Genomic DNA, 384,666 nt, shown 5'->3' on the forward strand with positions numbered 1-384,666 from the left:
AAGTAATTTTTTCATTTTCATATAGTGTTCTCGTAAAAGAGTCCTGACCCAAGTGGCAGGGCTCTTTTCAATTTTAGGCCATCCTGAATAATCCAAGACGCATCTCGATTTCGCTCGATGTGACAACTACAGTTGTTCATTTCTTGTCATTTCGAGCACAGTCGAGAAATATAGATGCCTCAACCATTTCACTCCCACAGAAAATGACAATGGGTAATTGTAAATTGTTTGTTGGCAGCTGTAAATTGACTTACGGAATCCATTTATCCTTGCCAAAATCGGGCTTGCGCTTTTCCAAAAAGGCATTCCGGCCCTCTTTGGCCTCGTCGGTCATATACGCCAGTCGCGTGGCTTCTCCCGCGAACACTTGTTGGCCCACCATACCATCATCGGTAAGGTTCATGGCAAATTTGAGCATTTTAATGGATGTTGGGGACTTGGCCAAAATCTCTTGGGCCCATTGGTAGGCGGTCTCCTCCAATTCATCGTGCGGGATAACGGCATTCACCATTCCCATTTCATACGCTTCTTGTGCCGAGTAGTTCCTTCCCAAAAAGAAAATCTCCCGGGCTTTTTTCTGTCCCACCATTTTGGCCAGATAGGCAGAACCATATCCTCCATCAAAACTGGTCACATCGGCATCAGTCTGTTTAAAAATGGCGTGTTCTTTGCTCGCGAGGGTCATATCACAGACCACATGAAGGCTATGCCCTCCCCCAACGGCCCAACCAGGCACCACGGCAATGACCACCTTGGGCATAAAACGAATCAATCGCTGGACTTCTAAAATATTCAACCTGTGGTAGCCATCCTCGCCAACATATCCTTTATGGCCCCTAGCTTTTTGGTCGCCACCACTGCAAAAGGCCCATTTACCATCCTTGGACGATGGCCCTTCCCCAGAAAGGAGCACAACCCCAATGGAAGTATCTTCCTGGGCATCATAAAAGGCTTTGTAAAGTTCACTGGTCGTTTTGGGGCGGAATGCATTGCGTACATCGGGGCGGTTAAAAGCAATCCGGGCTACGCCATTACATTTTTTATAGGTGATATCCTCAAATTCCATGGCTGTCTGCCATTTGGGTGATTCCATAAATATCTGTTTTGTTTATCACAAAATAACGGAAATTCTACGTTATGACCGATTCTGTTTTGGATAATCAAACCTCCACTGTTTAAGATGTACAAAAAAGCTTGGATTTGGATGAATTTTGGCCAAATCGCTTCATTCGTCAGATCAAACAGGGCATCCGTCAATTGGCAGCATTGTGTTTTAGGATTTCCATATACATTTACCACATGATGCGATTTAAAACTTTGGGAATACTCTTAGCTGTATTATTCGGTTTGGTAGTTCTGGGATATTTGGTGCTCAAACGGCATATCAATCCAGACCGTTACTTTGTAAAACGGACTCCTTCATTATCTTTTGACCATATTGAAGTACAGGATTTTATAGGGGGCATTAGCTTAAGACCTATTTTGGAAGAGACGGCCTTTAATGTAGGGACTACTTATGATTTGGATGACCAATCATTTGGTTTTGAGGTGGATTCCAATGGTCATTTTATTTTGACCGAAATCCCTACAGGTGCCACTTTTGTCTTGGGTAAGGTGGAAAACAGCATATTTGACGATAACATCAATGCGGAACGCTACACGATTGCGATACCTCGAAGCTACATTACAAAACATGAAGGTTTGCGTGGCCGAATCCCATATTATGAATCTTCTCAATTTACCATGATGAGCAGCGGCGGATCAAAATACAGTTGGGCATATAAAACCACCATACAAAACCCTAAAGGCGAATCACTTCTGCTATATGCTGCCTCCAAATACATGCACGATGGCACCACCACAGCGATTGTGAGTATGGAGTAATTGATTTTTACCGGTTAAAGGAATTGCGTTAATTTTAGGTCAAAATCAACTTAAAGCATGCAACACGACTGGCTTGAAATGTGGAATACCCGATTTGGGCAGGAAGAATACGTTTATGGAACCGCTCCCAATGCCTATTTGAAGGAAAAGCTGAAAAATTTACAGCCTGGTTCCATATTATTTCCTGCCGAGGGTGAAGGTAGAAATGCGGTTTATGCCGCACAATTGGGCTGGAAGGTATCTGCTTTTGATATAAGCGAGGCAGGACAACGAAAAGCACTCCAGTTGGCCAAAAAGAAAGGTGTTGAATTGGATTATGTGATCGGTGAACTTCCGAAGCTTCACTATCAACCCGAACAATTTGATGCCATCGCTTTGATCTATGCCCATTTTCCGCCCCACATCCGCTCTAAGTATCATAAGTTGCTGAACAATTATTTGAAAAAAGGCGGCACCCTCATTTTTGAAGGCTTCAGCAAAGACCATCTAGCGTTTAAAAAGAAAAATCCGAAAGTAGGTGGTCCCAATAATGTGGATTATCTGTTTTCGTTGGAAGAATTGGAAACCGATTTCGCCAATTTTGAATTTTTGGAACTTAAAAAAACAACCATAACGTTGAACGAAGGAGATGGTCACGTGGGCAAAGGTTCAGTAATTCGTTTTTTAGGTCAAAAAAAGTAAGGGACGCCACGTTTTGGTAAAACGGACATCCCTCATCTAAACACACTATCCATGAATCAAGCGGTTCCACGATGTAAATGAGAACCACTTAAACTTATAATTCAATTTTTGTTGCCTTTTTGATGTCACGCGAAGAAGCGGCTGCCTTTATGGTATAGCTTCCCGGTTCCAGCGACCATTGCGATTGATTCTCGTTCCAATACCTCAGATAGTTCACGGGAATGTTCACGCGAAGCGTATCTGTTGCTCCTGCACCGAGTAATTTTGTTTTGGCAAAGGCCTTAAGTTCTTGCTCGGGTCTATCGATTTGAGTGGAATCCTTGGAAACGTAGAATTGAACAATCTCTTTCCCTGATGATTCCCCCGTATTGGTTACGGGAACAGATACTTTAATGGTATCATTTTCTTGCGACATTTCCATATCGCCGTATTCAAAACTGGTATAGGAAAGCCCATAACCAAAGGGGTAGGACACCTCCACACCTGCTTTGTCAAAATGACGGTAGCCCACATAAATTCCTTCTTCATAATTGGTGTAATCGACATTCTTTACCATTTCATCTTCCGGAACTTCATCCTTACCAAACAACATATCCGTTATTTGCATGGGCAAACCGTTTTGCGGGAAATTTGCATTGCTGGCATGATCTGCCACATCAACAGGGAAGGTCATGGTCAATTTTCCACTGGGGTTAACGTCTCCGCTCAAAATATCCGCTACGGCGTTACCACCTTCTTGCCCGCCTTGCCATGCGAGTACAATGGCATCCGGTTGGTTTTTCCATGAAGCCGTTTCGATAACACCACCAATGTTCAACACCACAATAACCTTTTTTCCTGCTTTTTGAAAGGCCTCACAAGTCGTGCTCAGCATCTCCTTTTCCTTGTCGGACAACAGAAAATCGTTCGCAACGACCCTGTCACCGCCCTCACCGCTGTTTCGACCAATGGTGATGATGGCCAAATCACTTTCTGAAGCGATGGTTTTCATTAAATCCTTATCGTAGCTGATCTCGGGAGGAAGATATGGATTGAACATGGCCGACATGCCTTCGGGTTTTTCAAAGGCCTCTTCATTGGCTGCCCTGTGTTTTTGATAGGCCTGCTTTGCAGTGGGGCTCACACGGAATCCGGCATTGATGAGTCCCTCTTCCAAAGAAATCGTATAGGCTTCGTTTACATCGCCAGAACCTGTTCCTCCAGCAATAAAATCATACGAATACACCCCGAGCAATGCTACGTTCTGTCCTTTTTCCAAGGGAAGTGCATCATCATTTTTCAACAATACCATTCCTTCCGATGCTGATTTTCGCGTAATGGCCGCATGGGCTTCCAAATCGGGATTTTCACCAAAGGTAAAATCGGTCATTTTTTTACTCTTGAAAATCAACGTCAAAATACGTTTTACCGAAGTATCTACGGCATCCATGTCCAAAGAACCGTCCTCGTACCCTGCTGTTAGGGCTTTCCATTGTTTTTTGGTGCCAGGCTCCAATAGGTCGTTCCCGGCATTGACCATAGCCACGGCATCGTTCCCTCCAAACCAATCGGACATCACTAATCCTTCAAATCCCCAATCGTTTCGTAATACATCGGTCAATAAATGCTTGCTCTCCGAGGTATAGGTGCCATTTACCTTGTTGTAAGATGACATAATGGTCCACGGTTGTGCATCTTCCACAATGATTTCAAATCCTTTCAGATAGATTTCACGCATGGCCCGGTCGGAAACCCTGGTGTCATTATAGTTTCTATTGGTTTCTTGGTTGTTGGCCACAAAATGCTTCACGGAAGTTCCAACGCCGTTGGATTCTATGCCATTGACCATGGCAGCCCCAATTTTCCCAGTCAACAGGGGGTCTTCGGAATAGTATTCAAAGTTCCGTCCACAAAACGGGTGTCGGTGAATGTTTGCTCCCGGGCCCAATATGACATCGATGCCATACTCGAGTGCTTCATTGCCCATGGCAATGCCCACATTTTCCACCAATTCGGTGTTCCATGTTGATGCCAACAGCGTAGCTATCGGGAATGCGGTGCAGTAAAATGTTCGATCTATACCATCACGTTTAGGTTCTATTCTGAGCCCCGCCGGCCCATCGGAGAGATTAATACTCGGAATGCCGAGCCGTGGTGTGGCCACAATGGTTCCCACCACTCCGGGAATGCCTTCTTCAGGTTCCACCATTCCCATGCCGGAAGCCATTCCAGAACCCTTCAATAAGTGGATTTTCTCCTCCACAGTCATTTGGGAAAGTACATTCGCTACCCTAGCCTCAATAGGTTGCCGGCTGTCTTCGTATACATCCAACTGGCCATTGCCATTTCGGTCCAGAAACGTGTAACCATCAATAGTGACCGACGGTATTTCTGCCTTTTCTGTGTAGTCATCCTCAAAATCCAGAAATTGTGAGCGTAAATACCACCATCCTAATAGTCCTCCTACTAAAACTAATAACAGAAGAACACCGATGGTTTTCAACGAAATGCGGAGTGCTTTTTTCATAATATATAGTTTGTGTCAACTTGACACAAATATAAAAAAGATTTAATTGTGGCAAAATGACACAAATCATTATTTTTGCTGTATGGACATCAGAACTTTTATCGAAAACGGTCAACAAGATTATTTGCCCAATCTTTCGGTGGACATGGTCATCATCGGATTTCATGAAGACCAACTCAAATGTTTGTTGCTTCAGATTGGTGATAAGTGGCTATTGCCCGGTGGGTATATCCTACGTTCGGAATCTGTGGAAGCGGCCACGGTGCGTATCCTAAGGGAACGAACTGGGTTGGAAGACCCCCACTTTAAGTTTTTGTCCGTTTTTGGCGGTGAAGACCGTAAGTTTACAGAGGAATGGCAGCAATTTTTTAAGGAATTGGACTTTCCTTTTAAAGAAAATTCTTGGTTGAACGACCGTTTTGTGACCCTCGCGCACTATTCCTTGGTCAATTTTGAAGAGACCCGACCGGTAATCGGTAATTTGGACTCGGCTTTTGGTTGGTTCAACATGAATGACCTCCCTCCTATGTGGATGGACCATCGGGATATTGTACTAGAGGCCAAGGAGCGGCTCAAGGAAGATGTACAACAAGAACCATTGACCTACAATTTATTGCCTACGGAATTTACGATGCCACAATTGCATCAATTGCACCAAACCATTTTGGAGGAAACCCTGGACCGTAGCCGTTTTCAAAAGAAAATGATAGGTTCCGGTTTTTTTGAGCGTTTGCCGAAGCTCCAAACAGATGCACCTGGCCGGAAACCTTACCAATATCGGGTGAAAAAGGTATAGTGCAGGCAGGTTCTTTTTGGTTTGACATGGAAATGCTCTAATTTGGAGGCAACACTAAACCTCCATGTCATGAAAAGCCCTCTTTCTTTATTTTGCAAACAACAGTTCAAAACGCATTGGACTGTGACCGTTCTTTTGCTTTTTACCGCTTCGTTATGGTCCCAAGAGTTTGATACCGTAAAATTGGACCAATATTTTGATCTCCTGGAAGAGAACAATAAGTTCATGGGCAGTGTTGCCGTCTCCCAAGCCGGTGAGTTGATCTACACACGTTCGGTGGGGTATTGTGACGTCACTTCCGAATCCAAAGCAACAGTGGCTTCCAGATATCGCATTGGTTCCATTACCAAAACATTTACAGCAGTATTGGTTTTTAAGGCCATATCGGCAGGAAAACTGTCTTTAGACCAGACCTTGGACCAGTTTTTTCCAGAGGTTCCAAAATCGGAAAATATTACCATCAAACAACTGTTGGGCAACCGAAGCGGTATCCACAATTTTACGGATGACCCTGCGTATGCCACCTACATGACCCAGCCAAAATCTGCATCAGAAATGGTGGAAATCATTGTAAAGGCGGGAAGTGATTTTGAGCCCGACAGCAAATTCCAATACAGTAATTCCAATTTTGTGTTGGTGACCTACATTCTGGAAAAGAGCATGGGAAAACCCTATCCCGAACTGCTTGAAGAATTTATTACAAAGCCCTTAGGGCTTGCCAATACCTATGTTGGCGAAAAAATTGGCACAAAGGCCAACGAATGTAAATCGTACATGTACCTGGATAAATGGCAAGAACATCCAGAAACCGATATGTCCATCCCTGTTGGTGCAGGCGCCATAGTTTCCAATCCAACAGATATTGTCAAATTTAGTGATGCCCTTTTTGGAGGCAAATTGCTTGATTTGGAGTATGTAGAAGCCATGAAAAAGATTACGGACGGCTATGGATTGGGATTGTTCAGCTTTCCTTTTCATGAGCGAACCAGTTATGGTCACACGGGAGGGATAGATGGATTCTCTTCTTTATTCGGTCATTTTGATGACGGCAATGTATCCTTTGCCCTTACCTCAAATGGCAACAATATGAATACCAATGACATTGCCATTGCCGTTTTGAGCACGGTCTGCAATGAGCCTTTTGAATTGCCAAAATTCAATACTCATGAAGTATCACCCGAACAATTGGAGGGTTATGTGGGCAACTATACCGCCCCGGATTTTCCTTTGGACATAAGTATTTTCATTGAGGATGGGGTGCTCAAGGGCAGAGCTACGGGTCAGCCAGCATTTACTTTGGACGCTGTGGACGAGCATCAATTTGAATTTGTCTCCGCAGGTATCGAAATGACCTTTGATCCCGAAAAGAACACTCTACTTTTTAAACAACGTGGGGTAAGAGTGAATTTTAAAAAGAAGTAACATCAACTTAACGTGAGAGGGGAGAATAAATCTATCTTTAGGACAAAAAAGCCATGAAAAAAGTATTTCTATTGATGCTCTTCCCATTTTTGATGTCATTTCAATGTGAGGACGATTTCGAAAACGCTGGATTTGAAACATCATACAAAATTCAAAACAACTCCAATGTGGATCTGTTCTACATTGATGAGTCCAACCAAATTTCGCAAATAGCCAAACAGTCATCCAGTATCATTGGCTCTACCCTGAACAATGAGACGATAGCGGTCATGCCAACAGCGTCTTTACGCTTTGAAGCCATTAAACTGTATTCTTTGGTAAACGAGGATTATGTATTGCGGTATCAGCAAACTCCTGTTGATGACGAATTGTGGGTGTTATCGGAACCTTTGGAAAATGTTTTTGAATACACTTTGATCATTACGGACCAATTACTGGATTGATGTACTTTGGGCAGCATTAAAGGGTTCAACCTTTATGCTTCTCCTCAATCCATTTGGCCATATATTTGGTGCTACTCATGGTTTGATGCTGTAACAGTTTTCCAATGAAATTTTGTGAGCGATGGGCTTCCAAATCCATCATCAGGTGTTCCAATCGTTCTTCCAAACTACTTTGTAAGCTTTGCCTATCATACAACTGTTGGAGCAATGCATTACCGTTGTATTGGGCACTTTCCCAACTTTTTTGGTCTCGATGCAATTTCACGGCAGCTTGGACAAATGCTTCCCAATCATCGGCAATAAATCCGTTCCATGCCAAGTCAGCATGCATGCCCTCGCCACCTATGGTGGTGGTTACGCTTGGGGTTCCGGTTTGCATGGCATCCAACAACTTTCCTTTGATTCCTGCTCCAAATCGAAGTGGAGCCAACATCACCCTGGCACTTTGGATCACCCTGAACGCATCTTCCGCCCATCCCTTAACGTAAAAACCGGTTATGGGGTCGTGTATTTCGTTGACCTGTTGCGGTAGATATGCGCCATAAATTTGGATTTCAGCATTGGGCAGTTGATGGCGAATTCGGGGCCAAATTTCATTTTTCAAGACCTTTAGTGCATCCACATTGGGTGCGTGTTTGCCATTTCCGATACTTATGAAACCATTTCTGGCATCGAATGGAGGGTTTTTTGCAGCAGGTATACTCCCAACATCTACCATAAACGGAATACAAAGCAGCAAATCCGAAGGGACCTTCAACTTATGCTGTAAAATTTCCATTTCGTAGCTGGAAATCATCAACGTAAGATCGCAGCGATAGATGCTAGCAATTTCCCGTAACGTTGTTGGATGGTTTTTCCAATCTTCAATCTCAAAGATTTGGTTCTTTTTAAGTGCCTCTTCCCTACTCTTGCGCAGCGCATGTAAATCTTCGGTATTGAGTATACGCAAGGCACTTGGTGCGTGTTCCGCCACGCGCCACCCAAATTGTTCCTCTACCATAAAACGGTCGAACATCACCACATTGGGCTTCAATTGCTGTATAAAATCATCAAAACTCGAATGGTTGAGTTGGATGTGGACCGTTGCAATGTCCATGGTTTCCAAATCCAAACTGAACTCGGTTTTACTTGCCGTGCTGGCAAATGTGATCTGATAACCAAACGCCAAAAACGCCTCCAACAATTGTTGCATACGACTTCCGGCCGCAGTTGTTGTGGGTTCGGGCCATACATAACCAATTACAAGTAGTTTTTTGGACATGGAGGTAAAAATACAAAGATGGCCGTATACTATTGGGGATTAAAATTTAAACTCAACTATCAAGTTCAAGCTCAAATTTCAAATGCAATGGTAAGTGTAAGTTCAAGCTCAAATCCAAAAAACGGAGCTGCCGACATTCCTGACAACTTGATCTACATCTTGGCCGCAAACATTTTGGAGATACTGGAACGGAGCTTTCGTTCATAATCTTCCTCCAGCCATTCCTTATAGTTCTTGGTATTGTTCATGATGCAATAGGAATATTGCTTTACACGATACGAAATCTCATCCTTGAGCTCCTTGGCCAAGATTCGGGCATCAAAAACATCTTCGCTATTTTCCACACAGATTTTCGCGTGCTGTTCAATACTCTTCTCCAGTACAATTTTTGATTTTTTGCCCTGGGCAAATATCTTTTTGTACTCTTCCTTCACATCAAAGGTGATGTTCTCCGACTTGCTGAATTTGGCGCGAAGTTCTTCGGGCATCTCATAGACAAAATCCCGCTCAATTTCCTCATCATTTTTGATGTTTTCCAGATAAAAATCAGGAAAATGAAAGATTTCTTGCCAGTCCACAGGTGCATCCCAAGGTCCGAAACGGGCAATATTATTTCCCATGTCGATTACATTGAACTCATCTTTGTCAGGAAGCACCCTGGATCCCCTTCCAATCATTTGGAAATATAGGGTGAGTGATCGTGTAGCCCTGTTCAAAATAATGGTTTCCACCGTGGGTTCGTCAAACCCGGTGGTCAATATACTCACCGAGGTAAGGATGGCGTCGGGCGTTTTGGCAAACCAATCCAGAATATCCTTGCGTTCGGAGGCCGTGTTCTTGTTGTCGAGGTGGCGAACATTATACCCAGCCTTTTTAAAGGTCTCGTACACATAAAGGGATGTATTGATTCCGTTGTTGAAGATCAGCGTTTTGGTCCCCTTGGCAATTTCCTCGTAGGCAGAGAGCAATTTCCCGAGCATGCTGTGTGCACTGTAAAACTCGTCCGAGGATTTTACGGTATAGTCACCATTAATGCCCAATTTAAGGGTGCGTAGGCTAACATCATAATTATACAGGTTGGCCCTGGCCAAAAAGTTCTTTTCAATTAATGATTTTATCGACTCCCCAATGATCAGGTGCTTGTAATTGTCCTTCATGGGCAGTTTGATGTTGGAGCTCAACGGAGTGGCCGTTACACCTAAAATCGTAGACTTCTCGAAATATTTGAACAGCTTTCGGAACGAGTTGTAGTGGGCCTCATCAATGATTACAAGGCCTACATTGTTGATTTTTACTTTTTCTTCCTGAAGGCGGTTGTTCAAGGTTTCCACCATAGCCACAAAGCACATATAATCATCCTGGTCGTAGAGTTCCTTCACTTCACTGTTGATGACTTTGTTGGCCACGCCAAACCCTTTGAGCATTTTGGAGGTTTGCTTGCTCAGCTCGATACGGTGGGTAAGTACCATCACCTTTTTTCCGGTCTGTTGGATAAACCTTCGTGTAATCTCCGAAAACACTACGGTTTTTCCTCCTCCCGTGGGCAATTGGTACAAGATATTACTGCCCGCAGGAAGCTTGTCCAGTTGCTCGAAGATTTTGTTCAGGTCTTCCTCCTGATAGCCGTAAAGCGTTTTCTTTTTGATTGAGTTGTTTACTTCCAAAGGGAAAATGGCATTTTGGATTCTTAAATAAAAAACCCTACAAAATTAGGGGTTTTTTGTACTTGTGACCAATCCCAGAGGTTAATTCTATCAAAATAGTATCAACAATTCCCATTTGGCCCCCAATTCAACTTTTTCGATGATTTACTCATAACATTTTGATAACAATAACAATTTCGACTTGGAAAAATGGAGATTATAATGTATAATGATAGCTTGTAACACTAGTAAACCAGATATAAGAATGAGGCAGCTTAAAATTATCAAACAGGTCACGAACCGCGAATCCAAATCTCTCGACAAATACTTGCAGGACATCAGCAAAATCGATTTGATCACCGCACAGGAAGAAGTTGAGCTAGCACAGAAGATCAGGGCCGGAGACCAAGCTGCTTTGGAAAAGTTGACCAATGCCAACCTCAGGTTTGTGGTCTCCGTGGCAAAACAATACCAAAATCAGGGCCTTAAACTCCCAGATTTGATCAATGAAGGAAACGTGGGTCTGGTAAAGGCCGCCAAACGCTTTGATGAAACCCGAGGGTTTAAGTTTATCTCCTACGCGGTTTGGTGGATCAGACAATCCATTCTGCAGGCCTTGGCAGAACAGTCACGTGTGGTACGATTGCCATTGAACAAAATTGGTTCCATCAACAAGATAAAAAAGACCTTTTCCTATTTGGAACAGGCACATGAGCGCCCACCATCGCCAGAAGAAATTGCCAAGGAGCTGGACATGACCGTTTCCGAAGTGAAGCAATCCCTCAAGAACACAGGGCGGCACGTATCTATGGATGCACCTTTAAAAGAAGGGGAAACCTCCAATTTATATGATGTATTGAACGCCGGGGATTCGCCCAAACCGGATAAGGGCCTTATGCACCAATCCCTGAACACGGAAATCAACCGAGCCTTGGATACGCTCTCCCCACGGGAAGCGGACGTGGTTCGTCTGTATTACGGCATTGGGGACCAACCCTCCATGACTTTGGAAGAAATAGGCAGTACGTTTGATTTGACCCGCGAACGCGTAAGACAAATACGGGAAAAGGCCATTAGAAAATTGCGACATACCTCCAAAAGCAAGATCTTAAAATCTTATTTGGGATAGGTTGCCTTAAAATATGTAATAGAAAAGGGGATGCTGATTTTATCAACATCCCCTTTTCCATGATAATCACTTAAATAATTAGGATCTGCTCAACAGACTGATATCAAAGTCCGTAAGCAAGTCTTTCAAATCTTGAATAAAATTCAAGTAGGCGGTGTTTTCTTTGTTCTGGTTGTTCATGGTAACAAATTTTGGGTTTGTTTGTTAACTATAGGTAATCAAGTTCAGCAAGTTGGTTTACTGTTAAAATTTCGTTGAGTTCTTGCAAAAAAGCCAAGTATTCCTCACCGTAGGTGTCGTACAACATCGTAATCTCAATTTAAGTTTGGGTCTTTGTATAACGTGATTTCATTTCAAAGATTATGTGCTTTCCTCAAATTGTGGTGAAACACCTGCTTCGGGTGGTGAAATCCTTTTTTATTTCATGTTCAAAATGTCCAATGCTATCTCAAAATCCAACTCCTTGTCCACTTTGCTGGGACGAATGTTGAACTCGTCATAAATAAAGCAAAGGTTCATGGGCAATCTTCTTCGTTCGGTTTCTGTCATCAATCCCAATTTTTCCTGCAGTTCATTCTTAATTTGAAAGGCCTTGCTGCTAATTTTGGGATTGTCATGCGACTCCAGTTCCTTCAAAAAGGGTATTTCCTTATGGTCCCCTACTTCCAACATTTCATTCAACAGCAACAATTGGCACTCAAGGTCTGTAGTATGCTGAAACAAAGGGTAAAAAACACTTTGCAAGTATTTGGGAAGCTCATGGGTCGCCATCTTCACTTTTTCACAAGGTTCTGAATATCTCCATTTCAAAATCTATCTGCTCTTGAATCTTGGGATATTCCTGCAGAAATTGGTCGTATAAAAAATTCAAATGTCTTTCATCCCTATCCGTTTTGCATAATCTTGAAATCTGCTGAGCAACTTCCAGCAGCCCAAAAGTTTTCATCATGCGCAGGGATGGTATTATTTTTTGACAGGAAAGCTCCAGTTCCACAAAGTTTTTGTTGATTAGATTGACCTTGGCACTTCCGATAAACTCAAAAACATGCTGTTGGAACATGCGAACCAATTCTTCCAAAAGCTCCATTTGGCCCATGCAGTCTTCCAAAACAGGCTGAAGGTCAATTTTTTGGGAAGAGAAACCAGCTTGCAAGCTCTTTTCTATAAATTCAAAATCGGTGGACATACCGTCTACATTTTTATGTTGATTTTGTGTGCTTTTCTTCGGATGTTGGGCCAGTTTTTTAAGTTCATCCACAAGTTCCTGTTGCTCTGGGGACAATGTTGTAGCTTCAAGTGCGCTAACAAGGGAAATCAATTTGTCCGGATTCACCTCGTTAAACTCCCTTTTGTCCAAGCTTTGGATACCTACTTTTTCGTAGATGTTTTCGAGCTGTTTCATTTCCGAGGCCCCAAAAACTTTGTTTTCCAGCCCCATTTTAAATACCTCAAAGGACTTTTTAAGCTTTCCGGCCTCTACCACGCCCAACTCTTCGTAGGAGAATGAGCTCAATCCGATTTCCAACTTTTCCAGATACGTTAATAGTTCTCGTGTTCCCAATGTCTTGTGCTAATGGTTATTATTACACTTAAAAGTGTTGATTATAGCCAGGTATTACAATTTATTGTTCCGTAGCATTCGGATTTTGTTGTCAAATTGCGTTATTTGTATGTGTAAAAAAACCAACCATGAAATATTTAAGTTTACTATTGACCCTTGCCTTACTTGTCTCCTGTGCGGAGAAAAAACCTGAAAAAACAGAAAGCTTGGAAGAAAAAGCACAACGGATTCATGATTCCGTGATCACTATCGATACGCACGACGATATCAACGTGCAAAACTTTACGGATAGCATTAACTACACCCAACGACTGGAAACCCAAGTCAACCTTCCCAAAATGAAAGAAGGTGGATTGGATGCAGTCTTTTTGATCGTGTATACAGGTCAGGATACGTTGACCACCGAAGGATATGCCAAGGCATCCGAAAATGCCATGGCCAAGTTCGATGCCATTCACCGACTCTGTGAAGAGATAGCACCGGACCAGATAGAATTGGCTTTAACTTCGGACGACGTAAGACGTATTGCCGCATCTGGCAAAAAAGTGGCCATGATCGGAGTTGAAAATGCTTATCCCATCGGTGAAGATCTATCCAAAATAGAGGAATACCAAAAAAGAGGAGCGCTTTACATGTCGCTTTCCCATAACGGTCACAGCCAATTCAGTGATTCGAACACAGGGGAAAGAGATAGCGTTTGGTTGCACAACGGCCTAAGCGAATTGGGCAAGAAAGCGGTAGCAGAAATGAACCGTGTAGGAATCATGATCGATGTGTCCCATCCCTCCAAAGAAGCGATGAAACAAATGATAGCGCTGTCCAAGGCTCCCATTATTGCCTCGCATTCTTCTGCTAGGGCACTTTGCGACCACAGCCGAAACTTGGACGACGAACAGCTGATGTTGATGAAAGAAAATGGCGGTGTGGTGCAAACGGTGGCCTTTAGCTCCTATTTGAACACTGAAAAGCACGAAGCCCGATCTGCCTACATGACCGAAGTGTATAAAAAAGTAGCGGATTCCTTAGGGGTTGCGTGGTACGAGCGCTCACAATTTGCTACACTGACCGATGCGCAACGGGAGGAGTTTTTCGCAAACTACCGAAAAGTGATGAACATTGGTGAGGAATGGGCCGAAACAGATGCTTCTGCCCCACCAGCTGTCAATGTTGCCGACTTTGTGGACCACATTGACTATATGGTAAAGTTGATCGGTATTGACCACGTAGGTATCAGTTCCGATTTTGATGGAGGTGGCGGTATCGAAGGCTGGTCCGATGCCTCGGAAACCTTCAATGTTACCTTGGAACTGGTCAAAAGAGGGTATACCGAGGAAGAAATCGCTAAATTATGGGGCGGTAACCTTTTACGCGTCTTGGATGAAGTTCAGGCCGTGGCCCAAACCATGGATTAGGAAGCGGCTTTATCCTCTTCTTTTTCTTTTTTCGCCAATCGGTCCTTTACGTATTCGATCTTGGTTTTTCCGTGGGCCTTCGGATTCCCGTTTTCGTCCAGGTTGACCATGATAATATTGTCTACGGTAACAATACTTTCGTGGGTCATCTTGTTTCGTACTTCACAGTTGAGTGAAATTGAGGTGACCCCGAACTTTATGACTTCTATCCCGATTTCAATGATATCTCCCTCATGAGCAGTACTCATAAAATTGATTTCGGACATATATTTGGTTACGATTTTCTTGTTTTCCAACTGAATGATGCTGTACAATACCGCTTCTTCGTCTATCCAGGCCAGTACCTTGCCCCCGAAAAGCGTTCCATTGGCATTCAAATCTTCTGGTTTAACCCATTTTCTTGTATGAAATCGCATAGTTGAAATATTTTGAATTCCATTGCAAAGTTAGTCCAATACCTATAAGAATATGCTGGCCAACCCTTTAAATTCATGTGAATTGTGAATTTGAAACTTTTGGGTGGGAACAACTGTTGAGTGTGTAATTTTTGCCGTTTGGGATTTTTAACTTGATGAATTCGGCGATTTTTAATCGAACAGCCCTTTCTGCGGCGGCAGTGTCGTTTTGGGAATATGGAGGTCAAACCCCAATTTGGAGTTTAGTTGTTTTATAAAATAAGCCGATAAGAGGGGTGATTCTACCTCCATGTTTTGATGCACAAAAAAGTGAATGTGTTCGAGCCCCATGGTTATCCACGAAGACAATCGGTCGACCCAATCATCCAAACGGGGATAATCCGAAGGATGGTTGGCCCCGACATAACGAATAAAGGCCTCGTTAGTGGTCAATCGCATATGCATAAGGTCTCGTCTGCCTGCGGTATCCACCAAAACATTGGTGATGTTGTTTTCTTCCAATAAATGGAAAAGTTCCTGTGCCACTTTTTCATCATTGAACCAATCGGTGTGTCGAAATTCCATGGCCAGCGGAAATTCCTTGGGCCAATATTCCACAAACCGCACTACCCTATCCCAGTTTTTGGGGCCAAAGTTATTGTGCATTTGTAAAAAGATGGTGCCGAGTTTGTCCCCAAGCAAAGGGGTTACGGCCAAATACCGGTCCACCGCCTCGAGCGCCTTATCGTTCATACGGCGCAAATGGCTGACCTCATTGGTCATTTTTGGGAAGAATTTGAAGTCCTCCGGGGTTTTGTCGCGCCATTTTTCATAAGTATCCGCAGGAAAGATGCGGTAAAAGGTCGCATTCAGTTCAATACTGTTGAATTGGGTCGAGTAGTATTCCAGTTCATCCTTTGTGCCCCTTGGGTAAAAATTCTTCAAATCTTGCCTGTTCCACTTGGCACAGCCCACATATACCTTGGTTTTAGTGCCAGTCTTGGTTTTGGACAAAACAACTTGGGTGTCAGGATGGTCAGGAGGAATGGTAAAATCGACGTTTTCAGGATGGTCTACTTTTCCGAATTTCATGCTTGTAACTTTTACTCGCCCTAAAATAATCATTTAAAAGGGTGTTCATAACATCGTTGACAACTATTGCCCTATTTAAAAGTGTGCGGTGGTTGATTCTGTAATTTTATTAAAAATCACAGCAATGGATTCAACATCCGACCGCCGATTGGACATTCGTCCCACAATTTCATCTGCACATTTTAACAGCCAAATGGGTTTTGACGAGCATTTTCAGAACAAGACCCTTCGCCCAGTGCTCAAACTCCAAAATTATTTGTTGGTAGAGGCCTTCAAAAATTATGCGAACAAGCATAAAGGTGTTTTCTACGAACTTTCTTTGGAGAAGAAGTTCCAGTATATTGAGCGGGCCATCCAAAAGGACATCAAGTTCCGAAATTCCCTAAAGGGAATGGTTATTGGCCAGTTTACGGTGGAAGAATATCGCGACTACATCACCAATTCCTCCGCTCTTAACAAACGGATGATGAACATGGTGGTGGAACGTCTCAAGGACCAAATACAGCTTTTAGAGGAAGAAACGTTATTTCAGAATTGACTCGCCGTTTAAATTAGTGGTGAGAATTTCGCTCATTAGATCAAAATAAGGGCGAATGGCCTTGTAGGACCTGTCCACTTCATCCAAAAAAGTGGGCGACAACACTTCCGAGTCCTTGAAATTCCGCATAAAAACGAATTGCTTTTTTCGGATAAGGTCAATATCGGGGTGTTCTTTGTCAAATCCCTTGGGAGCCGTTTTCACTTCGTCGCCCTGTAGCTCGCCCCAAATCGATTTTAATTCGGGCTGGTTGATAACCTTGCGAAATTCATCCGCGTCCATCTCCAATTCTTTGCGTATACGAAAAAGGTCTTCCTTCTCCGGAGCCCAAAACCCAACACCCAAAAAGGATTGACCGGGCTTTAGATGAATGTAGTATCCTCCTCGTAAATGTGCGCCCAATCGGGAAAAGAAGCCAGCAAAATGGGCTTTATACGGACTTTTATCCTTGGAAAAACGTACATCCCTATAAATCCGGAACAACTTCATTTTTTCAATCTCATCATGATGGCTCAAATTAAGTTTGGCCGCTTCCAGAAAATTTTTGACCTCCGATTGCCGTTTTTTGAAGGTTTTCTTGTTTGCTTCAAACCAATCCCGGTCATTATTTTTTTCCAATTCGGTCAAAAAATCAAAAACTTCCTTTGAGATGGTTACATTGGATGCCATATATCGGTAATATGTTATTTTTACTCTAAAGTTAGCCTTTTATACCGTTGTTTGGTAAGGTTTTGTCTAATTTTAGACTATAAACCGCAGTATGGACAAGGAGAGAATTATAGCCGAACTCATTAGGCACAAAAAGCTGCCTTACTTGGATTTTCGTTTAAAGCAGGAGACCGAGGATTTCACGGATACGCTTTTTCACACCTTATTTGACGCCAATACCCCGGTAGCGGTCAATCTGGAATTATTGGAAAAAAAGTTCAATCGGCTGATGGACATGGCCTGTTGGGACTTGGAAAAGCCCAGTGAGGAACTCTGGAACGAATACGTGGAACATTTACCACAGATTCTGGAAAACCTGATTTTGGATGCCGAGGCCATCTTAAATTGTGACCCGGCTTCCCTTTCCATCCAAGAAATCTACATGGCCTACCCTGGTTTTTATGCCATTGCCATCTATCGCTTGGCGCACGAGCTTTATGCTGAGGGTGTTCCTTTGATTCCACGAATGATGACGGAATATGCGCATAGACAAACCGGGGTCGACATCAATCCTGGAGCTACCATTGGTAAATCCTTTTTTATCGATCATGCCACAGGTGTTGTCATAGGCGAAACCGCCGTAATCCACGACAACGTTAAAATTTACCAAGGGGTGACCTTAGGTGCCTTGTATGTGGCGAAGAATTTGGAAAAAACAAAACGGCACCCGACCATTGAAAACAATGTGACCATATATGCCAACGCTACCATTTTAGGCGGTGAAACCGTAGTGGGGGCGAATTCCGTCATTGGTGGTAATGCATGGATTACTTCCTCCGTGCCGCCCAACTCAACTGTTTATCACAAACCAGAAATCAAAATAAAGACAACCCCAAATGTCTAACAGCATACTAGACCTTATCGGAAACACCCCCATGGTGGAATCCAAGGTATTGAATACCAATCCTAACGTAAGACTTTTTTTTAAACTTGAGGGAAACAATCCCGGTGGAAGCGTTAAAGACCGTCCCGCCTACAACATGATCAAAAGTGGTCTGGAGCGCGGTGATTTTACCAAGAACACCAAACTGATTGAGGCCACTAGCGGAAACACTGGTATTGCATTGGCCATGATAGCTAGCCTTTTTGGCCTTGACATTGAATTGGTGATGCCCGAAAACTCTACAAAAGAACGGGTTCAGACCATGCGTGCCTATGGCGCAAAGGTGACCTTGACTTCTGCTGATGTGGGTATCGAAGGTGCCCGCGATTATGCCGAAACCAAGGTAAAGGAAGAAGGCTTTAAGATGCTCAATCAATTCTCGAACAACGATAATTGGAAAGCGCACTACAAAACAACGGGACCTGAAATTTGGAAGGGTACCGATGGTCAAGTCACCCATTTTGTTTCCAGTATGGGAACTACAGGTACCATTATGGGCACTTCTACTTTTTTGAAGGAACAGAATCCGGACATACAAATTGTGGGCGTACAACCCACGGATGATGCAAAAATTCCAGGCATACGAAAATGGCCCGAAGCATACCTGCCAAAAATCTTTAATCCTGAAAAAGTGGATACTGTAATGGAAGTCAGTGAGCAGGAAGCGATTGAAATGGCCAAGCGTTTGGCGCGAGAGGAAGGCATATTTTCCGGAATGAGCAGCGGAGGTGCCGCTACTGTCGCTTTGCGATTGGCAAACGCTTTGGAAAGTGGCACCATCGTTTCCATTGTTTGTGACCGCGGGGACCGGTATCTGTCATCAGACTTGTTTGACTGATTTCTTCAGGATGTTTTTATATCCATTTTTGTGCGTTTCATGACGGATTTTTCGCATTATCCAACATTGTTTGCGGGTCATCGATTTCTTTGAAATAGTACTCCAAAAACCCCGTTCTTTAACTTATTAATAGTCCCAAATCGAAGTTAAAGATGCATACAATATCAAAAATCATCACTTGGAAAAGGAATATCTTGGCCAGTGTAGCGGTTTTGGTTAGCTTGATAGTGTTGAGCTTTTATGGAGTGTACACCAATCAATTTTATTTTTTAAAGCCGGACAATTACATATTTCCATTATTGGCATCCGTTCACTTTCTATACCTCTACGTGGTCTGGTTTAAAATTACCGAAGATGAACTTCCCGATCCAAAGATGCGCAATATTGAATATGTGCTCTATGCCATAATGATTGTATACCTTTTTAAAATATATGATAGCGTAGCTGTTTTAAATTCCATAGAACTCTACGGACAACACGTAATCCCAACTACCTTTAAGCCCATCGCGACACTCTCCGTGGTACTCTACAGTATTTTACCGATTCTGACGCTTTACACCTTTTGGTTAAGGAAACGATTTGTGGGTGTCTATAATTTTGAGAACTACAACGACAACCTAAACATTTGGCAATAGCTTACAGGCCTCGGATATAGCTTCCATAAAGGTCCTTAAACTGATAGCCTTGCCGAAAGCGGTGTTTGCTCAATTTTTTATAGGCCACCAAGCCCCAAAGCAGTAACTCTTTCAAGAAATATATGTCTTCTCTTGAGGCATCGGGCTGGTACTCCTTTATCAGTTGGTTTAATGGGCCGATGGAATCCAATTTTGATTTGTAATCGTTATCTTTTTCATCATCCAATAAATCGAAACCTTCGCCATCAAAGAACCAGCTCACCAATTCATCATATTCATTTTCTTCTTCCTTGCGCTGAAGCTTGTCGATTTTCGGGAAGTAATTAGGGAACAAGGATTTTATCGCATCTTCAATCAGGTTTTCGGCCACTGAACCTGCTCCCTCCTGCTCTCCTTCGTATACCAATTCTATTTTTCCAGTAATTGAGGGCACCACACCCATAAAATCGCTCAAACGCAGTGTGGTCTTTTGATCTCCAGCCATAATGGCCCTGCGTTCGGCAGTACTCAATAAATTTTCAAAAGCGGTGATGCTCATACGTGCACTTACGCCACTTTTGGCATCTACGTACTCACTTTTTCTAGCTTCAAAACTGATTTGTTCCAGCAAATCCATGGCGATTTCGGGAATATAGACATAATCAGACTGACGCTTGTCCAATTGTGCCTCCTGCTTGGTTATTTTTTTCGCCACCTCAATATTTTCAGGATAATGCGTCAATATTTGGGAGCCAATCCTATCTTTCAATGGGGTGACAATACTGCCCCTGTTGGTGTAATCTTCGGGGTTGGCCGTAAACACAAATTGAATATCCAAATGTAACCTAAGCTTGAAGCCTCTGATTTGTATGTCACCTTCTTGCAGGATATTGAACAACGCTACTTGAATCCTTGCTTGAAGGTCAGGAAGTTCGTTGATGACAAAAATACAACGGTTGGCCCTTGGTATCATCCCAAAGTGAATCACCCTGTCATCCGCGTAAGATAATTTTAGATTGGCCGCTTTAATGGGGTCCACATCACCAATCAAATCCGCTACGGTTACATCAGGTGTAGCCAATTTTTCATAGAAGCGCTCACTGCGGTGCACCCAACTGATTGGCGTTTCATCCCCTTTTTCATTTATCAATTCGGTTGCAAATCGGGATATGGGCGCCAAGGGGTCGTCATGGATTTCGGAACCCTTCACAATGGGCACCCATTCATCCAAAAGTTGCACCATCAAGCGGGCCAAGCGTGTTTTGGCCTGCCCTCGAAGTCCCAATAAGTTGATATTGTGACGGGATAAAATCGCTCTTTCCAATTCTGGGATTACGGAATTCTCATATCCCCAAACCCCTTCGAAGACTTGCTCCTTTTTGGCTATCTTTTCCAAAAGGTTCTCCCGAAGTTCATCCTTAATACTTTTGCTGGTATAACCCGCCGCCTTTAGTTCGCCAAGCGTATTGATTTTGGTATGGTCCAAGTTCATATATTGTTTTATCCTTTTATTCTTCTTTTTCTATTCTGTTCGTAATCTTCAAAAATCATTTCGCCCAAACCTTTAAGGCCCGTGTAAAAGGCCTTTCCCTTGTTGGCCTTGGTAAATTCCCGTACAAACTGCATCAAATAAGGGTCTTCTGCGATCATAAAGGTGGTTATGGGAATATGGAGTTTTCTGGCCTGTTGTGCCATGGCATAGCATTTTTCAACAATATATTCGTCCAATCCAACGCTATTTTTATAGTAGTCTCCATTGGGAAGCCGCAAGCATGAAGGCTTTCCATCCGTAATCATAAATATTTGTTTGTTGGTGTTCCGTTTTCTGCGAAGCATATCCATAGCTAGCTGCAATCCGGCAACCGTATTGGTATGGTAAGGTCCCACCCTCAAATACGGCAAATCCTTGATAGGGATTGGCCATGCATCATTTCCGAACACCAAAATATCTAAGGTATCCTTTGGATAACGGGTTGTAATCAGCTCTGCCAGAGCCATCGCCACCTTTTTGGCGGGGGTAATGCGGTCCTCGCCGTACAGAATCATACTATGGCTGATATCAATCATCAACACCGTGCTCATCTGGGCCTTGTGCTGTGTGTCTTCTACTACCAAATCCTCCTCGCTCAAGGAAAAATTATCCAATCCGTGATTGACCTGGGCGTTTTTAAGGCTTTCCGTCATGCTGATGTGTTCCAACGAATCCCCAAAACGGTACTCCCGGAACTCACCTGTATGCTCATCTCCCTTGCCTGATTTTCCGGTTTTGTGGTTGCCAGAACCACTTCGTTTGATTTTTCCGAAGATTTGGTCCAAGGCCCGTTGACGCAGCATTCGTTCCAGTTTGGCGGTAATGGAAAGATTACCACCTCGACCACCGTTTTCCTCACCTTCTTCACCTTCGCCGCCTTGGGGATTATCCATATCGAATTCTTCACGGATATACCCTTTGGACTTCAAATCTTCTATAAAATCGTCGATGGTATAATCGTCGTCGGTAAGCTCGTATTCCTTGTCGAGTTCGCGCAGCCAGTCCAAAGCCTCCTCCACATCGCCCGAAGTATGGGTGACGAGTTCTTGGAAAATCTCAAATAGTTTTTCGAACGGAGTTTGGTCCGGAGCCTCGTATTTGGTAAAACGGAACCCTTTTCTTGTGTTCATAGCCATCACATAAATTTACGGTATTTCGCTGTAAAGGCTAAACGTTTAGAAAAAACTTAACGGATTTGTTTAATGCCGTTTTTCGAGGACTTGGGCGATATCGTTGAGCGAATAGCCCTTCGCCTGCAAAAGAATGAGGTAGTGAAACAACAAATCGGCACTCTCATTTAAGAATAGCTCCTCGTTGTCGTCTTTGGCCTCTATCACGGTTTCCACAGCTTCCTCCCCCACTTTTTGGGCAATTTTATTGATGCCTTTTCGGAACAAGGATGCTACATAGCTATCCGGATTCTCTTGGTCATTTTTCCTTGATTCGATCACAGCTTCCAAGGTTGATAAAAAACCATAGCCTTGAACATTTTCCTCGGCCCAACAGGTATCAGTTCCTTTATGGCAGGTAGGACCAACTGGATTTACCTTGATCAAAAGCGTATCGTTGTCGCAATCCACTTGCATATCCACTAGGTTCAAAAAGTTCCCGCTTTCCTCGCCTTTGGTCCATAATCGCTGTTTGGAACGACTAAAAAATGTGACTTTCTGGGTTTCTTGGGTTTTTTCAAACGCTTCTTGGTTAATGTAGCCGAGCATCAAAACATTTTTTGTTGTTGCATCTTGAACAATGGCCGGCACAAGTCCGTCTGAATTTTTATTGAAATCTATTTGCATTTTGTATGTATTGTACGTGTCATATCGAGATGTCATCCTGAGCTGTCACCCTGAGCGCAGTCGAAGGGGCGGTCGAAGGAGCAGTCGGGATATGACAAACCTAATTTATATCCTTACCGGAATTCCTTCCTCCTTTAATTCTTGTTTGAGCGTATTGATTTCGATTTCCTTAAAATGAAAAACACTGGCAGCCAAGGCAGCATCGGCTTTTCCATCTTTGAAAGTGTCCGTAAAGTGTGAAATGGTCCCTGCCCCACCTGAAGCGATTACCGGAATATTAACCAATTCGGACAATTTGGCCAATGCTTGATTGGCGAAGCCATTTTTGGTACCGTCGTGGTCCATGGAAGTGAACAAAATTTCACCTGCACCACGCTTTTCTACTTCCTTTGCCCATTCAAAAAGGTCCAATTCCGTGGGAACCTTCCCCCCTACCAAATGTACTTTCCATTGTCCGTTTATTTGTTTGGCATCAATGGCAACAACGATACATTGAGAACCGAATTTGGCGACCAATTCATTGATCAATTCGGGCCGTTTTACCGCTGATGAGTTGATGGAAACCTTATCGGCTCCATTTTTCAGCAGAATATCCACATCCTCTATGGACGAAATTCCACCACCCACGGTAAAAGGGATATTGATGGTCTCTGCTACATGGTAGACCAGTTCGGCAAGGGTCTTTCTTTTCTCTTCGGTGGCCGAAATATCCAAAAAAACCAACTCATCGGCACCTTCTTGGGCATAAATGGACGCCAGTTCCACAGGATCGCCCGCATCGCGTAGGTCCACAAAGTTGATTCCTTTTACGGTTCGTCCGTTTTTAATATCCAGACAGGGTATAATTCTTTTGGTGAGCATTTAGAGAATACTATTATTCATTCTTGGCATTTAGGTTGACACCTCCATAAAATGCCAAATCCTTATTCTTTAAAATCTTTGTCCAAAGCGCTATTTGCCCAGTGTGATAGGATAAATGTTCCGTGACGTGGATGATGTTTCCCACACCGGAAAAGTTAAAGCCCTGAACATTGCGCTTGCGCAATAATTCATTGATGGGAGCATCATAAAACGCCCTTTTGGCATCGGACAACGTATCTTCCAATTTTTTCAACAATTCCGCCTTTGTGTAGCCCGATTCCGTTGAAAATTCCTCATCCCGCTTGCGCTCATCTTCCAAATTTTGAATGGACGCTATCCCATATTGGGTAATGTTTCCACACAAATGAAGGATAAGATTGGCAATACTGTTGCTCGATTCGTTCGGTTTTTCCCAAACCTGCTCTTCCGACAGTTGTTCCAAACAAATTTTGATCATGCGAAGGCTCTCGTTCATTCGATACCCTGCATTCCAAACCAATTCTTCCTGGAGTTCTTTTTCCTTATCCATTTTCAAGAATATAATGTTCCAATTGCTTTAAACTGATCTTGCCTTCATAAATGGCTTTGCCAATGATTGTGCCTTCACAACCAAGATCGGCAAGTTTGGGGAGTTCGTCAAAGGTGGAGATACCACCACTGGCAATTAAATTTAATCCTTTTTTGGTTTCGGACAGCATTTTTTGATACAAGTCAAAAGAAGGACCCTGCAACATGCCATCTTTGCTGATATCGGTACAGATCACATATTCAATTCCTTTGGATTGGTACTCTTGTACAAAAGGAATCAGCTCCAGGTCCGATTCTTCCTGCCAGCCGGATACGGCAACTTTTCCATGGTTCGCATCGGCTCCCAATATAATTTTTCTGGCTCCGTAGGTTGACAACCAGCTCAAAAAGGTATCCCTATCCTTTACCGCAATGCTTCCACCTGTGATTTGATGTGCCCCGCTTTCAAAAGCGACGTGTAAATCATCTCCAGATTTTAGACCACCCCCAAAATCAATTTGTAAATTGGTTTTTAAGGCAATGGTTTCCAGTACTTTGTAGTTGACAATATGTTGGGACTTAGCGCCATCCAAATCCACCAAATGTAAATGTTTTATACCATGGGCCTCAAATTCCTTGGCCACTTCCAACGGATTTTCATTGTAGATTTTTTTGGTGCTGTAATCACCTTTGGAAAGACGGACGCACTTCCCGTCAATAATATCTATGGCTGGAATAATTCTCATACTTATATTTTTAGAAAATTTTGGAGAATCCCACTCCCCACCTCACTGCTCTTTTCTGGGTGGAACTGAACCCCATAAAAATTATCCTTCTGCAGCGCTGCACTGTATTCTACATCATATTCTGAGGTGGCAATGGTTTCCTCCCCAATCGGAGCATAAAAACTATGCACCAAATAGATATAGGATTTCTCGGGAACATTGGTGAACAATTTGCTTTTTAGATTTGAAATCTGGTTCCAACCAATTTGTGGCACTTTTACCTTTTTGGAAAATTTCACCACATCCAAATCAAAAATGCCCAAACCTTCGGTTTTCCCCTCTTCGGAGGAGTGGCACATCAACTGCATCCCCAAGCAGATACCCAAAACGGGCTGTTTCAGCGTTGGGATTACCTTGTCCAATCCAGTTGCCCTTAACTTTTCCATGGCTGAACTGGCCTCCCCGACTCCAGGAAAAATAACCTTGTCCGCATTGCGTATCTCTTCAGCATCATGGCTTAAAACCGCTTCAAAACCCAAGCGTTTTATGGCAAACATGATACTTTGGATGTTTCCTGCTCCGTAATCGATTATTACAATCTTCATTTATTCTTTAATCTTTTGTCATTTCGAGCATAACGAGAAATCTGGATTTCTCAGTCGTAAGCTCCTTCGACATGACAGTTTTTATAGCATCCCTTTGGTGGAGGGCAGCACCATTTTTTCCGCATCTCGCTTCACCGCCATTTTTATGGACTTGGCAAAAGCTTTAAAAATAGCCTCGATTTTATGATGCTCATTGGTGCCTTCTGCCTTGATGTTCAAATTGGCCTTTGCACCGTCCGTAAACGATTTAAAAAAGTGCATGAACATCTCAGTTGGCATATCGCCCACCTTTTCACGTTTAAACTCCGTATCCCAGACCAACCAGTTGCGTCCACCAAAGTCTATGGCCACTTGTGCTAGGCAGTCGTCCATGGGCAAAGCAAATCCGTAGCGCTCAATACCCAGTTTGTTGCCCAATGCTTTGGAAAACAACTCGCCCAAGGCTATGGCCGTGTCCTCGATGGTGTGGTGTTCGTCCACCTCCAAATCGCCGTCCACTTTGATTTCCAAATCCATTTGTCCGTGTCGGGCCAATTGGTCCAACATATGGTCAAAAAAGGCTAAACCTGTATTGATGTCACTTTTTCCGGTTCCATCGAGGTTGATTTTGATTTGGATGTCCGTTTCATTGGTTTTTCGGGATATTTCTGCTACCCGGTTTTCCAGTTTCAAAAATTCATAGATTTTTTCCCAATCGTTGCTTTCCAAAGCAATGAAGTCGTCCAATTCCCCGCGTTTTACAGTGATTTCATCGGTTCCTAAATGGGTTTCATCATTGATAAAAATTCCTTTGGCACCCAAATTTTTGGCCAATTCCACATCGGTCAATCGGTCTCCGATGACGAAAGAATTTTTCAAATCGTATTCCTCTGAAAAATAGGCAGTCAATAGTCCAGTACCCGGTTTACGGGTGTCCGCATTATCTTTCGGAAATGTCCTGTCGATAAAAACACTATCAAACACAACACCTTCATTTTCAAAAGCTTTGATGATAAAGTTGTGAACGGGCCAAAAGGTATCTTCCGGAAAGCTATCGGTTCCCAACCCATCTTGGTTAGTGATCATGACCAGTTCATAATCCAATTCCTTGGCGATTTTCCCCAAATACGTGAATACCTTGGGATAAAAAACCATTTTATCAAAGGCGTCTATTTGCTCATCAACAGTTTCCTTGATGATGGTTCCGTCACGATCAATGAATAGTACTTTTTTGCCCATCAATTTAATTCTTTTAAAATAGCAATCAATTTTTTGTTCTCTTCTGGCGTTCCTACCGTAAATCGAAGGGTATTTTCGCAGAGCGGTTGGGTACTTCGGTTTCGGACCACCACTTGTTTCTCCAATAGTTGTTGGTAGCGTTTGTTGGCATCATCCACTTTGGCCAGTACAAAATTGGCATCGGTGGGATACAATGCTGTCACAAATTCCAAATCTTTCAAGGCTTTGATCAATTCTTCCCTTTCGTCAAGGATTTGCTTCACCTCTTGTTTCACTAAATCCTGATGCAAAACGCGCTGTAAGGCTCGTTGCTGGGTCAATTGGTTGACGTTGTAAGGTGGTTTGATTTTGTTCAGTATTCCGATGATTTCTTCGGATGCATAACATATCCCCAATCGGATGCCTGCCAGTCCGTATGCCTTGGACAAGGTCTGGGTCACGATTAAGTTGGGATACTGCTTGAGTTCGGATACCCAACTTTCATCGTTCGAGAAATCAATGTAAGCCTCATCAACCACCACCAAGCCATTGAACGATTCCAATAGTTCCTTGATTCCTTTTTTCTGAAAGGCATTTCCCGTAGGATTATTAGGCGAACAGATAAAAAGTAACTTGGAATTGGAATCTGCCACCTTCAAAATTTCAGTCACGTTGGGTTCGAAATCCTTTGTCAACAACACTTCTCTGTTCTCCACCGCGTTTATACCTGCCAGCACCTTGTACATTCCATACGTTGGTGGCAAAGTGATAATATTGTCCTGATTCGGTTCGCAGAACGCCCTATAAATCAAATCCAATACTTCGTCACTGCCATTTCCCAATAAAATTTGCTGCTCCGTTAATCCTTTTTGTTCTGATAACACGGATTTCAGGCTCCGCTGATACGGGTCGGGATAACGGTTGACGCCATTATCGAAAGGATTTTCATTGGCATCCAAAAAAATCATCTCCGAGCCATCGGAAACGTATTCATCACGGGCCGAAGAGTACGGCTGTAGCTTACGAACCGATTCCCTCACCAATCTGTTTACATCGAAGCCTTCCATTATTTCAAACTTTTTAGTCTAAGGGTCACGGCATTTTTATGTGCCTGCAATCCCTCTGCTTCCGCCATCAATTCAATGGCACTTCCAATACCTTGGATGCCTTTTTCGGATATTCTTTGAAAAGTCATGCTCTTCATAAAACTGTCCAGATTCACGCCGCTATATTGTTTGGCGTAGCCATTGGTAGGCAGGGTATGGTTGGTACCCGACGCATAATCGCCTGCGCTTTCCGGCGTAAAGTTTCCGATAAAAACTGAACCGGCATTTATGGTGTTTTCCAAATAGTACTCCTCATTTTCCACACAAACGATGTAATGTTCTGGACCATAAGCATTGATGAGTTCCAAAGCTTCTTGGTCATTTTGGACCAAAATCAATCTGCTATTGCCTATGGATTTTCGTGCAATTTCTGCTCTTGGCAATTGTTCGATTTGGCTTTCAATCTCCTTTTCTACGGCATCAATCAACTTTTCCGATGTGGAGACCAAAATAACCTGACTGTCAACGCCGTGCTCTGCCTGACTCAACAAGTCCGAAGCCACAAAGGATGCATTGGCAGAATCATCTGCCACGACCAACAGTTCACTGGGGCCGGCGGGCATATCGATTGCTACTCCGTATTTGGTGGCCAGTTGCTTTGCAACGGTTACATATTGGTTACCGGGGCCAAATATTTTGTACACCTTAGGAATGCTTTCCGTACCAAATGTCATGCCTGCAATTGCCTGAATGCCTCCCACTTTAATGATTTGCGTTACGCCACACAATTGGGCGGTATATAAAATCGCTGGATTGATTTCCCCATTTTTATCCGGGGGACTACAGAGCACTATTTCTTGGCAACCAGCCAATTTTGCCGGAATGGCCAACATCAAAATAGTTGAAAACAAAGGCGCCGTTCCTCCCGGAATGTACAATCCTACTTTTTGAATGGGACGCTTTTCCTGCCAACATGCTACGCCGGGCATGGTCTCAATTTCCAATTTGGGCGTTTTTTGTGCTGCGTGGAACTTCTCAATATTGGATTTGGCCAAATTGATAGCCTGTTTCAGTGCATCGGAGACCGCAAGGCTCGCTTTTTCCACTTCATCATCAGTTACCAACAGGGATTCCAATGTGACCTTGTCAAATTGGGCCGTATATTTTTTGATGACCGCATCCCCATCTACCTGAACCTCTTTAAAAATACTATTTACGATTTCCTCGATGTCGGTAACTGTCTGGGTGGGGCGCTTTAAAACTTCATCCCATTCTGTGGGTTGTGGATAGTTGATACGTTGCATTACAATACCATTTTTTCAATAGGACAAACCAATATTCCTTCGGCACCCGCTGCTTTCAGCTCGTCGATGACCTCCCAAAATGTTTCCCGATTGATTACGGTGTGCACCGAACTCCAACCTTCCTCGGCCAAAGGCAATACCGTGGGGCTTCGCATTCCCGGAAGTATGGAAATGATTTGGTCGAGTTTGTCATTTGGGGCATTCATCAATACATATTTGTTCTGACGTGCCTGTAGCACCGATTTAATCCTGAATTGGATTTTTTTCAACAACTCTTTGCGCTCTTCCGAGATTGTGGGCGATACGGCCAAAACGGCTTCGCTTGTCAGCATCACTTCGACCTCTTTCAGATTATTTTTGAATAGGGTGCTTCCACTGGAAACGATATCGCAGATTCCGTATGCCAAACCTATGTTCGGGGCAATTTCCACAGAACCGTTGATGATGTGCAAATCTGCCGTAACCCCTTTTGATGCCAAATACTCTTTCACTGTATTCGGGTATGAGGTCGCAATCTTTTTACCTTCAAAATCCTTGATGGAATTGTAGGTTACACCCTTTGGGACGGCAAGGGACACACGACATTTTGAAAAGTTCAAACGTTCTGCGATGGAAATATCCTTTCCTTTTTCAATCAAAACGTTTTCTCCAATAATGGCGATGTCCACTACCCCATCCCTCAAGTATTGGGGTATGTCGCCATTACGAAGGTAAAATACTTCCAAGGGAAAATTACGCGAGGTAGCTTTCAATTGGTCCTTCCCATTGTCGATGGAAATACCGCAATCTTTTAAAATGGCCAGGGAATCTTCATTTAAACGGCCACTTTTTTGAACTGCAATTCTAATTTTTGTCATTTTTCAATCGTTTTGTCCGAAAAACCAAAGGGGTGCAAAAAATAAACCCGTTTGATTTCTCAAACGGGTTAGAATATATTTTAAAAACAACAATACATTTCTACCTCGCTTGAGAGCAAGTATAAAAATGATGATGTGTGTTTTTGTTTCTCATTGCATTTCAAAAGTAGGACATATTTTTATATCAAAAAAGCGAAAATTAGTTATTTCCCAAAATTAACGGAAGGCCATCATCACCAGAACCTACCACTACCACCTTGGCATTGGGAGATTGCGATAATTTTAAGGTGGCTTCTATACCTTTGTCCTGCAATATCTTGTCCGTAAGCGATGCGCTCAAAATTCGGTTCGCATCCGCCTTACCTTGAGCCTCAATACGCTGCCGTTCCGCTTCTTTTTGTGCACGTTCCAATCTAAACTCATACTCCAATGATGCTTGCTCCTCTTTCAATTTACGCTCAATGGCTTCTTTGATAGTTGGTGGCAAGGTAACATCGCGGACCAGAATATCATCCAACTCAATATACTGCTCGCTCACAATTTTCTTGGTTTCTTCGAAAATCTCGTTCTGGATGGCATCCCTTTTGCTGGAATAGAGCTGCTCTGGGGTATATCGACCCACTACACTACGCGCAGCAGACCGAATAGTTGGAAGAATAATACGATTGAGGTAGTCTTCCCCGATTTCTTGGTGCAGTTTCCCTAGCTCGTTGTACTTAGGCTTGTACCAAGCCGATGCATCCAATTGAATGTCCAGACCATTGGATGACAATACTTTCATTTTTTCAAATACTTCTTGTCTCCTCACTTCGTAGATATAGACCCTGTTCCAAGGTGCCACCAAATGGAAACCTTCGCTCAATGGAGGCTCCTCGGTAACCACACCGCCACCAAAGGTCTTGTAAAGCACTCCAGCTTCCCCGGAGCCAATGGTTATGGCCGATTTGGAAATGATGATAATCAAGAAAATAATCGCCGCCAAAGCCGGCAGCGCAATCTTTGGTAATTTATCCATGTTTAATCACTATTTATATTAATCCATTATATTTTCTGACAAACCACTCCGTAGCTAAGGAAAGTACCATTACTCCCAACAGAATACGGAAGTCTATCAAAGATACAACATTATCCCTGCTCTTTTGAACAGGGAGAAATTCTTGTGATGAAATCAAATTGGCTTCTAGTTCGTCCAACTGATTTAAAAAGTACAATCGCCCCTTATTGTTGTTGGCCAATCGTTCCATTTTCTTATAATCTGCGGAAATGAGTTGCTTTTCTGGGTTGAAATCCAGGATTCGGAAAGAACCGGAACGACTCAAATTCTCGCCCTTTACGGTCACGGTGAAATTATACCCGCCAGCCTCCAAGTCGCTCAAATCCACTTCGTAAAAAGCTCCTTTCAACAACATAGGAGCTTCTCTCGAAAAATCATTGTCTTTTCCCTTGATGGAAATGGACAGACTGGCATTGCCATCAAATTGGTAGGCTTCATCAAAGTAGGAAGCCCTGATTTTGGCCATGCTGGCGTTGTCGAACACCAGCTCATAGTCCAACTCCAATCGATTTCGCTGTTTGTTCGAGCCTAAATAGACCATCAAACTACCTATGAAATCATCAAACCTTTGAAAATTTTGGTCGTTACGATATACTTGTGCCCTCCATCGCCAGATATCTTCCCCAAAAAGTACGGCTTCCTTGGTGTTGGACACAGTCAAAATTGCAAATAATGGCTTGTCTAGTTGGACGCCCTGCAATTGTTGGAACATCAAAACTTCACTCTCTTTATTCAGTTCAATGTCGCCCAGTGTACCTTTTAGTGGCGGAAACCCATCTACGGAAAAATCGCTTAGTCCAAAAAGCCCAAAGGCATTGTTCAAAACAGGGAGAATATCTTCGGGTTGTCTGCTTCCCGTCACCGAAAAGCTCTCTTGAACACCATTTAAAAAGTTCCAATCCGTTTTACTTCCTGTAATGGTAACATAATTGGCTCCTGAATTTTCCAAAAATGTGTACACATTTCTGAAATTACGGTTAGGCTGATACAAAATAATCACTCCCATTTCTTCCAGTTGGGATTGGTCTGCGGTGGGTTTTAATAGTGTAACGGATCGTTGTTCGTTGGATTCAATGGATTTTTTTAACGCTCCAATATCCGGATGAAGCATATCGGAAACGATACCCACATTGGTTTTTTCGTCTATCACCTCAATAGCGGTTTCTTTGATATTATTGGAGGTATTTCGCTCATTGTCCAAGGCCTCCACTTGAATGGTAATCGTTTTGATCCCCACACTTTGCGCTTCGACCAAGGTATTCAAGGTTTGACTGTTCTTGGTTGCGTTGAGATTCACACGTTCTTGGTGCACCCTACTCCCGTTGATGGAAATGGTCACCGTGCTCGAAATCGGCCGGGTACCTTGATACCGAATGGAAGTTTCTATCGGAAAACTATTTCGTAGAAAGGCGTATTTATTCACGTTGATGAGTCCAACCGCAATATCCTCGTATTGGGTGGTATCCCCCACAACAACTGGATGCACGCTCGTATTCTCGTTTAGTTTGACATATCCATAATCCTTGCCCAAAGTTTGGTTCCCATCGGAAAATAGGACGATGGCATTGTTGCCATTTACAAAAACTTCGTTCAACGTGGAAAGTGCGTTGGAAACATCGGTATTTCCTTGGTTAAACCGTATGGAATCAGTTGCCGAGACGGTATTCCCAAATCCATATTGATGAATCTTGAACCTTTCGTTCAATGCATCATTCGCTTTCAGTTGTGTTATGGCCTGGGATATTTCGGATTCGGAAGTGGCATCCTCCATAGAGCTGGAATTGTCCACCAAAAAAATCAAGTTTGCTTTTTCCACAAAATAATCCTTGCTCACAAACTTAGGATTGATCAAAAGCAAAAGGCCGCAGAACAAGGTAACAAACCTCAATGCGGCCAATATTATATGCAGTGAACCCTTTCTAGGATTTTTATAAAAATATTGAAAATGGACAAGCGCAAGCGCGGCAGCTACTGCTATAACAATAAGAAATACCGTGCTCAACTCCATTCATTTAGGTTAACATTCCACCGTCAACATTCAATACCTGCCCTGTTACGTAGTCGGAAAGGTCCGATGCCAAGAATACGCAAGCATTGGCCACATCCTCGGGGCTTCCACCACGTTTTAATGGAATGCCTTCCCTCCAACCTTGAACCGTTTTTTCGTCCAATTTCTCGGTCATCTCTGTTTCAATGAAACCCGGGGCAATGGCGTTGCAGCGAATGTTTCTGGATCCCAGCTCCAAGGCTACGGATTTGGTAAACCCGATCATTCCTGCTTTGGAAGCGGCGTAGTTGGTCTGCCCTGCATTTCCTTTCACCCCTACCACGCTGCTCATATTGATAATGGAGCCCTTGCGTTGTTTCAACATGGTGCGTTGTACCGCTTTGGTCATGTTAAACACAGACTTTAAGTTGATTTCGATAACTTGGTCAAAATCAGCTTCTCCCATACGCATCAACAAATTGTCTTTGGTGATTCCAGCGTTGTTGATCAATACATCTATTCTACCATCAAAATCCTCCAGAACCTGGGCCACAAGGGCTTCAGAGTCTTCAAAACTGGCGGCATTACTTTTATAGGCTTTGGCTTTAACGCCCATTTCGGTCAATTCCTTTTCCAATTCCAAGGCAGGACCTTCGCTGGAACTGTAGGTAAATGCCACATTGGCACCATGTTTTGCAAATACTTCGGCAATTCCTTTACCGATTCCCCTACTGGCTCCTGTTATGATTACGTTTTTCCCTTCCAAAAGTTTCATACGATGCTTGTGTTTGAATGGTTATTAACCAAATATAGTTGTTGTTTTATGTTTAGACGAAAAAAAATCCCGCATAAAACGGGATTTAGTATGGTTTTAACGGTTGGTTACCCAACCACTTCTTTCACTTTTACGCCGATTTCAGCGGGAGAGTCCACCACGTGGATACCGCAATCGCGCATGATTTTTTTCTTGGCTTGGGCCGTATCATCGCTACCGCCCACAATGGCTCCAGCGTGACCCATGGTACGTCCTGCAGGTGCAGTTTCGCCAGCAATAAAGCCTACAACGGGCTTTTTGCTACCACTTTCCTTATACCATCTGGCTGCCTCAGCCTCCAATTGACCTCCAATTTCCCCGATCATCACCACACATTCGGTTTCCGGGTCGTTTATCAATAGTTCAACCGCTTTTTTGGTAGTAGTACCAATAATGGGGTCTCCACCAATTCCAATGGCCGTGGTAATTCCCAAACCTTGACGAACCACTTGGTCCGCAGCCTCATACGTCAGTGTTCCAGATTTTGAAACGATCCCCACTTTTCCCTTTTTGAAAACAAAGCCGGGCATGATGCCTACCTTTGCTTCTCCAGGAGTAATTACACCGGGACAGTTTGGACCGATCAATGTGCAATCCATATCCTTGATGTAATCGTTGGCTTTTACCATATCGGCAACAGGAATACCTTCAGTAATGGTAATGATTACTTTGATTCCTGCATCGGCAGCTTCCATAATGGCATCCGCAGCAAAAGCGGGCGGAACAAAAATAATCGTGGTGTCGGCACCCACTTCTTTTACAGCTTCTTCCACTGTGTTGAAAACTGGTTTCCCCAAATGTTCTTGACCTCCTTTTCCAGGGGTAACGCCACCAACCACGTTGGTTCCGTATTCAATCATTTGTTCGGCGTGGAATGTTCCTTCACTACCGGTAAATCCTTGTACAATTATCTTTGAATCCTTGTTTACTAAGACGCTCATATATTTAACTTAATGTAGAAATACAAAAATATGGTTTACTAAAGTTTTTATCTATTGATTTTTTAAATCTTTTTGAGTTTTTGCAAGATTTCCGGTATCCTTTTGATGGATGCAATCTGTTTCAACTTTTCACGTGCTTCCTCGGCCGGGTAACCGAAGTACGTTTTACCTCCTTCGAGTGATTTTGAAATACCGGATTGGGCCAAAATCACCGCCTTTTTGCCAATAGTCGCTCCGCTGGTGATACCTACTTGCCCCCAAAGAGTTACTTCGTCCTCGATAATGCAACATCCTGCAATACCTACGTGAGAAGCAATCAAACATTTTTTGCCTATTACTGTGTCGTGCCCCACTTGGATTTGGTTATCTAATTTGGAACCTCTACCAATGGTGGTTGACCCTGTAACTCCTCGGTCTATGGTGCATCCCGCGCCGATATCCACATAATCCTCGATAACCACGTTCCCTCCAGAAAGCAATTTATCAAAACCTTCGGGGCGGTTTTTGTAATAGAATGCATCAGCACCGAGCACGGTTCCTGCATGGATGGTGACATGGTCACCAAGTACACATCCATCATAAATGGTCACATTGGGGTGAATGACGCAATTCTTGCCAATTTTTACGTGATTACCAATGAAAACATTCGGTTGAATCACAGTTCCCTCTCCTATTTCGGCTGTTTCAGCGATGGATGAAGCTGCACTTTTAAAGGGTTTAAAATGGCTGGTCAGTTTGTTAAAATCCCGAAAAGGGTCATCAGATACCAATAAAGCTTTGCCCTCTGGGCATTCCACTTCTTTGTTGATGAGCACCACTGTGGCCTTCGATTGAAGCGCTTTATCATAATATTTGGGATGGTCCACAAATACGATATCGCCCTTCTCGACCACATGGATTTCGTTCATGCCCAGAACGGGGAAGTCATCAGGCCCTACAAAATCGGCTTTAATGATTTCCGAAATTTCCTTTAAAGTATGCGTTTTAGGGAATTTCATTCCATCTATTCTTTGGCACGTTCCAAATAGGCCGCTTTCTCCGTATCGATTTTTATCTTGTCACCCTCATTAATAAATAGGGGTACATTGATCGTTGCTCCTGTCTCCACAGTAGCAGGTTTGGTCGCGTTGGTGGCCGTATTTCCTTTCACTCCGGGCTCGGTGTGCGTTACTTCCAAAACCACACTTGCGGGCATTTCCACCGAAAGGGGCATATTGTCCTCCGCATTGAAAATAATGGTCACCACTTCGCTTTCCTTCAAAAGGTCAGATGCATCAAGTGCATCTTTTTGCAAAGCAATTTGGGTGTAGTCGTCCGTATTCATAAAATGATAGGTGTCTCCTTCATTGTAGAGATACTGGTACGAACGAGTTTCTACGCGGACATCTTCGATTTTATGTCCTGCAGAAAACGTATTGTCGACCACTTTTCCAGTGGTCACACTTTTCAGTTTGGTACGGACAAAAGCAGGTCCCTTACCTGGTTTTACATGAAGAAACTCTATAATTTTATAGATGTCGTTGTTGTACCGGATGCACAACCCTTTTCTTATATCAGAAGTACTTGCCATAAATTTAATTTGAACTAAAATAACCTTTCATAATTCCTCGCTGCGAATCCCTTATAAATTGAAGGATTTCATCCCTTTCTGGAGTTGCCTCCATCTCCGCTTCAATGATGGATGCCGCCTGGGAATTGTTGTAGTTTTGTTGATACAGTATTCTATAAATGTTCTGGATTTCGCGAATCTTGTCCGATTCAAAACCTCTTCTTCGCAATCCGATGGAATTGATACCCACATAGGATAGCGGCTCCCGTGCTGCCTTTACATAGGGAGGTACATCTTTACGCACCAAGGAACCTCCTGTTACAAAAGCATGGTTACCTATGGATACAAATTGATGTACGGCCACCATTCCTGCCAAAACCACATTTTGGCCAATAGTGACGTGACCTGCCAACGTGGAGTTGTTGCTGAAGATACAGCCATCCCCTACCAAACAATCGTGTGCTACGTGGCAATAGGCCATAATCAAGCAATTGTTTCCGATCACTGTTTTCATACGGTCAGAAGTACCTTTATTGATGGTGGCACATTCCCGAATGGTGGTGTTATCCCCAATCACAACAGTGGTATCCTCTCCTTGATATTTTAAGTCTTGGGGCATGGCCGAAATAACAGCTCCTGGGAAGATGCTGCAGTTTTTTCCGATACGCGCTCCTTCCATAATGGTGACATTGGAACCAATCCAAGTGCCTTCCCCTATGGTTACATTATTATGTATGGTTGTAAAGGGCTCAATAACCACGTTTTTCGCGATTTTGGCCCCTGGGTGTACATATGCTAATGGTTGGTTCATCTACGAATCTGTATTTTTTGTTTTTACGATTTGTGCCATCAACTCAGCTTCAGATACCAATTTTCCATTGGCATATGCATACGCCTGCATGTGGCAAATACCTCGCCTGATGGGAGAGATCAAATCGCACTTAAATATTAAGGTATCCCCCGGCACTACTTGCTGTTTAAATTTCACCTTGTCAATCTTCATGAAGAAGGTCAGGTAGTTTTCAGGGTCAGGAACCGTACTCAGCACCAAGATTCCGCCTGTTTGGGCCATCGCCTCAACCTGCAGCACTCCTGGCATTACCGGTGCTCCAGGGAAGTGCCCTACGAAAAACGGCTCGTTCATGGTCACGTTTTTCACGCCCACTACGTGGGTGTCCGACAGTTCCAGAATCTTGTCCACCAATAAAAAGGGTGGACGGTGTGGTAATCTGGCCATGATTTCGTTCACATCCATCAAGGGTTCTTGATTCAAATCATAGCTGGGAACCTTGTTCCTTTTTTCTATTTTGATGATTTTGGATAGCTTTTTCGCAAACTGCGTGTTCACAAAGTGTCCGGGCTTATTGGCGATTACCTTACCTCGGATACGTGTTCCGGCCAAGGCTAAATCCCCAATGACATCCAAAAGTTTATGCCTTGCAGCTTCATTCGGGTGGTGCAAGGTCAAATTATCCAAAATACCATTGGGCTTTACCGACAACTTTTCCTTTCCAAAGGCCTTCTCCAATTTTTTCATGGTGGATTCAGAAATCTCTTTATCCACATAAACGATGGCGTTATTCAAATCACCACCTTTTATAAGTCCATTTTCCAACAACATTTCCAGTTCGTGCAAAAAACTGAAGGTGCGGGAATCGGCAATCTCGGTTTTAAAATCGGACATGGTTTCCAAAGTGGCATTTTGTGTGCCCAACACCTTGGTGCCAAAATCGACCATAGTGGTCACTTGGTACTCATCTGCGGGGATGATGGTGATTTCGCTCCCAGTAGTCTCATCCTTATAGGAAATAACGTCCTTCACCACATATTCCTCGCGTTCCTGTTCTTGCTCAACGATACCAGCCTCTTCCAAGGCTTCCACAAAAAATTTGGAAGAACCATCCATAATGGGCGGTTCAGGCGCGTCCAATTCAATGAGCACATTATCTATGTCCAGCCCTACAAGTGCTGCCAACACATGCTCTGATGTATGGATTTTTACACCGTTTTTTTCCAGATTGGTCCCTCTTTGGGTATTCACCACATAATTGGCATCTGCCTCGATAATGGGTTCCCCTTCCAGGTCAATTCGTTTAAAGGCAAAACCATGGTTTTCCTCAGCGGGAAGGAAGCTCATGGTCACATTTTCGCCTGTATGCAGTCCTACACCTTGTAGCGTTACTTTTTTGGCTATGGTGCGTTGTTTATTGCTTGGTTTGCTCACCTTTTACTCTTTTTTCGATGTTAGAGATTTGATTTGCCAGCTTGGGCAAATTCTTAAAGTGTACATATGATTTGTTGAAGTCGCCATAATTCAAGGCTGGAGAACCCTGCAGCACTTCATCATCTTTTACATTTCTTCCGATACCCGATTGGGCTTGGATACGGACCCTGTCCCCTATGGTGATGTGTCCTACGATACCGACTTGGCCTCCGATCAAACAATTTTTGCCGATTTTGGTTGAACCAGCAACCCCAGTCTGTGCAGCGATGGCAGTGTTTTCTCCAATCTCTACATTGTGTGCAATCTGGATTTGGTTGTCCAATTTGACGCCTTTCCTTAGAATAGTGGAGCCCAAAGTTGCCCTATCGATAGTCGTGCCCGCACCAACATCTACATTATCTTCAATGATTACATTTCCTGTTTGTGGTACCTTGCTGTATTCACCGTTCGCATTCGGTGTAAATCCAAAACCATCGGCTCCGATAATGGCTCCGCCATGTATCACGCAATTGTTGCCGATAATGGTCTCGGAATATATCTTGGCTCCAGCAAAAACGACAACATTATCGCCAATACTTACATTGTCGCCAATATATGCGTTGGGATAGACTTTTACATTATCACCGATTTTTACATTGTCGCCCAAATAAGCAAAAGCACCTAAGTAAAATTCATTACCGTAAGTGGCGGTCTCGGAAATGTAGCAGGGGTTTTCAATCCCAACTTTGTTATTCTTTACTTGATTGTAATATTCCAGAAGCTTGGAAAAGGATTTGTAGGCGTCATCTACCTTAATCAAGGTGGTAGAAATGGATTGCTCCGGCACAAAATCCTTGTTCACAATGGTAATGGAGGCTTTGGTGGAATAAATGTAAGAGGTGTATTTTGGATTGGCCAAAAAGGTCAAAGAGCCCTTTTCGCCTTCTTCAATCTTGGACAGTTTATGGACAGCGATTTGAGGATTTCCCTCAACTTCCCCTTCTAAGATTCCGGCAATTTGGGTAGCTGTAAATTTCATTGGTGCAAAAGTAACAAAATTTGTTAAACGGCTTTCTTCGGATAGCAGCTGTAATATTTGGTAACCGTTTTTGCCAAAGCTTTTAAGCTAAGTTGGTCCGACTCCTTAAGTACATCCGAAATTTTTCCGTTCTTTTTCAAAATCTGAATTGCCTCATCCCTACTGTAGGCCTTATTGGAAATCTCGCCCTCAAACACAAAATTGGAAGCTTCTTCAACGGAAAGATCATGCTTTTTGATGATCCAATCCAATTTTTCATTCAATTTTTCTTGCGCCATGGGCCGCTTTTTCACTTTTACGTGCAAAAGTCTTCGTTCCAGTAGCATTCCACACAATTTGGAAAGCACAAAATCTTCGTTGGACTGCCAGCTCTTTAATGCGCCAAGGATATCAATGTCATCCAACTTCGCAAATGTTTCCAGCACTTCCTTATCGAAGTTTAAGGTACCATTGTTCTTTAAAAAAAACAATAGCGGGCCACTACCTGCCAGACTCTCCCCTTGGCTCAATAACCATCTGGCCCGTTGCATGATGCGCACCAGCAATTGTTCGGCCACCAATCCGGTTTTGTGGAGATATACCTGCCAATACATGAACCTTCGGGCCATCAAAAACTTTTCTACGGCATAGATCGCTTTTTCTTCCAAAACCAAATTGCCATCCACCACATTGAGCATGGAAATCAAACGCTCCGAATTGATATTTCCTTCGGTAACCCCAGAATAAAAGCTATCCCGTTTAAGGTAATCCAAACGGTCCATGTCCAGTTGACTTGAGACCAATTGGTTCAAAAACGGTTTTGGATAATCCCCTTTAAAGATGGATATAGCGATATCCAACTGACCGTTGAACTCGCTGTTAAGCTCCATCATAAAGCGCAGGGAAATCTGCTCATGACTTATTTCTTTTGCCACAAAGCCTTCCAAAGCGTGGGAAAACGGGCCGTGGCCGATATCGTGAAGCAAGATGGCGCACAACAATCCTTTTTCTTCAGCCTCCGTGATTTCTACATTTTTTACCTTTAACACCTGAATGGCCTTCGTCATTAAATGCATGCTTCCCAAGGCATGGTGAAACCGGGTGTGGTGGGCTCCGGGGTAGACCAAATAAGAAAGCCCCATTTGGGATATGCGCCTCAACCGTTGGAAGTAAGGATGCGAGATGAGACTAAAAATTAGTTCGTTGGGAGTTCCAATAAAACCGTAAATTGGATCGTTGAAAACATGAAGCTTATTGGTTTTTACCAAAGTTTTTCGTTTTAATTCCCACAAAGATAATCACTATATGAACAAGATTACAATTCTTTGGGTCGATGATGAGATAGACCTTTTAAAACCCCACATCCTATTTTTGGAGAGCAAAGGGTACAAGGTGGTCACCAGCCAAAGTGGCCAAGATGCGCTTGAGGAAATTCGGGAAGACTTTTTTGATATTGTTTTTTTGGATGAAAATATGCCAGGGCTTTCTGGCCTGGAAACCTTGACCGAAATCAAAAAATACGATGGTTCCATTCCCGTGGTGATGATCACCAAAAGCGAAGAGGAATATATTATGGACGAGGCCATCGGGTCTAAAATTGCCGATTACCTCATTAAGCCAGTTAACCCCAACCAAATTCTACTTGCCTTAAAAAAGAGTTTGGACAATTCCCGCCTCGTCTCAGAAAAAACCACTGCGAACTATCAGCAGGAATTTCGGAAAATCGCCATGGACCTTTCCATGATTAATTCCCAAGAAGAATGGGTAGAGCTATATAAGAAATTGATCTATTGGGAGCTCGAACTGGAACAAATCGAGGATTCGGGGATGTTCGAAATATTGGAATCGCAAAAAGTGGAGGCCAATTCGCAGTTCGGGAAGTTTGTGGACAAGAATTATAAAAGTTGGTTCAAGGAAGGTGATGCCCCGGTGATGTCCCATACGCTTTTCAGAAGCAAAATCCAGCCCGAACTGGAAGGCCACAAAACACTTTTGGTGGTCATTGATAATTTGCGGTACGACCAGTGGCTGGCGTTCGAGAAAACCCTATCGGTACACTATAAAAAGAAACAAGAGTGTGCCTATTTCAGTATTTTGCCCACCGCTACACAATATGCCCGTAACGCCCTCTTCTCTGGCCTGATGCCGGCCGACATGGAAAAACAATATCCTGATTGGTGGAAAAACGATACCGACGAAGGTGGCAAAAATCTTCGCGAATCCGAATTTCTGGGAGAGCAGCTCAAACGCTTGGGGCTCGACCTTAAATGGGAATACCACAAAATCAACAACCTGAAGCAAGGGAAACAATTGGCCCAAAACTTTAGGGCACAAAAAGACAACGATTTGACCGTAGTGGTCTATAATTTCGTAGACATGCTATCCCACTCCAAAACCGAAATGGAAGTGGTAAAGGAACTGGCTTCCAACGACAAGGCCTATCGCTCCTTGACCTTGAGCTGGTTCAAAAACTCACCTTTGTTGGAAATCATTCAACAAGCGCAGGATTTGGGCATGAAGTTGATTTTGACCACAGACCACGGCACCATCAATGTGAAGCAGCCGTCCAAGGTGATCGGTGATCGCGAAACCAGTCTTAACCTAAGGTATAAGACCGGGAAAAGTCTTACCTATCAAGAAAAGGATGTGCTATCGACCAAAAATCCGCAGGAAATACATCTGCCCAACATCAATTTGAGCAGCAGCTATATTTTTGCCAAGAACGATCTATTTTTTGCCTACCCGAACAATTACAACCACTATGTGAGTTATTACAGGAACACCTATCAGCATGGTGGAGTCTCCTTGGAGGAAATGATTGTTCCCTTTGTAGTATTGGACCCCAAATAAACAAAGCGTGAAGAGACAATTTCAGTTGGATGATATCCACCAGATAGCCAAAGAGGTCCTTCAAAACGCACCCAACAAAGTGTTGTGCCTGTATGGCGATATGGGTGTGGGCAAAACGACTTTGGTAAAAGCAATGGTAAAGGAGCTCGGCGCCGTAGACATTGCCAACAGCCCTACGTTCGGACTTGTAAATGAATATTGCGATGCAAATGAGGTGCCCCTAGCCTATCATTTTGATTTTTATCGCCTTGAGGATGAAATGGAAGCCTTGGACATGGGCTTCGAGGATTATTTGAATTCCAATGCCTGGCTATTTATAGAATGGCCCCATAAGGTCGCCTCCCTTTTGCCCGAAGATGCTGTGGGGATATTCTTGCACTTTATCGAAGAAAGCACGCGTTCAATCGAGTTAAATGTTTCTTAAAACACAATCGGTCTATCTTCAAAGAAATTATTGCACAGAGCAAGCCGATTTCGATGAAATGACATTTTTTTACGTTAAAAAACCAATTTTATCGATAAAAGGTATGGTTAGTTGAAATATTTTCCTACATTTGCTTTGTGAATGAATTCATTTATTAACCAAAAACTCTTTTACGATGAACACTAAAAAAGTTTTTTTTGGATTGCTAGCTGTTGCATTTTTGGCAATGACCGCTGTTTCAACAAGCGTTGTTAAAGCTGACAGTGACCAAACTACTAGCATTAAAAAAAGTCAGCTTAAGAAATTATAGTCGACTTTATCCTAATTGAAGCAATAATCCCTTTTTTCGAGAAGGGATTATTTTTTTTACAATAATCCGTCCTTTTTTTAGTTATCTACAACAATGAAGGACAAGGCCAGAATCAGAAAGAAGTTTGTTATTGAGGGTGTGGTAGCGTTATTTATCGCCATATCCCCTCTTTTATTTTATGGATACAAGTATTTACCCGTTGGTGCCGAAACATGGACATTCCTTGGTATAGACTTCGGTCACAATGGTTTCGATGATGTTAGTTTGGCATTTTATTACTATTTGAACAAAGTAGTGCCCTTACTCTTATTGGTCATTTGGTTCGTTACCTCCAAAAACTGGTGGTACCATGCCATTTTGATTCCAATAGCTATGTACAGCTTCCAGTTATTCACTGTACTGAATTATTCTAATAGTGAACGGATCGATGAAAACGAAATTCTGTACGTCATTGCAGTGACCATGGTGGTCATACCCATTGTATATTTTATTAGGGTAAAATTGGTGGACAAACACGTGCACGGCATTGATTTGGATGCCATGGATACCGAGCTTCAAATTCTTAAGGAAAAAGAGGAATTGCGCAAAGAGCGCGAGAAATTGGAACAGCGCAGAAAGACTGCTTCAAAAAAAATGTAAATTTGCTCGAATACCTTTAGGTATCTTGAATAGATTTACTGTATATGAGCCAAGCTTCCTCTCCTTTTAGCAAACAACAACTGCTTCCCCAAGAAGAAACCCTGGAGGTCATCAAACAAAAGGGCGAGTTATTCATTGGAATTCCCAAGGAAAACCAATACCAGGAAAAGCGGGTTTGCCTTACCCCAGATGCCGTAAACGCCATTACCGCCAACGGTCACCGTGTATTGTTGGAATCCGGAGCCGGCGAAGGGGCTAATTTTTCCGATATCGATTACACCAATGCAGGAGCAGAAATCACAAGGGACACCAAAAAAGTGTTTTCCTGCCCGTTGATTTTAAAGGTGGAACCCCCTACTCTTTCCGAAATAGATATGCTGAACCCGCAGACCATTGTAATTTCTGCGCTTCAAATAAAGACCCAGAACAAGGAGTATTTTGAAGTCATGGCCAAACGAAGGCTCACGGCCATTGCCTTTGAATACATCCGCGACGATGATGGCAATTATCCTGCGGTGCGCTCCTTAAGCGAGATTGCGGGCATCTCCTCTATTCTCATTGCTTCCGAACTGATGTCGAACCCATCAACAGGGAATGGATTAATGTTCGGTAACATTAGTGGTGTTCCGCCGGTGGAAGTCGTCATTATAGGAGCTGGAACCGTGGGCGAATATGCAGCACGGTCGGCCCTGGGATTGGGTGCCAATGTAAAGGTGTTCGACAATTCCATCAGCAAACTCAGAAAACTACAGACGAATCTGAACCGGACCTTGTACACCTCTACCGTGCAACCCAAGAACCTATTAAAATCACTGAAACGCTGCGATGTGGCCATTGGTGCGACCCGTGGAAAGGATCGCTCCCCTATTGTGGTATCCAAATCCATGGTGGAGAACATGAAAAAAGGTTCCGTGATCATCGATGTAAGTATCGATATGGGTGGTTGCTTTGAAACCTCGGAGATCACTACGCACAGAAAACCCACTTTTGAAAAGTACGGTGTGGTCCATTACGGCGTGCCGAATATCCCATCGCGCTATCCGCGAACATCCTCTATTTCCATCAGTAACATCTTTACGCCCTATTTATTGAAAATCGGCGAGGAAGGAGGCCTTGAACATTCGCTCAGGTTTGACAAAGGATTGCGCAATGGACTTTATATGTACCACGGTATTTTGACCAACAAATCGGTAGGCGATTGGTTTGGGCTGAACTACAACGACATTAATTTTCTTATTTTTTAATTGAAATGGCATTTTTGAAACGATTGGGATGGTACTTGGTTGGCCTATCCATTGGATTGATTTTTTTGGTTTTTATACTGAAGAAAAAAACAGGGGAAGGTGGCTTGGATTTTTGCTATTTGCCCAATTGCAGGGTACTCAAGGATATGCGCTCCAAACCCATCGTCTTCTCTGAGACCTTGCCCGAAGCCTATCGCGATACGCTCCTTATACAATTTTTTTTGAAAGATGGAGATGTGGATTTTGGAAAGAGCGACACCAAATCAGAACCGTGTAAAACATATTACATTTCTCATGAATACAAGGGACAAGAATGGGAACTTACCGCCAAAAATTGTGAGGAGGAAGTATTGGTGGAACAATTAAATGCCTTGGACTAATCCTCCAACTTCCTACGTTTCCGTTCCTTTTCGATCAGGGCCAGTTCCCTGGAGGTTTGTCCGGCAACAGAGGTATTTTCTTCCGCCCTGCGGATCAAATAGGGCATTACATCCCTCACGGGTCCGTAAGGCACATACTTAACGGCATTGTACCCCTGCGCAGCCAAATTGTAGGTGATATGGTCGCTCATCCCAAACAACTGTCCGAACCAAATTCGTCCATCGTTGGATTCGATGCCCCGTTCTTCCATTAAATCCACCAGTTTCAAGGTACTTTTCTCGTTATGCGTGCCAGAAAAGATGGAAAAATCTTTCAAATGCTCCATCATATAATCAATGGCAGCATCAAAATTTTCATCAGTCAGGCGTTTGTTTTTACAGATGGGGCTTTCATATCCTTTTTCCTCTGCCCTATCGTTTTCTTTCTCCATGTAAGCACCGCGCACTACCTTGGCGCCAATCTTAAATCCTTCTTCCTTGGCCATTTCGTGCAACTTCACAATATAGCCCATACGGTCCCAGCGGTACATTTGAAAGGTATTGTAAACAATCGCTTTTTCCTTGTTGTATTTGCGCATCATGTCTAGGACCAAATTGTCCGCGGCATCCTGCATCCAGCTTTCCTCGGCATCAATCAGCAAGGCCACATCCAGTTGGTGTGCCTTTTGGCAGACTCTGTCAAAACGGTTCACCAAACGGCCCCACTCTGCTTGTTCGTCTTCCGATAGCTCACTTCCTCGGGATACTTTTTCAAATAACTTAAAACGACCAAAACCGGTGGGTTTGAACACCGCAAAGGGCATGGCATCCTTTTCCTTTACAAAATCGAGAATCTCCAAAGTCTTCTCCATGGCAAAGTCAAACTGATTGTCCACCGACTTGCCTTCCGCGGAATAATCCAAAATGGAGTACACCCCGTTACCATACATATTGTCAATAATGGGCAAACAGTCCTTTTCGTTGACCCCTCCGCAGAAATGGTCAAAAACGGTGGCCCTGATCAATCCCTCTACGGGCAAATGGGCCTTTATGGCAAAATTGGTCACCGCAGTACCGATACGCACCAGGGGTTCCTTGGAAATCAATTTGAATAAGAAATAGGCTCGCTCCAACTGGGAGTCCGACTTTAGCTCAAAGGCTATTGCAGTATTCTCAAAATTTGGTCGCATTAATTATCATCCATTAAAGATTCAAAGATAAGTACGCAAACTAGAACCGTATATATAAAAATAGTCTTTATTTAGTGGTGTAATTAAAATTATGGAGTCGGTTAAATCACAGTCCTACGAGGTACACATCAACGAATTGGCCAAAGCTGCTCTGAACCAGCATGTTGGTCAAAAAAAGTATTCCAAAATCTTTCTTTTGGTGGATGAGAACACCAAACTGCATTGCAAGCCTTTGTTTTTGGATATGTTCGAGCATGAGATCGATTCCATTTTAGAGATTCCTTCGGGGGAAGAACACAAGCACATCCACACGTGTTTGAAGCTCTGGGAAGAACTTTCCCATTTGGATGGTGACCGGAAAAGCTTGCTGATCAACCTAGGTGGCGGTGTGCTTACGGATATGGGCGGTTTTGTAGCATCTACCTTTAAGCGAGGCATCGATTTCGTAAATATCCCCACTACCCTGCTCTCTATGGTCGATGCTTCCATTGGAGGAAAAACGGGCGTGGATCTAGGGTCATTAAAAAACCAGATAGGGGTCATTAACCAGCCACAAATGGTCCTTATCTTTCCGGAGTTTCTGCAAACCCTTGACGAACGACAGACCAAAAGCGGTTTTGCAGAAATGCTGAAGCATGGTCTCATTCAGGATAAAGAATACTGGAACGACCTGACGAACAATGGCAACTTTACCGACCCTGCCCGTATCCAAAAATCCATTGCCATTAAAAATGAAGTGGTGCTGCAGGACCCTACAGAACAAGGTCTGCGCAAAATCCTGAATTTTGGCCATACCCTTGGGCACGCCATCGAATCCTACTGTTTGGACAATCCGAACAAACGTACTTTGCTGCACGGTGAGGCCATTGCTGCCGGGATGATTTTGGAAGGCTACCTGTCCCACGAGCTCCGAGGGCTCTCCCGATTGGACGTGGACGATATCAAAAATGGTTTTTTGGCCCATTTTGACCGTGTGGAATTCACCTCGGAGGATATTGATGCCATTCTTCATTTGTTGAAGTATGACAAGAAAAATTCCCATGGCAATGTGAATTTCGTGTTGTTGCAAGCGATTGGAGACGCCGTTACCGACATTAAGGTTCCGGAGGAATTGTTCCCAAAAGCTTTTGCTTACTACAGGGAATAGCCCTTTTATATACTCTTTTTTTGCGTTCGCAACTCTTTGGTCAAATCAAATTCGAAAATTCCTAGTTTAGGATTAATGTAATAACTGACCATTATGAAACGAATTTTGATTGACTACAAAAAACTGGATCACGCCGTAGCCGCCAGATTAATCGATGCCTATCCCTATGGTTATGGCGATGACGACATCATCACCATTAAAAAACCGAATGGCGAAGTGCTGGAAGTAGTGGAAGTACGTACTGAGGATACCATCTATCTGGTAAAAATCAGCAAGAGTCTTTCCAACTTTATCGCCAATTTTGAAGAAACTATTGAAAAAGAGTTGGATAAGGAATTGGTGGCTTCGGAATTTGAGGAGGATTCTTTCGAGGCTTACGAACCTACTTCCGATGAGTTGGAAAGTGAGGACACTTATTAGGCTATAAATATCTTTCCCTCAAAATGCGAACATGGTGCGCTTGGTGACCACTGGTGATAAAACCCAGTGCGCGAACACTCATTTTTGAGCCGCTGGCCACACCCACCCTTTTGAGCGCTTCCTCGTCCAAAGAAGCAAAAAGCGTGATGGAGGAATCCCGTACGGCCACATATTCATCGATCAAATCCTTTTTACTGCGATTATTGGCGTTCGAAACAGGAACATAGGCATCCTGGTCAAAGCCGGGGAATTCACTTTTATCGTTTCTGGCAATACAGAGCGCCCTATATTGAAAAATCCGTTCCGTATCCAACATATGTACCAATGCCTCCGCCAAGGTCCATTTGCCCTCGGCATAGGCATAGGTTAGTTTTTCTTCGGGGATTTCTTCCAATAAGGATAGCAGAACCTGCTTTCCATTCCGTAATTCATCCAACAAATCAATGTCCCCCAATGCCATCACGTAGGTATGGTAAAAGGGATTGTATTCCGAAGTGGGAAGTTCCGAAAGTAACATAGGTGTAAAAAAGGATTACAGCTCGTTGAAGATGGTATGCATCAACCGTCGCTTGTCGTTGATACTCTCCTCCAAGGATATCATGGTCTCGGTTCTACTGATACCGTCGATATCATCAATCTTGAAGATGATGTTTTTCGCATGCGTGGTATCCCTAGCCCGGATCTTGCAGAAGATATTGAACTTGCCCGTGGTGATATGGGCCACGGTAACGTAGGGTATTTGGCTCAATCGCTCCAAAACGAACTTGGTCTGGTGCGTTTTCTCCAAAAATATCCCGACATAAGCTATAAAGGAATAGCCCAATTTAACATAATCAAGTGTTAGGGAAGAACCTTTGATGATTCCTGACTCTTCCATTTTTTTGACGCGGACATGAACCGTACCTGCGGAAATCAGCAACTTTTTTGCGATGTCCGTAAAAGGGGTACGGGTGTTATCGATCAGCATGTCCAAAATTTGGTGATCTATTTCGTCGAGTTTAACTTTGTTCATTACATTAAATTTTGCAGCAAAATTAGTTAAAAAAGGAAATTTACGTAATAAAATTGGTTATTTTTTAAATAAAACGCAAGAACCTCACCCAAACTACTTTAGATTCTTGAATTCTCGAAGCAAATCCAGTATTTCGTGCTGTTCCGGCGAAAAGCCAAAATCCTTGGAATCAATACATTCTATGGTCTGGTGCCCATAAAAGCCATTCAAATCGCCTATTTCCGCTATCTCGGGGCGGAAAATAATCTTTTTGTCTTGCAGCACTTCTTTAAACCGAATCCCAACGGACTGTCCGGTTTCAAATGCACCATTCACCAGCTCTGGATGTTTCACCAACACATCAAAAAACAATTTGTGGTTATTGGGAATGGAAAAATAGTCTCCCGTATTAAACGCTTCGATGGTATCGTTCGCTATAGTATGCAAAGCTTCAACCAAGGCCACAAAAATCAGTTCACGTGTTTTCTCCCTTTCATAGTCATTGGGATAATGGCCAGATTCGAACAATACGGTGGGAATGCCGAGCATTTGGAACGTATCCCCTACGCAGTTATCGTTAAAGCCATCATCATACCTGCCAATCTGCCCGGGAATCAATGTTTGTAAACGATGGTTCATGGCGGCAATCAATTTCATGGCCACTTCCCTATTGGGAGTAATTTCCCGCTCAGGACTGCTCGCTGGGGATAAAAAGGAAACCGTAGCTGGTTTATTTTTCTCACCTGCGCTAAATAAGGTACGTTGGTCATGAAGATTAAAACAATAATCGGGCTGAAACCGTTCGAACAAATCCCGCAGGGCAATGCTTTCTGGTTGGGATAGATTTTTAGCATCCCTGTTCAGGTCGATTTTGTTGCTGTTTTCACGGGTATAATCGTTAGCTCCATCCGGATTAAGCATTGGAACCACCATAAGGGTGCATTCCTTTAAAATGTGCTTTGCATCTTCCAAATCGGACTGTAGGTAATTCACCATATCCCAGACAGCTTTGGTAGTGGTGGATTCATTCCCGTGCATTTGGGACCACATGAGGATTTTTTTACCGCCATCCCCCATGGTAAAGGCATGTATGGGAATCCCCTTGACCGAATCGCCTATATGGGTTAATGGAGAGGGTACTTTTTCAAAACAGCCTCGAATGGAGTCCTTATTGATATACCGACCTTTTATGGACTGTTCTTTAAACCGTGAATAATCTAGCATGGATTGATGGAATTAAAGTTTACAAAAGTAACCATACACATTTTTACAAATGTAAACAGTTGAAAGAATCTGATGGATACATTTGTATCGTCCAGAATAGCTCATTTTAAGGTAAGTCTATACATTTGTAAACCCTACTTTAGTTAAATAATCTATATACTTGAATATCAATACTATAAATATCATGACCTGTAGTCTTACTTTATATATTTAAACCCTCTTTAACGATTTTAATAATGAATTTCGCATGAATAGATTATCTTTGGAATATAGTAATTTACATTTGTGAATAAAGATATTGTCAAACGTATAGAGCTGGTTATTGAGTATTTGGAATTGTCCGTTTCGGCCTTTGCGGATGAGATTGGTGTACAGCGTTCCAGTATCTCTCATCTACTCAATGGAAGAAATAAACCTAGCTTGGATTTTATTATGAAGTTGGTGAACACCTACCCCGAAGTGGATCTTTATTGGCTCTTGAAGGGACAAGGAAGTTTTCCTAAAGATGAGTCTCTACCTGAGAAATCTAAAATTGAAACTCAGAAGGATATTTTTCCGGAAGAATTGATTCCTGATAACCCCCAGCTTGAATTTCCTAGCCCTTCCCAAAAAAACACTCCAACTGGGCAACCTAACAAAATTGTGTTTTTCTACCCCGACGGAACTTTTAAAACGTATCACACAAAAAAGGATTGATGCTTTCACGTTCTTTCCGTTACTTTGTATTTATGATAAAACGTTTATTTCCTACCCTGTCGATTTTTTTGATGTTTGCCTGTGGTCAACCTCCTGAGCGTAATTGTGAAGATTTTAAAACGGGTTCTTTCTCTTTTAAGGCAACTATTAATGGTGAAGAAAAGGAGACCGTCTTCCACAGAACCTTGGAAATGGAAATTGACGAGTTTGAAGGCAAAGTGGATTCTTCTTCTGTTCGTTGGATCAACGATTGTGAGTACATCCTAAAAAACCTAAACCCTAAGAATAAGGCGGAGGAAAGACCTATCCACATTAAAATACTCACCACTTCGGAATCATCCTATACGTTTGAGTACAACATTGTGGGTGAGAATAAAAAATTTAAAGGTACCGCGGAAAAAATCGAAGATTAGAACGCTGCTTTTCCCTACGATTGCTCTTAGCGCTTGCTAATTGGGCCGTTGGTAAGCCAACTCGGGACTGGATTCCTTGTGCTTTTCAAATAATCGTTGCTGCTGCTTCACGGTAAGCGTGCTGCCGTCGTGGCTCCATCCGGGAGGTCCAAAGATATACATCAGTTTATGCGAGAGCTTTTTGGATTTTTTGACATCATTCCAAATATCCTTGAACTCGTGGGTCAATATTACCACGGGATTGTATGAATTCGGCGCATGAATCACTCCGTATTTTACATCGATATCATCATCGAGTTCTTTCCAAGTACCGAACATCTTGTCAAAAATATTCAGGAATCCTCCGTGGTTTTTATCCAAATACTCTACATTCTGGGCATGGTGTACTTGGTGCATGGTGTGGGTGTTGAATATTTTTTCCAAAAACCCAAGCTTTGGAACGTAAACCGTATGCAATTGAAACTGCCAAAGCGCTTCGATACCCAAACATACCAAAACCATTTCCGGAGGAAAACCGATAGCGGGCATCCATATATAGAAAAAGGGTTTATACAAAATCGTAAACCAACCGTTGCGGATGGCCGTACCCAAATTGAAATTATCTGAGGAGTGGTGCACAATATGCGCAGCCCATAAAATACGGACTTCGTGGTTGGCCCGATGGAACCAGTAATACGTAAAATCGTCTGCCAGTTGGCACAGAATCCAAACGTACCAAGCATAACCAAATGAGGCATAGCCCATAATATTGGTCCTTACCCCGTCAACTACTGGATTAAAGAGTTCGTAGGTTCCTTCAAACAACAGTATGGCAAAAGCAACTTTGAACAACGGCCCCAAAATAGCGGAACCTATTCCCATAAAACCACTGGCGGCCAAATCTTTCCAATTGTAAAGCTCGTCGTGATCGTGGGTTTTGCTGTATGTTAATTCAAGTAAGATAAAGGCAATGAATACTGGCACGCCATAGACCAGGGGGTTTGTAAAGTCCATAAAGAAATTTTAAGCAGTGTGTGCTTTTGACATGTGTTATTCTAAACGAGCAAATTAACTATAAAAAGGGTTAAAACAAAGTAGTTTGGTCGGAACCATCATTCTTTGTTTCAATATCAGTATCATCGTTGTCTATTTGTTCTTCGTCCACTACTTCGATATCCTCGGTCCTAGTTTCCTCCGGCTCTTCGTAAGGCAGTGGGCTTAAAACATTAATACTTTTTACTTTTTCCGGAGTCAGTTGGTTTCCAATGGCCTTTATACCCTTAACTGCAATAAATTCCTCAACATTCACCTCCAAATTTGGTTTGGGGTCTTTGCCTCGCGGTTTTATGAACTCTACTTCCAACATGGGTCTCCAATCTGTGGATACCAGTTCCAAGTAGGATTTCGGGTCTTCGTCAATGACAACTTCCTCTTTGTTGGGGTTTTCGATCAAGAATCGTTTCAGGTAAAAACGTTCTTTGTCCCCAACATAATGCACCACAGAAATAGGTTTGTCCGGATTCCATTTCTCCAGTACGATCATATCATCGCTAAATCGGGTGAGCAAATCAGGCGGAATGGTTTTAACAATCCCTTTTTGGTCGACCACCAAAAGCAGGTCATCCCCTTTAAATTCTCCCAGAAGCTCACCTCTTCCATCTACATTCAGGCGGTTGACCACATCATCGAACCAAATTTTCCTAGGTTTAAGGGTGGATACGCCCTTTTCTTTGAGTTCGATGCGCTTTACGGCGTATTTGGTGACCAAATTTCCTTTGGAGCTTCGGCCTTTGATCAATACATCAGAAAAGTCCAGGTCCCATTTTAATTTTTTGATGCTACCGGACTGACGGAGCATTATGGTAACCACTTCTGCCTCACCATTGGGATTGGCCGAAAAGTACAAGACTTCCGAAGTAGGTTTGTCACCGGCAAGCTCGTATATCTTGTCCCTCGTCATGCTGGTAACGTTGAATCGCTTCACATAACTGGGCCCACCTTTCATGCTTTTGTAAATCATGTTGTAGGTGGTGCGCTTGTCCTTCTTTTTGAATACGGCCACGTGGATGATGTTTTTCCCAACAAACACCTTGGAGTCCACTTTGGTGACCATCATCTCCCCTTTTTGGGTGAAGACAATAATATCATCGATATCGCTGCAGTCGGTTACGTATTCGTCCCTTTTCAAGGAGGTTCCAATGAAACCCTCCTCCCTGTTGACGTATAACTTGGTATTTCTGATTACCACTTTAGTGGCCTCGATATCATCAAATATTTTGATTTCGGATTTGCGTTCCCGGCCTTCGCCATATTTCTTTTTGAGTTCTTTGAAATAAGCAATCGCATACCCCACCAAATGCTCCAAGTGATGCTTTGTCTCGGCAATCCTTCCCTCCAAACTATCAATAAGTTGTTGGGCCTTTTCCAAATCAAATTTTGAAATCCGTTTGATGCGGATTTCGGTCAGCCGAACGATATCATCCTTGGTGACTTCCCTTTTTAAATGGGAAATATGGGGCTTCAATCCTTTATCGATGGCAGCGATAACACCTTCCCAGGTCTCTTCTTCCTCAATATCCCGATAGATCCTGTTTTCAATAAAAATACGCTCCAACGAAGCAAAGTGCCACTGCTCTTCGAGTTCGCCCAACTGTATTTCAAGTTCTGCTTTAAGTAGTTCAACCGTATTGTCCGTTGAACGCTCCAACATTTCCTTTACCCCTATAAATAAAGGCTTGTTATCCTCTATGATACAGCCCAGTGGCGATATGGAACTTTCGCAGGCCGTAAATGCATAAAGTGCGTCAATGGTTTTATCCGGAGAGATGCCATTGGGCAAATGCACCAAAATCTCCACTTCTGCCGCAGTATTGTCCTCTATCCGCTTAATTTTGATTTTCCCCTTGTCATTAGCCTTTAAGATGGAATCAATTAAAGAGGATGTGTTGGTGCCATACGGGATTTCGTTGATGACCAAGGTGTTCTTGTCCAAGGTCGATATTTTTGCACGAACCCTAATTTTTCCCCCTCGCATGCCATCGTTATAATTGGTCACATCAATAATCCCGGCGGTGGGAAAATCGGGAACCAAGGTAAATCGCTTGCCTTTCAGGTGCTTGATGGATGCATCAATCAATTCATTAAAGTTGTGGGGCAATATTTTGGTGGACAGACCAACGGCAATCCCTTCTGCTCCTTGTGCGAGCAAGAGCGGAAATTTCACAGGGAGATGGACAGGTTCCTTTTTCCGGCCGTCATACGAAAGTTGCCACTCCGTAATCTTTGGGCTGTACACCACCTCAAGGGCAAATTTTGACAATCTGGCCTCGATGTATCGAGAGGCTGCGGCGCCATCGCCAGTTAAAATGTTCCCCCAGTTTCCTTGGGTGTCAATCAGCAGGTCCTTCTGCCCTAGCTGCACCATGGCATCAGCGATACTGGCATCACCGTGCGGGTGGTACTGCATAGTATGTCCCACTACGTTGGCCACTTTGTTGTAACGTCCATCGTCCAGCTCCTTGAGCGCATGCATGATCCGGCGTTGTACGGGCTTAAATCCATCTTCGATGGCAGGCACGGCGCGCTCCAAAATTACATAGGAAGCATAATCCAAAAACCAATCTTTGTACATCCCGGTGACCTTCACCAGGCTATCTTGGGACTCGTCTTGGTTTTCTAAACTTTCATCGTTCAGTTCTTCGTTCTCTTCCATTTAGAAAGGCAGCATTTATTTGGGTTGTAGTTGGTTTTCTTCAACAAGATCAAGCTCCACTTTAAGGTTGTTGATGATAAAATCCTGTCTGTCCGGCGTATTCTTACCCATGTAAAACTTCAACAGGGCATCAATGCTCATGGCCTTGTCGAGCATTACAGGTTCCAACCGGATATCGTCACCAATAAAATTTTTGAACTCGTCCGGGGAAATCTCGCCCAATCCCTTAAATCGGGTGATTTCAGGTTTTCCGGAGAGTTTCTCTATGGCTTGTCTTCTTTCCTCCTCACTGTAACAGTAAATGGTCTCTTTTTTGTTGCGCACCCGAAAAAGTGGGGTTTGGAGGATGTATAAGTGGTTTTCCTTGATCAATTCGGGAAAAAATTGCAAAAAGAAGGTAATCAACAGCAAACGGATGTGCATTCCGTCCACATCGGCATCCGTGGCGATTACGATATTGTTGTATCGAAGATCTTCCATGGAATCCTCGATGTTCAACGCCGCTTGCAATAGGTTGAATTCTTCGTTCTCGTACACGATTTTTTTGGACATTCCATAGGAATTCAAAGGCTTTCCGCGGAGACTGAACACCGCCTGGGTATTCACATCACGTGATTTGGTGATGGAACCGGATGCAGAATCACCCTCGGTAATGAAAAGGGTGGTTTCCAATCGCCTGTCCTTTTTCATGTCCTGCAAATGAATACGGCAGTCGCGTAATTTTTTATTGTGGAGACTGGCTTTTTTGGCACGTTCCCTGGCCAGCTTCCTTATGCCCGAAAGTTCCTTGCGTTCCTTTTCGGCCTGTACTATTTTTTTCTGTAGCGCTTCCGCCGTCTGTGGATTCTTATGCAGATAATTGTCCAGTTGTGTTCCGACAAAATCGTTGATAAAGGTCCTGACCGTCGGTAAATCCCCACCCATATCGGTAGAACCCAATTTGGTTTTGGTCTGACTTTCAAAGACGGGCTCCATTACTTTGATGGAAACCGCAGAGATGATGGATTTCCTGACATCCGAAGCATCGTAATTTTTTCCATAAAAATCACGGATGGTCTTAACCACAGCTTCCCTAAATGCAGATTGATGCGTCCCCCCTTGGGTGGTATGCTGACCGTTTACAAAGGAATGGTACTCCTCACTGTACTGGGTCTTGCTGTGGGTCATGGCCACTTCAATGTCATCCCCCTTCAAATGGATGATGGGATACAGGAAGTCGTCCTCATTATTGTTGTCCTCCAATAAATCCTTAAGGCCATTTTCCGAGTAGAACTTTTCACCATTGAAAACGATGGTGAGACCTGGATTAAGGTAGACGTAGTTTCTGAGCATGCGTTCCACATACTCGTTTCGGTATTTGTATTTTTTGAAGATGGTTTCGTCGGGTGTGAAACTCACCTTGGTTCCCTTTCGGCGTGAAGATTCTTCCAACAGCTCTTCATTGATCAGATTTCCGGTTTCAAATTCGGCCGACTTGGATTTTCCGTCCCGGTTGGACTCCACGCGAAAATAGGTAGAAAGCGCATTCACGGCTTTGGTTCCCACTCCATTCAATCCGACGGATTTTTTAAACGCACGGGTATCGTACTTACCACCAGTATTCATTTTGGAGACCACATCCACCACTTTGCCCAAAGGTATGCCCCGACCATAATCCCGAACATGGACGGTATTGTCCTTGATATTGATCTCGATGGTCTTTCCAGCTCCCATCACAAATTCATCGATACAGTTATCGATTACCTCTTTGAGTAGGATGTAAATACCGTCGTCCGCAGAAGAACCATCGCCCAATTTTCCAATGTACATCCCCGGGCGCATGCGAATATGCTCCTTCCAATCCAGCGAACGGATATTATCCTCAGTATATTGGGTATCTGCCATTAGTAAAGGGTTAATCCTTGCAATATAAAATTTCGGAGCAAAAATAAAAGGGTGCGGATAAGAAAGTAATCAACAATAAAAAAACTGTATTGTTGATAGCTATTGGAAACAATCGCCCTCAGCAATCTCTTGTTTTGTTGGGTTATAGGCGTTGTTTTCTATAGATGGCTCCAAGTCAATATCGTTCACAAAAAGAGCTTGCAATCCACAAAAATCAGTTAATACAGGGTTGGAGGCGATTTGGATGGAAGTACATTTTTGTAAAGAGGTCAGTCCATCAATCTTAGTTAATTTTACATTTACATCAATCTTTAACAGTCCAACCTCCTCAAGATTATTAAAACCATTTAATTGGCTCATATTTTCATTGTTATGAATAGTAAGTGAGTTCACTTTGTGTAAATTTTCAAAACCACCAAGATTATAGGTCCCAAAGTTTGTTGAAAAATCTATTTCATCAGCTATTTCTAGACTATCGAAAGCATTCAAAGAATTTATACCATTTACAAACATTAAAAGCCATGTTAACTCTTTAATGACGTGGAAGCCTGAGATGGAAGTCAGATTTCTATTCTCCACAAATTGAATTGCCTCGGGTGAAGTCACTAATTTTTCAAAGCCTTTAAAGCTGGTCATTTCCCTATTGCGATTTACAAAAAGATATCCCTGCATTTCTTCAACCTCATGGAAAGAGTCAACTAAAAAAGAGCCACTATTAGATTTAATGGTTAAATATTCCAACTTTTTTAGCTTGGAAAATCCACCTATATAATCAACCCCTTCGTTCTGTTGAAATAAGAATCCTCTCGTTTCACTTACCTCATTAAATGTATCAACAATTTTTAAGGTTTCATTATCAAATACTTGTATATCCCCTACTGTTTTCAAGGCATCAAATCGATTTATTGAGGTAAGTTTATTATTTCGATAGATGCTTAATAATCCACCTATGTTAACCACGTTTCTTAAACCACTTAAATCATTTAAAGCAAGATTGTTTTTAATATAAAGCACTCCATTGATATCGGTTAAGTTTTCCAGTCCATTTAAATTTTCCAAGTCATCCATGTAATTTATCCAAAGTGAACCAACTTCCTTAATAGACGAAAGTGCCTGTAGACTCGTTATTTTTGAAGACGTAATTTGATTACCTCCGCAAAATAACCTTCCCGTGATTTTTGTGTAACCGATTGCTCCAAAATCTTCAACCTCTTGTTGAGTACCCAGCACTACATCACCTTCGAATACAATTTCTTGCGGTTCGGAATTGAGTGTTGTAGCATTCAATTGTTGACCATAAGATGTACCCTTGCTATTTGTAGCATAAGACCTAAAGTAATAGGTCGTATTGGGTTCTAAATTGGTTATTTGCGCAACAAAGTTTCCTGTACCAGAACCAGAAGATTTTTTGTTAGAGCTTAAGTCAGGATTCGAATTTAATCCCCAAACAATGCCCTTGTCGGCTATGTTAGCTCCACCATCATAGGATGCCGATCCACTGACGGTGACCGAAGTTTGGCCGATAGTCGTAACTTCCACTGTGGAAATAGTTGGAAGGCTAATTGGGTTTTCTGTTTCAATTTCACCCGAATCATTGGAAGAACATGAAGCCAATAGTAAAAAAAGTAAAACAAAGGGGGTAAATAAAATTTTCATCCAAAACATATTTGAGAGCAAGAAACAAATTAATATGTTACTCTGGTAAGTTTTTTCGACGAAATTTGAAATAAAAAGACTCAACTAACGGTTCAACTATTCTTTGTAGATTTTTTACTTTGAACGGAGAGGTAGGTCACCCCAAAAATCACAATGGACATTCCGGCCAATTGCCAATAGGTCAGTTTTTCGTCCAAAAACACATAGGCCAACAAAATAGTGGAGACCGGCCCCAAACTTCCTAAAATCGAAAAATTGGAAGCACCAAGCCGCTCAATGGCAGCGGATACCAAAAAAGAAGGAATCAACGTGGCAAAAATGGCCATGGCAACCCCGTAGGCATAGGCTTGCCAAGGATATTCCATAAAACCCCATTCACCCGCAAACAGATAGTGCACCACAATGCAGAGGGTAGAGACAATCATGGCGTAGCACGTAAACCGAAGCACGCCAAACTTGGGAATCAACCAACCACTGCCCACCAAATAGGATGCGTAAGTGATGGCGCTCAGCAACACCAGAAAACCGCCCACCAAAACCTCATTTCCGCCCAGGTCGAGTTCGTCCCAAAAGGTAATGAGAACACCCAAATACGTGATCAAAATGGCAATGGTCTGGACTTTGGTTATCCTTTGCTTGAAGGCTAGCCAACTCAAAAACACGACAATGGTGGGGTACACGAACAAGATGATGCGCTCCAATCCCGCCTTGATGTAATTCAATCCCAAAAAATCAAAATAACTGGCCAGATAGTAGCCAACGAAGCCAAACACAAAGAGCCATGCATAATCTTTGGTTTTGATTGTTGTGTTGGTAGTCTTTCTTCGGATCAAAAAGAGAATAAAAATGTAAAACGGTAGGGAAAAAAGCATGCGAAACAGGAGCAAATCCAAGGTGTCCACTTGGTAGCCATAGGCCAACTTTACCATCACGGCCTTGGAAGAGAAGAGTACCACTCCCAAAACCCCGTACAAAACGCCTAAACCTTTACTGGACATAGCACAAAACTAGATTTTGTCCAAAAGGTAGAAAAACAAAATAATGGATGGATTACAACGCCCAAGGGCTACACATTAAACCTGAAGTGCATCACATCACCGTCTTTAACGATGTATTCCTTACCCTCTACCCTCATTCGGCCGGCTTCTTTTACTTTGGCCTCGCTACCGTATTTCACATAATCATCATAAGAAATGACCTCGGCACGGATAAAGCCTTTTTCAAAATCGGTGTGAATGACCCCAGCGGCTTGCGGAGCGGTCGCCCCAACAGGTATGGTCCAAGCGCGAACTTCTTTAACCCCTGCAGTAAAATAGGTTTCCAAGTCGAGTAGTTTGTAGGCGCCTCGGATCAATTTGGCGGAACCCGGCTCCGAAAGTCCCAAATCCTCCAAGAACATTTGGCGCTCTTCGTACGTTTCCAATTCGGTGATATCGGCTTCCGTACCCACGGCAAGGAAGATAACTTCTGCATTTTCATCAGCTACCGCTGCCTTCACTTTCTCCACGTAGGCGTTGCCATTTGTTGCGGATTCTTCATCCACATTACAGACGTACATCACAGGTTTGTCGGTAATCAACTGCATCGGCCTCACATATTCTTCTCGGTCATCCTCGCTTAAAGTAATGGCACGAACGGACTTTCCGGCCTCCAAACCTTCCTTAAGGGCAGTCAAGACAGCTTCCTCCTTTTGTGCTTCCTTGTTTCCTGTTTTGGCTGCACGCTTTACCTTGTCCAATTTTTTCTCCACACTCTCCAAATCCTTCAATTGGAGTTCCATGTCGATGGTTTCCTTATCTCGAATAGGGTCTACGGACCCATCCACGTGCACCACATTATCATTGTCAAAGCACCGAAGCACGTGCAGAATCGCATCGGTTTCGCGAATATTTCCCAAAAACTGGTTGCCCAATCCTTCTCCTTTGCTCGCTCCTTTTACCAAACCGGCAATGTCCACAATCTCCACGGTGGCAGGCACCACGCGTTCAGGATTAACCAATTCTTCCAATTTCTCCAATCGCTGGTCGGGAACGTTTACCACGCCAATATTGGGTTCTATGGTACAAAAAGGGAAGTTGGCACTCTGCGCCTTTGCGTTGGACAAACAGTTAAAAAGAGTCGATTTTCCTACGTTGGGCAATCCTACGATACCTGCTTTCATCTAATTACATTGTATTTTGAGGGTGCAAATATAGGGTGAAGTTTTGTGACTGCCCATCAATAATTTTGTAGGAAGAGGTAGAAAATGACAATGAACACAGCCATCATGCCCAATATGGCAATCAATGACAGTGCACAGCCCAAGTGTCTCCAAATACCGTTATATTCTTTTTCGTTTTCTTGCATAAAAAACCCCGAACTAAGGTTCGGGGCTAAATTAGATCATTTTTATTTTTTATCCATCGGGATGCATAAACTTTTGCTTGCCCAACAGTTCTTCCTCGGTTTCCACATGGTCTTCATCCGGAACGCAACAATCCACCGGACAAACGGCCGCACATTGCGGTTCTTCGTGAAAACCTTGACATTCCGTACATTTATCGGGAACTATATAGTAGATTTCATCGCTTACAGGCTCTTGGACTTCGTCGGCATTTACTTCTTTCCCGTTCGGAAGCACCACATCGCCCTTCAATGAAGTTCCTTCACTATATCTCCATTCATCTGCACCTTCGTAAATAGCGGTATTTGGGCATTCTGGCTCACAAGCACCGCAATTGATGCACTCATCTGTTATAATAATTGCCATAATTTTCTTTTCCTTTTGGGCTGAATTTTATCAGCATGCTTACTTTTGACAAAAATAAACCCTACTAAATTAGTGTACAAATTTAATGGCACCGGATACAAATACCATAAAAGCTTTTGTTAAACTTGGAGAATTCCTAACGGATTTTTGTGATACTTATTACGATAACCATCGGAATATCAATGGGGAATTGAAAGAGGTCGTTGTGGCGTCAGGTCATCAAAATGGCTGGTTTACCGAAGATAATGTGCTGTTCGCCCTGCAGCAATGGGGTAAACTGCTGACCGAGAAAAACATTATGGATTGGATGTCGCACTACAAGTTCAATAGCGATACTCAGCCCAAAAGCATTGGTATCGTGATGGCTGGAAATATACCTTTGGTCGGTTTTCATGACTTTTTGTGCGTCCTGCTTTCGGGCCACAACGTTTTGGCTAAACAATCTTCCAATGATAAGCTCCTCCTACCCTATCTCGTTCGTTTTTTGATAGCACAAGAGCCATCTCTTTCCACTAAAATCAACTTCGTAGACGATAAGCTCAAGGATTTTGATGCAGTGATTGCCACAGGAAGCAATAACACCAGTCGTTATTTTGAATACTATTTTGGAAAAAAACCGAACATCATTCGAAAAAACAGAAATTCGGTGGCTATTTTAACTGGAAATGAGACCCCTGAGGAATTGAATGCCTTAGGAGAGGATATTTTTCGGTATTATGGTCTGGGTTGCCGCAATGTATCCAAAATTTTTGTGCCCAAAGACTACAATTTTGATGTGCTGTTCCAAGCACTGTACTCGTACAAGGACATCATCAACCAGCATAAATACGCCAACAATTACGATTACAACAAGGCTGTATATCTCATGAGCGAATTCAATATTTTGGACAACGGCTTTTTAATTCTGAAAGAGGATGAGGCCTTGGCATCCCCTATTTCGGCGTTGTTTTACTCTTATTTTGAGGAAGAATCCGAATTGTTGGCACAATTGAAAGAAATGGATGAACACATCCAATGTGTGGTTTCCAAAGGTATTCAAGGACACCATATCGGTTTTGGCGAGACCCAAAAGCCCAGTTTAAAGGACTATGCGGACGGAATCGACACCATGGAGTTCCTACTTCAACTTTAATGAAATCCTAAGCTTGGAAATCGTTCCTATATCCAACAATTTTTAAGACCTTTACCCCTTAAACCAAGGAAATGAAAAAGCATAATTTTAGCGCAGGTCCCTGCATTCTGCCCGCAGAGGTCATGCAAAAGGCATCTGAAGCCGTTTTGGAACTCGACGGTATCGGACTTTCACTCATAGAAATCTCACACCGCAGCAAAGAATTTGTCGCCATCATGGAAAATGCCCGTTCGTTGGCTTTGGAACTACTCGGCCTTGAAGGGAAAGGATATCAAGCCCTGTTTCTGCAAGGTGGGGCAAGCATGCAGTTTTTAATGGCCGCCTATAATCTTTTGGATACTAAAGCGGGTTATGTGAATACTGGAACTTGGAGCCAAAAAGCAATCAAGGAAGCTCGTCTGTTCGGCGAAGTTATAGAGGTGGCCTCTTCACAGGAAGATAATTTTAAGTATATCCCAAAGGGATATGATATTCCCACCGATCTTGATTATTTGCATTTGACCTCCAACAACACCATTTATGGAACACAGATCAAGGACTTCCCTAAAACCAATGTGCCTTTAGTGTGCGATATGAGCTCCGACATCTTTTCCAGACAATTGGATTTCTCCCAGTTTGATTTGATCTATGCTGGCGCACAAAAAAACATGGGGCCCGCCGGAACCACACTAGTTGTGGTGAAAGAAGATATTTTGGGCAAAGTGTCCCGTAAAATCCCATCCATGATGGATTATTCCGTGCATGTGTCCAAAGAAAGCATGTTCAATACGCCACCTGTTTTTGCGGTGTATGTTTCCATGCTCACCATGCAATGGTTAAAGGATTTGGGCGGTATTGCCGCTATTGAAGAAATCAACGAACGTAAGGCCAATCTTATCTATTCCGAAATTGAACTCAATCCCGTATTCTATGGAATTGCTGCCAAGGAAGACCGTTCCATTATGAACGCCACCTTTAATATTACTGATGATGAACTCAAGGATGTATTCGATGATATGTGCAGGGAAGCCGGAATAAGCGGAATCAATGGACACCGCTCCGTTGGAGGTTACAGAGCCTCCATGTACAATGCCTTACCCATGGAAAGTGTTGGTGTTTTGGTAGACATTATGAGTGAATTGGAAAAGAAAGGATAATCTCGATGGTGGCAATTTTAGCAAACGACGGAATGGCCCAAAAGGGAATCGACCTTTTGGAAAAAGAAGGGTTTGAAGTAAAAACAACGCATGTGGCCCATGAACAGCTGGCCAATTATATCAACAAAAATAAAATTACCGGTCTTTTGGTGCGCAGTGCCACCAAGGTCGATAAAAAAATTATCGATGAGTGCCCAGACCTAAAGCTAATTGGACGTGGTGGTGTTGGTATGGACAATATTGATGTGGCCCATGCCGAATCCAAAGGAATCATCGTTTTCAACACGCCAGAAGCTTCCTCCGAATCGGTTGCAGAACTTGTATTCGCTCATTTGCTCAACGGAGTCCGCTTTTTGCACGATGCCAACAGACATATGCCCCTGGAAGGCGATAGTCAGTTTAAACAACTGAAAAAAAGCTATGCGGCAGGTGTTGAGCTAAGGGGAAAAACCTTAGGGGTTATTGGTTTTGGCAGAATTGGTCAGGCCACGGCACGCATGGCCTTGGCCCTTGGCATGGAAGTACTTTTTACGGACCATACCACCAAGAAAGCTACCGTATCCATTCCTTTTTTTGATGGAAGGTCCATTGATTTCGAATTGCAAAGCAAAGATGTAAAAGAAGTGCTTACCCAATCCGACTTTGTGAGTCTGCACGTGCCTTCGCAAGAAAACTACGTGATCGGAAAAAAGGAGTTGGGATTAATGAAACCGGGTTCCGGAATCATCAATACCTCACGTGGCGGGGTATTGGACGAAGTAGCACTGGTAGAAGCACTGGATAACGGCCATTTGGCCTTTGCTGGATTGGATGTTTTTGAATCCGAGCCCAAACCCGAGATTAAGATTTTGATGAATCCGAAAATATCTCTGAGCCCTCATATTGGTGGCTCCACCATAGAGGCCCAACAACGCATTGGTTTGGAATTGGCACAAAAGGTCATCAATTCATTAAAATAAAAGGTTTGTGCGTAGAAATATCCGACCAAACCCCACTTTTTTGTACATTGCTCCCCTAACCTTAACACTAACACAATGTCAGGATTATTGGAATTGATCAACAGCCCTGTGGGCAAACAATTGGTCAGTGGTGTTGCCGGACAAACAGGGCAACCCGAAAATAAAACAGCCGAAGTATTGAGCATGGCAATGCCGCTTTTAATGGGAGCCATGAAAAAGAATGCAGCTACACCGGGCGGTGCGCAAGGACTTATGGATGCACTTTCTTCCAAACACGACGGTGGAATTTTGGATGATCTGGGAGGCCTCTTTGGAGGCGGTGTCGACCAACACGTGATGGATGATGGTGCTGGAATTTTGGGCCATGTGCTCGGTTCCAAACAACCACAGGTGGAAAATGCACTGAGCAGTAAATCAGGGCTTGACGCTGGAGCCATTTCACAGATTTTAAAAATTGCTGCCCCTATTCTATTGGGTTATTTGGGAAAACAGACCCGTCAGCAAAACGTCAGCAGCCCCGAAGGCTTAAATGGATTGCTTGGTGGATTGATGGGAGGCAACAAAGCGGCCGCCAAACAACAATCGCTTATTGAAACCTTTTTGGACAGTGATGGCGATGGTAGCGTTATCGATGACCTTGCCGGAATGGTATTGAACGGTGGAAACCAGAAAAAAAGCGGACTCGGTGGCGTATTAGGCGGACTTTTTGGAAAGTAAGCCCTAAGCTTAACGATATTTAACAAGGCCATTTGAAAGTTCAAGTGGCTTTTTTTGTATTTTAAGGGGTATGAAAAAGAATGCTCCCATTGCACTATTTGGCATTTTAATGCTCTGTATCAGCTTTGTATCCTGTGGTTCTCAGAAAATGGCATTAGACGTTTCGGAAGAAGAAAAGGCCATGTTCAACTCCGCGGATGAAGAACCTGTAGAAATTTCTGATGATAAGACGGAATACGAGATTATCATTATAGAACCCGGTTTTTATACTTGGTTGAATTCCATAGCCAGACCAGAAGGTTACTATTCACAAACCTTCTTGGAAACTCGAAATGCTGTTATGGTGATGAACTGGAACAATAGGGTTGTACAGCCCCAATTATGGAATCCCAATCTGTATGAGTTGCCCATCGATTATGACCCTAGCATCGACTATGGTTACGAGGTGAATTATAAGCTTTATAACTATTTCATCTACTTTCAACGGAAATACAACCAACGATTGGGGCCCTTTATCCCAAGAATATAAATCCGTACTTTTGTGCTCAATTTATTGAGATGATGCAAAAACTAAAGCAGCGTTGGGAAATCCAAAGAGCCTGGCAAGCGCTATTTCCCGTTTTGGGCGCCCTTTTAGTCTTACTTACCGCTTACCTGATTGCCCGAAGCCTCTTGCACGCATTTGGGCTAAACAACACCGTATATGAATGGTTCTTTACCATCGGGATTACACTGATAGGGTATTTTACGGCCGTAAAGTTTTTCTTATGGTGCTTTAAAAAATTGGAAAACAAGTGGAAGGTGACCTATAAATGGGAAATGATCGCCATCTTTATCGTTTTTGCAATCACAGGGAGTATTTCCGGCAAACTGGCAGGCCCCTTGGTCCATTGGCTCGGTTTGGATGGTGAAAACGTACATTCGGCGATTTATTGGACCTTTCGAATACTATTGATTTTTCCTATCTATCAGATTTTGTTGGTTTGTATAGGCTGGTTGTTTGGACAGTATCAATTTTTTTGGAATTTTGAAAAAAAGATGTTGAAACGCATGGGATTGGGCTTTATCCTCCCATAGTTTATAGTTTTTTTAACATATAAAGAGGATTCACCTTGTTTACTTTTGTGCTGTATGGTTATGAAACCTCATAAACACATTTTTATCATTGGTTCCCTTTTGATGGCATTGGCTGTTCTGGCCCCTTCGCTCATCAAACTAGGACATAGCTTATATGAGCACCATAACGAAAAGAAATGTGTGGAATATGGCAGCAATCATATCCATGATGGGCATTTGGATTGTGATTTTCATGACTTTACACTTGCCAACAAAGTCCTGTTCACTTCCACATTCGACTATACACCCGTAGCTACGCCAAATATAACGTATGTAACGGCTTACTACGCGTATATGTTCAAGCCTATTAAAGCATCATTTCAAAGCTTAAGGGCGCCACCGGTGGTAGCTTAGACCACCGTCGTTGTTCAATTCTCACAGGAGAAAATTCAATCTTACTTAATTACATTCCATTGGTATTTAGCTGCAAAGCAATGGCTATCATTGCGTTTATTTCGTTTTTCCCGGTTTTTGGTGTTTCCCAACAGTGTGATGATACACTGTCTGGACAGGTCATGGATTATCATCAAAAAACACCCTTGGAGGGTGCATCACTTTTAATCCTTGAAACCAAGACAGAGGTGACAACGGCTGCCAATGGTGCGTTTACATTTTCCAATCTCTGTTCGGGTACCTACACGCTAGAGGTATCACATCCTGAATGTTCGACCATTTTGATGAACGTTAGGGTCGAGGGGGACACGAAAATTGAAGTGAAATTGGAGCATCACTTGGAAGAATTGGACGAAGTCAAAGTGGTGGGAAACATTATTCGCGACAAGACCAATTCCGCCCAGGAGGAAACACTTAACCTAGATATGTTGGAAAACTATAGTGCCGGCAATTTGGGGGATGCCTTAAAGGAATTGGGCGGGGTTTCGTCCTTGAACACAGGCGCCAATATTGTAAAACCGGCCATCCATGGGTTAAATGGCAGTCGTGTTTTGGTGTTGAACGATGGTGTTCGGATGCAGGATATGGAATGGGGAGCAGAACACGCTCCTACCCTTGACATCAATTCGGCTGGCTCGGTTTCCGTCATCAAAGGTGCCTCAGCCCTTCAGTATGGTGGTGATGCCATAGGCGGTGTCATTGTAGCGGAGCAAGCCCGAATTCCCCTGCGCGACAGTATTTATGGAAAAACCATACTCAGCGGTGTGTCCAACGGAAGGGGCGGAAATATCGTGTCCGAGCTGACAAAGTCCTACGCGAACGGATGGTTCATCAAAGGGCAGGGTTCCTATAAACGTTTGGGAGACCACGAAGCGCCCAATTATGTGCTGTCCAATACGGGTGTCCAAGAAATTGCAGCTTCCCTCCAATTGGGGAAACATCTGTTTTCTTGGGGATGGGATGCCCGGTATTCCTATTTCAATACGGAAATTGCCATTTTAAGGGCCTCGCATATTGGAAACGTGGACGATTTGATACGTAGTATCAATAGTGGGGAACCTACCATCATAAGGCCTTTTACCTATGACCTTCAAAACCCTCGACAAAAAGTGACCCATCATTTGGGAAAGCTTAAGTTTTACAAACGCTTTGAGGGTCTTGGAAAGTTGAACGTACAGTACGATTTTCAAAGTAACCGAAGGTTTGAGTATGACATCCGCAGAGGTGAAAGGGACAATATTCCATCCATCGATTTGGAACTGACCACTCACACCCTTTCCACTGATTTTAAGTGGGATACCAAGGACGATATCAACATTCTTGTAGGTCTTATGGGTAGGTATCAAGATAATTTTGCGAATCCAGATACCGGAGTGCGCCGATTGATTCCCGATTATGAAAAAGTTGACTTTGGCAGCTTTTTGATAGGTGAATATCGCGTTACCAATCAATTATTGTTGGATGCCGGAATCCGTTACGATTACAACAGGATTGATGCCCAAAAGTTCTATCGTACCTCCCGTTGGGAAGAACGTGGATACGATGAGGAATTTCAAGACTTGGTCGTTGAGGATTTAGGCACTCAGTTATTGGTGAATCCAGTTTTGGATTACCATAATTTTTCAACGACGGTTGGCGGAAAATACCTGACCACAAATGGCCTGCAGTTAAAATTGAACTATGCCTTGGCACAGCGAGCACCCAATCCATCCGAACTTTTTAGTGATGGGTTGCACCACTCCGCTGCCAGGATAGAGCTCGGGGATTTGCGTATCGAAAACGAAACGTCGCACAAGATTACCACTACTTTGGAAAAGGATTTTTCAACTTGGGGAATTCTTTTGGAGCCTTATGCCAACTGGGTTCAAAACTTTATTGTTTTAGAACCGACAGGGGTTGAATTTACGGTTCGTGGCTCATTTCCAGTTTGGGAATACCGCCAAACCAGTGCTCGACTTTTGGGTGTTGACTTTTCGGCGTATTCCAATTGGACCGACCATTGGATCACGGAACATAAGTTCTCCTTGGTGAAGGGACAGGATACAGATACCAAAACCGCTTTGATCAATATTCCTGCAGCCAATTGGAGGAACTCGGTGACGTTTTCCAAACCGGAATGGAATGGTTTCGAAGCCTCGTTGGAGAGTGAGTATGTATTTCGTCAAAATGAGACACCGGATAACATCATGGTGTTTTCTCCGCAACAACAAGCAGATGTGGTGTTGGAAATCAATACGGCTCCGGAGGCTTATCACCTATTGGGGTTCCGATCCAAAATGGAATTTCCGTTTTCCAATAAAACCAAGTTGACCACCACTTTGGCCATAAGCAATCTTTTAAACACAAATTATAGGGACTACCTAAACCGACAGCGATTCTTCGCCGACGATTTGGGTCGAAACTTTACATTACAACTAAAGCTCAATTATTAATTTAATTAAACTAAAAATGAAAACAATCAAATCACTTTTATTATTCGCTTTTATCGGACTTACTTTTGTTGCCTGTTCTGATGACGATGATGCTCCAGAACAAATCAACGAAGAAGAGACCATAACTACCATGACGGTTTCTTTGGTTGCTCCGGGTGGTGGAACTACAATCACCCTTCAATCTCAAGATTTGGACGGTGACGGACCCAATGCCCCTGTGGTCACTGTTTCAGGAAACTTGGCTGCCAACACCTCTTACAGTGGGTCAGTAGTATTTTTGGACGAGACCGATTCTCCGGCCGAAGACATTACGGAAGAAGTAGAGGAAGAGGATGATGAACACCAAATATTTTATATCACTTCTGGCAGTATTACCAGTGTAACCTATGATGACCAAGATGGTAATGGAAATCCTTTGGGATTGGCGTTTACTTTGGAAACCGGCGATGCTGGAAATGCAACCTTGGCCGTAACCTTAGTGCATGAGCCCAAAAAACCCAACGATGGAACATTGGCCGATGCTGGAGGCGAAACAGATTTTACTGAAACGTTCCAAATTACAATCGAGTAATAACGGAAAAATAATTGGTTTAAAAATGGAGTGCCAAATTACGTTTTGGCACTCTTTTTTTTGCTCAAAAGATAGGTGTATATCCAAGTCAGTGTAAAAGTGGGAATCACATCCATTCCCGGAACCAACTCTTCGGCGAAGGTGATCAAACCAGCGGCCTGCCCTACCCGGCCCTTGTACAATCGGGTCATGAGCCATCCTGCAACGGGGGCCCAGATGACATCGGAAAACTCACCAATCCCCGGGATTACAAAGGATAGCATACCAATGGCATCAAACAGCAACCCTAAAAACAAGTTGCGATACTTGTGGTTTTTTTCTTCTGACATACGGGAAAAATAGCAATTCCCTCTTAATTGGGAAAGTAGTTTAGGACAAATCGGAGCTCACAAGCTTCAAAAATTCGTTACGGGTCTCAATTTTTTCAAATTGGCCACGGAATCCAGATGTCGTGGTAACCGAATTTTGTTTTTGTACACCGCGCATCATCATGCACATGTGCGAAGCCTCAATAACCACAGCAACACCCTTGGGCTGCAGCGTACTATTGATGCACTCCAAAATATCATGCGTCAAACGTTCCTGTACCTGTAACCTTCTGGCAAAAACGTCCACAATTCGGGGAATTTTGCTCAAGCCTACAATATGCCCATTGGGAATATAGGCAACATGCGCCTTTCCGAAAAAGGGAAGCATATGGTGCTCACAGAGGGAATACAATTCAATATCCTTAATAATCACCATGTCGTCATAATCCTCTGCAAACATGGCGCCTTTGAGAATTTCTTGTGGGTCTTGTTTGTAACCTTGGGTCAAAAAAAGCATCGCTTTTGCGGCACGCTCAGGGGTTTTTAGCAGTCCTTCCCGGGTGACATCCTCCCCAATGTCTTCCACAATTTTGGTAAAATGTTCCTTCACCTCGTTGGTGATTTCAATATTGTATTCCTCGAGGTTCCTATACGGTGCCATGCTTTAGCTTTTTTGAAAAATGGTTGTTCAGTTTTTTGATCTTTGGATCAATTATAAATTGGCAATAAGGTTGTTGCCGATTGTCGTTGTAATAATTATGATGCTCTTCCTCGGCCAAATAAAAAGGTTTTGCTTCGGATATGGCCGTCACAATGGGTGAAGAAAATATATTTTCCTTTTCCAATAATTGGATAAAATCTTCTGCCAATTGTTTTTGTTCCGGGGATGTGTAAAAAATTTCGCTTCGGTATTGCGTACCCACATCATTGCCCTGTCTGTTCAACGTAGTTGGGTCGTGCGTAGCAAAAAAGACCTCCAAAAGTTCAGGATAAGATATTCTTTCTGGGTTGAAGGTAATTTTTACCCCTTCGGCATGACCAGTCCGTCCAGTACAGATTTCCCTGTAGGCCGGGTTCTTGATAGTCCCTCCAGTGTAGCCTGAAACTACTTCCTCGACTCCATTCAATCGTTGAAAAACAGCTTCTGTGCACCAAAAACATCCACCTGCAAAAATTGCGGTCTCCAATTCGTTATTATTTTGTTTATTCATTTTGATTCAAAGTTAAACAATATTTGTCGTGGAAAACACATTCTAACAAATATTTATGGAATGATTGGTCGAAATAATATCTAAAGCCTTTACTTAAAACGGTTTATAAGTAATATCACCATTTTATAAAAGGTCGCTTTGGGAACTATTTCTTCAGAAATCCTATTGCTCCATTCAAAAAACCTTCCAAGTGATACATACATATGCTGAAAATAGCTCCTTTGTGATACGACAGTAATCCTTATCTTCGACCATCCAAGATGTACATATGATAAAGGCCACAAATATTCAAAAAAGTTACGGAGATCTCAAGGTATTGCAAGGGGTAAATCTGGACATACAAAAAGGAGAGGTCGTTTCGATAGTCGGAGCCTCCGGGGCAGGGAAAACCACGTTGTTGCAAATTTTGGGCACCTTGGACACACCGACGAATAAGGGAGAAAGTACCTTATTAATCAACGATACCGACGTGAACCAGCTCAATGATAAGGCTTTGGCGCAATTTCGGAATGAGCACATTGGTTTTATCTTTCAATTTCACCAGTTATTGCCCGAATTTACTGCACTAGAAAATGTCTGCATTCCAGCCTTTATCAAAAAAACGCCAAAAGCAGAAGCGGAACAGCGCGCGAAGGAATTACTGGATTTTTTAGGGTTGAAAGATCGTTATCACCATAAGCCCAATGCCCTATCGGGTGGCGAGCAGCAGCGCGTGGCCGTAGCCCGTTCCTTGATGAACAATCCTTCCGTGGTCCTGGCCGATGAGCCTAGCGGAAACCTGGATTCGGAAAGTGCGGATAATCTGCACCAGCTATTCTTTAAACTGCGTGATGAGTTTGGGCAAACCTTTGTATTGGTCACGCATAATATGGAATTGGCCGATATGGCCGACCGAAAGCTCACCATGGTGGATGGTTTGATTGTTTCCAAGGATTGATATGACCAAAGCGGAGCTCAAGGAATTTTTGGATGCCAAAGTGGAGGAATATAACCATCCTCGATTTTTGGAGGATGATCCTTTGCAGGTTCCCCACAGGTTTACCCAAAAAAAAGATATAGAGATCAGTGCTTTTTTAACGGCGACGATTGCTTGGGGCAACCGCAAAAGCATCATCAATAATGCTACAAGATTGATGGAATTGATGGGCCAAACGCCCCACGATTTTATCATGAACCATTCCGAAAAGGATTTGGAGCACCTCTCCCTTTTTGTCCATCGTACGTTCAATAGCGTTGACCTTGGTTATTTTGTAACCAGTTTGCGCAATATCTATTCAAACCATGGTGGATTGGAAACCGTTTTTACCCGTCACCAGACCAAAAATTCCATGCAACCGGCCATTTCTAGGTTCAAGGAGGTGTTTTTTGAACTACCCCACGAACAACGAACCCAAAAACATGTCTCCGACCCAAATAAAGGCTCTGCCGCCAAACGTATCAATATGTTTTTGCGCTGGATGGTGCGGGACAACAGCACTGGTGTAGATTTTGGGTTATGGAAAGATATTGAACCGGCCAAACTCTCCTGTCCTTTGGATGTGCATTCGGGCAATGTAGCACGCAAACTGAAACTACTCAAACGCAAACAGAACGATGCCAAAGCCTTGTTGGAACTGGACAAAAACCTCAGAAAGCTCGATGCCAATGACCCTGTAAAGTATGATTTTGCGTTATTCGGGTTGGGGGTTTTTGAGAAATTCTAATCCTTAGCATCAAGATACTTAAGGGCTGATGCCTTAAAACTAAAAAAGCCCGCTGAACTCACCAGCAGGCTTCTATATCTCATGTATTATTTGGTGAAAGGATATGTGGTGCCCAAAATCGTAATGGTGGAGTTCGTGTAGTTCAGTTCGATATCTTTGATATCGCCCAGTTCAACGCTCAAAATCCCAGATTTTACGCCACGTGGCACTAGAACAAAGTGCAAGGGTTCAATAGTGCTCAACGAATAATCCAACCCGGACGAGCTGATTCCCGTTTGCAGTCCATTCAGCAAATATTCATCATCCCAAATGTTCAAGGGCGTTTCACTGCCCGAAATCCAGGTTCGCTTCGAATCTTCTTCATATTGAATGACATCCCCTGTTTTAGTGGTGATCTTTCCATCGGCAATTTCCACACTGTATTCCAAGTATCCATCGGCATTTGCGCCCAAATTTTCAACCACATGGGTACCTTCAACCTTGTAATCGTTATGGTAATAGGAATCAAAAGTAGCTGTGTGTTTACTTCCTGGCGCTCCATACCAATTTGTGGAAACGATGGTCACCACTCCTTTACGAAGAACACCGTCTTGGCCTAAGGTGCCATCCTTGAAATCGACGGTAATTGTTTTGGGAAAATTAACAAAATCAGCAGGGGAAACGGTTATCTCCACTTGTGATGTCGTATTTGGCGTTGTTTTCGCTGCTGAACTTCCAGCACTGTTCTCGGCATCCAAAATGGCATCTCCATTACTATTGCCCACATCCTGGAATATCTTGTTGACCAAGACATACTCCGTAAGGGCGTTAACAGCTGCGTCCGGAGTAGTGTCCGGTGTGGTATCTTCTTTGTCACATCCCATGACAAGAAGAACCAACGTAGGTATGATAAGTTTTTTCATAATGTGTAAGATTTGTGATTACAAAAAAACAAAATTCAACCAATTACTATGTTAAAATTCCTTTCTTTTTTTTCGCTAAACACTGATATTTAGTTTCTTACCATCATATTTCTCCCATATAAAATGAAAGAATCCCAACTGAAAGTGACGATATGCCCAGAATCAAGAACCAATTGGGTGGTTGAATAAAAATTGTAATTGATACGTTTTTGGTGTATTTTTACATCACATCAAATAATCGAATCATGGCACGTCAAAGTATTTCTTTTACCAAACCCAACGACGAATGGCTTAAATCGCAAGTAGATAGCGAAGAATATTCCAGTAAAAGTGAGCTTGTCAATGATTTGATACGCCAAGCCAGAAGGCAACAAGCCCAAATCGATTGGATAAAGGCTAAATTGGAGAAAGCCGAAAAAAGTGGATTCACTATGGATAATAAGGAAGCTATTTTAGCCGAATCCAAGTCAAAACTGAATGGCAAAGTATAGGTTAAGTAATACCGCAAAAGAGGATTTAATCAGAATCCATCAGTTTGGTGTTCAAAAGTTCGGTCTTGCCCAAGCTGACTTCTATTTTGAGACTTTCTTTCAATATTTTGATATTATTGCACAAAACCCCTATTCTTTCGAATCGGTCGACCACATCAAAAAAGGTTATAAACGCTGTGTTTGTGGTTCAGATAGCATTTATTATAGAATCAATGCGGATATGGTAGAAATAATGGCCATCATTGGACGACAAGATGTAAATGATGTTTTATAAACCCGCAATCATCTTCAGCCCCCAAAACCAAAACCAGGCTCAAAATCCAAGGCAATTGTTGCTCCGTCATCGGCAATGGACCGGTAAATGGCCTCCACGATCATCATATCGCGTTTTCCCATTTCGCCAGGGGCTTTGTTGGGCTCACCAAACAACACATGGCGTGCAAAATCGTCCATTTGCAATTTTTGTTGACTCTCATGCGGAAATTTAATGACATCTCCCCTCGAAGTTTCACCACTCAGTGGACCGTAGTTATTGGCCGGCTGTAGTCGAAACCATCCTGAAGAACCCGAAACATACATGGCGTTTGCATTAAAATTATGGGATGTGGAAATATTCCCCACAGCTCCGCTCGGGAACTTGAACTGTGCCGTTATGGTTTCGTCGGTATCCTTAAAATAATCGGGACAGGTACTAAATTCCTGTGCCGCTACCGATATGGGATTCTCTCCCGTACCATAAATAGTACTCTGAATGGCATAAACGCCCATATTCACCAACGCACCCCCACCGGAAAGTGAACGGTCCAAGCGCCACTGATCTGGATTGCCCGTGGAGCGATAGGCAGCATCGGCCGACACAAACAACACATCACCAAAGGTCTTTTCACGAACAAACTCCTTAACCTGTTGGGTATACGGTTCGGAATGCAGGCGATAGCCCATACCTAGTTTTACGCCCGCGTCCTTGCAGGCATCAATGATTGCATCACATTCGGCAACACTGATTCCCATAGGCTTTTCGCAAATCACATGCTTGCCGGCCTGGGCCGCCCGAATACTGAATTCAGCATGCATACTATTGGGGAGCACCACGTAAACTACATCAATATCCTCGTTGTTGGCGATATCATCAAAATTCTGATAATTGTAGATATTCCTTTTCGGGATTCCATACTTTTCGGCCCAGATTTGTTCTTTGGCCGGAGTTCCCGTTACAATCCCTGCCAAATAGCAATGTTGTGTATCTTGTAAGGCAGGTGCCAGTTGATAGGTGCTATAACTTCCCAATCCAACCAGCGCAATGCCCAATTTCTCCTTTTTCTGATTGACGCCCATGGCGCAGGCAAATGGAGCGGATGATAGCAAAGCGGCTCCGCCGATTCCTTTTGCGGTGAGGCTGTTAAAGTTTCTTCGTGTTATGTTTTTCATGTTCAATCGATTTAAGAAGGTTCTTAAATGTACACATTGAAAAGCACTTTGCATCCAGAATTAGGCCTTGTGTTGGGCAAATCACAAATTTGAAGTACAATTCGACTATTTTTCGTTAAGAAACCGTGCATCTGTTAGAGACTGCATAAATGCTACCAATGCCTTTTGTTCCTTGTCGGTCAAGTGCAACGAATCTGGTGGCAATGTTTGATAAGGTACCTCCAGTCCCATTCCCTGACCTCCGCCAACATTATAAAATTGGACTACTTCTTCCAAGCTCTCGTATACGCCATTGTGCATGTAGGGACCTGTCAATGCCACGTTTCTCACCGTCGAAGTTTTAAAGAAGTTCCTTTTTTCCTCTACCTCATAAGGATGGAATTGTCCCGGGTCGTCATCCAAAATAGGGTGGTCAAAATCAGCATTTTTTGGTACGCCCAAATTCTCGAATTCGGTTTCCATATATTTTGGGGGCACCGTACCATTGAAGGCTGGAGGAAAATGACAAGTGGCACAGGCTGCTTTTCCCATAAAGAGATTGAATCCCAATTTCTCTTCGGAAGTGAGGGTATTTTCCGATCCTTGCATGTTCTTGTCAAATCTGGAATCGAAAGGGGCCAAACTTCGGATGTAGGTGGCGATGGCGTGCCTCACATTTTGGTTGGTCACTTCACCATCGTACAACTCGTCAAAAGATGAAGCGTACACATCGTCCTCCTTGATTCTTTGCTCCACTGTGTTCAAATCTAAATGGAATTCATTTTCATTGTTGACCACGTTCACGATCTGGTCTTCCAATCCATCTGCCCTTCCATCATAAAAAAGGCTGCGCTGATACACCGCGTAGGTAAGCGTGGGCGTATTGCGCTGGAGTTCGATGCCGTCTATCCCCAAGCCCTTTTTATTTCCATCTGTAAATGCTTTGCTTTCCAAATGACAGGTAGCGCAGCTCATGGTTCCCGTGCTGGAAAGGGAGGGGTCGTTAAAGAGTTTTTTTCCAAGGGCAATTCGCTCATCGGTAATGGCCGGGGAACCTTGGATGGTAAATTGGTCCATATTAAAAAAGTCCTTGCTGAAAAGGTTGTTTGCCGTGGGGTTTAGCGAACGGGAAGTATTTAACGCTATTCCCCAATCGGTTGCGGTTTGGTTGACAAGTTCCAATTGTTTGTTGGTATGATTTTTAATGAAGCCATACCTGTCAAAATCATCAAAAGTGCTCGCTTTTAAGCTATTGATAGCTGCTTCAATTTCCATGTTCCATTGATGGTACAAATCTGGACTCTTAAATGCTTCCTGATAAATGGAAATCACCTTTGCAATGGTTTCGTAGTTATAGATGGCTTCGTTCAAGGAGTTCGACAGCATGGGAGAATCAAATCCCGTAATGCCTTTGGTTGCAACGTTGACAATGGCATCCCGTATCATTTTTAGGTGATGTCTGTCTCGTTGGGTATAAATGATGTGGTTTCTGCGGATGTAGGGAATACGCACCTGAAGATAATCGAGCACCAATTGTAGCTCTTGCATGGGCACCTCCTCTTCGGCAAACAACAATTCTTCCAATACCTGAAAACTCCTTGGGCTCAATTTTTTTATGTCCGTATAATCATCTATCTCAATTTTGAGGAGGTTTGGGGCGTTCATGGAGAGGTAGTTCTGATAATCATAGGCAATCATCATAGGCTCCGCCCTTTTGTACCATTCCCTGCTCTTTAAAAAACATGCCCTATTGTGCGCCAAGGAAGCTGAAGTATCCAATTTTTGGATGTAATATACGGCACTGTCCAAGGTTACAAAATAGTGGTTCCTGATTTCTTCGTTGAACATGGATTCAGCATTGGCACTGGTCTGTTTTTTGGGCGGGTTTTGCTGTTTGCAAGAGACGAAACTCAAAAAAAGAAAACATATACCCGTGAAAAAATAGGTGGGGAATCTCATTATCCAATAGTTTTAAAAATGAAGAAAAAGGCTCCCTTTTGACAGGGAACCCTTTAAAAATTTCTATTACGGTCGTCTTACCTAGGCAATCCAGTAATCTTGAACAAGAAGGAACCTTCCAAAGATGCTGCTCCTTCATCAATGGCCGTCGGATCCACGAACTTGGCACCATCGGCGCGGAAAGTGGCTGGATTGCTGCTGTCGTATGACCATCCGTGTACCTGCGCACCACAAATAAAGGTGGGTTCGGCAGCCCCAATAATATCGGTAACATCGATCATACCGGTAATTTCCCAGTAGTCATCTATGTTACCAATGCCCAATTGGGCAGCGGCAGCTTGGTTACACTCCATCACTTCTGTGAAATTTCCGCTCATGATATCATATTGCCATAGTTTGGCATACCCTTGAATATCGGAGTTCAAAGAAGCATAGCCATTAGGGTCTTCTTGCACGTAAACGTAATTTTCGGTAACTACAATGTTGTCGGGAGAGTGCATCCCATCTCCTTTTCCACCCTCCAAGTCACCATCTATCACTACGGTAAGTTTGGCATCTCCAGTTGGGTTGTCGGGATTGAGTTCCAATTTGTACACCCTTCCAAATGATGTTCCTCTGCTGGCCAAATCTGGGTTGTTGGAACGGATTCGCCCTGTTGCGTTAAAGAAAACCGTTCTGTTATTTTCTGCTGAGCCTCTTCTCCAATCGATATCCTCTATACGCTGAAATCCGATGGCAACGGAATCAATTGCTTCTTGGTTCAGTTCTTCCAAGGTTCTTTCGGTCATTTCTACCCATTCCACATCATACTCGATGTCTTGGGCCATACCCATTTCAAATTTTTGTCCGCCTTCACCTATGCCGGTCTCTGCAGTGTTCTTTCCTCTAAGCACATACAGCTTTCCGCTGTTAAGGTCGCCCAAACCACCAACATACATTCCGAAATGTGCGGATGGGTATTCGTTTTGGCTATCATCATCGCCCATAAAAACAACAGTTTGACCGGGGTAAGCGTTTTTACCAATGGCCACGGCGTTTTCGGTTGACCATTCTCCAAGGGCGGGCAAACGCTCAGCTTCTACCCTATCATCGGGAGAACGGAACGGGTTGATTTTGTATACGCCTTTGGCATTTCCGCCCCATTCACCCCCAGAAAGATACAGCGGTCCAAATCCATGCTCTTCCATCGTAATCGAAGAACCGGAACATTGAGCGGTAAATGCAGTAGCTGTGGCATTCACGATGTAATCTCCTTCCATTGGGCGTAGGTCGGAATTGACGCTAATCCTAGCAATGGAATAATCGGCCTCCAAATTATTGACCAAGGCGAAGGTACCATCTTCATAAGGATAAAGGGCGGCACCATCGGTATAGGCTCCAAAAACAAATGTGGAATCAGATGGCAGAATATCGGCCGAAGTCATGATCATCTCCAACTGGGCGGTACCTGCAAAAGCACCTTTAAATTCAAATACGTTATTGGGAACCACGGAGCTGGTCAAAGGTGTAAGGTCTTCAAGGGTCAAATCCTCTCCGTCCTCTCCATCTTCTCCATCCACCCCATCTTGGCCGTTAATGCCATCGGTGCCATCAATACCGTCTCTTCCATCCTCACCTTCACAACTGGTGAGTCCAAAAGAAACCAAGGACATAATAACTAGTCCTAAAAATAATCTGTTCATTTTCATAAGTGTTCAGTTTTAATGTTATTAATGTTGTTGGGGTAAAACTAAACACCCTTGTTTAGGATAGGATTATCTGAAAATATGCATTGTTTTAAGTTACTTTTAACATAAGGTTACTATGTAAACTTAAGTGGAATTCAATGTTTCAGCTTGATGAATTTAACGTTAACCGTTTTTTTGGTTTTACAAGGATGGTCTTATAACCCAAATTCCCTATTTTTATAAACAAGACTAATTCAACCAATTCATATGAAAAAATGCTTACTATTAGGCCTTGTGCTTTGCACATCGATGGCCTTTGCGCAAGAACGAAAAATTCCTGTCGACACTACGATTACCACACAGCATTCCGTAACCATTAATGGTGCGCGAATCGATTACACAGCTACCACGGGTACCCAACCTGTCTGGGACGAAATGGGAAAACCCATCGCTGCATTGCATTACACGTATTATACGAAAAACGATGTCCGGGATAGGGCGTCACGTCCTTTGTTGATTTCCTTTAATGGTGGTCCCGGTTCCGGCTCAGTTTGGATGCACTTGGCCTACACCGGTCCACGTATCCTTAAAATTGATGATGAAGGTTATCCCGTGCAGCCCTATGGAGTTAAGGAGAACCCTTATTCCGTATTGGATGTTACCGATATTGTTTACGTAAATCCGGCAAATACCGGATATTCACGAACCATTCCCGAAACAGGGAAAGAGGTGGACCGCGAAAAATTCTTCGGAATCAATGCGGACACCAAATACTTGGCCGAATGGCTTAATACCTTCGTAACCCGAAATAACAGATGGCGTTCCCCTAAATATATCGTGGGCGAAAGCTATGGAGGTACACGTGTCATGGGACTTTCATTGGCACTACAGAACCAACAGTGGATGTACCTGAACGGTGTGATTATGGTGTCTCCTGCCGATTACAAAGTGTTCCGTGACAACGACCCCGTTTCCAGTGCCTTGAACCTACCTTATTTTGCAGCCGCAGCATGGCATCACAAGGCACTGCCATCCGATTTGCAAAGCAAGGACCTACTTGAAGTACTGCCAGAGGTAGAAGAATTTACCATCAACGAATTGTTGCCTGCCATCGCCAAAGGTGGCTTTATTCCAGATTCCGAACGTAAGGCCATCGCCGATAAAATGGCCAGATATTCTGGATTAAGTTCAAAAGATATCATTGATCATAACTTGGATGTTCCTACACAATTTTTCTGGAAGGCTTTGATGCGGGATAAAGGTGGTTACACCGTGGGACGTCTGGATAGCCGCTATTTGGGCATCGACAAAACCTTAGCAGGCACAAGTCCGGATTACTCGCCAGAGTTGACGTCTTGGTTGCATAGCTTCACTCCTGCCATCAACTATTATTTGCAAGAAGAATTAGGGTTTAAAACAGACATCAAATACAATATGTTCGGTCCTGTTCGGCCTTGGGATGATAGCAATGACAATGTTCGGGACAATCTTCGCCAAGCCATGGCGCAGAACCCTTATTTGAACGTTTTGGTGCAGTCTGGGTATTATGATGGTGCCTGTACCTACTTTGCCGCCAAATACACCATGTCCCAGGTAGACCCAAGCGGTAGAATGAAAGACCGTTTCGAATTTAAAGGCTATCGCTCCGGACATATGATGTATTTGAGAAAAGAGGATTTGAAAACGGCCAATGAAGATATCAGGGCGTTTATTTTGCGTACCCAAGCCAACGGGAAGAGCGCGAAATACTAGAATTAATTTTAGAAGTTTAAGGGCGGGTTTTAACCTGCCCTTTTTAATTTATAGTATCAAACAGTTAATTTTTTTCTATATCTAAAGATGGGGTTTGGTTTTCACGCTAATATAGCAGACAAATTTAACAGAGGGCTTTTAAAAAAGAGAGAGCCCAGGTCTAAAGATGATGTTTATGGTGAAAAAAGCGTTACAAAATTATATTTCAAAAAATCTACTCCAAAGAATATAACTCGCATTCGAAAGATGATGTCTATTCAAAAACAGAAAGAAAAGCGACAGATGTTTTATGTTATTACAGGAATCTTATTGTTCTTTATCGTGCTGTATCTGCTATTTTTAAAATAATAATTCTCTATTTTTAACAAAACCCAACACCTGTGAAAAAACACACACTATTCTGTATCATGTTATCATTCTTAGGACTGTCGAGCGCTTCAAAAATCAATGCCCAAGATTGGCCCAATTTGGAAAAGTATCAAACCGCAAATGCCGAACTTGCCGCTCCTACGGATGGGGAAAACCGTGTGGTTTTTATGGGCAATTCCATTACCGAAATGTGGAAGGATGCCAACCCCGATTTTTTTAAGGAGAATCCGTATGTAAATCGAGGGATTGGTGGCCAAACTACACCGCAAATGCTGCTGCGTTTCCGTCAGGATGTTATTGATCTACACCCGAAAACAGTAGTAATTCTGGCAGGCACCAACGATATTGCGGGCAATACCGGGCCGATGACCTTGGAGCAAATCCACGACAATATCCTATCCATGGTAGAATTGGCAAAAGCCAACGGTATCAAGCCCATTGTTTGTTCCGTACTTCCTGCTTTTGACTATCCATGGAGGCCGGGTTTACAGCCCAACATCAAAATACCCAAGCTCAACAGCATGCTCAAAGCCATGGCAGGATCTCAAGGAGTCATGTATTTGGATTATTTTTCGGAAATGGCGGACGACAGAAACGGACTGCCTTCAGCATTGACTACGGATGAAGTCCATGTGACCAAGGAAGGTTACTCGGTTATGGAGCGTATGGTGAAAAATGCCATTGAACAAACCCTAGGTCAACCTTAATAGACTTTATTTTCTGGCACTACGAAATGGAATTTAGTTAGCTTTGAAGATGCAAAATGGCAAAGTCAGCATCATAATTCCATTTAAAAACACGGAAAATTTTCTTCCTGAATGTTTGGATTCCATCCGTGACCAAACTTATAGGGATTGGGAAGTGCTGGCTGTCAACGACCATTCCACTGATGAAAGTTTTGACATCCTTAGCTCCTATGCACGACAGGATGAGCGAATCAAACTGTATCAAAACAAGGGAAACGGAATCATTCCCGCGCTACAAACAGGCTATGCCCAGTGCCAAGGTGATTTTATAACCCGTATGGATTCTGATGACATCATGAAACCCCATCGTTTGGAAGTAATGGTAAATTCATTGCAAAAACACGGAGCTGGGCATGTTGCTGTGGGCCAAGTCACCTATTTTTCGGATAGGGGCATCAGCAACGGATACGAACGTTATGAAACATGGCTGAACACGTTGACCGCTACGGGGACCAATTTCAATGAAATCTACAAGGAATGCGTGATTCCCTCCCCTTGTTGGATGACATATCGGGAGGACTTTGAGCAATGTCAGGGTTTTGAGCCCAACCGCTACCCCGAAGATTACGACCTTACGTTCCGTTTTTATGAACAAGGATTCGCCATCATTCCCTGCGAACAAGTACTCCATCTATGGCGCGATTACGACACGCGCACCTCGCGTACCCATGAACACTACGCCCAGAATTATTTTTTGGACATCAAACTGCACTACTTTTTAAAGCTCAATTATGACACAAAACGACCTTTAGTGGTCTGGGGAGCGGGATTCAAAGGGAAAAAGATTGCCAAAAGCCTTAAAAAAAGAAATCTGGAATTTGTTTGGTTATGCGATAACCCCAAGAAAATCGGCAAGAAAATCTATGGTAAGCGCTTGGTCCATTTTGAGGCCTTGCAGGGACTCAACAACCCGCAGAGCATCATCACCGTGGCAAACGAACAGGCCCAAAAAGAGATTCGAAGCTATTTTTCTGACTTGAATCAATCCCCGATGCTGGATTATTTCTTTTTTTGTTGATTTACCCCTTCTTCAAAATAGATTTCTCGACTGCCTGCCGGCTAGGGGCGGACGCTCGAAATGACAATCATTAATATTCGTGAAATTCGTGTCAGAAAGAGAATCTTTGCTGCGCTCAAAATGACCGTTAATTTTTAATTGTTAATCGGTCATTGATCAGGGAAGTTTGAATTTGGAATGTTTTAATGCCTATCTTTGACCAAGCAATGATGGGAATGCAGTTTAAACATCCAGAAATTCTTTGGGCACTTTTTCTTCTAATCATACCCATTTTAATCCATTTATTCCAATTACGCCGCTTTACCAAAACCCCGTTTACCAATGTAGCCATGCTACAAAAGGTGGTTTCGGAATCAAGAAAGAGCAATACCCTTAAAAAATGGTTGCTACTGTTCACCCGTTTATTGTTGTTGGCGGCTATCATTTTGGCGTTTGCACAACCCTTCTCTTCTTCGAATACCGCGCTTCAGGAAAAGGAAACCGTGGTGTACTTGGATGATTCCTTTAGTATGCAGGCCAAGAACAACGGTATTTCCCTTTTGGAAAAAGCGGTTCAGGATGTTGTAAAAAATATTGACCAGGAGCGTACGTTCAGCCTTTTCACCAACGAAAGAACTTTTGCCAATGTGAAACTGTCGGATGTGCAAAATTCCTTGCTGTCCCTTCCCTACTCCTACAATCAACTGAACCTGGACGAGATTGGCCTAAAGGCCAACAGTCTTTTTTCATCAAATAACGGGACCATTAAAAACCTGATTGTACTGTCCGATTTTCAGGAAAGAATTTCCGAAGGGAACATCCAATTGGATACGACCATCAGGACCCACTTTGTACCGATGGAGCCCGAGGAGATGGGGAATATTTCCATTGATTCCGTTTTTGTGCAGGAGGGACTGAACGACCAAAAGACGTTAAAGGTTTTCTTGAGCGGGGGTACAACGGATAATCCCTTGCCCATTTCACTTTTTAATGACAATGAATTGATTGCCAAAACTGCGGCAAAATTCAATTCGGATGGCTCTGCCGAAGTGGAATTCACTATTCCTGCCAACCAAAGGCTGAACGGACGGCTGAGCATTATGGACAATGCCTTGGGGTATGACAATCGTTTTTATTTCAACATCAACGATAAGAAAAAGGTAAAGGTTTTGGCCATTAGTGAATCGGATAGCGACTATTTGGACCGTTTGTTCCGTGATGAGGAGTTCGAGTTTCAAAAATATGGATTGGCCCAATTGGATTACAGTGTACTGGATGAACAAAATGTAGTAGTGCTGGATAACTTGACTTCCATTCCCAATAGTCTTCAAAATGTTTTGCGCACCTTTAAAAATGAAGGTGGTTCGTTGATCATTGTGCCGGCAAGCACTGCCGATGTCGCATCCTATAATTCGCTTCTGTCCGCTTGGTCAGGTACACAATTGACCCAGAAAGTGGTTTCGGAAACACGATTGACGCAGATTACCTTTGACCATCCGCTGTATCGCAATGTTTTTGAACAACGGGTCACCAATTTCCAATATCCATTCGTTAAGGCCTATTATAATGTACAGACCAGTCTACCTATAGCCTTGGCTATGGACGGAGGAAATCCATTTTTGCTCGGTGACGATGGTTTTTATGTCTTTACTGTTCCATTGGAATTGGAGAACTCCAACTTCATCAATTCACCGCTGATTGTGCCAACCTTTTACAACATGGCCCAATCGAGTTTACAGCAATCCAGACCTTATCAAACCATTGGGGAGACTTCGGTAGTTGATGTCCCAGCAGAGATGGGCAACGACGAAATCTTGAAGGTTTCCAAGGAGGGGTATGAGTTTATTCCATTGCAGCAGAGCTTTCCAAACCGGGTGCGATTAACATTTGACCAAAATCCGACCGAAGATGGGATTTATGGAATCGAACAAAATCAACAACTACTACAAAATATAAGTTTCAACTATCCACGAACGGAGAGTCAACTCAAATACTTGGACCTAGGCTCATTGGAAAATGTGAACACCATGGACTCCATCCCCGAGCTGTTCGAATACCTAAAAGCGGAAAATGACATTGCTGCTTATTGGAAATGGTTTGTTATTTTAGCGTTGCTTCTGGCGCTCATCGAGGTACTCATTCAAAAATTTGTTACATGAACATTCTGCTGAAGTCTGCGAAAATTGTATGCCCAGAGAATAGGGAACTTCACTTAAAAAAACGTGATATCCTTATCAAAAAAGGGATTATCGAAAAAATTGGCGCCTCAGTGGAAGCCCCTGCGAATGTAAAAACAGTGGAGAAAGCCAATCTTCATGTTTCCTTGGGATGGTTCGATAGCAGCGTCTGCTTCGGTGAGCCGGGCTACGAGGAGCGGGAGACCATTGCAAACGGACTTTTAACGGCCAGCAAAAGCGGTTTTACCGATGTGGTGCTCAATCCCAATACCTATCCTGTGCCGGATACCAGTTCCGATGTGGTGTTCCTAAAGGAACGTAGCCTTGGAAAAGCCACTAAACTACATCCCATGGGCACTCTTACCAAGAATGCGGACGGTATCGATTTGGCAGAGTTATACGATATGAAAAATGCGGGAGCCGTGGCCTTTTATGACTTCAAAAGGCAGATTTCCAATCCCAATTTGCTCAAGATTGCCTTGTTGTACGCCCAAAACTTCGATGGTTTGGTCTATTCCTTTCCACAAGATGGGGATATCAAGGGAAAAGGAGTGGCCCACGAAGGAGAAGTTTCCACAAAACTCGGACTAAAAGGTATTCCTGCTTTGGCCGAAGAGTTACAGATTGCACGGGATTTGTTTATCCTGGAGTATGCTGGGGGAAAACTTCATATTCCCACCATATCCACAGCGGGTTCGGTAAAGCTTATCGCAGAAGCCAAGAAAAAAGGATTGGACGTGAGCTGCAGTGTGGCCATCCATAACCTGTTCTATTCCGATGAGACCTTGGTCGGATTCGATACCAATTTTAAAGTTTCACCGCCTTTACGAACAAAATCGGATAGCAAGGCATTGATCAAAGGTTTAAAAAATGGCACCATTGATTTTGTGACCTCCGATCATGTCCCCATGGATGTAGAACACAAGCGCGTGGAGTTTGACAATGCCAAAAATGGAAGTTTGGGGCTGGAATCGGCCTTCGGTGCCCTAAATACACTATTTGATTTGGATGAAACCGTAAAGTTGCTCACTAACGGCCGCTCCCGATATCAGATAGAAAGCCCAAAATTGGAAGAAGGTGCCAAAGCATGCCTTACCCTGTTCAATCCAGAAGGCGAATATGTGTTCGAGGCAAAAGATATCCTCTCTACCTCCAAAAACAGTATGTTTGTGGGCGCTTCCTTAAAGGGAAAAGTATACGGAATCATCCATAACGATTTAACTACTTTGTAATGAGCGATTCAACTCCTGGAAAAACCACTGCAATTGTGGCCTATATCACCATTATTGGCTGTTTGATTGCCATTACCATGAACATTGAACCAAAAAATAGCTTCGCGCGTTTTCATATTCGGCAAGCCTTTGGGATTCATATCCTGTTTCACGCCTTGGCCATTCTACTCACGTACTCGGGCATCGTTTATTTATCCTTTTTTGTCTATGCCTTTTATCTTTTGATTTGGATTTTTGGATTCTTACAGGTATTGAATGAAAAGACAAAACCGTTGCCATTTATCGGCCCATTCTTTCAAAAATGGTTTACCTTCATATCCTAAATCAATAGCATGTCCCCAAAATCACTATCGCTTACGCATTTGGTGCGTCCATCATCCAAGGTTTCCGGTAACATACCTGCCATTTTTATGTTTCATGGTTACGGCAGCAACGAAGAAGATCTATTTTCGTTTGCATCCGAGTTACCGGGTGAGTTAATGGTGATTTCCGTAAAGGCGCCATACGACCTGGAACCTTTTGGACATGCGTGGTATGCCATTAATTTTGATGCGGAACAAGGAAAATGGAGCGATGATGATCAAGCCAAGGAATCGAGGGAAAAAATCGTTGCTTTTATTGATGAGGCCATCAAAGCGTATGACCTTGATGCGGAAAACATTACCCTTTTAGGCTTTAGTCAGGGAACCATTTTGAGCTATGCGGTGGCCTTATCCTACCCTGAAAAAGTGAAAAATGTTGTGGCCCTCAGCGGCTACATCAATGAGCGGATTCTAGTGGATGATTATACCCAGAAGGACCATAGCAAGCTCCAATGTTATGTTTCCCATGGACAAGTGGACCAAGTTATTCCTTTGGAATGGGCGGAAAAAGCCCCAGAATTCCTAAAAAAGCTAAACATCGACACCACCTACCATGAATTCCCGGTAGGACATGGCGTTTCACAACAAAACTTTTTTTCCTTTAAAAAGTGGTTGGAGGAACGCATTTAATGCCTTTCTCAGCTAAGTGTATAAAGTAATCTTGACCCAATCTCGCAATTAATACTCCTGCGGGGCGTAAAGTAAATGCTGGGCCAAGGTGAAGTCCACACTTAGGTCGTCCTTCAACTCATATTTTATGATAAGGTCGCCCCAGTACTTACCATCGGAGAAGTCGGCCAAAATCCACTTGTGATTCAGTACTTTGATTTTGTTGATTTTAAAGTCACTTTCCATCCCTTCGTAGGGGATTAGGGGGTTGTCTCCTTTTTGTTCGTTGGTTTCCAGTAACTTATCCCGAATGTACAGCGATGGATTTTCCAAATTCAGATGGTCGTAGTACGCCAAGGCGTCATCATTGTTTTCCAAGGTAAAGTATTGCATGTCCAGCACTTTGAGGTGCATGGTCTGAAGGGAATCTTCCAATATTGTCACTTCATTTTTGAGCTGCTCAACATCGGAACTTAGGGCTTTTTGCATATTATTTCCTGTGACGTATTGAAAAAGGGCCAACAGGGCAGCAAAAACAAATAGGTATAGAAAAATTCTACTCTTCATGTATTTAAATCTTAATTTGTAGGTTATCGTAGGCCAAATGTATGTTTTCGGGCAGACTTTTTTCTACCTCGTCATGAAATCCCAACAAATGGCTAATATGCGTAAAATAGGTTTTGTCGGCGCCAACTTCCTTTGCAAAAGCAATGGCCTCATCCAGACTAAAATGGGAATGGTGCGGGTCTACACGAAGTGCGTTTACCACCAGCACCTTGGCACCTTTCATTTTCTTGATTTCCTCTTCCTCTACCCTTTTCACATCGGTCATGTATACGAACTCACCAAAACGGAAACCAAACACTTTCAAACGGTTATGGTACGCTTCAATGGGAACCACATTTAGTCCACCCAAAGGGATGTTTTTATCCTTTTCAATCGGATAGACCTGCACTGCGGGTGCCCCAGGGTATCTATCCTCATCGGCAAAAATATAATCAAACCGGCGTTTTAGGGAATCGATTACCCGTTGATGGGCATAAATGGGAATATCGCCCTGTCTAAAGAAAAAGGGGCGAATATCATCGATACCGGCAGTATGGTCTGCATGTTCGTGGGTAAACAGGATGCCGTCCAACTTATCGATGGGATTGGTGAGCATCTGCTGCCTAAAATCAGGTCCGCAATCGACCACAAAATTGTAATTCTTCCACGAAACGAGCACGGAAACGCGCAAACGTTTGTCTTTTGGATTTGTGCTTAGGCATACGGGATGTTTGCTTCCGATGATGGGAATTCCCTGTGAAGTTCCTGTACCCAAAAAAGTAACGGTCATCTTATCGTCCATTAAAACCAAAATTATAACTTATTTATTTAATAGATTGCACGAAGAGTGTAACTTTGCTGTACACATAAAATACAGGATATGCCTAGCGTACCAAGCAACGAAAATGCTTTTGAAAATATACCGTCCATAAAGGCAAAAACCCTACGCATCAACTTGAACAGGGACATTTATGGAACTTTTGCCGAGATTGGTGCGGGACAGGAAACGGCCAGGCACTTTTTTAGGGCCGGTGGAGCTTCGGGAACCATTGCAAAGGCGATGAGCGCCTATGATAAATCGTTCAGTGATGCCATTTATGGTGTGGAAGAAGATGGACGATATGTGACCCAATCGCGGTTAAAAAAAATGTTGGAATATGAGATGCAGTTGATCGAGGAACGCATCAGCCGTGAAAACAACCCCAACTATTTGTTCTTTAGTTACGCCAACACGGTGGCCACCATCGATTTTTCCAAACGTTACAAAGGTCATGGATGGGTTGGTCTGAGGTTTCAGCTGGACCCCGACCAAAAGGAATATGACGAAATCATACTGCACATCCGATTTAAACAGAACGAAGCTAGGTTACAGCAAGAAACACTAGGTATTCTTGGGGTAAACTTGATTTATGGGGCCTTTTTTAAATTTCATAAGCCCAAAAAGCTTTTGAAGTATCTCTACGATCATATTGACCATGATACTTTAGAGATTGATATGATCAACTTTACAGGTCCCAACTTTGCTGATGTCGATAACCGTTTGATGAGCCTACAGCTTATCAAGAACGATATGACGGATGCCGTAATGTTCGGTCCTGATGGGAACAACCTGTTGCCTGCGGCAGTACTGTACAAGAAAAATATCTTGGCCCTTCGTGGTAGTTTCAGGCCAGTGACCAAGGTGAATATGGACATGTTCCAGAAATCCTACGATATTTTTGTTCGGGAACAGACGGTGGAAATGGAAAACGCCATCGTGGTCTTTGAGATTACCCTGTCCAACCTAAAAGCCTCTGGTGAAATTGACGAGCAGGACTTTATGGACCGTGCGGAGCTGCTCTGCTCCCTTGGTCATACGGTTTTGATATCCAAGTTCCAGGAGTACTATAAATTGGTGGAATACTTTAATAATTACACCAAGGCCAAGATTGGTTTGACGATGGGCGTGAACAACTTGGTGGATGTTTTTGACGAAAAATATTACCGACACTTGAGCGGTGGTATCTTGGAAGCCTTTGGTAAATTGTTCTTCAAGGATTTGAAGGTATACTTGTACCCTATGAAGGATCCCGAAACAGGTCAAATTCTTACCAGCAACAACGTTAAGGTCCATCCCCGAATGAAGGAGTTGTACAAATTCTTCAAGTACAATGGTAAAGTAATGGATATTATCGATTACGACCCAGAGGTCCTTCATATTTTTTCGAGGGACGTCCTCAAAAAAATCATCAACAAGGATGAAGGTTGGGAAAAAGAACTTCCTGAAGGGATTGCCGAAATCATTAAGGAAAAGGACCTGTTCACCCGGAAGGTCCTGGAAGAGAAGGAATAAAATAAAAGAGGCGCTGATAGTAGCGCCTTTTTTATTTTAAATTGTCAGGTCGAACGTAGTCAAAACCCCTTAATTATCAATGTGTCTTAAGTTCTCGATTGCGCTCGAACTGACAGATAAACAGCTTTTTTAATTTGATACATTTTTAAAGCCTATGCCAAAATCTGTGCAGCGTGGTCTTTGGTCTTTACTTTCTCGATCACGTTTTCCACAACGCCATTACCATCCACAATAAAAGTGGTTCGGTGGATACCATCGTATTCCTTTCCCATAAACTTTTTTGGTCCCCAAACCCCAAAGGCATTGATCACCGTATGATCTTCATCCGCCAATAAAGGAAAGGGGAAATCGTACTTCTCTTTAAAGTTGGATTGTTTTTTCTCCGAATCGGCACTCACGCCCAGTAATTCGTAACCCTGTGCTTGCAGTTCCTTGTAATTGTCGCGTAGATTACAGGCTTCTGCGGTACAGCCAGGAGTATTTGCCTTGGGATAGAAAAATACGACCAGCTTTTTTCCTTTGTAATCGCTTAGATTAATTGTGTTACCGTCTTGGTCTTTTGCGGAAAAATCAGGTACTTTATCTCCTACTTTTAACATATTCATTTGCGTTGCTATTAAGTTTATTGTTTAATACTTTCGCTATCAAAGTTAAACAAATATGACCAAACAAGAAAAGGTTGATTTTGCCATCAAAACCTTGGACGAACTCTACCCCACCATACCTATTCCATTGGACCATAAAGACCCCTATACCTTGTTGATTGCCGTTTTATTGTCCGCCCAAAGTACAGATGTAAGGGTAAACCAGATTACTCCATTATTATTTGAAAAAGCGGACAACCCATTTGATATGATAAAACTCTCGGAGGAGGAAATTCGTGAGATCATCAAACCTGTAGGCCTATCCCCTATGAAATCGAAAGGGATTTATGGTCTTTCCAAAATATTGATCGAAAAATACAATGGTGAGGTCCCTCGTGATATTGCTTTATTGGAGGAACTGCCTGCGGTGGGACATAAAACAGCTAGTGTAGTGGTATCGCAAGCTTTTGGCATTCCAGCATTTCCAGTTGACACCCATATTCACCGACTCATGTACCGATGGGGCTTTAGTAATGGCAAAAATGTGGTACAGACCGAACGCGATGCCAAACGACTTTTCCCGGAAGAAATCTGGAATCGTTTGCACCTACAAATCATTTGGTATGGAAGGGAGTATTCGCCAGCTAGGGGCTGGGACTTGGAGAAGGACATTATTACCAAGACCATTGGCCGGAAATCGGTAATCAACGAATATCATAAAAACAAAAAGAGCCGCTAATTTCGGCTCTTTTCGTCAGTTTGATCCTTAAATTAATTCAATGTTACTTCAAACTGGTGCGTTTTGTAGTCAACTACATGAATCGATTTTGAAAAGCTAAGTAAGAAATCAACAGTTTTCTGACTCGCTTTTACCGTTTTTACGGATTTTTGTTCTTCAGAGTAAATGTTTTCCATATTCTAGCGTAAGTAATTGTTTCCATTATATAACGACGCTAGAATTGAATTATTGCAGGCTTCGACGTATTGCTCGATTAATTCGTTAAAACGATATTCTTTCTTTCTACGATTTTTCTCAAATTGATGAGCGCGTAACGCATTCTACCCAAGGCTGTATTGATGCTAACGTTGGTATTTTCGGATATCTCCTTAAAGCTCATATCCTTGTAAATACGCATGATGAGCACTTCCCGTTGATCGTCCGGAAGTTCATCGATTAACAAGGTCAGGTCGCTTTCGATTTGATCTTTGATGATTTGCTTCTCGGCATTCAACTTTTCATCGTGGATTACGGAAAAGATGTTGAAGTCATCGCTGCCCTCGAATTTGGGCATTCTCTTGTTCTTGCGGAAGTGGTCGATGACCAAGTTGTGCGCAATACGCATCACCCAGGGCAAAAATTTGCCTTCTTCGCTATATCGTCCTTTTTTCAAGGTTTTGATGACCTTGATAAAAGTGTCTTGGAAGATGTCCTCTGCAACATCCCTATCCAAAACTTTGCTGTAAATAAAGCTGGTGATTCGTTGGTTGTGCCTGTTAATCAGTATTTCAAGAGCCTTCTCGTCTCCGTCAATATAATTCTTTACTAAAATCGAGTCTTTAATCTGTAGCTGTTCCATACAAATTACTTTTTTTGGGTTAAAATCACAGCCCTTCCTTTACCAAGAAAGACTTTAGTTATTCAGTTTTTAATCTTTAAAAAAGTAATTATTCTGTATAGGCCTATCAGGATTTTAATTACACTTCAAATATAGATCAATAGATAGGCGATCTAAAAATCTATGTTGTGAGTTGACGATTTTTATATGTTAACTGGTGCAATATACGTATTAAGTGCAGTGTATCGTATCTTTGAAACCCTAATTTTAACAAATGGCAGTCAATATAAACGTCGATCCCAAACAAAATATTATCATAAAAGGTGCCAAACTGCACAACCTTAAAGATATTGATGTTGTTATTCCTCGTAATAAATTGGTGGTAATCACTGGTTTATCCGGTTCGGGCAAATCCAGCCTTGCTTTTGATACGCTCTATGCCGAAGGACAGCGCAGGTACGTGGAAAGCCTATCCTCCTACGCACGCCAATTTTTAGGGAAGTTGGACAAACCCAAGGTTGACTATATTAAAGGTATAGCCCCTGCCATTGCCATAGAACAAAAAGTAAATTCAACCAACCCAAGATCTACGGTTGGTACCACAACAGAGATTTATGATTATCTAAAACTATTGTATGCCCGTATCGGGAAGACCATCTCCCCCATTTCTGGCAAAGAGGTGAAAAAGCATACGGTCACCGATGTCATCAATCACATTAAAGGATTGAACGAAAGGGAGAAATTGCTGTTATTGGCTCCCATAACCATTTCAGAAGATAGGGAAACCCTCAAATCCTTGGAACTTTTCTCCAAACAAGGCTACGCACGTATAAAATATAATGGAGAAGTCATTCGAATAGATGAGGCGCCAAAGGACATTGGCAAAACTTTTCATTTGGTGGTGGACCGTATTATTGTAAAAGATGATGAGGATTTCTACAATCGATTGGCCAATGCGGTGGACAATGCCTTTTTTGAAGGTAAGGGCGAATGTGCCATCGAGAACCTTCAAACAGGAGAAATCAAAACCTTCAGTAATCAGTTTGAGTTGGATGGGATGAAGTTTTTGGAGCCCAATGTCCACTTGTTCAGTTTTAACAATCCCTACGGGGCCTGCCCCAAATGTGAGGGCTATGGTGATGTAATTGGTATTGATGAAGATTTGGTGATTCCCAACACCGCCTTATCTGTTTACGAGAATGCGGTTTTCCCGTGGCGTGGCGATAGTATGGGCTGGTACCGCGACCAATTGGTGAACGCAGCCTATAAATTTGATTTTCCTATCCACAAGCCCTGGTTTCAGCTAACGGAGGAACAAAAACAATTGGTTTGGGACGGGAACGACCATTTTACAGGAATCCATAAGTTTTTTGAGCAACTGGAGGAAAAGAGCTATAAAATCCAGAACCGGGTGATGCTATCGCGCTACCGTGGAAAAACCAGATGTTCTGTCTGTAAAGGAAAACGGCTCCGAAAAGAAGCCGACTACGTGAAAGTGGGCGGAAAATCCATTTCGGAACTTATCGAACTGCCCATCAAAGAATTGATGCCGTTTTTTCAAGAAATACAACTAAGCGAACACGATACAGCCATAGCGAGCAGATTGCTCAAGGAAATTACCACCCGTTTGGATTTCTTGGACAAGGTAGGACTGAGCTATCTGACCCTCAACCGAAAATCCAATACGCTATCCGGTGGAGAAAGTCAACGTATCAATTTGGCCACGTCGTTGGGAAGTAGTTTGGTCGGTTCCATGTATATTTTGGACGAACCCAGTATCGGCCTCCATCCCAAGGATACCGAAAATTTGATAGGTGTGCTAAAATCACTGCGAGATTTGGGGAATACCGTAATTGTGGTGGAGCACGATGAGGACATTATGCAAGCCGCCGATGAAATCATCGATATTGGTCCAGAAGCAGGTACATTGGGCGGAAAAGTGGTCGCTACGGGCAATTGGGAAAGCATCCTTACTTCAGATTCTTTAACGGCGCAATATTTGAACGGAAAGATGGAGATTCCTGTTCCAACAGAGCGCAGAACCTCAAAACATTACATTCAAATTAAAGGAGCACGGGAAAACAACCTCAAAAATATTGATGTGACCTTTCCTTTAAATATGTTGACGGTGGTCACTGGCGTATCAGGGAGCGGCAAAAGTACCTTGGTGAAAAAGATAGTTTACCCATCCATTTTAAAGGAAACAGGAGGGTATGGCGAAAAAGCAGGACAATTTACGGCCATGGAAGGCAAGTATAGCCATATCAAACATGTGGAATTTGTGGACCAAAACCCAATCGGGCGTTCATCGCGATCCAATCCCGTGACCTATATTAAGGCATACGACGATATCCGTAGCCTCTTTGCATCGCAAAAACTGAGTAAACTTCGTGGTTATCAGGCCAAACATTTTTCGTTCAATGTGGATGGGGGGCGATGTGAAAAGTGCAAGGGCGAAGGAGAAATCACTGTGGAGATGCAGTTTATGGCCGATGTGCATTTAGAGTGTGATGCCTGTGGTGGCAAACGCTTCAAAAAGGACATTTTGGAAGTCCAGTTTGAAGGCAAAAATATAGATGACATCCTGAATTTGACCATTGATGAGGCCATTGCCCACTTTTCAGACCATCAACAGGATAAAATCGTTACCAAATTGAAGCCCTTGCAAGATGTAGGGCTGGGTTATGTAGCCTTGGGGCAGTCCTCCTCTACCCTTTCCGGTGGTGAGGCCCAGCGTATCAAACTGGCTTCTTTTTTGGTAAAGGGCCATACGAAGGAAAAAGCACTTTTCATCTTTGATGAGCCCACTACGGGACTTCATTTTCATGATATCAAGAAACTGCTCAAATCCTTTGATGAGCTTATAGCCAAGGGACATTCCATTATCGTGATCGAACACAATATGGAATTGGTAAAATGTGCCGATTACATCATCGATTTGGGTCCCGAGGGAGGTGCCATGGGCGGCCATCTGGTAGTGGAAGGCACGCCAGAAGAAATTGTGGGCAACACGGATTCGTATACAGCGGGCTATCTAAAGGAGAAGCTCTAATCTTAATGGATTGATATCCAATGGTGTTATCTGGATAACTTGTAATCCGAATTTTCTTATTTGCTTTTTAATGAAGTTGCTACAAATGCCATATAGCTTCACTTCTTTGTATCTATATTCTTACAAATTAGATGCTGTAAAACGCATCCGTCAGATCAGAAGGGGCATTCGTTGATCCAAAAGGGGCATCCGTCAATTGGTGTCCTCAAAAAACTATGGTTTTCTTTCTTTTGTGCGGGAAATTGAAATACTTCCGCCCATAGTAATTAGGGTGGGTTTGAAGTTTAAAAATGTCCTACTGCTAAATCAAATCATTTTGTTCTGCATGCTCAAAAGTTCTACCCATGAAAAACCATGATTCAAAAAACCTACTTGTGTCAATAATCAAACGTAACACAATTGTTGCGGTTGCTTTAGTGCTTATGCTTGTTGCGACTGGCATACTAAGGGCTAACCGTAACTCAATCGAAAACGAACTATTTGTACCTTCCATATTACTTATAAAAACTGGTGTAGCGAGAGATGCCACTGGATCAGAAAATGGTTGTGCCATTATTGAGTACACCTTTACAGTGACCAATACCAGTACCAATGGGGAGATACTTACTGGAGTTCAGCTTACTGACCCTTCCTTGGGAGGACTTGTGGCAGGTCCAGCAGAAGGTGATGTCAATGTTATTGGCGAAATGGATCCCGGGGAAACTTGGATCTATCGGGCCAATTACGTCATTCAACCAACCGATATTGTGAATGGTTCTGTTACAAACCAGGCCAACGTGGAAGCTGATGTTCAGGGACAGCCAGGGGTAACGGTATTTGATCTTTCAGATGACGATGGAATAAATCCCAATGATGAAACTGTAACTGACCTTAGTTTTTGCCAAGGCAATATTGGACTTATAAAAACAGGTGTAGCCATTGAAGACATCGATGCTGGCCCTGGATGTAATTTTGTCCTCTACACATTTTTGGTCAGCAACGAAGGTGGGCAAGTTCTGGAGAATGTGGAACTTATTGATCCACTTATTGGGGTGGACCCAATAGCGGGTCCTATTGCTGGGGATACCAATGGTGATACTTTTTTGGACACCGACGAAGTATGGCAATATGCCGTTCTTTACAATATCACTCCCGAGGATATCAATAATGGTCAGGTAGTGAACCAAGCCGAAGTCACTGCGGATATACAAGGTTTTGGTACATCTGTTTCCGATTTATCTGATAATGATAGTTACTCCGAAGATGAAGCTACCGTGATAGAACTTACCCAATGTCAAGGTGACATTGCATTGGTCAAAACAGGGATTGCCATTGAGGATATTGATGCCGGAACTGGCTGTAACTATGTCCTTTATTCTTTCACCGTAACCAATGTAGGGGCGCAACCCCTTCAAAACGTTTCGATAGTAGACCCCTTATTAAATGGGGATATACCCACCTATCTTTCTGGCGACGACAACGATAATGATTTGTTGGATATAGATGAAAGCTGGTCATATTTCGCTATCTACGATATTACGGCATCCGACATTTTAAACGGTCAGGTAGTTAACCAAGCCGAGGTGTCCGCCCACGTGGAAGGCGAACCTCTAAACACCGTATCAGATTTATCGGATGATGATAGCATATTGGAAGACGATCCAACAATCATAAGTCTTGCCGATTGCCAAGCAAATTTTGGTATTGCCCTTATTAAAACTGGTTTTGCAGTAAATGATGTTGATGCAGGTGCAGGGTGCAATTTTGTGCTGTACACTTTTTCCGTTACCAATGTTAGCGGCGAAACCTTAGAAAATGTTACCATTACGGATCCGTTGTTGGAGGGTGTTCCTATAGATTTAGTTGCTGGTGACGACAATGATAATAGCCAAATGGAATCTGATGAAGTCTGGATATTTACCAGTGCATATCCAATCCAACCATCAGATATTGCAAACGGTTCGGTCATAAATCAAGCTGAAGTTAGTGCAACTGTATTGAACGAACCAGATATCATCCTTACTGACCTTTCTGATGACGATAGCTTGTTGGAAGATGACCCTACCGTAGTTGACTTGACCCAGTGCCAAGTACCAAATATAGGACTCATTAAAGAAGGTGTGGTTGTTGACGTCAATGAAGATGGCTGTTTAGAAAGTATTTTATACACCTTTACAGTTACCAATACCGGAAACGCAGACCTTGACGAGATTACCTTGGAAGATCCATTGTTTGGAGGCAATATTCCTGGGCCAATAAATGGAACAGACGTAAACAATGATGGTATCCTTTCTGTAAATGAATCTTGGACCTATGAGGCATTGTATGCCATTACCCAACAAGATATCGATAATGCAGCCGTAGTAAATCAAGCTACCGTAACCGGGTATACCGTTGGAAATGTCATGGTTCAAGACCTTTCGGACGATGACAACCTCTTCGAGGACGAACCCACTAGAACTCCTGTCCCTGATGATGCTTGCACAGACGGCGCAGCAATTGGACTGATCAAGCAGGGTGTATTGGTAGATAACAATGGCGACGGTTGTATAGAAAGTATTCTCTACACCTTCACCGTAACCAATACAGGAGGAATAGATTTGGACGAGGTAAACTTGGAAGATCCATTGTTCGGAGGTCCGATACCAGGACCATTGGCAGGAACAGATACGAATGATGATGGTATTCTTTCAGTTGGCGAAACCTGGACCTACGAAGCCTTACATGGCATCACGCAAGAAGATATTGACAATGCAGCCGTAATCAACCAAGCTACTGTGACTGCTGAGCCGGTAGGTTTCGACAGCCAAGTTTTTGACCTTTCCGATGACGACAGTCTTCTAGAGGATGAGCCCACTAGGACGCCTGTCCCCGATGATGCCTGTACCGATGGAACAGCAAGCATAGGATTGATCAAAGAAGGTGTTTTGATAGATGCCACTGGTGATGGTTGTATAGATAGCATTCTCTACACCTTTACTGTTACCAACAACGGAGCTTTCGACCTTGACGAAGTAAACTTGGAAGATCCACTGTTCGGAGGTCCGATACCAGGACCAGTAGATGGTACGGATGTTAATAACGACAATATCCTTTCTGTTGGCGAAACCTGGACCTACGAAGCTGTGTATGCGCTTGAACAAGAAGATATTGACAATGGTGCCGTGATTAACCAAGCCACTGTTACGGCAGAACGGATCAATTTTGAGCTTCAGGTGTTTGATTTGTCCGATGATGACAATTTACTGGAGAACGAACCTACCAGAACCCCAGTTCCAGACGACGCCTGTACCGATGGTGTGGCCAGTATCGCCATGATAAAGGAGGGAGTTCTGATTGATGTCAATGGTGACGGCTGTTTGGAAAGTATTCTCTACACTTTTACCATTACCAACAACGGTGCCTTTGACCTTGATGAGGTTATTTTGGAAGATTCCTTGTTTGATGGTGAAATTCCTGGACCTGTAGATGGTACGGATGAGAACAATGACGGTGTCCTATCGATAGGGGAGACATGGACCTATGAAGCCGTATATGCCATCACACAAAATGATATCGATAATGGGGCTGTGATCAATCAAGCCATTGTAACCGCCCAACGAATCAATTTTGACCTAGAAGTGTCGGACTTTTCAGATGATGACAATTTCTTGGAAGATAATCCCACAAGAACGCCCGTAACAGATGACACCTGTACCGAAGGAAGTGCCAGCATTGGTCTCATCAAGGAAGGAGCTTTGGCCGATATCAACGACGATGAATGCGTAGAGAGCATCTTGTACACATTTACCGTTACCAATAATGGTGGTGCAGACTTGGACACTGTGGTATTGATAGACCCTCTGATCGACGGTGAAATTAGTGGCCCAGTTAATGATACTGACATCAATAATGATGGTATACTTTCCGTAGGAGAGACTTGGACGTACCAAGCTTTGTACGCTATTACCCAACAGGATGTTGATAATGGAGCTGTCCTCAATCAAGCGACAGTAACTGCCGAACCATTGGGCTTTGACTTTGAAGTGTTTGATTTTTCCGATGATGATAGCTTTTTGGAAAATGAACCTACAGAAATTGCTGTTCCCAACGATGCTTGCACTGATGGTAGTGACGGAGGAGATGGCGGCGATGGTGACGGCCTTAATGGCATTGGCCTTATAAAGCAAGCCACGTTGTTGGACAGCAATAACGACAATTGTGTGGACACCATCGGATTCACCTTCACCGTGTTAAACGGTGGTATTGGGAATGTAGAAAATGTGGTACTCACCGATGGGTTATTGGGCGGCGTTATTTCCGGCCCTATAGAAAACAGCGATGAAAATGAAGATGGTATACTGTCGTCTGGAGAAACGTGGACCTACGAATTCGCCTATAGTCTAACGCAAACAGATATTGATGCAGGTGTATTTATTAACCAAGCTACCGTGGTCGGTGATATTGTTGGTTTTGATTTCCAACTTCAGGACCTATCCGACAATAATAGCTATACCGAGGATGATCCAACAGAAATTACCATTCCAAACAATGCGTGTTCAGATGGTGGAGCTATAGGGTTCCAGATCTTCAATGGTATTACACCCAACGGAGATGGATTTAATGATTTCTTCAGAATCTTAGGCATCGAAAACTATCCAAACAACAACTTGAAGATTTTCAATCGCTGGGGTGTTCAGGTATACGAAGTGGATGGATACGGACAAGGAAACAATCTGTTTTATGGAATTTCTGAGGGAAGGGCCACTTTGCAGCAGGATAGGGAACTCCCGAGCGGAACCTATTTCTATATCCTAACCTTTACAGGCACAGAAAATCCAGGTGAAGAAAGTTATACAGGATATCTCTATATCAACCACAATTAGGACCAAAACAAAATCACAACAAAGAACCAAGAATAGTAATGAGGATGACGAATCTTAAAATAAATAGAAACCATTGCTTAGTGGCATTGACGTTTCTCTCAGCCATAATAACCTCCTATGGGCAGCAAGACCCCCAATTTACCCAGTATATGTATAATACACAGGTAATCAATCCTGCCTACGCAGGATCTAGGGAAATACTGAGTTTTGGCTTCTTGGGTAGGACACAATGGGTTGGATTGGATGGTTCCCCTGAAACGGGAACCTTCACGGTAAACTCACCAATAGGCTTGTATGATAATATGGGGCTCGGCCTTTCCATAGTATATGACAAAATTGGTCCCGCGATGGAGTCAAACATAACTGTAGATTACTCATATTCAATCAATCTGTCATATAATTATAAATTGGCATTTGGTTTAAAAGCAGGTATGGACGTTTTGGATATCGATTACACAAGGCTTACATTATCTGAACAGTCTGACCCCTTTTTTCAGTCGAATGTAGACAATAGGCTTAGGCCCCAGGTTGGTGCAGGGCTTTACTTAAATTCCGATAGGTTCTATGCAGGATTGTCAGTACCCAATTTTTTGAACACTACACATTTTGATGAAAGTTCCCTACAAAATGCCAACACCAATGATATTGCCGTAGAACGTTTGCACTACTTTTTCATTACAGGTTATGTATTCGACCTAAATGAAAACTTGAAATTTAAACCAGCAACATTGGTAAAATATGTAAGTGGCTCTCCACTGCAATGGGACCTCTCCGCCAACTTTTTGATCAATGAAAAGCTTACACTTGGAGCATCCTATCGCTGGAGTGCAGCCGTAAGTGCCCTTGCCGGATTTCAAATAACACCTGGATTCTTTGCAGGATTTGGTTATGACTATCAATCGACCAACATCGAACAGTATAGCAATGGATCTTACGAAGTGTTCCTTCGCTTTGATATTTTCAATAAAGCCGATCGTGTAATAACCCCAAGATTCTTCTAAAAATAGCAACATGAACTCAAAGAATATTATTTATATCCTTTTCGCCATTTGCACCCTACAAGTAGGTTTGGCTCAGGAAAGCAAGATTAAGAAGGCCAACGAGGATTTCTTCAATTTTGATTACATAGATGCACGAAAAATATATCTAAGTGTCGTAGAAGATGGTTACTCTTCCGCTCAGGTCTACAAAAAATTAGGAGACACTTATTATTTCAATAGTGAATACGCCGATGCGGCTACATGGTACTTGAAATTGGTGGACACCTACCCCAACGAAGTGGAATCTGAATACTATTACCGTGCCGCCCAAAGTTTAAAATCCATCGGGAAATTGGAAGAATCCAAATCCCTCATGGAAAAATATATGGAAACCTCGGGAGCTACCTACCCCAATTGGGATACCTATCAATATTTGGCGAGTACGCAAAATAACCAGTATCAAGTAAAAAATATCACCGATGGGATGAATGGGTCAGATTTTGGACCATCCTATTATGGTGATAAAATTGTATTCGCTTCTTCTTCCATCGATACCGAAGGAAGCAAAATACACGATTGGAACGGTCTTCCCTATCTAGACCTGTTCGAAGCTGAGATTGATGAAAATGGTCAGCTGAAAAACATTAAAAAATTGGAGGGCGATATCAATTCCCCTTATCACGAATCGTCAGCGGTCTTCACCAAAGATGGCAAAACCATCTATTTTACCCGAAACAACTATATCAATGGTAAAAAGAAGCGTGGAAAGGAACGTTTGGTGACCCTTAAAATCTACAGGGCGAGTTTGCAAGAAGATGGTACATGGGGCAATGTTGTAGAACTTCCCTTTAACGAGGATTCCTACTCTACCGCTCATCCAGCCCTAAACCCTGAAGAAAACCGACTATATTTTTCTTCCAACAGAAATGGAAGTTTAGGAGCCTCCGATATTTGGTATGTGGATATTTTGGGCAACGGTAATTATGGGCAACCCGTAAATCTTGGTTCAAAAATAAATACCAAACAGCGGGAATCGTTCCCATTTATCAGTAAAACTGGAGATTTATATTTTGCCAGTGATGGCCATACCGGACTAGGCGGTTTGGATATTTTTGTCGTCTCCTTGAACGAAACAGGCCCCTACCCTACAGTGACCAACCTTAAAAAACCCATCAACAGCAATTTGGATGATTTTGGTTATGTGATGGACGAGACGGGCAAAATAGGCTATATATCTTCCAATCGTTTCGGTGGCCAAGGCAGCAGCTCGGATGATATCCTTGCGTTTACTGCTGATTGCAAGATTACGATTCAAGGTATGGTAACGGATGCAAAGACTGGTGCGCCCTTACAAGGTTCAGATGTCGTATTGCTTGACAGCAGTAGCAAAGTGGTTGCCCAAAAAGTTGTTGATGCCAATGGACGTTATGACTTTGGTCCTTTGGCGGATTGTAATGATCAATACGCCGTTAGGGCATCCTTTGCGGAAAAAGAATATGAGCCCTCCGAAAAAGTTGTACAGACCCAAAGTGGTGTTGACAGCATGGAAGTCAATCTACAACTTACTCCACCCGATTGTCCTGTGGACGATTTGGGATGTAGATTATCGCTACAGCCTATCTATTTTGATTTTGATAAGCATAATATCCGACCAGATGCAGAAGTGGAGCTGGCCAAAATCCTAAATGCAATGGAAGCATATCCACAATTGAATATTCATATTGAGTCCCACACCGATTCCAGAGGAAACGATGACTACAATATGCAATTGTCTGAACGAAGGGCAAAATCTACTCTCGAATGGTTGGTAAGCAAGGGAATTGATAGAAACAGATTGTCCGCCAAAGGATACGGCGAATCCCAATTGATCAACAATTGTTCCAATGGTGTAAACTGCTCCGGGGAAGAACACCAATTAAACCGAAGATCCATGTTCATAATAAAATAGACGGTAATTTTTTTGTAGTCATGATTACTGAAAATCAGCGTGTTACAATTTGTGGCACGCTGATTGCATTATACAAGGTGGATGTAAATAGTTGCATCTAGAACTTAAAACCTTGTAGTATGAAAAAGTTAGTACTCCTTTTAGCAGCGGTTGTTCTTGGAATACCGAGTATCCAAGCCGAAACAATCAACCATGTAGCTACCACAACAAACTTTAGACATGGAAATTCATTCATTTTTGTGGAAGGTGGTGTAACGTTCTCCGTTTACCCCGATGGTGAGTTCGACTTCTACATGGATAATAGAGTAAACGTAGGCGTAGGTGCGCAAATAGGTAATGTTGGAGTCACATTTAACTCTGGATTCAATTATAACCCATTTGTACAATATGATGACTATGGAGCTGTAATTCAAATAGAGAACATCCCTATATTTTATGATTTCTATGGTCGTGTCTCACAAATTGGCAATGTAGATATCTGGTACAACAATGGAAGACTCCGTAGAATCGGTGGAATGCACATATTCTACAATAGAGGCGTTTTTAGTCACTATACAGGATTTATCAATGTATACAACAGAAGATATGTATATAGACCCTTCCATAGATTCTTTGTAAGACCGGCAGTTGGTTTCTGTAATGTCTATGCAAGACCTTATAGAAGGTATTACACACCTGTAAGATATACGTACTACGCTCCTTACCGACACAACACAAGAAGGGCATATGCCAGCTTGGGTAGGGTGTATCGAAACGATAATAGATATAGAAGAGAGCATATCTATCGTAACGACAGAAGAGTATCCGTTAGGGACAATAACGTTAGAAGAGCTGATTACGGCCGAAGCAATGCGAGGGTTTCCAGAAATGATTCCCGAAGAGGAAATAGCATGGCGAACCGTTCCAGCAATTCGGTACAAAGACAAAGAGTTGAATCTCGAAATGATAGAAGCAATTCTTATAGAAAGTCAAATAATAATGTAAATAGACCGGGAAGAGCAACGGCTTCCAATAACAGAGCGAACCGTTCCTCTTACGAGAGAAGTTCCAACTCCAGAAAAGTGAGTCCAGCTGCCACAGGAAGAACTATCAAACGTTCTGAACAGAGCACCTATAGAAAACCAAAGACCGTATCGAGAACAACTAATAGGTCTGCGGTGAAAAGGGACAACTCTTCGAGAAGGGAAGTTGCCAGAAGTTCAAGGCCCAGTACAAGAAAAAGTACCGCAAGCCGTAAAGAAAGTTCTAGGGCAACCGTAAGTAGAAGCTCCAACGCTCGAAAAAGCAGTGCGAGAACATCGAGCTCAAGAGGTTCTTCCCGAAGAAATAATTAGATCGTTTTTTTAGGTTGGTTAGTTGTTTTACCCCGTAGTTGATTTATTCGCTACGGGGTATTTTTTTTAAGCCATTTGGATAAAAATCCCGTAACGTCCTCAGATATATTAAAGCGGTATAAAATCCCCACATACATCAGCACCACCAGAAAAGACTTGAATGCAATGTTCAGAATGGGATGGAACTGGAACTGGACCAAATCAAACAATACAGCCAATAAAACCAAAGTGGCAAATACCTTAAAGGTAGCCGAAGTAAAAGGCAAAATGCCAAATTTCATTTTCACAAAAACCACCTTTACCATATTAAAAATAAAAATGGAGATAAAACTGGCAGCCGCCGCGCCTTCAAGGCCCCATTTGGGAATCAACAGATAATTCAGGAAAATGGTCAGTGCCGCCAAACAGACCCCAAAGACCAGTACCGTTTTGTAATACTGTGAATTGTATAAAATAGAGTTGATATTGCCCAAAAGGGAGTCCATCACCTTGGCCAACCCGATCAAAAACACAATCGTAAAGCCGTTTCGATAATTTTTGGGCAACATCAAATACAAATCGTTCAGATTAAGAATGATGAGTACAAACAAAATACCTGATGCAATAAAAAGCGTCAGCGATGTTTTTTTGTACAAATTATCCAATCCCACACTGTTTTGGGTATTGAGCAATTCGGCCGTAAGGGGATAGGTAATCTGGTGCATGGCCCTTGATGGCACAATAATCACCGTAGCGATGTAAACCGAAACCCCATAATAGGCCACATTCTCTATGCTGATGAACTGATTGAGCATCACCTTATCAATCTCTAACAAAATCAAGGCGGCCGAACCTCCTAAAATAATCAGGAAAGAATAGGACAAAATTTCTTTGGTATATGGTGGAAATGTAAAAACCAATCGGGGCATTCTTAACTTGAATGCGTATAGTTTGATGATAAGAGTCCGTAACAGATAGAGTCCGACCAAGCATTTAAAAAACAAATCCAGCGAAATCAATTCAAAATAGAAAAGAATCAATAATATGGAAACTCCAATACGGGCAAACACCTCCTTCATAAAATTCCCGAATACCGATTTGAGATGTACTTTGGCCCAGGAATAAAATACCTCAAAATAGCCCATCGCCAGCCCTACAAAGAACACATACCAAAGGTAATCCTTCACCATGGGGTTTACTTGGGACACCCAATTCCCGATAGGTTCGTACCATATCAGTCCAATGAGGGCCATAGGAAGTATTCCCAACAATGGAATCAACAGCATCAGCGTAAAGAACCCATCTTTTTCCGTTTCCAAGTGATTACTGTAATACTTCACCATGGTGTTGTGCACCCCGAAAGCCATCAAAGGCATCAAAATAGCACCTGAGGCCAAAATGAAGGTAACCAGTCCATAATATTCATCTGGAAGGATTTTCGTGTACAAAAACAAGGTGTTGATGGCTCCAAAAAAGAACCCCAAATAGGTCACCACCGTATTTTGTATGGATTGTTTTAGTACAATGCCCATTAGATAAATTTAGCCAAAGATTCCGTTAACGCCCTTCTGTGATAGTGCTCCACTCCTACCGAGTCACAGTTCAAATTCCCTTTTTCATATTTTTGAAATGCCTCCAAAACTACACGTTTTAAGGACGCTACATCCTGGTGCAGGCACATATGTCCAGCTTGGTGCTCCTCTACCATATTACCAGCTTCCCATCCTTTGGGCCCGATGGCCAAAATAGGACGCTTGGCATTCAGGTATTCAAATAACTTGCCCGGAATAATGCCCCGGGTCTCTTCAGCATCAATTTCCAAAAGCAATAATAATTGCGACTTTTGTTGGGTTTCCAGCACCTTGGGATGGGAAAGATAACCGAGTTGGGCCACATAAGCTGAAAGTCCATATTCCTTGATGGATTGGAGCACTTCCTCCCCCACTACTCCGGCCAATTGTACCTTGAGGGACTTTTTGAAGCTTTCGTTTTCGGCAATCAATTCCTGTAATGCTTGCCACAACCCCAAGGGATTCCGGCCTGTCAACAAAGAGCCCACATGCGAAATAGTGAAGTCGGCATCCTGTTCCACGGGCTGCAGTTCATCATCAAAACCATTGGTGATCACCTTAATGGGTTTGGGCGTTATGGCTTCAAATTCTGATTTTGTGGTGTTACTGGTCACCACAATTTTATCCGCTTTCACCAACACAGACCTTTCCAGGGCTTCGTGTTTTAAGCGGGATGATTCGGTCAGTCGTAGCTTTTTATGATATCCAATCGAAGTCCACGGATCTCGAAAATCCGCAATCCATTGAATGTTGTATTTCTTTTTGAGTCCCAGTCCAATCAAATGCAGACTGTGTGGTGGTCCCGTAGTAATGATGGTCTCAATACCCTCGTCTGCAATCACCTTGGCCAAATAGGAAATGGATGGTTTTACCCAGAGTTTGCGGGCATCCGGAATGAAAAAGTTCCCCCGAATCCACAACAGGAGCTTTTCCATAAAGGAAGGATTTTTTTCCTTGATGATTCCAGCACTGATGGTCTTGGTCTTCTTTTTGGATAACAGCGAAGCCCACCCATAAGGCTCTTTGATGGGCTGTTTCAGAATTTTGATGTCCGCTGGAACCTCATCTACCAATTTGTCATCCACCAATGGATAACTTGGATTTTCAGGAACATACACGATGGGCTGGATACCGAAATCTGGGAGATATTTGGTGAACTTTAGCCAACGCTGTACCCCTGGTCCCCCTGCTGGTGGCCAATAGTACGCTATGACCAAGACGTTACGCATCTGTCTTTTCCTTTTTTCTGCGGAACAGGGTCAAACCAAGTCCCCCAACAATAATCAGACCGAGCAGTGCATTCGCCGCCAAGGTGATTTGGCTTCCCGTTTCCACCACTTCGGGCTCAAACCTGAACTCGATGTTATGCTGACCTGCCGGAACCTTCATGCCGCGAAGGGCATAATCCACGCGATAATGCTCCTGTGGCGCACCATCGATAAACGCTTGCCAACCCGAAGGATAATGCATCTCGGAAAAGACCACAAAACCATCATTTGGGTTGTTGGTGGTATAGGTAATATTGTTCGGGCGATAATCCACCAAATCGATACGGGCCAAAGAATCCACTGAATACCGAAGTTTGGTCAATTCGGGATATTCCGAAGTGTTCACCACGGCCTGCGTTTTGGAATTGAAATCTTTTAGCTTCAGAATTTCTTCGTTGGCGGAAGAAACGGGCAACAACTGATCCACAAACCATGCATTGCCGTTGGCGTCGGGGTTAACAGCGGGATAACTGTTTCCCTCCTCATCTTGCTGAATGATGTATTTGACGTTCAGCATGTTCAACACCTGAAGGTTGTTTTGGTACAAGTGATACTCGAACAAATTTTGCAGCGCCCTTGGTTTAGCGGCATGATAACCTCCTATGGATTTATGGAAATAGGATGTACGCGCTCCGTTGATTCCTTCTTGAGGGTCGAACACCCGGTAAATAGAATCGTCCTGCTGGATCATTTGGTCGATTTGATTGGCCTGAAACGGTTGGTTGACCTGTCGCTGGCGTACAAAATCCCCCTCATTCACATACCTCAGGTCCACACCTACCAAATCAAACAGAATCAAGGTGCCCAAGGCAAAAACCAGTATATTTTTATTGATTTTATCTTTGATAAAGAACCAAAGTACCGCCGCGGCCAAAGTCACATAAATAATGGAACGGATGGTGTCGTTGATGTATACCGCTTCGCGATCCCGCTGGATCATGGTCATCAATTCATCACCAAAGTACCCGCGATAGGTTTCATCACGGAGCCCTTCAAAATCAAAGAAGCCTTTGAGCAAGAAAATCAGAATACCAAGTCCCAAGGAAATAAAGAAGCTCAGTTTTAAAGCTTTTAGCTTTTCTTTTTTATCAACGGAAGATTTGAACAACTCGCGAATCCCCAAAATTCCCAAAACGGGCAAGCAAAGTTCCAATACCACTTGAATCGAAGAAACCGCCCTGAATTTATTGTACAACGGGAAATAGTCAATCATAAAATTGGTGAGCAACGGAAAATTTTTACCCCAGGAAAGTAATAGCGATAAAATGGCGCCTGTCAACAACCACCATTTCTTTTTTCCATCCACCAAGAAAGCACCCAAAACAAATAGGAAAAATACAATGGCACCCACATAGGCCGGTGCTGCCACGATGGGCTGGTCGCCCCAATACAAGGGCAGTCCACTGGAAAATTCCAGTGCTTTAGAAGGTGATAGCCCTTGGTCAGTCAAATACTCATAAGCCTTGGAATCCCTTCCTAAATCCTCATTGCCCGACCCGCCGAACAAGCGAGGTGCGAACAAATTGAGCGACTCGGCAATTCCGTAGCTGTATTGGGTAATGTATTCGTAATCCAACCCGGTGGACACAGCTTTTTCACTCCCATCCGGATTAATGGTGAGTTCCGATGTGCCCCGAGTACTCCAATCGGCATATTCCTTAGTGGCCAAGAGACTGGTCGCATTCGTAAAAATGGAGAGGGTCACTGCCAAAATCAAAATACCTACAGAGGCAAAAAAGTGCTTTAATTCCTTTTCCTTGATGGCATAAATCAGATAAACAAGGCCCATCACCAACACCAAAAGCATAAAATAATAGGTCATTTGGTAGTGGTTGGCACTGATTTCCAATGCCATGGCCAAGGCCGTCAAAATAAAACCAAGGATATATTTTTTTCGGAAAACGAGGACAATCCCCCCTAAAACCATCGGAATATACCCTAGTGCATGCGCCTTGGCATTATGGCCCACTCCAAGAATAATGATCAAGTAGGTGGAAAAACCAAAGGCTACGGCACCCAAAGCTGCCAATCGAAAATCGACCTTCAAGCACAGCAACAGGATATAGAAACCAATCAAATAGAGAAAAAGATAGTCGGCAGGCCGTGGTAAAAACCGAATCAAGCGGTCCAGTTCCTTGATGTAATTATGCGGGTAATTGGCACCCAGTTGATAGGTGGGCATACCGCCAAACGCACTATTGGTCCAATAGGACTCCTCCCCTGTCAAATCCTTGTACGCATCCCGTTCTTGGGCCATGCCCTTGTACTGGGCAATATCGGACTGAAAAATGGCTTTTCCCTGCAAAACCGGATAAAAATAGACCAGTGAGGCAAGGATGAACAAAGCGATAACACAAATGTGGGTGATAATGGCTTTTGGAGAAAGAGTCATGGATAGGTTTTGATTCGGCAAATATTAATCAATTTCCTCAAAATCTATGTATTCTCCAACTTTTTTTGAGGAGTTGGAACGTCGGGGCGGTTTTTTGGAAATAATGGTCTCCCCTTCCTTAGGTTGCGCAGTATCAAAATCTTGTCGGTTCCCAAACTGCTCATTAAAGCGTTCATTGGTCTTTTTTACCGCATAATTCAAGAGTTTTGGCGCCAACCACTTCAACAGGAATTTAAGCCCGTAGTATACTAATATGACAATTAAAATCGTTTGTAATAAAACCATATAACCTCAGTTATCGAATCAAAGTTACACTGTTAGTCCCTTAAACCCATCAAACGTATCTTAAAATAGTATTAAAAACCCAGTTATATGGACCTTTCCATGATCAAAAAGTCACTTTTTCTTTTCGTTCTGTTACCCACTTTTTTATCCGCCCAATATACCGATGTCATTAATTCCAACCGACCCGGTAGGGCCGCCAGTGCCTATTCCGTTGGAAAAAACGTGATTCAGGCAGAGATTGGGATGCTCTACGAGCAGCAGGACAACGCCGACCTTAACTCGGACTCGAATATTTTTGGGGCAGACTATGCTTTTAGGTATGGGTTGCTTTTTGAGGAATTGGAAGTGATCGCCGAAGGATCTTTTATTACCCAGAACATTCTCTATCCCGATTTGGGAATCGAGGGAACACTGACCAATTTTTCCAGAAACCGCGTAGGACTAAAATATCTGGTGTACGACCCTTATAAAAATCCCGAACGTAACAAGCCCAATTTATATAGTTGGAGGGCCAACAACCTGTTCCAATGGAAAAACCTGATTCCTGCCGTTTCGGTGTACGGAGGGGCCAATTTTGTGGTAGGAGACAATCCCTTTTATCCCGGTGAGCCCACCGTTTCGTACCGAGGCGGCATTCAAACACAAAGTAGGCTTTCCCCAAGGGTGGTATTAATTTCCAACATTGCGTACGACCGTATCACCACCGATTTCCCGGAATGGCGCTACGCCCTATCGGTCACCCATGCTTTTCGTGACCCAAGGTGGAGTGTTTTCTTTGAAGGGCAGGGTATTTCCGGCGAACGCTATTCGGATATCATTTTGAGAACAGGAGTAGCTCGTTTGATCAATCCCAATTTTCAGGCGGATTTTCATTTGGGTTCCGGCTTTAATAACGACCCTTCTAGAATTTTTGTAGTACTTGGTTTTTCCTACCGATTGGATTTTCATAAGGATGAAATGATTCCAGTTATTGAGCAACAATCGGGCATGAACGGGAAGATTAAAAAGAACGCCAACAAGCGAAAATCCAAAAAACGTAGAAAAAACCGCAACGGACCCATCGATTTTTAAGTTTTGTAACAACTTCATTTTTCTACTGCAAGTAATATTCATAATATTGGGTATTAATTTGCAACTATGGTTACCGTTCAGCAGGTTCAGTCCAAATCCGACCTTAAGCGCTTCGTAAAATTTCCGTTCAGCCTGTATAAAGGGTCACCCTATTGGGTACCGCCCATCATCAAAGATGAGATGGCCTCCTTTGACAAAGATGTGAACCCGGTTTTTAAAACCGCCGAAGCCCAATTCTTTTTGGCCCTTAAAGATGGTAAGGTGGTTGGACGCGTAGCGGCTATCATTAATTGGTTGGAAGTCAAGGAACAGGGACTCAAAAAGATGCGCTTTGGATGGTTTGATTTTATTGATGACCTTGAAGTTTCCAAAGCCTTGTTGGACAAAGTCAAGGAAATTGGACAAGCCAATAATTTGGAATTTATGGAAGGTCCTGTGGGCTTTTCCAATTTGGATAAGGTCGGCGTGCTCACAGAGGGTTTTGACCACATTGGTACCATGGTGACCTGGTACAACCATCCCTACTACCAATCGCATTATGAACAGCATGGTTTTACCAAGGAAAAAGAATACCGGGAGAGCAAATTCCCTGCAGCCAATGCGGACCCAAAACTGTTCGCCAAAGCCAATCTTTTGATCAAAAAGCGATATGGCCTCCGCGAAATGAACTTTGAAAAAAGCGCGGACATTATGCCGTGGGTGGACAAGATGTTCGACCTCTTCAACGAGACCTACGCCAAATTGTCCTCTTTCGTAAAGATTACCGATATCCAAAAGGAGTATTTTAAAAAGAAGTACATCAGCTTTATCAATCCGGAGTACATCAAATTTGTGGTGGATGCAGAAGATAATTTAGTGGCTTTTGCCATTGTGATGCCCTCTTTTTCCGAAGCCTTGCAAAAGGCCAACGGAAAGCTGTTCCCCTTTGGAATTTTTCACTTGCTCCGCGCCAGAAAGCATAGTAAGGACGCTATTTTCTACTTGATCGGCATCCATCCCAAATACCAAAACAAAGGCGTTACTTCCATTATTTTCAATGAGTATTACCATGCTTTCAAAAAGCGCGGGGTGGTGAACTGCATCCGTACCCCGGAATTGGAGGACAATATCGCCATCCAACAAATGTGGAAGCACTTTGACCCCAAGGTCATTAAGCGCCGTAGGACGTATGTGAAGGATATTTAGCCAACCTACAAACCACTTCTACACGATTTCCTCGTTGAGTTTGCGTTTGTGATGCCATTTTTGACGCTATGGAAAAACCATAGTTTTTTTAAGGTTTTGCCCTAGCGAAATGTTGCGGGCGATTTGTATTTTGCAAACCGCAGCCCCTCCCCCATATTTTAGTAAAAAATCATTTGGTTTTTGTAATCCAGGATCATGTATCCATGGTATTCCTTTTTGGATACCAATAAGCTGATTAACCTCCTGGATACCTTTGCCAATTTTTAAAAAAATAGGACAATGACATTTCTCGGATTAGCGGAGCACATCCTGCAACAGGTGGACAAACCACTCACCGCCAATGAAATTTGGAAACTTGCGGTAGACCAAGGACTGGATAAAAAACTGAACAGCTCCGGAAAAACGCCTTGGACCACATTGGGGTCCCGGTTGTATGTAATATCCCGGGATAATCCCGATTCCAACTTTAAAGCAGTCGGCAAAAGACCAAAACGCTTTTATTTGCAGCACAAAAGCTATAGTATCGACTTTTCGGAATATGAAGAAGGGAAAACCGAGGAGGAAACCAATATTTCTACTGCACAAACAGCCCTCTCCTATCAAGAAAGGGACCTACATCCATTCTTGGCCCATTATGCGTTTTACAACCTAAAATGTTATTGTAAGACGATAAATCACAGTACTTCCGATAAAAAGAGTTTTGGGGAATGGGTACATCCCGATATGGTTGGTTGTATTTTTCCCATTGACGAATGGGACCATGAAGTCTTGGAGTTGAGCTCTGCGGTGGGGAACACTTCTGTGAAATTTATCTCCTTTGAGCTGAAAAAGGAATTGAACCTATCCACTTTGCGTGAAAAATTCTTCCAAACCGTATCCAATTCCTCTTGGGCGAACGAAAGTTACCTGGTGGCTGCGGAAATTTCTAAAAACGAGGATTTTCTGGCTGAGTTGGCTCGACTGTCCTCCGCATTTGGGGTCGGTGTTATTGAGCTGGACGTTAAGGAACCCAATTCGGCCAACTTACGGTTTCCCGCACACACCCGGGAAAACCTCGATTGGGAAACCTTGAATAAGCTTACGGGCATGAACAAGGACTTTAAGCAATTTGTAAAACGGGTACGTATTGACCTCAAAAGCAACGAAATCCGAAAGGAGAAATATGATAAGGTCTTAAACGAGGAGCAGTTGGAGAATGTTATCAAGCAATCGTAAAATGCTATATTTGGAGGTGACACAACACCAAATCAAAAAAAAGAAAGAACACAGATGTCTGAAGACCAAAAAAAACTGCTCGAAAGCCAATTATGGGGCATTGCCAACCTGCTCCGCGGAAAAATAAGCGCCGACGATTACCGCGACTATATCCTCGGCTTTATCTTTTACAAATACCTATCTGAAAAGCAATTACTGTACGCCAACGAACTGCTTGTGGGTGAACCGGTAACCGATTATAAAAAAGTAACCGACCCAGAAACCCTGGCCGCCATCAAAGAAGAGTCTTTGCTGAAATTGGGGTATTTTCTGCAACCTTCCCAATTGTTTTCGGTATTGGCCGCCAAAGGCAATGCCGACACCGAAAGCGAAAGCAACTATATTCTCGAAGATCTTAAAGCTGTGCTCAACCACATTGAGCAAAGTACCATGGGCACCGAATCCGAAGAGGATTTTAATGCGCTGTTCGAGGACTTGGACTTGAATTCCACCAAAATTGGTAGAACCGTAGGTGCGCGAAATGAAATTATTGTAAAGATCTTGATGTATTTGGACAAGATCGATTTTAAATTGGACGACATCGAAGCGGATGTACTGGGCGACGCCTACGAATACCTGATTGCAAAATTTGCAGCAGGGGCGGGCAAATCGGCAGGGGAATTTTATACGCCACAACAAGTATCCAAGATCTTGGCCAAAATTGTGACCACGGGCAAAACAAAGATCAAATCGGTGTACGACCCCACCTGTGGTTCGGGTTCCTTGCTGTTGCGCGTAGCGCAAGAGGCCGATATCAGTGAATTCTACGGGCAGGAACTCAACCGTACCACCTACAACTTGGCACGGATGAACATGATCCTGCACGATGTGCATTTCCGTAATTTTAGCATTGAGCAAGAGGACACGCTCGAAAATCCCCAGCATCTCGACAAACGCTTTGAAGCCGTAGTGGCCAACCCACCCTTTTCGGCGCATTGGAAAAGTGATGCCAACCCATTGTTTAATACGGACGAACGCTTTAGCCAATACGGACGCTTGGCACCCAAGACCAAGGCCGATTACGCTTTCTTGACCCATATGCTGTACCAGTTGGCGGACAATGGTATTATGGCAAGTGTTTTCCCGCATGGGGTTTTGTTCAGGGGCGCGGCCGAAGGGCATATCCGCGAATACATCATCAAAGAAATGAATGCCTTGGATGCCGTGATTGGTCTGCCCGCCAATATTTTTTATGGCACCTCTATCCCTACCTGTATTCTTGTGTTGAAAAAATGCCGTGAAGCGGATGACAACATTGTGTTTATCGATGCCAGCGGAGACGACCATTTTGTAAAGGAAGGCAACCAAAACGTATTGCGGGATGAAGATGTAGAAAAGATAGTAAACACCTACCGCAACCGTGAAACGCTAGACAAATACAGCTATGTAGCTACATTGGCAGAAATAGCCGAAAACGATTACAACCTGAACATCCCCCGCTATGTGGATACGTTTGAAGAAGAGGAACCGGTGGACTTGGATGCCGTTTCTGCGGAATTGAAAGCCATTGAAACCGAATTGCAAAGCACCAACGAAACCATTGCAGGCTTTTGTGCGGAACTGAATATCGCAACACCATTCTAGGCTATGGCAGAAGTGAATTTGACACCTGAGTTGAGATTTCCTGAATTTGAAGGGGTATGGAATAAAGTTTTTTTAAAAGATGTAGCCATTTTTTTAGATGGACAAAGAGTCCCTCTTAGTCAGACAGAAAGAGCAAAAAAACAAGGTGCTTATCCTTACTACGGTGCTTCAGGTATAATTGATTATGTAGATGATTATTTGTTTGATGAAGAGCTAGTTTTGCTAGGAGAAGATGGTGCAAATATACTAACAAGAAGTACCCCACTTGCTTTTGTAGTTACTGGGAAGATTTGGGTCAACAATCATGCCCATGTATTAAGGGCAAAGTATAGCACTCCTTTTCTTGCGGAGAGTCTTGAAAGAATAAGGTATGATAAATACAATACAGGAACGGCTCAGCCAAAACTCAATTCTGAAATTTGTAAGTCAATAAGCTTATACTTCACCGAACCCGAAGAACAACAAAAAATCGCGGCCTTCCTTACAGCCGTTGACCAGCGCATCCAACTTTTGCAACAAAAAAAAGCCAAGCTGGAGGAATACAAAAAAGGCGTGATGCAACAGATTTTTTCTCAGCAAATACGATTTAAGATAGAAAATGAGGATGGTGAGCTTGTAGAGCCACCGGATTGGGAGGAGAAGAGATTGGGGGAGATTGGAGAAATAATTACTGGAAAAACACCAACTACAAGTGATAAGGAGCTGTGGAATGGAGATATAGATTTTATTACACCAACAGATATTATTGATGAAATAAAATATCAAAAAATAGTTGCTCGAACTGTTTGCGAAACAGAGAAAATGAGAATTCTACCAATAGGTGCGATAGTTTATACATGCATTGCTTCAATTGGTAAAATGGCAATAACTATGAAACCCTCAATAACGAATCAGCAAATAAACGCACTCATTGTGAACGAGGAGCATTTAAATGAGTTTGTCTATTACTCTTTATTGAAACAAACACCAAAAATTAAATCTACTAAAGCCAATACAACATTACCAATTATTAATAAAACAGAATTTTCTAAAATCAAGATTGCTCTACCTAGTTTATCCGAGCAAAAAAAGATAGCGAATTTCTTGACTTCATTGGATGAATCCATTGAATCTCTTGGCAAACAAATAGAAGCCACCACCACCTTTAAAAAAGGCTTGCTGCAACAAATGTTTGTGTGATATGAGTAAAGGTTCCCAAATAGAGATCTACCAAGCAAAAGATGGCTCTACTCAAATTAAAGTGCAATTTGAGGATGACACCGTTTGGCTTACTCAAGCACAAATGGCAGAGCTTTTTGAGACGACGCCCCAAAATATAACAATGCACTTAAAAAGTATTTTTAAGGAATTGGAACTAGATGAAAAATCAACTTGTAAGGATTTCTTACAAGTTCGAAAAGAAGGAGCAAGACTGGTCAAACGAAAGCAACTACATTACAATTTAGATGCGATTATTTCGGTTGGTTATCGCGTAAAATCAACTCGTGCAACCCAATTTAGAATATGGGCAAATAGTGTGTTAAAACAATATTTAGTAAAAGGATATGCCATCAACCAAAAACGCCTGACGCAAAAGGAAGAAGAAATTCAAATCCTAAAAAATGGCATCTCCATTTTAGGTAGGGTCATTGAAGAAAAAACGGCACAGACCGACAATGCTTGGATCCAACATTTTGCCAAAGGCTTAAGCCTTTTAGACGATTATGACCATGAAAACCTGGACAAAAAGGGATTGACCACAAGGCCTGCCCATTATCCCACACTACAAGAGTACCAACAGCTGGTCAATCAAATGCGTAGCGAATTTGATTCGGATGTTTTTGGCAAGGAAAAGGACCATAATTTTCAAAGCTCCATTGCACAAATTACCAAAGGTTTTGGTGAAACAGATTTTTACCCAAGTTTAGAAGAAAAGGCCGCTACTTTATTGTATTTGGTCACCAAAAACCATTCGTTTGTTGATGGCAATAAGCGTATTGCTGCCGCTTGCTTTTTAAAATTTTTAGACGCGAACAACATGCTTATCAATCAAAAGCAAACGTCTATTATAGGTAATGATACCTTGGCCAGTCTTACCTTATTTATCGCTTCGAGCAAGCCCGAAGAAATGGAAACGGTAAAACAACTGGTAGTAAGTGTTTTAAACCGGAATAAATGACCACACAACCCGAACAAATATTAGAAAACAATGTAGTTGCCCAACTAGAAGGATTGGGTTACGAAAAGGTGGTCATCCGCTACGAAAATGAGCTGTTGGCCAACCTGAAAAGTCAGTTAGAAAAACATAATAAAGTACAATTAAGCGAAAACGATTTTACGCAAATCCTCAACTACATCAACAAAGGCAATGTATTTGAGCGGGCCAAAATATTGCGCGACCGTGTGCCCTACACCAATGCGCAAGGCGAGGTGAAAACGGTAGAGCTCATCAACCAGATTCATTGGTGCCAAAATGAATTTCAGGTAACGCAGCAAATTACCATGGAGGGCGCGCATAAGAATCGTTACGATGTCACCATTCTTATCAATGGCCTGCCTTTGGTTCAAATCGAGTTGAAACGCAGGGGATTGGAACTTAAAGAGGCGTTCAACCAAACCAATCGCTATGAAAGGCATTCTTATGGCGCTGGTCATGGTCTGTTCCAGTTTGTGCAAATATTTGTTATCAGCAACGGGGTCAACACCAAATACTACGCAAATTCACCCTTAAAAGCACGTTCGTTCAAACAAACCTTTTATTGGGCCGATGAAAACAACCGTTTGATCACCCAGTTGGCCGCATTTTCGGAAGTGTTTTTAGAGCCTTGCCACATTTCCAAAATGATTACCAAGTACACCGTTTTGAACGAATCGCAGAAGATGCTGATGGTGCTTCGCCCCTATCAGTTTTATGCCGTTGAGCATATTGTGGAGCGGGTAAAGACCACAACCAAATACGGGTACATTTGGCACACCACAGGTTCGGGCAAAACATTGACTTCCTTTAAGGCTGCTCAAATTCTCACCAACTTAAAGGAGGTTCATAAAGTAGTTTTTGTAGTGGACCGTAAGGATTTGGATTACCAAACCACCAAGGAATTTAACGCTTTCAGTAAAGGAAGCATTGATGGGACCAACAACACAAACACACTGGTAAAACAACTTGCAGGCGATAATAAACTCATTGTAACGACCATTCAAAAACTCAATACGGCCATAAGCAAAACCCGCTATTTGGGCAAAATGGAGGCCTTAAAAAACGAGCGTATCGTTTTCATTTTTGATGAGTGCCACAGAAGCCAGTTTGGAAAAACACATGAAGACATCAAAAAATTCTTTTCAGCATGCCAGATGTTCGGGTTTACGGGTACGCCTATTTTTGAGGACAACGCGGGAACAAATCAATACGGTAAGCGTACCACCAAAATGCTGTTCGGCGATTGCTTGCACAAGTATGTCATCACAGACGCCATTCGAGACGGAAATGTGCTTAAATTTTCGGTAGAATACATCCGCACATTTAAAAAGAAAGACGATATCCTTGACATCAATGTAGAAGCCATTGATGAGGCGGAAGTAATGGATGCACCTGTTCGCTTGGATAACATCACGGAATACATCATTGCGAACCACAACCGCAAAACCCATAGCCGGGAATTTACCGCCATCTTTTGCGTATCGAGTGTTCCCATATTGATCGAGTATTATAAATTGTTTTTGCGAAAAAAGGAAGAGGGCAAACACAACCTTCGGTTGGCAACCATATTTTCGTATGCCGCCAATGAGGAAGACAAAGATGCAGTCGGATTTGTTGATGATGACGAATTCTTGATGGCAGCCGAACCAAAAGCGGAATACCATACCCAACATACCAGGGACGAGTTGGAGGATTTCATCAAGCACTACAACAGGCAATTCGGAACAAATTACACCAGTAAGGACAATCAATCCTACTACAACTATTACAACGACATAGCCAAGCGGGTAAAACACCGTCAAATTGATGTTTTGGTGGTAGTGAATATGTTCTTGACAGGTTTTGACAGCAAGCATTTGAACACATTGTATGTTGACAAAAACCTAAAATATCACGGATTGATTCAGGCGTATTCCAGAACCAACCGAATTTTGAATGAAGTTAAATCGCAAGGGAACATTGTTTGCTTTAGAAATTTGAAAGAGGCCACCGATGAAGCCATTACCCTATTTTCAAATAAGAATGCGATTGAAGAAATCATCATGCAACCGTATGAGGAGTACGTTACGAAATTCAACCAGGCATTTGTCGCTTTATTGCAGATTGCTCCAACGGTAAACAGTGTCAACGAGTTACCAAGCGAAGAAGAAGAATTGGCATTTATTCAGGCTTTCCGCGAATTGATGCGCTTGAAGAACGTATTGGCAACCTTCACCGAGTTCCAATTTGACGATTTGTCCATGACAGAGCAGACTTTTGAGGATTACAAAAGCAAATACCTTGACTTGTACGATAAGGCCAAAGGACACAACCAAAAAGAGAAGGTCAGCATTTTAGGCGATATCGATTTTGAATTGGAATTGATTCACCGTGATGAAATCAATGTAGCTTACATTTTAAAGTTACTTGCCAAGTTGAAAGATGCAGCGCCTGAGGAGCAAGAAAAGCAGAAAAAGGCTCTGATTGAAATTGTGGCAGGTGATGCACAATTGCGAAGTAAACGGGAACTGATTGAAAAGTTCATCCAAGAGAACCTGCCCCATATTTCAGATTCGGACGACATTCCAGACGAATTTGAAAACTATTGGAACGAGGAACGAAAGGAAGCTATGAACCAATTGAGCAAAGAGGAAAATCTGGACAAAAAACAACTTCAGGAAGTCATCGGAAAATACATATTTACCGAAAAAAAGCCACTTCGCGATGATGTAATCGGTCTAATGAACGAGCGTCCCGCCCTTAAAGAACGGGCAACCGTAGCCGAGAGGGTTACTCAAAAAATCATGACCTTTGTGGAAACATTCATAAGTGGCATACACGGATAGATGAATGATGTACCTTAGAAATGCAAAGTAAAGCATGGGTGAGTTGGTAGGCTTTCCTAAAGGACACAAAAGAATCCATTTCTCCAAAAAATTAGTGTATTACACAGTTTGATGAAAGAGAAGAAGTCTAAAAGAAAAAATCATTTCATCACAAGAAATTAATCGAATCAGCGTTTCAAGTTACGTATGATAGGTCGGATACGAAATAGCAGACTCACCAAATACCTTTGCGGATTAATGGGGCTTTACCTACTCAATATTTGTGTGGATACGGCAGACCCTAATCCTGAGTACATTCCCGAAGACCTATCCTATAATGATCAAGAAAGTATTGTTGAAATCATCGTTGAACAATTTTTAGGATTTGAAGATGCCTTTGTGGAATATGATGACCCAGATTCGGAAGAGCACAACAAGAAAAAGAATGTGAAGATTGATTTACTGGTATATTCAACCCAGGGCAATGAAGGACTTAAGCATTCATTGAATCTCAAGAAAAAACTATATCTCGACCATGGCGCCCGCCTAACAATGGGTTTTTATGATATAGACAGTCCACCTCCCAAAGTTTGATTTGTTACCTCGACGTTTACTACCTATGACCTAAAGGTCATGGGCAACCTTTAACGCTTTTAAAACAAATCAAATGCATATCAAAAAATCATTGATGCCATTACTATTATTATTGGCATCCAGCAGCTACACCGTTGCGCAAATTACCAATGCCGAAAAAGACAGCCTATTTATTGAACAAGTGGAAGACCATAAAGAACCCGATAAGGTCTTGCACGCAGAACCCTTGTATATTGACCTCATACGGGATTTAGGTGCAAGGAAAGGGGAAAAAGAATGGAACATAGGTTTGGGAATTACGGATAATTTAAGATTCGATTCCTATGAGGCTCTTATCGAGTATGAATGGGCTCCCATGGACCGATTGGGTTTGGAAGTAGAACTACCATTTACATTTTATGCACCAGTTAGTGGTGCTGGCAACAACACGATTCCTTCCAATAGCCTGAACAGTCTAAAAATTGCGGCGCAGTGGTCATTCTTTGTCAATGAGCCTATGGCCACCTCGATGGCTATCGGGTACATTAACGAGTTTGAGCTTTCTGATTTTGGAAATTTTGGCAAGCCTCTGATCAGTGGAAATGTGTACAACCCCTTTTTGGTCGTTGCCAAACGCTGGGGCAATAACTTTCATTCCTTACTCTATACAGGACCAAAGGTGAAGCAGCATTTTGCATCCAATACGATTCATACGACCTATGATATCAATACAAGCTTTCATTACATGATTTCGGGTACACGGAACTTTATCGGGATTGAATTCAATAAAACCCTAGACTACGGTAAGTTCGATATGACCATGAGACCACAAATGCGTTTAGGTATTGCCGACAACCTTTTGGTCGGTATTGTGGCAGGTATCCCGGTCAGTAGGGATAATGAAAGATTAAGTTCCTTTGTTCGGCTTATATGGGAGCCTGGACATCATAAAGAGAACCGAAAACCCACATACGACTAAGTCGTAATAGTATATTGAATTAACAAAGCGCAGTAAGGTAATCTCTCCCGGACTGCGCTTTATTTTGTTGTAGGATTGGCTCAACTCATCTTCGGAAACTCCCAACCATTATGATATTGGGGCGTCAATAAGGCATCTGCTTCCGTATGGTTGAATCTATTGTTCGCAGCATCCCAAAACAAGCGTTCCCCTGTTTTGTAGGCGATATTGCCCAAATGGCTTACCATGGCGGCATCGTATCCCACTTTGATAGGAGCTTTTAAAATGGATGCATCACGTTTTTTAACCGCTTCCAAAAAGTTTTGGGTATGGAGGTCCAAACCGTTGCCCCCACCTGTTTGCAATGGGACAGCCTCAATTTTTGGCCCTAAATCTTGATCCCAATTGGGACGGTCCCGCTCTGGAATCACCTCCCAGCCACCACGGTCCACCACCAAGGTGCCGTTGTTTCCGATAAAGGCGATACCGTGATTTCGTCCGTAGTTTCCGCCATCAATTCCAGTAGCATGTTCCCATAACAGGGAAAATTCACCAAAATCGTACACCGTTTGCAGGGTATCGGGTGTTTCGGCTGCATCGTTGGGGTACGCAAACTTGCCTCCCATGGCCATTACGGATTTAGGGACAGAGGCTTTCATCCCGAAAAGTGCGTAGTCTATCAAATGCACGCCCCAATCGGTCATTAAACCACCCGCATAATCCCAGAACCATCTAAAGCTAAAATGAAACCTGTTTTTATTGAACGGTCGGTTTTCGGCAGGCCCCAGCCACATATCATAATCCACACCACTGGGCACGGGACTGTTGGGCAACACGGGTACGGACTGCATCCAACCTTGATAAGCCCAAGTCTTCACCAAACGAATCTGTCCCAATTTTCCGGAATGCACGTAGTTAATGGCATCCACAAAATGGGGCTCGCTACGTTGCCACTGCCCTATTTGAACCATCCGGTCGCTTCCCTGTACTTTAGCGAGCATGGCTTGGCTTTCCGCCACGGAGTTGGCAATCGGCTTTTCGCAATACACATCCTTGCCGGCATCAATGGCATCGGTAAGCTGAAGACAGTGCCAATGGTCCGGGGTGCCAATAATGACCATATCGATATCGGTATCCTCCAATGATTTTCTGTAATCCGAGTACCATTTCGGCTTTTTGATGCCTGCCTTTTCTAAATCCGAGGTTCTTTCCCGAAGTACATTTTCATCCACATCGCAAAGGGCGACCACATCTACCTCGCTATTTTTTAACAGGGAAGTCAAATCCGTAAAACCCATGCCCTTACAACCGATCAAACCTACCTGTATTTTGTCGTTGGGGCTTATGGTTTTTCGAATGGTGGCCAACAGCTCGGTGGGAAATACCATGGAGGCTCCCATTCCCGCTACGTACAATCCACTGCGTTTTACAAATTGTCTTCGTGTTCCCATCTTGTTCAAATTTGGGATAAGATACAAAAAAACGTCCCTTGAAGTTATTGCTCCAAGGGACGCGAATTGATTTATTTCTAAAAACGCTTACTTCTTTGTAGCAGGGGCGTTCAACTTTTGGCTCATTTCCATGGAAATGGCAGAGCGGTCGAACTTTAAACGGCCGGCCATGGTTTCGATGACACACGAAAAATCGTTGTCGTTCAATTCCACAATTTTGCCGTGAAGCCCACTTTTGGTGATGATTTTATCACCTTTTTTCAATTCTGAAGCGAATTTTTTCTCATCCTTCTGACGTTTGATCTGCGGGCGAATCATAAAGAAATACGCCACGGCAAAAATCAAAATCAGCGGTAAAAATGATCCTAAGTTTTCCATTGAGGTCTTTTAATTATTTTACAGGACCTGCTGGTGTAGCTCCTGGTGCTTGCACAAATGCCTTGATTCTCAAAAGTTCGGAACCTTTGGCAGTATTTGCGGTAACGGTAATCGTTTTGGTCACCTGGTTTTGTCCGGAACCGTTGAATTTTACCAACAATTCTCCTTTTTCTCCTGGTGCAATAGGATCTTTTGGAGGATTCGGCACGGTGCAACCACAGCTACTTTTGGCATCGGTAATAATTAAAGGAGCGTTTCCTGTATTGGTAAAGGAGAAAACAGTTTCTTGCGCTTCACCTCTTTGGATGGTTCCAAAATCGTGCTCTACTCTATCAAAGGTCATTACGGGTACCATTTTGGCGGCCTCATCCCTGTTTACAGCACTTTCAACATTGTCAGCAACTATCTTTTCAGATGCTTTGTCCTTGCATGATACGCCCGTGATGGCGACTACCATGATCAAACTTAAAATTGTTGTTATTCTTTTCATGATTAAAATTTGTTTTCCCAAAATTACGGAATAATTGTTTATTGCAAACCCCTTCCTATTTTTTGAAGCCTTCCGTCAGCTTTATACTCCTTTGCCAACTTGTCCAAAACCCCATTGATAAAGATACTGCTCTTGGGCGTGGAGTACTCCTTCGCTATCTCCAAATATTCGTTCAGCGTTACTTTTTCTGGAATCGAAGGGAAATTGAGCAGCTCGCAAATGGCCATTTTCAACACGATGGAATCGATTTCGGCTATTCGGTCGTTGTCCCAATTGGGCGTTTTGCCCTCGATTTCCTTTTCCCATTTGGCATCATTGAGCAAGGTCTTGGTCAACAGGTTATTGGCAAAATCCATATCCTGCTGGTCCTTGAGCAGGGCCGGCAAAAAGAAACGGTCTCCAGAATCGGGCTTGGCCTTTTTGAGGCGCTTTACCAAAAAGGTGTTCACAATGGGGAAATCATCCACCCAGGTCAATTTATCGTCCTCGAAGTAATCATAGATCTTTTCGTTCGGTGCAATGATTTCCTTAAAAAGTTGAATCACCATATCCCTGTCCTCCGCATAATCACTATCCGCAGTGGACATATACTCCTTGTAGATATCACTGGAGACCATGGCCTTATGAATGATCTTAACGTACTCGTCGTTCAAATACCAATTGTCCAACTTACGCTTGGAAAGTTCATCTTTCAACGCTTGATTGTTCACCAATTGCAATAACAATCGATTTTTGACGAATTTTTGTGGGTCGGGATATTTGTCCTCCTCCGTGGCCACGTACTTTTTGGAGGAGTGGCTGACATGTTTTTCGGCCAAACGGTGCAATTCCGCCAAAAGGCTTAAAATTAAAAGGTACAGTACATACATGTTTTCAATACTTACCCTTAGGAATTTTTCCTGTTTTTGCAAGGAGTCGTCCTTGGATTGCACCAATGCATAAATACATTGCATCACTTTTACCCTAATGTGCCTTCTGGTTAACATGTTTAAAGAACTTTTAAAGTCATTGTTTGGCTTTCACAGCGCAAAAGTAATCTTATATTTGATTCTTACCTACCAAACTTGCTTTCTTATCAGTTTTATAACGTTTACTTTGTTTGGTATGGTATATATTTGCGGGATTGTCGGCGTATATCGCAGCAAAAACCACCTTTTTCCCTTTTTATGAAGGAACTGAAACACCTAAATAAATACTTCAAAAAATATTGGCTCAAACTGCTTTTGGGCATATTGATTACCATAATCGCCCGCGTTTTTTCCTTGGTGATGCCATCGTATGTGAACAAATCCATACAGGCAGTCGAGGATTTTATGTCTGATGTGATCACCCTTTCCGATGCCAAAGGATTGCTGCTCCAATATATTTTGATCATTATCGGGGCGGCCTTGTTATCGGGACTCTTCACTTTTTTGATGCGGCAGACCATCATCAATGTGTCCCGCTATATTGAGTATGATCTAAAAAATGAGGTTTTCGACCATTATCAGTTATTGAGCCTTAATTTTTATAAAAAGAATAGGATCGGTGATTTGATGAACCGAATCAGTGAGGACATCAACCAGGTACGTTTGTATGGCGGTCCGGCCATTATGTACGGCATACAGACCTTGACGTTGTTCGTTTGTTTGGTGCCCTTGATGTTCATTAAAGCCCCTACTTTGGCGGCCTACACCTTGCTCCCACTTCCTGTTTTATCGGTTTTGATTTATCAGATCAGTAAAATCATCCATAAAAGAAGTACCGAAGTGCAGGAGTTTTTATCCACACTGTCCACCTTTACACAGGAATCGTTCTCCGGGATTTCGGTCATCAAGGCCTATAGCATTGAACCTAGGATAAACACCGAACTGCGGACGTTGGCACAAGAGGGCAAGGATACCAGTATGTCCCTCGCCAAGGTGAATGCCTGGTTTTTCCCCTTGATGCTCCTATTGATCGGTATCAGCAACGTATTCGTTATCTATATCGGGGGGCGACAGTACATCAACGGAGAGATTGAGACCATAGGAATCATTGCCGAATTTATCCTGTACGTAAACATGCTCACCTGGCCCGTTGCCGTGGTGGGTTGGTTAACTTCCATCGTACAACGAGCGGAAGCCTCCCAAAAACGAATCAATGAATTTTTAAAGGAGGAACCTTCCATACAAAATCAGGTAAAGGAACCAACGCCCATTGAAGGAAACATTGAATTTAAGCATGTAACCTTTACCTACGAAGATACCAATATCACCGCGCTCAAAGACGTATCTTTTAAAGTGGAAGCAGGACAGACGGTAGCGATATTGGGGAAGACCGGATCGGGGAAATCAACCATTTTAGATTTAGTGGCGCGTTTGTACGATACCACATCAGGAGAAGTGTTGATAGATGGCGTTCCCGTGCAACAATTGAATTTGGACAGTCTTAGAAGCTCCATCGGGGCGGTACCGCAGGATGCCTTTTTGTTTTCCGATACCATAGAGAACAATATTCGTTTTGGCGATGAAAACGCCACCCATGAAGAGATTGTGGAAGTAGCCAAAAAAGCTGTGGTCCACAAGAATATCGAAGGCTTTGCCAAAAAATACAACACTATTCTTGGCGAAAGGGGAATCACCCTCAGTGGTGGCCAAAAGCAACGGGTTTCCATTGCAAGGGCACTATTAAAAGATCCCAAAATCTACTTGTTCGACGATTGCCTTTCCGCAGTGGACACAGAAACGGAGGAAGAGATTTTGAACAATCTAAAACAATTATCCGAAAGCAAAACCACCTTGATTGTGAGCCATAGGGTCTCTTCGGCCAAGAATGCGGACAAGATCATTGTGCTGGAGGAAGGAAAAATCATCCAAGAAGGTACCCACGAAGAATTGAACAATACCGATGGGTATTACAAGGAGCTCTACATCAATCAGCTTTCGGGTAAAGAATCATAAAAAAGTTGCTGAATTAGCTTTTTTTTTACATTTTTGGTGACATAATTCATCATTAGCACCAAATACACTATACCATATGGGCCAGAAAGATACAATGGATCAGGAAGAGATTTATTCGAAAGTCTTAAGAGCAGGAAGAAGAACCTACTTTTTTGACGTAAGGAGCACCAAGGCCGGAGATTATTACCTCACTATCACCGAAAGCAAAAAATTTACCCACGATGACGGGTCTTTCCATTACAAAAAGCATAAAATTTATCTGTACAAAGAAGATTTCAGCGCCTTCCGCGAAATTATGGAAGAAATGATGGACTATATCATCGACGAAAAAGGCAGTGAAGTGATTTCTGAGCGCCATCAAAAAGACTTTAAAAAGGAAGAAGATAGCTTTAGTGAGAACGGAACCGCATCGGACAATAGCTTTACCGATGTGAGCTTTGATGATATCTAAAAGCACTTCTTTAAAAAAATAAAACGGCCTGTATTTTTGCAGGCCGTTTTTTATTTTTATTCTTTGGAAGATGACAACCCTAAAAAAGTATAAAAATGGCGAGGACACCGAGTAATATGCTTCCCTTGGGCACCAAGGCACCAGATTTTGAACTTTTGGATACGGTTTCGGACAAAACCATGGTTTTACAGGAGCTTACGGGAGAAAAAGGCACCGTTGTGATGTTTATTTGTAACCACTGCCCTTTTGTGATCCACGTTAACCCTATGATCGTAAAGCTGGCCAAGGACTACCAGGCCAAAGGCATAAACTTTGTGGCCATATCGAGCAATGATGTGGAAAACTATCCCCAGGATGCGCCGCATTTAATGAAGGAAAAGGCCAAAGAGGAAGGTTACACCTTTCCGTATCTGTACGATAAGACCCAAGATGTGGCCAAAGCCTACGATGCAGCCTGCACCCCCGATTTTTATCTGTTTGATGATGAGATGGAACTGGTGTACCGCGGCCAACTGGATGATTCAAGGCCAGGAAACGGGATTCCACTTACTGGTGCAGATCTCAAAAATGCCATGGAGGCCGTTTTGCAAGGAAAGGAAATCAGCACCGACCAAAAACCAAGTCTTGGGTGCAACATAAAATGGAAGGCCAATTAACCTCTTTTTTTTGATGGAAACTACTTTACCAAAAACTACCTTGGTCTTGGAACCGGTAACGGAATCGAATTTGGATATCTATTTGACGGTCGGGGTGCGCTCCTACTGCCAACACTATCTGCATTTATGGGAAAACAATGACCCTAACCCATATATTTCCCATGGGCTCACCAAGGAAGTTGTACAGCCGGAACTAAAAAACCCAAATGCGCTCCACTATTTGGTACAATGGGAAAATAATACGGTCGGCATCTTAAAATTGGTAAAGGATTGCGGCATTGACGAACTATCCGACCACGACACCCTTAAGGCCGAAAAAATATATTTGTTGAAGGAATATGCAGGCAAGGGTATCGGTAAAGCGGTGCTTGGTTTTGTGGAAGAAAAAGCTCGGCAACTCAACAAGAAAACCATATGGCTGGATGCGATGCAAAAAGGAAAACCTGTTCTTTTTTACCAAAAAAACGGTTTCAACATCAAACGGGAGAGCGAAGTAACCTTACCTCACGTCCGACCGAGCGAAAAAGCCATGTGGATTTTGACCAAGGACCTTTAAACTACCATCCTTCGCGTTTTAACAAATTTTCGATGTGCGCGTAATGATGGTTGCTGTGCCAAGCGTAACGCGCTATATTTTCTTTAAGGGTCGTTTTCTGGTTGCCATCGGGGTGGACAAAACTTCGCTGCAATTGCGCTTCGGAAAGCCCTTTCAACAAATAGACCAGTTTCGCATGGACCGCGCGTAAATGCTCCAACGATAGCTGTATGGGTGCCGTACGTGTATCAAAAAGTTCGGCCCATGCTTTTTCATTATAGGGTTTTATGGTGGGTGTATCTTCGGTAAGCGCCCATTTGAAGCGAATGTAACTGTTGTGATGGCTGTCGGAAATGTGGTGCACCAATTGGCGTACGGTCCAGCCTTCGGGCCGGTAAGGGGTATCCAATTGCGCATCGGTCAATGGGCTTACCGTTCGGGATAAACGCTCTGGTAGTTGCTCCAATACCATGATCCAAGCATGCATATCCTTTTCAGTGATTTCTTCGGGGAGTTCAAACTTTCCAATGGGGTACCGTAGTTGTTCCAATTTATATTTTTCCATAAGCTAAAAGTAACAAGTTTTAAGGATTAGCTATCCATCCGACCAACTCTATTTTTAATACACTTTTAACTGATTTTCCCATAATTAACGAAATAATCTAGTAATTTTGTAGGGTATTAATTTTCAAACCTAAAAATCAGAACATATATGGCGACTTTACGATTGGGAGATACTGCTCCCGACTTTACAGCAGTGACTTCGGAAGGCACATTGAACTTTTACGAGTACCTTGGCGATAGCTGGGGAATCCTATTTTCCCACCCTGCGGATTTTACCCCGGTGTGCACTACAGAGTTGGGCACAGCGGCCAAGTTTAAAGACGAGTTTGACAAACGAAACGTAAAGATGATGGCCCTCAGTGTGGATGGTGCTGCATCTCACGTAGAATGGATCAAGGATATCAACGAAACACAGGGAACCGAGGTGAATTTTCCGATTGTGGCCGATGTAGAACGTAAGGTGTCCGACCTCTACGATATGATCCACCCCAATGCCGATGATACGCTTACCGTACGTTCCGTGTTTATCATCGACCCCAACAAAAAAATAAAGCTTACCCTTACCTATCCGGCCTCAACGGGACGTAATTTTTACGAACTGTTGCGGGTCATCGATTCGCTACAATTAACGGCAAACCACAAAGTGGCCACGCCAGCAAACTGGAAAAATGGTGAAAAAGTGGTGGTAAGCCCTGCCATTCCTACCGAAGAGGCGAAAGGCATCTTTACCAAAGGAGTGGAAGAAATCAAACCGTACCTGCGTTTGACCCCCGATCCGACGTCATAATCAATTTATTTTGAAGAAAAAAACTGATTCCCAATAAATTAAACGTACCTTTGGACTCAATTTAATTTTTTTAATTTATATTATGAGTAAAGGAACAGTAAAATTCTTCAATGATTCTAAAGGTTACGGATTTATCACTGAAGATGGTTCAAACACAGATCACTTCGTACACATTTCTGGTCTTATTGACGAAATCAGGGAAGGTGACGTTGTAGAATTCGAGCTACAACAAGGTAAAAAAGGATTGAACGCCGTTAACGTACAAGTTGCGGAATAGACGATATAAACTTTTTTTCTAGATGAGCCCGGGCAATTGCCCGGGCTTTTTTTTGGTCAATTTTTTTTACTCGCTACGCAACCCTTTTGATTTTTGTTTATCTACGAAGTGAACACTGTTTCCCCATAACCATTAAAACCGTATAAATGAACACCTTTTTTGGAGTACTTTCGTTTTTATTGATCGTTAATGCCATGCTATTGGTTTGGAGCGTTAACGGTTCCAAAAAATAATTTTAAATAACGTAAGGGCAATAGGTAGGGTTTTTTATCGTTGGATTGTTAAGCAATAAACACGTAACGACCATGACCACTTTTTTAAGCATTCTTGTTACCTTACTCGCCCTTAACGCCTGCTTATTGTTTTTGAGCGTTAACCGGGCCAAATAAAAAAAGCCTTCATTGCTGAAGGCTTTCTGTTTTTTTAACTGCGTGGGATTGTCTTATTTCACGTTCATCAGCTCCACATCAAAAATCAATGTTGCGTTGGGTGGTATAACCCCTCCGGCACCTGTGCTTCCGTAAGCCAAGTGTGATGGGATCACAAAACGGGCCTTGTCACCCACTTTCAAAAGTGAAATTCCTTCGTCCCAACCAGGGATTACCTGTCCAATGCCCAATACAAAGTCAATAGGCTGCTTTCTTTTGTAGGAAGAATCGAAAACCTGACCATTGACCAATGCCCCTTCGTAATGTACGGATACCGTTTTGCCCTTTTGCGCTTGGGTTCCATTGCCTTTTTGGATGATTTTGTACCGTAATCCGCTATTGGTCTTCTCAAAACCGGCAGCCAATTTTTCCATTTCGGCTTCTGCCCTCGCCTTCTGCTCCGCAATTCGTTTTTCACGGGCACCTTCAAAACTTCTAAACGCTTCGATGGCGTTCCATTTTTTGGCTTCATCCCCTACCCTAACGATTTCCAAGGTTTCTATGCGGTCGCCTTGTGCAATGGCATCCACCACATCTTGACCTTCCTGTACATGCCCAAATACGGTATGCTTATTGTCCAACCAAGGAGTGGCCACATGGGTGATAAAAAACTGGCTACCATTGGTTCCCGGTCCAGCATTTGCCATGGAGAGCACTCCAGGGGTATCATGTACTAAATCGGGGTGGAACTCATCATCAAATTTATAGCCAGGGTCTCCGGTCCCTGTTCCTGTGGGACATCCACCCTGGATCATAAAATCGGCGATTACCCGGTGGAATGTTAAGCCATCGTAATAGGGTTTTCCCTGTGGTTTTACACTGTTTTCCATATTCCCTTCGGCCAAGGCCACAAAATTCCCCACGGTACCCGGGGTTTTGTCGTGGGTAAGTTTTACCAATATGTCACCTTTGGTGGTATTGAACTTTGCATAGATTCCGTCTTGCATGGTATGTCTGTTAATCGGTTTGTAAAAACTTTTCTGGTGAAATTCCAAGACTGCAAAGATAGGCGTTTATGCGAAAGCCGGAAAGCTAGGGAATACGATCCGATTCATTTATATGTAAGCGATTTGTACCAAAACAGGGAATACGAAGACAATACCGCTAAAAAACACTATTTTAGATAGATAACCGAAGCCAATCATTTTTTGGCACAGTGAAACACTAATCGATTTCTTATGAAAAAGTATAAACTAATTGGTACAGGATTGGTCTTGATTCTGCTTACCGCATGTGCAGAAAACCCGGTAGACCAAAAAGTCGAAGCTGAGCAGCTTATGGAATTATCCAAAGCTTGGGCAAAATCAGTGAAAAACAAAAACGTGGACAAAATGCTTTCCTATTGGGCCGACGATGCGATTTTAATGTCACCTAATGAACCTGCTATTGTTGGAATCGACTCTCTTAGGGCCATGGTTGAGCGTTCGATGAAAATTCCGGGATTCGAAATTAACTGGAATCCGCAAGAAGCTTTTGTTTCGAAAAGTGGAGACCTGGGCTATGTAATTTTTAAGAATTACATGACCATGCCAATCGACACTCTGGGAAATACAAGAACAATTTATAACAAAGGTGTTGAGATTTGGAAAAAGCAGGAAGATGGTAACTGGAAAAACGTAGTGGACATTAGCAATAGGGACCCATCCATCAATTCGATTGACTAAAAACGCTCGTCAACCTTGGCTAGCACTCATTGTGTTTCAGTCCCACACCAAAGTAAAAAAGGAAATTAACGGCTGATTTCTGTGGAGAATAATCCTGCGGATGATCCCACAACAAAATCATAGCCAAAATTGTTGCACAACTTTATCAAGGACCAAAGAAATTATTGGTTGACTTAGAACCAATCTATTTGAATTATGAAAACAATCACTCTCTTTTCTATGTTATTTTTGTTGGGAAATACGCTCTCTGCTCAAAACGATGAGTTCATAAAAAACCTATGTTCTGGAAAATGGCATAAGTCTTATTGGTTGGATGAATATGGTCAAAGACAACTCTATTCAATGCAGATAAGTAAAAAAAGTTGGAAAGTATTCTATCCCAATGGGAAAGTAAAAATAGGCGCTGGAAAAAATGAATATTTTGGGGAATGGGAATTTGATCCCGAAAGCAATACATTACTTATTAAAGATAGAGGGACAATAATCCGTAGCAAAATAGTAAGACTTACTAAATCTGATTTCGTTTATACCGTTAGAATTCAAAATTGGGAAAATGAGTATGGCTACAAAAAATTGAATATAAAATCCAAGCGTTGATTTTCTTAAACTTAGAGTTGTAATAAAAAAACTTAAGCAAAAGATGGAATAACTCATTGCTGTCGGATATTCAATTAGCACATTTTACCATCAATTATCTTCGCTGTAGGTTGACATTTTTCAACTTCCAGCTTCGCCCTCTCCATTTGGCCTTATCCTTTTAAAATTTAACTGTAACATATCCCAGAGGTCTGTTACTAATCCATTAGAGGTACAATTAAAACTTTATTGAATGATGATTCGAGATGGTTACCATCAGCTTTCCGATGGCAGAAATTTAAGCTTTACCGAATATGGAGATGCACAAGGCTTCCCCATTTTTGCTTTCCATGGATTACCCGGTTCCCGCCTTTGGTTCAACGAAAATGATGAAGTTTCCAACTCCCTTGGGATAAGATTGATTACCGTGGATAGACCAGGATTTGGTAATAGTGACCCAAAACCGAAAAGAAGCTTTCTCGACTTTAGCAAGGATATTGAAGAATTGTGCCAACAGCTCAGCATCAAAAGATATTCTGTTCTGGGTATCTCAGGGGGTGGCGTTTATGCTGCGGCATGTGCATTACAAAACTTTAAAGCAGTCCATAAATGTGGGCTAATTTCCACAGTAGCTCCATTTGAAAATGGGGTGCCGCCCAAAAACATGGCTGCCGAGAACAGGAATGTGTTTATACTAGCACGAAGGTTTCCATGGCTATTGAAACTGATGCTCAACCAACAAAAATCCTTGATCAATAAAAAACCTGACCAATACATGGCGGCAATCATGTCAAACACAAAGCACCTTTGTGATTCTGACAGAAAGATTATGGAGAAAAAGGAAAATGCCGAATTTATGTTGACCCACATGGGGGAAGCATTTAAAAAAGGGGTCAAAGAGACCGTTAATGAAGCTAAACTATTCTGTAAAGATTGGGGTTTTGATGTAAAGGCAATCGATGTCCCCGTTGAGATTTGGCACGGAACCGAGGATACCCTGTCCCCCATAGAACCTATACGGAAACTGGCCAAAAATGTTCCACGCTCCCAAAAAAACTTCATTTCGGGCAAAGGTCATTTTTTAACGGAAGAAAAAGATATCTGGGAAAAAATACTGTTGTCCCTCAAAACAGAGTAACCCTATTAGTGATTGTAGTGCTAAGGCTTCCATAAAGTGTTTACCCCATTTCAATTGCTACTACCAAGGGATTAGTTCCCATCTTCTTGTTAAATTTAAAACGGCAAGCCATATAGGGTTCAGATTAAATATTGTATTTTTCGTCATAGACGTCTACAACGATGGTGTCACTAACCAATACAAATAAATAGAATGGGGAAATCATTTTTCAATTTTAAGCACCTAAAAGGAGATTTTACGGGCGGCTTGGTGGCTGGGGTGGTAGCTTTACCGCTTGCCCTTGCGTTTGGAGTACAATCGGGAATGGGCGCTACGGCAGGTCTGTACGGTGCCATAGCCGTAGGTATTTTTGCCGCATTGTTCGGTGGTACCGAAACACAGGCCAGTGGTCCTACCGGCCCCATGACGGTGGTATCGGCGGCAGTGGTCGCCTTCGGTATTCAAATGAACGGCTCCTTGGACAATGGAATGCATATCATCCTGCTGACCTTTTTGTTGGCGGGGTTGTTTCAAGTGGTTTTCGGTTTTTTGAATATTGCCAGTTATGTGAAGTACTTCCCCTACCCTGTAATATCAGGCTTTATGAGTGGTGTGGGACTTATCATTGTAATTCTCCAGATATTTCCGTTGGTCGGGCTGGATTCGGCCAAATCCACCTGGGCCGTTATTCAAGATGTGCCCCGCCTTTTTGAAGAAGCAAATCTATCTGCATTGCTCTTGGGCGCTATAACGATTGCCATTTATTTCCTGTTCCCAAAAATAACCAAGGCCATTCCAAGTGCTTTGGTCGCCTTGATTGGGGCTACATTGGTTGCCTATTTCATGAAAATGGATGTGCCGCTGATCGGTGAGATTCCGGCAGGTCTACCCGCCTTTCAACTTGGGGGCATTCTAAGTGTAGACCCAAGCTACTTCCCTAAAATCATCGAATACGGTCTGGTGTTGGCCGTTCTGGGGAGTATTGATTCTTTGTTGACATCGGTTATTGCTGATAATATGACCAAAACCAAACATAACAGTAATCGAGAGCTCATCGGACAAGGTATTGGAAATATGTTGGCCGCAGCAATCGGCGGGATACCCGGTGCAGGAGCCACCAAAGGAACCGTTGTGAACATCAATGCAGGCGGAAAAACAAGATTGTCAGGCATTATTCATGGGTTGTTCCTACTTACCGTTTTGCTGGGACTTGGAAAGTTGACCGCCTATATTCCCCTTTGTGTATTGGCCGGTTTGCTTATTCCCATTGGCTTTAAGATTGTTGACTTCAAGGGCTTAAAACACCTATTAAAAGTTCCTAGAGCAGATGCCGTTGTACTATTTTTGGTGCTGACCGTAACCACTTTTGGAAGCTTGATTCATGCTGTGGGCATAGGTATCGCCTTGGCTTGTCTGTTGTTCATGAAAAAGTCTGGGGATATTGGAGAAAAAGGTCTCCAAGTGGAACGATTGGCAGATTTGGAAGATGAAAAACCGTGGCAGGATGAAATGGAAATCTACGAAAAGTATAAGGACAAAATCGTTATTAAACACTTGTACGGACCTTTGTTTTTTGGTTTTACATCCTACCTGAAAGATCAGGTAAAAGCCCTGCCGGACGATATCGAATCCGTGATACTGAGAATGGACCGGGTACCTTACATTGACCAATCTGGACTATACACCTTGGAGGATATTATTTTTGACCTTCGTTCCAAAAACATTGAGGTCATTATTGTTGGGCTCAAAGAGCAACCTTGCGACATGCTCAAAGCCATTGATATTATTCCCGATTTGATTCCAGAAGAAGACCTGTTTAAAAATATTGATGATAGTTTCTCCCATTTACGGGAGCAATTCAAATCCTGATGGAAAATTTCCGAATGATGGATAGTAGTATCATTTATTGGCAATAACCTTTTCATAGCTATAAGAATCAGTTTTAGGAAACTACCGGATGTAACATTTTTTGATTTCTGCATCTAAAGCGCAAATTAAATACAGAAATCATGAAAAAAATCTATCTTCTTTTTACGATCTTACTTTCCTGTGCCACCCAAGCACAACAAACCGACCAACCCATTCACGTGCAGGTCAGCGGTAGTGGCGCACCTATTTTGCTCATCCCCGGTTTTACCGTTCCAGGCGATAGTTGGGAGGCTACCGTCAATCAATTGGAGGAAAACTACGAATGCCACGTGCTTACCCTCGCAGGCTTCGGGGGAAAAAGTCCCATCGAATTCCCTTGGCTGCCAAAAGTGAATGCATCCATCGAAAACTACATCCAAGAGAACCAGCTCAACGATTTGACCATTATCGGGCATAGTTTGGGAGGGACCATAGCAACTTGGCTCGCCAGTAGGGAAAACAGCCAGATTGCAAAGCTCATATTGGTAGACGCATTGCCGGCAGCCGGTGCGATGATGATACCGAACTTCGACCCTGAAAACCTAGCCTATGAAAGCCCGTATAACAACCAATTGCTGTCCATGAACGATGCTGATTTTGAAAAAATGGCCCAAGGGATGGCCCAAGGCATGAGCTTACGCCCTGAAGTACAAGAAAAGATCAAGGACTGGATACTATTGTCCGATAGAAAAACCTATGTGTACGGCTACACGGATTATTTGAAGCTGGATATGAGGGAGGATCTCAAGAATATTTCCATTCCGGTGACCATCATCGCGGCCGACAAACCCTATGGCAAGGAAATGGTGACACAAACCTACAAAAATCAATACGCTAACTTAGCCCAATACGATTTGATCATCGCCGAAAATGCCGCGCACTTTGTAATGTTTGACCAGCCGGAATGGTTCATAGAACAAATCCAAAACATAATAGCAGCCCACTAAATGGATATAACAAATCAATTTTCCCAAATATATGAGATGCATGCCCCTAAAGTGTATCGGCTATGCCTGGGGTATGCATCGGGGGACGAAGATTTGGCCAAGGAGTGGCAACAACAAACGTTCATAAAGGTGTGGAACCATCGAAATGCCTTTAAGGGCGACTCGTCCCTGAGCACCTGGATTTACAGAATTGCCGTAAATACCTGTTTAAGCGACTTGAGAAAACCAAAGAAACACGTTCCCATCAACGAAGCCATTTTGGAAAATGATGTAACCGATGGGAATTCCGAACAGCGGGATACCCAAATCAAGAAAATGTACCAATGCATCCATAAACTTACCCCAAACAACAAAGCTATCATCCTTCTGGAACTGGAAGATGTGCCACAATCTGAAATTGCTGAAATGCAAGGGATTGCATATGGCGCACTTCGAACACGATTGAGCAGAATTAGAAATTCACTTTTAAAATGTATCACCAATGAAAAACGATAATTTATCCCAAATATGGAAAAGTCAGGACAGTGACTTGTCCCTTGATAAGCCTGACTCCATCATTAAAAAGGCCAAAAAACAACGCAACGGACAATTCATCACCATCGCTGTGCTATCGGTGACCTTGATAATTTTGATAAGCTTTACCATCACATACGCCAACAGTAACTGGAATAATTTTACGCTGGGCCTTTTATTGATGATTTCCAGTCTAGCTTTTAGGGTCATCATCGAGTTTATAAGTATGTACCGCAAAGAAAGTCGGCTGATTGCGCTGGACAACGTGGCCTACCAAAAATACCTGAAAACGTATTATCGAATGAGATTGAGGGCAAATTACATCATCACACCCCTTTGTTTTGGCGTGTATATTTTCGGGTTTACCCTGCTGCTGCCCTATTTTAAAAAAGAATTTTCTGTAGGATTTTATAATTATATTCTTATTTCTGGAATAGTCTCGCTTGTTATTGTAGCTTTGATTATCATAAACAGTATTGCAAAAGAACACCGTTTTTTAAGGCAATTGAAAGGAAAGTAGGCAAAAACCGTATGGAAAAGACAAAAGGCAGCGCGTATGCACCCCATAAACATAGAGAGCTATTTTGGTTGCTAGGAACCATAACATTGGTACTCTTGGGACACTTCCTCCTTTTTGGAAAACAGGGGTTCGTGGAAGGTGGGACGGCCGATATCAATATTCACGATACCTATCTCATTTTTCCAAATGTGGATATGATATTACTACTGGGCGTTTTCCTGTTTTTGATCGTGTATTCGGTGCGAACTGTTGGTAGTGCCTTCAAAAATAGAATTGCCAACCTTATTTGTATGGCAGCTATTATAGGGTTTATAGCATTATTGACAGGCATTCATTCCATAGCACAATCCTTGCTTCTTGAAACTTTGGCAACCGCACTTATTTATGTTCAATTGGCATTATCGTTTTTCTTGGTCTTTATCGGGTTCAAAACCGGGCAACACCTCAGGAAATAACTTGACCCTTGAATGTGGCTCAAATCAGGTTTATATCGATTTATATCAGATAATTTCTTATTGCTTTTTCTTTTCCTCAGGTATTCACTACCTTATCCATACGGGTTCAGGTAATTTTTTGTCCAAAACAACACCTATTCCATGGGATCATTTCCTGAATCCACCCTACACCGTTTTTCAAGATGTCTTTGGAATAGCTAAAAAACTATAATGAATCAATTTTTACAACAATGGGGCGATGCTGCATACATCACTGTTGGCTTTTTTTGGATGGCCTTATGGGCTTTCGTTTTGGGGTACGCCATCAGTTCCCTCATCCAGGTATTTTTAACGGAAAAACGTATGCAGCAAACCATGGGAGACGCTGGCGGAAAAAGTGTGCTGCTTGGCACCTTTTTTGGATTTATAAGTAGTTCGTGTAGTTTTTCGGCCTTGGCCACTTCCAAGTCGTTGTTTCAAAAAGGGGCAAGTTTTGTATCCTCCATCGCATTTCTGTTGGCCTCCACCAACCTTGTGATTGAGCTCGGCATCATCATCTCAATTTTTCTGGGATGGCAATTTGTAGTGGGCGAATACCTCGGCGGAATTTTGCTGATTCTTTGCAGTTGGTTGCTCATTCGGTTGATCAACCCCAAAAAACTCATCAAAAAGGCCAGGGAACATTTGGAGGCATCCAGTTCATCCTCCATATCCGATAAGCCCTTAACAGAAAAACTTCGGTCCCAGGAAAGTTGGGCCAAGGTGGGCAAACAATATGCCATGGAATGGAAAATGGTATGGAAGGATGTTACCGTTGGTTTCACCATTGCCGGGATGGTCTCCGCTTTTGTTCCCGATTCGTTTTTTCAAACACTTTTTATCAACACGGGTAACGGAGAGCAGGCATTTTCATTTCTCACCTTGCTGCAACACGTTGTTGTGGGGCCTGTCGCGGCCTTCCTTACTTTTATTGGCTCCATGGGCAATATTCCCTTGGCCGCCCTTCTGTTTGGAAAAGGAGTCAGTTTTGCCGGGGTCATGGCCTTCATTTTTAGTGATCTTGTGGTTTTTCCCGTGCTTCGCATCAATGCGAAATATTATGGCTGGAAAATGTCGTTATTCATCCTCTTTCTCTTGTTTACTTCATTAATAGGCGCATCCCTCCTACTGCATTACGGTTTTGACTTTTTCGGTCTAATCCCAGAGAATGTTGGCGAGCAAATCACAGAAAAGGAACATTTTAAAATCAATTACACTTTTTGGCTCAACTTGGCATTTCTACTGGTTACGGGACTTCTGGTTTACCTCGGATTTGTGAAAGGTAAAAAGGTGAAGCACCACAAAGAGATGGCGCCCAAAAGTCCTCTTCTGGAAAATATATTGAAATGGGCCGCCCTGATTTGTTACGTTTGGTTGATTATCGGTATTCTTTTAAAATTTGGACTTTCGTCATATATTTAAATATTGACCTAAGAACCAATGAACCGTCCAAAAATCAATATTAAAAAAACCCGTTTGGACAAGTCCATTGAGTTTTTGACCTTTTTTCTCCTTCTTGGTGCTGCCTTACTCCTTGCCATTTGGTATGCACAACTGCCGGAAAGGGTTCCAATACATTTTAATTGGCCCACAAAAGATCGGAACGGAATGGACTCAAAAGATGTGCTTTGGGCTGGCCCCGTCATTCTTGGTGCCCTTATCTTGGGGATGTTTAAACTCAATCAATATCCATGGATTTTCAACTACCCTTTTGAGATACATGAAGGTAATGCCGAACGTCAATACCGCATTGCTACGCAGCTGCTTCGATGGTTAAACCTGCTATTGGCCATTTTGTGTATTGTTTTGACCGTCCTATCCCTTCTCGATGGCCTTGAGGTAGCAAAACATCAATAAATCAAATATGCAGTACATGTTATATGAAATCTTGAAACCCCATTAATCGAATTTGAAGAAAATTAGAAGTAAATAAAACTAAGGTCGTATCTTGACCATAGCTAGAAATGGTTGCCCAATGAAGAAAATCCGTAGCCTCGTATTTGAATACCTACAAATAGCTTTAGCTATTTTGTTGGCCAGTATCGGGTTGAAAGCCTTTTTGCTTCCCAACGGCTTTTTGGACGGTGGGGTTACCGGTATCGCCATTTTATTGGGCGAATTTGTTCCCATCGAAATCTCCTATATTCTCCCTATCATTTCCATTCCTTTCTTTATTCTGGGCTGGCTTACCTTGACAAAAAGGGTGATGATCAAATCCGTAATTTCGGTTTTGGTGCTGGCCGTCGTTATCCATTTTGAAAATTTTGAAGCGGTGACAAACGAAAAGTTGCTCATTGCCATTTTTGGGGGCATTTCTCTCGGAGCGGGTATTGGATTGGCCATAAAAAATGGTGCCGTGTTGGATGGCTCGGAAATATTGGGCATTTACTTGCATGACAAATTCGGTATTCCCATCGGAACCATCATCTTGCTCTTCAATACCGTGCTTTTTGCGATTACGGCATGGCTCATCTCCATAGAAATTGCATTGTATTCCATATTGACCTTTATCATCACGGGAAAAGTAATCGATTTTGTCTTTGAGGGCTTTGAGGATTACATTGGTTTATTGATCGTGAGCCATAAACAAAAGGAAATTCAAGATGAGCTTTTGAACCAAGTGGGATTGGGGATGACCATTTACGGAGGCGTACGAGGATTTGGTAGCCGGGGTGAAATCAACAATGTGGAAGTAATTCAAACGGTGCTCAACCGTATTGATTCCAAAAAGGTACATCGGATAGTGGATACGATTGATGAAGATGCGTTTATCATCGAGTTTGAGGTGAACAGCGTAAAAGGGGGAGTTCTTAGAAAATATCTGAGTCGGGAGAAAACCAGAACCTTGTCACCCGACCTTTACAATAAAGATCTGTAAATCCGTCCCCGCTCCATCAAGACTTTTCATAAAACCAAGAGTGACGGTAGGCGGCTGTCTAAATTCCATAATTTTTATTGTATTTTTCTACCAAGAACAATTGCCCATTGAAACCAGAGCATCAAAAATACCTGGAGAATTACCTTCAACAATTTTCACATCTAACGACAGAAGAACTTGAATTACTCCAGTCGCAATTATCCATCAAGGAGTATGGCCAAAAAGAGTTTTTCTTTGAAAGCGGAGAGGTTCAGACCACAATGGGCTATGTAAGTAAGGGATTGCTTCGCAGATATTATATTAACGATAAGGGAAAGTCCATTACCACTGGATTTGTAAAAGAAAACGAATACGCAACCGACTACCCTGCCTTTATCCGCCAAAAACCTTCCAAATATCACATGGAATGCCTGGAACCTTGCACCATCATTTTACTATCATACAAAGATATTCAGCAAGGCTACGAACAATTTAAGAGCAATGAAAGATATGGCCGGCTCATTGCCGAGCAGGTGCTCACAATTCAGACCGATCGTACGGAGAGTTTTCTGTTCGAAACTGCGGAGGAGCGCTATCTTAATTTTGTAAAGAACCATCCCGAGCTACTCAATCGGGTAAGCCTCACCCATTTATCATCCTTCTTGGGGATAGAACGTCAATCGTTGAGTCGAATCCGAAGTAAAATTGCCAAAAAGTAAGTTTGTCACATATGTGTCAGGTTAGGCCGAGCATTGCATCGCATCTTTGCTGCATCAAACAAAACAAGATTAACATGATGCCAAGAAATCCATCCTACACATTGACCTTATTTTTATACGTACTCTTCTCCATAGCAGCGTTCAGTCAACAAAACATCCACAAGGACATACAAGAACATACTGAGATGATATTTGATAGCCTTGTAAAGATCCGTCGGGACTTTCACCGACATCCTGAAGTTGGTGGTGAGGAACAGCGTACCTCGCAAAAGGTAATCGAATATCTGAGCTCACTTGGTTTGGAAGTTAAAACTGGAATTGGTGGCTATGGGGTTGTTGGTATTTTAAAGGGAGGCAAACCCGGTAAAAAGATAGCATGGCGGGCCGATATGGACGCTATGCCATCCAATGCGCCCGATGTGGTAGCTTTTGCATCGGAAACTGTGGGGGTTCGTCATATCTGCGGTCATGATGTACATACTACCGTAGCACTTGGGATGGCCACTGTTTTGGCAGCGCAAAGGGAACGGTTGGAAGGAACCATCTATTTTGTCTTTCAGCCTTCCGAAGAAAATATAAAAGGAGCCTTGGCCATGATGGACGATGGATTGTTCCAGCTAATCGACCCCGAAGAAATGTATGCCATGCATGTAACGCCATTCCCTGCCGGTACCATTGCCGTAAAACCAGAGGAAATGTTCTCCGACTACAAAAGGGTGGATATCAGATTCAAGGACATTGGCAATACCGAAGCTTTGACGGAATTCGTCAAAAAGCAGGTCCATGGTCTTGAAAATGTTCCCAAAAACAGTAAGTTTTGGAACATGCAAAATATGGGCGACCCAGAAATTGGTATTGCGGGCCCCAAATCCATTTACACCGATTACACTACCGTAGATAACAGAAATTTCAAGGTTAAAGAAACGGAGGAAGGTGTTAAAATCAGTGCTTTTTTAAGTTTTAGCGACAAAAAACAGCGGGATGCGGCCTTGCCCGAACTTAAAAAGCGAATTGACGAATCGGATTTTGCCAATGATTTTTTGGGAGCAGAATTGGTACATGTATTTCCCACGCTGGACAACAACGAAAGACTTGTAAACGAAAGTTTGGAACAATTATCAAGTATCTACGGTGAAGATAGGGTGCTTCGCCTGCATGGGGTGGTAGCTGATGGTAGGAGTGATGATTTTGCATTTTTTCAGCCCAAAGTGCCCAGTGTGTACTTTTTTATGGGCGGCTCCAATTACGAAAAGGGTATCATCGCACAAACACATTCACAAAATTTTGCGGTTGATGAAAGCTGTATCCGAACAGGGGTCAACCTATTCGCTTCTTTGATGGTGGAACGTTTGGAACCATAAAGGTTCCTGATTGTGGGTGGTTTTTCATACATGGTCGAATCAAATCATTCCAAAAAACAACCATTTTTCATCGAAAATATACCATCCATACAATATAAATGCCCATATATCAGCGGTTTAATATCTTTAGGACAGTATCAACTTCAACCAACCACCATGTCCGGAAAAAAAAGAACCAATGGCTACACCCGAAATTATTTTTTCGTCTTCAGTATCATCATATTACTATTGGGATTGATTGCATTTTCTGATAACTTTTTGTTTGATATTGACCAAGAGAGCAATAGTGATCCAGGCTTTATAGTTCACGGTATTCTGATGTATGCGTGGTACACCATTGTTCTTGTGCAAACCAACCATATTAGAAAACTCAGCATCAAATCACACATGAGGTTGGGTATGATAGCTTTTATCATCGCCCTTTTGATTATATGTTCAATTGGGTATCTCTTTATGATAGGTCAGCCCTACGAGGAACTTCCTTTCTTTGGTAAGGCCAACAGATTTTTTTATGCTGCATTTATTGGGTTGCTTTTATTGGCATATCTGAAGCGTGATAAACCAGAATTACATAAGCATGCCATAGTGGTTGCCATTCTTTTGCTCATGGAACCTTTGCTGAGCCGTGTTGGAATGAACACGGGAACGGATCCTGCCATCATTGCTCCTATCATTTGGTTGATTTTATGGCTGTCACTTTTTGTTTATGACATTGCAAGCAGGAGAAGACTCCACTTTCTAACTTATGGAGGTTTTATCTATTGGATTGTGGTTTACAACGTCATTGTATCCTAAAAAAAAGTGCACTAGGTCTAATTTTGTTGTAAGAGGCCAGGCTTTTTGATAGCTTTAGAACTATTATCGCTGCCTATGAAAAAGATTACACTGCTTTTTAGTATCCTTGTCTTAACCGTGTTTGCTGCTTTTGGGCAAAGTTCCAACTTTGTAGGGACCTTCATAAACACTTCGGAAAGTATTTCCATACAATTTAAACGGGTGGGCGATGAATACCATGGTATGCTGGCCGCAGTGGGAGCAAGCTTTGCCATAAGGGCCACTGGTACCGACACTCGGCTGAACGGTCAAATCTACGGTTTGGATGGGCCTGTTCCGTTTGAAGCCAATCTCTCCGGTTTGCAAATGAGCGTTCGTGCCACGGGATACAATGAACCCTTTTACAAGTATTCCGACCTTCACAATTTGGGCAGTTTCGATTTGACCCCCTACATGAGGGATAATAGCGGTGTTTCGGGGAACACTATAAATGGAACTCCAAATCCACCATCACCTGTAAATACTGACGGTCAATACCCTGAACTTGACAACCAAGGGTTGCTGAACATCATTTCTGGGAGTCAGTTGGTTTTTTACCAGCGTACCTCATACGTAAACGATAGCATGGCCAGTTCCATTACCTATGTGAATTTTTGTGCCAATGGTACTTTTTCAATGAACACGGATGGTTCGTTCAGTGTGGAAGGCGATTATGGTGGCAATGCCCAGGGAGCTTCCTACGGAAATAGCTCTGGAACATGGCAATTGGTATCGTACCAAGGTTCACCAGCGGTTTATCTTCAATATTATAACGGTGATACCAGCATAAATCCCTTCAATGAAAATGAGGTAAGGCAGGGAAGATGGCGCCGAGGAAACACCCAATACGCATTGCAGCGGAACAAAGTCCGCTGCAATTAAGATTTTTAAAGTGAGCCCATAAAGAAATTACTCTCCCATGGCCGCCGCTACGGCAGCAGAAAGTCTTTTGTAGGTTCCATTTTGCAAGCGCTCCCTGATTGCTGAGAAAGCGTCCAAGGTTTCCTCGATATCTTGCATGGTGTGTGTTGCGGTTGGAATCAAACGAAGCAAGATTAACCCCTTCGGAATTACGGGATATACCACAATAGAACAGAAAATCCCATGGTTTTCACGCAGATCCTTCACCAAGGCCATCGCTTCGGGAATACTACCATTTAAGTAAACGGGAGTAACGCAACTGGTGGTTGTACCAATATCGAACCCTCTCTCCTTTAATCCATTTTGAAGTGCGTTCACATTCTCCCAAAGCTTAGCTTTAAGCTCTGGCATGGTACGCAGCATATGTAATCTTTTTAAGGCGCCTTTTACGTAAACCATAGGTAATGATTTAGCGAACATTTGCGACCTTAAATTATATTTTAAGTATTCCACGATTTCCTTTTGAGCTGCCACAAAAGCACCGATTCCGGCCATTGACTTGGCGAAGGTGGCCAAATAAACATCAATATCATCCTGAATGCCTTGCTCCTCGCCTGCTCCGGCCCCTGTTTTACCCAAAGTTCCAAATCCGTGGGCATCATCTACCAACAATCGGAACTTGAATTTTTTCTTGAGCGCTACGATCTCCTTAAGGATACCTTGCTCACCGCGCATTCCAAAAACTCCTTCAGAAATTACCAAAATACCGCCACCGGTCTCGCTGGCCAGTTTGGTGGCACGCTCCAAATTCTTCTCCAAACTTTCAGCATCGTTATGCTTAAAGGTGAAGCGCTTGCCCATGTGCAAACGAACACCATCAATAATACAAGCATGGCAATCCACATCGTATACAATGATATCGTCTTTGGAAACTAAGGCATCCACTACGGACATAAATCCTTGGTATCCAAAATTGAGCAAATAAGCAGCTTCCTTGTTCACGAACTCGGCCAATTCCTTTTCCAATTGTTCGTGAAAATCGGTGTGGCCGCTCATCATCCGTGCGCCCATAGGATAGGCGGCTCCGTGCTCCATAGCGGCTTCTCCGTCCACTTTCTTGATTTCAGGTAGGTTGGCTAAACCTAGATAGTCATTGATACTCCACGTTATAACGTCCTTTCCTTGAAACTTCATTCTGTTGGAAATTGGTCCTTCCAACTTGGGAAAAACAAAATAGCCTTCAGCCTGTGAGGCCCATTTTCCCAAAGGTCCTTTGTTCTCAATGATTCTATCGAATAAATCTCTCATCTACCTTAATGTTAATTCATCTGCAAAAGTATAGATTTTTACGAACCTTGCATAACGAAATTTTCAGATAAAAAAAACGGCGATGAAATTTCATCGCCGTAGTTGAGGTATTATAGGGTACTGGTTTATTTAATATACTTGATTTCCTCGGGTACTTCGGCGTTCTGGATATCAAAGAAGCCTTGATTTTCCATCCATTCGTTACTGTAAACTTTGCTCATGTACCTGGAACCGTGGTCTGGGAAAACTACCACCACATTGCTATCTTCGGTAAATTCTCCTTCAGTATTCAACTGGTACAGGGCTTGGGTAGCAGCACCACTGGTGTAACCGGCGAAAATACCTTCGGTATGGGCCAATTTGCGGGCCATGTGAGCGCTTTCACCATCGGTTACCTTAACATATCTGTCAATGGTGTTGAAATCGGTGGCGGCAGGTATCAAGTTTTTACCTAGTCCTTCAATTCGATATGGATATACTTCGTTGTGGTCGAATTCCCCTGTTTCGTGATATTTTTTCAAAACGGAACCGTATGCATCAACACCCAAAACCTTGATGTTGGGGTTTTGCTCTTTCAGATAGCGTGCAATTCCCGAAATAGTCCCTCCTGTTCCGCTACATGCTACCAAATGGGTAATTTGACCATTGGTCTGCTCCCAAATTTCAGGTCCAGTGCTGGAATAATGGGCATCAATATTGAGCTCATTAAAATATTGGTTGATGTATATGGAATTTGGTGTTTCACTATGCAAACGTTTGGCCACCTCGTAGTAGGAACGGGGGTCATCTGCGCTCACGTGCGCTGGACATACATAAACATTGGCTCCCATGGAGCGCAACATATCTATTTTGTCCGGTGATGACTTTGAACTTACGGCCAAAATGCACTTATACCCTTTCACGATACTTACCATGGCCAGGCTAAAGCCTGTATTCCCTGAGGTAGTCTCAATAATGGTGCTGCCAGGCTTTAAGATGCCTTTTCGCTCCGCCTCCTCGATGATATGAATCGCAATTCTATCTTTTGCGGAATGTCCCGGATTGAAACATTCCAATTTCGCATAGAAGTTTCCGGTTAGGGGGGCAGTAATTCTGTTTAGCTTAACTAAGGGGGTACTTCCAATTAGGTCTAGGATATTGCTGTGCGCATTTATCTGTTTCTTCATAACTGGTATTAGGTAGGGAACAATACCCTCAAAGATAAGGCATTTGTTCGGTGCAAATGTAACATTTTATTTTTAAAGGGCTTTTCCTTCCAAGTCCAAAATGAAGGCATACTCCTTTGCTGTTTCCTTCAAGGCCTCAAAACGGCCCGATGCCCCGCCATGTCCTGCATCCATATTGGTATCCAAAAACAGGAGGTTGTTATCTGTTTTGTATTCTCTTAATTTGGCCACCCATTTGGCAGGCTCCCAGTACTGTACCTGGGAATCGTGCAAGCCCGTAGATACGTACATATGCGGATATGCCTTGGCCTCCAAATTATCGTATGGCGAATAGGATTTCATATAATCATAATATTCCTTTTCGTTCGGATTTCCCCATTCGTCATACTCGCCCGTGGTCAATGGAATGGTATCGTCCAACATGGTGGTGACCACATCCACAAAAGGTACCGCAGCAATGATACCATGATAAAGTTCCGGCTCCATATTGATGATGGCTCCCATCAAAAGTCCACCGGCAGAACCACCCATGGCATATAAATGCTCGGAACTGGTATATTTTTGTTCTATCAAAAATTTACTGACATCAATGAAATCGGTGAAGGTGTTTTTTTTCTGCAATAATTTTCCATCCTCGTACCAAGGTCTTCCCAAATATTCGCCGCCACGCACGTGTGCGATGGCATAAATAAAGCCACGATCCAACAAACTCAATCGGATGGACGAAAAATACGGGTCCATGGTAGCTCCATAGGAACCATATCCATATTGCAACAACGGACTGGTGCCATCCAAAGGAGTATCCTTGCGATAGATAATGGAAATGGGTACTTTTTTACCATCCCTTGCGGTAGCCCATAACCGCTCTGTTTTGTAGTTGTTTTTGTCGAATTTGCCTCCCAAGACTTCTTGCTGCTTCATCACAGTCTTGGTGCGGGTTTCCATGTCAAAATCAATAACGGCGTAAGGCTCGCCCATTTCATTGTAATAATACCGAAGCACTTTGGTATCAAAATCCAAATTCACCGAAGGTCCTGCTACATAGGTTTCGCTTTCAAAAGGCAAATAATAACTGTCCGAACCGTCCCATTTGGCAATTTTCATTTGGCTGAGCCCGTTCCTGCGTTCGGTGACCACATAATAGTCCCTGAAAATTTCAACATCTTCCAACAATACCTCTTCATCATGCGGGATAAATTCTTCCCAATGTTCCGATGATGTATTGTTTTCGTTTGTTTTCATCAATTTAAAGTTGGTCGCACCATCCCTATTCGTCAACACGTAAAAATCACCCTCAAAATGGGAAATGGAATATTCCACTCCTTTTTCACGTGGCGAAAACACCTTGAATTTTCCATTGGGATCATCGGCATCCAAAAAGCGATATTCAGAAGTAAGCGTACTACTGGAACCGATAACAATATAATCACGGGATTTGGTCTTGTACACAAAAGTGTTGTAAGTGGAATCCTTTTCGTGAAAAACCAGCTCATCTTCATCAGCTGAGGTACCCAAAACGTGCTTAAAAATTTTATCTGACCGAAGGGTTACCGGATCTTTTTTGGTGTAGAAAAGCGTTTTGTTATCGTTGGCCCAGACGGAACTTCCGGTAGTGTTCTCAATGATATCCGGGAATATTTCGCCCGATTCCAAGTTCTTTATTTGAATGTTGTATTGCCTTCTGGATATAGTATCCGTACCAAAGGAAGCCAATTTGTTATCTGGACTGATGGAAACGCCCCGAAGGTTAAAATATTCGTGTCCTTCGGCCATTTGGTTGCAATCGAACAACAACTCTTCTTCGGCTTCCAAGCTCCCCTTTTTTCTGGAATAAATGGGATACTCTTTGCCTTCTTCGTAACGGGTAATGTACCAATAACCATCCAATTGGTAGGGGACGGATTCATCATCTTCTTTGATTCGGGCCTTCATTTCCTGAAAAAGTTCCTCCTGGAATTTTTGGGTATGGGCGGTCATTTTTTGGAAATAGTCGTTTTCCGCATTCAGGTAATCGAGCACCTGTTGGTCTTCCCTATTGTTCATCCAATAGTAGTCATCGATTCTAACATCACCATGTTTTTCGAGCTTTGTTGGATGCTTTGGGGCTACAGGCGGAATAATATTCATGGCTTCGTCTTTGTTGTTCTTGCAAGCGGTGGCAAAAATAAGGCATAAAACCAGAACAGATATTCTTGAAATCATTTGTTTCATGGAAAGTGTTTTGACCAATTTACTACTTTTGTCCTTACGTTTGACAAATAGTAAAACACGGCTTGTTTTGATAGTGAACGGACAAGCGAAAATTGTAAAGATATGTTTGGAGATTTAATGGGAATGATGGGCAAAATCAAAGAGACCCAAAAGAAAGTGGAAGCGACCAAGGAACGATTGCATACGGTAATGATCGATGAGGCGTCCTCTGATGGATTGCTCAAAGTGACCTTGACGGCGAATCGTGAGATTAAATCCATCAGTATTGACGATTCTTTATTGGAAGAAAAGGAACAACTGGAGGATTATTTGGTGTTAACCCTAAATAAAGCCATTGAAAAGGCTACTAAAATTAATGAAGCTGAATTGGCGGCTGTAGCCAAGGAAGGCATGCCCAACATTCCGGGAATGGATGCTTTTATGAAATAATCCTCGTGAGATATTAGTATTGAGACACTAGATTTTAGAATTCAGTCGTCCGTTCGAGTGTTTCCGAAGGAAACGTATCGAGAACCTTTTACTGCAACACTTTTTTAATAAAAAGAAAACAAATACACTTCTCGATACACTTTTGGCTTCGCCAAAACCACTCGAAGTGACAATTCAGCCCTATCATGTCAGTTCGAGTATTTCCAAAGGAAATGTATCGAGAACCTTTTACTGCAACACTTTTTTAATCACAAGGGAACAAATACACTTCTCGATACACTTTTGGCTTCGCCAAAACCACTCGAAGTGACCAACCGGCAATATTATGTCAGTTCGAGTGTTTCCGAAGGAAATGTATCGAGAACCTTTTACTGCAACACTTTTTAAACAAAAGAAAACAAATACACTTCTCGATACACTTTTGGCTTCGCCAAAACCACTCGAAGTGACCATACAATTATCCTATACTTTTCAAAACCTTTAAGAAATGCTGGTGCATGCTATCGGTGTAATCCAAATGGGTAACTATCCGTAGTTTGCCCTGGCCCATCCCAATGATGGAGACCTTATGTTTGGTCAATTGCTCCAAAAATGCTTCGGATGACATTTTATGCTCGTTGATTTCAAAAATGATGATATTGGTCTCGATGGGCTCCACTTTTTTGATAAAATCCAGGGTCTGGAGTACCTCCCCTATTTCTTCCGCCTTTTGATGGTCTTCCGCTAGTCGGTCTATATTATTGTCCAAAGCATAGATGCCAGCGGCCGCCAAATAGCCTGATTGGCGCATACCGCCTCCAAAAACTTTTCGGATGCGAAGCGCTTTGTCGATATGGTCCTGACTCCCTACCAATACAGAGCCAACAGGGCACCCCATACCCTTGCTCAAACATACACTAATGGTATCGAACAACGAGCCGTAGGCTTTTGGGTCTTCTCCTTTTTTCACCAAAGCGTTCCAAAGTCGGGCACCATCCAAATGGTATTTTAGATTGTGCTTATCACAAACGCTGCGGATTTTCCTCAATTCCTCAAAATCCCAACAGGCACCACCTCCTTTGTTGGTGGTATTCTCGATACAGACCAAAGTGGTCAATGGGCTGTGATAAAAATCTGGTGGATTGATGGAGGCTTCCACCTGTTCGGCCGTCATCATGCCGCGATGACCGTCCACCAACTTACAGGAAACCCCACTGTTGAAACTAACGCCTCCTCCCTCGTAATTATAGATATGGGCATACTTGTCACAAATCAGCTGATCTCCGGGCTGGGTATGTAGTTTTATTGCTGTTTGATTGGTCATAGTGCCACTGGGAAAAAAGAGCGCAGCTTCCATCCCAAAATAATCGGCAACCTTGGCTTCCAGTTGATTGACGGTAGGGTCGTTTTTAAAAACATCGTCCCCTACTTTTGCATTCATCATAGCCTCCAACATTCCTGCCGAAGGTCGAGTGACCGTGTCACTTATTAAGTTTATTTCCATAAAATTGTTTAGTCCATACAGTCCATTCCAATAGGTGACCCATCGGGTATTGTGGACACTGGAATAAGTTTGAATTCTGAAGGTTCTTTCATAAAGGCATCAATACGCCTTACCATTTCCGCTGAAATTGCATTTTTACCATCTGTCAGCAATTGAGTCTTAAGATTTTCCAACGCTTCATTGGCGACGGCATTGACCTGTGGATGAACGGCATTGTGAGCTGCAAGATTCATTAGGTGATACAACACCCTAAAATTAATGGTATGCTGTACTTCTTCTTCGTAGTCATCACGATGCGAGCGATCTATGGTCGCTTTAATTGTTTCATCCAACACCTCCTTAAGTCCCATTTGATTTTTATCCAAACTCTTTTGCTGAATCAATCGGGAAGCCCGTTCTGGGTGCAACAATAATTCCAACGTCATGTCGGCCGCTGTCTCGGCCACGGAAAGTGCATCAAAACTAACGCCAGTGCGACCCTTGAAAGATTCCCTGGAACGATTAAAACCGATGGCACGTGGCGGAAAGAGGTCCAGTTTATCCTTGGGTACCGCAATGACTTCGGCATCCAACGTTCTTAATATAGACTCCAAAGCTTTCTCCTGAACCGCTTGGTTAACTGGTTTTACCGGGGTTTGTCCACCTCCTTTTACGGCATAGTTATAATCCAATCCGCCGATGACTTTGGAAACTGCTTCGGTTTGGTACCTGTGGAAAAAGTAAATTGGTACGAATACATCTTCGAGTACCGAATACGTCTCTCCAGTCCTTATGTTGTCCACAGAAAAGTTTTGGATCGCCTTTTTCCTGATTTCCAACATTTTTTCCAGTTCTTCACTGGCAATTTTACCATTGTCCCACAAATGGGCCAAGGCGTGGGCACCTCCTTGTGGACGCGCATCCTGATCGGAAATATAGCGCAGTCCTTCCTGCTGTGCTTTCTCCAAAATAGCGTTCAAGGCTTCCTTCTCGTTGGTGCCACTTGGGAAATCGGAATAGGCATAGGCTACAGTTACTTTGTCCCACTCTCCAATACCGGTATCGTAGGCGTTTTCAAAACTGATATCTCCTCCTTTGAGCTCAAATTGTGGATGTGGATAATCCATTACAGAAGCCCTATTATTGGTACTTGCCGCAAAGTTATGGGCAAACCCGAGGGTATGTCCTATCTCGTGTGCGGAGAGTTGGCGTATTCTTGCAAGGGCCAACTCCAACATGGGTTGATAATTATCATCCCTTTCCGCAAATGGTTGGTTCATCAAAGCTTGTGCGATCATAAAATCCTGTCGGATTCGAAGACTTCCCAAGCTCACGTGACCTTTCAGGATTTCGCCAGTTCGTGGATCTACCACGCTGGCTCCATAGCTCCATCCCCTTGTGGAGCGGTGCACCCATTGAACTACATTGTAGCGAACATCAAGAGGGTCGGCATCATCGGGCAATATTTTCATTTGAAAGGCATCCTTATAGCCAGCAGCTTCAAAGGCCTGGTTCCACCATTTTCCACCATCCAACAGTGCAGAGCGAATGGGCTCCGGTGTTCCGTTATCCAAATAATAAATGATGGGCTCAACAGCTTCACTAACTTCGGCATTGGGGTCTTTCTTTTGCAAACGGTGTCTTCTAATGAATCGCTTCACCAAGGATTCCTGAACCGGTGTCGCATAATCATAATATGAAAAAGGATAACCGCCACTTCGTGGGTCATATTCCCTTTTTTCAAAATTATCATCCGGTAATTCAATCAAGGAATGGTGCTGCGCAACGGTGACCAAGCTGGGCGTTGGTGTCACGGAACGTATCCATGCACCTTCTGGTTCGCCTTTAAAGGTAAGGGTAACATCGAACTCCACATTTTTTGGAAATGCCTTGGTACGGTCAAAGGCCCAAGCGCTTTTGGATTTATCTAAGCTGTACGAACCCTGTTTGCCCCGTTTCAATCGGTTGGAAACCCCATGGGCATCGCGCATCAAAAAGTCCGTGAAATCTATGAGATAACTGCCCTTGGACTCCTCCACGATTTCAAATCCTTCCAAAATGGATTTGGCAAAAGCCTGCTCCACCGATTTTCTTTCCAGTTCATTATCGGTAATGGCCCGGAACTCCAAATTGGGCTGTACCAGTAGGAGTTTTTTCCCTGCCTTACGGAAGAAAACGACCTGTTCGTTGCCCAACTGACCGCGATCTAGGCCAATATCATTGCTACCGATACCGCTACTAAGGGAATACACATATAAAAAATCCTTCTCCAGATCATCCACTTGCAGATAAATCTTGTCGGTGGAATCGTCATAATAAAAATCAAAATAGCCCTTGAATTTCTGAAAATCCTTGGTCCTTTCGAATGTTTGGGCCCCGAGGGAGGCACAAATAAAGTAGCAAAGGGCGATGAGTGTAGTAGTGTTCTTCATGAGCTGGTTGAATTAGTGCCTTAAAAATATGGAAATCATTTTAAAATTCACCTGCCAAAAAATAGTACTGCGATTAAAAAGGGAAATTCATAAAATCTACCCTGCCCTATTGCAGATTTTTATTTTTTGTGACTTTACTGTTCCCTTTTTCTATTCGAATAGTATTGAAGATATCTTAAGGTCATGTGCCGAAAGAAACTTATTTTTACCTCAAAATAGATTACATGGTAACCACAGATCAACAAAAAGATCTTATTGAGCGCCTTGGTGCGTTAAGGAGGTATCTTTGACATCGATGCCAAACGTATTGAAATAGAGAACGAGGAAGAAAAAACCCTCGCTCCCGGTTTTTGGGACAATCCGCAAGAAGCCCAAAAACAAATGCAGTCCATAAAATCAAAAAAGAAATGGGTAGAAGACTTTGAGGAGGCCAAAACTCTGGTCGGCGACCTTGAGGTCCTTATGGAGTTCCTACAAGCTGGGGAGGTTTCCGAAGAGGAGGTCTCCAAGCAGTTTGATAAGGCCACTGACGCCATCGAAAAATTGGAGTTCCGTAACATGCTTTCGGAAGAAGGTGATGAACTTACCGCCGTGCTCCAAATCACCGCTGGTGCCGGGGGAACAGAAAGTTGCGACTGGGCGTCCATGCTCATGCGCATGTACATGATGTGGGCCGAAAAGAACGGTTATAAAATCAAGGAACTCAACTACCAAGAGGGTGATGTGGCGGGGATAAAAACGGTAACCCTGGAAATTGAAGGGGAATATGCCTTTGGGTGGCTAAAAGGAGAAAACGGGGTGCATCGTTTGGTGCGCATATCCCCTTTTGATAGTAATGCGAAGAGACACACCTCCTTTGCATCGGTGTATGTGTACCCACTAGTGGACGACAGCATTGAAATTGAGGTGAATCCTTCCGAAATCGAAATCACAACGGCACGTTCCAGTGGTGCAGGCGGACAAAATGTGAACAAGGTGGAAACCAAGGTTCAATTGGTGCACAAACCTACCGGAATCCAAATTTCCTGTTCCGATTCCCGTTCGCAACACGATAACAGGGCAACGGCCATGAAAATGCTGAAATCGCAGCTCTATGAAATCGAACTGCGCAAAAAGCAGGAGGCCCGGGCCGAAATAGAATCCTCTAAAATGAAGATTGAATGGGGGTCGCAGATTCGTAACTACGTGATGCATCCGTACAAATTGGTAAAGGATGTGAGAACCGGGGAAGAGACCGGTAATGTGGATGCCGTTATGGATGGCGATCTGGATGCATTTTTAAAGGCCTATTTAATGATGATGGGGCAAAAAGAAGAACAAGATTAAAATAAAGACATGATTAAGATTTATCATAACCCAAGATGTAGAAAGTCCCGAGAAGGTCTGGCCATTTTGGAAAAGTCAGGCAAGGCATTTGAAGTGGTCAAGTATCTGGATGATGTACCCAGTAAAGAGGAACTGAAAACCTTGATTGCGTATCTGGGCATTGCTCCGATTGACCTAGTTCGAAAAACCGAGGCGATTTGGAAGGAAAAGTTCAAGGGAAAAACGTTGACGGACGAGGAAGTGATCACAGCCATGGCAGAAAATCCAAAACTGATTGAACGACCCATTGTTGTAAACGGAAAAAAAGCGGTTGTTGGCAGACCGCCAGAGAACATTTCCAACTTACTATAAGCTTGATAGCCAGTTACATTTAACACCGTTTCCAAGGGTTTTTTCAACCTAAATACTATCTTTATCCCATGAAAAGAAAACAAATCCTCTTCTATATCACTCTTTTGACGGGTATGCTTTGTATAAACGATTTGTCCGCGCAATTTGGCTATGGGTCGCCTTATGGCAACCGCAGTATGTACGGCAGGGGCAGAACCTCAATACCCCAAGCGGGACCTGTAGAAACCCAAAAGGAGGAGACACCCCCAACAGCAGAAGAAATTGTGGATTCGCAAATGCCTTCCATCACGGAAGCCCTTGAATTGGACCCTTTTGAACAGGCCGTGGTACGCACCTCATTGGTTCAATCCGTACAACAGCGTATCGAACTTCAAATATTGCAATTGGAACCTCTTAAAATGAAAGAAGAGGTAGAAAAAATCAAAAGGCGCCAAGATGCGGAACTGAAGGCCGGACTTCCCGAAGATAAGTTCGAGGCCTTTATGGAACTACAGGAAAACCAATTCAAGGCCAAGAGGAAAAAGAAGAGAAAAAAGGACAAAAAAGACAAGGGTTAACAATTCTTTAAGGTCATTCGCAGGCTCAATTCCGTTGTTGAGGGATTAATATTTTATGTGCATTTATTTTCTGTCAATTTTGTGGCATAAAAATCAAACTATGCACAGGATATTTATCCCGTTATTGCTTCTGACCCTTACCACTTTTCAAAGTGTAGCACAGCAAAATCAATCATCCATTACCCTTTCTGGGAAGGTTGTCGATTCCGAATCAGGTCAACCCTTGGAGTATGCCACCTTTGTGCTGCAAAATGCGGACAGTCCGGATCAAGTTACCGGAGGCATTACCGACCTTTCGGGTGCGTTTGAAATCGAAACTGCTCCCGGTAAATATAATATTCGTGTAGAATTCATTTCCTATAAAACTTATTCCCTTCAAGCACAAACCTATAATTCAGATACCAACTTGGGCACTATCACCCTATCGCCAGATGTGGCACAACTCGCAGAGGTAGAAGTAGTAGGTGAAAAAACCACTGTTGAGGTGCGGTTGGACAAAAAAGTATACAACATAGGTAAGGACATCACCACTAGCGGTGGTAACGTCAGCGATGCACTCGGGAACATTCCTTCGGTTTCTGTGGATGTAGAAGGAGGCATCAGCCTTCGTGGAAACGATAACGTACGTATTCTTATTAACGGTAAGCCATCTGCTTTGGCAGGTTTCGGGTCTACCGATATATTACAGCAATTACCTGCCGACGCCATTGAAAAGGTCGAAGTAATTACCAGTCCTTCGGCCCGTTATGACGCAGAGGGTACGGCAGGTATTCTTAACATTGTCCTTAAAAAGGAGAAAACCCTTGGAATCAATGGTTCCATCAATGCAACTATTGGTGATCCGTTGAATGCCAGGGTAACCTCCAATTTTAATATCCGGACAGAAAAATTCAATATTTTCAATACGCTGGGATACTTTAAAAGAAAACCCCCAGGAAATGGATTTTTCGACAACAGATATTTGACCGACTTAAGTGATTTTGACCGAATCATTGAAGACAGGGACATCAACCGCGATGATAATGGTTTGAGCCTGAACATTGGAATGGAGTATTTTTTGACCGAGAAGTCTTCCGTAACCGGTAGTTTTTTCTACCGATGGTCCGATGAGAACGATTTGACCGAAAACGACAACCAACGTTTTATGGACGGCGAATTGAGCAGCAGGACCTTTCGGACCGAAAATCAGCTTGAAAACGACAATAGTTATCAAGTATCCTTTAACTACACCAACCGTTTTAACGATGATGGACACGAATTGACGGCAGACTTTCAATATTCGTATGATGATGAGGATGTACTGACAGAAATCCAAGAAAGCAATATCGTACCCAACACGGATTTGTTGGCAAGGGAAAATATTTACGAAATCCAGACCCAAGATGATATTTTGGCCCAAATCGATTATGTGTTGCCTATGGGCGATGCACAATTTGAGGCAGGTTACCGTGGTACGTTTGAAAAAGAGGTGAGCGATTTTCAGTTGGACACCTTGAACATTGGAACAGGTGAATTTGCAACCAACAGGGATTTGACCAACATCTTTACCTATCGCGAAAACGTAAACGCCATTTACACCCAATACGGAAACAAGTATGGTAAAATTTCGATGTTGCTTGGTCTTCGTTTGGAAAACACAGAGCTTATTGGTAGCGTAGATTCAACTATTGATGGCGAGGCCTTGCAGGAAATTGTAGGCCAAGATGTGGATTTGAATTTTGATAAGAATTACTTAGGGCTTTTTCCAACAGTGAACCTTATCTATGAGATTTCAAAAACTGAAAATATATCCCTTGGTTATAACCGTAGGATCAATAGGCCAAGAGGGTGGTTTATCAATCCATTTCCTTCCCGTTCAAGTAGGACCAATGTTTTTCAGGGTAATCCGGACTTGGACCCAGCCTTTGCCAATGCATTCGATTTGGGATATTTAAAGCGTTGGAAAAAATTGACACTTACCACATCGGTGTATTATCAAAGAGAAACCAATTCCTTTGAGCGTATACAGGAGGAGACCGGGGAAATCACTTCGGATGGTATTCAAATAATTCGTTCGGTTCCCATTAACCTTTCCACCAATGAACGTATCGGTGCCGAAGCGGGAGCCATTTACAACCCTGCCAAATGGTGGCGCATAAATGGAAGCTTTAACTTCTTTACGTTTAGTTCCGAAGGAACTTTTAATGGAGTGGATTTTGGTGCTGAGAACACAAGTTGGTTTGCAAGAATGAGCTCCAAATTTACCTTGCCCAAGAAAATAGACCTTCAGTTGAACTCTTTTTATAGGGGACCAACACAAAATGCACAAACGGAGAATAAGGGGATTTTCTCCCTTAACTTGGCCATCAGCAAAGATTTGTTCAAGGATAACGCAACCGTTTCCTTAAATGTCAGCGATGTTTTTAACACCAGAAAGCGAATGTCGTTTACGCAGACCCCTACTTTTACCTCCGATAGTGAATTTCAATGGAGACAAAGGCAGGTGAACCTATCCTTTATTTACAGATTTAACCAACCAAAGGAACAACGTCGTCGCGGAGAGGACAGACAAGGTGGAGGTGATGATGATGAGGGACAATATTAAGAAACGGTAGAGTTCCCCCGAAACTTGAACAGGAAAAGCAGCCATTCGGCTGCTTTTTTTATTTTGTCACTCCGTACATGAACCCAAATTATGGGGCAAAAAAATAGCCTTCGATCATACGAAAGCTAAATAGTGGATAAAAAAAAGGAGCCAATTGGCTCCTTAGATATATTTTATTCTTCGAGTTGGGCACGTTTGGCCTCTCGTCTTTCTTTGAACATTTCCCTAAGGTTTCCAATCAACCAGTAAGGTACCACAAAGGTCAATAGGAATATCATCAACCAAAAACCGATTGTCAAAATTGTTAGAAACGCTAAAAAACCTAAATACTGGTCAAATTCGAACATCTTTACTCCTTTTGTTTTAACAAAGATACTTTCTTCTTATCAAAAAAAGCAAATGCTAGGGCAAAAAAAGTGTATTTATTGCCATCAATTACCATATAAATACCCGATATCCTACCTTTGTGAAACAAAATTTTAAACTATGGGTTTTAGGATTGAAAAAGATACGATGGGCGAGGTAAAAGTACCCGCCGACAAATATTGGGGAGCCCAAACGGAGCGTTCCCGCAACAACTTTAAAATTGGGCCCCCTGCATCCATGCCCTTGGATGTGGTTTATGGTTTTGCCTATCTGAAGAAAGCGGCCGCATTTACCAACCACGAATTGGGCGTGTTGAGCCAGGAAAAAAGGGATTTGATTGCACAAGTATGCGACGAAATACTCGAAGGCAAACATGATGACCAGTTTCCATTGGTTATTTGGCAAACCGGTTCGGGTACCCAAAGCAACATGAACGTAAACGAAGTGATTGCCAACCGCGCTCATGAAATTGCGGGCAAGAAAATCGGGGAAGGCGAAAAAACCATCCAGCCCAATGATGATGTGAATAAAAGTCAGTCCTCCAATGATACCTTCCCTACGGGAATGCATATCGCAGCCTACAAAAAAATAGTGGAGGTCACTATTCCCGGGGTAGAGCAATTAAGAGATACGTTGCAGAAAAAATCCGAGGAATTCAAGGATGTGGTAAAAATCGGAAGGACCCATTTGATGGATGCCACTCCCCTAACCTTGGGACAAGAGTTTTCGGGCTATGTTTCCCAATTGAACCATGGCTTGAAAGCTTTGAAAAATACACTTCCCCATTTGAGCGAATTGGCTTTGGGCGGTACTGCGGTAGGTACGGGCCTAAACACCCCTAAAGGTTATGACGTTCTCGTTGCCAAATATATTGCCGAGTTTACTGGAAAACCATTCGTTACTGCTGGTAACAAATTTGAGGCGTTGGCCGCGCACGATGCCATCGTGGAAAGTCATGGTGCCTTAAAACAACTAGCGGTTTCTTTAAACAAAATTGCGAATGATATCCGTATGATGGCCTCTGGACCTCGTTCCGGTATCGGGGAAATCATTATTCCTGCCAACGAACCCGGAAGTTCCATTATGCCCGGAAAGGTGAACCCTACCCAATGTGAGGCATTGACCATGGTCTGTGCACAGGTGATGGGGAACGATGTGGCCATTTCTGTTGGTGGTACGCAAGGACATTACGAACTGAATGTTTTTAAACCGATGATGGCTGCCAATATTTTGCAATCTGCCCAATTATTGGGCGATGCCTGTGTAAGTTTTGATGAAAACTGTGCCGCCGGTATTGAACCCAACCACGAGACCATTAAAACCTTATTGAACAACTCTTTGATGTTGGTAACTGCCCTTAACACCAAAATTGGGTACTACAAAGCGGCCGAAATTGCCAACACCGCTCATAAAAATGGCACTACCTTAAGGGAAGAGGCCGTTAACCTTGGATATGTGACCCCAGAGGAATATGATGAATGGGTGAAGCCCGAAGATATGGTAGGCAGTCTTAAATAGAGAAATGCCAATCTTAAAAATAGAAAAAAGGCCCGTCCAAAATTGGACGGGCCTTTTTATTTATGGTGATAGTGTGTTTACTATTTCAATTCGAAGCTAGATGTACCCAATAGTTTCAATTGGTTGTCATACACATTAACCATGTAGTTTCCTTCTTGGAAATCACCACTTGGCTTGTTAATGTAGTCACATACATCCAACGCATCATTCTCGTAGTAGAAGTTGGTTCCTTTACTGTAGGTTAAGGAGTTACCTTCTTCTGTAGTCTTGGTCAAACCTTCGCCCAGTACATTGCCTTGTGGCCCAAGAACCTCAATATAGAATTCTCTGTCACCAGCCTCAGCAATTACGTTATCGGCAATGGTAAAGCAAACTTTAAATTTATCGGTAGCTCTGGCTCTTCTGGTAGAAACCAATTTACCGCTGTTTCTTTCTTTAATGGCATCAACGCTGATGGTGCTCAAGTTAAGCGCAGAACCTCTTTCCACGGCATCGGCCAATTGAGTGTTCTGGATGATCAAAGAATCGTTGAAAACGGTTTGTTGCTCCAATTCGGCAAAAGTGCTGTCTCTTTGCATGGCCAACAAGCTGTTGGACTGTGTCAAGGAATCAACTTGCTTCAATAATTTTTCCCTTTCAGCTTTAAGCACGCTCACTTGTCTTCTATATCTTGAAAGAGTAGCAATGTCTGCCTTCATGCTGCTTACGGAATCGATATACTTTGCGATGTTGTCCCTAGCGGCAACCAACTCTTCGTTGGTGGCGTTGCTCTCCAAAATTGCTTTGTCGTACTCAGACTTCAAATTGTTCAAATCCTCTACAACCAATTCCTTCTCTTGGGTAAGGGCTTGTGTAGTTTTCTTTTTATCTTGGTACAGACTTACCGTGTAAATAATAGTTCCCAAAAGAACTACACCCAACAGACCAGCAATTACTTTCAATCCGTTATTGTTATTTTTTGTTTCAGTCATAACTTTTTGTTTTAATTGATTTTGCGTTTAAGGTTTTTTAATCAATCATGTTCAGTTTATATACGCATAGTATTTTGGTTTGGACTATTTGGATGAAATATTCTTTGAAAAAAATTACAATTCTCTCCGTAATCCCTTATTTTTAAGGGTATCTAAAAAAATAAAGATGAAAAGAAAATTCTTGATTACAGCCACAGCATTGCTCCTTGTTCTGAATTCCTGCAAGGAGAAAACCGAAAAAAAGGACTCCTCCACCGAAATGGAAGAAACGGTCACTGAAATGACGACCACTACGGACCCTGCCAAAATCACACCTATTGAACATGCCACTGCTGTAATCGAGTGGGACGGACATACCATATATATAGACCCTGTTGGTGGCGAAGCTGCTTTTGAAGGGCAACCATCACCAAATATGATATTTATTACGGATATACACGGTGACCACTTTAATCCCGAAACCCTTAACGCACTAAATCTGGAAGGGGTGCAAATTATTGCTCCCGAAGCTGTGAAAATGCAAATGGAGGAAAACCTCTCATCCAAAACCACCGTTATCAATAATCGTGAAACCAAGGAAATGGCAGGGTTCACAGTAAAGGCCATTCCCATGTACAACCTTCGTGAAGAAGCCAAAGACTTTCACGTGAAAGGCAGAGGTAATGGCTATGTCTTTACGTTCGGTGATGAACGCATCTACTTTTCGGGCGATACGGAAGATATTCCAGAAATGCGCGCATTGGAAAATATCGACAAAGCCTTTGTATGCATGAACCTTCCCTACACCATGACCGTAGAAAGCGCTGCCGATGCCGTGTTGGAATTCAAGCCGGACCAAGTGTATCCGTATCACTTTAGGGGAAGACCGGAGGTGAGCGATGTGGAAAAATTTAAAACGCTGGTAAACCAGGGTGACTCTTCCATTGAAGTGGTGCAATTGGACTGGTACCCGAGCGAAGATTACTAATCAAATGAAATAATGTCCTAACTTCACCGTTAGCATTACGAACTTAACAACCAAATCAAATACACTTTAATATGGTTCCCAAATCCCATGTTCTAGTAGTTCTTGTGCTGATTTTTGCGGCACAGGCTACCTACGCCCAATGTGATAATTTCTATTCAAAAGTTACCTATGCGCTGAGCCATGGCAAAAAAGCGATGGAAGCCACCAACTTTGAACATCAAATGTATTATGCCGAAAGAGCTTTGACAGCTTTGGAAAAATCAGAAGATTTTATGGCGGAATGCAATTGTGACAAAGCCAAGAACAAAACCTTGGATGCCATGGAAACTTTGGATAAAGCCGTTGAACCGATTGACTGGGAAGCTGGCCGATTCTTTACCAAAAAGGCCGTTGGCGAAATCAATGAATTGATTACCATCATCGATGAATGCACTCTCGGTACTTCCAGCGCTGTTGAAGAAACCGTAAGTTTTTCGGAAGAAACCGAAGATGCAGAGCCAACCACCGAAACAGCTTCCGTGGCTGCCATGGAAATGGAAATGATCAAAGTCTTTGAAAAACACGCCGATGACAAGCTCAAATCGGCAGAACAAGCCATTAACCAATTGATAGAACTTTCCAATTCCATTGGTCCGACTGCTGCTGGGGAAGACCCGAACAGTTTATCGGCGCACCAAAGAGCTTATTTGGAAAAAGCCAAAAGATTATTGGAGGAAGGCATCAAAAATCTCGGTAGAGCAGAATAGTTCCTCCATTCTCCTATTAACGAATCAATTTTTTGTACTTGATACGCTTGGGCATAATATCTGTTCCCAAGCGTTTCTTTTTGTTCTCCTCATAATCTGAGAACGAACCTTCGAAGAAATACACTTGCGAGTCGCCTTCAAAGGCAAGAATGTGGGTACAAATCCTATCCAAGAACCATCTATCGTGGGAAATGATTACGGCACAACCCGCAAAATTTTCCAAACCTTCTTCCAAGGCACGTAATGTGTTTACATCCAAGTCGTTGGTGGGCTCATCCAACAGCAATACGTTGCCCTCTTCTTTTAGGGTCATCGCCAAATGCAAACGGTTACGTTCCCCTCCCGAAAGCATGTTCACTTTCTTGTTCTGTTCGCTTCCAGAAAAGTTAAAACGGCTTAGGTAGGCTCTTGAATTCACTTGCTTCCCTCCCATCATAATCAGTTCCTGACCATCGCTGAAGTTTTCCCAGATGGTTTTTTCAGGATCTATATTGGAATGTGACTGGTCTACATAGGCCAACTTAGCGGTATCCCCAACTATAAATTCTCCTTTATCCGGGGTCTCTTCGCCCATGATCATTCTAAAAATGGTGGTCTTTCCTGCTCCGTTCGGCCCAATAATACCCACAATGCCCGCCTGTGGCAGTTTAAAATTGAGATTTTCGTACAGTAATTTATCGCCAAATGCCTTGCTGACATCCTTTGCCTCGATAACATTGGTACCTAAACGGGGACCATTGGGAATGTAAATCTCCAACTTCTCCTCCATCTGTTTTTGGTCTTGGCTAAGAAGTTTATCGTAATTGTTCAAACGGGCCTTTTGTTTGGCCTGTCTTCCCTTCGCTCCTTGGCGTACCCACTCCAGCTCTCGTTCCAATGTTTTTTGACGCTTACTTGCTTGTTTGCTCTCTTGTTCCAAGCGTTTGGCCTTTTGGTCCAACCAACTGGAGTAGTTTCCTTTCCATGGGATTCCTTCACCTCGGTCGAGTTCCAAAATCCAACCCGCTACGTTATCCAGGAAATAACGGTCGTGGGTCACGGCGATTACCGTTCCTTTATATTGTGCCAAGTGATGTTCCAACCAATGTACCGATTCGGCATCCAAGTGGTTGGTAGGCTCATCCAATAGCAAAACATCGGGTTCTTTCAACAGCAAACGGCAAAGGGCCACCCTTCTACGCTCACCACCAGAGAGTACACTGATTTTTTTATCTGATTCTGGGGTACGGAGCGCATCCATCGCAATCTCCAACTTCGTATCCAACTCCCATGCATTGGAGGCATCAATTTGATCTTGAAGAGCCGCCTGCTTGTCCATCAACTTTTGCATCTTGTCTGGGTCCTCGTACACCTCTGGCAGACCGAACATATCGTTGATTTTGTTGTATTCGTCCAAAATGGCAACGGTTTCGGCAACGCCTTCCTTCACCACCTCAAGCACGGTCTTGTTTTCATCCAATTGTGGTTCCTGTTCCAAGTATCCGACGGAATACCCAGGAGAGAAAACCACATCGCCCTGATAGTTCTTATCTACCCCGGCAATGATTTTCAACAAGGTGGATTTACCCGAACCATTGAGACCCAAAATCCCGATCTTGGCCCCGTAGAAAAAACTTAGGTAAATATTTTTGAGTACAGGGGTGTTGGCCGATTTATAGGTCTTGGTTACCCCAGACATGGAAAAAATGACTTTCTTATCGTCTGACATCTACTTTAAATTAAATTGTTTGTGAAAAGAGGCTACACTCGTCCTTTTAAGGCGTTGAACACCCACGCTACGGCAAAAAATCCTATTCCTACGGCAGCGAAACCATATCCTGCCACTTCATCATATTTAAATGCTCCAAGTGCAATCATTCCCAAGCCGACCAAAATCATAATCCAAGTAGCATAGGCCAGCACTGTATTCTTATTCATTCCCATTGTGTATATTTCTGAAGAGGTTCAAATATCGGAAAAATCGGGATAATGTAAAGTTATTATTAAGGATTATGTTTCAAAAGGAAAGCTTACTCCGCATTTATTCCGTACACTGTCCAACAACTCAGCCAAATCCAAGCTGTTTTGATGTGACCAAAGGTCACTTTCTATGGTATTGTTCCGCAAACATTGGTGCACTTCCAAGATCTCGTAGTAGTACCCGATGCCTTTTAAAGGAAGATCAACCTTGGAACTTTCATCATTTTGAATGAAGGTATATCCATCTGCCTCGTGCCATCTGGGATTTAAATGTACTTGTCCTTTTGTACCCGAAATTTCTGCCTCCATTTTGGAATTGCTGGTAAAACCGCTGTAGAGGATGGATTGTGCATTCGGATAATCAAAAATCATACTGGTCTGGAGTTCGGTACCATTCTTATGAAACTTGGCCTTTGCCATAATTTCAGTGGGCTTCCCCAACAACAGATAGGATAGGAAAATGGGATAAATTCCAATATCCAACAAAGTCCCTGAAGCAAGATTGGGATTGAGCAATCGTGAATCTTCATCCCTATCCAAAGCATAGAAAGCAAAATCAGCATGAATGTACTTGAGGTCTCCCATTTCGCCCGCGTCCACCATTTGTTTCAATTTTTGAATGGATGGATTAAAACGTGACCACATGGCTTCCATCAAAAAAGCCCTATGTTTTTGTGAAGCTTCGATTTGCGCTTCCACCTCTGCCCTATTCACACCGATCGGTTTTTCGCAGAGCACCCCAATACCATGTTGTAATGCTTTTATAGATAATTCTTTATGGAAATTATGTGGGGTGGCCACGTACACCACATCAACTGTTCCGGATTCAAACAGTTCGTCATAACTGCCAAAGCTATGCTTTGCGCCATATTCGTTAGCGAATTCTTGAGCCCTTTCCAGAGATCGGGAAGCCACGGCCGTAAGTTCGGCATCATCGACCAACAAAAGGTCCGAAACAAATTTTCTTGCAATTTTTCCTGGGCCTACAATGCCCCATCGTATTTTGGTATCCATATAGTTCAAAAGTAATGATTATAACTCCTTATCTTTAACCTGCTAAAAGAATTTGACAGAGAATGGATTTAAACTTCAATAAAAACGAAGACCAGAATAAGCTAAAATTGTCCGAGTTGAAGCGTAGACTCGCCCAAATAAAACTCGGTGGTGGTAAAAGCCGTATCGAAAAACATCATGCCAAAGGCAAAATGACCGCTAGGGAGCGTATCGAATATCTGTTGGATGACGATGCCGAAGCCATAGAAATCGGTGCATTTGCCGGTGAAGATATGTATGAAGAGCACGGAGGATGCCCTTCTGGAGGCGTTGTGGTAAAAGTGGGACACGTTCAAGGAAAGCAGTGTGTGGTAGTGGCCAATGATGCGACCGTTAAGGCCGGAGCATGGTTTCCCATTACCGGAAAAAAGAACCTGCGGGCCCAAGAAATTGCCATTGAGAACAAATTGCCCATTATTTATTTGGTGGACAGCGCTGGGGTTTATCTACCCATGCAAGACGAAATTTTTCCCGACAAGGAGCATTTTGGACGCATTTTTAGGAACAATGCCGTTATGAGCAGCATGGGCATTACCCAAATTGCTGCGGTCATGGGAAGCTGTGTGGCCGGTGGAGCATACTTGCCCATTATGAGCGACGAAGCGTTGATTGTGGATAAAACGGGAAGCATCTTTTTAGCCGGAAGTTATCTAGTAAAGGCGGCCATTGGGGAGAGTATCGACAATGAAACCTTGGGTGGAGCCACTACGCATTCCGAAATTAGCGGTGTTACGGATTACAAGGCGAAAGATGACAAGGATGCCTTGGATAAAATCAAAAACATTGTGGACAAAATTGGGGATTTTGATAAGGCGGGATTCAACCGTTCCGAAGCCAAGCCTCCAGCAGAAAATCCTGATGACATTTTCGGAATCTTGCCCGCTTCACGAAGCGACCAGTACGATATGTTGGAAATCATTAAACGATTGGTGGACGATTCCGAATTTGAACAGTACAAAGAAGGCTACGGACAGACCATATTGACGGGTTACGCCCGAATCGACGGCTGGGCCGTGGGCATTGTGGCCAATCAGCGTAAAGTGGTGAAGACCAAAAAGGGTGAGATGCAATTTGGCGGGGTGATTTATTCCGATTCTGCCGACAAGGCCACTCGATTTATCGCGAATTGTAACCAAAAGAAAATCCCATTGGTGTTTTTACAGGATGTGACCGGATTTATGGTGGGCAGCAAAAGCGAGCATGGCGGCATCATAAAAGATGGTGCCAAAATGGTGAATGCGGTGAGCAATTCGGTAGTGCCCAAATTCACCATTGTGATTGGAAACAGCTACGGAGCAGGAAACTATGCCATGTGCGGAAAGGCCTACGACCCTAGGTTGATTGTAGCCTGGCCGAGCGCCGAATTGGCAGTGATGAGCGGAAACTCTGCCGCTAAAGTATTGCTCCAGATTGAAAAAGCGAGTTTGGAAAAAAGTGGCAAAGCAGTGGACGCCGAAAAAGAAAAGGAACTTTTTGACCAAATCAAACAGCGGTACGACGACCAAATATCGCCGTACTACGCTGCTGCTAGACTTTGGACGGATGCCATAATCGACCCCTTGGATACCCGTAAATGGATTTCGATGGGCATTGAGGCAGCAAACCATGCGCCAATCGAAAAAGCGTTTAATATGGGAGTGTTACAAGTGTAATCTAATTTGAAACCACACTTGGTGCATTGATCTTAAACAACTCTTGATACACATTCTTTAGGCCCAAACGGAAAACTTTGATGTCCATTTTTTGGTTTGGAGTGCCATAATCGGTGTAAATGGTCGCTTTTAAGTAAGATGGTGTCAAACTCTTGTTGCCTTTATAGTTGATGTTGACTTTCCAAAGTCCGGGGAGCGAACCATCTATGAGGTACTCCTTTATATTGTAGCCCAGATTTTTCTCGTTCATGATTTCCTCGGCATTATCGGCCAAGCTATGCTTCCAAGTGTAATACTGGTTCTCGGGATTAACGAACATCAAATCAAACTCTGCTTCCCCATCACTCCATTCAAATACCAAGCGGGTCCCATTAAAATCTTCTTCGGCAACATACAAGGACTTTTCTCCTCCATCATTTAAAATGGCTTTTCTTTCCAAGGTCAATAGGTTATTGTACTCCCTTTGGAAGATGGTGGCAAAATCATTTTCTCCATCTGGTAAAAACTCTTCATCGACCAAATATTCGTAACGGGCGAAGATGGAAGCGGCTTGCTTTATTTGCCCAGCGGTCCTATAACTCTTGGCCATATCCAGATAGCTTTGCACATAATTCGGCCGTAAAATAAATACCTCCTTATAAATGTCATTGGCCTTGTCGAAACGCCCTTGCTCTTCATAGAAATACGCCAAGGTTTTTAGCAATACCGGGTTGGTTTCCATTCGTTTCCAATGTTCGTCCACAATAGCGTCTGCCATATCGTAGGCTTTCCATCTTTTTGAAAAGTGTTGAACAGCGTCCAAAATAAAGTAAGATGAATTCGAATAGCTACCGGCATATCGTTCAAAGATTTCTCTTGATTCTGCCATGGATGAGCTATTGGCAAACTCTTTTAAATACTCTGGTGCATTTTGTCGGACCTGATTTTCGGTAAGCACGTCCCGTTGCAAATAATTATTGCGCAAACGGGCCTGGTCCACAACCTGAGTTGCGGCCGGAGTGCCTGTTTTGGTGTTGATGACCATCACTCCACCAGCACCAACAAAACCATAAGGGACTGTTAAGGAAAGGCTTTGAATTAAAGCAATACGCTCAGCATTGTTGATATCGAACCAAAGCGGTGTATCCGTAAAAATCAATCCATCAATATCATAAATTACGGGTGCGGAGTTGTTTATTGACCCAAAACCTCTGGCGTAAATGTCACCTCCATAAGTACAGTCGCCAGTTACCACGATTCCTGGTATTCTGACTCTGGCGAAATCGAGCAGGCACACAAAAATCGCATTGATATCCTCTTTGCGAACCACATTAACTCTTCCCGCTGCGGTTTCGGTGTCCAAATACCCATAGGCCGTTTTTACAATTCTTGGATTCTTCTTATATTCTGCGGCTAAGTCCTTTTGCGACTTTCTTCTACTAGCAGTTACCTCTACCTCGTCCAAGTCATTGATATCAGGGAACATTTCCAAATTTAAAATTTGGGTCACATCCTCCACTTTAATTTGAAGAGTTTTAAGACCTGTATAGGAATAGGTGATAATGTCACCTGTTCTAGCCTCGATACTGTAGTTTCCCAGTTCATTTGAAAAGATGGTCTCGTTGCTCCCTTCAATGGAAATGGCCACATCTTCAATGGGACGGGTGCCATCTGTAATGGTACCTCGAATTGTTTTAAGTTCTGCGGTTTGTGAAAAAGCGCAAGTAGTAATCACCAAAAATAACACCCATAAATTTTTCATAGCAGTCGGATTTTGCTACTTAAATTATGAAAATAAATGGCTCAATGATACTTTACTTACAAAATTTTAACAACCCAACTAATTGCCTAAATGGGACTTAGGTCGGGGAATCAACAAGAATTCGGTTTGTCTTCCATTAACATATCGAAACCCATCTTCTCCAAAAAAACCTGCTTCTTCCAACATAATACGGATATCCCTGTTCCATTCTGGAATATTCACTGTTGTATTTAGTTCGATGGCGTATGCAGTGTTAGGATTCAAGGGGTAATTCGCTCCGTCATCCTTCATTACTCCGCCTTGTGCATCCCACATCCCGATGGTGGTGCCAGCAGAGTGGCCGTAAGATCCCAAGGGATGCGTATAAATGGCAGGTCTGAGTCCTGCATTCTTGGCATCTTGCAAGGCTTTGGCCAAAATATCGTTGCCCACGCGCCCTTTCACCATATTTTGGGTCAAAAAGTCCTGCACTCGGTTGCCATCATACAGGGCGTTCACCAAAAATGATGGTGCCTCAGTTTCCTCTGGTTTTAATACATAAGCTAATTCTTGGCAATCGGTATTGAGGCGCAAATAGGTGATGCCAAAATCGCAATGCAACAAATCGCCTCGCTGAATGACTTCATCGTCGGGCCTACCAGAAAATGAATACAGATGTCCCACCAGTTCTTCGCTGGTACGTTGCACATCTACCGTTGGGTGAAACCATGTTTCCAAGCCCAAATCGGTCACTTTTTGACGCATCCACCATTCCACCTCGGTAGTCGTGGTGACGCCAGGGGTGATGACCTTTTCGGAAAAAGCCTCTGCAATAATATCGTGGGTGATATCTACCAATTGATTAAAAATGGCCATTTCCCGTGGAGTACGGGTTTCTATCCAGCGTACGGCCAATTGTTCTGCCGATACTACTTTTGAATGGTGTTTTTTAGGCAAATTGGCCATGAATTCATCGTAATCTGTCTTATCCAAACCGTCAGCAATATTGTGGTCTTTTGAAAAATTCAGTCCGATTTTCTCGGGATTCCGTTCGGTAATCAACTGCATTAGTCGCTTCCACTGGTCCGGTTCCTTTTCCTTGTCCCAAGCCGACTTGATGCTCTTGCCAATATCATAACGGGCCACGGCCAACTTTTCTATGGTATTCTTTTGCTTGTCCCTGTAAAACAGAATAATGGTTCTACGTCTTGCGTTCAGCCAAGTGGCGGGCAGCATTGTTTTTAGTACGGGGTCTTCGTTGTATTCCCTAGAAATCAACACCCACATGTCCAATCCTGCCTGGTCCATCAACTGGGGCAACAAATTATTGAAACGTTCCTCCAAGATTTCATCCACGACCCTTGCGCGCTCCACTTCTGGAAGGATTTGTTGGGAAATGGCCATAAATGGCAAAAGCAGTACTACTAAAATGGTTTTTCGCATGGTTGATTTTTTGAAGTTTTGAATGTACGAAACTTAGCTAAGTTGTTCCAATATTTTTTTTCGGTCGATTTTTTGGGTCTTGGTTTCAGGGAACCGTTGAAGACCATAAATCTGTTTGGGAATTTCATATTTGGAGAGTCCTGGTAGTCGTTTCATTTGCTGAAAGAGGTTTTCTTTGTCCACCGAATCAGCCTCTATAACCAGTATGAGCTTTTGGCCAAGCGCTTTATCAGGCTGTCCAGCCACAAAGAATCGGGAGGCTATCAAGGACGATAGCTTTTTCTCAATTTGCTCGGGAATCAATTTGATTCCACCGGAATTGACAACGGAATCATACCTGCCCACCCATTTGAATCGATGTGCATCCAATATGTCCACCAAATCGTTGGTGACCACTTTTTCGTCCGAAACTTTTGGTGCTTGAATCACCAAGCATTCTCGCTCGTCTTTGGTGACGGAAACATGGGGAAGGGTTTCAAAATAATCCATCGGTTTACCATTGATACGCTTTACGGCAATATGGGTAATGGTCTCCGTCATTCCATAGGTTTCATAGGCTTCCGCAGGTATCTCTTGAAGTTTTCCCCTCAAATTTGAATCGACCGCCGCTCCTCCGATAATAAGTTTTTTTATCCGCTGCAATTTGTCCAATGAATTTTGTACTTGAAGCGGTACCATCGCCACAAAATCGTAGTCCTGTTCTTGTGCAGACAATGGGGTTGATGAGGGTTCCACATAATCCAAAGAGAGTCCGAGCATCATGGCGCGGACCAACATCATTTTTCCAGCGATTCCGGTGCAAGGTAAGCAGAGTAAAGCGCTGTGCTTAGAACGCAATCCAAAATAGTGTCCCGTAGCCTGTGCGGAATTGACCATATGCTCCTTTTTGAGCTGAATGGTTTTTGGTGCTCCTGTGGAACCCGACGTCTGAACGTTCAAAGCAGATTCATCAGAAGTCCAGTCCTTTAAAAAATCGCCTATGGTTTGCTCGTAATGGGAAGCAGACATGGTAAGCTCGTTGGCTAACTTCCGTACACCATCCAGACTGTATGCGGTACCGTTCAGCTTAAAATCAGGATGGATGTTATGCCAAGTCGGATTCCCCATCGGTCAACACCATAAATTCTTCCTTGTACAATACGCGCCCAAATAATCTATCCTTCCAGTTTTTCCAGCCGTATTTTTTGGAGAAGTACATCAATAATAATGGATATACCACAAATACGGGAATCAAGACATCCCAGCCCAAAGCAGGCTCGGATACATCCTTAAAAATGGAATTGGTCTGGAAAGCGGTCCAATCTGCCGTCACCAATAATGCCGTTATCAAATTATTGGCTGCATGAAAACCGAGTGCCAGTTCCAACCCTTCGTCCATCAAGGTCAAAATACCCAGAAAGAATCCTGTACCGATATAGTAGACCATAATACCCAAACCTAGCTTTTCAACCTCTGGATTGGCGATGTGCATTAAACCAAAAAGACTGGATGTTATGAATAAGGGCAACCACCTGTTTTTGGCCATCAACCCTATGCCCTGCATCATGTGGCCCCTAAACAGATATTCTTCAAAACTGGTCTGTAACGGAATCAGTAATATGGCAATTATGGCCAATGGAATGAATTTGACTAGATTAAAGTTTAACTCATATTTCTCAGGAGAAAAAAAGATGTCTACTCCAGTCAAAATAATGGTGACTCCTGCCCAAAGTCCAAAAGCGAACAAAATTCGTTTCCAATCAATTTTCTTACGGGATGTTGTTAACGAAGTAATGGATTGTTGATGCACTAAAAGTGTCCACCCAAGTACCACAAAAAAACCGACCACCAAAGGTGCCAACAATAGAATCAGAACTAGATTGCTCCCAAATTGGTCGATTATTTGCTGCATCGCGTCCTCAACACTAATTGGAGAATTTATAGTGGTGATATAGTTGAGCACCATAAATCCGATAAAACCAACAGGAAGCACCAAGTACTTCCACATACCGATATTTCCCTTATACCCTTGCTCTATATACATATTTGTTCTATTACATCCATATCCCAGGCATTATCCTGTCTATAAAAAAGTTGCCCTCCTGAAACCTCCAAAGGGCTATTGATATTATTGGTAAACAAACTGCCCGTTCCCAAACCTTGTGGCATGGTCGTTTTCAAGGTGTGGGTAAACTGTGCAATGGCATTTAGGCCAATATTGCTTTCCAAGGCGCTGGTAATCCACCAGCCTATGTCTTGTTTACCGGCCAATTCTATCCATTCCCTGCTACCCTTTATTCCTCCCACCAGACTTGGCTTGAGTATGATGTACTGTGGTTGTATAGTTTGTAGCATTTTCTGCTTTTCCGTTACATCAAAAACACCAATAAGCTCCTCATCCAAAGCGATGGGCAAGGGGTTTTTTTCGCAAAGCAGGGCCATATTATCCCATTGTCCCGCTTTTATGGGCTGTTCAATGGAATGTAGCTGAAATGAGGCCAATTGTTCCAACTTTTCCATGGCTTCGTTGGGAGAAAAGGCTCCGTTCGCATCAACACGTAACTCTATTTCATTGGGGAAAAAATTATCCCGGATTGACTTGAGGATGGCCAATTCCTTGTCAAAATCAATGGCTCCAATCTTCATTTTGATGCAGCCAAAACCAGCTTTCAACTTTTGCTCCAATTGCTTGAGCATATATTCCTCATCCCCCATCCAGATCAGTCCGTTAATAGGTATGGGCGCTTCTTTTTTGGTAAAGTCCGAAGTAAACAACTCAAAGGGGTTTTGGGAAGCCAATGACAAAAAAGCCTGTTCCAACCCAAACTGAATCGAGGGAAACGCTTCTAATTCTGCCAATAGCTTATCCTTTCCCAGTTGTATGTTTTCACAGGTCCAAACTAATTTTTCTTCGTAATCAGGTCGATCGTCCGCGCTGAGCCCTCGGAGAATACCGCACTCCCCAATTCCAAAAGAACCATTGTTTTTTAAAATCAGGAACCACGTCTCTTTTTGGGTCATCACACCACGTGAAGTGCCACTGGGGACTTTAAAATTGAGGGTATACTTTTTATAATTTGCTTTCATGAAGTAGCCCAAATTTAAGTATATTTTGTTTCTAAAACAGTAGGTATGGGAAGTATCCATGGAAAAACGATTTGGATAACCGGGGCTTCGTCCGGCATTGGGAAAAGTTTGGCTTTGGCCCTTAGTAAATATGATTGCAATTTGATTCTTTCATCCCGTAGGGAAGACGAATTGCTCGAAGTAAAAGACCTCTGTGATACTTCAAGTACTATTTCCGTTCTTCCATTGGATCTAAAGGACCACAAAGGAATGCAGGGCATTGCCAACAAGGCTGTTGGTTTGTTCGGAAAGGTGGATATTTTGGTAAACAACGCTGGAATAAGTCAGCGGTCGCTGATCAAGGACACAACGCTCGACGTGTACCAACAATTGATGGACATTAATTATATGGGGACGGTAGCGCTTTCCAAAGCCATTCTGCCCAACTTTATGGCCAATCAAAGTGGGCATTTTGTAACCGTCACCAGTTTGATGGGCAAGTTTGGTTCCCCTTATCGTTCCGGATACTGCGGGGCCAAGCATGCCTTGCACGGTTTTTTTGATGTGATGCGGATGGAACACGAAAAAGATGGAATCCACGTGACCATGGTTTGCCCGGGATTTGTACAGACCAATGTGGCCAAAAATGCCTTGACCGCCGATGGCTCTCCGCAAAAAGAAGATGATATAGCCACGCAAAATGGCATATCCCCTGAGCTTGCAGCACAAAAAATACTCAATGCCATCCAACGCAAAAAGTTCGAAGTCTATATTGGTGGCAAGGAAGTAAAGGGCATCTACCTCAAGCGATTTTTCCCAAAACTATTGCACAAAGTGGTACTGAAGAGTCAGGTGCGCTAGGGCTTAACTAAAGTTGAACCAGAAACGAACACCTTCTACCTGCCTATCGATATTCAATTTGGACTGCAATTGGTTCACCAATCTATTGATCAAGCGAATACCCATGGAGGAATGCGCCCGTTCATCGGAATCCTCTGGCAGGCCTACACCGTTGTCGGTATATTCAAAGTAGCCCTGATCTCCATTTTTGCGCAAATGAATGTAGATTTTGCCGTTCTCATCATTCTCTGGAAAAGCATATTTGAATGAATTGGACACCAATTCGTTTAAAATCAATCCAAAGGGAATAGCACGGTCAATATCCAGTTCGGTGCCCTCGGCATCAATGGTGATGCTAATGTTGTGCCCTCCTTTTTTGTAAACGGATTGCACGCTATTGATCAAACTTTCAATGTATCCCTGCATTTCTATTACCGATAGGTCATCGTTCTGATACAGTTTTTGATGGATCAACGCCATGGCCTTCACCCTACTCTTTCCTTCTTCCAAGGCTTCAATGGCCGCCTTGCTTCGGGTGTTTTTGGTTTGAAGGCTCAAAAGGCTGCTCACCATTTGCAGGTTGTTTTTTACACGGTGATGGATCTCTTTTAACAGGGAATCCTTCTCCACCAAAGAATTCTCGATAATGTGCTTTTGTTCAGCGATCAATCGTTGGTTTTTGATACTCTTCAGATAGGCATACACCAGACCTGCAAACCCTAAAAGAGTGAAAATCAAAGAAATGAACACCAGATTAATTCGCTCATCCTTGGCCTTCATTTCACTTCGGGCCAGTTCGTTGATGCGCTTTTGTTCATCGATCAACCGTTGTGAATTCTCCAAATCCTCATTAGCCACGATGGTGACCAGTTGTTGTTTGATCAAGGCCGACTGCTTTTTGGCCAAGGAATCCTTTATGCGCTCGTTACGTTTGTAGTAGATTGATGCGTTTTTGTAGTTTTCTACCTTATCATAGAACGCTGCCAATAAACTGTTTCTTTTAATGGTCTGTAAAACGGTAATGTTGTCAAACTCCGTATCCAAATGCTTTTTGGCCTCCCTAAAACGCTCCAACTGAAGGTTGGCCTCCGCCAAGAATAGGGTGTTTTCAACCACTTCGCTATGGTCGTTGTTGTTGGGTGATTTTTTTAAAGTTTCGATGCTGGTCTCCAGCAAGGGTATGGCTTCTTCAAACTCACCGAGCATCACATGGCACTTGGCAATATTCCCCTCGATTTCGGCCTGTAGCAACTGACTCTCAAAAATATCGGACTCACTTTTTTGGGTCGAAATATCGTTCATGTAGACTCCCAAGTACGAATTTGCCTTTTTCAGTTCGCTCAACGCCGTGGGTGCAGAATCGTCCAAGCGCAGGTAATTGCCCACTTTGCTATGGTATTTGGCCAATCCGTACGAATCGTTGTCCGCAATGGTAGGCTTTACCTCCATAATGTATTGGTTCCTCGCCTTTCGGTACAGGCCAAGGTTACTATAAATGTCGTAAAAGGCTACATTGTTGGTAATGCCCAGCTCCCGCTTTTGCTTTCGGATCTCAATCTGCTTGTCGAACAATTGCAGATTGGCGTAATTGTCGTCCAGCACATCCAAAACCACTTTTTGGGAAGCATCGTCCAAAGAATCCTTGATGTCATAAAGTTCCTTGGCCAGGACGGTACTCTTGTCGTATTCCCCAAGGTCGTTGTAGACTTGGGCTTGCATCACTTTGTATAAGCGGATAGCGGTGGTATCCTTTGTTTTTTCTGCGTTGGTCAAGTATATTTTGATGGTATCCAACCAATCATAAGCGGAATTGACGTTGTATCGGTCCAACGAATTGAAAAAGACCTCGAACCGTTCTGAAGCTAGGCCGGTATCCTGGAATTCTTCAAGTACACTATCCTCGTTTTCCGCATTGGTTTGTGCGAAAGAAGTGAAAAGAAAAGCAAAGTATACTGAGGTAAATAAAAATCTTACGTAACGTCCCATTAATTAATTTGATACAGTGGCCCGGAACAGTACCGAAGGCCCTATATTATTATCGTGCCCTTTTTTCCTTTATTGCCCCGATAACCAAATCAAATGTAAAAATGGAATGTTATACCGATTTGCAAGCTATGGGGTATATAAAGAACGCTAGTTTGGTCGTAAAATTAAATGTCAGTGGAAAGAGATGACCATTTATGTTGTGAAAGTGTCCATTTCTGTTGTGAAAAGTTATCAACTGTATGTCAAATGGCATTTTGTCGATGTTTTGTGCTTTTCATGGAGAAAACACAGTATTACGAACCACCTGAAATTGAAAAAGGCCCTGCTTTTTACAACAAGACCCTTTTACGAGAACACTATATGAAAATGAAAAAATTACTTTCTGATTTAATAACACTGCTAAAGTAGGCGCGAGAGTCCATGTGGAGAAAATATTGTTGTGAACCTACCCAAAACTGTGGTCTTGCCCCCAACAAGCTGTTGTTGGTAAAAAAAAACGCTCCCGTTGGGGAGCGCTTGGTATCTTATAAAGGAAATCCTTTAGCTGTTCATGGAGGACAGGATAAATTCCTTAAAGTCTTTGGAAATCGGTATCAAATTATTATTGATCATGATATCCTTGGAGTTGATGGCGTCAATGTGGTCCACATTGACGATGTAGGATTTATGTGCCCTGTAAAATTTATTTTTTGGCAATTTTTCCAAATAGTCCTTCAGCGGAGAGCGCACCAAGAATTTTTTATCTGCCGTATTGACTTCCAAATAAACATTGTCTGCCTTAATGAACTGGATATCACTAAACTGTATACGATAATACAAATGTTGCTTTTTGACGAAAATGGAATCCTTCAAAATGGAATTGGAGGTGATTTCATCCGCTGCATCATCATCCGATACTTTCTCAACCCCTTTTTTGTTGTAGTTGAAATTGGATAGCGCTATCTCGATGGATGTATACAGGTCCTGTTGTTCAAAAGGCTTTACCAAATACCCATCCGGCTTTACGGTTTTGGCATTCTCTACCGTGGCGCGGTCGGAGTTGGAGGTTACAAAGATGAATGGAATATTATACGTTTCACGAATGTGCTTGCCCAAATCGATTCCTGTCTTGTCCGAAGCCAAGATGATATCAATCAAAACAAGGTCTACATGATTATTTTTAAGGACATCTACGGCTTGTTCGTATACAATCACATTGTCCACGATCTCATAACCGATTTCCTCTAACATGGATTGCATATCATCGGCAATGATGACATTATCCTCTACGATCAAAATTTTTATCGGATGTTCCAAGTTCCTTTAAGTTTATTTGGTTGTATATCAAATTTACAAAAAAATATTAACTGAAATTAAGAATAATACCGCTAGCAAAAAGGTGCTCAAAGCGACTTTCTTCAGTTCGGCATCTAGATGACCTGGATTTTGGGTCTGCATCACTTTGAGCAGATGAATCAGCAATGGCACAAAGGCCAGCATGAAAAAGCTGGGTTTCCAACCCCAGCCTTCCAACCAAATAAAGACAGAAAAGCACAACAGGGCCGTAATAATCAAAAAACCATGATAAATTTTACCCCTATCAAAGCCCATTTTTACCACCAGCGTTACCTTACCATGCTTTTTATCGGAAACCATGTCCCGCAAGTTGTTCAAATTGAGAACGGCGACACAGAGCAACCCAATGGCGACGGCAGGTAAAATGGCAACCGCATCCAACGATTTGGTGAACAGAAACATACTGCCCAAAACACCTAGCAGACCAAAGAACAGGAAGACAAAAAGGTCACCCATACCTCGATAGCCATAGGCTTTGGAGCCAATGGTATAGTTTATGGCGGCCCAGATACTCAGCAGCCCCAACACAAAGAATAGAATAATGTAGGGCAGGTTTTCCAAACCGAATGCCAAATAAATAAGCGCTAAAGCGATGAGCAGGGTCAGTATCGTGGAAACAATAATCCCATTTTTGAGCGACGCCCGAGTTATGGTACCGCTTTGCAGGGCGCGTGCCGGACCAATGCGATCCTCGTTGTCGGTTCCCTTTACACCATCCCCATAATCATTGGCGAAGTTGGAGATTACCTGAAAACCAATCGTGGTCAACAGTGCCAAAACAAATAGGGTCCCATCAAAATATCCTTTATAGGCAGCCAGTGCAGTACCTACAATAATCCCTGATAAAGAAAGTGGGAGTGTACGAAGTCTAGCCGCTTGTATCCAAGCCTTTGTGTTTCCCAAGTTTAGTACGGATCTTCAATTTTAACGCGTTGGCCATCAATATAAGAGGCTACAAACGCGTCTTCAAAACCAATTTGAACCAAAAATTTTCTAAACTTTTGGGCCTCCTCCAACGTTTCGTAGTTGCCCAAGGAGTAGGCGTAAAACGGATTGGTCTTTACAAAAAGTGTATTGGTCAGAGCTTCCGAAGCCAAGGTCACATTGTTGTCCACAAAAGACTTTACTTGTACGGAGTAGATTTTTTCCTTGTTCAAAAATTCCTTGGCCAAGTAAAATTCCTTTACCAAGCTCAATTCTTGGTTTTGTTTCTTCAGATTATCTATACGGGCCCTGATCACATCCAAGCTGTCCAACGAGAACAGGACATTGCTCTGGTTCTCAAATTGTTGTTTGCTGCTCAATCCGGCAGTGAAGGAGGTTATGGCAAGTGTACCGATAACGAATAGGCCAACAAATCCCAAAAGGATATTTCGCTGTAATTTGATTTTGCGCAAATCCTTATTCTTGAACTTGATCTGATCAAGAAGTCTTTCGTTTATAATCTGGGCCTTATCTATATCCTTATGAAGGTCCAACAAATCGCTTTCTTCAATAAAAGGCATAAGTGGAGGAAATTATTAAATTAAGCCATGCTAACCGCAAGGCAACCAATACGTTAATCTGAATCCCTACAAAAATAAAATTTTTGGGTTAAGAAAAAAACTTTACGGCGCTAAAGCTACCATAAATAGGGTCTTGGCGTTGTTTTTGGTCTAAAGTAAGCGGATACCGTCTTCCTGTATACTGATTTTGCGTTGACGGTACAGAATACCCACCCCTTTTTTAAAGGCTTTTTTGCTCAAATGAAGGGTCTTTTGGATTGTTTCGGGCGACGATTTATCGTGCAAGGGCAAAAAGCCACCACTTTGCACAAGTTTGTCCAAAATCATTTTGGCCGTGGGCTCCAACATTTTGGCTCCAATGGGCTGTAGTGAAATATCCAGTTTTTTGTCATCCCGAACATTTTTTACAAAACCATTCAGGCCATCGCCCACAGAAACCGGTTTGAAGATATCACTGTCAAAAATGAGTCCTTTGTGACGATTATCCACGACGACCTCCCAACCCAGCGGAGTTTTTCGATACACCAAAAGGTCCACTGGATCATTTTGTTCGTAATCCACACTATCGTTGGACAAAAACTTATCTATCCTGCTCGAGCCCGTAAGACGCATACTTTCCTCGTCCATGTAGCAATGGACAATATATTTTTGACCATCCTCCATTCGTTGTGATTGCTCCCTAAATGGCACCAACAAATGCTTTTCCAATCCCCAATCCATAAAGGCGCCGTAGGCTCCCACTTCGACCACTTGCAAGTAGGCAAACCCATTACGGACAATTTTGGGCTTCAATGTGGTGGAGATGGGGCGTTCCGCATTGTCCAAATAACAGAACACTTCCATTTCTTGGTCTATTTCAAAATCCTCGGGCACGTATTTATTGGGCAACAAAATTTCCGTTCCTTCCTCATCTCCCAAAAAAAGCCCTATACTAGTGCTCCTGAGCACCTTAAGGGTATTGTAGTTTCCCAGTTCTATCATGCGGTAAAGGTAGTTGTAAAAACGGGTATAAAAAAAGCTGTCCACAATCGAACAGCTCTTTTTTAATAGTGAACATCCTAGTTATATACTGATTCCTTACCAAAGTGCTTGGCCAAAATATAGTAGATAACGGCACGATGCTTGTTTTTTTCCGATCGTCCGTACGTATCAATAACGCTGTTGATGGACTCCATTAGTGCTGGGGTATCAGCCAGCCCCAATTTTTTGATCAAGAAATTGTTCTTTACGGTTTCCAGCTCCTTTTCGTCGGAGCCGGATACTTTGGATGCATCCAAATTGTAAATGGCAGGGCCCAATCCAACCGCTACTTTGGTCAACAAATCCATATCAGGATCTTGTCCAAATTTGTTTTTGATGTCCGCAGCGTACTTTTCGATCAATTCGTCTCTTTTACTCATAATCTGTTAGTGTTCTAGTTTGATTTACAGTTAAGCTTCTAAGATATAAAATCAAAGTACCCAAGCAAAATTTTATTGTTCAAAACCCGTGGTGTGGCGACTTCCAAGATTTTTGGCCGTTCCGATTTCCCGTAAAAAACATGGAGCGAATCTTTCAGTTCAGTTTCATTGTTCGCTTTCAAATAATCGTAACCATACATCTTCGCCAGGTGTTCCGCCGATAAATTATGGCTGGTCTCAAAAAAGGTCTCAAACTCCTCGGTCTCCTCCATTCCGGGTAAGATCCTAAAAATACCTCCTCCGGAATTATTGATGAGTACAATCCTAAAATCGGGACGGGTATAACCGTTCCAAAGGGCATTGCTATCGTAAAAAAAGCTCAAATCGCCTGTAAGCAGCACTGTTGGGGAATCGCTATAAATGGAACTGCCTAGGGCCGTGGATGTGCTCCCATCAATACCGCTGGTACCGCGATTGCAGTATACTTTTAATGATTTATCCAACGCAAAGAGTTGGGCGTAGCGTACCGTGGAACTATTGGCCAAATGCACCTGATACCCTTTGGGTATTTTTCTGATGATTTGATGAAAAGCGGTAAAATCCGAGAACGGAATCTCATGGAGATAGTCTTCGCGCTTCTTTTCGTAAATGTCTTTTTTGGTTTCCCAAAACCGTTTGTAATGGCTTTCTCCGAAACTTTCTGTCGCAACCTCCCTAAAAAAACGGTTGGGGTCTGCTTTGATGTGTTTGGTCAGGCAATAGAAGGTATTGTTGGCCTTTTTCATATCTATATGCCAGTGTTGTTTGGGCTTGTATTTTCGTAGAAAGGCCTTTATTTTTTTGGATACGATCAATCCACCAAAGGTGACCAATAGGTCGGGTTGCAAAGCATTGAAAAGCTCTGCTGCATTATTGGATTTTTCGATAGGCGCGATAATGCTATCTATGCTTTCGAAGAATTCCGGATGATGCAAATTGGAAGTGGTTTCGGTAAACAAAACGGTATCCGGGTCCTTGGCCAAAAGCTGCAACACTTCCTCTTCCAAGGCGTTGGGATGGTTAACCCCTGCCAGGACCATTTTTCGTGGAAGACTCTTCCAAATAGCGGCCAGGGTCTCCCAATCTTCATGTTCCGTATCGGCCACATTTTCAGAAAGCTGGTAATTTTGAAGCTGCACCGACGGCTCCTCTACGCTACCGTACAAGGGTTCCTCAAAAGGAATATTGATGTGCACCGGATATTTTTCATCAAAAGCAACTGAAAGTGCTTTGGCGATTTCCCTTTCGTTATAGTCCTGAACGTGTTCCTGATTATCATCCAATAAGTGCGGGCCATATTTTGAAATGGTTTCTGTGGCATGGGAAACATCCTGCTTCAAATTGGCCGAATAACCGATGTGCTTTTCCATCACATTTTTCTGTCGAATGGTCTGTCCGTCCCCGATATCGATACGGTAGCTTGGTCTGTCTGCAGAAATCACGATTAAAGGGATGTCACTATAATAAGCCTCTGCAACTGCGGGATAAAAATTGAGCAACGCACTTCCCGAAGAGCAAATTACGGCCACTGGTTCGCGCAAATGCTGGGCCATGCCCATGGCAAAGAATGCGGCACAGCGTTCGTCCACAATACTAAAACACTTGAAAAATGGATTCTTCGTAAAACTGATGGTCAACGGGGCATTTCTGGACCCCGGTGAGATAACTATGTTCTTTACGCCCCTTGCTTTAAAGTACAGTATCAAGGTCTGCGCTGCCGGAATATCTGAATACGTCATGGACTACAAAAATACGCTTTCTGCAGATTAATTCCTTGCTACAAATGGCTCCATTTTACAAAATACCGAGCATGGTCTTGCTTTTGTTTTGGGTTTCAATCCATTCACTTTCCGGGTCGGAGGCCTCTGTGATCCCGCCTCCCACAAAAATAAAAGCTTTGTTACTTTTCAATTCCATGCAACGAAGATTTACAAAAAGTGATGTTTCCCCTTCTTGTGCGAGGTTGAGTTCCCCCAAAAAACCTGTGTAGTAGGTTCTTTGGTAGTTTTCGTTCGTCGCGATAAACAATTGGGCCTCGCTCGTTGGAATGCCACAAACTGCAGGGGTTGGGTGCAACGCCCTGATCACTTCCCTCACTTTTACATTGGGCAACATGGTACCTCGAACTTCGGATCGAAGATGCCATAAATTGCCCGCCCTAACGGATTCTGCCTCATCAATCTCGAGAACTTCCATGGCATGGGCCAATTTGTCCCCAATATATTCGGACACCATTTGTTGTTCTTGAATTTCTTTTTCACTCCATTGGGGTTCCTCATTTTCGATATGGGGAAGGGTCGCCGCCAAGGACATGGTCTGCAATTGTTTATTTTTTACCCGGACCAAGGTTTCTGGGGTGGCACCGCACCAAGTCCCCACTTTAGGGTGATGGAACAAATATCCAAATGCATTGGTATAGGTGTTCAGAAGGGTCTTGAAAATTTGTATCGGGGATTTGGCAATGTCCAATGCAATCTGCCTTGACAAGACTACCTTTTGCAGTCTTCCTTTTTTAATTTCAGCAATTCCCCGTTCCACCAATTTTAAGTGATTCTCACGCCCTAATTCGTCCAAATTAACATTGGCAGGACGTTGTGCCTTCTCAGGGGCATATTCGGCCGTCCAAAATGCATCGGGTTGGATCAATATGGCCTTATCCGCCTTATCGAACGGTGCAAAAACAAAGCCGCTTTCCGTAAAATCCTTAGTCAGTTTTAAATCTGTGGAAGACTGAAAAACACCGTACATTTGGGTAGCATCAGGCTTTCTGTAAATGACAAAGGGCAAGCCTTTTTCCAGACTCTCCCCTGCCTTATCGAAGATGGTATCGAGGTCTTTATTTTCTAGGTAATGCAATGGTGGTCAATTTACAATTGGAGATGAGCTGGCCTTCTTCGTCGGTGATTTTTATTTCCCAAAGCTGCGTGGTCCTTCCCTTATGCAAAATGGATGCCCTGGCATAGACAAAACCTTCCCTTATGGACTTTACGTGATTGGCCGCAATCTCGATTCCACGTACAAAGAACTTTTGACCGTCCAAAAAAATGTAGGAAGCAGCACTACCAACACTCTCGGCAAGGGCGACGGAAGCTCCTCCATGGAGCACACCATCGGGCTGATGCACCCTTGGCGTAACCGGCATTTTGGCCAAGAGAAAATTCTCCCCAACATCCACGTAGGTGATATCCAAGGTTTCCATCAAGGTGTTTTTGCAAATTTCGTTGCAAACGGACAAAATCTTCTCTTTGTGTTCGTTCATCGTTCTACTTTTTTGTAAAATTACACAAAGCTCCGGCAATAGCGAACAAAGTCATTCCAATCATGTCCAACCCAGAAAAAACGGTAACCTATTCCACCGAAAACACCTATCTGACCAAAAACGAACTCACCCCAAGAACCAAGAATGTTTGGCTGATTTTTCATGGTATTGGTTATCTGAGCCGCTATTTTGTCAAATATTTTGAGGGATTGGACATGGAGGAAAACTACCTCATTGTGCCGCAAGCACCCTCCAAATACTATTTGAAAAACGAGTACAAATACGTTGGTGCTAGTTGGTTGACCAAGGAAAACACGGCTATGGAGGTGAAAAACGTCCTAAACTATATTGATGCCGTGCTAGAAGCAGAGCATATTCCGGAAAAAGTCAATTTTATGGTCTTCGGGTTCTCCCAAGGGGTTTCGATTGCGACCCGTTGGCTTGCGGGCAAAAAAGTACGTTGTAAACTCTTGGTCCTCTACGCTGGTGGTATTCCCAATGAGCTCACTGCTTCCGATTTTGATTTTCTGGATTACGATTCAACCGAAGTCAAAATCATCTATGGCGATCAAGATGAATTTCTTACCCCTGAACGATTAAAAGGTGAGAAAGTAAAAATTGATGGATTGTTTCAAGGCCAGGCCGAAATCATCACCTTTAAAGGAGGTCATGAAGTCAAGCCGGAAATCATAGCGAAATTATTGGAATAGTTAATTGGAGGTCTGTTCCTTGGGTTCTGCTTCCTTAAAGTATTCAATGGTACGGGTGGTGTAACTATTTCCTGGCGTCACGATTTTTTTTACCCAATTACGGGGGGTATGGTTATCAAACTGAAAAATATACTTATCAGTGGACTCGGTGTTTACCGTTTTGTGGACCACTTTGCTCAAAACTCCATCCGTATACTGATAAAAACGCTTTTCTTGGGAAACAAATTCCTTTTCGGCCATATCATATAAAAAGTCTTCGCTAGTGACCAATTTACCGGCTTCGTTAAAGACCTCCTCGTTAGCTGTATTGGGTTCTCCGTCAATATATTCCTTGGTGAGTACTACTTTTTGGGTTTTGTTTCCAACCTTTTTGGTGGAGGTACGTACGGATTTTTGCAAAATTCCATTGGTAAAAGTACTGACCGTTTCCTCGTTTTTCACTGTGGAATAGTCAAAAGTGGTTTCGTCCACACCTTCCCCGTTGGAAGTGGTGATGCGCATCAACTTGCCTTCCTCATCATAATAGTATTGCTGTTGCTCCAGGAATTGCTTATCGTACGAAATGATTTTTTCGGTAATGGTCTTGGTTGGAACGGTATCTACTTCATAAAAATTGGCCATGGAAGTGGATTCGTCGAGAACATTGTTCTTGTAACTTTCCATCCGTTTCTCCAATAATTCCCCATGCTGATATTTGTAGTACGTAATATCTTGGTCCGTGTCGTTATATTGGGTCACGGTTTTAGTCAATACCCCCTCCCTGTTGAATTCGAACAACTCTTTGCCATAATTGGTGGATACCAAACACGATTTCACCTTACCATTAAGGTCAAAGTCCTTCAGGGTAAAAATCTGTACTTCTTGGGACCAAATCCCAAAAACGAAGAACAACGAAAGAAAAGATGTAATGGCGTAGTGTTTTTTCATGTTGTAAAATTAATCGTAAAAACAACAACCGAAAAATCTTAGGACACATATCATGCCGCAATAGGAAAGAAATATCTTAAAATTTACGTTGGGGGTCAAAAGGGGCTATACCCATGGATAATTCTTGCCCGGAAATGATCTCGGTGACCAATTTACCTGTAGCAGGGCCCAAGCTCCATCCCATCATGGCATGACCGGTAGCAATGGTGAGGTTATTCATGTGCTTAACCCTCCCAATGTAAGGAAGCCCATCCGGTGAAACTGGACGAAGTCCACATTTGGCCTCGGCCTTGGCCTTTTCGGGGATGCTCAAACCTTCATAGTAGCTTTCCACCCCTCTTGCTATGGCCTCTACCCGCTCCTTACGAATGGTATGGTTGATTCCCGAAAACTCCATAGTGCCGGCAAATCGGGTAAAACCTTCCATAGGGGTGACAGCAATCTTTTTTTCCATCAAAATGGCGGGGAACGTAATTCCCGTAGGCTCTTCCATGTTGATTCGATACCCCTTTCCTGCTTGTAGGGGCAGTTGTAATCGGATTTTCTTTGATAGGTCGGACGTCCATGAACCTGCAGCCAGAACCACTTCATCGGCCGAGTAGGTTGCTTTTTCCGTTCGAACATCGGTAACCCGGTTTCCTGAAACCGACAAGTCGGTTACACTTTCATTTTTATGGATCTCAACACCATTTGTTTCAAGGAACTCCAACATATTCCTCATGATCAAAGGTGGTGTTGTATGCCTATCGCATTCCCAAAGTATGCCACCATTCGCATTGATGGTTAGGTTGGGCTCCAAATCCTGTAATTCCTGTTTGGTCAATAATCTACTGTTCAATCCCAAATCCTTGGCCTTTTCCACTACTTCCATTTCGTGGTCGCGGGCCTTATCGGTCTGGAACATCATCAACAACCCTTGGTTGCCAATTTCAAAGTGGCCCAAATCTCCAGAGGCTTGGATTCCTTCAAACAGCTCTCTGCTCAACAGGTTAATGTCGCGAATTACCGGCATTGCCTTCTCTACCTTGGCTTTGGTGGAGGACTTTTTAAAGTACCATGCCCATTTGATGAAATCGATATCCCATCTGGGTTTCATATAAAAGGGGCTCGAGGAGTTGAACATGTACTTGATTCCTTGGGTAATCATGCCAGGTGAGGCCAAGGATACAATATGGCTTGGCGTTAAATAGCCTGCATTTACAAAAGAAGCTCCGGCCGAAATATCCGATTTGTCCAATACGGTCACCTGATGTCCTTCCTTGTGCAAAAAATATGCTGTGGAAAGACCAACGATTCCTCCTCCGATCACAATCACAGTTTTGCTCTTGCCCATAGTGCGCCATTTAAGGGTTTCCACAAATTCGAAGTGCCAAGATACATAAAGGACTTGATTCCGTTAAAATGGTCGATGTGATTTCTTTAACTAACTTTTGACTACTTTTGGGGGATTTTGAAAACCAACTCTAATGAAAAAATTACTTCTATTGATGCTGGGGTTGTCCTTGGCATGCAATTCTTCCCAAAAAACCGTTTCCGAGGCAGCCAAACCTATGGCGGACCCTGTGCCGTATGCCGAAACAATTACCGAGGCAGACCTCAAGGAACATTTATACACCTACGCTTCGGATGAGTTTGAAGGAAGGGAAACCGGCACTCCGGGACAGAAGAAAGCCGTGGAATATATCAAGGCGCACTACCAATCCTTGGATGTTCCTCCTGCCAAATCCAATGGGGATTACTTTCAAAAAGTGCCGTTGGAAGTTTCAAAAGTTCCTGTGGGAAGCCTAAGTTTTAATGGTCAAGCCTTTGAACTGGGCAAAGAAGTGGTGACCTTTACCTCTGCCCAGGGCACTTATAACGAAATTGTGTATGCAGGATACGGTATCGAAGATGGGGACTATTCCGATTACAGCGGCATCGATGTATCGGGCAAATTGGTACTGATGAAGGCGGGCGAGCCTGTGGACAGTGATGGAAATTATGTGTTGTCCGGTACCTCAAAAAAATCGGAATGGAGCAATCTGTCCGAATCCATCAGCAAAAAAGCATCCATTGCCAACGACAAGGGAGCCAAAGGCGTTTTGTACCTCGATGTTCAAAACTTCCCAAGATTCCGAGGATATTTTGATTTTATCAGAACCAATGACAGCGGAAGAATGCAACTTGCCGGGGATACCGACAACCCGATGCTGCTTATCTTGGACATGCCTGCTGCACAAGCCATTAAGTCTGATATTGAGGAAGACGACGTTCCTAAAGTTGTACAGGCCGATATTGATTTGAATTTGACAAGTGGCAATGACCAGATCGATTCCGAAAATGTGGTGGCCTTTATTAAAGGAAGTGAAAAACCGGAGGAATATGTAATCATTTCCTCCCACTTAGATCATATAGGAGTCACTGCCGATGGGCAAATCAACAATGGTGCGGACGACGATGGTTCGGGTACCGTGGCTTTGTTGGAAATCGCTCAAGCCTTTAAAAAAGCGGCCGATGAGGGTAACGGCCCCAAGCGTTCAATAGTTTTTCTGCATGTGACGGGTGAAGAAAAAGGACTGTTGGGATCAAGATATTATACCGATGTTGACCCGGTCTTTCCTTTGGAAAATACCGTGGTGGACCTCAACATTGATATGATCGGGCGTATTGACCCCAACTACGCTGGGGCGAGAAATTACTTATACATAATCGGTTCGGACAAGTTGAGTACGGAACTGCACAACCTATCCGAAGCGGTGAATAAAAAATACACCAACATTGAGTTTGATTATACCTACAACGATGAAAACGACCCCAATCGTTTTTACTATCGTAGCGATCATTACAATTTTGCCAAGAACAATATTCCGATCATCTTTTATTTTAACGGTACCCATGCGGACTATCACCGCCCAGGTGACACTCCCGATAAAATCAACTACGATTTGTTGGAAAACCGAACCCGGCTTATTTTTTACACGGCTTGGGAAATTGCCAACAGACCTGGAAGATTGGTGGTTGACAAAGCTGCGGATTAAGAGATTGACCTTTTTAGATAGAAAAGCCCTCCGATGTGGGGGCTTTTTTTTGAAAAAACAATGCTTTGGTCATTCGGAGCTTGTCTGGAAGTCCCAGTATTCGTTAAATCCTCTATTGTTGAAAATGATTCATTAATTAAATACAACTACCCTCCCAATACACTACTCAATCTAAACATCGGCAGATACATGGATACTAAGATGACACCAACGAAAACACCGATGACTATGATAATGATAGGTTCCATCACGGTAGAGAGCATTTTGGATTTCTGTTGTACTTCCGTTGCGTACTGCTGATTCAGCTTTTTGAAGATATATTCGGTCTGATTCGTCTCCTCGGCCACTTTGACCAACGATACCATTTTATGGTCAAAGACTTGGTTACCTTGTAAACTTTGATGTAGGCTTACCCCTTTCAATATTCTTGCCTCCATGGTTTCCAAGGCATCCTGCAAGGGAAAGAACATTAACATCTTCTTTGCCATTTGGACACTGTTCAGCAAAGGTACCTTTGAGGTGGTCAAAAGTGTCACCGCTTGAGTGAACTGTGTCATATAGACCAATCTGATGAAATTGCCCAGATACGGAATCTTAAGCATCAGATAGTCCCATTTTCGTTTGAAGGCTTCCTTTTGCATCAACGGTTTTCGCAATACGATGAGTACTGCTAACCCCAACAAAAATAGCAGACCATAGCCCTCAATAAAATTGGAAATGCCAATAATGTACTGGGTTATCGTGGGCAGCTCCACTCCATTTTGTTCAAAAATGTCCTTGAACATGGGAACCACCATCCTAAGCATAAAGACAACCACCAAGATGGCCGTACAAAAGATGATCAACGGATAGGTCAACGCATTGACCAAATTTCTTCGCTGCTCATTTTTTTGGGAGAAGAAAGTGGCCAATTCCTGGAGTATGGTTCCCAAATTTCCGCTCTCTTCGCCAATTTCCACTGAGTAATATTCGTACTCCGTAAACTCCTTTCGTTGTTGCAGGACTTCCGAAAAGCCGAGGCCACTGTCCAGCTCCAGTACCATTCCTTCCAAAAACAGCCTCACTTTTTCCTTTTTTTGGTTGGAGGCTACAAGTTCCAGGGCTTCGCGCAGTTGTAGTCCTGCCTTCAACAAAATGGCAAGCTCGCCATAAAAACCCTCCTTTCGTCTGGAATTAAAGAAGGAACCGAACAGGGTTATCTCCTTTTTCAGCCATTTGTCCACTTCATTTTTTTGCTTTGGTGTAGTGTTGGTCTGATTTATTGTATGTTCCAATTTAAAGCCCATTGTCAGTCGATATAACTTGTTGCAGCGTTCTCCTTGTACACAAATAGCCTCACCCGGTTATGCTGTCTCATATACAAATCCAAGGCATCTATCTCGCCATTGGTTACGGGCTCTGCTTTAAAATAGGGAGTGAGTTCACGAATGTCCACCTTAAAGGTATCCTGAGCTTTCACCACCATTTGCTCCATAAAATGGTAACGGACCTGTTGCAATTCATTTACCATGATCATCTCCTTTGTCTCACTCTCGTACCAAATTCTATCATGCGAATGGAAGTCTGCCCAAAGGCTCTGTTTCAACCTCCGTATTCTGGCGGCCTCTGAATAGTTTGAGGCAATGCCGCTCATTTGTACCTGCACCAATCGCAAAACACTGTAGGCCATGCCCACCACCAGTGCGGTGATCAGCAATACCACAAGCATTTCGTGGAGCGTAAAGGCTTTTATGCGTTGGGTCAGCGTATTCATCTTATTTGGTATAGGTAACTTCCCTGTTATTGATTGTATTTACCGCCAAAAAAACGATTGTCTTTGTTCCTTGAACCTCCTGTTCTTGCACGGAAATATCCCATGCGTCCAATTCACCATAATAGGGCAAGGAAAGTTTTCCATGGTCAAAGGTATATTGCAAGAACAGCAGTTCCTGTCTTACGGGCTCATCGTTTGTTGTAATGGTGGTGGAAAACAGGGCGTTCAGGGTCAAGCTGGCCATCATGAACACCACCACGATCAGCACGGTGGCGACTAAAGTTTCCATAAGGGTTGAGCCCTTTATTCTCTTTAGTACATCCATTTGACCACGCTGTTTATTTGTTTGTCCCCATAGACCAAACCGCTGAATTCCTTTGGCAATAATGAGGCGTTTATCTCACCGTTGAACAGATGGTTCAGGTAGGTGTTTCCATTTTCAAAGGCGACGAACGAATCCGTAATGACACTGCCATAGACGCTACCTTTTAGCTCCAGGCTCTGTTCGCAATAGATTTCACCTGCCACTTTTGCTCCCTCGTCAATAGTCATGAACAAGGGCAGTCCCCCTTGTTCCTTTTTGTCCAGATAAACTACCGAGCCCGCTACGATTGATCTTCGTCCTATTGAAATGGCGGGTTCCCTTGTCCTATTGATAGTTGTTGTTTTGGATGGGTTGCTGTTTACAGCCAAAACAGTCGGGTATTCCAGTTGGCAGTTGTTTCCCACCATTATCCTTTCACTCGAAATAGCCTGAAAAGATCCTTTGACCCCATCCCCTATTGCAATTCTTGGGGCAATCAGGACAACATCTCGCAACCTTGCAGTAGAATTGATACGAATCTCATTGGTCGCCCGAATGACAATGTTTCCTGAGAGTGATACATTTCCTAATTCGACAAGGTTGTCCTCGATGAGCAGGGTCTCATTGGTAAAACTGTTTTTTACATCGGTGTCCGCCCGCAAGTTGGTACGGTTTCCCTTGAAGTTCTGGTATGTACTGGTAAATTGTTGCAATTGTTGTTTGGCTTCCTGATGGATACTGGGGAGTTGTCCTTGGCTTCTATAGCTGTTGCCATACACCAGTTGGGGGCCTGTATACCCATGCCCTCCGATATTCCCCATCTTGATGCCCCGTTCGGGCAAATAGGCATCCCCCACAATCTTGGCACTGCCCGCAACGACCAAGGGTCGGTTGGCATCCTTGATATACAGGGCTTGGCGCTCCCCAGCTTGATGACCCACAAGGGCCAATTTCTCAAAACGCAACTTCCCCTTTTCCGATACCACTTTCCGTTTTTCAATAAGTCCCCAATAATCCTTTGAGACCGTTGTGTGTATCCCTGAAATATTGGAATCTAAATTTCTTTGTTGTCCACTGTGCATAGGATTGTCAAAGGATGTCCTTAATCCAGAATTGGTCTCTTGGATAAGGTCTACCAAGGTTTCCGATCGTTTGTCCAAGAGGGCGTTGCTGTGGTTCATCAAAATGAATCCGAAAAGCAGGAGCACGATGATGGTTCCTATGAAGAGTACGAACTGTAGTGCACCCGCCCTGATTTTTGTAAAGAACATCATTGCAGCGATATGGTTTCCGATTGTCCTCCGTAGCGGACCTTGATTTGCCTATCATTCCCGTTGACCAAGGTCACACCATTGATTTCCTCCTTAAGGGACATCATATGTTGCTGCCCATCTATGGAAATAAAAAATAGGGTGTTTCCCGTACTTGATTCTGTGACCAGACCTGAGTATATAATATTTCTTTTCTGGACCGGCTCTTTTTTAATCGTTCTTTGGGCCATCTTCTTTTTTGTGCCGGGAAGGGTACCTAAAAAGGGGTCCCGATAGTCAGCATTAATGGAGAAAGAATCCTTGGTGTTTGCGATTTGGACCAGCTCGGATTTTGTGACCTGCATCGGCGGTATATCGGGTTCATGGGTCAGGGCCTTGATCACCTTAAAACCTATGATGCCCCATATCAATAGCACGAGGCCTAGAAGCGTGTATGTTTTGGCGCTTTTGCTCAATTGGCTATGGTATAGTTATCGGTTTTGCTCCCATTTTCTGATGAAACCAATTGCAGTTTAGTGGAGAGAGCCACATCCTCGTCCCAATTGACTTGAAAAACGCTTGTCGAATAGAGAGTCTCAAAACCACTATTGAAGGCCTTGACGCGCCATTCATAGTTCCCGTTTAGCAGGTTTTGCTGCAACTGGGTGGGCAAATATCCCAAGGTGTCCATTTCAATGACACTGTCCATAAGGATTTGAGCCGCATTTTCAAAATTGGGGGTGGCCACTTGCACGGTATACCCCGTTGCCTCTTCCACATTTTCCCAGTTTAGGTTTACCGTATTGTTGGTCAAAATAGTGCCATTGGTAGGTGCCAATATGTTGATGGTCTGGGCAGAAATATCAGGAACCTCCAGAATGTCCTCACAGGCACAAAGACCAATAGAACCTATTAGCATCATCAAAATGATTCGTTTGTTCATAGCTTCAAGTAGTCAGGTGTTTTGTTCAACTTCTCTGGATTGGCCTTAGTATTGCCAGGGCAAGCACCTCCATCAAAAAGGATTTGGGCTATTTGCAGCTGTCCTCTCTTGTCCTTGTTCCAACAAAAGGAGGCTGTTCTGTAGTCGAAAATGTACATGTCCGAAAGTTTAATTGAATCGCCATTTCTAGCGTTTCCCATCTTAAGGGATAAGGCTCCAGATTGATCCGTAGTCAGGTACAGTTTTTCGGTCTCATCCATTTTTTCGGACAGATCCGCATTGACCACAAAATACATGGAGGAAATGACTTCTAGTTTGGTGTTTTCCTTGAGATAGGTTCTCAGGTTTGCATTCAGCGCATCATTGAGCGCCTCCACTAGATGCACGGCATCGTTTATTTCAATTTGGTAATACTTTAATCCCGTCAGTTGGGTAGTGTCCATGGTCTGGGTCAACGGTGCCCTCCCCATTCGCTCCCTAAAGCGGTTGTATCGAGCTCTGGCCTTTCCAGAAAGTGGAGTGGATTCCAAAGAAACGCTTATGGGAGTGGCCAAATGGGGTTCCCCTACCTTTTGGAATTCTTTTTTGAACAGTGAGGATTGCTGTTGGCCGATAGACCCTAGTACCGGAACTTGCGAACCAGACTTTTGCAATTGGCGCAGGGGACCACAGCTGCAAAACATGGCAGCCATGAAAATTAGTATCAATGTAGGTCTCATAAGTAACATTTGGGCACCCTTGATCCTCCCTTGAAAGGATAAAATTAAAAATGCTGTAATTAAGGTGAGGTTGGGAGAAAAAGGTAGGGGTCTTTTTTTTCTCGTATCATAGATACGATAAATTTAAATAGTTGACAAATGTTTACCCTTGAAAACATTGCAGACCACCGTAAATCTGTTTTTATATAATATGAAAAGGGATAGCGATACCCTTCGGCTCCGCTCAGGGTCCGGTTGGGCATGGGCATCCCAAAGGGATAATAGTCGGTAAACCCTTTTAGGCCCGCTTCGTTGCCATCTGTTCTAAAAACCACCCGCACATTCCCCAAGTGGTCAACACTATTTTGTCTTATGGCAGTGTGCAAACTCATTTATTAATTTCAATTCTAGTCAAAAACCACGGCTCCAACAGTGGCTCTCTTATTTTATTCTGTATGGCACAAGCGGAACGCTTGCGCTAGCGGGGGACACAAGACTAGCGACTGGATGATGAATCTGCACTTATATAGACAGGCAGGTCAAAGTATATTTTTCGAGTTATAAAATCCACCGTATCTAATGCTTCATTTGATTTCTCCAATAAAAATCCCTTCAGATTTTTTTCCGTAGAATCTTTTAACTCTAAATCAAAGACCACATCATGATTGGCATTCTTGAATTTTCCTTGAGGCTTGAACCTCTTTTCCAAATTATAGATGGTGTCCCAGTTGTAGCTTTCTTCATTGCTAAAATCGTTCTTTAAACCTTTTCCTTTTGGGAGACACACATAAAGTTCACTTTCATATGATATCAATGGTTGTGCTAAAAAAAAATGTATCCTAACCATATCATCCTTTGAAAAAGTGGTCTTGACTTTATAATAGTTTCCTCCAATAGTATCTCCTTTTTGATTGTACTTCCAGTTTTGGTTCAGGTATGGCTCTCCGTCAATATTTATAAACTCTTGTCTTTCCTTTATTTTGCCATTATTCCCGTAAAACTTCCAAGTACCTATTTTAAAATTATATTTGAGCAATTCTCCTTCACTTACCACTAAACAATCCTTCCCAAAGTTTTTTTGGTATACCGCTTTGTTGTCTTCCCAGCTTATTTCACTTTTCGAGAATTTGTAACCGGGTTCATAAAAATGTACCGAAATACCTTGTCTTTTCCCGTCTAAATATTCATATTTTGACTTTAATGCCCCATCTTCACTATATTCACGCAGGGTGCCTTCATACTTTGAACCTTTCAACGGAACCCTAATCTTAACATTGCCGTTAGTGTGATATGTAACTTTTTCCCTGTTGGTACACCCAGTAAAAAATAAAGTCATCAAGATTAGATAGCATATTCTAGTTCCCATAAAGCTGTACTTTTTGGATTGAATCCCATTCATAAGTGTTTCCAGATTCAAAATAATTACTAATTCTACCATTACTTGATCTTACTCCTTTATATTCTCCTCCAATACCTCCCGAATGAACGCCATTTTTCCAAGCCTGAAGAAGATAAGTGATAGTATCATTATCAACAGGCTCGATAATAACAGATGCAACGTTATTCGCCTGATCAACAGCACTTACACCATCCCGTGCAGCCCTCAACATATGGTTTACGGTATTGGGCTTGTGCGCCCAAAATCTCAGGTTGCCACCATTTGAACCAGGTATCAACCAGTCATTATAGTCTTGGGAGCCATATACCTCGCCGTGCTTTCCTTTGGTATTGCCATATTCCTCGCTGCCGTTACCGTAAAACTTTTCCCCGCTCAATCGGCTCTCGAACCAGTCCCATCTTTTACCGGTAAAAGGATTGTTGCCCCTCATCTTCTCTGCCCCAATAGTCGCTCCAGGGAGTGGGGTATAGTTTAAGTGTGTATATTGGAAGCCCTTACCAGAAAAGTCACCATTGGTAATAAAGGTATCCCAACCATCGGCTCCCTGTTGGGCCACGCTCCAATTGCCTTTTTCCCCAACAATTTCTCCACCGCCATTAAAGGTTTTCCAAAGCCATGCCCCGAACTTGGATTTCCAGCCACCATCTGGATCTACACCATTGGCCCAATCATTGCCCATTGCCAAATATGGAGAATTGTATTGCCCATAGGGGTCAGGGGAGAGCCACCTCATTATCCTGGAATCATACATCCTAAGTTGGAAGGCGTTCAATCCGGTCTCCTTGTCCTCCTCGGCATATTGGCCCTGATAGCCGTAACGATAGCCATTGGCATCCTGCATGTTCCTGTTGGGCATCGCCATCCCGCCGGGATAGTAGTCCGTATAGCCCTCCAAATTGGCATGGTTGTCCTCTTTCATGTCTTACTTTTCTTGACAGTATAAACATTTGACCATTTCTCGTGCCAAAACCTTTTTTCTGCATTAAACAAGAAAGAAATAGGGTTGATTGGTAGAATTCTGATGAACGTCCTGAATAAAACTTTGAAAAACTTTGGATTTTGGGAAACGTTTGTTGATATTCTTAAATTTAGAATTTTCTTACCAAAAGTGTATCCTAAAAAATACTCTAGAAGCAAAAAATATAAGAAGTAAACTATCAATTGAAACACCCAAATCCTGTTTGCGTCCCAAAAAGGAAAACCTTTATTTTGTACAAAAGGACCATTAACGTCAATAAAAAACAGATACAATAAACTAATAATTGAAACAATTATTAAATCAATGTAAAATGAAATGAGTCTTCTAACAATTAAGGATTCCAATAACTTTCTTGTGTTAAACTTCTTTTCCATTTATTCGTTTGTTTGTTTCACCCCAAATTTGATGTATGCCTCTATACCATAAATGAAATTTATCGACCCGCCAAATTCCTGTTCCGAGCTAACACTTTTGATTTTTGTTTGGCCTTTATGAGTATCCTCAGTATGATACTCAATAATTAGATTAGTTAATCCAGCACTATATGTGACCTTATTTATACTCAATTCATTATTAAAATTGACACCTGCTCCCAAACCTTTGCCAACTGATAATCCAAAGTCTTGATTGGGGTCTTCGGGTAAACCAGCAAAAGTATGGTCAATGGGGCCTGTTTCAGTATTATAGCCCCCTCCAATTGAATAAATAGGGTTTCTGCCTGCTTCGCCAAATAAAGCAAAAGTTGAACCAAATGCTCTCACATCTGCACCAATCCCACCAACGTTAAAATCTGCTTGGGCTTCGACATAAAACTCTGTTTTTGGATAACTATATTGTTGTTGAGTATTTAATCGAGTCCACCAAGGGTTGTCTTTTTCCCACGATGTTTTAAAGGAGCCATTCGTGACAAATGTATCCCAACCATCTGGACCTTGCTGGGCAACGCTCCAATTGCCTTTTTCTCCAACAATCTCGCCACCGCCGTTGAAGGTTTTCCAGAGCCAAGCACCAAATTTGGTCTTCCAACCACCATCTGGGTCCACACCATTGGCCCAATCATTGCCCATTGCCAAATATGGAGAATTGTATTGCCCATACGGGTCAGGTGACAGCCATCTGTTTATCCTCGAATCGTACATCCGAAGTTGGAAGGCGTTCAATCCCGTCTCCTTATCCTCTTCTGCGAACTGCCCTTGATAACCATACCTGTAGCCGTTGGTATCCTCCAGATTTCTATTGGGCATCGCCATGCCGCCGGGGTAATAGTCCGTAAACCCCTTTAGGCCAACTTCGTTGCCTTCCGTGCCAAAAACCGCCCGTACATTTCCCAAGTGGTCAACACTATTTTGTCTTATGGCAGTCTGCAAACTCATTTATTAATTTCAATGCTAGTCAAAAGCCACAGCTCTCGCCGTGGCTCTACATAAATTCTGATAATATTCTTTCTTTACCCCACAACTTTTATCACTATCAAAATAAGTGCCGTTACTACTAATAGACCCGTAACGGCCGAATATTTGTGGCTCTGAGCATCTTTTAGGCTTCCATTGAAGCCACGCAAACACCATATCAATAATCCTCCGAAAAATTCAAGTATTTGAAAGTCGACCATTTTTATTAATCTTCTCTTCTGGTATCCTGTATTATTAGCTCCATAGCTCTACTTAAATCCGTATCAAAATCTTTAAATTGCTTGACAGCATCATTATTGTTGACTCTTATATTGTGCTGTCTTATCATGTCACGATACGCCTTTGATCTTAAAGTAGCATGGTTAGGCCCTGTAAATTGCCCCTTTGTCGCCTTCGAAAAAGCACGATATAAATCAACGGATGAATCCAAAGTTTCGAGGCCTTTTTTAAAAGTGCTTCCGTAACCCAAAGTTGCAACCGTTACTAAGCCGTCAACACCAGCATCTGAATTGTTAGGTATAGACCCTTTGAACCATGGTCCGTTTCCAAAATGAGACCCGGTCAAAAGCACCTTCACATTGTCGGCCGTGCCAAATGTCAACTCTGCACCTACATGCTTGATAGCATCCCAATTATTTTCAGGTGCAGCCTGTCTCCACATTTGAAAGTTGTTTATCCCGGTTAACGGCGTAATCTGTGCAGGTATAGTGTTTTTCCACGCACCTGTATAGTTGAAGGTCACCGAGGTCTCGTATTGCAGACCACCGACATGTGGGTTGAACACTTCTCCACCGGAACTGGTGTTGAACCCCCATTCTCCATTGCTCTTATAAAGTTCACCAGGGTTTAGACCCGCATTGACCGCTTTGTTCCTTGCCCATTTTGCAAATAGTTTCCATTTCCAGCCGCCGTCCGGATCTATTCCATTTATGGGGTCGTTGCCCATACCCAAATATGGCGAAGCATATTGCCCATACGGGTCGGTGGTGAGCCATCTTCCTATTCTACTATCCCATAAACGCAACTGAAACGCTTCCTTGCCCGTCTCAGGATCTTTTTCCTGTCCTTGGAAGGCATAGCGGTACCCTTCGGCTCCGCTCAGGGTCCTGTTGGGCATGGGCATCCCAAAGGGATAGTAATCGGTATAGCCCTCCAAATTGGCATGGTTGTCGTCTTTCATGGCTTACTTCTCTTGACAGTATAAAGATTTGACCATTTCTCATGCCAAAATATTTTTTTATCATTAAACAAGAAAGAAATTTGATTTACAGGAATGATTCTAGCTAAAGATCTTACCAACACTTGTAACAAATTGATTTCATTATTTTCACCTTTTATTTTAAATCTAAAAAGACTTTTCCCTAAGGTACTCTTAAAAAAAAACTCACAAACTGTGAAGTAAATTATATAAGATATTATTTGAACCAAAAGAACCTTGGAATCATCAAATCGTGATTGAGGATTGTTGGCTGTTTTAAAGAAAATAGTGGAATAAACAAAATATGCTGGTATCGAAAAGATTAGTGCATCCACGTAAAAAGCTACAGCACGACGAATTATATCATTCATTATGGTAGGATTTAAATATTAAAAAAACTCTTTTATTCAGGGACACCTTGGGATATCCAACCAAATTCAATGTTAGCCCGAACACCGTATACTGCATTAAATTCTCCGCCAAAAGACCATCCGTATCTATCCTGTTTAACTTTGCCTAAGTTATGGATGGATTCGTTATGAAAAATCTTTGTATGCTCTATGATTCCATAATTAGTAGTTGTTGATTCTCGGTTGAATTGAGTGTCATAGTTTTCGCTATAACCAAAAATTCCATTGACTCCCCATCCTGTTTCAGTTCCACCCTTATTTTCGTTATATGGGTTCTGTATAAAGGAAAGGTTAGTGAAATCTCCTTCCCAAAAATCTGCTTCGCCTCCAATCGAATAAATTGACTTCTTCCCTGCATTACTTTGTAAAGTAACATTTCCACCTGCTGCTTTCAAATCAAAACCAAATCCACCATAATTAAAATCAGCTTGTGCTTTAACATAAATTGGCAACCTATCAGGGGTTTCAACAGAATTTGCAACATTGAAAAGGGAAAAACCAGAGCCTGGCACAGCAGCAAAATCCCTACGATGTTCAGGTACGAAGCTACCATTGGTAATAAACGTATCCCAACCATCTGCACCTTGTTGAGCCACACTCCAATTGCCTTTTTCCCCAACAATTTCACCGCCGCCATTAAAGGTTTTCCAAAGCCAAGCACCAAATTTGGTCTTCCAACCACCATCTGGGTCCACACCATTGGCCCAATCATTGCCCATTGCCAAATATGGAGAATTGTATTGCCCATACGGGTCAGGGGAAAGCCATCTGTTTATCCTCGAATCGTACATCCGAAGTTGAAAGGCGTTCAATCCGGTCTCCTTGTCCTCTTCTGCATATTGGCCTTGATAACCATAACGGTAACCGTTTGCGTCCTCAAGGTTTCTATTGGGCATCGCCATCCCGCCGGGATAGTAGTCTGTAAACCCTTTTAGGCCCGCTTCGTTGCCATCCGTACCAAAAACCGCCCTCACATTGCCCAAGTGGTCCGTTAGCTCGTACACATAGGCCTTGGTATTGTTGTTGCCGTTATAGGCTATGCCCAGCCTGCCCGCTCCGTAGATCGGCTGCTCCACCAAGGCCATGTTCCCGAACTCGTCGCTGTACACGGCCATTACCTGCCCGGCCACATCGCGCACGTAGTAGGTGCTGCTCTGCAGTATGCCGTTATCATCGTAGGTCTCCTTTTTTACCCTATGGTTCGCCAACGCTCCACCGCGCTTGTCACCAAAAAGCCCAGTGGGCTTTTCTTGCTCCAACGTGTAAAAGAACTTTACCAAGGGGTGGCCCAGGTACTCTACCTCGGTTACCAGCCCACTGGCATTGTAAATATAGGTAATGTCTTCCATATTGTTGCGTGCCAAATACCCAATAGTATTTATCGTGTTGGGCACAAGCGGGACGCTTTCGCTAGCGGAGGATACTTGGATTGTACTCTGGAAAATACTCTATTCTATATTGAAATTTTGTTGAAAAATATTTTTCCTTAACCTTGAAAAACAAGGTGTCGTTCTTGGTAATTCCAAGAAGTTCAACATTTTGTTCTGTACTACTTGGATGCCCGACCAAAATTTGATAATTCGGTTCCATTGGCGAACTGTTTTCAATCCAATCCTCCTTTGGAGTGTCCAATAAAGTTTTGTTTATTTTAAAAAATGTTTCCCTAGAGGGCAATATTGTATCGCCATTTGGATTAACGAGGCGATGTAGGTAAAAATCATTCAATTCACTAAATGAACCTTTTACTTCTTCAAATTCGTCTTTTTCGGAAATACTGACAAGATAATCATATACTTCTTTAATTTCTTTGGGAACAACAGAGTCATAGACAGATGTCGAAAACCCGGCGTCCCCATCGTCCATAGAAAGATCAAACATATAGTAATATCTCGCTAGATGGTTGTAATATGTACTGTCAACCTTATCCATATCCATTTTGGAAGCAAGGGAGTTCAAAGAGTCCTTTTCGGATTTTTTTAGTTCTCTGAACAATAATTCGCCAAAATCCGATTTATAAAGTTTACCGTTTTCAATTAAAATTTCAGTAGCTTTAGGATAAGGGTTGTTTTCAGTTAAACTCCATAAAAAAACATCCAACTCCCTAACTTCATAATTACCACATGACTGTGATAAAATGAATAAAAACAAAATAGCCCAGACTTTTAGTTTCTTACCTGTAGAACCTACTGAATATACTTGGCTGATCTCTTTGTATAATCTTCCTTCCATATTTATTAAATAAACCGTAAAATGTTTTATTATTTTTAAAATCAGAAACCTTGCCCCCATAAGCCGCATGAATGCCCATTTGGGAAAGTACATGAGCTTTAAAATTATCCGTTGTATTCTTAAACTGGGGTCTATTAACTTGAAATGCATGAATATCGTAGTGACCAGTGGCAGATCCTGGAATATCCAAAATCACATGCCCCATAACTTCATGTCCATTAATTATATTTCTGAGATTCTCTACAGTAGGCTCAAAAAATTCGTCAGCTACGGAACTTCCATCTTTATTTACTCCTCTTTGAATCAAATAATTATCCTGTGTGGCAAGACCTGCATCATAGTTTGCGCCACTTTGAAAATTTTGAATGGTAACTTTTCCAATCAAATCCAACCCATCTTGAAGGTTTGCATTGGCGATAAAGCTTTCGATATTATCTCTTATGCCAGGACTGGAAAAATCGAAAGAACTCAAATATGTTCCCCCAGAACTAGCCAAATCCCCTGCGGTCATATTGGAAAAGTCGATATTGCCGTCATAAATAATGGCCTCGCCCGTGAAACCTTCGACAGTGTTGCCCCTGTAGCTTCCATCACTACCAAAAACAGGATTTTCCTCCGCATAGCCACCATCGGAATCGGTCATCGATATTGGATTGTTTCCCATCCCTAAATATGGAGAATTATATTGTCCATAAGGGTCTGTTGTCAACCACCGTCCTATTCTACCATCCCATAAACGTAATTGGAACGCTTCTTTTCCCGTTTCCGGGTCCTTTTCCTGTCCTTGGAAGGCGTAGCGGTACCCTTCGGCTCCGCTCAGGGTCCGGTTCGGCATGGGCATCCCAAAGGGATAATAGTCCGTAAACCCCTTTAGGCCAACTTCGTTGCCCTCCGTACTAAAGACCGCCCGCACATTCCCCAAGTGGTCCGTTAGCTCGTACACATAGGCCTTGGTATTGTTGTTGCCGTTATAGGCTATGCCCAGCCTGCCCGCTCCGTAGATTGGCTGCTCCACCAGGGCCATGTTCCCGAACTCGTCGCTGTACACGGCCATTACCTGCCCGGCCACATCGCGCACGTAGTAGGTGCTGCTTAGCAGTATACCGTTTTCGTCGTAGGTCTCCTTTTTTACCCTATGGTTCCTATCGTTGTAAAAGAACTTTACCAAGGGGTGGCCCAGGTACTCTACCTCGGTTACCAGCCCACTGGCATTGTAAATATAGGCAATCTGCTGGGAATTATCCTGTACCAATTGCCCTATGGCATTGTACTGGTAATTGCCCGGGGCGTGGCCCTCCAGGTCGTCCGCTTCGGGCACATCGCCCACGGCATCCTCTACCCACAGCAATTGGTTGGGTTTTTGGGGGTCGTAGTGGTAGGTGAGGTCGTCCATATCGGTGATCCCAAAGAAGGGGTCCTTTTTACGTTTTAGGCGTTGTATGTTGCCATTGGCATCGTAGGTTATGGGGCCCACATCGTAGTCGGCAGTATTGGCCTTGGGGTCAAAATTGGCCCCGGTGAGCCAGTTGTTGCGGTCGTAGCTGTAGGTATAGTGGCCCGGCAGCCCGCCATTTACTGCGGTTTGCCAGCGTATGCCCTTTATGTTGCCGTTCAGCTGGTCGGTACCGTAAAGGTCGGTCACTATATTGGTGTTTTCGGGGCGCTGGTAATCGCCCAAGTGGTAGTCCAGCTGCATGCCAAAAAGGTCGTTGGCGTCGCCTCCGGGGTCGTTGGTGTCGTCCAGCGAGGGGTGGTTTATGCTCTTTAGCTGCCCGGCCAGGTTGTACACATAGTCCAGCCCTTGTGCGCCCTGGGCCATCTCGGTCCGCACCAAGGTGCCGGCATCGTTGTACATGTACTCGGCATGGGGCACAAAGGTGTTATCGTCCACCGAGGTTTCCACCAGTGCCAATTGGTCGCGCTGGTTGTAGGTATAGCGGTGCACAAACTGGTCGGGCTGTGCTTTTTGGTAGATCACCTTTTTTACCTGTCCGGTCAAGGGCCAGTATTCGTAATTTAGGGTCTTGGCGGCTTTCAGGCCGGCTATCTCCTGCACCAGCCACACTACCCTGCCGTAGGCATCGTAACTGTAGTAGGTGGTAGACATGCCATTTTGGGTCTTGGCCACATTGCCCGCCAAAAAGGAGGGGTCGTGGTATTCGGGCGCCAAATTGGCGAGGAACAGGTAGTCCTGTTCGGTCAACTGGTCGTAGGTGGTGCCCACCACATCTTCCATGGGTTGTTGTGGCAGGGGGGCATCGGGGTCGAGGTCCTTAAAGAAGACATTGGTGAGCACCCCGCTTTTTATGGGACGTGCCCAGGGGTCGTACTCGGTAAAGGAGACCCTGTTCCCCGTTTCCTGCTCGGTGTTCTGGGAGTAGCGTATTTGGCCATCGGCCCGGTACTTGAACCTTGCGGTGCCCTCGTCGGGGCTGCGGGTCTCCACCAACTGGCCCAGGGTGTTGTAACGGTAGCTGGTCTGCAATTTGTTGCCGTCCTTATCGGCCAAGGGCTGGAGCGATGCGGCGAGCCTTCCGGCCTCGTCGTACAGGTTAAGGCTGTAATCGTAGTAGTTTACCTGGTAGGTTACGGTAATGCTATTTGGCTGGTAATTGTCCAGATCGTTTACGGCCACGCGGTAAAAGCCGGGCAGTAGGTTTTTGGGCGTGGTGGGCTCCACGGCATCGGAGATCAGGTTGTAGAGGGTCACGGCATTTTCGTTGCTCACAGCGATACTGCCTTCGGCACCTTTGGACAGGTGGATGTCCACATAGCCCTGGGGGCCAATGGGGAGTTCCATGGGCAGGGATATGTCCCCGTCCCCTCCCGATCGGGCGGTGGCCAGCAGTTTTCCGTCGGTATCAAAAAAGGTGACGTTCTCGTTGCCGTGCAGGTCGCGCACCACGGTTTTTAGGGTGCGTATGTTGTGGTATTTTTCCTCACCAAAGGCGTTTTTTTCGGCCAGTTCGCCCGAGGCGGGCATGGTAAAGCTATAGGCTTGGGGCCATTGGTCTTGCGGGGTTATTTGCTGGTCGCCGTTGGTATCGGGCTTGTTGCCGCCCACCACGGCGAGCGGGACATTGGGGATCAAGTCGCTAAAAATAGTACGCACAAAGGGGTGTGCGGTAAGGTCTTGGTAGGGGTGCGAGGTAAGACCGGTGTAATATTGCCCCAAGGGGCCATCGGCGGATACGCTGGCGGGTTCGTATGGATTTTGTTCAAAATCGGTGGTGGTGTAGGTAGTACCGCCCGCGTTGGTGATAAAGGTGGGATGGTACTGGAACTGGTCCTGCCCCGGTATGGGCGCCGACATGGTGGAGAGCGCGGCACGCCCTTGGTAATCGTAAAGGGTGGCCTGCCCCCATAGGGTATTGGTGGTAAGGTCCCAGCTCTGGGTCTGTACGTGCTTGCCCAAATCGTCGTAATAACGGCGGGCGTTGGCTTTTAGGTTGGTATTCATATCGTAGTCCCACACGGTGATCATGTTCCAGTTTTCCTTTTCGGGGTCTTCGGGTGTTTCGGGCTCATCGGGATTTCCGTTTACGGCGATCTCTATATCGTGTCGGGTAAGTATCAAGCCGTTCACAATATCGCTGGTCATTACGCAGTGGTAGGTTCCTGCGTCTTGGACTGTGACATTGTTGATATTATAGTCCGGGGCATCGGGTGCCCCATTAATGGACTGGCCGTCCTTGTACCATTGGTAGTGGTTCTGGGTTCCGGATATGTTGGTGGATAGGACAATGTTATCCCCTTCCTGCAACTGGATGAGCTGCGGTTGGTCGGTTTTTTGTTGGGGGCTGTGGTTTAAGGAGTATTCAAACAAATTCAGGAAGTAATACTCCAAATTACCAAAATCGAAACGGTTGTTCCGCACGTGAAACGTAGTCAACGGCAGGATACTGAATACTTGTGGGGGAATATCGCCGGTTAAATCATTATCGTTGAGATGCAGTCTTTCCAGTACCATTAAATTTCCCAGTTGTTCCGGTATGCTTCCGCTCAGGTTGTTGAAATGTAGGTTCAATTGGAAAAGGTTGGTGATATTACCCAGTTCCGGAGGTATGGAGCCACTAAGTTGATTGTTCTGCAGGCTTACGAATGAAAGGTTGTTGGACAGGTTCCCAAGCTCAGGGGGAATAGACCCGCTCAATTGGTTGGTGTACAACGAAAGTGAATAAAGGTTTGTTATGTTACCAAGTTCGGGCGGTATGGCACCTGTGAGCAGGTTGTTCGAAATATCGAGAATATTCAAGGGGAGGTTGCCCAATTCCGGAGGAATGGGACCGCTCAATAGGTTGTTATAAAGTGATAACCAAGATAGATTTGGTAAATTGCCCAGTTCGGGAGGAATGGAACCGCTTAATTGGTTGTTTTGTAGCGAAAGCTCGTTTAAGTTGATCAAATTAGACAACTCTGGAGGAAGGGTTCCACTTAGATTGTTGCCTCCAAGCCTGATGACCTCTAGGGCGGTCATATTGGCAATTGCTGTGGGAATACTGCCATCAAATGCGTTGCTTTGGAGGCTTAGAATCTCCAAACTAGTCAAGTTCTGTAATTGTGGTGGAAGAGGCCCACTAAGTTGGTTGCCATACAGTGTTAGGTATTTTAAATTGCCAAGATTGTTCAGTAATTCCAAGGGAATGGATCCTGTTAGTTGGTTGCCGGAAAGATTGAGCGAGCTAAGGTTTACCAAGTTGCCCAAAGAAGCTGGGATAGCTCCGTTCAGATTATTTCCTTCGAGCCTTAGGAGAGTTAAAGCGGTCAGATTTCCGATTTCATCGGGTATGTTTCCGTTCAAATTGTTCCATCCAAGATTCAGGGATTGCAGATCAATCAGGTTGCCAATGGTATTTGGAATACTACCCGTAATATCATTCAAAAATAGATTGAGATTGGTAAGGTGCACCAAATCTCCGATACTGGCAGGCAAATTGCCTGCAAGCTCATTGAATTCCAGATCCAATTCCGTTACATGGCCATTCGCTACGGTGACCCCGTACCAGGCATTGGTCACAAAGCCGTTAAAATCCCATTCGTCCCCGATAAAACCATCGGTTTCCGTGGCCCAATTGGGGCCATTGGTGGCATTGTAGAGGTCCAGCAGGGCCTGTTTTTCGGCCGGTGTCACTTGGGCTTTTACCCCAATGAAGCCGCTTAGCATAAGTAGGATTACAAGTATATTACGTTTCATGGTGTCTGTTTTTGGTTCTGGATCATGTTGTTTTTCCATCTGTGGGCCTAAGGTTCTTGTATGGGTTCTTCGTTATTGCCGCCTCCATTGCAATCTCCCCGTTTATGGTTGCCACCGGCTTCTACGATTTCTTGGGTAATCATATCCCGCACCCTGCACCAGTACACGGCTCGGCTTCCCGCACAGCTGGTACTTATTCCTATAAAGTTTTGTGCTCCCCATGGTCCAAAAGTTGGTTCCAAGTTTCCGGGACACACGGAGGCGTCCGGTGGATTTTCGTCTACGCAGTTCTCTACAGACCATTGGTACTCGTACTGCCCACTACCTCCACTGACGTTGGCCACTACATTGGTGTTTGACGCATTATAATCCTGAACGCCCAGACTCAGCTGAAGCTGCGAATTTGGGGGTTCGGGAGCCAAGTCGCTCTTGTAATGGTAGTCGTATTCCTTTACTTTTTTAAAGCCTCCGGTAAGAACTTGGTCCACATTGATCACCTCACTGTAAATGCGGAGCAGTCGCCCGGCCTCGTCGTACTCGTATTGGGTAGCCATGTTGTTCGGGCCCAATATGTGGGTGAGTTCGTCCCAGGTGTTGTACACATAGGAAGACATGGAAGCCGAGATGGGATGCAGCCTAAAATCGTCTACAACCACGTTACCTCCGAGTGAGGTAACGTTTACCTGGGTATCCGAGGGGATATAGGTGTAAAAGTTGAGCTGTACCCAATCACCTGCGAATACTTTTTCGGCAGGATGGAAATTAACGGTGTTCCCTCCTACCTGCAACGCTACGCTGGCATGGTTGGCGTTTTTGGCCCAAAGGGATGCTTTAAATTTTTTGGACTCCGCATTATGCTGCACGGTTACCTCAAAAGCACTACCTCCATTGTTTATGGATAGGGCGTGATTTCCGGTATGGGCATCTGAACTGTTGGCCGCTGTACCCTTCTTTACTCCACCTCCAAAATTGCCTTGGCCATCGTGGTCCTCGGCACCGGAGTAAAAGGTTTCCCCATAGCCCGCATTGCACACCGCTATGGTCTTGGTATCGTTATAACCCATTTTGCTGGCGGCGAGGTTGCCGTTAATGTCCTTCATCTCCAATGGTGAGGAAAAGTCGTTATAGCGGGTCACTTCGGTGAGCTGCTTCCATTGGCTGGGCTGCTGGGCATTGGGTTGGGACCAATCAAAACCATCATCGTCGCCCACATAGTCGGTGAAGTAGCCGTTGCCGTCCCTTTCCCCGTTCCAGGTAAAGGTCTTGTGTTTGCGCCATACATCATGAAGAACAATAAATTCTTGTTCATTGGGAAATTCACCCAACCATTCACTTACCTGATACAATTCTGGTTGCCATGTGGTAATGTTGGCACTGAGTTTTTGCCATTGGTTATTGGCATCCTGAATTTCGGTAATTGACATGGCCTCTTGGGCCAGCATGTTATTGTTGCCGGGGTTGTCCGCCTTGCTGCCCATGGAGGGGTATTGGTGATAGGCGGGGATTACTTTGGATTTCAATTGTTTTCCATCGCTCAATATTGCTCTGGACTCCGTAAGTTGCCCTGTGTAAAAATCATATTTTAAAAACTGCTGCTGCGATGTAAACCCATTTGCCGTAATCTTGGTTTCTGCTAAAACATTGGGGATTTTTTCTTTACTGGAGGAGGTCATAAAATATATGTCCTTGCCAGGTAAATCCACCAACCTTTTATAAGCATTAAAGGACTCTTGCAAAACACCTTGTTGGTAATCGTGCTCTTGAGACAGGTAGGTGTTTTCCAATTGATACACCATTTGGTTTTCTGAATTGAATTCTACGGCTTTGATCAATCTCCCAATATTCGCCGAATAATCTTTCATTTCAAATTTACCAAACGACATATCCACATCTACTGCATTAAGGGAGACATCTATATAGGCAATGCTTTGCGTTCTTTTTAGCTCAAATACATTTTCAACATACACACCATCAGCCGTATACTGCAGTTGTTTTGGGACTTCAAATTGATACTCCTTTTTTGAAATCAATTTATCGTTAGCATCTCGCCTTTCCGTAGTCACATATTCATAGATTACCATAGGATTGGGTAACTCCGATATGTAAGGCACCTCCCTGTCCCTTTTGGAAGGAGCGTAAGAGGTCACCCCAGACTCTTGGTGATAATGATCTTTGTAGTTGTATACTGTTTTGGTGGTATAGTTATCGGAAACAACCTTGAGTTCTTTGACCCTGATACCTCCTCCTTCCGCAGCATGTAAAGGTTCCTTTTGGGCGAATATTTTGTATCGTGCCCTATTGCTTCCTTCCCCTGGCCTTTCACAAGAGTTTTCATCTTTTGCTTTGGACCAATCTACCGTCATGTCCACTACATGATGATATTCATTATCGTAATACACCCAATTCTTTTCGTTGCATGTTTTGTATTCCCTGCCCGATTGCCGGTTTTTGTCGGGGAGAGATAAAACCAATAGATTGTTGGAAACTTGCTGTACCAAACTATTTTGCACGGCAAAGTCACCTACCCAGTTGCTTTCGGTATTGGTGTAATGCCAATAGAGCACATCAATTTCCGTTGTTGCCCCTGCTTCAAAATAGTCCATAAAGTTTACGTGGTATTTTTGTTCCACCCCAGGGTCGTTTCTAAAACTAATGGTCTTGGGTCCGTTGGTGGTTCCTGCAAACTTAAACTGCAAACCATGGTCAAAATAGGTGGTAGGTCTGGCATACTCGTTCACATATCTATCATTTTCGTAGGTTACCTCAATGGAACCTCCCAGTGGTGTGGTAATCTTGTTGAGACTATACATCATGGCCTGGTTCTCATAGTACCCCCAATCATCGATATTGTCTTTGTTGAACGGAATAGTCTTGGCATAGTAATCAAATTGGTAAGGAGGAATCAACTGCACCCCGCCTTTGCCTAAAGTGCTTACAGAATTTAAGGTCAGCTTCCCAAGACTTAGGTTATTTCCATTGGTCTCACGCCCAAGCGGATAGGTTTCATCATACCCAAAATCAATGGTTTTAAGGGATTTAGGCATTATGGTCTCCCAATCGATATCATTGGTGTTCAAAATATTATCGTAATATTCAGCATTCCAATAATGAGCAGGGACCAATTCTTCTGTTTTTGAATGAACTGTTCCGTTAGTATCAATATAAACAACCGAAATTTTTGCTTCTGCCGACAATTGCCCCCCTGGAGTATTAATCGGGTCGTCGCCATGGTATTTTTTTATGTTTTGGGCATCGCTATTTTTGAGTAAAATAATCTTTTCCAGTCGTAACGATTTTTGTTCTTTCAGTTCTGCATAAAACCAAAAGTCTGATTTTGAATAATAATAATAATAAGGTGCAACCCAATATTCTATATCCAAATGTTGTCCTTGAAAATAGTAAGTATTGTTAGGTCCTAGTATAGCATTTCTTTCAAAAGGGACATGATAATATTTAGGGTCTTCTCCTTCTGATATTTTAGTTGCAAAACTTTTATTGTCCTCACGTTCGCCTTTTACAAAAAGAGCCGTATGTGTTCTGGTCTTTATTTTATCCAAATAATAGACTTCTTTAATGCCCCAAGAATAGGATTTAGTGCTCCCGTTCGTGTGGTACCCTGTTTTTGGGGATCTCCATCCAAATCCATTTCCCCATCGGCCATATTCAAAATCCACCCAATAGCCATAATCTTGTTCATCGACCTTGTTGTTGCCGTTTTTGTCAATATAATCTGGTCCTGTGATAGCCGTCAAGAGCCAATGTGTCGCATAAGGTTCAAACTGTTGTTCCTCAAAAAACTTTTCCTCGCTATTATCTTCATAGTTAGCGATTCTTCTAAATTCCTCCTTATGATAAACGGGGAGCGAGTAATGATAAGTTTTACCATCAAGGGCAGTAATCCTAAAAGCTCCAATGCCATCGGTTGGCATACCTAATCTACTGAACCCAACATCTGATGGATGTATCACAAGGGATTCGGATTCTAAAATTTGTTGGTTTGTATAAGCTTCAACATATCTCCCTTTCCTCAATCTTTCATTTTCTTCATTATAGGAATCATAAACATTATTATCAACAATACTATTATCATCAAAGTATTTTTCTTTGGTATTAAATACAGTTGGGTGGGCATAATCAAAATTTGGTTGAGGAAGGTCCCAATTGCCCGAACCCACTTTTAAATAGGAGGAGTATTCATTCTCAAAATAAAAATGAATATTTTCATCATCAATCCTTTTCGAAAAGTTTTTGAATCCGTCAATTGGCTTTAAGTAATGTGCATATGAATTGGGCGAATGATATTTCCCGCTTTTACTGGTTTTTGTTCTTAAAGTTGTTCTTGGCATAATCAATGTGCTTTCTTCCATCAGTTTCGGGGCTATAGATCCACCAATACCCTGTGCTGTGACATTGTAGGTATCATAATTGACAAAAGAAAAGTTTGCTCTTTTTAATTGCTCGTTTGTATTGGATTCATACAATACCTCATAGGAATCAAGACTTAGTTGATCTGGATCAATCAAATTTTGATAAGTTTCCTCAATTTTACCTGGATATAAAGCACCATTGTGAACCGAGTAACTGGCATCAAATGCCCATAAAGCTGTTCTCTTATATGAAAAGTCAAGCCAAGCAACTGGAAAAAATGGTAATGGAATCGCAACATGAGTTCCAGATGTTTCAAAATGAATAGATGAATTTAGACTGCTTCCACTACCAGTTAGAAGGTTCATTCCCCCAAAGGAAAAAGAAGGAGATAGATTGCCGTTTGAGCTCAGCGTCGTTCCAGTTCCAAAGGGGCCTTTTGAAACTCCCAAACTTAGTTTTCCACTAAGACCTTTACCTTTAAAGCTTTGAAAAAGCGAGACTCCTGCATTTAAGTCAAAGGCTTCGTTTTTTCCCATACCAAAAGATCTAGAAGCCCCAATACCTATACCATTTGTTCCAATATACCCACCCAAAGAACCTATTCCAGCTATACCTGCACTTGTTGACATTCCAAAATCATAGGTGGACTCCCCTCCTGTAGCCTTAAACGAGTTATAGTTAAGTGATGCTGCTAAAGTTGTCAACTCAGTCATCGTAGTTACTCCTAATGATATACTTTTGGCAACTCCAACATTGTTGTACAACATGGTGTATTTTTTAGTCTCCATCCAATCGTCTGGTACCCCGGAAACACTTCTGTTTATGGCCCCTGGATTTATATTCCAGCCCAATCCCACCCAAGACGCTTCTTGGTCCAATCCTATACCCGCATGGTATGAGAGGGCCAAGGGATAGCCACCTTCTGGGGAGGGTACATTTAAAAGCGGCAGCACATAGCTTAAATCCCCTGTGGCCAAGTTCACCATATCGGTGGCATCCACAGGTTCAAAACTGGCAGCCTCAGGTAATCCTGGTCCACCACTAGAAGCATAAAGAAGATTAATCGGAGTAAGTGTTGTCAAAAAATTAAGGGTCAGGAATATTGCGATAATCCTGTGGGACGGTTTGGTGGTTTTCATTTTCATTACAGTGTTAGATTTGGTTTAATTACATTGTGTGTTGTAGTAGTCAACAATTTCTTCCAAGTGTCCTCTTTTGAGTTCCCGGTTTTGGATCTTGGATACAAGTGCAGGGCAATCCGCAAAAAATTCGGAAGCCCTTTTTCTAAAATTTAAGGCGACCCAGGCGGAAGAGGCCAAGTAGGTTGCCTCTTCTTCGTTTGTTTTTCTCAAGTACGAATAGGTCATGCTTCCCCAATAACCTGTGGTCATCATTCCACCATTGGGCATGGGGGTCATCATCATACTACCTCTTACAACATCTCGGTAAGAGACTACGTTTTTGCCATGGTTGGCCAACTCCAATACTTTGGGGTTTTCCTTATCCTCTATTTTTACCCTTACATAAATGGTAGGCTCCGTATCCTCGAAGAGTTTTAAAGTGTCCACCTGATCAAAAGTGTAGTTTTCTCTCTTGGCCTTCTTTTCTTTTCTAAACTTAATCATGTCCCAAGCATTGAGTTTGGCAAAACCCTCCAATCGGTCCCCGTTTTTCAGTACAAGCAAGGCCTTGGTTTTCTGTGCGCTTGTAATGGAAGTACACAGAACCATGGCGATGATGACTACCAGTATTGATTTCATGCTAAAATTTTAATTGCGGTTGTTTTTTTATGTTCTCCGTAGCTAGCTTAAAGGTTACTTCCCCAGTTCCAAAACCTAGGTCTTTAATGGACAGATAGAGGTGTTCCCCAGTAGAGACATCGGTACTGTTTCTGTACACCAATAAAAGTTCTGTGCTGCTTCCCATTCCGTACATTCTTGGATAGCTGTAGTCCAATAGTTGCAGCGTATCCCGTGTATCGTTGGTTAGGGTAATCTTCTCGGCCATACCAAAGGCCAATTGGTTGACCATGGCACCATATTCGGAGCGGTTTTGCACTTTCTGGGTCAAAAGTTCTTTTCCATTGGCACTTATGCCCAAATTGAAATAGAGATAATCGGAATACTGTTTTCTAAGTTGATCTACCCTTTCGGTATCCACATCTTTGTCCATAAATTGGGATACCACCAGGTCGGTTGGCCTATAGGTCAATGCATAGTCGATGCCGTTCACCGATTTTTGAAGGTGATATCCGTTATCCGGGTTTTTGAGATACCCATACAAGTCTTCTTTGGTATCGAAGGTTTTAGGCTTGCACGCCATTGCCAACAGCACTGCCAATAGAGATAAACAAAGATGCAATTGTCTATTCTCCATAGTACTGCTTGTTCAAACCTTCCAACACTTCCTCTGTAAGATCGGATGCTTTGTGGGCATACATAATATTGCCGCTACCCTGCGCCCCAAAAATGATCTGATACCCATGATTTTTACCGTATTCGGTGATGTAATCATTGATATCGTTGATGATGGTTTGCGTCAACTTTTGATCCTCTTCTTGAATCTGTTTTTGTATGGCTTGCTGATAGTTGTTGATTTGTTGTTGTTTGTTTTGCAATAGTTCTTGCTTTAAGGCCAACTCCTTCTTGGTCATGGAAGACCGTTCTTTTTCATACGCCTTAAGCTCATCTTGCCAATCCGTCATTAAACTATCCACATTGGATTGCATAACGGCGGTTTTTTGCTCGAAACTTTTGCGATCCACCTTTGTTCTTTTGTATCCTTCCACAAGTTTGTTCACATCTACATAGACCAGGTCAACTTTCTTGGGCGAAAAAATGTATGAGAACGCACTTGTCAGCAAGGCAATAACCGCTATTAAAATGGCCCATTGATTTATTTTGATTGACTTGGACGATTTCTCTTTAGGTGTTTTTTTCATCGATTTAATTGATTTGGGACGTATTGAATTTTTATGGTTTTTAAGACCGTATTGCGTTTGTGTTTATTTTGTGATGTTTAGGCACATCTTTTTTATGAATTGTGTACACTTTGGTAGGTTGAAGAATGATGAGGATAAACTAAAAGACATACGTATTATGCCCAATTGGAAGAAATCCTAAATCAAAAGTGTACGCTGAGCATGCTGGTTACATTTCAAGCATGTACAACGACTACGTAGTACACTTACATTTGAAATATAAATGCCTTATGGATTTGTTGAAAAGTAATTTTTTCGGGAAAAAGTAAAACATAGCTCTCATTTAAGTTCATTAGTGTTCAATTAATGTCTTTTGGGGCTATGCTAAAAATGGAATATCCAAACTTGGATGGTCAAATATATAATTTTTTTTAAAAGTTGAAATTTTTACTGAAAATTTTAAAAACCAAGAAAATAATTTTCATTTTCAAAAAAAACTTTAATATTTGTTCAAGACTTTTACAAGTTTATCAACCCATAAATCTTATTCAACTATGACCTACAATTATGAATTTATGGAAACGAAAGGTTACTGCGCTTAACCTACAGGAAACCCTGATTGTCCTTGCCATTATCGGCATTTTGCTCCTCTTGGCACTGCCCAATCTGATGCCCTTGATCTCCAAGGCCAAAAGCATTGAGGCACAGACCCAGCTCAAGGCACTGTACAATGCCCAGACCACCTATCGGTACATGTACAGTAAGTATACTTTAGAGATGAACGAACTGGATTTTGTTCCCCCGCGCACGGTACAGGAAAACGGCACCGCCAATTACCGCTATGAAATCCTTTCAGCGGACAATGCCACCTTTACCGCCCGGGCCGAGGCCATCACGGATTTTGACGGTGATGGTGTCCTCAATGTCTGGGAAATCGACGAAAACGGTAATCCCAAACAACTGGTCCAGGATTGATGATGGTATTGCAGCTACTTTCCGCTGTGGGCCTTGGTATCATGGCCTATCAGGATATGAGGGATCGTGAGGTGTCATGGCTATTGTTTCCCTTATTGGGAATCTCCTTAGGTCTTACCTTTGGACTTCAAGTGGGCCTTACCGTCTTTTTTTATGCCACCCTTTTGAACCTTGCATTGGTGACCGTTATGGTGGGCCTACTTTGGGCCTTCACTAGGTTCATCTTTAGAAAACCCTTTTTGAACGTAAGCTTTGGCCTGGGCGATCTGTTGTTGCTCTATGTGTTCGCATTGGGATTTCCCACGATGACCTTTGTATTCCTACTGGTCGGGTCACTGCTTTTTTCTCTACTAGCCTTTATGCTGATGAAGCTGGTATTACAATCCCAGACCGTTCCCTTGGCCGGTCTTATGGGCGTATTCCTTATCGCCATGATTCTTTTATCATGGATGCCCGGCACCCCATCCTTATACACTTACTGAATGTCACAAGTCTCCTATAAAATACCCACAGAACTGCAACAGCGCATCTCCGCGGACCAAGCGTTTTACTATCGAATCGTGCCTGTATCACAAAACGATAATGGACTGGTCTTGAAAACCGATAACGAGGCCCTTGATGCCCTCTTATCGGAACTCAACATTGTATTGGATACCCCAGTAGTGCTGGAATCTTGCGGTTCCGAGGAAATGCAACAATACCTGACGACCAACTATAGACAGCGTGCGGACCGACAGGTTTCCCAAATGGGATATACCACCGATTTTTTGGAAAAGATATTGCTCGAGGCCAAGTCCATCGGGAGCAGTGACATCCATTTTGAGCCCTACGAACACAAAAGCCGGGTACGCCTTCGTTTGGACGGAAAGCTATTGGAATATTACAGTATCCCCCTATTGGATTACCCTACCATGGTCAATAAAATCAAGATCAGGGCCAATCTGGACATCTCTGAAAAACGCTTGCCCCAGGATGGGCGAATCACGGTCAGTTCCCATGGCGAGGAGTTCGATATCCGGGTCTCCTCCCTGCCCACCCTGCACGGTGAAAAATTGGTGCTGCGGATACTCAGCCGGGACACCAGTAAGATCGATCTTGCATCCTTGGGCATGACCGCCACCGAACTGCAGCGGTACCAAGAAGGCATCAAAAAACCCAACGGCATCGTCTTGATCTCCGGACCTACGGGTTCGGGAAAGACCACGACCCTGTATGCCACCCTTAAACGGCTCAACGATGGGGCGACCAATATCCTGACCATCGAGGACCCCATTGAATATACCTTGGAAGGGATCAACCAAGTTCAATTGAAGGAAAACATCGGACTGGATTTTTCCAGTGCCTTACGTACCTTCTTGCGCCAAGACCCTGATATCATCATGGTGGGCGAGATTAGGGACGTCAAAACGGCTAACATGGCCATCAGAGCTGCCCTTACGGGGCATTTGGTGCTCTCCACCATCCATACCAATTCCGCTTGGGCCACCATATCCCGCTTGATCGATATGGGGATTCCCCCTTTCTTGATCGCCAGTACCCTGAACATGAGCGTGGCGCAGCGTTTGGTCCGCAAGCTTTGTACCCATTGCAAACAACAAACTACGGTTGACCCAAAAACATTTCCCATGGGTTTTGCCATTCCCAAGGATTTGGAGCACCACTCGATTGCGGTGGGCTGTAACGAATGCCATCATACGGGTTACCATGGCCGTAAAGCCCTTTATGAGATACTCCCTGTCCAAAAAAATCTGGAGAACGCCATCAAAGAAAATGTTTTAGAAATCGATGCCTATATGGACGAGCACCATATTCCCAGTTTGCGGGACAATGCCCTAGCCCTGGTCCGCCAAGGAATCACTTCCGTCGAAGAAGTCTATGCCCTATTAAGCCACTGATCTATGAAAAAATATATTATACTCATCCTGTTCCTATCCATGGTCCAATGGGCCTTTCCGCAATATGATGGGGAACGCATCCAACGGATACAGAACCAATTGGAGCTCTTGGCCGCGGACTATCCGGCCTATAACGAGACCCTGAAACTGGACATCAATGTGACCAATGTGACCCTGCCCAATTTTCTGATCGCGGTCTCCAAGGTACACAACCTGAACCTGAGTGTTTCCAATGATATTGCCAATATTTCCATTGTCAACAACTTTTCCAATGTGACCATATCGGAACTCTTGGTCTTTCTCTGTAAGGAATACGGGCTCACCATTGATTTTACGGGCAGTATCCTCTCCATCAAAAAATACGTAGCTCCGCTCCCCGAGCCCGAGGCAAATGCCTTTGGCATTGATATTGACCCAAGCACCAAACTGATTTCCCTTGATATCGCAGATATTCCCTTGGGACAGGTTTTTCGAAGGATTATGGAGCTCTCCGGCCATAATCTGCTCTATGCCAACAATCTTAAAAATAGGCCCTTGAACGTCTTTCTAAAACAGGTTCCCTTTGATGCCGCCATGGAGAAACTGGCCGCACTCAATGGACTCTCACATTCTAAATCAAGGGATGGTTTTTACCTGTTCAGTGCCCAGGAAGCGCAAACCGAACGGGGAAGCGCCACTTTTGGCCGGGGTGTTCGTTATGAGGTCTTGGACACGCTCAACATGATCCTCAATGTGGATTTCAATGCTACGCCCATCTCCGATATTGTGGGGGCTTTGGCCCAGGACCTTCGCTTGGACGTATACACGGCAACCCCTTTGGAAGAGGCCGGCAGCGTCACCTTTCATGCCAAGCACATCTCCTTCGACGACCTATTGACCCATATCTTTGAGAGTCGACAGCTCGGGAACAATGTAGTGGAGGAAGGACCGGTTACCAATGGGCGGACCCGTACCCGAAACCAAATCAATGAACCCAACGCCACCAATGCTTCCGACCTTACCCGATTTACCTTTAAAAAAGAAAACGATATCTATTTCTTTGGGACGGCAGACCAGCTCAGTGTCCGTGAAGTGGAGGTTGTTCAAATGATGCACCGATCGGTGGAACTGTTGGGCGACCCTACCTCCTATTCCGGGGGCTATCGCACGGCTGGTCGTACCAGTAGCGGCAGCATCAATTATTTTGGCAATGGCCAAAATCAGGGACTATCCGGGGGACAGAACAATTTTAACAACACAAGGAACATCAGCACCAACGGTTCCAGTGGTTTTGGTAACTATCAGGATACGGCGGAGGCCTTGGTAAATATCGTTCCCGATGAGATCAAATCGGAACTGGACATCAAGGTGGATTTTGAACTGAACAGTTTTTTGGTCAGTGGGCCCTCGGCCAATATCGAACGTTTTAAACGCTTTATCGAAGAGATTGACAAACCGGTTCCTGTGGTCTTGATCGAAGTGATGATCATTGAGGTACGCAAATCTTCCCTTGTGGAAACTGGCATCAGTTGGGGCATCGGGGATAAACCCACGGAGACGCGCGGCAATCTGTTCCCCAACACGGAGCTCAACCTTGGGGCAAAGACCGTAAACAAGGTCATTGGGGGCTTTGACGGTTTTGGTTCCTTCAACATCGGAAAAGTGGTCCCGGAGTTCTTTGCCACGATCAAGGCTTTGGAAGAAAACGGCAACATCAAGATTCGGTCCACACCCAAACTTTCGACGCTGAATGGTCACAGGGCCAACCTATCCATTGGGGAGACCACCTATTATGTGGTGACCAATCAGAACTTTTTCGGTTCCCAGGTACCTACCACCTCGGAAATCCGAAATTACGCCCCTATCGATGCCGAACTAGGGGTGAGCATCAAGCCACTGGTCTCCGGGGATGGGCAGGTCACCTTGAACATCAATGTCATCCAGTCCGATTTCAGTGGTGACCGGATCGAAGAGGATGCGCCTCCGGGATTGACCTCCAGGGAGTTTAGTTCCATCATCCGTATGCAAAACCAAGACCTGGCGATTTTAGGGGGTCTGGAAGAAAAAGTAAAGGACGATTCCGGTAGCGGCGTTCCTTTTTTGGCACGGGTTCCGGTGATCAAATGGCTCTTTAGCCAAAGAAGGCGTGAGGACACCAAGCAAAAATTGACGATTCTGATCAAACCTACGGTAATCTATTGATGATGTTGGGCAGACTGAATATAAGTGGACATAGCTACCAAGGCTTGGAAATCTTTGAGGTCGATGGGCTTGTCCATTATGCCTTTTTGAAGCTCAAACGCAGCAAGGGGGAATTGGAACTGATCCAAAGCTTCACAACGGATACCCTAACGGATTTGACTTCCCATATCGACCCCAAAAAGTCCTTGTGGGTAGAGCTCAACACAACACGGGTGCTCAACAAACCCTTAGGGGGAGACCGGCCCAAATCAATGGAACAATGGGTCAAAACGGTCTTTCCGAACCTCGACCTGGAACAATTTTATTTTCAGATCATGGATCGGGACAAGCTGCCCGTGGTCTCTATTGCAAAACGGTCGGTCGTGGAGGAACACTTGGCCGAACTCAAAGAACATGGATGGGTCCCCGCTGGGCTATCCCTAGGTGTCGCCGTGCTTTTGCCTTGCATGGATTTTTTGGAACCCCCGATACAGGGCTCCAATTTCCGGATCGCTTCTACGGATGACGGTTCTTGGAATGTATCACCAGCAATATGGGAACCCGAACATACTGTTGAGCTTAATGGATTGGAGTTGCCTGCAGTACACCTGTTGTCATTTTCGCACCTATTGGGCCACATACAGGGCTTGGAACCAGCATCGAACCTGACCGGGTTCAATCAAGAACTGGAACATCTTGCCATCAACAAACGATTGTTCCAAATCGGGCTTCAATGGGGACTTGGGTGCCTATTGGCCTTGTTATTGGTGAACTTTATGTTGTTCTCCCAGTACCGTTCCAAGACCTTGGATGCGGATGGGTCTATAGATCCAGCCCAACAGGCCACCTTGTTGAAGCAGGTCAAGGAACGGGTCGAGGTCAAGGAAAAAAAATTACACGTGCTGATGGGATCATCCAACTCAAGGGCTACCTACTATTTGGACCAGATTGCTGCGGGCCTGCCAGAAAGCATTCTTTTGGAAGTATTGACCTATCAGCCCCTGACGCGGCCCATTCAACCGGACAAACCCATTAGTCTCGGTGCGGACCAGATCATCATCTCTGGGCAGACCAACAATAAGATGGAATTCTCTGGGTGGACGGCCCAATTGGAGTCCATGGCATGGGTACGCGAGGTGGAAATCGAACGCTACGAATACACCTCAGGCACTGTGGATAATTTCAGTCTAAAACTATATTGTGATGCGATTGGACAAACGAAATAAATTATTCATAGGTGGATTTGTCCTTGCCTTGGTGGTATGCTATCAGCTGGCCATCAAAAAGACCTTGGCCCTGCGCACCCAATATGTGGATGACAGCAAGATCAGGGAACAGACGAAGGACCTGCCCCAAAAACTGGTCAACTTAAAAAAGCAGGAGCAGCAGTTGGACACCCAATTTGCCGGCCTGAATTTGAAATCCACCAATATGCAGCATGAATTGCTGCGTTTCCTGAACGAGCAAGGCAGCGAACATTCGGTGAAGGTCATCGACTTTAGCGCACCACATGTCATCCGCGAAGGAGAAACCACCACAAGCACCTATCAGTTTATATTGGAAGGAGGTTTTAGCAACATCTTAAAAGTGGCCCATGCTTTGGAGACCAAGGCGAATTTTGGGGGGATTTCCCATATGGCATTTGAAAAGGAAAAGAATCTGCGCAATGGGAAAAGTTTTTTACAAGCTTCCATTTTTATTCAACAAATGGAATAACGAATAAAAAAATTTTCTCAAGTTCGTCCTAAAAACAAAAATCCCGAACCAATTCAGGTACGGGATTTTTTTATACTCAAGGGTGGAAGACCGGGTTCGAACCGGCGACCTCTGGAACCACAATCCAGCGCTCTAACCAACTGAGCTACAACCACCATTTAAAGCGGATGCAAAAATACTTTTTTGTAATGATTCGACCAAAATATTTTTCAAATTCCAACAATTTATTATTCCCGCCCCATTCAAGGGCTTCACCAACCAATTGATTTTCTGTTACCCTGCGTTCAAACGCCAAACCGTATAATTTATCGATAAAATGCACGTTTTTAAGACCAAACACACATTTTTGGGCATTTCACAACATTTAATTCCCATCGTGTCGTTTTAAAATTAGTTTTACAGCAAATATTTTCAACTTGGTGTTGTCAGAAAAAAACTTCATACCAAAGCATGCCACGACCATGTTGCGCATTTTACTTTGCGCCTTCATGCTCGCCGTATCGCTACCGGTTCTGGCACAATCCTCCAACGAAAGGGATAGCTTGGCCTACCGTCTTCAGCGCTTGGAGTCCACCAACCGTTTTAACCCTAAGGACACCACACATATCAAACTATTGGTGGAACTTGCCTTTTCGTACCGCTATTTGGAAATGGATAGCCTTTATTCCATAGGAAAGAGAGCTTTGGAGTATAGCGAAAAAATAGATTACACCTACGGTAAAGTAAAGGGGTTGGACGCACTCGGTAATTACTATTACAACAAAGGGGAGCGAGAAAAATCCATGCCCTTGTTCCAAGAAGCCCTTAGATTGGCAACAGAAGCCAAGGACATTCCCTCCGAACTTTCCATTATAAATGCCATGGCCCAAAACTATAGTTTTGAGGGCAATTATGCCGAGGCATTAAACCTCAACCTGAAGGGCATAGATTTGGCAAGAGAGATTGACAACCAACCGATGCTGTCCGTATTGAACGAGAATATTGCGGGATTGTATGCGGACCAAAAAGATTTTAAAAATGCCCTGATGTTCTATGACACTGTTCAAAAAATAAACAGGCGATTGGGCGATGAGGTAATTGACGCGGAAACACAAAGCAACATGGCGTCCCTATACAAGGATGCGAAGGATTACAAAAATGCCATGTTCAATATAAACAGGAGCATCAGCACTTTTGAAAAGCATAAAGTATATGATTGGTTGGCCTATGCCTACGAAGTAAAAGGCGATATTTATCTTGATCAAGAAAAATACAAGTGGGCGCTATACTGGTACGATCAGAGCAATATGTTGTTCAAACATCAGATTGAAGATGACCGGATCAAGATTCAATTGATGAACGGGATGGCCAAAGTATATTTTGGTTTGGAGCAGGACAGTCTTGCTTTGGCTTATGCCCAAAAAGGCCTTGCATTGTCCGATAAAATCAAATCCTTGCAAGGAAAAATAGATTGTTCTGAAACTTTGTACAAGGTTCACAAGAAAAATGGCAATACTCCTGAGGCATTGGCCTATCTGGAAAGTTTTAAAACATTGTCCGATTCCCTGTTCAAGGATAAGAACAAACAAAGTCTTTCCCTTTTGGAGACCAAATTGCAATACGAACAGGAAAAACAGGAACTTATCGAGGCCAATGAGACAGCCTTGGCCAAACAAAGGAACTACATCTATTTTTCGGTTATCATCCTTATGATTCTCAGCATCATCACCTTTGTGATCCGCAGAAGTGAGAACATCCAAAGAAAACTGAACAGGGAACTCAAGGAAAAGTCCACTGCCGTAACCCAACGGGAAGCGCAACTGCATGAAATCAATAAGACCAATACCAAGCTGTTCTCCATCATCGGCCACGACCTTCGGGGCCCAATCGGTGGGCTACAAAGCATGCTAAAGCTATTTACGGATGGTGAAATAAGCACCAAGGAATTCGTATCCTTTATCCCAAAGCTAAAAACCGATGTGGATAATATCTCTTTTACGCTGAACAACTTGTTGTCTTGGGGTATGAACCAACTCAACGGAGTGGTGACCAAACCTAAACGGGTTTCCCTTTCAAATTTGGTGAACACCAATATTCAATTATTATCGGAGATTGCCAACAGCAAGTCCATTAAGATTATCAACCAACTACCTGAAAATCCAAGGATTTGGGCCGATAGCCATCAAATGGATATTGTTGTCCGAAATATTTTGAGCAACGCCATCAAGTTCACCCCCGAAAACGGATTGATTACCATAACTGCCGTGGAAAAGGCTGGTATGTGGCAGGTATCCATTCGTGACACGGGTATTGGAATGACAGCGGAAATGCAACGTTCCATTTTCAAGGACTCTTCCAACATCACCACTTACGGTACCAATAATGAGAAAGGCACCGGCCTGGGACTTTCGTTGTGCAAGGAAATGGTGCTTAAAAACAATGGTGAAATTTGGGTGGACAGTGTTCCACGCAAAGGGACTACCTTTTACTTTACCGTGCCCAAAGCGGTCAACCGCTACCAAAAAGCTTCCTAGATCAAGTCGTAAAGGCTGTCAACACCCACAAAGCGCTCTACGGTAAAGCCTTCGGCATATTCCACCCCGATCATACGACCTAAATCCCGTGCGCGGTAATTCACGCTATCCGTAAAGTTTTTACTGCTGATGGGAGTTTCAGGCTCTTTACTATTGGGATCATAAAACTGCGAAGCATACGCCATGATGGCTTCCGTTTTCTTATCGATAAAACCCGTGACATCGACCACAAAATCGGGATCAAGGTTTTTCCACTGTATAAAGTGATACACCACTTTGGGTCTCCAGGCGTCCTGCCATTGGTCGTCCCCATCCATTTTGGTATCAATTTTTCTGAGTCCGCTCAAAAAACAGGAGTCGCTCACGAGTTTGCTTCCTTTGGCATGATCAATATGACGGTCCTCCACCGCATTGCATATCACAATGTCCGGCCTATATTTTCGAATGATTTTGATGAGTTCCAATTGGTGTTCCTTATCGTTCACAAAGAAACCATCGGCAAATTCCATGTTTTCCCGAACGGCAACGCCCAAGATTTCGGCTGCCTTGGCCGCTTCTTGGTCCCTAATTTCGGCCGAGCCCCGTGTGCCCAATTCCCCGCGGGTCAAATCAACGATGCCTACTCTTTTTCCTTTGGAAACTTCCTTTGCAATGGTGGCACCAGCCCCCAATTCGGCATCATCGGGATGCGCTCCAAATACTAAAATATCTAATTTCATAGGTGTTATGCCGTAACGGTCATGGATTTTACTTTGGTAATGGCCTGTTCTATATCAGCAATCAAATCTTCTATTTCCTCTATTCCTAAAGAAAAGCGAATCAATGAATCCTTTATTCCTTGTTTGGCCCTATCTTCTGGACTCATAAGGGAATGTGAGGTTTGCGTTGGTGAAAGCATTGTACTCTCTATCCCGGCCAAACTCATAGATGGCTTGATTAGCTTCAACTCCTTGAAGAAGAGCGATGCATCAATTTCTGGATTCAACTCAAACGAAAGCATTCCACCAAAACCTGTCATTTGCGATTTGGCCAACTCATGTCCGGGATGATTTTTAAGTCCTGGATAATACACATTGTCCACATCTTTACTTTGACTCAAATAGGTGGCCATTTTCATCGCATTTTCATTTTGTGCCTTCACCCGAATGGCCATGGTTTTCAAACTGCGCTCCAACAACCAAACGGTGTATTCGCTCAAGCTACCTCCAAAACAGATGCCTGTTTGCCACACCATATCCATATGTTCTTTTGATGCCGCTACCACACCTGCCGTAATATCCGAATGTCCGCCCATATATTTGGTTGCACTGTGCACCACCACATCAATACCAAAATCAGCTGGGGTTTGATTAATGGGACTGGCAAATGTATTGTCGATCATGGACAGGATTCCTTTCTTTTTGGCCAAATCGGCTACGCCCTTGATATCTGTAATGGTCAATAAGGGATTGGAGGGCGTTTCTAGGTACAACACCTTGGTATTGGGTTTGATTTCTCGTTCAAAATCGGATACCTCCCAACCTTCGGTGAAAGAATACTCGATTCCAAAGCGCTCCAACTGACTTACCGCAAAATGGTAAGTACCCCCATAAATGGTCTGTTGCAATACCACATGGTCACCCTGCTGTAAAAAAGTCATTAAGGCCGTGCTGATTGCCGCCATGCCGCTGCCAAAAATCAAAGCGGCTTCGGTATGCTCCAATGCTGCCAATTTTTGGCACAGTGCTTCTTGGTTGGGCGTGTTGTAATATCTGGGGTACCGTTTCACATCCACATCCTCAAATTGGTAAGAGGTGCTCATATACAAGGGGGATACTGCCCCTTTGAATTCTTTGTCCTCCAATTCCCCGACATGGGTACATATGGTGTTCACTCCTTTTTTATCGTTGTTCATGTTGAGCCAGTCTTTTTAGTTATAGTTTGAGTTTGCTTGGGTTTTGCCTGTTGGAAAATAATGAAAGAATCTCTACGGTGTTTGAGCCCATTCGATAGTACAAGTTCGTATATCTGCCAATTACGGCTCTTCTTACATCCTTTTTTGCGCTGGATGCTTGGAACAATTCGGGATTCTTAGAAATCAACTCCATAACATGGTCCAATTCACGAGAAAAGTTTTTTAACTCCCTCTCTGTCCAATGTTCCTCCAAATAGGCAATGATACCTTCCAGTTCCAAAATGGCGTTTTGTGTCCATAAAATTTTATAACCACTTGCCATATATTTTCTTCACACTGGAATGTGGTTGGGTATTGCCAGAATCTGCATCTTTTATTCCCTTTGAAATGGAATCCTTTTCTTTTTGAGAAAGCCCTTCCCACCAATCGGCCCTTTCACTGTCCCTAAGCTTGATTATTTTTTCAATTGTGGATTCATCATCCAAAGTGGAAAGCCATTGGATCAATTCAATCTTTTTATTTTGAAAATTTATGTCCATGTCCTCTAAATTAAGGTTTTCAAATGGATTGTATCAAAGATACGAAACCCATCATACTTGGACTTGCTTCCATTTTCCTTTTTTGAACCATACCATGGCCAATACCGCCAATAATACTTCGGCCAAGGTAATGGCCAAGAAAACACCAATGGCACCCCATCCCAAAACCAAAGCGGAAACATAGGCCAATGGCAATTGGAAGAACCAAAATGAGATCAAATTGATCTTGGTAGGTGTTCTGGTATCCCCTGCCCCATTGAAGGCTTGTGTGACCACCATGCCGTAAGCGTAAAAAATGTAACCAAGGGCAATTATCTGCAAGCAAAGCGCGCCACTCTTTACCACCTCTGGGGTAGCGTTGAACCAAGAAATGATGGTTTTGGCAAAAATTAGGTAGCCCAAAGATACCGTTCCCATAAAAATGGCATTGTATTTCCCTGTTTTCCAAACGGAACGCTCGGCACGTTCGGGCTGTTTGGCACCCAAGTTTTGCCCTACCAAGGTCGCTGCGGCATTGCTCATACCCCAAGAAGGCATCAAGGTGAACATCATTACCCGAATGGCAATGGTGTATCCTGCCAATACTTCGCTACCGAACTCCGACATAATGCGCATCAAAAAAATCCAGCTGGAAGTACCTATCAAAAACTGGGCAATGCCTCCTAAGGATACCTTGATAAGATTCAGCATGACCTTAAAGTTCAGAACCAAATCCTTGGCCAGTAACTTTATTTTGCCCCAACCAAAGAACAAAATGCCCAATTGAAAAAGCACCGCGGTTCCCCTGCCAATGTTGGTGGCAATTGCTGCACCTTTTACGCCAATTTCGGGAATAGGTCCAAAACCAAAGATGAACATGGGGTCCAAGATAATGTTGAGTCCGTTGGAAAGTACCAATGCCCACATGGCAATGGAGGCATTCCCCGAACCACGAAAAATGGCATTGATCAAAAACAAAAGTGTAATAGTGATGTTGCCACCAATCAACCATTGGGTATAACCGTAGCCCTCGGCAATCAATTCAGGTTCACCGCCCATCAAGGCCAAAATATCCTTGGCATATATGATTCCGATTATACCTATCAATACAGAAATCAAAACGCCCAAACTGATGGCTTGTACCGCCGCAATCCGTGCGCCTTGCACATCTTTTTCTCCGATTCTACGGGCCACAACAGCGGTTGCGGCCATACTGAGCCCTATGGCCAATGCATACACCAAAGTGATGACCGACTCTGTAAGCCCTATCGTAGCCACCGCATTGACGCTTACTTTGGATACATAGGCAATATCCACCAATGCAAAAATGGATTCCATGAGCATTTCCAAGATCATGGGAATAGAAAGCATAAAGATGGCCTTACGGATGCTTCCAGAGGTAAATTCGGTTTCCTTGCCTGAAATCGCTATCCAGAAATAGTAGATGAATTTTTTAAATGAATGTGTATGATGATGTGTCATTATCTAAGAATTATGTGTGAAAAAAGAAAGTAAATGTCAGGTTCACCGAAGGAGTTTCGGCTACTGGATTGGCCCTAGGCCAACGGTGACATCTATCGCGTACATAATTCTTATAACTTCATGATGGGGCAAAGATGCAAAAAAAAACGGTTACATTTTCTATAATTTTTTCGTTTTGCTGAATTTCAAGTCATTATTTTCGTAGCAGAACCAACCAAAACTATTGAAGACCATGCACATTAAACGTTCAATCCTTATCGGAATACTAGCTTCTACAACATTGATATGCTCCTGTAAAAAAAATACCTCAACTGCTGATACCGAAGAAAAAACAGGTTACCAAGGACAAGGCAAAAGTCCCGTGGTGCCCACGGTGGACAAACCAGTTCAAAAACAATGGAGAGGTGTTTGGGCTTTTAATGACAGTACCGTGTATTTTTCCAACCAATTTGATGGTGCCCGATTAAATGGCGTAGCCTACGATGGCAATGATCACTACACCATTTGGGTGACGGCTGAAAATACACCCATCAACGTAAGTCCGTGGTATGCTTTTCAGGTTTGGTCCAAGGAGCCGCGTGAAATAACCGTTCAATTAAACTATCAGGATTCAAGAAGCCGATATTACCCAAAAATAAGTACGGATGGAAGGAATTTTACTCCACTGGATAGCACACGGTTCAAGGCTATCAACCCGGGTGAAGGTGAATTTGGGATACAGGCAGCTCCCGAGTCTGCCGAAATTACGCTCAATATCAACGAATCCCCAACTTGGGTGAGCGCCCAGGAACTATATACCTCTGCTGTGGTACAGGAATGGGTAGACTCGTTAAGTCAAAAAGCGTTTGTTGAGAATTACCCTATCGGTCTTTCCAAAGAGAAACGAACGATGCACCTCATGGAAATCAACGAAAATTCGGAAACGCAAAAGGCATTAATGATCATTTCCCGACAGCATCCACCTGAAGTCACCGGTTTTTTGGCGATGAAATCGTTTATCGAAACCATTGCTGGCGATTCTGAACTTGCCCAAACATTCCGGAAGGAGCACACGGTTTTCGTGGTTCCGCTCATGAATCCAGATGGAGTCGATAACGGCCACTGGAGACATAATATGGGTGGTATTGACCTAAACAGGGATTGGCAAAACTTCAACCAGCCTGAAACGAGAAATGTTCGCGACTTTCTGGTGGAGAAAGACAAAACCTATGATTTTGTTTTCGGGGCCGATTTTCATTCTACTTGGGATGATATCTACTACCCGATTGACACAACGGTGACAGGTGCAGAAGGAAAAATCATCTTTGATTGGATAGCAAACATCAGTGAACGTTTACCACAAAAGAAAACCAACATCAGTCCTTCGGATGAGTTGGACCCTACCATGGTATCAAGCAAATATTTCTACGTAAACCATGGAATGCCCGCCATTGTATTTGAACTAGGGGACAATACATCCAGACCTTTCCTAAAGGAAAAAGGCAAGGTTGCCGCAGAAGAAATTATGAAGCTTTTGATGGAACAATAGGCTATTTTTTGGCGTAGTGTACTTTGTAGCGCCAGAAACTGATACCGCCCAGAATGAATACCCCGAGTACCGTGTACCACACAAAGCTTGGGGTTATTACTTGGTCACCGCTTGCGTAACTATGCAACCCTACCAAGTAGAAATTCACCCCAAAATAGGTCATCATAATACTGGCAAAGGCCACGATACTGGCAAAATTATAGGCCCAAGTACCCCGTAGTCCGGGTACCAAGCGCATGTGCAACACAAAAGCATAGACCATAATCGAAATCAAGGCCCAAGTTTCTTTGGGATCCCATCCCCAATAGCGTCCCCAGCTCTCGTTGGCCCATTGTCCGCCCAAGAAATTACCGATGGTGAGCATGACCAGTCCGGCGGTGAGTGCCAATTCGTTGATGACAGTAAGCTCCTTGATATTGATATCCATGCGCTTTTTATTCTTCTCGGTGGTCAGGACAATCAACAATAGCGCAACCACTCCCAAAATCATACCTACCGTCAATGGCCCATAGCTACCTACAATGACCGCTACGTGAATCATCAGCCAATAGCTATTCAATACCGGTTGTAAATTGGCGATGGCCGGATCTACCCAGCTTTGGTGGGCTATCCACAATAACATAGATGTTACAAACGCACTCGATGCGATGGTAAGCTCACTTTTTCGCCCCAAAGCCAAACCAATGCCCATGGTAGCCCAAGAAACATAAAGGATACTTTCGTAGGCATCACTCCAAGGGGCATGACCAGAGATGTACCAACGTAAAATCAATCCGATGGTATGCCAAACAAAGAACAGGATTATGGTTCCTTTCAACAAATAGGCTGTGGCGTCCAAAAATTTGCGCTCCTTAAAAATTTTGGCAATCAATACAAAGAACAATAACACCCCAACCAAGGCGTAGTACTTGTACAAACGGTTGAAAAGGTCAAGTTTATTGTAAATGATTTCCGTTTTTATCTTGTTTTCGGAGGGCAATACCTCTTCCCCATGATTTTTTTGGTTTTGCTTGAACGCTTCCAGCAAACGGTCGGGTTGGGAATAATCCCCACTAGCAATCGACTGTTGCAACGAGTTGAGATAGTACGGCATCGCATTCCTAACAAAATTGGAATAGAGCGAATCCTGAAGTTGGTATTGTCCAGAACGATATTCCACTGCCGAAATCCATTTGTTGTTCTCGTCGTTCAACAAAGGGAATATTTTCACAATTTGCCCGCTCAGGGCCATATCGAGCAAGCTCAAACGCTCCCCTACTTTCTTGAAATCCTTTTCAAAGTTGGATGGATTATTCGTAGAGGTGGCCTTTTCCAGATAGGGACGAAGCTTGTAAGACCCTTTGGCATCGAAAAAATCGGTGGCTTTTACAAACTCGGTTCCTTCGGGCACCCCAATTACTTTTCGGATGCTATCATTTTCCTTTTTGCCCAACGCAATAATATCGGCGGTGTACCAAACCCCAGGGTTCAACATCATGGAAAGGAAAACCTGATTGGCAGAAAGGTCTTTGTACGAATCATCTCCACTCAATTTTCGCAATAGTTCCGATGCGAAGGTATTGATGGGCTTCATCCGTCCGCCCTCATCCTGAACCACCAAAGCTCCAAACTTTTCGGCATGTTCCTTGGCCACCGTGGTCGCTTGAATCACCGAATCAATCTGGGCCTGAGTGGGCATGGAGCTGTGCTCATGACCATCGTCTTCTTGTGCCTGTGCAAAACCAAAGGCAAGCAACAAGGTCAAGGTAGTCAATGCCGCTTTTTTGGCTTTTAGCTTTTCCAATCGCTCTTGTAAATCCTTAAAACGCGTCTTTCCAAAAAACATAATGCCCATCAAGCCGATATAAAGTAAGAAATAGCCTATATAGGTTATCCAAGTTCCCCACCAGTCATGGTTTACAGAGAGTACCGTACCCCGCTCATCAGGGTCAAAACTCGACTGAAAAAACCGATAGCCTTCGTGGTCGAGTACGTGGTTCATATAAATGTCATAATCAAAAGGTCTTTCGTCGTGAACAGTGACCTTGCTCATAAAGGAAGCGTAACCTGCTTCCGTACCGGGATATTTTTCTGCAATAAAGTCGTTCAACTCAACAGAAAATGGCAATTGATAGACTTTGGAACCGTAGCTCAACGTAAAGTCCAAACCACCTACATTGAACTTATCCGAAAAATTGGAAGTTCCCTTGCTTCCCAAGAGTTTAACCTCCTTGGTCTCCCCATTGGCTGAAATGGAAACCACGAGCGCATCTTGGGTGACCTTTGTAATCTCTTCATCCGGGACTTTTACAATACCATATTTCCCCTTTACGATGGGTTCAGGAACCACAAACTGCATTCCGCCCATGTTGTATAGCGAACGTAATTGTAGCGGTTGAATGCTATCGGTAACCACATCACCCTGAAACTGGTCCGCCATCCGCATAAAGTTTCCTTCAAATGGAGTTTTGATGCGATACCCATTTTCTTCATCATAAAAAATATTGATGGCGCCTTCCGTTTCATTGTTCAGCGCAAAAAGAATATTGTGTACACTGGCAATTTTACCATTCTCTAAATAGTGTTCATGCCGCTGTCCGTTGCCCGCTTCTACAATTTGTAAAAACTCGGTCCCATTTTCATCGGGAATCAACCCTTTTTTGGCTCCTCTGATGAAATCCACATAGCTTATGGTGAAAGGTTGACCGTTGAAGTCGGACTTCCAAGGCAAGCTGGAACGTTTGCCTTCGGGAGTAACCAAAATATCGTCCTCCAAGACTCTTCTCTTTGTTTCTCCGTTGATATCCCCATCCACGTAAGCGGTCAAATAGGTCTTGTCAGAATAAAAAACATTCTCGGTAGCTCCCTCCCTAATGGGCATCATCCCTTCATAACTGATATATCGGGTGACAAACGCACCAACAATGATCAAAATCCAAGAAAGGTGGAGTACTAAGACGGGCCATTTTTTCCAATCCAACAATCGATATCTGTAAATATTTCCCAAAAAGTTGATCACAAAAAAGACCATGATAACCTCGAACCAAGTGGCATTGTAAATGTAAATTCTTGCGGTTTCAGTACTGTACCAGCTTTCCACAAATGTTCCTATGGCCATTGCCGCGGCAAAAACCAGAAAAAGAACAGCCATAAGTCTAGTGGAAAAAAGCGTTTTCTTAAGAATATCGATCATGGAAATTCAATCTACTTTTGGCTTGCAAAAATACGGCCTTTTGATAACTTTTTTGTTTACGATGGGCATAAAAATCTAATAGAATTGTTAATTCTTTGGATTCTTCATCAGTCTTTAATTTGTAGTTTTGCGCATGCTTTCTATCGTGATTTTAGGAACGGGAAACCTTGCAAAACACTTGTTTGATGCTTTTTTGAAGGCTGAAGATATCCATGTGGCCCAAGTGGTGGGAAGAAACAAGGAGGCCTTGTCCCAATTTTCAGAACAGTGCAGCGTTTCCAATGATTTTGGAACCATCGCTGATGCCGATGTTTATTTGATAGCTGTAAAAGATGATGCGATTGCCGAGGTCTCTAGCCACTTATTACCTAAAAAGGGAGTGGTCGCCCACACCTCAGGAGCTATCGGACTTGAGGTCCTTCAAACGGACAACAAAGGTGTTTTCTATCCTTTACAGACCTTTACCAAAGGTAAACCTGTCTCGTTCCAATCCATTCCTATCTGCATTGAGGCCGAATCCAAGCAATCATTGGAACTATTAAGGAACTTGGCCCGTTCCATTTCGGAAAACGTGCACCATATCGACTCGGAACAGCGAAAAAAATTGCATCTTGCAGCCGTTTTTGTAAACAATTTTACCAATTACCTATACGGTATTGGTGAATCGATTTGTTTGAATGAGGGGCTGACTTTTGACCTGTTGAAACCCTTGATTTTGGAAACGGCGGAAAAAGTTCAGCAACTAACCCCAAAGAAGGCACAAACCGGTCCCGCACGCCGAAATGATTCCGAAAGTATGGAAGCGCATTTGGAACTGTTGAACGATGAGGAACATATAACACTATATAAATTATTGAGTCAAGCCATAAAAAAGAGGCATGAAGAAGAATTATAAAGAACTGTTGAGCAGCATTACCACTTTTGTTTTTGATGTGGACGGGGTGTTTACCGATGGAACCGTTTTGATTACCACCGAAGGTGAATTGCTTAGAAAAATGAGCGTAAAGGACGGTTTTGCCTTAAAAACCGCTATATCCAAGGGCTACAATGTCTGCATTATCACAGGCGGAACCAACCAAGGAGTAAAAGAGCGCTTGAAAGGATTGGGCGTGACCGATTTTTATATGGGTGCACATTTTAAACAGGAAGCGCTGGAAGAATATCTGGACATTCACGGAATCGACCCCGCTTCGGTAGTGTACATGGGTGATGACCTTCCGGATATTCCTCCAATGAAAATGGTGGCCTTGGCCACTTCACCACAAAATGCCGTTCCGGAAGTCAAAGCCATTTCCGACTATGTTTCCCACAAGAATGGTGGCGAAGGCTGTGTTCGCGACATCATTGAACAGGTACTGAAAGTACGTGGGGACTGGAACGATAATTTCAGTGCGAAGAATGACTAATAATCCACTCAAAGAAAAACTCAAGGACAAAAAGATCATACTCGGTTCCGGTTCTCCAAGACGGAAAATGTTTTTGGAAGAATTGGGACTTGATTTTGAGGTCAGGCCCAAATCGGTGGAAGAAGTCTATCCCACCGAATTGCAAGGTCAGGAGATTTCGGAATATTTGGCCCAACTCAAGGCCTCCCCTTTTTTGGATGAATTGAAACCCGACGAAATCGTCATCACCTCGGATACCGTGGTGTGGCACAATAACACATCCCTTGCCAAAGCCGCCGACCAAGCGGAGGCTTTTGAAATGTTGCGAACCTTATCTGGAGACTGGCATGAGGTGATTACCTCGGTTTGTTTTACTACAAAAAAGCAACAGCAAACGGTGAGCGGCATCACCAAAGTGAAGTTGAAGGAGTTCTCCAATGATGAAATCAACTATTACATTGAGACCTGCCAACCTTTTGATAAAGCGGGCGCCTACGGCATCCAAGAATGGATAGGGATGATTGGCATTACGGAAATCCAAGGATCGTACACCAATGTGGTAGGCTTGCCCACCGATTTGGTCTATGCAACCCTCATGCAACTGTAGCCCATGATTGATTAGAAAGGGTAAGTTCAAGGAACCTGCTACTTTCTCGCTCATTGTACCATTACCGCGCATTTAAAGGGAAGCTGCCATAAATTAGAAAAAGTTAAGTATCTTGAAAGAAACCGACTTTACTAGTAACTTCGAAAAAAATGCGTTTATGAAATCTGTCCTCCCGACCTTCACCACTACGTTTCTATCCTTACTATTGGTACTTGTTTTTGGATGTAAACAAGAAAACAACACGGAAACATCGGCTGAATTGCCTTCAAAAAAAGAGATGGAGCCAGAAGCTCCCAAACGCCCTATTTCCGACAACTTTAAAGAGTATTGGTATGCAGGCGAGGCAGAAATCACTTCGTACCAATTGAAACAGGCCAGATATGGAGAGCTGCGCGATGGCAATGCAGTCATGATCTATGTTACCGAACCTTTTTTGGCCAAAGAACAAGTAAAGGCAAATAACAGCAATCCAGATAATGTATCGGTCCTCAAATTGAACGCGACCAAAAACTTTTTAACCGGTATCTACCCCTACTCCATCATGAGCAGTACTTTTTATCCTGTTTATGACAATCAACATGCCCTAAAAACAAGTTTATCGGTGCAGGAATGGTGCGGTCATGTGTATTCCCAACTGAATAATCGGGAAGAATTTGAATTTATGTCCCATTCTTATTTTGAAGGGGAGGCAGACCAAAATTTTACCATGGACAAAGCAGCCCTCGAGAATGAAATTTGGACCAAAATCCGGATTGCCCCTGAAAACTTGCCCGTTGGGGATATCACTATGATTCCCTCCTTGGAGTTTCTTAGATTAAGACATCAGGAAATCAAAGCGTACCAAGCCACGGCTGAAATAGCCTCAAAAGATGGCATCACCACCTATTCTATTTCCTATCCCGAATTGGAACGAAATTTGATGATACATTTTACGTCCGAATTCCCATTTTCCATTGAAGGTTGGACGGAAGAATTCAAGAGTGGTTTCGGGGCCAACGCAAAAACATTGACAAGTACGGCATCGAAAATAAAGACCCTCAAAACGGCCTATTGGCAGCAAAATGGGAACAACGATTTGATCTTGCGGGACAGTTTAGGTTTGTAACACCGCGTCACGGCTATGTTAAAACTCCTCTAAATTGACCCCTAACTAATGGTTTACTGTCTATATTTGAAGCAACCACTAAACAACCAACTATGAAGCATTTTTGGATTATCCTTTCCATGGGCGTGATGTGTTTTACGAACCTTTTTGCCCAAAAACCGGATAAGCTAACTTCGGCAGAACTTTTCCACGAAATCCAAAAACTGAATTTTTTGGGGACCGCGCTCTACGTTGCGGCCCACCCAGATGACGAAAACACAAGCCTTATCTCTTATTTGGCCAACCATGATAAAGCCCGGACGGTGTATATATCCCTGACCCGAGGGGATGGTGGGCAAAACCTTATTGGCCCCGAACTCAGTGAACTTTTGGGCGTATTGCGTACTCAAGAACTTCTGGCAGCGAGACATATTGATGGTGGGGAGCAGCGTTTTTCCCGAGCCAACGATTTTGGTTTTTCCAAACATCCGAACGAAACCCTTAAAATTTGGGACAAGGATATGGTTTTGGCCGATGTGGTTTGGGCCATTCGGAATATCAAGCCCGATGTGATCATCAACCGTTTTGACCATAGAACCCCTGGCTCCACTCACGGTCATCATACCTCCTCCGCGATATTGAGCATGGAAGCATTTGATTTGGCCAATGACCCTAACGCATATACCGAGCAGTTGGATTTGACCTCCCCGTGGCAGCCAAGACGTATTTTCTACAACACCTCGTGGTGGCAATACGGCAGTCAAGAAGCCTTTGAAAAAGTGGACAAATCAGGTATGGTCAAACTGGACGTGGGCACCTACTACGCCGAACTAGGGCTCTCCAATAACGAAATCGCCGCAATGTCCCGTAGCCAGCACCTGTGCCAAGGATTTGGCCGGCTGACCGATAGAGGTTCGGACAATGAGTATATTGAACTTCTTAAGGGAGATATGCCCAAGAACAACAATGTATTCGAGGGTATCAACACAACATGGTCCCGTGTGGAAGGCGGTGAAGCCGTAGGCAACATTTTGTATGAGGTAGAGGCCAATTTTGACTTCCAAAATCCATCAAAGCATATTCCACAGTTGGTAGAGGCCTATCAGCTATTGCAACAAGTAAAAGACGAGCATTGGAGAACCTTAAAGTCACAGGAGCTCAAAAATATCATATTGGCCGCTTCAGGATTATATCTGGAAGCCAGCTCGGCAAGTGCTTCTGCCACACCTGGCAGCAAAGTAACGGTCAACATCGAAACCATTAACCGATCTTCCCCAAGCGTTGTACTCAAAGAAATCCAAATGATCGGGGTTGATGCTCAATTGACTCCCAACAAGACGTTGAACGACAATCAGCGGGAGAATTTTGAAATCAATTTTACCGTACCCGAAAGCACCACATACACCAGTCCTTACTGGCTCAAGGAGCCTGGCACTTTGGGCACTTACACGGTGAACGACCAAAATTTGATTGGCCAGCCCGAAACCCCAAGTGCATTTAAAGCTGTTTTTAAAGTGCTGGTCGCGGGGGTTGAAATTCCCTTTGAAAAAGAAGTAGTACACCGCTACTCTCGTCCGGACAAAGGGGAATTGTACGAGCCTTTTGCCATTTTACCGGAGGTGACTTCCAAAATTGATGAAAAAGTATTGATTTTCGCTGATGCCGATTCCAAAGAAGTACAGGTAAAGATTAGAGCTGGAAAAAATGATGTTTCAGGTAGCGTTAGCTTGAGTCATCCTTCGGGCTGGGTGGTTACACCGAGTAGCATCCCGTTTTCCATTGCTCAAAAAGGAGAGGAAATTTCCGTTGCTTTTCAGGTTACTCCACCAGATACCGAAAGTGAGGGTAAAATTGCCCCAAAAGTTACGGTCGCCAACAAGGTTTATGATAGGGAGTTAATAGAGATCAATTATGATCATATTCCAAAACAGTCCGTTCTGCTTCCTTCTGAGGCCAAAGTGGTCCGCATGGATATCAAAAAATCCGGAGAACATATCGCCTACATCATGGGAGCTGGGGACAAGGTACCCGAGAGCTTGGAACAGATTGGTTACCAAGTCCATTTGGTCGACCCAAACGACATCCAGAACGGGGATTTGGATAAGTATGATGCCGTAGTAGTGGGCATACGCGCCTACAATGTGGTGGAAGCCCTTAAGTTTAAACAGCCCGTTTTGTTCGACTATGTACAAAATGGAGGCACCATGATCGTTCAGTACAACACGGCCGGACGATGGGCCAGTCAATTTGAAAACATCGCACCTTACGATGTTACGCTTTCTAGGGATAGGGTAACCGACGAAAATGCCAAAGTGGATATTTTAGCGCCAGAACACCCCTTGGTCAATTTCCCAAATACCATTTCGGAAAAGGATTTTGATGGCTGGGTACAGGAACGCGGACTTTATTTTCCAAGTCAGTGGAGTTCCGAGTTCACCCCTATTCTTTCCATGAAAGATGAAGGCGAATCGGAAAAACAAGGAAGCCTTATTGTAGCACCTTATGGAGAAGGTCACTATATTTACACGGGACTAAGCTTTTTCAGGGAACTACCTGTTGGGGTTTCTGGAGCATATAAACTCTTTGCGAATATGCTTTCCATAGGAAAGAGTGAGGTAAAAAAACAAAGCAATGTCAAAGGATAATATGGACACCAAATTTGAATGGAAAAAGGAATACAGCATTGTGATTCTTTTAAATGCCATTTACATATTGGCCTTTTACCTCATTATGATTTTAAACAATTAACTCCCTGAATGGCATTACTCGACTGGATTATTCTTGGTAGTACCCTACTCTTCATCGTTGCCTACGGTGTTTGGAAAACGCGCGGCAACAAAAATGTGGACGACTATGTTCGTGGTGGCGACGATGTGAAATGGTGGACCATTGGATTGTCCGTTATGGCAACCCAGGCGAGTGCTATCACCTTTTTGTCCACGCCAGGCCAAGCATTCCACGATGGTATGGGCTTTGTGCAGTTCTATTTTGGACTCCCCTTGGCCATGATTGTTATCTGCTTGGTATTCATCCCCATCTACAAAAAACTTAAAGTATTTACCGCTTACGAAATGTTGGAAGGTCGCTTTGACTTAAAAACACGGACACTCACGGCCTTATTGTTTTTGGTACAACGTGGACTTGCAGCGGGAATCACCATATTTGCCCCTTCCATTATTCTTTCTGCGGTATTGGGATGGGACTTGCGTACGCTTAATGTGATCATCGGGATATTGGTAATCATTTATACCGTTTCTGGGGGTACCAAAGCGGTGAGCGTTACCCAAAAGCAACAGATGTTCATTATTATGTTGGGGATGTTCTTTGCATTTTTCTTTATCATGGGAGCATTACCAACGGATATTTCCTTCGGAAAAGCGTTAAAGATCGCTGGTGCCAACAACAAACTCAATATTCTTGATTTTTCTTTTGACACCAATAACCGTTACACCTTTTGGAGCGGCATTACCGGTGGTTTTTTCTTGGCCTTGGCCTACTTTGGCACCGACCAAAGTCAGGTGCAACGCTATCTATCCGGTAGGTCGGTACGGGAAAGCCAGTTGGCCCTGATTTTCAACGGTATTTTTAAAATCCCGATGCAGTTTTTTATCCTTTTGGTGGGTGCCATGGTCTTTGTGTTCTATCAATACAATTCCTCCCCCCTAAATTTTAATCCGGCCGCCACCGAAGCTGTTATGCAATCGGAATATGCCAACGATTATAAGGCACTTGAGGAGGATCATAAAGTACTGGAAAAGGAAAAAAGAATGGCGCAACATTCCTTTTCGTCAGCCTTGGAACTGAAAGAGTACAACGCTATTGAACAGGCCAAGCAAGACATCATAAAAATCAACGAAAAAGAGAATGCAAGCCGGGAAACCGCCAAAGATTTGATTGCCAAAGCAGATGGCAAGGTAGAAACGAATGACAAGGATTATGTGTTCATTCACTTTATCCTAAACAATTTGCCCATGGGACTAATCGGCCTACTCTTGGCCGTCATCCTATCCGCAGCCATGTCCTCTACCGCATCGGAGTTGAACGCTTTGGGAACCATTACAGCTTTAGATCTTTACAAAAGAAGCATCGGAAAAAATCACTCTCAAGAACATTATCTTAAAGCGACCAAAGCCTTTACATTGCTTTGGGGTATCATCGCTATTATCATCGCAAACGTAGCCAACCTTTTTGACAACCTGATACAACTGGTAAATATTATCGGTTCCATTTTTTACGGGAACGTTTTGGGAATATTCCTATTGGCCTTCTTCTTTAAGTTTGTGAAAGGCAATGCTGTATTTGTAGCTGCCATTGTCACCCAAATTATTGTAATCATAGGGTGGTATCTGGATTGGATGTCCTATTTGTGGTTGAATGCATTTGGCTGCTTGCTCGTAATCATTTTGGCCACCATTACACAGGTGTTCGATAATTTCCTGGGCAATTCATCGGCTATTGAGGAATAAAAAAACCCACTTAAAAAAGTGGGTCTTTATATCAACTTGAATGAGCTTGATTACATTTTAGCCCACTCTTGCAATGAATCCTTGTTCATTTTTACATAATCTTGGTTACCCGCGGCTTGCGCAGCGGCCAATGAACGTTTGGCAGCCTCGATGGCAGCTTCCTTATCCCCCATCTTTGCATAGATAAGCGATTGTGTTCTCATCATCCAATACGCACTTCCATCGCCCATTTCAACGGCCTTGTCCACCCACTCTTTGGCTTGCTGCATGTTCATACCTTCAGCAAAATAGTAGGAACCTGCTGCGAAATAATCGTTTGCGGTCAAATCCTCCTTGTTGGCCATGGTTTCCTCAATGCTCTTAGTGGCCTTGCTCACGGTAGGAACAGTGAAGTCCACCCCAACATAGGTGTTCTCCCACATAATGCCCAAAGTAGCACCGTTGTTGTGCAAATCATCAATAGTGATGGTGAAGGACTCGATGGGCATTGGAATATCCATAGTCTCTACTTTTACGGTAGCAGCGACTTTGGAAGCATCCCACTCTTGGGGAGTACCCCAGTTATCGGTAGCCGTGTAAAAGAAAACTTCCCAAACAGCTTCGTTGGGTCTGGTAAAAATAGCGTAAGTCCCTGCTTTCAATTCCTTTCCTTCTACGGTGACATCATCGCTAAAGGAGATGGTCGTGTTCTGATTGGCACCGGTTCTCCAAATGGCATCAAAAGGAACCAAATCACCAAATACTTTCCTTCCCTTCATCGCAGGGCGGGAATACTTAACGGTTACGTCGGTCAATCCCACTTTTTGTTCCAATGTGGAAAATGGGCTCGGAGCCGGGGTCTGTATCTGCGCTTTCATGGAAAAGCCGATAGACATCATACATAGTAAGAGTGTAAATTTTTTCATAGTTATTGTCTGTATTATTTGTTCAGCAAAGCAAAATTAATACAAAGCCTTGCTCCATTTGTTAATTAAACCTTAAAACAAAAGTAGGTAATAAATGGGTAGGTTTTAATTTTTGTTTAACTATTTATTGTTTTAATTAAACATTTTACTCCTATCTTTGTGTAAATTCTAATGAATGCAACTGTATCAACTACAATCTAAGCAAGTTTTTCCCATTAGTCAACAAGAAGCGTGGGAATTCCTATCAGACCCCAAAAATTTAGCTGTCATTACACCTCCTCACATGGGGTTTCATATTTTGGCGGGAGCCGATAGGCCCATGTTCCAAGGTCAGGTCATCCAATATATTGTGAAACCCTTTCCCATGGTGTCTACCAAATGGGTAACGGAAATCACCCATGTAAAAGAAGGGGAATATTTTGTGGATGAGCAGCGTTTTGGGCCCTATGCCCTCTGGCACCACAAACACTTTTTGAAAGAAGTTCCCGAAGGTGTGGAAATGGAAGATATTATCGATTACAAATTACCTTTTGGTATTTTGGGGCAGTTGACCCATCCCCTACTGGTAAAAGGTCAGCTCCAAAAAATATTTGAGTTTAGGGAGAAGAAACTTGCCGACCTATTTGGTACGGTTGAAGGAAAAGAAAACTATTTAAGCATCAGAAAAATATAATATGGAAAAGAATATACTATTGATCGGCGGATCGTACGGAATTGGATTGGAAATGGCAAAAACACTATCCAAAGACCATAAGGTGTATGTTGCCAGCCGAAGCAATGATGAACTCAGCAATCTCGACATCACCCATATTCCCTTTGATGCCTTAACGGATGACCTTTCGGAAAAGCAAATTCCAGAACAACTGGACGGCTTTGTATATTGTCCGGGAAGCATCAATCTAAAACCCTTTAAAACGATGGGAATGGACACCATCCAAAAGGATATGGAAATCAATTTTTTTGGACTGGTCCGAACCGTGAAAGCGATTATGAACCGGATGAACGAAGGCTCCAGCATGGTGTTTTTCAGTACTGTGGCCGTGGGGACTGGAATGCCCTTCCATACCAGTGTTTCTGCAGCCAAAGGAGCTATCGAAGGTTTTGCACGTGCTCTGGCAGCAGAATATGCCCCAAAAGTGAGAGTGAACGTCATTGCGCCATCTTTGGTAGATACCCCCCTATCCGAACGTTTGTTGAGCAATGACAAGAAAAAAGAAATGATGTCCGAAAGACACCCATTAAAACGAGTGGGCACGGCACACGATATTGCCAACATGGCCACTTTTCTCCTGGATGCCAACAATTCATGGATTACGGGCCAGGTAATCGGGGTAGACGGCGGAATGTCCAGCTTAAATGTGAATTCATGAAAGACAGCATCATCGTATTTTGGTTTAGACGCGATTTACGGTTGGATGACAATGTAGGTCTGTACCAAGCCCTTCAAAATGATGTCCCTGTGCTTCCTATCTTTATTTTTGACAAGGAAATTTTGGAAAGTCTGCCCAAAAATGATGCAAGGGTTACCTTTATCCACGGTCAAATCCAAAAAATAAGCAAACAACTCCGCACCAATTACGACAGCGGCGTAGCGCAATATCACGACAAACCCATCAAAGCGTTTGAACAGCTTATCAAGGATTATGACGTTGAAGCTGTTTACACCAATCATGACTATGAACCTTATGCCAAAGAACGCGATAAAGAAATCGCCGATTTTTTAAAGGAAAACGATATACAGTTCAACACCTACAAAGATCAAGTCATATTTGAAAAGGAGGAAGTGGTAAAGGACGACGGAGACCCCTATGTCGTTTACACACCGTACATGCGCAAGTGGAAGGAAAATTTTAATCCCTCCATTCATGTAGTGGAGTACGATACGCTGAAAGATTTGGGCAAAAACCTTTATCAGTCCATATCCTTGCCCCAACTCTCCTTGGAAGATATGGGCTTTGAAGAGTCCGACATTAAAGTTCCCGATTTTACCGTTACCTCCAATTTGATTCAAAATTATGAGGACACACGCGATTACCCGGCCAAGGAAAAAGGAACCTCCCGTTTAGGTCCCCACTTGCGTTTTGGTACCGTTTCCGTTCGAAAAATGGTGAAAAAGGCCATCGATGAAAAGAACGAAACCTTTTGGAACGAATTGATTTGGAGGGAATTTTTTATGCAGATCCTATGGCATTTTCCGCATACCGTGGATAATGCGTTCCGTTCCAAATACGATAGAATCGAATGGCGCAACAACGAAGAGGAGTTTGAAAAGTGGAAAGAGGGCAAAACTGGATATCCTTTGGTAGATGCAGGTATGCGCGAACTCAATGAAACAGGCTACATGCACAACAGGGTTCGTATGTTGGTGGCCAGTTTTTTGTGCAAGCATTTGCTAATCGATTGGAGATGGGGCGAAGCCTATTTTGCTGAAAAATTATTGGATTATGAAATGGCGAGCAATGTGGGCAACTGGCAATGGGCCGCAGGCAGTGGTGTGGATGCCGCACCTTATTTTAGAATCTTTAACCCGACCACGCAGATAAAAAAATTCGATAAGGACAAAGAATACATCAACAAATGGGTTCCCGAACTTCAAGAACTCGACTACCCAGACCCTATGGTCGACCACAAAATGGCTCGGGAACGCTGCTTAAAAACCTACAAGGAAGCGGTAAGTTGATGCATTTTCTTTAAATTTAGGAGCTGTTGTAGTTTTGTGTGACGTCTTGTTGACAGCACATGAAACAGCGGTAAATAACTAACTCAAAACCTAAATGATGAAGAAATTTTCAACCTTACTCTTTTTGGGACTGGTCTCATTGAACCTATCGGCCCAAAAAATGTCAAAGGACAAAAAAGCGGTCGTCGCTTCCGTGGAAAAGCACAAGGAAAACCTTATTCAAATCAGTGATTCCATCTGGGCACTGGCCGAAACAGCATTCGAGGAATCGATTTCCTCAGAATTGTTGGCCGATTATGCCGAGAAAAACGGAATGACCGTCACACGTGGTGTAGCCGATATCCCGACCGCCTTTGTTGCTACCTACGGTTCAGGAAAACCCGTAATCAGTGTCTTGGGCGAGTTTGATGCCCTACCAGGCCTTTCACAGAACACGGTTCCCACCAAAGACCCACGAATTGATGGTGCTCCCGGCCACGGATGTGGGCACAATATGTTCGGGGCAGCCAGTTTAGGCGCTGCCATAGCTATCAAAGAACAAATTGAGGCAGGAAACATTAAAGGAACCGTCAAATTCTTTGGGACACCAGCCGAAGAGAAATTTTTTGGAAAAGTTTGGATGGTAGAAGCCGGGCTTTGGGACGATGTTGATGTAAACGTAAGCTGGCACCCATCTGCCGAAATTGAAGCCGACGTACAAAGCGGATTGGCCCTGGTCGATTTCATGATTGAATTTTACGGTCAAGCTGCCCACGCATCTTCCGACCCATGGAACGGACGCAGTGCTTCTGACGCCTTGGAACTATACACTACGGGAATCAACTACTACAGGGAACATATTAAACCTACATCACGAATCCATTACCACATACAAGATGGTGGTCAGGTGGTTAATGTTGTTCCTGACTATGCCCGTCTGTGGGTGCGTGTGCGTGACCCCAAAAGAGATGTGATGCTTCCCACCTTTGAACGGGTAAAGGCCATGGCAGAAGGCGCCGCAATCATGGCCAATGTGGACTATAAATATTCCTTGATTTCAGGAATTTATGAAACCCTGGTCAACCGTGAGGGAGGCCAAATCATGCAAAACAATCTGGAGCTTTTGGGACCCATTACCTATACCGATGAGGAAATTACCTATGGTAAAGCCATTCAAGAGGCCACCGGAAAACCCCAAGTGGGTATGGATGGTGAAGTACATCCTTTGAAAGAAACCGAGGAACTGCCCGGAGGAGGCTCTACCGATGTTGGTGATGTAAGTTGGAACGTACCCAACATCAACCTAGGCGTAACGGTTGCTCCAAAAGGAACACCATGGCACTCTTGGGCCGTTGTGGCCTGTGGGGGTATGAGCATTGGCCATAAGGGAATGATTTACGCATCCAAAGCTATGGGCATGACAATGTTCGATCTTTTTGATGACCCAAAATTGGTAGAAAAAGTAAAAGAAGAATTTAAGACGAGAAAAGGTGATGTTAAATACGAGGCCATGATCGATGGTCCGCCACCAATTCCCGGTAAATAAATGGATTATAATAAAGAGACTGACTAAAAGGTGGTTAATTGTCAGTTCGAGCGGAGTCGAGAACTTAAAATAGGTTGACATTCAACGATTAGGTCTCGACTGTGCCTAACCTGACATAGACAAAAAGTCACCATTTTTTGGTCGGTCTCTTATCTTTTAAAAAATTGCATGATGAAAACTCCTGTTCTACAAACTTTTCCATTAAGCACCCCTTGGCAAACCTTGGATCCTTTTCTTTTTAGTGTGTATCATTTAGATTATTTCCCAAAGGGAAATGGGGAAATGGGACCCGACCCATCCCTTTTGAAAGGACGAAACTTAGGAAGTGATTTTGACCCGACCCAAAAGTGGCGCATGTATCACGGGCAGTCCATTCCAGGATTTCCGTACCATCCGCACCGTGGTTTCGAAACCATCACCATTGTGAACAAAGGATTTTGTGACCACTCGGATTCTTTGGGTGCCGCGGGCCGATTTGGTGAAGGCGATGTACAGTGGATGACCGCTGGAAGGGGGGTTCAACATTCCGAGATGTTCCCCCTGCTCAACGATGATGAAGAAAATCCCTTGGAACTCTTTCAAATATGGTTAAACCTGCCTAAATCGGGAAAATTTGTCGACCCGCACTTTAAGATGCTTTGGCACGAGGATATTCCCATTGTGGAGGAAGAAAATGCAAAAATCAAGGTGATAGCCGGTCCCTACAAAAATGTTGCCCCACCGCACCCTGCCCCGGATTCCTGGGCGGCCGACCCAGAAAATGAAGTGGCTGTTTGGAACATTCATGTAGAGCCTGAAGCCGAATTTGTGCTGCCGAGTGCCAGTGCATCGGTAAACCGAGTACTTTACTTTTATGATGGTGATGAAATACATATTGGGGATAAAAAAATAAATCCCAGTTTTGGGATTGTTTTGGACCCCACCACCGATGTGAATATCAAAGTTGGTTCCGAAACCGCCCATTTTATGTTACTGCAAGGAAAACCCATTGGCGAGCCCGTCGCCAAATATGGTCCCTTTGTGATGAACACCCAAGAGGAAATCCAAAAAGCGATGGAAGAATACCGCCTTACCCAATTTGGGGGATGGCCATGGCCCCACCCGGACCATGTTCATGATAAAAACAAGGGGCGCTTTGCATTATATCCTGATGGGAAAATGGTCGAGAAAAATTAAAATTTTTCTGACAAACCCTTATTTTTTAGGGGTTACAGCGATTTTTTTGTTTTCGATAATAAGAATTATTTCTATTTTAATTCCTGACAATCAAAGTTTTGGAACAAACTTGCTTATCTCGTCAGACAAATGGAAATCAATTCATTGCGATTTTTTCATATTAAGTTCTTTCTACTTTTTCTTTTGATGGGAAATATGGGTTTTTCCCAAACCAAGGAAATGGATAGCCTTCAAAACCTGCTTAAAACTGCTAACGATACCACACAGGTGAATCTATTAAGGACATTGGGCATTAAATCCAGATTCATCGACAAGGAACAGGCGGTTGCCTACGGGTTGCAGAGCCTCGAAAAATCAAAAGAAATCGGTTTTAAGGTAGGTGAGGCCAAAGCTCTCTACTCCTTGGGGCTGACCCATGGCATGACCGATAGCTATGCTAATTCTCTGGAATATTTGAACAAATGCCTTGCGGTTGCCAACGAAAACAAGGACTACAGTATGGTCTGTGATGTTTATAATTCCATGGGGATTGTATATAAACGCATTGGGGATTATCCTTCGAGTCAAGAAAGCTATCTAAAAAGTCTCAAAGTAATCGATTCGTTCAATCTTCAAATAAACGCTGCTTCCGTGTACATCAACCTCGGGGTTTTACACGATTTGATGGATGAAAGGGAAGAGGCCATTGCCAGCTACCAAAAGGCGCTGGAAATCTACGACGGCCCAGACCCAGAAGCCATGAAAAACGATGTCGAAGTAAACTTGGCCATCATGAGCTATACGGACGGGGACTACCAAACAGCTTTGGACAAATTTTTGAAAATTGTACCGTATTGGAGGCAAGAAGGAAACAACATCAAATTGTACGACCTGTATAGTAATATTGGCCATTGTTATTTGCAATTGGAACAATGGAATAATGCGGAGGAATATCTTTTCAAAGCCCTTGATTTGGCTAACCAGCTGTCCCTAGAGCAAGGAAAGGCATTCGTGTATCATAATTTGGCAAGTCTAATGCTCAATCAAAGTAAGCTGAAGGAAGCCATAGGTTACTCCAAACAAAACCTTGACGTTTTACAAGGTATGGAGGGAACGTTTGAGCGTAAACGAGAGGCACATCAAAAAGCTTATGAAATCTACGAGGCTTCAGGACAGCTTAAAAAGGCTATTTTTCATTTGAACAGGGCACAGGAGTACAAGGATAGCCTGATGAACGAAGCCAAAGTAAAGGAAATTCAAAATTTACAGGTGCGACACGAAGTATATGTGAAAGACCGTGAAATTGAGGCTAATACCTTGGAATTGGCGCTCCTGAATACCAGAGTGGAACAAAATAGAAAACGAACGCTTTACCTTATCGTTATATCTATCCTATTGCTCTTCTCCGCCAGCCTGCTCTATTTCCGATATTTGGCAAAGAAAAGGTCCAATGCCATTCTTTCCGAAAAAAATAGATTGATATCGGAGCAACGAGATACTATAGGCCAAATGAACAGGCAGTTAGAAAAGCGGATGTTACGGGCCCAGATGAATCCCCATTTTATTTTTAACTCCCTCGGTTCCATACAGCACCTCATTAGTACCAACGATAAAAAAGGGGCCCTCACCTACCTCTCCAAGTTTTCAAAACTACTTCGTCAGGTGTTGGAAAGTTCGGTGAACATAAGTTTGGTGCTAAGTGAAGAAATAGAGCTGCTCAAAATTTATGTGGAACTGGAAGCTTTGCGTTTTGACCATTCCTTTTCCTATCAATTTGAAATCGATGAGAATTTGGATATCGATGCCCATGAAGTTCCCATGCTTTTGGTACAGCCTTATATCGAAAATGCCATCATACACGGATTGATGCCAAAGGAGGGAAACAAGGAGCTTAAAGTTTCTTTTACCGATAAAGGAGATAATATCGAATGTGTGATTGAAGACAATGGCGTAGGACTGACCCAAACGGAAGCACGAAAATCCAACCGGATATCCCGTGGCATGTCCATTACGGAACGAAGGATACAAGCACTTAAACAGCACTCTGCCCAACAATTGGTTAAAATAGAGAACCTTTACGAGAACCGTTCAGGTACCCGTGTAACCATCTTGATCCCGAAAGAATAAGTTTAATTATACCCTTACGATATTGGCTCCAATGGCACGCAAGCGCTCATCGATATTTTCGTAGCCACGATCAATTTGCTCAATATTGTGAATGGTGGATGTTCCCTTTGCCGACAGTGCTGCAATCAAAAGGGAAACACCCGCGCGAATATCTGGCGACACCATGGTGGTGGCCTTTAGGGTGGATTTAAAGTCATGCCCAATAACCGTGGCCCTGTGTGGGTCGCAAAGGATGATTTTAGCCCCCATATCAATAAGCTTGTCCACGAAGAACAATCGGCTTTCAAACATTTTCTGATGAATCAGGACTTCGCCTCGGGCCTGTGTGGCCGTAACCAAAATAATACTCAATAAATCAGGGGTCAATCCAGGCCATGGCGCATCGGCAATAGTCAGGATAGAACCGTCAATAAAATTTTGGATTTCGTATCCATCTTCATGCTTGGGAATAAAAATATCATCGTTTCTTCGCTCTACTGTAATTCCCAGCTTACGGAAAACAGTTGGAATCTGGCCTAAATCGTCCCAACTTACATTTTTAATGGTCAGTTCGCTCTGGGTCATGGCCGCCAGTCCAATCCAGCTACCAATTTCAATCATATCGGGAAGCATGGTATGCTCCGTTCCCTTTAGGGATTTCACGCCCTCAATGGTCAACAAATTGGAACCGATACCTGATATTTTGGCCCCCATCCGGTTCAGCATTTTGCACAACTGCTGTAAATAAGGTTCACAGGCTGCATTGTAAATGGTTGTGGTGCCCTCGGCCAAAACGGCTGCCATCACAATGTTGGCCGTACCGGTTACGGATGCCTCATCCAACAACATGTAGGTGCCGGTAAGTTTTTCGGCCTCAACACCATAGAAATACTCTTCTTTGTTATATCTAAATTGGGCTCCAAGCTTGATAAAACCTTCAAAGTGGGTATCCAAACGGCGCCTTCCTATTTTATCCCCACCAGGTTTGGGGATGTATCCTTTTCCAAAACGGGCCAACAGTGGACCAACCAACATAATGGAACCGCGAAGACCCCTTCCATCCTCCTTGAACTTGGCCGATTGAAGGTAATCCAAGTTAACATCGTCCGCTTTGAAGGTATACGAGCCTTTTCCTTTCTTTTGGATCTTGACGCCTAAATCTTCAAGCAGTGCAATGAGTTTATTGACATCGACAATGTCCGGAATGTTGTTTATGGTAATTTTTTCTTCTGATAGCAATACGGCGCAAAGAATTTGAAGTGCTTCGTTCTTTGCTCCCTGGGGGGTGATTTCACCATGCAACTGGTGGCCGCCCTCTATTCGAAATGTACCCATTTATTCCTTTGGAGTTTAATATCTTTTTTTACGACCTCTTTGACTTTTTTTCCCCCGATTATTGCTGGTGTTCGAACGGCTTGGCCTATTTTTCAAAAACTGTCCGCTCTCCGTCAAACTCTCATCGCTCTTGGCCAAATCAATCTGACCATCACTGAGCTCTTTCAAGTGATTAAAAATTACGGTGTCCTCTACGGTATCCTTGTTCCAAGTCAAATAACACTTTTTCATGTGGTTGGCAATGGCATATTCCAAGCCAGACCGCATATCGCCCTTTTCCCAATTTACCGCCACATCAATCATCCGCTTGATGTTGTTTCCATAAAAACGGTACTTGGGATGGTTCTGCGGGTACTCCAAGGGTTCTGGACGCTGCTGCAAGGTCTCTTTGGAAGTTATGGGAAAGGGAGAGTCCACATCCAATTTAAAATCGGACATAATGAAAAGCTGGTCCCAAAGTTTATGCTGAAAATCCGGCACGTCCCTCAAATGGGGCTGCAAATTACCCATAACACTAATAATGGATTGTGCCACTCGGTTTCGTTCATCACGATCTTCGATGGCTACGGCATGGTCCACCATTTTTTGAAAATGGCGCCCATATTCGGGAATAAAAAGCTTTGGACGCTCTGTATTGTATTCTAGGGTATATACTTCGTTCAAACTACTGGATTTAGTGAATTGATAATTGGAAAGTCAAACTGATAACGAGTGCAAATTAAGAAAATTATGGCAAACTAAGGACCTACAGGGAAATAACACCTTCCACAACGGAAACTTCCTTGTACTTTTGGATAACTTCGTCCGGATTCTTCAAATGTACCGTAATGGACAAGCTGGTGTACGTCCCCTTTTTGCTCTTTTTGGATTCTATCACCGCCCCTGTATTATCGAAAATGTCCTGGATTTGCGATATTTTGGCCTCCTCAGTGGGAACAATAAATTTGTAGAGGTAGGTTGATGGCCAACTCGTGGTCTCCAACAACTGCTCCTTTAACTTCGCGTAAAATTCTTCCGTCTCTTTCTTATCCATACCGCAATTTTATACAAATATATGGCTTACCCTTCAATTTTTTTTCCTTGGGGCGATTTCATTACTTTGTACCATTAATTCTAAGGTCTTTGGGAAAAAACAAGGTAGTTATAACGGGAGCTCCCGGCACTGGGAAGACGTCCATAGTAAACGGTTTGGAACAGAGAGGTTTTCACTGCTTTCACGAAATCATTCGGGATATGACCTCCAAGGCAAAGCAGGAAGGCCAATCGGAACACCATATTTCCAATCCGCTGGTGTTTGTGGACGATGCCTTGCAGTTCAATAAAGACTTGCTGGAAGGTAGGACGTCCCATTACCGACAATCAAAGCACATCAATGCGCCCATCAGCTTTTTTGATAGGGGCATTCCCGATGTGCTCGCCTATATGGATTTTTTCGACCAAGCATATGACGACTATTTTATTTCCCATGCCGAGAACCATAGGTATGATTCCGTTTTTATAGTTCCGCCTTGGAAAGAAATCTATGTTTCCGATAACGAGCGTTTGGAAACTTTTGAGGAAGCGGAAAACATCCACCATTCCTTGCTTAAAATTTATACCCAATTTGGCTATAACCCCATCGAAGTGCCAAAAGATGATGTCCTAAATCGGATTGATTTTATTTTGGAAACACTTAAAATAACATAGTGCACAAGAACATCACAAGCGTTTTACAACAATACTGGGGATATGATGATTTTAGGGGTTCCCAGAGGAAAATCATTGATACGGTCATTTCTGGGCAAGATGTACTCGCCCTGATGCCTACCGGTGGCGGAAAATCCATTTGTTACCAAGTGCCCGCACTGGCCATGGAAGGTATTTGTGTTGTGGTCTCACCTTTGGTGGCCCTGATCCAAGATCAGGTGGCCCAATTAAAAAAGAGAAATATCAAGGCAATCGCCTTAACCGGGGGCATCCGTTCCAACGAAGTAAACGACTTGTTGGACAATTGTGTGTTTGGCAACTACAAATTCCTGTACCTATCCCCAGAACGCTTGCAGCAGACCGTGGTAAGGGAACGCATTCAACAAATGAACGTGAATCTTATTGCGATTGACGAGGCACATTGTATCTCCCAGTGGGGAAACGACTTTAGGCCTGCTTATTTGGAATGCTCCATTTTAAAGGAATTGGCTCCTCAAACTCCTATGATTGCTCTTACGGCGACAGCTACGCCCCGTGTTGTGGATGACATCGTTGAGAATTTGGAACTGAAGGAGGTCCGTATTTTTAAGGATTCCTTTTCCCGTTCCAATATTGCATTCAAGGTAAGGCGTTCGGAGGACAAATTGTACCAGCTCAAAAAATACATGGAAAAAATCCCGGGAAGCGGCATCGTCTATGTACGTTCCCGGAAAATGTCCATTTCCTTGGCCAACTTTTTGATCAACAACGGGGTATCGGCTTCTTTTTACCATGGAGGCATTCCCAAATCGGACAAGGAGGAAAAACTTAATCGTTGGTTGAATGGCAAAGACAGGGTCATGGTGGCCACCAATGCCTTTGGCATGGGGGTGGATAAACCAGATGTGCGTTTGGTGATCCATTACCAGATACCCGACAGTTTGGAAAGCTATTTTCAGGAGGCGGGACGTGCTGGCAGGGATGGAGAACCTTCAACGGCCATCATCCTAACCTCCAAAGAAGATGCGGATAGGGCCAAACAGCAGTTTTTGTCCACCCTACCCGATGTGGGTTTTGTGAAAACCGTTTATTCCAAGCTCAACAACTATTTTCAGATTTCCTACGGAGAGCTTATTTCGGAACCCCTGGCTTTCAAGTTCAATGAGTTTTGTTCACGATATGCGTTTAATCCCAACATGGCGTTCAATGCCCTTCGTATTTTAGATCAAAATTCCGTGCTATCGTTGGCCGAAAACTTTAAGGAGAAAACTACGCTTAAATTTGTAGCTTCCAAGGCCGAAATATTCAATTACTTGGACAAAAACCGCAAAACGGCTCCCATCATTCAAACCATTTTACGGACCTACGGAGGTATTACGGATTATGAGACCAAGATCAATCTGTATATGCTGTCCCAAAAAACGGGCACGGGCGAGGAACGTTTAAAACAATTATTACAGCAACTGGCGGACGATAACATTGCCGAATACCACAACCATAGTTCCGATTTGGAAATTACCTTTTTAGTGCCCCGCGAAGACGACCATACCATCAACCCGTTTGCCAAAAAAATAAAGGATTTCAACCAGGTGAAGGTGGATAATATGGCTGCTATGTTGGGGTACATTGCCAATCAGAAAATGTGCCGTAGTGTTTACCTACTGAATTATTTTGGTGAAAAGTCCGCGGAAAAGTGCGGCACTTGCGATATTTGCACAAAGAAGGCCAAAGTATCCCCTCCACACGACTTGGAACAAAAAATTCTGGAACTCTTGGAAATTCGCCCTCATTCCTCCAGACAGTTGGAACGCGTCACGGGAACAAGTGAAAAAGAACTTTTGAACCTGCTCGAGCGGTTGCTGGAAAATGGATTGGTCTCGATAAATATTAAGAATGAGTACATCAAAACATAATTCGCTTCGTATTGTATTTATGGGCACCCCCGATTTTGCGGTGGGCAGCCTAAAACAACTTTTGGAAGCTGGCTTTAAAGTGGTGGGTGTAATTACCGCCCCGGATAGGCCTGCGGGAAGGGGGCGCAAGCTCCAAGAGTCAGCCGTGAAACAATTCGCAGTTAAACATCAATTAAAGGTGTTACAGCCTACTAATTTAAAGGACGAGGCATTTTTGGAGGACCTCAAAAGCCTTGATGCCAACCTTCAAGTAGTCGTCGCCTTTCGGATGCTGCCCAAAGTGGTCTGGCAAATGCCTACGTATGGCACCTTTAACCTTCACGCTTCGCTCCTGCCCCAATATCGGGGTGCAGCTCCCATTAATTGGGCAATCATCAATGGTGAAACGGAGACAGGTGTAACTACCTTTTTTATTGATGAAAAGATAGATACAGGGAACATCATTCTTCAAAAAGGAGCCAACATACGGCCAGAGGACAATGCCGGAGACCTGCACGACAGGTTGATGGAACTGGGCGCACATTTGGTCGTGGAAACCTGCAAACAGATTGAAGCAGGGACCGTGTCCCTACAAAAACAGGATGAGAGCATGGAATTAAAGCCCGCTCCAAAAATCCATAAGGATACCTGCCGAATCGATTGGAACAGTTCCATGATGGAGATTTACAATCATATACGGGGGTTGAGTCCATATCCAGGGGCTTGGACGGAGTTGGTGAACGATGGAAAAGCAGAACCCATGAAGATTTTCAGGACCGAAATGGAAACCTCCGAACATGACTACATCGTTGGAAAACTAGTGGTAGGGAAAAAATCGCTCAAGGTTGCGGTTAAAGAGGGGTACCTAAACTTGTTGGAATTACAGCTTCCCGGCAAACGAAGGATGCAGGTAAACGAAGTTTTGAATGGGCTAAATCTGGAAAAAGAGGCACATCTTCGCTAAAGCCTTGCTATGATTGGGCTGGGAAAAGTTGTCGTTTTTTTCCCACTTTATCAACAAACGTTTCAAGTTATCAACAAAAACCCCTATTTCCCTTGGTTTTACTTGCGTGAGACCCAAATCCATATAAATTTGTTCAGCATTAAAATTATATTAACAACAATTAATTTAATTCCATTATGAACAAAACAGAATTAATCGATGCTATGGCAGCTGATGCTGGCATCACTAAGGCAGCAGCAAAAAAAGCATTGGAATCTTTCTTGGGAAATGTAGAAGGAACGCTTAAAAAAGGAGACAGAGTTTCCTTGGTAGGTTTTGGTTCTTGGTCAGTTTCTAAAAGAAGCGCTAGAGAAGGTAGAAATCCACAGACTGGAGCTACTATTAAGATTGCCGCTAAGAACGTTGTAAAGTTCAAAGCAGGTGCTGAATTGAGCAGTGCAGTAAACTAATCAATTTATGTATTGAATATACGAAAGCACTCCTTTTGGGGTGCTTTTTTAGTTGATAACAGCTTTGTTTTTTTTGCATATGTTGAATAATATGTTAAATTTAGAAACATGAATTCAGGTAAATGGTAACTCAGAAGCCAAAAAAGGGGAATTTACTTGTTGCGGAACCTTCGCTGACCGGCGATGTTTCTTTCAATAGATCTGTTGTACTTATTGCCGAACACAACCACGAAGGTTCGGTCGGGTTTATTTTGAACAAGCCCCTTGACTACACGATTTGTGACCTTGTTTCCGAAATCACCATTCCTTTTCAAGTGTTCAACGGCGGGCCCGTAGAGCAGGATAATCTTTATTTTATCCACAAGGTGCCCCATTTGATAGAAAATAGTATCGAGATTTCTGACGGTATTTTCTGGGGCGGTAATTTTGAAGTGACCATAGAACTCATCAACAATGGAACCATCACCGAACAGGATATCCGATTCTTTTTAGGGTATTCCGGATGGGGAACCAGTCAATTGGACCAAGAACTCTCGTCCAAATCATGGGTGGTACTGCCCAACGAATACGAAAGCAGTATTCTGGAAAAGGCTGCAAATGCCTTTTGGAAAGAAAAGATGGTGGAATTGGGCGGTGACTACCTATTATGGTCCAATGCTCCCGAAAACCCCTCGCTCAACTAGCCAATCCTGGCCTTTGCGTTTAATTTGCCCACCAAACTCTTTGCGACTTTATTTTCATACTCTTTTTTCCTGTACTTGCTAATGGGCTGAATTCCGACGATGGAATTCGTAAGAAACATTTCGTCCATTTTTTGCAGCTCAAACGGCGAAACGGAATCCTCGACCAAATCATAGTCTTCCGACCCAGCGATCAACTTCATCAGGTTTTTTCGGATAATCCCGTCCAAGCAACCATCACTCAAAGGAGGTGTCTTTATTTGATTGCCCTTCACCAAAAATAAATTGCCATTGATGGCTTCTACCACCTTTTTGTCCGTGTTCACCAATAAACAATTGGCATATCCATTTTCCTGGGCATAGACACCGGCCACCACGTTCAAAATTTTGTTGGTGGATTTTAGGTTGGAAAGCATATCCTTATTGACGTAATAATCCTTGAAAAGTTCCACTTCGTAGTGTCTCTCCTCGATGATGAAGAAAGGAGACTCCATGGCATTGGTTTCAATCACGTAGGAAACATCGTTGGTAGCTGGGGTATACATTCCACCGTCGTTTCTGAACACCGTCAACCGCACACGGACTGCTCCGCTTTCCAGCTGATTGGATTCGATGGTTTTCTTGATTTCTTCCTCTAAAAATTCCAGGGTAAAATCCATTGGGATTTCCATCCGAAGGATGCGCATGGAAGCCATCAACCTAAAATAATGATCCTCCCAGAAAAATAAGGTTCCGTTCACATACCGGACCGTCTCAAAAAGAGCGTCGCCATATTTAAAGGCCCTGTTGTTGTGGGTAAAAATTGTTTTATCCGCTGCCTGTAGTGCTCCGTTACAATTGACCATAAAAAAGTCCCGATTTTTATCGGGACCAAAGATACGGTTTACTGAAGAATCGGGCTAAGTGGAACCTAGAACTTGTTTGAGGTCCGATACTTGGTTCTCCCACAGCATTTTCGCTTCGTCCACTTCGTCTTCCTCGGCAAAATCGGTGATGAACAAGGAAACATCCTTTGTTATCTCATCCACAATGATGCGCATTTCAAAAAAGGAACCATCTTCATTTTCTTCCCATGCCAATTTGACGAATTCCTCGCTTTTTCGCTTGAGCAGTTTGGCCCGCTCCTCGGAGCCATCCCATATAAATGTAAAAATCTCCCCACGGGAGTTTACATTATCGGCATACCATTCGGAAAGTCCTGATGGGGTGGAAATATATTGGTAAAGCAACTGAGGTGAAGCCTGGATCACAAATTCCAGTTCAAATTTAACCTTATCACTCATTGTCGTGTTCTTTAGAAGTTTTTTCAGCTTAAGTATAGTTTGGGAAGATATAAAAATAAATATCAAATAATAAATTAATAATGAATTTTGATTCAGCGAAAATTTAAACCTATATTTGCACCCGCTTAGCAAAAACACGGCGAGGTAGCTCAGCTGGTTAGAGCGTCGGATTCATAACCCGGAGGCCGGGGGTTCAAGTCCCCCTCTCGCTACAAAAATCAAAGTCATTTAGCTGTTATCAGTTAAGTGGCTTTTTTATTTTTCCGTATTTTTTTTCCTAACTTCAAGACTTTAAACCAACCTTCGAATGAATTACTTTAAAAAGTTAGGGACTCCCAATTTGCTCATGCTTTTGCTCTGCGCCATGATCATTATTATGGCGGAGTACCTCTTCCTTACCGGCAACACGGAGCATGGCCTCTTTGTGGGGCTATGGGCACCAACCCTTCTGGGCGTGATGATCTACCTAAAACTTGTGGACAATGACAGCAAATGATATCGTTTTAGGCTTTTCCATTGTTGTGATTATTCTGGTGGCGATCTGGGCCATCCTCATGATACGGGCCTACAACAGGGCAAGCAACGGAAAATAAAATTGCTCCGCCCATTGCCCGAATACCAAAGCATTTTGATTTAAGTGAACGGAGTTGTTCATATTTCCCTTAATTTTAGGTGACTATGAAGAACACCATTTCCGAGCGCATTGCCGATTTTCTCAAAAACTATCCTCCCTTCAATGCCATGGAGCCCAAACAATTGGAGCAATTGGCCTTGGAGGTAACCATTATTCATAAAGAGACCAATACGACCGTTTTTTCGCAGAACGAAAGCCCCCATTCCCATTTCTACGTCGTGAACAAAGGGGCTGTTTCCCTTTCCAAGGCAGGTTCCAGTCAAATATTGGATATCTGTGATGAGGGCGACGTATTCGGACTTCGCCCCCTTTTGGCCAATGAAAGCTACAAATTGGAAGCCAAAGCCTACGAAGAAACCATCCTGTACGCCATCCCCATTAGCGACTTTAAACCGTTGGCGCTCGAAAACAAACGTATTGGCAATTTCTTGATAGAAAGCTTTGCTTCCAACACAGGTAACCCCTACTCCATCAAACATCGGGGCAAATTGTATGGGGAAAGCGGTGATTCCAATCAATATTCCAGTGATAAAATATTGGATCTTCAACCCATCAAATACTCCACGGACCTTATCACCTGTAAAAAGGGCACAAAAATTAAGACCGTAGCCGATAAAATGACCAAGCATAACATTAGTTGCTTACTGGTGATGAAAGATGAGCTGCCGGTTGGAATCATTACCGATAAGGACCTTCGGAAGAAAGTGGCAACCGGCCTATTTCCCATTACTGCCACGGCCAAATCCATCATGACCTCTCCCCTTATCACCTATCCCAAAGGGCTCACTTTGGCACAATCCCAGATGGCCATGATGAAGAGCGATATCAGCCACTTGGTACTTACCGAGGATGGTACTACGGATACCAAAGCAGTGGGCATCTTGTCCAAACACGATATTATGGTGGCTGTTGGCAATAACCCGGCCGTGCTCTTGCGCGCCATTAAACGTGCGACCAAATACAAGAGGCTTCGCAACATACGGCATGGTATTATGAACTTGCTACAAGGCTATCTGGACCAAAATATTCCTTTGGGATTGGTGGCCAAAATCATTTCGGAACTGAATGATGCCTCTACCAAACAAGTTATTAAAATAGCCTTATCAAAAATGGAAACGGAGCCCCCTGTTTCATTTACTTGGCTGAGTATGGGCAGTCAGGGGCGTGGTGAGCAATTATTGAATACGGATCAGGACAATGCCATCATCTTTGCAGATGTGCCCGAGGAACAACTGGAATCGACACGGAGCTATTTTTTAGCCCTTGGCGAACGGATTTCCAAAGGATTGAACACCATTGGGTTTGAATACTGCCCTGCCGAAATGATGGCTTCCAACCCGGCTTGGTGCCACAGCCTGAGCGAATGGAAAAAGGTGACTCGGCACTGGATCCATAATCCGGGGCCAGATGAAATCCTGTTATCCTCCATCTTTTTTGATTACAACGTGACTTTTGGGGAAAAGTCGATGGCGGACGAACTCTCGCAAGATATTTTTGACAGCGTTCAAGGCTACCCCCAATTCTTTACCCATTTGGCAAGCGGAGCCCTACAAAACCCTTCTCCCTCCGGATTTTTCAGGGATTTTTTAGTGGAGCAGGACGGCGAGCACAAAGACTTTTTCGATTTAAAATTGAGGGTGCTCATGCCCATTATCGATGCGGCCCGTGTGCTCATCCTATCCCATTCCATCAAATCCATCAACAACACGGCAGAGCGTTACGAAAAACTGGCGGAGCTGGAGCCCAACAACAAAGAACTGTATCTCGCCTGTTCCTACGCCAGCAAGGCATTGTTGAAATTCAGGACCCGTCAAGGGCTTTTGCACAACGATTCGGGAAGATATATTGCTTTGGACAAACTGAACAAGGAGGAAAAAATCAAACTCAAGCGAACCTTTAAGACCGTCAAGGAAATCCAATCCCTCTTGGAAATTAGGTTCCAAGTGAAAAATCTGTTGCGCTAATGTGGCCATTCACCAAAAAAAAACCTTTGGAACTACCCGATTTTTGGTGGGAGTATGAAGCGTATTTTAAGGAACCGCTTCCGGATGATATCGCAGAAAATACGTTTGTGGTCTTGGATACGGAAACAACGGGTTTTAGTTTGACCCGAGACCGGATGCTTTGCATTGGAGCCTTAAAATTGAAGGACAACACCATTGTGGTGAAGGACAGTTTTGAGGTGTATATCGCACAGGAACATTATGACTCCGAAAGTGCGGAAATCCATGGTATCCTCAAAAAACACAAAAAGGACTCCTTAAATGAACTAGAAGCCCTGAAACGTTTTTTGGTATATGCCAAAAACCATGTTTTAGTGGGGCATCATGTGATGTTCGACATTAATATGATCAATGCCGCACTCAAGCGGAACGGGCTTCCCAAGCTGAAGAACAAAACATTGGATACCGAATCGCTTTATATTCGGACGCTTTTGATTTCTACAGTAGTTCAAAAAAAAGAGCGGTATTCCTTGGATGATCTGGCCAAAAAGTACAGTATCTCCAGAAAGGATAGGCATACGGCGTTGGGCGATGCTTTTATCACTGCCATTGCATTCTTACGAAGCGTAGAAAAACTAAAACCCAAAAAAATAAAGGACCTCTTACGGTAAGAGGCCCTTTATCCATATCTGATAATGTCTGCTTATAGACTTTCCTTCATGATGGACTCCACCACTTCTGGGTTCAACAAGGTTGATGTATCGCCTAAATTGCTGGTATCCTTTGATGCAATTTTTCGGAGAATCCTACGCATAATCTTACCACTTCGTGTTTTGGGCAGTCCTTCCACAAACTGGATTTTATCCAACTTGGCAATCGGGCCGATATGTTCAGTAATCAATTGGTTGATTTCCTTTTTCAGGTTATCCCGATTACGGTCCTCCCCTGTTTCTTTCAGAATAATATACCCGTATAATGCATTTCCCTTGATGTCGTGCGGGAATCCGACAATGGCCGATTCAGCCACGGCAGGATGCTCATTGATGGCATCTTCAATCGGAGCGGTACCCAGATTATGGCCTGACACAATAATCACATCGTCAACCCTTCCCGTGATTCGGTAGTAGCCCACCTCATCTCTCAGGGCACCATCTCCTGTAAAATATTTGCCTTCAAAGGCAGAGAAGTAGGTATCCTTGTAGCGTTGGTGATTGCCCCAAATGGTCCGGGCTATGGAGGGCCATGGAAATTTGATGCACAATCTGCCATCCACTTGGTTCCCTTTGATTTCCTGACCGTTTTCATCCATCAATGCGGGTTGTATTCCCGGCATCGGAAGGGTCGCATAGGTGGGTTTGGTCGGCGTGGAAAATGGAATGGGCGAAATCAGTATGCCCCCTGTTTCAGTTTGCCACCAAGTGTCTACAATAGGGCATTTCTTTTCCCCAACATGGTCGTTGTACCAGTGCCAAGCTTCCTCATTGATAGGCTCTCCGACGGTTCCCAGAACTTTGAGGCTGGAAAGGTCATACTTGGTCACGAAATCAAGGTTCTCCTTGGCCAAGGCCCGAATGGCTGTTGGTGCCGTGTAAAACTGGGTCACCTTGTGCTTTTGCACCACATCCCAGAACCGACCAAAGTCGGGATAGGTAGGTACTCCTTCAAACATTACCGTAGTGGCGCCGTTGGCCAAAGGTCCGTAAACAATATAAGAGTGACCGGTGATCCAACCAATATCTGCGGTACACCAGTATACATCTTCCTCTCGGTATTGGAACACATTTTTAAAGGTGTAAGCGGTGTACACCATATAACCTCCCGTTGTGTGGACCATACCCTTAGGGCGTCCAGTAGAACCAGAAGTGTACAGGATAAATAATGGGTCTTCGGCATCCATAATTTCCGGTACGCAGTCCGAATAGGCCTTGTCCAAAAGTGGCTGTACCCACTTATCACGACCTTCTTTCATAGTGACTTTTCCTCCTGTACGCTTGGTCACCAAAACGGTTTCTACGTCAGGACATTTTTCCAATGCTTCGTCCACTATGCCTTTAAGGTCGAGTACCTTGGCTCCTCGGTAGGAACCATCGGAAGTCAATACAGCTTTCGCGCCACAATCGTTTATCCTGGTGGATAGTGCGGTAGAAGAAAACCCTGCAAAAACAACGGAATGTATGGCCCCTATTCGCGCGCACGCCAAAACAGCGATGGCTAAATCTGGAATCATGGGCAAATAAATTACCACCCTATCCCCTTTTTTAATCCCTTGTTCTTTTAGGACGTTGGCATATTTACACACGCGCTCATGCAATTCGCGGTAGGTAATGTGTTCTGCTTCCTCGTTTGGGTCGTTTGGTTCGAAAAGGATGGCAGTCTTATCTCCTCGGATGCGAAGATGTCTGTCGATACAGTTTTCGGTGATGTTCAATTGGGCTCCTTTAAACCAACTGATTTCTGGCTTTGAAAAGTCCCACTCCAACACCGAATCCCACTTTTTGCGCCATTGAAAGTGCTCTTCGGCCACTTCTTCCCAAAATCCTTCGGGATTCCTCACTGATTTTCGATACACCTGAAAATATTCCTCCAAGTGTTTGATATGATAATTACTCATCTAATATTGTGTTTGGTTATTATGTACATTATTCGTTTAGTTTCTAGTTTTTAATTGTGTTACGCCAATAGCTCCTCTATTTCAGAAATTACCTTTTTCAGGGAAAATGGCTTGGTCAAATAACGATCTGCACCCATTTTCAAACCTTTTTCAACATCCTTCTCCTTACTTTTTGCCGATAGGAACACAATTTTGGTGTGTGCCAAATCCTCGTTGTCCTTAACCTGTTTCAAGGTCTCGTACCCATCCATTTCGGGCATCATGATATCCAAAAGAATAAGGTTTGGCTTTTCCCGGTTCGATATTTCAATGGCTTCCGTACCATCCCGGGCGATAAAAACCTCAAAATCCTTCTTTTTGAACGCATACTCCAACGACATCAAAATGTTGGGTTCATCATCCACGATCAGTATTTTTTTCTGCTTCATTGTTCCTTCGGTATTGAAAATCGTATAAGTGCTCCTTTTTTATAGTCTTTGTCCACGGAAATAGTCCCTGCATGGCTCTCCACTATTTTTTTGCAAATCGCCAAGCCCAATCCACTGCCTTGTGGTTTTTTGATGTTTTGGTTTTTTGACTGATAGAATTTATCAAAGATATATGCCTTGTCCTCATCGGGAATACCTCGACCATTATCCTTGACAATGACAGACACTTCCGTTTCGAGCTCTTCCAAAAGAATTTTAATTTTTCCCGTTTGTGGTTCCGTGAATTTAAGGGAATTTGACAACATGTTGGTCAACACTTGCAAAATTCGGTCTTCATCATAGGTCGCAAATACGTTCTGTTTTTTTGAAAATTTGATGCTCACCCCTTTCTTTGATGCAATCTGCTCCACTCCATGTATCGCCTTTCGTATAGTATCCGACATATCGTGTTCTTCCTTTTCCAATTCCGTTCGGTTACCTGACAGTTTTTCCAAATCAAGAATGTTCCGAATCAAGGTGTCCAATCGGTCGCTGTCCTTGTTTATATTTTCCAGAAACTTTATCCGTAGTTCGGCTGGCATATCGGCATCCTCCAGAACTTCGGAGGCGGCCTTGATGGACGTAACCGGTGTCTTGAGCTCATGTGCGACGGTATCCAAGAATTCATCCTTTAGTTTGTCCTGTATGCGAAGCTCCTCGTTTGCCGATTTGAGCTGCCGTGCCATGGCAGCCAATTCGTTGGACTTTTCCTGCAGCAATTTATTGTTGGCTTTGGTCTCCTTGCTCTCCTCCAAAATATGAAGCACCTCCACCAGGCTTATGGGGGTTTCTTTGGAAACAGAAGCCAATAGTATTTTTGCGGAGGCACTCCCAATGCTTCCGGTCAAAAGTTTCTCCGAAAAATTGATCAACCGTGCATCCGCACGTTCCTCGGTTTCCGAAATATTGTATTTTCTATTGAACAACTGCAAGGCCCTGTTAGTTCGTTGTTCTCCCAAAAATCGGTTCAATAGACGTTTGATGTCGGCCACATAGGCCTCACCCTTCCAGATGAATCCTCCTTCTTGTAGGTTTCCATAATTTTCATGGTTGACAAACATCTCCGCGTAGTTCCTTTCCCGATAGTTTCCTTTGGTATTTAGCGAAAAAGCGACAAAACTCAAGGTGTTGAATGCCATACTCCATAAAAAGGCATTGCTCTCCGGCGATAAATAGTCAAATCCAAAGGTCTGGGCAGGTTTGAACCATGCGTATCCAAACAACCCCTCCGTTAAAACATCTACATTGGGCCTAGCTATATTGCTGATTACAGGAAGAAATATGGTATAAAAAACAATGGCCAAGCCAACCAGCATCCCCGTTTCTGCCGCACGAGCGGTTCCTCTTCTCCATGTTAATCCCAAAAAGAAAGAGGGTGCCAGTTGCGCAATAATCAAGAATGATATCAAACCAATGGAATACAACGATAATTGCACGGAAAAGCGGATATAGAAAAAATAGGCTGCGATAATCAATAAGAAAATGGATATTCTTCTAATATTCTTGATACGCTTCGCATTCTCCTCAGGGTTTCCTTCTACCAATGTTTTGATAAAACCGTAGGGAATAACAATATTGTTGCTCACCATGGTGGATAGTGCCAAAGTGGAGACCACGATCATAGATATTACCGTAGTGAATCCACCAATAAAAACCATAACGGCCAATCCGTAGTCGTTTTGCTGCAAGGGCAACAACAAAGAATAATAATCATGGTTCACTGTTGCATCCAAACGTATGTTGCCTGCCCATGCGATACTGATTACAAAGACATTGAACAAGAGCAGGTATAGCGGAAACAACCAAATCGCCTTGCGCAAATGGTTCTCGTTGTCATTCTCCACCACGGCAACATGGAACTGACGAGGCAACAAAAAAATGGCGAAAAAGGATAAACAAATGGTGAACAACCAGTTAAAACCGTTCCCAAGTCCTCCAAAGGTGGTCAATTGGTCAAAATTTTCCCGTAGGCTTGCCTGTTGGTAAATATCCGTAGTGCCATCAAACAGATAAAAGGCAACATAGACCCCTATCGCCAAGAAAAAACAAAGTTTTAATATGGACTCCAAAGCCACCGTTGCCACAATTCCTTTGCGGTGTTCTGATGTATCGGTGGATAGGGTTCCGTAAAAGGCCACGAAAACGGCGATGAGCAATGCAATGTAAAAGGTGGAGTCGTCAAAAAATCCGGTAGATTGATAACTTCCCTTGGCCGAAATCAAGGAAAAGGTTTCGGATACTGCCTTTAACTGTAGCGAAATGTAGGGTATAATGGCAAACAAACAGGTTAAGGTGACCAAAGCACCCAATTGACGGTTATTCCCATATCTAATGGAAATAAAGTCGGCTATGCTCGATATTTTGTGTTGCTTAGAGATGCGGATTACCTTTTTCATAAGGACTATCCAAAGTGGCATGGCCAAGACAGGACCCAAATAAATGGCCAAAAAACTGATTCCGGAGCTCGATGCGATTCCCACACTGCCGTAATACGTCCAAGCCGTGCAATACACCGCTAAAGAAAGTGTGTATACATAAGGGTTGTTGGTCCATTTGCTTCTTTTGTTTTTTTCGGCAACATAGGCAATAACAAAAAGCATGGACAAATACAGCACAATGACCAATCCTACGGCATAGTTACTCATAGAATCGTTTTAAAATTATATACATCAAAACGACGGCAATCAACCAACTCGAAAAAATGAAAACGTAAAATATGGGAAAACCCAACACCTGTCCGTCCCCATCGAATAAAGTGACGAAGGGTACGTTCCATAAAAAGAAAAGTACTATGGAAATGAGGATTAATTTTTGCTGATGTCGCTTTTTCATTTTTAATTATGCTTGGCTCCATGGAAAATTACAAAAACGGTACGGTAAATTGATACCGCACCGTTTTGGCAACGCATTATTAATGTGAAGACGCTTCTCCTGCTCCGCTTGGTATGCGGATACGCTCCACAATTTCCTGTACTTCTTCCGGTGGTTCTGGAGTAAACCTGTTGACCACTAGTGCAACGATAAAGTTCACTATCATCGCAATGGTTCCAAAGCCTTCGGGAGATATACCAAACCACCAACTATCCTGAAGTCCGGCAACAGCTTCCTTACCACCGTCAAAAATTCCAAATTTGAATTTCAGCATGTAGAAGAGCATCAAACATAGACCGACAATCATACCGGAAATAGCTCCCTTGCTGTTCATTTTTTTATAAAAAATACCCAATATGATGGCAGGGAAGAACGATGCCGCCGCAAGACCAAAGGCGAGGGCGACCACTGCCGCCACAAAACCGGGCGGGTTGATTCCAAAATAACCTGCAATAACCACTGCAACGGCAGCAGAAAGTCGTGCTGCCCATAATTCACCCTTTTCAGATAGGTCTGGTTTAAGTACGTTTTTGATCAAATCATGGGAAACAGATGATGATATGACCAACAGAAGTCCAGCTGCTGTTGATAGTGCCGCAGCAAGTCCACCAGCGGCAATAAGACCAATCACCCACGCGGGAAGGTCAGCAATTTCTGGGTTGGCCAATACCATGATATCACGGTCTACGGTAAGCTCATTTATTTCTGGTGCGGCCACATACTGTATTTTACCGTCACCGTTTTTATCGTTATGGGCTATCAGTCCAGTGGTTTCCCAACGACTGAACCATTCCGGCATATCGTCATAGGCTTTTCCGCTTACCGTCTCGATCAGGTTGGTTCTGGCAAATACAGCTACCGCGGGGGCCGTTGTATACAAGATGGCAATGAACAACAACGCCAATCCTGCCGATTTTCTCGCATCACGTACGCGTTTCACTGTAAAAAAGCGAACGATTACGTGGGGCAAACCTGCTGTTCCTACCATAAGGGCAAGTGTGATGGCAAAGACATCAATTACACTCTTGGAGCCATCGGTATACTCTGCAAAACCAAGTTCGGTGGAAAGACCATCCAATTTATCCAACAGATAGGTTCCTGAACCATCGGCAAGGGTACCACCAAAACCTAATTGTGGAACGGGGTTGCCTGTCATCTGAATGGAAATGAAAATCGCAGGGACCATAAAGGCGAAAATCAACACACAATATTGTGCTACTTGGGTATAGGTGATTCCTTTCATACCACCCAAAACGGCATAGAACAAAACGATTACCATACCAATCACTACTCCTGTGGTGATATCCACCTCCAAGTATCTGGAAAACACAATCCCCACGCCGCGCATTTGTCCGGCCACATAGGTAAAGGACACGATCAAAGCACAGATTACCGCTACAATCCGAGCGGTTTTGGAGTAATAGCGTTCACCAATAAAATCGGGCACGGTAAATTTTCCGAACTTTCTCAGATACGGCGCCAATAACAGGGCCAAAAGCACATATCCACCGGTCCATCCCATCAAATACACTGCACCATCATAACCCGCAAAGGAAATGATCCCCGCCATGGAAATGAACGAGGCGGCTGACATCCAATCCGCTGCTGTGGCCATTCCGTTTGCCAAAGGGGAAACTCCTCCTCCTGCTACGTAAAATTCTTTGGTAGATCCTGCTCGGGACCAAATGGCAATTCCTATATACAGACCAAATGACAAGGCTACCAAGACATAGGTCCAAATTTGTACATCACTCATAATTGTAAATTTTGTTGGTTAATTACTTCTCGTCGTATCCGTATTTTTTGTCCAGTTTGTTCATGAGGCGAACGTATACAAAAATGAGTATGACAAAGACATAGATTGATCCTTGTTGGGCGAACCAGAACCCCAATTTAAACCCACCCAATCGGATGGTGTTCAATGCATCTTTAAATAGGATGCCGGCTCCGTAAGAGACAAGGAACCAGATAATCAGTAGTATCAATAAATATCTGAGGTTTTCTTTCCAATAGGCCTTGGCCTTTTGCTGTTCTTCTGACATAATTTGTTGGTTTAGTTGTTATAAATAAATATGTGCTTGTAACGTAATCATTCCCATTCCATCGGCATTACCTACCTTGGAATTTGCATACTCCAAGGTCAATTTGGAGTGATGGCCCGTCATATAAAGATTGGCTCCAACGCCCCATCTTGTTGTATTATCGTCAATGGCATCAATGGTCCTGGTTTGATAGGACAAGTAGGGTTGTAAACGCGATTTGGTGTCAGGCCCAGGAATCAAATAGCCTACATGGCCATAAACCATGTTGCCGGTTCCATACGGTCCCAAGTTAAAGTTACGACCATAATCATTATTTTGATACACCGCATAGGCTGTTATTGCTGAACCATCCTCACCAAGTGGTGCATCGTAAAAGGCATCCACAGCAAAAATGTTTACATCTTCCCCTTCCATATTGCCAACCTCATCCATAACCACAGCCCCATTTCTGTGATTGAGAAAACCTGCCCCTAAATTCAATATGCTTTTGGTACCGAGGTACGAACCTACTTTATAGGGAAGAAAGTTGGACTCCTCGTCGAGAAAATGGTAATCAAAATAACCTTGAACCACCTTGCCAGCTTCCCCTGCCCCCAATAGTTCACGTCCACGGTACACCGCTCTGCCGTTTGGAGTAGGGTCATTTCCAGAGTCGAGTGTATTGGTAATTGCCTCGTTATAGGACACTCGATACTGAAGACGACCTATTTTCCCTTTGGCATAAACACCCAAGTGCCTGGCAAACTGATCACTTAGGCCCAAGACCGCCCAAGAAGGACGGTTGTTGTCCAATGTCATGAAATTTAGCGTGCTACTATTGTTCAAGCGGGAAATCCCATTCCAATAATGGAGTCCAGCACCAACCGCTGCATTTTTGCTCAGGGTCCATTCTCCCCAAAAATCGTGGAAGAACAGTTGCGCGGATTCTCCTTTGCCCGTAGGGCTCAAATTGGACCCATTTAAACTATTGAGACCGAAATGGGTCAAAATCAAAAACTTTTTGTTCAATTGGGTGTAGGTAAGAATCCTGGCGCGTCGCACACTCAGGTTAAGATTACTGGCATCTTCGGGCACGTTGTCTGAATACTGGGCCCAGAATTGTCCCCATGCGATGATACGGAGATACTTGGTACCATCTTCATTAAAACTCACTTTGTAACCACCGGTGTACTCGGTGTTCCCTTGTGAGAAAGACTTAGGAACGACGCATAAAAATAAAGTCATTCCGATAAGCATTTGTTTCATTTCAGTTTGGTTGTTAGAGGGTTATGTGCCCTACGAACATCCAAAAAAATTACGCTGAAATAAAAACCAGTATACTTTTCTGTAAAATAGCTATACTTAATCCCTGAACCTATCCCATTTTATGAGCATAAACTTGTCCCCAAGCTCAGTTACCAACTGGCCAGCACCTTTGAGATTTTCAGGGTTTTGAAAGTATTTTTGTAGCTCGGTGTGGTTCAATATTTTGTAGGTGGGATGGTATTTGGAGTTGTACGGACGTTTGATATTGTACTTTCGGACCCAGTTCATGACGGACACGTGAGAAACACCGAGGATACGTTCGATTTCCCGATAGGCCAAACCCTCCAAATACAGCTGTAATGCCTTATTTACGAAGTAATCATCAATTTGTTTGCCCAACTTTGGAACCGTAAAATAGTAGTTGCAGGATTTACATTTATAACGCTGTCTATCTTGTACGACCCCTGCTTTGGTAAATACGGTTGAAGAGCAATTGGGACAACTTTCCATTGTAGATATATTTACTTAGCATAAATATATCAATTTAGCTTTAAATATGTATCAATAGGACTGTGAAAAAGAAGTGTAATCCCTAAAAAGGATGAAGTTTTATTGGGTAAATCTTAATTTTAGTAAACTATTTTTCCAAATACTCCATTACGTTGGATAAAATACGTTCTTGGAGGTTGGAGATATCACTTTTTACAAATGGTTCGCCCGTAATATTTTCGTAGAGTTCGATATATCGATTGGAAACCGACTCAATATAGTCATCGGACATTTCGGGAACGGACTGCCCTTCCAGTCCTTGAAATCCGTTGGAAATCAACCATTGTCTTACAAATTCTTTGGATAATTGCTTTTGGGCCTCCCCTTTTTCTTGCCGCTCTTCGTAGCCATCAGCATAAAAATAACGGGATGAATCGGGCGTGTGGATTTCATCGATCAGCACAATTTTCCCATCCTTGGTCTTACCGAATTCGTATTTGGTATCCACTAGAATAAGGCCTCTTTTGGCCGCTATTTCAGTCCCCCTTTGAAACAGGGCACGGGTGTATTTCTCCAGAATTTCATAATCTTCTTTGGAAACAATCCCTCTCTTTAAAATATCTTCTTTGGAAATATCTTCGTCGTGGTCGCCCTTTTCGGCTTTAGTGGCCGGGGTAATCATAGGTTCTGGAAACTTATCGTTCTCCTGCATCCCTTCGGGCATGGGAACACCACATAGCATTCTTTTTCCAGCTTTGTACTCACGGGCGGCATGGCCGGACATGTACCCACGAATAACCATTTCTACCTTAAACGGTTCACAAGCTTGGCCCACCGCGACGTTAGGGTCTGGAGTGGCCATCAACCAATTGGGAACAATGTCCTCGGTATCCTTCATCATTTTGGTCGCAATCTGGTTCAAAATCTGTCCTTTGTAAGGGATGCCCTTGGGCATTACCACATCAAAAGCGGACAGACGATCTGTAGCCACCATCACCAAAATATCATTTTCCAAGGTGTAGACCTCCCGTACCTTTCCTTTATAAACAGATTTTTGCCCAGGAAAGTTAAAATCCGTGGACATCAGCGTATTCATTCCCATATTATTCCCTAAAATTGATTTTGGTGCTCTATGTTCTTGTAGGCATCAATTACCTTTTTCACCAATTTATGACGAATCACGTCTTTATCATCCAAATAAATGATACTGATTCCGTCTACGTTTTTTAAAATAAGAAGTGCCTCTTTAAGGCCAGAGATTACCCTTCTTGGCAAATCAATCTGCCCTGGGTCACCTGTCAACAAGAACTTGGCGTTTTTCCCCATCCGGGTCAGGAACATCTTCATTTGCGCATGAGTGGTGTTTTGGGCTTCATCCAAAATCACGAAGGCATTGTCCAAGGTGCGCCCTCGCATAAAAGCCATGGGTGCAATCTGAATGGTTCCATCCTCAATGTATTTCTCCAGTTTTTCCGAAGGAATCATATCCCGTAACGCATCGTACAAGGGCTGCATATAAGGATCTAGCTTCTCTTTGAGGTCACCTGGTAAAAATCCAAGATTTTCCCCTGCTTCTACCGCGGGGCGTGTCAAAATAATACGCCTTACCTGCTTTTCCTTTAGAGCCTTAACTGCCAAAGCGACTCCCGTATACGTCTTTCCTGTACCTGCAGGACCTATAGCGAATACCATATCGTCCTTTTTACAGGCATCTACCAAACGTCTCTGGTTGGCTGTCTGTGCCTTGATCAACCTACCGCTCACGCCATGCACGAGCACATCGCCGCTACTGGAGGATGAGGCATAATCTGCCTTACTGGTGCTGGTAAGCACCCGTTCGATCATATTCTCATCGAGTTTGTTGTACTTGGCAAATTGGCTGGTGAGCTCATCAAAACGCTTATCGAATTCTTCAAGCAGTTCTTCGTCACCAAAAACCTTGATCTTGTTGCCCCGTGCCACAATCTTCAATTTTGGGAAATACTTTTTGAGCAGCTCAATATTGGAATTTTGTTGTCCGAAAAATTCCTGGGGGCTGATTTCCGTAAGTTCAATTATCAGTTCGTTCAAAAATAGTGAGGTGTTACAGTTGTTTTTGAAGAATCTCGTTCTTTCTTTTTTGACTAATTTTACAAACAAACTTAACTAAAAATCACTTTGAACGCGGAAAAACATATCAACAGTATTGTATGCCAATCATAACCCTAACTACCGATTTTGGATACAAGGACCACTACGTGGGTGCTGTTAAAGGGGCCATACTGAGCAACCTCCCCGAAACCGATGTTGTTGATATTTCGCATGCCATCAGCCCCTTCAATATTCAGGAATGTGCCTATATCCTGAGGAATGCCTACCATTCGTTCCCAAAGGGAACGGTTCATATCGTGGGGGTAGACTCCGAAATTTCTCCCGAAAATGAGCATATAGTGGTATTGGTGGACGGACACTATTTTGTGAGTGCCAACAGCGGGGTGATTTCTTTGATAACTTCTGAGGTAGAGCCCGAAAAAGTGGTGGAAATCCATTTGCCAAATGCCGAAGCAGGCGCCTTTCCGGTACTGAATATTTTTGTACAGGTGGCCTGCCATATTGCACGTGGCGGTAAATTGGAAGTAATCGGAAAACCATTCAGTAATTTGAAGGAACTCCGTGATTTTGAACCGCGCATCACTAATGAAGGGAGAACCATCTCAGGTAATGTCATTTACATCGATAACTACGGCAATGTGGTGACCAATATCCAAAAAAGTCTGTTCGAAGCCTACCGAAGCGGACGTGAGTTCGAAATTACCGCAAGGACCACTAAAATACGGCAGGTACACCAGAGCTATAACGGAATCATCAACTACAATCTGGAACGCAACCAGCGCAAAGGTCCGGGTGACGCTTTGGCACTGTTCAATTCAGCCGGCTACATAGAACTGGCCATTTATAAAAGTGACCTCAACTCGGTTGGTGGGGCCTCTTCCCTTTTGGGACTCAATTACAGGGACACGGTAACCATAAATTTCCTTTAAATGTTGATACGCATCGTAAAACTGACTTTTAAACCCGAAAATATTGCTAGTTTTGAGCAAATCTTTGAAGCATCAAAAAGTGGTATTTTAGCTTTTGAAGGCTGTAATATGGTAGAATTGTATCAGGATATCAAAAATTCCAATGTATTTTTCACCTATAGTTTTTGGGATACGGAATCGCACCTGAACAACTATAGAAATTCCGATTTCTTTCAAGAGGTTTGGGGCAATACCAAAAAACTGTTTGCCGATAAGCCCGAAGCTTGGAGCGTAACTAAAATTCAATCAACAAACCCATCTTAATGTTCGCAATTTTTAAGAGAGAGGTACGGTCCTTTTTTACATCGCCCATCGGTTATTTGATCGTGGGGTCCTTTTTACTGCTCAACGGTCTTTTTCTTTGGGTGTTTAAAAACGAGTACAACATTTTTGATTACGGCTTTGCCGATTTGGGCAACTTCTTTTTGCTGGCGCCTTGGATCTTTGTCTTTTTGGTGCCGGCCATCACCATGAAAAGCTTTTCGGAGGAACGCAAAATGGGAACCCTCGAATTATTGCTCATCAAACCTATCTCCATTTGGAAACTCGTCCTTGGAAAATTTTGGGGAGCCCTTCTGCTGTGCATCATTGCCGTTGTTCCAACCTTGGTATATGTATTTGCCATATCCAAATTGGGGATGGTAGAAGGCAACTATGATCTTGGCGTAGTGCTGGGATCTTACTTTGGATTACTATTTTTGATGGCCTGCTACACGTCCATCGGAATATTCGCCTCCACCCTATCCGATAATCAGATCATCGCTTTTTTGGTGGGAATTTTGGTCTGCTTTCTGATTTTTAACGGGTTTGATGCCATAGCGACCTTATTTTCTGATGGGGAAACCCAACAAATCATTCAATCGCTCGGGGCAAAAGCACATTTTGATAGCATTGCAAGAGGCGTGATAGACACCCGCGACCTAGTGTACTTTATCTCGCTGACCTTAGTGTTTCTGTACCTTACTTTTCAACGTTTAAAACAATTGCCAAGGTAATGGGAAAGTTCGCCGTAACCCTTTTAAAAGTAATAGTGGCCCTTGTGGCCGTCAATTTGTTGGCCAGTTTTGTCTACACGCGGTTCGACCTTACGGAAGACAAAAGGTATACCCTGTCCGAGCCCGCCGTTGAAGTAGCGCAAAAGTTTGAGACACCGGTTATCGTGGATGTATTGTTGGATGGAAATATTCCTGCAGAGTTTGCCAAACTGAAGGCCGAGACCATCCAATTGTTGGAATCCTTCGCATCCAAAAACCGTAATATCAAATTTAATTTGGTAGACCCCATGGAGGATAGCGAAAATCCGCAGGAAACCGTCGCACAGTTACAAAGTTTGGGTCTTCAGCCGGCAAACGTAACCGTTGAAGAAAACGGAAAAGTATCAAACGAACTGGTATTTCCTTGGGCCATGGTCAATTTTAACGATCAAACGGTGAGAGTGCCCTTGCTCAAGAACAAATTGGGTTCCACGGCAGAAGAGCGCATCAACAATTCGGTACAGCAACTGGAATATGCGTTTGCAGATGCCTTTACCAAGTTGAGCATTGAAGAAAAAAAGAGCATTGCCGTCATCAAGGGAAATGGCGAACTGGACGATATTTACATTGCCGATTATCTTACTACCATTCGGGATTATTACAACATCGGGGCCATTACCCTAGACTCGGTAGCTACCAATCCGCAAAACGTTTTGGACAAGCTGAAAGAATTCGACCTTGCCCTAATTGCCAAACCAACGGAAGCATTTAGCGATCAAGAGAAATATGTACTGGACCAATATATGGTTCAAGGTGGCAAATCCATTTGGTTGATAGATCAGGTAGCCATGGAAATGGACAGCATTTATGCCGGTGGCGGAGAGGCCATAGCCATACCCAGAGAGCTTAATTTGAAAGATCTGTTCTTTAAATACGGAGTGCGCATCAATCCTGTGTTGGTAAACGACCTCTATTTTACCCAAATTGTTTTGGCCACGGGCGAAGGGAATGATTCACAATACAATCCGCTGCCTTGGTTGTATTACCCTATGGTGTTCTCACAGAACAATCATCCCATCAACACCAATATTGAAGCGGTACGCTTTCAGTTTACCAGTCCCATGGACGTGTTGGAAAACGATTACCAAAAAACCATTTTATTGCAGAGTTCACCCCTGTCAAAAACAGATGGGATCCCCAGAGTGGTCAGTTTGGATATGATCAACCAACAGCCCGACCGGGAAACCTATACCAATGGCAATTTGCCACTAGCGGTTTTGATCGAAGGAAGTTTCACTTCCATGTACAAGAACCGGGTCAAGCCCATCAAGTTGCAGAACACCCTGGAAGAGGGTCCAGAAAATAAAATGATCGTGATTTCCGATGGTGATGTCATCAAAAACCAATTGCGCAACGGTAGACCGCTGGAACTGGGTTACGATAAGTGGACCAGTAGCTTCTACGGTAATAAGGAGTTCTTGGTGAACAGTACAAATTACTTGTTGGACAACACAGGGCTTATTAACATTCGAAACAAGAAAGTGGCCATCCCTTTATTGGACGTAAAGAAAATCGCAGCACAAAAAACCAAATGGCAGCTTGTAAACATAGGATTACCAGTGGTTTTGACCTTGTTGTTCGGTGTCTTTTTTGGGTACTACCGTAAACGCAAATTCACCGCTTAGGTGTTAATAAATTTGTTTCTCTGCTAAATCCATTTGGGATATATTTGTTTTTATTGATTTTATAGGCCCTTTGGAAGGGTTAAATTGCTAAAAAAGCAACTATACTAAAGTATTTCTTTGATGAAGTTTATTGTATCCAGTACATATTTATTGAAACAATTGCAGGTTTTGGGAGGAGTTATCAACAACAGCAACACCTTGCCCATCCTCGACAATTTCCTGTTCGATTTAAAAGAAAGTAAGCTTACTGTTTCGGCTTCCGATTTGGAGACCACCATGAGTTCCGTCTTGGAAGTGGATTCCGATTCCGAAGGAACCATTGCCGTTCCGGCACGTTTGCTTTTGGATACCCTAAAAACATTTCCGGAACAGCCCTTGACCTTTGTGGTAGAGGACAACAACACGGTGGAAATCAGCTCTAACCATGGTAAATATGCCTTGGCCTATGCCGATGGTGCTGAATTTCCCAAAGCTGTGGAGGTTTCCAATCCAAGTTCCACTACTTTGTTGGGAGACATTTTGGCAACCGCCATTAACAAGACCATTTTTGCTGCTGGAAACGATGACCTCCGCCCTGTGATGAGCGGTGTGTTTTTCCAGTTTTCCCCTGAAAATCTGACCTTTGTGGCCACGGATGCACACAAATTGGTAAAATATCAACGTCAGGACGTAAGTGCTTCCGAAGTAGCGGAATTCATCATGCCGAAAAAACCATTGAACCTCTTAAAAGGGATTTTGGCAGGTTCCGAATCCGAAGTGACCATCGAATACAACGATAGCAATGCCAAATTTTATTTCGATAATACCGAATTGGTATGTCGATTAATCGATGGGAAGTACCCCAACTACGAAGCGGTGATTCCAAAAGAAAACCCCAACAAGTTGACCATTGCCAGAAATCAATTCTTAAGCTCGGTCCGAAGGGTTTCCATTTTCTCCAACAAGACCACGCACCAAATCCGTTTGAAGATTGCCGGTGCCGAACTCAATATTTCTGCCGAGGATGTAGATTACAGCAACAAGGCCGAAGAAAGACTCTCTTGTTCCTATCAGGGCGATGATATGCAAATTGGTTTCAACTCCAGGTTCCTATTGGAAATGTTGAACAACCTATCGTCCGATGAAGTTTCTCTGGAGATGAGCTTACCGAACAGGGCAGGTATCCTTACCCCAATCGATGGATTGGACGAAGGCGAGCATGTGACCATGTTGGTAATGCCCGTGATGCTGAACAATTAAACTCACTACTACTCAATAAAGAAAAGCTGGAACTTTTGGTTCCAGCTTTTTTAGTTTTATGAGATAAATCTGATGGTCATAAATTGTGATGGGGATTCCCCATTTGCAGCCTTCACTGCGTTTACAATAGGTAAAATAAATCCTAGGAGGGCAGCACCTATCAAACCCAATATACCTAAGCCCAAAAGTAGGATGGCCGGAATACTGATGATAATATATAGGATAAGGCTGATCTGAAAGTTGATAATAGCCTTTCCATGTTCGTTCATCCCTTCTACCCTGTCCTTGGAGGACAACCAAATGATCAAAGGAACGATCAGGCTACCAAATCCTATGGCATAGCCCAATAATTGGGTCAAATGTGTTACGGCCAACAACGTATTGTCCGTTCTAACTGCTTTTTGATTGATGACTTCCATTTCTGATTGATTTAAAGGGTTCAACTTATTAGTATACAAATCACTAAAAATGTTACAAACAACAACGAATTTGTACTTTTGTGCCCATGTCGTATACAGATAACATCGTAGCCTTGGCGACTCCCTCAGGAACAGGGGCCATTGCAGTGATTCGGGTTTCCGGACCGGATGCCATAACCCTTATGGACCCTTTGTTCAAATCCGTTAAGGGGAAAAAATTGGTCCATCAGAAAAGTCATACCATTCATTTAGGCCATATTATGGATGATGGCAAAGTGTTGGACGAGGTGCTTGTTTCCCTATTTAAGGGGCCACATTCCTACACGGGTGAAAACGTGGTCGAAATTTCTTGCCATGGATCACCCTATATCCAACAACAGGTCATTCAATTGATATTGAGGAATGGATGTCGTTCCGCATCGGCCGGTGAATTTACGTTGAGAGCCTTTTTGAACGGTAAAATGGATTTGAGCCAGGCTGAAGCCGTAGCCGATTTGATAGCCAGTGATAGTGAAGCTGCACACGACATCGCCATGCAGCAGATGCGGGGTGGTTTCAGCAACGAAATCCAAGAACTGCGACAAGAATTATTGAATTTTGCCTCGTTGATAGAGCTGGAGTTGGATTTTTCCCAAGAAGATGTGGAATTTGCCGACCGCACCCAATTCAACGAATTACTCAACCGGATTAGTGAAGTTCTGAAAAAGCTGATAGATTCCTTTGCTTTGGGAAATGTGATCAAAAACGGTATCCCAGTAGCCATTGTAGGTCAGCCCAACGTTGGAAAGTCGACCTTACTGAATGTATTGTTGAATGAAGAGCGCGCCATTGTAAGTGAGATAGCTGGAACAACTCGGGATACGGTGGAAGATCATATCAGCATTAAAGGCATCAATTTTAGGTTTATCGATACGGCAGGTATACGTGAAACAGTGGATGTCGTCGAAAAAATAGGGATTGAGCGAACCTTCGACAAGATTGAAAAAGCCCGTCTCATCATTTATCTATTTGACGGGATGGCCTTTGATAAAAAGGAACTGCAACAAATTCAAGAAAAATATCCCAATAAACGATTGTTGCCCATTTGTAATAAAACCGATTTGCTGAACCCTGAACAAATTGAAAAAATTACCTCGGAAATCCCTGATGTACTTTTCCTTTCCGCAAAGCTCAAAACCGGAATCCCCGAACTGGAACAGAAACTCCTATCATTAGTCGATTCTGGTGCTTTAAGCGGCGATACGACCATTATTACCAATAGTAGACACTATGATGCGCTGCTCAAGGCTTTGGAAGAAATCCAAAAGGTAAAGGAAGGGTTGGACATGGAACTTTCCAGCGACCTCATGGCCATCGATATCCGACAGGCTCTGTATCATTTGGGAGAGATTACGGGAAGCGTGACCACAGACGACCTTTTGGGCAATATCTTTTCCAACTTTTGTATTGGAAAATAACTCCCTTTAACAATTCCTTGGAAAGTGAAACTACAACGGGCAACAATAACACGAAAGCTCAACTTATACCCTGGTAAGTATTCAGTAAAATAGTCAACTAAAATTCTACTATTTTTTCCTGAAAAAGGAGTGAAAATTTTAATTTTCTGGCCCTCGTTTAATCCAGAAAAACCATAGTAATGCATTCAACAATACACACCAAATTGTTATGTTTAACAAAAAATTAGTATTGTGCGGATTATGCACCATATTAACACTATCCTTGTGTCATATCACTAAATCAAATTTAATATTTTGCATTATTTGTATTAAATATTCTTAATTTGATATATTATTCTCAAATCGTAAACACTTTTTTTGCATTTCTTTTATTAAATCATCGTTGTTTTTTAAGACCGTTTCATTGGAATTGTTTTTAAAAAGGGTCATTTTCGTGGCTGACTAATTCAAAAATCATTCTAATGAAGACAAAAACAAATGCAGTTTTGCTACTGCTTTTTATGTTGTTTGTGCAGGCTACGTTTGCACAAAGTAGGACAATCTCGGGGACGGTTACCTCCGCCTCCGATGGTCTGCCACTACCCGGTGCAAATGTTATTGTGAAGGGCACTTCAAATGGTGTGCAGACAGATTTCGATGGTAATTACACCATCTCTGCCAGTAATGGACAAACCTTGGTTTTTTCATATCTGGGGCTTAAGACCAAAGAAGTAGCGGTAGGGTCACAATCCGTGATCAACGTTACCCTCGAAGAAGACGCCCAGGCGCTTGAAGAGGTTATCGTAACCGCTTATGGTACCAGTACCAAGGAAGCCTTTACCGGTTCCGCAAGTGTGGTTGGGGCCGAGGAGCTTTCCATTAGGAACGTAACCTCACCTATTGCCGCCATCGAAGGGCGTGCCACCGGGGTACAGTTTACCTCTGCAACAGGTCCTGGCTCCTCTCCCGGTATTGTAATCCGTGGTGTGGGTACGTTGAACGGTGACACCGATCCTTTGTTTATTGTGGACGGGGTACAGTACGAAGGTGCACTGAACACAATCAACCAAGAGGATATCGAGTCCTTTACCATCCTTAAAGATGCCGCTTCCACTTCCCTGTACGGTTCCCGTGCAGCGAACGGTGTGGTGATCATCACCACTAAAAGTGGTAGAAAAGGTGGTATCCAAGTAAATGCCTCCATGCAGTACGGCTTGGTGGACACGTCCATTCCTTTTTATCCAGAACTTTCCCCTGGCGATTATTATGAGACCATGTGGGAAGCTTTGAAGAATTCAAGTGCCGGAGGCGGTGATCCTGCTTTCGCATCTGCGAATATCTACAATAACTTGGGGTACAACCCTTTCAATGTGCCTAACGACCAAATCGTGGGTACGGACGGACAGTTGAACCCAAATGCAAGCGTTATCTACCAAAGTCTTGACTGGTACGACCTACTGGCTAGAACTGGTGTGCGCCAAAACTATAACGTAAATGTTTCCGGTGGTGGCGACGATCACAAAGTATTCTTCTCCGCTTCTTACTTGGACGAGGACAGCTACGTAGTAACATCCAACTTTGATCGTTTGACTACTCGTTTGAACGCAGAGTTCGACGTTAACGATAAATTGACCATCGGTGGTAGTGCCAACATTACCATTACCGAAGCTGTGGCACCAAGCTCAGCTGGTACTGGAAGTATTGTGAACCCATTTGGTTTTGCCAAGAACATTGGTTCCGTATATCCTGTATACGTAAACGACCTTCAAGGTAATATCGTAAGGGATGTACAAGGAAACCCTGTTTTTGACAGCGGTGAAGGCTTCCCAGAATTCAACATTGGGTCAAGACCTATTAGCCAAGGGCGTCACGCGCTACAAGAGTTGTTGTTGAACGATGAGCGTACTAGAAATAACACCTATGGTTTCCGTTTCTTTGCCGAGCAAGAGATTATTGACGGCCTTAGCGTACGATTGAACTACGGTAGGGACATCAATGAACTTCTTAATAAAGAGTATGAAAATGCCGTAATCGGTGATGCACAGCCTGACGGTAGATATGGCGAAGATCGAAGTAGAAGACAAGTGGAGAACTTTAACCAGATCATCACTTACAGGAAGAGCTTCGGTGACCACAACTTCGACATTACCGCAGGACACGAAAGTTTTGATAGAACTTTCACCTCAAATAGCGGTTTGAAAACCATTCAAGCGGCCAACGGTATTTTTGAGTTCGATAACTTCTCTAACATTGTGGATTTGGGAGGTTCTTCGACAAGAAAAAGTATCGAAGGGTATTTCTCAAGGCTGAACTATAACTACAAAAACAAATACTACATCAGTGGTTCCGTTCGTCGTGATGGTTCTTCCGTATTTGATGCCGATACCCGTTGGGGTACCTTCTACTCTGTAGGTGGTTCTTGGAGAATTGATCAAGAAAACTTCTTGAAAGGTTCTGAAGTGGTGAACCAATTAAAATTGAGAGCTTCTTACGGTGAGGTAGGTAACGATGACCTATTGGATTTCTTCCTTTCACAGCCAAGATTCTCCATTACTTCGAATGCAGCCAATCCTGCCATTATTTATACTGATATAGGTAACTCGGATTTGCAATGGGAGACCATCGAGAACTTTGATGTTGCTTTGGAGTTCACTTTGTTCAATAACTTCTTGGACGGTTCCGTGGAATACTACAAGAGAAATTCCTCTGACCTTTTGTACAATCTACCCATTGCACCAAGTAATGGTCTGAACGAGGTTCCCGTGAACGTTGGGGACATGTACAACTCAGGATGGGAGATGGCTTTGACCGCCAACCTGTTTAGCAGACCGGACTTCAGATGGAACGTAACCTTGCAGGCCTCGACCTTCAAGAACGAGATCACCAGCTTGCCTTCTCCATTTGTGAACGGTTCCAAGCGTTGGGACGTTGGACGTTCAAGATTCGATTTCTTTATTTTGAGAACTGCCGGTGTAGATCCAGAAACTGGAGACCAGTTGTTCTTGCAGTATGAGTTGGACGACAACGGTAACAGTGTTCCCGTGTTGGATGCCAATGGCGAGATCGCCACAACAAACGATTGGCAGGAAACAGAGCGTGCCTATACAGGTGAGAGCTCCATCCCTGACCTATTGGGATCTATTGCCAACAGCATCAGCTACAAAGGGTTCTCCTTTGATTTCTTGATCAACTACGGTATCGGTGGTAGCGTATTGGACAATGCGTACTCCGCCATGATGCACAGTGGTAACTATGGTAGCTCCTTGCACCCTGACATTTTGAGGGCATGGAGACAACCAGGCGACATTACCGATGTTCCACGAATGGAAAACGGTAACCCTAACTTGGTGAGAACACAGTCCGATCGTTTCTTGACGGATGCCTCATTCTGGGCATTGCGTAACGTGAACTTGGGCTACACCTTCGACAGCAAGATCGCCAACCAACTTGGCCTTGACCAATTGAGGATTTCCCTTACCGGTGAAAACCTTTACACCAAGAGTGAACGAAAAGGACTCAACCCACAGTTCAACTTGGCGGGTACAGGTGCAGGTAACGACTTTAACCCTGCCCGTATCATCTCAATGGGGCTGAACGTAACTTTTTAAAAAATTCAAATGATGTTAAGAAAAATAAATCTAATGTTACTGGCTTTCCTAGGGATCGCCATAACTTCATGCGACGACGACTTTTTGGAAACAACGCCTACGGACGCCATTTCAGCTTCCGATGCGTTGGCCAACGAGGACAACATGCAGCTGATATTGAACGGGCTGCACCGTGGACTATATTCACAGTCACAGACCATATTCCCTGGTGGAAACACAGCTAGGGCAAACAACCACTACTGGGTACCACTTGGCGATAACCTTTCCGGAGGTTTGATCCACTCCGCCAATGCCAACAACTTGGGTTGGAGAACGGAGATGCAGTGGAACTCACATACGGATCAGACGTCATTGACCTGCGAATTGTTGTGGTACCACAGGTACAACATCATCTTGGGGGCCAACCTATTGATCAACAGAGGAACTGACGGAACCTTGGTGGAGTCACCACAGTTGAACGAGATTTTGGGACAGGCCTACACCTATAGGGCCTACGCCTATCTTTCTTTGGTGCAGCATTATGCCAAGGGGTACTTGATCGGAAATCCTGCAAGCGACCCAGGTGTACCACTATTGTTCTCTTCGGAGTCTCCCTTCACCAGTGAGCCAAGATCTACCGTTCAGGAAATCTATGACCAGATCGAGGCTGACCTAGCTGCTGCCATCGATCGTTTTGAGGAAGGTACGGGAAGACCAAGCGGTGGACCTGAGACCAAGTCCCAATTGAACATCAACGTTGCCTACGGTCTTTTGGCCCGTACAGCACTTTCAAAAGGTGACTGGCAAACTGCTGCGGATGCAGCCGTAATGGCACGTCAGGGCTTTCCTTTGATGGGCGAGGACGATTGGAAGTCCGGTTTCAACTCCAACAACCTTTCTGAGGTGATCTGGGGAAGTAATGTAATTGCTGCCGAAACCACCTTCTTCCGTTCATATTTCTATTTGGCCAGTAACACCTTCAACGGTAGCCAGATCAGGAACAACCCAAAGATTGCCGATAGAAGATTGGTGGATGCCATTCCAGCTACGGATTACAGAAGGGATGTATTCCTTCCAGATGCGCCGAACACCAACAGTTCTGCCGCCAACAACCAAGGAGGTCTTGACCCAGAAACAGGTCTACCAAGGGACCCAAATTATGCAAATGATTTGGAAGGGTTTAATGAGAGAAGAGCAGAAATCAATGCTACTTACGGTATCACCAACTCATTCAACCAGCACCCGTATATGCACTTTAAGCTGAAAAATGCCAATCCTGGATCTATCGATCCCGATGACGTGATCTACATGCGTTCTTCCGAGATGTACTTGATCGAGGCGGAGGCCAAGGCGATGTTGAACGACATTGCAGGTGCACAGGAAGCTTTGAGACCTTTGGGCGAGGAGCGTGACAGCGCTTACGACGTCACCATCTACAACACCCAAGAGTCCATGATGGATCACATCAAGTTCCAGAGAAGATTGGAATTGTGGGGCGAAGGTTTCGGTTACACGGACAAAATCCGATGGGATGAAGGAATCGACCATGCTGCTGACGGTGGTTCCGGAGCATCTGCTGTACTTTACCAAGAGGCGTACCAAGTGGAGCGTCCATCGGTGAACGACGACTGGATCTTTAAGATTCCGCAAGCGGAGTTGGATGCCAACCCGAACTTGTCACCATCAGACCAGAACTAATTTAGTTCCGGTAGTTAATACTAAAAAGGCCCCTTACTTCAGTGAGGGGCTTTTTTTTGTGTTGAACCAATAACCGATACCTACGGACCAGTAAAACACACTATTCAAATTCTCTTTAAACGTACCCGCTTCCGTAGTGAGTGTAGCACTTGTTAGTGGTATTGCCCAAACTGGGGTTAAAGAAAGAATAAATTTATCAAAATGATATTGGACAGGTAGGCTCAACTCCACATTAAGTATGTTGAATTCCGAAGCTTCCGCAATCTGCACATTTGTTGTTTGGCTCACATCCAATGCTCCACCTTGCCCGCTACCCTTTCCACTGGAGCCTGTTTTCCTGTTTCCTAATCGGCTTGTAACATAGTACTCTTGATAAAAATACTGAGAGCCCGCATATACCGAAAATCTCGGCATCAACAACAAACGATCTTTCATCGCCTTGAAGGTACGATCTGCCATCAGCCCCAAAAAAAAGTCAGGAGAACTCTTCCTATTAAAATAAGAACTGGCATAAAGGGATAGTTCAACCAACTTAAAATCATAAGCGATCAGTCCCGTGATATCTGCCACCGTCTCCGATTGAACATTATAACTTGCATCGTTATAAAAGTATGCACTTGCAGAAACACCTATATTCCAACGGTCGGAACCCAAAAGATATCCACCCGTTACATAAAACAGGTCCACACGTTGATCCTCCGAGCCTACCAAGTAGGAAACCGTGGCGTCGGCAAATAAACCAGAACTATGATAATAGCTTACGGAAGGCAATAGATAGGGAGCGGCTATGGAATCCCTACGGCCCATAAACACAGCATCGCTGACATAACTTAAATCCATCAAGAAATAGGAATCTTTGTTCCCAGTTTTATCTTGATCTGTTCTTTGAGCAAGTATAGCGTATGGCACAATACAAAGCAGAACCAAAAGAAGGAAGAGACGTTTCATGATACTCTAAATTACTGTTACATTGGGGGCTTGCCATTAAAGCAATGACAAGCCCTTCAATTGATCCTATGAAATTACCTGCCCCCTTTTTTCTTTAGGGCTGTTTTGTTCATGGACTTTTTGGATTTCATGTTGTTGATGGATTTCATCTGCCTGTTCATCATCATTTTTCGATGATTGTACATATTGGTGAATTTTTCACCGCTCAAATTCAAACATTCTCCTTCCTTGAGCCTTGTTTGTTCGCGGTTTTGGTTTATGTAGGATCCATTGGGATCTACCATGATCCCGTTGGCAAGTTCAAGGCGTTCCTGCAATCTATTTTGCGATTGTGTACGTATTTGATAAACCTCTCCATCAATGCGCATTAGCTGAAATCTATTTTGGTTGCGTTCCTTCACTTGCTGATCGGTAAGGCCCTTGTCGGATTGCAGTACCTTATAGCGGTATTGATATTCATTCCGATATTTGACACCATCATTGTCCAAACATTCGCCATCCCTCAACCTAAGTCTGTCACGGTCGCGGGTCAAATACGTTCCATTAGGATAGACAACGGTTCCATCATCCAACGTTAAGGGATCTTGCAAACGAATCTGGTCACGATCGCGAATCTGAAGTACATCACCATCGACCAACATTAAACGGTCTTGATTTTGATCGGGATCTTGGAGCCTGTCCCTATCCCTGTCCTGTGCATTTAGTGCCATTGTTCCTAAAACAACAAACACCAACATTACAATTTTTTTCATGGTACTTGTTTTTAAAAATTAACAAATACCAAATTAGAATCAGTAATACTAAAATCCTATGATTTATGTCAGTAACAAACTGTTACACAGCGATTTACATGAAAAACAAAGTAACTTAGGTTACATAAAAAAGATAATCATTTGTTTTTCAATGATTAACAAATCGATACAGGTCATCCGTAGCCTGTAACAATTTTCCCTTTGGGGAAGGTTCCAATTCCAGATGCTCTCCAAGAAATGTTTCCACCATCTGATAGGCTTCTGGAGACTTATACTGACCAACTGTTGCCAACAACCAACGCTTCGGAAAGAAAATATCACCTGTTTTTTGTATTTCTTCCAACAAATCCAAAGCCCAAGGCAGTTCTGCAATACCAATCTTTTGTCGCAGCTCTAGTGGTGATGTAGTTTTATTGATCTTGTCAATGGGAATGGGTGAAAAACAAATATAGCTGATAGGCTAACAAGCCAATACCGACAATCATCAAATACACATTGGACGCCTTGTAAAAAGCTGCATAACTTGTTTTTCCCTTCCAGCTGTTGATGAGTAAAATAATAGGTATGAGTGCTGCAATCTGCCCCAATTCAACACCAACGTTAAAACTGATGATCTTTAGAAGGATTTGGTCTTGGCCCATATCAAAAGATTGCAATCTTGTGGACAATCCCAACCCATGGATAAGTCCAAACAAAAAAACCATTCCCAATAAATTGGGAGATTTAATGCCCAGCTTACCAAATCCATCCAAGTTTTCAAAACCTTTGTACAGCACACTCAATGCGATTACGGCATCAATTGCATATTCATTGACCTGAATACCAAGGTAGGTTCCTCCCAACAACGTCATACTATGCCCAATGGTGAATACGGTTATGAACTTTACGATATCCCGAAATCCCTTCAAAAAAAAGATAACACCTGCCAAAAATAACAGATGGTCATATCCGGTAAGCATGTGTTTAGCTCCTACCCAAACGTAGGAAAGCAATCCACCATCGTTCAAAATTTGCTGATCACCGGAACTTACATCGTGGGCCAACAATATGGATGGAAACAACAAAAGTCCCAGAAGCAATAGCGGTTTAACCTTAAAAAATCCGAACATTTATTTCTTTGCATTTTTGAAATACAGGAAGAGACCAGCTATCACCACCAAACTGACCAACCAAAAGACGTAGGAAGGGAAACCTTGCTCCTCTTCGTGGGCATGTCCATGCTCGTCGGCAGCATGGTGATCATGTTCTGCGCTATGCCCCGAACCAACGGCAAAGGTCAGTGTGGCCCAGTTGGACTCGTGGGTCAGCCCCTCCTCTTCGGATTGGACCATGTAGATGGTTCTTAAATGCCAGATTCCTTCGGAGGCAATTGTAAATTCCAAAATACCGGCATCATCGGTTCGAAGCTGAAGTCCCGAATTATGATCATGGTCTGCTGTCTCTCCACTTTCATGGGTATGGGGCTCACCACCATCATGGCTGTGCTCAATAGCAGTGGATTCCCCAGTTGTTTGTGAACCGATAATGACCAATTGATTGGCCAAAGGTTTCCCGCCATAGAGTAATTTGACTTTTAACGAGTGACCCGCGTGCAAATCGTAGGGATTTTCCAGCGGTATAAACTCAATGGGATACCCGAGTTCGGTATTCCAATCTTCGGATAGGCTATCCCCTACCTGAAAAATGGTCTTGACATGCTTGGAATATTTTTCAACAGCATCCTCTTCAAGTGCTCCGTTATTCTTTCGCCATTCCAACATATCCACAACACCATCATGTTCCAAATAATCATTGAACGATTTCGCATCCAACGCAATGTTCCGTGGGGCGGTGGAAACCCCAGCCACCCAAGTTCCGGGATTCCCTGTGGTAAAATTCAAAAAAGTGATGCTATCTCTTTCGGTCCATTGGGTTGAGTCCACCTGGATGCGCTGGCCATTGCCCACCAAACTTACATCCAACATACGGTTTCTATCGATTACATTTTCACTTTTTTCAAAAGTGCCATTAAACAATTGGATTGTGGCCTGCGTATTTGGCTCCAGAAAATAATTGTCCAATTTCAAGAACATGTCATGGCTACAAAACAGCAGAATAGCTCCTATACCCCAAAAGACTTTTTTCATTCTAATTTTGATTTTAATGTATTCGAGGTTGAATATAATCCCTTACCTCCTATTTCAATAAAAGTTTATGATAAAAAAAAGCAAAATCATGCTTTGGGGGCTAAAACATTTCTGAATATTGAAACAATACCGAATCTCTAATTCCCGGTCATTTTTGTAAACCGATACAGATCATCCGTAGCTTGTAACAACTTTCCCTTTAGGGAAGGTTCCAATTCCGGATGCTCCCCGAGGTATGTTTCCACCATCTGATAGGCTTCTGGAGACTGATATTGACCAACCGTTGCCGACAACCAACGCTTCGGGAAGAAAATATCCCCTGTTTTTTGTATTTCTTCCAACAAATCCAACGCCAAAGGCAGTTCTGCAATCGCCGTTTTTTGCCGCAGTGGATGGTGCAAATACCCGCACGCGGTCACCACCCAGGATTCTTTCTCACGGTTCTTGGGATTCTCAAAGGATTCAAAAAAATCTGCCCTTACCTCTTGGTCCGAATTTACCGCAGGCATCAAAAATTCAAAACGTTCTATTTTATCGGGATTGTCCAATTCGCCCTTGGCCCTTTCCAAAATGGTCGTTGCTAGTTCATGGTCATACACGGAAAGTAATAGCGCCATTTCGGTAAAATCGTCCTTATTAAGCCTCAGTCCAGGAATTTTTTGGTCTTTGTTCCAAACAGCGTACAACCGTTCCCTTCCATTTTTGGAATAGGCCAAATCCTTCCAAAGTTCAAACAGGTTTTTTTTGATGTTGGGTCTGTATCGATCTTTAAACAGCTCGTTCCAAAGGAGCGCTTCCACCTCCGACTGTGCCGCAACCCGTTGCTCTTGGGTAAAGAAGTTCCAGAACAAGTGGCTTGCCTGCCCGCTGATGATACCATGCACAAATTCGTTTGGCTCGTTCAGTACACCGTTCATAAATACATCAAAAGCCAAAATGGGGTCCAGTTTTGCCGATAGGGCGTTTTCAAACGTATTCAAATAGGCATAGGCACGGGCCACCTCATCAGATAGCTTGGCAATGACGCCCAAATGGTCTGTATCGATAGGAAAAAGTCCATACCCAAAGGCGTCAGAATTATAAATAATCGTCTTGGGTTTAGGGAGTCCTTCGGCCAAATTCACCTCCACACTACCATCTGAAATAACTACAGGAATGGTTCTGGTGCTATCGGGATAGACCAAGGTAATCTCAAAGGACTGTGGCCACAGCTTATCACTCCCATCTTCTGCCTGTTGTGAAATGGTAAACTTCGAAATTTTTCCATTTTGATAACTGATCTCATCGGTTAAGATGGGCCTTCCGGATTGATTTACCCATACCTCGCTCCAAGCTTTGAGGTCGGTCGGAGTTTTTTCATCCAAAATATCGACCAAATCGTTCCAAGTGGCATTCCAGTAAGCATAGGTTTTGATGTACTCCCGAATACCATCACGAAACGCTTTCTCCCCTATGGTCGCCTCTAGTTGGCGCATCATAATCGGTGCTTTGTTATAAATAATGCCGCCGTATAAACTTCCGGCATTTTTGAGGTTGTCCAGATCTTGTCTGATGGGGTTGGTACCTCGGGTTCTGTCCTCTCCATACGCTCCACGGTAATGGGACATCATAAATTGCAGCTTATGGTTAATGTTGGGAAAGGCGGGATTGATAATTTTATCGGCCATAAAATTGGCAAAAACCTCTTTCATCCAAACATCGTTGAACCAATCCATCGTGACCATATCCCCGAACCACATGTGAGAGGTTTCATGGGCAATGAGCTTGGCACTTCCCATGAGCCTTCGTTCCGTTGCGCTTTCATCCAAAAAAATGGAACCTTGACGGTATTGGATGGCCCCAACATGCTCCATTCCCCCATATTGAAACCCCGGAATGGCTGCGAAGTCCAATTTCTTGAACGGAAAGTCGAATTGGGTGTAATCCTTTAAAAAATCGATGGACCGTTGGTGCAAATCAAATATTTTGGGCAGACTGAAGGCTATTTTGGCAGAATCCGTTTCTCGATACAGTAAGGTCATATCAAACTGTCCTGGGTTTTCGGTGACCGATTCAAACTTTCCTGCTACCATGGAAAACAAATAAGTACTCATCGGGTCACTGGTCTCAAAGGCATAATGCATTTTATCGCCTCGTAAAGTACGTTTCTGCAATGGGGCTCCACAGAGTACCGTCCAATCTGATGGGGCTGTAATATCCAGAACATATTTCGCCTTGATGTTGGGTTGGTCAAAACATGGGAACAAGGTGCTAGCCCTATCCGGAACCAGCAAGGTATAGAGATAATCCTCATTTCGGTTCAATGAAAGTTCTCCGGCATGGAAGGTGATTTTGATGGTATTGGGACCTTTTTTCACTCCCTTCTCGATGATAATGTGTTCCTTTTGATGGTCAATTTCTTGGGATTCCCCATTCACTTGAATGCTTTTCAACAGAGAGGCATCTGCATTAAAATCAAGATATAAGGGCTGTGACAAGTCATTGATTTCGAGCTCCAATTCCAGGGTCGAGGGAATCGGCTCTTCCTTTTCCGAAGGAACATCAAAAAATAGGTGGTAAACTACGTTGGACACCTGGCCTTTTCTGTATTCGGCCATCTGCAGTGGAATACCTTCGGCCAAAACATCCATTTTGGGATGGGATTCGCATGCAATGATAAAGATGCACCCGATTAACTTAAAAAGATGTTTCGGCCTCATAAAAGGTTGGTTGGATTATGCACCGAAAAGGTACCGATTTTAAGCGTTGCAAGCAATTGAATTTATGTAGATGCGGCAATCTCTAAAAAAACTATTCCCTTATCACATAATTTACCATGTCTACCCCTGTATTTCCTGTTTGAGGATTGTAGGCATAGACCGTGATCTGGTAATATCCAGCTTCGGAAACGGTCATAGCGCCCTTAAAAGTGTTCTGGCTTGGGTTGGTGAGCTGGACTTCCCCTATGGTTTCGCCATCCTTTTTTATCATAGCCTTCACCTCCATAAGATTGGAGTCCCAAATACCCTCAGCTTCAATGGGACAGCCGCACATCATTACAATATGGGCCTCAATGGGCAAACCTGATTTGGGTATCGATTCCAACGCGATGTATTGGTGGGTATTGGGCTTTAAGATATCTACCACAAATCCCGGGATTTCAAGAATGATTCCGTCACCCAAGATGTCTTTGCCGGGAATCAGCCAAAGTTCCGTACTTGCCTGTATCCGTGCATTTTTCTTATGTACTGGGGAAAGGACTTCTACGCTAACCAAGGTAGGCTCTTCAATATCAACCACCGCCAAGAAGCCTGCTGTGTTTTCATCGCTCAATTGCGTATAGCGTTCGTGGGCACTTTTCATGATCAAATCAGTATTGCCGGTTGAGCCCGTGGTATTGCCCTCGGCCAGTATTTCGCCGTTCAATGTATTCCGAACGATGACATGTGCCCCCCCAATGGAGCTTCCCACAAACTTGGCGTCTTTGGCCTTGGCACGCACCATCAGCTTGGTTTCTGTTGCGAATGCGTTTATGGATAAAAAGAATAAGGCTAGTAAGAGGATTGATTTTTTCATTTTACATCATTTTCAATCCTAAAAGTAAGGCTTTTTAGCCCAAAATGGGACTTGATAAAAATTACAGCTAATGAGAACTGCCTTTGTCGTGTAGACGCTGAAGTTCTAAACTGGCGGCTTGGATTAGTAGTTTTAGGTGTGTAGCGTCTTTTTTGGGGCAGGATTGCCCAAGATGAAACTTTGCGCTTTCGATCAATCTTTGGCAATAGGAAATCTGTTCTTGCAAGGGACACTTGCAAATGGTTTGGGCGTATAATTGGTCCAATTGCCGCAACGAAGGAGTTTGCGTGCTTTTTGTAAAAAACTTGATCATCGAAATCATCGAGGAGCTGATTTACAGAAAAAGACATCAAAAATCAAGCCAGAATAATTGACTACTCCCCTTCTACCCGAAGCATAAATCCCCTTCGACTCACATTAACAATGCTCAATTTTGGGTCTTGCGAAAGATGTTTACGCAAATGTGAGATAAATACGTTAAGGCTTTTTTTGTTGAAGTAATCATTTTTGTCCCAAACGGTGGTCAGGATTTCCTTGTGGGTACACAGTTGATTCTTGTTCTTGGCCAAAAGGGCCAGTAAATCAAATTCTTTTCCAGTCAATTTAATGGGTTGTCCCTTAAAACTGAGTTCAAAATTTTCCATGTTCAGCACATAATCGCCAATTTCATATTGGGCCACCTGTACTTCTTTCTCTTCCGTATTCACCAACCGGGCCAACAGCGCATTGATTCGCACCACGAGCTCTTCCTCGTCTATGGGTTTTTTCAAATAATCTACGGCACCTAAGGAAAATCCTTTGAGGACATCGATTTTCATGGAACGCGCGGTCAGGAAAATAAAGGGCAGTTCGGGGTTGATTCCCTTTATTTTTTGGGAGAGCTCAAAACCATCCATATCGGGAAGCATTACATCCAAAATCGCCAGGTCAAAAACGCTGGTCTTTGTTTTTTGTATGGCTTCTGATGCGTCTTTGGCCCATGTTACGGCGAAACCCTTCATCCCTAGGTACTCCGAGAGCAAGTAGCCCAAGGAATTATCATCCTCTACCAAAATCAGTTTATATTTTTTCTCCATGTTTCGTCAGTTTTAGGGAAAGGGTAAATGTGGTCCCTTGTCCCGGTTCGCTCTGCACCTGAATGGCACCGCGGTGCATTTTAATGATTTTTTGGACGTAGTAGAGCCCAAGGCCATAGCCTTTAACTTTGTGAACATCGCCATTTTTGATGCGAAAGTATTTCCTGAAAATCTTTTTAATATCCTCTTGGGCTATCCCTTGGCCGTTGTCGGCTATACTAATGAAAAGCTTTCCTTTTTGCTTATACGCCTTAAGTTTTACAACCGGATCATCCGAATATTTCTTTGCATTCTCCAATAAATTGGCCACTACATTTTCCAAGTGGAATTTTTCTGCGCGGATGATGTAGGGTCCGTTCTCCAATTCAAATTCAAAATCGATGCCTTCATGTTCAGCCAATAATGCAAAACCATTGCAGATACGTTCCATTTCGGGCTTAAAATCGATTTCCTGAAACTGCAGCAGTTTTTTGCCCGATTCCATACTGGCCAGTTCCAGCACCTTGTCAATATGTTTTTTGAGCCTATCGGATTCTGTTCGAATCAATTCGACCACTGCCCTCTTGTTTTCGGGCATATCCTGTTCCAGTATTTTGGTTGCCAGCCCAATGGAAAATACAGGCGTCTTAAGTTCGTGGGTTAGGTTATTGATAAAATCGTTTGTGGTGGTATTGATACTTCGCTGCAAATAGAACGATTTGAGCACCCAAATAACTACGATAATGATCATCAGCAGGAACAACAGTCCTGGAATAATCAATCCACGTATCTGTCCCAAAAAATAATTGTTCAAGTCTTCAAATCCAATTTCGAGGATAATTTCCTTTTTCAACAGTTCTGGCAAATACCCTCTTACTTTTATCGGATATGTGAGGTTTTTCTCTGCCCTGAGATGTGGTTTAACCGAGCTTACATAGGTAATGGAATCCCTAGAGTACAAAGTGTAGGTGAAAGGAGCATCAATTCCCGAGACATTCAATTGATAGGATATATAATCGTTCAGATAATATTGGGAGGCCTTTTGGAGGCTATCGAGCCCGATCTTGACCTCCGAGGTATCCTTTCGTATGGCATTGCCCAAGGTGTAGGTCAGCGAGTTGACTTCGGATAGTTCACTGTTGATGTTTACCCGGGCCTTATCAATTTTATCCGAAAACTGGGCTTTTGCCAAACCAAGCCCCACTCGTAAATATTGGTACTGCACCACCAGTAGCCCAATAACGGCAATCACAAAAACTAGTACATAGAGGTTCCTCTTGGTCAGCATACCGCTAAATAAACAAAAATATACCAGCTAATTACCCAATGGTTAACCCTATTAATCTTTCATTAACCTTTTTGATCTTTTATTAGTCGCGCTGTGTACAACGAAACCTTATCTTAGACCTGAGTTTAGTTAAAACATATAGAAGTAGTGAATCCATGAAACCGACCTCCCAAAGGGCGGTTTTTTGGTTTATGAAAGCTAAATGGTCTTATTTGGTTTGGATAGGGTTGCCCAAGTCTGCATATCCCTTATCTTTGAAGTCCAAATTTTACACATGTTCCATATTTTTCAGAAAAAGGAATTCCTCGTGGATCATCTACATGGATTGGTGGATATCCACAACCATATTTTGCCCGGAATCGACGATGGGGCAAAAACGGTGGAGGACTCCATGGCCCTGATCAAGGGCTTCTCTGAAATCGGAGTCACTTCCTTTGTGTGCACTCCCCACATTATGCATAACGTCTACGACAATACTCCTGAGACGATAAAAGCATCCCATGATAGACTTAGAAAGGAATTGGATTCGAGTTCGCTATTGGATGTTAATTTGGCGTATGCCGCAGAGCATATGATCGATGATAATTTTGAGCATATTTTGAAGGAACAACAAGTGATGCCTATGGCACAAGATTATTTGCTCGTAGAAATGTCTTACCTGCAACCATCCTTTAATTTTGATATTGCCGTTGACAAAGTAAAAAAGAAAGGGGTTTTTCCCATTTTGGCACATCCGGAACGGTACATGTACTTTCATGGAAAATATGGGAAGTATCCTTCCTTGAAGGCTGATGGTGTTTTGTTTCAGCTTAATTTGCTGTCGTTAAGCCCAGAAGCCTACGGAACAGGAGTACAAAAAATAGCCAAAAAGCTATTGGACGACGACCTCATCAATTTTGTTGGAAGCGACATTCACAATATAAGACAGCTTAGCTTATTAAAGGATGTGAAGGTATCCAAGAAAGAAATACAACAGCTACTTCCTATAATCGATAGTACCATTCGTACCTTTTATTGAGTTCAAGATTCAATATTGTTAAACATTATTGCCCCATCTTCCCCTGAATTCTCCATACAGGACAAAAAAAATAGCGCCGTTTTCAAGGGCGCTATCATCTGTTATCATTTGTCAATTTCAGGCTATCACACAGAGTTATTTTCTGACAATCAATTGTTTGAAATATATTCTACCTTCCGTAGTCATCATTTTCAAATGGTACACTCCCGATTGTAAACTATGGATAGGAAAGCTATACCTACCTTTTCCGTCCATAAAATTTGATGGTAAGAATCTACGTACCAACTGTCCTGATGAATTGAAAAACATCAAATCTCGCAGCTCAACATCCTCATTAATGGCCGTCAATGTGATATTTGTTGCGCCTGGATTCGGGAATAGAATAACGTCAAAAGGAACAGTGTTTCCATTACTATTGGATTGAGTTTCCATTTCCCTTTGCGAATCAACCGTATCCAAAGAAGCCCCTTTTGCACCCAAACCTGTAACCACCGAGAAGCTAATAGTCAATGGCTGACCCATGACCCCGCTACTTGCCGTACCACCGTTATAGGCCGTGGCCGTCAGCGTATAGTCTCCTAAGGGAAGGTTTTCCTCATTATAGTTGCCCGATATATCTCCGAAAAGCGCATACGGTGCTACACCTTCACGACGGGAAACGGTCACTGGGCCCGTCAATTCCAAAAGTACACTGCCAGGTCCTGCCAAGGTGTTCGCCCGAACGTTCAGCGACTGACCGCCCGTGGGACCAAGGTCCAGCTGCTGGCCATCGGAAAGGGTCAATAGGTCCGTGTCCGTGGACGCATCGACCAAGGTGAAGCTTACCACGCCCTCACTGATGGGCCCCGTCACGTTTATGGTGACCGTATCCGTATCGGTCTGCCCATCGGCATCGGTAACCGTCAGAACAGCATTGTACGTGCCAACATTGGCATAGGTATGGACAGGGTCGGCCTCGTTCGAGACCGAACTGCTGTCACCGAAGTTCCATTGGTAACTGCTTATCCCTACATCGTCCAACGAATTGCTGCCCGTGAATTGTACCTCCAATGGGGCATCGCCTTCCAATTGGTCCGCTTGGGCCAATGCCGAAGGAAAGGCGCTTAACGGAATGGTGACCGTGATGGTGACCGTATCGGTATCCTGTTGCCCGTCACCATCGGTAACGGTGAGCACGGCACTGTAATTACCTGCGTTGGTATAGGTGTGGGTAGGGTCAGCTTCACTCGAGAACGCACTGCCGTCACCAAAATCCCACTGATAACTGCTTATCCCGACATCATCCAATGAATTGCTGCCCGTGAAGTTCACTGTCAAGGGTGCTTCGCCCGATTCCACATCGGCCGTTGCCACTGCTGTGGGAACTCCACCCGTACTGGCCACAATCGAGAACGTAATGGTCAAGGGCTGGCCCATAACCCCACTGCCCACCGTACCGCCGTTGTAGGCCGTGGCCGTCAAGGTGTAGTCTCCCAATGGAAGGTCCTGCCCTTCATAGTTGCCCGATGAATCGCCGAACAGTGCGTAAGGTGCCACTCCTTCACGACGGGAAACGGTCACTGGGCCCGTCAATTCCAAAAGTACACTGCCAGGTCCTGCCAAGGTGTTCGCCCGAACGTTCAGCGACTGACCGCCCGTGGGACCAAGGTCCAGCTGCTGGCCATCGGAAAGGGTCAATAGGTCCGTGTCCGTGGACGCATCGACCAAGGTGAAGCTTACCACGCCCTCACTGATGGGCCCCGTCACGTTTATGGTGACCGTATCCGTATCGGTCTGCCCATCGGCATCGGTAACCGTCAGAACCGCATTGTACGTCCCAACATTGGCATAGGTATGGACAGGGTCGGCCTCGTTCGAGACCGAACTGCCGTCACCGAAGTTCCATTGGTAACTGCTTATCCCTACATCGTCCAACGAATTGCTGCCCGTGAATTGTACCTCCAATGGGGCATCGCCTTCCAATTGGTCCGCTTGGGCCAATGCCGAAGGAGGGGCGCTTAACGGAATGGTGACCGTGATGGTGACCGTATCGGTATCCTGTTGACCGTCACCATCGGTAACGGTGAGCACGGCACTGTAATTACCTGCGTTGGTATAGGTGTGGGTAGGGTCAGCTTCACTCGAGAACGCACTGCCGTCACCAAAATCCCACTGATAACTGCTTATCCCGACATCATCCAATGAATTGCTGCCCGTGAAGTTCACTGTCAAGGGTGCTTCGCCCGATTCCACATCGGCCGTTGCCACTGCTGTGGGAACTCCACCCGTACTGGCCACAATCGAGAACGTAATGGTCAAGGGCTGGCCCATAACCCCACTGCTCGCCGTACCGCCGTTATAGGCCGTGGCCGTCAGCGTATAGTCTCCTAAGGGAAGGTTTTCCTCATTATAGTTGCCCGATATATCTCCGAAAAGCGCATACGGTGCTACACCTTCACGACGGGAAACGGTCACTGGGCCCGTCAATTCCAAAAGTACACTGCCAGGTCCTGCCAAGGTGTTCGCCCGAACGTTCAGCGACTGACCGCCAGTGGGACCAAGGTCCAGCTGCTGGCCATCGGAAAGGGTCAATAGGTCCGTGTCCGTGGACGCATCGACCAAGGTGAAGCTTACCACGCCCTCGCTGATGGGCCCCGTCACGTTTATGGTCAGCGTATCGGTATCGGTCTGGCCATCGGCATCGGTAACCGTCAGAACAGCATTGTACGTGCCAACATTGGCATAGGTATGGACAGGGTCGGCCTCGTTCGAGACCGAACTGCCGTCACCGAAGTTCCATTGGTAACTGCTTATCCCTACATCGTCCAACGAATTGCTGCCCGTGAATTGTACCTCCAATGGGGCATCGCCAGATGTTATATCCGCAGCAGCATTTGCGGTAGGAACCCCGCTACTTCCAACTTGACCAACGTACCATAAAAAGTTAACAGTTTCGGTACCTCCAGGATTTCCATTATCGGTTACGGTAACAGATACGTTATACGGACTATTGTCCGCTGCCCCTGGACCTCCAATACTACCACTTTGTTGTGATTCTGGAAGGTCAGTGAGATTGTTGGGATTATAATTAAAGCCATACTCGTCTACTTTATACAAAGCAAAACGATCTATAGCATGCCCAGAAGAGCGTTCGGAGATTTCCATGGTGTAGGTTCCGGGGTTTACAAACCATATATAAATTCCATGGGGATCATTGTCGCTGGTCCTTGCCTGCCAGTCATATACCTCGGAAGAACCACCACTACGATATATTTTAAAATAGCCATTGCTGCTAGATCCTTCTGGAGTGGTCGCTGTTGTAATTCTTGATGTTCCCCTTGGAAAGACGATATCCGTCTGGGAACCTTGGAGGTTAGCAATTATGGACGCCTCATTACCAGGGTTTCCTGCAGATTCGTCAAAACCAAAAAACCAGACATCGTCGTTGTTCGGAAATCTCAACCAGTTGTCGTTTTCGTCCGTTGAGCTACCTCCCGAATAAAAACTTCTCCAATTGAATCGATACACCCCTGCTTGTTCAATGTTGATTTCATAAAGTATGGTAGACCCGTTCTGACCACTAAAACTGTTATTATTGGCAATAATACCAGTTTCTCCATCCAAGGTGGTTAAATTCCAACCCGAAGTATTACCAGACTCGGCCTCTACGATTACCAATCCGTTTTCTTCGTTGAACGCTGTCCCTCCATCGCTCACAACACCTTCGTCAATAGTGCCAGAAATAAGTCCAGTATTTTCATCAATGGTCAAATTAGGCGGTAGTCCCGTAGCATTAAAAGTAAGGTTGTTCGCACTGGTCGCCTGAATTTGCAAGGAAACTATATCTCCTTCATTATTGTTTTGATCACCCGGGTTGGTCACGGAAAACACCGAACCCGGATTATTACTAAGCGCAATACTTGCTGTATTCGAATTGCCATACTCAATAATCAAATTTGCTGTTTTTACCTGACTATTTTCATTTAATGAAACGGTAATTGTGTGGGTTTGATTTGGACTAAGAAATGCATTGGTTAAGTCACCAGAGTCAATATTGAAATCCGAAGCGTTGACCCCAGTGATTTCCATAGATCGAACAAATACCCCTACGTTCCCATCTATTACCGATAGGTCAATTGGTACGATTTGGTCACTCTCGAAAACTACACTTTCCGGAACCTGTATCACACTAGACTGACTTGGAGTTCCTACAGGGGAGTCCACTCCCAAAAACTCCATGTTTTTTTGGTTCCCACCACCCCTACTTGGTGATCCTGCAAGTATATGTACCCCAGGACCAGATACGATAGCTTGGGTTCCATGCCTTTCATGGTTTAAGTCAGGCAGCCGGGTCCATGAAGATGAAACTGGGTCATATTCTTCGGTAATCTTCAAGGCATCGTCGGTTAATACTCCATATACCACCTCATCTTCAACCTCGCCTCCAATAACAAGTAATCTGTCATTAAAATTGACCGTAGCTGCCCCGCCCCTCGGTGTAGGGATATTTTGGGCATTGGGCAATGTACTCCAAGTTCCATTTGTAAAATCGTATACATCCACCTCGGCTATGGTTGGCGCCCAAACCCCACCAGCACCTCCGGATAGTCTCCCTCCCGCCGCATATAACTTATCACCAATGACCACAGCTGAAAAATGATCCCTTGCCCTAGGTGCATCGGTCAAGGTTGTCCATGTTCCATTGGATGGGTCGTATACGTCGAACCAAGGGACATATCCTCCATCGTGTCCATCCGTATTTCCTCCAACGATATAAAATTTATCTTGGTAGACTGCTAATCCGGCAGACCCTCTACGTCGGTTTTCAGGTATTTCGGGCCCTTGAATCCATTCTTGGCTGGCAGGGTCGAACATCCATATAAATTCAGCAGGAACCTCGTTGGGAAATACATTTGTCTGAAAAGACCCAATTACCCAAATAAGACCTTTATATTCGGTAGCTTGAAAATGGTTGAATTCCATTGGAGCTGAGTTGGCCAGCGATGTCCAAGTATTTGTTGTATAATCATAAATATCAATAGTCTGAGAATTTTCCCGACCTCCCATAAGATAAAATTTGTCACCTGCCTGTACGAAGGAGTTTTCATGTCGCGCGGTATAGTTCAAGTTCTCATTTTTATCTGTCCAAAGGTATTCTCCCTCAATACTCCATTGAAAACTAATGACCGTTGCATCCTGAGAGCTACCATCATTGTCGTCGATGGTTATCGTTACGGTATAGGGACTGCCTTGCGCCGCAATTGCCTCCACTGTGCCTCCAATCTGTCCGTTGGTAGGTTCAATAAAAAGCCCTGGCGGCAAACCCTCAGCTGAATAGGTAAGGTTACCATCGCCTCCATGGGCATCTACAATCAAACCTCCATTGAGCTGTTCACCAAGACCGCTCATTTGGTCTGGTATATCAAATACGTAGATAGGAGTGTCGCCATCCGCTACATCCAAAATTTCAATTCCGTTAACTAGTGGGTTCTCAATGGCTCCATGCAAAAATTCGATATCAATGGCTCCATCGTTTATTTTTACGATACGACTCACTACGGCCCCCGTTGCATGTCCATATGCATCAGACAGATCAATATCTTTTAAGAGTGGTAAGTCGATTCCTTCTATGAGCACATCAAAAATACGATCTCCTGGCTGGGATGTTCCTGAATAGCCGTTGCCCATATAGAGTCTTATTTCATAATTGCCATTGCTGGGAACTGGAAAGGAATAGGTCATATTAGGAACTCCACCGGTTGTGTCAAACCGTTCTGTATTGAATATGCCCAAAGGGGCAACATTGGCATCGACAGTAGGATGCAGATTGGTAATGCCACCCACATATGAGCTGTTTGATCCTGGTTCTGACAAATAGGGAGAGTTATTCGAGGGCTGGTCCGCACCCCATGCGATACCGCCGTCAATAGAGGCTATGGTAGGTCCACCTGAATTCACCCTATACAATACAATACCTTCTTCTATAACGGTAACGTTAAATGATGTTTCCACAAACAGCGACTCATCATCTGTGGCCCTGACGGTAATCGTGCTTTGTGCCGCAGTGGATGGGAATGAAACAGTTAGTGTATTCCCTACTATGCTCGCTCCAATCTCAGGGTTTGTGTTGTTCATTAAAGCATAATCAAGGTTTTCAACTCCCTGGTTGTCATCAAAAACAGTGTCCAAATCAATGATTTCATCGGAAGATCCAACAATTTTTTCCAGATCGGATATTTCTTGTGCCACGATAGGTGAGCTTCCACTGATATTCAGAAAGTCCCAGCTGCCCTCCAGTTCCACCCCTTCGGTATTTGATGTTCCTATGAGCCCTAGCGCTAAATCGGTTCCTTGGTTTTGAATGGCTTCCAGTATCGGGCCCTCTGCGGTCAATTCACCTATTGCAACAGGACTTGCGCCATCTATTTGATACTCAAAATTCACAGTTCCGGTGGCTGGGTCTACCACAAAATGAAATAAAATTCCGCTTTCAGGGCGATCAGATTCGGCTATGGTGACTGAAATCGGTGTACCAGGAATGTCATTTACCTCTTGTAGGACAACAAACCCATTGGTATTGACTACAAATTTGATATAATTGGATTGAGTTCCATCTCCAATGAAAAAGCCTAGTTCTCCGTTGGTCGCTGCTGTGTTTCCATATAAGCGCGAGGCTCCAGTGAATCCTACCATGCCACCGGTAACTCGAAAAACTCCTGTGGAAGCATCTACTTGGGCACCATACTGCAGTCCTTTTTCCTGCGTGTTCGCAATTCCCAGTGCCGTCCCGGATGTCATGTGCATCGTAATAATGCCCGGTGCTCCGCCCATAACATCGTTGGGGTTGGGGTCGTTGGGATCATCCCGCCTATCTGTAAAATTCAGCCAGTTTCCGTCTCCCATTCCGTTGTTCATAAAACCTGTTAGTCCCAAGCCAAGATAGCCGCCCAACCCTTGTTGATAATTAAAAAAGTCGTTAGCTACCGGCAGGCTGAAAGCATCGCTTCCGTTTGTGCTGGGGTCACCCAGTTGAAAAGGGTCCTCCACATCGGGAATACCATCGAAGTCGTCATCGGGATCGTTCAAATCGGAAACCAATGTCCCGCCTTGCAGACTATCAAAATCCGACGGTTGGGACCCCCCATTGCAGATATCGGTGCCGTTATCTATTTCATCTTGATTGGAATAGCCATCAAAATCATTATCAGCAGTGGGTTGATACCCTGGACTACCTGGCAAAACACATTCCACAAAGTCCAAAGGTTCAAAAACCTGTATATTACCGCTCAAATCCCCAGTCCAAATAGTTCCTGGGAAAATCTCATCGTCATCGGTTGTGGCAATTCCCAAGATATATCCTTTGGTCCCAGACAAAAAACTTTGGTTCAGACTTTCCAATTGGCCGTTAGCGGTCAGCTGTACCCTTCTTATATTTCCATTGCTGGCGGTTGCCAATAAATCGCCTTGCATGGCCCCATTAAAGTTGGACGCTCGGTATTCTGCAATTCCATTGGTATTTGTACCCCATACGGCTATTTCGCCATCCAAGGGCCCATCGGGATTGTCCTCATCGGGACCGCGCCAGTCCCCTTCAACCACATTGGCCAGTTCCAAAGGAACGGGAGGCCAATCTGCAGGAAGTGCGATAGCTGGGTTACTAGTATATCCACTGCCTGGTGAACTTGGATCATAGATTTGGGTCCTAAAAACAGCACCCGCATTTCCATCTCCCGGGGCAGTGTACAAACCTGCTCCCGAAGGATTTGCCCTTACAGGATTAGGATGCCCTCCATAATATTGGCCAAATACATAGGAAGACAAGTCTGTGGTGACCAATTGCAGATGATCTTTATTGTTGATATGTTCACCACCAGAATAGGATTGACTTCCAGGCTCGTTAGGGTCATAATCGTTATTGACGTTGGCAGTACCTTCATTTACAGGAAAACCGCCCCATCCTCCATTGGCTCCATTGTCGGTTACATATAGGGCACCCGACTCGGTCACAACCAAATCATAAGCATTTCTATATCCTGGCGAAAGTATTTTAACAGGTCCATTGGGCACCACTTTGGCTTGATTCAAACCATCATTACCCCCCCAAGGGTCGTTCACATCTATACCGTCATATCCCGGAGCATCTGGGTCGGTAATGCCATTGGCATTCGGACGTGTAGGGTCATCAAGTGTTGGTAAATCGTAGATATATTTGCGCCCGTTGTCCAATTGAACGGGCATACCATTGATAGCGTCAAGGTCAATGGCCAAAACAGCGGCAGCAAGTGCATATTCCGTGGAAAATACAAAGTTGACCGAAGGTCCTCCACCATTGGTATGTCCGCCCTGTGCTACCAACAAATAGGGTTTACCCCCAATAGTTACCAAATCCAGTCCATTTGTGGCGTGATTCTCCTCTGATCTAGGCAAGCCTCGAACAATGTCCACTACATCCCATGCGCTACCGGTCCAGCTGAACCGGGTAATGACCCCCGAATTGGTATCCAAGTCCACATCGCCATTTCCTCCCCCCGAACCGGCACCAATTCGCACATCACTGGAAGACACATAAAAAACTGGATTTTGGGCAGATCCTGCAACCACTATTCCTATGGTTTCTCGGTTATTGCACTGAAAAAAGCTTCCGCTACAGGCTGTACCGTCATCATCATGGTTCACAATGTCTTGGATATCATCCAATACTTCTACATCGGTTACCTGATAATCGTTGGTCCCGTTTCGTTCGATGGTAAAAATGTTAACTTTCCCATGGAGTGAGGTCACGTAGAGTCGGTTATCGGGCCCGAACATCATGCCGGTTACTCCTCCGCTTAGGTTCTGATTACCATTATAATCGAGCAAAGTTTGTGAAAAGCTCACCTGTGCTGACAGGGAAGGTCCATAAATCAATAGGAATAAAAGGCAAAGGAATCCCACGAACCTATGCACTGTGGAGTAGTGTTCTTTCATTTTAGTGTTGGTTTGGTTAAAGAAGTGTATTGCGTAAAGCGGAGAGAAATACCCCCCAAATATTTTGATGTTTCATATCCTTATGAACTATTATTCGGGGAACACTACGAAGATATATCACGGACGTGAGCCTACACGATTGGAAGAAGGCAATTAGACCAAATACCATAAAGATCGATGAACTTCATGCCGAAGCACAAGCCTATCAATCAATGGTTTAGGGTTTGTAAAGGTATTCGTGTTAAACTGAGGAAACAGCGTGGGTATTGCCTTTAAATTACTTCTCAGAGAGGTTGATTGTCTTATAAATAAACAATGCTGTTAGCCCATCACATATAAGAAAATCTTTAAACGGATTGTTGGTTTAGAAAATTGGGATTGTTACCAATGGGTATAGTCAAGTTTTCGTTTACGCTCGCTTTTTGCTCTGTAAACACTTTCTTCTTTTCCTTGAGCTTCCTTTCCTTTTCGACCAAAATACCATTTTCGTTTACATTGATCAAGGTAAGCTCATATTCCGATGATTCGGAGTTTTTTACCAAATTGACTAAATACACCGTCTCGTTTTGATTCAAGATGCGATCAATGAACTCCATATATTGGTCATCATCGGACCTTAATAGATCTTCATGGATGTACCACGAGTCCACTTTGGAAATATACTTGTCACTAAAGCGTTTCACAAAATGATCGCTGTTGAGCACCAAAAACTGATTGTTCTCCCCATTACGCTCTTCAAGAAGGGAAATCATCGACTTTAATTTTTTAACTTCCATGGTATTATTATATACCAAAACGGAAGAGTTTTTAATATGCTTTGATACTTTTAACGTAATGTACTTGTAGGTATATCGGGATATGGCCAATGCGCTAAAGCTCAAAATACTATGGACAATAATGATGGACAGGGGCACCATCAAATCCTTTTCCATAAAAAGTTTTCCATTGACAACCACTAAGATAATGGTCAGAATATTGGCCAAACAAATAGCGTTAAAAATGCTATACACCTCACGAACGGTATCATACTTTACATAACCCTTATAAATACCGATAAACAGGAAAATTAAAGAGGTAAGCGCAACAATAATGGGCAATTGAATCAACATTCCATGTTTCCAAATATCCGGAAGGATAAGGGAGCACAGAAAGTAGGAAAGTACAAAAGATACACTGGTCAACAGTATATCGATTATAAAAACTAACCGTACGGGGAACATTTTATTGATGCGAAGATTGTTCTTGGTCATAACAAAATGAATGTTAGGTTTACCCAAAAATAGAATTAAAAACCCCAGAAGAAGCCTACCTATTCTACTTTTCGTCAAACGTCAAAAAAATCGGGTGTTTGTATATTAATCCATAAAATTGAACGTTTGTTTATTAGATTTTTACCTTTGGCGCTTGCGCAAAAAAACTAATTCTGAGCCCTATTTGGCCCGTAACATATGAGTACAAAACCTCTACTGAATACTCTTGAAAGAAAATCCATCCTGTTTTTGGGTGACCTTACCCTTATCGGTCTGTCACTTAGAAACTTTGTATTAAGGGCCGTCGATTACCAGAACGAAGACCCTTTGTTCTATCAAATCGCCATTGTTGGAATTGGTGTGGTCATCTATTTTTTGTTGGCCTATATTTTTGAGACCTATAATTTGGAAAAGGTGCCCAAATCCGTAACCTACTCCATTATTCGGATTTTCACGATCACCTTTTTGTTCACGGTTTCCATCGTATTCGTCACCACTTTTTTCTTTGCTTTTGCCTATTGGCAATTGTACCTGTTGGTTTTCATGATTTTCTGTCCTATCCAGCTTTCCTTATGGCGCTTGCTCTTTAATTATATTTTTAAGTTTGTGCCCACGGTAAAGCGAGTGCTTTACATTTACGATGCTTCCACTAAGGATTCATTACAGAAAAATGTGGACAACATCAATGGCGAGGAAGGCAATGAAACCTACTATAAAGTGGTGTCAACTTATCTCAATTCTGATGACAGCGATCCTATCAGCGAAAACAAATTATTGGAAAACAATATTGATTCTTTGATCATCAATACAAGGAGTTACAACCATTTTTCCAAACAAATGGAAAATATGCTCGTGAACTCCCTTTTGTCGGGTAAAGAGGTACTCACCTACACCTCCTTCTACGAAAGCACATACGAAGCATTACCTATCGATTCCCACAACGATAGTTTGTACGAAGTGCTGCAGTTGAGCAATAATAAAATCCATTACATTCAAGGGATTGCCAATTTCACCTTTAATTTCTTTTTGACATTTGTTTCTGGCCTCGCCTTTTTGCTGTCGATCCCGTTTGTTTTTCTTCTGAATATATTTTTGAATCCTGGCCCTCTCTTTTATACCCAATTAAGGGTAGGTAAACACGGTAAGGAATATAAAGTGTTCAAATTTAGGTCGATGGTAGTGGATGCGGAGAAGAAAGGTGCCAAAATGGCCACTAAAAACGACGCGAGGGTGACCAAGTTTGGAAAAGTACTCCGTAAGTTCAGGGTAGATGAGCTCCCCCAAGTATGGTCCATAATCCGGGGGGACATGTCGTTTATAGGTCCACGCCCGGAACGAAAGGTATTTGTGGACAAATTGAACGAGGTTACCCCATTTTATAATGTGAGACACCTGGTAAAGCCCGGCATATCCGGTTGGGCACAAGTAAAATACAAGTACGGGGAAAATTTGGAGGACTCCATAAGAAAACTGGAATACGACCTGTATTATATCAAGAACAAATCCATTGTACTGGACCTAAGAATCATATTCAAAACGCTTTCCACGATTTTGTTTTCTAGGGGTATTTAAGTTTCATAAACGCTCACCTAGAAAAATCTCGCACAAGATTATTTCGGGGTGAAATCAGCACTTTTAAAAGGTCTTCAGGGCAATTGATAAGCCTGGAGAGCTTATTTGTGGATCTCTGTATAAACTGCTTCATATTGTCTCTGAATAATGGTAAAAAACGTCTGCAAAGGCCTTTCCGCCAAAGATTGTTCCCTTTTAAAGCAAACTATACTGCACTTTTTTTGATGGCCATAAAAAAGGCCCCCAATTTGGAGGCCTTTTGAATTTTAACAAACTACTTTTTAGTTGGAAACCAAGAACTTGATACCTATGGGATCTCCACTACTTAATTCAATAGTGGTGTAATACAATCCACTGCGTAAAGTGAAAATAGGTATTCTGTAGGTCTCAAATTCGGCATCGTACAATTGAGCTGGATCATAAGTTCCCACAAGCCTACCTGTTGAATCATGTAGATGAATTTTGGTCACCACTACTCCATCAGGTAACTCGCTTATTTGCACACTGGCAAAATCATCTGTTATCGGCACAGGGTTCGGAGCAATACTTGCTTTGGCAGAGCCTGGCTCGTTGGTATTGGGTTCGTTTGGTTCCGTAACCTCAATGTCAATGGCAGCCGTATTCGTCAAACCTTCACCATCGGTAACGGTAAGTTCGGCTGTATAGGTACCAGGAGCCGTATAGGTATGGGTTGGATCAGCTTCTGTTGAAGAGGTTCCATCCCCAAAATCCCATGCATAGCTTACCACAGCCACATCGTCGGTGGAATTGCTGCCCGTGAATAATACTTCCAAAGGTGCCTCTCCACTCTCTAAAGCAGCGGATACCACCGCGACAGGCGCTTGATTCGTATTTCCCACTTCAGTAACTGTGATGGTTATGGTATCAGTACTTGTAAGTCCCTCAGCATCCGTTACCGTCAATTCGGCGGCGTATGAACCAATATTTGCATAGGTATGTATTGGGTCAGCTTGTGTTGAAGATGTTCCATCCCCAAAATCCCACGCATAGCTTACCACAGCAACATCGTCGGTGGAACTACTTCCTGTGAACGTTACCTCCAAAGGTGCTTCTCCAGTTTCAGGAGTTGCAGAAATTACCGCGACAGGTGCTTGATTCGTATTTCCCACTTCGGTAACTGTAATGGTTATGGTATCAGTACTTGTAAGTCCCTCAGCATCCGTTACGGTCAATTCAGCCGAATAGGTACCCACATTGGTATAGGTGTGTACAGGGTCTGCCTCGGTGGAAGTAGCTCCGTCATCAAAGTTCCAAGCATAGCTTACCACTGCATCATCGTCCGTAGAGGCACTTCCGGTGAAGGTGACCTCCAAAGGTACATTTCCACTCAATGGGGTAGCCGAAGCCACCGCGTTAGGTGCCTGATTACTATTAGGTTCAGATACGATAATCGTTACAGTATCGGTATCAGACAATCCTCCGGCATCGGTCACCGTTAGGCTCACGATATACTCCCCTGGTGTGTTAAACGAGAGATTAGGATTCTGGTTAGTTGATGTCCTGCCGTCACTAAAGTCCCAGAAATAGGAATCGATACCCAAATCGTCCGTGGAACCGCCACTGTTAAAGATAACCGCAAGTGGGGCCACACCCTCCGTAGGATTCGCCGTTGCGACCGCTACTGGTGCCTGGTTACCTCCCTCTTGGGTAACTTGGATAAGTACAGAAGCCGTTGCTGTTGCGCCTTCCGTATCGGTTACCGTAAGTTCGGCGGTATAATTACCAGGTTCTGTATATATGTGGGTAGGATCGGCATCGGTGGAAGTGTTTCCGTCCCCGAAGTCCCACGCATAGGATGCCACTCCGATATTATCCGTTGAACCACTTCCAGTGAACGAAACCTCCAAAGGTGCCTCCCCAGAATCTGGTGTCGCAGCGATAACAGCAATCGGATTTTGATTGGTTACCGTTATGGTCACCGTATCGGTAGCGGTCAATCCTCCTCCATCGGTCACAGTTAACACCACCTCGTACACACCAGTGGCGTTAAAGGTGTATGATGGGTTTTGTTCGGTGGACGTGCCACCATCGGCAAAATCCCATTCGTAGCTTATGATGCCTATATCATCCGAAGAACCACTTCCCGTAAAATCAACCTGCAATGGTGCCACGCCAGACTCTTGCGAAGCTATGGCCTCTGCCACTGGTGGGTCATTAGGTTGATTCACCGTTATGGTGATTTCAGCGGTATCCGTCAGTCCTTCAATGTCGGTAACCGTCAAGATCGCGGTATAGATTCCTGGTGTGGTGTACACATAGGTCGGGTCTGCCTCCGTCGAAAGGTTACCATCTCCAAAGTCCCAAGCATAGCTATCGATACTCAAATCGTCAGAAGATGTACTACCTGTAAATATGACTTCCAAAGGAGCTTCTCCCTCGGTCACATTAGCTGTTGCCAGGGCAACAGGCGGTACACCTGTACCGGTTACTTCAATGGTTATGCTCTTTGTATCCGAATTTCCATCAATATCACCAACGGTAAGGTCTACTTCGTAAGTACCTATACTATTGAATATGTAGGTGGGGTCTGCATCTGTAGAAGTGGAACCGGGTCCATCCTTAAAGTCCCATAGGTAACTGGTTACCCCTACATCATCCAAGGAGTTGCTACCTGTGAAGTTGACCGTTAACGGCACTACTCCGTTTGTAACATCGGCCTGTGGGGCGGCTATCAAATCTCCGGCACTCACGTACCATAAAAAGTCAATGGTTTCATTGCCTGCAGGGTCTCCATTATCAGTTACAGTAACGGATACACTATACGGGCTGTTCACCGCCGCACCGTCGCCTTGGGTTCCTCCTCCTTGTGGAGATTCCGGTGTATTTGTCAAGTTGTCGGCATTATAATTATAACCATATTCATCAACTTTGTACAACGCGAAACGATCAATGGCATGCCCTGCGGAACGCTCCGATATTTCCATAGTATAGGTGCCTGGATTCACGAACCATACATACACGCCATGCGGATCATTATCACTGGTCCTGGCCTGCCAATCGTACACCTCCGAGGAACCTCCACTTCGGTATATTTTTAAATAACCGTTGCTGCTCTCTCCTGCAGGCGTGGTAGCTGGGCTTATTCTAGAAGTCCCCCCTGGAAAGACAATATCGGTCTGGGCTCCTTGCAGGTTTGCAATAATGGCTGCCTCGTTACCGGGATTACCAGCAGATTCATCAAAACCGAAGAACCATACGTCGTCATTATTAGGGAAACGCAACCAGTTATCGTTTTCATCAGTTGGACTTCCTCCGGAATAAAAGCTTCTCCAGTTAAAGCGATATACACCAGCTTGGGTAATATTGATTTGGTATGGGATAGTAGATCCGTTTTGATTACTCAAACTATTTGTATTAGCAATAATCCCAGTTGCACCATCCAAGGTGGTTATATCCCAACCTGTGGTGTCTCCGGATTCTGCTTCCACAACAACCAATCCGTTTTCTTCATTGAATGCGGTTCCGCCATCGCTTACAAACCCATCATCAATGGTTCCTGAGATTACCCCGGTGTTTTCGTCTATAGTCAAATCTGGCGGCAATCCTGTTGCACTATACGTAGTGACATTGGGACTGGTCGCCTCAATTTGTAATGACACAACATCATTTTCATAATTAAATTGGTCCCCAGGGTTGGTCACGCCAAAGGTAGCATCGGGATTATTGGTCAATGCAATGCTTGCCGTATTCGAATTGCCGTAATCAATGGTCAATATGGCGGTTCTATCCGCACCAGTTCCAGCCAAGGAAATACTCAAGGTATGGGTATCGTTAACACCTAATAAGGCATTGGTCAATTCTCCCGATGCAATACTAAAATCTGCAGCGTTCGCCCCTGAAATGGCCATGGACTTTACAAATAGCCCCACATTACCGTCGATTGCAGCAATATCCACATTTACTGTTTCCCCATCATTCACCACCACGGTAGTGGGTACTGAAAGTGTGCTGGCAACGGAAGGTGTCCCTACGGGATTGTCCTCCCCTAAAAACTCCATATTTTTCTGTGACCCACCTCCTCTGTTAGGAGCTCCGGCCAAAATATGTACTCCATTTCCGGAAACGATGGCTTGCGTTCCATGTCGGTCATAGTTCATATCGGGCAGTCGCTTCCAAGAGGATGATACTGGATCAAATTCTTCGGTTATTTTTAGGGCATCATCAGTTAACACGCCATATACTTCTTCATTTTGTACCTCTCCCCCGATTACAACCAATTTGTTGTTAAAGTTCACAGCAGACGCTCCTCCCCGAGGGGTTGGGATATCTTGCCCACTAGGCAGTGTGCTCCAAGATTCGGCGGTAAAGTCGTACACGTCCACTTGCGGAATGGTAGGTCTCCAAGTGGTTTCCCCACCGGATTGTCTACCTGAGGCAACATATAGTTTGTTTCCTATGACCACGGCAGCAAAGTGGTCCCTTGCAATGGGTGCATCCGCCAACGGGGTCCATATTCCCGTGGCAGGATCGTATTCATCAAACCATGGAATAAATCCACTGGTATGTCCCGCAGTGTTTCCTCCCACGATGTAAAACTTATCATTATAGACCACCAAGCCTGCAGATCCCCGTCTTCTGCTTTCAGGAATCTCGGGGCCTTGAATCCATTCTTGGCTTGCCGGATCAAATATCCATATAAATTCCGCTGGAACCTCATTGGGGAAATTATTGGTTTTAAAGGCTCCTATCACCCAAATAAGACCGTTGTATTCCGTGGCCTGGAAATGGTTGAGTTCAAAAGGTGCAGAATCTATCAACGAAGTCCAGGTATTAGAGGTGTAATCATAAATATCAATGGTTCTCGCATTTTCGCGGCCACCCATCAGATAAAATTTATCGCCAGCCTGTACAAAGGAATTTTCGTGTCTCGCGGTATAATCGAGATTTTCGTTTTTGTCATTCCACAAATATTGCGAATCGATAGTCCAAGTAAATATTTGACTTGAAGGTGCCGATAATGGCTTCATGGCTGTGACGACCACGGTATGAACACCATCGTTATTGGGTCCTCCACTGGCTGCGGCCACAGAGATGGTACCCGAAATCTCTCCGGTAGCAGGATTAATGGTAACCCCATCGGGTTGTCCAGCTATATAATAGGTAGCATTTTCACCTGGATCACCCCCAGTAGCAGAAGCATTGATGATGACATTATTGGTGATTTCATTTGTCCTATCGGTGATAGCTGCCAAGGTGAAGGTAGGATTGTTGGTATCCACCTTAAACACCTCAATGGCATTCAAGGAAGGGTTTTCTATAGGACCATGATTGAACAAGACATTCAATTCGCCATCAGTAACCTCAACTGGATAAGAGAGCATACCAGCCACCTCATGGCCAAAGCGGTCGATAACATCAAAATTGCTTTCCACTACGACACCTTCAATCAAAATATCGAAGATACGGTCTCCAACTTGATTGGCTTCGTCAAAAGCATTGGCGGTGTATATATTAACCACATAGTTCCCATTTTCCACATCCATGGTATACTCCATTTCGGGAGCTGCGGGCGGATCGAATCGATCTTCCTGAAAAATTTCTGCGAAGGTGGCGTTGTCCATGTAGGCTGGGATAGAACTGTCCCTATTATCATAAATGGTTCCTACGAAATTGGTAACCGTTCCTGTGTTTACTGCAAAATTACCTCCCGTTTGAGGGCCATTCACAGAATTGTCCTCCCATTTGGGTCCAATATCGTTGGGGCTTACCTGATTACCTCCTGCATTGATTCGAATTGCAAAGGTTTCCGTAATGACCCAGGTAAAGTTGATGGATACCGTATCACTGGTTAGACCATCGCTGTCGTCCACAGTTACTGTTACATTGTAAGGGCTTCCTGACGGAGCACTCGCATCTATGGTACCTCCTATTTGTCCGTTGGTCGGTTCTATGACCAATCCTGGAGGCAATCCTACAGCTGAATATTGTAAATTTCCGTCACCTCCAAAAGCGGATACTCCCAAACTTCCTGTCAACTGCTCTCCGGCGTTTCCTAGCTGGTCGGCAATGGGGTTTACATATATAGGGGTATCGTTTTCAAAGGCATCCAAAATTTCGATGGCATTTATCAGTGGATTTTCTACAGCACCGTGTGAAAAGCTTATACTCAAGGTGCCATCGGTCACCTTTAGGGTATGGGTTATCACTGTTCCAATTTGATGACCATAAGTGCCAGAAAGGTCGATATCGTTCAATAAGGGTAAAGTAGTACCCTCTATCGCCACATCAAAAATACGTTCTCCTGCTTCAGAGGTTCCGGGAAAACTATTTCCCATATAAAGGCGCACCTCATAATTGCCGGGCTCTGGAACAGGGAATTCATAGGTGAGATTAGGAAGTCCTGGAACCGCATCAAATCGTTCCGTAGCATAGATTTCCAATGGTGTTGTGGATTGATCCACAGCAGCATCTGCAGGCATGGAAGAGGTTACATACACCTGATTGGTTCCGGCAATGGTCAAATAAGGTGAACTGTTACCCAATTCGTCTGCCGACCACGGCATTCCACCATCAATGGCAGGTAGCTCAGGTCCTCCAGCATTGACCCTAAAAAGAACAACAGGGGCATCCGTTACGGTTACATTAAAAGTATCCTCCACAAAAAATCCATCTACATCGGTAGCCCTTATGGTAATATCCGATATCGTAACAGTGGATGGGAATGATAAGGTCAATTCATTACCATTAACAACAGCTCCAATATTGGGGTCCGTATTACCCTGAACACTATAGGTTAGATTCCCGTCGCCAAAATCATCGTCGAAAAAAGGATCTAAATCAATGATTTCATCAGCAGCATCGACTGCCTGGGTAATATCCGGAATCTCTTGGAACAGCGTGGGCTGTTCTCCCAAAACATTCAAGAAATCCCACGTACCTTCCAATTCCACACCTGGCGTGTTGGAGGTACCTATAAAACCAACGGCCAAATCTTGATTGGTTTGTTGAATGGCGTCAAGAATGCTTCCTTGGGCCGTAATGGTTCCGACGGTTAAACGACCGCCACCATCCAGCTCATATTGTAAGGTTACCTCCCCATTGGAAGGATCGACCACAAAGTAGAAGATAACTTCGTTACTTGGCCGGTTTACTTCCGCAATTGGGATATTGATGGGCGTCTGGGGCACATCGTTGATTTCTTGAAGGGCCGTGATGCCATTTTGGGTAAGGACCAACTTTATGAAGTTGCTCTGGGTACCGTCTCCAATAAAGTGTCCCAATTCACCACCAACTGCCGCGGTATTTCCGTAAATACGTAGAGGCCCATTCAAATTGACCAGATTTCCGATGACAGTGAACACACCTGTATTTTGGTCTACCTGTACTCCATATTGATACCCTTTTTCTTGGGTATTGGCAATGCCATTGGCCGTACCTGAAGTCATATGAGAAGTCATCAAACCAGGTGCACCGCCCAATACGTCGTTAGGGTTGGGGTCGTTCGGGTCATCCCTTCTATCCAACCAATTTAAATAGTTTGGATTAGGATCGCCGTTGTTCATAAGACCTGTCATACCAAGGCCAAAAATACCTCCAAGACCTTGTTGGGTATTGAAAAGATCGTTGTTGACCGGAAGCGTGAATGCATCACTCCCCCCAACAGTGGGGTCACCAATTTGAAATGGATCGTTTGCATCCGAAATACCATCATTATCATCATCAAGATCATTGAGGTCGGACACAAATGGTGCTCCTGCGGATTTGTCAAAATCTGAAGGCTGCGAACCTCCATTACAGGGGTCGGTGCCATTGTCCAGCTCATCCTGATTGGTGTAACCATCGTTATCAAAATCCGCCAAGGGATCTCCAGCTGGATTATCGCACTCGATAAAATCAGCAGGTTCGAGGACAATGATAAGACCATTTAAGGTACCTGCCCAAATGGTTCCGGGAAAAATTTCCCCATCCCCATTACAGGTAATTCCCAAAGCATCTCCCCCAAGCCCGCTGGCAAAACTAGGCGTAAAATTCTCCAAAGTTCCGCTGGCATTGAGCTCCACGCGTCGTAACGTTCCGGTATTGACGCCTGCTATCAAATCTCCTTGCATGGCACCACCAAAGTTACTGGCGGTATACTCATCAATGCCGTTGGTATTGGTTCCCCAAGTTACCACAGGTTGATCATCGGGCCCTTCGGGATTTATCAAACCCGGTCCTCTCCAATCACCTTCCACCGCATTTGCAGTTTGTACTGGAGGCCAGTTGGCCGGTAAAGCTAGGGCAGGATTATTCGTAGATCCAGGAGTTGACGCATCTGGATCGTAGGTCAATGTACGGTATACAGGAGTAAGGCCACCATCAGGGTCGGTGTACAATCCCGCTCCAGTAGGGTTGGCCCTTACCGGGTTCGGGTGTCCACCATAAAAACTGCCGAAAACATACGATTGAAGATCCGTAGTCACCAATTCGAGGTGATCTAAGTTATTGATAAACTCGCCATCAGGAGTTGGGGATTGGCTTCCTGGCTCGTTCGGATCGTATTCATTGGTTACATTAGCAGTGCCCTCATTGACGGGAAAACCTCCCCAGCCTTGGTTGGCGCCATTATCGGTAACGTACAAAGCTCCGCTTTGCGTTACCACAAGGTCATACGCATTTCTGTAGCCGGGCGATAAAATCTGAACCGGTCCTGTGGGATCCACAATAGCTTGGTTCAAACCATCGTTTCCGCCCCAAGGGTCATTTACATCTATCCCATTGTAACCTGGGTCGTCCGGGTCTTCGATTCCATTGACGTTGGCCCTTGTGGGATCGTCCAAGGTAGGTAAATCGTATACATACTTACGCCCATTCCCATCGGTTTGTTCTGGCAAGCTATTGATGGCGTCCAAATTTATGGCCAATATGGCGCCTGATAATGCATATTCACAGGTGTATACAAAGTTGGTGGAAGGTCCACCGCCGTTGGTATGTCCCCCTTGGGCGACTATTAAATATTCCGTTCCGTTGATGGTGGTCACTTCCAAACCGTTGGTGGCATGGTTTTCTTCGGAGCGAGGCAAGCCTCTAACCAAGTCAATTACATCCCAAGAGCTTCCATTCCAGCTCAATCTTGTGATAACACCAGAGTTGGTATCCAAACCTACATCACCATTTCCCCCACCCGATCCAGCTCCGATGCGGAAATCACTGGATGCCACATAAATTACCGGGTTTGAGGCCGTACCTGCAACGGTAAGCCCCGTGGTCTCTCTACTGGAACAGGCATTTCCAGATCCACTACATGGTGTGCCATCATCATCATGATTCACAATATTCTTAACCCCGGACAAGGACTCTACTCCAACAACTTCATAGTCGGTGGAGCTATTTCGCTGAATGGTATAAATTTTAATGGTTCCAGGATACTCAGCAACATAAAGTCTTCCGTCTGGGCCGTACATCAACGAGGTGATTCCCGCCGAAACATTTCCATTAAAATTCAATTGGCTTTGATCAAAATTGATTTGCGCATTTACGTTTGAGTTGAAAGCGCATAGTAAAAAAACAAGGGCTATAAGTGATACCCTAAATGCATTTGAGAAGTAATTTTTTTCCATGGTATTGAAATAAATCATAGCAATGTTGGCCAGGTTTTTTCTAGCATCCAAAAATAAAAGAATACTCCCCTACGGGGGAATTGGAGCATTTTTATTCGATTAAACCAAAAAGTTTCCCGTTCAACGACCATGTGAACATCATGGATATCCTATTCCTTATCTGGACAAAAAATAAATAGGAAATAAAGGGTACGAAATTTAGGTTTACTTACAGCATAATTTACACCTAAAACATACTGATATAGCTACAGATATGTTAGTTTATACTTACAAGACCTATGGTGTAAACATTGTAAAAAAGACAGTATTTAACTGAAATACTCCTTCAGAAAGCAGTGTATATTTCTGGACAATCTACAGTTTAAATTTTGGAATCCGGTGGTAGGAGCAATTCAAATGGGCCTGTTACTTTGAAATCTTCCTTATGATGGTATCCACCAATTCGGCGTCGGTATGCATGGAGAATTTACGGCTAAAAAGTGCCTTGGTGGCGAACAATTCATCCAATTCGTTAGATGTCCATGTGTACGGTTTCCCCCTATCCCAATCAATCAATCGCATGTAACCCATGGGAGACCAACTATCTTTAAATTCGGAATTCATCAACAAGGTCTGCATAAATACTTCATCGTTAAAGAAACCGTTATCGAAATTTTCGGCAATAAAGGGCTCTTTGTTCACAATATACTTTGCAAAACCGTCCGTAATACTGAACCAGGCCTGCCCCCAATAAAAATCCTTTAATTCGCTATTCCTGAATCTATTGATAAACAAGCAGGTCTGTAACAAAGCAAAGGGATACCTGAGCGTTCGAGACCATTTTCTGGGCAATCTTTTGTTGATTTCAATGAAATGGTAGTACTTAAAACGGCTTGCTATTTTCCAGTTTTTTACTTTGGTTACCGACAAAAACTGTTTTCCATCGTGTTCTTTGAAAAAGTTGTGAATGTAGTCCTGACTTTTAATGGGCAAATCTACCCCGGACAACAGATGGTAGTACGCATATCCCTTGGGAACAGCTGCCTTGAGCAATCTTAATTCACAATCAATTTGGCTGTATCCAGACCAGTAAATCGGCTTTCGCTCAATAAAATAAACCTCGGAAAATTGACATTGATTTTTTAATTCTTCCTCGGAAACGGCATCGAACTTTTGATCCAAATGGAGATAAATATCGTTGCGTTCATCATCCAAACATTGCAATAGCTTACACAGCAATTCCGGCTCGTTATGGGCCATAATAAGATATGCATGTTTCCTATTTTCCATGGTCAATTGATTGAGATTTGAAATTGTATTGCCTCAAAGGGAGTGCTGATTTGAAGTTATATGGTTATGTTTTGGATTAAAATTTCCACCATTTTTTCTTTCTGGCTCCGTAACCATAACCATACTTGCCACCGTATCCCAGTTCTGAGGATTTTACCCCATTGACGACGAAGGCAAGGTGATTGATCTTTCCTTCCTTTCTAAGCTTTAGAGGGAACTCAATATCGCCCACGGTGGTTTTATCGGCCTTGGTCACATATATCAACAAATTGGCATATTGGCTTATCAGCAAGGTATCGGTGACAGGCATCATGGGTGCCGTATCTACAATTACATAGTCGTAGGCCTGGGAAACCTCGTCCATAAGTTCACCAAATCTATCGCTCATCAACAGTTCGGACGGGTTAGGGAGTATTTTACCCGAATGAACCACATCCACCTTGTTGCCATTGATTTCATTGGTATTTACAATATCCTTAAATCGTGTACCCTCATCAAAAAGGTATTCGGTCAATCCAGCACTCTTCTTAAAATTGGATTTTTGACTTCTCGCATCTTCATCTCCGTTATTGAAGAAGAGGTAAAACTTGGGATCTCGTATATCAGCTCCCAAAAGCAATGCTTTTTTACCGGTACTAGACAGAATTAGGGATAGGTTGGTAGAGAAAAAGGTCTTGCCCTCTGTAGGCAAACTTGAACTCACGTAAATAATATTTTTTCGGGAACCTTTGGCCGGTTCCATTTTAAGGAGGTAATCCATGTTGGTTCTAATGATTCGCAAAGCTTCCGAAAGCACCGAACGATCTTCTTTTCCAACGGTTTTAATAGATTTTCCTTTAAGTTTTGGCAATTCCCCAATCACTGGAACACCTGCACTGGAAACCAATTTTTCCAAGGAATGTGCACTATGGATTTTGTCATCCAAAAGATCCCATCCGTAAATCAAACCAGCAGGAATCAATAGGCCCAACAAAAATGCAGCTAAATAGATGATACTCTTCTTTGGAGCGACCGGGAATTTACTGGCCGGAAATGCGGAATCCACAATTTTTGAATTGGGCGAAGCTGACGCATAGGCGATTTGGGCCTCCTCTCTTTTTTGAAGTAAATAAAGGTATAGCCCCTCCACAGTTTGCTGCTTACGGGTAATTTCCCTCAGAGCCCTTTCGTTGCGGGGCGCCGAGTATATTTTAGAGTTGATGGTGGCCAATTGCGAACTCAAGTTATTTACCCTAAGGTTCAGATTGTTCGACATACTGTTCAAACTGGATTGCATGCTCTTTTTTAGATTTTCCAGTTGTTCGTCTATGTTTACAATTACTGGGTTCTTCTCGTTGGAGCTCTTTAGGAGTCGTTCCCTTTCCAATACCAACTGGTTATAACGTGCCGTGGTACTGGTAATGGATGGATCGGCCAAACCGATATTGGAAGGCAATATCCCATAACCATCTTGACTCTCCAGTTCGTCGCTTACGCTATTCGCTATCTGTAATTGAATTTGTGCATCCTGCAGTTCTTGTTGATTCGCTGCACTTACATTGAGATTGATATTGGATTGGGATTGGATATCCGTAAGTCCCCTGCCCGCTTTAAAGTCCTCCGCACTTTGATCCGCCTCCGAAAGGTCGCTGTAAATATCTGCGATTCGGTCATCGATAAATGCTGCGGTACGATCGGCAATGGCTTTTTTATCATTTTTACCGTTCGTATTGTATATGTTGACCAGCTCGTTCAAAAAATCCATAGCCTTTTGCTGAACGGGATCTTGGATAGTCAAATTGATAATAGAAGAATATTCATCGGCAATAGCCGTCACTAATGCTTTTTGATAAGCCAAGGTAGCATCGTCCATGGGCAAAAGATCTATTTTCAAGGTTTCACCAATGTACGGTTTCAACTTATCACTTTCTTCGGGAAGGATGGTCAGTTTCCCTCTGGTTGTTTCAATTTCTTCGCCGAATGTTTTCTTTTGTTGTTCTTCATTTTCTTCCGTCCAATACATAAAATTGGTTTGCGACAAAGGAGAAATGTAACAGCTAAAAACGACATCCCTGGCCACGGAGTCGAGCGACATTTTTACGGGAACGGCGCCGTAGACCTCGGAATTTTTGACCCTGCCTACATGGGATACTTTTTTGTCCAATCCCAAGTTCAGCACTGCCTGTCTCACATTGGTTCGAGAGCGAAGCACTTCGATTTCATCCTCGACCTTTTTTGAGCCTCCTGGGAGCAGGTTCAAATCGCTGAATAAGCTGAGTTCCGAAGGGGAACTCTTCTCCTCGACAATTTGAATAGTAGCATTGGCCTGATACTTTGGTGTGGCATACCTTACATATAAGTAAGCCACGGCCACGGCAAATACTACTGAAAGCGCAAACCAATACTTGTATTTGAGGTACTTTTCTAATTCAACTTTTAAACTATTTCGTTGCATGTTCGTATTCAGATTGGGGTTTTCCATAAAAACGGAAATTTTAAGTACGATTTAATTTCTGGTAATCAAAAGAACAGTTGATGTAATTAAAGCAGTAACAATGGACACTGTAATACTGGCCCTATTATCCAAAGCGGAAGAGGTGATGGCCGACTTATTGGGCTCTACGTACACCACATCGTTCTGCGTTAAATAGTATACAGGGGATTCGGCTGCTTTATTGGAGGTCAGGTCGATCCTGTAATAGACTTTGGTCCCATCAAACTCCCTAACGACCAAAACGTTCTTTCGCATCCCCTTTATGGTCATATCGCTGGCCAATCCCAAGGCTTCAAAAATGGTGATCTGTTCCCCGTTCACCAAATAAGTTCCAGGTCGGTTCACTTCCCCGAGCACTGTAACGGTAAAATTCTTCAATCGAATGTTGATGATAGGATCTTTCAAGTAGTCTGCTAAACTTTCGGTAAGCTTTATCCTCAATTCCTCTGGAGTCAATCCTACTACTTTCAATTTACCGATGACGGGGAAATCAATTTCCCCTTCCTTGTCCACGAGGTAATCCACTTGTTCGGGTCTAATCCCCCCTTCCTGTGTTCCCCTAAAAAGGTTGAAGGGTGCACTGGCCTCAGGATCTAAGGTGGATACAAAAATGCTGATCAAATCATCTATCTTAAAGCGTGTTGCGGCACGGCTTTCCTTTACTTGGGTTTCCAGGCCTGACAAAGCGGCGTCTTGAAAATATACTACATCCTTTTTTGAGCCACAGGCACTCAGTAAAACCATTGTAAGTGCCAATAGTAAGATTCTTTGAGGTTGAAATTTCATTGTCATTGGTTATTTGTTAGGTGTCCTTTTATCTTTTTTGATGTATTAAAACTTTTAGCTATCAAAGAAACCGATTTTTTAAAAAATTATTGGGTTTAAATCGTCGCCTTGGGATTAAAAGTCCAAAATCCACGATTAAAGGTTATATTTTAACCAATTCTTACGTACGCAAACCTCATCTACCCCTAAAGTCAAAATAAATAAAGACCTAAACAATAAAATAATTTCAATTTCTTCCTGTTGTATGTAAACAAAAACGAACGTAAAACTATGTATGAACTTGAATGATTGTGTTTTTATTTCGTTCAATCTATTGAAAAATCGTTTAATGGAACATACCGTTTGGGCAAAAAATGATTGGAAGTTGTTCTACATCTTTTTTTAATGCTTTTTTTCCATGAACAACGAACTATTTAGATAGTTCCCATTCATCCAAAAAAAAGTGACTTTGTCTAAAAACAAACCCCAGTCTCGTGTTTTTTTTATCATCTTTGAACTCTTTAAAAATTAAAAATGAAAACCATTAAGAATATTTGCTGTATTGGTGCTGGCTATGTTGGAGGTCCCACCATGTCAGTAATTGCATCCAAATGCCCGGAAATTACCGTGAACGTAGTAGATATCAATCAAGCAAGGATTGATTTATGGAACGATGATGATTTGGACAAACTTCCCGTTTACGAACCCGGCCTCAAGGAAGTAGTGGGTGAAGCCCGTGGAAAGAATCTGTTCTTTTCCACAGATGTTGACAAGGCGATACACGATGCGGATATGATTTTTATTTCCGTAAATACTCCTACCAAAACCTATGGAAAGGGAAAAGGGCAAGCGGCAGATTTAAAATATATCGAGCTATGTGCCAGAAATATCGCCAAAGTAGCGGTAGATGACAAAATTGTGGTAGAAAAATCCACTTTGCCCGTTAGAACGGCACAAGCCCTAAAAAGTATTTTGGACAATACGGGGAACGGAGTTCATTTTGAAATCCTATCCAACCCCGAATTTCTTGCTGAAGGAACTGCCATTGAGGATTTATTGGATGCCGACCGTATTTTGATCGGAGGCGCGGAAACACCTTCCGGCCAAGCAGCCAAGGATGCCTTAAGTTGGGTATATGAACACTGGTTGCCCAAGGAGCGTATCCTGCAGACCAATGTGTGGTCTTCCGAGCTATCCAAACTGGTGGCCAATGCGTTTTTGGCGCAAAGGGTATCCTCCATCAACTCCATTTCTGCGCTGTGTGAGAGAACCGACGCCAACGTTGCAGAGGTTTCCAAGGCCATCGGATATGATTCACGTATTGGGTCTCGATTCTTGAACTCCTCCGTAGGGTTTGGTGGTTCCTGTTTTCAAAAAGACATCCTGAATTTGGTATATATCGCCAAAAGCTTTGGACTCCAAGAGGTTGCCGATTATTGGGAGCAAGTTGTGATCATGAACGACTACCAGAAAAGGCGATTTGCGGACAACATTATATCTACCTTGTATAACACAGTTTCCGGCAAAAAAATAGCATTCTATGGCTGGGCCTTTAAAAAGGATACCAACGACACCCGCGAGTCAGCCGCTATCTATGTTGCGGATGCGCTGTTGGAAGAAAATGCCAATATTGTCGTGTATGACCCAAAGGTAACCAAGGAACGGGTTTTTGCCGACCTGGAATACCTTGGGAATAAGTCCCGTGAAGAATTGGAACAATTGGTAACGGTAGTAAACGACCCTATGGAAGCCGCCAAAGATGCACATGCCGTGGCTATTTTGACGGAATGGGATGAGTTTAAAACCTATGATTGGCAAAAAATTCACGATCTTATGCTAAAACCTGCCTTTGTGTTTGATGGACGAAGGATTCTAGATCATGAAACCATGGAATCCATTGGTTTCAAATTTTACAAAATCGGACAGAGCAGTAAAAAGTAGAACGTTCAGGGTTCCAGAATATCTTGGAACCCCGAATGATTATAGCCCACACGAATACCTCATCTAAAACCATACCTCACGAGCAAATGAAAATCATCCAGGTCATCACGCTAAGCGAACCTATTGGAGGTGCTCAAATGGTGCTGTACAACAATACTGAGGCCATGGTAAAAAATGGTCACGAAGTGCTGGTGATGGTCGGGCAAAAAGGGACATTGACGCGTAAATTAGAAGCCCTGAACATTCAAGTGATTTGTGTGCCAAGCCTCAAAAGGGAGATTTCGCCCAAAGACGACATGGCTTGCTACAAGGCCATTAAAAATATACTGAAACAGGAGGACCCCGATATTGTTATATCCCATTCCTCCAAAGCTGGTATCCTTTGCAGATTGGCCTGTCACAAATTGGACATACCTAATGCTTTTACCGTTCACGGTTGGTCCTTTACCCCGGGGGTAAAAGGATTAAAACGATACGTATACCTTGCTTTGGAAAAAGTAATGGGACGGTTTTCGGACCATTTGATTACGGTTTCCCAGTTTGATTTCGACCTTGGCACTAAAAACAAAATTGTTCCTGCTTCACGAATGCGTGTTATTTATAACGGTAGCCCGGACTTTTTGGACACAGATACGCCCAAAGAAGAGGGACGTCTTAATATTTTGATGACCGCTCGGTTTTCGTACCAAAAAGATCATCTCACCCTCTTTAAGGCACTTCAAGCCCTCAAGAAGCAGCCAATCCACGTGGATTTGGTAGGGCACGGAGACTTATTTGATCATTTTGTGGAACTGTCAAAAGCAATGGAAATAGACCATCTGATTACCTTCCACGGGGAAAGCAACGATATCCCAACATTTTTGAACAAATCGGATATTTTTGTGCTAACCTCACGATTCGAAGGGCTTCCCCTTTCCATATGCGAGGCCATGTCCGTGGGGGTGCCCATCATCGCTTCGAATGTGGGTGGTGTGCATGAAATGGTACAGGATGGTCATAATGGTTACTTGATTCCAAAAGAAGATCCTGAATACCTGACCCAAAAATTATTGGGATTGATACAGGACAGAGATTTGATTAAAAAACTGGGCGAAAATTCCCGAAAAACCTTTCTGGAAACCTTTTCGACCCACCAAATGGCTTCGGCCACAGAACAATATCTTAAAGAAATCTTGGAGAAAAAATCGACCAACCAACGAATCACAAAACATATTGGCCAATGAATATCTTAGTAACAGGGGCAGCAGGCTTTATCGGATACCACTTATGTGAACTTTTGATTAAAAATGGACACAACGTAGTTGGTTTGGACAATATCAACGATTATTATGATGTTGGTCTAAAGTACGCTCGTTTGGAACAATTGGGTATTGCCCGATCTATTGCCCAAAGGGACAATCAACTGGCCAGCAGCTCCCTTCACCAAGACCGAATGCAATTTATAAAGCTCGATTTGGCCGATCGTGATGCCTTGAACCAACTTTTTGACACCCATACCTTTGATGTAGTCTGTAATCTAGGCGCCCAAGCTGGGGTAAGGTACAGTTTGGAAAATCCGGACGCCTATGTACAGAGCAATGTGGTAGGGTTTGCCAATTTATTGGAATGTTGTAGACACGGCAAGGTAAAGCATTTGGTATATGCCAGTAGCTCCAGCGTTTATGGATTGAACGAAAAAATACCCTTTTCCACCGAGGATACGGTAGATAGGCCCATCAGTATTTACGCGGCAACTAAAAAGAGCAACGAGCTCATGGCCCATACTTACAGCCACTTGTACCAATTGCCTACTACAGGATTACGGTTCTTTACTGTATATGGTCCTTGGGGCAGACCGGACATGGCCCTGTTCCTGTTCGTAGATGCCATAAAAAAAGGAGAGCCCATCAATGTGTTCAATTATGGGAACATGGCACGGGACTTTACCTATGTGGACGATATTGTAGGCGGAATGTCAAAGATTATTGAAACCCCTATCGCGGAAAGTAAGCGAAAGGACGAGCTGTACAAGATCTATAATATTGGCAACAATAAACAGGTAAAGCTCACGGCCTTTATAGACGCTATCGAATCCTCACTGCAAAACGAAGCCAAACGAAATCTAATGCCTATACAACCCGGTGATGTGGAAAGCACTTGGGCCGATGTAAACGACCTGATACAGGACTACGATTATACCCCTAATACGCCCATTGAGAAAGGAGTACAGGAGTTCGTTGACTGGTACAAAGCATTTTACAAATAGACCTTACCCGAACCCAAGCCTTGGGTTCCAAAATTACTAAGGAAGCACTTACCTTGGTTCACTTTTCCTTTGTGGTATTGCCGCATTGCCTTACATAGGCACTTATTCCCTTTCCTGCAGCTCTATTCACTCATAGCGTTCGCTGTGTCCTATTAAGGCGCACATCTACCTATGGCGCCTCCCTCCTATTTTATGAATCCGCCAAACCGTCAAACAACCTGAGACTGTTAAAAAAAGCGGCTCGATGTTAAAAAAGAATGCATTTCATCGATAATTCGCATATACCACATCCAAAAAAAGGAACTCCCCGTACTAGTCTTGTCGTGAATGTAGTTTGACCGATTTAAGTCGGTTTTCAACGATTTTTTTGAAGCAATCAGAAAATCAATGTGTTGAAAAGTGTATTTCATCGAAAAAAAACAAATTTTCATCGACAAAACATACGATTGATTTAGATTTGTTTTCCAAGTCGGAAACAATAAACTTTAACCCACTTAACCCCAGTATTCAAATGGCGCCCCACAAAACCATTTCGTACGTGAGCACTTTATTGTTGTTAATTACCCTGGCTTTTACTTCTTGTAGTAAAGACAGTGATTTATTCGATGCGACCGTAGAAAGTCAAATCGAAGAGGAAAAGGATAAACAATTGGACGAAAACGGACAATTGATTCCGTCCGTCTCCTTCGAGGCCATGGACGACGAATTCACCATTTCCGGAAATGTAGGATCCTCTACGCTTGATGTCCTGAAGAACGATAATGTTCAGGAGACTGAAAGTTTTCAAATTGTGGAAGTCTCCGAACCCGCAGAAGGAACCCTTACCATCAATGCAGATAATACCTTAACCTATACCCCGGCGCCCGATTCCGCCAACAAAGCTGGAAACAATGGCATAGTTTCAGATAATTTCACGTACACTTTAGAAGCAAGAAAAGGAGGAAATACCGGCAAAAAAACCGCTTCAGTGGTCGTAAACACCCAATATGGGGATACGGATATGGGAGCATTAAAAGCGTTTCCCGGGGCCGAGGGGTTTGGTAGAAACGCTACTGGAGGTCGCGGGGGTATTGTTTACCGTGTTACTAACCTAAATAATAGTGGAGAGGGAAGCTTAAGATATGGACTTACGAATATCCAAGGACCACGGACAATAGTGTTTAATGTAGGTGGAACGATATGGCTGGACTCCCCCTTGAAAATAAGTGCTGGATATGGTGATGTCACCATAGCAGGGCAAACAGCTCCAGGAGAAGGCATTACAATTGCTGGCTCCTCCTTTTGGATAAACGACTCCAATGTAATCATTCGATATTTAAGAATACGGCCTGGGCACGCATGGGATTACGTTGACCAAGGACAATATGATGATGTTATGAGAATCAACTCCAAAGGAGATTTTCTAGTGCAAAATGTCATTTTAGACCATTGCTCCTTTAGTTGGGGTAAGGATGAAATCATTGAAATTGGGGCCAATGGAAGCGGACGAGGCGTGACAAACGTAACTATTCAAAAAAGTATTATTGCAGAAAATATTAGAACGGGCTACGGACTTATATTATGGAAAAGGTCCAATAATATTTCAATTATCCAAAACCTTTTTGCCCATAATACGGCAAGGTGTATAGAGTCGACCACGCATAACTCCTCTTTTGAGATGATCAATAACATTATCTATGGTAACACTTCAGTTACCAGATTGGTATATCAAAATAAAGGTGATATTATAAATAATTATTACAAAAGTGCTCCATACGATTCGCAGCGCTTAGAAACTGTAAGACTAGAATTGGGGCCTTCTGGAGAAAACCCTGAACTTACAGAGGTGTTTGTCGAAGGCAATGAATTGAACAACTCTGATATCAGCATATCATCTATCGGTTCCAATGATTTGTATCCTTTTTTAAAGAGTGCACCAGTCCTCAATTCTGGTTCGCAGGTGTTATCGCTTAATGAATTGAAGCAAACTCTACCGAACATAGTTGGTAGCTCCATTGTAAGGGATGACGCTGATAAAAGGATAGTCAACGATTTCTTACAAGCGACTGGTAGGGTAATCGAAAGTGAAGTGGAAGTAGGTGGTTTTCCTTCCCTAAACTCAGTATCTCACCCTAACTCCTATGACACTGACAGTGACGGAATGGCGGATGATTGGGAAATTAGAACGTTTGGAACACTGTCCAAAAAACATAACGAAGATGATAATGGGGATGGTTATACCAACTTGGAGGAATTCCTACATAGTTTAACCATTACCATAGAATAGTCCGTCCAAAAAGACTTTAGCAAATGATGGCTTAGTTTATACCTAACCATAGATTTTTTGCCTGTAAAATTAGCATTGGACAAAAAATATTCTACCCTACCCGCCTATTACATAAACCCAAAAAAAACTACTTTCACCGAATAGTTGAACATCTTGTGGATACAAGGCAATACCTTTATTTCCACAACGATAATAAGTATTAAAACTTATTTGGATTCTATTCGTATTAAATGAAAAACATCGCTTTTGTAATACACTCACTTGGCTCAGGAGGAGCAGAAAGAGTTGTTACAACTTTGGCCAACAACTTATCGTATGATTATAAGGTAACGATTGTAACATTTGTTAAATCAGAACCTTTTTACCCGCTGAACGATAATGTCCGTGTATGTTATTGCTTAAAGAACATTAAGCCAAGCCAAAATGTTTTTCAATCCGTAAGCTTAAATTTCAAACTTTACAGGCATATTTGTCAATTTGCAAAGGAACACTCGTTCGACCTTTTGATTGGATTTATGACGCAAGCCAATGTATTGACAGTTCTGAGCAGCAATAAAGTGGGTATCCCCAGCATTATCAGTGAACGGAACAATCCAAAATTGGATAGAACACCAAGGTTTTGGAAAATATTGAAAAGAATAGCCTATCCAATGACAGATGCATTGGTGGTACAGACAAAACCAATCGCTGGCTTTTATAAACCATATGTCAAAAACCATAAGATCAAAATAATACACAACCCCATAGCCAAGTCATATACCGACCAAGTAAAGGATTCCAAAAACACTGAAAGAGAAAATATCATTCTTCATGTAGGCAGATTAAGTAGTCAAAAAGGCCAAGAAATTGCCATTAAGGCATTTGCAGAACTAAAATTGAACAATTGGGAATTACTTCTTTTGGGAGAAGGCCCCAAGAGAAAGGAATATGAAGACCTTATCACCAAGCTTGACCTGGGAGATAGCGTGAAATTATTGGGAAGAATTAAGAATGTTTCAGATTATTACCTGAAATCTAGCATTTTTGTATTTCCCTCAAGGTACGAAGGATTTCCAAATGCCTTGACCGAAGCTATGTATATGGGACTTCCCTGCGTCTCTGCGGACTGCCCTACTGGCCCATCGGAACTAATACAAGATGGTAAAAACGGCTTTCTAATACCTGTGGATGATATTTCGGAGCTTCGGAAAAAAATGGCAAAGCTTGTTTCCGACAGCCAATTAAGGCAAGAATTGGGTAAAAATGCACATGTAAGCGTCAAACATCTTGAAGAAAATCATATTTCAAATCTTTGGAAAGCTTTAATCTCTGAAAGTCTTATATAAATGGACAAAGTAAGTTTCCATACTATCAAACAGGGGATTACAAATCTTTCTTCAAAAAAGGTTTTAAGAAACCTCACTTTGGTCAGCGGTGCCACCTTATTTGTGAGCATAATAGCCTTTGTCAAAGAAACCTTTGTTGCCGCCAATTATGGGCTGGACCAAGAGTTGGATACCTTTTTGATCGCGATGCTTATTCCCGGATTTATAAACACCGTGTTTCTTGGTTCTTATAAGAGTGTTTTTATTCCAAATTATATTAATGAATCTCATGGAGATGGAGACACAAGGGGTTTTCAAACAACAAGCTTTATCATAACCCTCTTAACCAGCCTCCTTTTTATTGTCCTAGCAATTTTGGGTACAGATACTTTTTTGGAATGGTTGTTCCCAAATAAATCTACAGCTTATTACGAAATGGTAAAGGAGCAATTTTATATCATTGCTCCATGTATTTTTTTATGGGGATTCAGTTCTTTGCTCGGTGCTATTTTATATGTGAACAATGAATATAAGTTTAGCTCATTTTCAGATATTTTCGCTCCCCTATGCATCATTTTTGGATTCTTGGTTTTTAGCTCCAATCTTCCTAAAAACTTTCTGGCATATGGCACATTGTTTGGCTCTATCTTAAGCTGTATTTATTTAGTGGGTATTGCATTAAAGAAGAATGTAATCTCCTTTGGTAAAGTCAACTTTAAAAACGAAAACATAAAGCTGACCTTTAGTCAATTACCAGCAAAGATATCCTCGGGATTCCTTGCTTCCATGGTGGGGGTAGTTGACAAATTTTTTGCGGCCCAACTTGTGGTAGGTTCCATTGCTGCGCTCAACTATGGGGTTAAGATTCCTGCTTTTTTGACCAACATACTTATGATTGCCTTTGCAAATGTTCTACTTCCTTATTTTACCAAAATGGTGATTAAGGATAGGGAGAAAGCTTTTGAAATGCTCATTGTGAATTTAAAACGTGTTTTCCTGCTTTTGGTTATCGTAAGTGGAATTGGAATACTTCTTTCAGAATTAGTTATCGAGATTCTATTCCAAAGAAAAGAGTTTACCGCAGAGAATACAGAGGTTGTAGCAACGATTCAGCAAATTTTATTGGCGTACATTCCGTTTAAAATTGTTGGAATGATCATAGTCAACTTCTTGATCAGCATCAACAAGAATAGCTATATGGCCTACGTTTCATTGGTAGCTTTGATCCTTAATATTGTCCTTGACTATATTTTGATGCAATATTATGGGGTATTCGGCTTAGCCATATGCACAACAATTGTTACCATTGGTAGATGTATAGCTTTGTATATTTACACTTTAAAAATAAGAAAACAGCCCATTTAGCCATTCAAAACAAAACCATCTTGAAAAATCTTTTATACAAGTTTTATCATAAAACACTTATTGGAAACCTCGTAAGGTTCTTGTATCATCGAACCAAAGAAAGAATTTGGCCTGAAAAACTAGTGATGAAAGTAGATTACAAGCGTCGTTTGGGTAAAAGCTTGAACCTTTCCAACCCTGTGACCCTTAATGAAAAAATCAATTGGTTAAAACTATACGATAGAAAGCCAATTCATACCATTTGTGCCGATAAACTAGAGGTAAGAAATTATATCTCTTCTAAAATTGGGAAAGAATACTTAGTTCCCTTGATTTTTTCCACCAAAGACCCATCAGAGATTAAGCCAGAAAGATTACCTAACATTCCAGTTGTAGTAAAAACAAACCATGACAGCGGGGGTGTTTATATTATAAGGGATAAAAATCGTTTTGATTATAACAAACTACAAGAATCATTACAAAAAAGACTTAAAGTCAATTACTACCTTAAAAGCAAAGAGTGGCAGTACAAGAACATAGAACCAAAAATTGTAGTGGAAAAGCTGCTCATGGATTCTGATGGAAATATTCCTGAGGATTATAAACTACATTGCTTTAATGGCAAACTGGTGTTTACCCAAGTGGATTTAGAAAGACATACAGACCATAAAAGGAATCTATATGACATTGAATGGAAAAGAATACCATGTAGGTGGATATATGAAAATGGTGATGAAGTGCCCAAACCCTTAAACTATTCGAAAATGAAAGATCTCGCCGAAAAAATAGCATCCGACTTTACTTATGTTCGAGTTGACTTTTATAATGTGGGTGAATCTATTTTCTTCGGGGAACTCACTTTTCATTCAGAATCAGGCTATGGAAAATTTATTCCGGATTCTTATGACCTTTATTTTGGTAAACTACTCAATATTAATACATCGGGTAAGAAAAACTAATATGATTCATATAAGCTGAATTAATTGCTAACAATGAATGATTAAAGTCCATCTTTAAGAAGCTTTAGTCATTTTTAAATAAACCAATGAAAGAACCGTTAAATAATCGAGTCAAAATAGAATTCAAATTCACAACTTTAGCCAATTGTTGAGAGAAATAATTAAATATTTGGTGCTGTTTTTGGTATTATGTAACATACCTGGCTTTTTACTGCTTTATTTTGGCCCTGCATTTGGTTCTGCAGCTAGTTATCTAACATCCCTCTCTCTACTACTTTACTTCGTTATTTCCAAAGAAAAGCAGAGGCCACCAATAGTTTTTATTGTTTTTACCGCTTTGTATTTTATAATAAGTGGCTTAAACTATTCGGGGGATCAAATTTACTACATTAAAGAGTTTATCCGTTTTTCCATTGTTTTGATTGGTGTAACTGCGGTAATGCACAAATCAAATTATTCAGATATTTTTTACATATTTCTGTTGGCTGGTTTGAGTATAATCATAAACGCATTGGTATTTCCAGAAGCAAATCAACTATACGGTTTGGTCAGGGGAAGGTTCAGTGGTTTCTTGCTTAACCCAAATACAGCGGGTATTGTGTGTTTATTGGGAATGGCCTTGTCGTATTCCATAAAAAATAGTTTTTGGAAATATAGTGGTCAAATCATCTTTACGTTTGCAGGTTTGCTAACGCTATCTAGAACTTTTATCGTTATTTGGGTACTTCTGAACATTATAGCCATCGTAAACAATCGAAAAAATTTGATTGTACCTGTACTTGGCGTTTTATCGCTAATAATTGTTTTAACCTTTGTTGACGATAGTATTTTTGCCTCAGATAGATTCGATGCCTTGACCAGTTTCTTCACCGAGGGAGAGGTAAAGAGCAGGACCGTGGGCAAGGATACACGAGACCAAACTTGGGCCCTGTACTATGATTTGATTTTGGAAAAACCGGTTTTTGGTCATGGTTTTATGTCATTTCAGGATAAACGGGGATATTATCTTCCTGGCGTCCACAATTCCTTTTTAATGATCTTTGGAGAAAGTGGGATTCTACCATTTTTAGTTTTTCTAGGTATCTATATTTATCTAAGTCTAAAAAGTTTTGGTTATTTCAAAAAAGAGCCTACCCTATTTTACATAACCATGGTATGTCTCCTAAACCTAATGGTTAGCCACACCTATTTCACAAACTATCAAATGATTAGTTTATCAATTTATGTCTTGTTAAAGTTGAAAATTTTGGATAAAGATTCACATTCGTTGAATAATCAAAATGTCAACCTAAAAAAGCTCACTTGAACTAAAATTTACCTAGACTAAAGCCGTTAACCATAAAGTAATAGAGTTATTTAATGAAAATTGACCTGATTATAGGAAGTCTCCAGGGAGGAGGCGCCGAAAGAGTGGTATGCGTTTTGGCCAATTATTTTGCCTCGGTAGGTTATGAAGTCTCTGTTATCACCTTTGCGGATGGGGATAAATTTGAGTTGGATGATGCCGTCAAAAGGGTTAGGCTCCATAAAAAATTACCATTGGCAGATTATACACTTAGTAGGGGCTTCTTCAATTTATTGAGGTATTATTGGAAAAAGAAAAATAGACCAGATGTAATAAGTTCGCATATTAGTAGAGTCGGATTGGTCACAATTCCGATTGCAAAACTATACGGAATCAAAGTAATCTCTTCAGAACATATTAATCACACTCATGCGATATACAATTTTACCAAAAAGATAATTTGGGACTTTCTGTATAAATTCGTCGATGCGGTAACCATCTTGACCCATTACGATATGGAATTTTTTAAAAAACGAAGTTCCAAGGTAGTGGTCATGCCAAATCCTAGTTCGTTTAAACCGTTGGAAGAACAGAATCTTTCGAGAGAGAAGGTGATTGTTGCAATCGGCAGTCTGGATAGATATCATCATAAAGGCTTGGATAATCTAATCGACATTGGCAAAAACCTCCACGAAAAACACCCTGATTGGAAATTACGGATTATTGGTGAGGGAGAGGTTGGTAGACAATTCTTGGAGAAAAAGATTTTTGAACTAGGACTCGGTGATTTCATAACTTTAGTTGGTTATCGATCGGATGTCAAAGATATATTGACCAATTCTTCAATCTTTGTATTGAGTTCTCGTTTTGAAGGTCTTCCAATGGCCTTAATAGAAGCAACATCCCAAGGAATAGCCTGTATTTCTTATAACTGTGTTTCGGGACCTTCCGACATTATCGAGGATGGGGTCAATGGTCTGTTGATTGAAGACCAAAACCACAGTGAAATGACCAAAGGTATAATAAGCTTAATTGAAAATGAGGAATTAAGGCGGCGTCTTGGTGATAATGCCATATTAGCCAGCCAAAAATTTTCTTTGGAAAGAGTTGGTAAACAATGGGAAGATTTAATATCTAATTTGTAATACAAAAATTTTGTATGACTCAATGTTCCTTGATAAAGAGGAATGTGTCAAAAAAACCGCATCAACTACTGATGCTTATTTACAAATTCTTTATCGAAGTACCCATTCTCAAAAATGCTAGACATATGAAACAACAAATCCGACATTTTTACCTCAATACCCGTATTGGCTATTATGTGTTGCATCCCTTTTTTGTACTGTACGAACAATGGTTGCAATTGATTTCCGACAAAGCATTGGTCAAACGTAAATTCCGCTCCAGTATGGGTCGTGAACTGGATCTGGAAAACCCGCGTACCCTCAACGAAAAAATCAATTTTCTTAAAATATACGAGCGCCACTCTTTGCTGCCCATTGCCGCAGATAAATACAAGGTACGAGACTATATCAAAGAGACCATTGGCGAGGAGTACCTCATTCCTTTGGTACTACACACCAAAAACCCAGAAGAGATTACCCCTGAAAACCTTCCTGACTATCCTGTTATCATCAAAACCAACCATAATAGTTCTGGGGGAATCATTGTTAAGGATAAAAGCCAAATAGATTGGAAATCAAAAAGAAAAGTGTTGGCAAAGTTGCTACGGGAAAACCACTATTACAGTACCCGGGAGTGGCAATACAAAGATATAGAGCCAAGAATCGTGGTGGAAAAGTTACTGACCGACTCCAAAGGCAATATTCCTGACGATTACAAATTGCATTGCTTTAATGGAAATTTGGTTTTTACCCAGGTCGACTTGGACCGACATACGGACCACAAAAGAAACCTGTACGACGTGGAATGGAACCGAATTCCCTGCAAATGGATCTACGAAAACGGAGAGGATGTCCCCAAACCGTCCAATTATACCCAAATGAAAGAACTGGCAGAGAAAATTGCTCAAGATTTCACCTATGTCAGGGTGGACTTTTACAGCATTGGAGCATCCATTTTCTTTGGCGAACTGACCTTTCATTCAGATTCTGGCTTTGGAAGATTTACACCAGAATCTTTTGACCTCAAACTTGGCGAAATGTTAAATATTGAACACATAAGGACTTCCCTAAATTAAGTCCACTGAATTAGTAAGGACTTTGTTTTGTTGTCCGTAATCAAAAAATGATGCTTACCCTTTAAACAGTATTCTTATGTCAAACTCAAAAAGGACTTTCTTCGCCATAATCTCCAAAATCAGGCTTAAACGTTCGGCTTACGTTTATAATAAAAAAATCAACCGATTAATACACAAAACAAAGGTTCCTACTTTAAATGCTGGAACCAAAAAGGAAATCTTAAAGCGGTTTGCCCAATATGGTTTTTCCAATATATCATTAAAATGGCACCAGTACTATAGTGGCATGCACGGTAGCGTTCATAGCGATTTTGTTCCTGAAAATCTTTTTTATGGACACATAGAACCCTCGTTGAACCGGGTGCCACTCTATCCCGCATGGGAAGATAAGGCTTCCATGGAAAAATTTGTTGATGCAAGTCTAACTCCGAACACCTTGCTGAAAAATTGTAATGGCTTTTATTACATCAATGGGGAAATCATCACTTTGGAAGAAGCCATCGAATTTTGCTCAAATTTGGATCAATTTGTCATCAAACCTTCCATGGGAACTTGGGGAGGTCAGAGCGTTCGAAAAATAGTTTTGGACGACGCAAGTGATAAAAAGAAGTTATTACTTGAACTGTTCAAGGAGTATAAAAAGGATTTTGTAGTACAAGAAATTCTGAAGCAATCCCCTGAACTGGCCAGGTTCAACCCAACCTCCATCAACACCATGCGAGTGATGTCCTTTTTAAGACCGTCCGGCGTAGTAATTTTATCAAAACTACTAAGAACCGGAAAAGAAGGTTCCTTTACGGACAATACTTCTTCTGGAGGTGTTGCATTTGGCGTGGATGCTATGGGGAAACTTACTGAGTTTGGAATCGATGAGTTTGGGGTCAAAACAAAAAACTTAGGGGATGACGATAGATTCAAAGATTTTATATTTCCACAGAATGAAAAAATTGTCGCAACCATCGAGAAGGTGCACAAACAAATGCCTTATTTTAAATTGATATCCTGGGATGTTATGGTCAATGATAAGTCAGATGTGAAAATCATCGAGTTCAATACCTTTGGTCAGGGCATCAATTTGCATCAAATCACCAATGGTCCCCTATTTAGGGAATATTTCGATGAAATCATGGAAATTGCCAAAGACTACGATAAAGTAGCGGATGTTATGAGTTATCCAGGGTAAGCCTCCTACAACAATCGCGAGATAATCGCATTAAGTAACAATAGTTACCAAACGATGAACCAACAACCCAAAAAAATAGCCATATTTATCAACTCCTTGGCGGGGGGTGGAGCGGAGCGGGTCACTTCCTACCTACTCCCCTATTTGGTGCAACAAGGACATGAAGTGGTGTTGGTACTGACCGAGGAGGAACTGGCCTACCCTGTCCCTAGCGAGGTGACCATCCATTATCTGGACAAGTCAGGTAAAAATGAATCGGGAGTTGCCAAACTGCTTAAACTCCCATGGCTCGCTTATCGCTACGCAAAGTTTTTGCAAAAGGAAACTATCACCCACTCCTTTAGTCTTCTCACCCGACCCTGTTACATTAACATCATGGCACGCTGGTTTACGAAACATCCGTACAAGCTTATGGTAAGTGAGCGTAATTTTCCGAGCATGCAGTATGGAGGCAAACACTTGCAAGCCAAAATCAACAACTTTTTGGTCAAACGCCTGTATCCAAAGGCAGATCTTGTAATAAGCAATGCAAAAGCCAGTGCCAAAGACCTGGTAGACAATTTTGGGATCGACAGGGAACGTACACGGACCATTTATAACCCCATCGATATTGATAGAATTCAACAAATAGAAGCTCGCAAGGATTTCTTTGATCCCAATTATGTGAATGCCGTGAGTATTGGCCGACTCGTTCCTGAGAAAAACCACACCTTCCTGTTGGATGCCGTAGCCCCTTTTAAAAACCTACGCCTCTACATTTTTGGAGAAGGAGCGCTACTAAATGAACTGGAACACAAAATTCAAAAATTGGGATTGAAAGATCGTGTTTTTTTAATGGGCTTTGAGAGCAACCCCTTCCAATATTTAAAGGCAGCGGATTTCTTTTTGTTCGGTTCTTTGAATGAAGGATTCCCCAACGTTCTGATGGAAGCGATGTGCTGCGGGCTACCCATTGTAAGTACCAATTGTAAGTCTGGCCCTGATGAGATGTTGGAACTCAAAGAGGCCAAAACCAATGATATCATGTTTACGGATTATGGAATTCTTACTCCGGTAAATGATGTAGCCTTTATGCAGAAAGCATTGGAGTATGTATTGGAACATCCCGAGTTTTTACAGGCATGCAAGCCCAAACTATTGCAACGTATACAAGATTTTAGACGGGAACCTATTCTAGAACAGTATGTAAAATTGATTCTTGACTAAATAAGTGTATCATAAAAATAGAATTCAATAAAGAAATCAGATTTAGATTTTATCAGAAAAGTCAAAATTATATGCTTTATTCAAATATTTAATTTCATCACGATACGTATTAATTAAATATTCTTTTACCTCTTTTGGAATTTTCCCTTTGGATGTAGGATAAACAACTTCTTTTACTTGATTACCAATATAATTGTCATCTACCTCAACATCAAGAAAATCAAAAACTTCTTTAAGTAATTCTACCGGTCTGTCAGCGACATCAGAAAAACGACCAATATGCAGATTTCCAGGCTTTACATATTTGGACCAGTTTTTAATCTGCATGGAATAGAATCCGCATTTTTCTGGAAACCCCCCCTTTATAAATTCTATGATTTCATCGTTTGTAACATCCTTGAATTCTCTATTTGGAATTTTCACTAGATCCTTGATGGCATGGGACCAGGCCCTATCCATTGGGTTCCGAATCATAAGGATAACCTTAATATCGGGGTTTAACTTTACAATTTCACCAATTATCTCTTCATCCAAGACAGCGTAAGAGGCTGTACATTCGCCTATCATTTTTGGATTGTAAGATTTCCCCGTTAACTTTTTCATCTTCTTGCCCCGTTTCCAGTATATGAAGGAGTTCATCTTAAATAAACTCATATACCATTCCAATTGGTCAGTATAATACCTCCCAGTAATCAAAAAATCAAAGCAAATCACTTTTAATAATTCACGAAAAACCCGTGAAAATCCAACAGTGCCAATATTCTTAAGACTACTTTTGAAAGACCCATAATAAAGCGAAAACCTTCTATTCTTCTTTCTTAAACTGTGAAAATAATATATTTCTTTAGGAATCGCTACGCCCAGTTCTGGATGAAAAGTTAAGTTTTCAGCTAGCCATGAAGTACCGGTCCGTTGTGGCCCTACAATTAAAAAGTCTGGAAAATTACCCTTAATATCTTTATTCTTGGACGCAAATGATACATATTTGAATTCTGTCTGTTCCTGTGGGGTCAACCTTATTTTCATACTAAACTTTTATACTATACTCTAAAATCTAACCAAATGAATCGAAAAATAACTTAGATTTGGTTTTATCCATTTTTAAGTTAATCGTAAACGGTTGGCTTAAATTATGGTTGATTCTAATTCAAAATCCCACAATCTCAAAATCCGATCTCCTATTCTTCGAATGCTGTTCTTCCGTACACCGAACACCATCGGAACATTCATTTACCAATCGGGTCTCACCAAAAGCCTCGTGGCTTATCCTGTCTTCTGCAATTCCTTTGGAAAGCACGTATTCAACAGTACGTTCCGCACGGCGTTCCGAAAGCCATTGGTTGTATTTTTCGGTGCCCCTTGAATCAGTATGGGCCGTAATCTTGATTGCCAATCCTGGTTCGTCGTTCATAATGGCCACCAATTGATCCAGCAACTCCTTATCGTTTGAGGTCAGATACGAAGAATTGAGTTTGAAATATACATTCCCCAATTCGTTGATTTTGTTTTGGAGGGCTGCCCTTCTCGCATCTTCGGCATCTTTTTTGGCCTTTTCGGCCGCAGCCAGTTCAGCTGCTTCTTTTTCCCTTTGCAAACGTTCTGCCAACAAACGGGCCTCCTCTTCAGCCTTAGCAATCGAATCCTGCACCCTTTTTTGTTCTTCTTCCATTTCCTTGAGCAAGGCCAATTTCTCCTCCCCTTTTCGGGAAAGTCCTTTTTCCACCTCAAATCGATAGGCTACTCCTATAGCATGCTGAATATGGTTGGTCCCATTTTCGGTGTTCATGGCCCATTTACCAGTAGAATTGAAATCAACTCCCCAATGGTCGGAGAACCACGTTCTAAAACCTAACACAGCATTATAGGTACCTCTTCCCTGATTATTGGCATCGGTATAACCTGCTCCGATCCCAACATAAGGATCAAAAAAGCCGGTTTCCCCTAAAATCATGTTCAAATCATAGCTTACGCGAAAATCCAAGCCCCAATAATCCACGTCGGCAGGATTGACCACATTATCTATAATTTTCCCTTCTTTGTATTGGTTGTAAGACCCGATGGCTTCCAAGCCGATTCCGTTCCTAAAATACCTTCCGATACTCACTCGGGACGGGTATGGCACCATGTTCCAAGCCCTGTCAATATCCAAGAGTTTCCCGAATTCATCCCCGGAATCATCCACGGCATTGACGCCTACGGTAACCAACCAGTAACTCTGTACGATACTGTCTTTCTTTGTCAACTCTAGGTCTTGGGCAAAGGTCAAAGCAGAAAAAATAAGGGCCATGACCATCAAAATGGGTTTTGAAGTATTCATTTGTATTGATTTGAGGTTTTCGGTTTCAAAGCTAAATCAAGCCGCTAACTTATAGAACTTTGCACTTTTAAGTGCGATAATTTTCGATAAGAAGTAAAAAAGATTTGGAAAGCACTATTTCTCAACCCGTTGAAAATGCAGACTTTTATCGACCAATGGCATTTTGTACAGATAAAACGGATAGTACATCGGCTGGATGGTTACCGTTCCCTCCTGCTCTTCTTCCCACACGTCAATAGCAATCCATAGTTCTGTTTCGGTTTGCCTTAATCGGTACAGGGCGACCTCTTTTTTGCCCTGTTGTTCGCCCAAACAGACCAAGACCAACATATCTTTAGTAAAATCAACCATGGGAACGGGCAGCCCAGGCTTACGGGTTTTATTGATCTCGCGATAGAACTTGTTCAATGTTTTGGAATCCCGAATCTCACGTGTTTGAAAGGTATCGATGTTGGTAAAATCATCATGGTCCAGCAATACCAATCCGTCGATGGCTTCACCAGTAAGAGAGTTGTTTTCTTTTTGGGCCTTGCAGGAAATAAGCCCGATCAGCATTGTGAGAAACAGGTATCTCAAAATCAAAAGGTGTTTTTAAAACGGGATTTGAAAGCCTTTTCATAAAGGTCTTCGTACAATGGAAGAATGTGGACGATATCAAACTTTGATGCCACATTGTATGCATTTTCCTTGAATTTATCCAGAGTGGCATCGTCTTTCAAAATTTCTATGGCCTTGGCCGACATGGTATCGACATCGCCCACGTTGGCTAAATAACCTGATACACCATCTATGTTCACCTCGGGAATACCACCTGTGTTACTGGAAATTACAGCAACCTTATTTATCATGGCTTCCAATGCGGCCAAACCAAAACTTTCCGTTTCCGAAGGCAACAGGAACAAATCGGAAAAACAAAGGATTCGGTCAATTTCATTGCTATTGCCCAAAAACAACACCCGATCTTTTATGCCCAAGGATTCACAGAGGTCCTCGGCCTTTTCCTTTTCGGGTCCCTCGCCTACCATAATCAGTTTTGCAGGGATTTCTTGCTGTATCCGATGAAATATTTTGATGACATCCGGGATGCGCTTTACCTTTCTGAAATTACTGATATGGGTGATGATGCGCTCATTGTCCTTGGCCATCATGGAGCGCTGGCAATCGGTAAATACCTTTCGATACTTGGTCGTCTCGATAAAGTTGGGAATGACCTCTATCTCTTTTTCAATATCAAAAATATTCAACGTCTCTTGCTTGAGGGCTTCCGAAACCGAGGTCACCACATCCGATTTGTTGATGCTGAAGGTAACCGCTGGTTTATAAAAGGGGTGCTTGCCCACCAAGGTAATATCGGTTCCGTGCAGGGTGGTGATCATCGGAATAAAGATGCCGTACTCCTGAAGCATTTTTTTGGCCATATAGCCAGCATAGGCGTGGGGAATGGCGTAATGCACGTGCAATAGTTCAATATCGTACAGTTTGATGGTATCCACCAACTTGCTGGAAAGCGCCAGCTCATAAGGTTGGTAGTGGAACAAGGGATACTCGGGCACATGCACTTCATGAAAATGGATGTTGTTGCCCAAAAGTTCCAAGCGCACAGGCTGACGGTAGGTAATAAAATGTACCTCATGCCCCCGTTCCGCAAGGGCAATCCCCAATTCGGTGGCAACCACGCCACTACCTCCAAAGGTAGGGTAACACACTATCGCTATTTTCATAAGAACAAATCTACGGCAATATTCTATACCTAGTTAATAATGGAATCATAAATGGCCTGCTGTATGCGTGTTCTCAGCCCAGATTTGATCAATAATGTATTGGTTGCGGAGGGGTAAGTCCTGTTCGACAAAAAAACATAAACAATCTCTTCCTCCGGATCGGCCCAAGTATAAGTTCCTGTAAATCCGCTGTGCCCAAAACTTTTTCTGGAAACACATCCGCAGGTAGGACCTTTCTCGTCCAGTTGTGGTTTGTCAAAACCTACGCCCCTTCTCACATTTTTATTACAGAAATAGCAGGTATTGAACCGCTTTACGGTACGGGCATTAAAAAAGCGTTCGCCCCCATAATAACCGCCCTGTAAATACATTTGCATGATCTTGGCCACCTCATTTGCCGTGCTAAAAAGTCCGGCATGACCACCAACACCGCCCTGCATGGCCGCTCCCATGTCGTGGACGTAGCCTTGCACAGTCTGGTACCTGTAGTAGTCGTCCTCCTCGGAGGGAACTATCGCTTCCTTTGGAAATTTTTTCAACGGGTTGAACAAGGTTCGCTGCAATCCCAAAGGCCTGTACAAAAATTCATCAACCAGCTCGTCAATCGGTCGCTGGTAGGTTTTTTCGATGTATTCCTTAAATACGTAATACCCCACATCACTGTATCGGTATCGATTGGACTTAAGGCTTTGCCTACCGATTTTATCGTAAATCGAATCTTTGTACGATCTAGTGAGGTATAGATGTTCCGCAACTTTATAGGGAAAAGCCTCAGAAGGGTTTTCACGATAAAATTCGTTGGATGGTTTCCGGTCCTTCGTCAGTGTATCTAGATAGAAAGCAATCCAAGAAGGTAAGCGCCCATAATGGGACAGGGCCTTAAGGACCGTTACGTCCTTGAGTTCCGTATCGGCATATTCAGGCATCAAATCCTTAAAAGTGTCGTTGAGGGCAATTTTGCCTTCTTCCTCCATCTTCATGATCATGGGTAAGGTAGAAAGTATCTTGGTCAGCGAAGCCAGATCATAAATGGATTCTGAGGTAATACTATCGTTCGATTGATAGGTAGGCTTTCCAAAATTTTTGTCATAGATAACCTTTCCCCTTCTAGCGATCAAGACCTGCGCCCCAGGGAACATGAGGGAATCCAGTCCATCGTTTACAAGGGTGTCCACCTCGGCCAAAAGCTCCGAGCTCATGCCCACCCGCTCAGGAATGCTGTAGCCCAATCGTTGAATGGGTTCAACCTCCAAACCTGTACCCACAGGAAACTCCGCATGTGCGGAAACAGGCAGTTTTCCAGATGCGCCAATGGCCCCAAAAATGACCTCAGCTACTTTTTTCTGGGCGATTTCACTGTTCTGATAGCCCATCACCACCCCGTCTATCGTATCAAAGTTGAGCACATCCAAAAGGGCGTAGGGCTTGGTAAAGACCGATAAAATGGTGTTGCTGGTTCGCAATCTGGAAATTTCTTCCAACCAGAACAATTCGTTTTTGGAAAATGTATGTCCCTTCCATGGACTATCGTTGCTTTTATGAAAGCCGATAATGACCAAGTTGAATTCCTTTAATCGCTCCTTATACTCCGCAATATCCTTGGCAGCAATCGGGGTCACCTTTTGATATTTGTTCAAAGCTTCTAAAAAGGTGCTTCCTTCATCATCCCCAAAATGTACGTAGGCAATTTTTTTGTTGTCCAATTTTTTGATGGGCATCAACGAAAAATTGTTCTTCACCACCGTGATGCCAGCTTCAATAGCCTCTTCGTAAATGACATCGTTTTCGACACTATTTAGGTCTTCTACCAAATTTTCTATGGCCACAGGGCGGTAATTGTTCAATCCGGCTTTGTACTTGGCCATCAATATTTTTTTGACGGATGTTGACAGTCGCTCTTCTGTAATGATTCCATTGTTATAGGCCTCCATAAACTTTGTCTTGGCCTTGAGCACATTCTCGGGCATCAACAACAAATCGTTTCCGGCCAAAAAGGCTTGTAGTTCCACTTCGCCTTGTGGAGCAAATTGGGAAACGGCCTTCATATTGAGCGCATCGGTGATCACCAAGCCTTCAAAACCCATCCGATTCTGCAACACATCCGTCACAATGGCTTTGGACAAGGTAGAGGGATGCCCTTCACGTGATTCCAGTGCCGGTACATCCAAATGGGCCACCATTATGGAGCTTAAGCCTGCTTCCATAGTTTTTTTGAAGGGATACAGTTCCAAAGTGTCCAACCGTTCCACCGAAGATGTGATTATGGGCAATGATTTATGGGAATCGGTAGCGGTATCACCATGTCCCGGAAAATGCTTTCCACTGGTCAAAACCCCAGCTCTCTCCATCCCCCGCACAAAAGCACGTCCCTTTTGGGCCACATTTTTGGGGTCTTCGCCAAAAGAGCGGTTGCCAATGATGGGATTCTGCGGATTGTTGTTCACGTCCAAATCGGGTGCAAAATTGATATGTACCCCGACCCGTTTGGCATGCTTTCCGATTTGATACCCCACCTTTTCAACAAGGATGCTATCCTGAATAGCCCCTAAGGTCATATTCCACGGAAAGGCATAGGTAGAGTCCAACCGCATGGCCATACCCCATTCCGCATCCGAACCAATCAATAATGGAACTTTGGCAACGGATTGGTAGGCATTGGTCAATTCAGCCTGTTGTACAGGTCCTCCGACCGAAAAGATGACACCCCCAAGACCTTGTTCCTTGACCAGGTTTTCTACCCTGTCGGTAGCCGATTTTCCTTGATTGGAAGCCACGCTAACCATAAAGAGCTGCCCTACCCGTTCTTCCAAGGTCATTTTTTGATATTGACTTTCGACCCATGCCATTTGTGCCACGGAATCTTTGACCATCAAGGGATTGGACTGCCCAAGGGCTTGCAAGCAAAAAAGTAATAAAAGGGGAATATTGAGGTTTATCCGCATAAATATCTTGTCTAAAACCTGAACTTATTGCTGATAAAAATATTGCATTTCATCGAGGAATGCACACAAATTAAGATAATTTAAAAGCAGCCTACACAAATCGGGAATGCCAGCTTTCACTCGCTGGGACTTCCCAGTTTTCGAGATATTCCTGCTTCGTGGCCACCAGATTGTTGAACACAATGGTATTGGCGGAAACCGATCTGGCCTTGGCCAGCTTTTTAAAATCCTTAAGGGGCTTGTAGGCGATAAATTCCCCTTGTTTAAAGGAGACATTCATCCGGTCCAAGAGTTCTACTTGGTATTTTTTTTCAAGACTTTGGATGTAGTGAACGGAGGCATCAATGGAACAGCCGGAAGCACTAACGTTCGTTTGGTCCAGACCGATGACGATAAATCTTTTGTACCTAATTTCGAAGCCTGCATGCAAATGGCTCCCATGGGCGGTCCATTCCTTTAGGAATTCGGTAAGGCTCTGCTCCAATTCCTGCAATTCTTCCTCGGTGAAACTTCTGTCAGCCTGATAAATCCAGATGCGGGCATTATCTGGCAATTCATTAAAATCTACTAGCATATCTTCTATCTGATAGGTCTTTCCTTTTTGACCTGATTCATTCTTTCTATTACTTACAATCCTTGTGAATTGGCCAATACCTCGGCAACGTCCAAAACGGTAACGCTGTCCTCTTTTTCGTGGGCTTTGATACCGTCCGTCATCATGGTATTGCAGTACGGGCATCCTGTTGCGATGATCTGCGCCTTGGTTTCCAGGGCATCCTTGGTCCGCATCACATTGATGTCCATATCGCCTTTTTCGGGCTCTTTGAACATTTGCGCTCCCCCTGCACCACAACATAGGGCCGTTTTTTTGAATCGTTTCATCTCCACTACATCGGCTTTGGTCTTGGTGAGCAGTTCGCGTGGCGCATCAAAAACGGAATTGGCACGTCCCAAATAGCAGGGGTCGTGAAAAGTGATGCGTTTTCCTTTGTAGCCATCACCATCCATTGTCAAACGTCCGTTATCGATAAGCTCTTTCAAGTATTGGGTGTGGTGCAGCACCTCGTAGTTCCCTCCCAGTTCCGGGTATTCATTTTTAATGGTATTGAAGGAATGTGGGTCACAGGTAACGATACGTTTGATTTCGTAGCCGTTCAAAAGCTCAATGTTCATCATGGCCTGCATTTGGAATAAAAATTCATTGCCAGCACGTTTGGCCACATCACCTGTGGAACTCTCTTCCGTTCCCAATACGGCAAAATCAACATTGGCCTTGTTCAATAATTTGACAAAGGCACGGGTAATCTTTTTGGCGCGGTCATCGTAACTTCCAGCAGAGCCGACCCAAAACAATATTTCGGGCTGTTTGCCTTCTGCCATAAACTCCTGCATGGTCTTTACCTTCAATTGCTCGCTCATAGTGCTTTTTTTATTCGTTTACCCAATTCAAACGGTCCATTTGATTGTAGGGCCATGGGGCTCCATTATTCTCGATATTGGACATCATATTGTTCAGTTCCATTGGAGCGGCGGACTGCTCCATTACCAAATACCTTCGCATTTCCACAATTATGGACAACGGATCTATGCTCACCGGGCATGCTTCCACACAGGCGTTGCAGGTGGTACAGGCCCAAAGTTCCTCACGGGTAATGTAATCGTCCAACAACTGTTTGCCGTCCGGAACAAACTCTCCCTTGTTGGCATCCATATTTTTGCCCACTTCCTCCAAACGGTCGCGGGTATCCATCATGATTTTTCGGGGCGACAGCTTTTTACCGGTCTGATTGGCCGGGCATTCGGAAGTACATCTACCACATTCGGTGCAGGTATATGCATTGAGCAATTGCACCCAATTGAGGTCCATCACATCGGAAGCCCCAAACTTTTCCGGTTCCTCGGTAGTGTCCTCTTCCGCAGGAGCCGCAAAGGGGTCCGCATCGGGATCCATCATTAATTTTACTTCCTTGGTAACGGATGCCAGGTTATTGAACTGCCCCTGTGGCTTGACCCTTCCATAATAGGTGTTGGGAAATGCCAAAAGGATATGTAAATGCTTTGAATAATAGAGGTAATTCAAAAATGCCAAGATGCCCAAAATATGTAGCCACCATGCCGTTCTTTCCACCAAAATCAATGAGGATTCTGAAAGTCCTTCCAGTAGCGGCAGCAAAAATTGGCTTACCGGGAAAGCTCCTGCCCTATTGTAGTGCTCCGCACCCATCTGCTGCAATTGAAAATCGGCAGCATTCATGGTAAGGAACAAAACCATCAATACCAATTCGATATACAGAATCAAGTTTCCATCGGTTTTGGGCCATCCCTTCATTTCCGGTTTGATGAAGCGTTGGATGCGGATGATGTTCCGTCGCACCCAAAAAACGATTACGGCCACGATCACCAAAAGTGCCAGAATTTCGAAGGAACCTATCAAAAAGTTGTACACAGAACCCAAAGGAGAGAACAGTCGATGTGTTCCCAGAAGTCCATCGAGGATAATTTCCAGTACCTCTATATTGATGATAATAAAGCCCACATAAACAATAACGTGCATGATACCTGCAATGGGCCTAACGACCATCTTGGTCTGCCCTAGGGCGATTCTTGCCATGTTTTTCAAGCGTTGTGCTTTGTTGTCGCTTACATCGACGTCCTTGCCCAGTTTAATGTTCCGGGTCAATTTTTTGACATTTCGAACAAAAAAACCAATGCCCGCGATCAGGGCCAGGGCAAATAAAATATTGGGCACGTATTCCATTAGTTATTTTCTTTTGGTTCGTTTGGATTCTCCTGTTCTGCGGGATCATCCGCCGGTAGTGTGTACTCTTTTTGCTTTTTGCCGAAAACGGAAACATTGACGTAACGTTTCGGGTTCAGTCTAAAGTCTTGTAAAAGCAAGTCCAATTCCCTGGAGGCTTCAGCCAGATTGTTGTACAGTGCATCATCCTTGTGCAATTTCCCCAAGGAGCCTTCACCTTCCTCTATCTTGGCCAAAATACCGTTCAGCTTGCTCACCGTGCCTTGAAACTCGGCCAAAGTTTTCCCTAAATCAGCATTGACCAACGAATCGGAGAGTTTGGAGAAATTGGAAGTGATATGGTTCACGTTCTTCAAAGAACTGTCCAACTGGGTTTTGTTGTTTTCGAGCAGTACATTTAGATTATCGGCACTGGTCTTAAAGGAACCCACCAATTGGTTCATGGAAACTATGGCCTCTTGAAGCTGTTTTTTAGTGGGGTCATCCAATATTTGGTTTACGTTCATCAGCAATGAATCGGCATTGGAGACCGCACCTTCCACTTTCATTTGAAGCGGTGTCAGTTTTTGCTGTACCAATTCGGTAAGGCCCGGTTTTATTTTTGATGGTAAGGTATCTCCCGATTGGGCTTTTGGGCCATCATCGAACACGGGAACAATCTGAAGGCCCTTTCCACCGATGATACCAGTATCAAACAGCTCAGCTATGCTGCTTTTGGAAAACTCGAACTTATTGGTTACCGTTAAGGTCACCAATAATTTTCCCGAGCTATCCTTAAAACGGATATCGGTCACATTGCCCACATTGAAACCATTGATAGACACTTGGGTGCCGGGCTGTAAACCACCTACATCATCGTAAACGGCATAAAACGTTTTATTGTTCTCAAAGAGTGGAGAGGATTTTAAGTAGCTAAGCCCAAACAAGAAGGCTACGATTCCAGCGACTACGATAATCCCAGTTTTGATTTCCCTGGATAGTTTCAAAAGATTCGGTTTATGATTTAAACAAAATTAGGAATAATTTTCTCAAGAGACCATTTGAAGCATCGCTACTTCAACGCGGCTGAAACTGGTACCCTTGCCCCATTCTTGTATGCCACGATGTACGATGTGGTATACCCTTTGGCATCGGCGTTTTTCTTCAACTGCTTGGCTTCTTCGTAGGTACTGGCATTACCGTACATATATCGATACATATTCTTATAAGGTTCCTTGGATAACTGGTCCAGACCGTTGAAGTTCTTGGCGTCCAACGGTATGGTTTTTCCACTGGCCATTAATTGAACCTTAAAGATTACCCCAGAACTTTCTACAGGTGCTTTGGTCTGTGGCTCTGTCTGTTTTGTTTTTTCTTCCGGTTGCTTTTCGGCAACAGTAGTAGGTTGTTCCGTTGTCTCCTTGGGAATATCCACCGCTACCGGGGTATCCTCCACCTTTGGATTCGCTGCTACTGGCGCCACTGCATAGCCCATTTCTTCTTTGTAGGCCAAGACCGCACTGGCAATCGCCGTTCCCATCTCGCTCTGCCCCTTTTTGGAGTTAAGGTAACTTCCTTCGTTTTTGTTGGATAAAAAGCCTACCTCTACCAATACACTGGGCATAAAGGTCTGGTGCAGTACAATAAAACCGGCCTGCTTTACTTTTCTGTCCTTACGTTTGAGCTTTACGGTAAAATTATCCTGAAGCTTTTTTCCCAACAGAATGCTCTGGTCCAAAAATTCCTCCTGCATAATGGTCAATCCAATCACGGATTCTGGGGAATTGATATCGTACTCCGCATATCGCTGCTCATAATCGTCCTCCAAGTAGATTACGGAGTTTTCCTTTTTGGCCACCTCAAAATTTTGTCGATTGGCATGCAACCCCAGCACATAAGTTTCCGCCCCGTAGGCATCCGAGTTATGGGCATTGCAATGGACGGATACAAATAAATCGGCATTCGCCTGATTGGCAATTTCGCCCCGCTCGAACAAATCGACAAAAGTATCGTCATCCCTCGTGTAAATGACTTTTATATCTGGGTGTTTTTTTAGCTCTTCCCCAATTTTCAAAACAATGGCCAGGGCAATTTCCTTTTCCAAATAGCCGTTCCCAATGTTTCCAGGATCGTGTCCGCCGTGACCAGCGTCCAAGACCACAATAAATTTATCTTTGGGCCTTACCTCGGTATCATTTTTGTGAAAAGAGGTCAAAGGAAAGACCAGCAAAAGAAATACTAAAAATGTCAACCGACTTTTATTCATAAGAACTGTGTAATTATAGTGTTCGCTATTGGTTAAAAATATCGTAATCACCAATAAGTAGAACAAAAAATATATGTAAGTTTGACCCCAAAACTGGGCCGACCTGTACAAAAATAGGATTTATCACGTTGCAACCAAATAAACATTTTTCACTTTTCCTATTTGTTCTTCTTTGTGGTATCGCTACCTTAAGTGCTCAGGAGGACCCTATTACGCCCTTGCCCATCAAGGCTGTGAAGGATACCATTTTCGCTCCTTTGTTGCCTCCGAACATCCTAAACGATTCCATTAGAACCGACACCACAAGTACAGATACCGTGCCAAAAAAACAGCCTTTGTTGTTGGACAAAATCAAATATAAGGCCAAGGATTACGTCAAGCTCAGTCAAAAGGACAACAAAATTTACTTGTACGACGAAGCGGAAATCTACTATCAGGATACGGAACTGAAGGCTGGCGTTATCGTTATGGATTACGTAAAAAATGAAGTCTATGCCGGCCGTATGAAGGATTCCTTGGGCAACTACACCCAACTTCCCTTTTTTAAGCAGGGCGACAATGAGGTGCGACCGGATTCCATCCGTTTTAATTTTGACACCCAAAAAGCACTGATATGGAATTCGAGGACGGAGCAACAGGCCGGTTTGGGGCAACTGGGGAGCGACGCCATGAAGGTGTATGCCGAAAAGACCAAAAAAGAGAACGACTCGGTCTACTTTTTGAACGAGGGTAAACTGACCACCTCCAACGATACGGTGAACCCCGATTACTACATCCGTGTACGGAAGGCCAAATTTGTACCCAAAAAGAAAATCATTGCCGGGTACAGCAATATGTACATTGTAGACGTACCCACGCCCATTGCCATGCCGTTTGCCTATTTCCCGTTGACCACGGGCAGGGTGGCCGGTATCCTGTTCCCTACCTTTGGTAACGATCCCAGAAGGGGGTATTTTATTCAGAACGGAGGGTACTATCTTCCTATCAGCGATTATTTAGATCTCAGTATTACGGGGGATTACTATACCAACGGGAGTTACGGGTTTCAGGGAAGGTCCGTTTACACCAAACGTTACAAATACAGCGGTAATATCAATATCAGTTATGAAAATTTGGTGACCAGCCAAAGAGGTTTTGATGATTACAGTCGAACGAGCAACTATAACATTCGGATTTCGCATTCGCAGGATACCAAGGCAAGTCCCAATTCCCGCTTTTCGGCCTCGGTGAATCTGGGCTCCAGTCAGTTCTTTACCAACTCCTTGAACCAGGTAAACCGGAACAATACACAGACCAACACCTTCGCCTCCTCCATAAGTTATTCCAAGACGTTTCCCGAATACCCTTCGGTGAATACCAGTATTACGCTCAGTCATACACAAAACTCACGTACGCAGACCATCAACATGTCCTTGCCCACATTCCAAGCAAGCATGGAGCGTATTTTTCCCTTTGCCAAACGTGATGAACCCAAAAAGGGTGTTTTCCAAAATATCAACTTTCAGTACGATGTAAACGCCCAAAATAGCATCACCACTACGGAAGAGGAATTTTTTAAAAGTGGTATGTTCGATGATGCGCGAGTGGGTGCGAGACATCGAATCCCCATAGCGACCAACTTTAAATTGGCCAAGTACCTCAGCGTTAGTTTAAGCGGAAACTATGAAGATGTGTGGGCCCTGGAAACCATCCGACGCGAGTTTGATGAAGAATCCGGACTTGTGGTTACCGATACCATTCCAGGTTTTGACAGATTCAACCGTTATAGTTTGGGTACCAGTATCGGTACTACCCTATATGGAACTTGGAATTTTGGGGAAGATAAAAAAGTGCAGGCCTTGCGCCACGTAATGCGACCTTCCATCAGCTATGGGTATACACCCTCCTTTGAACAATTTTATGAATCCTACACCAACGGGGACGGCGAAGAGGTACAATACACCCCATTTGAAACCAGTCTTTATGGCCGGCCATCATTGAACAGGGGTAGTTCCATTAGCTTTTCGCTCCAGAATTCGCTCGAAGCTAAGGTTCGGGACAAAGATTCCACGGCAACGGAGCCCAGAAAGGTGAAGATTTTGAGCAACCTCACCTTCAACGCCAGTTATAATTTGGAAGCGGATTCCCTTAAACTAAGTCCTATCAGTATGAGCGGGGCAACGGAAATTATTAAAAACGTCCCCATCAACTTTGCCGCTACTTTTGATCCCTATGCCATTGACAATAACGGTAGACGCATCAACACCTTGAACATCAATAATGGAGGGGGGATTGCACGTTTGACCAGTGCACGGATTAATACCAGTTTCTCCTTGAATAGCGAAATGTTCCAAAAAGGCGGCGTCAAGGAAAAGAGTGATGAGGAAAAACAGTCGGATTTTAGTGAAAATCCATTCGCCATTGATGATGTACGTGGAGAACAATCCCAATTTAATCGTGGTAGAGGCAATAGGGGCAACGACCCCAACCAAGAGCAGCCTTTGTACAATAACAAATTACCGTGGGATGCGCGCTTTACCTATGTGGCCTCCTACAACAACAATAACCGCCAGAACGAAATTACCAATCACTCCATCATGTTTTCCGGGAGCATTTCGTTGACCCCAAAATGGGAAGTCGGGTTCAATTCTGGTTATGACTTGAAGAACAAAGGATTCGCCGATACCCGTTTCGCTTTTAAACGGGATCTGGGCAGTTTTAACCTTAGTTTCGACTGGACTCCGTTTGGGAGGTTTGAGCGATGGTATTTCTTTATTGGCATAAAGAGTTCCCTGTTGAAAGACATCAAGTGGGAAAACAGAAGTCAGCCTTGATCGTACCACTTTATTTTTTACCTTCACTTGCATAAATTCCAATGCATGAAAAAAATCATACAGACCACAAAAGCACCGGCTCCAATCGGGCCTTACAACCAAGCCGTACTCATAAAGGATACACTTTACATTTCCGGTCAAATTCCGATTGACCCGGCTACGGGCGAGTTGGTAGAGGGGGACATCCAAAAGGAGACGCGCCAATCCATGGAAAACCTAAAAGCGATACTCGAGGAAGCCGGAATGACCTTTGAGCATGTGATCAAGTCCTCGATTTTTATCAAGGATATGAACCAGTTTGCACAAATCAATGAGGTATACGGAAGCTATTTTGACGAAGCCACTGCTCCCGCAAGGGAAACTGTGGAAGTTGCCAATCTTCCGAAATTCGTGAATGTGGAGATATCAATGATTGCCGTTAAATAGTCTCTCTGTGGAATTCCACCAGACCTTCAATGGGTCTACGGCGGATTACGCCCAAAATCAAATCATTGCGCTCAATACAAGCCGTTAACTCGTCACGCAAAAAGTGGGCGATGCTTCCTACGAAGCTTACAGGCACTTTGGTGGCCAGTTCGTATTGCATAATGTAGTTGTTCACGAACTGCTGCAATCCTTTTTCGATGACGCCTTTGCAATACGGATGCTCCTTGTTTTCAATAATGAAACGGGCAAAAGTGGCCAAATAGGTATTAGGGTTGGGCTGTTTGTAAAGGTGTTCCTTGATAACATCTGCATCCAAATCGTATTCCTTGGCAAATTTCATCCCAAGGTCCTGGGGCATTTTATGGAAATAATAATCCCGGATCAATTTTCGTCCAAAGAAGTTACCGCTACCATCATCCATTAAAATATACCCTAATGAGGTAACTTTTTGGATGAGTTGATGACCATCGTAATAGCTGCAATTGGAACCTGTTCCCAAAATGCAAACGATGCCCTGCCTCCCAATCTTGGTGGTGGAATAAATGGCCGCATAGGTGTCTTCCCTCACCTCAGCTTTGGCATTGGGAAAGAAATCCTTAAAGATGGCCTTTAAAAAATTCTTCATCCTATCGGTACCGCATCCAGCACCATAGAAATACAACTGACGTACTTTTTCCTTGTTCTTGGAAAGCTCAAAATTATTCGCCAACCTATCCTCGATGACCTCTTTGGTCAGCACTTCTGGGCTAAGGCCCAAAGTTTGGGTCACAAATAACTGCTCCCCTTTTTCGTCGAGGGCAATCCAATCCGATTTGGTGGCACCACTATCCACAATCAAAATCATACGTCGAGATTTTTATAGTAAAATCCTGAAGAGGAGGGTATCCTCTTCAGGACAAAATGATAATACTTAAGGTAATTTATTAAAGACTTGCTGCGTGCAAGGCCAAGTCGACCAATTTATTGGAGTAACCAGTTTCGTTATCATACCAAGAAACCACTTTGAAGAACTTGGAGTTCAACTCGATTCCAGCATCTGCATCAAAAATGGAAGTTCTCACATCGCCCACAAAATCTTGGGATACCACCAACTCATCGGTGTAGCCCAAAATACCGGACAATTCTCCTTCGGCAGCCGTTTTCATCGCTTTTTTGATTTCCTCATAGGAAGTTTCCTTGGCCAAACGCACGGTCAAATCCACCACAGATACATCAGCAGTAGGTACTCTAAATGCCATACCCGTCAATTTGCCTTCCAACGATGGAATTACCTTCGTTACAGCTTTGGCAGCTCCTGTAGCAGCAGGGATAATGTTCAAAAGGGCACTTCTACCCCCTCTATAATCCTTTTTGGAAGGACCATCCACAGTCAACTGGGTAGCTGTTGTCGCGTGAACTGTTGTCATCAAACCTTCATCGATACCAAAGGCATCATCCAATACCTTGGCGATAGGTGCCAAACAGTTGGTGGTACAAGAAGCGTTGGAGATTATCGTATCCGTAGCTTTAACATCTTTGTGGTTTACTCCCATTACAAACATGGGCGCATCCTTGGACGGAGCAGAAATCACTACTTTTTTGGCACCGCCATCTATGTGGCTTTGCGCCATATCCAAAGTGGTGAAAATACCTGTACATTCCGCTACGATTTCCGCACCGGCTTCGTCCCATTTCAAGTTTTTAGGGTCGCGCTCGGCAGTTACCCTGATTTTTTTTCCGTTTACGATCAAGTTACCATCCTTCACTTCGATGGTACCATCGAATCTTCCGTGTACCGAATCATATTCCAAAAGATATGCAAGGTGTTCTACGTCCAACAAGTCGTTGATGGCAACAACATCCACGTTGTCCCTGTTCACGGTGGCCCTAAAGACCAACCTTCCAATTCTACCGAATCCGTTAATTCCTATTTTCAAATTTGACATGTTTACTTTTTTAGTGTTTACATTAAGTTGTCATTATATCGGAAACTCTGATGAGTTCTTCGTCAATTTCTGTGTGTGCCTTGATGGCTTCGGCCAAGGGTGTCAGCACCAATTTGGTATCCCTGATACCGACCATAAGGTTTGATTTTCCTTCCAAGAGACTTTCCACGGCCTTTACGCCCATTCTACTGGCCAATACCCTATCAAAACAGGTTGGGTTCCCACCTCGTTGCATGTGCCCCAGCACGGACACTCTTACATCGTAAATAGGCAAGTGCTGCTCCACATATTCCTTTAGTTCAAAGACATTTTTACCGATCTTATCCCCTTCGGCAACAATTACGATACTGGATGATTTCCCTGAGGCTTTGCTTCGTTTTAGGGAATCCAAAAGTCGCTCCAGACCCAAGTTTTGCTCTGGTATCAATATTTCCTCGGCACCGGCCCCTACTCCTGCATTAAGTGCAATATGGCCCACATCCCTTCCCATAACCTCAACAAAAAAGAGGCGGTTGTGGGAACTGGCCGTATCACGTATTTTATCTATAACATCAACCACTGTGTTGATGGCGGTATCGAAACCTATGGTAAAGGACGACCCCAGAATATCATTGTCGATGGTTCCGGGAATTCCTATCACTGGAAAATTATATTCCTCTGTAAACAGCAAGGCCCCCGTGAAACTTCCATTTCCTCCGATTACCACGAAGGCTTGGATGCCTTCCTTGGTCAATTGGTCGTAAGCCTTTTTTCTTCCTTCCTTCGTTCTAAATTCGTCGCAACGGGCAGACTTTAGAATGGTACCTCCCTTATTAATGATGTTATTCACACTACGGGCATCCAAGGTCTTAAAATCACCTTCGATCATTCCTTGGTAACCTCTGTAAATCCCCACACATTCGATGTTCAAATATGCACAGGTACGGACAACGGAACGAATGGCGGCATTCATTCCAGGAGAGTCTCCGCCAGACGTAAAAACGCCTATTTTTTTAATTTCTGAAGCCATTCAAATTTTTAAGAGGTCAAAGCTAGGAAACTTTATCCAAATTTGGAATGTCTTGATAATTTATTTGATTTGAAAGACTTTCTCAAACGTTTTCGTAAAAAATTAATACAAAAACACTTAAAAATATAAAATTAATGGATGGAATTGGGAAGGTTAACGGGCTTTTCGGAAAAACGAATCAAACTGTCCTTTCCCATCACCTGTCCTGGCGGATTCAAGGCTTCTGGAAGATCTTTTTCTTCGGATGGATTTTCCCTTTTGTTGAACACCTTCTGCATAAGCTCCCTAAAACTGTCAAAATCTACCTGATAGGACAAACCTACGCCCTGGGTGTACCCTTGCCGTTCCGCCAAGAACTGCTGTATTTGGTTCTCTCTGTTGAAGATTTTCGCACTCAGTGTCCCTTCATCGTTCAGCAATATCTGGACTTCCACATCACCGGCGACCACGGTTTCCGATACACCTCCTACCGGCACCCCTACCCTTCCGTTGACCAAGATACGGTCCGAAAGCTGGGTAGACACGGTCACCCCTATCCTATCTTCTGTTGCAATATCGGCATTGGGATCGTTATAGCCCTGCTCATACGAAACCCCAAAGTTGAGCTTGTCGTTGTTGCCCGCCAAAATCTGATTGAAAAGTCCAGAAGCGGTTTGTATCAGGTTTCCGGTTACGGCCTGTTGGTTAATCCCCCCAGATTGTGGATTTACGAAAGTGCCCTGCGCCAATAGGAAGAAGGCATTACGTTCCAAGATGGTGGGATCTTGCAATCGGTATTCCAATTCGGACTGTACCACCGAATTGGTCCCCGGAAATTCTATCCCAAAATTGATATTGGGACTTTCCAATTCACCATCCAACCGTACGACCACCTCTGTGGGAATCCTACCTGTGAAACCTGCATTGTCCAAAAGGGGAGCCGGATTGGCATTGAGGGAATACACTGCTTCCAGATTCAACTGAGCCGCCAAAGGGTCTTGCTCCCACAAGATGCTGCCACCAGGACGCACCTTGAACTTTTTATCGATGACACCACCGTATTTAAAATTGTATTCCCCAGACACCACAACAAAATCACCGTACATATTGAATTTACCATTGGTGTTGATTTCGATCAACAAAATACCTTCCCCGGTTCCCTTTAGGGAACTCCCTGTAGTTTGATCTACCACGATCTCCACTTCAGCCTCTGGGGTAACGGCAAGATCAAAAGCCATTTCAAGTCCTTGGTATTCTTCCAAGACCCTTTCCTCCTCAAATGAACTGTTCTCCCCTTTTTCCAAAAAGTTGATGAAGGAGTAGTCGCCAACGCTGGTCACATCGCTCAAAGGTATTTTAAGCGAGGTTCCGGCGGCCGTAGTAGCATCTACCGAAATGGTCATGGCATCCACTGGACCGTAAATACTTCCACTACCATTAATAAACCCTGTGCCGTAATACAAGGATTCCTCATCGTACTCGGTATTTAAGATCATAAAGCGATCATTGTTGGTATCCACATCCAAACCGAGATACCAATCGTCAAATCCGGTATGGCTAATGGTTCCATCCAAAGTAGCCGTGGTCTTTTCCTTTACATCCGAGAGTTGTACGTTTTCAAAATAAAAGGTCTGGTCAAACAACCGTACTTGGGAGTAGGGTGCAAAATTGTAGTCCACATTAAGGTATGGGATACCGATTCCAGCATCGTTCAATTGCAGCAGACCGTTAATGGATGGATTTTCAACATTCCCCGTGATAGTGGCATCGCCGGTCACCCTTCCCCTAATATTGGATATGATATCTTCCCCTAATGGGTTAAAAGGTTCCAATGCAAAGTCGGTAAAATTGGCCTTGAGGTCCAGCTCCTGTACATTATTGATGTTGGTCACCTTTCCGTTAACGTTCATGAGTTCTTTGCCGTTATCGTTGAGCCATGTACTGACTCCAAATTCGGTAAGGTCGTTATTCCCGTAAATACCGACCTCCAGATCACCTAGGCGTATGTCGTTTACGCTAAAGCTTTCAATTTTTAGGCTGGAGGTGGGCAGATAGTTGCCATCTTTTTGAAGGATATTCAGAAAACCATCCACCTTTCCGTTCATTTTCAAACTGTCAATGGCCGGTGTAACCTTGTCCAGGGACACCAATTTAAATTGCAGGTTCAAATCCTTATAAGTGGAATCGGCAAACTCCCCCCTAAGTCGTATCTGTTCCTCATTATTGTTGTCCATCACTACGTCCTCTATCCGGATACTGTCCAAAGCACTATTAAAAATGACCTTGTTTTTACTGTTCCCATCCTTATTGAGCACCCATGTATTGCCCTTGAAGCTGACATCCGATTTTTTGAGACCGATCACCGATCGGTTATTTTCATTAAAGGTGTGGTAGAAATTCAGGTTATAGCTATCGTTGTATTCACTCCCACCCTTGAACTCTGTTCTAAAGAACAGGGTATCCTTCAAGGTGGTATTGATCAAGCTAAAATCCTTGATATCGTAATACACGGTGGACATGTCCTCCACGGAAACGAAGGTATTGAACAAGGGGTTCTTATTGTCGATTTTGAGCTCAATATTATCAAAAGCGTTCCCAAAAGCCTCGATACTTGGGGATTTAAAGGTGAGCTTAAAATCGCTTTGGTCGGCCTGAATGGATCCCCGAATAAATGTATTGGGGTCAAAAGTAAGCTCAGGTACGAATACGTCCACAATTTTGTTATAGATCTTAAAATTGAAATCCACATATTGACCTCCTGAGATTTTGAAAGGTTGATAATTGGTGTAGATGCTTCCGATAGAGTTCTGCACCAATTGCCCCAATTCCTTCACCTTAAAATTGCCCCGCATATAGCCTGTAATGATATCGGGGGAATTGATCTCTATGGTACGAATGGTATCCCGGTCAAAAGTGGAGGTTACGTTGAAATCCTCAAAATAATAGGTGTCGTTTGCATTTTGATACGTGGTGTTGGTGAACTGGAGCTGACCTGCCATATCATCCAAATTGTTCCCTTCAATATCCATATCCACATGCCCTTTGAAGATGGAGATGCTGTCGTTGATAAAATTGAGCTCCTTTAAATCGGCGTAGTCCACCGCTGCCACAAAATTGAACTTGTTCTCCCGCTGCCCAAAATTGGCCAATCCTTGGAAGTCAAATCGGAAATTTTCATCATTGCACAACAGGACACCATCGAACAATTGGTTTCTCAAAATACCCGTGACCTTTATTTTGTTGTACTCGTAGTTATTGAACTCAAATTTGTAGACGTCACCCGACACCTCAGTATTCAAACTTTCGGCAACAAACCCCTTTCCTTCCACGTTCATATCCATGGAGGCCAGTCCCAGATTATCATTGTCTATAAATTCCCCAAGATTAAAATCGATCAAGGAAATAAAACCGATGTAGGAGGCGTCCTCAATCTTCTGCACATTGGTCATCTGTAGATCTACGTAGCTACTGCCCACGGCAGTGTTCAGGTTTACGGTCACATCAATGGAGGTTTCGGTGATCTCCGTTTCACCCCTTACCGTAAATTGTCCCAGTTTTTGTACAGACTCTGGGATGTTCCTTCCCAAAATTTGTGGCAGAATGCTACGCAATTGATAATAACTTGAGGTAAGATTGTCAATATCCCCGCGCAACACAAATGGTGCCTGCTCGCTAAAGATATTGTCGAACCTAAAATCGCCACGAATACCTGTGTTGTCGGTAAAAAGAAACAGGTCGTCTACCTGCAATTGGTTGAGCACTCCACTGAAGTTACCGGTAAAGTTTACGATCTTATCCTGTCCAAATTCATCAAAAAAGGCATTGACTTCATTGAGTGCTACCTTGGAATCCGTAAAATTGGCGTCGATATTGACGAGGTCAACAAAGTTGGCCAAATCTTCACGATTGTAGTTGAACACCAAATTGCCCTGCAGCTCGGATTGTTCCGTATTGATAAAAAGGGAATCAAAACGCATCTGCTCCTTGGTGTACGCAAAATCAGCAGCGAAATTTTTCAAACGGATGCCCCGTTTGGCCAACGTGGATAGGTCATTGATCTTCAGGGACACATCGGGGCCCAAAATTTGAAAATCGGACGCTGTAATCTCTATCTCGGAAAAGTTCAGCGTTTCCGGCTTCTCCAGATTTTCATCGATCAAACGGAACTTGCCGTTATGGATCTGTATTTCATCCGAGGACATAAAAAAGGGCGGTGTTCCGGGGTCGCGTGGTTTTCCATCATCCAATTTATCCACAAAAACATCCAAATTGGTATCGCTTTCCCCTTCGTAAGTCTTCAGGTTGAACACGAGGCCGTCCAATTCCATTTCTCCAAACTCCATTTTGTTGTTGGCCATATTTCGAAGGTTCAAAATGGAGGTAGAAACCTTGTGGATATAGATCAAGGTGTCCTTTTTGTAATCCTCCACATAAACACCCTTAAGTCCGGCGTTAAGATTAAAAAGTGAAATGCTTACCCGTTCGATTTGAATGTTGGTGCCGAAGGATTCGTTCAGCGAATCCGTCGCATATTTTCCCAGTCTTGTCTGTACTGCCGGCAATGAAAGAATCAATGAAGCCAACACCAACAGCAAGACAATGGCCAAAAGGAAGCGCAACAGTATTTTTCGAAGTTTTTTGATAGGGTTTTTATGTTTTACCTTTGATGACCAATTTTTGTTCCAAAACCTGTGGAGAAATCAAAAAAATATATTCTTTCCATCGAATCATCCTGTGATGATACATCGGCTGCCGTACTTTGCAACAAAAAAGTACTCAGTAATGTAGTGGCTACACAGGAAATCCACAAGCAATATGGAGGTGTTGTCCCAGAGTTGGCTTCAAGGGCGCATCAACAAAATATCGTTCCCGTGGTCCACCAAGCCTTGGCCAAGGCAAATATCGACAAAAAACAACTATCTGCCATAGCTTTTACAAGAGGTCCGGGACTTATGGGTTCTTTATTGGTCGGAACCTCCTTTGCCAAATCTCTGGCCTTGGGCCTGGACGTCCCTTTGATCGAGGTAAACCACATGGAAGCGCATATCCTGGCACATTTTATAGACAATGGCGACCAACGAACGCCTTCGTTCCCCTTTTTGGCCATGACCATTAGCGGTGGGCACACCCAAATCGTAAAGGTCGTCGACCACTTTAACATGGAGGTACTGGGAGAAACCTTGGATGACGCCGTGGGAGAGGCTTTCGACAAAAGTGCCAAATTAATGGGGCTCCCCTATCCCGGTGGGCCGCTGATAGACAAATATGCCCAACTGGGCAATCCGCACGCCTTTGAGTTCCCCAAACCCAAAGTAGACGGATTGAATTTTAGCTTTAGTGGACTCAAAACAAGTATTCTCTACTTTTTACAACGGGAGACCCAAAAAGATGCTGATTTTGTTTCCAAAAATATCAAAGATATCTGCGCATCGGTCCAGTATACCATTCTGGAAATTTTGATGGATAAGCTCCAAATGGCAGTGGACCAGACAGGTATACGCCAAGTGGCCATAGGAGGTGGCGTGGCGGCCAACTCTGGCATACGGCAAAGATTGAAGGATGCCGAAGAAAAGTTGGGATGGAGCACCTTTATCCCTAAATTTGAGTATTGCACGGACAATGCAGCCATGATCGGTATTGTAGGTTACCTTAAATATGAAAAAGGCACCTTTACCGACCAGAGCATCGCCGCCAAGGCAAGATATGCCATCGGCGGTTAATTTATAAAACCTTTGCTATGCAGCTTTTTTACAATGCCACCTTGGACAATAGTGCCAAACAGTTTACTTTTCCGCCCGACGAGAGCAAACACATTGTAAAGGTGTTACGGAAATCCGAAGGGGACGTGCTGCACATTACCAACGGAAAGGGATACTTATTTGAGGCCAAGATCTTGGATGCTGACCAAAAAAAATGCCGGGCAGAAATCATTTCACAACAAAAATCGATTCCAAAGCGGTACCATTTGCACTTGGCGGTGGCCCCGACAAAGATGAACGACCGTTACGAATGGTTCCTGGAAAAAGTGACAGAAATCGGGGTGGATGAGATCACCCCAATTATTTGCGACCATTCCGAACGCAAGACGCTCAAATTGGAACGAATGGAGCGAGTATTGCAAGCGGCCATGAAACAGTCCTTGCAAACCATACTGCCCAAAATAAACCCACCCATATCCTGTAGGGAGTTTTTGGAATCCAACGAAACCCTCGGTTACAGATTTATTGCCCATTGCCAAAATGGGGATAAAATGGAATTGAAACGACGTGTTATCGCTGATAACGACCTAACCATTCTCATAGGCCCCGAAGGGGATTTCTCGAAAGGGGAAATTGATCTTTCCAAAGAAAAGGGATATATTCCAGTATCCCTGGGCAGGAACAGGTTACGGACAGAGACGGCCGCCATTGTGGCCTGTACCACCGTGGCCATCATCAACAACTGATACTTCACATCATCCATATTACAAAGGAATACGTTATTTTTGAAGGTAAGGTCAATCATTAGTACATGAACAAACGAACATTTTTGATATGCTTGCTCTTTTGCTGCATGCTATCCTTAGCATACGCGCAGCAAGTGGCCATCCTAAAATATGGAGGTGGCGGTGATTGGTATTCCAACCCTACGGCCCTGCCCAATTTGATTGCATTTTGCAACACCCATATCGATACCAAAATCGACGCCGAACCGGAAACCGTGGAAGTGGCAAGTGTCTCCATTTTCAAATACCCTTATTTGCACATGACCGGACACGGGAATGTTTTTTTCAATGATGAAGAAGTCCAAAATTTGCGTACCTACTTGCTCTCGGGCGGTTTTCTTCATATTGATGATAATTACGGCATGGAACCCTATTTGCGTCGGGAACTGGAAAAAGTGTTTCCCGAAAAGCCTTTGGAGGAACTGGGTTCGGACCACCCCATCTTCAATCAAAAGTTCAAGTTTCCCGAAGGGTTGCCCAAAATCCATGAACACGATGGCAAGCGACCACAGGCCTTTGGCATTTTTGAAAAAGGAAGGCTCATATTGCTCTACACCTATGAGTGTGATTTAGGGGATGGTTGGGAGGATCCCGCCGTACACAACGACCCGGAAGACATCCGAATCAAAGCGCTACAAATGGGCGCCAATATTATGGAATACGCCTTTAAAAGCTAAGCAATGAACGCAAAGATTATCGCAAACGGAATATTACGGGCAGTTGCAATCATAGTAGGCGTTGTCCTCGTCGGATGGTTTTTCTACAAAATCCAATCCGTATTAGTCTATTTGGCCATTGCAGCCGTGCTTGCGCTATTGGGCAGACCCATAGTGCTTTTCCTACGCAGAAAACTCAAATTCCCCAACACCTTGGCGGTAGTGGTGACCATGGTATTGATGCTTTCCCTGTTCTTGGGGATACTTGCTTTATTTATTCCCTTGGTGGCCGAGCAGAGCAAAAACCTATCGCTGTTGGACATTGAGGCCCTGAAAGCAGACTTGAACACGCTCTACATCCAAACTCTGGAGTATTTTGGAGCCTCCACAGGCAGCGTAAACAACCTTTTGGACGAATCCAAAATCGAGGAAAATATGCTACAAGGTCTCGATTTGGGCTTTATTCCCAATTTTTTGAATACCATCGTAAATACATTGAGCAATTTTAGTGTTGGCCTTTTCTCTGTGCTGTTCATTACTTTTTTCTTTTTGAAGGACAGCAAACTGATGCAAAATGGTATCCTGACCTTTGTGCCCAATGACAAGGAAAGTAATTTGGTGAGCTCCATCGACAAAATAAACAATTTGCTTTCCCGATATTTCGCAGGCATCCTTTTACAATTGTTCATCCTCTTTGTGATCTATACGATTTCATTATTTATCGTGGGTGTGGAAAACGCGATAGTGATCGCTTTTCTTTGTGCCCTGTTCAACATCATTCCATACATCGGTCCCATCATCGGAGGGGTCACCATGATTATCCTAACCATGACCAGTTTTATCGATGCGGATTTCAGCACCGTGATTTTGCCCAAAGCACTTTATGTTTTTATTGGTTTGACCATTGGCCAACTCATCGATAATTTCTTTTCACAACCCTTTATTTTTTCCAAAAGCGTAAAGTCGCACCCCTTGGAAATCTTCTTGATCATTATCATCGCAGGATTGCTTTTTGGGGTCGTGGGAATGGTGGTCGCTGTGCCGGGATATACCGCCATAAAGGTGATTTTGAAGGAGTTTTTGGCCGAAAATTCTTTTGTGAAGAAGTTGACCAAAAATTTATAGCAAAAGTTTGAATGAACTTATCTTAAATACTGGTATACAGGATTATATCGATAATAATTTGACAACTGACATCCTGACAGTTCTGTTGGCGAAACCTGTTTTTGAAGGGGTTTCCCAAAAAGAATTGGCCCAACAGATCGAAGCCAAAAAAAAGTGCAAGGACAAGCTCCCAACCTGGTTTGAAAAAAGAGGAATCTACTACCCCATAAAGCTCCATATCGAACAAACAAGCTCTGAGATTACGGCTCGATACAAATCGCAATTGGTAAGTGGGAAATCGCTCATAGACCTTACCGGAGGATTGGGGGTGGACACCTACTTTTTTGCACAACAAATTCCTGAGGTTTTCCACTGTGAAATCAATCAAGAACTAAGCGAAATCGCCTCTCATAATTTCAAGGTTTTAGAGCAGGAGCATATTGCCTGTCAACCTGAGGATGGCATCACTTTTCTGCAAAATTCAAAGCAAGGATTCGAATGGATTTATATAGATCCATCGCGTAGGGATGATGCCAAAGGGAAAGTGTTTTTGTTGCAAGATTGTCATCCTGATGTTTCCAAACATTTGCCTCTTTTCTTTGAAAGGGCCTCGCACCTTTTAATGAAGACGTCACCCTTATTGGACATCAAACAAGCTATTGAGACCTTGGAATCCGTAAAAGAAGTCCATGTGGTCGCTGTACAGAACGAGGTGAAGGAACTGCTCTTTGTACTGGAAAAAGGATATGAGGGTCGGGTTCATATCAAGACCAGAAACATACAGCCCGATCATACCGAATCCTTTGATTTTATTTGGGAAGATGAAGCAGTGCGCACCATCGCATATGAGAAACCCTCCACTTATCTATACGAACCCAATGCAGCTGTTCTGAAATCAGGGGGATTCAAAAGCGTGGGCAAGGCATATGGGGTTTATAAATTGCATCCCCACTCCCATTTGTATACCTCCAAATCCCTCATGGAGTTTCCGGGAAGAAGGTTCAAAATTGAAAGCGTGGTGCCTTATTCCAAAAAGGCAATGAAATCCCTTCATATCGACAAGGCCAATGTTACTACGCGAAACTTTCCACAGTCGGTGGCTGAGCTGCGAAAAAAGCACAAAATCAAGGATGGTGGGAATCGCTATATTTTTTTCACCAAAACCTTGAACGATTCATTGATCGTGGTGGATTGCACAAAAGTTGCCGATTGATTTCGCATAGTGAGCTAATTCTGGAACGGTTTCCTTGTTGGGGAAGATCAGTCTTCACACTCCCATTTAAAATTGGCCACTCTATCATTGGACGCGGCCGAGAGGTTGTAGTGCCACCACTCGGTTCTGATGGACCAAAATCCGTGGTCTTCCATGGTCTCTTTTAACAATTTTCGGTTGTCTAGAATTTCTTGGGGCAAGTCCATATTATCGTGATAGGCCCGCTTTCCGAAGTAGTCAAAATCAGTACCCATGTCCAGTTCGTTACCCTCCATATCCACCAAGGTAATATCCACCGCACCGCCTTTATTATGGATGGAACCTTTGTCAGGATTTGCGACATACTGCGGATTGGGGACAATTTCCCACATTTTGTACTGTACCGAATTGGGACGATAGCAATCAAAGAACTTGATCTTGACCCCTTGCTCCATAAAATCGGCATTGGCTGCAATCAAAGCCTTGGCGGTCTTTACACGGGTATAACATTCGGCACAATCGTAGACTTTGGCCTTTAAAAAATTGTTTTCCGTGGCATATCGCATGTCGTAGGCAAAATCAGCACTAAAATCGGCCAAGCGAACAAACGTGGTATCGGCAAGTCCTTCGAAGGTTTTTAAAACAGGTGCTTTACCTACAACCGTGTCCGCAGCAACCGAATCCATTTTGATTTCCGGTGCAGCTTGAGGCTTTTCCACCTCGGTTTTGTGTTTAGACCGACAGCAAACTATCAGTCCAAGTAGTAATACAAGTAAGGAATATTTCATCTTTCTTAATGCTTTCGTTTTTGATTTGCAAGCCAAGTATACAGTGAGTCCGTGGTATAGGCCCGGTCCCAAGCATTGTGCCCCACGCCTTTATATCTGGTGTATCGGACGTCGTGCCCCATGTCACGCAATTTAGCCACCATTTTATCGGACTCTTCCACACCAATGACATCGTCTTGATCACCATGGAAAACCCAAATGGGCATTTCTTGGTCTATCCAGTGTGCATAGGGCAAAGGTGTCATCCCACAAACCACGGCCATGGCGGCAAACTTATCCGGATATTGCGTAGCAAGCTCCCAAGCAGCGCTTCCTCCCCTGCTCAGCCCTGATACATATATTCTGTTTTTATCGACTCGGTTCATCCCTGTAACGGAATCGAGCAATTGAATGACCGCCTCGGTATTCCACCATTTTTTGGCGTGGGAATTTTGCGGGGCCAGTATCAAAAATGGAAATTGCTTGCCTTCGGCCAGCATTTTTGGCGGACCTGTATCCTTTATTTCCTCCAGTGCCCTACCCGATTCACCACCTCCGTGAAGAAAAAGCAACAGTCCAAAGGTTTCCTCCGAATCAAAATAATGTTCGGGATAGTACAGATAGTATTTTAAATTCTCCTTGGTTACGGTTTCTAGCTCATCGGCCACCAAATGGGATTGGGCAGCACAGGCCTGAAACATTATCAAACCAACCAAAAGTAAAAGCTTTCCCAATTTATTCCCCATTGCGTTCACAAGTTACAAAAGTTTATCGGCGATATCGCGCCAAGTATCCGCTCGCTCAAAGGTTTTGACCTCGGTGTTGTGGGGCGAAGTGAACATAATGGACCGGCCATCAAAAAAGCCCAGATTTTTGCTTCGGTCATCGATGAGCACATCGCCTTTGAGCACATGCTTGTTCCCGCACAATATTCGATTTTGCCATGGGATAAAGGGAAAGAATTGGTCCAACCAATCGGATTTTTCCCGAAGCGATTGTGGAAACTCCATCGCCGCGGATGCGATGTAGACTTCGTGCTTTTTGCTCAATGCTTCCAACACGTCCTGACTGCCATCGATGACTTTCAAATTTTTGAAAAAGCCATCCCGGTGTGTATGGTCTCTCACAGATGGTTGATGCTCCTGCGGGACACATTGCCAAAACTCCCTGCCCATGCATTCTTCGGCTGTAAATTGGGCATCAAACTCTTGGTTATAAATATCGATATGGGCTTGATAGGCATCTGCGATAACCTCGTCCATATCCACAAAAATGATCATAAGCGCTCTTTTTTGGTGAAGTACGGGAAAAGTGAACAAAAATGAAAACCTTCCAGACAAATACCCATTATTCCAATTGGATGTCATCGGTGGTCAACTCCAAAAGCCCTCTATCAAACTTTGACACTAAATTTTCAGTTAAGGGGAATAACGGTTAACTTCACAGTTTTTGAACATCAACCTTTTTACGTAAAGCTGCAAAACTATGCTGCCCCAAGGAAAGTTTCCTCCCAAAGTATTTATCAATGGTGAAATCCATTCATCCGAAGAAGCGCGAATATCGGTATTTGACCGTGGGTTTTTGTTTGGGGATGGTATTTACGAAGTTATGATGCAGTTGGAAAACGGCATTTTTTACAAAAAAGCACATCTCGACCGATTACAAAATAATTTAAATAAAATCCATATTGCCTTTAACGTGAAAGAAGTTGAGCGCAATCTGGAACCCTTGCTCCGAGCCTCTGGACTGGTGGATAAGTCTTGTTTGATCTACATGCAGGTAACCCGGGGTATTGCTGCCCGAAAACATGCGTATCCAAAGGAAGCAACTCCCAGTGTGATGATGTATGCACTACCCTACGCATTGCCCAAGGTCAACCCCAACAAAATGAACGCTATTTTGGTACCCGATGTCCGATGGCACCGTTGTGATATCAAATCCGTTTCGTTGTTGGGAAACATTATGGCCAATGAGGCCGCCATGAACGATGGTGCCGATGAGGCCGCCTTGGTTCGGGACGGGGTTATCACCGAAGGTTCCCATACCAATATCTTTTTCGTAAAGGACGGGACAGTGATTACCCACCCGGCCAATGAACACATCCTGAATGGTGTTACCCGAATGATTGTACTACAGCTCTGCCATGAGCTGGGAATTCCTGTGTTGGAACGAGCCGTGACCGAAAATGAAATTGAACAAATGGACGAAGCCTTCTTTACGGGTACCACTACACAGGTGGCTGCCATTGCAAAGCTTGGGAATCATGTGTATTTTAACGGAGAACAGGTTGGTGCAGTGACCCTAAGGCTACAGCAAGCATTTGGCAAGCTCAGAACGAAAGAGACTTCAGCTCTCACATTTGAAACATATATCAACCCACAAACTATTTGACTATGAATAAATTACTATGTGTCCTTACCTGTGGCCTCGGCCTATTTTCCATGACCATGACGGCTCAGGAAATTGAAAAAAAATATACCAAAGAAGTAGACCGATTGGCCAAAAACAAGAAAGTGGAAAAGGCTTTTGGATATATCAAATCACAAAAGGATGAAACCACTCAGGATTTGATCACCTTAACAGAGATTTTGGCACCGCCTTTTATGGAAACAGAGCGAGGTAAAGTGTTTGCCCAGATGTTGGAGGAAGCAGGTGTGGACAGTATTTGGACAGATAAGGTGGGCAATGTCATCGGATTGCGAAAAGGTGTTTCTGGGGCATCGGGTTATATTGGGGTGGATGCGCATTTGGACGTGGTTTTTCCGGAAGGCACGGATGTGACCGTAAAAAAAGTTGGAGACACCCTTAAAGCTCCTGGAATCGGGGACGATACCCGAGGCTTGGCCATGCTGATCAGTATGCTCAAAGCCATGAACAAGGCAGAAATCAAAACCGAAAAAGATTTGCTTATTGTAGGAACCGTAGGTGAGGAAGGACTGGGAGACCTGCGTGGCATGAAGTATATGTTCAACGAATCGGGGTTGGACATCGATGCCTGGATTGCCATCGATGGTGGAAGCATGGGACGGATCAGCAATGCGGGGCTGGGCTCCAAGCGTTACAAATTAATGGTCAAGGGGCCTGGAGGTCATTCTTGGGGCGCTTTTGGCTTGGCCAATCCGCATCACGCCCTGGGCAAGGCCATCGATGAATTTTCCAAAACCGCTTGGGAATACACCTCCACGCATAGCCCCAAAACCAGTTTTAACGTGGGCCGGATCGGGGGCGGAACTTCGGTGAATTCCATTCCGTTTGAGTCGTGGATGGAAGTTGACATGCGGGCCATTGACCCAAAGAACCTAGACGAAATAGAGATTGTTTTTAAACAATCCGTAGAAAAGGCCATAAAAGAATACAATGAAAGCGGTATTCGGGATGAGGTCACCTACGAGCTCATCAAGATTGGGGATAGGCCTTCCGGTGAATTGCCCGCAACGCTTCCCCTGATACAAAGAGCCATGGCGGCTACCCAACATTTTGGAGTAAAACCCAGTTTAGGGCGCGGTTCTACCAATATTAATATTCCAGTGGCCCAGGGTATCCCTGCCATTTGTATTGGACGTGGTGGCCAAGGAGGCGGTGCGCATTCCTTGCATGAATGGTTCCTGAACGATGAGCCCGGCGACGAATCCATTCAATTGGCTTTATTGATCACGCTCTCACAAGCAGGACTCGCTAAGTAAACCCATAAAAAAGGTTTGTTCTCGAATTGAACAAACCTTTTTTCTTTATCTAAAATCAAGTTTTCTTATCTCTTTGGCCTAGCCAAACATTAGTCGGTTTTGGTAAACACCAATGCCCTTCCCCTATTTTGTGTGACGACGATATAAGGGTTTCCTCCATTTGCATTTGCTACCTGTACCATATCCTTGGCATCCCCGGTCACTTTAAAGCCGCTTTCTTCCGCATTTTTAAAAGTGAAACCGCCTTGGTCATCCGCCTGCAATATTCCACCATTGAAGGCATCATACCGTCCAATAAAGGCTTCATTGCCAAAGTCGTTTCCAATCATAAGCACATCTGCCACTGCGTTATCCGAGCTGGTAGTTATCATACATTTGATAGGCGCCGACTGCGTTTGCCATGGCAATTTGCCCATGGTAAATTGGCCGTTGCCATCATTTTCGAAGTATGTGGTTTCATCGTGATTCGCCACCAACTCATCGGCACCTTCCAATTCTTCTGGTGTAAACAGTTCGCTTTTGGTGGTAGTGGCGAACTCCCTGTAATAATTGAACTTTTTTCGGAACATGGGGCTCTGGCTCATTAAATCGCCCCAAAAATTAACGGGATACGGCTTGAATCCTGTATCGTCAAAATCACTTTTAAAATAAGCGAACATGACTGGGTCCACGGCACCGTTGTTATCAAAATCCTTGGCCAACATGGTCACTGGGCGTTCCTGCGAGGGTTGATACAAATTGTTCTTGCCCAGGTTACCCGCAATTAAATCCACGTCGCCATCATTATCAAAGTCTTGGGCCAATACACACTCCCACCACCCCGAAAATTGTTGCATCCCGGTTTGTTGCATTTTTTCGAAAGTTTTGCCTTGATTTACAAATACGGTCACCGGCATAAACTCGCCGACCAAGACTAAATCCTTTCGATTGTCATTATTGATATCGGTCCATTTGGCATCGGTAATCATACCGGGCTTGCGCAGGTCTTTGTTGTAGGTTTCGGTAACATCCACCAGTTTGCCTTTCTCGTTTTTCAACAAATAGCATTGGTCGGACTTCGGGTATTGCGCAAAGGGTGTGCGGGCACCCACAAAAAGATCTACATAACCATCGCCATCAAAATCCTCGGCTTCCACCACGGAACCACTGGACTTTATTTCGGGTATCTGATCTGATGCCTTTTCAAAATTTCCGTTCCCGTTGTTGATCATCAGGTAATCTTGGTAATAGGGGGAGTCCATATCGAACTCATTGCTCCCGGAAACCATGTAGATATCCAAATCTCCATCATTTTCCAAATCAAACAGGGTGATACTGGTTTCCTCATATTTTTTGCTCTCATCGTCTTGGAACAGTTCACTTGCCGTAAAGTGACCTTGGGCATCCTGTAGATAGATCATGGGGGAATGCCCGGAGGAACTTCCAATAATGAAGTCCTCGAAGCCATCGCCGTTGATATCACCTTTTGCCAAGCGTGGGCCGTTTTGCGTTAATTTATGCGGAAGCGTGGGCTGAAGATAGAAATCGGCCTTATCGGTTTCCTCATGTACATAATCCACTCCAATCTGCCCTGAGACTTCCTTGTACACTGGATGGGTTGATTTGGGAGCCAAGGGGAAAGCAAGTTGCTGCCCGTTCAGGTCTTTGGCCTGTTGATAATCCACCAGTAGTTTTTGATTGGCTGCAACATCCTTGATAATCTGATGCTTTCCATCGGGCCATACCACTTCTACCGACTGTATATCGGTTTTTGGCCCCAATCCAAAATGTGCCAAGCTGTGTACCGTGGACAAGTAGCCCCTGTTGAGTTGATGTTCATAATATTGAAAGGTTCCATCGGCAAATCGAATGGCCACCTTGGTACCCAATCCTGATTTATTGGATTTTGGACCTTTAATATCCAACTGAAGGTAATTGTTATCCGTTGTTTTTTTACTTTCCAGATTATTACGGAACAAGAAAGCCTCGTCGTTAATGTTGTTCACCACATAGTCCAGGTCCCCGTCGGAATCCAAATCAACAAAGGCCGCTCCATTGGAGAAAGAGGGTATGCTTAGGCCCCATTCCTCGCCCACGTCCTTAAATTGGCCATTTCCTTCATTTCGGTAAGCATAATTTGGAATTTTTACCACGGGAATGGAATCCAAAATTTGGGCGGTACTCAGATATCTTTGAACATTGAAATTGAAATCCCCAAAATCTAGGTCGGTAATATCCCTGGGAAAACCGTTGGTTATCAATACATCTTTTTGACCGTCATTATCGGCATCCACAAAGAGTGGTGACCAGCTCCAATCGGTCTTTGCGATGCCCGCCATTAGGCCTATTTCGCTGTAGGGCATATTGGGACCTTGTCCCATTTGGAGCATATTCCGCATGTACTGATAGTCATAGCCATAACGATCGTTCATCTGGTAATCGTTGTAATTTGTGGCCTTGACGGTTGTTTTGAGGCGGTAATTGGTTTCGGCCAACATATCGAGCGTGAGGATATCGAGATAGCCGTCATTGTTGAAATCCGCCACATCAGAACCCATGGAGAATTTACTTTGGTGCTTTACATAGTCACTTATTTTATCGGTAAAAGTACCATCCCCATTGTTGATGTAGAGAATATCGTTGCTCAAATAGTCATTGCTTACATAAATATCCGGCCATCCGTCGTAATTCAGATCAGAAATGGCCACTCCAAGACCATAGCCTTCGATGGTTATGCCGGCTTCCATGGTTACATCGGTAAAGGTATTATCCCCATTGTTGCGAAAGAGTCGATCATTGCTCAACGAGGAACCATCAGTGATTTTCTCCCGATAATTGGACGGCAATATGTGGATATCCACATTGTTGAGCACATAGAGATCCAAATACCCATCATTATTATAATCCAAAAAAGCTGCATTCATGCTATTGGAGGTATCCGCAATGCCAAACTCCTTAGCCATTTCCTTAAAAATGGGAACGCCCTCGTCGTCCACCCCTTGATTCACAAAGAGTATATTGGCCTTTTCTTCTGGACTTTCGTACATGGCGGCACAGATATAGATGTCCAGAAGGTCATCATTATTGATGTCGATTACAGCGACGCCCGTTTTCCATTTATCCGCTGCTGCAACGCCAGCGGCCTCGGTAACATCGGTAAATTCAAAATTTCCTTGATTGAGGTACAGTTTGTTGGGTACTTGATTGCCGGTAAAAAAGAGATCGGGCTTATCGTCGTTGTTAAAATCACCAACAGCAACTCCTCCTCCATTAAAGATATACTCACTGGTGAGGATATTGAAACTGTCCGTTTCCACGATTTGATTATTGAACGTAATCCCGGAATGGTCGGATGAGATCTTGGAGAATAGAGTATCCTTCTTATCGGAGCAAGATATCACCACAGCGGTAAGGAGTGCAGCTAAAACGGTTTTTTTGAACATTGGTGTCGAGAATATTTGCAGATTGATTGAAAATAGAATGTAAAAAGAGTTTTGGTCAGCACAAAATGGTAATCGTTTATTAGTTCACTATTAATCGATTATTAACACTTGGGTGGGTCCCTAATTAAAATAGGTTGCCAAAATTCATTGGCAACCTATTCACTCGAATTAAATTGAATTAAACTAACTCAGACTAATATTATTAGTATCCAGGGTTCTGTGTCAAAATTCCACCACTCAAATCAATTGAGGTCAATGGTATCGGCATCAAATCAAACTGAGGCTGATATGCATTCATTTTTGGACCAAAATTGTCAATGGTACGGGTTTCATTGGTCACATATTCTGAAATTACTTGGTCTGCTACATCCCATCTTCTTAGGTCGAACAAACGGTGTCCTTCCATACCCAACTCCACTCTTCTTTCGAAGCGAACGGCCTCACGGGCAAAGTTGGCATCTGGGAAAGAAGGGTACAAACCAACTTGGTAATTGGCAGCTGGGCCTCCACCATCAACGGCTTGAACCACGGATGTGTTGGCTGCTCTTTCACGAACTTGGTTTACGTAGTTCAACGCTGTGGCCAAGTCTCCTGTTTCTACCGCAGCTTCGGCAGCCATCAAAAGAACATCGGCATATCGGATAATGTTGTAGTTGATACCGGAATGCTGCTGACCCCATGCACCAGCACCTTGATTGGTTGCCAACTCCTCGGCCTGATACACATTCTTTTTAGGAAGGTATGGTCCAGAAATATCATTGAATCCTGCACGAATCCATTCTTTTCCAATGTGCTCACCAAAACCGTTGTAGTCGATGCCACGTCTTCCTACGGTGTAATCCAATCTAGGATCAACTGGTGTGGTTGTATCTGGTTCAAAGGGCTCATCACTGTTGATACCATAATCATTTTTGAAATCATCATCGTTATAAGTATCAAAAAGTGGTAGTCCATTGGCATCCACTTGGAAAGCATTGGCTAAATCAATGGTTGGCTGATAAAATCCACAGCAAGAACCAAATGGTCCACCACCGGGGAAGTTCAAGGTTCCTCCAATGTTTCCATTGAAGGACTGACCTGTATCGGCTGCATACTGAATCGCAAAGACGGACTCAGGTCCATTTTCACCGGCAGCATTGAAATTATCCAAATATTCGGTGTTCAAAGCAAACTCCCCACTGTTGATCACAGCGTTGAGCTCTGTTAAAGCATTTGCCCAATCTCCTTGATATAGGTGTGCTTTACCCATGTAGGCGCGTGCCACAAATGCCGTTGGCCTTCCTGGATCAGGCTGCTCTGCTCTTGTAGCTGGCAAATTTTCAATGGCAAACTGAAAATCTGATTCTATTTGCTCCCAAGCTGGACCACTATTAGGCTGGTTGAATTCCAACGCTTCATAGTTTTCCACACTTACAATGGAAACATTACCGTACATTTTGGTCAACTCAAAATAGTAGTGACCTCTCAAGAAACGGGCTTCCGCCTCTTGTCCAGTAATCGCTGCTGCATCTGCTGGCAACAAGGCATCCCTGTCGATACCATTGATTACCGAAAGTACGGCGTTGGCACGGTTTACACCAGCGTAAAGTGCTGTAAACTTGGCACGGAAGTAATCGTTGGCCGTTTGCCAGTCAAAGGTTTCAATTTGATATAACTCAATCTGGTCACCGTCGGTACTTCCCTTGTGGGCGTCATCAGAGATAACATCACACCACCAGTTATCGCCACCAACAGCAAACTGATTTCCTTTATTGTTGCTTCGCCATCCGTCCAGCATACCATAGGCACCTGTCAACAAGAGGTCTACCCCTTGTGGATTGGCCAAAGCGTCGTCACTTAAAGCCCCAATTGCGGGCGTATCTGAAAATTCGTCTCCACACGAAAAGGTGACAGAGAGAATTGCCATTAAATAAATAAACTTCTTTTTCATCTTTTTACAATTTTAAATTTACTCCTAACAAAAATATCTGCGGTACAGGAAAGGTGTTCTCATCCACACCAAGGGTAAACGCTGAGTTGGCACCACTTGGGGGTAGAATTTCGGGATCGATACCGTCGTAGCCTGTAATCGTAAACAAGTTACTGGCATTCGCATAGACACGCAAACTTGCAACGCCCCACTTATCGGTCAATTGGCTTGGCAAGGTGTATCCAACCACCAAGTTTTTCAATCGAACAAAAGAACCATCCTCAACGAACCATGAACTTGAATTGGTCTCGCCATTCAAGATGGTATAGCTCAATCCGGGTTGTGATCCGTTAGGGTTTGTGGTCGGGTTAAAGGCATCCAAAACCCTAGTGCTCCTATTTCCGTCAGGGAACGTTGGGAAGTCGGTATAGATCTTGTCAAAGTTGTAGATATCGTTACCTGCAACACCACTAAAGAATACGCTGAAATCCCAATTTTTGTAGTTGGCGCTCAAATTCAGACCAAAGTTTACGTCTGGCGTTGGATTACCAATATAAGTACGGTCATCATCATTGATAACACCGTCATCGTTCAAATCTACATAACGGATTCTACCTACACCAGCTGCTGGAGAGGCAAAACCTTGGTCAGGTCCGGCGGACACCTCGGCTTCACTTCGGTAAATACCGTCCGCTACACGACCGTAGAAAGAAGAAATCGGTTGTCCTTGCTCAGTTCTTGTAATCGGTCCACCCCTAAAGGATTGTCCAATAAGGAAACCTTCCAAACTGGTCACCTCGTTGGAAACAGTGGACATATTAAAGTCTACGCCGAAGTTGAAGTCTCTGCCAACCGCTCCTGAATAGGAAACGTTCAAATCGATACCAGAGTTCTCCACATTACCACGGTTCACATATGGTGCACCGGCATCGATAGCTGTATCACTGATTACAGTTTCGTCAGCAACGATCAAATCCTTTGTAGTAATCTTGTAGTATTCCAAGGAAAGTGCCAAGGCGTTATCAAAAAAGCCCAATTCCGCACCTACGTTAAAGGTTTCACTGGTTTCCCATTGAATGTTAGGGTTACCAACGCCTGACAATACTGCTCCAGATCTGAGGTTGGTACCTCCATCGAAAACGTAATCGGCAACTACGTTGTTCAGGTTATTGATGTTGATACCTGGGTTATCCACTGGCAACTCTTGGTTACCCAAAAGACCCCAAGAGGCTTTCAACTTCAATCGGTTGACCAATCCAGTGCTTGGGAAGAAGTCTTCGTTGCTCACAACCCAACCACCGCTAAATGCAGGGAAGTAACCACTCTGATTGTCTCCCAAGAATCTTGAGGAACGGTCACGTCTTAAGGTAGCGCTCACCAAGTACTTGTCAGAGTACGAATAGTTCACCGAACCAAAGACAGAGGATAGTGTATTTACAAAATCGAAGGTATTACCTGGGTTCACGATGGGTGATCCAGAGGCATTATCCAACAGGTAAAAGTCAGGAGTTTCAAAAAGGAATCCTGTGGCAGAAACCTGAAGGCTCTTTCCTGTATTTTCAACAGCTTCCAAACCGATCAACGCATTGATGCTATGATCGCCAAAGTTTTTGACATAGTTCAAGGTATTGGTCCAAATCCAGCTTTGTGTTTGTTGGTTTCTCTCGGTCAATGTGTTGGTCGACCTTGGCTCCGCAGATTCTGGATCCAGTGCCAAGAAGTCTCTTTGACTGAAAATACTGATGTTTCCACCAATACTGGTCTTTAAGGTCAAGTTATCGGTGATGGCATAACTGGCATAAACGTCACCGATCAAACGGGTTTCCCTAAAAAAGTCATCCGCATCACGAGTTAAGTTGGCCACTGGGTTAGAGGCGTTTGACAAACCATTTGGATTGGCATATGCTCCAGCAAAACGGCCCAAGTTATCACGAACTGGTACCAATGGACTTAGTCGCAATGCCAATTGGGTTTGGTTACCACCTACGTTTTGCGTATTACTGTACGAAGCGTTTAAGTGTTCACCAATGGTCAAGCGTTTCCCAATTTTGAATTCTGAGTTCAAACGTATTTGACCTCTTTCAAATCCGGTTTCCAACTGAATACCCTCACGGTTCAAATAACCGAAAGTGGCAGAAAACTTGGAATTTTCATTACCGTTGGAGAAGGTCGCTGAAATGTTTTGGGTGGGTGCACTTCTAAAAATCTCATCCAACCAATTGGTTCCTCCTGGTCTAACAGGGGCAACCACTTCTTCTCCAGTCCCTAAGAAACTCACGCCCAACAATTGGTTAGGCACCTGAGGTTGACCACCGTTTGGAAAATACTGTGGGTGTCTGATCGCTGCTGGATCTGTCCCATTACGAATCGCATCATTGGTCAAACTCTCAAAGATAACATCACCTAACTGAGATGCATTCAAAATATCCGGCAAACGATTGGCCCTGGAAAAACCTGTGGACACATCTACATTGATGGATAGTTTGTTTTGATTGTAGTTACCACTTTTTGTGGTTACAATGATAACACCATTGGAAGCCCTAGCACCATAGATAGAAGCCGCACCATCCTTCAACACGTTGATCTGTGCGATATCCTGTGGGTTAATGGTGTTCAAAATGTTGGGGTCCTGAGTTTGTGCCCCATCAATAATATATAATGGGTTGTTGTTGTTGGGCGTTCCCAAACCGCGAATACGGACGATGGGCGCGGCACCTGGGTTACCCGCGTTTGTGATACTAACACCCGTTGCACGACCTTCCAAGGCCTCGGCAACGTTTACCAAAGGTTGCTTTACGGCTTCGGAAACATCTACTGATGCAACGGCACCGGTCAAATCACCTCGGGTCTGAGTACCATAACCGGTCACTACCACCTCGTCCAATGCAGCGGCATCCTCTACCATGGTCACATCCACAACAGAATTCCCGTTTACTGGAACTTCCAAGGTTTTAAAACCTACATAGGAAAAAACCAATGTAGCGTCAGAAGGCGCGGTAATGGTGTAATTTCCGTCAAAATCGGTCTGCGTCCCGTTGGTGGTACCCTTAACAATAACGTTGGTACCAGGTAAAGGAGCTCCCATGTCATCCACAACGGTACCCGTAATGGTCAATTGGTAGGGGGGTGAAGTAGCTTCATCCAAGTCTGGGGACGCTGCAAATGCAGACACACCCACAAACATCATTGTCATTGACAAGAAGAATGTCTGAAAAGCCTTTAGGCCATAAGACAACTTTGTCAAAACTTTACATCTGTTTTGATTCATAGATAGTCTATTTAGTTTAGTTAATTTGTATGATTGCGATCATGGTATTGTCTCAATCATGAACAATAATAGTTAAAATTTTATAATTGACAATATTTTAACATTAAATATTCATATCGCTAAAATTGACTTATCCGTATTGTCAATATGTGAATCCTAATAAAACGTTAATACGCCTAAGGTCGCGGCCATACTCATAAAATGCCCACTCCACTTCGTCTGGAGCACCGATATAAATTTTCAACAAAAACCCTTTGGATTGTTACAACTTTTTCCCTCCTTCTGATACAAATCCAAATGTTAAAATTGATTACACATGTTCATGTTGTAGGATTATACGGTAAGGTTCATTCCTAGCAAATCATCCAAACACCATCACAGAGCCAAAACTTTCTTAGTTTTCTGACTTGTTTCAAATAGTTTGTTGGGTGTAGTGGTAAGGAAAATGAATGGTTTTCCCCAAACTGATTTCCATAGTCCCCACCTTATATTGTATCAAATTGCTACAATAAAGGCTTGATTTTTTCAGAATTAATTTTTTTTGATGTACATTTTGCAATGTTAACACTATGTTGCCCTCAGAGGATAAATATTTGGCCAATGTTTCTTTTGATACCGTAATCTTTGGTTTTACGGGCGAAGAATTAAAGATTTTGGTACTTGAGTATCAAAATTCTGGAAAGTTTGCCTTGCCCGGTGGTTACATCAGGAGAGATCAGGATTTGCTCGATGCCGTAAAAACAGGGGTGATGAAACGAACCGGTTTGACCAAGATCCATTTGGAGCAGTTTCACACTTTTGGCAGGCTTCATCGGTCCGACCCTGAAACCACCAAAGAGATTGCCCGCGCGTTGGGGATAGAAATGCCAAATGATCATTGGGTACTTGAAAGGTTCATCACGGTGGGCTATTATTCGCTCATCGATTACAATCAGGTACAGCCAGCGCCCAATAGATATTCGGATTCCATCAATTGGTATAGTATCAATAAGCTTCCCAAGTTGATGATGGACCATCAGGAAATTGTGGACAAGGCCTTGGAAGCCATTCGCAATGATCTGGGCAAAAAACCGATTGGCCTTAATCTCCTGCCCGAAAAGTTTACCATGAAAGAACTTCGCAAGGTGTACGAAGCCATTTTGAACGAGAAGTTACGACGAACCACCTTTCAACGCAAAATATTGAGCATGGGAATTTTAAAAAGGCACGAAAAACTGTACACAGGAGCGGCGAACAAGGCACCATATCTGTACAGCTTTGACGAGGAAAAAGCACAAAAACATTGAACCAACTCCAAAACTGATTTAAACCCATAGCAACCCAACCAATACTGCCAACCTAATGGCAAACTACGACCCTAAGTCCATGAAAACCGAAAATAGATACCTAAATCGTAGAAATTTCATCAAAAGCACCAGTGCCGCTTTGGCCCTTTCATCAATGGGAACCTACGGTATGGATATGCTATATGCCCCAAAAAAGTGGAAGGTGGGGCTCATTGGCACGGGATGGTATGGCAAGAGCGATTTGTTCAGACTGATGCAAGTCGCCAACGTGGAGGTAGTTTCTTTGTGCGATGTGGACCAAAAACAACTGGAAGAAGCGGCAACTTTGGTATCCCTCCGACAAAATTCCGGTAAAAGACCAAAACTCTACCAGGATTACAGAAAAATGTTAGCGGAAAAAAATCTGGATATTGTACTGATCGGGTCGCCCGATCATTGGCATGCCCTTCAGGCTATCGAAGCCATGGAGTCCGGCGCCCATTTGTATCTCCAAAAGCCCATCAGTTTGGATGTCATGGAAGGCGAAGCCATTTTGGATACGGCCAGAAGGTTGGGCCGAAAAGTTCAGATCGGTACCCAACGCCGAAGCACCCCACACTTGATCGAGGGCAAAAAAAATATCATCGATGCCGGGCTATTGGGAAAAATATCCCATGTGGAAATGTGCTGCTACTACCATATGCGCTGGAACGGCAATCCTCCACCACAACAAATACCTGATTATTTTGATTATGACCTGTGGTCCGGACCTGCCCCCTTACGACCCTATTTTGGGCTTCCGCACAGAAAATGGCGTGCCTTTATGGAATACGGCAACGGTATTGTTGGTGATATGTGCGTTCATATGCTGGATACCGTGCGTTGGATGCTTGGACTGGGGTGGCCCAAAAAAATAAGCTCCACAGGTGGCATTTATGTGCAAAAGGATTCCATAGCCAATACGCCCGATACACAGACCGCTATCTTCGAATTTGACGAACTCAATTGTGTATGGCAACATCGAAGTTGGGGAACTCCAGCTGATCCTGAATATCCGTGGGCCTTTTTTATTTATGGAGAAAAAGGCACCTTTAAAGGAAGTGTCTTCAAATATGAATTTATACCCCACGGAGATGGCAAGACCATACAAAAAGATGTGGTGTACGAACGGGAAAAATATCCTGAAGATCTCAAAGAAAAAGATATAGAATTACATACGGCACCTGCCACAAGAGCACATATGCTAGATCTATTGGATGCCATAGAAAGCGATAGATTGCCTGTTGCCGATGTGGAACAGGGACATATTTCCACGGCCAGTTGTATTTTGGCCAATCTGGCCATGGAACTGGAGCGCCCTCTGGTTTATCATCCAGAGCAGCGGGTCGTTGTGGAAGATGCCGAGGCCACTGCTCTTTTGAAAAGGGACTATCGGGGGCCATGGGAACATCCCTTTAAACACAAATCTTGATAGGATGGAACCTTGTGGGACCCAATGATAATATTACTATTCAAGACGATGTATTACTTTTGAAACAGAATACAAACGATAACCAAACCAATAACTAAATGCCTGCCAAAGAGAGTTCCGAAAAAAACCTTTACATTGTTTTCTTTCTCAATTCCATTTATCCCATCAGTCCAAGCCTCAAAGCGTATTTGATAGACAAGATCAAAAGCTGCTCCTTTCAAAAAAACGAATTGATCAGTAAAGCGGGCGAAGTATGCAATCGGTTATATCTCATCAAAAAGGGAATGGTCCGCGGCTATTTTGTGAGCGAATCCACGGAAATCACTACATGGATCGATTCGGAGAACGAAGTATTTACCTCTATTACCGGTTTTTTCCGAAACCAAGAAAGTCAGGAATACATCCAAAGTTTGGAGCACACCTATTGCGATTACCTTGAATACGAGGACTACAAATACTGCCTGAACCATTTTCCAGAAATGCGGCACATCAACCGGATTCTAATGGAAGAATACTACATTTTGGCGGAACACCGGGTTTACTTGGCACGCATACCCAATGCACGTAAACGCTTGGCCTTTTTCATGGAAAAGATAAAACCAGAGATTGTGGAGCGTATTCCAAGGAAACACTTGGCATCGTACTTGGCCATGAGACCGGAAACCTTGTCAAGGCTCATGAAAGAGGTAAGCTAAAAAGACCCTTTCACCGGAGCATTTGCTCCAACGATCCATTACCAAATGGAACAAAATTCTGTTACTCTTTAAGAAAATTGGGTTTTCTTACAGGAGTACTGCAGCTGTATTTCAATAATATACCTCTCAATATATGTAAGAAAATACGGAAAAATTGATTTTTATCAATTTGGTGATCTTTTTTTTGAAATAAGGCATATACACCCCCGTTTCTTAAAATGTAAATCAGAAATAGATTACAACTGTTGATTCTTTTTTGTAAGAAATAATAAGAAATGAATTTCAAATAAAAGTTCCCGACCAATATGATATAGCACTACTATTCCGATTGATCATTCTCGATGTTTTTTAAAAATGACGTGATGTAGCCAATGCTACAGACACGGGCGAAAAACTAGCTGCAAATCGCGGCCAGGACGATTCATGTCCACTTTCAAACAAAACTTGAACCCTAAAACTATGTACGAAAACCTAAACTCAATAAACCCATGAAAACAGTCATCAACCTAAAAACTTTATTAAGCTTTTTGCTGTTAACCCTTGTGGTAATTGGAGTTTCCAAAGCCCAAACCAATGAATTGGTAGTTATGGATTCCCAATATGCCCAAAAACAGGATGTCCTGAACAGACTCCCATCCAATAGCCACTTTTTGGAAATCAACGGAGAAGATAATCCCTGGAAAACCATCCGGGAATATGTTCAGCAAAACAGTTCGATACAAACCATTCACTTGTTCGTTAATGCCACCTACAATGCCTTTGAACTTGGCGGGATAACCTATGATGGCCAACAAGTAGAACAAGAGTTTGAATTTTCCATGCTGGAGGGCCTTTATCAGGGAACCAATTTCCAGCTTTTGGTATATGACTGCAATCTCGGATCCAATCCAGAAGGTCTTGCGCTTTTAAAACAGATCAGCGAACGCTCCTATTTCAATATCGGGGTTCCCACCAACTGTAGTTCCGTTTTGGAAAGCAGCTTGGATTTTGACCATACGACGATGAACCAGCCAATCCATAGTTCAATACTTAACTAGAACAACCAACCATGAAACATTTTTTACAAACCTCACTAACACTTTTCACCCTTTTTCTGCTTTGTGGCACCATTCAGGCGCAAACGGTAGATATGACAGTGCAACAGGGTCCAAATGTGGACGTAATGGTCACTGTTGGATCGGCAAATTTGGACCTTTCCACTTTTGAGGACGATTTGGAGCAGGCCATGTACGCTAAAGGAATCCCACTGGGCAAACTAAGGGTTGAAGCCTTCCAGCGGAGTTCCATTTCTTCCGATCAAGCAGATGCCAGCGACATTTTTAACAGCTGGAACAAAATGAACTTTAACGGGACGGAACCTCCTGTCCACTCCTCCTACACGGGAGATTATTTTTCCTTCGATTCGGGAACCAATCAAATCATTGCAGATTTCGTAAACAGATACAACGGTTACGGCTATGCGATGTACGACCCGACTGGAGATGTAGCCGATGGAACCATATCGGCCACCTTCGGACTTTCCGGTTCTCCATACACCCACGCAGAAGTTGGGTTTATTTTTAGAAAGAAGGACAATCAAAACTTTTATGCATACATCATCGATAACCATACCTATTGTGGAAATTTGATGAACTATGCCAACGGTGACGGATTCCCGGCTGAGGCCATCTTAAAAAGAGAAAACGGGGTTACCACCATTTTGGCCGTAAACACCAATAGCGGACGTTCCGGCTCGGCTCCCTACGGATGGGATGCGAATAGGGCCGATATGTTCGCCGCCTTCTACAATGGCCAAAAAATAGATTTTAAAATAGAAATGTCGGGCGACAACATTAAGATCTCCCGTAGAGGTGGTGGCGGCAACGCTGGTAACGACTGGATTCAATCTTTTGACATCACCGACACCTCATTTCCTTCAGGCAGTTACGGATTTTATGTCCATGAGCAACAAAATGCCTATTTCAAGGATATCAATATCGAAAAATTGGAGTTAAGAGCCTTTAAGGATGTACTTCGTGAGCCACAGTGGAGAAACAGTGCACTTCGCTTTAACGTCAACTTGGATGATATTGAAGTGGCCGATTTCGATAGCGACCAAGACCTTTCGGAAATCTTGATGCGTACCATCAACGAGGATATTCACTATATCGGATGGGGAACCAATGCCAACCAAGCACAGTTTGAGCGCTTTATCCAGCAGAACAACACTCAGGGTACCTTTATCAACCGGGATGCCGGAAGCTGGTCGACCTGGATGGACGAAATGTCTCAATACATTTACGATCAGTATCAATTTGGAACGGTCACCGCAGGGGAATTCTTTATTGCGGGTACCTCGGTAGAAATCGATGTGGACCCCGCCCAGTTAAAATCGAACACAGCAAATGCCAGTTATCCCTCCGGACGATGGAAAATCACCCACGATGAGACCCATTTTGCCAACAACACCGGAAAAGTATCCTGGGATGGATTGTATTTGGAAGATGTGCCGGAATTCTACGAAAAACCCGGTAAATACTCCTTCACATTTGAGGATTTGCCAACAGCGCCCACTACCCTATTCTTTCACAGAAAACCAGTGGCCAGTTTTACCTATAGCGCAGATACCGGATTCATCAACAACACCTCATACGATTTGGATGGCGGTGCCAATAACGGAATCAACCAATCCGAATGGAAATGGAAGGCAGTAGACGCAGGCTCTACCAACGATTGGACGATTGGACAATTTGATAAAAATGCAGTTCCCGATGGAGAATATTTGGTGATGCTAAGGGTTCAGGACCATCAAGGTACTTGGAGTAGCCCAACCAGTATCTACGTGGAAAAAACAGCCAGTTCGGGTGGAGCAACGGATTTGCCCATTGCGCAGTTCAACATCCAACCCGATTTGATCAATACCTATACGGGCAATATGACCATTGGAATTGTGGATAACTCCGTAGACCCCTACGGAAGAACCCTATCCGTGCAGGAATGGATCGTTACCCAACGCACCTATGATACCGATGGAAATCCTTCTGACACCCAAATTTATAATGCTGGTACGCCCATGACCGATTTTTCGGCCTACAACAACCTATCAGCGGATTATATTATAAGTCTACGGACACAGACCAATACAGGGGTTTGGTCGGAACCTTTTTATCGTACCCTGACCATTGTGGACGATAATACCGACCCGACCATAACGGCCAACCCCACAAGCGGAAACTTGGATACCGATACAGACATTCAATTGGTGTTCCAAGATGAAAATGGAGGTAGTGGCTTTGACGTGCAGCGATTTGCCAAAATCCAAAGTGCCTCTGCGCCTGCAACCGACCATGCTTCGTGGAGTTCTTGGAGCAATAGTCAGTCCAAGACCACTTCCTTCAACACAGGGGGCACAGGCTGGTATATCCACGCCGAAGTAAAAGACAATGCAGGAAATGTGGGAACCGCAACATTTGGTCCGTACAATGTAACCTTAGTGGTTAGTGCTGATGATGATTTGGCCATTTTGGACGAGGATACCGTGTCGGACCCCATCGATGTGCTCTACAACGATGTGTACGATATGGGCGCTACCCCAACGGTGACCATAACCGCACAAGGAACCAAAGGTAACGCCGTGGTGAATGGCAGCAATCAGGTGATCTATACACCAAATGCCAATGAAAATGGTACCGATACGGTAACCTACGAGTTGGATGACCAAGGACAGAAAGTGACAGCAAATATTACGCTTTCTATTTTGCCAGAGGACGACGCGCCAGTAGCCAATGACGATAGCTTCAATTTGGATGAAAATGCCACCTTAAACGATGACGTATCCACCAACGATGTGGAAATCGACGGAGATGATTTGGTGTACCACATCATTACCAATCCTTCCCATGCAGCAGCATTTACCTTTAATCCAGATGGAACCTTTACTTATGAGCACAACGGTGACGAATCGGCAACGGACAGCTTTACCTATAATTTTGAGGATGCGGTTTCCTTTTCGCAGACCGTGACGGCAACCTTGAACATCACCAATGTGAACGATGTTCCATCAGGGGCCAATAGCACCGTGGAAGTGATTCAGGATGCCGCCTACACCTTTACGGCAACAGACTTTACTTTTACCGATGTGGACCCCAGTGATTCCTTTAATGGTATCCAAGTAATATCGTTGCCCGCAAAAGGAACCTTGGAGTACAATGGTTCAGCAGTGCAGATCAACGACATGATCGATGACATCTCCCTGTTGACGTATACCACTGCGAATGGCGAATATGGAGATGGTTATAGCTCCTTCGCTTTCAAAGTAAAAGACAACGATGACGCGGTTAGTGCTTCCAGCTATACCGCAAGTATCAACGCTTCGCAGGACATGGATGGTGATGGAATACCAGATGATTTGGACGACGACGACGATAACGACGGTACACCCGATACAGAGGATGCCTTCCCGAAGGATGCTTCCGAGGATACCGACACCGATGGTGACGGAACAGGCGACAATGCCGATGATGATGATGACAACGATGGTACTCCGGATACCGAAGATGCTTTCCCCAAGGATGCTTCCGAGGATACCGATACCGATGGTGACGGAACAGGCGACAATGCCGATGATGATGATGACAACGATGGTACTCCGGATACCGAAGATGCTTTCCCGAAGGATGCTTCCGAGGATACCGATACCGATGGTGACGGAACAGGTGACAATACCGATGACGATGATGACAACGACGGCACTCCAGATTCAGAGGATGCTTT

The 384,666-nt window shown here is 43.3% G+C and carries 319 protein-coding genes and 2 tRNA genes; 155 read left to right on the forward strand and 166 right to left on the reverse strand.

What is annotated here, in order from left to right; all coding sequences use genetic code 11:
• Nucleotides 1-250 precede the first annotated feature (250 nt).
• Nucleotides 251-1,093, reverse strand: a complete 843-nt coding sequence (locus tag RBB12_RS12510; RefSeq protein ID WP_306014107.1) for a 1,4-dihydroxy-2-naphthoyl-CoA synthase — start codon at nt 1,091-1,093, stop codon at nt 251-253.
• Between the two features lie 107 nt (nt 1,094-1,200).
• Here RBB12_RS12510 and RBB12_RS12515 point away from each other — a divergent pair, with 107 nt between their 5' ends.
• Together RBB12_RS12515 and RBB12_RS12520 are read left to right on the forward strand one after the other, a co-directional pair.
• A complete protein-coding gene (locus RBB12_RS12515) occupies nt 1,201-1,884 on the forward strand; it encodes a hypothetical protein (protein WP_306014106.1) in 684 nt (227 codons plus the stop codon).
• Between the two features lie 57 nt (nt 1,885-1,941).
• On the forward strand, nt 1,942-2,565 hold the full coding sequence (locus RBB12_RS12520) for a class I SAM-dependent methyltransferase (RefSeq protein WP_306014105.1): 624 nt from the start codon (nt 1,942-1,944) through the stop codon (nt 2,563-2,565).
• Nucleotides 2,566-2,659: 94 nt separating this feature from the next.
• Here the strand turns inward: RBB12_RS12520 and RBB12_RS12525 are convergent, their stop codons facing one another.
• Entirely contained in the window at nt 2,660-5,071 is a 2,412-nt protein-coding gene (locus RBB12_RS12525) for a glycoside hydrolase family 3 C-terminal domain-containing protein (protein WP_306014104.1), read from the reverse strand.
• An 82-nt stretch (nt 5,072-5,153) separates the two neighbouring features.
• Between RBB12_RS12525 and RBB12_RS12530 the strand changes: the two genes are divergently transcribed.
• The 3 genes from RBB12_RS12530 to RBB12_RS12540 all read left to right on the forward strand — a co-directional run bounded on the left by RBB12_RS12530 (nt 5,154) and on the right by RBB12_RS12540 (nt 7,732).
• Entirely contained in the window at nt 5,154-5,867 is a 714-nt protein-coding gene (locus RBB12_RS12530; protein ID WP_306014103.1) for an NUDIX hydrolase, read from the forward strand.
• A gap of 123 nt (nt 5,868-5,990) precedes the next feature.
• Nucleotides 5,991-7,289, forward strand: coding sequence for a serine hydrolase domain-containing protein (locus tag RBB12_RS12535; RefSeq protein WP_306014101.1), 1,299 nt, complete (start codon nt 5,991-5,993; stop codon nt 7,287-7,289).
• Nucleotides 7,290-7,342: 53 nt separating this feature from the next.
• Nucleotides 7,343-7,732, forward strand: a complete 390-nt coding sequence (locus RBB12_RS12540; protein ID WP_306014100.1) for a hypothetical protein — start codon at nt 7,343-7,345, stop codon at nt 7,730-7,732.
• A gap of 25 nt (nt 7,733-7,757) precedes the next feature.
• Here RBB12_RS12540 and RBB12_RS12545 read toward each other — a convergent pair whose 3' ends face one another.
• On the reverse strand, nt 7,758-8,993 hold the full coding sequence (locus RBB12_RS12545) for a glycosyltransferase (RefSeq protein ID WP_306014099.1): 1,236 nt from the start codon (nt 8,991-8,993) through the stop codon (nt 7,758-7,760).
• A gap of 152 nt (nt 8,994-9,145) precedes the next feature.
• Complete coding sequence (locus tag RBB12_RS12550; protein WP_179385783.1) at nt 9,146-10,657, reverse strand: DEAD/DEAH box helicase; 1,512 nt, start codon at nt 10,655-10,657, stop codon at nt 9,146-9,148.
• Between the two features lie 244 nt (nt 10,658-10,901).
• Here RBB12_RS12550 and RBB12_RS12555 point away from each other — a divergent pair, with 244 nt between their 5' ends.
• The gene (locus tag RBB12_RS12555) at nt 10,902-11,765 is read left to right on the forward strand and encodes an RNA polymerase sigma factor RpoD/SigA (RefSeq protein WP_100818963.1); all 864 of its coding nucleotides are present in this window, start codon (nt 10,902-10,904) and stop codon (nt 11,763-11,765) included.
• 417 nt (nt 11,766-12,182) lie between these two features.
• Here RBB12_RS12555 and RBB12_RS12560 read toward each other — a convergent pair whose 3' ends face one another.
• Together RBB12_RS12560 and RBB12_RS12565 are read right to left on the reverse strand one after the other, a co-directional pair.
• Nucleotides 12,183-12,536: a hypothetical protein gene (locus tag RBB12_RS12560; protein WP_306014098.1), complete on the reverse strand. Its 354-nt coding sequence runs from the start codon at nt 12,534-12,536 to the stop codon at nt 12,183-12,185.
• A gap of 10 nt (nt 12,537-12,546) precedes the next feature.
• Nucleotides 12,547-13,326 (reverse strand): hypothetical protein, encoded by a 780-nt coding sequence (locus RBB12_RS12565; RefSeq protein ID WP_306014096.1) that lies wholly within the window; start codon nt 13,324-13,326, stop codon nt 12,547-12,549.
• Nucleotides 13,327-13,454: 128 nt separating this feature from the next.
• Between RBB12_RS12565 and RBB12_RS12570 the strand changes: the two genes are divergently transcribed.
• Nucleotides 13,455-14,738, forward strand: a complete 1,284-nt coding sequence (locus RBB12_RS12570; RefSeq protein ID WP_306014095.1) for a dipeptidase — start codon at nt 13,455-13,457, stop codon at nt 14,736-14,738.
• On the opposite strand, the gene RBB12_RS12575 is transcribed toward RBB12_RS12570, so the two are convergent.
• Entirely contained in the window at nt 14,735-15,154 is a 420-nt protein-coding gene (locus tag RBB12_RS12575) for an acyl-CoA thioesterase (RefSeq protein WP_293282623.1), read from the reverse strand. The two genes, RBB12_RS12570 and RBB12_RS12575, sit on opposite strands and share 4 nt — an antisense overlap.
• A gap of 171 nt (nt 15,155-15,325) precedes the next feature.
• A complete protein-coding gene (locus RBB12_RS12580) occupies nt 15,326-16,225 on the reverse strand; it encodes a DUF72 domain-containing protein (protein WP_306014094.1) in 900 nt (299 codons plus the stop codon).
• 124 nt (nt 16,226-16,349) lie between these two features.
• Here RBB12_RS12580 and RBB12_RS12585 point away from each other — a divergent pair, with 124 nt between their 5' ends.
• Nucleotides 16,350-16,763 carry a glyoxalase gene (locus RBB12_RS12585; protein WP_293284752.1) on the forward strand — a complete coding sequence of 138 codons (414 nt, stop codon included), beginning with the start codon at nt 16,350-16,352 and terminating at the stop codon, nt 16,761-16,763.
• Here the strand turns inward: RBB12_RS12585 and RBB12_RS12590 are convergent.
• Entirely contained in the window at nt 16,749-17,432 is a 684-nt protein-coding gene (locus RBB12_RS12590) for a DUF2461 domain-containing protein (RefSeq protein ID WP_306014093.1), read from the reverse strand. The two genes, RBB12_RS12585 and RBB12_RS12590, sit on opposite strands and share 15 nt — an antisense overlap.
• Nucleotides 17,433-17,523: 91 nt before the next feature.
• On the opposite strand from RBB12_RS12590, the gene epsC reads away from it, so the two are divergent.
• The 3 genes from epsC (at nt 17,524) to RBB12_RS12605 (ending at nt 19,827) form a co-directional block, all read left to right on the forward strand.
• Entirely contained in the window at nt 17,524-18,315 is a 792-nt protein-coding gene (gene epsC, locus RBB12_RS12595) for a serine O-acetyltransferase EpsC (protein WP_293289115.1), read from the forward strand.
• A complete protein-coding gene (gene cysM, locus RBB12_RS12600) occupies nt 18,308-19,192 on the forward strand; it encodes a cysteine synthase CysM (protein WP_306014092.1) in 885 nt (294 codons plus the stop codon). The genes epsC and cysM overlap by 8 nt, the downstream gene beginning before the upstream one ends.
• A 152-nt stretch (nt 19,193-19,344) precedes the next feature.
• The gene (locus RBB12_RS12605) at nt 19,345-19,827 is read left to right on the forward strand and encodes a hypothetical protein (RefSeq protein WP_306014091.1); all 483 of its coding nucleotides are present in this window, start codon (nt 19,345-19,347) and stop codon (nt 19,825-19,827) included.
• A 1-nt stretch (nt 19,828) separates the two neighbouring features.
• On the opposite strand, the gene RBB12_RS12610 is transcribed toward RBB12_RS12605, so the two are convergent.
• The 21 genes from RBB12_RS12610 to RBB12_RS12710 form a co-directional block, all read right to left on the reverse strand.
• Nucleotides 19,829-21,298 (reverse strand): magnesium chelatase, encoded by a 1,470-nt coding sequence (locus RBB12_RS12610; RefSeq protein ID WP_306014090.1) that lies wholly within the window; start codon nt 21,296-21,298, stop codon nt 19,829-19,831.
• Between the two features lie 8 nt (nt 21,299-21,306).
• On the reverse strand, nt 21,307-22,473 hold the full coding sequence (locus RBB12_RS12615) for a vWA domain-containing protein (RefSeq protein WP_293284763.1): 1,167 nt from the start codon (nt 22,471-22,473) through the stop codon (nt 21,307-21,309).
• Nucleotides 22,474-22,536: 63 nt separating this feature from the next.
• Nucleotides 22,537-23,133: a bifunctional phosphoribosyl-AMP cyclohydrolase/phosphoribosyl-ATP diphosphatase HisIE gene (gene hisIE, locus RBB12_RS12620; RefSeq protein WP_306014089.1), complete on the reverse strand. Its 597-nt coding sequence runs from the start codon at nt 23,131-23,133 to the stop codon at nt 22,537-22,539.
• Between the two features lie 105 nt (nt 23,134-23,238).
• Nucleotides 23,239-23,994: an imidazole glycerol phosphate synthase subunit HisF gene (hisF, locus tag RBB12_RS12625; RefSeq protein ID WP_293284766.1), complete on the reverse strand. Its 756-nt coding sequence runs from the start codon at nt 23,992-23,994 to the stop codon at nt 23,239-23,241.
• Nucleotides 23,995-24,007: 13 nt separating this feature from the next.
• Complete coding sequence (locus tag RBB12_RS12630; RefSeq protein ID WP_179385768.1) at nt 24,008-24,523, reverse strand: DinB family protein; 516 nt, start codon at nt 24,521-24,523, stop codon at nt 24,008-24,010.
• Nucleotides 24,516-25,247 (reverse strand): 1-(5-phosphoribosyl)-5-[(5-phosphoribosylamino)methylideneamino]imidazole-4-carboxamide isomerase, encoded by a 732-nt coding sequence (gene hisA, locus RBB12_RS12635; RefSeq protein WP_306014088.1) that lies wholly within the window; start codon nt 25,245-25,247, stop codon nt 24,516-24,518. The genes RBB12_RS12630 and hisA overlap by 8 nt, the downstream gene beginning before the upstream one ends.
• Nucleotides 25,248-25,249: 2 nt before the next feature.
• Complete coding sequence (gene hisH / locus RBB12_RS12640) at nt 25,250-25,831, reverse strand: imidazole glycerol phosphate synthase subunit HisH (protein ID WP_306014087.1); 582 nt, start codon at nt 25,829-25,831, stop codon at nt 25,250-25,252.
• A gap of 81 nt (nt 25,832-25,912) precedes the next feature.
• The gene (gene hisB, locus RBB12_RS12645; protein ID WP_306014086.1) at nt 25,913-27,049 is read right to left on the reverse strand and encodes a bifunctional histidinol-phosphatase/imidazoleglycerol-phosphate dehydratase HisB; all 1,137 of its coding nucleotides are present in this window, start codon (nt 27,047-27,049) and stop codon (nt 25,913-25,915) included.
• Nucleotides 27,049-28,095: a histidinol-phosphate transaminase gene (gene hisC / locus RBB12_RS12650; RefSeq protein ID WP_306014085.1), complete on the reverse strand. Its 1,047-nt coding sequence runs from the start codon at nt 28,093-28,095 to the stop codon at nt 27,049-27,051. Before hisC ends, hisB begins: the two co-directional genes overlap by 1 nt.
• Nucleotides 28,095-29,378: a histidinol dehydrogenase gene (gene hisD, locus RBB12_RS12655; RefSeq protein WP_306014084.1), complete on the reverse strand. Its 1,284-nt coding sequence runs from the start codon at nt 29,376-29,378 to the stop codon at nt 28,095-28,097. The genes hisC and hisD overlap by 1 nt, the downstream gene beginning before the upstream one ends.
• The gene (gene hisG, locus RBB12_RS12660; RefSeq protein WP_179385762.1) at nt 29,378-30,235 is read right to left on the reverse strand and encodes an ATP phosphoribosyltransferase; all 858 of its coding nucleotides are present in this window, start codon (nt 30,233-30,235) and stop codon (nt 29,378-29,380) included. Before hisG ends, hisD begins: the two co-directional genes overlap by 1 nt.
• A 199-nt stretch (nt 30,236-30,434) precedes the next feature.
• Complete coding sequence (locus tag RBB12_RS12665) at nt 30,435-31,250, reverse strand: prohibitin family protein (protein WP_293284781.1); 816 nt, start codon at nt 31,248-31,250, stop codon at nt 30,435-30,437.
• A gap of 13 nt (nt 31,251-31,263) precedes the next feature.
• Entirely contained in the window at nt 31,264-33,123 is a 1,860-nt protein-coding gene (locus tag RBB12_RS12670; RefSeq protein ID WP_306026664.1) for a vWA domain-containing protein, read from the reverse strand.
• A gap of 178 nt (nt 33,124-33,301) precedes the next feature.
• Nucleotides 33,302-34,051, reverse strand: coding sequence for a 3-oxoacyl-[acyl-carrier-protein] reductase (gene fabG, locus RBB12_RS12675; protein ID WP_179385759.1), 750 nt, complete (start codon nt 34,049-34,051; stop codon nt 33,302-33,304).
• A 107-nt stretch (nt 34,052-34,158) separates the two neighbouring features.
• Nucleotides 34,159-35,031: a succinate--CoA ligase subunit alpha gene (sucD, locus tag RBB12_RS12680; protein WP_179385758.1), complete on the reverse strand. Its 873-nt coding sequence runs from the start codon at nt 35,029-35,031 to the stop codon at nt 34,159-34,161.
• A 62-nt stretch (nt 35,032-35,093) separates the two neighbouring features.
• Entirely contained in the window at nt 35,094-36,029 is a 936-nt protein-coding gene (locus RBB12_RS12685) for a UDP-3-O-(3-hydroxymyristoyl)glucosamine N-acyltransferase (protein ID WP_306014081.1), read from the reverse strand.
• A gap of 5 nt (nt 36,030-36,034) precedes the next feature.
• Entirely contained in the window at nt 36,035-36,601 is a 567-nt protein-coding gene (gene efp / locus RBB12_RS12690; RefSeq protein ID WP_179385756.1) for an elongation factor P, read from the reverse strand.
• A gap of 4 nt (nt 36,602-36,605) precedes the next feature.
• On the reverse strand, nt 36,606-37,391 hold the full coding sequence (lpxA, locus tag RBB12_RS12695; protein ID WP_179385755.1) for an acyl-ACP--UDP-N-acetylglucosamine O-acyltransferase: 786 nt from the start codon (nt 37,389-37,391) through the stop codon (nt 36,606-36,608).
• Nucleotides 37,392-38,804 (reverse strand): bifunctional UDP-3-O-[3-hydroxymyristoyl] N-acetylglucosamine deacetylase/3-hydroxyacyl-ACP dehydratase, encoded by a 1,413-nt coding sequence (locus tag RBB12_RS12700; RefSeq protein WP_179385754.1) that lies wholly within the window; start codon nt 38,802-38,804, stop codon nt 37,392-37,394. It lies immediately after the preceding gene.
• The gene (gene lpxD / locus RBB12_RS12705; RefSeq protein ID WP_306014080.1) at nt 38,785-39,822 is read right to left on the reverse strand and encodes a UDP-3-O-(3-hydroxymyristoyl)glucosamine N-acyltransferase; all 1,038 of its coding nucleotides are present in this window, start codon (nt 39,820-39,822) and stop codon (nt 38,785-38,787) included. Before lpxD ends, RBB12_RS12700 begins: the two co-directional genes overlap by 20 nt.
• Before the next feature lie 23 nt (nt 39,823-39,845).
• Nucleotides 39,846-41,069, reverse strand: coding sequence for an HD domain-containing protein (locus RBB12_RS12710; protein ID WP_306014079.1), 1,224 nt, complete (start codon nt 41,067-41,069; stop codon nt 39,846-39,848).
• 37 nt (nt 41,070-41,106) lie between these two features.
• Between RBB12_RS12710 and RBB12_RS12715 the strand changes: the two genes are divergently transcribed.
• From RBB12_RS12715 to RBB12_RS12740, 6 genes are all read left to right on the forward strand, one after another.
• Nucleotides 41,107-42,651, forward strand: a complete 1,545-nt coding sequence (locus RBB12_RS12715; protein WP_293284795.1) for a PglZ domain-containing protein — start codon at nt 41,107-41,109, stop codon at nt 42,649-42,651.
• Between the two features lie 7 nt (nt 42,652-42,658).
• Complete coding sequence (gene tsaE, locus RBB12_RS12720) at nt 42,659-43,075, forward strand: tRNA (adenosine(37)-N6)-threonylcarbamoyltransferase complex ATPase subunit type 1 TsaE (RefSeq protein WP_306014077.1); 417 nt, start codon at nt 42,659-42,661, stop codon at nt 43,073-43,075.
• A gap of 175 nt (nt 43,076-43,250) precedes the next feature.
• The gene (locus RBB12_RS12725; protein ID WP_257024048.1) at nt 43,251-43,385 is read left to right on the forward strand and encodes a hypothetical protein; all 135 of its coding nucleotides are present in this window, start codon (nt 43,251-43,253) and stop codon (nt 43,383-43,385) included.
• 93 nt (nt 43,386-43,478) lie between these two features.
• On the forward strand, nt 43,479-44,024 hold the full coding sequence (locus RBB12_RS12730; protein ID WP_293284800.1) for a hypothetical protein: 546 nt from the start codon (nt 43,479-43,481) through the stop codon (nt 44,022-44,024).
• Nucleotides 44,025-44,068: 44 nt separating this feature from the next.
• Complete coding sequence (locus tag RBB12_RS12735; protein ID WP_127141945.1) at nt 44,069-45,268, forward strand: alanine dehydrogenase; 1,200 nt, start codon at nt 44,069-44,071, stop codon at nt 45,266-45,268.
• Nucleotides 45,269-45,273: 5 nt separating this feature from the next.
• Nucleotides 45,274-45,648, forward strand: coding sequence for a DUF4258 domain-containing protein (locus tag RBB12_RS12740; protein ID WP_306014076.1), 375 nt, complete (start codon nt 45,274-45,276; stop codon nt 45,646-45,648).
• Here the strand turns inward: RBB12_RS12740 and RBB12_RS12745 are convergent.
• A complete protein-coding gene (locus tag RBB12_RS12745; protein ID WP_306014075.1) occupies nt 45,645-46,817 on the reverse strand; it encodes a proline dehydrogenase family protein in 1,173 nt (390 codons plus the stop codon). The two genes, RBB12_RS12740 and RBB12_RS12745, sit on opposite strands and share 4 nt — an antisense overlap.
• A 91-nt stretch (nt 46,818-46,908) precedes the next feature.
• Between RBB12_RS12745 and aroB the strand changes: the two genes are divergently transcribed.
• Together aroB and RBB12_RS12755 are read left to right on the forward strand one after the other, a co-directional pair.
• On the forward strand, nt 46,909-47,964 hold the full coding sequence (gene aroB / locus RBB12_RS12750; protein WP_306014074.1) for a 3-dehydroquinate synthase: 1,056 nt from the start codon (nt 46,909-46,911) through the stop codon (nt 47,962-47,964).
• A gap of 93 nt (nt 47,965-48,057) precedes the next feature.
• Nucleotides 48,058-48,384, forward strand: a complete 327-nt coding sequence (locus RBB12_RS12755; RefSeq protein ID WP_306014073.1) for a hypothetical protein — start codon at nt 48,058-48,060, stop codon at nt 48,382-48,384.
• A 1-nt stretch (nt 48,385) separates the two neighbouring features.
• On the opposite strand, the gene RBB12_RS12760 is transcribed toward RBB12_RS12755, so the two are convergent.
• The 3 genes from RBB12_RS12760 to RBB12_RS12770 form a co-directional block, all read right to left on the reverse strand.
• The gene (locus RBB12_RS12760; RefSeq protein ID WP_306014071.1) at nt 48,386-48,901 is read right to left on the reverse strand and encodes a DinB family protein; all 516 of its coding nucleotides are present in this window, start codon (nt 48,899-48,901) and stop codon (nt 48,386-48,388) included.
• 15 nt (nt 48,902-48,916) lie between these two features.
• Nucleotides 48,917-49,396, reverse strand: coding sequence for an Lrp/AsnC family transcriptional regulator (locus RBB12_RS12765; protein WP_127141951.1), 480 nt, complete (start codon nt 49,394-49,396; stop codon nt 48,917-48,919).
• 93 nt (nt 49,397-49,489) lie between these two features.
• Nucleotides 49,490-50,599, reverse strand: a complete 1,110-nt coding sequence (locus RBB12_RS12770; protein ID WP_306014069.1) for a M14 metallopeptidase family protein — start codon at nt 50,597-50,599, stop codon at nt 49,490-49,492.
• A gap of 285 nt (nt 50,600-50,884) precedes the next feature.
• Between RBB12_RS12770 and RBB12_RS12775 the strand changes: the two genes are divergently transcribed.
• Entirely contained in the window at nt 50,885-51,295 is a 411-nt protein-coding gene (locus tag RBB12_RS12775; RefSeq protein ID WP_306014067.1) for a helix-turn-helix transcriptional regulator, read from the forward strand.
• A 32-nt stretch (nt 51,296-51,327) separates the two neighbouring features.
• Nucleotides 51,328-51,708 (forward strand): DNA topoisomerase IV, encoded by a 381-nt coding sequence (locus RBB12_RS12780; RefSeq protein ID WP_179385522.1) that lies wholly within the window; start codon nt 51,328-51,330, stop codon nt 51,706-51,708.
• Nucleotides 51,709-51,744: 36 nt separating this feature from the next.
• Here the strand turns inward: RBB12_RS12780 and RBB12_RS12785 are convergent, their stop codons facing one another.
• The 7 genes from RBB12_RS12785 to RBB12_RS12815 form a co-directional block, all read right to left on the reverse strand.
• Entirely contained in the window at nt 51,745-52,701 is a 957-nt protein-coding gene (locus RBB12_RS12785) for a sterol desaturase family protein (RefSeq protein ID WP_179385523.1), read from the reverse strand.
• A 70-nt stretch (nt 52,702-52,771) separates the two neighbouring features.
• A complete protein-coding gene (locus RBB12_RS12790; RefSeq protein WP_306014066.1) occupies nt 52,772-55,399 on the reverse strand; it encodes a DNA gyrase/topoisomerase IV subunit A in 2,628 nt (875 codons plus the stop codon).
• A 15-nt stretch (nt 55,400-55,414) separates the two neighbouring features.
• A complete protein-coding gene (locus RBB12_RS12795) occupies nt 55,415-57,283 on the reverse strand; it encodes a DNA topoisomerase IV subunit B (protein WP_179385525.1) in 1,869 nt (622 codons plus the stop codon).
• 99 nt (nt 57,284-57,382) lie between these two features.
• The gene (locus tag RBB12_RS12800) at nt 57,383-58,939 is read right to left on the reverse strand and encodes a fibronectin type III domain-containing protein (protein WP_306014065.1); all 1,557 of its coding nucleotides are present in this window, start codon (nt 58,937-58,939) and stop codon (nt 57,383-57,385) included.
• 92 nt (nt 58,940-59,031) lie between these two features.
• Nucleotides 59,032-59,937, reverse strand: coding sequence for a DMT family transporter (locus RBB12_RS12805; RefSeq protein WP_306014063.1), 906 nt, complete (start codon nt 59,935-59,937; stop codon nt 59,032-59,034).
• 68 nt (nt 59,938-60,005) lie between these two features.
• Entirely contained in the window at nt 60,006-61,100 is a 1,095-nt protein-coding gene (gene ychF, locus RBB12_RS12810) for a redox-regulated ATPase YchF (RefSeq protein ID WP_179385528.1), read from the reverse strand.
• Nucleotides 61,101-61,334: 234 nt separating this feature from the next.
• Nucleotides 61,335-61,688: a 4Fe-4S dicluster domain-containing protein gene (locus tag RBB12_RS12815; protein ID WP_127141959.1), complete on the reverse strand. Its 354-nt coding sequence runs from the start codon at nt 61,686-61,688 to the stop codon at nt 61,335-61,337.
• A gap of 85 nt (nt 61,689-61,773) precedes the next feature.
• Between RBB12_RS12815 and RBB12_RS12820 the strand changes: the two genes are divergently transcribed.
• From RBB12_RS12820 to RBB12_RS12860, 9 genes are all read left to right on the forward strand, one after another.
• Nucleotides 61,774-62,820 carry an acyl-CoA reductase gene (locus RBB12_RS12820; protein ID WP_306014062.1) on the forward strand — a complete coding sequence of 349 codons (1,047 nt, stop codon included), beginning with the start codon at nt 61,774-61,776 and terminating at the stop codon, nt 62,818-62,820.
• A gap of 71 nt (nt 62,821-62,891) precedes the next feature.
• A complete protein-coding gene (gene serC, locus RBB12_RS12825; RefSeq protein ID WP_306014061.1) occupies nt 62,892-63,956 on the forward strand; it encodes a 3-phosphoserine/phosphohydroxythreonine transaminase in 1,065 nt (354 codons plus the stop codon).
• Between the two features lie 8 nt (nt 63,957-63,964).
• A complete protein-coding gene (locus RBB12_RS12830; protein WP_306014060.1) occupies nt 63,965-64,915 on the forward strand; it encodes a D-2-hydroxyacid dehydrogenase in 951 nt (316 codons plus the stop codon).
• A gap of 75 nt (nt 64,916-64,990) precedes the next feature.
• Complete coding sequence (locus RBB12_RS12835; RefSeq protein ID WP_293284832.1) at nt 64,991-65,632, forward strand: DUF937 domain-containing protein; 642 nt, start codon at nt 64,991-64,993, stop codon at nt 65,630-65,632.
• 70 nt (nt 65,633-65,702) lie between these two features.
• A complete protein-coding gene (locus RBB12_RS12840; protein ID WP_179385533.1) occupies nt 65,703-66,161 on the forward strand; it encodes a DUF6146 family protein in 459 nt (152 codons plus the stop codon).
• Nucleotides 66,162-66,190: 29 nt separating this feature from the next.
• Nucleotides 66,191-66,709 (forward strand): DUF6787 family protein, encoded by a 519-nt coding sequence (locus RBB12_RS12845; RefSeq protein ID WP_306014058.1) that lies wholly within the window; start codon nt 66,191-66,193, stop codon nt 66,707-66,709.
• 60 nt (nt 66,710-66,769) lie between these two features.
• On the forward strand, nt 66,770-67,102 hold the full coding sequence (locus RBB12_RS12850; RefSeq protein ID WP_306014055.1) for a hypothetical protein: 333 nt from the start codon (nt 66,770-66,772) through the stop codon (nt 67,100-67,102).
• An 80-nt stretch (nt 67,103-67,182) separates the two neighbouring features.
• On the forward strand, nt 67,183-69,573 hold the full coding sequence (locus RBB12_RS12855; protein WP_306014053.1) for a TonB-dependent receptor: 2,391 nt from the start codon (nt 67,183-67,185) through the stop codon (nt 69,571-69,573).
• A gap of 16 nt (nt 69,574-69,589) precedes the next feature.
• Entirely contained in the window at nt 69,590-70,144 is a 555-nt protein-coding gene (locus RBB12_RS12860) for a type 1 periplasmic binding fold superfamily protein (protein ID WP_306014052.1), read from the forward strand.
• A gap of 38 nt (nt 70,145-70,182) precedes the next feature.
• Here RBB12_RS12860 and RBB12_RS12865 read toward each other — a convergent pair whose 3' ends face one another.
• The 3 genes from RBB12_RS12865 to msrA are packed head-to-tail and all read right to left on the reverse strand — an operon-like array spanning nt 70,183 to nt 71,663.
• Nucleotides 70,183-70,473: a hypothetical protein gene (locus tag RBB12_RS12865; protein ID WP_293284844.1), complete on the reverse strand. Its 291-nt coding sequence runs from the start codon at nt 70,471-70,473 to the stop codon at nt 70,183-70,185.
• A 40-nt stretch (nt 70,474-70,513) separates the two neighbouring features.
• The gene (gene folE / locus RBB12_RS12870; protein ID WP_293284846.1) at nt 70,514-71,113 is read right to left on the reverse strand and encodes a GTP cyclohydrolase I FolE; all 600 of its coding nucleotides are present in this window, start codon (nt 71,111-71,113) and stop codon (nt 70,514-70,516) included.
• Entirely contained in the window at nt 71,100-71,663 is a 564-nt protein-coding gene (gene msrA, locus RBB12_RS12875; RefSeq protein ID WP_306014051.1) for a peptide-methionine (S)-S-oxide reductase MsrA, read from the reverse strand. Before msrA ends, folE begins: the two co-directional genes overlap by 14 nt.
• Nucleotides 71,664-71,931: 268 nt before the next feature.
• Here msrA and RBB12_RS12880 point away from each other — a divergent pair, with 268 nt between their 5' ends.
• Both RBB12_RS12880 and RBB12_RS12885 read left to right on the forward strand, forming a co-directional pair.
• Nucleotides 71,932-72,600: an ABC transporter ATP-binding protein gene (locus tag RBB12_RS12880; RefSeq protein WP_179385540.1), complete on the forward strand. Its 669-nt coding sequence runs from the start codon at nt 71,932-71,934 to the stop codon at nt 72,598-72,600.
• Nucleotide 72,601: 1 nt separating this feature from the next.
• The gene (locus tag RBB12_RS12885) at nt 72,602-73,366 is read left to right on the forward strand and encodes a TIGR02757 family protein (RefSeq protein WP_306014050.1); all 765 of its coding nucleotides are present in this window, start codon (nt 72,602-72,604) and stop codon (nt 73,364-73,366) included.
• 86 nt (nt 73,367-73,452) lie between these two features.
• Here RBB12_RS12885 and RBB12_RS12890 read toward each other — a convergent pair whose 3' ends face one another.
• Nucleotides 73,453-74,268, reverse strand: a complete 816-nt coding sequence (locus tag RBB12_RS12890; RefSeq protein ID WP_306014049.1) for a hypothetical protein — start codon at nt 74,266-74,268, stop codon at nt 73,453-73,455.
• A gap of 245 nt (nt 74,269-74,513) precedes the next feature.
• Between RBB12_RS12890 and RBB12_RS12895 the strand changes: the two genes are divergently transcribed.
• Nucleotides 74,514-74,759: a type II toxin-antitoxin system ParD family antitoxin gene (locus tag RBB12_RS12895; protein ID WP_306014048.1), complete on the forward strand. Its 246-nt coding sequence runs from the start codon at nt 74,514-74,516 to the stop codon at nt 74,757-74,759.
• Nucleotides 74,746-75,033, forward strand: a complete 288-nt coding sequence (locus RBB12_RS12900) for a type II toxin-antitoxin system RelE/ParE family toxin (protein ID WP_306014047.1) — start codon at nt 74,746-74,748, stop codon at nt 75,031-75,033. The genes RBB12_RS12895 and RBB12_RS12900 overlap by 14 nt, the downstream gene beginning before the upstream one ends.
• Before the next feature lie 14 nt (nt 75,034-75,047).
• Here RBB12_RS12900 and RBB12_RS12905 read toward each other — a convergent pair whose 3' ends face one another.
• From RBB12_RS12905 to RBB12_RS12915, 3 genes are all read right to left on the reverse strand, one after another.
• Nucleotides 75,048-76,187, reverse strand: a complete 1,140-nt coding sequence (locus tag RBB12_RS12905) for a Gfo/Idh/MocA family protein (RefSeq protein WP_306014044.1) — start codon at nt 76,185-76,187, stop codon at nt 75,048-75,050.
• A gap of 105 nt (nt 76,188-76,292) precedes the next feature.
• Nucleotides 76,293-78,125 (reverse strand): cytochrome-c peroxidase, encoded by a 1,833-nt coding sequence (locus RBB12_RS12910; RefSeq protein ID WP_306014043.1) that lies wholly within the window; start codon nt 78,123-78,125, stop codon nt 76,293-76,295.
• A gap of 77 nt (nt 78,126-78,202) precedes the next feature.
• On the reverse strand, nt 78,203-79,807 hold the full coding sequence (locus RBB12_RS12915; protein WP_306014042.1) for a phosphatase: 1,605 nt from the start codon (nt 79,805-79,807) through the stop codon (nt 78,203-78,205).
• Nucleotides 79,808-80,059: 252 nt separating this feature from the next.
• Here RBB12_RS12915 and RBB12_RS12920 point away from each other — a divergent pair, with 252 nt between their 5' ends.
• From RBB12_RS12920 to RBB12_RS12950, 7 genes are all read left to right on the forward strand, one after another.
• Nucleotides 80,060-81,544, forward strand: a complete 1,485-nt coding sequence (locus tag RBB12_RS12920) for a S10 family peptidase (protein WP_293290155.1) — start codon at nt 80,060-80,062, stop codon at nt 81,542-81,544.
• 407 nt (nt 81,545-81,951) lie between these two features.
• Nucleotides 81,952-82,620: an SGNH/GDSL hydrolase family protein gene (locus RBB12_RS12925; RefSeq protein WP_409557906.1), complete on the forward strand. Its 669-nt coding sequence runs from the start codon at nt 81,952-81,954 to the stop codon at nt 82,618-82,620.
• A 49-nt stretch (nt 82,621-82,669) separates the two neighbouring features.
• Nucleotides 82,670-83,677 carry a glycosyltransferase family 2 protein gene (locus RBB12_RS12930; protein ID WP_306014149.1) on the forward strand — a complete coding sequence of 336 codons (1,008 nt, stop codon included), beginning with the start codon at nt 82,670-82,672 and terminating at the stop codon, nt 83,675-83,677.
• 215 nt (nt 83,678-83,892) lie between these two features.
• Nucleotides 83,893-85,815, forward strand: a complete 1,923-nt coding sequence (locus RBB12_RS12935) for a BatA domain-containing protein (protein WP_306014040.1) — start codon at nt 83,893-83,895, stop codon at nt 85,813-85,815.
• Nucleotides 85,812-87,065, forward strand: coding sequence for a dihydroorotase (locus RBB12_RS12940; protein WP_306014039.1), 1,254 nt, complete (start codon nt 85,812-85,814; stop codon nt 87,063-87,065). The genes RBB12_RS12935 and RBB12_RS12940 overlap by 4 nt, the downstream gene beginning before the upstream one ends.
• A complete protein-coding gene (locus tag RBB12_RS12945; RefSeq protein WP_179385550.1) occupies nt 87,065-87,388 on the forward strand; it encodes a hypothetical protein in 324 nt (107 codons plus the stop codon). Before RBB12_RS12940 ends, RBB12_RS12945 begins: the two co-directional genes overlap by 1 nt.
• Nucleotides 87,389-87,397: 9 nt before the next feature.
• Nucleotides 87,398-88,057, forward strand: a complete 660-nt coding sequence (locus RBB12_RS12950; protein ID WP_306014038.1) for an alpha/beta hydrolase — start codon at nt 87,398-87,400, stop codon at nt 88,055-88,057.
• Nucleotides 88,058-88,105: 48 nt separating this feature from the next.
• On the opposite strand, the gene RBB12_RS12955 is transcribed toward RBB12_RS12950, so the two are convergent.
• Complete coding sequence (locus RBB12_RS12955; RefSeq protein ID WP_306014036.1) at nt 88,106-88,603, reverse strand: hydrolase; 498 nt, start codon at nt 88,601-88,603, stop codon at nt 88,106-88,108.
• A 4-nt stretch (nt 88,604-88,607) separates the two neighbouring features.
• A complete protein-coding gene (locus tag RBB12_RS12960) occupies nt 88,608-89,372 on the reverse strand; it encodes an MBL fold metallo-hydrolase (protein WP_306014148.1) in 765 nt (254 codons plus the stop codon).
• A gap of 90 nt (nt 89,373-89,462) precedes the next feature.
• Here RBB12_RS12960 and RBB12_RS12965 point away from each other — a divergent pair, with 90 nt between their 5' ends.
• Nucleotides 89,463-90,914, forward strand: coding sequence for a TonB-dependent receptor (locus tag RBB12_RS12965; protein WP_179385553.1), 1,452 nt, complete (start codon nt 89,463-89,465; stop codon nt 90,912-90,914).
• A 152-nt stretch (nt 90,915-91,066) separates the two neighbouring features.
• Here the strand turns inward: RBB12_RS12965 and bcp are convergent, their stop codons facing one another.
• Nucleotides 91,067-91,519, reverse strand: coding sequence for a thioredoxin-dependent thiol peroxidase (bcp, locus tag RBB12_RS12970; protein ID WP_179385554.1), 453 nt, complete (start codon nt 91,517-91,519; stop codon nt 91,067-91,069).
• Between the two features lie 55 nt (nt 91,520-91,574).
• Here bcp and nth point away from each other — a divergent pair, with 55 nt between their 5' ends.
• Entirely contained in the window at nt 91,575-92,237 is a 663-nt protein-coding gene (nth, locus tag RBB12_RS12975) for an endonuclease III (protein ID WP_306014035.1), read from the forward strand.
• 253 nt (nt 92,238-92,490) lie between these two features.
• Here the strand turns inward: nth and RBB12_RS12980 are convergent, their stop codons facing one another.
• On the reverse strand, nt 92,491-93,075 hold the full coding sequence (locus tag RBB12_RS12980) for an RNA polymerase sigma factor (protein WP_014034330.1): 585 nt from the start codon (nt 93,073-93,075) through the stop codon (nt 92,491-92,493).
• A gap of 253 nt (nt 93,076-93,328) precedes the next feature.
• On the opposite strand from RBB12_RS12980, the gene uvrA reads away from it, so the two are divergent.
• The 5 genes from uvrA to RBB12_RS13005 all read left to right on the forward strand — a co-directional run bounded on the left by uvrA (nt 93,329) and on the right by RBB12_RS13005 (nt 105,212).
• The gene (gene uvrA, locus RBB12_RS12985; RefSeq protein ID WP_306014034.1) at nt 93,329-96,106 is read left to right on the forward strand and encodes an excinuclease ABC subunit UvrA; all 2,778 of its coding nucleotides are present in this window, start codon (nt 93,329-93,331) and stop codon (nt 96,104-96,106) included.
• A gap of 374 nt (nt 96,107-96,480) precedes the next feature.
• Nucleotides 96,481-100,950: a gliding motility-associated C-terminal domain-containing protein gene (locus RBB12_RS12990; RefSeq protein ID WP_306014033.1), complete on the forward strand. Its 4,470-nt coding sequence runs from the start codon at nt 96,481-96,483 to the stop codon at nt 100,948-100,950.
• 44 nt (nt 100,951-100,994) lie between these two features.
• Nucleotides 100,995-101,951, forward strand: coding sequence for a type IX secretion system membrane protein PorP/SprF (locus tag RBB12_RS12995; RefSeq protein ID WP_306014030.1), 957 nt, complete (start codon nt 100,995-100,997; stop codon nt 101,949-101,951).
• Between the two features lie 10 nt (nt 101,952-101,961).
• Complete coding sequence (locus RBB12_RS13000) at nt 101,962-103,878, forward strand: OmpA family protein (RefSeq protein ID WP_306014029.1); 1,917 nt, start codon at nt 101,962-101,964, stop codon at nt 103,876-103,878.
• Between the two features lie 119 nt (nt 103,879-103,997).
• Nucleotides 103,998-105,212 (forward strand): hypothetical protein, encoded by a 1,215-nt coding sequence (locus RBB12_RS13005; RefSeq protein WP_306014028.1) that lies wholly within the window; start codon nt 103,998-104,000, stop codon nt 105,210-105,212.
• Nucleotides 105,213-105,262: 50 nt separating this feature from the next.
• On the opposite strand, the gene RBB12_RS13010 is transcribed toward RBB12_RS13005, so the two are convergent.
• The 4 genes from RBB12_RS13010 to RBB12_RS13025 are packed head-to-tail and all read right to left on the reverse strand — an operon-like array spanning nt 105,263 to nt 110,707.
• Nucleotides 105,263-106,723, reverse strand: coding sequence for a lipopolysaccharide biosynthesis protein (locus RBB12_RS13010; RefSeq protein WP_306014026.1), 1,461 nt, complete (start codon nt 106,721-106,723; stop codon nt 105,263-105,265).
• Nucleotides 106,723-107,991, reverse strand: a complete 1,269-nt coding sequence (locus RBB12_RS13015) for a glycosyltransferase (protein ID WP_306014025.1) — start codon at nt 107,989-107,991, stop codon at nt 106,723-106,725. The genes RBB12_RS13010 and RBB12_RS13015 overlap by 1 nt, the downstream gene beginning before the upstream one ends.
• On the reverse strand, nt 107,984-110,422 hold the full coding sequence (locus tag RBB12_RS13020) for a YfhO family protein (RefSeq protein ID WP_306014024.1): 2,439 nt from the start codon (nt 110,420-110,422) through the stop codon (nt 107,984-107,986). The genes RBB12_RS13015 and RBB12_RS13020 overlap by 8 nt, the downstream gene beginning before the upstream one ends.
• A gap of 24 nt (nt 110,423-110,446) precedes the next feature.
• Nucleotides 110,447-110,707 (reverse strand): DUF4834 family protein, encoded by a 261-nt coding sequence (locus RBB12_RS13025; RefSeq protein ID WP_179385564.1) that lies wholly within the window; start codon nt 110,705-110,707, stop codon nt 110,447-110,449.
• An 87-nt stretch (nt 110,708-110,794) separates the two neighbouring features.
• Here RBB12_RS13025 and RBB12_RS13030 point away from each other — a divergent pair, with 87 nt between their 5' ends.
• From RBB12_RS13030 to RBB12_RS13070, 9 genes are all read left to right on the forward strand, one after another.
• The gene (locus RBB12_RS13030; RefSeq protein ID WP_306014023.1) at nt 110,795-111,778 is read left to right on the forward strand and encodes a transporter; all 984 of its coding nucleotides are present in this window, start codon (nt 110,795-110,797) and stop codon (nt 111,776-111,778) included.
• A 66-nt stretch (nt 111,779-111,844) separates the two neighbouring features.
• Nucleotides 111,845-112,963, forward strand: a complete 1,119-nt coding sequence (locus tag RBB12_RS13035; RefSeq protein ID WP_306014022.1) for a GNAT family N-acetyltransferase — start codon at nt 111,845-111,847, stop codon at nt 112,961-112,963.
• Nucleotides 112,964-113,242: 279 nt separating this feature from the next.
• Nucleotides 113,243-114,178: a COG2958 family protein gene (locus tag RBB12_RS13040; RefSeq protein ID WP_306014020.1), complete on the forward strand. Its 936-nt coding sequence runs from the start codon at nt 113,243-113,245 to the stop codon at nt 114,176-114,178.
• Between the two features lie 54 nt (nt 114,179-114,232).
• Nucleotides 114,233-115,801: a type I restriction-modification system subunit M gene (locus RBB12_RS13045; protein WP_306014019.1), complete on the forward strand. Its 1,569-nt coding sequence runs from the start codon at nt 114,233-114,235 to the stop codon at nt 115,799-115,801.
• 3 nt (nt 115,802-115,804) lie between these two features.
• Nucleotides 115,805-116,980: a restriction endonuclease subunit S gene (locus RBB12_RS13050; RefSeq protein WP_306014018.1), complete on the forward strand. Its 1,176-nt coding sequence runs from the start codon at nt 115,805-115,807 to the stop codon at nt 116,978-116,980.
• A gap of 1 nt (nt 116,981) precedes the next feature.
• Nucleotides 116,982-117,959 (forward strand): virulence protein RhuM/Fic/DOC family protein, encoded by a 978-nt coding sequence (gene rhuM, locus RBB12_RS13055; protein WP_306014017.1) that lies wholly within the window; start codon nt 116,982-116,984, stop codon nt 117,957-117,959.
• Nucleotides 117,956-120,802 (forward strand): type I restriction endonuclease subunit R, encoded by a 2,847-nt coding sequence (locus RBB12_RS13060; RefSeq protein ID WP_306014016.1) that lies wholly within the window; start codon nt 117,956-117,958, stop codon nt 120,800-120,802. The genes rhuM and RBB12_RS13060 overlap by 4 nt, the downstream gene beginning before the upstream one ends.
• Nucleotides 120,803-121,039: 237 nt before the next feature.
• Entirely contained in the window at nt 121,040-121,375 is a 336-nt protein-coding gene (locus tag RBB12_RS13065) for a hypothetical protein (protein ID WP_306014014.1), read from the forward strand.
• A 73-nt stretch (nt 121,376-121,448) separates the two neighbouring features.
• Complete coding sequence (locus RBB12_RS13070) at nt 121,449-122,333, forward strand: HAEPLYID family protein (RefSeq protein ID WP_306014012.1); 885 nt, start codon at nt 121,449-121,451, stop codon at nt 122,331-122,333.
• A gap of 80 nt (nt 122,334-122,413) precedes the next feature.
• On the opposite strand, the gene RBB12_RS13075 is transcribed toward RBB12_RS13070, so the two are convergent.
• From RBB12_RS13075 to nusB, 4 genes are all read right to left on the reverse strand, one after another.
• Nucleotides 122,414-123,763: a Gfo/Idh/MocA family protein gene (locus RBB12_RS13075; protein WP_306014011.1), complete on the reverse strand. Its 1,350-nt coding sequence runs from the start codon at nt 123,761-123,763 to the stop codon at nt 122,414-122,416.
• An 87-nt stretch (nt 123,764-123,850) separates the two neighbouring features.
• Nucleotides 123,851-124,141, reverse strand: a complete 291-nt coding sequence (gene yajC, locus RBB12_RS13080; protein ID WP_306014010.1) for a preprotein translocase subunit YajC — start codon at nt 124,139-124,141, stop codon at nt 123,851-123,853.
• Between the two features lie 13 nt (nt 124,142-124,154).
• Complete coding sequence (locus RBB12_RS13085; protein ID WP_306014008.1) at nt 124,155-124,631, reverse strand: DUF1573 domain-containing protein; 477 nt, start codon at nt 124,629-124,631, stop codon at nt 124,155-124,157.
• A gap of 38 nt (nt 124,632-124,669) precedes the next feature.
• Nucleotides 124,670-125,617, reverse strand: a complete 948-nt coding sequence (gene nusB / locus RBB12_RS13090) for a transcription antitermination factor NusB (RefSeq protein ID WP_179385570.1) — start codon at nt 125,615-125,617, stop codon at nt 124,670-124,672.
• A 180-nt stretch (nt 125,618-125,797) separates the two neighbouring features.
• On the opposite strand from nusB, the gene RBB12_RS13095 reads away from it, so the two are divergent.
• The 4 genes from RBB12_RS13095 (at nt 125,798) to RBB12_RS13110 (ending at nt 129,215) form a co-directional block, all read left to right on the forward strand.
• A complete protein-coding gene (locus tag RBB12_RS13095; protein ID WP_306014006.1) occupies nt 125,798-127,552 on the forward strand; it encodes an ABC transporter ATP-binding protein in 1,755 nt (584 codons plus the stop codon).
• A 76-nt stretch (nt 127,553-127,628) separates the two neighbouring features.
• A complete protein-coding gene (locus RBB12_RS13100) occupies nt 127,629-128,003 on the forward strand; it encodes a PUR family DNA/RNA-binding protein (protein WP_293284940.1) in 375 nt (124 codons plus the stop codon).
• A gap of 95 nt (nt 128,004-128,098) precedes the next feature.
• The gene (locus RBB12_RS13105; protein WP_306014005.1) at nt 128,099-128,659 is read left to right on the forward strand and encodes a thioredoxin family protein; all 561 of its coding nucleotides are present in this window, start codon (nt 128,099-128,101) and stop codon (nt 128,657-128,659) included.
• A 13-nt stretch (nt 128,660-128,672) separates the two neighbouring features.
• Nucleotides 128,673-129,215 carry a GNAT family N-acetyltransferase gene (locus tag RBB12_RS13110; RefSeq protein WP_306014003.1) on the forward strand — a complete coding sequence of 181 codons (543 nt, stop codon included), beginning with the start codon at nt 128,673-128,675 and terminating at the stop codon, nt 129,213-129,215.
• 1 nt (nt 129,216) lies between these two features.
• Here RBB12_RS13110 and RBB12_RS13115 read toward each other — a convergent pair whose 3' ends face one another.
• Complete coding sequence (locus tag RBB12_RS13115) at nt 129,217-129,759, reverse strand: YfiT family bacillithiol transferase (protein ID WP_306014002.1); 543 nt, start codon at nt 129,757-129,759, stop codon at nt 129,217-129,219.
• Nucleotides 129,760-129,906: 147 nt separating this feature from the next.
• Between RBB12_RS13115 and RBB12_RS13120 the strand changes: the two genes are divergently transcribed.
• Nucleotides 129,907-130,545, forward strand: a complete 639-nt coding sequence (locus RBB12_RS13120; protein WP_306014001.1) for a peroxiredoxin — start codon at nt 129,907-129,909, stop codon at nt 130,543-130,545.
• A gap of 82 nt (nt 130,546-130,627) precedes the next feature.
• Nucleotides 130,628-130,822, forward strand: a complete 195-nt coding sequence (locus RBB12_RS13125) for a cold-shock protein (RefSeq protein WP_127142008.1) — start codon at nt 130,628-130,630, stop codon at nt 130,820-130,822.
• 442 nt (nt 130,823-131,264) lie between these two features.
• Here RBB12_RS13125 and RBB12_RS13130 read toward each other — a convergent pair whose 3' ends face one another.
• Nucleotides 131,265-132,197 (reverse strand): peptidylprolyl isomerase, encoded by a 933-nt coding sequence (locus RBB12_RS13130; RefSeq protein ID WP_179385577.1) that lies wholly within the window; start codon nt 132,195-132,197, stop codon nt 131,265-131,267.
• A 231-nt stretch (nt 132,198-132,428) separates the two neighbouring features.
• Between RBB12_RS13130 and RBB12_RS13135 the strand changes: the two genes are divergently transcribed.
• From RBB12_RS13135 to RBB12_RS13205, 15 genes are all read left to right on the forward strand, one after another.
• On the forward strand, nt 132,429-132,914 hold the full coding sequence (locus tag RBB12_RS13135) for a DUF4440 domain-containing protein (RefSeq protein WP_306014000.1): 486 nt from the start codon (nt 132,429-132,431) through the stop codon (nt 132,912-132,914).
• Between the two features lie 195 nt (nt 132,915-133,109).
• Nucleotides 133,110-133,511, forward strand: a complete 402-nt coding sequence (locus RBB12_RS13140; protein WP_306013999.1) for a hypothetical protein — start codon at nt 133,110-133,112, stop codon at nt 133,509-133,511.
• A gap of 232 nt (nt 133,512-133,743) precedes the next feature.
• A complete protein-coding gene (locus tag RBB12_RS13145) occupies nt 133,744-134,628 on the forward strand; it encodes an alpha/beta fold hydrolase (protein ID WP_306013998.1) in 885 nt (294 codons plus the stop codon).
• A gap of 192 nt (nt 134,629-134,820) precedes the next feature.
• Nucleotides 134,821-136,476 carry a SulP family inorganic anion transporter gene (locus RBB12_RS13150; RefSeq protein WP_306013996.1) on the forward strand — a complete coding sequence of 552 codons (1,656 nt, stop codon included), beginning with the start codon at nt 134,821-134,823 and terminating at the stop codon, nt 136,474-136,476.
• A gap of 140 nt (nt 136,477-136,616) precedes the next feature.
• Complete coding sequence (locus RBB12_RS13155) at nt 136,617-137,462, forward strand: alpha/beta fold hydrolase (protein WP_306013995.1); 846 nt, start codon at nt 136,617-136,619, stop codon at nt 137,460-137,462.
• Nucleotides 137,463-137,957, forward strand: coding sequence for an RNA polymerase sigma factor (locus RBB12_RS13160; protein ID WP_179385581.1), 495 nt, complete (start codon nt 137,463-137,465; stop codon nt 137,955-137,957).
• Nucleotides 137,944-138,495 carry a hypothetical protein gene (locus tag RBB12_RS13165; RefSeq protein ID WP_293284958.1) on the forward strand — a complete coding sequence of 184 codons (552 nt, stop codon included), beginning with the start codon at nt 137,944-137,946 and terminating at the stop codon, nt 138,493-138,495. Before RBB12_RS13160 ends, RBB12_RS13165 begins: the two co-directional genes overlap by 14 nt.
• An 11-nt stretch (nt 138,496-138,506) precedes the next feature.
• Nucleotides 138,507-138,950: a hypothetical protein gene (locus RBB12_RS13170; RefSeq protein ID WP_306013994.1), complete on the forward strand. Its 444-nt coding sequence runs from the start codon at nt 138,507-138,509 to the stop codon at nt 138,948-138,950.
• Nucleotides 138,951-139,160: 210 nt separating this feature from the next.
• Nucleotides 139,161-140,390, forward strand: coding sequence for a permease (locus RBB12_RS13175; RefSeq protein ID WP_306013993.1), 1,230 nt, complete (start codon nt 139,161-139,163; stop codon nt 140,388-140,390).
• An 18-nt stretch (nt 140,391-140,408) separates the two neighbouring features.
• Nucleotides 140,409-140,825: a hypothetical protein gene (locus tag RBB12_RS13180; RefSeq protein WP_306013992.1), complete on the forward strand. Its 417-nt coding sequence runs from the start codon at nt 140,409-140,411 to the stop codon at nt 140,823-140,825.
• A 118-nt stretch (nt 140,826-140,943) separates the two neighbouring features.
• A complete protein-coding gene (locus RBB12_RS13185; protein ID WP_179385586.1) occupies nt 140,944-141,846 on the forward strand; it encodes a YitT family protein in 903 nt (300 codons plus the stop codon).
• 107 nt (nt 141,847-141,953) lie between these two features.
• The gene (locus tag RBB12_RS13190; protein WP_306013991.1) at nt 141,954-142,544 is read left to right on the forward strand and encodes a Crp/Fnr family transcriptional regulator; all 591 of its coding nucleotides are present in this window, start codon (nt 141,954-141,956) and stop codon (nt 142,542-142,544) included.
• 74 nt (nt 142,545-142,618) lie between these two features.
• Entirely contained in the window at nt 142,619-143,905 is a 1,287-nt protein-coding gene (locus RBB12_RS13195) for a M20 family metallopeptidase (RefSeq protein WP_306013990.1), read from the forward strand.
• 156 nt (nt 143,906-144,061) lie between these two features.
• Entirely contained in the window at nt 144,062-144,700 is a 639-nt protein-coding gene (locus RBB12_RS13200; protein ID WP_306013988.1) for a hypothetical protein, read from the forward strand.
• Nucleotides 144,701-144,775: 75 nt separating this feature from the next.
• The gene (locus RBB12_RS13205) at nt 144,776-145,600 is read left to right on the forward strand and encodes a hypothetical protein (RefSeq protein ID WP_179385589.1); all 825 of its coding nucleotides are present in this window, start codon (nt 144,776-144,778) and stop codon (nt 145,598-145,600) included.
• A 27-nt stretch (nt 145,601-145,627) separates the two neighbouring features.
• On the opposite strand, the gene RBB12_RS13210 is transcribed toward RBB12_RS13205, so the two are convergent.
• The 3 genes from RBB12_RS13210 to RBB12_RS13220 form a co-directional block, all read right to left on the reverse strand.
• Nucleotides 145,628-146,887, reverse strand: a complete 1,260-nt coding sequence (locus RBB12_RS13210; RefSeq protein WP_306013987.1) for an aminotransferase class I/II-fold pyridoxal phosphate-dependent enzyme — start codon at nt 146,885-146,887, stop codon at nt 145,628-145,630.
• A gap of 125 nt (nt 146,888-147,012) precedes the next feature.
• The gene (locus RBB12_RS13215) at nt 147,013-148,053 is read right to left on the reverse strand and encodes a PLP-dependent cysteine synthase family protein (RefSeq protein ID WP_306013986.1); all 1,041 of its coding nucleotides are present in this window, start codon (nt 148,051-148,053) and stop codon (nt 147,013-147,015) included.
• A gap of 72 nt (nt 148,054-148,125) precedes the next feature.
• Entirely contained in the window at nt 148,126-150,264 is a 2,139-nt protein-coding gene (locus tag RBB12_RS13220; RefSeq protein ID WP_306013984.1) for a S9 family peptidase, read from the reverse strand.
• A gap of 102 nt (nt 150,265-150,366) precedes the next feature.
• Between RBB12_RS13220 and RBB12_RS13225 the strand changes: the two genes are divergently transcribed.
• Entirely contained in the window at nt 150,367-150,693 is a 327-nt protein-coding gene (locus tag RBB12_RS13225) for a YbaB/EbfC family nucleoid-associated protein (protein WP_306013983.1), read from the forward strand.
• 457 nt (nt 150,694-151,150) lie between these two features.
• On the opposite strand, the gene RBB12_RS13230 is transcribed toward RBB12_RS13225, so the two are convergent.
• Together RBB12_RS13230 and RBB12_RS13235 are read right to left on the reverse strand one after the other, a co-directional pair.
• Complete coding sequence (locus tag RBB12_RS13230) at nt 151,151-152,176, reverse strand: threonine aldolase family protein (RefSeq protein WP_306013982.1); 1,026 nt, start codon at nt 152,174-152,176, stop codon at nt 151,151-151,153.
• A gap of 8 nt (nt 152,177-152,184) precedes the next feature.
• Nucleotides 152,185-154,587: a zinc-dependent metalloprotease gene (locus RBB12_RS13235; RefSeq protein WP_306013981.1), complete on the reverse strand. Its 2,403-nt coding sequence runs from the start codon at nt 154,585-154,587 to the stop codon at nt 152,185-152,187.
• Between the two features lie 224 nt (nt 154,588-154,811).
• On the opposite strand from RBB12_RS13235, the gene prfB reads away from it, so the two are divergent.
• The 5 genes from prfB to fumC all read left to right on the forward strand — a co-directional run bounded on the left by prfB (nt 154,812) and on the right by fumC (nt 161,289).
• Nucleotides 154,812-155,913, forward strand: a protein-coding gene (gene prfB, locus RBB12_RS13240; RefSeq protein ID WP_179385597.1) for a peptide chain release factor 2 whose coding sequence is annotated in 2 segments (ribosomal slippage) — nt 154,812-154,874 and nt 154,876-155,913 — 1,101 coding nt in all. Because the reading frame shifts where the segments join, the coding sequence is not laid out codon by codon here.
• Nucleotides 155,914-155,922: 9 nt separating this feature from the next.
• Entirely contained in the window at nt 155,923-156,264 is a 342-nt protein-coding gene (arsC, locus tag RBB12_RS13245; protein ID WP_179385598.1) for an arsenate reductase (glutaredoxin), read from the forward strand.
• 68 nt (nt 156,265-156,332) lie between these two features.
• Nucleotides 156,333-156,821: a hypothetical protein gene (locus RBB12_RS13250; RefSeq protein WP_293284992.1), complete on the forward strand. Its 489-nt coding sequence runs from the start codon at nt 156,333-156,335 to the stop codon at nt 156,819-156,821.
• 100 nt (nt 156,822-156,921) lie between these two features.
• The gene (locus RBB12_RS13255; protein ID WP_306013980.1) at nt 156,922-159,405 is read left to right on the forward strand and encodes a TonB-dependent receptor domain-containing protein; all 2,484 of its coding nucleotides are present in this window, start codon (nt 156,922-156,924) and stop codon (nt 159,403-159,405) included.
• A gap of 486 nt (nt 159,406-159,891) precedes the next feature.
• Nucleotides 159,892-161,289: a class II fumarate hydratase gene (fumC, locus tag RBB12_RS13260; protein WP_306013979.1), complete on the forward strand. Its 1,398-nt coding sequence runs from the start codon at nt 159,892-159,894 to the stop codon at nt 161,287-161,289.
• Nucleotides 161,290-161,369: 80 nt separating this feature from the next.
• Here the strand turns inward: fumC and RBB12_RS13265 are convergent, their stop codons facing one another.
• Nucleotides 161,370-162,260 (reverse strand): hypothetical protein, encoded by an 891-nt coding sequence (locus RBB12_RS13265; protein ID WP_179385602.1) that lies wholly within the window; start codon nt 162,258-162,260, stop codon nt 161,370-161,372.
• A gap of 166 nt (nt 162,261-162,426) precedes the next feature.
• On the opposite strand from RBB12_RS13265, the gene RBB12_RS13270 reads away from it, so the two are divergent.
• Together RBB12_RS13270 and RBB12_RS13275 are read left to right on the forward strand one after the other, a co-directional pair.
• A complete protein-coding gene (locus RBB12_RS13270; protein WP_306013978.1) occupies nt 162,427-163,227 on the forward strand; it encodes an MBL fold metallo-hydrolase in 801 nt (266 codons plus the stop codon).
• Nucleotides 163,228-163,298: 71 nt separating this feature from the next.
• A complete protein-coding gene (locus RBB12_RS13275; protein WP_306013977.1) occupies nt 163,299-163,973 on the forward strand; it encodes a hypothetical protein in 675 nt (224 codons plus the stop codon).
• 16 nt (nt 163,974-163,989) lie between these two features.
• Here the strand turns inward: RBB12_RS13275 and ettA are convergent, their stop codons facing one another.
• The 3 genes from ettA to RBB12_RS13290 form a co-directional block, all read right to left on the reverse strand.
• Nucleotides 163,990-165,681, reverse strand: coding sequence for an energy-dependent translational throttle protein EttA (ettA, locus tag RBB12_RS13280; RefSeq protein WP_179385605.1), 1,692 nt, complete (start codon nt 165,679-165,681; stop codon nt 163,990-163,992).
• Between the two features lie 32 nt (nt 165,682-165,713).
• Complete coding sequence (locus RBB12_RS13285; RefSeq protein WP_090297015.1) at nt 165,714-165,896, reverse strand: CAL67264 family membrane protein; 183 nt, start codon at nt 165,894-165,896, stop codon at nt 165,714-165,716.
• Between the two features lie 66 nt (nt 165,897-165,962).
• Nucleotides 165,963-166,946: a Gfo/Idh/MocA family protein gene (locus tag RBB12_RS13290; RefSeq protein WP_306013976.1), complete on the reverse strand. Its 984-nt coding sequence runs from the start codon at nt 166,944-166,946 to the stop codon at nt 165,963-165,965.
• 62 nt (nt 166,947-167,008) lie between these two features.
• On the opposite strand from RBB12_RS13290, the gene RBB12_RS13295 reads away from it, so the two are divergent.
• Complete coding sequence (locus RBB12_RS13295) at nt 167,009-168,637, forward strand: acyl-CoA carboxylase subunit beta (protein ID WP_293288991.1); 1,629 nt, start codon at nt 167,009-167,011, stop codon at nt 168,635-168,637.
• A gap of 1 nt (nt 168,638) precedes the next feature.
• Here RBB12_RS13295 and RBB12_RS13300 read toward each other — a convergent pair whose 3' ends face one another.
• The 5 genes from RBB12_RS13300 to RBB12_RS13320 all read right to left on the reverse strand — a co-directional run bounded on the left by RBB12_RS13300 (nt 168,639) and on the right by RBB12_RS13320 (nt 174,866).
• Nucleotides 168,639-170,378 (reverse strand): carboxypeptidase-like regulatory domain-containing protein, encoded by a 1,740-nt coding sequence (locus RBB12_RS13300; RefSeq protein ID WP_306013975.1) that lies wholly within the window; start codon nt 170,376-170,378, stop codon nt 168,639-168,641.
• Nucleotides 170,379-170,456: 78 nt separating this feature from the next.
• Nucleotides 170,457-171,800 (reverse strand): M24 family metallopeptidase, encoded by a 1,344-nt coding sequence (locus RBB12_RS13305; RefSeq protein WP_306013974.1) that lies wholly within the window; start codon nt 171,798-171,800, stop codon nt 170,457-170,459.
• A 33-nt stretch (nt 171,801-171,833) separates the two neighbouring features.
• Complete coding sequence (locus RBB12_RS13310; protein ID WP_306013973.1) at nt 171,834-172,907, reverse strand: AMP-binding protein; 1,074 nt, start codon at nt 172,905-172,907, stop codon at nt 171,834-171,836.
• The gene (locus tag RBB12_RS13315) at nt 172,885-173,823 is read right to left on the reverse strand and encodes a CPBP family intramembrane glutamic endopeptidase (RefSeq protein WP_306013972.1); all 939 of its coding nucleotides are present in this window, start codon (nt 173,821-173,823) and stop codon (nt 172,885-172,887) included. The genes RBB12_RS13310 and RBB12_RS13315 overlap by 23 nt, the downstream gene beginning before the upstream one ends.
• Nucleotides 173,814-174,866, reverse strand: a complete 1,053-nt coding sequence (locus RBB12_RS13320; protein WP_306013970.1) for an o-succinylbenzoate synthase — start codon at nt 174,864-174,866, stop codon at nt 173,814-173,816. Before RBB12_RS13320 ends, RBB12_RS13315 begins: the two co-directional genes overlap by 10 nt.
• Nucleotides 174,867-174,911: 45 nt before the next feature.
• On the opposite strand from RBB12_RS13320, the gene RBB12_RS13325 reads away from it, so the two are divergent.
• Nucleotides 174,912-175,706 (forward strand): SDR family oxidoreductase, encoded by a 795-nt coding sequence (locus RBB12_RS13325; RefSeq protein WP_306013969.1) that lies wholly within the window; start codon nt 174,912-174,914, stop codon nt 175,704-175,706.
• Nucleotides 175,707-175,709: 3 nt separating this feature from the next.
• Here the strand turns inward: RBB12_RS13325 and RBB12_RS13330 are convergent, their stop codons facing one another.
• From RBB12_RS13330 to RBB12_RS13370, 9 genes are all read right to left on the reverse strand, one after another.
• Complete coding sequence (locus RBB12_RS13330; protein WP_293289005.1) at nt 175,710-177,671, reverse strand: sensor histidine kinase; 1,962 nt, start codon at nt 177,669-177,671, stop codon at nt 175,710-175,712.
• A gap of 540 nt (nt 177,672-178,211) precedes the next feature.
• On the reverse strand, nt 178,212-178,967 hold the full coding sequence (locus RBB12_RS13335; protein WP_179385615.1) for a LytR/AlgR family response regulator transcription factor: 756 nt from the start codon (nt 178,965-178,967) through the stop codon (nt 178,212-178,214).
• A gap of 33 nt (nt 178,968-179,000) precedes the next feature.
• Nucleotides 179,001-179,909, reverse strand: a complete 909-nt coding sequence (gene menA, locus RBB12_RS13340) for a 1,4-dihydroxy-2-naphthoate octaprenyltransferase (protein WP_306013967.1) — start codon at nt 179,907-179,909, stop codon at nt 179,001-179,003.
• Between the two features lie 2 nt (nt 179,910-179,911).
• Complete coding sequence (locus RBB12_RS13345; RefSeq protein WP_293285024.1) at nt 179,912-180,511, reverse strand: SPOR domain-containing protein; 600 nt, start codon at nt 180,509-180,511, stop codon at nt 179,912-179,914.
• Nucleotides 180,512-180,661: 150 nt separating this feature from the next.
• Complete coding sequence (locus tag RBB12_RS13350; RefSeq protein WP_313882843.1) at nt 180,662-181,537, reverse strand: S1 RNA-binding domain-containing protein; 876 nt, start codon at nt 181,535-181,537, stop codon at nt 180,662-180,664.
• A 32-nt stretch (nt 181,538-181,569) separates the two neighbouring features.
• Nucleotides 181,570-181,911, reverse strand: a complete 342-nt coding sequence (locus RBB12_RS13355; RefSeq protein ID WP_179385619.1) for a DUF2853 family protein — start codon at nt 181,909-181,911, stop codon at nt 181,570-181,572.
• Between the two features lie 38 nt (nt 181,912-181,949).
• A complete protein-coding gene (menD, locus tag RBB12_RS13360) occupies nt 181,950-183,689 on the reverse strand; it encodes a 2-succinyl-5-enolpyruvyl-6-hydroxy-3-cyclohexene-1-carboxylic-acid synthase (protein WP_306013966.1) in 1,740 nt (579 codons plus the stop codon).
• Nucleotides 183,690-183,744: 55 nt separating this feature from the next.
• Complete coding sequence (locus RBB12_RS13365; protein ID WP_306013964.1) at nt 183,745-184,806, reverse strand: chorismate-binding protein; 1,062 nt, start codon at nt 184,804-184,806, stop codon at nt 183,745-183,747.
• Nucleotides 184,787-185,209 carry a PaaI family thioesterase gene (locus RBB12_RS13370; protein WP_306013963.1) on the reverse strand — a complete coding sequence of 141 codons (423 nt, stop codon included), beginning with the start codon at nt 185,207-185,209 and terminating at the stop codon, nt 184,787-184,789. The genes RBB12_RS13365 and RBB12_RS13370 overlap by 20 nt, the downstream gene beginning before the upstream one ends.
• 62 nt (nt 185,210-185,271) lie before the next feature.
• Here RBB12_RS13370 and RBB12_RS13375 point away from each other — a divergent pair, with 62 nt between their 5' ends.
• Complete coding sequence (locus RBB12_RS13375; RefSeq protein WP_306013962.1) at nt 185,272-185,919, forward strand: alpha/beta hydrolase; 648 nt, start codon at nt 185,272-185,274, stop codon at nt 185,917-185,919.
• Here RBB12_RS13375 and RBB12_RS13380 read toward each other — a convergent pair whose 3' ends face one another.
• Together RBB12_RS13380 and RBB12_RS13385 are read right to left on the reverse strand one after the other, a co-directional pair.
• Nucleotides 185,920-186,846: a hypothetical protein gene (locus tag RBB12_RS13380; RefSeq protein ID WP_306013961.1), complete on the reverse strand. Its 927-nt coding sequence runs from the start codon at nt 186,844-186,846 to the stop codon at nt 185,920-185,922.
• A 76-nt stretch (nt 186,847-186,922) separates the two neighbouring features.
• A complete protein-coding gene (locus tag RBB12_RS13385; protein WP_306013960.1) occupies nt 186,923-188,179 on the reverse strand; it encodes an FAD-binding oxidoreductase in 1,257 nt (418 codons plus the stop codon).
• 133 nt (nt 188,180-188,312) lie between these two features.
• On the opposite strand from RBB12_RS13385, the gene RBB12_RS13390 reads away from it, so the two are divergent.
• Nucleotides 188,313-189,863: a M28 family peptidase gene (locus tag RBB12_RS13390; protein ID WP_306013959.1), complete on the forward strand. Its 1,551-nt coding sequence runs from the start codon at nt 188,313-188,315 to the stop codon at nt 189,861-189,863.
• Nucleotides 189,864-190,009: 146 nt separating this feature from the next.
• On the opposite strand, the gene RBB12_RS13395 is transcribed toward RBB12_RS13390, so the two are convergent.
• The 21 genes from RBB12_RS13395 to RBB12_RS13490 all read right to left on the reverse strand — a co-directional run bounded on the left by RBB12_RS13395 (nt 190,010) and on the right by RBB12_RS13490 (nt 214,941).
• Nucleotides 190,010-191,137, reverse strand: a complete 1,128-nt coding sequence (locus RBB12_RS13395) for a type II secretion system F family protein (RefSeq protein ID WP_306013958.1) — start codon at nt 191,135-191,137, stop codon at nt 190,010-190,012.
• Nucleotides 191,138-191,151: 14 nt separating this feature from the next.
• Nucleotides 191,152-191,616, reverse strand: a complete 465-nt coding sequence (locus RBB12_RS13400) for a type II secretion system protein J (RefSeq protein WP_306013957.1) — start codon at nt 191,614-191,616, stop codon at nt 191,152-191,154.
• Nucleotide 191,617: 1 nt separating this feature from the next.
• Complete coding sequence (locus tag RBB12_RS13405; protein ID WP_306013955.1) at nt 191,618-191,905, reverse strand: hypothetical protein; 288 nt, start codon at nt 191,903-191,905, stop codon at nt 191,618-191,620.
• Between the two features lie 23 nt (nt 191,906-191,928).
• Entirely contained in the window at nt 191,929-193,194 is a 1,266-nt protein-coding gene (locus RBB12_RS13410; RefSeq protein ID WP_306031026.1) for a hypothetical protein, read from the reverse strand.
• Nucleotides 193,191-193,646: a hypothetical protein gene (locus tag RBB12_RS13415; protein ID WP_306013953.1), complete on the reverse strand. Its 456-nt coding sequence runs from the start codon at nt 193,644-193,646 to the stop codon at nt 193,191-193,193. Before RBB12_RS13415 ends, RBB12_RS13410 begins: the two co-directional genes overlap by 4 nt.
• Complete coding sequence (locus RBB12_RS13420; protein WP_306013952.1) at nt 193,643-194,113, reverse strand: hypothetical protein; 471 nt, start codon at nt 194,111-194,113, stop codon at nt 193,643-193,645. The genes RBB12_RS13415 and RBB12_RS13420 overlap by 4 nt, the downstream gene beginning before the upstream one ends.
• Entirely contained in the window at nt 194,110-194,832 is a 723-nt protein-coding gene (locus RBB12_RS13425) for a hypothetical protein (RefSeq protein ID WP_306013951.1), read from the reverse strand. Before RBB12_RS13425 ends, RBB12_RS13420 begins: the two co-directional genes overlap by 4 nt.
• Before the next feature lie 59 nt (nt 194,833-194,891).
• Entirely contained in the window at nt 194,892-195,203 is a 312-nt protein-coding gene (locus RBB12_RS13430; RefSeq protein ID WP_306013950.1) for a hypothetical protein, read from the reverse strand.
• 104 nt (nt 195,204-195,307) lie between these two features.
• Nucleotides 195,308-196,177: a toxin-antitoxin system YwqK family antitoxin gene (locus RBB12_RS13435; RefSeq protein ID WP_306013949.1), complete on the reverse strand. Its 870-nt coding sequence runs from the start codon at nt 196,175-196,177 to the stop codon at nt 195,308-195,310.
• Nucleotides 196,167-197,129, reverse strand: coding sequence for an RHS repeat-associated core domain-containing protein (locus RBB12_RS13440; protein WP_306013948.1), 963 nt, complete (start codon nt 197,127-197,129; stop codon nt 196,167-196,169). Before RBB12_RS13440 ends, RBB12_RS13435 begins: the two co-directional genes overlap by 11 nt.
• The gene (locus RBB12_RS16130; protein WP_409557904.1) at nt 197,126-197,563 is read right to left on the reverse strand and encodes an RDD family protein; all 438 of its coding nucleotides are present in this window, start codon (nt 197,561-197,563) and stop codon (nt 197,126-197,128) included. Before RBB12_RS16130 ends, RBB12_RS13440 begins: the two co-directional genes overlap by 4 nt.
• The gene (locus RBB12_RS13445) at nt 197,564-198,439 is read right to left on the reverse strand and encodes an RHS repeat-associated core domain-containing protein (RefSeq protein ID WP_306013947.1); all 876 of its coding nucleotides are present in this window, start codon (nt 198,437-198,439) and stop codon (nt 197,564-197,566) included. It abuts the gene before it with no gap.
• Nucleotides 198,440-198,806: 367 nt separating this feature from the next.
• Entirely contained in the window at nt 198,807-199,781 is a 975-nt protein-coding gene (locus tag RBB12_RS13450) for an RHS repeat-associated core domain-containing protein (protein WP_306013946.1), read from the reverse strand.
• The gene (locus tag RBB12_RS13455; RefSeq protein ID WP_306013945.1) at nt 199,778-200,170 is read right to left on the reverse strand and encodes an RDD family protein; all 393 of its coding nucleotides are present in this window, start codon (nt 200,168-200,170) and stop codon (nt 199,778-199,780) included. The genes RBB12_RS13450 and RBB12_RS13455 overlap by 4 nt, the downstream gene beginning before the upstream one ends.
• A gap of 32 nt (nt 200,171-200,202) precedes the next feature.
• On the reverse strand, nt 200,203-201,603 hold the full coding sequence (locus RBB12_RS13460; RefSeq protein WP_306013944.1) for an RHS repeat domain-containing protein: 1,401 nt from the start codon (nt 201,601-201,603) through the stop codon (nt 200,203-200,205).
• Nucleotides 201,604-201,619: 16 nt separating this feature from the next.
• Nucleotides 201,620-202,438 carry a hypothetical protein gene (locus RBB12_RS13465; RefSeq protein ID WP_306013943.1) on the reverse strand — a complete coding sequence of 273 codons (819 nt, stop codon included), beginning with the start codon at nt 202,436-202,438 and terminating at the stop codon, nt 201,620-201,622.
• Nucleotides 202,380-207,632, reverse strand: coding sequence for an RHS repeat-associated core domain-containing protein (locus RBB12_RS13470; RefSeq protein WP_306013942.1), 5,253 nt, complete (start codon nt 207,630-207,632; stop codon nt 202,380-202,382). The genes RBB12_RS13465 and RBB12_RS13470 overlap by 59 nt, the downstream gene beginning before the upstream one ends.
• Nucleotides 207,633-207,679: 47 nt before the next feature.
• Nucleotides 207,680-213,145 (reverse strand): hypothetical protein, encoded by a 5,466-nt coding sequence (locus RBB12_RS13475; RefSeq protein ID WP_306013940.1) that lies wholly within the window; start codon nt 213,143-213,145, stop codon nt 207,680-207,682.
• 18 nt (nt 213,146-213,163) lie between these two features.
• Nucleotides 213,164-213,760, reverse strand: a complete 597-nt coding sequence (locus RBB12_RS13480; protein WP_306013939.1) for a hypothetical protein — start codon at nt 213,758-213,760, stop codon at nt 213,164-213,166.
• A gap of 1 nt (nt 213,761) precedes the next feature.
• Nucleotides 213,762-214,376 (reverse strand): hypothetical protein, encoded by a 615-nt coding sequence (locus tag RBB12_RS13485; RefSeq protein WP_306013938.1) that lies wholly within the window; start codon nt 214,374-214,376, stop codon nt 213,762-213,764.
• On the reverse strand, nt 214,366-214,941 hold the full coding sequence (locus tag RBB12_RS13490) for an OmpH family outer membrane protein (protein ID WP_306013937.1): 576 nt from the start codon (nt 214,939-214,941) through the stop codon (nt 214,366-214,368). The genes RBB12_RS13485 and RBB12_RS13490 overlap by 11 nt, the downstream gene beginning before the upstream one ends.
• A gap of 546 nt (nt 214,942-215,487) precedes the next feature.
• Between RBB12_RS13490 and RBB12_RS13495 the strand changes: the two genes are divergently transcribed.
• Genes RBB12_RS13495 through RBB12_RS13520 form a run of 6 tightly spaced genes read left to right on the forward strand, consistent with a single transcriptional unit; the run spans nt 215,488 to nt 221,666 of the window.
• Complete coding sequence (locus RBB12_RS13495) at nt 215,488-215,895, forward strand: hypothetical protein (RefSeq protein ID WP_306013936.1); 408 nt, start codon at nt 215,488-215,490, stop codon at nt 215,893-215,895.
• Nucleotides 215,895-216,377, forward strand: a complete 483-nt coding sequence (locus tag RBB12_RS13500) for a hypothetical protein (protein ID WP_306013934.1) — start codon at nt 215,895-215,897, stop codon at nt 216,375-216,377. The genes RBB12_RS13495 and RBB12_RS13500 overlap by 1 nt, the downstream gene beginning before the upstream one ends.
• The gene (locus RBB12_RS13505; RefSeq protein ID WP_306013932.1) at nt 216,378-217,790 is read left to right on the forward strand and encodes a GspE/PulE family protein; all 1,413 of its coding nucleotides are present in this window, start codon (nt 216,378-216,380) and stop codon (nt 217,788-217,790) included.
• A 3-nt stretch (nt 217,791-217,793) separates the two neighbouring features.
• Nucleotides 217,794-219,971: a type II secretion system protein GspD gene (locus RBB12_RS13510; protein ID WP_306013930.1), complete on the forward strand. Its 2,178-nt coding sequence runs from the start codon at nt 217,794-217,796 to the stop codon at nt 219,969-219,971.
• A gap of 2 nt (nt 219,972-219,973) precedes the next feature.
• A complete protein-coding gene (locus RBB12_RS13515; RefSeq protein ID WP_306013929.1) occupies nt 219,974-221,176 on the forward strand; it encodes a hypothetical protein in 1,203 nt (400 codons plus the stop codon).
• Nucleotides 221,154-221,666 carry a hypothetical protein gene (locus RBB12_RS13520; protein WP_306013927.1) on the forward strand — a complete coding sequence of 171 codons (513 nt, stop codon included), beginning with the start codon at nt 221,154-221,156 and terminating at the stop codon, nt 221,664-221,666. Before RBB12_RS13515 ends, RBB12_RS13520 begins: the two co-directional genes overlap by 23 nt.
• A gap of 80 nt (nt 221,667-221,746) precedes the next feature.
• On the opposite strand, the gene RBB12_RS13525 is transcribed toward RBB12_RS13520, so the two are convergent.
• Nucleotides 221,747-221,822, reverse strand: a tRNA-His gene (locus RBB12_RS13525).
• Nucleotides 221,823-222,085: 263 nt separating this feature from the next.
• Between RBB12_RS13525 and RBB12_RS13530 the strand changes: the two genes are divergently transcribed.
• A complete protein-coding gene (locus RBB12_RS13530; protein ID WP_306013925.1) occupies nt 222,086-224,179 on the forward strand; it encodes an ATP-binding protein in 2,094 nt (697 codons plus the stop codon).
• Here RBB12_RS13530 and bshB1 read toward each other — a convergent pair.
• From bshB1 to RBB12_RS13555, 5 genes are read right to left on the reverse strand one after another with little or no spacing between them, the layout of a single operon-like run.
• Nucleotides 224,176-224,898 (reverse strand): bacillithiol biosynthesis deacetylase BshB1, encoded by a 723-nt coding sequence (gene bshB1 / locus RBB12_RS13535; protein ID WP_306013924.1) that lies wholly within the window; start codon nt 224,896-224,898, stop codon nt 224,176-224,178. The genes RBB12_RS13530 and bshB1 overlap by 4 nt on opposite strands.
• Nucleotides 224,899-224,903: 5 nt before the next feature.
• Nucleotides 224,904-226,073 (reverse strand): PLP-dependent aspartate aminotransferase family protein, encoded by a 1,170-nt coding sequence (locus RBB12_RS13540; protein WP_306013923.1) that lies wholly within the window; start codon nt 226,071-226,073, stop codon nt 224,904-224,906.
• Between the two features lie 19 nt (nt 226,074-226,092).
• On the reverse strand, nt 226,093-226,395 hold the full coding sequence (locus tag RBB12_RS13545) for a type II toxin-antitoxin system RelE/ParE family toxin (RefSeq protein ID WP_293283731.1): 303 nt from the start codon (nt 226,393-226,395) through the stop codon (nt 226,093-226,095).
• Nucleotides 226,379-226,612, reverse strand: coding sequence for a hypothetical protein (locus RBB12_RS13550; RefSeq protein ID WP_293283733.1), 234 nt, complete (start codon nt 226,610-226,612; stop codon nt 226,379-226,381). Before RBB12_RS13550 ends, RBB12_RS13545 begins: the two co-directional genes overlap by 17 nt.
• Before the next feature lie 51 nt (nt 226,613-226,663).
• Nucleotides 226,664-228,073, reverse strand: coding sequence for an MATE family efflux transporter (locus RBB12_RS13555; RefSeq protein ID WP_306013922.1), 1,410 nt, complete (start codon nt 228,071-228,073; stop codon nt 226,664-226,666).
• 232 nt (nt 228,074-228,305) lie between these two features.
• Between RBB12_RS13555 and RBB12_RS13560 the strand changes: the two genes are divergently transcribed.
• Nucleotides 228,306-229,601: a M14 family metallopeptidase gene (locus tag RBB12_RS13560; protein ID WP_306013921.1), complete on the forward strand. Its 1,296-nt coding sequence runs from the start codon at nt 228,306-228,308 to the stop codon at nt 229,599-229,601.
• A 1-nt stretch (nt 229,602) separates the two neighbouring features.
• Here RBB12_RS13560 and ccsA read toward each other — a convergent pair whose 3' ends face one another.
• Complete coding sequence (ccsA, locus tag RBB12_RS13565; protein WP_306013920.1) at nt 229,603-232,773, reverse strand: cytochrome c biogenesis protein CcsA; 3,171 nt, start codon at nt 232,771-232,773, stop codon at nt 229,603-229,605.
• Nucleotides 232,774-232,906: 133 nt separating this feature from the next.
• Here ccsA and RBB12_RS13570 point away from each other — a divergent pair, with 133 nt between their 5' ends.
• The 6 genes from RBB12_RS13570 (at nt 232,907) to RBB12_RS13595 (ending at nt 240,315) form a co-directional block, all read left to right on the forward strand.
• A complete protein-coding gene (locus tag RBB12_RS13570; protein ID WP_306013918.1) occupies nt 232,907-233,668 on the forward strand; it encodes a Rossmann-like and DUF2520 domain-containing protein in 762 nt (253 codons plus the stop codon).
• Nucleotides 233,652-234,179, forward strand: a complete 528-nt coding sequence (locus RBB12_RS13575) for an HAD family hydrolase (RefSeq protein WP_179385633.1) — start codon at nt 233,652-233,654, stop codon at nt 234,177-234,179. The genes RBB12_RS13570 and RBB12_RS13575 overlap by 17 nt, the downstream gene beginning before the upstream one ends.
• Entirely contained in the window at nt 234,172-234,765 is a 594-nt protein-coding gene (locus RBB12_RS13580) for a Maf family nucleotide pyrophosphatase (RefSeq protein WP_306013917.1), read from the forward strand. Before RBB12_RS13575 ends, RBB12_RS13580 begins: the two co-directional genes overlap by 8 nt.
• Nucleotides 234,766-234,922: 157 nt before the next feature.
• A complete protein-coding gene (locus RBB12_RS13585; protein WP_306013916.1) occupies nt 234,923-235,870 on the forward strand; it encodes a septum formation inhibitor Maf in 948 nt (315 codons plus the stop codon).
• Nucleotides 235,871-235,962: 92 nt separating this feature from the next.
• Complete coding sequence (locus RBB12_RS13590; RefSeq protein WP_306013915.1) at nt 235,963-238,494, forward strand: PIG-L family deacetylase; 2,532 nt, start codon at nt 235,963-235,965, stop codon at nt 238,492-238,494.
• Between the two features lie 111 nt (nt 238,495-238,605).
• Nucleotides 238,606-240,315, forward strand: a complete 1,710-nt coding sequence (locus tag RBB12_RS13595) for a sodium:solute symporter (protein WP_293283751.1) — start codon at nt 238,606-238,608, stop codon at nt 240,313-240,315.
• A 50-nt stretch (nt 240,316-240,365) separates the two neighbouring features.
• Here RBB12_RS13595 and RBB12_RS13600 read toward each other — a convergent pair whose 3' ends face one another.
• Entirely contained in the window at nt 240,366-241,220 is an 855-nt protein-coding gene (locus RBB12_RS13600; RefSeq protein ID WP_306013913.1) for a DUF2911 domain-containing protein, read from the reverse strand.
• Nucleotides 241,221-241,395: 175 nt separating this feature from the next.
• Between RBB12_RS13600 and RBB12_RS13605 the strand changes: the two genes are divergently transcribed.
• From RBB12_RS13605 to RBB12_RS13630, 6 genes are all read left to right on the forward strand, one after another.
• Nucleotides 241,396-241,893, forward strand: a complete 498-nt coding sequence (locus RBB12_RS13605; protein ID WP_179385639.1) for an SRPBCC family protein — start codon at nt 241,396-241,398, stop codon at nt 241,891-241,893.
• 1 nt (nt 241,894) lies between these two features.
• Nucleotides 241,895-242,590, forward strand: coding sequence for an SDR family NAD(P)-dependent oxidoreductase (locus RBB12_RS13610; protein ID WP_306013912.1), 696 nt, complete (start codon nt 241,895-241,897; stop codon nt 242,588-242,590).
• Complete coding sequence (locus RBB12_RS13615; protein WP_306013911.1) at nt 242,587-243,900, forward strand: deoxyribodipyrimidine photo-lyase; 1,314 nt, start codon at nt 242,587-242,589, stop codon at nt 243,898-243,900. Before RBB12_RS13610 ends, RBB12_RS13615 begins: the two co-directional genes overlap by 4 nt.
• Nucleotides 243,901-243,997: 97 nt before the next feature.
• Nucleotides 243,998-245,425: an amidohydrolase gene (locus tag RBB12_RS13620; RefSeq protein WP_306013910.1), complete on the forward strand. Its 1,428-nt coding sequence runs from the start codon at nt 243,998-244,000 to the stop codon at nt 245,423-245,425.
• A gap of 171 nt (nt 245,426-245,596) precedes the next feature.
• Nucleotides 245,597-246,601, forward strand: a complete 1,005-nt coding sequence (locus tag RBB12_RS13625) for a pirin family protein (RefSeq protein ID WP_306013908.1) — start codon at nt 245,597-245,599, stop codon at nt 246,599-246,601.
• 219 nt (nt 246,602-246,820) lie between these two features.
• Nucleotides 246,821-248,707: a tetratricopeptide repeat protein gene (locus tag RBB12_RS13630; protein ID WP_306013907.1), complete on the forward strand. Its 1,887-nt coding sequence runs from the start codon at nt 246,821-246,823 to the stop codon at nt 248,705-248,707.
• 6 nt (nt 248,708-248,713) lie between these two features.
• On the opposite strand, the gene murA is transcribed toward RBB12_RS13630, so the two are convergent.
• From murA to RBB12_RS13645, 3 genes are all read right to left on the reverse strand, one after another.
• Entirely contained in the window at nt 248,714-250,021 is a 1,308-nt protein-coding gene (gene murA, locus RBB12_RS13635) for a UDP-N-acetylglucosamine 1-carboxyvinyltransferase (protein WP_179385645.1), read from the reverse strand.
• Between the two features lie 15 nt (nt 250,022-250,036).
• Entirely contained in the window at nt 250,037-250,684 is a 648-nt protein-coding gene (locus tag RBB12_RS13640) for a DUF4290 domain-containing protein (RefSeq protein ID WP_179385646.1), read from the reverse strand.
• An 82-nt stretch (nt 250,685-250,766) separates the two neighbouring features.
• The gene (locus RBB12_RS13645; RefSeq protein WP_179385647.1) at nt 250,767-251,054 is read right to left on the reverse strand and encodes a DUF493 family protein; all 288 of its coding nucleotides are present in this window, start codon (nt 251,052-251,054) and stop codon (nt 250,767-250,769) included.
• An 89-nt stretch (nt 251,055-251,143) separates the two neighbouring features.
• Between RBB12_RS13645 and RBB12_RS13650 the strand changes: the two genes are divergently transcribed.
• From RBB12_RS13650 to RBB12_RS13670, 5 genes are all read left to right on the forward strand, one after another.
• Nucleotides 251,144-251,707: an AAA family ATPase gene (locus RBB12_RS13650; RefSeq protein ID WP_179385648.1), complete on the forward strand. Its 564-nt coding sequence runs from the start codon at nt 251,144-251,146 to the stop codon at nt 251,705-251,707.
• Nucleotides 251,707-253,599, forward strand: a complete 1,893-nt coding sequence (locus RBB12_RS13655; protein ID WP_306013906.1) for an ATP-dependent DNA helicase RecQ — start codon at nt 251,707-251,709, stop codon at nt 253,597-253,599. Before RBB12_RS13650 ends, RBB12_RS13655 begins: the two co-directional genes overlap by 1 nt.
• Nucleotides 253,580-254,542: a methionyl-tRNA formyltransferase gene (fmt, locus tag RBB12_RS13660; protein ID WP_306013905.1), complete on the forward strand. Its 963-nt coding sequence runs from the start codon at nt 253,580-253,582 to the stop codon at nt 254,540-254,542. Before RBB12_RS13655 ends, fmt begins: the two co-directional genes overlap by 20 nt.
• A gap of 176 nt (nt 254,543-254,718) precedes the next feature.
• The gene (locus RBB12_RS13665) at nt 254,719-254,991 is read left to right on the forward strand and encodes an HU family DNA-binding protein (RefSeq protein WP_127140702.1); all 273 of its coding nucleotides are present in this window, start codon (nt 254,719-254,721) and stop codon (nt 254,989-254,991) included.
• Nucleotides 254,992-255,113: 122 nt separating this feature from the next.
• The gene (locus RBB12_RS13670; protein WP_293283777.1) at nt 255,114-255,674 is read left to right on the forward strand and encodes a YqgE/AlgH family protein; all 561 of its coding nucleotides are present in this window, start codon (nt 255,114-255,116) and stop codon (nt 255,672-255,674) included.
• Here RBB12_RS13670 and RBB12_RS13675 read toward each other — a convergent pair.
• Both RBB12_RS13675 and RBB12_RS13680 read right to left on the reverse strand, forming a co-directional pair.
• Nucleotides 255,671-256,516 (reverse strand): aminotransferase class IV, encoded by an 846-nt coding sequence (locus tag RBB12_RS13675; RefSeq protein ID WP_306013904.1) that lies wholly within the window; start codon nt 256,514-256,516, stop codon nt 255,671-255,673. The two genes, RBB12_RS13670 and RBB12_RS13675, sit on opposite strands and share 4 nt — an antisense overlap.
• A 54-nt stretch (nt 256,517-256,570) precedes the next feature.
• Nucleotides 256,571-256,954, reverse strand: a complete 384-nt coding sequence (locus RBB12_RS13680) for an START-like domain-containing protein (protein WP_179385653.1) — start codon at nt 256,952-256,954, stop codon at nt 256,571-256,573.
• A 138-nt stretch (nt 256,955-257,092) separates the two neighbouring features.
• Between RBB12_RS13680 and RBB12_RS13685 the strand changes: the two genes are divergently transcribed.
• From RBB12_RS13685 to RBB12_RS13700, 4 genes are all read left to right on the forward strand, one after another.
• Nucleotides 257,093-257,166: transfer RNA gene (locus tag RBB12_RS13685), tRNA-Met, on the forward strand.
• Between the two features lie 95 nt (nt 257,167-257,261).
• Nucleotides 257,262-257,450 (forward strand): hypothetical protein, encoded by a 189-nt coding sequence (locus RBB12_RS13690; protein WP_306013903.1) that lies wholly within the window; start codon nt 257,262-257,264, stop codon nt 257,448-257,450.
• Nucleotides 257,451-257,632: 182 nt separating this feature from the next.
• Nucleotides 257,633-259,552 carry a DUF294 nucleotidyltransferase-like domain-containing protein gene (locus RBB12_RS13695; RefSeq protein ID WP_306013902.1) on the forward strand — a complete coding sequence of 640 codons (1,920 nt, stop codon included), beginning with the start codon at nt 257,633-257,635 and terminating at the stop codon, nt 259,550-259,552.
• A gap of 26 nt (nt 259,553-259,578) precedes the next feature.
• Nucleotides 259,579-260,202 carry a 3'-5' exonuclease gene (locus RBB12_RS13700; RefSeq protein WP_313882844.1) on the forward strand — a complete coding sequence of 208 codons (624 nt, stop codon included), beginning with the start codon at nt 259,579-259,581 and terminating at the stop codon, nt 260,200-260,202.
• 32 nt (nt 260,203-260,234) lie between these two features.
• On the opposite strand, the gene acs is transcribed toward RBB12_RS13700, so the two are convergent.
• The 9 genes from acs to RBB12_RS13745 form a co-directional block, all read right to left on the reverse strand.
• Nucleotides 260,235-262,142, reverse strand: coding sequence for an acetate--CoA ligase (gene acs / locus RBB12_RS13705; RefSeq protein ID WP_306013901.1), 1,908 nt, complete (start codon nt 262,140-262,142; stop codon nt 260,235-260,237).
• A 59-nt stretch (nt 262,143-262,201) separates the two neighbouring features.
• Complete coding sequence (locus tag RBB12_RS13710; RefSeq protein ID WP_306013899.1) at nt 262,202-262,570, reverse strand: response regulator; 369 nt, start codon at nt 262,568-262,570, stop codon at nt 262,202-262,204.
• Entirely contained in the window at nt 262,567-265,254 is a 2,688-nt protein-coding gene (locus RBB12_RS13715; protein ID WP_306013898.1) for a sensor histidine kinase, read from the reverse strand. The genes RBB12_RS13710 and RBB12_RS13715 overlap by 4 nt, the downstream gene beginning before the upstream one ends.
• 266 nt (nt 265,255-265,520) lie before the next feature.
• Entirely contained in the window at nt 265,521-267,236 is a 1,716-nt protein-coding gene (locus RBB12_RS13720) for a sodium:solute symporter family protein (protein ID WP_179384849.1), read from the reverse strand.
• Nucleotides 267,237-267,258: 22 nt separating this feature from the next.
• Nucleotides 267,259-267,522: a DUF4212 domain-containing protein gene (locus RBB12_RS13725; RefSeq protein ID WP_179384848.1), complete on the reverse strand. Its 264-nt coding sequence runs from the start codon at nt 267,520-267,522 to the stop codon at nt 267,259-267,261.
• Nucleotides 267,523-267,540: 18 nt separating this feature from the next.
• Complete coding sequence (locus RBB12_RS13730) at nt 267,541-268,746, reverse strand: hypothetical protein (protein ID WP_306013897.1); 1,206 nt, start codon at nt 268,744-268,746, stop codon at nt 267,541-267,543.
• 117 nt (nt 268,747-268,863) lie between these two features.
• Entirely contained in the window at nt 268,864-269,277 is a 414-nt protein-coding gene (locus tag RBB12_RS13735) for a terminase gpP N-terminus-related DNA-binding protein (protein WP_127140688.1), read from the reverse strand.
• A gap of 127 nt (nt 269,278-269,404) precedes the next feature.
• A complete protein-coding gene (locus tag RBB12_RS13740) occupies nt 269,405-270,358 on the reverse strand; it encodes a phosphoribosylaminoimidazolesuccinocarboxamide synthase (protein ID WP_409557903.1) in 954 nt (317 codons plus the stop codon).
• Nucleotides 270,359-270,366: 8 nt separating this feature from the next.
• Nucleotides 270,367-271,326 carry a PhoH family protein gene (locus RBB12_RS13745; protein WP_179384844.1) on the reverse strand — a complete coding sequence of 320 codons (960 nt, stop codon included), beginning with the start codon at nt 271,324-271,326 and terminating at the stop codon, nt 270,367-270,369.
• Between the two features lie 119 nt (nt 271,327-271,445).
• Here RBB12_RS13745 and RBB12_RS13750 point away from each other — a divergent pair, with 119 nt between their 5' ends.
• The 5 genes from RBB12_RS13750 (at nt 271,446) to dnaN (ending at nt 276,213) form a co-directional block, all read left to right on the forward strand.
• Nucleotides 271,446-272,276, forward strand: a complete 831-nt coding sequence (locus RBB12_RS13750; RefSeq protein ID WP_306013895.1) for an S-adenosyl-l-methionine hydroxide adenosyltransferase family protein — start codon at nt 271,446-271,448, stop codon at nt 272,274-272,276.
• Nucleotides 272,277-272,579 carry a putative quinol monooxygenase gene (locus tag RBB12_RS13755; protein WP_306013894.1) on the forward strand — a complete coding sequence of 101 codons (303 nt, stop codon included), beginning with the start codon at nt 272,277-272,279 and terminating at the stop codon, nt 272,577-272,579.
• On the forward strand, nt 272,579-273,310 hold the full coding sequence (gene gldF / locus RBB12_RS13760) for a gliding motility-associated ABC transporter permease subunit GldF (protein ID WP_306013892.1): 732 nt from the start codon (nt 272,579-272,581) through the stop codon (nt 273,308-273,310). The genes RBB12_RS13755 and gldF overlap by 1 nt, the downstream gene beginning before the upstream one ends.
• The gene (gldG, locus tag RBB12_RS13765) at nt 273,310-274,974 is read left to right on the forward strand and encodes a gliding motility-associated ABC transporter substrate-binding protein GldG (RefSeq protein WP_306013891.1); all 1,665 of its coding nucleotides are present in this window, start codon (nt 273,310-273,312) and stop codon (nt 274,972-274,974) included. The genes gldF and gldG overlap by 1 nt, the downstream gene beginning before the upstream one ends.
• Before the next feature lie 120 nt (nt 274,975-275,094).
• A complete protein-coding gene (gene dnaN / locus RBB12_RS13770; RefSeq protein WP_179384839.1) occupies nt 275,095-276,213 on the forward strand; it encodes a DNA polymerase III subunit beta in 1,119 nt (372 codons plus the stop codon).
• 56 nt (nt 276,214-276,269) lie between these two features.
• Here dnaN and RBB12_RS13775 read toward each other — a convergent pair whose 3' ends face one another.
• On the reverse strand, nt 276,270-276,632 hold the full coding sequence (locus RBB12_RS13775) for a DUF4870 domain-containing protein (protein WP_179384838.1): 363 nt from the start codon (nt 276,630-276,632) through the stop codon (nt 276,270-276,272).
• Between the two features lie 86 nt (nt 276,633-276,718).
• Here RBB12_RS13775 and mnmE point away from each other — a divergent pair, with 86 nt between their 5' ends.
• The 3 genes from mnmE to RBB12_RS13790 all read left to right on the forward strand — a co-directional run bounded on the left by mnmE (nt 276,719) and on the right by RBB12_RS13790 (nt 283,353).
• The gene (gene mnmE / locus RBB12_RS13780) at nt 276,719-278,089 is read left to right on the forward strand and encodes a tRNA uridine-5-carboxymethylaminomethyl(34) synthesis GTPase MnmE (RefSeq protein ID WP_306013889.1); all 1,371 of its coding nucleotides are present in this window, start codon (nt 276,719-276,721) and stop codon (nt 278,087-278,089) included.
• A 461-nt stretch (nt 278,090-278,550) separates the two neighbouring features.
• Entirely contained in the window at nt 278,551-281,676 is a 3,126-nt protein-coding gene (locus RBB12_RS13785) for a SusC/RagA family TonB-linked outer membrane protein (RefSeq protein WP_306013887.1), read from the forward strand.
• A 12-nt stretch (nt 281,677-281,688) separates the two neighbouring features.
• A complete protein-coding gene (locus RBB12_RS13790) occupies nt 281,689-283,353 on the forward strand; it encodes a RagB/SusD family nutrient uptake outer membrane protein (RefSeq protein WP_306013886.1) in 1,665 nt (554 codons plus the stop codon).
• 33 nt (nt 283,354-283,386) lie between these two features.
• On the opposite strand, the gene RBB12_RS13795 is transcribed toward RBB12_RS13790, so the two are convergent.
• The 9 genes from RBB12_RS13795 to RBB12_RS13835 all read right to left on the reverse strand — a co-directional run bounded on the left by RBB12_RS13795 (nt 283,387) and on the right by RBB12_RS13835 (nt 293,077).
• Nucleotides 283,387-284,301, reverse strand: a complete 915-nt coding sequence (locus RBB12_RS13795) for a hypothetical protein (protein ID WP_306013885.1) — start codon at nt 284,299-284,301, stop codon at nt 283,387-283,389.
• A 74-nt stretch (nt 284,302-284,375) separates the two neighbouring features.
• A complete protein-coding gene (locus tag RBB12_RS13800; RefSeq protein WP_306013884.1) occupies nt 284,376-285,053 on the reverse strand; it encodes a DUF6799 domain-containing protein in 678 nt (225 codons plus the stop codon).
• Nucleotides 285,054-285,201: 148 nt separating this feature from the next.
• Nucleotides 285,202-285,405 carry a hypothetical protein gene (locus RBB12_RS13805; RefSeq protein ID WP_306013882.1) on the reverse strand — a complete coding sequence of 68 codons (204 nt, stop codon included), beginning with the start codon at nt 285,403-285,405 and terminating at the stop codon, nt 285,202-285,204.
• 70 nt (nt 285,406-285,475) lie between these two features.
• Nucleotides 285,476-286,162, reverse strand: a complete 687-nt coding sequence (locus RBB12_RS13810; protein WP_306013880.1) for a HupE/UreJ family protein — start codon at nt 286,160-286,162, stop codon at nt 285,476-285,478.
• The gene (locus tag RBB12_RS13815; protein ID WP_306013879.1) at nt 286,163-287,179 is read right to left on the reverse strand and encodes a DUF4198 domain-containing protein; all 1,017 of its coding nucleotides are present in this window, start codon (nt 287,177-287,179) and stop codon (nt 286,163-286,165) included.
• A 137-nt stretch (nt 287,180-287,316) separates the two neighbouring features.
• Nucleotides 287,317-289,878, reverse strand: coding sequence for a M1 family aminopeptidase (locus RBB12_RS13820; protein WP_306013878.1), 2,562 nt, complete (start codon nt 289,876-289,878; stop codon nt 287,317-287,319).
• A 91-nt stretch (nt 289,879-289,969) separates the two neighbouring features.
• The gene (locus tag RBB12_RS13825; protein WP_306013877.1) at nt 289,970-290,734 is read right to left on the reverse strand and encodes a hypothetical protein; all 765 of its coding nucleotides are present in this window, start codon (nt 290,732-290,734) and stop codon (nt 289,970-289,972) included.
• 374 nt (nt 290,735-291,108) lie between these two features.
• Nucleotides 291,109-291,810 (reverse strand): response regulator transcription factor, encoded by a 702-nt coding sequence (locus RBB12_RS13830; RefSeq protein WP_306013876.1) that lies wholly within the window; start codon nt 291,808-291,810, stop codon nt 291,109-291,111.
• Nucleotides 291,794-293,077 carry a sensor histidine kinase gene (locus tag RBB12_RS13835; protein ID WP_306013875.1) on the reverse strand — a complete coding sequence of 428 codons (1,284 nt, stop codon included), beginning with the start codon at nt 293,075-293,077 and terminating at the stop codon, nt 291,794-291,796. The genes RBB12_RS13830 and RBB12_RS13835 overlap by 17 nt, the downstream gene beginning before the upstream one ends.
• 274 nt (nt 293,078-293,351) lie before the next feature.
• Here RBB12_RS13835 and RBB12_RS13840 point away from each other — a divergent pair, with 274 nt between their 5' ends.
• On the forward strand, nt 293,352-294,095 hold the full coding sequence (locus RBB12_RS13840; RefSeq protein ID WP_306013873.1) for a tyrosine-protein phosphatase: 744 nt from the start codon (nt 293,352-293,354) through the stop codon (nt 294,093-294,095).
• A gap of 135 nt (nt 294,096-294,230) precedes the next feature.
• Here the strand turns inward: RBB12_RS13840 and RBB12_RS13845 are convergent, their stop codons facing one another.
• Together RBB12_RS13845 and RBB12_RS13850 are read right to left on the reverse strand one after the other, a co-directional pair.
• On the reverse strand, nt 294,231-303,041 hold the full coding sequence (locus RBB12_RS13845) for a PKD domain-containing protein (RefSeq protein WP_306013872.1): 8,811 nt from the start codon (nt 303,039-303,041) through the stop codon (nt 294,231-294,233).
• Nucleotides 303,042-303,388: 347 nt separating this feature from the next.
• Nucleotides 303,389-304,291 (reverse strand): hypothetical protein, encoded by a 903-nt coding sequence (locus RBB12_RS13850; RefSeq protein WP_306013869.1) that lies wholly within the window; start codon nt 304,289-304,291, stop codon nt 303,389-303,391.
• Nucleotides 304,292-304,489: 198 nt separating this feature from the next.
• Here RBB12_RS13850 and RBB12_RS13855 point away from each other — a divergent pair, with 198 nt between their 5' ends.
• Nucleotides 304,490-305,863, forward strand: coding sequence for an exopolysaccharide biosynthesis polyprenyl glycosylphosphotransferase (locus tag RBB12_RS13855; RefSeq protein WP_306013868.1), 1,374 nt, complete (start codon nt 304,490-304,492; stop codon nt 305,861-305,863).
• Nucleotides 305,864-306,144: 281 nt separating this feature from the next.
• On the opposite strand, the gene RBB12_RS13860 is transcribed toward RBB12_RS13855, so the two are convergent.
• The 4 genes from RBB12_RS13860 to RBB12_RS13875 all read right to left on the reverse strand — a co-directional run bounded on the left by RBB12_RS13860 (nt 306,145) and on the right by RBB12_RS13875 (nt 319,951).
• Nucleotides 306,145-315,423, reverse strand: coding sequence for a PKD domain-containing protein (locus tag RBB12_RS13860; protein WP_306013867.1), 9,279 nt, complete (start codon nt 315,421-315,423; stop codon nt 306,145-306,147).
• Between the two features lie 405 nt (nt 315,424-315,828).
• On the reverse strand, nt 315,829-316,692 hold the full coding sequence (locus tag RBB12_RS13865) for a beta-1,6-N-acetylglucosaminyltransferase (RefSeq protein WP_306013866.1): 864 nt from the start codon (nt 316,690-316,692) through the stop codon (nt 315,829-315,831).
• Between the two features lie 76 nt (nt 316,693-316,768).
• Nucleotides 316,769-319,153 carry a GumC family protein gene (locus RBB12_RS13870; protein WP_306013865.1) on the reverse strand — a complete coding sequence of 795 codons (2,385 nt, stop codon included), beginning with the start codon at nt 319,151-319,153 and terminating at the stop codon, nt 316,769-316,771.
• 24 nt (nt 319,154-319,177) lie between these two features.
• Complete coding sequence (locus RBB12_RS13875) at nt 319,178-319,951, reverse strand: polysaccharide biosynthesis/export family protein (protein ID WP_306013864.1); 774 nt, start codon at nt 319,949-319,951, stop codon at nt 319,178-319,180.
• Between the two features lie 513 nt (nt 319,952-320,464).
• Between RBB12_RS13875 and RBB12_RS13880 the strand changes: the two genes are divergently transcribed.
• From RBB12_RS13880 to RBB12_RS13935, 12 genes are all read left to right on the forward strand, one after another.
• Nucleotides 320,465-321,871 (forward strand): nucleotide sugar dehydrogenase, encoded by a 1,407-nt coding sequence (locus tag RBB12_RS13880; protein ID WP_306013862.1) that lies wholly within the window; start codon nt 320,465-320,467, stop codon nt 321,869-321,871.
• Nucleotides 321,872-321,957: 86 nt separating this feature from the next.
• The gene (locus tag RBB12_RS13885; protein ID WP_306013861.1) at nt 321,958-323,094 is read left to right on the forward strand and encodes a glycosyltransferase family 4 protein; all 1,137 of its coding nucleotides are present in this window, start codon (nt 321,958-321,960) and stop codon (nt 323,092-323,094) included.
• Complete coding sequence (locus RBB12_RS13890; RefSeq protein ID WP_306013860.1) at nt 323,091-324,116, forward strand: NAD-dependent epimerase; 1,026 nt, start codon at nt 323,091-323,093, stop codon at nt 324,114-324,116. The genes RBB12_RS13885 and RBB12_RS13890 overlap by 4 nt, the downstream gene beginning before the upstream one ends.
• A gap of 511 nt (nt 324,117-324,627) precedes the next feature.
• A complete protein-coding gene (locus RBB12_RS13895; RefSeq protein ID WP_306013859.1) occupies nt 324,628-326,382 on the forward strand; it encodes an Ig-like domain-containing protein in 1,755 nt (584 codons plus the stop codon).
• 230 nt (nt 326,383-326,612) lie between these two features.
• The gene (locus RBB12_RS13900) at nt 326,613-327,707 is read left to right on the forward strand and encodes a glycosyltransferase family 4 protein (RefSeq protein ID WP_306013858.1); all 1,095 of its coding nucleotides are present in this window, start codon (nt 326,613-326,615) and stop codon (nt 327,705-327,707) included.
• Nucleotides 327,708-329,051: a murein biosynthesis integral membrane protein MurJ gene (murJ, locus tag RBB12_RS13905; protein ID WP_306013857.1), complete on the forward strand. Its 1,344-nt coding sequence runs from the start codon at nt 327,708-327,710 to the stop codon at nt 329,049-329,051.
• Between the two features lie 125 nt (nt 329,052-329,176).
• A complete protein-coding gene (locus tag RBB12_RS13910) occupies nt 329,177-329,989 on the forward strand; it encodes an ATP-grasp fold amidoligase family protein (RefSeq protein ID WP_306013856.1) in 813 nt (270 codons plus the stop codon).
• Between the two features lie 490 nt (nt 329,990-330,479).
• On the forward strand, nt 330,480-331,295 hold the full coding sequence (locus RBB12_RS13915; protein WP_306013855.1) for an O-antigen ligase family protein: 816 nt from the start codon (nt 330,480-330,482) through the stop codon (nt 331,293-331,295).
• 53 nt (nt 331,296-331,348) lie between these two features.
• Complete coding sequence (locus RBB12_RS13920; protein WP_306013854.1) at nt 331,349-332,419, forward strand: glycosyltransferase family 4 protein; 1,071 nt, start codon at nt 331,349-331,351, stop codon at nt 332,417-332,419.
• 125 nt (nt 332,420-332,544) lie between these two features.
• Nucleotides 332,545-333,474: an ATP-grasp fold amidoligase family protein gene (locus RBB12_RS13925; protein WP_306013853.1), complete on the forward strand. Its 930-nt coding sequence runs from the start codon at nt 332,545-332,547 to the stop codon at nt 333,472-333,474.
• A 76-nt stretch (nt 333,475-333,550) separates the two neighbouring features.
• Complete coding sequence (locus RBB12_RS13930) at nt 333,551-334,657, forward strand: sugar-transfer associated ATP-grasp domain-containing protein (protein WP_306013852.1); 1,107 nt, start codon at nt 333,551-333,553, stop codon at nt 334,655-334,657.
• 54 nt (nt 334,658-334,711) lie between these two features.
• Nucleotides 334,712-335,863 (forward strand): glycosyltransferase, encoded by a 1,152-nt coding sequence (locus RBB12_RS13935; protein WP_306013850.1) that lies wholly within the window; start codon nt 334,712-334,714, stop codon nt 335,861-335,863.
• A 42-nt stretch (nt 335,864-335,905) separates the two neighbouring features.
• Here the strand turns inward: RBB12_RS13935 and RBB12_RS13940 are convergent, their stop codons facing one another.
• The 10 genes from RBB12_RS13940 to RBB12_RS13985 form a co-directional block, all read right to left on the reverse strand.
• On the reverse strand, nt 335,906-336,889 hold the full coding sequence (locus tag RBB12_RS13940) for a sulfotransferase domain-containing protein (RefSeq protein ID WP_306013848.1): 984 nt from the start codon (nt 336,887-336,889) through the stop codon (nt 335,906-335,908).
• Nucleotides 336,890-337,010: 121 nt separating this feature from the next.
• Nucleotides 337,011-338,180 carry an OmpA family protein gene (locus tag RBB12_RS13945; protein ID WP_306013847.1) on the reverse strand — a complete coding sequence of 390 codons (1,170 nt, stop codon included), beginning with the start codon at nt 338,178-338,180 and terminating at the stop codon, nt 337,011-337,013.
• Nucleotides 338,181-338,294: 114 nt separating this feature from the next.
• On the reverse strand, nt 338,295-338,756 hold the full coding sequence (locus RBB12_RS13950) for a hypothetical protein (protein ID WP_306013846.1): 462 nt from the start codon (nt 338,754-338,756) through the stop codon (nt 338,295-338,297).
• A gap of 2 nt (nt 338,757-338,758) precedes the next feature.
• A complete protein-coding gene (bshA, locus tag RBB12_RS13955) occupies nt 338,759-339,901 on the reverse strand; it encodes an N-acetyl-alpha-D-glucosaminyl L-malate synthase BshA (RefSeq protein ID WP_306013844.1) in 1,143 nt (380 codons plus the stop codon).
• A 29-nt stretch (nt 339,902-339,930) separates the two neighbouring features.
• The gene (locus tag RBB12_RS13960; RefSeq protein ID WP_306013843.1) at nt 339,931-342,843 is read right to left on the reverse strand and encodes a glycoside hydrolase family 3 N-terminal domain-containing protein; all 2,913 of its coding nucleotides are present in this window, start codon (nt 342,841-342,843) and stop codon (nt 339,931-339,933) included.
• Nucleotides 342,844-342,934: 91 nt separating this feature from the next.
• Nucleotides 342,935-343,417, reverse strand: a complete 483-nt coding sequence (locus RBB12_RS13965; RefSeq protein WP_179384778.1) for an ABC transporter ATPase — start codon at nt 343,415-343,417, stop codon at nt 342,935-342,937.
• Nucleotides 343,418-343,470: 53 nt separating this feature from the next.
• Complete coding sequence (locus RBB12_RS13970; RefSeq protein ID WP_179384777.1) at nt 343,471-344,262, reverse strand: (Fe-S)-binding protein; 792 nt, start codon at nt 344,260-344,262, stop codon at nt 343,471-343,473.
• A 10-nt stretch (nt 344,263-344,272) separates the two neighbouring features.
• Nucleotides 344,273-345,601, reverse strand: a complete 1,329-nt coding sequence (locus tag RBB12_RS13975; RefSeq protein ID WP_306013842.1) for a (Fe-S)-binding protein — start codon at nt 345,599-345,601, stop codon at nt 344,273-344,275.
• Nucleotides 345,601-346,587, reverse strand: a complete 987-nt coding sequence (locus RBB12_RS13980; RefSeq protein WP_306013841.1) for an MlaD family protein — start codon at nt 346,585-346,587, stop codon at nt 345,601-345,603. The genes RBB12_RS13975 and RBB12_RS13980 overlap by 1 nt, the downstream gene beginning before the upstream one ends.
• A gap of 65 nt (nt 346,588-346,652) precedes the next feature.
• Complete coding sequence (locus tag RBB12_RS13985; protein WP_306013840.1) at nt 346,653-347,846, reverse strand: N-acetylmuramoyl-L-alanine amidase; 1,194 nt, start codon at nt 347,844-347,846, stop codon at nt 346,653-346,655.
• Between the two features lie 128 nt (nt 347,847-347,974).
• On the opposite strand from RBB12_RS13985, the gene RBB12_RS13990 reads away from it, so the two are divergent.
• Together RBB12_RS13990 and RBB12_RS13995 are read left to right on the forward strand one after the other, a co-directional pair.
• Complete coding sequence (locus RBB12_RS13990) at nt 347,975-350,659, forward strand: putative LPS assembly protein LptD (RefSeq protein ID WP_306013839.1); 2,685 nt, start codon at nt 347,975-347,977, stop codon at nt 350,657-350,659.
• Between the two features lie 45 nt (nt 350,660-350,704).
• A complete protein-coding gene (locus RBB12_RS13995; RefSeq protein WP_179384772.1) occupies nt 350,705-351,085 on the forward strand; it encodes a RidA family protein in 381 nt (126 codons plus the stop codon).
• On the opposite strand, the gene RBB12_RS14000 is transcribed toward RBB12_RS13995, so the two are convergent.
• The 4 genes from RBB12_RS14000 to RBB12_RS14015 all read right to left on the reverse strand — a co-directional run bounded on the left by RBB12_RS14000 (nt 351,078) and on the right by RBB12_RS14015 (nt 358,617).
• Complete coding sequence (locus RBB12_RS14000; RefSeq protein ID WP_179384771.1) at nt 351,078-351,929, reverse strand: N-acetylglucosamine kinase; 852 nt, start codon at nt 351,927-351,929, stop codon at nt 351,078-351,080. The two genes, RBB12_RS13995 and RBB12_RS14000, sit on opposite strands and share 8 nt — an antisense overlap.
• Nucleotides 351,930-352,008: 79 nt before the next feature.
• Nucleotides 352,009-353,010, reverse strand: a complete 1,002-nt coding sequence (gap, locus tag RBB12_RS14005; protein WP_179384770.1) for a type I glyceraldehyde-3-phosphate dehydrogenase — start codon at nt 353,008-353,010, stop codon at nt 352,009-352,011.
• 22 nt (nt 353,011-353,032) lie between these two features.
• A complete protein-coding gene (gene pfkA, locus RBB12_RS14010) occupies nt 353,033-354,019 on the reverse strand; it encodes a 6-phosphofructokinase (protein ID WP_293285702.1) in 987 nt (328 codons plus the stop codon).
• A 131-nt stretch (nt 354,020-354,150) separates the two neighbouring features.
• Nucleotides 354,151-358,617, reverse strand: coding sequence for a translocation/assembly module TamB domain-containing protein (locus RBB12_RS14015; RefSeq protein ID WP_306013838.1), 4,467 nt, complete (start codon nt 358,615-358,617; stop codon nt 354,151-354,153).
• A 72-nt stretch (nt 358,618-358,689) separates the two neighbouring features.
• Here RBB12_RS14015 and tsaD point away from each other — a divergent pair, with 72 nt between their 5' ends.
• The 5 genes from tsaD to RBB12_RS14040 all read left to right on the forward strand — a co-directional run bounded on the left by tsaD (nt 358,690) and on the right by RBB12_RS14040 (nt 363,455).
• The gene (gene tsaD / locus RBB12_RS14020) at nt 358,690-359,718 is read left to right on the forward strand and encodes a tRNA (adenosine(37)-N6)-threonylcarbamoyltransferase complex transferase subunit TsaD (RefSeq protein WP_306013837.1); all 1,029 of its coding nucleotides are present in this window, start codon (nt 358,690-358,692) and stop codon (nt 359,716-359,718) included.
• Nucleotides 359,719-359,735: 17 nt separating this feature from the next.
• Entirely contained in the window at nt 359,736-360,443 is a 708-nt protein-coding gene (locus RBB12_RS14025) for a 16S rRNA (uracil(1498)-N(3))-methyltransferase (RefSeq protein ID WP_306013836.1), read from the forward strand.
• Nucleotides 360,444-360,508: 65 nt separating this feature from the next.
• A complete protein-coding gene (locus RBB12_RS14030; RefSeq protein ID WP_306013835.1) occupies nt 360,509-361,159 on the forward strand; it encodes a DUF4159 domain-containing protein in 651 nt (216 codons plus the stop codon).
• 3 nt (nt 361,160-361,162) lie between these two features.
• Nucleotides 361,163-362,263: an AI-2E family transporter gene (locus RBB12_RS14035; protein ID WP_306013834.1), complete on the forward strand. Its 1,101-nt coding sequence runs from the start codon at nt 361,163-361,165 to the stop codon at nt 362,261-362,263.
• 7 nt (nt 362,264-362,270) lie between these two features.
• The gene (locus tag RBB12_RS14040) at nt 362,271-363,455 is read left to right on the forward strand and encodes a THUMP-like domain-containing protein (protein WP_306013833.1); all 1,185 of its coding nucleotides are present in this window, start codon (nt 362,271-362,273) and stop codon (nt 363,453-363,455) included.
• Between the two features lie 47 nt (nt 363,456-363,502).
• Here RBB12_RS14040 and RBB12_RS14045 read toward each other — a convergent pair whose 3' ends face one another.
• From RBB12_RS14045 to RBB12_RS14055, 3 genes are read right to left on the reverse strand one after another with little or no spacing between them, the layout of a single operon-like run.
• A complete protein-coding gene (locus tag RBB12_RS14045; RefSeq protein WP_306013832.1) occupies nt 363,503-364,222 on the reverse strand; it encodes a M15 family metallopeptidase in 720 nt (239 codons plus the stop codon).
• Between the two features lie 5 nt (nt 364,223-364,227).
• Nucleotides 364,228-364,947, reverse strand: a complete 720-nt coding sequence (locus RBB12_RS14050; RefSeq protein ID WP_306013831.1) for a prolyl oligopeptidase family serine peptidase — start codon at nt 364,945-364,947, stop codon at nt 364,228-364,230.
• A 12-nt stretch (nt 364,948-364,959) separates the two neighbouring features.
• A complete protein-coding gene (locus RBB12_RS14055) occupies nt 364,960-365,481 on the reverse strand; it encodes a 5' nucleotidase, NT5C type (RefSeq protein ID WP_306013830.1) in 522 nt (173 codons plus the stop codon).
• Nucleotides 365,482-365,686: 205 nt separating this feature from the next.
• Between RBB12_RS14055 and RBB12_RS14060 the strand changes: the two genes are divergently transcribed.
• Together RBB12_RS14060 and RBB12_RS14065 are read left to right on the forward strand one after the other, a co-directional pair.
• Nucleotides 365,687-366,592 carry an aminotransferase class IV gene (locus tag RBB12_RS14060; protein WP_306013829.1) on the forward strand — a complete coding sequence of 302 codons (906 nt, stop codon included), beginning with the start codon at nt 365,687-365,689 and terminating at the stop codon, nt 366,590-366,592.
• 2 nt (nt 366,593-366,594) lie between these two features.
• Nucleotides 366,595-367,884, forward strand: coding sequence for a M20/M25/M40 family metallo-hydrolase (locus RBB12_RS14065; RefSeq protein WP_306013827.1), 1,290 nt, complete (start codon nt 366,595-366,597; stop codon nt 367,882-367,884).
• An 89-nt stretch (nt 367,885-367,973) separates the two neighbouring features.
• On the opposite strand, the gene RBB12_RS14070 is transcribed toward RBB12_RS14065, so the two are convergent.
• The 3 genes from RBB12_RS14070 to RBB12_RS14080 all read right to left on the reverse strand — a co-directional run bounded on the left by RBB12_RS14070 (nt 367,974) and on the right by RBB12_RS14080 (nt 376,408).
• A complete protein-coding gene (locus tag RBB12_RS14070; protein ID WP_306013826.1) occupies nt 367,974-371,306 on the reverse strand; it encodes a VCBS repeat-containing protein in 3,333 nt (1,110 codons plus the stop codon).
• Between the two features lie 202 nt (nt 371,307-371,508).
• On the reverse strand, nt 371,509-373,236 hold the full coding sequence (locus tag RBB12_RS14075; protein ID WP_306013825.1) for a RagB/SusD family nutrient uptake outer membrane protein: 1,728 nt from the start codon (nt 373,234-373,236) through the stop codon (nt 371,509-371,511).
• Between the two features lie 4 nt (nt 373,237-373,240).
• Nucleotides 373,241-376,408 (reverse strand): TonB-dependent receptor, encoded by a 3,168-nt coding sequence (locus tag RBB12_RS14080; protein ID WP_306026660.1) that lies wholly within the window; start codon nt 376,406-376,408, stop codon nt 373,241-373,243.
• Nucleotides 376,409-377,052: 644 nt separating this feature from the next.
• Between RBB12_RS14080 and RBB12_RS14085 the strand changes: the two genes are divergently transcribed.
• The 5 genes from RBB12_RS14085 to RBB12_RS14105 form a co-directional block, all read left to right on the forward strand.
• A complete protein-coding gene (locus RBB12_RS14085) occupies nt 377,053-377,769 on the forward strand; it encodes an NUDIX hydrolase (protein ID WP_306013823.1) in 717 nt (238 codons plus the stop codon).
• Between the two features lie 55 nt (nt 377,770-377,824).
• Complete coding sequence (locus RBB12_RS14090) at nt 377,825-379,219, forward strand: Gfo/Idh/MocA family protein (protein WP_306013822.1); 1,395 nt, start codon at nt 377,825-377,827, stop codon at nt 379,217-379,219.
• Between the two features lie 98 nt (nt 379,220-379,317).
• Nucleotides 379,318-379,914 carry a Crp/Fnr family transcriptional regulator gene (locus RBB12_RS14095; RefSeq protein WP_179384752.1) on the forward strand — a complete coding sequence of 199 codons (597 nt, stop codon included), beginning with the start codon at nt 379,318-379,320 and terminating at the stop codon, nt 379,912-379,914.
• Between the two features lie 488 nt (nt 379,915-380,402).
• On the forward strand, nt 380,403-380,951 hold the full coding sequence (locus RBB12_RS14100; RefSeq protein ID WP_306013821.1) for a DUF4347 domain-containing protein: 549 nt from the start codon (nt 380,403-380,405) through the stop codon (nt 380,949-380,951).
• An 11-nt stretch (nt 380,952-380,962) separates the two neighbouring features.
• Nucleotides 380,963-384,666, forward strand: a 3,704-nt coding sequence (locus RBB12_RS14105; RefSeq protein WP_306031027.1) for an Ig-like domain-containing protein, incomplete at its 3' end; no start/stop codon positions are given.

The organism is Allomuricauda sp. MMSF_3307 (assembly GCF_030733585.1).
Lineage (GTDB): Bacteria > Bacteroidota > Bacteroidia > Flavobacteriales > Flavobacteriaceae > Flagellimonas.

Bases quoted from the DNA above. Each gene is read 5' to 3' on its own strand.
- RBB12_RS12510 (WP_306014107.1), bottom strand. From the start codon at position 1,093: ATGGAATCACCCAAATGGCAGACAGCCATGGAATTTGAGGATATCACC.
- RBB12_RS12520 (WP_306014105.1), top strand. From the start codon at position 1,942: ATGCAACACGACTGGCTTGAAATGTGGAATACCCGATTTGGGCAGGAA.
- RBB12_RS12525 (WP_306014104.1), bottom strand. From the start codon at position 5,071: ATGAAAAAAGCACTCCGCATTTCGTTGAAAACCATCGGTGTTCTTCTG.
- RBB12_RS12530 (WP_306014103.1), top strand. From the start codon at position 5,154: ATGGACATCAGAACTTTTATCGAAAACGGTCAACAAGATTATTTGCCC.
- RBB12_RS12540 (WP_306014100.1), top strand. From the start codon at position 7,343: ATGAAAAAAGTATTTCTATTGATGCTCTTCCCATTTTTGATGTCATTT.
- RBB12_RS12545 (WP_306014099.1), bottom strand. From the start codon at position 8,993: ATGTCCAAAAAACTACTTGTAATTGGTTATGTATGGCCCGAACCCACA.
- RBB12_RS12555 (WP_100818963.1), top strand. From the start codon at position 10,902: ATGAGGCAGCTTAAAATTATCAAACAGGTCACGAACCGCGAATCCAAA.
- RBB12_RS12560 (WP_306014098.1), bottom strand. From the start codon at position 12,536: ATGGCGACCCATGAGCTTCCCAAATACTTGCAAAGTGTTTTTTACCCT.
- RBB12_RS12570 (WP_306014095.1), top strand. From the start codon at position 13,455: ATGAAATATTTAAGTTTACTATTGACCCTTGCCTTACTTGTCTCCTGT.
- RBB12_RS12575 (WP_293282623.1), bottom strand. From the start codon at position 15,154: ATGCGATTTCATACAAGAAAATGGGTTAAACCAGAAGATTTGAATGCC.
- RBB12_RS12580 (WP_306014094.1), bottom strand. From the start codon at position 16,225: ATGAAATTCGGAAAAGTAGACCATCCTGAAAACGTCGATTTTACCATT.
- RBB12_RS12585 (WP_293284752.1), top strand. From the start codon at position 16,350: ATGGATTCAACATCCGACCGCCGATTGGACATTCGTCCCACAATTTCA.
- RBB12_RS12590 (WP_306014093.1), bottom strand. From the start codon at position 17,432: ATGGCATCCAATGTAACCATCTCAAAGGAAGTTTTTGATTTTTTGACC.
- epsC (WP_293289115.1), top strand. From the start codon at position 17,524: ATGGACAAGGAGAGAATTATAGCCGAACTCATTAGGCACAAAAAGCTG.
- cysM (WP_306014092.1), top strand. From the start codon at position 18,308: ATGTCTAACAGCATACTAGACCTTATCGGAAACACCCCCATGGTGGAA.
- RBB12_RS12605 (WP_306014091.1), top strand. From the start codon at position 19,345: ATGCATACAATATCAAAAATCATCACTTGGAAAAGGAATATCTTGGCC.
- RBB12_RS12610 (WP_306014090.1), bottom strand. From the start codon at position 21,298: ATGAACTTGGACCATACCAAAATCAATACGCTTGGCGAACTAAAGGCG.
- RBB12_RS12615 (WP_293284763.1), bottom strand. From the start codon at position 22,473: ATGGCTATGAACACAAGAAAAGGGTTCCGTTTTACCAAATACGAGGCT.
- hisIE (WP_306014089.1), bottom strand. From the start codon at position 23,133: ATGCAAATAGATTTCAATAAAAATTCAGACGGACTTGTGCCGGCCATT.
- hisF (WP_293284766.1), bottom strand. From the start codon at position 23,994: ATGCTCACCAAAAGAATTATACCCTGTCTGGATATTAAAAACGGACGA.
- RBB12_RS12630 (WP_179385768.1), bottom strand. From the start codon at position 24,523: ATGGATAAGGAAAAAGAACTCCAGGAAGAATTGGTTTGGAATGCAGGG.
- hisA (WP_306014088.1), bottom strand. From the start codon at position 25,247: ATGAGAATTATTCCAGCCATAGATATTATTGACGGGAAGTGCGTCCGT.
- hisH (WP_306014087.1), bottom strand. From the start codon at position 25,831: ATGAAGATTGTAATAATCGATTACGGAGCAGGAAACATCCAAAGTATC.
- hisB (WP_306014086.1), bottom strand. From the start codon at position 27,049: ATGGGCAAAAAAGTACTATTCATTGATCGTGACGGAACCATCATCAAG.
- hisC (WP_306014085.1), bottom strand. From the start codon at position 28,095: ATGGAAGGCTTCGATGTAAACAGATTGGTGAGGGAATCGGTTCGTAAG.
- hisD (WP_306014084.1), bottom strand. From the start codon at position 29,378: ATGCAACGTATCAACTATCCACAACCCACAGAATGGGATGAAGTTTTA.
- hisG (WP_179385762.1), bottom strand. From the start codon at position 30,235: ATGACAAAAATTAGAATTGCAGTTCAAAAAAGTGGCCGTTTAAATGAA.
- RBB12_RS12665 (WP_293284781.1), bottom strand. From the start codon at position 31,250: ATGGATAAATTACCAAAGATTGCGCTGCCGGCTTTGGCGGCGATTATT.
- fabG (WP_179385759.1), bottom strand. From the start codon at position 34,051: ATGAAACTTTTGGAAGGGAAAAACGTAATCATAACAGGAGCCAGTAGG.
- sucD (WP_179385758.1), bottom strand. From the start codon at position 35,031: ATGAGCGTCTTAGTAAACAAGGATTCAAAGATAATTGTACAAGGATTT.
- RBB12_RS12685 (WP_306014081.1), bottom strand. From the start codon at position 36,029: ATGAAATTCCCTAAAACGCATACTTTAAAGGAAATTTCGGAAATCATT.
- efp (WP_179385756.1), bottom strand. From the start codon at position 36,601: ATGGCAAGTACTTCTGATATAAGAAAAGGGTTGTGCATCCGGTACAAC.
- lpxA (WP_179385755.1), bottom strand. From the start codon at position 37,391: ATGAACCAACCATTAGCATATGTACACCCAGGGGCCAAAATCGCGAAA.
- lpxD (WP_306014080.1), bottom strand. From the start codon at position 39,822: ATGAAATTTACAGCTACCCAAATTGCCGGAATCTTAGAAGGGGAAGTT.
- RBB12_RS12715 (WP_293284795.1), top strand. From the start codon at position 41,107: ATGAACAAGATTACAATTCTTTGGGTCGATGATGAGATAGACCTTTTA.
- RBB12_RS12725 (WP_257024048.1), top strand. From the start codon at position 43,251: ATGAACACTAAAAAAGTTTTTTTTGGATTGCTAGCTGTTGCATTTTTG.
- RBB12_RS12730 (WP_293284800.1), top strand. From the start codon at position 43,479: ATGAAGGACAAGGCCAGAATCAGAAAGAAGTTTGTTATTGAGGGTGTG.
- RBB12_RS12735 (WP_127141945.1), top strand. From the start codon at position 44,069: ATGAGCCAAGCTTCCTCTCCTTTTAGCAAACAACAACTGCTTCCCCAA.
- RBB12_RS12740 (WP_306014076.1), top strand. From the start codon at position 45,274: ATGGCATTTTTGAAACGATTGGGATGGTACTTGGTTGGCCTATCCATT.
- RBB12_RS12745 (WP_306014075.1), bottom strand. From the start codon at position 46,817: ATGCGACCAAATTTTGAGAATACTGCAATAGCCTTTGAGCTAAAGTCG.
- aroB (WP_306014074.1), top strand. From the start codon at position 46,909: ATGGAGTCGGTTAAATCACAGTCCTACGAGGTACACATCAACGAATTG.
- RBB12_RS12755 (WP_306014073.1), top strand. From the start codon at position 48,058: ATGAAACGAATTTTGATTGACTACAAAAAACTGGATCACGCCGTAGCC.
- RBB12_RS12760 (WP_306014071.1), bottom strand. From the start codon at position 48,901: ATGTTACTTTCGGAACTTCCCACTTCGGAATACAATCCCTTTTACCAT.
- RBB12_RS12765 (WP_127141951.1), bottom strand. From the start codon at position 49,396: ATGAACAAAGTTAAACTCGACGAAATAGATCACCAAATTTTGGACATG.
- RBB12_RS12770 (WP_306014069.1), bottom strand. From the start codon at position 50,599: ATGCTAGATTATTCACGGTTTAAAGAACAGTCCATAAAAGGTCGGTAT.
- RBB12_RS12780 (WP_179385522.1), top strand. From the start codon at position 51,328: ATGATAAAACGTTTATTTCCTACCCTGTCGATTTTTTTGATGTTTGCC.
- RBB12_RS12785 (WP_179385523.1), bottom strand. From the start codon at position 52,701: ATGGACTTTACAAACCCCCTGGTCTATGGCGTGCCAGTATTCATTGCC.
- RBB12_RS12790 (WP_306014066.1), bottom strand. From the start codon at position 55,399: ATGGAAGAGAACGAAGAACTGAACGATGAAAGTTTAGAAAACCAAGAC.
- RBB12_RS12795 (WP_179385525.1), bottom strand. From the start codon at position 57,283: ATGGCAGATACCCAATATACTGAGGATAATATCCGTTCGCTGGATTGG.
- RBB12_RS12800 (WP_306014065.1), bottom strand. From the start codon at position 58,939: ATGAAAATTTTATTTACCCCCTTTGTTTTACTTTTTTTACTATTGGCT.
- RBB12_RS12805 (WP_306014063.1), bottom strand. From the start codon at position 59,937: ATGTCCAGTAAAGGTTTAGGCGTTTTGTACGGGGTTTTGGGAGTGGTA.
- ychF (WP_179385528.1), bottom strand. From the start codon at position 61,100: ATGAAAGCAGGTATCGTAGGATTGCCCAACGTAGGAAAATCGACTCTT.
- RBB12_RS12815 (WP_127141959.1), bottom strand. From the start codon at position 61,688: ATGGCAATTATTATAACAGATGAGTGCATCAATTGCGGTGCTTGTGAG.
- RBB12_RS12820 (WP_306014062.1), top strand. From the start codon at position 61,774: ATGGCACCGGATACAAATACCATAAAAGCTTTTGTTAAACTTGGAGAA.
- serC (WP_306014061.1), top strand. From the start codon at position 62,892: ATGAAAAAGCATAATTTTAGCGCAGGTCCCTGCATTCTGCCCGCAGAG.
- RBB12_RS12835 (WP_293284832.1), top strand. From the start codon at position 64,991: ATGTCAGGATTATTGGAATTGATCAACAGCCCTGTGGGCAAACAATTG.
- RBB12_RS12840 (WP_179385533.1), top strand. From the start codon at position 65,703: ATGAAAAAGAATGCTCCCATTGCACTATTTGGCATTTTAATGCTCTGT.
- RBB12_RS12845 (WP_306014058.1), top strand. From the start codon at position 66,191: ATGATGCAAAAACTAAAGCAGCGTTGGGAAATCCAAAGAGCCTGGCAA.
- RBB12_RS12850 (WP_306014055.1), top strand. From the start codon at position 66,770: ATGAAACCTCATAAACACATTTTTATCATTGGTTCCCTTTTGATGGCA.
- RBB12_RS12855 (WP_306014053.1), top strand. From the start codon at position 67,183: ATGGCTATCATTGCGTTTATTTCGTTTTTCCCGGTTTTTGGTGTTTCC.
- RBB12_RS12860 (WP_306014052.1), top strand. From the start codon at position 69,590: ATGAAAACAATCAAATCACTTTTATTATTCGCTTTTATCGGACTTACT.
- RBB12_RS12865 (WP_293284844.1), bottom strand. From the start codon at position 70,473: ATGTCAGAAGAAAAAAACCACAAGTATCGCAACTTGTTTTTAGGGTTG.
- folE (WP_293284846.1), bottom strand. From the start codon at position 71,113: ATGGCACCGTATAGGAACCTCGAGGAATACAATATTGAAATCACCAAC.
- msrA (WP_306014051.1), bottom strand. From the start codon at position 71,663: ATGAATAAACAAAATAATAACGAATTGGAGACCGCAATTTTTGCAGGT.
- RBB12_RS12880 (WP_179385540.1), top strand. From the start codon at position 71,932: ATGATAAAGGCCACAAATATTCAAAAAAGTTACGGAGATCTCAAGGTA.
- RBB12_RS12885 (WP_306014050.1), top strand. From the start codon at position 72,602: ATGACCAAAGCGGAGCTCAAGGAATTTTTGGATGCCAAAGTGGAGGAA.
- RBB12_RS12890 (WP_306014049.1), bottom strand. From the start codon at position 74,268: ATGAAAAAACTTATCATACCTACGTTGGTTCTTCTTGTCATGGGATGT.
- RBB12_RS12895 (WP_306014048.1), top strand. From the start codon at position 74,514: ATGGCACGTCAAAGTATTTCTTTTACCAAACCCAACGACGAATGGCTT.
- RBB12_RS12900 (WP_306014047.1), top strand. From the start codon at position 74,746: ATGGCAAAGTATAGGTTAAGTAATACCGCAAAAGAGGATTTAATCAGA.
- RBB12_RS12905 (WP_306014044.1), bottom strand. From the start codon at position 76,187: ATGAAAAACATAACACGAAGAAACTTTAACAGCCTCACCGCAAAAGGA.
- RBB12_RS12910 (WP_306014043.1), bottom strand. From the start codon at position 78,125: ATGAGATTCCCCACCTATTTTTTCACGGGTATATGTTTTCTTTTTTTG.
- RBB12_RS12915 (WP_306014042.1), bottom strand. From the start codon at position 79,807: ATGAACAGATTATTTTTAGGACTAGTTATTATGTCCTTGGTTTCTTTT.
- RBB12_RS12920 (WP_293290155.1), top strand. From the start codon at position 80,060: ATGAAAAAATGCTTACTATTAGGCCTTGTGCTTTGCACATCGATGGCC.
- RBB12_RS12925 (WP_409557906.1), top strand. From the start codon at position 81,952: ATGTTATCATTCTTAGGACTGTCGAGCGCTTCAAAAATCAATGCCCAA.
- RBB12_RS12930 (WP_306014149.1), top strand. From the start codon at position 82,670: ATGCAAAATGGCAAAGTCAGCATCATAATTCCATTTAAAAACACGGAA.
- RBB12_RS12935 (WP_306014040.1), top strand. From the start codon at position 83,893: ATGCAGTTTAAACATCCAGAAATTCTTTGGGCACTTTTTCTTCTAATC.
- RBB12_RS12940 (WP_306014039.1), top strand. From the start codon at position 85,812: ATGAACATTCTGCTGAAGTCTGCGAAAATTGTATGCCCAGAGAATAGG.
- RBB12_RS12945 (WP_179385550.1), top strand. From the start codon at position 87,065: ATGAGCGATTCAACTCCTGGAAAAACCACTGCAATTGTGGCCTATATC.
- RBB12_RS12950 (WP_306014038.1), top strand. From the start codon at position 87,398: ATGTCCCCAAAATCACTATCGCTTACGCATTTGGTGCGTCCATCATCC.
- RBB12_RS12955 (WP_306014036.1), bottom strand. From the start codon at position 88,603: ATGAAGAGTAGAATTTTTCTATACCTATTTGTTTTTGCTGCCCTGTTG.
- RBB12_RS12960 (WP_306014148.1), bottom strand. From the start codon at position 89,372: ATGACCGTTACTTTTTTGGGTACAGGAACTTCACAGGGAATTCCCATC.
- RBB12_RS12965 (WP_179385553.1), top strand. From the start codon at position 89,463: ATGCCTAGCGTACCAAGCAACGAAAATGCTTTTGAAAATATACCGTCC.
- bcp (WP_179385554.1), bottom strand. From the start codon at position 91,519: ATGAATATGTTAAAAGTAGGAGATAAAGTACCTGATTTTTCCGCAAAA.
- nth (WP_306014035.1), top strand. From the start codon at position 91,575: ATGACCAAACAAGAAAAGGTTGATTTTGCCATCAAAACCTTGGACGAA.
- RBB12_RS12980 (WP_014034330.1), bottom strand. From the start codon at position 93,075: ATGGAACAGCTACAGATTAAAGACTCGATTTTAGTAAAGAATTATATT.
- uvrA (WP_306014034.1), top strand. From the start codon at position 93,329: ATGGCAGTCAATATAAACGTCGATCCCAAACAAAATATTATCATAAAA.
- RBB12_RS12995 (WP_306014030.1), top strand. From the start codon at position 100,995: ATGACGAATCTTAAAATAAATAGAAACCATTGCTTAGTGGCATTGACG.
- RBB12_RS13000 (WP_306014029.1), top strand. From the start codon at position 101,962: ATGAACTCAAAGAATATTATTTATATCCTTTTCGCCATTTGCACCCTA.
- RBB12_RS13005 (WP_306014028.1), top strand. From the start codon at position 103,998: ATGAAAAAGTTAGTACTCCTTTTAGCAGCGGTTGTTCTTGGAATACCG.
- RBB12_RS13010 (WP_306014026.1), bottom strand. From the start codon at position 106,723: ATGGGCATTGTACTAAAACAATCCATACAAAATACGGTGGTGACCTAT.
- RBB12_RS13015 (WP_306014025.1), bottom strand. From the start codon at position 107,991: ATGCGTAACGTCTTGGTCATAGCGTACTATTGGCCACCAGCAGGGGGA.
- RBB12_RS13020 (WP_306014024.1), bottom strand. From the start codon at position 110,422: ATGACTCTTTCTCCAAAAGCCATTATCACCCACATTTGTGTTATCGCT.
- RBB12_RS13025 (WP_179385564.1), bottom strand. From the start codon at position 110,707: ATGGTTTTATTACAAACGATTTTAATTGTCATATTAGTATACTACGGG.
- RBB12_RS13030 (WP_306014023.1), top strand. From the start codon at position 110,795: ATGGACCTTTCCATGATCAAAAAGTCACTTTTTCTTTTCGTTCTGTTA.
- RBB12_RS13035 (WP_306014022.1), top strand. From the start codon at position 111,845: ATGGTTACCGTTCAGCAGGTTCAGTCCAAATCCGACCTTAAGCGCTTC.
- RBB12_RS13040 (WP_306014020.1), top strand. From the start codon at position 113,243: ATGACATTTCTCGGATTAGCGGAGCACATCCTGCAACAGGTGGACAAA.
- RBB12_RS13045 (WP_306014019.1), top strand. From the start codon at position 114,233: ATGTCTGAAGACCAAAAAAAACTGCTCGAAAGCCAATTATGGGGCATT.
- RBB12_RS13050 (WP_306014018.1), top strand. From the start codon at position 115,805: ATGGCAGAAGTGAATTTGACACCTGAGTTGAGATTTCCTGAATTTGAA.
- rhuM (WP_306014017.1), top strand. From the start codon at position 116,982: ATGAGTAAAGGTTCCCAAATAGAGATCTACCAAGCAAAAGATGGCTCT.
- RBB12_RS13060 (WP_306014016.1), top strand. From the start codon at position 117,956: ATGACCACACAACCCGAACAAATATTAGAAAACAATGTAGTTGCCCAA.
- RBB12_RS13065 (WP_306014014.1), top strand. From the start codon at position 121,040: ATGGGGCTTTACCTACTCAATATTTGTGTGGATACGGCAGACCCTAAT.
- RBB12_RS13070 (WP_306014012.1), top strand. From the start codon at position 121,449: ATGCATATCAAAAAATCATTGATGCCATTACTATTATTATTGGCATCC.
- RBB12_RS13075 (WP_306014011.1), bottom strand. From the start codon at position 123,763: ATGGGAACACGAAGACAATTTGTAAAACGCAGTGGATTGTACGTAGCG.
- yajC (WP_306014010.1), bottom strand. From the start codon at position 124,141: ATGGAAAACTTAGGATCATTTTTACCGCTGATTTTGATTTTTGCCGTG.
- RBB12_RS13085 (WP_306014008.1), bottom strand. From the start codon at position 124,631: ATGAAAAGAATAACAACAATTTTAAGTTTGATCATGGTAGTCGCCATC.
- nusB (WP_179385570.1), bottom strand. From the start codon at position 125,617: ATGTTAACCAGAAGGCACATTAGGGTAAAAGTGATGCAATGTATTTAT.
- RBB12_RS13095 (WP_306014006.1), top strand. From the start codon at position 125,798: ATGAAGGAACTGAAACACCTAAATAAATACTTCAAAAAATATTGGCTC.
- RBB12_RS13100 (WP_293284940.1), top strand. From the start codon at position 127,629: ATGGGCCAGAAAGATACAATGGATCAGGAAGAGATTTATTCGAAAGTC.
- RBB12_RS13105 (WP_306014005.1), top strand. From the start codon at position 128,099: ATGGCGAGGACACCGAGTAATATGCTTCCCTTGGGCACCAAGGCACCA.
- RBB12_RS13110 (WP_306014003.1), top strand. From the start codon at position 128,673: ATGGAAACTACTTTACCAAAAACTACCTTGGTCTTGGAACCGGTAACG.
- RBB12_RS13115 (WP_306014002.1), bottom strand. From the start codon at position 129,759: ATGGAAAAATATAAATTGGAACAACTACGGTACCCCATTGGAAAGTTT.
- RBB12_RS13120 (WP_306014001.1), top strand. From the start codon at position 129,907: ATGGCGACTTTACGATTGGGAGATACTGCTCCCGACTTTACAGCAGTG.
- RBB12_RS13125 (WP_127142008.1), top strand. From the start codon at position 130,628: ATGAGTAAAGGAACAGTAAAATTCTTCAATGATTCTAAAGGTTACGGA.
- RBB12_RS13130 (WP_179385577.1), bottom strand. From the start codon at position 132,197: ATGCAAGACGGAATCTATGCAAAGTTCAATACCACCAAAGGTGACATA.
- RBB12_RS13135 (WP_306014000.1), top strand. From the start codon at position 132,429: ATGAAAAAGTATAAACTAATTGGTACAGGATTGGTCTTGATTCTGCTT.
- RBB12_RS13140 (WP_306013999.1), top strand. From the start codon at position 133,110: ATGAAAACAATCACTCTCTTTTCTATGTTATTTTTGTTGGGAAATACG.
- RBB12_RS13145 (WP_306013998.1), top strand. From the start codon at position 133,744: ATGATGATTCGAGATGGTTACCATCAGCTTTCCGATGGCAGAAATTTA.
- RBB12_RS13150 (WP_306013996.1), top strand. From the start codon at position 134,821: ATGGGGAAATCATTTTTCAATTTTAAGCACCTAAAAGGAGATTTTACG.
- RBB12_RS13155 (WP_306013995.1), top strand. From the start codon at position 136,617: ATGAAAAAAATCTATCTTCTTTTTACGATCTTACTTTCCTGTGCCACC.
- RBB12_RS13160 (WP_179385581.1), top strand. From the start codon at position 137,463: ATGGATATAACAAATCAATTTTCCCAAATATATGAGATGCATGCCCCT.
- RBB12_RS13165 (WP_293284958.1), top strand. From the start codon at position 137,944: ATGAAAAACGATAATTTATCCCAAATATGGAAAAGTCAGGACAGTGAC.
- RBB12_RS13170 (WP_306013994.1), top strand. From the start codon at position 138,507: ATGGAAAAGACAAAAGGCAGCGCGTATGCACCCCATAAACATAGAGAG.
- RBB12_RS13175 (WP_306013993.1), top strand. From the start codon at position 139,161: ATGAATCAATTTTTACAACAATGGGGCGATGCTGCATACATCACTGTT.
- RBB12_RS13180 (WP_306013992.1), top strand. From the start codon at position 140,409: ATGAACCGTCCAAAAATCAATATTAAAAAAACCCGTTTGGACAAGTCC.
- RBB12_RS13185 (WP_179385586.1), top strand. From the start codon at position 140,944: ATGAAGAAAATCCGTAGCCTCGTATTTGAATACCTACAAATAGCTTTA.
- RBB12_RS13195 (WP_306013990.1), top strand. From the start codon at position 142,619: ATGATGCCAAGAAATCCATCCTACACATTGACCTTATTTTTATACGTA.
- RBB12_RS13200 (WP_306013988.1), top strand. From the start codon at position 144,062: ATGTCCGGAAAAAAAAGAACCAATGGCTACACCCGAAATTATTTTTTC.
- RBB12_RS13205 (WP_179385589.1), top strand. From the start codon at position 144,776: ATGAAAAAGATTACACTGCTTTTTAGTATCCTTGTCTTAACCGTGTTT.
- RBB12_RS13210 (WP_306013987.1), bottom strand. From the start codon at position 146,887: ATGAGAGATTTATTCGATAGAATCATTGAGAACAAAGGACCTTTGGGA.
- RBB12_RS13215 (WP_306013986.1), bottom strand. From the start codon at position 148,053: ATGAAGAAACAGATAAATGCGCACAGCAATATCCTAGACCTAATTGGA.
- RBB12_RS13220 (WP_306013984.1), bottom strand. From the start codon at position 150,264: ATGAAACAAATGATTTCAAGAATATCTGTTCTGGTTTTATGCCTTATT.
- RBB12_RS13225 (WP_306013983.1), top strand. From the start codon at position 150,367: ATGTTTGGAGATTTAATGGGAATGATGGGCAAAATCAAAGAGACCCAA.
- RBB12_RS13230 (WP_306013982.1), bottom strand. From the start codon at position 152,176: ATGGAAATAAACTTAATAAGTGACACGGTCACTCGACCTTCGGCAGGA.
- RBB12_RS13235 (WP_306013981.1), bottom strand. From the start codon at position 154,587: ATGAAGAACACTACTACACTCATCGCCCTTTGCTACTTTATTTGTGCC.
- arsC (WP_179385598.1), top strand. From the start codon at position 155,923: ATGATTAAGATTTATCATAACCCAAGATGTAGAAAGTCCCGAGAAGGT.
- RBB12_RS13250 (WP_293284992.1), top strand. From the start codon at position 156,333: ATGAAAAGAAAACAAATCCTCTTCTATATCACTCTTTTGACGGGTATG.
- RBB12_RS13255 (WP_306013980.1), top strand. From the start codon at position 156,922: ATGCACAGGATATTTATCCCGTTATTGCTTCTGACCCTTACCACTTTT.
- fumC (WP_306013979.1), top strand. From the start codon at position 159,892: ATGGGTTTTAGGATTGAAAAAGATACGATGGGCGAGGTAAAAGTACCC.
- RBB12_RS13265 (WP_179385602.1), bottom strand. From the start codon at position 162,260: ATGACTGAAACAAAAAATAACAATAACGGATTGAAAGTAATTGCTGGT.
- RBB12_RS13270 (WP_306013978.1), top strand. From the start codon at position 162,427: ATGAAAAGAAAATTCTTGATTACAGCCACAGCATTGCTCCTTGTTCTG.
- RBB12_RS13275 (WP_306013977.1), top strand. From the start codon at position 163,299: ATGGTTCCCAAATCCCATGTTCTAGTAGTTCTTGTGCTGATTTTTGCG.
- ettA (WP_179385605.1), bottom strand. From the start codon at position 165,681: ATGTCAGACGATAAGAAAGTCATTTTTTCCATGTCTGGGGTAACCAAG.
- RBB12_RS13285 (WP_090297015.1), bottom strand. From the start codon at position 165,896: ATGGGAATGAATAAGAATACAGTGCTGGCCTATGCTACTTGGATTATG.
- RBB12_RS13290 (WP_306013976.1), bottom strand. From the start codon at position 166,946: ATGGATACCAAAATACGATGGGGCATTGTAGGCCCAGGAAAAATTGCA.
- RBB12_RS13295 (WP_293288991.1), top strand. From the start codon at position 167,009: ATGGATTTAAACTTCAATAAAAACGAAGACCAGAATAAGCTAAAATTG.
- RBB12_RS13300 (WP_306013975.1), bottom strand. From the start codon at position 170,378: ATGAAAAATTTATGGGTGTTATTTTTGGTGATTACTACTTGCGCTTTT.
- RBB12_RS13305 (WP_306013974.1), bottom strand. From the start codon at position 171,800: ATGCGAAAAACCATTTTAGTAGTACTGCTTTTGCCATTTATGGCCATT.
- RBB12_RS13310 (WP_306013973.1), bottom strand. From the start codon at position 172,907: ATGGGGAATCCGACTTGGCATAACATCCATCCTGATTTTAAGCTGAAC.
- RBB12_RS13315 (WP_306013972.1), bottom strand. From the start codon at position 173,823: ATGTATATAGAGCAAGGGTATAAGGGAAATATCGGTATGTGGAAGTAC.
- RBB12_RS13320 (WP_306013970.1), bottom strand. From the start codon at position 174,866: ATGAAAGCAAATTATAAAAAGTATACCCTCAATTTTAAAGTCCCCAGT.
- RBB12_RS13325 (WP_306013969.1), top strand. From the start codon at position 174,912: ATGGGAAGTATCCATGGAAAAACGATTTGGATAACCGGGGCTTCGTCC.
- RBB12_RS13330 (WP_293289005.1), bottom strand. From the start codon at position 177,671: ATGGGACGTTACGTAAGATTTTTATTTACCTCAGTATACTTTGCTTTT.
- RBB12_RS13345 (WP_293285024.1), bottom strand. From the start codon at position 180,511: ATGCCTTTTATTGAAGAAAGCGATTTGTTGGACCTTCATAAGGATATA.
- RBB12_RS13355 (WP_179385619.1), bottom strand. From the start codon at position 181,911: ATGAGTAAAAGAGACGAATTGATCGAAAAGTACGCTGCGGACATCAAA.
- menD (WP_306013966.1), bottom strand. From the start codon at position 183,689: ATGACGTATTCAGATATTCCGGCAGCGCAGACCTTGATACTGTACTTT.
- RBB12_RS13370 (WP_306013963.1), bottom strand. From the start codon at position 185,209: ATGAACGAACACAAAGAGAAGATTTTGTCCGTTTGCAACGAAATTTGC.
- RBB12_RS13375 (WP_306013962.1), top strand. From the start codon at position 185,272: ATGTCCAACCCAGAAAAAACGGTAACCTATTCCACCGAAAACACCTAT.
- RBB12_RS13380 (WP_306013961.1), bottom strand. From the start codon at position 186,846: ATGAAAAAACACTACGCCATTACATCTTTTCTTTCGTTGTTCTTCGTT.
- RBB12_RS13385 (WP_306013960.1), bottom strand. From the start codon at position 188,179: ATGGGCAAGAGCAAAACTGTGATTGTGATCGGAGGAGGAATCGTTGGT.
- RBB12_RS13390 (WP_306013959.1), top strand. From the start codon at position 188,313: ATGAAAAAATTACTTCTATTGATGCTGGGGTTGTCCTTGGCATGCAAT.
- RBB12_RS13400 (WP_306013957.1), bottom strand. From the start codon at position 191,616: ATGAATACGCTGACCCAACGCATAAAAGCCTTTACGCTCCACGAAATG.
- RBB12_RS13405 (WP_306013955.1), bottom strand. From the start codon at position 191,905: ATGGAAACTTTAGTCGCCACCGTGCTGATCGTGGTGGTGTTCATGATG.
- RBB12_RS13410 (WP_306031026.1), bottom strand. From the start codon at position 193,194: ATGATGTTCTTTACAAAAATCAGGGCGGGTGCACTACAGTTCGTACTC.
- RBB12_RS13420 (WP_306013952.1), bottom strand. From the start codon at position 194,113: ATGAACAAACGAATCATTTTGATGATGCTAATAGGTTCTATTGGTCTT.
- RBB12_RS13425 (WP_306013951.1), bottom strand. From the start codon at position 194,832: ATGAGACCTACATTGATACTAATTTTCATGGCTGCCATGTTTTGCAGC.
- RBB12_RS13430 (WP_306013950.1), bottom strand. From the start codon at position 195,203: ATGAGTTTGCACACTGCCATAAGACAAAATAGTGTTGACCACTTGGGG.
- RBB12_RS13435 (WP_306013949.1), bottom strand. From the start codon at position 196,177: ATGGGAACTAGAATATGCTATCTAATCTTGATGACTTTATTTTTTACT.
- RBB12_RS13440 (WP_306013948.1), bottom strand. From the start codon at position 197,129: ATGAAAGAGGACAACCATGCCAATTTGGAGGGCTATACGGACTACTAT.
- RBB12_RS16130 (WP_409557904.1), bottom strand. From the start codon at position 197,563: ATGGAAAAGAAGTTTAACACAAGAAAGTTATTGGAATCCTTAATTGTT.
- RBB12_RS13445 (WP_306013947.1), bottom strand. From the start codon at position 198,439: ATGGCGATGCCCAATAGAAATCTGGAGGATACCAACGGCTACAGGTAT.
- RBB12_RS13450 (WP_306013946.1), bottom strand. From the start codon at position 199,781: ATGAAAGACGACAACCATGCCAATTTGGAGGGCTATACCGATTACTAT.
- RBB12_RS13455 (WP_306013945.1), bottom strand. From the start codon at position 200,170: ATGAATGATATAATTCGTCGTGCTGTAGCTTTTTACGTGGATGCACTA.
- RBB12_RS13465 (WP_306013943.1), bottom strand. From the start codon at position 202,438: ATGGAAGGAAGATTATACAAAGAGATCAGCCAAGTATATTCAGTAGGT.
- RBB12_RS13470 (WP_306013942.1), bottom strand. From the start codon at position 207,632: ATGAAACGTAATATACTTGTAATCCTACTTATGCTAAGCGGCTTCATT.
- RBB12_RS13475 (WP_306013940.1), bottom strand. From the start codon at position 213,145: ATGAAAATGAAAACCACCAAACCGTCCCACAGGATTATCGCAATATTC.
- RBB12_RS13480 (WP_306013939.1), bottom strand. From the start codon at position 213,760: ATGAAATCAATACTGGTAGTCATCATCGCCATGGTTCTGTGTACTTCC.
- RBB12_RS13485 (WP_306013938.1), bottom strand. From the start codon at position 214,376: ATGGAGAATAGACAATTGCATCTTTGTTTATCTCTATTGGCAGTGCTG.
- RBB12_RS13490 (WP_306013937.1), bottom strand. From the start codon at position 214,941: ATGAAAAAAACACCTAAAGAGAAATCGTCCAAGTCAATCAAAATAAAT.
- RBB12_RS13495 (WP_306013936.1), top strand. From the start codon at position 215,488: ATGAATTTATGGAAACGAAAGGTTACTGCGCTTAACCTACAGGAAACC.
- RBB12_RS13500 (WP_306013934.1), top strand. From the start codon at position 215,895: ATGATGGTATTGCAGCTACTTTCCGCTGTGGGCCTTGGTATCATGGCC.
- RBB12_RS13505 (WP_306013932.1), top strand. From the start codon at position 216,378: ATGTCACAAGTCTCCTATAAAATACCCACAGAACTGCAACAGCGCATC.
- RBB12_RS13510 (WP_306013930.1), top strand. From the start codon at position 217,794: ATGAAAAAATATATTATACTCATCCTGTTCCTATCCATGGTCCAATGG.
- RBB12_RS13515 (WP_306013929.1), top strand. From the start codon at position 219,974: ATGTTGGGCAGACTGAATATAAGTGGACATAGCTACCAAGGCTTGGAA.
- RBB12_RS13520 (WP_306013927.1), top strand. From the start codon at position 221,154: ATGCGATTGGACAAACGAAATAAATTATTCATAGGTGGATTTGTCCTT.
- bshB1 (WP_306013924.1), bottom strand. From the start codon at position 224,898: ATGAAATTAGATATTTTAGTATTTGGAGCGCATCCCGATGATGCCGAA.
- RBB12_RS13540 (WP_306013923.1), bottom strand. From the start codon at position 226,073: ATGAACAACGATAAAAAAGGAGTGAACACCATATGTACCCATGTCGGG.
- RBB12_RS13545 (WP_293283731.1), bottom strand. From the start codon at position 226,395: ATGGCAAGTGGTTATAAAATTTTATGGACACAAAACGCCATTTTGGAA.
- RBB12_RS13550 (WP_293283733.1), bottom strand. From the start codon at position 226,612: ATGGACATAAATTTTCAAAATAAAAAGATTGAATTGATCCAATGGCTT.
- RBB12_RS13555 (WP_306013922.1), bottom strand. From the start codon at position 228,073: ATGACACATCATCATACACATTCATTTAAAAAATTCATCTACTATTTC.
- RBB12_RS13560 (WP_306013921.1), top strand. From the start codon at position 228,306: ATGCACATTAAACGTTCAATCCTTATCGGAATACTAGCTTCTACAACA.
- ccsA (WP_306013920.1), bottom strand. From the start codon at position 232,773: ATGATCGATATTCTTAAGAAAACGCTTTTTTCCACTAGACTTATGGCT.
- RBB12_RS13570 (WP_306013918.1), top strand. From the start codon at position 232,907: ATGCTTTCTATCGTGATTTTAGGAACGGGAAACCTTGCAAAACACTTG.
- RBB12_RS13575 (WP_179385633.1), top strand. From the start codon at position 233,652: ATGAAGAAGAATTATAAAGAACTGTTGAGCAGCATTACCACTTTTGTT.
- RBB12_RS13580 (WP_306013917.1), top strand. From the start codon at position 234,172: ATGACTAATAATCCACTCAAAGAAAAACTCAAGGACAAAAAGATCATA.
- RBB12_RS13585 (WP_306013916.1), top strand. From the start codon at position 234,923: ATGAAATCTGTCCTCCCGACCTTCACCACTACGTTTCTATCCTTACTA.
- RBB12_RS13590 (WP_306013915.1), top strand. From the start codon at position 235,963: ATGAAGCATTTTTGGATTATCCTTTCCATGGGCGTGATGTGTTTTACG.
- RBB12_RS13595 (WP_293283751.1), top strand. From the start codon at position 238,606: ATGGCATTACTCGACTGGATTATTCTTGGTAGTACCCTACTCTTCATC.
- RBB12_RS13600 (WP_306013913.1), bottom strand. From the start codon at position 241,220: ATGAAAAAATTTACACTCTTACTATGTATGATGTCTATCGGCTTTTCC.
- RBB12_RS13605 (WP_179385639.1), top strand. From the start codon at position 241,396: ATGCAACTGTATCAACTACAATCTAAGCAAGTTTTTCCCATTAGTCAA.
- RBB12_RS13610 (WP_306013912.1), top strand. From the start codon at position 241,895: ATGGAAAAGAATATACTATTGATCGGCGGATCGTACGGAATTGGATTG.
- RBB12_RS13615 (WP_306013911.1), top strand. From the start codon at position 242,587: ATGAAAGACAGCATCATCGTATTTTGGTTTAGACGCGATTTACGGTTG.
- RBB12_RS13620 (WP_306013910.1), top strand. From the start codon at position 243,998: ATGAAGAAATTTTCAACCTTACTCTTTTTGGGACTGGTCTCATTGAAC.
- RBB12_RS13625 (WP_306013908.1), top strand. From the start codon at position 245,597: ATGAAAACTCCTGTTCTACAAACTTTTCCATTAAGCACCCCTTGGCAA.
- RBB12_RS13630 (WP_306013907.1), top strand. From the start codon at position 246,821: ATGGATAGCCTTCAAAACCTGCTTAAAACTGCTAACGATACCACACAG.
- murA (WP_179385645.1), bottom strand. From the start codon at position 250,021: ATGGGTACATTTCGAATAGAGGGCGGCCACCAGTTGCATGGTGAAATC.
- RBB12_RS13645 (WP_179385647.1), bottom strand. From the start codon at position 251,054: ATGGATAAGAAAGAGACGGAAGAATTTTACGCGAAGTTAAAGGAGCAG.
- fmt (WP_306013905.1), top strand. From the start codon at position 253,580: ATGAGTACATCAAAACATAATTCGCTTCGTATTGTATTTATGGGCACC.
- RBB12_RS13665 (WP_127140702.1), top strand. From the start codon at position 254,719: ATGAACAAAACAGAATTAATCGATGCTATGGCAGCTGATGCTGGCATC.
- RBB12_RS13670 (WP_293283777.1), top strand. From the start codon at position 255,114: ATGGTAACTCAGAAGCCAAAAAAGGGGAATTTACTTGTTGCGGAACCT.
- RBB12_RS13675 (WP_306013904.1), bottom strand. From the start codon at position 256,516: ATGGTCAATTGTAACGGAGCACTACAGGCAGCGGATAAAACAATTTTT.
- RBB12_RS13680 (WP_179385653.1), bottom strand. From the start codon at position 256,954: ATGAGTGATAAGGTTAAATTTGAACTGGAATTTGTGATCCAGGCTTCA.
- RBB12_RS13690 (WP_306013903.1), top strand. From the start codon at position 257,262: ATGAATTACTTTAAAAAGTTAGGGACTCCCAATTTGCTCATGCTTTTG.
- RBB12_RS13695 (WP_306013902.1), top strand. From the start codon at position 257,633: ATGAAGAACACCATTTCCGAGCGCATTGCCGATTTTCTCAAAAACTAT.
- acs (WP_306013901.1), bottom strand. From the start codon at position 262,142: ATGAGTAATTATCATATCAAACACTTGGAGGAATATTTTCAGGTGTAT.
- RBB12_RS13710 (WP_306013899.1), bottom strand. From the start codon at position 262,570: ATGAAGCAGAAAAAAATACTGATCGTGGATGATGAACCCAACATTTTG.
- RBB12_RS13715 (WP_306013898.1), bottom strand. From the start codon at position 265,254: ATGAGTAACTATGCCGTAGGATTGGTCATTGTGCTGTATTTGTCCATG.
- RBB12_RS13720 (WP_179384849.1), bottom strand. From the start codon at position 267,236: ATGAGTGATGTACAAATTTGGACCTATGTCTTGGTAGCCTTGTCATTT.
- RBB12_RS13725 (WP_179384848.1), bottom strand. From the start codon at position 267,522: ATGTCAGAAGAACAGCAAAAGGCCAAGGCCTATTGGAAAGAAAACCTC.
- RBB12_RS13730 (WP_306013897.1), bottom strand. From the start codon at position 268,746: ATGACTTTATTTTTATGCGTCGTTCCTAAGTCTTTCTCACAAGGGAAC.
- RBB12_RS13735 (WP_127140688.1), bottom strand. From the start codon at position 269,277: ATGGAAAGTTGTCCCAATTGCTCTTCAACCGTATTTACCAAAGCAGGG.
- RBB12_RS13740 (WP_409557903.1), bottom strand. From the start codon at position 270,358: ATGGGAATGAATACGCTGATGTCCACGGATTTTAACTTTCCTGGGCAA.
- RBB12_RS13750 (WP_306013895.1), top strand. From the start codon at position 271,446: ATGCCAATCATAACCCTAACTACCGATTTTGGATACAAGGACCACTAC.
- RBB12_RS13755 (WP_306013894.1), top strand. From the start codon at position 272,277: ATGTTGATACGCATCGTAAAACTGACTTTTAAACCCGAAAATATTGCT.
- gldF (WP_306013892.1), top strand. From the start codon at position 272,579: ATGTTCGCAATTTTTAAGAGAGAGGTACGGTCCTTTTTTACATCGCCC.
- gldG (WP_306013891.1), top strand. From the start codon at position 273,310: ATGGGAAAGTTCGCCGTAACCCTTTTAAAAGTAATAGTGGCCCTTGTG.
- dnaN (WP_179384839.1), top strand. From the start codon at position 275,095: ATGAAGTTTATTGTATCCAGTACATATTTATTGAAACAATTGCAGGTT.
- RBB12_RS13775 (WP_179384838.1), bottom strand. From the start codon at position 276,632: ATGGAAGTCATCAATCAAAAAGCAGTTAGAACGGACAATACGTTGTTG.
- mnmE (WP_306013889.1), top strand. From the start codon at position 276,719: ATGTCGTATACAGATAACATCGTAGCCTTGGCGACTCCCTCAGGAACA.
- RBB12_RS13785 (WP_306013887.1), top strand. From the start codon at position 278,551: ATGAAGACAAAAACAAATGCAGTTTTGCTACTGCTTTTTATGTTGTTT.
- RBB12_RS13790 (WP_306013886.1), top strand. From the start codon at position 281,689: ATGTTAAGAAAAATAAATCTAATGTTACTGGCTTTCCTAGGGATCGCC.
- RBB12_RS13795 (WP_306013885.1), bottom strand. From the start codon at position 284,301: ATGAAACGTCTCTTCCTTCTTTTGGTTCTGCTTTGTATTGTGCCATAC.
- RBB12_RS13800 (WP_306013884.1), bottom strand. From the start codon at position 285,053: ATGAAAAAAATTGTAATGTTGGTGTTTGTTGTTTTAGGAACAATGGCA.
- RBB12_RS13810 (WP_306013880.1), bottom strand. From the start codon at position 286,162: ATGTTCGGATTTTTTAAGGTTAAACCGCTATTGCTTCTGGGACTTTTG.
- RBB12_RS13815 (WP_306013879.1), bottom strand. From the start codon at position 287,179: ATGAAAAAAGTCTTTTGGGGTATAGGAGCTATTCTGCTGTTTTGTAGC.
- RBB12_RS13820 (WP_306013878.1), bottom strand. From the start codon at position 289,878: ATGAGGCCGAAACATCTTTTTAAGTTAATCGGGTGCATCTTTATCATT.
- RBB12_RS13825 (WP_306013877.1), bottom strand. From the start codon at position 290,734: ATGAAAAAATCAATCCTCTTACTAGCCTTATTCTTTTTATCCATAAAC.
- RBB12_RS13830 (WP_306013876.1), bottom strand. From the start codon at position 291,810: ATGGAGAAAAAATATAAACTGATTTTGGTAGAGGATGATAATTCCTTG.
- RBB12_RS13835 (WP_306013875.1), bottom strand. From the start codon at position 293,077: ATGCTGACCAAGAGGAACCTCTATGTACTAGTTTTTGTGATTGCCGTT.
- RBB12_RS13840 (WP_306013873.1), top strand. From the start codon at position 293,352: ATGTTCCATATTTTTCAGAAAAAGGAATTCCTCGTGGATCATCTACAT.
- RBB12_RS13845 (WP_306013872.1), bottom strand. From the start codon at position 303,041: ATGAAAGAACACTACTCCACAGTGCATAGGTTCGTGGGATTCCTTTGC.
- RBB12_RS13850 (WP_306013869.1), bottom strand. From the start codon at position 304,291: ATGACCAAGAACAATCTTCGCATCAATAAAATGTTCCCCGTACGGTTA.
- RBB12_RS13855 (WP_306013868.1), top strand. From the start codon at position 304,490: ATGAGTACAAAACCTCTACTGAATACTCTTGAAAGAAAATCCATCCTG.
- RBB12_RS13860 (WP_306013867.1), bottom strand. From the start codon at position 315,423: ATGGAAAAAAATTACTTCTCAAATGCATTTAGGGTATCACTTATAGCC.
- RBB12_RS13865 (WP_306013866.1), bottom strand. From the start codon at position 316,692: ATGGAAAATAGGAAACATGCATATCTTATTATGGCCCATAACGAGCCG.
- RBB12_RS13870 (WP_306013865.1), bottom strand. From the start codon at position 319,153: ATGGAAAACCCCAATCTGAATACGAACATGCAACGAAATAGTTTAAAA.
- RBB12_RS13875 (WP_306013864.1), bottom strand. From the start codon at position 319,951: ATGAAATTTCAACCTCAAAGAATCTTACTATTGGCACTTACAATGGTT.
- RBB12_RS13880 (WP_306013862.1), top strand. From the start codon at position 320,465: ATGAAAACCATTAAGAATATTTGCTGTATTGGTGCTGGCTATGTTGGA.
- RBB12_RS13885 (WP_306013861.1), top strand. From the start codon at position 321,958: ATGAAAATCATCCAGGTCATCACGCTAAGCGAACCTATTGGAGGTGCT.
- RBB12_RS13890 (WP_306013860.1), top strand. From the start codon at position 323,091: ATGAATATCTTAGTAACAGGGGCAGCAGGCTTTATCGGATACCACTTA.
- RBB12_RS13895 (WP_306013859.1), top strand. From the start codon at position 324,628: ATGGCGCCCCACAAAACCATTTCGTACGTGAGCACTTTATTGTTGTTA.
- RBB12_RS13900 (WP_306013858.1), top strand. From the start codon at position 326,613: ATGAAAAACATCGCTTTTGTAATACACTCACTTGGCTCAGGAGGAGCA.
- murJ (WP_306013857.1), top strand. From the start codon at position 327,708: ATGGACAAAGTAAGTTTCCATACTATCAAACAGGGGATTACAAATCTT.
- RBB12_RS13910 (WP_306013856.1), top strand. From the start codon at position 329,177: ATGAAAGTAGATTACAAGCGTCGTTTGGGTAAAAGCTTGAACCTTTCC.
- RBB12_RS13920 (WP_306013854.1), top strand. From the start codon at position 331,349: ATGAAAATTGACCTGATTATAGGAAGTCTCCAGGGAGGAGGCGCCGAA.
- RBB12_RS13925 (WP_306013853.1), top strand. From the start codon at position 332,545: ATGAAACAACAAATCCGACATTTTTACCTCAATACCCGTATTGGCTAT.
- RBB12_RS13930 (WP_306013852.1), top strand. From the start codon at position 333,551: ATGTCAAACTCAAAAAGGACTTTCTTCGCCATAATCTCCAAAATCAGG.
- RBB12_RS13935 (WP_306013850.1), top strand. From the start codon at position 334,712: ATGAACCAACAACCCAAAAAAATAGCCATATTTATCAACTCCTTGGCG.
- RBB12_RS13940 (WP_306013848.1), bottom strand. From the start codon at position 336,889: ATGAAAATAAGGTTGACCCCACAGGAACAGACAGAATTCAAATATGTA.
- RBB12_RS13945 (WP_306013847.1), bottom strand. From the start codon at position 338,180: ATGAATACTTCAAAACCCATTTTGATGGTCATGGCCCTTATTTTTTCT.
- bshA (WP_306013844.1), bottom strand. From the start codon at position 339,901: ATGAAAATAGCGATAGTGTGTTACCCTACCTTTGGAGGTAGTGGCGTG.
- RBB12_RS13960 (WP_306013843.1), bottom strand. From the start codon at position 342,843: ATGCGGATAAACCTCAATATTCCCCTTTTATTACTTTTTTGCTTGCAA.
- RBB12_RS13965 (WP_179384778.1), bottom strand. From the start codon at position 343,417: ATGCTAGTAGATTTTAATGAATTGCCAGATAATGCCCGCATCTGGATT.
- RBB12_RS13970 (WP_179384777.1), bottom strand. From the start codon at position 344,262: ATGAGCGAGCAATTGAAGGTAAAGACCATGCAGGAGTTTATGGCAGAA.
- RBB12_RS13975 (WP_306013842.1), bottom strand. From the start codon at position 345,601: ATGGAATACGTGCCCAATATTTTATTTGCCCTGGCCCTGATCGCGGGC.
- RBB12_RS13985 (WP_306013840.1), bottom strand. From the start codon at position 347,846: ATGAATAAAAGTCGGTTGACATTTTTAGTATTTCTTTTGCTGGTCTTT.
- RBB12_RS13995 (WP_179384772.1), top strand. From the start codon at position 350,705: ATGAAAAAAATCATACAGACCACAAAAGCACCGGCTCCAATCGGGCCT.
- RBB12_RS14000 (WP_179384771.1), bottom strand. From the start codon at position 351,929: ATGATTTTGATTGTGGATAGTGGTGCCACCAAATCGGATTGGATTGCC.
- gap (WP_179384770.1), bottom strand. From the start codon at position 353,010: ATGTCAAATTTGAAAATAGGAATTAACGGATTCGGTAGAATTGGAAGG.
- pfkA (WP_293285702.1), bottom strand. From the start codon at position 354,019: ATGGCTTCAGAAATTAAAAAAATAGGCGTTTTTACGTCTGGCGGAGAC.
- RBB12_RS14025 (WP_306013836.1), top strand. From the start codon at position 359,736: ATGCAGCTTTTTTACAATGCCACCTTGGACAATAGTGCCAAACAGTTT.
- RBB12_RS14030 (WP_306013835.1), top strand. From the start codon at position 360,509: ATGAACAAACGAACATTTTTGATATGCTTGCTCTTTTGCTGCATGCTA.
- RBB12_RS14035 (WP_306013834.1), top strand. From the start codon at position 361,163: ATGAACGCAAAGATTATCGCAAACGGAATATTACGGGCAGTTGCAATC.
- RBB12_RS14045 (WP_306013832.1), bottom strand. From the start codon at position 364,222: ATGAAATATTCCTTACTTGTATTACTACTTGGACTGATAGTTTGCTGT.
- RBB12_RS14050 (WP_306013831.1), bottom strand. From the start codon at position 364,947: ATGGGGAATAAATTGGGAAAGCTTTTACTTTTGGTTGGTTTGATAATG.
- RBB12_RS14055 (WP_306013830.1), bottom strand. From the start codon at position 365,481: ATGATCATTTTTGTGGATATGGACGAGGTTATCGCAGATGCCTATCAA.
- RBB12_RS14060 (WP_306013829.1), top strand. From the start codon at position 365,687: ATGCTGCCCCAAGGAAAGTTTCCTCCCAAAGTATTTATCAATGGTGAA.
- RBB12_RS14065 (WP_306013827.1), top strand. From the start codon at position 366,595: ATGAATAAATTACTATGTGTCCTTACCTGTGGCCTCGGCCTATTTTCC.
- RBB12_RS14070 (WP_306013826.1), bottom strand. From the start codon at position 371,306: ATGTTCAAAAAAACCGTTTTAGCTGCACTCCTTACCGCTGTGGTGATA.
- RBB12_RS14075 (WP_306013825.1), bottom strand. From the start codon at position 373,236: ATGAAAAAGAAGTTTATTTATTTAATGGCAATTCTCTCTGTCACCTTT.
- RBB12_RS14080 (WP_306026660.1), bottom strand. From the start codon at position 376,408: ATGACAATGATGTTTGTGGGTGTGTCTGCATTTGCAGCGTCCCCAGAC.
- RBB12_RS14085 (WP_306013823.1), top strand. From the start codon at position 377,053: ATGTTGCCCTCAGAGGATAAATATTTGGCCAATGTTTCTTTTGATACC.
- RBB12_RS14090 (WP_306013822.1), top strand. From the start codon at position 377,825: ATGGCAAACTACGACCCTAAGTCCATGAAAACCGAAAATAGATACCTA.
- RBB12_RS14095 (WP_179384752.1), top strand. From the start codon at position 379,318: ATGCCTGCCAAAGAGAGTTCCGAAAAAAACCTTTACATTGTTTTCTTT.
- RBB12_RS14100 (WP_306013821.1), top strand. From the start codon at position 380,403: ATGAAAACAGTCATCAACCTAAAAACTTTATTAAGCTTTTTGCTGTTA.